This is a genomic window from Planococcus sp. TJ-301 (genome assembly GCF_058268475.1).
Window position 1 is genome coordinate 576716 of record NZ_JBZDOH010000001.1, and the last position, 461373, is coordinate 1038088.

Consider the following 461373-nt stretch of genomic DNA (forward strand, 5'->3'; position numbering starts at 1 on the left):
GGCTGGCAAGGAAATGGTCATCGGACCGACGATGCTGCTGCAAAAATCAGGCGGCAAATCCGGCGATTATTCCCGCACCTGAAGATGCTTCGTCAATTCAAAGATGATGTGCCTGATTTCCGGCAAAATGAGCTTTTCCATGGCCAGGCGGACAGCGCCGCGGGAACCCGGCAACACAAACAGCGCTTTATGGGCTGACGTACCGGCAGCGGCACGGCTCAGCAGCGCCTTCGAACCGATGTCTTCTGTATAGCTGAGGAAACGAAAAAGCTCTCCAAAACCAGGGAGCTCCTTTTCGAATAAAGGCGTAACCGCTTCAAATGTGACATCCCGTTTGGCAATTCCCGTGCCGCCCGTGGTAATAACAGCATCAACGGATTCTTGTTCCAGCAGACGGGATACGGTATTCCGGATTATGTCTGCATCGTCCATGACGATTTCATAAGCCGCTATTACCAGGCCTTTTTCTTGCGCCAATTTTTGGATAAGCTGTCCGCTTTCGTCGGTTTTCAGGTCTCGTGTATCACTGACCGTCAAAATCGCGATTGAGATGCGCTGTTCCAAGTGAAAAATTTCTGACATGGGAGAGCCTCCTTCAGTCTAACCAAAAAGTTGATGATAAATTTTTCGGCCTTCCGTTATATTGCGGATGCCGTGGATGATCATGCGGCCGTTTCCGAAAAATACCATTCGAAAACCAAGCACCTGCATTTGGACAAAATAAGGTGTGCGCTTCACTTCCGCGCCAATCCTCCGTGCTGCAAATTCCGCGTCATCCAGCGTGATGCTGCGCTCCGGATCCGGCAAAATCTGAACAGCTTCCCTCCCGCATAACACCGCGTACAAGCCTTCTGAATTCCGCGCAAGTGAAGGGAACAGCGGGTTCTCACCACAAGTTTCACAATTGATGTTTTTGATGCGCGCGATGCCGATATCGTATTGGGTATTGTCCCATAAATTGAAATAATGCACTTTTTTACGCATGGCTTGTTCGTTTCCGCTCAGCCATTTCATCGCTTCCGCGCATTGCAAAGCTGCGGTCACTTGAACAGCTGGTGAAATAATGCCTGCCGTATCACATGTTTCATTGACTGCCGGCAGCATAGGAACCAGGCAGCGAAAACACGAACCGGCACCCGGAACGAACGGGAAAATTGCACCGGAACTTCCGACGCATGCTCCGTAAATCCAAGGCACGCCGTACATTACGCTAGCATCATTGATTAACAGCCGCGTTTCAAAATTATCAGTCGCATCCATGACAAGGGTGCTTTTTTTTATGAGTGTTTCCATCAATTCGGCACCCAAATTTTCAAGATATATATGGAGTTGAAGGTCCGTTCTGATGGCCTTCAGCCTTTTTTCCGCGGCAACCACTTTTGGCGTCATCGCTTCCGCATCTTCCTCCGTAAAAAGCTGCTGGCGCTGCAGATTTGAAAACTCCACATAATCCCGGTCGACTAAGTGGATTTCTCCCACACCGGCACGTGCCATCGACTCCGCGATTGCGGACCCTAATGCCCCGCACCCAATAATCGTGACTACCGCTTTTTGGATTGATGCCTGTCCATCAAATCCTATCGGTTTAAATAAAGTCTGCCTTGAGTATCTCTCCTCCAAATTCCCCACCTCTTCCCATCATTCCTTGTTCCGCCATCTTTCCTTGGTCCACTTTGATGATGCGGTCAGCGAGTTTTTCCGCATCCGCTTTTAAATGGGTCACAAAAATTACTGGTATCTTCCATCGCTCGTGAATCCGGTACAATTCTTCCTGGCATCTTGCTCGCGTATCATCATCCAAAGCTGAAAATGGTTCGTCCAGCAGCAGGATGTCGGGTTTAGCTGCCAAAGCCCGGGCTAAAGCGACTCGCTGCTTTTCCCCGCCAGATATTTGGTGCGGGTATTTATCCAGCAATCCCGAGATGCCAAGCAGCTTCGACAATTCGGTGATATGGGACAAATCACTGCCTCGCTTTGTGCCGTATAATATGTTTTCTTCCACCGAAAGATGCGGAAACAAAGCATAATCCTGGAACAAATACCCGGTTTTTCGTTTCTGGATTTTCAACGGCTTTTGGCCGCTTTGATAAAAAACCGTACCATTCAGCGCAATGACCCCTGTGTCCGGCTGTGTAATTCCAGCGATGCAATTGAGCAGCGTTGTTTTCCCTGAACCTGATGGCCCGATCAATGCCACGATTTCATCCTTCATCGAAAACTCCATGGCCAAGTTAAAATGATCCAGCTTTTTCGCGAAATTTACGGTAAGCATCCAACGTCATTCCCTTCCGATACGGATGGCATTTTTTTTGCGCCAATAATTGATCCAGCTGATCGCCGCGACGCCAAGCGCTGAAATGATGACAACCCAGAAAACGGCTTTGTCCATCTGCCCCGCTTCATAGGCGAAATAAATGGCCAATGGTATGGTTTCAGTCAGACCCGGTATGTAGCCGGCGATCATCAGCGTAGCTCCGAACTCGCCTATGGCCCGTGCAAATGCCAAAATCACGCCTGCCAGAATACCCGGCCATGCCAGCGGGAATGTGACCGTCCGGAAAATCCGCCATTCCGAAACACCCATCGTTCGGCCGACATTTTCCCATCGCGGATCCACTTTTTCAAATGCGGCGAGCGCGCTTTGATACATGAGCGGCAACGATACCACAAACGAAGCAATGGCTGCACCGATCCATGTAAAAACCACCCGAAAGCCGAAAAGGTTTTCAAGGAGAATACCAAGCGGCCCGTTTACGCCAAATAAGACGATGAGCGCAAAACCGATGACCGTCGGCGGCAACACCAGCGGCAAGAGGATTAATGCATCCACTATACTTTTACCAAAAAAATCCTTCCTGGCCATCAGCCGTGCCAATGCAACGCTGACGATAAACACACAAATGGTTGAAATGGAAGCCACTTTCACCGACAAAAATAACGGAGACAAATCATATGGCATCATGGCTGCAGCCTTTCAGTTGTCAAGAAGCCGAAGTCCTCAATGATAGCCTGCCCTTCTTCGGACAAAAGATAAGTCAGAAACTTTCCGGCATCATCCGGGTTCTCGGAATTTGAAAGGATAGCGGCGGGGTATCTGATTTCCGTACTTTCAAGCGGCATTTTATCCATGTTGTCTACGGGTACCGACAATGCTGCATCAGATGCATAAATGATTCCAGCTTTTGCATTTCCGCTTTCCAGGTAAGTCACGACTTGGCGAGCATCTTTTGCATAAATCAACTGCCCTTCCAACGGCTGCCACATCCCAATCGCTTCCAAAGCTTTTTTTGTGTAGCTGCCGAGCGGAACGCTGACAGGTTCCGCAATGGCGAATGTACCGTCTACCGATGCTAAAATTGATTGCACATCCGCCTCTTCACCAATTTCAGTAGATGTGGCCAGTACCAAACTATTTCCGGCAAACGGTGAAACGCTCCTTGCATCCGCTAAGTCATCTTCCACCAAGAGCTCCATATCTTCGGCACTCGCTGACAAAAAAACATCTGCAGGTGCACCGTTTTCTATTTGATTCCTTAATTTGCTGGACGACCCTAAATTGGTGACAAGGTCGATTCCGGGATTGTCCTGTTCAAAACCAGCTTCAAGCTCATCCATTGCCCTGGACAAACTTGAAGCCGCTGATACCATCAAGGTTTCTTCTTCGGCTGCAGGATCTGCAGCACAAGCTCCCATGAAAAAACTTGATAAAGCCAAAAGCATGAATTTATTTTTTAATCGCATAATGCCACTTCCTCTACCAACAAAGGGTTTAAGTGAATTTTTCCTATCAATATTGCCATTCTACGCCAATAACATTCAAGAAAGCCAGAAAACTTTACAGCAAATTTGATAGAACAATAAAATCGGCCGCGAAATCCGAAGATTCCACGGCCGATTGCTTTTCGGAAATTACTCACTAACCACTTTGTTGACGGGTTTGACAGAAGTTTTTTTATTAATCGAACGGATTCTTTTAATATCCACTCGGATAACCAGTGAAATGATCAGTGCGATGACGAAGAGGCCAGCGAAAAATAGCAGGCTTCCTTCGTAGCTGCCTGTCTGGTCTTTCATGTACGCCGCAAACATCGGTCCGGCAAGCCCAGCCGCAGCCCAAGCAGTCAAAATATAACCGTGGATTGCACCTAATTGTTTCGTGCCGAAAATATCCGCGATGTAAGCCGGAATCGAAGCGAATCCGCCGCCATAGCATGTGTAGACAATTGCCAGCATCACTTGGAACAGCAAAGCGTTGGACGTAAATGGCAATAAGGCAAACAACGCGATTTGAATGGCGAAGAATGCGGTATAGGTGTTTGGACGCCCGATGTAATCGGAAATCGTCGCCCAGCCTAAGCGGCCCAGTCCGTTGAATATTCCAAGCACACCGACCAATGCAGCTGCTTGAACGGTCGTCATGCCGATGCTGTCGATGGCAAGCGGTTTCGCTGCTGACAGGATGGCAATGCCGCACGTAACGTTGATGAACAGCATGAACCACAGGTAGTAGAAGCGCTTTGTTTTTACGGCTTCGTTCGCTGTCAATTGGGCTAAATCCATTTTACGCTGAACCTTTCCGGTATCCAGTTTTTCTTGATATCCTTCAGGCATCCAGCCTTCCTGAGGTTTTTCAAGATATAAAGAAGACAGCACCATGATCGTCAGATAAGATGCCCCTAGAATGTAAAACGTATTTTCAATGCCGACTGAGGTAATCAGCATTTCCATGATTGGGCTGCTGATTGCAGCGGCAAAGCCAAATCCCATAATGGCCAGTCCGGTTGCCAGCCCGCGGCGGTCCGGGAACCATTTAACCAAAGTCGAAACCGGTGCAATATAGCCGATGCCGAGTCCAATGCCCCCGAGTGCGCCGTAAAAGACGTACAGCAGCGGCAAGGAGGATAATCCTACCGCAAATCCAGAACCGATAATGCCCGTTCCGAAAAAGATGGCGGCTACCAGCCCAGCTTTGCGCGGGCCGTATTTTTCTACAAAACTGCCGAAAAATGCAGCGGATAAGCCCAAAAATAAAATGGCGATGCTGAATGTGAGCTGCACTTGGCTTGTGGTCCAGCCGAATTGATCAATCAACGGATTGGTGAAATTGCTCCATGCGTAAACAGATCCGATGGAAATATGGATGCCGACTGCCGATAAGGCAATGAGCCACCTGTTTTTCGGTTTCTTTTTCATCTTGCGCTTGCCTCCTAAAATCTTATTTATGCTTATGTAAAATGAACTTAGAATGTCTAATTCATCGGTTTTCGGAAACGCTTACTTTTTAAACCCCCAAAATTTGTATTCCAAAATAATCCAAAGATTTGCGCGGTGTTCGATTTCGAAATATTAAGACGTTTAGAATCATATCACCGCGCTTTTTGTTTGTCACCATTTTTTCTTTTTTGCAAAAAGCTGCTATGCGCCGATGATGCGCTGCGGATTTGTGTAGACATTAAAAGACTGTCCGCGGATAAAACCGACGGTCGTAATACCCAATTCTTCTGCAAGTGCCAGCGCAAGTTCTGTTGGAGCTGATTTTGACAGCACAATTTCGCAGCCGATTTTTGCGACTTTCAGCAAAATTTCAGAAGAAATGCGGCCGCTGAAAACGATGACTTTGTTTGCAACGCTGATGTTGTTCATCAGGCAGTAGCCGTAAATTTTATCGAGAGCGTTATGCCGCCCGATGTCCATGCGCGACACGATGATGCCATCCGCATCGCAAAGCGCAGCATTGTGAACGCCGCCCGTTTTTTTGAACATTTCAGCGGAGTCTGCCAGTTGCTCCATCAGGCTGAAACAATTTTCCGGCGTCAATGTTACGCGTGTGCTGTCCATTTTTTTCGCAATCATCGCATCATGTGCAAACACGAACCCTTGGCGGCTCATGCCGCAGCAGGAACTGATAAAGCGTTTGTTTTGCAGCTGCTCAAAAAACGAATAAACTTTAGCTGCTGTGATATGGACCGTTCCGCTTTTTTCATCGACCCGAATTTCTTCGATATCTTTGTAATTCGGAATGATTTTTTCAGATGCCAAAAAGCCAATGGCCATCTCTTCAACATATTCCGGTGAACAGACGATTGTGATGAATTCCTTGCCATTGATCTTGATCGTCAGCGGCTGTTCGACTACTACCCGGTCTTCTTTTTCAGTAAACATTCCCCGCTCATAGCGGCGGATGGTGCGTGTTTTATCTTGCGCCATCTGGTTTTCCTCCTGTTCCAGTATTCTGGTCAATCGGGCGATCGAAAAGAAAAACCGATACGGCGATATCATCTTCCACTTTGATGTCGGAGAAAAGGTGAAGAAATTTTGCGCCGACCAATTCTTCCATGCCTTCTGGTGCAGCTTCTGCGTACACGGTTTGGATCATCCTTGTGCGGGCTGCGTGGACCATTTCCCTGCCCTCAGCCGTCCGCGCAATAAATTCTTCCGAGGGGCTCAAGTTTCCGTAAAGCGTTGAAATGGCCATATCGTTGATGAAAACCGTATGGATGCGTTCCGGCCCTTTGCCAAAAAGATTTTTCCGAAGTTTGCGGATGATATCGTTAAATTCATGGATTTGTTTGGACATGATGATCTTTTTCTCCTTCAAAAAATGATTATTTGTAAGTTTTTGATAAATAGATTGTGTAAGGATATAATATTGTTTATAATAATAGCATACGTAGGCATGGCCGTATTTAAACTGCGGCAGCGCTTTCATCCCATTAGAATATTGGATTGGTCTTTTAGCAAGTCCTGTTAAGACACTATTCCACTATGAATCATGTGCACTTGTCAAGGTGTATTTTTTCATAGTGGGATTTTTTTATCTATTTTTCCCCTATTTTTATTCAAGTTAAAATTTCAGATGTATTTACAAAGATCCGTTAGTTTTGGGCAGAGAATAAATAATTGCTCATGCGCAAGCCCGTCGCAAAGGCATTGTCCAATTGCTTGGGTCAATGCCTTCGCAGATGATTTGCGGAATATCGAAATTAATTTACAACCCTAAAAGGAGGTATTTGCATGTCAATCAACATCAATGGCGCGTCTTATGAATTTAAAGATGGCCAGACTATTTTGCAAGTGATCAACGAACAGAAAATATTGCATCCGCAAATTTGCTACATGCCGGAAGTCGATCCAATTGAAACTTGCGATACGTGCATCATGGAAGTGGACGGCGAGCTGAAGCGCGCTTGTTCAACCAAAGCATTTGCAGGCATGGACGTCCAGCTCGCTTCCCCGCGTGCGAAAGAAGCGCAGACCGAAGCGATGGACCGTATTTTGGAAAACCACCTGCTTTATTGTACGGTATGCGACAACAATAACGGAAACTGCAAAGTACATAACACCGTCGACATGATGGAAATTGAGCACCAGAAATACCCGTTCGAACCGAAATGCTCAGTTGACGAAGTCGATTTGACCAACCCATTCTACCGCTACGACCCGAACCAGTGCATCGCTTGCGGGCAATGCGTCGAAGTGTGCCAAAACCTTCAAGTCAACGAAACTTTGACAATGGATTGGGAACGCGACCGTCCGATCGTCCTTTGGGACGGCGGCGCAAAAATCAACGATTCTTCTTGTGTCAGCTGCGGCCAATGCGTCACAGCTTGCCCATGCAACGCGTTAATGGAAACATCAATGCTTGGAGAAGCCGGCTTTATGACAGCAATCCCGGAACCCATCATGACGCCGTTGATTGATTTGGTCAAAGATGTTGAGCCTGGATACAGCGGCATTTTGGCAATTTCCGACGCAGAAGCGACAATGCGCGAAACACGCACGAAAAAAACGAAAACCGTATGTACGTTCTGCGGCGTCGGCTGTTCATTTGAAGTATGGACCAAAGACCGTAAAATCCTTAAAATCCAGCCTGTATCAGAAGCACCTGCAAACCAGATTTCCACTTGCGTAAAAGGCAAATTCGGCTGGGACTTCGTCAATAGTGAAGAACGCATCACAACACCGATGATCCGTCAAGGCGATGAGTTTGTTGAAGCGACTTGGGAAGAAGCACTTGATCTTATCGCATCGAAATTCAAAGGCATCAAAGAAAACTATGGCAAAGACGCAATCGGCGTCATCTCTTCTTCGAAAATCACCAATGAAGACAATTACGTCATCCAGAAATTTACGCGTCAAGTGCTCGAATCGAATAATGTGGACAATTGCTCCCGTTATTGCCAGTCTCCTGCAACCGACGGATTATTCCGCACAGTCGGCATGGGCGGCGACGCCGGTACGATCAAAGATATTGCAAAAGCCGGCCTTGTAATCATCGTTGGCGCAAACCCTGCTGAAGGCCATCCTGTCCTCGCGACCCGCGTCAAGCGGGCGCATAAATTGCACGAACAGAAATTGGTCGTGGCGGATATGCGCAAAAACGAAATGGCTGAACGCTCGGATATCTTCATCACCCCTAAACAAGGGACGGATCAAGTATGGCTGATGGCGGTCACGAAATACATGATCGACAATGGCTGGCACGATCAGCGCTTTATCGATGAAAACGTCAATCATTTCGGCGAGTTCACCGAAGTGCTGAACCAATACACGCTGGAATACGCTGAACAGCAGACCGGCATTTCAAGAGAACAATTGATCAATATTGCTGAATTGGTCCGCGATGCTGACGGCACATGCATCCTATGGGGTATGGGCGTAACGCAAAACACCGGTGGCTCAGATACGTCCGCTGCCATTTCCAATTTATTGCTTGCGACAGGCAATTACCGCCGACCGGGTGCGGGTGCATATCCGCTCCGCGGCCACAATAACGTACAAGGCGCCTGCGATATGGGCTCACTTCCTGGCTGGCTTCCTGGCTACCAGCATGTTACAGATGAAAACGCCCGCTTGAAATTCGAGACAGCTTACGGCGTCAAAATCGATGACAAGCCCGGCATGGACAACATCCAAATGCTGCAAGCTGTTGATGAAGGCATCATGAAAGCCATGTATGTTGTCGGCGAAGATATGGCGCTTGTTGATTCAAACGCCAACCATGTCGACGAAGTACTGTCAAAACTTGATTTCTTCGTTGTCCAGGATATCTTCTTCTCCCGTACAGCTCAATATGCGGATGTCATTTTGCCTGCCGCTCCGTCCCTGGAAAAAGAAGGCACATTCACGAACACTGAAAGACGTGTTCAGCGCCTTTACCAAGCATTGCCTGAACTTGGCGAGTCGAAAGCAGACTGGTGGATTGTCCAGGAAATCGCGAATCGCCTAGGCGCTGGATGGAATTACAGCCATCCTAGCGAGATCTTCGCTGAAATGGCCAGCTTATCACCGTTGTTCAGCCAAGCGGATTATGCTTCGATGGAAGGCTGGAACAGCTTCCTATGGGGCAGCCTGGATGGCTCGAGCACTCCCCTCCTGTATGTGGATGGCTTCAACTTCCCTGACAAAAAAGCGCGTTTCGCTTTGTCTGACTGGGTTGAGCCGGTTGTCTTCCCGGAGGAATATGATTTGCACATCAATAACGGACGCCTTTTGGAACATTTCCATGAAGGCAATATGACCAATAAATCTTCAGGCATTCAGTCAAAACTGCCTGAAACCTTTGTCGAAGTGTCGCCTGAACTGGCGGCTGAACGTGGACTGGAAGATGGTTCGACGGTCCGTCTGGTTTCGCCATACGGCGCGCTGAAACTGCCCGTGATTGTCACTGCCCGCGTCAAAGGCAACGAATTGTTCCTGCCGATGAACTCGGTCAAGAAAGAGACAGCGATCAACTTCCTGACAGGTCCCGCTGTCGATCAACGGACAAATACCCCTGCATACAAGCAGACCAAAGTTCGCATGGAAGTCTTGAAAGAACACGGCAAACGGCCATTGCCGCGCTCTAACCCGCGCGACAAAAAACGCAATCCCCAGTCCGGCATCGAAGTTGCACGGAAATGGGCGCGTGAAGGCTATGTGCATTTGACCGATCAAAAAGTAGAAAGGTGATGTCCTATGGCGAGTCCGATCACTCACTTGAAGAAAAAACAGTTGAGCCCAGATGAAATTCGGCACAACAAGCTAAAAGAGCTTGAGTCCCTGCTTGCAGAACAAGACCAGGCATTGAATAAATTGCTGCAAATCACCGGTGACTTGAATGACGCCGGCATCCTTGACGCTGCACTGGCAATGGTCAAAGCAAAAGAAGGCATCACTGAAATCGTCGTGCACCAAGCTACGCGTGAACCCGTCACCAACCTCATCAATAATATGATGAGTGCAGCTGGCGCACTTACGGCCATCGATCCCGCTACGACCGAGAAACTCGCCGCAAGCGTCGCAGTCGGCTTGAAAGAAGCCGAAGCGGAGCGCACAAGCGAAAAGAAAGTCGGTATTTTTCAGTTGATGAAATCGTTGAAAGATCCCGACATCAATCGTTCGATCAAATTCGGCTTGAATTTCCTAAAAGGCATGGGAAAAAGTTTAGGCAATAAATAATATAGACAAAAAGAGCTGCCGAGAATTTCTCGGCAGCTCTTTTTATGGATTTTCTATTATATAGAAGGAACTTGTTTTTTTTAGGGTCTATAGGAAGCTAAAATCATTGGGCTTTTTGATTGAAAAATTGTTCCCCTAAGCTGAAAACACTTATTTTTTTTACAATTAGCACCGCCAGCAATTTTCATGCAGAAGCAGAAAGTTAAATTTCATCTAATACAAATCCGTATAAATCCGCAAAGCATTCAAGATGAAAAGCAGAATCAGACTTTGGACAAAGGTGACAGCAATATCTTTTTTCAAAGAATTTCCTTCAAGAGAGCGATTAGAGATTCGTTGAAACAAGAAAAGGACCTCTCACCAAATCAGCAAACTCAAAAGAAATTCCCCAAAGTTGTTGTAAAGTGCCACATCCACCACTCCTCTTCGGCTTATAAAAGAACTCTAAGATCGATTAATCTAGCCTATAAAATGAAGAACGATCCGATACAACGCGATACCCAGCCCTAAAACACTCGCTTTCATTTTAGACGGGTGGTATTTTTCGCTGCGAAACAAATAAAAGAAAACCACCACAAATCCTAACGGAAACCAAAGCTGGAATTCCCCTTCATGTTAACTGCGAGAATAAATCGGAATAATATAAGTGCTTATTAGAAAATAAATGAAAATGGTAAAGCGCCTTGTTTCTAACCCTTTGCTCCACCGCATTAATAAGAAAATCGTAATTATTGCGATGATTATAATGTCCAAAGATGGCAGCATCAAAGTGCCGTCTCCAATTTCAAATTCCATTCAGCCACTCCTTCTTTTCAGATGGCAAATTCTGCACCACTTGGATTTTCGATCCTTTTTTTCATCATACCAAAAATACCCATTTCCTTATAGAAAAATTTTCCGACAAATTTAAGAGCACCTTGATTACAGGTGCTCTTACGGGTTTTATTTGTTGATTGTCAGGCCTGTTAAAAGGTTTTATGTGGCCGTCTAATTTGGAATATGCTGCTTAAAGCGGAGCAGCTTAGCAGTAACCACCTTTTCATATTCTGTTACACAGAGCGCACATCCAATGTTTTCGCCAGTTTAAGCTTTTTCGGTTCGATGTAGATATTCCGTTTATGCCAACGGAAATAAGGCACGTGCTCAAGGGTCGCAGGCACTTTCATCGTTTTGTTGAGCCCATAGACCGCGTATTGCTCTTCCGGGATGCGGCTGGCAATATGCAGCTGCCCTCCCCCTGTAAAAGCGATCAGCCCCGATGTGAACAAAGCGGCATGGTTTGCGCACAAAAGGATGCCGTTATGTGGATCCAGCCTTTCAGCATCGGTGCTGTCTTTCCATGGTTTGGCGTAGCTCGCGGTCAATGCTGCATCGATGGCGATTCCGCAGAGAGGGCATTCATTATGCCATAATTGCAAAAGGCTCCTGCTGAATTGCTTTTTGCTGCGCCGCACTTTTTCCTTTATTTCCATTTCCATCTCTGAAATCATGGTCATCAGTGGATTATGCGTGGATTTTTTCACTACTTCAATCGCCAATTCAAGCTGTTCTTCTTCGGGTGCAAAGAAATTCAGGCTGGTGATAAACTCCAGCAGCTTCATGGCGAGTTCTTCGTTGCATGGATATAAATAGCCTGAATTGCCGCTCGCATCTTCCTGGAAAGGCGAATATTTCAATGGCAGCAAAGGCTGGATTGCATCGAAATGATCTCGGATAGCGAGCGGAAAATCCAATTCGTGGTAGACTGCTTCCGCAATGAAAGCTTCTTCTGTCCCCCCGGGGATTATGCCGTTTTTGCAGCCTTGGGTAATTAGGCTGATCGCAACGATATGCCCTTTTACGTAATGGAAAACATGATCTCTCTCTTTCAATTCCTGCATCCTTTTCCAAGAATGCGGCACCATCCCGGACTTATCGATGCGCGGCGTCCAGAGGATTCCACCGTTCCGTTCTTCATGATACGTTTCTCCCTGCATGACGATAAAGCTGTTCATAATGGCCCCCCAGTGATTCTTGATTCTCTTGTTTACCTAGCTTTTTCTAGTTTAACTCAATTCTTTTATTTCTGCCCGATCCTTGTACGCTTCTTGCAGTTTTATACCTAAGTTGAAATTCTATTCCGGTATATTTTGTCCCATAAGAAAATAAAGGATATACTTGAATACGTGTTAACTATAAGAAGAGGTGAGATTTATGAGAAGCGGAAATCCGAGTTTAAAAAATGAATCGTTTACGAAACATAGTGGTGTCGGTACCGGGGGGACAATGACCATTCAAGGCACGGTCAACAGAACATTGATTTTACTGTTATTGCTGCTGGCCACTTTCGTCTTTTCCTGGAACTTGTTCCTAAGCAATCCGGAAAGCGCAGTGCTATTGATGCTTGTCGGCGCTATCGGCGGCCTTATTGTCGCTTTGGTCACTATCTTTGTACCAAAAGTATCGCCGTATACAGCCCCTTTATACGCGTTGCTGGAAGGGCTATTTGTCGGGGCGATATCGGCCCAATACGAAGTCCAATACGGCGGCATCGTCTTCCAAGCGGTGCTATTGACCATCGGTGTGTTGTTGAGTTTATTGCTCGCTTATAAGTCGGGGTTCATCAAAGTGACCCAAAATTTCCGGCTGGGCGTTGTTGCAGCTACGGGCGGCATTTTCATCGTCTACCTTATCTCATTTATCGGAGGGTTTTTCGGTTTTGAAATTCCCCATTTGCACGAAGCGACGCCTCTTGGCATTGCCATCAGCGTGGTCATCGTCATTATCGCTGCATTGAATCTGGTGCTGGATTTCGACTTTATCGAGACTGCAGCCAATAAAGGAGTGCCGAAATATTATGAATGGTACGGCGCATTCGGTTTGCTGGTTACCTTAATTTGGCTGTACCTTGAAATTCTGCGCTTGCTGTCAAAATTGCGCAGCAGGTAATCTTCCAAACGTCCTTCGGGGCGGTTTTTTTTTGCAAAAAAAATTGCGGCTCCGGTAAATTCAGGAGCCGCGGCTTTCAGTTATTGGGTGTTATTTTTTGTTTGAGTTTACATTGTAAAAGAATTTCGCTGTAATCGACCCATCGCTGTTTTCGGCGATATCGGTTACGTGAATTCCTGAATCAGCAGGTGTAGCATTATTGCCTTTCCAGAAATAATACGATCCCGAATGGACATTGCTTGAAACAGGTGTGATTTCATCGCCTGTTTTAAAGAAGTCGGCAGCATCTCCACGGTTTTCGTTCTTTTCCAAATCGTATTTGCCATCCGCTTGCAGGACGGACAATCCATAATGGGTCACTTTTGTACCGTCAGCAGCTATTTGGAACTGGTTGTACTGATAGCGCTTGTTCATCCAGTTTTCTACATTGTTCGGGCGGAATCCGGCAGTTTGGTAAAGATTGATGACATTTTCATCAACATGCCATGCCAACAATCCATGTGCATCTTCGCCTTGGCGGATCAAACCTTGGTTAAATCCTTTTTGCTGCACGTTTTCGAATAAGAAGTATTCGGTTCCATTTGAACCCGGAACTTCCATTTTGACGATGCCGTTGTCAGATGCTGCTTCGTTGATCGGCGGCAACGTAATCGTCTGTGCGGCGCCTGGCGCTACCTCTACTGGATCTGCCCAACCAAGGAAAACTTTAGAGAACGGGTCAAATAGCGTCGGTGAATTTCCTGAATAAGCTGCCGCATTTGGATAGCGCATCCATGATCCACCAGCCATCATGGAGTAATTGCCTACACCTTCTGATGAGTAGACAGTATCATAGAAATCCGGCAATCCGAGAGCATGGCCAAATTCATGGGCGTAAACCCCTGGCTGTGCCGGGAATGGCCCAGTTGCAAGTTTGCTGTCGTATGAGTCTGTAGCGGCGTCATAGCCCGCCACGTTGCCTCCGATTCCAGGCTGGATGTTATAGTTGTCTACAAGCACTCCGTCATACGTCATATCTTCTTTGACGGTTTTATCGATCCAGGCCCCTTGGTCCATGCCTGCATAGACATCTGCCGGCTTCCCAGTTTCATAGTATTTGCCATAGTACAGCGCGCTCAGCAAGCTCCATTTATGCGACCAGAACTGTGCCGGGTCACTGCTGAATTCAGCACCTGTGCCTTCATGGACCACGAAAATGTTTGGCACTTCACCGTCCACTGCGTATTTAGAAAAGTCAATTTCGCTGTCAGCCGCTGCCAATAAATCACGGACAAATTCACCCGTATGCGCATCGCCATTTGCGTTGCCCAGAACGTACTTGCCGTTTTCAGCATACGTCCCTTCTTGATCCAAATAATAAGAAGCTCCTTTTGGCAATTCTACCCAAGCAAAATCCGTATTTTCTTTGCGGACAAGATTCACTTTTCCGTTGCTCGACTCTTTATAAACATTTTGCATCGTCCGGTCAGTCGGTACTTTCACTCCGTTATATTCTGCGTATTGCTTGAATTGCTCCAATTCATACGGATTGTATTCATCACCGAATATCAAATCTTCGTAATAACCTGCAGGCACTTGCCCCGGCATATCACCGATCGGCTCATCGCCTTCCTTATATTTCGCCAGAAGCACAAGAACTGGTACGTCACCTTCTGTTTGGTTATAAGCAACGTGGTTGTCGCCGGGTGCTTGGAACTTCTCCCCTTTGTTCACTAACTTTTCTGCTGGATCTGCTTTTGACAGATCAATGCCAAGCTCTTTAGCTTTTTCAGACAGTTCTGGAGAAGCTCCGACATGATGGGCTAAGCTCAGTTCACTTTGGTGGCTGACCCTTTCGGCAGTTGAGCCATTGGAATTCACTCCAGCAAAAACTGCGCCGCCGACTAAAGCAAGTGTTAAAGCTGATGTAGACAAGACTTTTAACATTGTTCGACCCCCTAAACGTTTTATGGTACTGGTAAATTGTATAAATAATTCAGTATATTTGGAATAGGTAGTATGTATCTATTGTAAATTAATAACATAGCTCTTTTTGCGTGTTTTATTCGGAACCCGAAGCAATATCGCATTCAGCATTCTTGGAGCCTTCCATTTGCCGGAAATTCTTCACTTCGCCAAAGAAAAAAGCTGCTCCAAAGGCCATTTAATGGCCGTTGGAGCAGCTTTGCTATTATTCATTAATCCGCTAGATGTTCATCAGCCCGGTCCATCAAGATGTACTCGAATGAACCGTCCAATTGATACCCGCCGTTTGTTTCGTTGATCGTGATTTGTGTTTCAAGTTCAGTTAATAATGTATTCAAGTTTTCCATCACCGGTTCCAGCGCATGCTTCGACGCTCCTCCGATAACATGGCTATCCAGGAAATAGTCTTTCAAGCATACTGGGGTTACTGCTTTCAGCTGGTGCGCATTCAACAGCAGATGGCGCAATACATGTGCTTGAGGCGCAGCCAATGCCTCCTTGATGCCGTTAAAGTGGAGCTCTGTTCCTGTATCTCCAAAAAATAGCATTAGGGTATCTTTAGGCGCTGAGCTGCACGTCTCTATGCATTCATCGATTGAACAATATTCGGTGCCGTCCAATGTCGTCATGCGGTACGCTTGGGATTTCAATATGCCTTCGTTATAGCTGAGTTGAGTGAAAAAATCGGCAAAAATCGGATTGCCCGATCCTTCGTTCTGCCCATTCTCTGAACCGATGACCAAGGTCTGGCATGCAGTATGCAGCGAGCAATTCGACAAGTACAAGACCACTCGATTAATTTGTTCCGTGCTGAGCAAGAACGCCCCATCGCTGTAACTCTTCTGAAAATCCAACGCCTTCTGGAAATGGCCGATAGATTCGCTGAATTTTTTTTGCAGATAAGCCAGGCAGCCTAATCTATAAGAAACAATCGGATTTTTCCGATCGTAGCTTTGCACTCTTTTCAAAACTTTTTCAGCTTTTACACGTTCTTGTGTGGTGCTTCCATGGACGCTGGAACTATAGCGCAGCAAATAACACACCAATTTTTTCTTTATATATGTATAATAATCGAGGTAGTCGTTATCGTCTTTGCTAAGAATCGACAAATGCGTATGCATCGCATCATAAATCTCGATTTTCGTGTAATTCAACAACCCTTTTCTGCTTTCTTCGCTCAAATGCAGCTCTTGTTCAATTTCTTCTAGTTCATCCAGACTTATATCACGATATCGCATGTTCTTCCTCCCAATAAATAAAACACTCTAAAATGTAGGGGTTCATTAATAAAAAAATATAAAAATCTTATAGTATAACAATAATATTGCACTAGACAAGGAATAAATAAGATAATTTTTACATTTATAACAAACTTGCAGTATTTTTATGATACCAATCATTGGCATGATAAACAATACATCTCATCAAATATATATTAAAAAATCTTTCCATCCCCTCTTTACTTCTTCAGAACCTTCCGCTAAACTGAACCCATCGGGAAAACCCGGCACAAAAAAACTGCATACCGTTTTCTGCACTAGGGGTGCTTAATTTTAGCTGAGATGCAAGCGCAAGCTTCGATCCCTTATAACTCGATCAGGTTAGGACCTGCGTGAGGAAGTGTGGCGCATTTCTGACCCAATCCTTTCTGGATTTCATACATGAAATTGTGGCTGCATCTTCGCGGATGCGGCCTTTTTTGTGTATATTTTTAAGGAGGATTTTTTATATGGAACCATTTCAATGCGGCACCAGCCCGATTGTCGGATTTCGCTTTTCTTTGCATCCGATGGCCGGGGATTTCATCCAAGTCATCAAAGGGGCGTTGCGGGAAACCGATACCTCAAATGTCTGGATGCACACCGACGATGTTTCGACCGTCATCCGCGGCAGGCAGCTCCACGTCTTCAATACGGCAAAGTCGATAGCGCTCCATGCTGGTAAGACGGGCGTGCATGTCGCCATGTCAGGCACGTTTTCTCTCGGCTGCCCAGGGGATTCTGCCGGAGACGCCTATTTGGACAAAGAAGATACTTTGTTGAACATCGACACGTCGAAGCAATATGTATCTTCGCAATTTGCGCTTTATCCCATGAACACTCCAGATTATATGGAAATCATCTACCGGGAAGTCGAACGTGCGAAAGAGCGTGGCGTCTTTAATGACTCCATGCATTATGCGAGCGGCATCCATGGCGATATCCATGATGTATTCGCTTTTTACGAAGAAGCGTTTACCAATGCGCGCTCTACCGAAAACGCACACCTAGTGATGACAGTCGCTTTGAGCATAAACAGCCCTTCTCACGGAGGTGGCAGCGGTGCTTAAAGATTGGAAATTGAAAGAAATCGTCTTGATGTCACTGTTCGGCGTTGTCTTTGGCATCGTTTATCTCTTATTTATCCACTTCGGCAATATTTGGGCGGGCATTATCGGACCGATCGCGTATGAATGGATGTTCGGCATCTGGTTTATCGTATCCATCATTTCGATGTACATTATTCGCAAACCTGGGGCTGCCGTTCTGCCTGAAACATTGGCGGCGTTAATAGAAGTCCTTCTTGGCAATGCGGTCGGACCACGTCTCATCTTGTCAGGGCTCATTCAAGGTCTTGGTGCAGAAGCAGCATTTGCGGTCACGCGTTACAGGCATTTCAACTTGGCAGTATTGATGCTTGCCGGCGCAGGATCTGCTGTGTTCAGTTTCGTCTATGGCTATTTCATATCGGGGTATGCAGCACTCGATCCGTCATTTGTCGCTTTGATGTTCACATTGCGTGTCTTGAGCGGCATGGTGATTGCAGGAATCGGCGGCAAATATATTGCCGATGGTCTCCTCGCAACTGGTTCGCTGCGCGGTTATGCAATTTCCCGCAGCAGCAAAGGTGATGCGGGTGCCTGAGGAAGTTATTCGATTAAATGATCTGTCATTCCGCTTCCCGGATTGCGGTAAAACGGTATTGAACAATGTATCAGCTGTTATCCATCAGGGAGAACGCATCATCGTTTGCGGGCCGAGCGGCTGCGGCAAAAGTACGTTAATGTATTTGCTGAACCGCCTTTATCCGCTCAATTGCGATGGCATCGTCAGCGGAGAAATCAAGTTGTTCGGAGAAAATGCGGAGGATTACGCCCCTGGAGAAATCAATCGCCGGATTGCTACAGTGTTTCAGGATCCCAACTCTCAATTCTGCATGCCGACAGTCGAAGAGGAATTGGCATTTACGCTGGAGAACCTTCATATTCCTTTCGCTGACATGGAAAAGCAGATTGCGGACATCCTAGATTTGACGTCTTTAACCAAGTGGAGACATTCCAAAATCCATAGCTTATCCGGCGGCATGAAACAGCGTGTCGCTGTCGCTTGCGCGTTGATCATGGATCCGGAAGTGCTCTTGCTAGACGAACCATTATCCCATCTTGATCCTTTGACTGCGCGCGATTTCGTCCGCTGGCTCGACGGATTACAGCAACATCGACACCTGACAATCATTGCTGTCGAACATAGGCTGGCAAACTGGGAAGCTTTCTTCGATCGAGAAATCAGGCTCGACAAAGACGGCCGGTTAATCGCGGATGGTCCGCCGGTGGCAGTCCCGGCCCTACAATTTCCTTCGCGGCTTTATAAGAAATTGGCAGAAGAAGCACTTTCCGTTCATCATTTGGCAGTAGAAATCAATGGCAAAACACGTCTCTTCCCCCTGTCATTCTCATTAAAACTCGGCGAAGTGGTGGTTGTCGCAGGTCCGAACGGCAGCGGGAAAACAACGCTTTTAAAAGCATTATGCGGCATTCACCAGCCGGTAGGCACCTTACAGGCTATTTCCCGGGCAGGCTATGTGCCTCAATCTCCCGAGTTCATGTTTTTGACGCAGAGCGTCACTCAGGAATTGGCGTATTCGGGAATCTCTTCGCTGCAGGAAATCAAACTTCTGTTGGAGCGGCTAAATCTCACTGCAATCGCGGATTCGCATCCATTTTCGGTGAGCCACGGCCAAAAACGGCGTGTTGCGATTGGCGCAATGCTTGCAGACAAGCGGCAAATTCTGCTTATGGATGAACCGACAGCCGGACAAGACGCCGAGTCGCTTAAGGAATTATATGATTTAATCCGGCAGCGGGCTGCAGAAGGGACAGCATTTTTAATCGTCACGCACGACATGACATTCGCTTTGGCGGTCGCTGATTCCTTGCTGCTGCTGAAAGATGGGTCGATGACCGGCAAGTATTCCGCGGCGGACTTATGGAAGCGGAATGACTTGCTGTTGGCGCATCATTTATTGCCTCCGGAAGGAACTTCAATCAATGAAGCATCTTTTGAATGACATGAACCCTTCATTTAAATTCGGCATTGTTACTTTGTCGATGATCGTGATGGCTTTCTTTTTCAACCCTTGGACTCCGTTAATATTTTGCGGCGGCATTGTATTATTACAAATCGTATTCAGCCGTACGAATTGGAAATTGTGGTTGGTTTGCATGCTGCCTTTTACACTTGGCTCATTCGGCTACTTATGGACCACCCTCGTTTTTGGCCGGTCTTCTAGTGGAACGATTATTTGGTCATCCGGTTTTTTTGACATCACCGATCAACAACTAAATTTGGCATTGTCCCTTTCCTTGAGGGTGCTGGCGTTTTCCGTGCTGTCTCTCATGTTCGCTTTCACTACTGCGCCTGTAAATTTTGTCATGAGTCTTATGCAGCAAATGAAGTTATCACCTAAATTGGCTTACAGCGTTCTGGTGGGCTACCATTTCCTGCCGCTTATAAAAGATGAATTCATGCAGATAAAGCAGGTTCATGAAATGAGAAATTTTTCAAAGGAAAATAGCAGATGGCACCGCCTCACTTCGATTTCCCGTATGCTTATTCCGACCCTTGCCGGTTCTGTCAGGAAAGCCGAAAGCGCCGCTTTTGCTATGGAAGCCCGCGGTTTTACCGGTGAAGCACGCACATCTTATTTTCGCCCGATAACGATAAAACCGAGTGATTATTGGTTCTCACTTCTTTTTGTCGCCCTTTTGGCTGCAAGTTGCATCTTCGGCGCTTTACTGAATAAATAAGTAAGTCAGCGGCTTGCATGTTGCAGGCCGCTTTTCAGTTTTTTCTTGTAGACGTTCTAGGTTTTTTAAAATTACCTTATGTAGTTATATACATTTACAATTTTCAAAGATTTTCTATATGTTTTTTGCTTTCTTCTATGATTTAAAACTGTTTGTTCGGATTTTTGCATTTATGGGTATAGATAACAAAACCCGTTTTGGAGGTGTCTTTGATGCACGAAATCCAATTGCTCGATGAAAAAGACGACCGAGTCTACCTTATTTATATGACTAACCGCCAAGACTCCTTTAAATTGTTCGAACGTGATATGTCCCAGATGATGGAGCGCGCCTCTGTTGAGATTTCAATTGGCTATACTAATTTATGGGCCATGAAGCGCATTGGCATTATTGAAAAAGAAAAAGTCTGTTACTTCCCTGACAACGAGCTGCTGATTGAGCCAGCCTTTTTTCTGCAACATTCAAAAATGGAAGTTTACATAATTTTTTTATTCGTTAAGTACAATCCTTCCGCTCCTTTTATGTTTTCTAAGCGCATGAACATGGAGCCATACAAGCGTTTCGAGGATGCCGCGGAGGCTGGCAGCCGACTGATCGAATTGATGGAAAACACCTATCCAGGCCGACAATTCAAAGTGTTATGCGCAAAATTGCTTTACGACATCCCTTGGCATTAAATAAACCGAAAAGCCGACAGCGAGAACTTCTCGCTGTCGGCTTTTTTCCCCTTACATTCATTCCAAGCGCGGGCTGCGCAGCACTGCTTTGTCATAGGCCAATTGAAAACCACTGCGTCTGACGTTGCGCGCTGAAGATGTCCCTGGTTTTGTTGTAACTGTGGCGTGTGTGCATCCTGCTGCTTTCGCATACCGAAGACGCTCTTCGATCAGCAAAGCCTGATAGCCTTTACCCCTTTTGGCAGGCAGCGTCGCGGTCATGAACAATTCCGCCAGCTCACCGTCTATTGCCATGCATCCCCCACCCGTGCATTCCCCATTTTCCCTTACCAGGAAAGCCGTATTGTTTTCAACTTGCCAAAATGACTTAACCGATTCGACCGCGACTTCCGATTGATAATCGTCGTCAGAAATACCTAGCGCTACCGCCCATGCCCATACATGGACATTTTCATCGTCCACTTTCTCGACGATTGCCTCGCTATCCCCCTGGACTTTTCTGGGCTGCCATAGGTGCAAATCAATAAGCCAGACGTTCAGAAAATGGTCAAATGTATAGCCGAGCAATTGTAGCCGCTTGATGAGCTTTTCATCCGCATATGGTGTTATTTCCAAGAAAAGCGAGAAATCAGTTCTTTTTTTACGTACAAAATTTTCCATTTCATCGATGTCAGCAGATGCGAGTCTCTCACCTGTTCCGAAGCCGAGCCCATGGCAGGAATCCCCTGAACAAAACACATCGCCTTTGCCTTTCAACACCAAATATTCACCTGTAAACGAAGGGCTTTGCTGCTGGTATTCTTTGAAATATGCCTGAGTCCCTTTTCTTTTAATGTCCTCAATCTTTTTTGATGTTTCCTTGTTATGTCCCCATTCCATCGGTAGCCTCCACCCTTCTTTACATTAAATCCGCTAGTCTTCTCTTTCAATCACTCCATCGGCAAAATAGAAAAACGGCATCCAAATCATTATTCAATTTGGATGCCGTTCTCAGTTTGAAATTTATTATTGCGGTGTATAGCTGATTTCATCTTCATCTTGTGCATCGACTCCGTTTTGGATGTGCACGATTGTACGCAGCAGCAATTTCGCTTTCGGATTGTCCAAAATCCAGCGATCATCTGGAACAATGTCAAATTGCTGCATGACCGTTCCTTTTGATTTCACTGTTCCGAAAAATTCCAGCGTCTGTTTTGTAATCACTTTCTCGATAATCTGAAAGTCGCTGTCTTCGCGGTACTCGTCAATCTGTGCCACCACTTGAAGTTCAATAAATTCAACTTCCTGATCGCTGTCGCCGCCTTCAAAATATATCGTACCATTCAGTGTTTCGCCTTCAATTAAATTCGGTCTCTCGACTACAGTGTCGATTTTCACGGAACCGATGCCTACCGAACTAAGGAATTTTTTGAAATTCATAAAATGGAGACCTCCAACTTTTTGTAAGTATTCTATACCACGAAAGAAATACCGTTAAACCGTTCAATTCAGTTCTGTGTAATCGTATTGATTTTCAAGATTGGATTCATGGCGGTTATAGCGCCGCTTGAATAATTTGTAGAAATGGCTGACCAGCACCCGGAGCAAAGCATACATCGGTATGCCGAGAATGACCCCGGCAATGCCGAAAAGCGAACCAGCAGTCAGCAGCACGAATATAATCGTCACGGGATGAATATACATTGTCTTGCCCATGACCTGCGGCGAAATCAGATTGCCTTCAACAAGCTGCACGACGGTCCAGACGACCGCCAGTTTGAGCAGCATGAACGGCGAAGTCACGAGCGCAATAATTGCGGCAGGCGCGATGGCAATAGCCGGTCCGATATACGGCACGACACTGGTGACCATCGCCAGGACACCAAGCAGCAATGCATACTCCATGCCAATGATCAGAAATCCGATGTAGACCATGACCCCGATGCAGAACGCGACGATCAACTGGCCCTGTATGTATGCGCCAAGCTGTTTGTCTGCTTCGCTCAGCACTTCCCGGGTATCGTCTCGGAAACGCGGCGGCAGCAGCTTGACGAAATATCCCGGCAGCTTATCGCCATCCTTCAGCAAATAAAACAAAATGAACGGAACGATGACAATCGACAAAATGACACTGGTAATCGTCGAGATAAAACCGGTGATTCCCGAAATAATGCCCGTTACGACGGATTGCAGCGTATCGGAAACATTTGCAGGCAGTGTAGCCATCAATTGTTCAATGTCAAAACTAGAGCCGCTGTAATAGTCGCCGACAACCGATGTTCGGAGAAAACCATCCAGAGCCGTCAGCAGATCCATGAAATAAGTTGGGAACTCCATGACCAAAGTCTGAAACTGCTCTTGCAAGAATGGCAGCACAAGCACTGTGATCAGCGTTAGGATTCCTGCACCCCCAAGAAAGATGATGGCAATCCCGCCGATCCGAGGAATTTTGGCTTCCACCAGCAGGCGCAGGATGGGCCGCAGCAAATAGTAGAATATCAACGCCAAAACCACCGGCAGCACAACTGTCTTCATAAAGACACTGAGGGGATGGAAGATAAAAGACACTTCCCGGAAGATGAAAATGACTGTTCCGAGAAGTACCAGTGCAATTAATGAGAACAAGGTATTCGTTCCACCCAAAAACCGGATGAAGTTGGTCGAAAAAAAAGATTGCTTGTCAGGCGCCACGAAAATTCCTACTTTCTGATAAAGTTCAATTTAATTTTAGCATATTATCAGAAAGTTTAATTCAAAGGCTGTGACAAAAATTCAGAAAGTGCTTGTTTGTTCCCTTCAACATCGATATCAAGCACCGATCCGGCGTGTGAATAGCTCCCATAGCTATAGCTTCCTTCTACAGGAACTGTCAGGCGTTCCAAGTCTCCGCCGCCTTTAAGGGCCAGCTTGGCTGCCAGCTTCACTTGGTCGGCTGTGGAGATATCGGTCTGTACATAGCCTCTGACAGCACCCGCTAGTTTAGGGTATTGCGGGATTGCCACTGGACTGATAACAGCATCTTTCATCGCCGCCAAGACTTGCTGTTGGCGGCGCACGCGCCCAAAGTCACCTTCATTGTCGGAACGGAAACGGGCATAGCCAAGCAACTCTTTGCCATTCAAATCATGGACGCCTTGTTCGAGGGTGACGCCGATTTTTTCGGACATGTCCTTTTCAACATCGATTTCGACGCCATTTGGCGCAGCAATATCCACCATCTGTTCAAAATTCGCGAAGTCGACCAGCGCATAATGATGGATTTCCACTCCGAACATTGAACGGAGCGTATCTGCAAGCAAGTCTGCGCCTCCCAAATAATAGGCTGTGTTCAATTTATACGATTGATAGCCGGGGATATCCGCATAAACATCACGCATGAACGATGCTAATTTCACTTCATCAGTTTTTTTATTATGAGACAGCAGCATCATCGTATCTGTACGGGATTGTTCTTCTCCGCGGGAATCGACGCCCATCACCAGGATATTCGTGTAATCCGGATTTTCCGGGTCACCATCAAAGTTTACCGGCTCGATTTCTGTATTTTCTTCAGCTAGTTTATATCCGCTCTGGTATTGCATAAACATGAATACTCCTGCTGCCAGCAGCGTGATGAACAGCAATAAAAGGATGCCGCGGAACCGCAGCCGCTTTTTTTTGCGCCGTTCTTTTCTGGCCGGCTGTATTTCTTCTTGCATAATAAACACATTCCTTTCTGTTTCTTGCCTAACATATGACGACTTTTCATCCGTAGAAGTTTCGGCAATCCCATTATAAACATATAAATTGTCGTCTAACAGTGTGAATGGTAAGATTTTTTTATTCCCTTTGAGAGGAGCCACCCCATTATGACAGAAAAAGCAACATTTGCAGGCGGCTGCTTCTGGTGCATGGTCAAGCCATTCGACCAATTTGAAGGCATCGAGAGCATCGTTTCCGGATACAGCGGCGGCAGCGTCGAAAACCCTACTTATGAACAAGTGAAATCCGGTACGACCGGACACCTTGAAGTGGTCGAAATCACATTCCATCCGGAAGTATTCAGCTATGGACAGCTGCTTGAAATTTTTTGGCAGCAAATAGACCCGACCGATAACGAGGGCCAATTCCAGGATCGCGGCTCTTCCTACCGCGCTGCTATTTTTGTGCATACCGACAAGCAGCGCCGTCTAGCCGAACAATCAAAACAAGCGCTCGATGAGAGCGGACGTTTTAAAAAGCCGGTTGTCACCGAAATTCTCGACGCCGCACCATTTTATCCAGCAGAAGATTACCACCAGGATTATTATAAGAAAAATCCTGCGCATTACAAGGAAGACCGCGCCGACTCAGGACGCGATGAATTTCTTGAAGCGGCCTGGAAAGAAGATAAATAAGCATTCAAAGAAAAGGCCGATGCATGTCATCAGCCTTTTTTTATTCCATTTTTCCATTGACGATTTCTTGGAGTTCCGACAAGCATCGGATTTCATGCGTCGGCTGGACCGCAGTGCCATTGGGCTTGCCTAGCGGATTAAACCAGCACGTGGCGATGCCATAATCCATGCCGCCCTTGATGTCTGAAGTCAGTGAATCTCCCACAATCAGCACCGAGTCTTTACTTTTAAGGCCCAATTTTCGGAAAGCATAATCGAAGATGCCGCTATGCGGCTTCTGATAACCCGCTTCTTCCGAAATGATGACGTGTTCGAAAAGATGCTGCATCGGAGAATTTTTGAGGCGCGCTTTTTGCACAGAACCAAAGCCGTTTGTAATGACGGCCAGCCGGCAATGGCTGAGTCCCTTAATCATCGCTTCCGCTTCCGGAAACAAATGTGTTTCCCGACCTAAATAATCCAAATATTGCGTTCCAAATGCTTCTGCGCTGAAATTTAATTCATGCAGATGGAACAAGCGCTTGAAACGCTCTATCCCTAGTTTAGCCAGCGGCATTGTGCCCTGTTCCAAATCCTGCCAAAGTACGCTGCTGATTTCCCGGTATGAGTCGTGGAAACGGGAAAAACCATCCGGCATTCCATAATCGACAAATGTATTGTGTAAAGCGGCGCGCTCTGACAGTTTAAAATCCATTAAAGTATCATCGATGTCAAACAGAATCGTATTGTATTTTGCCATAATCCCATTCCTCTCTATGATGTCAATCGTTTTCAAACCAGCCTTTGGACTTGAACCAAACGCTCATGCCGACCGCCATCACCAGCATGACGGCCAATACAATAAAATAGCCGTTCTCGGTGCGCAGTTCAGGCATGTTGACAAAATTCATTCCGTAAAGCCCAGCGACAAAAGTAAGCGGCATGAAGATGGTCGTAATGACCGTCAACGTCTTCATGATATTGTTCATGCGATAAGAGTTTAACGAGATGTAATTATCGCGGATATCCGTCGTCAATTCCCGATTTGAATCAATCATCTGGCTTAATTTGATGAGATGGTCATGAATATCCTGGAAATATGCGCGTTTCTGCTCTTGAATGATAAAACGCTTCGACTCAAGGATTCGGTAGACCATGTCCCTTGTCGGAACGACGATTTGACGGATTTTCAATAAATTCCTCCGCACTTCGAACGTATCTTCCATAATCGACTTGTCCGCTTTTTTCAATCGTTCTGAACCTTCAATCGAAGCGAGCCGGTCTTCGAGCTCTTCCACCAGCGGAAAAAAACCGTCTACAACTTCATCCATGATTTTATATGTAACTTCAAGCGGCTTGAAGTTTTCCAGATTTTTCATATGCCTGAAATATTCCCATGCGTAATTGACTTCATCCAAATCCTCAAAATGGAATGTCACCAAGAAATCTTCACCCAGGAAAAAATCCACTTCATTGACATCCAGTTCCCCGGGCACAAAAGAATGCATTACTAGAAAAGTCACATTTTCATAATACTCCATTTTCGGACGCTGCAAAGAATGGATACAGTCTTCAATGGCCAGTGGGTGGAAAGCGAAATGGCTGCTGAGCAAGTCAATTTCTTCCGGTGTTGGTTCATTGAAATCCACCCAATGCCATTTCATCAATTTCAGCTGGCTCAATTCTGGGTCGATAAAGAGTTTATCCTGTTGGTCAATGGCTAAGATTCGAATCATAATGTTCCCCTTGCTCTTATTTATTTGAGTTTGCTTTGCGTTATTTCGTTTTTATACAATAAAATTCCGAACAGCATGACCATTGCCGCAAAACTTAATAGAAGATATAAAGTGATGGAATGGTCACCCCAGCGATCATACAGCATGCCGATTAAAAATGGCATCCCGCTTGAAATGATATAGCCTCCAGATTGGATCATCGCCGTCCATTTATTGACGTCATCTGCGCGTTCGTTCTCATCAAGCGGCATCAAAAGCGCAATCGGGAACAAACAACCCAGCATGACACCGAGAAAAACAGCGGCAGCCCATGCAGCAGCGGTACCGCCGAATAATAATAACAATAGACCTGCAACGCCAGACATCAGCGAGACAAATATCCATAACAAGCGGCTCGGATACTTGGTCAATAAAATCGGCAGAGACAGGTTTCCGACGAGCTGGACAGCCGCCATGACCGTCAACACCGCTCCAGCTGTCAACACGTTCATGCCCTTATCGATGGCGATTGGCGCAAGCCATGTGATTAGCGAGAAAAACATAGCCGACTGAGCGCCGAAAAACAGCAGCATATACCAGGCTCGCCTGTTTTTCAACGGCGAAGCTGCCCGCCCGGCAGGGTTGCTGACTTCCACTTTCTGAGGTTCCTCAACCCGCAGCCACAGGACAAGTGCGATTATTGCCAGAACTCCCCAGCTAGCAAGCGCAACAGGCCAGCCAGCAATCGTATAGAATACTCCGGTCAAACCAGAAGCCAGCATCGCCCCCAACCCCATGCCGAAAGAATAAACGCCGATCAATGAAGCGGTGCGGCCTGGGAAATTGGTTTTAATCGCTGCCGACAAGAGCGGACTGATTACAGCAATCGCCAGTCCGATAAAGAAAGAACTTGCGAGCAACACCGGATAGCTTGGTACCAGGCCTCGGACAAAAGTTAGCGCCCCCAGCATGACCAGCAAGAAAGTGACGCTCTTTTTTATGCCGAACTTGCGATTAAAGCCGATTGCAAGCGGCGCGAAAAGCCCCATGCAAAATACCGGAATTGATGTCAGCAAGCTGATGTCGCTATTGGAAAGAGATAAATCGCCGCGAATCGCTTCAAGCAGCGGCCCTATAGAGGAAATGGCTGGCCTCAAGTTTAATGACACAAACAAGATAGCAAGCACCATCAAGCCGAGTGCCGGCTTATTTTGTTTTTTTGCCAATCCCGTTCCCTCCTCTTTTTAATTACTTTTTTCCAAACTTGTGTTCGCCGCTGAAATTTATTAAAATGGATGTGAAAGGCGGGCTAAAAGATGAGATTAGTGAATTGGAGCTACGCGAAACGCTATAATATCAAAGCTATTTTTGACGAGTTTCCGCATGTTGTCGTCTGGTTTCGCCAAATCGGCGGCTATTATTTCATCTATACGATGAAAGGCCTGACAAAAGAGCACATCCCGGAAAGACGTGATTATGTACGAATGGAATATTTGCTGAATAAGGATTTAGGCATGCTGGAAGCTTATAAAGAGCGAAAATATAAAGTATGATCAATTAAATTATGAACTATACATCAATACATGGTAAATCAAATAGAGATATTCCGCAAAACAGTCCTCTAAAACAGCTGCTTCTGTCTATGCATCGCTATGCTAGCTTCAATACATGAAAGTGCGCTGGAGCGAAATGAAAAGCTTCAAAGAAATATTTAAAGCCATTGCATTAAGTTTATCCCAGACTGCAGCCGAATGCTATCGATTTCAGAGGGTTTCATGGTATACTATTCTTATTGTGAAATTTGGGAGGTACGTAAAAAATGATAGCAGTAAATGACGTAAGTCTTCGCTTTGGCGACCGTAAACTTTTTGAAGATGTAAACATCCAATTCAACCCTGGTAATTGCTACGGGCTGATCGGCGCGAACGGCGCCGGCAAGTCAACATTCATTAAAATTCTGTCAGGTGATATCGACGCACAGTCCGGCAATGTATACATGGGTTCAGGTGAACGCCTTGCAGTTTTGAAACAGGATCACTTTGAATACGAAGAATTCCCGGTGCTTGAAACAGTAATCATGGGCCACAAGAAATTATACAAAATCATGGCTGAAAAAAATGCCATCTATATGAAAGAAGACTTTTCAGATGAAGACGGCATGCGTGCTGCAGAGCTTGAGGGCGAATTCGCTGAATTGAATGGATGGGAAGCAGAGTCCGAAGCCGCTATCTTGCTCCAAGGGCTTGGTATTTCAGAAGAGCTTCACGATAAGAAAATGGCTGAACTATCGGGTTCGGATAAAGTGAAAGTGCTTTTAGCACAAGCTTTGTTTGGCAAGCCTGATGTCTTGCTGCTGGATGAGCCTACTAACCACTTGGACTTGAAGGCAATTCAATGGCTGGAAGAATTCTTGATCAACTTTAACAACACAGTCATCGTAGTCTCGCATGACCGCCATTTCCTTAACAAAGTGTGTACGCATATTGCAGACTTGGATTTCGGTAAAATCCAGTTATACGTGGGCAACTACGATTTCTGGTACGAATCAAGCCAATTGGCAACACGTTTGGCATCTGACCAGAACTCGAAAAAAGAAGAAAAGATCAAAGAGCTTCAAGCCTTTATCGCCCGTTTCTCTGCCAACGCTTCTAAATCGAAGCAGGCGACGTCACGGAAGAAAATGCTCGATAAGATTGAACTTGATGATATCCGCCCTTCTTCCCGCAAATATCCGTTCGTCAATTTCACTGTCGGCCGCGAAATCGGCAACGATGTGTTGACAGTAAAAGACCTAAGCCAGTCAGTAGACGGCAAACAGCTCTTGAATAACATTAACTTCAATATGGGCAAAGATGATAAAATTGTTTTGATCGGCGATCCGCTTGCTAAATCAGCATTGCTTCGCATCCTTGCCGAAGAAGATCAACCCGCTTCAGGCTCAATTCGCTGGGGTGTAACAACTTCACGCGCTTACTTGCCGATTGACAATGCCGCTTATTTCGAAGGCAGTGAACAATCGCTGGTGGACTGGCTGCGCCAGTATTCTCCGGAAGATGAGAGCGAAACATTCTTGCGTGGTTTCTTGGGCAGAATGCTATTCTCCGGCGAAGAAGTGAAAAAGAAACCTTCCGTCCTATCCGGCGGCGAAAAAGTACGCTGCATGCTGTCGAAAATGATGTTATCCCATTCGAACGTCCTTTTGCTTGATGAGCCGACCAACCACTTGGATCTTGAATCGATTCAAGCATTGAATAACGGCATGATCGTTTTTAAAGGCGCTATGGTCTTCACTTCTCATGACCATCAATTTATCCAGACAGTTGCAAACCGCGTAATTGAAATCCGTGAAGACGGGACAATCTTTGATAAACAATTGACATATGACGATTTCCTGGAATGGAAAGATGCACAAGGAATTCTAAGCTAATACGCAAATAAGCCCGCAGCTCTTAAAATTAGAGCTGCGGGCTTATTTATGTCTTTTTTATTTCATGAAGCGTTTTACTAAACGGCCTGCGGGAATCTTGGAAACGACTTTACTGCCTGAATTTGAAATGCCGCGCACTACAGACAATAGCTCTTTGTCCCCTGCCCAATGTTCTTCAATCACTTCAGCTGGGAATTTGTTCAGCAATGTGTTGACGATGAACACCGCTACTACGACATCATCCAAGAACCCTCCTGGCCCTACCAACAGCTCTGGCAGGAAATCAATCGGCGCGAAAAAGTATAAGATACCGGCTCCGATTTTGCTTTTGCTGGAAGCATCAATGCGGCTGTCCAACATCAACCTGCTTAGCAAATGGAAGAAGTCCGGGGCAAATAAGACATATTGCCCTAATTTTCCTACTCCACCTGAACGGTTGTCGAGCCATTTTTGGATTCTGCTTCTTAGTTTTTGGTAGAAGTCATCTTGCTCTTTCGGATTTGGAAGCGGTTTTTTCAAATTATCGTTAGTCATGTATGTTCCTCCTGCATCTCATGTGTATTTTCCAGCCTTTTTAGAATTTCAATGTGACGTTTGTGGCAATGCGCTCTTTTTCCGGATTTCCTTCAACTGGGATGAAATCCACCTGTTGGCCTTCGTTCAGCACAGAGAAATCCCCGATGTTGGAATGCTCAGAATGCGTATAGAACATTTAACCATTATCGCCTTTAATAAAACCGAAGCCTTTTTCCTTATCGAATGACACTACCGTACCTTGCATATAAAACCCTCCTAAAGGTAACTTATTCATTACATGATTTATACCCTTAAAAGGCTGTTTCTTAAACTAATGGTTTTCCGGGGTTTTTCGGCAATTGAGAAGCCATTAAAAAGACCGCTCAACTTGAGCGGCCCCACCTAAACTTTTTGATTGATTATCAGTTTACACCGACTGCTGAGAATGCGGTTTTGACACTTGCCACTTCAGCGCTCGAAGCTCCGTAAAGGTCCGTTGCCGCCTGGATGGTTGATGCACGGTAATGGCTGTAATTCGAGCTTGGCGTCAAGTATTGCGTCAACGTGCGATAGAAGATATCAGCTGTCTTGTCGTTTCCGATGCCTGTGACTGAAACGCCGTAATGCGTGCCGCCGTTAGCCAATAGGAATGCGGCTTTATTGCTGATACCTGAGTTGATGTGGACGCCGCCATTATCGCCTGTCCCTGTATAGCGTTTAGAATAATGGTCCGGATCGCCATTGAGCGTCGGATCCGCCATCGAACGGAGTGCGTCTCCCGCAGTTCCTGGCGTATAAATGTCTTCACCAATCAACCAGTCCGGATTATTGTTGGCCGCGTACTCGACAATCGTCCCAAAGATATCGGACATCGATTCATTGATGGCCCCTGATTCATTTTGGTAAATCAGATCAGCGGTTGTGTCCGTAACAGCATGCGTCAATTCATGGGCAATAACATCCAACCCGCCTGACAATGATGTGAACTGGACGCCATCCCCATCGCCGTATACCATTTGCGTTCCATTCCAAAACGCATTATTATAGCTTCGGCCATAATGCACAGTCGAAATCAATTGTGCACCATTGCCGTCGTAGCTATTGCGGTTATGCTGTTCTTTGTAATAATCATAGGTTTCAGCTGCGTATGCGTGCGCATCAACCGCTGCTGCGTCATATCCGGCATTATAAGCATTGTCCGCATCAAGCCATAACGTGCCTGGCAAGCGTGTACGGTTGCTGGCATCGTATGTGAAAATTCCGCCGCCGCGAGTTTTGTCCACTAGGTATGATCCATTGCTGTTAATCGTTGTATTGAAAGATTTCGTATCACCTAATACTCCTTTGCCTGTTGCAGTCGAACTAGTTCCAGTCGGTGCTGTTACGCCGTTTGTCGGTTTGGCTTCATGGATTTGGTTAAACGAAGTTAAGACCTTGCCTGTTTTCGCATCGATGAAATATTGGTAATTCCCTGGTGATGGATAAAGGAATTGGAATTCAGTGCTGTAAGCGTATTTTGCTTCGCCGCCGTCTACGTAAATTGTCAATTTCGGTCCTACTTGCTTATCGATTTTCACATCATTGCCAATCTTTGCCTTTAAGTCGGCTAAAGCGACAGCTGCAGCTGCAGCCGGTTTAACCGTAGCACCTTTTTTCAATGATGCTTTATTGAACAATTCAGGTACCAAGGTTCCTGAAACAGCTGTCAAAACACCTTCTTCATTGACAGTAGCCGATAGGACTGAACCGAATACAGGAACGCCTTTGAACATCTGTTGGACCTTCAGATTGGTCATGCCAAGTTCATCCGTCGTTTCGCTTGCCACTTTAAAGCCTGCTGCTGCGCCTTTGCCGGTTTTATACAAACTTGCTTGTTTTTCTAAGTATGTAAAGACGATTTCTTTTGCAGCTTTATTTGATGGAACCGTTAATTGGCCCGTGATTAGATCAGCCGTTTTGCTTTTTTCGTTCATATGCACTTTTTCAGATACGGCATTCGTTGGAGAGGCATAAACTGATGCAGAAGCTGCGGATAAGGCTAGTGCAGCTGCCAGGCTTAACGTCAGTAATTTTTTCTTTGTCATGAAATGGTTCACTCCTTTTATGTGCCACCGTTTCTTTCGGGGTACTTAGAAGCATAACCTTTTAAGTATTCTGAATAAATAGGAAGCTATAACTGTTTTATATTACCTGATAAGTGTTTATTGAATTACAATAAAATGAGTTTTCAAACTATTCTGGAATTAAACAGGTTTATTTTACTATTTAGCTTTTTGGACGCAGATAATTTTCTGACAATTATTAAGAATCCTTATTAACGCTTTCAACAACTTGATCTTATTCGTCTGTTTTCTTTTTGCGTAATCAATTTTTTTTGCAAACAAGCGTCCTTTTAATGGGCTCTAAAATGGATATATCCAAAAAAAAAAGACCCGCTCATGAATGAGCGGGTCTTGGGAGATTAGGCTTTTACTACGTTAGTAGCTTGAGGTCCGCGGTTGCCTTCCTCTACTTCAAACTCAACTTTTTGTCCTTCATCAAGCGTTTTAAAGCCTTCGCCTTGGATCGCTGAGAAATGAACAAAAACGTCGTCTCCGCCTTCAACTTCGATGAAACCAAAACCTTTTTCTGAGTTAAACCATTTTACTGTACCTTGCATGTAAAAACCTCCTGAGATTAAAAAAATTTTCAATATGGAATTTTTCCATAAAAAAATTCACATATTCAAAAAAGTACCATAACGTGCTGATCACTTTTTTGAATAGGTGAATAGCTGTTTCTGGTGAGTTCTTTAGTTCTTAAGTCTATTATAACAATAATAACTGAGAAGTCAAATAAATCTAAAAACTTTTTCATCGGGCTTTGCACCTACTAGATAGTGTACCAATATACACGCTCATCAACTATTATCTACGAAATCTGACTTTTCTAATAATATCATCAATTATTTTTCAGTGTGCAGCTGGATTATTCCATGATATACCTGGAGATCCTCTTCGCAGTCCGGGCACCATTCAAGATCTCCTTTTTTCCAATAAACGTCGAAATCTTCCCCTTTTTTCTTATGCTCAGGATATGTTGTGCGCAGTGAATCCGCCAATTCGTTTTTAAAGCGGATTGCTTCTTCTATGGTAGTAAAAGATTTTCGCTGTACGATATCTTGCTCCCATCCTTCCAGCATCCACCATGGCTCGTAGAAGCTTTTCACATAAATGATTTCATGCATTTCATCAACTCCCATTTTTCTTCCTATTATTCATTGTGCCAAATAATCGTAATTCTGTCCAGAGCTTGCAGGCATCTCAAGCAGCCCTGAAGTTTGTATTGCCTTCTCCTAAGCTGTAAAATATGAGGTATATGGAGTGAACTTGAAACTTTTCACCCGCTGAAACGTATAAATGAGCAGGAGTACTAGGAGGTTATATTTATGAAGCCTGTTGAAAAATTCATCCAACGGCAAACAATCAGCCTGCCTTTGATGACCGTCATGTTCCCCATCTTTTATTTAGGGGCTGAAATTGGGCTAATAGCCTCTGGGGCTGTTGCAGCTGGAACTTATCTGGCCAGCAACACAACGATCAAGCAAGTCCAGATAACTTCCGATTCGAAAAAACTGGGTATGACACGCAGTGAATACAAGCATGTCCGTGTCCAGATCAAAGAAGCCCGAAAAAAAATAAAGCTTTTGCAAAGCCAGTATTACCGGGTGCGCTCCATTTCATCATTCAAGCAATTGATGAATATGGTGAAAGTGTCCAACAAAATCATCATCCAAGTGCAGCAAAACCCACGGAAATTCTATTTGGCTGAACCCTTTTTTTATTCCCATTTGGATTCTGCCCTGGAATTGACCGAAAAATACACCATGTTGGTCGGGTTGCCGGTCAAAGACCATGAATTAAAAGCGACTTTGCAAGATACGCGGGAAATGCTGACGTCCTTAAACAGCGTTATTGAGCGCGATTTAAAGCTCACGCTGTCTTCTGACGTAGAAAAACTACGGATGGAGCTCGATTACGCCCGTTTGACTGTCGATCAGCATCAGAACCAGAAATTGCTTCACCAATTACCTGACGCCAATGAAGGAGAAGTGGACCATGACACAGAATCGATCAAACCAAAGTGAACTGGATGATTTGCTCGGCAACCCTTTCGGCATGGAAGCTGTTAAAGAGCAGCCCAATTTGCCAGCCAGTGAATCCGGTAAACCTCAAGCGCTAATGGAGCGTTTGACGAAAGACGAGCAGGCAAAAGCCCGAGAACTGGCTAAACAGATTCCTGCCGGCAATTACGAAGCGATCCTGACATACGGCGCGAACGCACAAAACCAGCTCAGCCAGTTTTCGCATAAAATGCTCGACCATGTCCAGTCGAAAGACATCGGCCCAGTCGGTGATGTGCTTAATGACTTGATGAAAAAGTTGAAGGAACTTAATCCCGAAGAATTGTCCCAGAAGAAACGCGGCGGTATTCGCAAAATATTTGCGAAAGCAAAGTACTCGGTCCAGGAAATGATGACAAAATACCAAAAACTCAGCACGCAAGTCGACCGCATCAGCATCCAGCTCGACCATTCGAAACGCGGCTTGCTGGATGACGTCCAAATGCTTGAGCAGCTTTATGACCAGAATAAGACTTACTTCCAAGCATTGAACGTCTATATCGCAGCTGCCGAAATCAAGCGTGATGAAATTCTGACAGAAACCATTCCCGCTTTGCGCAGGAAAGCCGAGGCGTCAAATGACCAAATGGCTTATCAGGAAGTCAACGACATGGCACAATTCCTTGACCGGTTGGAAAAACGCTTGTACGATCTCCAATTGTCGAGGCAAATCACCATCCAAAGCGCACCGCAGATCCGCATGATCCAGCAGACCAACCAGACGTTGGCGGAGAAAATTCAATCTTCGATCATGACGTCTATTCCCCTTTGGAAAAACCAAATTGCCATTGCGCTGACATTGAATCGCCAAATGAAAGCTGTCGAAGCGCAAAAACAAGTGACAGCGACAACGAACGAATTGCTGTTGAAGAATTCCGAGATGCTGAAAGTGAACTCGATTGAAACGGCGAAAGAAAACGAGCGTGGCATCGTTGAAATTGAAACTTTGAAACAGACCCAGGAAAACTTGCTTAATACAATCGAAGAAACCCTCCGCATCCAAGCTGAGGGGCGCAAAAACCGTAAAGCGGCAGAAATCGAAATCGGCCGCATGGAAGAAGATCTGAAGCAGCGCCTTCTTGCCATTCAGGACGACCGTGAAGGCAAACAATAATAGCATAACCATAGAACGGCTGGAGAATAAGGGATTCCTTTTTCTCCAGCCGTTCTTTTATGTGAAAAATTTTAAACCGATTGGATGATCAAATGCAACGTCCGCTTCAGCAGCCGCAAAGTCTGATCGACAAAATGATCGATCGAGTCGGCACTGACGGATTTATTGCCATACATCATTCGGTAAAAAGCGGCCTGTTCATCAGAAATCGTTCCGTTGCTCAAGAACAGATGTAGCACTTCAATGTTCTGCTTTTTCGCTTCCTCTACGGCATTCGCTGTATCGACAACACCGTTTTCCGCGTAATTATAGGCAGATGGGTCACCATCCGAGAAAACCAGCAAAAAGCGGTGCTTTTCCTGGCGGCTGCGCAGGCGGTCCGACATCCAGCGGATAGCAAAGCCATCCCGGTTGTCTTCGTGCGCTTCCATGGACGCGATGGCATCCGCATGGTCAAGCGTACCATCTTCCATTTTATGCATCCACTCAAAATAATTAGGCTGTCGGTCATCACTTGCTTCGTAAGCATCTTCGTAGAACAGCACAATTTCATGAGGCACACCAAGTCCGCGCAAAACATCATGGAACAGCAAGACAGCTTGTTTCGTTTCGTCTAATTTATCGATCATCGATGCAGAGCCATCAATCAACAGGCAAAATACAGCATCCAATTCCTTTGACGGCGCTGATTTGCGGTAGAATGGCTTGGGCCGGTCTTCTATGACGAGCGGCAGCAAGTTTTTCGACAACCGTCCTGCATTTAAATTGGTTCTAACGGATTGCTGTTTTTGCATCATGCGTTTTTTCAATTCGCGCAGCAGCGATTTTACATAAGGCGCTTGTTTGCGCCGCCATTCTTCAATCTGCCCCCGCTGCCCGGCGGCGATTTGGATGCGGGATTCCGTATAAACGACTCGATTATTGGCATTGCCGAATTTTGTGCCAGCTTGTTTTGCGGCACTCGCCATCTGCCGGTCATCCGCTGTGTTGTCTTCTTTATGTTCTCCGCGCGAATCGCCTTTTGCGGTATGCTCCACTTCCCCGCTGCCGTCTTCTTCACGGCCGCCTTCGGCATAGCCTGAACCGCCTTCTTCAAGTTCAAATTCCATCGCTGCCGATTCGGAAGGTTCCGATTCCCGATGCCATGACTGGAACCACTCTTCTATCGTATTTATCTTTTCTTCAACTTCGCTTTGATCGGGCTGAATTCCTTCGTGGTAGCGGAATGGCTGATTTTTTCCGATCGTCTCCCCGAATGTATAATAGCCGTGGACCAAATCCTCTTCAAATACGTATTCCAGCCGGTCCATCATCGCTCCAACGACTTCAACGGAATCGGCTGTCGACTGAGCATCGAACATTCTGCTCCACATGAAAAAAAGCGGTTCCCATTCTTCCGTATCCGCAATGTCAATGCTGCGCAAGCGCAGATAAGCAGCATTCAGGAAGGCGTCCGCTGCAAAACCTTTCTGCCGATTTCCTTTGTAACGGTCTTTGTGGTAACCAGCATATGTCTCTTCGCGGATCTTAAACGCTTCAGTAGTACCGGGACGCGCTTTCTTGATTTTTTCGCTCAGCCTGAATTCTTCCGCGCATAACAGCAATTGTTGTTTCAATTCAGGCAGCGGTGAATTTTTGCTGATGAATGTGCGCCATGCATTTACATCAAAATCCCGCCAGAATCCCGCGGCCATCAAATAGATATCCGATTTGTATCCCAGGCGTTCAATATGCTGTGCCCTGTGGCGCCAGAATACACTGATGGATAACGACGATTCCGAAGGGCGGAATTCAACCAATTTGCGCGTCGTCACTTTCAAGTACGGCGCATCAGCCAATGCTCCCGCAAGCATTTCCATCCCGTGCAGCAGCTTTGTATCGATGGTTTCATTATTGAATTGGATAAATCGGTTGACCGAAGCCATTCGCTTCACCTACTTCTTCCAAGTATGGGCCAGGTTCATGAACAATTCCCGTTCACTTGCATCTTCAAGTTTTTCCGCTATGGCATAGCGGATTGCCCGCATCGGGTCCATATGCTGAGAAAGCGCTGTTGCGTCAAGCAAGCTTCGGATCGACGCAGCTTCTTCTGATAGCAATCCATTTTCCACTTGCTTCATCAAATCCGCAGCCAAATTGAGGATGAATTGTTTCAAGTCGGGATCGACGCCGGGAAATTCACGGTCCCAAAGTTTCCGCAATTGGTCGCCAGCCAAATAGGGAATTGGATATGCGATAAAACGGTTTTTTAACGCTTCGTTCATCGGCGCCGTCCCAATATAGCCTTCGTTGATTGCTGCTATGACTCCAAAATCAGGATGGGCTTCTATCACTTCCCCAGTGAAAGGATTTGTCATCATCCGGCGGTGGTCAAGTGCACTGTGAAGAATCGGCAACGTTTCCGGCTTCGCCATATTTATTTCATCGATATATAAAAATTGGCCTTTTTTCATCGCCGTAACGACCGGCCCTTCGATAAACTCGATCCGGCTTTCTCCTTTATGTTGCACCAGGGTTTTAAAACCGAGCAGCGCTTCTGCATCTAAATCCACCGAACAGTTGATGCTTTGCATTGGCTGGCCGTAGGCGGCGGAAATGCTTTCTGCAAGCTTTGTTTTGCCAGCCCCAGTCGGTCCTTTCAATAAGACTGGTTTGCGAAGCACCACAGCTGACAGGATGTCATGCCATAAATCAGCATCGGGTGAAATATAGCCGCCTTCTGCAACCAGTTTTTCATAGCCGGTATGGTCGCGATTTTCTCTGCTTTGAAAATCTCTTTCGATAAAATTCATATTAGTCCCTCTTTCCATGAAAAAAACCGATGAAGCATCATCGGCAGTTTTTTATTGGCTAGCTCTAACGGCCAGATTCTCGGGTCATAAGCCAACCCAGCTTTGTGGCAAAAAGCGCTGCTTCGGAAATTTATCAAAAACCGATTGCTCCTGTCTCTGTCCCTGCAACGCTTCGCTAGCTTCGGGACATGAAAAACCGTTGCATCGCTTCGCTAGCTTCGAGACATTAAAATACGTTGCAGCACTTCGTACTTCGTCGCAAAGTTCTGGCCAAATGGATTTGCCCAGAACTTGCCTGTCGAATCTAAACGGCTGTTTCCGCTTTTCTTATTCGAAATATGTTTTGTAGAACCCGCCAACTTTTCCGGTGTTGTCTACAACGAAAATGAATTCATCCGTTTCGTTTTTTACTTCATAGGTTTTTCCAACGGTCAATACGTTGGAAACCAGGAATTTAGCCGCGTCGGTATGCTTGCAAGTTATCGTCCGGATTGTTTCTTTCGTCAGCCAGTCATTGTGAATCACATAAATCATCCTTTTCTATAAGTCTATAAACTTCAGTATAAGGAAACTCTGTGCAAAATTCAAACCCCTTCAGCTGCGCTGTTTTTTTGAAAGCCAGAACATCCGTATTATAGACCCGGCAACGACCAGCAGTGACAACGTCAACAAGAAGCCTTGAAGATGGCTGATAATCGATTCGTAGGCATAAGGGAACGTGCGCCCGATGTTGAAGTAGATAAACATCCATACAAAGCCTGCAGTGTATGCGTAAAGCGCATAATGGCCAAAGGGATAGCGGTTTGCACCGACGACATAAGGCATCGCCCAACGTATACCGGGCAAGAAAAAGCTGAATGATATCGCCATCTTGCCATGCTTGTCCAAAAAAATGGAAAAGCGTGCGATGGTTTTATTCAACCACGTCTTTTCTAAACGGTGCAGCAGACGCTGCCCGAATATGCGGCCCAGCATATAAGCAAATGTGTTGCTGCTAATCAGCCCTAGGTAGGCGGCTAAAAAAGCGTATATCGGTGTAAAATAACTGATTTCCGTCAACATGCCTGAAAAAGCGGCGGCGGCTTCGTTCGGAATTGGCAAGCCGAACAACAGCAGCCAGTTGAATGCGAACATGCTGATATAGCCGTATTCTATTACTAACTCCATTAATCGGGATAAATCCATCGGCATCGGCCGCCTTTCGGCACTCATCTCTTACTATCATCCCAAAAAAAAGACACCCCTGCAATTCAGGGGCATCTGTTTCTTAAAATATTAACCTTGAAGCAATAAATCTTCAGGATTTTCAATTAATTCTTTAACCATTTTCAAGAATCCGACTGAATCACTGCCATCGATGACACGGTGGTCATAAGAAAGCGCAACGTACATCATCGGGCGAATTTCAATTGAATCGCCTATAGCTACCGGGCGTTTTTGGATGGTGTGCATACCAAGGATCCCGACTTGTGTACCGTTCAAGATAGGTGTAGATAATAATGAACCGAATACGCCGCCGTTTGTGATTGTAAACGAACCGCCAGTCATATCAGCGATCGAAAGTTTTTTGTCGCGGGCTTTTAGAGCCAAATCGCCAATCGATTTTTCGATTTCAGCAAAGTTTTTCTTGTCTGTATCGCGAACAACTGGTACGACAAGGCCTTCTTCAGTTGAAACGGCTATGCCGACATCAAAGAATTGCTTCAAAAGGACATCCGTGCCATCCAATTCAGCGTTGACATACGGGTATTTTTTCAAAGCAGCTGTAACAGCTTTTGTGAAGAATGACATAAATCCAAGCTTAACGTCGTTGTTTTGCTGGAATTGGTCTTTCTTGCGGCTGCGCAGCGCCATAACATTCGTCATATCGATTTCGTTGAACGTAGTCAGCATTGCAGTAGATTGTTTAACTTCCAATAATCTTTTCGCAATTGTTTGGCGGCGGCGCGACATTTTCTCGCGCACAACGCGTCCGCTTTCTTCATCAGAAGATGGTGCAGCAGCTTTTGGAGCTTCTGTTTTAGCAGCAGGTGCAGATGCGCTCGCTGCCGGTTTAGCAACGTGTGCCTCAACATCTTGTACACGTACGCGGCCCATCGGGTCTACAGGGGAAATCGCAGCAAGGTCAATGCCTTTTTCACGTGCCAATTTACGGGCAGCCGGGCTAGCGATCGTGCGGTCAGAAGAAGGCTGCTCTTCAGTTGCTTGAGCTGCTGGTGCAGCTTCTTGCGTTGCAGGAGCTTCAGCTTTAGGCGCATCTTCTGTTTTCGCAGGTTCTTGTGCTTTAGGTTCAGCAGCTGCGCCTGAGCCAGCTCCAACGATTGCGATAACTTGGCCGACTTCAACTGTGTCGCCTTCTTGCGCTAATAGTTCCTGCACAGTGCCTGCTTCTTCAGAGATAACTTCAACATTGACTTTGTCTGTTTCCAGTTCAACGATGAACTCCCCTTTTTCCACTGTATCGCCTGGCTGTTTAAGCCATTGCGCGATTGTTCCTTCTGTAATCGATTCTGCTAATTCAGGTACTTTAATCTCTGCCACAAAAAATTCCTCCTTAGAATGTCTCGCTTGAATGGTCCACATGAAGTCCGCTGTAAAGCGGAATTCTGTGGCCATTTAAGTCCGATTCGGTCCTTATAACTACCACGGGTTTTACCCTGTTTTTATAATTTCTTAATTTGACAATGCAGCGTCAAGGATTCGGCCTTGTTCCGCCTTATGCGCTTCGCCGTCGCCCTCTGCAGGGCTTGAACGCTTGATGCGTCCGTAATAAGCCACGTCTTTGCCGTTTGCGATATCGCGCAAATACGGTTCTGCAAATGTCCAAGAACCCATATTTTTAGGCTCTTCCTGTACCCAAGCCAATTCCTTGGCGTTCGGATAGCGGTCAACAATCGCTTGGATTTTCTCAGCAGGGAATGGATACAATTGTTCCACACGGACGATATGCGCCCAGTCGAATCCTTTGCCGTCTTTTACCCGCTCAGCCAAATCGATGGCCATCTTACCGCTTGCAAACAAGATGCGTTCCACTTTTTTCTCTTTCGTTCCCATTCCAGGCTGTTCAATGATTGTCTGGAATTGGCCTTCAGCCAAATCTTCGACTTCCGCACCGACTAATGGGTGGCGCAAAAGTGATTTTGGCGTCACGATAATCATTGGGCGAATCGATTCTTCCCCCAGCATTTTCGCTTGGCGGCGCAAGATATGGAAATAATTTGCTGCACTTGAAAGGTTCGCTACCGTCCAGTTATTTTCGCCTGCATTTTGGAGATATCTTTCAAGGCGGGCACTTGAATGCTCAGGGCCTTGGCCTTCGTAGCCGTGCGGCAACAGCATGACAAGCCCGGATTTTTGTCCCCATTTCGAGCGGCTTGCTGAGATAAACTGATCGAACATCATCTGAGCCATATTGGCGAAATCACCGTATTGTGCTTCCCAAAGGACCAATGCCTTGTCATTTTCGACATTATAGCCATATTCATAGCCAACTACGGAAGCTTCACTCAATGGGCTATTAAGCACGGCAAACGAAGCTTTCGCTTCTGAAATTTGATGGAGCGGCACAAGCTCTTCGCCGGTTTTATCGTCGTGGAGCACGAGATGACGGTGTGCGAAAGTTCCGCGCTGTGCATCTTGTCCAGTTAAACGGACAGGCGTTCCTTCTTGGATAATCGAACCGAATGCCAAAGTTTCAGCGTGCGCCCAATCGATTTTCCCTTTGCCATTGAAAGGTTCTTCGCGGCGCTTAAGGATGCGTGCCAATTTGCCGAAAGCAGAAAACTCGCTCGGCCAAGTCAGCAATTCGTGGTTCATCTTCTCCAAAGACTCACGGCCTACGCCAGTCTGAACTTCAGGAAAGCCATTCAATACAGCTTCTGGTATTTTAATTTCGTGTGTTTCTTCCGACTTGCTTTCTTTCACTTTATCGTAAGCCGCCTGCATCAACTTTTGAGTGTCTGCATCAAGCGCTTTGACTTCACTTTCAGTCAGTACATTTTCAGAAGATAATTGTTGTCCGTAAAGTTCGCGGACAGTAGCATGCTCATGTACGCCGTGGTACATCATCGGATTCGTCACAAGCGGTTCATCCATTTCGTTATGTCCATAGCGGCGGTAGCCGATCAGGTCGATCAAGATGTCTTTGCCGAATTTTTCACGGTATTCAAAAGCAAGTTTCGCCACAGCTGCCACTTCTTCCGGATGGTCGGCGTTGACGTGGATAACCGGCACTTCAAAACCTTTAGCCGGATCCGATGAATAATGCGTTGATCTTGAATCAAATTGCTCGGTCGTGAAGCCAATCAGGTTATTGGCGATGATATGTACAGAACCGCCAGTCTGGTAACCGCGTATGCGGCTGAAATTCAATGTTTCCGTGACAACGCCCTGCCCTGGGAAAGCGGCATCGCCGTGCACAAGAATCGCGTAAGCTTTTTTCGAATCAATAACTGGCGCTCCTGCCTGGTTGGTCAATTCCTGTGCTGCACGCGTATAGCCTGCAACAACCGGGCTGACAATTTCCAGGTGAGAAGGGTTGTACGCAAGTTTGATGTTCAAACCTTTCGGAGACGTATAGGAAGCTCCCATATGGTATTTCACATCACCGAACCAACCTTTAGTTATTTCCACAGAACCGTCTTCCGGCAAAAAGGTTTCATCAGGCACATGCGCGAAACCGGCAAACATCATTTCGTATGGTTTGTTCAACACATGCGTAAGCACATTTAAACGACCGCGATGAGCCATCCCGATCATTATTTTCTCTGTGCCTTTTGCTTCCGACAGGCGGACAAGCTCATCCATCAAGACGACTAATGAGTCGACCCCTTCGATTGAAAAACGCTTCTGGCCGACAAATGTCCGGTGAACGAATTTCTCGAAGCCTTCAACGCGCGTCAGAAGGTCAAGGATTTGTTTCTTTTTATCAGCCGCAAAAGAAGGTTTTAGCTCCCCTGCTTCGATTTTCGACTGAATCCAGCTGCGTTCCTGCAACTGGACAATGTGCGAGAATTCAAAAGCTACTTTATCCGTGTAAAGCGATTTCAAATAATCGATTGCCTGTAAGCCGTTGGCAACTTCCGTCGGTGCGTTTTCTAATAGAAGCGATACCGGCACTTCTTTCAAGTCTTGGTCTGTCAGACCATACGCAGAAGCTTCCAGCCGCGAAGAATCTTTCGGCTGGTCTTTTAATGGATAGATATCCGACGCAAGATGGCCATGCGCCCGGATTGCTTCCGCCAGTTGGACCGCTGCCAGAACTTTGCCGAACTTGCTGGAATCAACACTGGCCGCAGCCGTTTTGGCAGGTGCAAAAGATGCCTGAGCAACTTCTGCTGGTGGGCCATACTGCTTGAACATCTCAGCAAATTCCGGATCGAGCAATTCTGGAGATTCCTGGTACAAATCGTACATTTCCATTACATAGCCAAGGTTTGGGCCGGTAATGGAACTCCAGGGTGATTTTTCTTCTGAATAATTGGTAGACATTCAAATAACCTCCAACTTTTTGCCTCTAGGCAGTCACTTTTAGTATATGTGTATCTTCCATATTTTATCACGCATCCCACTATACATAAAGCGGAAGGCGTTTCAACAGTTGAAGAACAAATTTCCATATCAATCTTACTACTTCTATTGAAAAAAACAATGCTTTTGCCTGAAAAGATTCACTTAACGGAAATGAAAGCGATTTCATAGCTCCGACGTGGCTGTAAGTGAGCTATTCCAAGGTTTTCAGGTGCTCTTCTTTATAAAAAAGCACCGAATTTTTGCCTTTGCGTTTGGCGATATAAAGCGAATGGTCGGCTTTATTTACAAGTTCGTCCATCGACTTTCCCTGGCTTGGATAAAGAGAAACACCTAAAGTTGCAGTAGGGGAAAAATGGACATCCCCTATTTTCCAGCCGCGCTCCAGCGACGCCTTGATCCGGCCGATTATGTGATGAATTTGATCTTCAGCTTGTAGTGGATCCAAGCCGGACAATGCGATTAAAAATTCATCGCCGCCGATGCGCGCCGCCATATCCTGTTTGCGTATGCTATTCTGGATAGCTTGGCCGAAACGGTAGATAAACTCATCCCCAACCTCGTGGCCATTCTGATCGTTGACTAATTTAAAGTCATCGCCGTCCATGAAAATGATCGCAAGCTGCTCGTTGTTCAAATCTGCCTCTGCTTTCATCTCAGCAAACTTCCGGACAATCGCCAAGCGATTCGGCAATTTTGTCAAACTGTCATGGTAAGCCATGAAATGCAATTGCTCTTCCAAACTTTTTCTGTCTGTGATATCAAACATGATGGCTAGCATTTGCCCGGCGTTTCCCTTTTCGCCGGGTAATGGGATGATCGTTGTGTCGATCCAGAAAAATTCCCCGGTCTTTTTCAGGCTCTTCAATTCACCCCGCCAGATGTTGCCGGACGCCACGACATTCTTGATGTCATTGTATTGTTCGGAAGCAATGACCGCTTTGCCGATTTTGGAAATATGCATACCCAGCAAATCTTCTCTTTCATAGCCGGTTGTGCCTTTAAAATTATCGTTAATGAACTCGATGACTCCAGATGATTTCCAGATTGCTACCAAAGCTGCGTAATTGAGTGCGCTTTTGTAACTCTCCAGAATATGTTCGGTTTTTTTTAACTCGTGTTTCAATAGATATTCCGTTGTCAGCTCGCGCAAAATGATATGGAATGCCCGGATCTCCCCGCCTTCCAGAATAGGAGAATAATTCGCCGAAAAAAGGGCTTCTTCGCCGTCTTGTTTTTTCCTTTTAATGAAAAGCGGCTTCGCGTTCCGGTGCGTTTTAAAGCTATTTAGCTCTGACAACACATAATTGAACGTTTCGTCATCCACAAATGGCAGTTCGCCATAAGGCTTTCCGACCCAATCGCGTTTTTCCACTCCAAACGTTTTCGAATAGGCCAGGTTCATATCAAAGATGATGAATTCCGAGGTGATCATCAACATCGGGTCAACTGAGTTGAGGACGAGCGATTGGTAGAATAGATATTCCTCTTCAATCTTTTTCTGTATGGCGACATTCTTTGAAACAGCCAAAACAAAAATCTCACCTTCATGTTCCATCGGCGTGATGGAAGTTTCATTCGTCGCGTGTTCTTTACTGAACAAATTATAGTCCCTATATGTGTGGACCGCGTCTTGCTGCATCGCAATCCTATACTGGTTTTTAATATCCTCCGCTAAATGAGGAGGCATGACTTCATCTAAACTTAAGCCTGACAAATCTTTCTGGAATACTCTCCGTACTGCAGCGTTCACGTATTGATACTCGTACGTATCCTCTGTCTGCCGCATAAAATAAATCAGGTTTTCTGTTTTTCCATACAACATATCCATTTGCTTTTTTGTAAAAGGCCCCCGCATGAACATCTCTCTTTTCTTTTACACGAATTGTCCGCTTATCATTGATGTCTTCGAGATGAAATTTTCATAATCACGCTGCTCTTCGAGTAGTTCTGAAGACGTAAAACTGCTGTTTATGCCTTTCTCTTCCCATGAAAATATATGATTGGAAAGGTACGTAGCATTTCCCGCTAACTGCAGTGAATAACCACTTTCCGTCTTTATAACTGAACACTTGACCATTCCCCCCGGATTGAAAACAGAAACGTCTCCGAATGGTACAAGATCAGCTAAACAGCCCACTAAAGCGGAAGCAGTCATAGCTGTTCCGCAGGCATTAGTAAATCCGACTCCCCGTTCAAAAGTTTTCACGAAAATCCCGTCTTCAACTTGGGTGACGTAACTGACATTGACGCCATCCGAAAAATACTCATTCGGCCCATTGAAAAACTCAGCCCATTTTTGTTGATGTATTCCGCCTTTTTGCAACTCTGCCGGAACAATGCCAATCAAATGCGGATTGGGCACTGCCACAGCTGTGAAAAGGATTGTTTCAGAGATAATCGGCAATGGTTTCAATATCCATTCTTCCTTGCCCTTATAGGCCATGGGCAGATCAGCTAACTTAAACGAAACCGGGGAGATTTCCACCGCATACATGGCAATACTGCCGTCGGATGCCTGTTTCTCCACTTTCAGATCTGCTTTCATCGTTTCAATGACAGCCTCATCCAGCCCATCGCGCTCGCAAACATAGCGCGCTACACAGCGCAGTCCGTTGCCGCACATGGAGGCTTCCGATCCGTCTTTGTTAAACACGCGCATGCGCGCGTTCGCGGTAGTTGATGGCAGAACAGCCAGCAAACCGTCAGCTTCCGGGTCCAGCCTGCACAATTCTTCAGCAAGCGTTCCGTAATCCGATCGGTCTGTACCTTCGTAAAGATAAAATGTATTCATGGAGCCATGTACTTTCATCAGCTTAAGTTCCATTGCTTTCACCTCAATTAGTTCTTTGTGTGCGCAGCGACAAGCTTCGCCATTTCATAAGCGGTTTTTGGCGCTTCCGCGTTTGTCATAGTATCAACTAGCAGGTCTTCATCCATTTGCAACTTCTGCATCTCAGCCAGGAAACGTTCCGGCGTCAATTCCTCTTCTTCCACGACATGCGCAAATCCTTGCTGTTGAAATAAACGCGCATTTAAAATCTGGTCGCCGCGGCTTTTCAGCTTCGACAACGGAATCAGCAACATCGGCTTTTTCAACGCCAAAAATTCAAAAATCGAGTTTGAACCAGCACGTGAAACGACAAAATCAGTCATGTGCAGCAAATGCGGCAACTCATGAGTGACGTATTCGAATTGTTTGTAGTTTGCCAGATCTATTAATGAGTTGTCGGCATTCCCTTTACCGCAAAGGTGAATGACATTATACCGCTTCAGCAGTTCCGTCAGGTTTGAACGCACTGCTTCATTGATGACAGCTGAACCTTGGCTCCCGCCCATCACCATCAACACTGGCAAGTCGTTATTAAAATTACAGATTTCTTTGCCTTTCGCCGCAGAACCGTCCATCAATTCGCTGCGGATGACCGATCCAGTGCATGTCGATTTTTCTTTAGGCACATGCTTAAGCGTTTCTTTGAATACTGTAAAGATATGGTTAGCAAATGGCATGGCAATTTTATTGGCTAATCCTGGCGTGACATCCGACTCATGGATAATAACGGGAATCGACATCAATTTGCCAGCCATCGCAACTGGTACGGATACGAACCCGCCTTTGGAGAAAATTGCTGCAGGCTTTGTTTTTCGGATGACGTTAAGAGCCTGCAAGAGTCCTGCCCCGACCCGTACCGGATCTGTAAAGTTTTTGACAGAAAAATAGCGGCGCAGCTTTCCACTGGCAATTGCGTGATAAGGAACATCCGGGAAAGAATCGGGAATCAGCTCGCTTTCAATGCCGTATTTGGATCCGATGTATTCTACATGGAAGCCCATGTTCTTCAATTCCGGAATCAATGCCTGGTTTAAGGAGACATGCCCGGCCGTTCCGCCGCCTGTTAATAAAATGGTTCTGTTTTTCATTTTTTCAGTCCTACTCTCTCATATTGAAATTGCTTATCCGTCTTTCTGGATGTCCGCCTCAAAGGGTCGGCCTTTTATGCTATACTTAAATTTATTTTATCGATTTCACTTAGGAATATTGGAGGAAAAGCATGTTCGAAACCACTAACACTTCAGAGAAACTTCAGATGCTATGGAAAATCGTCGTCCCCATTTTAGTAACGCAAGTTGCCATGTATTTAGTGACATTCTTCGATATCTACATGACTTCAAGGTATGGAACCGAAGATTTGGCCGGCGTTTCAATCGGCTCTTCGTTCTGGTTTCCCGTTTACATCGGATTAGCTGGAATATTGATGTCCATTACTCCAATTGTAGCACAATTGATGGGTGCCAAAAGAAAAAAAGAAGTAAAAGAAGCAGTCCAGCAAGGCATTTACCTGTCGATCATCTTGGCGGTCATCGTCTTTATCTTCTTTTTAACCTCCATCGACAACCTTCTCGGATTCATGGAGCTCGAACCCGCTGTTGAAGCAGTCGCCTCCGATTATATTTTCGCTTTAAGCTTCGGGGTTGTCCCTTTGTTCGTCTACAATACGCTTCGCTCGTATATTGACGCGCTCGGCTCAACGCGCGTGTCTATGATCATTTCGCTGCTGTCCGCACCGATAAACGTCTTCTTCAATTATTTGCTTATCTTCGGCAATTGGGGCTTTCCGGAACTGGGAGGCGCAGGCGCGGGATTGGCTTCCGCCATCACCTACTGGCTTGTGCTGTTGATTGCGGTATGGATTGTCCATACGCAAAAACCGTTCAAAGACTTCTTCATCTTTACAAAGTGGCCGAAAATTTCACTGGCCCGCTTCAAGGAAATTTCCTTGATTGGTATTCCAATCGGCATTTCCTTGTTCGCGGAAACCAGCATCTTCTCAGCGGTGACGCTGATGATGAGCACATACGGTACGATTACGATTGCCGCACATCAAATAGCGATCAATTTCACGTCCTTGCTATACATGCTGCCACTAAGCATATCGATGGGGGCTACCATTCTTGTCGGCTTTGAAGTCGGTGCCAAGCGTTTCAGTGATGCGAAAAAATACAGCTGGTTAAGCGTTGGTTCCGCCATTACCTTCAGCTTCATCTCCTCCGCTATCCTGTTTTTCATGCGCGAACCTATTGCGGAGCTGTATTCAAGGGACCCGGCTGTAATCGAATTAGCAGTCCATTTTTTGATTTTTGCCGCCTTGTTCCAATTGTCTGATGCCATCCAGGCGCCTGTACAAGGGGCATTAAGAGGCTACAAGGACGTGAACATCACGTTCATCATGGCGCTTATTTCCTATTGGGTCATCGGCTTGCCTGTGGGCTATTTGCTGGCTAGTTACACTGACTTCGGGCCATTCGGCTATTGGATCGGTTTGATCGCCGGATTAACCGCCGGAGCAGCCACTTTGTCCATACGTTTAATCGCTATACAAAAAAAGATTGCCGCTCAATCCTGAGCGGCAATCTTTTTATATAGTTGTGCTAATTCGGTTTTTTCTTCTGTTGAGAGATCGGATTCGACTATGCGCTGAAGCGCCATTTCCAGTTTTTCCTGTCGCGATTTGCGGACTCGTGGATGGGTCAGTTCATCATTCAACTCAATCTGGATTTTCTGTTCAAGCTCTTCAATGCTCTTAATCGAACCAGTGCCACTCCGGCTGAGCCACAGTTTCCGGTAAGCTTCGATCACGGAAGCTTCACCTCTTCCAAATTTTCACCGATAAGCACAATCTGTGGCCGCATTTTCATGTATTCCGGGAGCCATTGCGCCATTCCATATGCATACTGGAACGCGTGTGGATATTTGTCGCCTTCCAACGGTACATAGCCTTTGATGCGAAACACAGATTCCGGCAGTGCACGCAGCCATTGTTCAAAGACTTCTCTTTTGACTGGTGTATCAAAAAGCAGAACTTGGGCATTGAGATTCATTTTTGAAACGGGTGCTTTGTGGACCTCCCCTTTAACAGAGGCGGCAATTTTTTCAAGGGCAGCCATCGGAACTTTTGCCTGCACGGTCTGGATAATTTGTGCGGATGAGTTCAAGGACTGTATTTCATATGTCACTTTGGCTTGTTCATCCTCCGACAGCAAATCCATCTTGTTCGCAAGAATCAAATCAGCATGGCGGATTTGTTCGAGGTACAGCGATCGGATTTGAGGGGACAGCTTGCCTCGGTCCAGCCAGAGTTTGCTATCAGCAACCGTAACGATGCCCTTGAAGTTCAAACGCTCAGCAAAAAGGGGTGAAAAAATTGCGTCCATCGCTTCGACCGGATGGGCTGCGCCAGTCGTTTCGATCAGCAATACATCGAAGTCTTCTTCAGCTAAAAGCGTCTGGATCTGTGCCTCAGACTTTTCGGAACCGGTGCAGCAGATGCAGCCATCCAGCAATTCTTTTTGTGGCACCCCGTCACCGATTTCATCAGAATCAAAATTCATTTCACCCAGCTCATTCATAAAGACTGCTGGCACTAGCCCTTGGTCTTTCAATTGTTGAATAATGTGTTTTAGCAACGTGGTTTTTCCGCTTCCCAAAAAACCACTGAACAAATATACATCTTTCATCGAATCCCCCTCGATATATTTTAGCGTAAGAAAAGACCCGCTTCCGCGGGCCTTCATGTTATTCTTTCGTGTTTTCTTCTTTCGTTTCTTCTTCTTTATTTTCTTCAGCAGCTTTTGCTTTAATGCCTGCTTCTTCCATAATGATCTTTTTAGCTTCTAGAAGCTGTGGATCATCTTTTTCTATTTTCAGGCGGAGTTCATCCATCACAGCGAATGCCGTGTCGCCTGTCACAACGCCTGTAATTTCCAGTTTTTTGTCCTCCTGGAAAGTTTCAACCGCTTTTTCCATCTTGGCTTCAAAGACGCCATCCACTTTGCCCACTTCATAGCCAAGAGCCGCCAGCATTTGTTCAGCTGTCTTCACTTGCTCGGAAATGGTGCCATCTTTCAATTCAACGGAAGGATCCAAAACAGAAAGTGAAGCATACGCAGGCAATGGAACTTTCACATCCGGCGCAATTCCTTTTTCATGGATCCAATTGCCATCCGGCGTCAGCCATTTAGCCGTTGTAAATTTCAAATTCGAGCCATCTGTCATGTCGTTGGCAGTCTGAACAGTCCCTTTACCAAACGTTTTTTCTCCGACAAGCTTAACGTCTGCCGATTCGCTCATTGCCCCGGCCAGAATTTCAGATGCTGAGGCACTTCCGCCGTCGATCAAGAGCGTTACAGGAACTTTCACTTTATCGACCGATGAAGACATATAAATTTCAGGCTCTTCGCCTTTAGCTTGCACTTCAAACATCTCTTTACCGTCTTCAATAAAGAGGTCCGATATTTCAAGCGCAGTCGTCAGCAAGCCGCCCGGATTTTGCCGGACATCCATAACCATTGCTTTCATTCCCTGTTCTTCCATATCAGAAATCGCTTTCTGCAATTCATCGTACGTATTTTCAGAGAAGCTGGTCACTTGGATATGAGCGACATTATCGCCGATCATTTCCGCGTAGACCGTTTCAATCGGAATTTCATCGCGGACAATCTTTATTTCAATCGGATCCGCCATTTCGCCCCGCTGCAGCGTCAATGTCACTTCTGTGCCTTTTTCACCACGGATCAACATGACCGCTTCGGATGCACTGAATCCTTGGATGCTTTCTCCATCGACTTCTGTGATTTTATCGCCCGGTTTGAGTCCGGCTTTTTCAGCAGGTGAATTCTTGATCGGAGCAACGATATTGATAAAGCCATTGCGTTCCTGCACTTCTGCTCCTATTCCTTGGAAACTTGATGAAATTCCTTCCAAGAACTGTGAAGCTTCTTCTTCGTTCATATAATCCGAGTATGGATCATCCAGCGACTCAATCATGCCATTGATAGCGCCATTGATAAGTTTGTTGCTGTCGACATCTTCATAATATTCGTTTTGAAGCTGATCATATGCTGTATAGAGCTTTTGGAACTCTCTCCGCTCAGGGGAATTGACTTCTACCGCTTTTTCATCTCCGAAGGTCAAGGCAAAGACTGTCAGTCCTGCCGTAAAAAGAATCAAAGTGAACACAAGCATTATAAAATAGAACGTCTTCATCCGAATAAAATGAGAGGGTTTTTCTTCAACTGGCTGTACCTGTTCTTGATCTTCGCCAGGACGCTTTTCATCCATTACTTTCACCACTTTCATTAATGCCATTCATGCTGTATCGATTTTATCAAGCTTTGGTGAATATTAAAAGAAAAAGACTGTCGAAACAGTCTTTTCCACTATTAGCCCTAAAAACGGAAAATCACTTTCAACCTTTATTCCTGGATTGCCGCTTCAAGTGCAACGATGATCATATCGTTGAATGTCGTTTGGCGTTCTTCAGAAGTTGTCACTTCACCTGTCAGCAAGTGATCGCTTACTGTCAAGATTGACAATGCTTGGCGCCCGTATTTAGCCGCAAGTGTATAAAGTGCTGACGATTCCATTTCAAGTGCAAGAATTCCATATTCCGCCCATTTTTCATGCTCCGCATAGTCATTGTAGAAAACGTCTTCCGTGAAGACATTCCCAACGCGCAAGCTCAAGCCTTTTTCCAAACCTGCATTATAAGCTTTTAACAATAAATCAAAATCAGCTGTAGGCGCATAAGACATGCCTTTGAAAATGATTTCATTCATTTTTGAGTCTGTAGAAGCGCTTTGCGCAATGATTACGTCACGCAATTTTACATCTTTGTGGATTGAACCGCAAGTTCCTACGCGGATCAGTTTTTTCACATCGTATTCAGCCATCAATTCAGTCACATAGATGGAAATTGAAGGTACGCCCATGCCAGTCCCCTGGACAGAAACGCGCTTGCCTTTGTATGTGCCTGTAAAACCGAACATATTGCGGACATCGTTGTATTGCACAACATCTTCTAAAAATGTTTCAGCAATATATTTCGCGCGGAGTGGGTCCCCCGGCAATAAGATCGTATCGGCGATATCGCCTTTTTTTGCATTAATATGAACACTCATGTTAAAACCTCACTTTATTTTAGTCGTACTAATCATACTGTTTTTTTCTATGTTGTGCAACGCATTGCATTAAAGCCCTTCATATTCCTCCCACATCGCATCGAATGCGGACGCCTTTAGGATAGGATGCGCTTTTTCTTCAACATAACGCGACAGTAATTCGAAGTTATCGGAACTTCTTGGAAAGCTATGATCCAAAAACATAGCATCCGCGAATCTGGAAAAGTCGTCTTCGACCAGCTTGCCGCGATATTTTAAGGCGAATTGATAAAAAGAACGTTCCATCAAACAGCCTCCTTCTGAGATAAATTAACAATTATATAAGTTGACCTAAAGAAGTTAATGTTTATACACCGCTTCGGACGCTTTGGGCAGAACAAAGAAGATTGCTCCTGCGCAAGCTCGTCGCAAAGGAGTTGCCGAAAGTTACTGGCACCTCCTTGGCTCTCACTATGAGCCGAGAAGAACACTCGTCTCCTTGCTAAAAACATTCTGCTTCTGTCTCTGCATCGCTGCGCTAGCTTCGAGACATGAAAGTGCGTTGCATCGCTACGCTAGCTTCGAAGCAAAGGAATCTCTCGATATGGAGCAAAACAGCGGAGAAAAATGTACTGCTCCTGTCTCTGTCCCTGCAACGCTTCGCTAGCTTCGGGACATGAAAAACCGTTGCATCACTGCGCTAGCTTCGAGACATTAAAGTGCGTTGCAGCGCTCTGCGCTTCGTCACAAAGGTATCTCCCCAATTCTTGGGTCGATACCTTCGCAGCTGTTTTGCGGAATATCGACAATTAAAAATCATTCGTTCAACTTATATAGCTTAATGTTTAAGCATATAAAAAGCCCGGACAGTTGCCCGGGCATCCAGTCATTCGAACAATTGCTTGTACTCGGATAAGCCTTCTGCGTCCAGCTGGTCTTTCGGTATGAAGCGCAAAGATGCCGAATTGATGCAATAGCGCAAGCCGCCTAAAGACGACGGGCCATCCGGGAACAAATGCCCGAGATGTGAATCGGCTGTAGCGCTCCGAACTTCCGTCCGCCGCATGCCGTGGCTTGTGTCGAAGCTTTCTTTGACCTCAGTGCCTTCCAATGGCTTTGCAAAGCTCGGCCAGCCGCAATGTGAGTCGAATTTATCTTTCGAGCTGAATAATGGCTTGCCGGACACGATGTCGACATAAATGCCGTCTTCAAAAAACTGGTCGTATTCGCCTTGGAAAGGCGGCTCCGTGCCGTTTTCCTGTGTAACATGGTATTGCATTGGCGTCAATTTCGCTTTCAAATCTTCCTTCATGATTGTCCACCCCAATTTTTTTCAATAAATCCTGCACGTCCTGAACCGACAGAATAACGGTTATAATGTGCAGGGTTTTTCTTATAATAATCCTGATGGTATTCTTCAGCCAAGTAAAACGGTTTGGCCGGCAGAATTTTTGTCGCAACCGGCTTAACGTATTTCCCTGAATTGTCCAGTTCTTGTTTGGATTTTTCAGCTGCCAGCTTTTGTTCTTCAGAATGATAAAAAATTGCCGTCTGATAGGATTGTCCGCGGTCAAAAAATTGGCCGCCAGCATCGGTCGGGTCAATTTGCGACCAAAAAATGTCGAGCAATTTTTCATAAGGAAAAACATCTGGTTGGAAAGTGATTTCCACAGCTTCATAATGTCCGGTCGTCTCTGAACAAACTTGCTCGTAGGTCGGATTCGGTAAATCGCCGCCTGTATAGCCGCTTACTACCGACTCGATGCCGTCATATGAATCGAACGGCTTAACCATGCACCAGAAACAGCCGCCTGCGAATGTCGCTTTTTCGGTTTTCATCCAATCACTCCATTCTTATTGATTGATCGTAACGCGAAGCCGGATATCATCTTCTTTCAAATTAAAGGAAGTTGCGCGGATAGCTACTCCATTGTCTATCGGAATCTCTGAGAGTTTCAGCAAAACGGTTTCCTCATCCGGAGAAACGGACATGAAATCTGGCAATTCCACTGAATCCCGCAGAAGTTTAAGCGCTGATTCGGGTGGAATATCCAATAACCCGACCTCCACTGATTTTTGGACCAGCAGCAAATTGCCATCTGGCTGGACAACAGGGTCGAACCTCAGCAAAATCGGCAAGGGCACTGAAAAAATTTCCAATTCAGACGACAAACTTACGTCCCCATTAACTGCCAAAGCCAAAGGGACAGGGGAATTAGCCATCTCCCGCTGAATATACGTATTCGCAAGCCCCTCGAAATCCGCTTTGGTCACATTGATGATCAGTGAATTGCCGCTGCCTGCGGTAATTGGCGCTGTTTCAGAAACAGCCAAACTATGGCCTTTAGCAGGGATTGTGATAATCATAAAGAACGCGATAACCGCCAAAAGGTTCAAGCTAAGTGATATAAAAAACGCGAGGCGCCATAATTTCATCTATTATCTTCACTTCCTTAATCTTGGGAACTGAACCCACATTCGGCCATCCGCTCCAGTACCCGTTCGCTCATCAAATCATAGCCTTTGCTGTTCGGATGGAAAAAATCCGAATGGTACACCAGGTTATCATTTCCTTCGAACAAATCACTGACAGGCACAAAACAGGCAAGTGGGTCTTCTTCCACTATTTCTTCCATTGTATCGTTATATGCCTGAATAATCTCTTCAAACTCCTCGACTTCGTCGGTGACCAGCGAAAAAGGGTTATAAATTCCGACCGCTATTATGGGTACAGTCGGGTTGATAGAGCGGATTGAAGCGAAGATTGTGCGGTAGCGGTTTTCGTATAACACCAACTCATCCATGAAAGCTTCGATATTCAAAGCGAAAAGATCTCGTTTGACGATCTTCATGACGTCATTCCCGCCAATCGTCATCATTACGTAATCCGCTTCAGTCAAGGGTCCGGTCAAAGTCTCTTTCTGGAACATCGCCAGCAGCTGGTCACTCCGCCGCCCGCGCTTCGCAGTGTTGTCAACTATCGCATTGCGGACACCCGGCCAGCCGCTTATTTCAGTTGCGACCCGGCCAACATAACCGCCGCGGTTTTCTATATCGCCAACGCCCTGGGAAAGTGAATCGCCGACAGCTGTAACGACAAGTGCATCAGGCACGAAATTAGGCGGCACGTAATAATTAGTGAATGCGGCCGGTTCACGAGGTGTCGCTTCTTCTTTTCCAAAAATGAAAGATGAGCTGCATCCGGTTAACATTACCGCAGTCAAAAGGACAATATACAGGATGCGTTTCAAATGCTTTCTCCTCTTTTCTGGAATGTCTTTCTTTTTATTCTGTATAAAACATAAAGCCGATTGCGCCAATGCCGGTATGAGTTGAAATGACAGGCGTGGTGTAATCAAATCTGATGTCCGTAAAACCGCTTTCAACAATTTTTTCTCGAAGCGGCTCCGCCATCGCCAAGCCTTCTGCATGGACGAGGCCTACACCTTTGATGATTTTCCCAGCAGTCCGTTCTTTAAAATCGTTCATCAAATACTGTACGACCTGTTTATAACTCCGTGCTTTCGCAACTGGTGTATATTCCCCGCCGTCCAGTGAAGCGATTGGTTTAATCTTCAAAAACGAGCCGATCATGGCACGGCCCTTGCCGATTCTGCCGCCTTTAACGAGATTATCCAGCGTATCGACGACCACAAAAAGTTTCGTGTTTTCGCGGACGTGATCCAAGCGCGCAACAATTTCTTCCAACGCTTTTCCCTGCTCCGCCATTTCAGCAGCTTCTATTACTTGGAAAGCGAGTGCATAAGAAATATATCTTGAATCGATGACCGTTACGGCAGTATCCGACAATTCCGCAGCAGTGCGGGCCGATTCAACCGTCCCGCTCATGCCCCCTGTCATATGGATCGACAATACTTGGTCGCCGTCTTTACCTAAGCGGTCATATAATTCTTTGAAAACACCAGGAGCAGGCTGCGAACTTTTCGGCAGCTGAGCTGATTTTCCCATCAGCTCCAGGAATTCCTTCGGCTGCAGGTCCACTCGATCCAAATAGGTTTTTCCGTCAATGAGAATATTCAACGGCACGACATGCAAATTGTATTTTTCAATAACATCGGGCCTTAAATCTGAAGTTGAATCCGTAACAATATGAATTTTCGACATGCAATCTCTCCTCTGTACAAAAATATATAGTCATTTCCTTAAATTGGCTTGCCCAAAACAGTTTTTTCTTCGATACAAAGGCCTTTGAGGCTTCAAACATCATCCATCGCTTGCCGCTAAAGCCGTTTCAATGCGGGAACGAACATCTGCCACCATCGCTTTCGCGGCGTCCTGTGAAATGGCTTCGGCGGAAATCGGCTCCAAAACTTGCACAGCCACGGTCCCAGACTTTACCTTATTATTATTTTTCTCCATAATTTCTGACGTTCCGCTAATGGCGATCGGCACGATGGGAACACCTGAATCCTTTGCGATGCGCATAAAGCCCGCTTTGAATTCCCCGAGCCCTTCGCCTTTGCTGCGGGTGCCTTCCGGAAAAATCAAGATTGAATGGCCTTGCTGCAGTTTCTCGACTGTGTCGCCAATCGACTTCAGCGCACTCCTGCGGTCGCTGCGGTCCAGAAACACACAATTCATTTCTTCCATATAAGCCGGTATGACCGGAAATTTCTTAACTTCTTTTTTTGAAATAAAACCAAATGGCTTTGGTATGGAAGACAACAGCACAGGAATGTCAAAATTGCCCTCGTGGTTGCTCACAAACAGTACAGGTCCTTCCAGCAAGTTTTCCAAGCCAGTCACCGTGATTTCGCTTTTGGTCCTTTTCATGATGCCCGCTGCCCATTTTTGAGGTTCGGCATGGATCAGCGCATCGTATTCGGAAGGATTCATATCCTTTTTTTGAGCTTGGAATTTTTTTAAGTTGACCGCCGCGATTGGCAAATAGCCGAATAAATACGAAAAGGTCCTTAAAGAGTTATACATGGGGTCATGACCGTTCCTTTCGTTCAAAGACCAAATAGGAAAAAGGGGTATCTCCCGATAATTGTTGTGCCGATTCCGACACAAGCTTCCATTCATCGCCATACTCCGGGAAATACGTATCACCTTCAAATTTTTTATGGATCAACGTAATGTACAACCGGTCCGCAATTGCCAGCACCGACCGGAAAATCTGCTCGCCGCCGATTACCATCACCTCTTCATGTACGCTTTCCGCCAGGCGGATTGCGTCTTCAATCGTGTGCACAACGTCCGCACCTTCTGCCTGATAATCTTTATTGCGGGTGACGATGATATTGCGGCGCTTAGGAAGCGGGCGTCCGATCGATTCATACGTATTGCGCCCCATGACCATGCCTTTGCCGACGGTATGTTTTTTGAAATAGGCGAGATCTTCCGGTATATGCCAGGGCAATTTATTGTCTTTGCCGATGACATAGCTTGGATCGTGCGCCACCATCAATGAAATCATTTTGGCTCCCCCTCGTTCTAGTAAAATGGTTGCTTTTTAAACCGCTACCGGCGCTTTAATGCGTGGATGCGGATCATACCCTTCGATTGCAATGTCTCCCACTTCCAATTCAAAGATGGACTTTTCATCTGCCGTTATTTTCAGCTTCGGCAAAGCTTTTGGCGAACGCGACAATTGTTCGTTAACTTGCTCCAAATGATTGGAATATAAATGAGTGTCGCCTGTCGTATAAACAAAATCGCCTACAGCAAGCGAGCATTCCCTCGCAATAAGATGAGTCAGCAAAGCGTACGAAGCAATATTGAATGGCATCCCTAAAAACACATCCGCACTTCGCTGGTATAGTTGGCAAGACAGCTTGCCATCTGCCACATAGAATTGGAACATGATGTGGCATGGCGGCAGCGCCATGTCCTCTATAAACTCCGGGTTCCAGGCAGTCACAATATGCCGCCGGGAATCCGGATTCTTTTTAATGGAGTCAATAACATTTTTCAATTGGTCGATTGTACCGCCATCGGTCTTTGCCCATGAGCGCCATTGTTTGCCGTAAACCGGACCAAGGTCTCCATATGTTTCCGCAAAACCGGCTTCGTTCATGATCTTTTCCTGAAAAATGACCATCTGTTGTTTATAAAGTGCTGCGAATTCGGCGTCCGTATTCGCCCTGCGCCCAAAATCAACCATATCCGGACCGCTATAATCTGCACTTTCAACCCATTGCGCAAACGCCCATTCATCCCAAATATGATTATTTTCTTTTATAAGGGATTTTACGTTCGTGTCGCCTTTTATGAACCAAAGCAGCTCGGAAGCGATCAACCGGAACGCCGTTTTTTTCGTCGTCATCAAGGGAAAACCTTCAGCCAGATCAAAACGCATCTGATGGCCAAAAACACTCTTTGTCCCAGTGCCCGTTCGGTCTTCTTTCAATGCTCCCTTATGTAAAATATGCTTGCATAAATCCAAATATTGTTCCATTTTAAGTCGCCTCCAATATTATATTAATCATAACAAAAATGCCTATAAAAATCCTTTTCGCAGAGAATCATTGAAAAAAATATGAAAAAGGCGGCGCTGATCCACAATTGGATCAGTGCCACCTTTCATCTAAAGCCGTTCATTTTTCAAGTTTTTCTTACGAGAGCCATTTAGGCGGCGTGTCTTTAGACCAGTAGATGTCACCCAATGTTATGTGCTGCTGGAAATTATCTTCCGCTACATGATAATGGAAATTAAAGAAATAGCCTTCCTGCGGCTTTTTCTCAGTTCTCACATGGAACCGAATCGCATCTTTATTGGTATCAATGTCATAAATGTGAAAAATCTTTTCCGAATGGTCGCCAGAAGGTTTTTCTGAAATTGCGAGTTTTTGCAATTCAGAGTTTCTGAATTTCGCCAAGTGCATGTCAATGGCCTGCTGCATATTCGGCAAGATTACAGACTGGAATTCTTCGCCAATGATCGGGCCGATGCGGCTGCCGAATTTCAAATAGGCCTGCTCTTCGGCAGATTTATGTACAGTATGAAGAATGGATGGATCTGCGAAATAAAATTCGCCGGGATCGATCCAATCATAAAGAACTTGTTTATCTTTTTCCTGTGCAGGCTGTGAATCATTATGCGCTTTGTCATCCAATAGTGATTCCCAAAGCATATGGCTCGGAGGAATTGCACCCAATGTCAGCACGGCAACTGCAATTATCAAAGACTTCTGCCACCATTTATTCATCTGCATCACCTTCAATTTTGAACATTTTATAAAACTTTGACAAATGCTTTTGCTTTATTATACGTTTTTCATCAGTAAAGGTTTCATCTTCTTGAAAATCATTGTACAATAAAGTTAATCATTTAGCTCTGTTTTTTCGAAATAAAGGAGGAAAATTCCATGGATGCTTCATTGCTTATCGGTTTAGGACTATTATTTTTAATTGGATATTTGACATCTTTAAGCTTCACTGACTAATTTCCATCTATCTTCCTGTCCCAATGGGAAGTACAAACATTATTAGAATTGAAAAGGACGAAAGAGGATGAATTCATCTTCTTTCGTCCTTTTTATTTATTTCGGCAATCGATGACGCCGTAATGGAATTTCGTATTCGGGCGCACGCGCCGGGCGAAACCGAATGCCTCGAAGTCACTGGAGCGGAAATGCGCTTTCATGACGACGCTTTTCCTTGCTGCACGAACCGCTTCATCTACCCAATGCTTCGTCAACTGGCCTGTGTCAGCTGCAGTGCGGACTGGTCTGAAATTGGAGGATTCACTGATTTCATCGGTGAACATCGGATCCATGTAAATAACATCGACGGCGTTATCAGGCAGAGAGGCGATATAGCTTACGGAATCTCCCGGCACCACATCAATCCTTCTCATGGCTTCCGCTAAATGCGGCATAGCTGTGTATTCCTTTAGTCCTTTGCCGACGATATAGGCGAATGCGGTATTGCTTTCACAACCTGTGACACTGCCCCCAGCTCCGACAAACTGCGATGCGACGATTGCATCAGACGCCATGCCCAATGTACAATCGACAAACGAATCTCCTGGTTCCATGCCCGACACCTCTATTAATGGATCCTGATAGATAGGGCGTTTTGTACGGAATGCAGATGAACTCGGATGAAAAAAGAACGGCTCCGTTTCGCCCAATGGGTAAAACTCAAGCCGTTCCTTTGCAGCCACAAGCACATCCGCCTTTTCTTCGGCATGGAGCTTTTCGATGGAACGCTTATTGCGGACGACAAACGGGATGCCAAGATCTTTAGCCGCCTGCGCGGCATTCCGATCGGTTATACCGTTAGGCCGGTAAGCCGTTGTGGCAATCATTTTCACTGTGCAGCTACCTGATCCAGCACTTGCGTCAAATGGCTGGAAATATGTTCAACTGAATGGTCCTCAATCTGTTCCCGCGGGATGAAATAAGCCAATTCGCCATCTTTTATCACGGCAATAGATGGTGATGAAGGCGGCACTTCTGCAAAAAAGCTGCGCATCTGCTCGGTCGCTTCTTTATCTTGCCCAGCAAACACTGTCGCCAAGTGATCTGGCTTTGCAGCAGTTCCTTTTAACGCTTCAATTACCCCAGGACGCGCGAGTCCAGCGGCACAGCCGCAAATTGAATTGATGACAACTAGGCTGGTACCTGACGCCTCAGCCATAAAACTATTAACCTCTTCTGCCGTCAGTAATTCTTTGAACCCTTCACTAGCCAACTCTTGGCGCATCGGAACTACAATGCCTTTCATATACTCATCATATGCATTCATGTTTTCGCCTACTTTCATATTTTATCTTTTCCACTTGGTATAGAGTGTTTCTTCTTACTCATTCTAACTTAAGTACCGCAGAGTTTCATAATTTGCCGCTTTAAATATGAGTTTTATGTTAGTTTTTATATGGTTTCTTAAAAATATGGGTACACTTTTTTTATGTCTTCTCCTCGCAAAATAGCCAGAGCATGGTTCAGCAGCACATTTTCTAATTGACGATCCACGACTTTTATTGCCTTTTTTAGGGTGTCCAAAATGGCTGGATACTTCTTCCAATCGTCGAGTGTTGACTGACTGATGCCAGATTGTGGGCAATCCGTTCATCTATCATACTCTATCTTGTTCATTCTCTAAGTGATATTCAACCCTCTTCAGCTACCCAGTCCCTAAGCTTCCCATTAAATATCTTTTTCCCCCCCCACTCTCCTGCTATTCACTTTTTAGACAAAGAAAAAAAGCCTCTTGAATTGGAAGCGTTTGATTACTTAATAAGATGGCTATAGATTTCTTGAATGATAGCTGTGAAGGATTTTCTCAAAGACTCGCTATTATCTTCTCCAGAATCAAGAGTAAATATTAAACCATGATTCATATGCAATTCAAGTTTTACAGCCGAATACTCAATGTGTCCAGGACGCATATATTTTAACTCAACAATGTCCAGTGGATATGTTTGGATTTCATACTGCATTGAATTTCTTCTAACTTCAGAAATAAACCTAATGTGAAAAACATAAAAAATTGCATCTGTTAAGTTTTCTTCAAAAAGGTTTTTTGGGTATATGTAAGAAACCATACCTTCTCCAAAAATTTCCTCAAAAGTTTTGCGAACATCGAAACTGTCAAAACCTTTTTCAGATATATAGTAGTTAACTATTTCTTCAATTCTTTCCCGTTCATTTTCTTTTGTGAACATTACAACTCACTTCCTTCTCAAGTATCTTTCAACATAAAAAAAGGATTATCCTTCTCAAAATAATAAATATCTCCGAAGAAATGCTACTAATTGATGAGCTTACATTTTCATAACCTCTTCATAAACAATTCTATAGAGTATTGGGATAAATTCATTTACCCATCAATGTTAGCTTCAATATTTTTTGCAGCTTGCATTAGCTCTTGGATATACTTATGTTTATCACTATTATCTTCTTCAATTTTGCTAAATACCATAAAAGATTGCGACCTAAGAAATCTTTATTTCGAATATTCTGAAATTAGTATTACATTTTTATGTTTTTTTAAAAATAGAGCAGATTTTTGACATTCTATGTGGTATGTTATAGAAAATAATATGCATCATAATCTACATACCAGCTTTCCAATTCCGGAAAGGAGAATGTAAAATGTCATTAGATAGCATAAAAGAAATGCTCAAGACTGTACATTATTACAACACGGTTAATATCACCCAAACTTTCAGTAAAGGTGAAGATGCTGTTATTACAGCTAGATGCATTAGAAACACCAATATCCTTGAAATCACTTTCTATGAAGAGCAGAAAGTGGAACAATTCACCTGCATTGAAAAAGCAGCCGCGGCAATCGACCGGGCAATCAACTCGAACCAATATTCTACAAACTCCTGAATCTTTCAGGAGTTTTTTTATTCTTTACTCGTTATTTTCCTTGCATTTCTCTACAATTGCATTGCCGAAAAAAAATGAAAAGCCACCGAATAGTAACCGCCAGCTTATTAACTCATTTACCACTCTTCTTTTCGGCATATTGTTCATTGATAAAGCCGAGCATTTCCTCAAAAAGATCCCCTTCATACCATACATATGGAATCTTTTGGTCCAATCCGGCTTTATCCATTTCAAGGCTTGTCGCAGATAATTGGACAATCCTTGTATCATCGGTTGCTGCATCTTCCTTGAGTTCTTTACCTGTGAAATGCTTTTTAACCTTTCCAAAAAATTGGTCCCTTTCGTTGTCGCTGCCGAAATCCCATGAATCGTATTTTCCCTGATGCAATAATTCGATGGAATAAATATTTCCGCTCATAATAATTTCCTCCTCTTAGGCATTTGCGCTTGCCAAGTTTATCAATATACAAAGCAGTTCCCTGTTTCCCCCTCTTTGAAAACCTTTAAGGAAAAATAAAAACCAGCGGCTGATGGTACGCCGCTGGCCCTTTGCTTCACTTTTCTTCTTTCATCGCTTGGCGCGCTTCGGTCATTTGCTTCCACACCGAGCCTTTAGCGTCTTCCCCTTGAGCAATCCGCGCGATTGCCATCTTCACTTGCAGTTTCACTTCAAACTCCGTATCGCCCGCTGCATGTTCAAGTGCGGGAAGAGAAGCCTCTGTTCCGCTTTCATAAAGAAACATTGCTGCACGCCAGCGCACCAATTTGTTTTTATCCTTTAAAGCTTCCGCCATGACAGGCTCAAATTCCTCGAAGCCAAGATCGCTGATGGTGTCACCGGCAGTCCTTCGCACTGCCCAGCTCTTGTCTTTCATAGCCTGCCCAATATATGGGACGACCGTTTTGTCTTTAATATCGCCAAGGAAAATGACTGCTTGGCGGCGGATGGACATCTTTTCATCTGCCAATGCTTTCGCAAGCAATGGGACATCGTCAAGTTCTCCTTCCGCCATCTGGTCCAGCAGCTGGAAACGTGTTTCCCAGTCCGGCACATCAAATTCTTCAAGGCTTACTTTGCGGCCTCTGACAAATGCAGTCGCTGCCCCTGATGTTTGTGCGCCTGCCATTTCAAGAAGGCGCTCCTGCGGATAGGCAGCATCGATTTCTTCTACAACATGCTGGCCAATTTCTTCTTTTTCGCCGTAGCGTACGCCGTAATCGGCCCATTTCCGCTGCAGCAAGTAATTTTCTTCAGTCGGATCCATCACAGCATTCATCGCTTGAATAAAACGTTCAGGCATAGCGAAACGCTTTTCAGATTCATTGTCAAAAACCTTTACTTGAAGCGGTATCCCTTTAAACTGCTGCACATGGACGTAGACTTCGCCGAAATGCTCGTCGATGCTGATTTCTTCGTCCACAGCCTTGCTGTGTTCACCGAATGCACGGCGGACTTCCGCTAAAATAGTTTCCCAGTCAAATTTCGAATTCCGCTCCACTGCCAAAAAATCCGCTACATGATAAACGCCTTTAACGCCATCGATTTCAAGGATTTGGGCGATTTCAACTGGAGCACCCTGCACATTGGCAGAAGTATAATTATGGCTTTTGCCGAACGGCAGCTCCTGATCTATAATCACTTTCATCGTATTCGGGCTAGGTGTAGGTTCTATCATTTTGATTTTCATGAAAAAAATTCCTCCTGGTTTTAGGATTTATGCCTCCGCAAGTTCCTGAAGGTATGTCCAGCGTTCGATTAACTGATCGTATTGCTCGGTCAATGCATCGATTTCCTGAGTTAGTTTGTCCAGTTTTTCAAAATCAGAGCCGGCCGCAGCCATCTTTCCTTCCTGCTCTTCAATTTTCGCTTCCACTCCTGAAATATTTTCAAGAATCTTTTTGTATTCAATCTGCTCTTTGTAAGTCATTTTCTTTTTCTCCACCGGAGCCTTAGGGGTTTCCGGTTGTTCTACAGCCGGCTGTGCCGCCGCCATTTCCATCGGAGCTGTTTTCTCTTTTATGAAATCGGAATACAAACCTTGGTATTCCAAAATCTCTCCTGAGCCGGTCGTCCATAATTTGCTTGCAATCCGATCTAAGAAAAAGCGGTCATGGGAAATCGTGATAACGAGTCCTGGGAAATTTTCAAGAAAATCTTCCAATACCGAAAGCGTCTGGATGTCCAGATCGTTGGTCGGCTCATCGAGCAGCAAAATGTTCGGTTGTTCCATTAACAGTTTCAGCAGATAAAGCCGCTTGCGCTCGCCGCCTGACAATTTACCGATCTGCGTGCCGTGGCCATTCGAAGGGAACAAGAATCTCTCAAGCATTTGTGTGGCGGAAAGACGAACGCCTTTAGCCGCCTCGTAATCACTTGAAATTTCCTGGATATACTCAATCATCCGCTGAGACTCGTCCATCTCAGGAAGATGCTGTGTGAAATGGGCAATCTTAACGGTGCTGCCGTATTCCAATTTTCCTTCCGTCGGTTGGTATTCACCCGCAAGGATTTTCATCAAAGTCGATTTACCAGCGCCATTAGGACCAACAATGCCGATCCGATCTCCGCCCTGCATAAGGAAATTGAAATTTCGAAAAATGACTTTGTCACCGAATGACATGCCCACATTTTCGCCCTCGATGATTTTCTTGCCAAGGCGCTGGCTTTGCATGGATAGTTCAAGCGACGTGTTGTCGTTTTCTTTTTGGACGCTGTCCTGTATCTCTTCAAACCGCTGAATGCGCGCTTTTTGCTTCGTTGAACGGGCTTTCGCGCCGCGGCGGATCCATTTCAACTCGGACCGGAAACGGTTTTCCAATTTTTGCTGCGAAGAAGCAGCCATTTCGTCGCGGATAGCCTTATTCTCTAAATAGTCGCCGTAATTCCCTTTATGCGTATAAAGCGTTTGGTCAGCAAGTTCGAAAATATGCGTTGAGACGGCATCTAGGAAATAGCGGTCATGCGTAACGAACAACATAGCGCTGTTCATGCGCAGCAAAGTCTCTTGCAGCCATTCCGTGGAGATGGCGTCAAGATGGTTGGTCGGTTCATCCAGCAAGATCAAGTCAGCTGGTTCGATCAACGCTTTCGCCAAAGCAACACGCTTGCGCTGGCCGCCTGACAGTTCACTGATTTGCTGATCATACATGTCGATTCCCAGTTTGGACAATGCTGTTTTCGCCATAGCATTAATATCCCAAGCATTGTCCTGCTCCATGCCTTCCTGGATTTTCATTAATTCATCCTGCAATTGAGTCGAACTGGAATCTGCCATCATGTTTTTCAATGCCTGTTCGTATGAACGGTTTAAAGCCAGAATCGGCGAATCGCCTGAGAACACGGTTTCAAGCACAGTCAACGATTCGTCAAATTCCGGTTCCTGCATCAAATAAGTGATGCGGTATTTTTTCGGGTGGTCCATGACGATAGAGTCTGATTCCATGTCACCTGAGAGGATAGACATCAATGTCGACTTTCCGGTGCCGTTGACGCCGATCAAGCCAGCGCGTTCACCTGGATACAATGAAAATTCAACATTTTTGAAGAGCGTTTTCGCTCCAACTGTCTTCGTTAAGTTCGTAATATTTAAGTGGCTCATTTATTCCCATCCGTTTCTTTTTTTAGTTGCTCTAAAAAGGATAGCATAAATTGATGGCGTTCTTCAGCAATCTGCTTCCCACCAGCAGTATTCATACTATTTTTCAATAATAGCAGCTTCTCGTAAAAATGAGTTGCGCTGCTCGTCGGAGCCGAACGATACTCCTCCTCGGTCATTTCACTGCGCGGTTTTTCTTCCCAATCGTATAGTTTGCGGCCTTTTGCGCCACCGTATGCGAATGTACGCGCAATGCCGATGGCCCCTATGGCATCTAAACGGTCAGCGTCCTGGACGATTTCCGCTTCAATGGTTGAGGGTGGTATGCCGTTTCCGCCTTTAAAGGAAACCGACCGGATTATGTCTTTTATACTTCGCTTCTGATTATCCGTAAGACGCAGATTATCCAAAATCTCTGTTTCCGGATCTTCCCCATCGCGCGTATATTTCGGGTCAGAAACATCATGCAACAGCACTGCTATGTCAATCAGGAACTCGTCCGCAGTTTCTTGCTCCAGTATAGCTTCTGCATTTTTCCTTACCCGTTCGATATGCTGCCAGTCATGGCTGGCGTCGAATAAATCGTATATTTTTCGTGCCGCTTGTTCACACTCGCTGATTACGTTCTGCATCTAATTTTAGCCCCTTTTCTTCTATTATAAACGGTATTCATTACTGTTCGCTTTTCTTTTCCCGGCGCATTGACGATTTGGCATGCTTAATGTATAGTATAGCCATCCATTAAAAGGTTTTTTAATGGTGCCACGGCAAGACTCAATAATAGGGGGAACGCGCATGCACCAGGGCAAAGTTAAATGGTTCAACTCAGAAAAAGGTTATGGGTTTATTGAACACAATAATGGTGATGACGTCTTCGTCCACTTTACTGGCATCCAAGGTGACGGATTCAGGACACTCGAAGAAGGCAAACCCGTGTCTTTTGAAATTATTGACGGCAATCGTGGTCCGCAGGCAGCAAATGTGGTCGAGATCACCAATTAAACATAATAGCTTTTTGCTTTAGAGACCTGCGGAATTCCACCTGGTCTCTTTTTTTGTGCTCTTGCGCAAGTCCCCTTTACTATGGTCTATTCCTAAGCTCTACCCGCATCAAAGCCGGCGGCGGATAATTCCGCCGCCGGCTTTGCCGGTCGATCATTTATGGCCAGTGCCAACTTTGTTTAATTCATTCCCTAAAAATTGCAGTTGAGAGCCGACGGAACAATTGCTGATGCAAAAACGATGAGCGGCGGTTTTGCCTTGCTCTTTACGGATTTGCTTGCGTACGAAACACCCTTCGCAATAGGTTTCCATCATGCCGTCAATCTCGTTAATAATTGAAAGCTTGTTCAAGCTGTCACCCCTCTAAATTGCCGTTCGTTTATTTTACTACTGATTTGTCATTTAATGCAACAATAGTTATACTAGCAAAGGATAATTTCACTTTTTGCGGCGGTTCGAAAACTCCCGCCTCAACAAAACTAAGGAGGACCATCATTGTATAACGAATTTTTAGGATTGGGCTTCGCCATGATCAATTTCATCCTTATGCTCATCATGTATAAGGTTTTCGGTAAAACCGGTTTGTTCGCGTGGGTGGCCATTTCCACGGTTCTGGCTAATATCCAAGTGACAAAGACCATCGAGATTTTAGCGCTGACCGCGACGCTCGGCAATAGCCTATATGCTTCCACTTTCTTGGCAACCGACATATTGAATGAAAAATACGGCAAAAAAGACGCCCGCAAAGCAGTGTGGCTCGGCTTTGCTTCTCTGCTTATCATGGTTATTGTAATGCAGTTCGGGTTGAAATTCATACCAGCGGAAAGCGATATCGCGGACGGCTCGCTGCACACTATCTTCGGCTTGGTCCCGCAAATCGCGCTTGGCAGCATGATTGCCTATCTCGCCAGCCAGCATATAGATGTCATCATCTTTTCAGCAATCCGCAAAGTGTTTCCAAAAGACAGCCAATTTTGGATCCGCAACAACGGTTCCACGCTAATCAGCCAATTGATTGATACGCTCATTTTCACAAGCATTGCGTTTTATGGCGTTTTCCCATTCGATATTTGGCTGCAAATATTCATTTCGACGTATATCCTAAAATTCATCGTGACTGTACTCGCTACACCGTTCGGCTATATGGCGAAAGCGATCCAACCAATTGACGAAAAGCAGGTGTAATTATGCTGGAAGTTTTTGTAGATGCCGCGACTGCCGGCGACCCGAAAGTTAGTGCCGCCGGGATTTTTATCAGAGGCGAAGGGCAGCTTCTCAAAAAAAGCCGATATCTCGGAGAAATGGACAACCATACAGCGGAGTTTGCTGCTTTGATCATCGGATTGGAAATGGCGAAAGAGTTGACTTCCGGGATGGTGTCCATCAAATCCGATTCCCAAGTTACAGTTGATGCATTTGAACGCGAATTTACGAAAAACGCGAAGTTCAAACCGCTCCTCGAACAAGCGCTGGAACTGGCGACGCATTTTGATTATTGTTTTATCAAATGGATTCCCGATTCCCAAAACCGTGCTGCCGATGATCTTGCAAGGATCGAGCTGCGCTCTCATAGGTGAAGGCTCCTGATATAAGTCGAACCAAAATGGATGACATTGAAATTAGCTACGGTCGTTTTGGGCAGGGCTCACAATGAGCCTAAAAAACCCACTCGTCTCATTGCTAAGAAACCTTCAGTATCTGTCTCTGTCTCTGTCTCTGTATCACTGCGCTAGCTTCGAGACATGAAAGTGCATTGCAGCTCTGCATGCTTCGTCGCAAAGGTATTCCCAATTCTTGGGTCAATCTCTTCGGAGCTGTTTTGCTCTATATCAGCCTACATCCCTCATTATAAAGTTAACTTCATATAGCACTAGTTTTTGGCAGACGCTTTCTAGAAAGTCTGGTAAACTTGAAACAGTTGAATTAAATGGGGGAAAATTATGAGATCAAAAATTGGAATTGTACTCGATATTTTCATTTTAGTAATCGGACCTTGGATTCTTTATACCCGCATCATTGAAATTATGGAGCGTGGAGTTTCTGTGTACCCGGTAATTTCCATCATCATAATCTCACTTGCGATCGTATTTTCGATTTATAATCTGTACTTGGCGCTTTCCGCGCGCCAGCAGCGCAACCCGAAAAAATAGCTTGAAAAGGTGATTCTATTGCATTCGGTTTTATTTTACATTGTACCTATCGTAATTTACTTAGTGGTCAATAATATTGTTGATAATCTGTACTGGCCGCATTTCTTGGTTCTGCTGTTATCGTTTTTGATGTTTCAGCTTGTCAGGGTGCGTTATCCGAAAGATGGCGTACCGCTTTACGCGAAAGTTACACAAGCTGCATTTTATGTACTGACTGTCACATTCATTTTCCGCGACCAATACCTTAATCCACAGATCATCAATATCTTATTGGCCGTGACAATCGGCCTTGTGATTGCGGAAATTATGCAAAACAGGAAAAAACCGTCGAAATGACGGTTTTTTGTCGTTTATCTGCCAATTATTCCCTTTTTTCCATATCAGTACCTTTTCAAACTCTCTTCCCTTATGATGGAAAAAAGGAGGTTTTTGTTATGAGGAAATTAGTTTTGCCTTTTCTATCCGTTGCACTTCTTGCTGCATGCAATGACGCTCCTGCTAATCCCGAGAAAGCGACTGCTCCTACTGAGGCGATTGCACAAGGTTTGGATTCCCCATGGTCCATCAATAAAATCAATGATGAATTTTATATCTCGGAACGCCCAGGTACTGTCGCCCATGTGGATGCGGAAGGTGGTGTGGCGCACCAGCAAGTAAATTTCTCCGATCCGTTGTCGGATGCCGCTGAAGCTGGCTTTCTCGGTTTTGTTCTGGCGAATGATTTTGAAGAAAGCCGCCAAGCTTACGGCTATTATGTTTATGATCGGGATGGCCGGTCTTTCAATAAAGTTGCCCGCTTCCAGCTCAATGGCGACGCTTGGCAAGAAACCGATGTCTTGATTGAAGGCATCCCTACTGGAAATGTCCACCATGGCGGCAGACTGGAAATTGATGAAGACGGCGCCCTTTATGCAACGGTCGGGGATGCTTCTGAACCTGACCTCGCCCAGGATATGGGATCAGTCAATGGCAAGATTCTTAAATTGAATGACAACGATGAATTTTCGATTTATTCCAGCGGCCACCGAAATCCTCAAGGCATTGCCTGGAACGGCGCTGACATGTACGCTTCTGAACACGGCCAATCAGCAAATGATGAAATTAACATTATCAATGAAGGCGATAACTACGGCTGGCCGCTCATCGAAGGCGAAGAAACCAAGGATGGCCTGGTTTCCCCTTATTTTACAACCGGTTCTAATGATACGTGGGCGCCGAGCGGACTGGCCATTCAAGATGGGCAGCTCTACATCGCTGCACTCCGCGGCACTGCTGTAAAGGTTATGGATCTGGAAACTGGCGAAGTAACTGACTCCATTGAAGGCTTTGGACGGGTACGCGATGTCTATTCTGACGGGGAGGATATTTATTTCATCTCCAATAATACGGACGGACGCGGAACACCGATTGAAGGCGATGACAAATTATATAGGCTCAGCAATGAATAAAAGCGCCGTTTGGGCGCTTTTTTCATAGGAATTTAATCATCAGCTCTTCATCGATATAGCGGTTGCCAATTTTCATCGCCCGCACATCAATTCCGTATTTTTTAAAACCTAAATTTTCATAGAGCTTCAAAGCGGCTGTATTTCCACAGGACACCGCCAAATACAATTGTTCGATTTCTTCAATGGCGTAAGCGGCTTCGATCAGTTCCTGCATCAATCGATGCGCGATGCCTTTCCCTCTTGCAGACGGTGTCACGTAAACGGCGTAGACCGATGCCCGGTGCAGCAGCTTTGTTCCTGTGTCCCGCGACAGCGTGACATTGCCTGCCAGTTTGCCTTCTAGAAAAGCGCCGAACGTTATCGCATTGGCGCCAGCCAGCCGGTCAGCTGTTTTTGACAGCGGAGCATTTTGCGCATCTTCCAGCGAGGCTCCGAATGCATCTCCGTCGTTTGCCAATGCCTCTAGGCGAAGATCCCTGTAGTCCCTCGCATCTGCAACAGTCAATTTCCGGATTTCCATGGCCGTCGCCCCTTTTCATGTGAATTGCAATAGCATTTTTCCAGTTCCGCCGCCCGCTTCGATTAGCGCGTGTGCACCATTGATAAATGTAAGCTGCGGCGGCACGTGGCCGCAATCGATATCATAGATGATCGGCACTCCCAATTCTTCTGAAAGATCCGCGTACATTTTTTCGGCTGTATAACCATTTACCGGCTCGTTTGCCGGGCTTCTTCCGAAAACAATACCAGATATGCCGTAGAACCAGCCCGCATATTTCATTTGCGTTAACGATCGTTTCATGTCAGCGATATTCATTTCGCAATTCTCCAGGTACCAGACGACCGGCTCTCCGGGAATGTGCTGCTGACGGAAAGCTTCGACATCACCGTATGGCGTGCCAATAAGATGGCGGATCACATCGATGCAGCCTCCCAGCAATCGGCCTTCCATATGTTCCGTTTCACCAGACACTGTTTTCCACTGTGTTTCTTCGGTCAGATGAAAAACGACAGGCGATGGATTTTCATGGTCCCAGCTCAACTGAAATTTTTGGGAAGCAACCTGCTCGACGCTTTCTCCTGGTTTTGTTTGAAGCACCTCGAGCCATTTCGCGCTTACGGCATCCATTTCTGGTCCTCTCAAGTCCACGAAATTCAAGCCATGGGCAGTTGCAATACCCGTCTTTAACGTAATCGCCAATAGCAATAAGCTGATGTCCGAATAGCCGACAATCCATTTTGGGGGGATTTTTTGAAAATCCATGAATTCCAGAATTTCAATCAATAATTCCCCTCCCCATGGCGGCATGACGATATCTATTGAAGGGTCGGTCAACATTCCCATTAATTCGGCGGCTCTAGTCTCTGCCGGAGCCGACTTGGCCAATGCCTGCGTCCAAGCAGTTTCGCCGACTGTGACTTGGAAGCCTCGTTGTTCTTGGCGCTTGATTGATTGTTTCAGCGTATCATGAATTTCTGGAGCAACACCGGATGATGGCGCCGTCACTCCAATCGACTGCTTGGATAATGTTGGGTAAATGATCATTTTACGGCTCCTCCCTTATCTTCCGTTATGTAAAATAAATGAGTCCATAAAGCAGTGCGCAGAGGATTAGTCCTCCCAGCAAAAATAAAAACGATTGGGTTAAGAAGTCCCAGATTACACTTGGCTTTCGATCAAGCTTTTTTACATCCATTTGTGACACACCTAACGAAAGCCCTGATGAATGGAGTTCGTTCGTTATTTTCCCTGTTTTCCTTATGCGGCGGGGTTCCATCAAATTCCTCCTAAAACTATAATTGAAAAAAAGTAGATTAGTTATATTATACTAAAGTGCCGCAGATTGTGCAGAAATTTTTTTATTATTTTGAAAACCCTAAAAATCGCTCGCTTACACCCCGCCATGAAGGGTATATCAGTTAAAAGATATTCAGCGAGGAGGTTTGTAAGCAGATGAAGATATTAGTGATAGGAGCGAACGGTCAAATTGGCAGGCATCTGGTCAAATTGCTTGCTGACAGCACCGCTCATACGCCAATAGCAATGATCCGAAGGCAGCACCAAATCAGCTTTTTCAATAGCCTTGGAGTCCAAACAGTTTTAGCGTCGCTCGAAGACAGCGTCGATGATATCGCCCAAGCCATGGACGGCTGCGATGCTGCCGTTTTTGCTGCAGGCAGCGGAGGTGATACCGGTGCAGACCAGACGCTGCTGATCGACTTGGACGGCGCGGCCAAATCGATTGAAGCCGCAGAACAAACCGGAACTGACCGCTTTTTAATGGTCAGCGCGATCCATGCCGACAAACGCGAATCTTGGGGAGACGAAATTGCCCCCTATTATGTCGCTAAACACCACGCAGATAACATTCTCCGCGCTAGCGGTTTGAACTACACAATCATCCGGCCGGGGCTCTTGACGAATAATCCAGGAACGGGACTCATCGAGGCGAGGGAAAGCCTGGAATCTGGTCCGATACCGCGCGAAGATGTTGCAAGGGTCCTTTTTCATTCACTCGACAATGTCCATGTGTTCAATAAAACCTTCGAAATCATCTCGGGCGACACCTTAATTGAAGATGCCCTAAGCCAACTATAATCCAAAAGACGGCCCTTTCTACTTACAGAAAGGGCCGTCTTTTCTATGCCTGTACGTGTGGCTTTGCTTTTAAGCTCTTTATTCCGAGAACTGCCTGGAACACGAATGCTACGGTACAAATAATGATCGCTGCCCACCCGAGCGAAGTGATTGGCTGCAACAGCACCGTACGAAGAACAATCAGCAGCAGCATTGTCGCCAAAGCGAAATTCACGATATAAGGCTTGTCGTAAAACTTTTTCAATGAATAACCTGCAAAAATCGCCACCGCGATAATTAATAATGATAACGCCATTTCCATAACTTTTCCCCATCCCTGAACGGTTTGTCTAAATTTTAGCATATTTCGCAAGCAATCGGAAGTGCCCCTCTCGAAAGACAGTTTCATTGCAGGAGTTTAATGATATTTGGCGAAACCTTTAGCTTATAAAGACCGTATAACAATTATGGAAAAAGAAATCTTGAGGAGGAAGCAAATTGAATAACCACGAAATCGATTTCAAATTACACGGTGACGACATGCAGTTTGTCGAAGTGGAACTTGATCCTGCTGAGACGGTGATTGCGGAAGCTGGCGCGTTAATGATGATGGAAGACGGCATCACGATGGAGACCATTTTCGGCGACGGTTCTAAGAGTTCAGGCGGCTCTGGCCTCATGGGCAAGTTGATGGGTGCCGGCAAACGTGTACTGACCGGTGAAAGCTTGTTCATGACTGCGTTCACGAACAATGGAACGGGCAAACGCCATGTTTCTTTTGCCGCTCCTTATCCTGGCAAAATTATCGCCATGGACTTGAGCATGCTCGGCGGCAAGATCATTTGCCAAAAAGATTCATTTTTAGCAGCAGCCAAAGGCGTTTCCATCGGCATTGAATTGCAGCAAAAACTCGGAGCCGGCTTTTTTGGCGGCGAAGGCTTTATTATGCAAAAAGTCGAAGGCGACGGCTTAGCTTTTGTCCATGCCGGCGGAACGCTGATCCGGAAAAACCTCCAAAAAGGCGAAGTGCTAAGGGTCGATACAGGCTGCCTTGTCGCCATGACGGCTGATGTGGATTACAACATTGAACGGGTCGCAGGGATTAAGACCGCTTTGTTTGGCGGTGAAGGCTTGTTTTTTGCTACGCTGCGCGGACCTGGCAGTGTTTGGATCCAATCAATGCCTTTCAGCCGATTGGCGAGCCGCGTTTTTGCCGCTGCACCCCAAAATCCTGCCGGCAGCTCGCAAGGTGAAGGCAGCATCGCCGGAGGCTTATTCAATATACTGGGCGGCAAATAAAATTCCGCACGCACAAAGGGCAGTCCGTGAAAGTCTTAAAATGACTTTCGCGGACTGCCCTTATTCTTTTACATCGCTATTTCATTGATATTAGAAACCTTTATTGTTCCTTACGCGTTTGCATTTCTTCTACAATGCCTGTAAATTTGTCAAAATCGAATTCGACACTATTCGGCTTATAGAAATACAAGATCGATTGGCGTTCTCCTTGTGCAAGCATAAAATCCACAACCGCTTTCGGGCTCGCCATATCTACACCTGATTTTTCGGCTGCCGCCAAACTGTCGAGAATCGCTGATGGTGTCGCTGCCATCAAACCATCCTTTCCTTTTGTTTAGCTTCTGCTTGTTTCATATACATCACTTCACCCGCAACAATTGTCATTTCTACTTTCGCTTCAACGATTTGTTCCGGTTCTCCTGCAAACAGATCCCGGTCCAACACTGTAAAGTCTGCGTCAAACCCTTTCAGGATCCGTCCGCGTTCGTGTTCTTTGCAGATTGCTGCTGCGCTGCCGCTTGTATACAACTGAATCGCTTCGAAGCGGCTAAGCTTTTCGTGCGGCATATAGCCCTCATGTGTTTCATAGGGCTTTCTTCTCGCCACCGCTGCGTAAATGCCGAGCAGCGGATCGACTTCTTCGATTGGTGCATCCGACCCGCCAGCTGAAATCAGCCCCTTGTCGAGCAGGCTCTTCCAGGCATATGCCCAATTGATGCGCTCCACGCCAAGCCGTTCAACGACCCATGGGAAATCTGAAGTCACAAAGCTTGGCTGAATGTCCAACGCAACATCCAGTTTTTGCATGCGCTCGACCAAATCTTCCCGCACCACCATGGCATGGATCAACCTGTCCCTTTTTCCTGCTGGGACAGGATGGGCTTCAATCGCGTCAAGCGCTTTTTCCATTCCAAGATCACCAATCACGTGGACAGCAACCGCTTCGCCGTGTTTGCGCGCCATTCCGACGAGACGCTTCAGCTCATCGTCGCTGTGAATCGCCACACCGCTCGTTGCTGGATCGTCGTTATAAGGTTTGCTGAGCAATGCCGTTTTGCCGCCGATTGAGCCGTCCGCAAATATCTTCATCGCGCCAGGATCAATAAATGGTTCATTGTAGTCAGCCGTTTCCATCATGTTTTCAAATACGCTATGGGCTCGGAGAAGATGAGCCCGGAATTTTAAGGGCCCGCCGATTACATTTTTAAACGCCTGCAACGGGCGGTTGTAATCACCGTAATAGCCCATATCTTCCGTATGGGCACCGGTCAAGCCGAGCGACAGCAAATCCTCTACAGAAGTTTTTAACGCTGTCGTCAGATAATCTACGCTCACTTCCGGCACTTGGCTTGAAACGAGGTCTTGCGCAGCATCCAACAAATATCCTGTAGGTTCGCCGTCATTATCACGGACGATGACGCCGCCTTCCGGATCTGGCGTATCTTTTGTGATGCCTGCCAGTTTAAGTGCACTGGAATTTGCTAAGATGGCATGGCGGCATACACGCTTCAGCAGCATCGGCGATGTAGAAATCTCATCCAATTCGTCGCGGTGGAAAATTTTCCGGTCTGCGAAATTGTTTTCATTCCAGCCTTCTCCAATAAACCACTCGTTTTCCGCAAGGTTTTGCGTCGAACGAATCAATTCTGTTTTCATTTCTTCAGCCGATTCGATTTTGGATAAATCCACCCGCAGCAACTTTTCCCCGTGGCCGATCATGTGCATATGGCTATCGACAAAACCCGGATAAACGACTTTCCCCTGCAAATCGATTTCCTCGTCCGCCTTGCCCCTCAATTGAGTATAAGAACCCATCTGCTCTATTTTTCCGCCCGATACGAGCACCGCTTCAACGGTTTCTCCTTCCGACGCCATTGTATAAATAATGCCTCCATGCCATAAGGTTTTCATGATGTCACTCCTTTTCTACTCTTAATCATAAGTCCAAAGACGCTCGTATTCAACAACATTGATTCTAAATAGCACAAAAGTTAAGGCAATTTGCCAGTGCGACAAAATAGCGGTAAAATATGCTATAATTAAGTCCATATTTTAGAAAGCTGAGGTGAACCCTCCTAGCCGGAGGGAACAATTGGACAGTATACTTATTTTAAATTTGTTTTTGGTGGCCATATTAATTGCATTAACCGCGTTATTCGTCGGATCGGAGTTTTCAATGATTCGGGTGAGGCAGTCGCGGATCGATCAATTGATTATGGAAGGCAATAAAAACGCAGTGCTGACTAAGAAAATTTCGGAACACCTGGATTATTATTTGTCTGCGTGCCAATTGGGCATCACCGTCACTGCCCTCGGGCTTGGGTGGCTTGGTGAACCGACTGTGGAACGCATTCTGCATCCGGTGTTCGAGAACTATGGAATCGGCGAACCAACGGCATCGGTCCTATCCTTTGCCATCGCTTTCACCGGCATCACGTTTTTGCATGTTGTACTGGGCGAACTTGCGCCTAAAACTTTGGCCATCCAGTATTCCGAAAAAATGGCGCTGTTCTTTTCCCGTCCGCTGATCATTTTCGGTAAAATCATGAATCCTGCCATCTGGCTGATGAATGGTTCCGCCCGCTTGCTGCTGCGCTTATTCGGCGTTGAGCCTGCAGGACATGAACAAGCACATTCGGAAGAAGAATTGAAAATCATCATGAACCAGAGCTATCAAAGCGGTGAAATCAACCAGACCGAATTGTCGTATATGCAGAACATCTTTTCTTTTGATGAACGCCAGGCCAAAGATGTCATGATTCCGCGGACTCAAATGGAAACGATTTCGCTTGAAATGGACCATAACGACTTAATGGAAATCGTCCGTGAACATCAATACACACGGTATCCGGTAACCGAAAATGGCGATAAGGACGACATTATCGGCTTTGTCAACATCAAAGAAATGCTCACCAAATTTTCGATGAACAATAATTTAAAAGAAAGTGTCAATGTTCATGACATTCCCTTTGTGGTAGAAGGTTCACCCATCCAAAACGTTTTGTTGACAATGCAGCGCCAGCAAGTGCATATGGCGATTGTCATTGACGAATATGGCGGTACTGCCGGCGTCATTACGATGGAAGATATCCTGGAAGAGATTGTCGGTGAGATCCGCGACGAATTCGACGAGGACGAAGCGGATGAAATCAAAGCGCTTGATGCTCATAATTATCTATTAAGCGGCCGCGTGCTGCTATCTGATTTGGAAGACCGATTTGCCATCTCTTTTGATGACAGCGAAGATGTCGATACCATCGGCGGTTGGGTCCAGATGAAGAACACGGAAATCAACGAAGGCGAATCGATCGATTTGCCCGGACATACGATTACCGTTATCGAAATGGAGAACCACCAGATCATCACTGTCCAACTGACACGCAAAGAAACATCCGAATCAATTGAAAGTGAATCAGAAGAAAAAAAATAAGCAAAACCCCCGCTTTTAAAAAGCGGGGGTTTTGCTTATTTTCCATTTAGCAATGATTTCTCGTATTCGAATTTCTTCATCAGCATTTCACCTGAATAACCTTCATCGATCAGGCGTGCAAGCAAGGCCTTTGTTTCGTCGTCGGCTGCTCTTGGATGCTCTTCACGGTCAAATTCCACCACATTCGAGTCATCGGTGATCCAGTCTGAAAAACTGCCGGTGTAGAGCTTGATGGCATCATGACCCTGTTCAGATAATTTAGCATATAAAACGGCAGCTGAAACGCCGCTTCCGCAATAGATAACCGCTGGTTCGTGTTTTTGCAGCACTTCAGAGAAGTCAACTTCTCCCTTGAATTTGCGGTCTTCGACCAATTGTTCCCAGTCAAAATTTCGCGCGCCCGGAATGCGGCCAGATACAGGATCAATCGGCTCTTCAAGCCCGGCATAGCGTGCCGCAGATCGTGCATCCACAAGAACCCCAAGCTCTTCGCCGCTGATGATTTTTTTGACGTAATCCTGGTCTGCATATAGCGGATCTTTAAAATCCAATGCCCCATCAGTTCGCGCGAAAACCGGCAATTCTGTGGAGACTTTAACTCCTTGCTTCTGCAAGCCTTCAAATCCCATCCTGCTGATAAAGGCGTTTTCAAATCCAGCAAATTTCAGCAGCCACCACGCACGGGCAGCGAATGGCGCGCCGCCTTGGTCGTAGACAACCACATGGTCTTTCGGATCCAGTCCGCTGGCATGGATCAACTCTGTGATTTTGTCTTGGCCGGGCATCGGATGGCGGCCGGCATTGGAAGACATGTCGGACAAATCCTCTTCTAAATCCCAGTAAATCGCACCTTCTACGTGGCCTTTATCGTACATGTTTTTGCCGGATTGAGGATCTTTCAGATCAAAGCGTGCATCGATCCAGCGATAATTTTCCGTGCCTTGGACATCCATAAAAACCTTCATTCGATTACTTCCTTTCGCGTGATAAAGTGGATAGAGATTTTTTCCATTCGTCTAAAATTTTCTGTTGCTGGAGCAAGGTCCGTTCAGATTCAATCTGGTCGACCGCCTGCCTTAGGATATGCTGGCGCAGTCCTTCAGCTTCCTGGTCGACCAAATGCTCTGCCCATGCGCCGAGCCTTGCTTTTTCACTCGCTAAGTATTTCTGCGCGTCCGGCTGCATCAATGATTGCAGCGCGTCGCGGAGCTTCTCTTTTTCATTTTTTTCGAAAAAGGATTTATTGTTTTTATAATACCCCTTAACGATGCCATAATCCACCCGTTCGAACGGTTTGGAAACTTCACCGACCGGTGCTTCTTCCACTTCATACGGCGTGAATGAGAAGTCCGGATTCAGTTCTTTCAGCTTTGCAGTATCATCCTTGAAACGCATAAGAATTTTTTTGTCGATAAATTGGGCCAGCCTGAAATTCGTGACGCGCAATTCCTGCTGGAAATCGAATGCCGCCATCTCGGTTATTTCTTCCAATGCGCCGTCAAGCGCTTGCTGGGAGCTTTTTCCGGAAAACGCGGAAGGGTTGAACGCTTCTTTAAAAAAGTCGTTGAAGCGGTAAAACACACGCTGGTTGACGTAATAAAGCAATTCATCGAGTTCCTGCAGCGTTTCGCGGGATAGGATGGCTGATGCAGATGCACTGAACAAAATCCGTAATTGCTGTTCCAGTTTTTTCAGTTCCAATAAACGCTCATCTTTGCGCATTAGATTCCGTTCCGTCTGTTCAATCAACCCTTTAAAGCGATCAACCGCCTTTTGTTCTTCTTCAGCCAAAGACTGCACTGCCATACCCTTCAGTTCATCTTTCAGGAAATGCTGGAATGCTGTTTCGAATTCCGGCATACCGGAACTGTCGCGCTCGCGCAGGGCTTGCAAGCTTGAAACGCCATAAAGCCGGGGGAACCGGATGCCGAATCGCTGCAATTCATCTCTTACATAATCAACGACGGCTTGCTGTTCTTCTTCATTGTTTGCCAAATCAATGGCATTAACGACAAAGAACATCTTGTCCATCTCAAAAGCATCTTTGACGCGGCCAAGCTGAATCAGGAATTCCCGGTCTGCCCGCGCAAATGCGTGGTTGTAATACGTGATGAACAAAATCGCATCGGCATTGCGGATGTATTCAAATGCTACATTCGTATGGCGGGCATTTATCGAATCTGCTCCCGGCGTATCTACCAGCGTGACGCCGTTCCTAGTCAATTCACAATCAAAATAGAAGTCGATTTCATCGACGAAGCAGCTCCGCTCCTCTTTGGCAACGTACAAGCCAAACTCTTCCCTGTTGACGCGGAGCGTCTTGCCGAGTTCTTTTTCAAATTGCGTATAGCCGTTCCGAAACGCATTGATAAATGATTGATGGACTTGTTTTTCCGTTGTATCGCTGGAAGGAAGCGAAGACGATTTTTTATACGCATCCGGTAAAGTTTGTACTGCAATTCCCAAAGCCTGGAAAGAATTTCGTACATCTTCGGTCATTTGGGCGACTGTTTTCAGCCGGACATCAGCCATTTCGTGCGGATGTTCAGCCGTCACTGGGCGAATCCTGTTGATTGTGGCAGTTGTCGGATTCGGCGAAACCGGCAGCACCGACTCGCCCATCAAAGCATTTGAAAAAGAGGATTTCCCTGCACTGAAGGCGCCGAACAAAGCGATCGTAAACTCTTGATTTTCAAGTCGTCCCGCCTTGCGCTTCAGGTATTGTGCGGTTTCCACAAAACCTTTGACTTGGCCAAGTACAGATGAGGTCTGGCCAGCGCGCTTGATAACCGCGATTTCATCGAATTGCTGGACAGCCATATCTTCCTCGGGACGCTCTTCCGTTTCACGCACTTTATCGGGTGCGAGCATTGAAGGCGTGAATACCGTCATATCTTCTTCGTTAATGTGGAATTCTTCATGCCACTTTGCAACTTTTTGTTCAGCTGCCTCTTTTTGTTTCGGCAGCATCGCCGAGAATGCACGCTTCACTTTTGCAATACGCTCGTCCATTTCTTCAAGCGTAGAAATCGCTAACATTTTCTGGTTAAGCCCTTCCGCTTTCATATCCATTTCTGTGCTCGCATCATCTGTTAAGCCGTTGAATTTGTCTTCTTGTTCATTTTTCCAGCTATCGGTTTCTTTAATGAACCATCGCTGGACAGCTGTCGTAATGTTTTTAGCAATATTCAGCACTGCATCTGCGGTAACAGTACCATTTTTAGGAATCCCTTCATCCACCAGCGAAAACGGCACATGAAATTCTGTTTCGTCGATGGAAATCGATTCGCTGTCAGTCAGCAGGCCCGCGTCTTTCAAAGAATTTTTCATCAGTTTTTTCAAATGGCTTGTGATTTGTGAAGCCGCGACCGCGTCCAAATGGCCAGCCACTTCCTGCTGCCTTGCGTTTCGCTCTTCCTGCGTTTTTTTGGCACTGAACAATAAACCGACTTTAAAGCCAGGCTGCACCGATTCCATGTAACTTGTCAACGCGTTGCGCAACTCATAAGGCATGATATTGGCATTCTCCACCAGCTCTTTGCGGCTTTTCTCGAATTTCAGTTTCCAGTTTTCAAAGTCCAGCACAGACAGGCGGCGTTCCACTTTTTCGTTTTCCAGCTTCAACTCGCTGCGCATCTCCCATTCTTCCTCGGTCAGTACCGAAGAAAAGGCAGCCAGCCGTTCCATCTGTTCGCCTTCCAAGAATTGCAGGTGTTCATCTTTTAATTGCTGCAGCGCGGAATGGGTGGCTTCACCGACATGGCCTTTCCAGTCTTGCATTGTTGCAGAAACCAGGCTTTTCACTTTTTCAAAATCGTTTTCCGGGAAATTAAAATCCTTCAATGACGTAAAGAAAATGCCTTTCGGCACAACGCCCCATGCCGCAAACGAGTCATGAACCGTTTGTTGAAAATCCGCAAACGGAATTTCACTCGACTGATGCTTGTCGATTTGATTGACGATCAAGTACAGCTCTGTGTATTTCTGCAAATCCTTTGTAAAATTGAAATTCAATTCAGATTGCACGTGGTTGTAATCCATAACGTAGAAAACCATATCCGCGACATGGAGCGCTGACTCGGTCGACAGACGATGCGCATCGTCTGTCGAATCGACGCCGGGGGTATCCATGACAGTGATGCCTTCCGGAAGGACTGAATCGTGGTGGCCGATTTCGATTTGCGTCACATCGCCACTTTTGCAGAATGCCTTGACGGCTTCAAAATCATAGTTCTCTGGGAAAAAGACCGGTTTCTCGTTTTTCATGTTAACGATTGCAAAGTCTTTTTCTGCTTTATGTATGTTGACGATGTTAGCGCTTGTTGGAATCGGGCTTGACGGCAAGATCGTTTCACCTGTCAGCGCATTGATCATAGATGATTTGCCTGAAGAGAAATGGCCGGCAAATCCGATGATGAAATTGTTCTTAAGTATTTTTTTGGCAAAAAGCTCCGCTTTCGCCGCACGCTCCGTGTCTTCGTTAGCCAAGAAGATCTGGTGGAGCCTCGCTGTTTCAATCAATTCGCTTTTGTGGTCTTGTGTCATGTAAGTCTGTTCCCTTCTTCCGAATGTTCTTTGATGAACCTTCCAATACTGCTAATATCATAACATTTTTTCAACGGGAACGAAAAAAATCCTTTCCTGTATCCGGGAAAGGATTTTGCCGCGCAGTGTTCAGGAAAAACCGTGGATTGACATACCGCCGTCGACGAATAATGTTTGCCCGGTTATGTAGCTTGCTGCGTCCGATGCCAGAAAGACAACAGGCGTAGCGACTTCCGGCAATTCTCCGACGCGTTTCATTGGCGTCACTGCAAGTATTGAATTTAAATACTCTTCATCGCTTAAGATTTTTTCTGTCAGCGGTGTGCGGAAATACCAAGGGCCAATAGCGTTGACCCGGATATTCTTCGGTCCCCATTCCATCGCCATAACGCGCGTCATTTGGATAATCGCCGCTTTAGAAGCAGCGTAGACGACGCCGGTTTTCAAAGCGCGGTCGCCTCCGACTGAACTGATATTGATGATTGATGCCCCTGAAGCCATCTCTTTGGCGGCTTCCTGTGAAAACATGAATACGCTATGCGCGTTAGTGTCCATAATTTTATGCCATTCCATGTCGCTTGCATCTTCTAATTTGGATCGGATGTTCATGCCCGCATTATTGACCAGGATATCCAGTCCGCCGAATCTTTCCACCGTTTTCTTGACGGCGTTGCGGATCTGTTCCCGGTCCGTAATGTCTGCAGCAATAAACGATGTCCGTCCGTTGCCGATCTCATCTTGCACGCTGCGCAAATCCGCTTCTGTCCGCGCCACCAGCATAACATTCGCACCTGCTTCTGCCACCGCCATCGCGATTGCACGGCCGATGCCTTTCCCCGCTCCTGTCACAATTGCGGTCTTGCCTTCCAAACTGAATGATTTCAACATATGATCGCCTCCTCTTTCATTATAATCATTGTTTTCCGTCAATTGCTAAAGCAAATATAAAAAGCATGGAAAAGGTTTCCTTTGTCCAAGCTTCGCTTTTGAATGTCTTAATATAGTTAAAACGATATTCCGCAAAACAGCTAGGCTTGCCGCGGGCGAGCGCCAAACCCCCTCAGCACGCTATCGCGTGCTGAGGGGGTTTCGGCTGTCTCGCTTTCCCGCAGGCGTCTCCGCTGTTTTGCTCCATATCTGGAACTCATAAAGAAAATGCAAAACTGTATCTTTCGAACTTTTCAATCAATAGAAATGATTTGCTGTTAAGAAACACCTTTGAATGAAGCAGAAGGCGGCGACTCCAGCGGGAGCAGCGCAGCGATGCAGGAGCAGTTCTTTTTCTAGCGACGAGGAGACTGAAGCCAGGCCCGCGGAAAGCGTCCGCCTAGAGCGAAATGAAAAAGGACTGTCGAGAATTTCCCGACAGTCACTTCATCATATCAAGTTATATAGGCTCGTGTATTTTTTCTCCAGATAGTCTGCAAGATAATCGGCATTCAAGCCTTCGCCTGTTGCATCTTCCAGGATCTCCAGCGGTTTTTTCATTGCGCCGTGCTGGTGGACGTTATCCGTCAGCCATCCGAGAATCGGTGCCACATTGCCTTCTTCAAGCAAAGCATCAAAATTCGGCAGATCTTTCATCATCGCATTTTTGAATTGCGCGGCGTAAATATAGCCCAATGCATATGAAGGGAAATAGCCGAAGCTTGCGCCTGCCCAGTGGACGTCCTGCAAAATACCTTCCGCATCGTTTGAAGGGCGAATGCCCAAGTATTCTTCGTATTTCTCGTTCCACAGTTCCGGCAAGTCTTTCACTTGAAGGTCACCGTTAAAGAGCCCTTTTTCAAGTTCGTAGCGCACCATAATGTGAAGCGCATATGTCAGTTCGTCCGCTTCAATGCGGATGAGCGATGGCTTTGCTTCATTGATGGCACGGAGGTATTGTGATTTTTCCACATCCCCGAAGCCTTGCGGCGAAGCTTGCTGGAGCTTTGCGTAATTGCAGTTCCAGAAATTTTCGCTGCGGCCGATGAAATTCTCGAAAAACAGCGACTGGGATTCATGGATCCCCATGGAAGCACCGGTTTCAACCGGCATTGCAGCAAGCTCGCTGCCGAGATTCTGCTCATAGACTGCATGCCCGCATTCATGGATTGTACCAAAAACTGCAGAGCGGAAATCGTTTTCATCATATTTTGTCGTCACGCGGATATCCTGGCGATTGATGTTCGTCATGAATGGATGGACCGTTTCGTCCAGGCGTCCCGCTTCAAAATCGTAGCCCAATTGCTGCAAAATTTGCAAGCTGAAATCGCGCTGTGCTTCTTTTGGGAAATGGTTGTACAGAAAATTTGTTTCCGGCTTATTGTCGGATTCCGCGATTTTTCGGACAAGATTGCCGATTCGCAGGCGCAGTTTACCGAAAACTTCATCCAGCACTTCAGTCGTCATTCCCGGCTCGTATTGGTCGAGCAGCGTGTTGTATGCGCTGCCGTTTTTCTCGCCCCAATAGCCGATCATTTCTTTCGTCTTTGCCACCAGTTTCTCCAAATACGGTTCGAACATGGCAAAATCGGAATCCTGTTTTGCTGTTTCCCAGACAGATTCCGCCTTCGATTGCAGCACGACAAATTCCTTGTAAGCTGCAGGTGGAATTTTCTTGCTCAAATCGTATTCTTTCCGCGATTCCTCGACCGAACGCTGTAAGACAGGGTCTAATCCACTTTTCTCCACCTCTAAACCAGCTAATATTTCACCGAATTTATCAGAAGTCGATAAAGAGAAAAGCTCGGACGACAACGTGCCGATTGTCTCGGACCGCAAGTCCACCCCTTTTTTAGGGGCTCCTGTCCGCAAATCCCAGTACAACAAGGATATCGCTTCTTGGTAAGCACGCATTTTGGCGACGTGCTCTTTATAAAGTTGCTGTAAATCCACAAAAATCCCTCCACATCAGCATTGAAATATCAGTGTATCATAACCCGAAAAGCCTATAGGAAATTTTTTGCGGAAACCGGCAAAACTTTATCCCATAAATGCTCAATAACCAATTCTTCTTCATTCAGCAGAAGATGGATTTCTCCGTAATCGCTTGATGTGCGGATCAAACGCCCAATGCCTTGCTGGATACGCAGCTGCATAAACGGCAAATCGATTTCCTCCAAGGGATGGAGGCTGAATTTGCGTTTCGCTTCGAAAACCGGATCTTTTGGTGGCAATGGCAAATCGACGATGATGACTTTCGTCAAGGCTTCACCCGGCAAGTCCAAACCTTCCCATAGATGGTACGAGCAAAGCACTTGGAACTTCCCTTCTTGGAAATCTTTGACGACCGTCGACAATTCCCGATCCCCTTCAAACTCAATCGTGTATTGATGCGCAAGCGGCAGCGATTGTTTGAAATTCTCCATGTCAATTTTCGACTTGAACAATACCAAGGTTTGGTCTCCGCTCGAAAACAAATCGTAGACGCGGCTGAATTTCTTTTCTTGCGGCAGCGCATGCTTGAAGATTTTCATGACTTCTTCGTAATCGAATGGCGATGGCACGGAAAATGATTGGAAATCGTCAATGCCCAGGCTGTCCGCTATATACGTAAAGTCTTTTTGAATGGAAAGCGTCGCCGAAGAAAAAATGATCGGCATTTTGCCGTCGAAGAATTTCTCTTCCAAAATATCCGTAACCAGGCGTGGCATAATGACAAGCGTCTCGATTTCATCTTTCACTTCGAGCCAGTTGACTGCATCGCCTTTTTCGACGAATAATTTCATGGCGAATGTGTAAAGGTCAAAATACTCTTCCGCAATTTTCAAATCGTATTCCGGAATGGTGTACAATTCCCCTTCAAATACAAACTCTTCCAATAACAAATCGATTTTCTTGATCAATTCTAAGCCGAGCATCAACAAATCGTCCGACTTGATGATCGCTTTGCGATCCTCATCCGACGCGATTGTATTCGCACGCAGCACACGGAAAAATTCATTATGCAAATCGATGGTCTGTTCAATCAAGCCGAGCGTTTTTTCACGTACGCCATCAACCATGACGCGTTCAGTAACATGCAGCAGCGTCATCTCCTGCACCTCATAAGTCAACGCGCGCTGAGCAGCAAATTCCAATAAATGCCCTTCATCCAAAACAATTTGCGAAACTTCCGGCAGCAAAGGCGTCTGGCCTTCACGGATGCGGGTTTCTTTCGTCCAGACGTGTTCCATCAAGAAATCATGCGAACAGATGACGAGATCAGTCGCCTCACGGTAATGGTTGCGGTGGATGGTCTGGCCGCATTTATTGCGCAGCTCGCATGCCGTACAGTTTTGGATTGGATGGTAATTGACTTGCTGCCATTCGTCATCGGTGACGTCCGGATAGCTTGAACGCTCGCCATATGGGTACGTGTTCTGCATCGAATACGTTTTGTTGACGAATTCCGGCAAACTGAATTCAATGTCATCAAGGAAATCTGCATCGCTGCGCTTTTGTGCGCCTTCAAGCCGCTGCAGGCATAAATATTGGTCCCGCGATTTGGCGAGCCGCACATCCAGTTTCAAATCGAACATCGCGTTCAAGCGGTCAATATCGCCGCCTTTTTTGACAAGCTGTTCGATAAGCGTTTCATCAGCACAGGATATTAATGCCGGCTTTCCGGTATAACGGGCATAGGCGATGGCCGGCAATAAGTAAGCCAAGGTTTTTCCGGTCCCGACGCCTGCTTCGGCGAATAAGACGGATTTGTCTTTTAATGCCTGCTCGATCTGGAACGCCATAAAAATCTGTTCATCGCGCAGGTCAAAGCCTTTTTCAGGCAATTCGTCGTAAAAAACATCCCCGATCCAGTCGTTCAGCGATTCAAAAAATGTTTTATCTTTTGATAATGGAAATGGTAATGGCTGTCTCATCTAATTCTCCTCACAGAGAAACGGAAGGGCTGGGGCCCTTCCGTTCTCATGTCATTTGTTTTTCGAGCGTTCTCCCCAGAACTGGAACAAGTCCGTGCGGATAAAGCCGTTGAACAGTTTGCGTTTTTTCGTGGCTGGCTGGCCGTACAAGGTTTCGAACCGTGCCATTGAAGACAGCATATAAACCGACCAAGTTGGATGCTTTGCAAAAATGTTGCCCATATCTTTGATCATTTCTTCGATCACTTCTATTTCACCGATTCGCTCGCCGTATGGCGGATTGCCGATGACGACGCCGTTTTCTTCATTGGTGGTAAAGTCTTTTATTTGGCGCTGCTGGAATTTGATGATGTCGGCAAAGCCGGCTTCACGGGCATTTTCCTCAGCCACTCTGATCATTTTGTGGTCGATATCGGTGCCGAGAATGTTCAGCGGCTGGTCATAATTTGCAAGCTCTTCCGCTTCTTCTCGGACATTGTCCCATATCTGCTGCGTCATCCATGGCCAATTTTCACTGTCGAAATCGCGGTTATAGCCAGGAGCGATATTCTGTCCGATCATTGCAGCTTCGATAGCGATCGTTCCTGAACCGCAAAATGGATCAACAAACGGCCGGTCTGGCGTCCAACGGGATAGTTTTACCAAAGCTGCCGCCAGAGTTTCTTTCAACGGCGCCTCTCCTTGGTCTAAACGGTAGCCGCGTTTATGCAGGCCTGCCCCGCTCGTGTCGATTGACAATTGGACTTTGTCTTTAAGAATCGACACTTCAATTTTAAAGCGGGCCCCCGACTCGTCCAAGAACGAGTTGCGCTGATAGGCTTTTTTCAAGCGTTCGACAATCGCTTTTTTGACGAGTGCCTGGCAGTCAGGCACACTATATAGCTTCGATTTCACTGATTTTCCTTGAACCGGAAAACTAGCATCGACCGGCAGGAATTTTTCCCATTCCAAGGCTTTTGTTTCTTCGAACAATTCATCGAATGTGTAAGCGCTGAATTCGCCTGCAATAATTTTCACTCGGTCTGCCGTCCGCAGCCAAAGGTTAGTGAAAGCGATATCGCGCTCATCGCCTTCGAAAAAAACTTTACCGTTTTCAGTTTGCGTTTCATATCCAAGCTGTTTTAATTCATCCGCTACGATAGACTCTAAGCCCATGGCAGCTGTCGCTAATAATTTAAATTTAGTCATATAAGCTCCTTTTCCTGTCCCCGCCTGTTTGAAGGGGACAAGTTCAATCCGATTCCATAATAAGTAGAAAAGCTCCCCGCAAGGAGAGCCTTCAATAAGCATTTTAAAGCCAAACGAAATTCTATAAGCCATGTTTTGTTTCCACGTACTCAAACAGCTTGCGCCTCGTACTAGTGGACGGCAACCATCTATCTGCAAGCCTAGCCTGCCTCTTCCTCCGTTGGATTCCATCGGAAAAGTGCCCCTACCATAATTTGGGTTTCTCACTCGCGGGGTTTACCTCGTTCCACCTGCATAATTTCTTATGCAGCTCCGTCACTGTGGCACCTTCAGGGTATTTAGGCCGTATCCGAAGACTTAGGCGTTCTACCCGCCGTCAACCGCAAAGCGGCTGCCTCAGCTTATTGTTTCGCTGAGCGCGATCACTACGTCCATTGCAGGGCCGTGTGAGCATGGACTTTCCTCTCCAGACTGAACTGGAGCGATTGCCAGAATTTCAGATGGCTTAACAAGTATACGCCATTGAAGCGAAACTTTCAATCCCAATCAATTGTTGTTCAATTTACTGCCAAATACGTGATTTTCAAGATGGGACAAACGGCGCAAAATATCGAAATTGGTTGTTCCCGGAGCTGGAGTTGCCTGTTTTCTCGGCATATCTTCCATCTCGGCACGCAGCCGCTTGTTTTCGTTTTGCAATTGTTCAATTTTTTTGCTGAAGATTTCATAGTCCTGGATGATGTCGTCTAAAAAATGGTCTACTTCATCCTGGTTATAACCGCGCATTCCCGTTTTGAAGTCTTTTTCCAAAATATCTTTCGCTGTGAATTTATTGTCCATTTTAATCGTCCTTCCGTAACGTGCAACTAGATATTGACGTTTTTGCAAAATAAAAACTTGCTTTACGCTAAGTATAGCATAAGGCAAGTTTTGCGTGTCTAGTTCTTATCAAGTTCCAACTCTTTTTTTCGTTTTTTTTCGTGGAGCCGGTTCAGTCGTTTATGGATATCTTGCTCTAGCGCTTTTCGCACTGTAGTATGCTCGCTCGCCTCTTTTGCAAAATTAGCCATGATGATCGCCTGGTCAAGATTCCGCAGCTGATGTTCATACAGCTTCGAAGCGTGCACCCAGGCTTCGACTTCTGCTGCCCCGCGGAGATGTGGAGCCGCTTCTTTAAAAAGCTTTACCGCTTCCGCGTGGTCGCCACTGCGCTTTTTCTGGATCGCCAGGAAAAAGCGCGCCATAGCGGCTCCGCTTCCGCGCTGTTGTGTAACGTGCTCCAGGTAAGCCGCGCTTTGGTCGTATTGCTTCAAGTCAGCGTACCATTTGCCGATATTGGTATAAGCTCCGCTTGTTTCCGACACCATGTCCTCCATTAGGAGATCCGATGACAGCACATAAAGCGAAACGAGCGACAGAATGTCGAGCTCGTTATGGAGCAGTACTTTGCCGAGCCCTTCCGTATAGCCGCTTTTCACCGCATCGAGATAAATCGCCGGAATGAGGAAGCCAGGGACATCACCGACCCGCTCGAATCCCAGTTTCTCCACCTCAATCGTGCTGAGCTTCATGCGTTCGAGTTCATTTTTCCAGATGCGTTTCGTGCCGTGGAACAAATCAATCTGTTTCGGCACCGGCAGCTTCGGCAGCGTTTGCCGGTGCATCGTCCACCTTGACGTCAGTTGCGGCCAATCAAAGCTTTTACCATTATAAGAAAAAATGGTTGGCTCATCGTCCTGCCACAAGCCGGTTTCGTAGAGAAACGCAGCTTCATGCGAAGGGTCGGGCATGATGTATTGGGTCATTTCGAAATGATCGCTTTTCTTCACCAGGATGCCAATCAGGAAAATATACGCGCCGGTTCCGCTGAGGCCAGTCGTTTCGGTATCGAAAAAAAGGATGGGCTCTTCTTTTTTCAATTTGAACGGATGCTCGAATGGCGCCTGTTCCCAAGCGGTCCGCACCCGGTCCAGTTCCGACAGGCTGACATTGCCATGGACAGTATCGAGCGGGTAGCGGATTCGTTTCACATAAACAAAGCCGAACCGGTTTTCAATCAATTCCAGTCCAATTCCCGCCCATGCGTGTTCATACGCTGGGCGTTCAATAACTTTCGGTTTTTGTTGTTTCTTGACTGGCTGTTTTTTCAGCATGCCTTTCATCTGCAGCAATTTATTTTCAAACGACATCGGACGATCACCCCTCTTTTCGAAGCTCGTTCAACAAGTCGATCACATGATTTTTCATGCTGACAGCTGCATCTTGTGCACCGATGCACGACGGGCACCCGTCAAAACAAGGGCATTCTTCCACGTGCTGCTGTGCTTTTTCGAGCAGCGGCTGCCACAAATCGTAAATGCGCTCACTGATGCCAATGCCACCCGGGTAGGAATCGTGGATGAAAAAGGACGGCATGTCATTATGCGGCGATTTCACTTGCGGCACGACGTGAACATCCCGACGGTCGCATTGGACAAAAATCGGGATGAATGATTCGATGGCGTAAGCCGCTCCGGTCATTGTATCCGACAGCTCGGAATCGCTGAATTCTTCAGGCTTAGTAAAACTTAGCCATGTCGATGAAGTATGGAGCTCTTGAGCAGGCAGCGAAATCGGCCCCGAGCCGATATTATCGTGTGTATCGAAACGGATCTTCTTGAAAATCGTCGGCATCGCCAAAACAGCGATATCCCCGTATTGGACATCCGAATCGTTGAATTTCTTCGTCTTGTCTTCGCTCAACACTTTCAGTTCGACCGCCAGATTAGCGTCGGTGAAATAATCCACATCAACTTCCGTGACAAAGGCTTTCTTTTCTTCCCAGTCCAAAATCTCGACTTGGAATTGCGTGCCTTGATGCAGATAAATGGCTTCTTCATGCAATAACGTCATTGCGCTGAAACGGTCCATTTCTCCGATGACGCGTGTATTCGCCGGCACTGATTGGTCAATGATGACTACATTTTCCTGGGATGCAGAACGCAGGGAAATGTCATGCGCCGGAAAACGGTCGCTCATCCAATGCCAGCGTTCACTTGTGCGCACCAATACCCCTTGTTCCTGCAAATACTCCAGCAATTCCTGGACATCGAATTCCCCGTATTGATCGTCTGTCGAGAACGGCAGTTCAAAAGAAGCACATTTCAAGTGGTCCATCAAGATGATGATGTTTTCCGGATGGATGCGCGCTTCTTCAGGCGATTGATCCAATAGGTATTCCGGATGGTTGATGATGTATTGATCTAGCGCAGTCGATTGTGCGACATATACAACGAGCGATTCATCCTGCCTGCGCCCTGCTCGTCCCGCCTGCTGCCAAGCACTAGCGATATTGCCGGGATAACCGGTCATGATGCAGGCCTGCAGCTGGCCGATGTCAACGCCAAGCTCGAGCGCGTTCGTCGACACGACACATTGAATCGAACCGTCGCGCAGCCCTTTTTCAATGGCGCGCCGTTCAGTCGGCAAATAACCGCCCCGGTAGCCTTTGATGGACTCGTCCTGGAGCTTTGTTTTTGTAATGGCCTGCAAATAAGTGACGAGCATCTCAACCCGCACACGGCTCTTCGCAAAGACGATGGTCTGGATGCCTTGCTTGATCAAATGCGTCGCAAGGTCCCGCACCTCAAGAATCGCGCTTCTGCGTACGCCAAATGTTGGATGGACAATCGGCGGATTGTAAAAGACAATATGCTTTTTGCCGGACGGCGCACCGTTCTGGTCAATCAGCACATGTTTTTCATTTGTCAGGTTTTCTGCAAGTTCTTTCGGGTTGGCAATTGTTGCTGAGGTGCAGATGAATACGGGATTGCTGCCATAGAATTCACAGATGCGCTTCAGCCTTCTGATAACATGCGCCACATGGGTGCCGAATACGCCCTTATAAGTATGGAGCTCGTCGATGACTATATAATGAAGGTTTTCAAAAAGCGATACCCATTTCGTATGGTGCGGCAAAATTGCCGAATGCAGCATATCGGGATTGGTCATAACGATTTGGCCCGCTTTTCTTACTTTCGTGCGGATAGCCGGTGACGTATCGCCGTCATAAGTATAGGAAAGGATGTCTTTTTCCGTTTTTTCGATTAAATCGTGAAGATCGCTTTTCTGGTCTTGAGCAAGCGCTTTTGTGGGAAATAAATACAACGCGCGCGCACCCGGGTCGTTGAGGATTTTATGCAGCACCGGCAAATGGTAGCAATACGATTTGCCCGATGCAGTAGGCGTTACTGCCGTAAACGACTTTCCATCCACCGCCAAATCGAAAGCCTGCCTTTGGTGTGTGTAAAGCTGTTCGATTCCTTTTTTTCGCAGGGCCGCCTTCAAATTTTCATGCATGTCTGGCGGAAAATCTGCGTAAGCAGCCGCTTTCTCTGGTTTCGTGTGCCAGTGCTCAATCCGTTCCATCATGTCAGGCTCAGTTTTCCATTCAGCCAGCAACTCCGGAAGCTTCTTTTTTCTGATCATCTGTCTTCGCCCTTTTCGTCGATCGCCAGCATGAGCGTCTGTAATGTATATTGCGCCGCCTGGATGGTCTGGACAAAACGTTTTTTGCTGGTTTCTTTATAGAAACTTTGCACAAAAACTTGAGCCATTCCTTCCGCTGCCGTATCGATAGTTGGTTTATGTGCATATTTTGGCCGCTCCTGCTGGATATAAAGCAAGGATTCCCGCTGCCATTCATTTATCTTCTCGTGCCAGTAATCTGCATATGGTTTCACGTCTTTATAGAAATCCGGTACCGCGTCCTGCTCGCGCATGGCGTAAAAGCGGTCCAGGCATTTTCCGCATTCGTCAAATAAGGCGGAAGAGAGTTCTTTAACTGTCATTTTTCGTCCCTCCAGTGCCATTAGTTTATCATATAAGCAAAAGCTTCACTAACTTATCGAACAGGCATTCTTTTCATTTGGATTTACCCATAGAATCCGCTATTATTAGGCTAGCCTATTTGGAACCTTTCATACCGGAAGTCGTCTTAGTCCGTGTGATATGATAAGATAAGCGAGGTGTATCACAATGGCAATAAATTATCCGAACGGCAAGAAATTTATTCCAGCTAAAGAACAGCCGGTGAAAAAGAAGAAAAAGGATTTCTCTTTCAGTAATCGGGGTAAAACTTTAGAGGATGAATTAAATGAAACCAATGAATACTACTTGCATTTAGGACTTGCAGTCATTCATAAAAAGCCGGTTCCAGTCCAAATCGTCAAAGTCGAATACCCTTCAAGAAGTGCCGCGGTCATTCGGGAAGCGTATTTCCGCGCACCTTCCACCACGGATTATAATGGTGTTTGGAATGGGCGCTATATCGACTTTGAAGCAAAGGAAACGGAAAACAAAACTTCCTTTCCGCTGAAAAACATCCATGAACATCAAATCCATCACATGTCCCAAGTCGTCAAGCATCAGGGACTGGCATTTATGATCATCCGTTTTTCAGCGCTGCAGCGATATTTCATCATCCGTTTTGAAGCGATTGAAGTTTTTTGGGACCGCATGTTGACTGGCGGGCGCAAATCCATCGCGCTGCAAGAAATTGAAGACACTGCAATCGAAATCGTGCCGGGAGCATTTCCGCGCATCGATTACCTGCCTGTCCTCAAACAATTTTGACAAAGCATATTTGAAAGTGAGGGACCGATTGTGAGCGAAAAACCAGTTTCGCGCGAACAGCGCAGAAAAGCAATCGAACAACAAAAGAAGAAAACCAACAAGAAAAGCAAGAAACCGAACGGCGGAGGCTGGATTAAACGAATTTTCCTGATCGTCCTGCTGATTGGGGTAATCGGCCTCGTTTTCGGCATCGGCCTCTTTACTTATTACGCGAGCAGTGCCCCCGAAATTGATGAAGAACTTCTTCGCGATCCAATCAGCCCGACCATCCTGGCTGCTGACGGTAAAACCGAAATTCCTTATATGACCGCAGAGAACCGCGAATATATCGAATATCAAGATATCCCTAAAGTGATGGAAGAAGCCATATTAGCAACGGAAGATAACCGCTTCTACGATCATTCGGGAATTGATGTCATACGCCTCGGCGGCGCAGTCATTGCCAACATCACTGGCGGTTTCGGATCCCAAGGAGCCAGCACCATTACACAGCAGGTCATCAAAAACTCCTTCCTTTCGAATGACAAAACGCTGAAGCGAAAAGCGCAGGAAGCATATCTTGCTTATAAACTTGAGAAGGAATATGAAAAAGAAGAAATCTTTGAAATGTATTTCAACAAAATTTTGATGTCAGGCAATATTTACGGCTTCGGCACCGCTTCCCAGCATTTCTATGGCAAGCCGTTAAACGAACTGGCATTGCATGAAGCTGCATTGCTTGCGGGCATGCCGCAAAGCCCAAATGGATACAATCCTTTCAATAATCCGGAGCGCGCTGAAACGCGCCGCAACGTCGTATTGAAATTGATGGAGCAGCACGGCAAGATCACCACTGCCCAAAAAGAGGAAGCCCAGGCGGCCTCTGCGACGGATTCTTTGCTTCCTGAAGATCAGCGCAAACAAGCAGCAGTGACGAACGAATATACGGCATTTATGGAAATGATGGAAAAAGAGCTTGAATCTCTTGATGGAGATTATGCAATGGATGATGGTTTGACAATTCATACAACCTTGGATCCAAATGCTCAACAAGTGGTCAACAGTGCAATGTCATCCGATTTGTTCTTCGATGAGGAAGTTCAATCAGCCATGACGGTCGTCGACACCAAAACCGGCGGCATACGCGCTGTAGGAGCTGGCCGCGATTACAGCGGCGATGTCCGCATCAACCGTGCAACAGCCAAAGACCGAAACATCGGATCTACCATTAAGCCGCTGATCGATTATGGTCCGGCAATCGAGTATCTTGACTGGTCAACAGGCGAAACTGTCGTGGATGAACCGCTTTCCTATGACAGCGGCCAGGAAATCCGCAACGTTGACGGCGAGTTTCTCGGCACGATGTCGATCAGAGAAGCGTTGTACCGCTCACGCAATATCCCAGCGGTAAAGACTTTGGAAGAAGTCGGACCAGAAAATGCTGCGGACTTTACGAAGAAATTAGGACTTGAAGTAGAAAATGTCTATGAATCCACAGCGTTAGGTACGGATAATATCTCCACTGTCGAAATGGCTGGCGCTTTTGCGGCATTCGGCAATAACGGCTCTTTTACAGAACCGCATACGATCACCAAAATCGTTTTCCGCGACGGCTCGACTGAACAAATCGTTAAGCCGGAACCGGTACAAGCGATGAAAGACAGCACTGCTTATATGGTCACTGACATGCTGCGCGACGTTGTCGATACAGACCTGCGCGGTTCTACAGGCAAAGAAGCGGCTATCAGCGGGTTGGACCTGGCCGGTAAAACCGGTACATCCAATTACACTGAAGATGAACTGAACGAATATGGTTTAGATGCATCATCTGCGCCGGATATCTGGTTTGCCGGTTACACACCGGAATATTCAATTTCCGTATGGAGCGGTTATCCGACACGTGCCGTTGGGATCGATACCGAATCTGACGAGCGCTTGTTGGCCCAGCGCTTGTTTAAAACAGTCATGACAGAGATTTCAACAAACGAAAGTGGAACTTTCAATCAGCCGGATTCGGTTGTAGAACTCCAAGTCGAAGAAGGCACATCCCCTCTTCAACTGGCTAGCGCATATACACCTTATAGCTTGCGAAGCACAGAATTATTCGCAGAAGGTACGGAGCCAAACCAAGTCTCCGAACGTTACGTCCAGGAGGATCTCGATGCCCCATCTGGGTTGCGCGCTAATGTAGACGGTGAAAATGTCGGCCTATCTTGGCAATATGGCGATGCTGACAATGTGGCATTCGAAGTTTCTGTTGAAGTTGACGGATCACGTTCAGTCTTAACTACAACTGGCGAACAGGGCTATACGTTCAGCGGCCTTGAAGAAGGTAGAACGTATACCTTCCGGGTTGCGGCAGTAAATGATGACCAGCGAAGCGACTCTGCTTCTGTATCGGTTGAAGTTGCTGCCCGACCTGAAGAGCCGGAAGAAGAACCGGAAGAGCCCGTTGAGGAAGAACCAGTAGAAGAAGAACCTTCTGCTGAAGAAGAACCTCCGGCCGAGGAAGAACCAGCAGAAGAAGAGCCTCCTGTTGAAGAAGAGCCTCCTGCTGAAGAAGAACCTCCGGTCGAAGAAGAGCCAGCAGAAGAAGAGCCTCCTGCTGAAGAAGAACCTCCGGTCGAAGAAGCGCCAGTGGATGACGGCGAAGAAGCGCCGCCTGAAGATGGCGGCGAGGGCGAAAACGAAGCCAATCCTGCTTCCACGGAGCCTGCTCCGGCTGAAGAAGGACAGAACGGAAATGACAACAACAATAACGATAACGATAATAATAACGGTAATAATGGCAATGGAAACGGCAACGGCCGTCCATAAACCACAAAATCCCCCCGACGCCTTAGGCGACGGGGGGATTTTTAATTGGTGTCTTTATTCAACTGGATTCGCTTTGAAGAAATCGTCTTTTTCATTTCCGTAAACAATTCGTCCAGCTGGCGGAATGCAGCGAATTGAGCCGGTTTGGCTTTGATAAAGCTTAACCGGTCCCAGCAATTCAAAGGAGTTAACTCACCGCCGCATTCTTCAAGCAACGCTGCGAATAGCTGGATTCCTTGTGCCATAAGCCCATCAGCGCTTTTACTGCGCTGCTGATGGACGGACAGCAATTGCGTTCTCAAGCTCTGCCACTGGACAAAATAAGGGTCAATCTTTTCTTTAGTTAACTTTTGTGACACTTTCATGTTTGACCAGCCCTTTTTTATCGCGTTTCTTGCCTTCCCTGCAACGTTCGAATAATGGGCAGATATGGCATCCGGGGTTCTGCGATTTGCAATGGTAGCGACCGAAGAAAATGATTTGATGATGAGTCTTCGACCAATCTTTCGCCGGCGTTTTTTTCATGATCGTCTCTTCCACTTGCAGTGGATTGTCTTTCCAGCGGTTCAAGCCGAGCCTTTTGGCGACGCGTTCAACATGCGTATCCACGGCCAAAGCTGGAATGCCGAACGCGACAGATACGACGACATTCGCCGTTTTTCTGCCGACCCCCGGCAATGTGGTCAACAAATCGCGGTCTGCCGGAACAGCGCTGCCATATTCATCAATTAAAATCCGGCTGAGCGCTTGAATATTTTTCGCTTTATTGCGAAACAATCCGATGGAACGGATATCGTCTTGAAGTTCTTCGAGCGGCACAGACACATAATCTTCAGGTGTAGAATACTTCTGAAAAAGTGTTTCCGTTACTCGATTGACCAATTTATCCGTGCACTGGGCGGACAGCAATGTCGCAATCAGCAGATCAAACGGATTCCGGTGAATCAGTTCGCAATGGGCGTCTGGAAACATTTCGTCCATTTCTTCCAAACAGGATAGCCATTCTTTTTTCGACATCATAATATCACCTTCTAATTCCGATCCTCCAGCCAATTGTAGAACTGTACTTTTTTCGTATTTGAAGCTGCGGGCTGAAGTTGGATATTTTTCTCTCTGAAAGAACTAGCGTGCTTTGAAACTTCGTTTGTCGTTTTAATGTTCTTCTTTTTCCACTCAAATAAAATGCGGTCCACATAGCGCAAACTGATTTTTTGGGAAATGACTGCTTCTTTCAGCGCCATGCGGATAATGGCTGGTGTATGGCCGTCCTGGTCCATCCACATGGAAATCGTCTCAATCTCCATCGGCGACAAAAACCTGCCAAATTCCTGTTCGAAAAGCTGGAAAATCTCTCCTTCAAGCTCTTTCTGGGACGATTCCTGTTCTGCGTGCCGCTCTTTATATACACAATCCAGCAAGCGGTCCCATAACGGCAGCAAGGAAATACGCTCCGTCTTAATATCTTCTCCGGGTTCCTGCTCGATAGCGAGGAAACCTTGCTGCATCAATTTCTGCAGCATTGTTGTCACATTTGTTTGCGTCGCCATCATACGTGCGCCGATTTCATCAGGTGTCGGAAACGTCTTGCCTGCCTGTTGATAAGCATGGATATGCATGATCAGCATCGCTTCTTCATCGGTTATCTTCAACTCTTTATAAAACTGAAAAAAGAGCTGGGAAATGTGAACATTCCCCTGCTCGATCCAGGTGTGCAATCGATTCGGCTGTTTCATATCCCAACCACCTTTCTATTCTTTATTCCATTGACCATTTCAATATTAAGGGTATAGACGGTTCAACAGGCGTGGGAAAGGAATAGATTCACGGACGTGTTCCGCTCCGCTGATCCATGCAACCGTACGCTCTAAACCTAGGCCGAAGCCTGAATGCGGCACTGCGCCATATTTACTGAGATCCAAATACCAAGCATAGGCTTTTTCATCTAGACCATGTTCAGCGATGCGCTGTTTCATCAATTCGTAATCGTAGATCCGTTCAGAACCGCCAATAATTTCGCCATAGCCTTCAGGCGCAATCATGTCTGCACAAAGCACAACGTCGTCGCGCTCCGGATGCGGCTGCATATAAAACGGCTTGATGCCGATTGGGTAATTAGTGATGAATATCGGCATATCGTAATGTTCAGCAATTGCCGTTTCATGCGGTGCACCAAAGTCTTCACCCCATTTGATATCATCAAAACCGTTGTCATTCAACCATTTGATGGCATCATCATAGGAAATGCGTGGGAATGGCGCTTTGATTTTTTCAAGTTTCGTCGTGTCGCGCTCTAAGCGCTCCAACTCCAATTGGCAATTTTTCAGCACTGATTGCACGAGATGTGCTACGAATTGTTCTTGGACTTCCAAGCTTTCTGCATGTTCCACAAAAGCCATTTCAGGTTCGATCATCCAAAATTCGATCAAGTGGCGGCGGGTTTTTGATTTTTCTGCACGGAATGTAGGCCCGAAAGAGAAAACTTTACCAAGCGCCATGGCGGCTGCTTCCATGTAAAGCTGGCCCGATTGAGATAGATAGGCATCTTCATCAAAATACTTCGTTGCGAAAAGCTCAGAAGTTCCTTCCGGCGAAGAACCCGTCAAAATTGGTGGATCTACTTTGACAAAACCATTGTCGTTGAAGAATTCATACGTCGCACGGATGATTTCGTTGCGGATTTTCATGATGGCGTGCTGTTTGCGCGAACGCAGCCACAAATGGCGGTTGTCCATCAAGAATTCCGTACCATGTTCTTTCGGCGTAATCGGGAAATCCACTGCTTCGTGGATCACTTCGATGCCGCTGACTGCAAGCTCGTAGCCGAATGAAGAACGTGAGTCTTCTTTCACTTCGCCTGTAACATAAAGAGAAGTTTCCTGGGTCAGCGATTTCGCAGCTGCGAAAAGCTCATCCCCGACTTCCGCTTTGACGACGACAGCTTGTACAAAGCCTGATCCGTCGCGCAATTGCAAAAATGCAATTTTTCCGCTTGAGCGCTTGTTCGATACCCAAGCCCCTAATTTAATTGTCTGTCCGTTGTATTTTGCCATTTCAGCAATAGTAATCTTTTTCATCATAGCCTCCAGAAATTATATTCCACTCAGTCTTTCCATTTAGATGTTACGAATTTATGGATGCGTTCCACTGCTTCCGTCAATGCTTCGAGAGAAGTTGCGTACGATAAGCGGATTGTCGATGGCGCGCCGAACCCAGAACCTGGTATTACAGCAACGTTCGCTTCAGTCAAAAGCCCTTCTACAAATTCATCCACTGTTGAATAGCCCGTTTTTTGTGCCGCTTCCGATACCTCTGGCAACAAGTAAAATGCGCCTTGCGGGCGGATTACCGTAAACCCGGGAATCGCTTTGACTTTCGGGAAAATGGTTTCCAAACGGCTTTCGAAAGCCTGGCGCATTTCCTCTACCGTGTCTTGTGTTCCATTATACGCTTCAATCGCCGCATATTGGGATGTCGTTGTCGGATTAGACGTCGAATGGCTAGCCAAATCCGTCATCGCTTTGATCAGTGCAGAATCGCCGGCTGCGTAGCCGATTCTCCAGCCTGTCATCGAATGCGATTTTGAAACGCCGTTGATGATGATCGTGCGGTTTTTCGCGTCTTCTGACAGCTCTGCGATCGATGTGTGAACGGTATCGCCGTAAATCAGTTTTTCGTAAATTTCATCAGAAACAATCAGAATGTCCCTTTCACGGCATACCTCCGCTAGTTCCTGCAACTCTTCTTTTGTATAAATCATACCTGTCGGATTGCTTGGCGAGTTGATGATCACTGCTTTCGTGCGGTCTGTAATGGCTTCTTTCAATTGCTGAGGCGTTATTTTATATTGCTGGCCGGCAGTCGCTTCTATGTATACAGGAACACCTTCTGCCAATTTCACTTGCTCCGGATAGCTTACCCAATAAGGGATTGGAATGATCACTTCATCGCCTTCATTCAGCAGCACCTGAAACAATGTGTATAAGACATGCTTAGCGCCAATTCCTACCATGATTTCGGTCGGCTTATACGCCAACCCTTGGTCGCGCTGCAATTTGTCGATGATTGCTTCTTTCAAGGCAGGAAGCCCGCCCGCCGGCGTGTATTTCGTCTTGCCTTCTTTCATCGAACGGTAAGCTGCTTCAATGATATTTTCAGGCGTGTTGTAATCCGGTTCACCTGCACCAAGGCCGATGATGTCCACACCTTGCGCTTTCAATTCATTCGCTTTTGCTGTGATTGCCAATGTAGTAGACGGTGTTAAAGTTTGTACGCGCTCTGCTAATTTAATCAATTTCTCCAACCCTTTCACATGTTCAGGATTTGTTTCCATTTCGAGCCATCAGCCGCTAAGATATAAACATAGTTGAGCTGGTCTTTTTCATTGATAAAAACAACTTCCCAGACAGGACCGTCTTTTTCAAGTCCCAATTTGGTATGGAGGATTTTTTTGACATCCATTCCATCAAGCGCCACTTTGCGCGCCTGCTTTGCGGCAACTGCATTTTCCATCATCAGCTCACGCATTTCGTCTTTGCCGGCAGGCACAAAGACCGCTTTCAGCTTGCCTTTTTCATCCGTTCCGATTACCGTGACGGCTGTCTGTTTATTGGCGTAGACATATGCCTGCTTAACTTCCGCCAGCATATCCTCGCTTTTCACACGTTCAATTGCCAGCTGTTCAACTTCGGTGAATGGCTTATTGCCTGCTACCATGACGACGATCATCAATGCAACTGCCAAAAATGACAGAAATCCAAGTATAAATACGATCCATTGTTTCATTTTCTCACCTATGTCTTATAGATTGTAAAAATCGCTTTTTCAGGATCTTCTTTGTCCAGTGCCAACCCGAACATTAAATTATCGTGTTTTAAAGTACGGTTCAGTGCATCAACGACTTTGTACAAATCTGCTTGGTAATTAACTGTCACGGTGGACAGCACTTCAATTTTCGATTCCATTAGAGCGATCTTCCCTTCTGTATATGTGGTTCCACTTTATATCATTGCTTATTATACCAATGTTCAATATCCGTTACCATCTTTTCCAATGACACTTTTGAGACCTTGACGCGGGGCAGCGCATTTAGGAATTCGACGCCATACGACTTTGTTTCAATCCTGCGGTCCAGGACGATGAATAATCCCTGATCTTCTTTCGATCGGATGAGACGGCCGAATCCTTGTCGCAGCCTAAGAACCGCCTCTGGCAAAGCGTAATACAAAAAGGGGTTGATGCCTTCTTTGGAAATCGCTTCCGATTTCGCTTTGAAGATTGGCTCGTCCGGTGAAGTGAATGGCAAGCGCACGACCACGACGGCGCGCAGCGCATCACCTGGTACGTCAACCCCTTCCCAAAAGCTGTTCGTGCCGAACAACACCGACTTCTGGAACCGCTGGAACGATTTCAGCAGTTTCATGCGGCTGCCGGAAGTTATCCCCTGCGCAAATAGCATATAGCCATCAAGCAGCCCGGTATCCTGTATCAAGTCCACTGTCTTACGAAGCATATCCTGGGACGTGAACAGTACGAAGCAGCGGCCTTCTGTCACCAGCACCGTCTGGATTACGGCATCCGCTACCGATTCGATGTATTCACTTTGCGATACATGCTGGATTTCGGGCATATCATCAACAATGAAAACCCTGGCCCCCTGATAGAATTCTTCCGGTGGTCTGAACTTGGTGATCGGTACGCTATTCGGAATGCCAAGCTGGTTGACGATAAATCGTTCATTTGACGGTACACTCATCGTTCCCGACAGCCATATCAGCGATTTTTTCCCGCGCACAGGCGACACCACCCGTTGGACAATCGATGTCACTTCAAATGGCCGTTTGTAAAATGACAAGCTCGTCGGCAAGCTTCTTAAATCCGCTTCCAGCCAGCTTACTTCATCTTCAAGTGGAAAGACGAAAATTTCACCGAACTCGACGGCCTTGACCATTAATTCCTCTGTCCAATAACGCCAGTCTGAAATGACCAATTTATCCTGTACAGACGTTTCTGTCAGCCGTTCCGCTTTTTGCAGAACGAGCTGGGACAAGTCAATCCAATCATTGAGAAATCCGAGAAGTTCCATAAACCGCTGCCTGTCATAGCTCAATTCACTCAATAGCGTCGAGCATTTTTTGTGGCGGCTGCCTTGGAATTTCGCATAGAACGCTGCACTCAAACCATTTGTCGTTTCGTCGAACAACGCCGTGAATTTCAAGAACAGCGATTCAAGCTTCAGCAATTCGGGCACTGTCGAGAAGCCGCCCCTTTCCGCTGTTTGATAGAGCCTATAGAACAATTGCTGGTCTTCAAACGTGCCCAATTGGCCGAAAATATATTTCCATTGTGTATAAACGAATGTTTTTTCGTGCTGCGATATCGCCGCCTGGACAACTTGATGCGCCTCATCCCAAATATATGCGCCTACATTGGCGAGAATGCTTTGGTGCGGCATCCGCTGATTTAATAAAAACGAATGGTTTGTAACGATTACTTGTGCTCTTTTGGATTTCTCAAGCGCATACTCATAAAAATCGAGGCGCCTTTCATCCCGGGCCAATCTTCTTAAATGCGAACGCCGTATTTTATCCAGCACAAATTGCCCGCCGCTTGATGCATTAAGTTCATTCAAATCACCCGTATCCGTCAAATTCAGCCAGATCAGCACTTGCATGATCGTAAATGACTCGTCATAAGATTCATCCTGCCCGTGCACCAATTCTGCAAATCTCGGCAAATCAATGTAATGCCCAAGCCCTTTGATCAATGAAATCCTTACTGGCGAGCCGACTAAGCGGCTGACGATTTCCCCATCTTTTTGGACGAGCTGATCCTGTAAATGGGTCGTATACGTGCTCACGAGCACCTGTTCACCGGTTTCAATCGCGTGATTCACAGCCGGCAGCAAATAGCCAATCGTTTTTCCCATGCCAGTGGAAGCTTCGATCACTCTTTCTTCTTTATTTTTCAGAGCTTGTTCGATCGAAGCCATCATATCGAATTGGCTCTGGCGCCTTTCAAATTTCGGGAAGGCCTTTTCAAGCGATTTTTCCCAATCGTGTGCCGGCTGATAGGAAAGCTCCGCACTTTCCATACCACCCCGATGCTTGAGTGGGATCCCTTGGAAATATTCGCATTGTGCTTGCTGTTCACTGCGTTTTTTCTGCGTCAGTTCAAAAAACAGCCGGGAAAGATCTGATTTCAACTGGAATGAGCGTTTGTGGAGCAATGCCAATGTTTCATAAGGCAACAGGCTGAAATCCCGTTTGGCTTTCAAGAACAGATGAGCTGTAGCCACCGCATCATCATCCGCCCGATGTGCGTTCTCCAAAGGGATGTTGAGCACCGAAGCGATGTCCTGCAATTTAAAACTGAACGCTGTCGGATACATGAGGCGCACCATCTCAACCGTGTCCATTGTCAGCCCATGCCATTTTGGCAAGCCACTGCGCTGAAGTTCCGCTTGCAAAAAAGGAAGGTCAAAATTAGTGTTATGGGCCACAAACACAGCATCATCAAGCATACTGAAGATTTTTGCTGCATGGGCTTCAAATGGCAGCGCATCTTTAACATCTGAATCTGAAATGCCCGTCAAATCCTGGATGAAAACAGGTATTTTCTTTTGGGGATGGATGAATTCCGTATATGTATCAATTATTATGTCATTTTCAATCGTTACCATCGCTATTTGAATAATCCGGTCACCTTTTGCAGGGGAATGGCCCGTTGTTTCAATATCGACAACGACGTATCTCTGGGTGTTCATGGCAAACCCTCTTTCTCAGGTGATTCATTCTTTAAAAATTGTACCATATCCCCCTGTTTTACGCTGTGCGCCAGACTAGAAATTCATTGCACAAAACTCCTCTGAAAAAAAATGAACTAAAAAAAGCGGACAATCAGCCTAGGCCGATTGTCCGCTTATTCCTATCGCTCCATTACATAATAGTTGCTTCAGGCTCGTAATTGATGATCTCACGGATTACGTTGTTTTCGCCCATGATGGCAACAGTCGGTTTGTGGCTGCGCGCCTGCTCATCCATGACGTAGCCGTATGTGAGGATGATGACGATATCACCGCGCTGCACGAGGCGGGCGGCTGCGCCATTGACACAAATAACGCCGCTTCCGCGTTCTCCCGCAATGATATACGTTTCAAAACGAGCGCCGTTGTTGTTATTGACGACATGGACTTTCTCGTTTGCCAGCATGCCCACTTCATCAAGGATGTTCTGGTCGATGGTGATGCTTCCGACGTAATTCAAGTCAGCCTCGGTCACAGTGGCACGGTGTATTTTTGAATTGAGCATCATTCTAAGCATAATTCAGTTCTTCCCTTCTATCGGAAATATAATATTGTCGATCAATCGAGATTTTTCAAATTGCACTGCGAGTGCCAATATGGCTTGCTCTTGCACATTGTGGTCCAAATCCGGATAAGACAGCAATTCAATATAATCAATCTTGCCTGAAACTTCACGCTCCATGTATGCCGTCATGGACTGCACCGCGTCTTCATTGCTAAGGACTGCTTGTTCGCCAAGCAGCAGAGCTTTGCGAAGATGGGCAGCTTCTTGCCTTTCGGTTGCGCTTAAATAGACGTTGCGAGAACTTTTCGCCAATCCGTCTTCTTCGCGGACAGTCTCGCCTCTCCGTATTGCCAGCGGAAAATTAAAATCTTCCACAAGCGATTCGATGATCGCCAGTTGCTGCGCATCTTTTTGTCCAAAATAAGCCCGGTCTGGCTGTACTAGATGAAATAATTTCGTCACGACTTTCAGCACACCGTCAAAATGGCCCGGACGCTTTGCTCCGCACAAAACGTTAGCCAATGGTCCAGCAGATAACTGGATCTGGGATTCTCTAGGATACATCTCCGCTGCGGACGGAGCAAAAATAACATCCGTTCCTGCAGCTGCTGCAAGTTCGCTGTCCCGTTCAAGGTCGCGGGGATAGCGGTCAAAGTCTTCGTTCGGTCCGAATTGCGCCGGGTTGACGAAAATACTCATCACCACTTTGGCGTTCTCAGCTTTTGCCATGTCCACCAACGAAATATGGCCTTCATGCAAATAACCCATTGTCGGCACAAGGCCGATCGAATCGCCTTGCCGTTTCGTCTTTTGGACCCATGCTGCTAGGTCCTTTAATGTCGTAATGATTTCCAAGTATTTCTCTCCTCTCGGGAAGAAGGCCATATAAAAAGTCCTCCAGCCGCTAAATGGGCAGAAGGACAGAAAATGTAAGTTTAGGTCTCTCCGTCCCTGTCATGCGATAGATCAAGGCAGATCTTCGTACTATTAAGTTCATTTTGTATTAATTTTCCGGTGCAGTTCGCATGCGATACTGCCCGCTAAAAATACTATATCAGAAATTTGCAGAAAACAAAATACTTCAACTTGTCATCTCGATATCAGCCGAATAGATGGAATGCAGCTTGCCGTCAGCCGTCCGGAGTTGCAGGACGCCGTCTTCCGTGATGCCTTCCGCAATGCCTTCTAGCGTCTCTTTTGGCAAGCGTGCGCGAACTTTGCTGCCGATTGTCGATGAATAGCTTTCCCACAGCACTTTTAAGATGCCGAAGCCTTCCTCGATATAAAGATCCGTGTATTGCTCAAGGTGAAAAAGGATGGCGCGGACCATGTCTTGGCGGCTGACATGTTTGCCGCTTTCCATTTTTAAAGAAGTGGCAATTGGCTGTACTTGAACGTCAAAATCGGATAGCTCCTGGTTGACGTTCAACCCGATGCCGATGATCAGCGCCTGGATGCCATCAGCATCCGATTGAAGCTCGGTCAAGATGCCAGTGCATTTCTTTCCTTTGATCAATATATCGTTCGGCCATTTGATCTCCGCCTTGACCCCTGTTACTTCTTCAATCGCTCGCACCATTGCCACTGCTGCAACCAATGTAAATTGCGGCGCTTTCTGCGGCACGACATCCGGTCGCAGCACAACACTCATCCAAATTCCTTTGCCATATGCCGAATCCCATACTCGCGCCATACGGCCTCGTCCAGCCGTCTGCTCTTCTGTAATGGCGACAGTGCCTGCCGGTGTTCCTTCCTGGGCCAATTGGTGAGCGATGATCTGTGTCGAAGCGCACGATTGCCGGTAGACCATGTTGTGCCCGATCTTGCGTGTTTTCAGCAACGGCTGAAGCCCGGCAGGTTCCAATGTATCCGGTTGGCTGACGAGGCTATAGCCTTTCTTTTTGACAGAGGCAATTTTATAGCCTTGTTCTTCCAGCTCTTTGATGTGCTTCCAGACCGCCGTCCGTGAAATGCCGAATTCGTCTGCCAGCTGTTGCCCGGAAACGGCTGTGCCTTTAGCTTCGATCAGCCTCCCGGCTAATTTATGAGTCACCGTTATATTCATTTAGAAACCAATCCTTTATTGTGTCATTGTCGTTTTCAAGCTGGCCGTATACGACATGGCGCTCCATTTTTTCAATCCAGTGCCTCAGCCACGGCCCTTGCTTTCGGCCGCTCCAATCCATCAGATCGATGCCGTTTACAGCTAACTCCCGCTTGAACTTAATCGGCAAACGCTCTTTTCTTAAAGGAATGTCCATGTCCGTTCCATTCAAATAACAAGCGATTTCAAGTTCTTTCGCCTCGAAACAATAAAACGTCCAGTCGTCCCATGCATCAAGGCTCGCCGCTTCCAGTGCACGCTCGACCAGCCGCTTTTCACCGTTGGAAAATTTATAGCCTTTGATTTCTTCGAATTGTTTTTGCTGGCTGTGCAGCAAATAAGCCCAACCGAAAGCCGCTTGGCCTCTCGGCACATAGCCGGACCAGTCCATCGACAGCAGTCTGCCTGCCGGCAGATGCTCTGCCAAACCTGAATGCTTCAAGTAAGCCATGCTGCGCTGCGTTCTCGGATTGAGGAGAATCTTATCCAGTTCATTTTTCAGGCGTTCTACTGCAACTGCGCGGATCAACGGTGCGTGGCTTCGGATAGCCGCAAGCGTTCCTTCTTCGATGGCAAAGTTTAATTGTCCTGAAAAACGGACAGCTCGAAGCATGCGCAATGCATCTTCCTGAAAACGTTCGCCCGGCTCCCCGACGGCTCGGATCAAGCATTTTTCCAAATCGCTTTTTCCGCCAAACGGATCGATGATTGCCAGTTCTTTATCCATCGCCATGGCATTGATAGTGAAATCACGCCTTTTCAAATCTTCTTCCAGCGATTGGACAAATTCCACTTTGTCCGGCCTCCGCAAATCCGTGTACTCGCTTTCAGTCCGGAACGTCGTCACTTCAATCCCTTCGCCTTCCATCAGCACAAGGACAGTACCGTGTTCAATGCCGATGTCGACTGTCCGGTTAAAGAGTTTTTTCACTTCTTCCGGATATGCGTTAGATGCAACGTCCATATCGTGAGGCACTTTTCCGAGCAAATAATCCCTCACTGCCCCACCGACGATATATGCCTCAAAGCCGGCGTTCTCCAAATTCCGGATCACCTTTGCGGCTGTTTTCATTTTCCTTCGCCTTTATCCAACAAACGCTCATACAAGCCGATGTATTGATCCAGGATTTTAGATGAATGGAAGCGCAGTTGGACTGTTTCCAACGCACCGGCTTTTAGCCGCGCGTATTCTTCTTCGTCGGAAAGGATTTTCAGCGTGCTCAACGCAGCTTCATTCGTGTTTCCAAGCTCTACCAGATAACCATTGAAGCCCGGTTCAATGATTTCAGGCATACCGCCGACAGCAGTGCCGATGCAAGGCACGCCGCAAGCCATCGCTTCCAATAAAACCAAGCCAAACGACTCTTTTTCCGACATCAGCAATTTAACATCGCTGATATTGTATAATTCTGTCAAATTATCCCTTTTTCCCAGGAACAGCACATATTCCTCAATGCCTAAATTTTTGACCTGCTGGACGATGCGCCCCATCTCCGGCCCATCGCCTACAAGCATCAATCGCGAATCTACTTGATCATGCACTTTATAGAAGGTTTCAACTACATCTTCCACCCGTTTAACGTTGCGGAAGTTGGAAACGTGTATCAACACTTTTTCATCGTCGGCAATCCCAAGGTCCCTTTTTAACTGGCTCGAATCCTTCACTTTATACTCACGTTCATCTACAAAGTTATATACGGTCTCAATCCGGTTTTTAGGCCCTACCAACTCATAGGTCTGGTCGCGAAGTGAGTTGGAAACCGCCGTGACGATATCGGATTTCTCAATTCCATAGCGAATAGCTTCAGTCAGCGACGAGTCGGTTCCCAGCACCGTAATATCGGTGCCGTGAAGCGTCGTGACAATGCCGATGTCCGAATTTGCCATGTCACGCCCAAGAATTGCGCAAACCGCGTGTGGGATCGCGTAATGGACATGCAAGAGATCCAGCCCTTCATTTTTGATGACTTCTGCTATTTTCGTCGCCAATGCAATATCGTATGGCGGGTATTCGAACACAGAATACGTATTGACGCTGACTTGATGGCTGAAAATGTTCGGGTCCATCCGGTTCAGCCGAAAAGGCGTACTCGACGTGATGAAATGAACTTCATGGCCTTTCTCTGCAATCATCTTGCCCAGCTCTGTTGCAATGATGCCTGAGCCTCCTACAGTCGGATAACACATGATGCCTATTTTCATTTTTCGCATTGCAGCCACTCCTATCCTCTCTGTTCACGGATTAACCGCCAGTTTACAAAGCCCTGTTCCAGGCCTTTTAATAATACTTCCGCCGTTCCCATATTCGTCGCGAGCGGCACGTTATAGACGTCGCATAAACGCATCAGCGCTGATACATCGGGTTCATGCGGCTGTGCAGTGAGCGGATCTCTGAAAAAAATGATCATATCCATTTCATCCTGCGCAATCATGGCGCCAATCTGCTGGTCTCCGCCAAGCGGTCCTGAACGGAACCGAATGACATTTAAGTCCGTTTCGTCCATGATGCGGCGTCCGGTCGTTCCGGTCGCGTAAAGCATATGTTCTGATAAGATCGGCTGATAAGCGGTGACGAACTGAATCAAATCATCTTTTTTGCGGTCGTGTGCAATCAATGCAATTTTCATAGGCTCTACCCCTCTAGTCAATTATATGTTCGAGTCCATAAATCAGTTTTTCCGTTTTCATAACGGTTTTAATTGATAATACCACGCCTGACATGAACGAGCCGCGGTTGAAGGAGTCATGGCGGATGGTCAATAACTGTCCTTCTCCTCCAAGCAGTACTTGCTGATGGGCGACAAGCCCTGGCAAGCGGATGCTATGGATTCGCATGCCATCATAATTCGCTCCGCGCGCGCCTTCAAGAGTTTCTTTTTCATGGACATGGCCCTGCTGATGGGTCTGGCGCTGAGAAGAAATCAAATGTGCCGTTTTCATGGCTGTGCCTGACGGGGCATCTAATTTTTGGTCATGGTGCATTTCAATGATTTCGATATCCGGCAAGTACTTTGCTGCCTGCTCGGCAAACTTCATCATCAATACAGCACCGACCGCGAAATTGGGTGCGATGATACAGCCGATGCGCGTATCTTCAGACAAACGGGCCAATTCTTTCAGTTCATCATCCGAAAATCCAGTTGTGCCGACAACCGGCCGGATGTTCAATTCCAAAGCCTTTTTGGTATGCTTATAAACCGCTTCAGGCGAAGTCAAGTCGACCAAGACATGCGGCTCGGTTGCATCATACATTTCTCCCATATCGGTAAAAACAGGAACATCATATGAATCCGGAAAAATATCCGTGTCCGCTAAGGTTGCTCCGATGTCTTTATAATCCAGCACGGCCACCAATTCCATATCGGCATTTTTCATCACTGTATGTACCGCTTCCTGGCCCATCTTGCCTCTTGGTCCTGCAATTGCCACTTTTATTGTCATTTATCCCTCTTCCTTTCTTGTCCATCGGTCTTTGTCCCGTGTATTGAATTTAGCCATCACGCGATCGTGCGCCTCTGCCAAGTCGATATCGAGTGAGTTGGCCATGCAGATGAGCACAAATAACATATCTCCCATCTCATCGGCAATGCTGCCTGCATTTTCAGAAGCCTTCTTTTTTTTCGGACCGTATTCGTGCATCACTTCTCTGGACAATTCACCCAGTTCTTCCGTCATGCGAGCGACCAATTCAAGCGGTGTAAAATAGCCTTCTTTAAACTGGCTTATGTATTTGTCCACATCCATTTGCAGATCTTTCATCGATTTATTGCCGTCCATAACATCACACTCCTCGTTTCATCGTAAAGAAAACAAGAGATGTTGTCAAAATCATTATTTTAACCGATAATACAGAAGTCGAATTTACATTTGGGGGATGATTTTGTGAAAGAATTGCGCTTGAAGAATATTTTTTTCATCTTGTTAGGCTCTGCCATTTACAGTTTTGGATTTGTCCATTTCAATATCCAGAACGAATTAGGGGAAGGCGGCTTTGCAGGCATCACGCTTATATTGTTTTTCCTGTTCCAATGGGATCCAGCGCTCATGAACTTACTATTGAATATACCTTTATTTTTCATTGGCTGGAAGCTTCTTGGCAAAAAGGTTTTCCTTTATACCATCATTGGGACGGTCGCCGTTTCGGTCTTCTTGAAAATTTTTCTGGTTTACGAAGTTCAAATCGATCTTCATGAAGATTTGTTTTTGGCTACGCTGTTCGCCGGCGTCTTTGTCGGCATTGGGCTTGGCATCATTTTCCGCTACGGCGGAACGACTGGCGGCGTCGATATCATCGCCCGCTTGGTCCAGAAGTACAGCGGATGGAGCATGGGCAAGACGATGTTCCTTTTTGATGCAGGAGTCATCGCCTTATCCCGCCTCACGTTCCTGGATAACCGCACGATGATGTATACGCTTGTCGCTGTTTTCGTTGGTGCGCGCGTTGTTGATTTTGTGCAGGATGGCGCATATGCCGGACGGGGTGCCATGATCATTTCTAATTCTCAGGAAGAAATCGCAAACCGCATCGCAGCCGAGATGGACCGCGGCATCACCATCCTCCGCGGCTATGGCCATTTCACGAAAGAAGAACGGGAAGTCCTTTATTGCGTAGTGGCCAAAAACGAAATCGTGCGGTTGAAGAATATCATCAACAGCGTTGACCCGCATGCTTTCGTTTCAATGACTGAGGTACACGATGTCATGGGAGAAGGCTTCACCCTCGATGAACTGAAACGCCCACTCCAATAAAAAAACCCGACCCGGCAATGCCGGATCGGGTTTTTTTGCGTCTATTAAGAACGGTTCATACTCGTGTAGATCAGCAACAAGCGCGCAAGTTCTAGAACTGCTACGGCTGTAGCAGCGACATAAGTCATTGCTGCTGCGCTCAATACTTTTTTTGCATCGCGCTCTTCATCGTTGCGGATGATGTTATGCGAAAGCAATTGGTCCATCGCTCTGCTCGAAGCATTGAATTCAACTGGCAAAGTGATGAGCTGGAACAGAACACCGGCTGCTAAAAGAATGATACCGATCAACAGGCCATTGCTCCAAGAAGAGAACAATCCGATCATGATGAAAATCCAAGACATATTCGAGGAAATATTGACGATCGGTACGAGGCGATGGCGCATGCGCAAGAACGCATAGCTTTCTGCATCCTGGATTGCGTGGCCCACCTCGTGTGCCGCTACTGCCGTACCTGCCACGGAAGCTTCATGAAAGTTATGGCTGCTCAACGCAACGATTTTTGTCATTGGATTGTAATGGTCGCTCAGCATACCGCGGCTTTCCACCACTTGGACATCCTGCAAGCCGTTCTGGTCTAAAATGATGCGGGCGACTTCCGCACCGGTGTGTCCGGAGGTCGAGCGTATCTTGGAATATTTCTTATAAGTGCTTTTCAGTTTTAGCTGCGCCCAAATCGGAATGATCAGCAACACAATAAAATAGACGATATAACCCATTAATCCCCCACGCCTTTCTGCGTTCGATTATATCCCTATTTTACTAACTTTGGTCAACTAAGGTCAACTGAAACGCTTAGTAGGCTTGTTCAGAGACACGACAAAGAAAGCGAAAAGAATGCAGGCGATCGACAGCCAAAACGTGAAATAACCGATTTGTGCCGTATACATATTCAGGCTGCTGTAAATCGGCATTTGGCCAAATACGTAATCGATGACATCGTTATGCAGCGTCCACACCGCTGCAATTGCGGCGGCCAGCCAACCAAATCGGTAATGCTCAATATAAAGGACAGCTTGTACCGCCATCGCGAAATGGGAAACGACCAGCATCCAACCAATCCAACCGATTGAACCAATTTCATATAACGTTAGAAGGTTCATTGCAACTGCCCATAAACCGTATTTGATGAGTGTCACAAAAGCCAACGCCTCAAAAAGCGCACTTTTTTTGCCGATGATCCACAGCCCCAGCACTATTGTGAAGAACAGGCTTGCTGTTGGACTATCCGGAACAAAGATCAAAAATTTGGGCTCGGTGATTTCAAGTTGCCAACCGTACCATATGTACCCATAAATCGTGCCTGCCAAATTGACGATGAACAATAAGATCAAAAATGGGCGGAACATCAACCAGGCGGATAATTTCTGTATTGTGGAGAGCATCGGTTTCTTCCTTTCAAGTAGCAAAAAAGAGCCGGTTTCCCGGCTCTTTTTTTTAGTATTATTCGGATAAACCATCGATGAATTCTGTCATGACTTTAAGGTCTTCTTCGGAACCATCCCATGATGGAGGCATTACTTGCTCTCCGTCACGTTCAATGCCGTTAACAGCGATTTCAGCAATTTCTTCTGCTGTAAATTCCGTTGTAGTCAAAGCCGGTCCGACTGCACCTTCTAAGTTATCGCCATGGCAGCTGATGCAGGCTGAACCTGAATAGATTTCATAACCTGGATCGGCTGTGTCGATTTCAACTTCTTCTGTAATCTTCCCTTGTGCTTCAGCAGCTTCCCAGTCATGGTTGGCTACTGATTCCCACGTAAGGAAAATGATAGCAGCGATTGCTAAAAGCATAAAGCCTGTCGGAAGCGGCCGTTTTGACGGGCGACGCTCCGGACCTGGATCCAAGAACGGAGCCAGCATCAAAGCAGTGAATGCCAAACCTGGCATAATGATGGCACCGACAACGTTGAATGGACCAGATGCAAATTCATATTTCAATAATTGGTATAAGAATAAGAAATACCAGTCTGGCAATGGAATATAAGCCGTATTTGTTGGATCCGCCTGGCCTTCTAGAGGCGATGGATGCGCAACAGTAAGGAGCAAGTACCCAACCAAGAAGACAGAACCGATCATCCATTCTTTAAGAAGGAAGTTCGGCCAGAAAGCTTCTGTTTTGCCAGGATATTCGGAGTAATCTTTCGGGATATTCGGCTTACGATGCTGCAAACCTGGTACACGTGAATCCCCGACGAATTTCATCCCTTTTCCGCGATGCATAGTGTCCCCTCCTTAAATAAATCCTTTGAGCCGCATTTTTTACAATGGGCCAGAAATACCTTGTCTTCTAATCATGATAAAATGCGCGCCGAGCAACCCAAGCAAAGCAGCGGGCAAGAAGAATACATGAATCGCGAAGAATCGGGTAAGCGTCTGTGCACCAAGGATAGTAGAATCCCCTGCAAGCAAGACTTTGATTGCGCCGCCGATAACCGGAACAGAAGCCGCAATTTCAATACCAACTTTTGTTGCAAATAATGCTTTCATATCCCATGGAAGCAAGTAGCCTGTGAAACTTAGGCCTAAGATAACGCCGAATAGCAATACGCCGACGATCCAGTTAAGTTCACGAGGTTTCTTATAAGAACCTGTAAAGAATACACGCAGTGTATGAAGGAAAATCATAACAACTACAAGAGAAGAACCCCAGTGGTGCATCCCACGCACGATTTCTCCAAAAGCAACTTCATTTTGAAGATAATAAACCGACTGCCAAGCATTTTCAATATCCGGCACATAGTACATTGTCAAGAACATACCTGACAGGATCTGAATTACTGTTATGAAGAACGTCAATCCTCCGAAACAATAAACAAATGCAGAGAAGTGGTGTGCGGGGTTTACGTGTTCCGGTACTTCATGGTCAGCGATATCGCGCCAGATTGGCGTGATATCCAACCGCTCATCAACCCAATCATATAACTTGTTTAGCACTGGTATCGTACCCCCTAACTATTAAACTAATGTGTTCTCTTTCACCGCGCCGAGAGCGACTAAGCCGTCGCGGTCTTCGATAGCGAATTCATCGAGCGGCCCAAGCGGTGGAGTTCCGGCAATGTTCTTGCCATTTTTCTCGTAGCGCCCTGCGTGGCATGGGCAGAAGAATTGCGTCGGGTGTTCCGGATCGCCTCCCCAGTTGACTGTACAACCCAAATGTTTACAGACAGGTGACAGGGCAATCAGTTTATCCCCTTGTTTATACACCCAAGCTGAACTTGTTACTTCAGATGTATACCATGCATCTACTTGTTCAAATGCGAAGTCGACGCGTACTGGCTCTTCGCTCAAGTCAGCTACTTTTTGATCGGTCAAAATGAAATCTCCGCCAGCTTTTTCTTGTAAAAGCGGGTCGACTGCAAAACGAACCATCGGCATCAGCATGCCTGCTGCCATAAATCCACCAACACCTGTTAAAGTGTAGCCTAAAAATTGACGTCGTGATACACGATTATTACTCATCCTTTTCCCCCCTCTAACATTCAAGGTCAGTCCAATGGACATACTCATTTCAAATATAATTACTAGGACAACCTAATGATATATCAATCAAATGTTTAGGTCAATATCGCATTGTTTCTATATGTCGCAGTTTGTGAACATTTCATGAAGGCTTCGACCATTCTTTTATAAAAAGCGGCAATACTTGCCGAAGCTGGTCTTCCATAACTGATAATTTGAACGATTGATCCATGTTCTCAGTCGGAATAGCCGGCAGCCATAAAACATTATTCAATTCTTCAAAAGTGCGCCATTCGGCATCTGTCGTTACATAAAACACATGCTTAAAACCGGTGTTCGCCATTTCGGTGTTCATTTCCTCCGCAAGTCGGCTTCGATCGCCATTTTTTGAATAAGTGACCGGAGGAAACAGCAGGATTCTGCCTTTGAATTGCTTTTCCAGCAGATTCGTCAGCGACTGCAGGTAATCCGAAGCGCTTGCACTTTGTTTCAAGCCGTTCGGGGCTAAATCAAGCTGGACGAGCGGAATTACCGCAGTATCTACATATTGCTGCTGTTGTATATATTGGTCGATATCTCTTCCTGTAAAATGCATCTTTCTTATTCACTCTCCGATTCCTTTAAAATCTTGATGGAATGGAGCAGCGCGGAAAGTTCAAAGAATTTTTCACGGTCATTCGCATCAAGAGCTTCGTCAATCTGCTTTAAAATTGCATCTTCCTGGAAAGCGGCCATGCTCGCTTCCAACATTTTTTCAGCAACCTGCCGGTCCTCGTCAGTAATCATCGCATTTTTCGGCATATAAGGGTTTTCCTCCAACACCGATAAATAAAGTGCGGACGGCGGGCGATTTGGAAAATTCAGTTGTACGAACAAATCATCGTTCGGATTAAGCCTTAAGTCATGAAAGGATTTTTCAGCATCTGCAGTCATCAAATTGCCTTTATAGAAACGGAAAGGGATTTCTTCCGACTCAGTCGAGGACATGACCATTGCTCGTGGGCAATAATGGGCTTCCTCCACGAAATGTGTTTTTTCGAGAAGCTCTTCATTGCTGAGCATGTAATTGAGTATCCAGATGCATTCCCGCCTTTTCATTTTATGGGATTGCAAGAACCATCGGACGAACTGCTTTTTTTCTCCTACAGAAACTGAAGCGGTCATCGGAATTCCCCCTTTCACTCAAATGACTGTTGCCAATCAAACCAATCCGGGTTTTCAGGTTCCAAAACTTGAAGTTCCTTTATAATTTCGAGGGCTTTGCCTCTTTTTCCTTCCTCGATTAAAAAGCGTGCGTATTTTTCAAGGAAATTCGGATCTTCGCGGAATGAAGGGTACGCCTTTTCATAATAAACAGCTGCCTGCTCAAAATTTTCGGTGCGTTCGTATGATTCGGCAAGCATTGGGTAAAGCCCTGCCCAGTCATCTTCATTGGCGATGACGGTTTCAGCCAATTCAACGACTTCATCATCCATTTCTTCTGCGTGGAAATAAGACACGAGCGTATAGATGGCTTCCATGTATTCCGGATCAAGCGCAACCGCCTGCCTTAGCTGGTCGACGCCTTCCACTGTTTTCCCAAGTTTCAACGCCAGCTTGCCTGAAAACAAATAAAGCTCTTTATCGAACTCGTCGCGCGAGATGCCTTGTTGAATCGAGCTGTACGCCCCTTCGTAATCTTCTGCCATGTTCAAGCTTTGTGCGCGCAATAAGTATGCGGAAAAATAATCCGGATCCAATTCAATCAGCTCATCGAGCCTTTTGACGGCCATTTCATATTGTTTCGTCTGGAAGGCAGCAAATGCGGCTCCGAACAGCACATCCGGCTGCACTTGGTCGGCCAGCACCGCTTCGTAATATGGCAGAGCTTCTTCATAAGCAGCACCAGCGCTGTAGACTTCAGCCAGCCTTTCTGACAAATTGACGCCTTCTATTTGAACGTTGTCACGCTGCAGATCTTGGTAAATCTTTGCCGATTCCAAATAACGTCCCGAGTCTAAAAGGAGCTCCGCTTTCGCTTGCAGCAGCAGCGGTTCATCCGGAAGCAGCTCGATCGCTTCATTGAGCCTGTTTTCTGCGGCTTCAAGAAGGCCTTGCAATTGGAAAAGATCGGCTAGAGTGACCAGCACTTGCGGATAAAGCTCGTCTTCTTTCGCAATTTCCATAAGCGTATTTAGCGCTTCATCTTCGCGGTCCACTTCCATCAGCATGTTCGCGCGGTCCACTTTCAATTGCGATTCCTCTGGAAAAACGTATTCTAAATGTTCGAGCACTTTGATCGCTTCTTCTACGTAGCCGATTTCTGCGAGCCATTCTGATAGATCATATTGCTCATCCGGATCGCCTTTCAGCAAATACGCTTCGAGAAGCGTATTGACGGCATCTGGATCGCCCATTTCCACCGCTTTTTGTATCTCTTCTATACTTGCCATCCTATCACCTATTCCCTTGAGTTTCATACTTCCATCCTACACGAAAGTGTGTTCGAATGATAATGAAAAACTCCCCCGAAGGAGAGTTAATCGATCAACGAATTCATCTGTTCGACAAAATTAGGAAACGACACGGAAATGCAATCCGGATCATCGATTTCCACCGGACCATCCGCTATTAAAGAAGCAACAGCCGCCATCATTCCCAGTCGGTGGTCACCGTATGTCACCATGGAAGCACCGTGCAGTGGCGTTGGACCATTGATGACCATGCCATCTTCTGTGGCGGTGATATCCGCTCCCATTTTCGACAGCTCGGCTACAACCGCTGCGATGCGGTCTGTCTCTTTGACCCGCAGCTCTTCAGCATCTTTAATTACCGTCGTGCCTACCGCCTGCGTCGCCACCAACGCAATCAATGGAATTTCATCGATCAATCTCGGAATTAAGCTTCCGCCGATTTCAATCCCTTTTAAAGATGAAGAACGGATTGTCAAATCAGCTGGCCGTTCGCCGCTTTCTTCAAGGAGCCGAATGCTATAATCAGCACCCATTTGTTCAATAACGTCCAGTATTCCTGTCCGAGTCGGATTGCAGCCAACGTTCGTCAGCACCACTTCACTGCCCTCCGTGACCAAAGCTGCGCCAATCATGAAAGCGGCAGAAGAAATGTCACCCGGAACTTTGACATGGGCAGCGGCCAAGGTTTGCCCGCCTTTGAGCGAGATCTTGTTATCTTCGCGAGTTAGTTCCGCACCGAAATGCTCAAGCATGATTTCGGTATGGTCCCGTGTAGCCACCGGTTCCGTTATTGTGGTTATGCCATCCGCTTTCAGTGCAGCCAGTAAAATCGCAGACTTCACCTGAGCGCTCGCAACCGGAAGGGTATAATCGATTGCACGAAGCTGTGTGCCTTGGACCGCTAATGGAGTGAATTGGCCATTGGCACGCCCTCTGATATCCGCACCCATCAAGCGCAGCGGATCGATGATGCGGCGCATTGGGCGCTTGGCGATGGACTCATCCCCGGCAAGCACAGAGTGGAACTCCGTGCCGGCAAGAAGACCGAGCATAAGCCGTGTCGTCGTGCCGGAATTTCCGGTATCCAATACTTCTGTAGGCTCCTTCCAATTCCTTTCTCCCTCGCTTTTGATGGTGACCTTGTCGCCAGCAAGTTCGATATCAACCCCGAGTTTGCGGAAGCAGCTGATGGTGCTCAAGCAATCGTCTCCGAGCAGGAATCCTTCTACTGTCGTCGTGCCTGCAGCCATAGCGCCGAACATGATGGAACGGTGGGAAATGGATTTATCTCCAGGAACCTGGATCGTGCCTTTTAAAGCGGGGGTTGAATAAGTTAAGGATAACGTCATTATGGAGCCTCTCCTTTAAGAAATATACGTATCGTATGCAGTTCTCTTGCTGATGCAGTCTTTTGCCCGTTCACGGTCTTCAGGTGTCTGAAAGCTGATGACGAGAATACCGAAAACATCTTCACGGGTTTCAAGAATCCTTAAATTAACGATGGAAATCTGTTCTTCAGCCAAATAACCTGTCAATTCGGAAATGACCCCTGGAACATCCGGGATGTCGACATATAAATCGTAGACGCTGAATAATGCGCCATGCCCGGCAATCGGCAATTCATCGCGGACAGTTTTCGCCTGTTGAAAATATTGCTCAATCGATTCGGGTTTATTGTCTAGCAACAGGTTGCGCAACCCTTCCATCTCTGCCATCCAATTCGTTAATTGGTGGACGATCATGCGATTGTTCTGGGTGGTAATATCACGCCACATTTCCGGATTGGAAGATGCGATGCGGGTTATGTCACGGAAACCTCCCGCCGCCAATTGCCTCGCAAACGGATAATCCTCTTCTTTCGCCAATTGGTGCACAAGTGACGCAGCGATAAGATGCGGGAAATGGCTGACGATCGCCGTCATATAATCGTGTTCGTCCGCTGGAAGCACTTCGATATTCGCTTTGGTGACAGACAGCAGCTCTTCAAGAAACGCCACTTGGTCCTTGCTGACGCCTTCTGCGGGCGTCAAAATATAAAACGCATTTTCAAACAGCATGTCTTTGGCAGCTTCAACGCCGCTTTTATGGGAACCGGCCATTGGATGGCCGCCGATAAACGCGTGGTTTAGCGTAGCAGCAGCCTCCATGATCTGGGCTTTTGTGCTGCCGGTATCCGTTAAAATGACGTCTTTTTTCAAATCCCAAAACTTACTTTGTTCCATTAACCGTAAAGTAGCGCCGACCGGAGTCGCAAAGACAATGACATCCGCTTCCGACGCTGCTTTTTCAAGAGACGGCGGACAACTGTTAATGATGCCCATTTTAAATGCTTTTCTTGCCGTCAACGGATCTGCGTCATATCCCGCAACGTGTACCTCGGAATGGCGCTGCAGCGCTTTCGCTAAAGAACCACCGATCAAGCCAAGGCCGATAATCAGGACATTTGCCTTCATAGCGAAGAAGCCTCTTTGGCTTTAATCAGATCCGGACGCAATTTCACTGCTTCATTTAAGTAAATGTGCTGGATCTCTTGTTGTGGAATCGACGTATTAACGTGCATCATGACTCGGATGCATAAAGGCATGCTGCCGGGCACATCCATTTCATGGGTGCACATAACTGGAACATACGTCCAATTTTCGATGGTACGAACCGCTTTCGCCGGGAATGCTGAAGAAATGTCCGTAGTCGTCGAAATAATCACCGACGCAACATCATCAGGGACAATCTTATTCTCTTTTACCATTTCCAAAATCAAAGTACGGGTTTCTTTTAAAATTTCTTCTGGCTGGTCTGCAGAAACTGTGATGGCTCCTCTTACTCCACGTATCATTCAAGCACCTCATTTATTTTCGAGCGCAATTCCTCGTAATCGGATTCCGCACGCTTTTCATCAATCGTTTCCATATAAGGGATTCCGGTTTCTTTCAGCAAAACGAAGCTCAAAGTGCCACCGGAAGATTTTTTATCTTTTTTCATGTAGCCCAGAACATCTTTGAACGCGATGCTTGTCAGCCTTTCAAGCGGATAGTCGTTCGATTTGCACCATAAAAGGAAATCCATCAGCCGCGAATGGCCAGACAGCTGCAAAGCATATGCCATGCCAAGTGCTACCGCCTCCCCGTGCGTAATGCGGCCGTAGCCGAGATGCGCTTCAATGGCGTGCGCCAAGGTATGGCCGAAATTCAAATACTTGCGAACGCCGCTTTCGTATTCATCTTCTTCGACGATTGCCGCTTTCACTGCAATTCCCCGTTCCAAATGAAGCATCATTTTTTCATCTGATATTGTGTCCAGAGACTTTATTTTCAACATTTCGTCCAGCCAATTTTCGTTTGAAATAAAAGCGTGCTTTATGACTTCCGCCATACCGGAGCGAACTTCCTTCGCCGGCAATGTATGGAGCAGCTGAATATCGTAAAGCACTGCTGCAGGCTGATAGAAAGTCCCAATCATATTTTTGCCAGCCGGATGGTTGATCGCTGTCTTCCCGCCAACTGCACTGTCATGCGCCAAAATCGTCGTCGGGACCTGAATGTAAGGGATGCCCCGCATAAATGTGGAAGCGACAAATCCTGCGACGTCCCCTACCGCTCCTCCCCCGAAAGCCAATATGAGCGATTTGCGCGAGAACCCTTCAGCCAGCAGGAAACTATGGCAATCCATGAAGACCTCAATCGATTTCGCTCCTTCGCCTGAAGGAATCTTGAAGACGCGCACTTGGAAAGGTTCCAAAAAAGAAAGCAAATAGTCAAGGTGAAGCGAAGCGACATTTTCGTCAGCGATGACGGCAATAGCATCCACAGATTCCAGCAATTCGCGGTACTCTGTGGAAAATAATTTCAAAACGCCTCTTCCAATATGGACATCATAAGGTTTTCCAGCTTCAACTCGCAGTGATTTCATTTTTAGAACTCCTTCGCGTATTTTAAGTAACTCTGCAGATTTTCTTTTAAGCGCGGCATTTGGTCCGCATCAAATTGCTCTAATAACGCATTCGCAGCTTCCCACGCAATGACGTGCTCGGCAACAATCGACGCCGCCGGTACAGCACAGCTGTCAGAACGTTCGATGCTCGCTTGGAAAGCTTCTTTCGTATCAATATCAACGCTTTGCAGCGGTTTATAAAGTGTCGGAATCGGCTTCATCACACCGCGCACGACAATCGGCATTCCCGTTGTCATGCCACCTTCAAAGCCGCCCAAATTATTTGTGCTGCGGGTATAGCCCTGCTGCTCGTTCCACAAAATTTCATCATGTACCTTGCTGCCAGGCAGCCTCGCCATTTCAAAACCTAATCCGAACTCAACGCCTTTGAACGCGTTGATGCTCATCATGGCAGCCGCCATTTTACCGTCAAGTTTGCGGTCATAATGCACATAGCTGCCGATTCCAGCAGGCATGCCTTCCACAATCACTTCCACAGTGCCGCCGATCGAATCACCGTTCTTTTTTGTTTCATCAATCAGGTCGGTCATTTGTTGTGTAACGGATGGATCAGCGCAATACACCGCATCCACTTCGACCAATCCGCGGATTTCAGCAGCGCTCTTGCCTTGGTAGCTTTGCGGGTCGACTTTAATGCCGCCGATTTCCGTAACGTGGGAGACTATTTCAACACCCAACTCCGTCAGCAATTGCTTCGCTACTGCCCCAACTGCTACCCGGACTGTCGTTTCACGTGCAGATGACCGTTCAAGAACATTGCGCAAATCGCGATGGCCATATTTCATACCGCCGTTAAGATCCGCATGCCCAGGACGTGGACGCGTCAATTGGCGTTTCACTTCGTCATCTTCTTCAATAGGGCCAATGCCCATGATATTCGTCCAATGCTTCCAGTCATCGTTTTTAACAACCAATGTGACTGGTGAGCCAAGAGTCTTGCCATGCCGAACGCCGGAGACGATCTCCACTGTATCTTTCTCGATTTGCATTCTTCTGCCGCGACCATGTCCGCCTTGGCGGCGTTTCAACTCTTTATTGATCATTTCCGCCGTTAAAGGCAATTGTGCCGGCAGACCTTCTATTATTGCTGTCAATTGTGGACCGTGTGATTCTCCTGCAGTTAAATAACGCATGGCACTTTCTCCCTTCAACGCACTAAAGTATTTAAATAACACTATAACATATAGTATTTCAACAATTCTATCCTAAATTCCGATAATGTGAAACTTCAATTAATTACAAAATCCGAAAAATCCCTTATTTTGAAATAGTATTAGAGAGTATATTTCCTTTTTTAGTAGATATGCAAAAACCCATCCAGAGACTTGGATGGGTTTTTGTCTTTATGGAGAGTGTTTTGCAACTTCTCATTTCGCTTCAGGTGGACGCTTTCGCGGGCACTACCTCAGCCGCTTCACTCACTGCGTTCGCTCCAGGGTCTTCGCCACGTGTCGCTCTGTCGCTTTGCTCCATCACTGCTTCCGCAGGAGTCGCCACCCTCCGCTTCATTCAAAGGTATTTCTTGATAGCAAATCATATCTTTTATCGAACAACTAGCTATTTAGGACTCTGTACTTTCTAGACAACCTCAAGATATGGAGCAAAACAGCGGAGACACCTGCGGGAAAGCGAGACAGCCGAGACCCGGAAGCACGCGACAGCGGGCTGAGGAGGCTTGGCGCTCGCCCGCAGCAAGCGCAGCTATTTTGCGGAATATCGATGAAAGAACATACACTGCTCTCACAGATTTCCAGGCAAAATAAAAAAGCAGCGAGGCTGCTTTTTTAGCGGGATTAGTTTACCCAGTTGTTGATCGTTTTTTCGTATGATACCAATTCTTCTTCTTTGAAGAACAAGCCGATTTCACGAACAGCGCTTTCAGCTGAATCAGAACCGTGGATCATATTTTTGCCGACAGTGACTGCGAAGTCGCCGCGGATAGTTCCTGGAGCTGCGTCTTTAGGGTTAGTAGCGCCCATCATTTGACGTGCAGTCAAAATAACGTTTTCGCCTTCCCATACCATTGCGAAAACTGGTCCAGAAGTAATGAAGTCAACCAATTCTCCGAAGAATGGGCGTTCTTTGTGCTCGCCGTAATGCTCTTCAGCTAATTCAGTTGGGATTTGCATCAATTTAGCACCTGCTAAGTGATATCCTTTTTTCTCAAAACGTGCAACGATTTCACCGATTACATTGCGTTGTACGCCGTCAGGTTTAACCATCAAGAAAGTTTTTTCCATTATGAACACTCCTCTGTATAAAGCTCGGGCTTTATGCCCACCTTAAAAAATACTATCAGTTTGATGCTATTTGTCAACTGCCATCTTAAAAATTTCTCTTGCCGATGAAAAACGCAATTTTGCGCATCGTCTTTGAGGCTTGGCCTTTTGGCAGATGATCCAGTTCAGCCAAAGCTTTGTTCAAGTACTTTTCACTGACTTTTTTTGCGTCATCGATAGCCGAGCTATCCCGGATCACTTTGACGACATGGAGCCTCTCGGCATCCGTCAGTTCTTTTTGTAGGCTGTCTTTCAATAATTGATAGATTTCCGGATTGTTGCGCGCATACAAAATCGGCAATGTGATATTGCCTTGGATAAAATCGCTGCCAGCAGGCTTGCCGAGCTCTTCGTCCGATGAGGTGAAATCCAGTATGTCATCGATGATCTGAAACGACATGCCGATGAAATACCCGAATCTCCGAAGATGCGCAATTGTTTTTTCATCCGCTTCGGCAACCATTGCCCCAAGCTCGCAGCTTGAAGAAATCAGCAAAGCGGTTTTTCTCTTGATGCGGCGCAAATAATCACGCAGGTTCTGGTCTAATTTATATTTATCTTCTATTTGAATAATTTCACCGCGGCACACTTCAATCATCGTCTGCGACAAAACTTGATGCAGCCTTGGCGAATCGATATCGGTGATGTATTCCAAGGCACGCCCCAGTATAAAATCTCCCGTATACATCGCAACACTGTTATTCCATTCCGCTTTGACCGTCAGCTGGCCTCTTCTCATTTCGGAATCGTCTATGACGTCATCATGGACCAGAGATGCCATATGAATCAGTTCAAGCGGCACAGCAACTTGTTTCATGACATCAATATTGTATGTTCCGAATTTGCCCGCAAGCAAAACAAAAACAGGTCGGATCCTTTTGCCTCCGGCCTGCAATAAATGAAGCGATGCATCGTTTAAAAGAGGAGACTCGGAATCCACTGCCTGTTCTAATTCTTTTTCAATTAAATCCAATTCTGGTTTAAGGTCAGAATAGAGCAATTTCATCTTCACCTTTTCCACTAGAAAACCTTCTCCCGCTATTTTACTTTTTTATGCCCATATGCAATGCCGCTGCACCGCCTGAATAAGGCTTGTATTTCACTTTTTCAAATCCGACTTTCACAAAGAGCGCCGCCAATTCTTTCATGCCAGGGAAATCTTTGGCAGATTCCTGCAGCCATGAATATTCTTTATAGCTTTTGGCGAACAATTTTCCGAATACCGGCATGATAAAGCGGAAATAAAACCGGAAAAACGGTTTGAATGCATTATTCGGCTGTGACGTTTCTAGGCACACGATCATTCCACCAGGCTTGAGAACGCGGTGCATTTCAGACAAGACTTGTTCATAATCCGGTACATTGCGCAGGCCGAAACCGATTGTCGCATAATCGAATGAGTTGTCCGGATATGGCAGCTCCATCGCATTGCCCTGAACCAACTCAACCTGCGGCATATCCTGCGTCTTATCAATGCCGACATTCAGCATGTTCTGGCTAAAATCGAGACCAACTACTCTGCCTGCCACGCCTGTTGCTTCACCAAGCGCAATCGTCCAATCTGCTGTACCGCAGCACACATCGATAGCTGATGCGCCTTTCGGGACTTGCATTTTGTCCATCGTATCTTTGCGCCATTTATTGTGCTGCTGGAAACTGATGACAGAGTTCATCTGGTCATAGTTAACCGATATCTTTTCGAAAACTTCGTGGACTCGCTGTTCTTTCGTCTTTTGCATGTCAGTCATCCTTCTCGGGTCAGCTGCTCAGCTCTATGCTGGTGCGGGGTTATTTGATGGAGCATAAAATTTTTGAGTTCGTAACTAAAATTATGTGTGCCGATAGTCTGCAGAATTTCTTCATACAGCGCATCAAGTTTATCCAGAAGCCAGCGCTCGGTCTGCAGCGGATGCCGTAATGTCTCATTCATCATCTGTAAAGCCAGGCTTTGGCCGTCCTTCTGCAAACAGTCGAGTTCTGAGGTGTATCTATTATAGGTGAGCATCAAGGCCGCCAAATGAGAATATTCCTGGTACCCATAAAAATTATAAAACGAAAACAATAGTTCAGTTTCAATCTGCTTAACAGCTTCATCGATTTCGTCCATTGACCGTATTTCGCTAGTATAAAATGATGCTTTCTTCTCGCTCACTTTAATGATGGCTGTGGCAAGCCGTTGGATCATCGCTATATTATTGGTTTCGGCAAGCATCTTGTAATAGATTCCGCTATAGAAATCCCCTGCCAATACTGTCAATTGCTGTTTTTTGTTTGCCAATACATCGTCTTCCACTAAATCGTGGGCCTGCAAAGCCGCATAGACGATAGACACGGTTTTAGCAGCTCGTTCAATATCAGTGGACCACATTTTATTATCAAAAAAAGGCAAAATCAAAAAAAACAACCTCGCCCGTTGAACTGATGGGCCGTCTGTGAACTTATCGAGTGCGCGTTGCTTAACAGCTTTCAGCACATCGGTTTCCACAAAAGTGATTTTTGAATGTATTTGTTGTTCATTCATACTGCTTGCTCCATTCATGGTTTAGCCATACCATACACCTATAGTATATCACAGGCACAGCCTCGCCTTCATACAATACGCCTACTTTTTCGCTTCGCTTTCGGTAAGGCCGTGCGCCGTTTGGATTTCCGCTTTGCCGCGGATTTTCATCGCAGATGTATGTTCAGTAAACTGGGCAATCATCACTTCGCCTTTATCAAGCTTTTCGGAATGGTGGAATTTCGTATCATTGCCTCGAGTTAAACCGATCACGTTCACGCCGTCTTCAAGCGCGCGGATTACAATGTATTCTGGTTGAGCCATGTTTTCACCCTCTTCCGGTAACTGATAGGCATTTTATCAAGCCATGTTGATATACGTGATAATTTCCGAACGTTTTACATCGTCTTTTTCAAAAATTCCGCGGGACACAGCTGTCACTGTTTTAGCGCCAGGTTTTTTAATGCCTCGCATCGTCATGCACATATGCTCCGCTTCAATCATCACATACACGCCATGAGGATTCAGCGACTCCATTAACGAGTCCGCAATGGTCGAAGTGATGCGCTCCTGCAGCTGCGGCCGTTTCGCTACTGAATCGACTGCTCTCGCTAATTTGCTGAGGCCAGTCACGACACCATCTCTTGGAATATAAGCGATATGGGCTTTCCCGAAGAACGGCACCAAATGATGTTCACACGTCGAATAAAACGGTATGTCTTTCACCAAAACCAATTCTTCATGGCCTTCATGGAAAACTGTTTTGAAATACTCTTTCGGATCTTCACGCAAACCGGAAAATACTTCAGCGTACATTTTCGCGACACGCTTCGGTGTATCAAGCAAGCCTTCACGCGTTGGATCTTCTCCAACCGCTTCAAGGATCATCGACACTGCCTTCTCTATTTTATCTAAGTCCACTTTATTAGAATTCATATCTATCACTATTCTTCCCCCCGTAAAAGACAAATCACTATTTGAAGCCGTTCAAGTTACACGCGATTAGCCCGGATATCGCCAAGCATAAACCGGCCCATTCCGAACGCTTCCGCTTTTCTCACAAATCGTAGCATATGTATGGTTTGTTGGCAAAATTGAAAACTTAAAAAAAGAATGACTTTTGCGGGAACGAATCTCGCAAAAGTCATTCTATGTACTGCAAAGAAGATTATTTCACTGCGTCTTTAAGTGCTTTACCTGGCTTAAATGCAGGAACTTTGCTTGCAGCGATTTCGATCTCAGCACCAGTTTGCGGGTTGCGACCTTTACGTGCTGCGCGTTCGCGTACTTCAAAGTTACCGAATCCGATCAATTGTACTTTGTCACCTTTAGTTAGAGCTTCTTGAATCGCTTCAAATGCAGCGTCAACTGCTTTTGCAGCATCTTTACGAGAAAGTTCAGCTGCTTCAGCAACAGAGTTCACTAATTCTGTCTTGTTCATGCTATTCACCTCCTCTCAAAGGGGATGCAATCGTTCAATCCTGTAAAAAGAGTATCATAACAAAAAATGCATAGCAACAACTAATAGCGCGGTTTTCCAATAAAACCAACAAATATTCAATTATTATCCTGTAAATTCGTTAATTTTTAGGAAAACCGCGCTAAATCAGCAATTTCGCTCTAGTTCACTCTGTTTTAAAGACCGGTTCATTATTCTCGTCTACGGTATAAGGAAGAGAATAAGCCGGTACTACCGGATTGTCCTCATATAGCAAAAATCGGATGTCCTGCCCGGCTTCAAGAGTGCCGTCATACTCCTGGATTGCCGAGTACAGATCGATTGAATAGTCGACAAAGACATCCCCTTGGCCATTGACGACCAATGGCAGGTTTCTGCCGCTGTAGGGACTGACAACGAAGCGTTCTTCGTTAAAGCCCATCGCTTTATAATTCAGCTTATAGACATTGTCCGCCACGATTTCCGCGATCGGAGCACGGCCGCCATTCGCGCTTTTACGGACATTAATAGTGCGAATTTCTTCAGCTATACGCAAATCAACGAGTTTCACTGTCGGGTTTTCTTCAACATCCATAAGCACGTATTGAAAAATGCCGCCTGTTTCAAATGCATTTGGCGGAGTTTCAGCTAAGAAAGCCGGTACGATTTTAGCGAAATCGATCGGGTATTTGATGTATTGATCGACATCCATCTCCCGCGTTTTAATCGGCAAGAGACCGCCTTGCGCTCCCCTAAACTGATTTACCGCATTCTGCACCTGAATGACTTGCTCTTCGTAAGGAATCTGGTTTTCCGCCCGTTCGCTCTCTGGGAACATACAGCCCGATAGGAACATCACCGCTGCAGCCAGAATAGCGATTAATGATATTTTTTTCATTTTTCTCACCTCACGCGCTGCCTGTAGGGCCGCTGAATACGATGAACACCATTATAAAGAATCCAAGAATCAGCAGAATATAAGCGATTAACGCAAAAACGAATTTCACTATGCCATTTTGTAATTTATACCTACTTAAATAAATCATGCCCATTGAAATGATCAAAAAAGCAATTCCCGCAAACGAGACCCACATTTTGTCTAAAGAGCTCATAATAGACCGCCTTTCGTACTGTTTCAGACCATAGTATAGCACAAAAAAAGAAGAGGCAGAGTAACGCTGCTTCTTCTTTTGTGACAATTAAAGCAAGTTAATGAGATCTTCCATTTCGTTCTTTTTCATGCGTCCCATCAGCAATTCCACAGCATCTTTTGTAGACACGCCTTCAAACAGAACTGCGTACAAAGCGTCTGTAATCGGCATAGGCACATCGTAGGCCTCTGACAATTGATGGGCGGCTTTTGTCGTACGGATGCCTTCAACAACCATGCCCATTTCTTCAAGCACTTGATCGATCGTTTTGCCTTTGCCAAGCATGTTCCCTGCACGCCAGTTGCGTGAATGGGGGCTCGTGCATGTTACGATCAAATCGCCGACGCCTGTAAGACCGGAAAAGGTCAGCGGCGTAGCACCCATCTTGACGCCGAGACGGGCTATTTCAGCCAGTCCGCGCGTCATCAATGCCGCTTTTGCATTGTCGCCATACCCTAATCCATCGGTGATGCCGACTGCCAAAGCAATGATGTTTTTAAGCGCGCCGCCGATTTCCACTCCGATAATGTCGGTATTCGTGTAAACCCTGAAATAATGGTTCATGAACAGGTCCTGGACTTTTTCAGCAGATGCCGTATTTTCACTGGCTGCCGTGACAGTCGTCGGTTGTTCAAGCACCACTTCTTCCGCGTGGCTGGGTCCGGAAAGGACGACCACATCTTCAAGCCATTGTGACGGAACCTCTTCGCGGATCATTTCACTGATGCGCTTCAAGGAATCCGGTTCGATGCCTTTAGCAACATGGACAAATAAGGCTTGTTTATTCAGCTCCGCAGTGATAGCAGAACATACTTCCCTTACCGCTTTTGTCGGCACAGCGATGACAAAAGTCGCCGAATGGTTGACAACCGCTTTCAAATCACTTGTAGCCTTCAAGTTTTCAGGCAACTTGATGTTTTTAAGATATCGGTTGTTCGTATGCTGGTTGATTTCTTCCGCTTGTTCTGCGCGGTGTGTCCAAAGCAGTACATCGTGGCCATTCTGCGCTAACACATAGCTTAACGCCGTGCCCCAGCTGCCTGCTCCAAATACAGATATTTTTTCCATATCAGTAACCACCTTTTTCCAATTATGTCCGGGCGCGCGTAATCAACCGGAGCGGCGTTCCTTCAAAGTCAAAGCTCTCACGGATCCGGTTTTGCAGGAAACGCTCATAGCTGAAATGCATCAGTTCAGGCTCGTTGACAAAGACAACGAATGTCGGCGGCTTGATGGCCACTTGAGTAACATAATACAAGCGCAATCTGCGGCCTTTATCACTCGGCGCAGGGTTCATCGCAACTGCATCTTCGATGACTTCGTTCAGGATGCTGGACTGGATGCGTCTTGCATGGTTATCATTCACCCGGTTGACGATTTCGAGGATATTATGGACACGTTTACCGCTGATAGCAGATACGAACATAATCGGTGCATAATCCAGGAAAAGGAAATGTTCACGGATTTTCCGCGTCATTACGTTCATGGTTTTTTCATCTTTTTCGACAGCATCCCATTTGTTGACAATGATGATGACGCCTTTGCCCGCTTCGTGGGCATAGCCTGCGATCTTTTTGTCCTGCTCCTGAATGCCTTCTTCGGCATTGAGCACAACTAAAACGACATCTGAGCGTTCAATCGCACGCAATGCACGCAGCACGCTGTATTTTTCTGTCGATTCATACACTTTACCTTTTTTGCGCATACCTGCCGTATCGATAATGACATACGGTTGGCCATCGTATTCGTATTGAGTATCGATCGCGTCACGGGTAGTTCCCGCAATTTCACTGACAATAACGCGTTCTTCTCCTAAAAATGAATTCACCAAAGAAGATTTGCCGACATTCGGGCGGCCAATCAATGAGAATTTGATAACATCGTCCGGGTATTCCTCTTGGTCGTCTTTCGGGAAGTTTTTCGCAACTTCATCCAAAAGATCCCCGATGCCCAAACCGTGTGAACCTGAAATCGGGTAAGGTTCGCCCATACCCAATTGATAAAAATCAAATACCATATGGCGCATATCCGGGTTATCGATTTTATTGACAGCCAGAATGACTGGCTTTTTCGTGCGGTATAAAATTTTCGCAACTTGTTCGTCCTGCGTCGTGACGCCATCACGGCCGTTTACTAGGAAAATGATGACATCCGCTTCGTCCATGGCAATTTCAGCCTGCTGGCGAATTTGTTCCAAGAAAGGCTCATCGCTTAAATCGATGCCTCCTGTATCAATAATGTTAAATTCATGAGTCAGCCAATCAGCTGAACTGTAGATGCGGTCACGTGTGACTCCTGGAATATCTTCCACGATGGATACACGTTCCCCGACCACGCGATTAAAAATCGTGGACTTGCCTACGTTCGGCCGGCCAACGATTGCTACTACCGGTTTTGCCATAATAAATTCATCCTTCCACTTCTGATATTCTTATTATACACGAAAAAGGCGATGGCATCTTGTAAATGTCCATCACCCTAAAAGGTGTAATTTTCAGTTATTGGTTCTATTGGCATACACTGCCGGGTCATAACCGCGCATGGCTAAATAATGGCTCAAACCACCGGACAGAATAGCGGGACAGCTTCTTAATCCAGCTGGCTCCGCCGCTCCTAGAGCGGTCATCATCATTCGCATGTCTTCCTGCAACAAGCCGATTTCTTCGATCAAGCCGATTTCTCCGCCCTCAATCGCTTTTTTAAGGAATGCCCCTGCAAGACCTACAGCATCCGCTCCCAGCACTAAAGCCTTAATGGCATCCTGTGCATGCTGGATGCCTCCGGAAGCAATCACCGTTTTTTGAAATACTTCTTTTACTTCAATAATTGAAACCGCGGTGGGAATGCCCCAATCCTGGAAATAGGAAAGTTTTCGTGCACGCCGTTCGTTTTCAATCGAAGCGAAGTTTGTCCCGCCGAAACCGCCCACATCAATTGCAGCGATTCCGGTACGCGCTAATTTTTCTGCCGCTTCCCGCGAAATGCCAAATCCGGTTTCTTTGACGACGACCGGTACATGCAAGCTTTCCGCAATAGCGGAGATGCGTTCAAGCGCTCCCTTGAAATCCCGGTCTCCTTCTGGCATGGTCAGCTCCTGGATAACATTCAAATGGATTTGAAGGGCGTTTGCCCCGATCATTTCCACTGCTTGCTGCGCCTGGCTGACACTGGCCTCGCTGCCTAAATTGCCCATGATAAAACCGTCGGGATTTTCTTTCCGCACAATTTCATAAGTCGTCCGTTCAGCGGGATCTTTCAGCGCGGCCATTTGAGAACCGACTGCCATCGCTAAACCCGTTTCCTTTGCGGCGCGGGCGAGCAAACCGTTTAACTTGGCCGTCTCCGAGCCGCCTCCGCCCGTCATGGCATTAATAAAAACAGGTGATTCCAATTTCAAATCACCTGTCCTGATATGAAGGCTGATATCTTCAACGCCAAGGGAAGGTAAAGCTTGATGGATTAAACGGACATCATCAAACATCGTTTCCCTGCCTTGGCCAGTCGACACCGCAAATCTTATATGATCCATTTTCCTATCGGCCCTGGACATTCTATTCGGATTTGAAACCTTTTAATTTGTCGCCAATAACATCCCGGATGGAAAAGCCGCTTGACTCTTCAGGCATTTCATAGTCGGTATACGATTGTTCAGCCTCTTTTTCCTGAAGCTCTTTAATGCTTAAAGATAAACGTTTATCAGCTTTGTTGACATCAAGCACTTTCACTTGGACTTCTTGCCCTTCGCTCAGCACTTCATGAGGCGTACCGATATGCTTATGCGCAATTTGGGAAATATGCACAAGACCTTCTACTCCAGGCAGCACTTCGACAAACGCGCCGTAGCTAACGAGTCGCTTCACTTTACCTGTGTGGACCGAACCTTTTGGCGCGTTTTCTTCAATCGCATCCCATGGCCCTGGAAGCGTATCTTTGATCGAAAGTGAAATGCGCTCGGAATCGCGGTCTACTGACAGTACTTTTACCGTCACTTCCTGGCCTTCTTTCACCACGTCGGATACTTTCTCCACATGCTCATGCGACAACTGAGAAATATGGACAAGTCCATCGACTCCGCCAATATCGACAAATGCGCCGAATGACGCAATGCGCTGGACTTTCCCTTTCAACACATCGCCTTGGTGAATGGTGTCCATAACTTCTTCTTTTTGTGATTCTTTTTCCATTTCAACTACAGCGCGATGGGAAAGAATCAAACGGTTGTTTTCCTTTTCCATTTCGACAATCTTGAACGCCAGTGTTTTGCCTTTATAATCTTCGAACGATTCGACGAAATAATCTTCTACTAGCGAAGCCGGCACAAAGCCGCGCACGCCAAGGTCCAGAACCAACCCACCCTTGACGACATCTTTCACTTCCGTCTCGATTATTTCACCAGTTTCAAACTTTTTCTCAAGCAAGTCCCATGCTTGTTCAGCATCCACTTTACGCTTTGATAATACAAAGTTCTCATCTTCGACTTTTGTAATAATCAAGTCGAGAACGTCACCTTCTTTAACTGAATCCGATGCTTTTTCGATGTGGAGGCTCGACAATTCGCTGATCGGGATGATCCCATCAAATGGCGCGCCATCAATTGTTACGGTTACTGCTTTTTCTTCGATCTTAAGAACTGTACCTTTTACGTGATCTCCCACTTGGAAGTCACGGTTTTCCGTCATGTTCATTTCCTCAGACATCAGTAGCCCTCCTTCACAAACTATACACATCTTATTTTATTCGAATTCTCTAATAAAAACAAAAATTATCACTTTTTATTTGCTGTTTTCATCCAAAAGCTTCTGGATGGATGCCATAATCACTTCAGTTACTTCCTCTGCCGTCGCTTTACGCTCTCTAAATGGCTCCATGGTAATCGGTTCACCGAACACTACTTTGACTTTGCGGAACGCTTTATACGGGCCAATGATGGCACACGGAACAACGTCTGCGTTGCCACGCAAGGCAAAGAATCCTGCCCCGCTCAGCCCTTTTTTCAAAACACCGTCAGTCGAACGCGTACCTTCCGGAAACAATCCGACCACTTCGCCGCTTTTGAGGATTTTAAGGGCTGTGCGCATTGCTTCCCTGTCGCTCATGCCCCTCTTCACTGGAAAAGCATTGACTTTTGGCAGCAGCCCGCCAAGGATTGGCAACTTGAATAATTCTTCTTTCGCCATAAAATGAACCGTTCTTGGAGCGGTCATCCCGACGACTGGTGGGTCGAGCGCATGGATATGGTTCGAGCAAAGAAGGATGCCGCCCTCTTTTGGGAAAGTTTCATGGCCCACCACTTCAAAGCGGTAAAGTGGAGTTAAGGCAGTTTTCACTAAGGTTTTGCCGAATGCGTATAAATTCACATTATGCCATCCTTTCTTTGGCCATCGTAAGAATTTCCTGGGCCGCTTCGCGTATTGTCAAATCGGTCGTGTCGATATAAATTGCATCCTCTGCCTGCTTAAGCGGAGATACTTCGCGCTCAGAATCCATTTTATCGCGTGCGGCGATTTCTTCTTGAAGCTCGGCTAAAGGAGTGTTGATGCCGCGCACCTGGTTATCTGCAAAGCGGCGCTGTGCCCGTTCCTCAACAGTCGCTGACATGAATACTTTTAATGCTGCGTTTGGCAGAACATCTGTCCCGATGTCGCGCCCGTCCATGACAACGCCTCTGCTTTCCGCAAGCTGGCGCTGCAGTTCGACCATGCGTTCGCGGACAAGTGCGTGTGCAGACATTTCCGATACCGCTTTTGTGACTTGCTGTGTGCGGATTGCTTCAGTTACTTCCTCGCCGTCCATGAACACCAACTGCCCGTTGTCAGAAGGCTCTAAGTCTATCTGTGTGCGAAGCAGCAACTCGCCCGCTTCTTCATTGCTGGCCATATTAATGCCTTCATTTATCGCTTTTAATGTGATGGCGCGGTACATTGCGCCCGTGTCGATATAAATATAGCCTAATTGCTCAGCCACTATTTTTGCTATGGTACTTTTACCAGCTGCTGCTGGGCCGTCGATTGCGATTTGTATTGGATTCGTCAAAAATGTCACCTCATCATATGTATTCAACATATTTTAACACAAGAAAAGCGCAAGCGGATGTTTAGATTCGAGGGGCAAGTTATAGCCCAAAGGCTACTGGGGCTATAACTTTGCGACGAAGCACGAAGTGCTGCAACGGTTTTTCATGTCCCGAAGCTAGCGCAGCGTTGCAGGGACAGGAGCAGCTTGTATTAAGTGTATTTAAGTAGCGCGTTCTGTGCCGCACAGTTGGCAGGGCTTGCGACTCAAGAATCTGTCCGCTGGAGTCTAGACACAAGAAAAGCGCAAGCGGACGTTTAGATTTTAGGGGCGCACTTTGCCGTAAAGATCGAAAAAAGATATCCCGGAAAGTCATCAGCTGTGACTTTCCGGGATACCTTTTTTCATTAGCATACACGCACAAGATTTTACGGATGCAGCGAAGTATTGTCATGGTAATGGCTTAAACTCATTTGATGAGCCTGTTTGACTTTGCGCAGGCCGAACCACCACAAAAAGATCATGAACGGAATTACGCCGTAAGACCAGGTAGTATTCAAATACAGGATGGCGTTGTAAGACAGGTGGAGAATCATTGAAGCGAATAAAGCTATCCCCAGCCATTTCCGGCCGCTTTTGCCCCTTGAGAACTTCGCTTTTCCAAGATAATAACCCATCACCACTCCAAATAAGGCGTGGCTGGAAACGGGCAGAAACGCTCTTAAGAAAGCTGTCTGCATGCCAAACTCAAACAGGTATAAGATATTTTCGACTGTTGCAAAGCCAAGTGAGACACTCGCTCCATAAAGAATCCCATCGTACGGATCTTCAAAATCGATATGCCGGTAAACAGCAATGATCAACACTAGCCATTTGAAAAATTCTTCGACGATACTCGGAAAAAAGACCTTTTGCGCAAACACCCTTGAGAAAACGCCTTCGACATCAAAGACGTATTGTATGAACAAAATAGGAAACGTCAGAACCGCTCCATAAATAAAGCATTGGAATAATAATTTAGACGGCTCCTCTGCAAATTCATCGCGCAAATAAAAGTAACTGAACAACGCCAGGCTCGGAGCAATCGCAACAGTTAATAGAATTATCATATGGATGCCCCTTTGCTGGATTTGCCCTTATTATACCATATTCAAATGGGAAATTTTAGATATTCTACAATAGATGGGTGTTAATTGGAAAAAGCATCAATAGCAACTTTTTCAGAAACCGAAAGCAACACGGCCAACTTAATCCGGGCTTTTTTACTGTCGTAATCACTGCCCAGCAGCACGCCTTTTTGCATCAAGTCATGCGCGCTTCCGAGGTAGCCGTAGCTTGGGTAGACACGCCCTTCTTCTGCACTCGTCGTCAATAGCACCACTACGCCTTTTGCCACTGCCTTTTCAATCGAATCCACCATATATGGAGAAACTTGCCCACGCCCTGCCGCTTCCAAGACAATCCCTTTCGCACCACCCCGCACCAGCAGATCGATGAGCAAGCCGTCTTGGCCGGAAAAGCATTTTACAATGTCAACGCGCGGAATGGCATTGCCCATTTTTTTAACTTCATGATCAATCGGCTTCTGGTAAACGCTGACCACATTATTGTCGATGATGCCCAAATAGCCATGCCCGAACGAATCGAAGCCCTGCAAGTTGCTTGAATGCACTTTTTTGACGTATTTGGCGGAATAAATCCGTTCATTAAAGACAACTACCGTTCCCACGCCGCGCAATGTGCGGTCGACGGAGACGTATACAGAGTTTCTTAAATTGGAATAGACATCTGTGCCTACATCGTCTGGAGAACGCTGAGATCCTGTGACGACAATTGTTCGGTGGTCATCAATCGTCAAATCCAGAAAATAAGCCGTTTCTTCGAGCGTATCCGTGCCATGGGTGACAACGATTCCATCAACTGTTTCATCCGCAAGTTCCTTATCAATCGCTTTTTTCAGCACTTCCCATTCGTTGAAACCGATGTGCATGCTTGGAAGCTGAAAGACGTCAATGACGTTCACTTCTATTTCTTCCGGCAGCTGGCATAGCGCTGCAAGTTCTTTGCCGGAAATCGCACCTGATTTTAGCAGGCCTTTCGAAATTTCTTTGCTGGCGATCGTTCCGCCGGTGGTGAGTAGAGATACTTTCTTTTTCATGTACATCGCTCCTTATGGGGTCTATTTTACACGAATTTGCATACGGGAAGAAGCCGATTGCTAATAAAAACAAAAAGAAGATGCACTTATTGTGCACCCTCTTTTCCAGCAATGCTTTCGGCTATCTGGCCTCCATGGAAGCGGCCGTTTTCGATAAAGATCTCATTGGCGTTATTGCCTGCAGCAATGACACCTGCGATGTATAAACCTTCTACATCGGTCTCCATCGTCTCTTCATTGAAATTTGGCCTCCCAGATTCCGGATCGATGGAAATCCCCATCCTTTTCAAGAATTCGTGATCCGGGTGGTAGCCGATCATGGCAAAGACAAAATCATTTGTAATCCGTTCTTTTGTATCGTTAACAGTCAGCTCGACTTCGGTTTCCGTTATTTTATCGACAATTGAGTCAAACAGCATCGTGATTTCGCCTTTTCTGACCAAGCCGTCAAACTCCGGCAAGATCCAAGGCTTGATGCTTTTTGAATAGCTCGTGCCGTAATAGGACACAGTGACTCGGCTGCCGGCTTTATGCAATTCAAGCGCAGCATCGACTGCTGAATTTTTGCCGCCAATGACCAATACATCCTGATCGAAATAAGGATGGCCTTCTTTGAAATAATGCATGACTTTAGGCAAGTCTCCTCCTTCGACCGCCAGTTTGTTTGGATTGTCATAATAACCGGTAGCAGCGATGACATATTTGGCTGAATACGTTTCTTTTGACGTCGTGACGATGAATTGCCCATCTTTCTCCACTGATAGAACCGTTTCAAATGGCCGCACTTCAATACCGCTGCGTTTCACGACTTCACGGTAATAAACAAGCGCCTGGTTGCGCTTTGCTTTGCGGTCTTCTGTGATGAAGGGGACATCGCCGATTGACAGCTTTTCACTGGAGCTGAAAAAAGTCTGGTGTGTCGGATAATTGTAAATAGCGTTAACGATATTGCCTTTTTCAATAACGGTCGGATGCAGGCCGATCTTTTTCAAGTCGATGGCCGCTGCCAAACCGCAAGGGCCGCCTCCGATAATAATTACGTCTGTTTTTATCATTTAAATCTCTCCCGCTGTCTGTCTCTCTTTAAAGCATAATGGATTTTCTCAGCTGCCGCCACTTGAATGCGTCAGCTTTCCGCGAGCGGATACACCGTCAATAGATGGAACTCAGGTTCTGCCCCGAGACGCATCGGCAATTTAGTTGTGCCAAATCCATTACTGATCAGTTGGACGACACCATCTACAGCCTCGGTCCGCCCTGGCCGATAAATTCCGAGCTTTCCAAAACGGATTTGCCCGCCATGGGTATGTCCGGCCAAAGCGAAATCAACTTTATGCCGATTCCTTATCTTTTTGAACACAAATGGTGTATGGGAAATGAAAATGACCGTATCACTTTCCCGGACTTCTGAGAATGCTGCCTCAACCGAATTTTCTTTATAGGCGAAATAATCGATTCCCACCAGCCTTAAATGGCGCTGTCCGAATAACGAAACTGACTCGTCTTCAAGCACTTTGACATTGTATTTGGCAAAAAGCTGGCGGAGTTTGGTTTCATCCATTTCACGGTCGTTATTGCCCCACACAAAATAGACAGGAGCCCGCTGAGCCAGAATGTGGAGATTTGCTTCCACCCGTTTCCACGGTACGCCACCTTCTGTAAAGTCACCCCCGATGACAATGATGTCCACGGGGAAGCGGAACATTGCTTCCGGCAAGATTCTCCTGTGTACATCAGAGATGAACATCATATCAAATGGCAGGAATGGTTTGGATGCTCGAAGCCCGATTGCTTGCCGCCGCAGATTTGTGGCGAAAGCATTCCGCACCATCTTAAGAGGCAGCGCAGCTCCAATCGCCAGCCCGCCAAAAATAAGCTTTTTCATATGAATCTTTTCCTTTCCATAAATAAAGAGGCATAAGCAGAGCGCTGCTTATGCCTCTTTATGGGTTATTTCCCAAATCAGTCTTCTGCGATATCCAATACCCGGAATCCTGATTTCTCAAGCTCTTTTACGAATTTTTCCACATTGTCTTTTTTCTTTATTTTTAAGACAATTCTACGCACAAGCTTGTCGGTTTCATCAAACGTTACAAGCGAGATGACGGATTCTTTGTATTTTTCGATGATATCTCCAAGGCGCCCGATACGGCCTTCAGATTCCACTGATGTGAACGTAATGCGCGTTCCTTCAGACTGCATGCCGAAAGCGCTTTGCAATTGGGTCATCACATCGTAACGAGTAACGATGCCCAGAAATTCATTTTTTTCAACAACTGCGATAATGGGGAAATCGTTAAGTTCGACAATCGCCTTTTCGAAAACGTCGTCAATTCCAAGATAAACGTCTTGGTTGACCATGACATCCCCAATTTTAGTGGACTTCACGAAATCTTCTTTGCTCAACCCCGATTGGAAAAACGCACGGTAGCTGTGGTACCAAGTGAAAATTCCTTTGAAATCATTGCCGTTGACTACTGGTAGCGCATCAATTGAATGCTTTTCCAATAATTCAAACCCTTTTTGGACTGAATCTTCCGGTTTCACTATAAAACACTTTTCTTTTTTCACCATTACACTTTTCACGAACATTCAATTCACCTCTGCCTTATACTTTTTTCACTCTTAATGTTTTTCGACATCCGAATAAACTTGTCCTGCATTTAAGGCAAAACTAATGTAGATCCGACTGTGATTTCATTTGAATTCAAGCCGTTTGCCGCTTTGATTTTTTCGACACCTGCGCTTGCTCCGGCGCCGCCATAAGTATTGACAGCAATGCGGTATAGAGTTTCACCCGACTGAACGGTGTGTGTTTTCGATGCAGCGACAGGTGCAGCTGGTGCTTCTTGTTTTTTCTGTTCTGCCGCCGCTTGCTCTTTCTGTCTTTCTGCTTCTGCGCGCTGACGTTCTTTTTCGGCTTCCGCTTGAGCTGCTTCTTTTTGGGCCTGCTCTTTTTGCGCTTGCTCTTTGGCAGCTGCAGTTTTCTCAGCTTCCTGCTGCGCTAGTTTATCAGCGGCTTCTTTTTCTGCCGCTTCTTTTGCTTCAGTTGCTTCCGCAGCCTTGGCTTCCTCTGCAGCCTTGGCTTCCTCTGCAGCAGCCGATTCTTCTGAATCCTCTTTATCCGTCACCACTGGAACAAGCGGCGCATCAGGAACCGGGGATTCCAAGCTCACTTCATCACTCGATGGATTTGCCGTCAACGTATCATTAGGTTCATAGTAAAAAGCGACATAAATCAGTATGCTAACAGGAATTAATATGAAAAGGAAGAATAACGTCGTCAATAAAACACTTTTCGTTTTTTTAGGCTTTTCTTTAACCGTTTTGCGCTGCGCTATTCTAGAAGCGGCTGCATTGCCTAGGACACTGACTTCCTGGCGGTCTTTTTCAATGGCGTCACGATAATTTTGTTTTCCCATAATTGACTGCTCCTATCCTATTCTGATAACTCTATTATGCCGAAAAAAATCAACTTTGTAAACGAAATATCGGAAAATTATCCCAATGGCAATAGTGCATTTAGCCGATTTTGCCAATTGTCCAACTCGCTTTTTTGGTATTTCTGCTTCTTTTTTTCAAATACTTCATAATCGAGGCCATCATTTACGCAGCAATTGCCGGGTTTGTTTTTCACTTCCTGGTCAAAACAGCCGACTAAATATTCCCTGATGCAGCCGGATAAACCCACTAACTTTTTAATTTTTTCAATCTGCCGGATTTTCTCCTGCCGGATCAACTCAATTCTTGCAACCGTTTCCTCGGCAGTCAGTTGGCTAAGCCAATAAGAAACCACCCGGTAAGCTGTTTCACGGACCACTCCGTCCTCGACCAACCGCCTGCCTTCCTGACTATTTCTAGCCACCATTTCAATTTCTTGGCGGTTCGGGAGCTCATCCATCACCAAGCTTTCCATAAGCAGTTCATCGCCAGCCACGTACAATAGTGTGGCAAGTGCTGACTCACCGTCGCGCCCTGCCCGCCCGACCTCCTGGACATAACCTTCTATGGAAGTCGGCAACTGGAAATGGATGACGTGGCGAATGTCCGCAATATGGACTCCCATACCGAATGCATTGGTTGAACACACCCATTCCAATTCGCCGTTCTGGAATTGCTGCTGAACGAAGATGCGGTCCTGGTGCTCCATGCCGCCGTGGTAATACGCAGCCGATAAGCCCATTTCCAGCAGCAGCTCCGTGATTTCCTGCGATTTTTTTCGGGTCCCAGCATAAATGATGCCTGGCCCTTCGAATTCCTGAACAAATGGTTTCAACCATTCTATTTTGTCTTTTGGCTTTTCAAAACGTTTGATGTCATAAGCGATATTTTTTCGGTCCATTGGATGTGTATAAACATAAGGATCTTTCAGCTTAAGATAGGCCTTGATTTCATCAGTGACTTTTTTTGTGGCCGTTGCTGTTAGAGCCAGCACTTGGGGATTTCCGAGGACAGGCAGAATTTCAGCTATGCGCAGGTAATCCGGCCGGAAGTCGAAGCCCCATTGCGAGATGCAATGAGCTTCATCCGCGACCAGCAGTGAAATTTGGATGCGCTGCAATTGGTTTTTCACAAAAGGCTGAACGAGCATTTCAGGGGAAATGAAGATAAAGCGGTAGCTTGCCAAGTTGTCCCAAATTTTCTCCCTTTCACCTGGCTTTAAAAACGAATTGATGGCAACAACTGATTTTTCACCCATCTTTTTTAATTGGGCTACTTGATCTTGCATCAGCGACAGCAGCGGCGAAACGATCAATACGCTGCCTGGCAGGCGATGAGCAGGAAGCTGGTAGCACATCGACTTGCCCATTCCCGTCGGCAATAGGGCAATAACGTCGCCGCCCTCCAGAATTTGGCTGATCACTTCACGTTGGCCCGGCCGGAACGATGTAAAGCCATATGTATTGAAAAGTAGTTCCTCGAGTTTCATGAAATGTCCTCCTTCACAGCAAGCGCTAAGCGGATCTGGAAATAACTCGCTTGCGGCAGCATCTCCTTGATGTCTCTAAGGCGTTTGGTATTGCGCTGTGCGCTTATGTCAGTGATGCTGCGGAATAAATCCTGCGGTATGAACACAGTATAGTCGAAAGCCGGATCGTTCATGGCCAATTCCACGAAATGGTCTTCAATCGTGCTCGTTTTCAATTGCCGGACAGCCGCAATTTCATCAAGGGATAATCCCTGTTTAAATAAGTTATCGGTGCGTTCTGCTGATTCAGTAAGTGATGACCGCTGGACGACTCCGTTCAATAGCGGAGAGATAAGCGGAAAATCGCCGCTTTCCAAAACTTCTAGCCAGGCGTGTAGGGTTTCGATGACCGCAAGCTGGACGTCTAGAGGATGCAGCCCTTTTCCAGCCGCAATCTGCTCCCACGTCAATCCGCTTAAGCGGAGTCCCGTCAGCCGCTGCATCAACATCATTTTATTATCTTCCGTTACATTTACAGCGTTAAGGCTCTCGTACAGTTCTTTTTTAAAGCGGCCGGCTGTTTCCGGATCCCGGTAATTGATGCGAACCAGATAATCTTTCACCCACGCCTGCAAATCGACCGCATTAAGCACCGGATCAAAGCTGTATTCGTTCTGGCTGGTATGTGACAAAGTTTGGACAATTAATGATAGGCGGTTTAAAAAGAGGAGTTCATTGCCTCGGTATTTCCAGCCGTTAAGTTTGCTCGCTGGAATCTCCATGCCTAAAGCCAATTCTGTTAAATCGATGACCTGCTCATTTGTGCGCAGCAGATTACGCGCAAAAAGGCTTTGTATCACATCATCATACGCATTCTTATCCAACTTCGTCATCACTGCAAAATAAGGATAAAGCCGGTAATAGCCGATGTCCTGAATCGTCTGTCCGGACTTCTTCCCTTTGATCAAATGGAAGGGTGAAGATACGGTTCTTTCGAGGTTTACGGCTTTCATTATTGAAATGACAAGTTCTTCAAAAAGCAAGTGGCGCCCTCCTGACGGTTTTTTGTTGAAAAACTGAACAAACACCTTTAGAATGAATACGGTAGTAAAAATGAACTTGTTCGGAGATAAAGGAGAGGGAAACTAATATGGCTAAGTATACCATTGTCGATAAGGATACTTGTATCGCATGCGGCGCTTGCGGAGCTGCTGCACCGGATGTTTACGATTATGATGATGAAGGAATAGCGTTTGTTATTCTAGATGATAACATGGGGACTTCCCAAGTTCCAGACGAACTGGAAGAAGACATGGAAGATGCGTTCGAAGGCTGCCCGACTGATTCCATCAAAGTAGCAGACGCACCATTCGACGGAGATGCCCTTAAATATGAAGATTGACCAGTCCTGAAAAGGCGGCGCCGAAGCTTAAAAGCTCCGGCGTTTTTTTATATTGGTATTACCTTTTCTTTTCGCTCTAGGCGGACGCTTTCCGCGGGCCTGGCTTCAGTCTCCTCGTCGCTAGAAAAAGAGCTGCTCCTGCATCGCTTCGCTAGCTTCGTCGCAAACGAGGTTCTACAAACCTCGTTTCCTGCGGGGCCTTCAGCTCAGGCTTTGCCCGCTGGAGTCGCCGCCTTCCGCTTCATTCAAAGGTATTTCTTAGTAGTAAGTGATTTCTTTTAATTAAGAAGATGAAAGATACGAGTCTGTACTTTATTGCTGTGCCCCAGATATGGAGCATAACAGCGTCGACGCCTGCGGGAAAGCGAGACAGCCGAGACCCCGCAAGCACGCTAGCGTGCTGAGGAGGCTTGGCGCTCGCCCGCGGCAAGCGACGCTGTTTTGCGGAATATCGGCTACTCTATCTATTTTATAAGTTTTTAAAAAATCAAAAAAGCACCGAAGCTTAATCGCTTTGGTGCCTTTTTTTATTTATTGGGCCAGGTAATAGCGCCGCTGTTTTTCTATCCATACGTGCATGCTGCTGAACATGAGCAGGACAACCGCGGTCAAGGCCAAGCCTTTGATCAGGTTGAACGGCAGAATCCCCAGAACAATCGTGCCGAAAAGCACGTTGCCTGTTTGTGCAGGCATGTTTAGGAAATACGTGTACATTGGCAGAAACACCAGATAGTTCAACAAACTCATGCCGATCGCCATTGATAGCGTACCAGCAGCAAGGCCATATACCATGCCTTTTTTAGATGAGAATTTTCGATAGACAACATAAACCGGCAGGATGAACAAAATGCTTGTCGCAAAGTTCGCCATATGCCCTACAGGCACTCCGGTCGGGCTACCCGCAAATAGCCAATCCAATACGTTTTTGAAAAACGCAACGAGTATTCCGGCCACTGGCCCCATTGTGATTGCGGCAATCAAAGCCGGCACATCACTAAAATCCACTTTTAAAAATGCAGGTAAAGCTGGCAGCGGAAAGTTAAACAGCATTAAAATAAATGAAATACTGCTCAACATTCCGATCGCAATCATCGATTGCAATTTTTTGTTCTTCATATTCCTCTCTCCTTGTCGTGATTCACCAGAAGAAAGGCTTGGACAATGCAGCCGTACAATAAAACCCTTAAGCGGCTAGCGCTTAAGGGAGAAAAAGGCACATTTAAGAAACGTATCGCCTAGTTATAGGCAGCACTGTCCGCACCTTCACCTTCTCCCATCCAGACTATACTGTCGGCTTTGGAATCTCACCAAATCCTGCTTTTTACGGCTCGCGGGCTTATGAACAATGTTCAATTACCGCCGGTAGGGACTTTCACCCTGCCCCGAAGATGAATCGATATTTTATTTTACCTCCTAATTCTAGTGTAAAGAAGCCATAATGTAAACAGGAATGCTCAATCATTTGCCTGCGTAGCCCACTTTTGCAATTTTTGAAGGGCAATTCCATTGAAAATGCGAAAAGCCATTGCCCGGAATGTCCGGGCAATGGCTTTGGGTAATTAAAAGGAGAATTTATTTCACTTTCCACGCTGCACCGTTCGGAGCAACCGGTTCAGGAAGCGGACGGCTCAAATCAAAGCCGCTCCATTCCTGTTGTTTCGTGTTCTCGAGCTGAACGGTTTTGTCGAACGCTTTCGCTGTCAGCGCTAAGCTTTCAAGCATGCGTGCCCCCTCAGCCTCTTCAAGCGACCCGAAATCGAATTCCGCTGTGAATTCGATGGTAATAGCCGTGTCTGTCTCGGTAACCGTGTAGTCAACGGTTTCAGGGATTGTATTCTGGTGCAAATCTGACGGTGAAGATTTTAGTGCTTCAACCGCTTCTTTTGCTGTTGCATGCGGCATATTATAGCCTGGCACCATAAATGTTTCGCCGCCATCAGTGGTATGGGCATAATATGCGACGTTTTCAACCGCTGGTTTTACAGGTTCCATCGGTCCGATCTGTTCGAAATTCGCCGGCGTGCCGTCTTCATTTTGAATGAGGATTTCATCGGCATCCGTAAATGTTTCCTGCAGCGATGCTAGATAAACTTCATAGCTTGCCGATGCTAAATCGTATTGATGGTCTGCAGGCAATAAATGCTTGACTGTGCTTCCTTCCATCGATAATTTTCCAAGGTACGGATGGTATTCATTGAAACCGATTGCTTTTTCATCAATTTGGCTGGCGTATTTATTGTAAAGCTCCACTGAATTCGGTGCTTTATTGCCGAAATCGTTTTCAATCTGGGAATCAGGTATCAAAAAGCCAACTGGAATAACCATAGCGTTTTGGGTCAGGCCAATGGTAAACAGCGTAAAGCCGTCCAACTCCTCTTCATAAACTGCAGTTCGTGCAGATTGTGGATTTTCATCTTGATATATCGTAGCCGACTCTTCTGTCGCGGAAGGTTCTTGTCCATCGCTGTTTGCGCCGCCGCTTGACTCTTCTCCAGCCGAATCCGCTGATTCCGCTTCTTCGGTAGAAGCGTCTTGTGCTTCATCAGCAGTGCTTTCTGCATTTTGCTCGTTCAGTGTGAACGCACTGTCCCTGCCATTCTGATTTAAAATGGATGCCACCAAAAATCCTATCGTGATGAAAGCAAGTGCGGCGACAAGCAACGGCAACCAACGTTTAGGCTGTTTTTTTACCGCCGCTTTCTTATCCAGACGGCTGTAAACTTCTTCTTTCGTCCGGTCATCCCGGATTGTGGGGAAATCCCGCAACAAATTTTCGATGTGGTCATCGTCCCATCTGTTATTCGGCATTCATTGCTCCCCCTTCCTTTGCGCTTATTTTTTCACGCAACGATTTAATGGCGCGATGTTGGGTGGTTTTGACTTTGCCTTCTGTCCACCCAAGCACATCTGCCGTTTCAGCAATCGATAAATCTTGGAAAAAACGCATGATGATGACCATTTTCTGATCGCCTGTGCACTCATCAAGCATCGTATAGAGAAGGATTTTGTCCTCATTCAGTTGGGCTACTTCTTCAGGAATGCGTTCTTTTGAAACCAGCTGCTGCGTTTCCCAATCGAAAAAATCCGTCGAATGCTTTTTCCTGACCGCCGTTTTTCGGAAATGGTCGATCGCCACGTTTTTGGCAATGGAAAAAAGCCAGGTCTTTTCAGAGCTCTTGCCCTCAAAACGGTCATAGGCCCTGAACACCCGAATATAAACCTCGTGCATCAAGTCTTCGGATAAATGCCTGTTTTTCACCAAGTAGACGAGAAACTGGAATACATCTTGATGGTATTCGTCGTATAGGCGATGGAAAACGGAGTCGTTCATATACTCCCCCCGTTCGTAGATTAGTCGTTCTCCTCAACATAAAGTTACATTTTTTTCAGCGGCAATAAAAAGATGAAGGAAGTGCCTTTGCCCACTTCGCTTTCTGCATAGATTTTGCCGCCATGTGCATTGATAATGTTGCTGGCGATTGCGAGGCCGAGACCGGTTCCGCCTTTGCCAAGTGTTCTTGCTTTGTCCGCTTTATAGAAACGTTCAAATACGTATTGCAGATCTTCTTCGGGTATACCGACACCTGTATCATTCACAGATATTTTTGCGTAGCCTTGTTGTTGTTCGATAAAGACCTTGACGTTTCCTCCTTGAGGGGTATGGCGGATTGCATTGTCTATTAAATTGGTCATCACTTGTTCAATGCGGTCTTCATCTAGTTCAGCTGCCGCCCAATCATCGATGGCACTTTCGAAGTCCAGTTCAATGCCTTGTTCTTTGGCGATTGGCTGGAACTTCAGCGTCATGCGTTCAATGACGGAGTTGAGCTGGACAACTTCCCGGTACAGACGCATATGGCCTGATTCCATCCTCGCTAAATTCAACAGGTCCGTCACTAACCGACCCATGCGCTGGGATTCTTCGTAAATGATTTTCGTCATTTCGCGCCGCTCTTCTTCTGAAGTACCGACGTCATCGAGCAAGGCTTCACTATAGCCTTGGAGCATTGCAATCGGCGTCCGCAGCTCATGGGAGACATTCGCAATAAAGTCTTCGCGGAGCTTCTCTAAACGATGCTGTTCTGTCATATTGTGCAGGACGGCCACAGCTCCACGAATAGAATCTCCGCTATACAACGGACTGAAGGTGATGGCGTAGTAAGCGCCTTCCATTTCCAGCTCTTCTTCGATTTCCTCTTCGAAATCGAGAACGTGTTCAAGCATATGGACCATTTCCGAAGGCAATGGGTCACCTTTTTCCATTCCGCGTTTCATCAGCCATTGCTGAAGCAATTTCTCCGCGGGAGGATTGCTTAAAAGGATTGTCCGGTCCTGGTTGAATGTAATGACAGCATCTGCCATCGAGGTCAAAATGCTGGAGAGCTGTTCCTTTTCCTGATTAATGACCTCAACGTGATGTTTCAACTGCCGGCCCATCTGGTTGAAGGCGGTAGCAAGCTGGCCAATTTCATCGCTTGACGTCGCCTTCACTTTCGTATCAAAATTCCCTTTCGCCAATTCAAAAGCCCCCTCCCGCATATTGCGGAGCGGTGACGTGATGCGCGTCGAGAGAAAGAATGCAAAAACAGTAGTCAGGATAAATGCGATGAATGCTGATAAAAAGACGATATTGGTCGTTCTTTCCGCAGTGCGGTCCATCACTTCAAGTGATTGGTAGATAAAGACGACACCGTGCTCTTGTTCCCCAGTCTGCAAGGGACTGGCCAGCACAATATAAGATTCCATCATGTTCTCTTCCGTTAAAGATGGCAACAGCATTTCTTTCATTACCGTTTCATCGGTTTCAAACACTTTTTGAAAAGAAGGTTCCTGCAAAATCGTTTCGCGCAATTGATTGCCGTTAAGCCCTTCATGTATAAAATAAGAGCTTTCTTCCGGCACTTCGGCGATAACCGCATTGGTCTCCGCACCCAGGATATCTTCCATGATCAATAAGGAGTTTTCAAATTCCCCATGGTCATTGAATATGCGGGCAATCGTGGCAGCTTCCTTATTCAATGTTTCTTCCACTGATTCGCTATGATAATTGCCGAAGAATTCAAGCAGCAGCACAGTAACAATAAACAACACAAAAGAAACGAGAAGCAATATGGTAATCCATAGCTTCCCGACGACACTGTTCCACAACCTATTCATTGCCTACCTCGAATTTATAGCCTACGCCCCAAACCGTAACGATCATTTTAGCGGCTGATTCGGATACCCGGTTCAATTTCTCCCGCAAGCGTTTCACGTGGGTATCGACTGTCCGCAGATCTCCGAAGAAATCGTAATGCCACACTTCTTTCAGCAAATGTTCGCGGTCGAACACTTTATCCGGTGATTTCGCCAGGAAATACAGGAGTTCGTATTCCTTCGGAGTCAAATTGACTTCGACATTATCCGCTGTCACGCGATGGGCATCATGGTCGATTGTCAAATGCGGAAAGACGACCAAGTCTTTTGACACAGATGATTTTGTGATCGGCGAGTATGCGGAAGATCTGCGCAAGATCGCTTTTACACGCAGCACCACTTCCCGCGGGCTGAACGGTTTAACGATGTAATCATCTGCACCGGATTCAAACCCTTCCACACGATTCGCTTCTTCGCCTTTGGCGGTAAGCATGATGATTGGTGTCATTTTCTTTTCGCGCAGTTCTGTGCTAACTTCAATGCCATTTTTTTCCGGCATCATAAGATCCAGCAGGATGCAATGGTAGTCTTTTTCAGTTGCCATTTCGAGTGCTTGGACACCATTTTCCGCTTCTTCAACCAGATAGCCTTCACGCTCAAGGTACATTTTCAATAATCGTCTAATTCTCTCTTCATCGTCCACAACTAGGATTGTAACTTCCTCCGACATAATAACCCCTCCAACTTTTGTATCTTAGTTTTCATTGTACCGTCAAGATTTGGAAAAATAAATTAAAAGCCTTTTCCACTAAGGGAAAAGGCTCACATTATGTGTCTAAAATTAAATAGCAAATGTATTAAGCGTAAGAATGGAGACCTGCGATAATTAAGTTAACAGCGACTAAGTTGAACATGATGATCGCAAAACCAGCTACGCCAAGCCACGCAGATTTTTTGCCTTGCCAGCCTTTTCCTAGGCGCAAATGCAAGTATGCGGCGTAGAACAACCAAGTGACCAATGCCCATACTTCTTTCGGATCCCAGCCCCAGAAACGGGACCAGGCAATCTGTGCCCAAATCATGGCAAAAATTAATGCGCCAAGTGTAAATACCGGGAAGCCAATAATTACGGCACGGTAGCCGATTTCGTCCATCAGCTGGAGATTGACGTTTTTGACGAATGGCTTCAAGAGGGCCGCAATCCGCTTGCGCGTAACCAAACGGATAATCCAATAAAGGATTGTTCCGACCATCAGCGACCATGCAACGGTCGTCAATTTGCTGGCGTTGACGACTGCCGGCGTTTCAACGAATGGAGTCAAGGTGCCTTCAGTCATTTGCGTGTATTCGTTCATGCCGAAAATCGGCGGCATTTTGTACGTAATAGCAGCGTCTGCGCCTTCTTTATCGACATACGTAAATTCTGCTTCATACCCAGTGGCTGTGAAATAAGTGCTTGCTACAACAAAACCTATGACTAAGACAAGCGAATACATAATTGCTTCGAGCCAGAAACGCTGTTTCGATTTTTTCGTCATATCAACTTCTTTTAACAAGAAGACCAGACCAGCTGCTGCACTGATCGCCAGAATACCTTCTGCGATAACAACTGTACTGACGTGGATCGCAAGCCAGTTGGATTGCAAAGCGGGAATCAGCGGGCTCACTTCGCTTGGGAACATGCTTGCGAACGCGATGATCAAAAGCGCTACCGGAAGCACAATCATGCCGATAACAGGTGTTTTGTATAATGCATAAATAACGATGAATCCGCCGACAAGCGTCATGCCGAACGCTGTCGTAAATTCGAACATATTGCTAAGCGGCGCATGCCCTGTAGCTCCCCAGCGTGTAAAGAAATAGCCGAGGTTTGCCAAAAAGCCGAACACGGTGATAGCGAAAGCAATCGTTCCCCAACGGCTTTCTGATTTAAACGTACCGGCTTTATTGCCTTTTACAGCTCCACCAAATACGAATGTTGCAATCAAATAGGAAACAAATGCAACATACAGTAGATTGGAGCTAATGTCAGTTAAACTCATGGCGTCAATTCAGCCTCCTCTTTCTCGAGCTTCTCGATTTCCTCCTGTTGATCGGTATAAGCAGGAAGCGATGCGTATTCCTTAACCTGGTCGAGATCTTTTTTCAAGCCGAACCAGTTCTTGTTCGTATGGCCTGCTAAAATAATCGCGCCATCTGCTTGCTGCTGAATCCAGAAGCGGCGGTGGTTAAAGTACATGCCCTGCGCGACGCCGATCATGAAGATTAATCCGCCTAGGCCAAGAATCGGCAACGTCCGGTCTTTGCGGATGGTCAGACCGGAAACGTCACGGGTTTCGACGCTCTGGAAAGCCAATTTGTATTCATTATCGCCAAAAGGTTCGACAGTGTTCTGGATTGTGATAAAGCTCGTTTCCCCTTGCGGTGTTTGAGGTGTCGTCATTTCGATAAGGAAACCAGGATTATTCGGCAACGGCGTCTTCGTTTGAGGTTCGCCGTCTTCAAAACCGTCAAAATCCGGATAATAGCCAAGCAATTTCACCACAGAACCACCGTCAAGAGTGTATTCTTTTTCGGGATTGATCAAGTCGATTGTCAAGTTGCCAAGCGACTCTTCCGTCTCCTTGTTCGTCAAAGCGAATGTCATGGTCTTCAGTTCGTCTTCTTTGAAGTCCATTTGGTAAACGGCGTAGCCATCGAATTTCAACGGCTCGTTAACACGGATCGGGTATTCTTTCACTTTTTCAAGGTTCGTCTCACCCGGCAGCGAGTCTTCAGGCTTTTTGTACAGCACAACATCAGTCTGGTAATTCTTCGCGACTGTGCCTACGCGGTCAAGTGCTTCACCGAATTTTTCCTCGCCATCTTCGCCTGTGTAATTCTCCACTTCAAAACCTTTATTTTCCAATGTATAGCCTGGTGCTTCTGGGATTGCCCGAGTTTCGCCTTCCCGCAACCATAATGTTTCGTCTACGTAGAATCCTGGCATCATCCGGAGCATGACGCCGAACAAGAAGATGATAAGCCCAATATGGTTGACATAAGGACCCCAACGGGAAAATCTGCCTTTTTCAGCCAATAAGCCATTTTTATCAGTCGATACTTTGTATTTCAATTCCTTCAATTTCGTTTCCGCTTTTTGCATTGAATCCGGAGCTGCCGGACCTTCAGCGTAAATGCGCTGTTTGTTCATAAAGCTCAGGTGGCGCAGGACGCGCTGATTCTTAAGTGAACGGTAAAGCGGCACAAAACGGTCCAAACTGGCAATGATCAATGAAATCGCCAGCATGCCTACGAGGATAATAAACCAGAAGGAATTGTATAAATCGTTAAAGCCAAGGAAATAATAGACTTTTCCGATGCTGCCATAAACGTCGGAATAATACGCCTCAATTGTCGCATCTGTACGCACCGGAACAGTGACATATTGTTCCTGCGGCAGGATGGTGCCGATTGCGGCCGCAACAAGAAGTGCCACAATGATAGAGACTCCGACTTTGACACTGGAGAAGAAATTCCATATTTTGTCGATAATCGATTTATTATAGGTTTGGGAGCGCCTGGCTGTCCCTTCATAGCGCATATCCACCAGCTTGCTGTTTTGTTCTTTTTCAGTCAACGACCGCCCGCAGGATTCACAAAGAACAGTTCCGGGCGGATTTATATGGCCGCACGTGCATTGCAATTTCTCCATCCGAAAAAACTCCTTATTCAGGTTTGATTTCTTCCATATACCCTTCAATATCTTGCTCTGTCATTTCACCTGTGACGACCCGTTCAATCTTGCCTTCCGGATTCACCAGCACAGTTGTTGGCAAAGGGCGGATATTATAAGCGGTCATAACATCTTTCGTCTTATCAATGACAATCGGGAATGACAAATTGAATTGATCAGAAAATGACTGCACTTCAAAATCCGATTGGGCTATATTGATAGCTAGTACTTGGACTCCTTGGTCTTTGTATGCTCCGTACTGGCTGTCCATTGCCGGCATTTCTTCTTTGCACGGTTCACACCAAGTCCCCCAGAAATTCAAGAATACACCTTGCCCGCGATAATCCGACAGTTTATGCTGATTCCCATCAAGGTCGGTCAACGAAAAATTAGGCGCCTCATCACCGACTTCAAGCAGGCTGACGTCATCAGCTGTCGCACTATTGTAGATGGTGTAGCCGATTGCCGCGACTAGCATCAGCAAGATCGCCGACCGCATAATCAGCCGATTGGTTTTTTTCTTGTTCTTTTTCTCGTTCAATTTACTTCCTCCTTCGAGGCTAGAATGCAAATCCAATTATAGCAAAGTTTCACTAGGCTATTGCGCCCAGTTTTGAAGTGTTTGTGAACGTTAGTTGCGTTTGCCTGTATCGGCCAATACGCGTAAAAGCTTCACTTCGTGCGACGACAATTCTCGGGACTCCCCTGCATTCAAGCCTTTCAGCGTTAAGAATGCGAATTGCTCCCGGCTCAATTTCTGCACAGGAAAGCCGATTGCCTCGAACATTCTGCGCACTTGGCGGTTACGCCCTTCGTGGATGGTGATCTGGACAATCGCTTTGCCTGATTTCTTGTCGCCAGACAAGAGCTTGACTTTCGCAGGAGCGGTCATGCCGTCTTCCAATTTGATGCCGCGTTCAAGCTTTTGCAGATCTTCCTTGGCCGGTATGCCTTTCAAGCGCGCCACATACGTCTTGTCGATTTCGAATTTCGGATGCGTCAGTGAGTTCGCGAATTCGCCGTCATTCGTCATGATCAACAAACCGGATGTGTCGTAATCCAAGCGCCCTACCGGATAAATGCGTTTTTCAATATCGCTGAAAAAGTCTGTTACGACTTTGCGGTTTTTGTCATCGCTTACCGCGGAAATAACGCCGCGCGGTTTATATAATAAATAATAGACTTTCTGTTCTTTTTCCAGTTGGACACCTTCAACTTCAATCGTGTCGTTCTGGGATACTTTCGTCCCCAGTTCCTTGATCACTTTTCCGTTGACCCGTACTTTGCCGTCCAAAATCAATTGCTCCGACTTGCGTCTTGATGCAACGCCTGCATGTGCAAGCATTTTCTGTAATCTCTCCATAAGTTCACCTCATTGATATATTTGCTGCCCTTAAACACGGGCATAGAAAAGCGGAAACGCCATTGCTAAAACAGGGTTTTATCCGTTCGTCTCTCTCGGAATTATGTCACATTTCCGGTCAAAGCGAAAGCACATAGCTCAGGGCTTAAAGCAGGAAATGGCGCGTCGGGCAAAGAAAAGAAGACTGCTTCCGATCCACAGTCTTCCAACGGCCCCACATTAAACTACCACTTCTTCTTTGAAAGCTTCTTGGAATTTCGTCATAAACAAATCTGTTTCTTCATCCGCGCTTTCTTCCGCATCATCCGGCAAAGCGGGCAGGTCGTCCAAGTTCTTCAATCCGAAATAGTTCAGGAACTCCGTGGTCGTGCCATAAAGAATGGCCCGCCCGGTGCCTTCCGCCCTTCCCGCTTCTTGCAGCAAGCCTTTCGCAGCAAGGGTGTGAAGCGGCTTTTCGCTTTTAACGCCGCGCAGGTCTTCTATTTCAAGGCGCGTGATCGGCTGTTTATAAGCAACAATCGCCAGTACTTCCAGAGAGGCTTGAGACAAAGCTTGCGGCGTCGGATTCTCTACTAGCTTCTGGATGATGTCCGCCACTTCTGGCTTGGTCACTAATTGATAAACTCCCGCAAGTTCTTTCAGGGAAATGCCATTTTCAGGTGCTTTATATTTTTGTGTCAATTCATCGACATTTGCTAAAATCTGCTGTTGATCCGCTTCAGTCAAAAATTGAAGCTGCTTCATCGTCAAGCCGTCATCGCCCGCAACAAAAAGCAACGCTTCTATTTTACTCGAAAGAGTCGTCTTCATATTTCCACTCCTCTTTTTTAAGTTCCACCATCAAATCTGTAAAATTCTTTTCCTGCTCTACTTGAATAACTTGCCGTTTCATCAATTCCAGCACAGACAGAAATGATATCACGAGCACCGTTTTGTCATTCGAAGGAAACAACTCTGTAAATGGCGTCCGGCCTTTTGCCTGCTTCAAACGTCCGACAATCGACGACATTTGGTCTTTGATTGAAATTTCATGCCGCGTTACACGGGCGGACAGCGGCGCCTTTAATTGCTTGCGGCGCAGCATCTTTTGAAATGCGCCTAACATATCAAAGGCATTGACTTCCAAATCGACGTTTTCCGCTTGTGCGTCCGCCTGTAATTCTGAAAGGTCCATCGGCGCTTTCGTGTAGATTACGGAGCGATTTTCCTCAAGTTCCTTCAGTTTTCCCGAAGCTTCTTTGAATTTCCGGTATTCGACCAATCGCGATACCAATTCGTCGCGGGGGTCCCGCTCCTCAAGATCAAAAGAGATATCGTCCATTTCCCCTTCATGTACAGGAAGCAGCATTTTACTTTTGATTGCCAACAGCGTCGCTGCCATGACAAGGTACTCACTTGCTTCATTGAGTTCAAGGACTTGCAGTGCTCGTATATGTTCCATATACTGTGTAGTGATTTGTGAAACGGGAATATCGTAAATATCAATTTCCAAACGATGTATTAAATGCAATAATAAATCAAGAGGGCCTTCGAAGGCATCAACTTTTACTTCATATGACATGGTCCGCCACCTGACTGTTATTTTAATCTAAATTTTTAGTTGTTTACTCCAATAATCCATATTCCTTTATTATAGTAGAAAGGTGATTAAAATGCACCCACTCCAACATAAGCTGTTTATCCAATACCTGATCCATTTCAATAATGAAAAAGATTATTTCGAATGCCATGAAGTCGGCGAAGAATACTGGAAGTCTCTTGCCCCAAAAGATAAAATGCATCCGTTGACCGGCTGGATTCAATTAGCGGTCGGCATGTACCATTGGCGCCGCAGCAATTACCCCGGCGCATTGCGTTCTTTTATCCGCTCACGAGCTAAACTCGCTGACGCTGGCATTTGGGTTGAAGGCTTCAACCATGATCAATTGATTGAAGATCTAAACAACGCCATCGCCGCTGTGACCGAACGTGAACCTTATGGCCACTTCGACATCCCGATTGATTCCCGGGTTATCCAGGCGTCAATTGCGCAATACATGCTGGAACACCCTCTTGAAGCTCAGGATCCACATTACATCATGCACAAACATCGCTTGAGAGACCGGACATCGATTATTAATTTGCGCGAACAACGCAAAAAAAGAAATCTGGAGTTATAAAACATAAAGCGAAAGCCTTATAAAAAATGACGCGCTATTGGCCGTTCATTTTTACTTTTAACTAGCTTAAATTATAAACTTTATCCGGCTATAGTAATTTGATCAAAATAAAAAGGCACTGGAATTTAATCCAGTGCCTTTTTGTGTAGATTTTAGAAACGGTGAGCCTAGATCCGCGCTTTCTTATCCACGCATTTTTGGATGAATGCTTTTGTTTCTTCTGTCGTCTGCATCTCTTTTCCATTCATCAGCTGCTGGATTTTCTCAATCATGGCTTGGCCGATGCCTTCTCCCCGATGGGACGGGTTGACGGAAATGTGATGGAGTGTAAAATGATCTTCGTTCACTTCCACCCCTAATAGGCCGACAAAATCTTCACCCTTTTTCCAAAGGAATAATTGCCAATCAGGATTTTCTTCGTATATATGCATTGTCTGCTGCAATTTCTTCAATTCACGCTCTTTAGGCATGAATGAAAGAAGCCCCATAGCGATTTTTTCAAAAGATTTCTTATATCTAAATAACATATTCAATCCCTCATTTTCGTCTTTAAACGGCTTTTTTCATCCTACTATAGATTCGCAAATAACTCAAGTTTACATGCAATCAGCCGGCTCCAACATTTTCCGCTAAAAAGAGCCAATAGACGAGTCCCCAGGCAATGGCCATTACTAAGAGAATCAGTAATAAAATCAAATTCTCCTTTTTCATCCTTTTTGTTCCTGCGGCGCATAAGACATGTCTTGCTTAACCAAATCTTCAAGCGTTTCGCGTTTCACAACAAGCTGGTGCTTGCCGTTTTCAGCAAATACCACAGCCGGGCGCGCCAGACGGTTGTAATTGCTGGCCATCGAGTAGCCATACGCTCCAGTACAAAATACAGCAAGAATATCGCCCGCTTCAGCAAGCGGCAAGTCTGCTTGTTCAATCAGCTTGTCACCGGACTCGCAGCATTTCCCAGCGATGGTGTATTGCTCGGTTCCAGCCTCTTCCGCTTTATTGGCAATCAGTGAACTGTATTTTGCACCGTAAAGCGCGGGCCGGATATTATCCGACATGCCTCCGTCGACAGCGGCATACTTCCGGGTGCCTGGCACTTCTTTCATCGAGCCGATCGTATAAAGCGTTGTACCAGCATCTCCGACCAGCGAACGGCCTGGTTCGATCCAAATCTCAGGCAGTGGATAATCCTGAGCCCCCGCTGTCTCTTTGACAGTGCCGATCATGTCTTTGACATAGACAGAAGGCTCCAATGGCTCATCTTCAGCTGTATAGCGGATGCCAAACCCGCCGCCCAGGTTCAATACCGGGCAAGTGTAGCCTGTTTCTTCCCGCCATTGCGCCATTTTGCCGACCAACTTTTCGGCTGCCATGCTAAATGCGGCCGTATCGAAAATCTGAGAACCGATATGGCAGTGGAGGCCCAGCAAGTTCAGGAACTGATGCTTATGCGTCTCTTTAAACGCTCGATCCGCTTGGCCGTTGTTCAAGTCAAAGCCGAATTTAGAATCTTCCTGCCCGGTTGTGATGTAATCATGCGTATGTGCTTCAATGCCCGGCGTTACTCGCAGCAGTATATTCATTGGTCGTGCAAGCTCTTCCGAAAGTTTCTTCAACTGGCTTATTTCATAAAAATTATCGACGACGATGCAGCCGATTTCTTCTTTGAACGCCATGCGAAGTTCTTCGTCGCTTTTATTGTTGCCGTGGAAATGGATTTTCTCTTTCGGGAAGCCTGCTTGAAGCGCGGTGTAAAGTTCTCCGCCCGATACAACGTCCAGCGACAGGTTTTCCTGCGCCGCTACTTGGTAAATGGCGATGCTTGAAAAAGCTTTGCTGGCATAAGCTACTTGGTAGCCGATTCCCGCTTCTTCGAACGTTTTTTTGAATGCACGCGCGCGGTCCCGGAATAATTGAATATCGTATACAAAAAGTGGAGTGCCGTATTCTTTCGCTAAATCTACGGCATCTGTGCCACCGATGGCCAAATGGCCTTTGTCATTAATGCTTTGTGTACCGTATAAATGCATGATGTCCCTCCTAAGCTATGCGAAATGGAAGACCTTATAAAAAAAACTTGCTGAGAATAAACCCAGCAAGGTCTCTTAATCGGTAATCAGCGCCGAAATCAGCTGAGTTTTTTCAACCGGTTCGCTTGAATATTCAATACTATTATATATCATATTTATGCAATCCGCGAGTTCTTCTGTATTTGCATAAATGGTTGCCAACGATTCGCCTTCTTTAACGAAATCGCCGACTTTTTTGTGAAGAACGATGCCGACTGCCAAATCGATTTCCGATTCTTTCGTCGCTCTGCCGGCACCAAGCACCATAGCTGCTGTGCCGATTTCGTCCGCTTCCATAAAGGAAATATAGCCCTCTTCCGGCGAAGGGACTTCTTTCATGAATTTCGCTTGCGGCAATAAGCTGACATCGTCGACTACGGCAGGATTTCCGCCTTGAGCCGCGATGAATTGCTTCATGACTTCGAGCGCTTTGCCATTGGCAATCACTTCTTCTAACATTGCACGTGCTTCTTCCAAGGTCTCCGCTTTGCCGCCGACAACGACCATTTGGCTGCCAAGAACGAGGCACAATTCTGTCAGGTCTTCCGGTCCATTGCCTTGCAATGTTTCAATCGCTTCTTTCACTTCCAGCGCGTTGCCGATGGCGAAGCCAAGGGGCTGGCCCATGTCTGAGATAATCGCCATTGTTTTGCGGCCCGTTGAATTGCCGATGCCCACCATGGCATGCGCCAATTCTTTCGCATCTTCTTCTGTTTTCATGAATGCGCCTTCGCCTATTTTCACGTCCAAGACGATGGCGTTTGCGCCAGCTGCAATTTTTTTGCTCATTATCGAACTAGCAATCAATGGGATGCTATTGACTGTCGCCGTTACATCGCGAAGCGCGTAAAGTTTTTTATCGGCTGGCGTCAAGTTGCCACTTTGGCCAATGACAGCCAATTTGATGTCATTGACTTGTTTGATGAATTCTTCCGTCGTCAACTCGACGTGGAAGCCTTCGATCGCTTCAAGCTTGTCGATTGTGCCGCCTGTATGGCCAAGCCCGCGTCCGCTCATTTTTGCTACCGGCACGCCGCATGCTGCAACCAAAGGTCCAAGAACCAATGTTGTTGTATCGCCCACGCCGCCTGTAGAATGCTTATCAACTTTGATGCCTTCGATAGCAGACAAATCGATTTGGTCGCCTGAGTTGGCCATTGCCATTGTCAAATCCGCGCGTTCGCGTTCAGTCATATTCTGGAAATAAACCGCCATCAGAAATGCACTCATTTGGTAATCGGCAATTTCGTTTTTTGTATAACCTGTGATGATAAACTGGATTTCTTCAGTAGTCAGTTCAAAGCCGTCTCTTTTTTTCTCGATCAAATCCACCATTCTCATGATTCGTTTCCCGCCTTTCTCATTTTAAGTTTCCTAAGATGCTTGTGCCGAATTGAGGCATCGGTGCTGAGAAATTATCTGCAATCGTTGCACCGATATCAGCAAAGGTTTTGCCAAGCGCCAATTCTTTGCCGCCTTCAAATCGCGGTGAAAATACCAGCAACGGCACAAATTCACGTGTATGGTCAGTGCCTGGGAATGTCGGGTCGTTGCCATGGTCAGCCGTGATGATCAGCAAATCGTCTTCATTCATACGGCCGAGTACTTCCGGCAGCCGTTTGTCGAACGCTTCAAGCGCTTCTGCGTAGCCTTTTGGATCGCGTCTGTGCCCGAACAATGCATCAAAATCTACCAAGTTCAAAAAGCTCATGCCTGTAAATGATTCTCCGGCAACTTCCACCAATTTGTCCATGCCGTCCATATTGTCTTTTGTGCGAACCGATTTTGTCACACCTTCGCCGTTGAAAATATCATTGATTTTGCCGATGGCGATCACGTCTTTGCCGCTGTCTTTCAATTCGTTCATAACGGTGCGCCCAAAAGGTTTTAGGGCGTAATCATGGCGATTCGACGTCCGTTTAAAAGCACCTTTTTCGCCTAAGAACGGGCGCGCAATGATGCGGCCAACCAGGAATTCAGGCGATAGCGTCAATTCGCGTGCGATTTCGCAGATGCGGTAAAGCTCTTCAAGTGGAATGATTTCTTCATGGGCTGCAATTTGGAGAACCGGGTCTGCAGAAGTATAAACGATAATAGCTCCTGTTTCCATATGTTCTTCTCCAAGTTCGTCCAATATTTCAGTGCCGCTGGCCGGTTTGTTGCCAATGACTTTGCGGCCGGTCTTTTCTTCAAGCTGCTGGATCAATTCAGTCGGAAAGCCATCCGGATAAACCTTGAATGGTGTACCAATGTTGAGTCCCATAATTTCCCAATGTCCAGTCATCGTATCTTTTCCGACAGACGCTTCCTGCAATTTGCCGAAATGCGCCGCAGGCTGTTCCGCTGGCGTAAGCCCTTTCACAGGAACGATGTTAGCAAGTCCAAGCTTCTCCATGTTCGGCATAGAAAGCCCACCAACTGCTTCCGCAATATGTCCAAGTGTATCTGATCCTTTGTCGCCGTAAGCTTCAGCGTCCGGTGCTTCACCGATTCCCACTGAATCCAGAACCACAAGGTGAATTCGTTCAAAAGGTTTATCTGTCATTTGTCTTCCTCCTTATTTACGATTCTATATTACCACAAATGAAGGTCTTGTCAGAAGTCAGACCTATTTTATTTTTTAAGCGCGGGGATGGAACTGTGAATAAACATCCTTTAAGCGTGTTTTGCTGACATGGGTATAGATTTGCGTAGTGGAAATATCTGCGTGTCCAAGCATTTCTTGGACCGCCCGCAGATCCGCCCCGTTCTCGATCAAGTGCGTAGCGAACGAATGGCGCAGCGTATGCGGCGTCAACTCTTTTTGGATGCCCGCTTTTTGGGCATGCTGCTTCAGCAATTTCCAGCAACCTTGGCGCGTCAGCCGTTTGCCACGTTGGTTGATAAACAAAGAATCGGTTTTTTCGCCTTCTTTCAGCAAACTGCCTCGTGCGCTCGATAAGTATTCTTCACAAGCCGAAAGTGCGGATTTTCCGAGCGGAATGATCCGTTCTTTTCCGCCCTTGCCGAAACAGCGGACAAAGCCCATTGTCAAATTGACATCTTCAACATCCAAATTGATGCATTCACTGACGCGCATGCCGCTCGCATACAAGAGCTCAAGCATAGCCCGGTCGCGCACCCCGTTCGGTTTACTGGCATCTGGCGCTTGAATCAGCGCATCGACTTCTTCTATAGAAAGGATATTCGGAAGCTTTTTCTCCATCTGCGGCATTTCCAGATGGACGGTCGGGTCGTTGTCCACGACCCGCTCACGGATCAGGAATTGGTGGAATGAACGGATTGAGGAAATGTGGCGTGCCACGGTCCGTGAAGTTTTGGTGGTTTCTTTAAGATGGCGTAAGTGGTTCAAAATATGTACACGTTCCACTTTTCTGAGAGATTCCAGCTGCTCGACTTCTTTTAAATACTGGAGATAGCTTTTCAAGTCCCGTTCATAGGACACTAGGGTGTTGGCGGCAAGCTGCCTTTCCACCCGCAGGAAATGCAGGTAGTCGTCTAATGCATCTTTGGCGTATTTCACGTGAATCCCTCCAGTTGGTTATATATATGATTTTCAAATTTTTCATTTCGCTCCAGTCGGACGCTTTCCGCGGGTGGGCATGGAGCCTCCTCAGCCCGTTTTGCACGGGCTTCCGGGGTCTCCATTGTCCCACTAATCCCGCAGGAGTCGCCGCCTTGCGCTTCATTCAAAGGAGAATCTTAATATCGGACCTCTTCTTTTATCTTAGTAATTGAAAGATACACTTCCTGCACTTTCTCGCTGTTTAACAGATGTGGAGCAAAATAGCTCCGACTCCCAAGGGAGCAGTGAAGCGATGTAGTGCCGAAATCCACTCGGGCGCTAGCACGAGTTAGTTCGGCCAAGCCCGCAGGAAAGATATGGCCGAAGGTAGTTCTGCCATATCTTTGCGATAATGCAGCGCAGCGATGCAACGCACTTTAATGTCTCGAAGCTAGCGAAGCGATGCAGAGACAGGAGCATATGTTTTAGCGGGGCTTTTTTGCGGAATATCTGACATTTAACCTTCTAAGAATAGAAAAAGGAAGGGCGGCCTATCAGGGCCGTCCTTCCTTTTCTCACCAGTCATTGGGATGCATCTTGGGAGCTGCGGTCATGACAGCGCCAGCAGATGCCATGAAAAGTAAGACGGTGGTCTTTAATTTGAAAGTTGAACCGTTTTTCTACGACGGCTTCCACATCTTCTAGCAGGTCTTCCTGTATTTCGTCTACTGCTCCACACTCTATGCATACTAAGTGATGATGGAAATGGGCTGCGCCTTCCTGGCGCAGATCATAGCGTGATACGCCATCACCAAAGTTGATTTTGTCGACAACTTTCAATTCAGTCAATAATTCCAATGTCCGATACACAGTCGCCAATCCGATTTCCGGTGCGATGTCTTTTACTAGTAGATAGACGTCTTCCGCACTGAGATGGTCTTCTTCGTGGTCTAACAGGATCCGGACAGTCGCTTCACGCTGTGGCGTCAATTTATAACTGGCAGCATGCAATTGTTTTTTAATACGGTCAATTCTAGTTTCCATGCGACGCCCTCCCTAAACTGCCTTTATTATATCAAAAGACGGTTCTCATTTACAAGAAATATAATCATTCTTTATTTAGAATGATTATAATCTAAGGGCTTGGCTATTCTCATTTACTAAGTGTTGTTTTGCCCACAGGACGGCAAAAGCAGTTTTTGCATCAAAAATCCGGTTATCTTTCATCATTTGTTCTGCCTCTTCGATGGTAACTTCGAGCAAATCGACAAACTCGTCTTCATCCAATATTGCGCCGGATTCGGATTTTTTCAAGCCGACCGCTCCGTAGACATGAATGACTTCGTCCGCGAAGCCTGGAGAAGTTGAGAACGATTGGATCAATTGGAGCCGCTCTGCGGTGTAGCCTGTCTCTTCTTCCAGTTCACGCATTGCTGTATAGGAAGGCTCTTCGCCTTTTTCGATTTTGCCAGCCGGTATTTCGATGATTGAACGCTCCAGCGCTTTGCGGTATTGCTCAACCAGAATCAGTTTGCCTTCAGGTGTCAAGGCGATAAGCGCGACGGCTCCCGGATGTTCCACCAATTCACGCTTTGATGTATGGCCATTTGGCAGTGAAACTTCGTCGACTTTTAAGTTGATGACTTTTCCTTCGTAGATCCGCTCTGAACTGATGGTTTTCTCTTCAAATTTTTTCATGGGAAACCTCTTTTCGTTTGTTATTTCTCTACCGCAAAGTATACCATAAGAGAAACGACATACTAAACGGGGTGGCTGCATGAAAAAGAATATTCTAGGAAATAGTGGAATCGAAATTAGCGAGATTGGCTTAGGATGCATGTCCTTGCCTTTCGATCTTCCGGAAGCAAAAGCAATTGTGCACGAAGCACTCGAACAAGGCATCAATTACTTTGATACGGCGGATTTTTACAATAAAGGCAAAAATGAAGAGCTCGTTGGTGAATTGCTGAAAGGCAGCCGGAAGGATATCGTCCTTGCGACGAAAGTCGGCAATGAATGGAATAGCCATACGGATGAAGTAAAGTGGAATGCCACGAAGCCTTACATCACGAAACAGGTCCACAATAGCTTGTTGCGCCTGCAGACGGATTACATAGACGTCTATCAGCTGCACGGAGGCATGATAACCGACAATAGCGAAGAAACGATCGATGCATTTGAAACTTTGAAAAAAGAAGGGCTGATTCGGGCATACGGCATCTCTTCCATTCGGCCTAATGTCATCAAACGCTTTTTGGCGGACAGTCACATTGCTTCTATTATGATGCAGTACAGTTTGCTGGATCGCCGCCCGGAAGAATTCTTGGAGGAAATTGGTGCAGCAGGACGTTCCGTCGTGACGCGCGGCTCCTTGGCGAGAGGCTTGTTGACGAACAGCGGATTGAAGCGAGCTGCTGACGGGAATGGTTATCTGACCTATGGGGATGCTGAGCTGAAAGCCGTTCTACAAAGTTTGATGGAAATCCACGATAATTTGAATGCCTTAGCTGTGCACAGCGTATTGGACAATCCGACTGTGGCTTCTGTCATTGCTGGTGCCAGTTCTGCGAATCAGCTCCGTGAAACGCTCACAGCCTACGACACAACTGTATCAGTTGAACAGATTCGACGCGCCAAGGAACTGACTAAGCAAGATCGCTACCAGGAACACCGGGAGTAAAAGTTAAATGGATATATTGTTCATTTTGCAATTACTCGCTGTGATCGCCGGCAATCTGCTGATTGGAGCGGTCGGGTTTATTCCCAGCTTTTTTATGACCGCTCTGAATATTTCCTTGTACGGTCTCGGCGCCGGCATGCTGCTTTCTATGATCGGCGAAGTGTTCGGGGTTTGGATTGGGTTCCACTTGTATCGCTTCGGTTTTTCAAAGATGAAAGACGAGTGGCGCCAGCACCGGCTTTGGCGCTATTTGCATAGCCGGAATGCCAGCCAAATCTTCTTCGGCATCATTGCTCTTCGGCTACTTCCGTTTATGCCGTCCGGACTGGTGACAGCAGCCGCTTCGGCAACTCCGATCCGCACTGGCTCATTTTTGCTGGCCAGTACCATCGGCAAGATTCCCGCCGTTGCCTTTGAAGTCGCAGCAGTTTATGGATTCACGCAAGTGGTCCCCATTTTTTATCAATACCTCATACTGGCGGTGCTGCTCGCGGCCACGCTTTTGGGGTGGCTAATCACCAAACATCGCTCCGCTAAATAAAATAAAAAAGCTGCCTGCAAAGTCAAATTTAGACGTCGCAAGCAGCTTTCCAATTTTTGTTGGCCTCACTGATTTTCCGTTTCGATGCCAATCGTCTCCAATTGCTCTCTAGTGTCCAGTGCAACGGATAAGGAAGCCCCTACCGCCACACCCACACCAGCAACATGCAAGGATCCATCACCGTATTGATTGGAAACGGCAGTGATATCTTGTCTTGCTTCGCCCAATCGATTAAATATGGAAGCTAGGCGCTGTTCATAATTACGGTATTCTTCCAGTGTCAATGCGTCTTTAGATTTCAAGGCTTCAGTGATTGCGGCTGTTTCATCATTGACCGCAAAAACCTTATTTTCTATCGGTTCAACAGCTTTTTCAATTTGGGTCCGCTCTTTAATAGCAATTGAACTGTTTATAGTGCCATTTTCGTTGCCGGCGAATGCAGTGGGCGCAGCAAATACCAAAATGATGGCTAATGCAGGTGCGGTAGTTTTCAAAAGTGAAGTTTTCATCGGTTCCTTCCCCCTTCAATTACTTAATCCGTAAACTGCCAATATACCTTATATATTTCGCATTAACCATTTGACCTTCATTTTTAATACAAGCGTAATGTCCACACAATAACATGACAGGTGCTAAGTTAAGAGATATGTTGGTATAAGGAAGAATGTGCTTCATCGCGAGCCAGCAGAAAGAGTAGCATCGAAAACAGCTATATTACCGGAAGGACTGATTGTTTTGAGGGAATTATTAACACTGGCCGAAGTAAAAGAGTTCGAAACAGCATCAGGTTTGAATTTCCTGTACGTCCTGACAACAGGGTGCGGCGTATGCCATGCGCTTCTCCCTCAAATAAAAAGAGTGTTTGAGGAATACCCGAATATCCAAACACGCCAGGTCAACGCGGCCGACATTCCGGAACTTGCTGGCCATTTATCGATTTTCACAGCACCGGTGCTGATTTTGTTTTCGAATGGCAAGGAAATCCTTCGGGAAGCCCGCTTCGTCCATGTCGATGAGTTTGAACAAAAAATCGGCAAAATCTACGAAGGATATTATTCGTAAGGAAATTTGCCATTAAGTTCGGCAGAACCACGGGCCGAACAGAGGTTTATGCAGGCGCAAAGCGATTTACGAACATTTACTTGCGGAATACAAGATTTACTTGCGGCAAATCACCTTTAACTTACAGCAATTCAAACCAGCACTTCATAAATGAAAAAATTGCCCGGCAAGCCAATGTAAACGGCGTGCCGGGCAATTTTTCTAATGCTTATGATGTTCATGGCCGCCGTGTTCTTCGTGAATCCGGCTGATGATGTTGTTGTCGTGTGGATGTTCTTTGTTTTCCATTTGGATCGTGACGTGGCCGATTTTCATGTCTGCCAAAAGCGTTTCAATCCGGCGTAAAAGCTGCTGGCATTCCTCGAACGTTGTGCCTTCTTTAATCACGACATGCCCTGACAAAGAATTTTGGCCGCTTGTGATGCTCCAGACGTGGAGGTCATGGATGTCGACCACTCCGTTGATGTTTTTGATGGCCACTACCACTTCGTCAAGGTCGACATTGCGCGGGGTCCCTTCCATCAGCACATGAACTGCTTCTTTTGTAACGCGCCATCCGCTCGTCAATACAAGCAACGCAACGATAACACTCATCAGCGGATCGGCAAAGTTCCAGCCGAGGAAGAAAATCAGCAAAGCCGCGATAATCGCACCGACTGATCCCAGTAGATCGCTTAGCACGTGCAAAAACGCTGCACGCACATTCAGGTTTTCTTTTGTATCGCCGCCACGCATCATGATCCATGCCACCAACAGATTCACGAGCAGCCCGATTACGGCAATCGTCAGCATTCCCAGTGATTTCACTTCCACAGGATCGGCGAAACGGTGGTACGCTTCGTAAAAAATGTAAACTGCGACAAGCACTAACGTCACTCCGTTAAAGACCGCCGCCAGTATTTCAAAACGTTTATAGCCGTAGGTCTTGAAACGGTTTGCCGCTTTTTCTCCGAGTGTAAATGCCAGAACGCCGACGCCTAACGACACCGAATCGCTTAGCATATGGCCAGCATCCGCAATCAGCGCCAAGCTGTTTGTCAGATAACCGCCGATGAACTCGACAATCATAAATGCAGCCGTAATCCCAAACACAATTTTCAGCGTCCGTTTGTTCTTGTCATGGGAATGGTTATGTCCGCTGTCCATTTCCATCCTCTCCCATCCTATATGCTGGTGCTGTTTTTATTTTAACATCTTACATACTTCCGCTTAAAACCGATCCTGCTTCTTGCCTTTTCTTTTTCAATGCTTTCCAAAGCGTTCAGGAAACTGCTTTTTTTATTGTCCTTTTTCAGTTCCACTATGCCTACTTCGGCTGATATCTCCAGCGCTTTTTCATGGAGCGGCAAATAGGAAACTCCCACAGTATAAAGAAAATTATTCATCGCAGATTTCGTGCGTTCCGGAGAAATATGAATCGTATTTTTCACGGTATCAAGCATATCAAAAATTTTTCTTTCTGAAAACTCCTCGTCTTTGCGGTTGCCCAGCAGCCAACAATAACAACTCCAGCCGGCGGACATCTTCAGTTCATCGCCGCTTGCAATCCATTTATCGGAAACGTCTTGTGCAATGTTCGATTCTGACAAAGTCACTGCTACAATATAATCGGAAATCATGTAAAAATACGCCGTTTCCATCCAGCGGTCGAAGTCTTCCTTTGTCATGGCTTTCGGGTCGGCGATAACGCCTGCAAAGTACATGGCATCGTAATTGCCAGTGGCATAAAGCTTGTCAGCCAAATCCTGGTCTATTTTTATATTCTTCTTGATGGGCTTCATCGCCCCTGTAGCTACGCCAAAAAGCGGCTCGTGAGCACCATTGGACAGGTATATTTTTTTCGTTCGTTCCTTGCCAAGAGCTTCAAGCTCTCGCATGACTGTTTCGAAATCCATATTTTTCCCTTCCTTTCAACAAGCAGAGTAAATAATTCTTCAAATTAAGTTTACACTACTTCACTAACGTTCATGCATTGATTCTTAAATGGAGATTTTTTATTGCAAATGCAATAAAAATACATTAAACTGAATTCAGTTACTTTTACAATAGAACATTCACTAAGGAGATTGATATGAAAGAAATTTTGCGCGAAATTGGCATGATTGCAAGAGCATTGGATTCCATCAGCAACATCGAGTTTAAAGAATTCGATCTGACGAAAGGCCAATACTTATACGTGGTGCGGATTTTTGAAAACCCAGGAATCATTCAAGAACAATTAATCGATTTAATTAAAGTAGATCGCTCTACCGCAACGCGCGCTATTCAAAAACTTGAAGCAAGTGGTTTTATTGAAAAAAGAGATGATCCTGACAACAAAAAAATCAAACGGCTCTTCCCCACCGAGAAAGGGAAAATGGTCTACCCTTTCATCAAAAGAGAAAATGAACATTCCGATTTTGTCGCATTAGAGGGCTTTTCGGAAGAAGAAACCGAAATGTCGTTCCAAATGCTGCAGCGAATCAGAAAAAATATCGAAAAAGATTGGGAATCCGTCAAAAAAGGCCATAAGCGAAACTATTAACCTTAAAGGAGCTACCTTTCCAATGACTATTACCATCAAAAAGTACAACTTTGAGAATGCAAGTGAGCTTCAAAAAATTAGTGTTGACACGTTTACGGAGACATTCAAAGAACAAAATTCCCCTGAGCATCTGGCTGCCTATATAGAAAAGGCTTATAATTTAGATGCGTTGGAGCAGGAGCTCGCTAATCCTTCTTCGCATTTCTTTTTCGTTTATTGGGATGACAAAATCGCTGGGTACTTGAAAGTCAATATGGATGAGGCACAGACAGAAGTGATGGGCGGCGCTTCACTGGAAATTGAACGGATTTATGTAAAAAAGCAATTCCACAAGCACGGCCTTGGCAAAGCGCTGTTGAATAAAGCATTCGAGATCGCTTTGGACGAGAAGAAAAAGGCAATTTGGCTAGGCGTGTGGGAAGACAACACAAACGCTATTGCGTTTTATCAGAAAAAAGGATTTGTCCAAACGGGTTCGCACTCGTTCTTTATGGGCGATGACGAGCAAGTCGATTTGATTTTAACCAAAACACTCCAATAATTTTTGAAAGGCGGATTCTATTGTATATTCCTAAACATTTTAAGCTCACAGATCTGAATGAAATCCAAGAATTCATCCACACGAATTCATTCGGCACATTAATCACCACAAAGAATGGCAAACCCATTGCGACGCATTTGCCGCTCCAATTAGTGAAAGAAGATAATGATTATTTCATCACTGGGCATATGGCTTATGGAAATCCCCAATGGCGGACATTCGATACTTGCGGTGATGTGCTAATCACATTTCAAGGGCCGCATGCCTATATTTCTTCTTCGTGGTATGAAAAAGAAAATGTTCCGACATGGAATTACCAAGCTGTTCATTTATATGGTGCAGCCAAACTATTGGATGAAGCTGAGTTAAAAGCGGACTTGGCTAAGTTGATGCAAAAATATGAACAACATCGAGAACATCCTGTTTTGTTGGAGACACTTTCCCCTTCCATGCTGGAAAAAGAACTGAAAGGAATAGTCGGCTTCAAGATTCAAGTGACCGAAGTTCAGGCTGCTTATAAAATCAGCCAAAACCGAACCTCAACGGATTACAAGAACATCATTGATCAATTGCACAAGGAAGAAAATACAGATGCATCCGAAATGGCCGAAGTAATGGAAAAGAAGATGAAGAAATCTTAGTAACTTCCTTCCGAAACAGGTGAAAATAGAGTAAAGAGTCCTTTCTTTTGAAAATACTTTAAGAAGCGTGTATTATTGTCATTAATTGCATAACTGAAATGTTTTCTAGGGTTCCGCAGCATCTGACGCTGGACTGGTCCGAGAGAAAACTCACAGCTCTGCTGTGTCACGGAAGGACAAAAGCCTGGGAGAAACTGTTGTTACAGTTCTCTCAGGCTTTTTATTTCCGTCAATATAAGGAGGAGATTTTATGAATTCGGATTGGTTGAAAGTCATCATTGCCGCTGTTTTTGAAGTGGTTTGGGTTATCGGCTTGAAGCATGCCGATGGCTTTGCGGAATGGGCTACTACTGTCGTAGCAATCGTTATCAGTTTTTCTGCCATGATCAACGCGGGACGGAAACTGCCGGTCGGCACCGTCTATGCAGTTTTTGTCGGACTTGGAACGGCAGGTACTGTCCTTTCAGAGATTGTTTTTTTCGATGAACCGTTTAAAATCGAAAAAATTGTATTAGTTGGCGTGTTGTTAGCCGGAGTAGTCGGTTTGAAATTAGTAACTAATGATGAACCTGTTGAAGGAGGCGAAGCATAATGGCTTGGACGGCATTGATTTTAGCAGGAATCTGCGAAATGTTCGGCGTGGCAATGATCAGCAAACTGAACAAAGATCGAAATTGGCAAGCTTTTTCGCTGTTGGTGCTCGCATTCGGTTCGAGTTTCGCCTTTTTGGCGTATGCGATGGAAACTTTGCCAATGGGCACCGCTTACGCCATTTGGACGGGGATCGGCGCGTCCGGCGGGGCGATACTGGGCATGCTTTATTACAATGAATCCAAAGACACGAAGCGGATTTTCTTTATCGCTCTTGTTTTGGGCGCGGCCGTGGGATTAAAGCTTGTAGCGTGATTCTCCCCCCCCCCCAATGAAAAAAGAAGAAACTCGGCGATGAGTTTCTTCTTTTTTATGGACATATTTTGTTGATTGTTTAACGCTCTTATATTTCTTGCGCTTTCTTTTTCTTGATACTGACCAATGCTCCTGCAACCACTATTCCGAGCAGTACACCCCAGAAAATCAGCTTCCATTCCGTGGAATGGGCAAAGTCGTAAGGAAGGATTCCCAAGTCTTTATGCGCCAGCGTAAGCACCAACAGCTTGACACCCACCCAACCGACGATTACAAACGCTGTAGTTTCCAATTGCGGATAGTCCGCCAACAACTTGACGAATTTATGGGCGGCAAATCGCATGATGACAAGTCCAACCAAGCCTCCGGCAAGCATAACGGCAAACTGCCCGCCGTTGATTCCGCCGATTTCCGCACTCCCTAAATGCGGCAGTGTAATTGCGAGTGCTACTGCAGCCAGCATCGAGTCGATTGCAAAGGCAATATCCGCCAATTCCACTTTTAAAACAGTCATCCAAAAGCCTGATCCTTTAGTTGCTTCGGGCTCTAGGGAATGTTCTTTCCCTTTCCGCTGATCGTAAATGTGCTTAATCGCGATGAACAGCAGATAAGCCGCTCCCAAAGCTTGAATTTGCCATACATCCACCAATATCGTAATCATGAACAATGCCGCAAAACGGAAAATAAAGGCCCCCATCAACCCATAAAACAAGGCTTTTTTCTGTTGTTCTTTCGGCAAATGCTTGACCATGACCGCCATGACAACAGCGTTATCTGCAGCCAGCAGCCCTTCTAGTGCAACTAATACCAGCAACACCCACAAATACTCCAATAAAATTGCTTCCATCTTTCATCCTCCTCCTAATTTTTGCCAACAAAAAAGACCCTTGCCTAATAAAAGGCAAAGGTCTCGCTAAGCAAAATTTTGCTATCACAACCGATGGCTACGAACCATGTAATGACGACTGTGAAATAGGTTTCCCTATAGCTACTCCCCCTTGACATGAAGTCAGAGTCTATTGAGTTGTAAGATTACTATACCATTTAATAAGGACCTGCAAAGAAGAAAAATTGTCCATTTAATGACAGAGATTTCTGAAAGCTGTTAGACAATGAAAGAACATCCTAACTTTCTTTCAATGCTCTTGTTAGTTTAGATGTCCATGACCATACGAAGCATCTTTGTATTAAGTCCATCCAGATTGTCATCAAACTCAGAATGGGTATGAAACCCCTTGGCTTGATAGAAAGTTACTCCAGATTTATTTTCTTTTTCTACATCAGCAATAAGCGATTGTGCCCCCTTTAAATTCTTAATGCCCTCCCGAAGAAGGGCTGTTCCGATACCTTTACCATGATATTTCGAAAGGAGGTATATCGCACCCAATTCAGCAATACCTCCTTGTTTCACTGTAGAGAAATTAGCAAATCCAACGATTTCCCCTGTCACTTCAGCAACGTAAAGAGAAGAAACTTCCAAGCGTTTGTGCATCATGTTATCGCTATAGGCGCTTCCTAAAAATGTTTCTTGAATTTCCAGTGGAATTATTCCAGTATAAGTGGTTTTCCAACTTTCCCTTGCTACACTTTGAACTGCTTTTATATCTCTCTTTTCCATATCTCGGATGTAAAAACCCATATTTAAAATCCCCCTCTTTTTACATGCATAATCTTTAATTTTAGGTGTAAAAGATTTTCTAAATCTAAAAATTCATTTAAGTATAAATAAATCACTTATCCTATATTCCATTTAACCCCAAAAATGTATACTTAGAATATTGAATAAAACGGTTTAGGCGAGGTAGAGTATTTGAATGGCCGGATCACTTTAAGCTTTAAAAATAAAGAAGTTAGAATTTGGTTCTACATCATGTTGCCTATAGCGATCATTGGGATGTTTGTTTTGTTATTTGCCGAATACAAATATCAAAATGCTGCGTTCTTAGTGGTTTTAATAGGCTGGCTAATATATTCCCTTTTGCGCTTAAAAAATAGAAAGAAAAAGTAAAAGAAGCAGTTCTTTCTTAAAAAGAAAGGCTGTTAAATTATTTCATTCTCGAAAGGCGCTGGAAACTAATTGTTTTTATATTACACAATAACGCTCATTGTCGTGTTTTTAGCTATATTAATTATTAACTTCATAGTGAATAAAATTTTGGGATTGAGCAGTAAAGTCCATTGGATAATGTCTCTCGTTACAAGTTTTCTTTTTGCATTGCTTTTTACAGCGATGCTAGGTTTTTAACACGTCGCTTTATTCTTTATCGAAGGTAAAATATATTTTACAAAATATAACCTTTATTACTATATATGACTCTATCTTTAAAATATACATATTTTAACATTATTTCATCTAAAAAATATTAAAAAGTTTTTAATAACAAATTTTGATGCTAAGGCATTCCAGTAAAAGGAGCAATTCAGCTTATGAAAAGTTTCATCGATGATTTAGCCGGAGCGATTTTTGATATTCTGAAGTTGTTTTGTTATTTCCTTGCCGGTGTGGTGATTGTTAGCGGAGCAATGTATGCGATTGTAGGGATTTTAAATTTGATAACCGGAAACTAAAAAATCCGCAAATGGCATGCGCTTTTACAGCGGTTCCATTTGCGGATTTTTCATTCATAAATTTACCGAACTTCACTTCTTCATTAAAGTTCTCATTTTTCCACTATCCATACATCTTTCAAATCCACCATTAATTCAACCCTCTGCCCGGCTGTTGCGTTTTCCATTTCTCGGCTCGATAATGCGCATTCAAAGGGTTGGTTGCCCACTAGCACGTTGCATACATAAAATCCTTGGTTGAATCTCAGCTTCTGGATCACCCCACTGACATGCATCAAGCCCTTTTTCGGTAAAAAGTCGTTAGACGCAAGCTGAAGCGCTTCCGGACGGATAATCATAAAACAAGATCCGGCTATGACGGTGTCATCTAGCGGAAACCCAAAGTTACCGTCGACGGAAGAAAAGCGGCCGTCGCTGACTGTCCCAGGAATGATGTTTTTCAATCCCAAGAACGAAGCGACTGTTGTGCTGGCAGGACGTTCATACAAGTCTCGGGCATGGCCCACTTGCAGCAATTTCCCTTCGCTCATGACGCCGATTCGGTCCGACAAATAAAATGCTTCTTCCCGGTCATGCGTAACGAATAAAACGGTGACGCGGAACTCTTTTTGGATCCGGCTCAGCAGCTCCCTCATTTCTTCCCTCAGGCTCGGGTCCAATGCGCTGAACGGTTCATCCATCAGCAGTACCCGGGGATTGGCAACAAGCGCTCTCGCCAACGCCACGCGCTGCTGTTGGCCGCCGCTCAATTCGTCCGGGAACCGATTGCCATAGCCGCGCAAGCCGACTCTTTCCAGCATCGTTCTGGCTTCATCGAGCCGCTGTTTTTTGCCAACTTTCTGCATCTTTAGACCGAACGCCACATTGTCCTCTACCGTCATGTGGGGAAACAGCAAGGATTGCTGGAACACCATCGCGAACTTTCTTGCTTCGGACGGGACCGTTGTTAAATCGGTGTCGCCTACCCAGATTTCGCCGCTGTCGGCCTGAAGCAACCCGGCGACTAATTTCAATAGCGTCGTCTTGCCACAGCCGGATGGGCCAAGCAGCGAGAAAAATTCACCTTCGCGGATTGTCAACTGGACGGGCTGAAGAGAAAACGCCGGATCGCCTCTACGCTCTGTTTGTTTAAATTGTTTTTTAATATTGATGATGCGCAAATCGTTCACAGTTCCACTCCTCTCCGCCGGTCTTTATTCGTTGAGGCTTTTTTGTTTTTATAATAGTTCTTCAATGCTACATCCATCACCAGCAATGTCAAGATGGCCATTCCCGCAAACAGCAGCGAATAAGCGGATGCAATGGCAGGATCTCCCCCGCTGATGAACGGAAACAGCAGGATCGGCAAAGTCACAACCTGGCCCGAGCCGATGAGGAACGTGATCAAATATTGGCTCAAGGAAATTAGGATGCTCAAACTTGCACCCGCTGCGATGCCCGGCAATAAATGCGGCAGCACGACGTGGAAAAAACGCGAACCTGGACCCGCCCCCAGCATGCGTGCCTGGTCTTCCCAGTCGACAGATAAAGTGTTATAGCTGATCATGATTGCACGCACCATATAAGGCAATGTCGGCGAAAGATGAGCCAGGACAACGCCGAATATCGTCTCTGTCCATCCGAGGCGCAAGAACGTCAAATGGATGCCCATGACGGCAACGAAAGGTGGAATGACAATCGGAGCAAATATGATGGCTTCTGCCAGCCATTTGCCAGTGAATTTATTGCGCGACAAGGCATTGGCGGCCGGTACAGCAAGCAAGATGTTCACCGCAGTGACGATGCCCGCAATCAGCAGACTGACCCCTACTGCCGGCCATGTATCCGAGCTGCTGGCCAGCACATATTCCCAGGCTCGGAAACTGTAGGACTCAGGCAGGACGTTCGGCCATTGCCAGCCAAACGACACGCTCGACAAAAGCAATGGAAGGAATGGAAACCCGATGACAATGAAGGCGATGATGAAGAAAAACAGTTTGATCAAATTAGTGCTTTGCTTCATTAGTCCCACCCCTTTAAGACATTCCAACGCTTGCTGAAGAAATAGACGGCTAGCCCCAGAAGAATCGTCAAAGTAGCCAGGATAATATTGACGGCAAGTGCTTCCGGCCGGTCAGCTAATGTGCCGCTTGTATAGAGCTGATACGAATAAACCGGCAGCATGCTTGGGTAAGTGACACCCAGCAAATACGGCACTTCGAATGCGGAAAATGTAAAGACAAAAACGATAAAAGCCGCGATGGTCCAAGCGGGCAAAATGGCCGGCAGTAAGATTTCGCGGATGAATGGCCAGCTCTTTGCGCCAAAAACCCTGGATACATCGCGCCAGGAGCGGTGGATGCGCGTCAATACCGGATAAATCATCAACGATACAAAAGGAGCCTCTTTCCAGGCATATGCCATGATGATGCCCCAGCCGAACGGATCATTGACCAATACCGGAAAATCTGCGATTCTGTCGATCCATCCGGCAGTGGCCAGAATCTTCGACAAAAAACCGCTTTGCATAAACAGCAAAACGATGATATAGCCGCCGACGAGATGCGGAATCGTCAGCGGCAGCTGGAACAAGCGGTGCCATAATCGTGTAGCCCCCGATTTCGCGGACTCAGTGAACATAAACACGAAAATCGCAATGAAGCCGCCAAGTGTCGCCGCAATCAAGGATGACAAGGCTGCGACTCTCGTGGTCAGGACAAGCGACTCCCAAAAATCGGGTGAGCGAAGCAACCCGGTATATGCAGTAAGTTCTAGCTGGGTTTCCCCGATAGCGGGAAAATACCCCAGACTTTTCAGCAGCCCATCAAAAAGTCCCCCAAAAAACAGGAGGACAATCGTGGCGGTGGCTGGCAGCAGCAAAAGAAATGGCTTAGTCTTTTGCAACATGTTCTATCCACCCTTTTTCGATGATTTCAATGTAATCCGCTGATAATTCCGGTAAGCGATTCGCTTCCAGTTCTTCCAAAGGCAATGTCGCTTTACCCAAATCCACATCGGTCATGGCTTGACGCTGTTCAGGAGATAACTTCTCCAAATCCAACGCCGATAAATCACCCCAGTTTTCAGGAGACAGTTTAGCGGTCTGGGCTTCTGGCGACAGCAATTCATTGATCGCGACCATGGCCCCTGCCTTATCAGAGGAGTTGAATGGAATCGACAGGAAATGGGTATTGGCAAGCGTTCCTCCGTCCAGCAAGAACGTACGGGTCGATTCAGGGAATCGGCCTTTCAGCACTTCACTAGCGGCAAGCGCTGGGTCGTAGCTCATCGTCATACCAATTTCACCGCTCGCAAACAATTGGTCCTGTTTGGCGAGGCTCTCCGGATAGGTTTTGCCTTCACGCCATAAAAATGGTTCAATTTTGTTCAAGTATTGCCACATCGGTTCGAACCGGGAGTCCAGATCATCGATTTCCGCTGCGGGCTGCTCGTATTGTTCATGCCCGCCTGTCGTTTCATATAAGACGTGGCGGATGAACGCACTGCCCGTAAAGTCAGGCAGCGCCGGGTACGTAAACTGCCCCGGATTTTCTTTGACCCAAAGGGCCAGATCCGCCATTGATTTCGGCGGTTTCGGCGATTTGTTTTCATCGTGCACAAAAACATATTGCGCTTGGCCCCACGGTGCTTCCAAGCCGTCAACCGGCTCCCCGAAATCTTCTGCGATTTCAGGTGCGTCCGCATCGATATAATCCATAAAATTCGGCAATTGTCCGCTGAAATCGCCCCACAGCAGTCCGTTGTCTTTCGCAGCTTTGAAATTTTCGCCGTTGATCCAAATGATGTCCATGCTGCCATCGGCTTTGCCGACCGATTTCTCATCGAGCAATTGATTGATGATATCCTGCGCATCGTTCATCGGCACCCGAGTCAGCTCGACATTGTGTTCTTCTTTCATACGCGGAGCTACCCATTCATCGAGATAGCGGTTGATGTTGTCGTTGCCGCCCCACATATACATATTGACTTCTTGCCCCGAGGCGGCTTCGGCTACTGCCGGCCAATCGCTCGCCAGCAAGTCTGATGATCCTATGTCAGAACCGTTTTCTGCTGCCTGCGAGCAAGCCCCTAACGCAAACGTCAGTACCCCTATTGCTAAAAAAGAATATTTCCTCATTGTTCCCACTTCCTAAATCCGTTAATTAACTTCTTATTTGGTGTCGCTCGCCTGTTTTTTGTTCCATCGATTTCGTATGACAATCGGCACCACCGTCAAGATAATGAAGACTGCAGCTGCCAGAATGATGATTTTCGGGTTGCCGCTGACAAAACTGCTGCCCAGAAAATTATAAGCAAAAGTGCCAGGAATGATGCCGATAAAGGTAGCCAATGCAAAAGAGCCAAAACGGACTTTTGCCAGCGCCGCAACATAGCTGATCAAATCAAAATTGATGACCGGAATCAACCGGAACAGCAACACGTAGAAAAAACCGTTATGTTCCATCTGGGATTGGATTTTCCCGGCGTTGCCGGTCCATTTTCCGCGTACCAAACGGGTCCCCAAGATTTTTGCGACATAAAATGACAGCATGGCACCCATTGTTGCACCAATGATGGTGTAAAGAGTGCCCAGCCATGCACCAAACGCCAAGCCTCCGGCTATGGATAAAACCGATGCCGGAAAAAAGATCAGCGGCCTCACTGTGTAAATGATGATGTAGATGATGGGTGCCCAAATGCCAAACGACAGAATCCAGCTGCGTATGCTATTCGCGTCAATTTGAAAAACCGAGCGGCTGAGCCAAATAGCTATGCCGATTGCAAGAGCAAGCAAGAGCCATTTTCCTATTTGGCGAACGGTTTCTTTGCTCATGAGTTGCGGGTATGGGTCGAGATGCCGAAATAACGGTTTCTCATTTTTTCGTACCGTTTGCGGTTGACTCCTGCATCTGAATAGCCGACACGTGAAGCCGAACGGAATTCGATTTGCCGCGCCGCATCGTTAAAGTAAAATTCGATATCGTCCTTGAAATGCATCGTTTTCGATCGCGCAACCGCATAGACGTAATTGTCGTCATCCTGCAAAACCGTGACGCCTTCATAGCCTTTCAACATGCCGATGACATTCTTTTTCGCTTCGCTTTTGCTGCCGTTATATGGCCATGCCGGAACATATTTGTCTCTGTCAAGGGATTGCGACGACACAGCATTCGGCGTCGACGGCATCGGTTTCAAACTGCCATTTTCAACACCCAGTTTTGGCTTGATGTTATTTTTGACCGCCATATCGGCAATGCCGATTCCCGCTGCAGCGACAGCGCCGTAAACTGCAATTTTCCCTGCTGGAAGTTCCCCTGCTTTTGCTTGATTAAAAGTTTTCACTAGCGGTTGGTTCAATAAATTATCGACATATACTTTCTTGCCGATTTTAACTAGCACTTCGCTGTAAGTTGGATACGGGTGAATCACACCGGATAATTTGCCCATATTGATGTGCAATGATTTGATGGTCTGAATTTGGCTGATGATTTCACCGGCGCGATCACCCAGGATGCTCGCCCCTAGAATAAAGCCTTTTTTATCCAGAATGATTTTCACCTTGCCAATGCTCTCTTTTTTCGTATTGGCACGATCCAAATCCGCGTAATCGTGTTCATAGATGCGGATGGAATCGCCGTATTTTTCACGGGCTTCCTCTTCCGACATTCCTGAACGGCCAAGTTCAGGATCCGTGTATGTACACCACGTGACATGCTCATAATCCATTTTTTTATTGATTGGCAAAATCGCGTTTTGCGTAGCAGTAATGCCCTGTGCATTCGCCATATGCGACAATTGGTAAGGTCCGACGACATCACCGATTGCGTAGACGCCTTTAGCCGTGGTTTCCAAATGATCATCCACTGTGATGCTTTTCTCCGTGAATTCCACGCCCGCTTTTTCTAGTCCGTAGCCTTTGACATTCGCTTCACGCCCTAGCGCAACCAGCAGCCCTTCACTGGTAACCGTCGTTTCGCTGCCGTCTTTTTTGATTTTCAAATCGATCTGGCTGCCTTTTTGTTCAGCTTTGACAGCAGTCGCTCCTGTATGGATCGTAACGCCTTCTTCAATCAAACGCTGCTGAATCATCAATACCAGCTCTTCTTCATCTTTCGGCAAGATCCGCTCGAATTTCTCCACAAGCGTCACTTTGACGCCGAGGCGGTTCAAGGCTTGGCTCAACTCTACGCCGATCGCTCCGCCTCCGAGAATCGTCATTGTTTTCGGGAAAGATTTTTGAGTAAAGATGGTTTCATTCGTCAAGTACGGTACTTTGTCCAAACCGTCGATTAGCGGAACCATAGGAGAAGTTCCAGTGGAAAGAATGACTTTCTTCGCTTCTATGCGTTCTCCATTCACTTCCACTAAATGTGGTCCGATGAATTTAGCGTAGCCGTTGATAAAATCGATGCCTGACCCTTTCAGCACTTCAGGGGTTTCGCCAGCATATACTTTTTGAATGACGTCCTGGATGTCGTTCAATACAATAGATGTGTCGATCTCCAGGTTCGGGCTGTACTTTTTGGCGTGATGGACTTCTTTAGCGATATTAATCAGTGATTTGCTGGGAATACAGCCTGACCATGTACATTCCCCGCCCGGCAAGTTCTTGTCGATCAGTACGACACTTTTCGAGAACCCCGCTCCTGTAAAAGCGGCTGTCAAACCAGCTGCTCCGGCTCCAATTATTGCGATATCATACTTTTTCACCATCTCGACCAATTCCTTTCTATTTCTTGAATTATGTACATCTTACCAAAAAAGATAAAACACTTACCCTTCATAGCTCTCCGGTCCCAGTGAATAGCGGCAGTTAGCCCTAATTGCTTATACAGAGGGGGATTACGGGTTTAGAATGGAAACATATTATATACTGAAATTATCATGATAATGAAAAGGTGATCTCCATGCTCGATACACATGCACGAAAACATGTTCAACCTACCGTAGGAAAAACAGCTGACTTTCTGCTGAAAATGGGTTTCTCTGCCGATGGGATAACCAAAATCGCATTTGCCATTGGCGTATCCTCTGGCCTCTTCATCTATTTGGACCAACCGCTCATCGCCGTATTAGTGCTATGGCTTTCCGGCTATTTGGATGTCGTGGACGGTACCATGGCACGGAAAACCAAACCTTCTTCCTGGGGCACTTTGCTGGATATCAGCTTTGACCGCATCGTTGAAATCAGCGTCATTTTGGGATTGGCGTTCCGCTTTCCGGATTCTATGTGGGCATTATTGCTGCTCAGTGTTTCCATCATCGTCGGCATGACGGTGTTTTTGACGGTCGGGGCTTTGTCCGAAAAAGAAGGCATGAAGTCTTTTTATTATCAAGCCGGCCTGGCTGAACGGACAGAAGGCTTTATACTCTTTACCCTGATGATCGTATTTTCAACATACCTGACCGCCATAACGTTAATTTTTATTGTGGTGCAATTGATCACCATTTTCCAGCGCATGGCTGAAGCGAAGCGGATTCTGAAATAGAAGGAGTAAAAGTTAATGAAGACCCTATTATTAGTGGGCGGTGGACATGCACATTTGCATTGCTTGGAGCAGATGAAAATCGAGCCTCCGGAAAACTTGCGCGTCGTGCTGATCTCCGCTTCGCGCTTTCAATATTATTCGGGGATGTTTTCAGGATATACGGAAGGCGTTTATAGCCTTGACGATATTCGGATCGATCTCGCCAGACTTTGCGAGAAGATCGGCTGCACATTTATCGAAGACGTTGTAGTCGCTGTCGATGCACAAGCGAAAACGATGAAGGGTGAAGGATGCGCCGTTTATCGCTATGATCTGGTGTCGTTTGATATCGGTTCGCGCACCGCTATTCCGGAGGTGTTGAAAGACCAGGTTTCTTCGATTAAACCCAATTTCCGGTTCCCGGATCAATTGCTGCGGCTGCGGAATTCCGCCCATCCTGTCATTGTCGGTGGCGGTGCGGCTGGAGTGGAGCTGGCATTTTCCATCCAAGCCTGGCGAAAACGGCATGCATTTCGTGCCAATGCTGTATTGTTCAGTTCGGCCAATCTGCTGTCTGAAGAAAGCGCTTCTGTCTCGAAAAAAATCGAAACCATCGCAAAGCGAAAAGCTTTGCCTTTTTTTACTGGCTTATTGGTTGATGCGATTGACACCCAGAATGTCTTGACCAGTACCGGGCTTGCTTATCCACAATCGGATGTTTTATGGCTGACGGGACCTGAAAGTGATAATGTGTTCAGGAATAGCGTTTTGCCGACGGATGCCGGCGGATATCTGCTCGTCAACAAAGCACTGCAAAGTGTCGGGCACCCTGAAATTTTTGGTGGCGGGGATTGTATCTCGATTGACCGCTACCCGAAGCTCACCAAAAACGGCGTCTATGCTGTGCGGCAAGGCCCTGTCCTTTGGAAAAACCTGAAAAACAGCTTATCCGGCGATAAACTGATTCCGTTCAAACCTCAGAAACAGTTCATTTCCATCCTCTCGACTGGAGATGGCGAAGCTTTCCTAACTTACGGCAAGCACTCCTTCCACGGGAAGATCCCTTGGCAGATCAAACAGCACATCGACCGCAAATTTATGAAGCGATATAAAGATCTTTATGAATAAAAATAGAAAAAATCATGCCGATTTCTAAATCAGCATGATTTTTTCTATTGCCTCTCCTTCATTAAAATGCCTTTTCAAGTCCACTCTTTTCCATGCCTGCGAATAAATTCGATTTCGTTTTTATAATGTTCTACATGCCCTTCTGTTACCATCTTTTGAAAAGCCGCATCACCTTCACTGGCTTTTCTCGTGATTGTTTTGCATAACCCTTCTAATCGCAGCAGCACCATTTCGAGGTAATCTCCTCCTATTTCCTCGCCGTAAGCTTCAAAAAACAGGGCAACTCTTCGTCTTATGCGGTCAGCATCTGTGGATGCATCATAATAAACCGGCTCCCCGTCTGTCTGAAGAAGATTATACCTGCTTAACGGAACACACGTATAAAGCGTGTAAGCTATGTCCCAAAGCCTGGGGCCGGGTCCAGCCACATCAAAATCGATTATGCCGACTGGCCTTTTATCGTTGAATACAATATTATAAAGGGCAAAATCGTTGTGGCAAATGACCTCATATTGCGAAGGTGTATTGTCCAACGGCTGCCAGCTGTCGTCAAATGCAAAATCGCTTATTGCATCATGATATAGCCGCAGCATTTTTGCAATATCCTTTAAAGCATCATCCCTCCACATATATTCTTTCACAGGATAGTTCCCTACTTCGCCTTCTATAAACGATAGGATTTCTCTTCCTTTGTCATCAATGCCTAAAAACTTTGGTGCATGGTGAAAGCCCTTGTTTTCCAAATGCTTTAGTAATTTATGAATTTGGGGGCTTTCCGGTTTTAGTTCCCGCCGCACGGTTTTGCCCAACAGGTAAACGCCAGAGACATTTCCCCCTGTTAACTTCACTTCTTTTTCAGAGTCAGACATATACATATCCCTCCCTAATTGGATTTACTGCAGGCTAATAAATAAGCTTGAAACCATTTAGCTGAAATTATCGATTTCAAAATTGAACCAACTGATTCCGATTGTTTTCGGAGCCGCACAAACACCTTCAAATTCCACTTGGTTTCCCTCATATGTTCTCGGGCCCATTACATAAAGTTCATTGCCTAAATGACCGGCAATTTGGAGCATTTGAAACACTGCGTCTTCGGGCCGTTCTACGTGCAAGGGTGTCGAGCATGTCAACTCAAAATTTGACTTGTCCTTCCAATACCGTTCCAAAGAAATAATCCTGATTTCTCCTAATTCGTTTGATAATTTCGCTGCAATTTTTTGTGCTTTTTCTTTGGTCTTCGCATCGATCATAATACGCCATGTTATGGTTTCGAACATCCAAATTGCTCCTATCGCTTTAAGCTATCTACAGAATTTTGAGATTAGCATTATATTTAATATACATTATGTGGGGATCGGTAAGACGAACGCTTTTGGTATTGACAGAGAATTTTTTAACATGCTCAGACATGTTTCCGAAAAATCATTACCAAAGGGAACCCCGAATAAGGAACACTTTATCAGTGTCCTCGTTCGGGGTTCCGTTTAAAAAAGCAGGCTAAACAACCTTATACCAGATTTCGACTTGCTCATTGGTCTCGATCGTCCGCAGTTTTTCCAATTTAATTTCAAGTTCCTCCAAATGCTCGAACAAGCGAATCCCCCTACCGAGCAGTATGGGCGCGATCGCAATCTGCAATTCATCTACCAAGTTCGCTTTCAATAGCTGCTGGCTTACGTCCGCTCCAAGCACCACTACATTTTTGTCTTTCGCAGCGGCTTTTGCTTGCTGAACAGCACTTTCAACGCCATCGGTAACGAATGTAACCGTTAAGTTATCATTTTCCTTCGGGTGCTTGGCCGGAGGGTGATGCGTCAGCACAAACAATGGAACCTGAAACTCGTAATTATCTGCGTATGCATCCGGATCCTTGCTCATCGCAAAGGTGTTGCGGCCCATCACAACTGCCCCTGTTTGCGCCATCATCGCATTAATTTCTTCGTTCGGTTTAAAACTTGCATAAAGCTTGCCCAAGTCTCCATTCCGGTCGCTAATAAAACCATCAAGCGAAACAACCATTCCCACACACACTTTCGACATGCCATTTCCCTCCTTGCTTAATTGTTTCAAGCCAATTCAGATTAACGTGAAACTTTCCCGAACCAGATGAGTATAATAACCAAGGCGAATACACGCGTGAAAAAGCCAGAACCAATCGAAACGATGTGTTAGATCATGGTCCATGGAAATGATTGTCCCGCCTGGTGTGACCATCCTATTCGTGATTCTCAGCATTTACTTGCTGCAAGGAAAAGGCGCGATGCTCAGATTGGGCTATAATACGATGTCAAAAGAAGATTAGGCGCAATATGACACTGGGGCGTTATGCCAAGCTACTGGAAAACGAACATTAGGGAATAAAAAACACTTCAAGTTCTCTAAGATTTCATTTCGAACGTGTGGACAGGCCGAATTTCCAGTTCCCAGCCAAGTTGTTCCCCACTGCTGACCTGTACGGTTGGATGTTGCGAAGCCACTTGGATCGCTTCATCCATATCTTGTGCCTCGATGACAAACACGCTGCCCAAAACTCTCGCAGGCTCGGCTTTCGGGTCCGCATCGATTTCTACCTTACCATCAATACGTTTCAAGCTTTTCACTTCTTGAGCAACCCCAAGATCCATCAGCATATGGCCGCTTTTGTATAATTCTTCGAGATAAGGCTGGCATTCCAGCATAATCGCCTCAATTTCCTCTTTTGGTAGAGCGTCCATTTTCTCTTTATCAAAAAAGCCCAGACATTGGTATTTCATTTCAAAAAACCTCCTTCTTGAATTGGATTATCACTTAAACGCATCACTAGAATCTTTATAAATTTCTTCAAACATTAAAATCGAGCTAACTAAATCTTTTAAACACAAAAAACCTGCCATTATTCTTTACTGCCCAGCCTCTTTTAAAATAAGGTTCTCCAACTCACGCTGTTGACGCAGATGATGGCGTGAATGCATTTCGACCAAGTCGTACCATTCCCTTGCATTCAACCAGCCGAATCCTCCATGCTTCACTTTATAATTCAGGTTGACCGCATCCACTTTCGACTCCCATTGGGTTAGTCTTTGAATGACCTCTTCCAACCTGTCCTTCAGCACTTCTTTGCTATCCGAATTATTTGGCGGGGCATTCATTTCATCCGGCAGCCTGATTTTAATAGGCGGAAATCCTCCTTCTCTCATTAACTGCTCACCAAAACGGGTTTTGCCGTGTGCCCGCTCCTCATTTAAAGCTGCACACGATTCCATGTAATCGAGATACTCCTGCGCGACCACAATAACGTGGTCATACATCTGTCCTAGCGACCAGACGCCTTTTTCCGGTATATGCCGAAGTTGCTCAGAAGTATAGTTGTTCAAATCATTTTTGAAATTGATCAGCAACTCTTTGCCATTCATCTAAATCCTCCTTTTTTATAATTTAAATAAAAACTGAAATTTCCGCCATTTAGAACTTCCTTAATTATACCGTTATTTGTCTTTTAAATATGACATTATTTACTAGCACTATTTAACTAAAAAAAGAGCCTTCGCATAAAGGCTCTTTTTTTGATGTATTTAATTGAAGAAATTAGGATTCTCCGTGTATTGAGGAAGAATATAATAAAAAATAAACATAAGAACTGCAAGGATAATTTGGCTAATGATCAGCAAGCCGATAAAAATCAAAAATGCAGTAAACCACCTAAACGAGAAGCGCAGTTTTAAATAGATTGCCATTAATACAATGGAAATGACTTCTGAAATTCCTGCTACAAGCTGGCCATATGCTGTAAAAAAGCCTTTCACAAAAATTAGAATGGCTAAAGCCGAAAAAGCAATGCTGGCAATCAAAATAGTATTCTTGTTAACAGCAAATCGTTCAAAGTTGAATGAGATTTTTTTATAACGGAAAAACAAAAGGACGAGAATACCCAAAACAATTAAAATTCCGATAAAAAACGTGATAATAGGAAAGAAAAACAAAACAGGGAAAGAGCTGGCTATATCGACGTAATGCCCCACACCCCAAGCGTCCATCGAGGGTAATAATTGTGTTTGCAGCTTGGAACGGTCTTTAAATGCAAACGCTTCTGTCTCGACTGTACCGCTTTCATCTACCGTTATGATTTGATAATCCTGATCTTCAATCGGAATATAACCATCCATATTCGGTTTGACGATTTCTCTTGTTGATTGGAGAACAATTGCAAAAGATGCTTTTTCTGTTTTCTTATTTATAATATGCCAATACGAAACGAACGAGCCATATTGATTTAAGCTTTCTGTTTTTAATTCAGATATCATCACTTCAATCGGAAAAGATTCGAGTGCTGCAATTTCTTCCCCATCAACTGTAATTTTGATATTGCCGAGTCGAATGGTATTATCGTATTTCCCTGAGAAAGCAGGGCCATCTAAAAATTCATGCGTAGTTTCAATCGTCTTGCCAGCAAAGGTCTGTTTGGTCCGAATGCCTTTGTGCATCTCATTTAATTCTTTGATCTCATATGTTCTTTCCATTTCTTTTTCATAAAAATATTCTTTAAAGTTATCATCTTGAAATGAGAAAAAGATAAACAATAAACCAATACTTAAAATGAATACTTTCGTTGCCTTACGCATGTTTCATTGAACTCCTCACTAATAATAGGTAAATTCTAAATCCTGAAAATGAATTGGAAACATCCCTATTTAACAACAGGCAACAGTGTTCCCTTCACCCAATCTAAAATAAATCTCTCTTGATGGGAATTTAAACGCGGCAAATTGCTGCGTGAAAAAAATCGATGCTCGTGGCTTTCCAGGGCTTCGTGAATCAATTCTCCCGAAAATTCTGTGGTGTGAAAAATAACTTGAACACTAAAAATCTTGTCGCCATTTTGATACTCTGCAAATCCTGCGGGACCAGAGTATAGTCCAAACAAATTCAAATTCGTTGCAGTTAATCCTGTTTCTTCCCAAGTTTCTCGGATAGCTGCTTCCATAAAAGTTTCTCCCGGTTCCATGACCCCTCCTGGAATTCCCCATACTTCATTGTCTTTACGGTGTTGAAGTAAAATCTCGCCGTCTCGTTCAAGGATGATGCCACATCCAACAGGCATCAAAATATTGGAACCAATCAGCTGTCGCATGTCTTGTATGTAATTCATCTTATCCTCCTAAATTAAAGTTGGCTTTATAATAGGGGCAATCGGATTTAGCAAGGCACAATGCCTTAAAATCCCTTCCATCCGAAAAACTCCAAAGAATAACCATCCTATTTTCACGCTATTTCAACAATCTATATTCTTTTTCCCATCGCTGTTGATTGTGCCAGATAGCCAAGCTTTTCATAAAGTTTTCGGGCATTCGGATTGGTGCTAAAAACATTCAATCCCAAAGACGTGATGCCAGATCTTTTCATACTTTCTTCTAATTCTTGCAAAACTTCGGTAGCAAATCCTTGATGCCTAAATTCTTCTTTGATCAAAATATGATAAATATAAGCTTTATTGCTGTCAGTTTGGATATTGTACCAAATCACTCCAACATCCTTATCTTCTTCGATTGAATATATATGGTATAGATGCTGCCCACTCGTTTCTTGTTTATCAGGCAATAGTTCTCCCATTAGCTTTTCAGATTCAGCATTCGCTTTTTCTATAGGGATCATAAAATTTGCGGATAAGTCATTGGCGTAATCGGGTATTAAATAAGCTAAGTACCGATCGAATTCTGCTTCATCCATTTTCCGCAGCTTTATTTTCATCATTCATCTTCCTCCATTTCGTTTAAATCATTTTCGACAACAAGGTTTCACTCCCTTCGTCTACGCAGTTTACGTATATTTCAATAAATGCATTTTTCGTATGAGCTAATCTCTTTTTTGCTTAGTCATTCCTTCTTTTAAAAAACTTTCAACAGGTCTTCGAAGCTCCCCACAGCTTTGTCGTATTCACTTGCTTGCCCAAATCCATATTCCGCATATATAAATGGAATGCCCACAAACTTGGCTGCTATTAAATCACCTTCTGTGTCACCCACATAAACCGGCTTAGACAAACCGTTGCGTTCAATGATCAAGTTGATGTTTTCGCCTTTTGACAGTGAGGTTCTCCCTGGATTTTCATAATCCAAAAAATACTTATCGAGTCTGTGATATTTGTAGAAAACTTCTATATAGCCATCTTGGCAATTGCTCACGATGTACAATTTGTATTTTTGCGAAAGCTCTTCCAGCACTTTTTTTGCATTTTCGTAGAGTGCTCCTCCGTGTTTTTCTAAAAAGGCAATTTCCAATGACCAACATTTATGTATTAACTGCTCACGGCGTGTCTTGCTTAAAGAAGGAAATAAGCTCTTCCCAACTTCATCGAGCTGCATCCCCATCGTGGCAGCCAATTCTTCCCTCGATAACTCATTCATTTCTTCACTTTTCAACACGCTATTCCACGCACCCAGAACGGTATCAATGGGATCCCAAATCGTTCCATCCAAATCAAAAATAATACTATCCAAAATAGTTCCTCCTTGCTTGTTTATTATTCTTTACTGCATTTTCTTATGAGCACCTGTCATTTCTTTATTCCACATCCACTTCAGATGCAAGAATATAAGGGAAATCTGAGGAAAGATCCGCGGGCACTACTCGGACTTGCTGTCCCACTTCCAATTCATCAAAAGAACTCACAGCTCCACTGAAATCTGTAATATCAATAAGGAATATTTCCTGGGTTTCCGATTCTGAGCCACTTGAAGATGTCTCTACGATGAAACTTGCTTCTTTCTTTTCGATTACGGTGCCGGCAATATTTCCACAACCTGCCAAAAAAAGTATGAGTATAACTAGTACACAAAGCAATCTTTTCACGTTTGCTCACTTCCTTTTCGTAAAGAGTAATACTGCATAAAATTTATGGATTAGGTAGGGAATCAATAGAGTCACGGATTGAACAGGGTAACATCTTACTGTGGCTCTTAGTTGTCAGCTTCTTCTACTAATGTGCCTTTCGGCAAATGGCTTATCAAGCTTTCCCATGTTTTATATCGGAAATCATTCGTATAAAGATTAAATCCATCCCCATCGTACCAAATGCTTATAACCGTAGAAGCTTCTTTCATTTCAAAGAAAGGGTGCACAAAAGGTTTCTCTCGTCCCCATATCGTTTTCCTCGTTGCCAATTTATACGTGCAATTATCCGAGAAGGACAGCGCATAAAAATTATTGGAATTAGCGATCCAAAATGTTTCATCAACTACTAGTTTTAAAGAATGCGCATCTTTTAGCATGATCTTCAAAACTGAGATCGTTTTATTTTTCAAGCCCTCCATTCGGACGGAGTGGGCAATACCATTGTTATCAAGCAATTTTATAAGTTCCGATGAAACATCGCCAAAGGGTTCCATTATAAGAAAGACAGGAAACGAATCTTGCGCACGAACAAAATCAATTAAGACTTCGCGAGTTTTGTCATTGTCTTCATCTTCAGCTGGTCCGATATACCATTTAACGGCATTTTGAAAGTCGCTGAACATATTTAACTCTTCTACCGACTCGAAATCTTCCTGCGCTATGTACATTTTTGTCATTAGCCAACCTCCGCTTACCGCTCCAGCATCGCCAAACTGTAAAGTCTGCCTAAGCATTTATTCAATATCTACATTTTGCCTTTCTTTATCCAGCTCTGAATTTGAAAAGTTCCAAAAAGACTTAAAAGCAATAGGCTAAGCAACACAAAAACCCATATTTCTAACCGGTGTAATTCACGCAAGCCTTGAGAATTAACCATAATAAATACTAAAAGCGCAAAAGACAGGAGATAGCAAAAGACATTTGGAAGGATCCATATGGCTCTTAAACTGTTGGTTTTCATAAGAGTCCTCCTTAAAAAATAGTGAAGGTCTAGCAGATTTCAGCATTGCGATGCACTTGTGCATGAAAGCTCCTAACTACAAATCCATTTTAGTTCTTTCAACTTCTCCCATAATTGTTTCGACCAATTCTCTGGCAGTCTGATTTTTAGCTAATTCTGGGCTTTGCCCTGACCATAGCGACATATACTCCCGCGTCATTTGGCTTGTGGAAGCCTTTCGTATATCTTGCGTTAAAACATTTTGGATCGGAAAATTCGGCAAGAATTGTTCATGCTCTTTCATTTCCGTGGTAAAGTGGTTTTCAATTCCTCTGGCCCATTTCCCCGAAAAAGAGCGGGTCATTATGGTCTCTTCTCCTGCAGCGTTGAGAATTGCTGCTTTATGGATGTCATTCGCTCCACTTTCTTTGCAAGTCAAAAATGCCGTCCCCATTTGAACCCCTGCCGCTCCTAAACACATTGACGCCATCAAGCCACGTGCATCCATTATTCCGCCAGCTGCAATAACCGGGATGCTCACCTTGTCAACAACTTGCGGAACCAAGGACATCAAGCCGATGAGCTTTTGCTGATTTCCATCTATGAAGCTGCCACGATGCCCACCGGCTTCACTTCCTTGTACCACCACCGCATCCATGCCGGCTTTATCATTTTCAATAGCTTCCTCAACGGTTGTTGCGGTGCCGATTAGGAAAATCTCGTGTTTTTTTAATTCAGCGATGATTTCTTTCGATGGAATCCCAAAAGTAAAAGAACAAACGGGCACTTGCTCTTCAATGACTACCTGGAGATGTTGATCGAATGTTTCTTGCAAATCTCGTTCCGATGGGAAATCAAATCTCTCTTTTTGGACAAGCTTCATTTGCTGCCTTATAGGGCTAAGAACATTGATTGCAAATTCAATTTCCTCTTCCACCACATCAAACTTTTCAGGTACGAATAAATTGATGCCAAACGCTTTCTGTGTCTGCTTTTTAATTTCTCTAATCTGTTCCCGGGCTTGGCTAGGCTCCAAGTAGCCAGCTCCAATCATGCCGAGCGCGCCTGAATTGGAAACTTCGACAACCAATTGAGTAGTCGTCACACCTCCTGCCATCGGAGCTTGGATGATTGGATGAGTTATTTTCAATAACTTTGTAATTTTCAGATTCATTTTTGTCCCTCCTATATTAAATACTTTTTGGCCAATTAGCATATTTATTGCTGGAGCAAGCTGTTAAATCCGTTTCTGCAGCTATAAGACAAACATCAAAATCCTGCACCTTTAATATCTCAGCATTATTTTTATACAAACTGAAGTTCCATAACATATCTGTTGTTTTATCTGGCGTTTCAAGCATATACTTTTCAATAAATGCTTTGGCAAACTTGGTTAATTCGCCGCTATAGATGTTTGCATTCTCCATATAACGCCAAGGCTCGCTTTGCAAGTTCGGCAGAAGATAGACTTCTAATTGCCCTGTCATTAAAGGATTTTCATCATCGTACTCACCATCCGGATAAACGACTGAAAAATGATCGGCAAGTTCAAGAGCTTTCTCCAATAGCTCATTCCAGAACGGTTCAGAAGAGATATTTTCGATTACGAAAAACTTCTCCATGATTCACCTTCTTTCTTGATTTAAACGACGCGGGTAAAATATTCATGTCGGCAATCGAAATATGGATTTAAAAAATTAATTTCAAAGAGGAGTAGAACACTATGGAACTTATGGGAAACAAAATATATATTCGCTTTTTCGAAGAACAAGACGCACAGTCCTTACTTGATCTGCATGTGAGAAACCGTGAATTTTTCCAAAAGTATTCACCGATTTTTCAAGAGGAATCATACACACTTGAAGGCATACAGAATTTCATTAGCGAATCCGCCACGCAAAGAGATGCAGAGAAAAATTATGCTTTCGGGATATTTTCTAAGCAAACCCACGAGTTAATTGGTGAAATCTCCTTATCTCGAGTTATCCGAGGGCCCCTTCAGAGATGTATGATCGGCTATTCATTGGATAGCCGATTCAATGGCAAAGGCTACACCACAGAAGCTGTTTCACTAGCAGTAGAATTCGCGTTCATCGAATTGAAGCTGCACCGTGTTGAAGCCGGGGTAATGCCAAGCAATACGGGTTCAATGCGAGTTTTAGAAAAAGCGGGCTTCCATAAAGAAGGTATTGAACAAAAAGGCGTAATGATTAATGGTTCATGGGAAGACCATTTTATCTTCGCTGTAATATCAGAGGATAATTGAAGAAGTTAGTTCATACTTATCGAAAAGAAACTTGAGATTATCAAGTTTCTTTTCTTTTTGCAGAAATAATGAGGCTTCGCCTAAAAGCGTTTCTTACAATCTTATACGCGATGTCATTACACTTATTAATGCAGTTTAAAATTTTTCAGTTAAATGAATAAAGTTGTTCTGCAAAATCAATCTCTGACTATTGCAATCGATTTACATGTGATGAGGCAATCCATCATTGGAATAACCAACGTGCACCTATAAAGTGGCACGCCATTAACCTCGATGCCTCTAATCGAAATGTTGTAAAAAAAGAAAGATGACTCATGTGGCGACTGGGGAACATTTACTTCCATCCCTTCCAGCCATGTATTGAATGTCGCTGAAAAACATTCTTTAAACAATACGGTGTAGTCCCTTACGTCGACTTGGTTTTCATCTAAACCTCGGTATCTCATTGTTACCAAATGCTTGCTATTGTCGAAATTTAAGTCTATTAGTTCTGAATCAATATAATCTGTAGCCATTAACTTTGCTTCTACTTCTTTGCCGCTTAATCTCATCGTTGCACCTCTGCCTTTTGAATTTCAAATGAAGAATGCTTAAAATAATCATTTGGGTAACATTTCAATCATTAGGCTTTCCGCAGTTTCCGGTTTTTCATTTAAACCAAGGAACTTTTGCTTTCCCCTGAAAACCCTTTCATCCATACTAGCACTCCTAAACCTTTTCTTAAAAGCAGATAGCTGCATCTGTTTGAATAATCTTTCAATTGCTGATCACGCCAGAGTGCGCGGAGGAATTGAATAGCGGTTTTGGTGACTGCTGCACAATGCGCTTCTCGGCTGAACGCTTAGCCAACTTTTTATTTTGCCATCGCATCATGAAACAATTGTTGGATTATAAATATTAAGAAAAGATTAAGATCCAACTGAATTCCGAATAAAAAAGGGAGTAGCTCATAATGAGCCACTCCCTTTTACGTTAAAAATTCGAATTTCTATTTCATACTTTTAATGTTTTGTATTCAAAATCCTTTAATGTCGCTTTTGGCAATAAATATTTTTGAAAATCAAAATCGTCCAATTGCTGTTCTGAAACAGCGCGATTTGCCCAATCCTGATTTGCCAGTGCAGCTTTTCCGATTGTCACAATGTCAGCTTCTTCTTTCAGCAGCGACTCTGCCGATGCCGGGTCTCCAAGTGCGCCGTTGGCAATGACAATCGTCTTTCCGTGCTCTTTTGCCAGCTTCATCAATGTAGGTCCCGCTTCTTTAAAGGCCGGAGCCGCTGCTTGAGGTTCTGCAATATGGATAAAGTCGACGCCTTCTTGGTGAAGGGCATTGAAAATCACTTCAGCTTCCGCTTCTCCGCCTGCCCATTTATGATTTGCATCGTTCACTTTGGCTTGCGAAATCCGGATGCCTACCGGAAAATCTATGCCAACTTCACCGCGTACGGCATTGATGACTTCTACTGCCAGACGGATCCGATTTTCTACGGAACCTCCGTATTCATCCGTGCGGAGATTTGTATACTCCGTTAAAAATTGGTCCAATACATACCCGTTTGCGCCATGGATTTCAACACCGTCAAATCCAGCTTCTTTTGCTTTTTTGGCAGATGCAGCGAATGTTTGAATGACGTGGCCAATATCTTCCTTCGTCAATTCTTCAGGCGTTTGGAAATCACCTTGGCCGCCGTAAAACGCCAATTGCTCTCCTTTCGGCTTGACCGAAGAAGGCCCTTTTGTATTGTTGTTGAATCGGTTTCCTTGAGAAAGTGCACCAGCATGCATTAATTGCATCACAATCTTCGCACCTTCATTATGCACAGCTGACACTACTTTTTTCCACGAATCCATTTGTTCTGTTGTCGCTATTCCGGGCTGATTTATGTAGCCTTGGCTATATTCTTCATCGGTATATGTTCCTTCGGTCATCACCAGTCCGAAACCGCCTCTTGCAAAATTAGCGTAATACTGCGCCATCTCTTCGGTGGCCAGCCCTTGTGCTGTAGCACTGGTACGCGTCATTGGCGCCAAGCCCACACGGTTTTCTAAAGTGGCATTCCCTACTTGGATTGTTGAAAATAATTTTTTTGTATTGTTCTTGTTCATGTTTCCACCAGCTTTCCTTTTTTTATATACGTTTTGAGCTTTTATTGCCTGCTTGCCACTTCATTTATTTATTGGTATGCATTAAACAGACTTTTAATCTGTTCCGACCGACTATAGTAGAATAAGAAGTTACAGTCAATTTTCCAGCTCAAGGAGCTAAAGCACCCCCTGACTCTATTTTGCCGCCACCTTTGCTGGGAAAAGAGTTTCAGAACCATTTTCACGCCTACTTATTTATCCCAAGGTCTAGTTCATGTTTTGAAATCTAGGGATATTTTCGATCATTTGAATTTGTACTTTTGTTGGTCAAAGCAAATTTTTGAAAATGGATCCATAAATGGAGGACAATTAAGTAACTAAAACTCTTCACAAGCTAAACAAGTTGACTTCAAAACTTGGAAACATTAACATAAGAAATTATTCCGACTAAATTAATAGGAAAAGGGTGTTTTATAATTGACTACTACTACTGTTCAACCCGTTAATGAAGCTAAGGGTCCGGTTGCAAGAGAGAGCCTTGCATTGAACCCACCACAAAAAGCATTGATTGCCGGTGGAGTAATCGCCGCAATTCTGTTGTTTGTTTACTTACTGGCAACGCAGCATGTCTCCCAGCCGATGCTGTTGGGCATCGGATTGTTGCTTGGCTATACTTTATTCCATGCCCGCTTCGGCTTTACGTCCGCATTCCGCCGTATGGCTTCTGTCGGCAACGGACAGTCGATGCGCGCACATATGCTGATGCTAGCGATAGCAGTAACACTGTTTGCACCGATTCTTGCTTATGGCACAACTTTCTTCGGCGGTCCGTTAGCCGGATACGTTTCACCGGTTGGTGTCAGCCTGGTCGTCGGCGCTTTCATATTCGGCATCGGCATGCAGCTCGGCGGCGGCTGTGCATCCGGCACACTTTACGCATTGGGCGGCGGTCGTACGGTCATGTTCGTGACGCTGATTTTCTTCATTGTCGGCGCAACAATCGGCGCTTATCATTTGCCATTTTGGACGGAAGAAATGCCTGCATTCGCTCCTGTTTCACTCGCCACATCCACTGGACTTGGCTACGGTGGCGCATGGCTCGTATCCATCGCATTTTTCGGATTGATCGCTTGGATCACGCTGGTCATTGAGAAAAAGAAAAAAGCGCCTAAAATGGCGCCGCTTCCTACTGAAAAGGGTTGGAAACGGATTTTCCGAGGATCTTGGCCGCTGTTTGCCGCTGCTATAGTCTTGGCGGTACTCAATGCTTTGACGCTCATGACGCGCGGTACGCCTTGGGGAATCACGTCCGCATTCGCTTTATGGGGTTCTAAAATCGCAGGCGCGTTTGGTGTTGACGTTGCAAGCTGGGGCTATTGGCAAGGAGCCAACGCCGCATCGCTGCAAGCGTCCATTTTCACTGACTCCACTACTGTCTTGAACCTTGGCGTTATCATCGGCGCATTTCTTGCATCGGCTGCAGGCGGTCTGTTCAAGTTCACCAAAGTTACTGCAGGCAATTTCGCAGCTTCAGTCATCGGTGGTTTGATGATGGGCTACGGCGCACGCCTCGCATTCGGCTGCAACATCGGCGCCTACTTCGGCGGCATCGCTTCATTCAGCCTTCACGGATACATCTGGGGCATCCTTGCACTTGCAGGAACGTTTGTTGCTTTATACCTTCGGCCATTGTTCGGGCTGTCGGTTCCAAAATCAAATGATTCCGTGTGTTAATGAAAAATAAAACAAAAAAGGATTGAGCGCCGTTTATCGGCACTCAATTCTTTTTTGCATGCTTACACGTTTCGAAAGTATTATCCACTTAGCTTTCAACTCGAAATATTTTTAGCTGATCCCAGGTAAAATGCCAATTCTTGTTTCGCACTCGTTCTTCATAAACTGCCATACGTTGCTTGTCCGCTCCAAAATACGGTGTTGGCTTTACAGTTAAGTTGAGCACATCCTCAACTCCATGAGGAGCCAATAAAATCACATTGTTACGGCTGTCCAATTTCACCCCTAATGCTGTAGCGGTCTCTGGAAATTTCGCAACCGCATCACGGGAGGAGGTATAAGGTTCCACACTATTTCGAAGATGCATTCTAGCCTCGTTTTTCACAGACCAGGGAATGTCAGAAAGTATGCTTGTAAGATTGTTTTCTATTTTCTTCTCTTCTTCTTCGCAAATATTTTTATCATCAAAGTAAATCACATCGATATCTGGCAGTGGTGTTCTTTCGTTAAATCCATGCAGAGTGTCCCATATTTTTGAGCGAACAAACCCTGCACAAATCCACCCATCCCGAAGATCCTCCGCCCTTACAGCTTTTAGCAGATCAATCATCCACTTATCTTTTTGGATGGACTCTATAATGTCTTTCTCATTTACCAGCATCAATATCCCTCATTTATATTCCATTTGCGTCGGCTTTCTTCTCAAAACGTGCATCACAAGTTCCAAATTAAGTTCTCTATATGCTTTAACTTTCCGTTAATATGCCTCTCTTTAATATATTCCTTCCTTATGCAGGACTGTCCTAAAATGCTTTCTTTGCAAAATCTCGTCTATCATCCAAAAGCTTGCAGTACAAATAACAGGAATTACTGATAACTCGTTGGTTAACAGCATCCCGAATGCAAGATGCACCAAGCCTACGGCAACTAAGAACTTAGAGAAGTGACCGGAGATCCAGTCAGATAAAATAGAAACAGGGATTTCACAAATGAAAAAACCTAAAAGGGCTTAGAATGTGATAACAATAATAGAAAGTCCAAAATCGAAAAAACTTGGAGGATTGGATATCTCTTTAAAGATTACCGCTTGAACCAAAGTGAATAGCAATGTAAAACGACAGCGCCTGTTACGGCAGAAAATACTTTTCTGGACATTCGTTCTTTCGAGAAAAAATGATTGCCAAATGGAAGCAGGAAGAATAGCATAGCTGATATAAAGACCACTTTCAAATAGAATAGCGTATCAGAAACCAGCATCAATAACGAAAACATCGGGAATACGCCTACTTTCAAAAACAGCAGTTTCATTTCAACCTCCATGGCTTCATTTTAATTATACCAATTCAAATTCTTTAACATAATCGTTCTTTTACTGTTCTCTGCAACTTCCGTTTACTTCAGCAGATGAAGAGAAACACCATTGCCACTTTCCGTAATGAATAAAGCATTTTTAAAGGAGGAGAAAAAATGAGCAGCAAAAAGTTCGGGTTGATGCTGGCTGCAGGAATTCTGTCGCTGGCAGCTTGTGGAGGAGAAACCCCTGAAGCCCCTGAAGCAACAAGCGGAGCTTCCTCTGACTTACTATCAAATGGTGAAAAGACCAGCTTTTTGTTCAAAGAAGAAGGTGAGTTTTCGATCTTTTGCGAGCCGCATCCCATAATGGAAATGACTGTCGTTGTAGAAGAAGGCGCGGACCAATCCGGTAGATTGGCAATAGACATTGCCAATTATGCATTCAGTGAAAAAACAATCACCGTTGCCCCGGGCACAACCATAGTGTGGACCAATAAAGAACAGCTTGAGCATAATGTCTCGATTAAATAATCTTTAGTCCATAGAAACAGCACAAGCGAGTGTATTAGCTGCCTGTGCTGTTTTGATTAATTTATAGTTTTACTAATCGCGGATTTTTGGTCCATTTAGAAGTGGAAACGAAAAATGCCAATGATGTGCGTTTGTATGTATCCGCCAGTTTTTAATTTATGCATGCGCAGGATTATTATGTATATACTTTACAACAAACGTTTAATCGTTGCTGACCTTCTGTCAAGATTTCATACATAAATCTTATTTTAGAAATAATCTTCATTTTGAATGTAATCTAATTCCCTTTTTCTTACGTTCTATAAAAAAGAGCAACTGACTAGGAGGAGAAAAAAATGATCAACAAAAAATTCGGGTTAGTCCTTGCAGCAGGAATTCTGGCGCTGGCGGCTTGTGGAGAAGAAGAACAGCCGGCAGCCAATAACGAGGCTGAAGCAGAAGTTGAAGAACAAGCAAGCGCTCCTGCAGAGGAAGCCGCTCCAGAAGCCGAAAAAGAAACGGTTGAAGAAGATACGGAGGAAGAGAAATCTGCAGAAGACGATTCTGAAGAAGACACAGCTGAAGCCCCTGAAGCTATGAGCGGCGCTGCCTCAGCCCTATTAGCAAATGGTGAAACAACCAGCTTTGTGTTTAATGAAGCAGGAGAGTTTTCAATCTTTTGCGAGCCTCATCCTGTGATGAAAATGACTGTCGTGGTAGAAGAAGGCGCTGAACAAATGGATGAAGTTTCAATTGACATTGCTGATTATGAATTTGTCGAAGAAACCATCACGGTCGCCCCTGGCACAACCATTGTGTGGACTAACCAGGACCAGGTCCGGCATAATGTCGCGATTAAATAAACGATCTATGTAAGATTTGGCTTTAAGATAAATTCAGCACAGGCATTAGATCTATTGCCTGTGCTGTTTTTATTGCTTTTTGTTTTCAAATTAAATTTCTATAAAAATAAGAATTACCAAAGGTGCTCTTCCTCGTTTGTAAAATCTATGAGAACCGGATAAATGGCTAGTAGCGAGAAAAACGTCAGCGCCAAAATTCCTAATGAGAAAAGCGGCGGCAGATCAAACAAAAATGCAACGAGCATAACTGTAGGGGTCAGAAAACCTGCTAAGCCCCATCTTTTTTTGATGGATTCGTAGGGTATTGCTTTACTTCGCAATAAGGGCAAACCAATGCCGTATTGAAAAAAGGCATCCCTTTTAATCGTTTGAGCCCAACTCCATTGATTTTTACAGTTTTGGCATGTCGGCATCGGTTACCCTCCATTAATTGGTTTCTTTTCACGTTACTAAATTCCCTATAATTACCACCATTCAATAAAATAACCCTATCACCAATAAAGTCAAAAATTTCAAACTAATTACCGATTCAGAACTTTGATTTGTTGTCGTAGATTTAAAAAGATTGTGGAAAAATGTTCAGATGATTATGATTAAAATGTAAGTTACTTGAAAAGAACGGGAGAATGTCCCTCCTGAACCCTAATTCTCATTACGAAATATAATCGTAAAATATTTTTCTAAGGAGATCTATATGCTAACGGCAAAACAATTTTCCGATATTGAACAATTGCAAAAAGAAGTGGAAGCTCATGACGGATTGGAAATTAAATTAAACTGGGATATGCTTCGGAACCGGTATACCGAAGGGCTTGATTTTCTGCATTACGAAAGCGATGAATTGATTGCGTTTTTGGGCTTGTATCCGTTCGGCTCAACGGTTGAAGTTACAGGCATGGTAAAACCGTGTGAACGGCGAAATGGCCATTTTACCCGGCTATTTGAAGAGGCCATGACGACAGTCAGACGAGCTGGCTTTAAGAAGATTCTTTTGAACGCTCCGGCCCGTTCACTGGAAGCTAAAGAATTTTTGCAGAAACAAGGAGCGGCTTATGCTTTTTCAGAACACCAAATGCAATGGCAGCCACAATCGCTCGGTGAATCGAAGGATGATTTCACCTTGCGAGAAGCAATTAAAGAAGATTTAGAAATGCGCGTGCGGCTTGATGTCGAAGTGTTCAATGTCCCGATGGAAGATGCTGTTGCAACGGAAAGCCGGATCAACGGAGATGAAGACACCGATATGTTGATGATCGATGTGGATGATGAAACCATCGGCAAAATTCGTGTGAAAAGAGAAGACGGCCAAGCGTGGATTTATGGATTTTCAATTTTTCCGCAACACCAAGGCAAAGGATTTGGCCGCAAAGTGTTGCGCCGTGTTGTCAAACAACAAAATGATCGCGGTCATTCCGTCCATTTGGAAGTGGAAACGAAGAATGCCAATGCCCTGCGTTTGTATGAGTCCGTCGGCTTTGAAATTGTGCACGCACAGGATTATTATGAATATGCAAAGCAGAATTGAAATCTTATAAGACCACTCAAAGAGGAGTCATGTGTTATTTCACATGACTCCTCTTTTCAATGCGTAATCCTGTATATTTTGGTTTTCCGACCAATAATTTCCGTCTAATAAACCTATTTATCCAATTACACTTTCAGTTTCAACGAATTGATATCTTCCACTAATGCACGGACATGAACCTCTTTCGTAGACCAGCTCGTGCAGAATCTGACGACGCTTTCCGTTTCATTTACTTTTTCCCATTTATGGAATGAATACTTTTTGCTTAAAAGTTCTATATGTTCATTATTCAGTATGGGAAACTGCTGATTTGTTTTCGAATTGTATTTGAATTCAAAGCCATTGCTTTCAAAAGCGTTTCTTATGATCATTGCCGCATGGACTGCATGCTCAGACAGCTCAAGATACAAACCATCTGTAAACAAGGTCTCAAATTGTATGCCCAGTATCCGGCCTTTCGCTAAGAGTCCGCCTCTTTGTTTGATCAAGTATCGGAAATCTTTCTTGAGAGCTGAGTTCGTTATCACTACCGCTTCTCCAAACAATGCCCCAATTTTTGTGCCGCCGATATAAAACACATCGCACAGCCTCGCTATGTCAGCTAATGATAAGTCATTCCCCTCAGCGGCTAGCCCATACCCCAATCTTGCCCCATCGATCATCAATGCCAGATCACATTCCAGGCAAACTTTCCGCAGCGATTCCAACTCCGACTTGCTGTAAGTTGTCCCTAACTCGGTTGGATTAGAGATGTATACTAATGCCGGTTGGACCACGTGTTCATGGGAAGCATCGTTCCAGTGTTCGTCATAGACATCCCTTATTTGCTCGGCATAGATTTTTCCATCATCGCTTGGCAATGGAAGTATTTTATGTCCTGTTGATTCGATTGCGCCTGTCTCATGAACAGCAATATGGCCCGAGTGTGCTGAAATGACTCCTTGATGGGGGCGCAAAATCGAAGCGATAATCGTTGTATTGGTTTGCGTACCCCCTACTAGAAAATGGACATCTGCTGTTGGGGCATTGCAGGCATCTTTTATGAGGGTTTTAGCCGATTCACAATAGACATCCATGCCATAGCCTGGCGTTTGCACTTCGTTTGTTTCCATCAACCGTTTTAAAATTAGGGGATGTGCACCTTCTGCATAGTCATTTTCAAATCTAATCATTTATATTTTCTCCAATCGATTTATATTTTCTTGAATCGACGACACCGCTGCAAGAATTTCAGCTATTATTGTTCATACTCATCCTACTTTATTGGATTAAATTCATTAAATACTATTCTTTTTTCGTATACTTTGTCAACAAGTTCAAAGATTAGTTTTCTTCTCCTATGTACTTAGAGTTCTACAATTTGAATTCATAGCCTTTTCCTATCCAACACAAGTGAATATTCCAATCAGATAAGTGCCCATTTCTGCGTGGTATACTAAAAAAAATAAGCAGTTCATCGACGAAAAGCTAGTTTGTTTCCTCCTCCTGACGGCTCAAAGTAATTAACTTTTTTGATAGAAAGGGGTAATCCAATGACTGTGTTGGTGACCGGTTTTACCGGCAATTCAGGCTATGAAGTGGCTCAAAGTCTAAAGAGCAAAGACATTCCATTCAAGTGCGCAGTCCGCAATGTGGAGAAGGCTGTCAAGCGCTACGGCAATGAATATGAATTTGTCCAATTGGATTTCGCGGACAAATCGACTTTTGTGGCAGCCTTGCAAGGGATCAACCAACTTTTTCTTATGTACCCTCCAGGAGCAAATCTGCAATTTGAGGCCTTTTTAGAAGAAGCAAAAAAGATGGGCGTCCGGCATATCGCTTATTTATCAGTAAAAGACATCCAGTTCTTGCCTTTTATCCAACATTTTAAAAACGAGAAGCTGATTAAAAAACTGGGCATCCCTTATACGTTTATCCGTGCGGGCTATTTCATGCAGAACTTGAACGATTTTTTATGCGAGGAAATCAAAAAACGGCAGCGCATTTTTGTTCCAGCCGGCAACGGGAAAACCAGCTTTGTCGATGTGCGCAATTTAGCTGAAGTCGTTTCTTTATCCTTCCAAGATCCGCAACTCCATGAGAATAAAGCCTATACGATCACAGGTGAAGAAGCGCTGGACTTTTCACAAGTAGCGGAAAAGATGACCAGCATTTTGGGACAAGCCATTTCCTACACAAATCCATCTGCAAAAGACTTTAAGCAATTTATGTTAAGCCGGGGAAAAGACAAAGCGTTCATCAACGTCGTCATCGGCATTCACTTCCCTACAAAATTGGGCTTGGCCAAAGGCGTAAGTTCCGATTATCAAAAATTGACCGGCAAAAAGCCGATTAAAATCGAAACCTATATCTACGATTATCGAAGTTATTGGGAGTGATGCTCCTGCTGAATTCATGCATCAGATGCAACTTCGAAAAAGAGAAGATTGCCACCAGCGCTTATATAAAATTTCAATAAAACAAAACCCCGGATGGAATCACTATTGAAAGTGTCCTCATCCGGGGTTCACTATGAGAGCTAGTAAATCGTTTTAATATCCTATTATTCGACTGACGACACCATATGAGTTACTCTTTTTTTCGATATAAATACATCGTCAGCGGAGCGAAGATCACAATAAAAATGAGGGATACGACAATCACCCAGCCGATTTGCGCCCATGTTCCGTTGCCGTGCATCAAACCGCGCACAGCGGTCGCAAGAATTGAAATAGGGTTAATGTTCACAAAGCCCTGCAGCCAAGAAGGCAGAGTTGCCGGGTCGACGAACACATTGCTGACAAAGGTTAACGGAAAAACCACCAAAAAGCTCACCATCATCAAGGATTTCTCAGAACGCATCACGATGCCGGCAGCTGTCCAAATCCAAGAAAAACTGAAGGAAAACAATAAGATGACAAGGACGGCACCGAAAACGCCGATTGCACCGCCTTCCGGCCGAAAGCCGAGAGCCAGCCCCAACCCAATCATAATAGCACAAGCCAACGAATAGCGGATAACGTCTACTAGCAACGCGCCGACCAATGCTGAAGGCAGCCAGATTGGCAATGTGCGAAACCGATCAAATATACCTTTTCGGATATCATTATTCAAATCGATGCCCGTGTACATCGTAATTTGGGAAACGGTCATAACGAGTATCCCAGGCAGTAAAAATTGCAGGTATTCACCAGTTGATCCTGCAATGGCCCCACCGAATAAATACGTAAACATCAACAAGAAGATAATCGGAAACACCGTAACATCAAACATCTGTTCAGGTACGTGCTTGATTCGCAATAAAGCCCGCTGCGCAAAAGCCATGGTCGAAGCAAAGGCATTTGGTGGGTTTGGCCGTTTGCCTGAAGCAATTGCACTCAAAGGATGAACGTCTTTTTCGTGAGTCGAGTTGCCTTGTTCTAACTGCACACTCATGAGTTCCCCTCCTTCACGTTCGGTTGATCGTTGGCGGACTGTCCGGTCAATGTCAGGAATACTTCGTCGAGGCTTGGCCGGCCAAGCGAAAAATCACTGATAGCAATTTGCTCCTTGGCGAGCTCCCCGAGTGCTTCAGCGACAAGAGACGAATCTTGCGCTGTTGCACTGAGTGACACTGCATCAGAAGCCACGTGAACCTTCACGCCTAGTTTCTTTTCCAGAATGGCTGTGGCCCGTTTTTCGTCTGCAGCTTGGAGCAGCTGAACATTCAAGGTGCCCGTCCCGACGGATGCCTTCAGTTCACTGCTCGTGCCTTCCGCAATGATCTTCCCTCGATGGATGACCGCAATTCGGTCTGCCAGCTGATCCGCTTCTTCCAAGTTTTGAGTTGTCAGCAATACCGTTGTTCCTGTCTGCACGAGCGCACGGATAATATCCCACACTTGGTTTCGGCTTCTCGGGTCCAGCCCTGTCGTCGGTTCATCCAAAAATAACAGGTCTGGCGTCACAACAATACTTGCGGCAATATCAATACGCCGCCTCATGCCGCCTGAATAATTTTTCACTTGCCGTTTTGCCGCGTTTTCCAGGCCAAATGCTGTCAGTAAATCCATGGCCCTCTTTTTCGCTTCTTTGGTCGTATATCCCATCAACCTGGAAATCAGCACCAAGTTTTCAATACCGGTCAAATCTTCATCTATGGAAGCATATTGGCCAGTCAAGCTGATGCGGCTTTTGATTGCGGCGCTTTCCGTTTTCAAATCATGGCCAAAAATATACGCATTTCCGTCGTCCGGCTGAACGAGCGTCGCCAGCATGCGGATCGTCGTCGTTTTTCCTGCACCATTCGGCCCTAAAAAACCGTAAACCGTTCCTTTAGGGATCGCTAAATCCACACCATCTACTGCACGTTCTTTTCCGTAAATTTTAACCAACCCCGTCGCTTCTACCGCCCATCCGTCCGCCTGTCGCTTCCCTTTTTCGTTATCCATGATTTTCACCTTTTTCTATTAAAGGATGCAAAAATCAGATCTCTATTATGCCTTCTATTATAACTGATTACAGATTTTTTAACAGAATATTCAAACATCCATTTAGTATTGTCCATCACTCAGTACCAGGCAGACAATCATATATCTAGACGTTTTTAAAAGAATCTTTTCACCTTACAGACTGCAAGCAAAGTAAGAGGAAAAGAGATCAATAAACCCAACCGGTCCGGCCGCTTCACTGGTTATGCTTCAACTAGTAGCAAAACACTTCATTTGGTAGTCCCGATGCTAGCGTTGCAGGAACAGAGACAATAGCAACGGTATTACCAGCGAGCCCGCGGAACGCGTCCGCCTGGAGTGCAGGATCCGGCATTGCTGCAAAAGAGTATATGTTAATTCCTTTAAAAAAATAATTTTTCTTTTGTCGACAAGCTCAGGATATAGCTTTACTTCAAATTTGTTCTAGATCCATTAAAGAGTTTTTATAGACTAAACCGCACTAATTTAAATTAGCTTCTTAACAAAGTGGCTGCAATTCCCGTCGTCAAAATATAACGTGTATCCGATGGTCTTATAGAATTCGATTGCACTGTTCCAACTGTTATTTGTTTCTAAAACCAATTGCTGATAGCCTTGTTGTTTCGCCCATGACTCTAAACAATGAATGATCCGCTTCGCCATTCCTGTTCTTCTGTATTTTTTCAGGACAGACATTCGCTCTACTCTGCCTATCTTATCTGTTTCAAAGGAAATAGCTCCTGTACATGCCACTTGGCGCTTATAGATGCCAACTAAAAATACCGTTCCTTTTCGGTTGTAGCTTTCTAAAATGCTTTTCAAATCCGGATTATACGCAGGATCTATGAAACCAAAGCGCTCTTCTAATCCTTTTAGGATCAATTCGCTGGCTTCTTCTTCGAATTCTTTTGTAATTTGATGAATTTGCAATTCTTCTTGTATCTTATCCCTACTCATTTTTTCACTTCCCTTTTATTTTTCTTAATCTATAGAAATAGCAGGCGTTTAGAAATTCTAAACGCCTGCTTCTTTGGTTTCTATTCATTTCACTTTTGCTGGAACAAATACTTGATGTTGTTGGTCGGCAATGCGCCTTCTCCGCCAAGGATGTAGATTCCCGTAGCGGATTCCAGCTGATTTTCAATTGTTTTGATAGTTGATGAATTTTGTGCATTCGGAGCCATCAGAATGAGCGGCGCCTTTTGCCTTGCCGCACTCACAGAGCCTGCTAATGCATCCGGATAGTTGATGCCAGTCGATAAATACATCATTTTAGCATCCAGGGATTCTTTGAAGTACTCAATGACCGCACTGTTCGTTTCATATCTAGAAGCGCCTGAGATGCGCACCGCATTCAAAATCCCTTTTGCTGCGAGATCGGAAACCGCACCTTTGCCGCCGATGATATACGTTTTCTTATAAGCTTTTGACGAAAGAAGCGCTTTTACTTCAGGAGACAAGGCGTTCGATTTCGTCAGTAAAATCGGCATTTTTTTATTCCCTGCAATCGGTGCAACGGATAAGGCATCCGCAAACGTTGAGCCGCTCGCAATCACCGCTTCAGTAGATCCAACCATTTCTTTCGCGATGTTGACGGATGTCGCATAACGGTCTTTGCCGCTGATGCGCTTGATTTTCGTCGGTGCAATGCCAAGGTTTACGAGTTCTTGTTCCACCATCGGACTGATGGCGGACTGGCCGCCGATGAGAATCACTTCTTTCGTTTTCAGCCGCTTCAGCTCGTCTTTTACTGCAGCAGGCAACGCGTCCGTCTTCGTCAATAGGAGCGGCGCATCGAAATAAGCGGCAAGAGGCGCAGCACTTAAGGCATCCGGGAAATTTCCACCGGCCGCAAGAATTGCTTTCTCAGAAGAAATCCATCCTTTTTTCGAAACATTGACGGCCGTTTCATAGCGGCTCGCCCCACTAATTCTCTGAGTCAAATTCCATTTATCCGCTAACGCGAGAATTGATCCTTCTGCATTCAACCGGCCCCACCCGGAAACCAGATCATACCCTGGAGCGAGTTCAACCGGTGTATAGGGATATTCCTCATCCATATATGGGACTTCATCCAGGTAGCCTGGACGATCTTCTTCTGTAAATGCGACATCATCGGCGGAAACCGTAACAAGTGTCCGGATTTGGTCCACTGTCAGCGATGGATTGAGTGATTTCAATAATCCGGCAACGCCTGCAACGTGTGGAGCTGCCATAGACGTTCCCGACATAAGTGTCATATTGCCATCCGGCACAAGACTAGGAATATCCGTGCCCGGTGCCACCAAGTCAAGCCCTGGTCCGTAATTCGAATAATCGGATACGAGATCCAGGCGGTTAGTAGACCCGACAGAAATTGTGTACTTCGATGATGCCGGATAGGAAACTTCTCCGTATCCATCGTTTCCTGAAGACGCAATAATGGTTACGCCGCGCTCATGTGCATATTTCAATGCATATTCGATTACCCGGCTGTAACCGCCTCCAAGACTCATATTAATGACATCCGCTCCCTGATCGGCTGCATAAATGATGCCATAGGCAATTTTTTCGGTATCTCCACTGCCGCTGGCATCCAAAACTTTCACCGGCAGTATTTTAGTGAACTGGTTGATGCCGCTCATTGAGTAATCATTGCCTGATTCGGCCGCAATGATCCCCGCTACGTGTGTCCCGTGCCCGTAATCATCGAGCGCTTCATGGTCATCGTTGACAAAATCATAGCCTGTATGAGCAATCTGGTGCTGAAGATCGGCGAGCGTATAATCTATCCCAGTATCGAGAATTGCTGTCACAGTCTCCGCCATTTCTTTTTCCTGCACGAGATTCATCATTGGGTTATAGCGGATATCTGCGCCTTTCATTATAACTCCTTCCCCCTCATTCGAAAGGGACCATTGTTCGTTGTAATAGATATCTGTTGATTGCACAGTGTATTCCTGAACCGGTTCGATAAATTCCACTTCCGGCAATGATTCCAGCATCTGAACAGTTTGGTCCGCTTTGGCTGCTGACATTCCTGTCGGCAGGTCCATAACTTGGAACTGGTCGAATAGCGGCGAAGAAGCCTCAAATTCAGATACATTGTGGATGCCGTATGTTGAAGTTTTTGCCTTGGTTAGTGAAGCTCCTTCTTTAAATTTGACGATTACCCGATTTGAATCGGCTTCCTTTTTAACATAGTCTGTTTTCATCATTAAAGACAAAACCGAACGATCTTTCAAGGAATAGATGCCGATTGAGTCTCCGGCTTGGATAATTTCGTTTCGAAGTTTTTCAGGAGCTGTTTTCAATGACAACTCATATAATTCGATGATGGCTGTTTGTTCAGCTGCCGTGATGATCTTGGAGCTGTAAAAACCATCTTTTGCAATCTTGCCCAGCAAATCTTCCAGCTGTTTAATGTTGCGTGAAAGGCTCTCCCTCACTGAGGCATCGGTTGCCGCTTGATAGCTAATGAACGGCGCGAGTTTGTAGTAAAGCTTTGTCAGCTCTTCCCCGCTTTCTGTCTGGGAAAGCACTTCACTGCGAATTGCCCTCAAATTATCAAGCAAATCCTTTTCCGACACAACTTTTCCGTCCAACACAAGCTCTGCAGGGCATTGCTCGCCATAAATCATAGCAGATGCTTTCAATTTCTTCCCTTTATATGAAAGCGTATAGTTTATCTCTGCGCTTTCTTCTGCCTCTTCCAGCATTTCATCAGAGTAAGAGGAAATTTTAATGTAATAAGGGCCTTTCCACGAAATCGGGAACTGGACGGATGCAGCTTGATCTGCATAGGAATAATTCCGGTAATAGTCAAACGTCTCATCGTCTGTAGCACGCTGAGCGCTTGAATAAACGGAAAACGTCAATTCCTGATCCGATTGCAGCGTGATTTCGACATGCGAATGTTCCTTGATCTGGTCAGGCTGGACATCAATTTTGTACCAGCGTTCCGCAGCATCAGCAGAAAAGGTATCCGTTGCCGCCACTTCTTCTTCTAACACAATAGCTTCTAACACATCTTCTGCGTTTGCCGTCTTGTCTGCAGGCAAAACTCCTATTATTGATAAAAACATCAAAAAACTAATGCTAATCTTTAACGCACGACCCATTCCATCATCCTCGTTTCAATATATTTACATTTCTATTAAAGCACATAAATTTTCATAAAAATAGATATTTCTAACAATTATTTTTTACACGTTTTTTTGGTTTATTTTAAGCAACTCTTGCGACACTTAGGTGCTTGAAAAGCAGATTGAATTTCACTTATGAAAAATAGCCCTTTCCCTAGTAAGATTAAATACCTATGCGGAAATCGTTCAGTAAAAGGAAGAAGGATGCTCTTCAATAAGAGGAGCCAGCCTTTTTCTCCCTCTCTTATATTTTTCCGATCTATAATAAAAACAGCCGGTAAATTACCCGGCTGCTGTGAAATCGATAATCATATATAAATGCTCTTTAAACCACAAATTCAATTCACTCATTTCCACCAGGTTGAAACAGGATCAGACAAGCTTTCCTCAATCTGAACCGTATCACCAATTTGTGGAGCGATAAGGTTAACTCTATTTTCCTTTGCCGCATTTAATGCTCGTTCGATTGGCTCCTTCCAACCATGCCGCGCGAGCGTAAAGGCACCCCAATGCATTAACATCATTTGTTTGCCTTGTAAATCGATATTCGCCTGAACAGATTCTTCCGGAAGCATATGAGACTCAGGCCAGCGCTCATCATATTGAGCACCTTCTATTAATGCAATATCAAAAGGTCCGTATTTATCGCCAATTTCTTTGAAATGTGCCTCATAGCTTCCATCTCCACTGGTATAGAAACGGGTTTGTTCTCCAAGAATGACCCACCCGCCCCAAAGCGTCGAATTCTGGTTAAAAATTCCTCTTCCTGAGAAATGTTTGGCCGGCGTCAAGGCGATGGTTAATCCTTGGAATTCCGTTTCATCCCACCAATTAAGTTCCGTGATTTTTTCTTTTTCAACACCCCATTGAATCAAATGATTACTCACGCCATATGGAACAAAGAAATGAGAAACCTTGCTCTTTAGTTTTTTGATCGATTGATAATCCAAGTGGTCGTAATGATCATGCGTGATAAAGACTGCATCAATCGGCGGCATCTCTTCTACAATATCCAATAAATCTTCACTGTAGCGTTTCGGCCCAATAAAGGAAACTGGTGATGCTCTTGGTCCCAGCATGGGATCGACAAGAATTTTCTTATTATCAAGACTTAATATAAATGCCGAATGGCCAAGCCAGGTCAGGCTGTCTTCTTTGCCTTTTATCTTGTTCCAATCGATCTTAGAAACAGGAAGGTCACCGGATGCTGGACTTGTCTCGTTAGCCGCTGAATCGGAGTTCTGGAATGCAGAGGGGCTATCTGAACTTCCGGATTCCATCGTTGATTCTTGATTGACAAATTTGCCGTCTTTATAATTTTCAAACGTATTATATAGCTCTTCTTGTTCCTTGCTAGGGTTACCGCCAAAAGATGGATAAAGATTTATAAACAACAAAACGGCAACACCTAATACCACGAGTGATAGCGTAAAATAAATCAATATTTTCTTTATGATTCTTTTCTTGCCTTGGGGTACAGCTTTTCCGTTCTTTTTCTCAGTTGCAGGATGTTCTTCAAGATTCGACATTTCATCACTCGCCTTATGGCTTTATTAACAAAAGGCAATTACTGCATGGTGAAAAATTCATCATTCACCCTTCTGCTTTTCTTCATCATACCGAAAAAGAAGCAAAGGCAGCAATAAACTGCTTTTGCTTCTTAAAATTATTGAGACATTATCGCACAGCAACACGCCATTTCTATACACGCCGCAAAGCCTCAATCGGATTCAAATTTGAAGCTTTTCTAGCTGGAGCGATTCCGAAGACGATTCCTATCGTCGTAGAAAAGCCAAGAGCCAACATGATGGTTAAGGGAGACAGCAAGAAACTCACGTCCATAAACGAACAGATAGCATAAGCCGCCATGACACCGGTTAAGACGCCGATGATCCCGCCAATAAGCGATAAAAAGATGGCTTCCATCAAGAATTGCTGCTGAATTCGCTTCGGTTCCGCTCCTAATGCCTTCCTGAGCCCAATTTCCGCCGTCCTTTCTGTAACAGATACGAGCATCATATTCATAATGCCTATTCCGCCAACCACCAGGGAAATAGATGCAATGCCCACAATTAGCAAAGACAGCGTCGTGATCATCCGGTTGATGGTCGACAGCATCTCCTGCGTATTCCGGATCAAAAACCCTTCCCCTTGATTTTTAAATGCTTCATTCAGTTCGGTTTCGATAGCGCGCGAGGTCTTTTCAGACTCATTGGAGTCATCCATATAGACATCTGCCGCCATGATGGAATTGGTTCCAAGCAGCCGCATTGATGTCGTGTATGGGACGATGACCGCCTCATTAATGGAACTAGATGAGAAAGCATGCGATTGTTGGAGTGTACCAATAATGGTGAAGTTCATGCCGCCTATCAACAAGGTTTCTCCGATAGGGTCTTCGCCAAAAAACAATTCGCGGGCAATCGTAGAACCGATCAAACTTACTTTGTTTTCACTTTGAATGTCTAATGGATTGATCCCTCTTCCTGTTTGGATCAGATCTTCGTTTTTCGAAAAATATACATCGTTTTTCCCGTTCACGCTCACTTCTTCCTTGACGGCACCTGCAGCAGCAATCTTAGTAAAGCCCGTAACAGTGGGTGACACCCCGGACACATTGTCAATTTCTTCAAGCCGCTCGATATCTTGGGGAAGCAATCCCTGTTTTAAAGGGGTTCCTACAGTCGTTACAATGATTCGATCTGCTTGGAAAGTAGCGAAATCATTGGTCATGTCGTTTGTAACTCCTCGAACGATGGTAATCAGCGCAATGATGGATCCTACTCCAATGACGATGCCCAAGGTGGTCAAGGCCGAACGCAGTTTGTTGTGGACAACGTTCATCCAGCTCATTTTCAAATTTTCCTTTAGCATCCGGTTTCCTCCTCCCGGAGCAGACCATCCAGAATACGGAAGATCCTTCTCGCATTTTTTGCGATTTCAGCATCATGCGTAATCATGATGATCGATTTCCCTTCCCTGTTTAATTGGTGGAAGAGTTCCATGATTTGCTGGCCGGTCTTTTGGTCAAGCGCACCCGTCGGTTCATCGGCAAGCAGGATCGTCGGTTCGGTGACCATCGCCCTGGCAATGGCCACACGCTGCTGCTGGCCACCGGAAAGTTGGGTGGGCCGGTGCTCCATTTTCCCTTCAAGGCCGACTCTGGATAACATTTCGGCTGCCCGCTGTTCCCGTTCTTTTTCCCGGACGCCTGCATAAATCAGCGGAAGTTCCACATTGTGCCTCGCACTTAAGCGGGGCAACAAATGAAATTGCTGAAAAATAAACCCGATTTCCTTGTTGCGAATCGCTGCCAGCTCTTTTTCATCCAGTTCCTGCACTTTTTGCTGTGACAAGATGTAATCGCCTTCCGTCGGAATATCCAGGCAGCCGATTATGTTCATCAATGTAGATTTCCCCGAACCAGATGGCCCAAGGATCGCCGCAAAGTCCCCTTTGTTGATGGATAGATTGATATTTTTGAGCACCATTTGCTCTTCTTCACCCAAGAAATAGGACTTGCTGATGCCTTCCATCTTCAAAATTTGCTCAGCCATGACTCCTCATCTCCTCCAGAAGAGCTGTTGCAATAGCCCTTCTTCGTCAACCGCGCGCATGACTTCATCGCCGGCTGATACACCGCTTGTCACTTCTACTCTCATGCCGTCATTGATGCCGGTCGTAATGGATTCTTCCCTAGGCTCCCCTTCCTCTGATGGCAGCAGCACATATGGCTGGTTCTCATTGTCAAAAAGAATCACTTCCATCGGCAGCGTAGTCACTTCGATTGCTTCTTCCTTAACAAGTTTTGCCTCTGTACTCATGCCTATCCGCAGTCCTTCATCGCTTTCAAGGTCAATCGCGGCAATAAAATAAGAAACACCATTTTCATTTCTTGCTTCTTTTGAAATAGCACTAATGGTCCCAGCTAGTTCTTTACCGAGTGCGTTGATGGCAACCTTAATTTCCTGATTGATTTTCAAATACTTGTGGCTATATTCATCAACCTTCACGTTGGCTTTAAAATTAACATAGTCCACTATTTTGATCATCTCGATGCCTGCAGGCACTTGGGCATTTTTCTGGATTCGAATTTGCGTAACTTCACCATTTATCGACGCTTTGATTTCTTCTCCTAACGATGTCACTAAAAGGACATCTCCCTTTTTAACTCTTTCACCATGTTTCACTTTAACTTCGCAGATTTCCATCGGTTTTTCACTTATCACAGTTTCTCTGTTTTTGGCTTCAATTGTTCCCGGAAAATTATGATATGTCGTGATATCTCCCGTTTCGGCGATTTCTGATTGAAAAGCTCCGGTTCCTTTTGGCATAAAAACAGCCGCTACAGCAATCGCTGCAATGAGAATGCCTAAGGTGCTCCAAATCAACCATTTCCTCTTTTTACGCTTGGTCTTAGCAGCCATATTTTTCACCTCCATCCTGTGGCGCAATATCGCTTACTCATATGCAGAGTTCTTTCTGAATATGTAAAGGTTCGGCAAGGAAGATATCCTATGTCATGTCCCCCTTGAAGGAGATTACTGTTTATGTAAATATGATATTTTTTTATTATAAATAATAAATTAATACTATCACAAATATTTTCATTAATCAGTTTTTTCTATTTTATTTTACTAATTGTTAAATCTAAATGTTGTTCAAAGATTCTTGGCTCTGGTTGACTCATTTGAATATTAATAATCACCGTTATAAAAAAAGAATTAGAAAAGGCAGCCCCTAGAGGCTGCCTTTGATGACTAACTGGATGGAATTATAAATGAGTAGCTGGTACTGCCGCCAGCAAATCGTTTTTTGCCCGATTTACGAGGTTGTCAATCATTAAGTCTTCTTCCATATCAGAGCGTGAGTAATCAACATTTAACTTCATTTCCGATTCGCCTTGACATTCGATGGCTCTTATTTTGACTATCGACGTCTTATCTTTGAAAGTTTCATTATCGTTCCATCCGCGTATTTCTTTTTCCCAATAAGAATGTCCATTTTCTAAAATGCCCTGGCTAATTCTGTCATCAAGTTCAATATATTTATAGAATTTCATTCGTACACCTGCTTTCAAAATTTAAAAAGAATCATATGATCTTTACGTAAAAAAAAAGAGAAATTTCTTTCTTAGTTTATAATACCCTTTTAATGTAAAATAACTCATATTTCTTGCTGCTTCAGCCAATCAAGAAAGCCTTACTTGCATAATTGTTGATGATGAGATGCCTTTTTCTTGATGAGCAAATTGAGAGAAGTCTATAATTTCAAAGTTATCTAAAGAAAAATTCGGTTTCTGCTTTGTCATTCATTTATTCGATAAGTCCGAGTAATTTAACTTCCCCTTAACTCAATTTAATAAATGAAAGTTTTTCACTTCTCACAGCATGACGATTAACCCCAGTCATTTTAATTGTCATGTATAAATCGAAGATATTCGGGTAGTCAGTTAAGAAGATCAAATTATCGAGGAGGGTTTATATGAAAATACAAGCCGCCGTTACACACGGTTTAGGAGAAGAGTTTAAAGTGGAAGAAGTGGAACTGGGCGAACCGAAAGCGCATGAGGTGCTGGTGAAAATAGTAGCAGCTGGTGTTTGCCATACCGATGCTGTTGCAAGAGACTTGGGCTTGTCGCCCTTTCCTGTAGTCCTTGGACATGAAGGATCAGGAGTCGTTGAAAAAATAGGATCTGCAGTTACTACAATCCAAACTGGTGATCATGTTGTGCTGTCATTCGCTTATTGCGGCCAGTGTGAAAATTGCTTGACCGGCCATCCGACAGTTTGCCTGAAGTTCAATGATTTGAACTTTGGAGGTAAAATGCAGGACGGTACAAACCGCATCCATCAACACGACCATGCCGTTTCGACATTTTTCGGGCAATCGTCTTTCGGGACTTTCGCGGTTGCCAACGAACGGAATGTCGTCAAAGTTGACCCGGAAGTTGATTTAACGCTTCTCGGCCCACTCGGATGCGGCATTCAGACTGGCGCGGGCACGGTATTGAACCGGTTCAAGCCTGATTTCGGTTCCTCCATCGCAATTTATGGAAGCGGAGCTGTTGGATTGAGTGCTGTCATGGCAGCAAAGATAGCAGGCTGCCTGAACATTATTGCAGTTGATATTCACGATGATCGCCTAGAGCTGGCGAAAGAATTGGGTGCGACGCATACGCTTAACGGCAAAAATGTTGACGTCGTCGAAGAAATCAAAAAGATTACCAATGGCGGCTCACATTACGCAGTAGAGACAACAGGAGTTCCACCAGTCGTCAAACAAGCCATTCATGCCCTGCGCCCGCTCGGATCATGCGCGATTGTCGGTGTGACACCTGAAATAACATTCGATGTCCATAATGACATCATGGCAGAAGGCAAAACAGTAATGGGGGTCATCGAAGGTGATTCGATTCCGCAAGTATTCATACCCCAGCTCGTGGCTTATTTCAAGCGCGGCTTGTTCCCGTTCGACAAACTTATCAAAGTATATGATTTTGATCAGATTAATGAAGCTTTCGAAGACTCCAAGAAAGGAATCACCATCAAGCCTATCGTAAAAATCGGACAAAAGTAAAAGCGTTCTTTAATTAATATGCCTTCAGGCTGTAGCAAAACTCAGATTATTTGAGCAGAGCGACAGTCTTTTTTTTTTTTTGAAAATTGTATTTTGAATAAAAAACATCGTGCAGCTTGTTTGCTGCATGATGTTTCGCTTTCCATCTATGGTTTAGCTGCCCAGATTTCAATTTCCACCTTTATTTCCGGCAATCCTAACGCGTTAAGATAGCCGATTGTCATTGCCGGAAATCCATTGTCGAACAAATCGAACCATTCCTGATTCATCCATTTCCAATCGATTTTTTCGATTGCCCAGATGTTCACTTTGACAATATGTTCGGCTTTCAATTCTTCTGCAACTAAGATTGCTTTGATGTTTTCAAACGTGTTGCTGATTTGTCGGTTCATGTTCTCGGGGAAGTTGCCGTCCTCATCCATCCCGACTTGGCCAGAAGCTACATATAATTCCGCATTTCTTGGAATTTTGGTGATATGCGTATAATTGCCGACTGGTTCTGGCATGGCCTTTGGATTTCTTCTTATTATTTTCCCGTTTCCCATTCAAACTGCCCCGCTTTCTGCTATCTTTCTTTTTGCTCATATAGTAAATATCTTTTAAAATACATCCTCATCAAATCTTCCTTCATATCTTCTGCTATTTGAATCTCGGTTTTCATTCCGAAGAGATTCGATAACTAAATCCTAAACGTATAATTACGATATAAAAGTATATATCATTGTAAAAAAATTTGATTCGTTCTATCTTAATGCTTTTTACTTATAACTTACTAAATTCTGCTCCAATTAATAAAAGATAAGCCATTCCTAACATTGCGATGTTTGATAAAGTTCCTATAAGAACATACCACAGGTCTCTAGATCCTAAAGCAAATCCTATCCCCAATAATGAAACTAAACCAATAATAATTGCATCGATTTCATCATCTATTGGTAAAAAAAAGAAAACTAAACTTGTTACTGCTGCTAGTATTGATAAATATCCTAACGTATTTCTTTTATTTTTCTTCATAATGATTGCCTCCACTTAATATCAAAAATGCTTACTTTTTTTATTCCTGTTTATCTTAATAGTTTGAGCTTATCTATACTTTTTAAAAAGTTAATCCTGTCATTCGTTTAACTTGCAGATTATCATATTAAGTTGAATAGCCAACAGATAAAAATAGCTCAAATGGTCACAGTTGTTAACGCAGAATTAAAAGGAATCCAATATCAGTTGATTTGTATTTAAAGAGCGTGTAAAGAATAACAGCTATATAGATTAGACCTAATAAAAACCAAAAAAGCTCTAATATATATTGGTTCAAAGATATCTATTTTTATTTCCCTCCTCTCCCCTGAATCTAATTCCAATAGATGGAAAATCCGTATTATTTAAAATAACGATACGGTTTCACAAAAAGTTTCCGAAGATTAATGTTAAAAAGAATAACTGTTTGCAAAAGTACATTTTCGCAGACAAAAAGGGAGAGAAGATGCGATTTGACCAGCCTCTTCTCTCCCTTAGTATTTTGCTATCTGTATAACTACTTCTACTTTTTCCTCATGTGTAAATTAATAATAATTTGAACCCGGTTTCTTTAATTGATGCTTTTTTGAAATTTGAAGAGTTTAGATGTCTCGATGTTTTAGTGAAGCTTTTGAACATGTAATAGCTTAAGATAGCAACCATCGTATTTAAAAGAATATTATCCATTTCAAATTGACCGACTCGCAGAACGCAACACTTCTTTATCTAGCTGATTCAGGCTGCTACACGAAGTCGCAACAGCAATCCAGCCATATGTCTGTTTTTCATATTTTACAACAGCTACTATACAAGGGATTGTATCCTTTGTAAAATTAGATAAAGGAATAAATGAAGAGGAGACTGTCCGATGCGAAAAACGGCTTTATTAATCATTGATGCCCAAAACGAAATGTTCGACCAATCCAACCCTGTCTATCAAAGCGAACAATTGCTCAAGAATCTGCAGTCTTTGATCAAAAAAGCGCGTTCAGCTGACGTTCCCGTCATTTATGTGCAGCATAACGACCCTGGCCTTGTAAAAGGCACTGACTTCTGGCAAATTCATCAGTCAATCACTCCCGAAGAAGGAGATTTCATTGTCCAGAAATGGACGCCGGATTCATTTCATGAGACAAAACTGCTGGAGATATTGAAAAATAAAGGCGTCCAGAACCTCGTTATTGCAGGCAACCAGACTGAGTATTGCGTAGATGCGACAACTCGCAGTGCCAGCAACCTGGGATTTGATGTGACCCTTGCCAAAGACGCGCACGGTACTTGGGATTCCGAAGAGATGAGCGCTGAGCAAATCATCAACCATCATAATGGCATACTGTGCAATTTTGTCACACTTCAGGAAACGAATGACATCGAGTTTATAGAATAAATCCAGTTTAAAGAAAAACGCTCATTTTTATCTAAACCGTTTAGTTTTGAATCGCAAAAATGTAAATAGAAGCAATCGTCAAATAACCAACATATTTTAATAGAATATTTTTTTGAGATACTCTTTCCAGAAATGAATTTTTGGGAGGAGTATTTCTTGGAAAAGAAAAGAGAAAAAACTGTATTGAACAGAAGTGCAGCACCTCAAAAGTTAGTTTTACTTAACTTTTTGGGTGCTGCATTTGTTTTTAGAGCACCCTCTTCTTTCCCCCTTACATGTAAACAGCTTCTGGTAATACACCATATGTTAACTTTCAACGATTTGATAGTTTAATCAGAAAGCAGATTTTTTCAGACAGAGATTTTTTCAGCTAGTGAATGAACAATTTCTTCAACCACTTCCTGGCATGTGAGGATTTGCTGGATACCTCCAGCTGCTTCAGACACACTGATGGTGCCATTAATCAAATCCCCATCCAGCATCCCTATCTTGAACCCTTCCCCGTAATAGTGATAGGCTTCTTCGGGTTTGCCTTGATTAATCAATTCCAGTGCCTTCTTCCCGGCTTCTGTCGGAATAGTTCTCAAGTTTCCAATCGCTGACTTGAATTCAATAAACTCTTCGCTTTGCACATTCAGAATCGCTTTTTTTGTTTCGACACTTGCGGGATTCTCCTCTGTTGCAATAAATCGAGTTCCCATATAAACAGCTTCTGCCCCCATGGAGAATGCTGCTTTTGCTCCTTGTCCATTCACGATGCCTCCAGCAGCTATCACTGGAATGTTCACAAGTGAAGTAATTTGAGGTACAAGAGAAAGTGTGCTGATTTTATAATCACTCATATGGCCCCCAGCCTCATAACCCGTCACAATAAGAGCATCCACACCTGCTTTTTCAGCCTCCGCCAGTTTGCTCGCTGTCGGACTTAAATCCCGGTAAACCACATTAATTCCCTGTTCTTTGAGGCGTTTCAGCTCCGGTTCGACGACGTTTTGCCCAATGGCAATGACATTCTTGATATCTTCTTTGATCAGTACTTCAAACACTGCATTTGTAAAGGGGTCTTCTGAAGCTCCACCCATCGGAAAGATGTAATTCACCGCAAATGGTTTTTTGGTCAGTGCCTTCACTTTACGGATTTCATTGGTTAAGCGATGAGCCATATCCTCTGCACTCGTTGCTTTTTCTGTCTGTCCGGCATTTGGGCCTAACACGCCCATCCCTCCGGCGTTTGAAACGGCCGCAACAAATTCGGCTGAAGTGACCCATGTCATGGCAGCTGAAATAACTGGATATTCGATTCCGAGTAATTCTGTGATACGATTTTTCATAATTGATTTCTCCCTTTGTTTTTGGCTATTTATTTAACGTACATATTTTTAGGATATGGCAGTTCTAAATTGCCTCGAAGCGTATTGTCTTCGTATTCCGTTCGGAAGATTCCCTTTTCCTGGAGAATCGGAACTACCAGTTCAATAAAGTCTTCAAAACCAGCCGGGTAATCTTGCCGGATGAGCAAGATGTCCATAATTCCAGCCTTGTACCACTGTTCAATTTGCTCGGCGACGTTTTCGGCAGATCCCATAAATTTTGGCCTTGGCAAGTGATGGCCCAAAGGCATCAACGATTCGATTTCGTTCAGTTTCTCCCCTGCTTCTTTTTCTGTTCTGCCGATGATGGGACTGTGGGAAGGCATCAACAGCAAATCGTCCGGCGACCGCCCTTGATCCTTCACTCGCCTTTTCAGTTCCGCGGTATACGCCTTCAAGTAATCGACATTATCTCCCGGCGCCATGATAACTTCCGCATGCTTTGCTGCAATATCCATAAAATCAGAGGAAGTTCCAGCTTGCGAGATCACCGGCCGGCCTTGCCGCGAACGGCTTACGTTCAATGGCCCATCCACTGAAAAATAATTCCCTCGATAATTCAGTGCATGCATTTTGCGGGGGTCATAGAATTCCCCTGTCGCTTTATTGCGGATAAACGCATCGTCTTCATAAGAATCCCAAAGTCCCTCTACAATTTCGAGAAACTCATTTTTCATCGGATACAAATCCGATTTGCTGAAATGGGTCCGGCTGTAATTGGCCAAACCGCCTGAGTTGGACGTGACCGCATTCCATCCGGCGCGTCCATTGCTGATTTTGTCGAGCGAGGCGATTTGTCTGGCGACTGTGAACGGGTCCGCATACGAAGTGGCGATGGTCGCCGCCAATCCGATCGAGTGCGTCACCATGCTCAATGCAGACAAGATGGACACCCCTTCAAACATGCTGAGGTAATGTGGAATCATGCCGGGGCCGATATGGCTGACATCCGCCAAAAAGATGGTATCGAATTTCGCATCTTCCAGCTGTTTGGCTTTTTCAACATAGTAATTGATGTTTTCGCTGGCATCGGCGGGCATGTCAGGATGGCTCCAGCCCGTATAATTCCAGCCCACTCCATCGATGATGCCGCCAAGTTTCAGTTTTCGTTGATGCATGATTGTTTTATTCCCCCGTTATTAAAGAAATTAGTTTTCCCAATCCAATTCGAATGCCTGTGCCAATAAGGTATGGCCTGTCATGCGGCTTTCCTGATCCGGATAAAAGTCGGCTACGATGATTTCATCTACTAAACTGGCTTTTGCAAGTTGCTGAAGATGCTCTTTCACCTGTTCTACGCTCCCGATCACAAAGCGTTCTTTGTTCATTTCTCTGGCTCTTGTTTCTTCTGGTGTATAAAGATGATTCTGGGCTTCTTTTGGTGTAGGAAGATTGAAGTTTGTGTTCCCTGTACTCATCTTCGCCCACACCAACTCTGCCGGTCCTGCTAAATAATTGGCCTCTTCTTCGGTCTCAGCTGTGATAACAATTGTCGCCAACATGCTTTTAGGTTCACTTAGATAGGCTGACGGTTTGAAGTTGTCGTGATATTCCCTTAGCAGCGGAACAGCCATTTGTGGGGCCAGATGAGCCGCAAAGACAAATCCTAAACCTTTTTCTAAAGCAAACTGCAGCCCACCTTCACTGGAACCGAGCATATACATAGCAGGCACTAATGATTGGTCTCCCGGCGGATTGATATGGCTAAACGGATGGTTCTGCTTAAAATCGCGGGCGAAAAATGAAAGGAGATGGTCCAGTTGTTCTGGAAAATCATTTTTCCCTAACAACTCCCTGGACCTCAACAAGGCCCACATGGTCCAGCCATCCGTTCCGGAACTTCTACCGATTCCCAGGTCCACTCTTCCCGGGTACAACCCTTCCAGTAGCGTAAAATTCTCCATAACTTTCAATGGGCTATGATTCGGTAACATCACTCCACCAGCGCCTACCCGAATTCGTTTGGTGTGGGCTGCCGCATGCATACTCAGCATATCGGGTGAAGTACTCATTAAGGTAGTTGTATTGTGGTGCTCTGTAAACCAGTACCGGGTAAATCCCAGCCGGTCTGCTAATTGCACCATTTCCGTGATGTTTTGAAGACTTTGTTTGGCGTCGTTCCCTTTATAAATTTGCACAAAGTCCAAAATGGAAAGTTTAAGTGGTGTATCCCTCGTCTGCATTTTCATAACTCCTGACTTATGTTATACTTTATTTAGCCTACTAACTATATTGCCGGCAAGTGCCTGAGCTTTTGATTACTATCCATTCTGTTGAATTTCATCGCCCGGTTTTAATCATACAAGTTTCTTTTATAGTTTGTGAAGAAGGCAATGTAAATGCACTGAGTACACCTATTTATACCTTAGGAAGGGAGAAGACCTAATGAAAGTTTGCCTAGATGGATTTAATAAAAAGTTTATCGATGAAGAAAGCGAGATGCACGCAATTGCTTTTACTCAAAATGTGTTGTCAGGCCGCTGGAAGTATTTCATACTTTGGTATTTAAAGGATACGACACGCCGGTATTCGAACATCAAACAATTTCTTGAAGGTATTTCCCAAGGTTCGCTCACTAATCAACTTCGGGAACTGGAGCAAGACGGGATAATTAATCGGAAAGTATATCCAACTGTTCCACCAAAAGTAGAGTATAGCCTCACAGAAAAAGGATTAAAGTTACTTCCTGTCTTAGAGATGATGAAAGCTTTCGGAAAAGAATATATAGAAAAAACGGAAGATGCCGAATTTCAGAAATGACTTTCACCAGGATGCCGTTCCTGAATTCCCGGTCGTTTTGGTTAATAGCTATTTTCTAAGAGTAGTTTATCCACGCTAAACGGAAAATACGTGAACTTTCGCATAATTATCCATCACATACTCCCTGCTATTAAAACACACTTGTGCGTAAGTAAATTTATTATTTACCAACGAAGTGGATAATATCATGCTGAGACGATTTGAAAGTTCCATAGCTGAGACCGAACCACAATCAAATAAAATCATATTAGGAGGAAAAATCATGAAATTTGGAATTATAGGCGCAGGACCAATAGGAGCAAGTATCTCTAAAAAATTAATTAAAAATGGACACGATGTTAAAATTGCCGATGCTCGGGACATTGAACATTTAGTAGGAAAGGATATTGCGGGAACACCCGTGAATATAGATGAGGTTATCACAAATATAGATGTTCTTTTACTATCTCTCCCACTCCATGTCATGCCGAGCATACGTCACATCGTCGATCAAGTTGGAGATGAAGTCATCATTGCAGACACGTCTAATTATTATCCATTTAGAGACAATGAAATTGAGGAAATTGAGAACGGGATGGTTGAAAGTGTTTGGGTTTCAAAACAGATAGGAAGACCGATCATCAAAGCCTTTAGTAATCAGTTAGCTTATACATTAGAAAATAAAGGAACCCCCGAAGGCACGACTGGCCGCATTGCCATGGCAATTGCCGGTGATAATCCAGCACAAAAACAATTGATTATCGATATAGTGAATGAGCTTGGCTTCGATGCAGTGGATGGCGGCTCGTTGAGTGATTCCTGGAGAGAGCAGCCTGGAACTCCTGCTTACTGCACCGAATTGACAAAAGGAGAACTAATAGAAGCGTTGAAAAAGGCCGATAAAGAAAAAGCACCTGTTCTGCGGGACAAAGTAATGGAGAAGTTTTCAGCTGGAATGACGCATGAAGACATTGTGAGAATTAACCGGGAGACCTATAATTCCTAATTCAAGAAACTCCTATTGTTCGTTGCATTAATATTTTCAGTTAGACCGAAGCCATCGTATGCTAAAAATGAATCAATCAAAGACGAGATATTTTCATTCATCCGTCAGAATGATGAAAGTGAAAATGAAGACCAGTAGCTTATAAAGTAGCTGCTGGTCTTCATTTTTTGTGTATTTTATTTATATAAAGTACTTCTCATACCAACTGACATGTATTTTTAGTTATATCTGTATTTCTTTTTTTAAAGAATCCTCGTGTTTCTAAAATATCAATGTGGCGAATTTATCACTTCGCGTCGGACTACGACACGACGGATGAAGAATCCTATGACCAGGCCAACCATTGCGATCACCACTGTAAACAAAAAGACGTTTTGCAATCCTGTAGCCATCGCATTGGCAATTTCAGCTGGCTGGGTCGGTGCGGCGGATCCATGTAAATAGTTTTCCATACCGCCCGTAAGGATGCTTACGGCTACTGCCGTCCCGATCGCACCGATAACCTGCTGCAACGTGTTCATGACAGCCGTGCCGTGAGGGTATAATTCCGGCGGCAGCTGATTCAATCCATTCGTTTGAGAAGGCATCCAAATCATCGCGATCCCCACCATCAGCCCAATATGCAGCGCAACGATTAACGCGACTGAAGAAGTAGTGGATAGCGTGGTAAAAAACCATAACATAGTCGTAACGAGAATAAGACCCGGAATAACGAGCCACTTCGGCCCAAATTTGTCAAATAACCTTCCAATAATAGGAGAGAGAATCCCATTTAGCGCACTGCCGGGGAGAAGCATGAGACCGGCAATAAATACGGACAGTCCTGCACCTGTCTGCAGGAACATCGGCAGAATTATCATACTCGACATAATAATCAACATCGACATCATCACCAGAAGCAACCCAATAACGTACATCGGAAACTTGAAAACGCTTAGGTTCAACATTGGATCATTCATCCAGTTCTGACGCAGTACAAAGAAGAACAAAGCAACAAGACCAACGATGATGGATGTCACAACTACCATACTGCCCCAGCCCTCAGCACCTTCGCCTGCTTTACTGAAGCCAAAGACAACTCCACCGAACCCGATTGTTGACAGTAAGACCGATAGAAAATCGATCCGGGGTTTTGTCACTTCGGTCACGTTTTCCAAATACTTCAGCCCGATTAACAGACCGATGATCAGGAATGGCAACGAGAACCAAAAGATGAAATGCCATGTTAAGTATTCGATTAACAGACCACCTATTGTCGGCCCGGTTGCTGGAGCAAACATGATGACAAGTCCGACAAACCCCATGGCCGCCCCCCGCTTTTCCGGGGGATAGATCACCAATATGGTGTTGAACATGAGGGGAAGCAACAAGCCCATGCCTACTGCCTGCAAAACCCGAGCAACCATCAGCATCTCAAAATTGACCGCGAGTGCAGCAACTAATGTACCAGTGATTAAACTAATGAGTGCACCAATGAAAAGCTGCCTCGTTGTAAACATCTGCAGCAGTAAGCCACTTATCGGCATTAAAATACCGAGAGTTAACAAAAATCCGGTCGTTAGCCACTGTGCAGTTGCCGCCGAAATTTGGAACACATCCATTAAGTTCACCATTGCAATATTTAAAGCGGTCTCACTAAACATACCCACAAAACCGACGATCAGCAGCGATGCCAAGATGCCGCGCGTATTATATTGTTTCTTCATTTTTCTCTCTCCCAGTAACCTGATTAACTTAATAACGGTTTATTTTTTGTAAAGCATTGTTTCCTTAAATAATTAAGCAAGAATTGCTGCTTACTTCTTTCTTGATGAACCTCAATACTTATAGCCATTGAAGACAATGATTCATGAAAATCTTCTCTCCTGTAAATTACTTAATATCTGTATTTCCATACTGATAAGGAACACCCATATTCTCACGAAGCGTCTTCCCATCATATTCCTTGTGAAACAATCCACGTTCCTGCAAAATCGGAACAACCTGTTCCACAAAATCGGCAACTCCATCGTAGGCGATATCCGGCACAACCGAGAACCCGTCACAAGCGTCGGCCAAAAACCATTCTTCCAAGAAGTCAGCCACTTGCACTGCGGTACCGGCAACTACCGGATGGTAATTGATGACCCCGTGCGCCAGAACGTCCCGAATGGAGAGTCCTTTTTTCAATAGCTGTAAGGCTCTAGGAGAACGGGGATCCTGTGGATTGGCGTATGCACGCTTCAGCAAATCAGCTGGTAAAGGCTGATCAATATCCACCGAATTCATCGATAGCCGTAATCCAACCATGGAACCAAGGTAGCTGACCCGGCTTGGAATCTCCTCGGGGTTGAAACTCATTAGTTGTCTTCGCCGTTCCAACCCTTCTTCTTCAGTCGATCCTATGGAAAACATAAAACCGGCATACATCTTTATGTCATCCGGGTTTCTGCCAAAACGAGCCGCACTTTGCCGAAGCGCTTCCCTGTGTTCACGAGCAGACTTGATGTCATAAGGGTTTGCGTAGACACCGGAAGCGTACTTTCCGGCCAATTCCAACCCTTCAGCTCCTCCTCCAGCTTGAAAAATCACCGGCTGTCCTTGCTCCGATGGCGGGATTGGCAATGGGCCACGTGAAGCATAATATTGTCCTTTGAGATTAATCGGTTGAATTTTGTTCATGTCGGCAAATTTTCCGCCTTCCACATCTAATATCAAAGCGTCCGGTTCCCAACTCCCCCATAATGCTTGAACTATTTGGATCGATTCATGGGCCATACCGTATCTTTCTTTGCGTCCGGCAACCTGGGCACCGAAATTTGCCGCTGCTGCTGGCAGCGAAGAGGTGACCGCGTTCCAGCCTACACGGCCATGACTAATCACATCCAGCGCTTTGAACTGGCGTGCTATATTATAGGGATAATTGAAAGTCGTTGAGAGGGTGGCAACAAGACCGATCTGCTTCGTTTCTCTAGCTACAGCCATTAGCGCCAACATCGGGTCCATCGGGAACATAGGCGTCTGAGGACCCAAGTCGACGGTTAATGCCGGGGTATCTGCGATAAAAATCATCTGAAATTTTCCTTTTTCAGCTAATTTTGCACGCTCTACATAACTATCAGTACTTGTATAAGCAGCCGGATCGGTGCCAGGCATTCTCCAGGCACTGAATTCAGCTCCGTATCCAGAAATCATTTGTAATGCCAGTTGCATTTCTTTTTGTTTTGTCATGTTTATATTCTCCTTTCATTTAGACAGGCCCTAGTTAATTGCATAAGTCTGTGACGAATTATCGTGGCAGCTTTTTCTGTAAATAAAATTTCGCTAATTATTACCTTACTAAATACCTTTTTAAGGATTAACTACTATTTTACTTATTCTTCCTGGTAGTACTTACCAAGTACTGCCTATAAATTTCACTCTTTAAAATAGACTTCTTTTAAGTTGTAAAGCCTCGTTGATTCTTATCTTATTTGTTGCAATTCATAATGTACCAACGATCACCTCTATTATGAACAGTTCCATTTCTTTTCAACGTACGCAATTTCTTAAATATAGAAACTTGTGAAGTGGATTCTTCCATAACTGATAAATTAATCGTTTTTGAGTCCAAACATGAAACGATCTTTTTTGCGCTTATTCCAGGACGATCTTTAATGCAAGTTAGAATACTGCTATTTTCAACGTTCATGAATTTACCTCACACCTTTTTAAAAGAATTATTACGGACTGAAGTTAATTACACTAAAAAATAAGCTTTTTATTTAGCCTGCTAAATAAATGATCGCTAATCAACTTTTAAAATTAGGATTCTCCATAACACGATTATTTTTAAAAATATATTTAGCTTGCTAAATACAAGTTCAGAGAAAACTTAGAATAAATTTTTCTCCATTCGCTTCATCAATTCTCTTAATATTAAGCGTTCTTCCGGTGAAATGGAATGCAGTAATTTTTCTTGCTGCTGCTTCCATTTAAAATCAACCGGACCTTCTAACTCTTTCCCTTCGTCAGTCAGATAAATCCGCATAACCCTGCCGTCTCGTTCATCGCGCTTACGGATGATGAACCCGTTCTGTTCCAACGATTTAACCATATTGGTGACCGTCGGCGGCTCGCATTTCAAATGCTCGCATAATTGCATTTGAGTGACTCCATCTCCTGCCCATAAACGGGCGAGTAAATTGTCCTGTCCAACGTAAAGATTAATTTCTCTTAGGCTTTCGCTATAATCCCGACGCATTTTAGATGACACTTTATCTAAAGACTCACGGATATCGCAATCTACAGTGACTTTCATAGATAACCCTCCAAGTGATGATATATTTAGCCCACTAAATATATCATCGTAAAATTCAGTTGTCAACATCTGTTTAGCAAACTAAATAATTTACTTAATTAGTTTAATCGAACTAACGTTATCTATTATAATTTTTATAAACTTCAAACAAGGTTTTTTATATGATTAAATTCGAGACCATATCTATTCATAATAGCGTTCATAAAAGTATGCTTTATCGAACAAAAAAGAAGAAACTCAGGTATTCGCTTCTTCTCTTTCGATAATCTCTCAGATAGTTACTAACCATTCCTCTAACTACTCGATATTAGGATGATTTCTATAACATTTATTTGCATAACACTGTGAAATTTAAAGCTCTTACTTGCCATATATTAATCGCCCTACCCAATGTAATATAGATGGAATTGACCTATAAAATTTTATATTCATTGCTGAAAATGAAGCGTTTAAATTCAAGCGTTTAAATACGCTCATTATAAAAAGAAAATGGTCCGGTATGAATAAGATGATTACAGCTCGTTTATAACACGAAAACAGTGGAACTAAAATAAGATGACATTGACACAGTGGTAAAACCACAGTATCGATGCCATCTTATTGGAGTAAAAGCTTAAGTTTACTTTTTTCTTAAATTGTTCGAAAGTTAGGGCTCATTTACAAAAAGCAATTGTTTTTGAAATATATTATTCAGCCACTGAACGAAGCAATTTAATTAACGGTGCTTTTGTTTCAAAACCTATTCCTGGAACGTCAGGCAAACCTACATACCCATTGACAACAGGAATGTCATCGGCGAATCCTCCGAATGGTTCAAAAATTCCCGGATACGACTCATTCCCTCCTAAACCCAATCCTGCTGCAATGTTCAGCGACAATTGATGCCCGCCATGCGGAATGCAGCGGCGTGAAGACCAGCCGTGTTCTTTTAACATATCCAATATTCTCATATACTCCACAAGCCCATAACTTAATGCACAGTCAAATTGCAGATAATCCCGGTCAGGCCTCATTCCTCCATAGCGAATGAGATTTCGGGCATCCTGCATGGAAAACAGGTTTTCCCCCGTTGCCATAGGGTTTTTATAATGCTTGGAAAGCTCCGCTTGAAGCTCGTAGTCTAACGGATCTCCTACTTCTTCATACCAAAACAAATTATAGGGCTCCAGCTTTTCTGCATATTGAATCGCTGTTTCCAAATCAAATCGGCCATTTACATCCACCGCCAGCGATTGGCCAGATGGCACCACTTCCAGTACGGCTTCAATTCGTCGAAGATCTTCTTCTAAACCGTTTCCAATTTTCATTTTCACAACTGAATAACCTAGGTCAAGATAGCCTTTCATTTCTTCTTGGAGCATTTTATCGTCTTTTCCTGGCTGATAATAGCCGCCTGCTGCGTATACAAATACTTTATCGTCTGGCTTTCCATCTCCATAACGTTCGGCCAGCAGTTGATAAAGTGGTTTTTCTTCTATTTTTGCAATAAGGTCCCAAACTGCCATATCAAGCGTTCCCACCGCAACCGACCGTTCCCCGTGGCCGCCTGGTTTTTCGCCCGTCATCAAAATATCCCAGATTTTATGAGCATCAAAATTTGAGCCTTCATCATTTAGAATGTCATTTGTTTCCGCTTCTAATAAACGCGGGATAAACCGTTCGTGGAGAAGTCCGCTTGGAGCATACCGGCCATTCGAATTAAATCCATAGCCTACAACCCTTTTGCCATTTTTAAATACATCCGTAACGATTGCAACGACAGAAACGGTCATTTTTGAAAAATCAATATACGCATTGCTGATACTCGATTTAATCGGTACGGCTTTTTCTTTGATATCAATGATCTTCATCTTAAAACCTCCCATTTCGTATTTGTTATCTGTTTATAGAATAATTAATAAATTTATTAATGTCAATAAAAAGCTTCAAATTAATTAAAATAACGTAAATAGCTATTTAATAAATTTATTAAATAGCCACATATATAAAAAAGACGCTTCTTGTAAAGAAACGTCTTGCATTATTTTTCCTGCTTATTCGTTGGCTTGCTTTCGATAATCCCCAAGATTTCTTGTCCTCCACGATGCCTGTGGGAATGCATGAGGAGTTGCGCTGCTTTGCTGTCTTGGGCTCGCATTGCAGCTACTATTGCCCGATGTTCCTTAATGGACCGGACAGGAAGCTTTCGCTCATTAATGGTAAATAACCGTGCCCGATATAATTGATCAGAATGACTATCCATTACATTTTTTAGCCGTTCATTCCGGGAGTACTCAACGATTAAATTATGAAATTGATTATCTGCATCTAAATAGGCCTTTAAATTTTTTTCATCCAGATACTTCTCTTGGCGCGCAATAAGGGAATCCAAGATTTCGAGATATTTTTCTTCCATATTTAACGTGGCTAACTCAGCAGCCACGCCATCTAGTGCTTCAGCAATTTGACAAATTTGCTCAATATTTTCTTTTATGATTGGTTCAACACTAAAGCCTTTTCGAGGGATCAACCTAATCCAGCGATCCATCTCCAATCGAATTAATGCTTCGCGAACAGGCGTCCGGCTCATTTCAAGCATTTCGATAATTTCACGTTCCAAAAAAGCCTCATTAGGTTGAAGCTGTAGATTTCGAATCGCTTTTTGAATAATAATGTAGGCCTGCTGCGGCAAACGATCTTCGTTTGCTTCTTCTTTATATCGCAATAAGGTTTTCTTTAGAGCAGTGTTATCGCTGCTTCGTCTCTCTTTTTCCTTCATGATATTCACCAAATTTCAATTTATTAAAGTCCCGATATTAAATGAAGTATATCAGATTTCCATCTCAATGAGCGCGGTTTTACACGCAACTCCCTTACTGTAATCTATCGCTTGATGGAAAAATTTCGGGGTTGGAATCTTCTCAGGCATCAAAAAGTGAGCTTTCAACTATTTTTCACAATTATGGCCTCGCCGAACTTCCACTGAAACTCTTTCAACAACTTCTCCCATATGATATCTTTATTGGGCTTGAGCGTTACAGACTTTTAGAACGCGCATGACCTGCTTAATCGCTGCATTATAAAACATATACCCGACTCCTGTCACCATTTCCCTTTGGTTGTGGTGACGTAATTCTACAAGAAAAGATCTTTTATTTTCTATTTATTTACAGAAGAAATTTTATGCTCTATTACAATGGTATAATTATAAAGAGTCCTAAAAATATTTAATATCTTCATAGAAAAATATATATAAATACTTGCATTTGAAAAAATAGAGAAATATAAATTTGCTTTTGAAATTACTATTGCTCTCTTGTTTCCTAAGAAATATATAAAATTCAAGTGAATACCCAGAGTTATTGATTATATTTTTAATGAAGTATACTTAAGTTCACTTATGAAAATGATCTTATAACAAAAAGAGGTGATATAGTTTGACGGCAACAAAGAAAACGGCTGCACAAGTGATTAAGAGAAATAATGTAAGGATAAAAGGGCAGACCGAAAAGGTTCTGGTGTTCGCGCATGGTTTCGGTTGTGACCAATATGTCTGGGACAAGATTGCACCGGCTTTCGAAACGAAATATCGGGTTGTATTGTTTGATTATGTCGGCTCCGGTAAAAGTGATAAATCTGCTTACAACAAAGAACGGTACCGGACATTGGATGGTTATAAACAGGATCTTCTAGAATTATGCGACGCCTTGTCCTTAGAAAATATAGTGTTTATCGGCCATTCAGTCAGCAGCATGATTGGTGCATTGGCGGCGGTCGAGCGTCCGGAACTGATGAAGAATCTAATTATGATTGGACCTTCTCCGTATTTTCTCAATGAACAGGACTATCAGGGGGGATTTGAAAAAGCGGAAATCGAAGGCTTGCTTGAAATGATTAAAGTTGACTATAACGAATTTGCGCGCTTTTTGTCGCCGCTCGTTATGCAAAACGCTGAACGTCCCCATCTGGCGGCTGAATTCGAGCAACTACTATGTGGCAATGATCCGGACGTAATCAGCAACTTTGCGGAAGCCACTTTTTTGTCGGATGTCCGTGAGGTATTGAAGGAAGTTCCTGTTCCGACTTTGATTCTGCAGACACGCAATGATTTAATCGCCCCAAAACGCGTAGGTGAGTATGTACATAGCCAGATAAAAGACAGTGAATATCACCTAATGGATGCCGAAGGCCACAGTCCGCACATTAGTGATGCAGAGGAGACCATCAGTATAATATTCGATTATCTTTTGGGTTCCTAATACGCAAAAGTAGCAAAAAAAAAAATTTTTTAGTAAAACCTCTGAATCTACAATTAGTGATATCATATAGCCAAAATTATTCAATTAAGGACACTGCAGCAATAATCGTTAACTTTATAGAATCGAAAGATATATCTGTCAACTCCTGATTTATCTGGAAGCTCTATACGGAATCAATAAAAATATTTCAGGCATCAGTACGCGCACGCTCGGCCACCATGGATTCGGTGTGTTGTGGAACATTGAAGAATCGGATAAAAAAATAGATGACAACTAAAATAGAAAGCCCTGCGAGTGCGCAGGACTTTCTTTTTATTTGTCTTCATCTTTTTGATAATTTGAGAACTTCTGATGAATTTCGGCTTCGATTGCCTCCACTTGTTCTTCTTTCAGCTTTTGTTTCGGCTGAGGATGAAACCATTGAATTTCATCTTCGTGGACAAATCCCTTGTATTTCTCCCCTTGCACTTTCAAAGTGAATTGGTGACGTTTATAAGCTTTGTCCTCAAAAACCGGATGCACTTCCAATTCTTTCATTTCACTTGAAATGCCATATTGAGCCATCAGCTTATGGATCATTGTTTCAATCGCATCCACTTTTTCTTCACCAATCAATTGCTTAGGATGAGGATGCAGCCATTGAATTTCATTTTCAAAAAAATAGCCTTTAAATTTATGATCCTCCACTTTAAATGTAAAAGCATATCGTTCATAAAATCGGTCTTCAAAAACCGATTCTACTGCGAAATCTTTCAGTTCAGGTTCATCCTTCTTTTCTCCGCTCATCACCTAACCTCCTTAAAAAATTTGTCACTTTGCTGAACTGATAGCTTATAACCTGGCTTAATACTTTCTTAAAGAGTTCGGTGTGATGCCGAACCACTGTTCATGGATAATGCGATGGCATTCGGCAATAATTCTTTCGATGACTTGCGTTGAGTTAGCCAGTATCCGGATGCTGAATCCTGGTACCACCAGTTGAGACAGGCCGAATTTCACATCGGCTCCCAGGGAAACAATCGACTCATACAAGTCATCGAGTAATTTACTGTCTGTTTGCTCACCAACAACAATCATTGAACCGATATGGCTATAACCTTCCATAAACCCTAAACCGGAAATGTCTTGCTTTTCCGGAGATAATTTGATGTGGTCATAGACAACAAGTTCCCCGTCCATATAAATTTCATTGATCAACTGGACGGTGTGATAGGTGAATTTACCGCCAGTTGGGGACCATCCAGGCGTTAAAATATCAGTGTAAAGAAAAACTGCTCCGGATTCCATCCGTATGGTATTTTTTTGCAGATACCGTGCATTTTCATAAGCAATCAACGGGTCAGGAAGAAATTCCAAATAACTTCCTTTCTCTAGCACTATATCCGTCTCTTGATAGGCATGTCCCTTCGGCGTCTTATATACTTTCGTCGCGGATTGTGTCGTTAAGGTAACTTTAGCACCTCCGTTGGCAGTCACTTTCATCCGATAACGGTCTCCATCCAAATATCCGCCGCCAGGGTTCAGCAAGTAGTAACAGACTTTACCCGTATCGTCATGGTAAATCGGCCGCATCACTTTGAATGCTCCTTGAAAGAACACATTTCTAGCAACCGTCTTTCCTTTTCTCTCTTCTAAATCCAGCGAGAGCTCGCCTGTCCATGAGGTCATATTATTCAAGCCCTTTTAACAGAACATGGGTCTTCATCCATTCAATGACTTGATCGAGCCCTTCCTCGGTTTTCAGATTTGTAAAAACGAACGGTTTGTCGCCGCGGAATACTTTTGTATCTGAAGCCATGACATCCAAGCGTGCACCTACATAAGGAGCCAGGTCGGTCTTATTGATAACAAATAAATCCGATTTGATCATTCCCTGGCCGCCTTTTCGCGGAATCTTCTCACCTTGTGCCACATCAATGATGTAAATTGAAAAATCGACGAGCTCCGGACTGAAGGTTGCTGCCAAGTTGTCGCCGCCGCTTTCAACGAAAATAAGTTCGACGTCCGGATGGCGCTTTATCAATTCGTCGATTGCCGCAAAGTTCATTGAGGCGTCTTCACGAATGGCTGTATGTGGACATCCTCCCGTTTCAACTCCGATAATGCGGTCTTCTGGAAGTACGCCGTTTTCCATTAAGAACTTGGCATCTTCCTTCGTGTAGATATCATTTGTGATGACAGCCATTTCAATTTCCTGTTCCAAGTTGCGGGTTATTTTTTCAACGAGCATGGTTTTCCCTGCTCCTACCGGCCCGCCGACACCAATTTTAATCGGTCCCATCTAAACACTTCCTTCTCTTTTTAAAAATTCTATAGTTACGACATGAAAATACGGATGTTGACGCGTTCATGATGCATTTGGGAAAGCTCAAGACCAGGTGACACAATGCCGAAGTCACTCCCTGTAAGCTGCATGATTTTCTTCGTTGCCGATTGCAACTCAGGATGGAATTCGTGTGTGATCATAATTCCCGCCGTCTGCCCTAAGGGAATCGCCCGGACGGCATTTTGAACAAGGCTAGATGAAGCTGAATACAGATAGTACAGAATGGCATCTTCTTTTGAAACCTGCAGCCCATAGGCAATCATCGTAAATACGATTGAAGGGTGGGCAAACGCCTGCTTCTTGTCAATCCGGTCCCGGTAAAGCGCAAGCACTGGAAAATCGTAGAGCGATTGGGCGATTTTCAGCAAACGGTCGCCTATCATTTGCGTGCCTTCTCGTGTTTCCCTCGGTAAATTCTGAACCATTAACATCCGGTCCCATTTCCATATTTCTTGATAATCCTGCTGTTCAAGCGCCTCATATGCCAGCCTGCAAACCAGTCCATCAGTGTAGATCAATTGGTCATGGACATAGACGCAGAGCCAGTCAAAGAACGTTTTTTGGTCTGTTACAATATCAGCCTGTATATAGCTTTCCAAACCGAACGAATGGCTGAAAGCCCCCGTCGGCAAGCCTGAGTCGCATATCTGAAACAGCGAGAGCAGATTTTTATTCATGGCTATGGCCGATGTGGCGGAATGCTTTTTTCACCTTGCGGTCTTCTCGTCTAAATGCAATTCCTAATTCCTCCAGTAGAGCTACCACCAGGTAATCGTATTGGACAAGCATGTCATTGCCTTCAAACTGAGCGGGCAAATGCCGGTTTCCAAGCTGGTGGGCGATGTTTCCCATCTCTTCTATAGTTCGGGGACTGATAACAATCAAATCATCGGATAGCACGTCTACTACAATCATGTTTTTGTCGTCCATGAACAGCACATCGCCCGCAACTAGATCACGCGCTTGTTTTAAGCGGATTCCAAGCTCGTTTCCGTGATCGGTCTTGACACGCTGAATCCGTTTGACCAAATACGCGCTTTCCAAATAGACTTTTTCAATGTGCCGCTTATCGATTTCACTTTTATCCATATCTTCTACATTCATTACTACTTCTTCAATTATCAATTCAATTCACCTCAGAATAAGAAATATCGCTGCCCCATTGGCACCTTGTCTACAGGGTCACATGTCAGCAGCGCTCCGTTTATTTTCACTTCGTACGTTTGCGGATCTACGGTGATATCAGGCGTTTCCGAATTCAATTTCATGTCTTTTTTCGACAGGGTACGGATTCCTCCTACAGGCAGAATGATTTTTTGAAGTCCGAGTTTTTCATGAACGCCGTCATCAAAAGCTGCTTGAGAAATGAATGTTGCGGAACTTCTTGATAATGCTTTACCATACTGGGCATACATCGGACGTGAAATATACGGCTGCGGTGTTGGAATAGATGCATTGGCGTCTCCCATCAAGCCCACGACAGCCATTCCATTTTTCAGAACCATTTCCGGTTTCACACCAAAAAATGCTGGATTCCATAAAACGAGATCTGCCATTTTGCCTACTTCAATCGAGCCGACATGGTTTGAAATCCCATGGGTAATAGCGGGATTGATCGTATATTTCGCAATATAGCGCTTCGCCCGGTTATTGTCAGCGTATTCACTATCGCCTTCCATGATTCCGCGCTGCATTTTCATCTTGTCTGCTACTTGCCACGTGCGAATGACGACTTCTCCTATTCGGCCCATGGCTTGTGCGTCGGAGCTGACCATACTGAATACACCCATATCATGCAGGATGTCTTCTGCCGCAATCGTTTCGCGGCGTATTCGGGAATCGGCAAAAGCAATATCTTCCGGTACTGAAGGATTCAAGTGATGGCAAACCATCACCATATCTAGATGTTCATCTACTGTATTGACAGTGTATGGTAGGGTTGGGTTGGTCGAAGACGGTAATATATTGTGATAGCCTGCTGATTTGATTAAGTCTGGCGCATGTCCGCCGCCCGCTCCTTCTGTATGGTACATGTGTAGGACGCGGTCTTTTACTGCAGCCATTGTCTGCTCCATAAATCCGCTTTCGTTTAAAGTATCCGCATGGAGAGCGACTTGGATGTCATATTCATCTGCGACGCGAAGTGCATGATCGAGAGAAGAACCTGTTGCGCCCCAATCTTCATGGACTTTCAGTCCGATGACTCCTGCTTTTACTTGCTCTACTAAAGGTGCGGAAGTTGCTGCGTGACCTTTGCCCGTGAATCCGATATTTATTGGCAAGCCTTCTGCCGCTTCAAGCATTCGATGGATATTCCATTCACCTGGCGTAACGGTTGTTGCTTTCGACCCGGCTCCCGGACCCGTACCGCCACCGATCAATGTCGTCGTTCCAGCTGATAGCGCTACTTGCACTTGTTCAGGATTTATAAAATGTACATGGGTATCAATGGCGCCTGCAGTTACGATCAGCCCCTCGCCCGCTATCACTTCGGTTGCTGTGCCGACAATGATATCTACATTATCCATAATGAGCGGATTGCCGCTTTTGCCGATGCCGAAGATCTTCCCGTCTCGTATAGCAAGGTCAGCTTTTACAATTCCGGTATAGTCAAAAATGATAACGTTCGTGATGACTGTGTCAGGAACTCCGTCTTCACGTGCGGCAAGAGGATGCTGGCCCATTCCATCACGGATGACTTTCCCGCCGCCAAATACCATTTCTTCTCCATACGTCGTAAAGTCTTTCTCAACTTGGATAAACAGATTGGTATCAGCAAGCCGAACTGCATCGCCCGTTGTAGGTCCAAACATTTCTGCATATTGCTTTCTGGACATTTTGAAACTCATGATCCATCCCTGCTTTCCAGTGGCCCATCGACCTTGTTATTGAAACCAAATACCCGGCGTTCTCCAACAAATTGAATCAGCTCAATTTCTTTTTCATCTCCAGGCTCAAACCGTACTGCCGCCCCGGCAGGAATATTCAAACGTTTTCCATAAGCTTCTTCCCGGATGAACTGAAGACCTGGATTCACTTCATAAAAGTGAAAATGTGACCCCACCTGTATAGGCCGGTCGCCTGTATTGATAACGGAAACCACATAGACTTCTCTTCCTTCATTGCAAGTTATATCTTCGTCTTTCAATACATATTCTCCTGGCTCCATACCCCTATTCCTCCTTTGCTTAAATTAACGAATTGGACTGTGTACAGTCACTAGTTTCGTGCCATCAGGAAATGTTGCTTCAACTTGAATGTCTTTAATCATTTCAGGAATACCTTCCATGACGTCTTCTGTCGTTAAAATTGTCGCTCCGAATTCCATTAATTCTGCAACTGTCTTTCCATCCCGTGCTCCTTCTACTATTTCGTAAGTTATGATGGCTACCGATTCCGGGTGGTTAAGCTTTAATCCTCTTTCCCGCCGCCTTTTTGCCAAATCTGCAGCGACTACAATCATCAATTTGTCAATCTCACGAGGCAATAAATGCATAGTCTATTCCTCCTCTCTTTTTTATCAGAAACTAAAAAAAGTCCTTTCAGAGACTTTCATTTTTAGTGGCATTCTAAATATTTGATTTTTCAGAAAAATTCTTTTTTTAATTTTTCCCTAAGCGATCGGCTTTTAAACTCCTTCTAGAGCAACTTATTATTGATGTATGTAAAGGCAAGAAAATTATATATATGATTTCAACATTAAGTTCCATATTTTAGAAAACTGGTTAAAATAAGCGTTCGTAAAAGTACACTTTAACGAACAATAGGAAGGAAAGAAGCTAAAACTATCACCTCTCCCCTTACGTTATGAGGTCCTATGTAAGCTTTGCTTTGAATTTCTCCAGATTTAAGTAATAGCGGATAAATACGTCCTGCACAATGTTCTCCGCTTTCGTCCGCTTTTTGATAAACGAATATTCAAGCCGCACCAAATAATGCCCATACTCATCCATCACTTCTGTCAGTAATCGGTCTTTCTCTCACTTCTCCAAGCCCTTGCCCCCTTTTATCTAACTGTTAGGCAACGCAGAGAGTTTTTTGGTTTCATTAATAAAAATCTTCTTTCTCTTAATATTTGAAAAAAAAGCGAAGACTGAAAGAAGGTAAAACCTTCATAAATTGCACTCTTCAGCAACACCCGATCCAATTATTAGAATATGTCCGCGTTTTCCTTTACCATCAATGATAAACATGCTATAAGGAGGGTTATGGAATGGGTAAAGAAATGAAAAATGAATCGACAGCAGTAAAACAAGCTATGTCAAACCATACACTGCCGGACCTTAGTGGAATTAAGCTGATTGATTTTGGTGAGTCCACCGGATTTGCCTGTGATGTCCAAACAGGCATCTGCGGGCCGTTTGATCAAAAAAAGGAGGATAAAAAATGAAAATAACGATCTGGTCAGACTTTGTATGCCCGTTCTGCTTTATCGGCGAGGCCCATTTGAATGGAGCATTGGAGAAATTTGAACATGCGGATGACGTTAACATTGAATATAAAAGTTTCCAGCTGATGCCAGACGGGGAGTATGTGCCCGGTAAGGATTATGCCGAAACTTTTTCGGATATGAAAGGCCTGCCTTTAGCACAGGCCGAGGCGATGCTGCAAAATGTGGCAGAGTCGGCAACCCGCTCAGGCGTCAATATCAATTACGACATAGCGAAATTGGCAAACACATTTAATGCCCACCGCGTTTTCCAATATGCAAAAGAACAGGGAAAAGGAAATGAATTCTTCCAGCGTTCCTATGTTGCGCATTTCACGGATGGTGAAATTCTAAGCGATACCGAAACCCTCGTCCGCCTGGCAGAAGAAGTCGGCCTTGACGGCGCTGAAGTACGTAAAGTCGTGGAAAATCAAGCGAACGCCGAAAAAGTGGAGCAGGATATTTCTGAGGCGCGTGCAGTCGGTGTGCAGGGTGTTCCTTTCTTCGTAATCGACAATAAATACGCTGTTTCCGGTGCGCAGCCGGTTGAAGCATTCAGCCAGGTTTTAAATCAGGTATGGGAAGAGGAATATGCGAAAAAGTGAGCAAGTAAATAGAACAGCCTAAAAAATGCCCTTTCAGCTCATTCCAGCTGAAAGGGCATTTTTTGTTTAAAATACGTAATCTGTTCCGATCAGCAACCGTACGCCTCGCTCCATCCCTCACACTTAGCCTTTCCGAAATAAAAAACTGAACCTAAGGATCCAGCTGTATGCTGGCAATAAAGTTGTTTCAAATTAAGCCTTGTAATTCTACTGTACCAAGGATGCAGAGAATTTAGCTGATTAAACAATCTCAACTATATCTTCAATTTACAAAAGCTATTAAAACGATAAGGGTGAAATTCCCTTTCTACCGATAAGGGGTTATATGTTGACTAGGTACTAAATTCATAAACAGTATGTTGACCATACCGTTTACTGTGCTCATAATTTTTTACCAATGTACATAATATGCTCGGCCAAGCTTAATAAATCTTCCCGTTCACACACTTGCTCCGCCAGATCCAACCAAGCAGAGACGACTTCCGGAGACTGTTTTAAGAGTTCCGCTTCCCGTAAATAAAGGAAGCTCTCACAATTCAAGAGATTTAGCTTTTCAAGATCAAACTGCTCAAAGAATGGAAGTACTTCTTTAGGACGCATAAAGAAATTATCGGTAAAGCCCTGTCCAGCGAAATTGATGTCTTTTAACAGGATTTCCAATTGTGCTTTCCGTTCTTTTTCCAATACAAACTGGGGATTATGGATGAGGTAATCCCACACAAACGAATAAGAAGACACGAAAGCCACAAAAAGTATTCCTCCGGGCTTTAATACCCGCAAACATTCCTTAATGGTCTGAATCCGATCTTTTTGATCGGCTAGATGATACATCGGCCCCATGCAAAGCACATGATCAAATTGCTTTTCATCGATGCTTGATAAGTCCCGGCTATCGACACACATGCCTTGCAGCGTCAGGTTAAGTTCTTTTGCCTTCTCCAATCCAAACGCTACATTATTCGGTGATAAGTCTGCCAAAGTGACTTCACAACCCAGCTCAGAGAGATGCAACGCATATCTTCCTGGTCCGCCACCTAAATCCAGCACTTTGTCCGTCGGTTTAATATAACGCTTAAGGAAGCGTTTCGTCAGTTCAAACTCGACTTTATGCCGCTCGAGCCTGTTCCATTCATAATCGACTGTCTCATCATAAAATTTCCGCACCGTTTCCACGTTTTCCACTCTATCAGTCCCTTTTTTCTATTTTTACTCAGTCTCTATTTCTAGAAACATTGAATTGCTGCCAATAAAAAAACTTTCCTCCTTAAGAAATCAATCTTAAGGACGAAAGTTGATTTTCGTGGTACCACCTTAGTTTGTCAGCATATCACCATGCTAACCTCATCGGGTACAAACATACCCTATCCTCATAACGGGGGAATCCGTCTTGCTATCCCTAATCGCAAAATCAGGTTGGCAAGAAGCTCCAAGACTTTATTCATTAAGTCGATCATTGCTCCTTTTCAGCAGGCCAGAGCTCTCTGTGAATGGTCAATTCTTAACTACTCTTCTCATCAATGCTTTATACTTACTTCGTTTCACTAAGGATAGCAACTATTTCATAAATTGTAAATAGTTCGTTTTTTAGTTGTCTATCTCACCATACTTTATGTCAAGTGTGAATATACTGCTGATAACACGGGATATGTAAACTAATCAACTATTCACTTTCACAAGATATTAGTGTTTTCTTTAGCAACCGCAGGTTCAGAATCGAAATACTTAATTGGAGTCATGTCTAAATACTAAGGTTATATAGCCAATTACAGAAGCTCCGATAAAAAGAGCAGGATATCCTGCAATATTAGCTATCAAGCCAGAGAAAATAGAGCCTGCTGCTTGACCAAGCGCCAATATTAAGAAAGGCACTCCAAGTCCAAATGATGGACTGCTCTTAAATACAGAAATCCCCCACACAATCAATACTCCTGTCATAAAAATATAGGAGCTGCCAAAAAGAGCAGGTGAGAAAAAACTCATCAGATTGTTTCCGGAAAATTTTCCGAGTAAAAGAGATGAAGTTGAAAGAGCTACTACCGATATTCTATAAGCTGTCATCAAGCCGAATTTGTCGATAAAGACTCCAGCAGTTCCGCCCAACAATCCCGCAACGCCAATAATTACCCATAACCACTCCCCAAGGTATGGAGGTGCGCTCTCCAGATTCAATATAAAATCTCTTGAGAATGTCCAATAGGCCGAACAGGATACCCCTAAAAGTAGGGACGCCAAAATCAATTGAACAGACTGCTTCCCTTCCTGTTTAGAAAAACCAGCCTTGCTTTCCTTTTTCAAATTTTGATTTTTAGGAAGTCCTTTATAATTCGCGATTAATACAAGAATAGCAATGACCATAAAAATCATGTACGTTTCTCTCCAGTTGTCGGCCATAAGGATAACAACCACTCCTGTAAAGGCAGTCCCGATGCTTGTGCCCGAATTGATCCATGAATTCGTCTGGTTCTGTAACCTTGTTTCTATGTTTGTATCCACAATATTGGCATAAGGAGGAGATGACAACCCTGTACTCAATCCTGCCAGAAATATACCTAACCCGATTATTATAGGGCTGGAAGAAATGGCGATAACACCCAGACCAATGATTGATGTCAATCCTGCTACGATGAGCAACGATTTTGAAGTCACTTTATTCGAAAATACCATCGCCAATACGATTGCCATGCAATAAGCAATATAGGACAAAGACGAGATCAGACCACTCGCGGAAGGGTCCATGTTCATCTCTTCAGTGATATAAGGAAGCATTAGTCCATAACTGAACCGGGATAAACCATATGTCACCGCAATCATTGGCAACCCTATTGTTATTAATTTTTTTGCTTGCATCGGAATCACTCCTTTATGTAGAACGTTCATTATAACAAATAGGAAAAATAAAAGGCAATGTTGTTTAACTTAACATTGCTCTCAGCTCACTACTTAATTTCATCCTCTGAAATATAAAGATTTTTTATTAGTTCTGCTGCTGCTTCTTTCACCTTATTCAACTCAGGGGTTTGGACCATAGCTGTCAAGCCTTCCAGAATAATCGTGATTTGCATTCCAAGAGATTTAGGTGCATGGAAAAGTTCCAAATCATTTTCAATCTTATTCAGGAATGACTGTTTATGTTCTTTGCTTAATGCTGCAATTTCATCGTTAACGCCTTCATACTCTTGCTTTGCTCTTAAAAATAAACAACCATTCGAACCTTTTGTTTCTATCCAATCAATATGGGCTTTAAACAACGATTCCATATATGCATTAATTCCCTCTTCTTTATTGATCGTGTCTTCAATACTTTGAAGATATCGCTGATCTCTTTGCATTAATATTTCTTTGATTACCTCTTCCTTTGATTTGAAGTGATAATACATTGTCATTGGTGCAACTCCAGCGTGATCCAATATACTTTTCACGCCAACTGCATGAAAACCATGCTGATAAAATAATTTTTCAGCCGAGTTCAATATAGCCTCTTTTTTCAATGACTGTTTCATGTAACCACCTCCATTATGTTGAACGTTCATTATATATTTTATCGAGTTCGTATTTTTATAGCAAGAAACTTGAATCATATTTGTTAATTTTAAACCTTACGTAAAAGTACGCTTTTTCAAACGCGAAGAAAGAGAAAAAGCATTTTAGCTCCTTCCCTTCCGATAATCCGTCATATGTAACCCATATGGACTGTCATATTGCTTTTTTATATGTAGTTATATATTAGCTGTAATACATTCCATCAAAACTTTAACATTCACTTAAGCATGTACCAAAAAAATCTGACCTCAGCAGTCATAAAGAAAAAGACGGTTGATTAAGGCTTGTGGAACCTTGCATGAAAAATACGAAGGATATATGGATGATCACCAGTTAGTGCTCTTTCTTCCATCGATGAATACACTTTTTTTTTGTTGACTTATGGGATTGATGAAGAAAATTCATGGCGTATCATTCAAGATTTCAGGGGGGCAGAAATGGGAATTAATAAGTTACCTTCCAAGCAGACCGGGTTAAGGTTCAAATTTAAGAGGCTATATTTGAATTCAACATTGGCACTCTTAGCCTTTGCTAAGCAAAAGATTTTGACATCTCCTTTTATCAAGGATATTATGTATCTTGTAAGTCTATAAATAAAGGAGTAAAATCATGAAGTTCTCAAGAGGGACCAACTATGCACTTCATACAATGCTGCAACTAGCTCAATCATCCACTCCAAATAAACCCATTGGTGTCCAACAACTCGCTGAACAACAGGATGTATCGCCGACCTACCTTTCTAAAATTCTGACAAAGCTTGTGAAAGAAGGAATGGTTTCTTCGGTTTCCGGAGTTAAGGGGGGCTATTCACTGCCCTATAATTGGGAATCCATCTCTTTTTTAGAAATTATCCAAGCGATCGAGGGCAAAGCTTCTCTTTTCGATTGCCACTTCGGCCATGGCCCAGGCTGCCCGATTGAACAAGTGATGGTTGAAGCAGAAGAGAAAATGGAAGAACAATTAAAAAAAATGACCATTGCTGATTTGGTTAAGAATAAGACAATGAACTAAAATTCATTGTCTTATTCTTAACCCTAATCAAGGATATCATGTATCTATAAATGGAGGAATAAGAAATGAACCATCCGTTTTTCGATCAACAGATTTGGGAAAAAGCGTGGGAGCAGGATCCGAACACATCTTTAAAACGAATGAAAAAAGTGGGATGGCTACGTTTGAATCCCAAGGATTTTCCAAATGGGCGAAAGCCTACAATGAAACTTCTTTCAGTATGCAAGGGCAAAAGCGGAGTGCGCGGATTATTAAGTGGATTGAACATCAAGTTTCTTCATTTGAGAGAATGTCTATTCTGGATGTCGGCGCAGCTTCTGGCGTATTCAGTATTCCCTTTGCTGAAAAAGGAGCCCGAGTGACTGCGGTGGAACCTTCAAAGAATTTAGACACTATGCTTAAGAACAACGCGAGCACTCATTCCGTTGAAATTTCCATTATCAATCAACCGTTTGAAGAGATCGCAGATAAGCCTACAGCTTCATATGATTTGGTCTTTGCCTCAATGTGTCCGGCCATCACAGATTGGGCAGCGGTCCATAAAGCGATGAGTTTTGCTACCAAGTATTTTTATGCGAGCATGATGGCCGGTCCAAAAAGAAATTACCTGATGGAAGAAATCCTATCTGCCTTAGGGATTGAAAACGAACCCGTTCATTCTTCAGATATGGCTTATTTGCTGCATCTCCTTTACTTAGAGGGATACACGTATCAGTCTTTGATCGAAAAACATGAACAGACAAAAATGATGACTCTTGAAGAAATCATTTCACAGTTGCCTGAATGGTTCAGGGATTACGGAATTGACGCGGACAGCGATCTGATGGCAAAAGCAGAACAGTATTTGCGTGACTCATCTGATAAAGAACGAATTGTACTAACCGGCGGTAAATTTGGAAAAGTGCTGGTGCATCTTGAGAACTAACCAGCTACATCATTGCTGATAACAACAAAAATTAAAGGAGGAATTTTTTTGAATTACGATTGTATCATTATAGGCGGAGGCCCGGCAGGACTAAATGCCGCGTTGGTTTTAGGACGATCCAGAAGAAAGGTGGCCCTGGTAGACGCCAATCAACCAAGGAACGCGGTCACACATGCTTCCCATGGATATCTGACTCAAGATGGCGTATCGCCTTCAGAATTCCGTCGGATTGCTTACGAGGAAATAGTCCGCTACCCCACCGTTGAACATCATATCGACAAAGTGTTGGACGTACATAAAGTAGAACAAGGGTTTTTAGTACGGACGCAATTCAAAGAGTTCACGGCCAAAAAACTGCTAGTGGCCACCGGTTTAAAGGAAATCCTTCCGGATATCGAGGGAATCAAAGAGCATTACGGAAAAAGCATCTTCTACTGTCCTTATTGTGACGGTTGGGAAATGCGGGATCGTCCACTTATGGTGGTTTCTCATCATCCACAAGTTTTTCACTTTGCGAAGCTCCTTTCCAATTGGTCTCAAGATCTAATAATCTGTACAAATGGGAAAAGCATTTTGACGGAAGAAGAGAAACAAGAACTGAATGATAACAATATTTCTGTATCGGAACAAACGATTCAATCATTTAAAGGAACAGATGGACAGTTACAAGAAGTGGCATGGACCGATGGAACTCGAATAAAGCGAACCGGAGCTTTTATTAACCCGCAATGGTTTCCTCAATTAGACTTTCTGAAGTCGATTCCTGTTGAAAAAAATGATCAAGCTGCCATTCTGACGGATACGATGGGAAAAAGCACAACTCCAGGTCTGTTTGCGGCGGGTGAAGCCACAACAGGTACCCCAACCCAACTAATTGTAGCAGCTGCAGCTGGAAGTCTTGCGGCAACCAGCATCAACGCTGAACTTACGATGGAACAATTTCGAATCTAGCTTCCCTTTTAGTTTTTACAGGGTTAAAATGGTGGATTGCAAATTTTTTATCATAGAGGAGTTTAAAGAAGCAAAAGCGAGAGCGCTGCTAGTTTGCAGTACATCCCTTTTGTTTTTTAAGGTAATTATCACCCATATATATAATTTCTAAGTAAGCAATTAAATACGCAGTAACTTAATAACGAAATAAGACTAGCGGAAAAATAACTATTTTTCTGTTTCCTTCATCGCATATCTGCCCCTTAATTACTGACTAAATTGTTGCTAATATAATTTTGTCTTTGAGTTAGGTGTCTCTCAAAGTTTACTTTTTCAAATAAAAAGAAGAACAGCAGCCTGTTAAATTCTTTTCTTCCGATAAGTGCTGTTATGTAAGCTCAATTTAGATTTAGGATAAAGTTAATACCTAATACTAAATTTGAGATTCTCTTTCGCCCTCTCCCTTTTCAAATTTTTAAAAGGAGTTTTAAACAAAAAACCAGAGTCTATAAAGTACCTATTTGTTTATAAGTTAACTAAAATATAATCTTATTTTTAATAAGCTCTTGCCTTGTGAAACTCTTTGAACATCGCGCAGGTTAAAATCCTCCTCAATTTTCTAAGTATATTTAAAACCACTTTCTTATTATGGATCTTTCCTTTAATCTTAAGAGACATTGAAGGTAAGAGTTTTAGGAAGAATTAGATAATGGTTAAACGTTTTGTTGTGAATACATGAGCGGTCTTTTATTTTGGAGACTGGGGTTGAGGGAGTGAAAAAACGGTGGAGCGGTGGAAGCAAGTCGAGATGCTTTTTTTGGGGTTAATCGTGGTGATGCTCATTGTGCGGTTTACTGCATACAGCCAGCAGCCGTTTTGGGACATCTTGCGGCCGTGGGAATTTATTTTCCTGCTGGATTTAATTTCGATAGACGGGTTTAACCGGGATGCGGACGGGCGGCCGATCAAAACGGAGTTCCGGCAAGGCATATGCGTTCTGGTCAATTTTTTGATAGTTTTAGCCGGATTTTGGCTTGCATCGCTGGGGTCACGACGGAAAAGGCGACGTATCACGCAGGTAGCAGTGTTCGGGGTGTTTACGTTCTGGTATTTGTATATGGTGGTTGCATCACTGCTCGTCGGGTAATGCCGATGCGAAAAAAAGACCTACTCTGAATTCAGCGTAGGTCTTTGCCATGTGTACCGATAGACAGCATTACCATCAATTAGCAGAGTTAAAAGATAGCTAGTTAATTTTGGAAATTAAACCATTCGTAAAATTATACTCTTACAGACAAAAGGGGAAAAGCGGTGCTGATTAGCAAGGCTTTTCCCTTTGTATGTTGCTATTAGAATAACTGCTACTTCGGATAATTCCTCATATGTAAACTTCAAAGGAATTTAAAACAACCAAGAACTTTTTCTTTTAAACCCTAAATGAAAGCCGTTTTTGTATGGCTTCCTTTAGGCATTGTAGAAATAAAAAGTGTGGAACAAGACTGCAGAGAGAGATGCTAACTCTTCGTTTTCTGCGACTATCTGAATGGTGTCCACCTCCGAGATTTGCAGAGAAGAAGACAAAGAAACCCTGGCAATTCTTTTATGGCCACATGTTAAATAACAAGTGCCTGTGTGATCTTTTTCTAAATGATAGTTTTGGTTGGAGAGCCTAAAGGAATAAGCTTTTTCGGTCAATTGAACCCTATGCTGGGAGATGGAAATAGTTTCGGAGGACAAATGATCTGTCAGTTCATAGTGCATTCTTGGGAACCAGCAATCGATGCTGTACAGGGGTTTCCCGTCGGCAGTTGAAATTTGATATGTATAAGGCAATCCGAAACGCAAGGTTGCATGGAAAATACCGGCCACAAATTTATGCGGCCGTTTCTGCAGCAAAAACAGGAGATCCCCCTGCCCGTCTGTTATGGATAACTTAGTGGAACGGCGCATCGATTCCGGTACTTGATAAGTCAAATGTTGCACGTTCTTCCTCCTTCCGATAGGGTATGAAACGTCTAAACTAAATCCTCCCTAAAATTTTCTGGCGATGCTTGTAGCTGCTTGTTGAATGCATCTTATTTTATCCAGAAAAGTTGAATTCTCTTTTCTAGAAACACAATAGCATTAATGAATTGAATGAAACTTCCTTTATAATAGACTGTGTTAAACTTTGATGTTGGTAATTAGATGAATAGGAAAGGAATTCATAAAATACAAAGGGTTCCAATGTATTTCATGAATTTCCGACAGTTTTAAGATGTTCTCTACCAGACATTATAAAATATACCCTGTTCATAATGCTGGGGCAGATCGTATTCTTCTCGCAGAGCAATTTCTCTATTTTCCATATAAGATATGTAGCGTTCTAAACTTTCAATAATTCCCTCATTATCCTCTTGTTGAAATGGATAATGAGTATAATCCCATTGCTCAATATATTTAATTTCTATCTCTTCTAATTTAGTTTTACCAGCCTCACTCAGCAGCCCGATAAATTTATCTTGTACATGATCTACGATTTCAATAATAAGTTCACACCAATAAATCTCCAGAATCGAATTATCTGTAAGGTGATAGGGGGTAATAATGAAATCTTCAACATCAGTAAAAATTTGGAGTATTTTAGGCAGATGTTTAATTTCATCTAGAGTGAAATATACATCCTCATAACGCTTATGTCCTCCCACTAACTCCTGCAACTTGACCGAACATTGTTTGCCGAAATCCATTTCTACTCACCCTTTTTTATTGTTTTACATCTACTAATTCGATTATGATGTTCCGCCTTCCACCTTAGCGTCTTCTAGTTCGATACCCTATATTAAAGAATCTCCAGAAAGATAGACATACCCCTCCATACATTCTCTTGCATTAAATTATAGAAAACTTCCGATATAAATTAAATGACGGTTGCAGCTATTTTTTCTTCACGCTCTTCGAAGTCCATTGAAATTAGGGTTTGAATGTAACTTAATTCACAATAAGTTACATTCAAAATCAAATTACATTTAATTCCTAACTGACTTTAAGTACTCTTTGTAGAATGTATTTTACTCTTTTTCAGAACCACGCATTTTTCTAAAAAAATTAGTTAAATGGCTTTTGAAGTCATTTTGATATTCAAGCACAGGGAATTCTGTCAGCACATCGTCCAGTTCCTTGATTAATGGATCTAAATAACTCTGATCTGAACCAAATTCAAAATCAAGAAGGGCTTCTGTACTAATTGGATAACGAGTTCTCGCCTTCCAGTAAATTCCTCCTTGCGAATCCATAGATGCATTGACTTCGATTGCATTTTCTATCGAAATCAAGGATGCCGTTCCCTCTAATTCTTGATTCATTGTTTTTAATTGTTCACGAAAATCCTTAAATTCTTTTGCTCTTAAATCCGCAAGGAAATGAGCAGAATATCCAGGGATTCCAACTGATATGGCCGCCTTAATCCAGTCATCTTGCCATGAACCAATTGATTCAGGATAAAGTCTTTCTAATATCTTAATCTCAATTTTAGTTTCTGACCCTAAAATATCCAGTTTTTTCATGATGACCCTCTTTTTCTAAAGCATCATTTTATCATTCAGTCAAATAATCTTTCATCTAAAGGTAACTTAACTGCACTTAAGTTACCTTCAATCTTTTGTTTCTTCAATTTATGCAACTGCTCTGTAACAGCTTCGAAATGACATCCCTTTCCTGCTTCTTGTTATTACTGAATCGTTTATTCCAAAAACCAGTCAATCTTTGTAGTAGATCTGCAAATTACCGCTTCCCACCCTTGTTTTTCGATGAGTTGCTGAATATTTTTTTCACTGGATAAGAATATTGTAGTGAACCTGTCGTATTGGCTAATAAAGACTGCCTGTCTCTTTTCATCTGAAAGCAGTACTTCAGCTGGCCCAATCTCCGTAATCTCCAAAGGACTGCACGTTGCAATATTCACTTGCCCATCGGTATCATCGATTGGTTCTGCAAAAGAGAAGGTACGAGACCCGTGAGAAGCGAAGTGCCTCAAGATCCCTTCACAGAGGAATATGGAAGGTTTGTCTTCCATCGGCCAGTAGAAGTCGGGAGAAAACATGGCAATTAACTTCTCTTTCAGGTCTTCTCTTCTGGCACCCTCCTTAAAATTGATAGAAGAAAGCGCGATCCCTACTTCTTGCAAAGATGCAAATCCGCATTTCTGCCGTACCGTTTCCCAGCTGATGGACTGGCCAAGTGCTACAATCTCTTCGTTTGTGGGATAAATATGCTGATGGGACATCTCTCGTTTGCCCGTTGTCCACCCTTCCGGCATCTGTACAAACGGATGTAATAAAAAAGCACCTGATTGGAATTCTTTAGCCACCTGCTTTAATAGGGTTTCCTTGTCGTTGAAACGTGGATATTCAAGCATCGTTCGTCCTCCTGTCCTGTAAACTCAATCTGCACATGTTTTCTTCTTAATATACTAAGAGGTAGATAAGATATCTAGTTAATTTTGGAAATAGATAACATTTGTAAAGTACATTTCTGCAAACAAAAAGAGAGGGCTCTTCATACGAAGTTCCTACTCCTCCAATAACATCATGATATGTAAACCTTTTTAGCCCTTGCTGATTGAAAAGTACCTATGAATGGTTTATTCATCGTCCAAGCAATAGCGACTAGCTGCGGTGTAAGTCGGCCACTCCCAGAATTGAACCCCGTGAGCCACAACAAAGCGATTCATAAACATTTCTAAGTTAAGGTTCAAAGCTTGAGGCCTTTCATCGTTATCAATTCAGCAAAGATAATTGGGGTCTTCATTTTCAACCGATTCTAGACTGATGGCCACGTATTGTTCATCACTGATTCCAATTGGTAAGAAACGAGGATACACTTCCATGTAATGGAGATGCTCTTTCAGTTCTTGAACTGAAAACACTTGCAATCCGCCTCCACCATTGCCTCCTAAATCCGGAACGAATTGATAGATTCTTGCTCAGTTGTATTCCAGTAGAAAAGCGCAATGATCCTTTGGTAGTTATTGCCCAATCTGTCTTTCAAATTGAGTAATGACCGCTTCCTCGTAAGGAGGGATAACTGTAGTAGTAATCCTAGAAATTGAGCCGTTGTGATGTATTAACATTCGTTAGTTGTTGCTATCCACTGCTATTAGAACTACCTCCATAATCTCTTTTATGCCCATATGATCACCCCTCTAATAATGTTTCCCAAAGCCACTATCCTATTACTAAAGATAGAGTTGGCGTGTGGATGGCCTTAAAGTGAATGTGATTAACTAACGAATTTGCTGCCGTAATTGTAACTAACTTTGTATTAAGTTACATTCAAATTCACAAGAAAGACCCACTAATTTTTAGTGAGCCACTGAATTGATATATAATTTGATTGGTAGCTATTTCGTCATTCCTCTAACTAAATCGCTAATTAGAAAATAAACTCCACCAGCAAAAAGGAGTACACTAATTATAAGTGGTAAAGTCCCGATTTCCTTTAATGCTGTAGCGAATACGCCTTGGGTTTTAGAATAGCCATTTGTCGATACATAAAAAGAATAAACAGCCGCAGCCACTAACGTAAGGCCAAACAAAATAACTCCTGATAATACCCCAATTCCACCTACTATTGTCTGTTTTATTCCATTCATCCCCCTAGTTTATCAATTGGTTTATATTGTATATTCATTATAGGCTGAAGAAATTCCTTTTAGTATCAATTTAAAAGATTTATCCCTTTTTAGTTAATTTTGAATGTAACTTAATTCACATTATGTAAAATTCAGAATCAGGAAGAAATTTCAGGAAAAAGCTTTAAACTTTAGTTTTCAAAAAAATGAAACCTTACTGGAAATAAATTGGTATAGTAATAACAAACATTTTGAAGTGGGGGCGAAACAGAGATGACTGAAACAAGTATAAATATAGGCGATACTATATTTACAATTGGATTTTTTGGTGTACTGATCATTGCAGTTATTATTATAATTTTCTTTGTGAGAAGAAAAAAATAATAGAGTTATTTTATGGCCTTATACGCAAGGAATCTTTGATTCCATGCGTATAAGGCCATATCTATATGTGAGTGTAACTTAATTGTACTTTTGTTACATTCAAACTGGTGGGACAGCTCTTCTTTTCGAACGCGCTTACTTAATTAAGTACGGAGATATCCTTCGATGGAGCTTTTTCAAATGCTTGAACATTCAACAATTCTTTAAGTTGCATCTGGTCTTGTATCACCTTCTTTATTTCTTAGAGGGAAATTCTTGTAGATTAGCTCTTCTATCACCGTTTCTGGGTAGTAATGCGATATGACTTCTTCTGTGGGTATATCTGGAGGAACAATTAAAAACCGCGCATATACTTCCGTACCAATTTGAATTTTTTAAACAAATAACTCAACACACTGGATTAACTCCACGAATTTCCATTCCACTTTTTCACCGTACGGATTCAAGTAATCATGTTGCTGCTTTTTAGCTTCCTGTTCACCAAAAATATTAGCCAGATCAATAGAAGGGGCCTTTACGAGCAGGATGCTTTCCTCAAACATTTTATCGTCATTTGGAAAATCTTCATCCATCGTTTCTGGAGCAGGCTCACCTGAAATGATGCATTCATACAAGACCTTGACGGCATACCAGTCCCAGTCACTGCTTATTTTTTTCCGAACTCTTTTTTTCATGTTCTTCCCCCTCTGAAATTCAGGTTATCGTAGTCAATCTCTTCTCTGTAAAAATTCGCAATGGACTGACGGTGTAGATAAGCTCATTTTGGATGTTCGCAACTTAATCTAACAAGCCTTTTTCGAAGTACGTTTAAAAATAGATTCTCTCGGACCACTGGAATATCCTTCCTCATCAAGTTTATGGAATGGCTCTTTAATAAATAGCCTGTATGTAGTGAAAACTTGAAGCATGAACCATTTAGAAATTCCTTAATAAAGCGTTCGTAGAAGAACTCTTTTTATAGAAAAAGAGGGAAAAACATTGCTAATCAGCACTGCTTCCCCTCTTTGTATTTTGCTGCTAAAATAACTACTGTTTCTGTTAATTACTGATATGTAAACTGCACTTCTACTCAAGTCTTTTTCCCTTTCCGCTTGATAAAGGAATGAACGCTGCATATTTTCCGGGCAAAATAGAGATGCTCCTGTATCTATTAAGAACCTTCAATGTTCTTGAGTTGTTCATGCAAATCCCACTTCTTAGGCTTTTGTTTCTTATCGAACCATTTGGCACCGTTTTCTATCCACTCCGTCCGGTAAGATTCAATCGTATACCCCAGTTCGTCGTCATCGTACCCTGGCTGAAAACCGCAACAGCGACAAATCAAGCTCACGTCCGGGATGCCCTCTTGGTTGTATAACGGACCGGGTAACCGATCGTATCCACAGACCAAACAGATAAATGATTTTTTATTAAATAACATCTTATCTCTCCCTGCCACCTTTCTTTTTGAGGATCTATTGGCTGCGCTTTTATTGCATTCGATGTCCTGCTTTTACCTATGGATAGTTCTTTATCAAGTCATGAACTCCTAAAGGGGGCAAAAGGTGACGTAAACTTTGAAATCAAGTAGAGATTATAAGGAGTTGATGGAATGCAGCGCACGGATGGCACTTGTGGCATGCTCACCCCAATGTACTTCGAAGCCGAACTTCCACTCCCATACCGCTTCAATGCCATTGCCCTGCCCATATAAAATTAGTCCTTTCTTAATGTCTGTATATATACCTGTAATATCGTCATCCAGACACCCGTTCACGGGAGTTTCATCGTGATAAGGGTCGAATATCTCCATGTATACGGTATAATCCTAGAAGTCGACTTCCGGCAGTGGAAAATCCACATCGACCGAATGCCCTTCTTCAGATTCGACTTCCGGCAAGTCGAGGGCTGCTGTATACAGTCGAGAAAGAATTCTTAACAGTTTGCTCAAACTTTCCTTCTCATCAAAAGAACTGCATGAATCGATAAAGTTACAATAGGCTATAGCTACAGCTAGAAACGCTTCCACTTCTTTATTTTGCATCCTCGCACTCCACCCTCCTATGAGTTAATTTTTTCTTTAACAATCACACTATTTTCTTTATTATTTAGTTCGCTGAAATCCCTCGTTCTCCTTTTTAATGACCTCTACTGCTGTTTCAAACCATTCGTACACTTACACGAACGAAAAAGGGAAGATACTTCATAAAAAGTCTCTTCCCTATCGATAATCGTTCATATGTAAACTCACAAAAACCTTGACTAAAAGCTTAAGAATTACCGTCTAATGACCCTTGCACTTGTTAGTGTCAGTACAGTCCTGTGCCACTTAATTGCACCATGGTTTTAATGATGTACCTTTTTCCAAGCTCCTCCTCATCAAAATTCTTTTCGTCGAATGTCTGACCCCTCTCCCTGAAAAAAGTATGCCATTTTCCGTCTTTCTTGTAATAATGGAAGCCTTCAATCAGCGGATTCCTCATCGAGTCACTTTGCGGGAGTCCATGGTTTAAAGCGTAGTCATACACTTCCTCCATGCTGACTGTAAAGACTTCAGCATATTCGCGAATTCTCATATCTTTCACACCCAGTGTTTCACAAGCAAATTGTAAAGCGTTTCCAAAGAGCAAGATTTGTATTTGAGTTTCTTTATCGACTAGATCTCTCACCTTCTTTTTTGACGCTTCCATAATCCAATGGCTTTCTGGTAATGCGGTTTCGTCAAACAAGCCCCGAAGATGTCCAATTGCCTCATGCCAAGTGGAAAACACCGTAAAAGGATACGGCATTTCGCCTTCTTCTTTCCACACCGCCCATTGACCGTCAGGAAGTTCTGTCGTAAACCAACAGTTATCCGACTGCGTAAAGAAAATGGCATAGGTATTTCCTTGAGCTTCCTTCCATGTTTTATAGCCTAATAATGATGCGAAATCTGTTGCTGATAGCCCGTAATCTCTAGAAAATAATTTCCTTAAAAATTTTCCAATCATTCTAAAAGCCCTCATTTCATTTTTGTGCTCTTTGTATTAATTACGAAGGAGAATGCCCAACTACAAACAATTTCATATGAAACTGAGACAAATAACATGTGTGACTTGAACTATGCAAGTCTCATTAAGTTTATAGGAGTTGATCCCGTTATGGTACTGTGTACATATTAGTGAAAGTTCCTATTCTGAACAACCAACTTCATTTTATGTGAACGAAATGCATGAGTAATAACACCAACAGGGCTTTTAAGGAGGATACTGATGAGCTTATTTTCGAAATTCAGTGAAGCGAAAGTTAAAAAAATGACGAATAAGAAGTTGTATGAGCGACTGACACGATTTAACAATGAAAAAAGTCCGGATTTGAAAGCACTAACGCTAATTCAAGCCGAAATCGCTCAGCGAGATCCAGCAGAATATGAATTGGGGAAAATCGAAGCAGAAGTAGAAAAGTCCCACCGACATGCCGTTATAGAGACTACTGACATCCTCTTTCTGGAAATCAAGTATAACGAGGACTATCTCGCTAAGCCAGAATCCGAAACGGACCCATACGAGCGCAAGCTTCGATCCGCCAAACTTGAAATGGTTCAGAAAGAATTAGCCCGTCGGACAATTTAGGACAATGGCTTAACGAAGATAAAGACACTGGCTGAAAAAGCACCAGGCGTTAAGAAATAAGTTTTCCATTTGAAATTTAAGAACGCGTTTAATTAACTTTTTAAAAGCGTTTGTAAAAGTACACTTTTATAAACAATAGGAAGAAAAGAAGCTAAATCTTTCACTTCTTTTCTTCCTAATAAGGGGGTTATATGCAACCTTATAAAAACTGCAAGTTTCCATCAAAAACAGATAGATAACTTTAGTTCGTTTTATACAAGATAGCACGACAGAATTAGCGGCATCGCGCCTTTATTCTTTAAGTATTCTTGTGATTCTTGCAGAGGTACTACTTTGTGGTAATGACGGTATAGAGAACGAAAAAGACCAGTAGCTCAGACAATAAGACCAGTTCAGAAACTGGAAAAATAAGATTGGAAACTAAAAAGATCGTTAAAATAGCGAGGAACAGCACTAAATGCCAGACCGTTAGCCGATGCGCAGGTAAGCGGTATTTATGAAAAACGACTGTTGTAGCCAGAAAGTAGGTAAAGGCTGTACCAAATGTTAGGATCAACAAAAAAGTCGGGTTGACTTGATACAGGTAGCTCATCTGTATCACTGCCGCAAAAAGGCTTAAGGCCATGAAAATAAACAAATGGCCATAAATGATGATTTGCCCGGAAGTGACCGCCTCTTTGTCAATTTTCTTCTCGAGATTATCAAAGTATTGCCACCACATGGAAATGATCAATAAAAACGCCAAGAAAATAACGGCTACTTCCCTCCAAAGGAATTCTTCCGTCTCGAATATGGCGACCAAACTGACAATTGATTCCCCGAACAAAATAATCGTCAATAGGCCAAAACGTTCCAGCAGGTGCGGCGTGTTGACCGGTACTTTTTTTAAGTACCTTCTATTTAGAATGGGAACTGCTATGTCTACGAATATGCCCAAATAGAGAAGGAAATACCTGACCCAGCCCTCAAAAAAGACCGATGAAAGAGAAATGGCTATTCCAATCAAGAATCCATACCCTAAATGTTTGGCAACATCGCGCTTTGCTCCTCGCACCAGATGGATGGTCTGGATGTATTGAAGGGCAGTCACAAAGCGGACGCCAATGTACCCTGCTAAAAAAGGCACATAATAACTATCAAAATCCGGAGACAGACTGGCTGTTAATACAACCATAAAAAACATCTGCAGGATCATAAATATTCGATGAGAAAGGATATCTTCTCCAAACCGATTCGTATAAAGCGTCTGCCCTACCCAAGACCACCAGATCGGAATAAAAATCAAGACGAACTTGGCCAAATATTCCAGAGGAATAACGCCGTCTTCCAAGTGCAGCAATACATGAGTAGCTTTGGCGATGGCAGCAACAAAAATCAAGTCGAAAAACAATTCTAACCACAATACTCGTTTATGGATCATTCCTTCGCACTCCTTTGAAGTTATTAGATAATTTATCATAAGTTACATTCGATTCCCTGTTATTTAGCATTTTTTCTGATGAAAATTTGGTCATGGAAATTTAATGGACCTTTTAGTTTATTTGATTTCCCCTACAAACCAGATTTCACTTTCATAATAACCGTCCTCATCATCAATAACTTCTTTAAAACCGGATGTGGCTGAATCGCCAGGAACAGTTAAACCCCATTCAGTCTGAATGTTTCTGTTATCCAAGAGAGGAATCCATTTTTGATAGTCATCATCCCTGTTAAAAATATCATTGAAATGAGACTTACCTTTGAAAATGATGATTTGCGAATTCCACAAACTTGGTAAATCAATTGCGGCAACCACACGATATTCCTCTTTATCATATGGCTGTAGTCCTTTAAGATATTCAACGCGATCCAAAAGCATTTGAATGCAGAGCCGTTTTACCTTCCATGGAGTTTTATCGGAACTTATAAAATCTTGAGCAACCGGTAAGTGCAAATGCCAGTACCCGTTGTAAAATTCTGTTGGAAAAACCATTGTGTTTTCTTCAATTTGTTTGACCATATCCTCAGTCTTCCGTTTAATCCCTCGCACTTTTTTCTCGCGCATATATAATTTTTCCTCACTTTCAGTATCCTGCTTAATAATGTGCTGGAATGAATACGATCCAAACTTATTAGAATTGAATGTAACTTCATTACTATTAAGTTACATTCAAAACATAGATTTCTTAAGATTTATTTAAAGCTGATTTTGCCATAAAGTAGTTACTTGCCGTAAAGAGCTGGGTTTCTATAACTTTATCTTTCATCAAATTGCCGAACTCTTCAAAGTCGAAAACTTTAACGTTAATATCTTCTGTATCCTCCAGCTGTTGATCGGTGGCTTTGAAAGCTTCTGTAATGAGGAAGGTTTTGACTTTATTATCCTGAGTTGCCGGATTCACCATGTAATCACCTAATAAAATTGGCTTTTCCAATGACGTATAGCCTGTTTCTTCTTGAATTTCCCTAAGGATGCCCTCTTCATAAGTTTCATTTTCTTCTATTTTTCCTGCAGGAACTTCTAAATAGAAGTTCTGTCCCCCCTGCCTGTATTGTTCTACAAGGACGATTTGATTTTGGTTGGTAATGACAACTGCATTTACCCAATCAGCATACTCATTTACATAAAAATCGTCGATAATCAATCCATTTGGAAGTTTACATTTATCTTTTCTTAAATTTCCGAATCGAGTTTTATAAAGGTAATCCGTAGATAGCGTTTCCCATTTCTTCATCCTTTATCCCCTTGTGAATATGTAGTTGAGCAGAAGTATTAACTTAAATTAAAGAGAATTGAATGTAACTTAACTGCACTAAAATTACATTTGAACTGGTGAACCCCTTTTTTCTATATGTCTATGCACCGACATTTGAAAATTCTTTAATTAGAATTTGATCTTGCATAAAATTCTTTGAATCTTAGAACGAATTTATGCTCTTTCTCTGCTTTTGCATGATCTGTAAACTGTTCCGTTTTAATTTGACTCCTGCAAGCACTTCAGGAGACCGCCATTTTTTAAAATAAAGACCCCACAGCCTAATTGAAAGTTTACTCAGTCTGTGGGGTCTTCACTTGATTTGTTTTTTAAAATCTCTTAAGGCGCAAACCCATAATACAAAGAAATATGCATATAAAATCCAATAACAGCTGCAATCAGAAAACTGATAGTAAATAACGGAATAACAACCAGTTTAGTTGATCTTGCTACTTCTTTTCGCATTATTCCTTTATACATCGACACAAATAATGCGAAGAATAGAGGAACTGCAAAGAGAAAATAAAAGACATCAATTAAATTAGAGAAAAGAGCAATTGTTTTATCATCTTTTGGAGCCATGGCGTAATACCAATACAGGTAAACTAAAAATATAATTTGTGCAACTACTGAATAAATGAAGAGTGGTATTCTTAATCGACCTAATGACCGGAGTTTCCAAAAAATGAAACAATAAATGAATCCTAACAGGATTCCCAAGTAAGTATTTTCAGGGAAAAACATATTTCCTCCTTCAGGTTGCGTACGTTGTTTTTTAGATTGTATAAATTCCTTATGTGCTAGATTACTTAAGAAATTTCTTTAAAAGAAAAATGAGCACCACCAACAAACGGCGAGCCTAGGAAATTCAACAGTTTAAATGTATCTTTTTTCTAGTAATTTTAGTTTTTTCGTTTTTTCTGAAAAAGATAATGGAATGGTAAAATGAATGTAACTTACTTTGTATTAAGTTACATTCAAATCAAACAGAAAATCTAATACATCTATATGTAATTCTTGTTGTCTTTCAATTTCGTTTAGCTGCTCTTTTACCTTTTGGAGGGATTTTAGTAAGACATCAGCAGGTACTTTTCCATCCATGGATTCTAGGAGTTGATAAGCCATCCCCTGTACTTCAAAATTTCCCGTTAAAAACTGCTCGACGATTGAATCTAAATGCTCCGTGCAATCAAAAGGTTCCAAAGCGTATAACAAAGTCCCTCTACTTCCGAGTGTCTTCGGATCATTAATCAAGTCGATCAGGGGAGAAATCGCTTTTTCATTCCCAATATCCCGCAAAGCAATAGCTATTGCATTTCTTATCCCTGGATTTTGAGTTAGCGTAATGTGCTTTATCAGTATGGAGACTAACTCGTCATGTTGATCAAAGGAAATTTCAGTTATTAATCTTTCAACTTCTTCTACATCGTTTTTCTCAAGTGCATTTTCGAGCAGATTGATGTTCATCGTTCTCTCCTCACTCTCGTTCTAAAAGTGGCTTTAAGCCAATATGAATGTAACTTAATTCACAATAAGTCACATTCACTTTATTTAATTTATATCCCTCGATCTTTATCAAACCACTCTTCCCCATTCCACTCGGGGACCATTCCGCCTATAGCAGGGATCGATATTTCCGGATCAGTTGAATGAATAAAACTCAATAATGCTTTTCCTACAAGTAAAATTCTCCAGGAGTTTATCTGGATAATCTCTAACAGTTCAATGGCCAATTCAGGATGTTTCGCAAGGAAGGACTGATAATGAGTGAAAACCAACAGAATGCCCGTATTGTTTATTGGTAAATCAGATAGACAATCACTAAACGCATTTAGGTTTTCACCGTAGTAAGCTGGAAAATTCAACTTCCTCGCAACTTCTTTATGGAAAAGCTCTTCATCCCATGCTCTACAATCAAACCGAACTATCTCGAACCCCTCAGCTTCAATTTTTCTACTGTTTTTTTCTAAAATGTCGGTTCTGCTAAACAAGATTATACTGCCGTTTAGCATCAATTCTTTCCACTTCGCTGGTTTCGTATCTATCTTTTCCTCCTCCTATCTTTCTTATTTTAGTAGGTATTTTGGAAATACTTTCTCTATGATGCCACTTTTTAAATTTCTTAAAAATAAAGGTTGTGAATGTAACTTACTTACCAATAAGTTACATTCACATCTAAAAGAAAAAGATAAATTTTCAAAGTTGGCTTCAAAGAAATTTAGTTACTAAAATTTTTTTCAGTTTTTTTCTTAACGATTGTTCCATATTTCTAAAGCCACCGGGTAACATTTTTCAATTGATAAATACTCCTCAAACCACTTTATAAAAACTTGTCGGATTCCTAATGCCAGATCATCAACCGATTTCACTTGAGGCAAGAGCCTTACAATATCATCGATTTCAGGGTCATATTCGTCATCTGGACATCCCAAGTGCAATAAACCTATCGGATCCCATTCATCAATGATTTTTTTTACTAATACATACTCAACCATACTCAAACCTACCTTTCTTTATTCGAATGTAACTTAACTGCAAATAAGTTACATTCGAATCCAGTAATTCCTTGGTTATTTTTCGTCCAATTTAGCTGCCCATTCCTTAAACCATTCAGATGGCAATTCCAATTTGGAAAGGTCTGCCTTCATCAATTTTTCATGCGAAGGAAAACCGTGGCCATACAAATCCCACTGACACTCAATATCCTGAGCAACAGAAAAAGCTAGTTCATCCTGTTTGTCTAAATCTTCTTCTTCCCAAGCCATCGTTAAATTATCACACCACATGCAAAAATCAACGTGGGGGAGTTGGTTTTCTTTCTTGCAGACTACATCCAAAAGAGTCTTAAGATTTTCAAAGGAATATGGAAGATCAATACTAGTTTTATTCCAATTCCATTCCATACGGAACACCCCGCCATTTATTTATTCAAGATTCTTGCCCATAGACTACATGTATCTTTTTGGACGTTACTGTCTCAGGTTCGTTTTCTTCCTGCTTTGGGAGCGATCCTGGAACGTCTAACTCGGATTCATCCGGAATTGCGGCAAGTAATTGCTTCTGCTGGTCTTCCAATACATGGATTTTCCGATGCATCTTCATGTGTTTGTTTGAATTGAATGCCTTCCTGCTCAAGCAAAGCCGAATATTTCCGCAATATAGAGGGTTGGATATTTAATTTTGCACTTACTTCACTCGAAGTCATCATCAAACAATCACCACCTCTTTTTGTTTCATGTTATAAGAGTTCGATCACTCATACATGTTCTAGTTTCTCTCATCAATCAGTTTGCTGAAATTTTAAGGATAGTAGGATTGCTCTTCAATAATTAAATTGACAGCATCTTTCAACTTTATTAACTCGTAAGTATGTCCGACAAAATCTAAGTAAAAATCTGCAGAGTAATTAATAAATTTCAAGTCAAAGTTATGATATGCCCCTAAACTAACGGTAAGTAAAAAGTTTCCAGTACTATCTTCTAAGAGCTCGAAAGATTCATATTTGCTTTTTGTTTTTCCCTTTTCAATTTCTTTACTAATATCCTTTAGCACCTTTTGAGTGATTAGCAGCATGTCTTTATCAAATTCCATAAACATTGTCGTTATTTCTATAAAATTCTTATGAGTAATTTTAAAACGGTATTTTTGATTTTCTTCTTCCAGAACTAATTTCCATTCTTGGTCTTCAAGTAATTGAATCATAGAACTACTCCTTTTACTTTTAGATGTTTAATCTTCTAAAAGTGCATAGTTAAATTATGAACAGAAAAACAGAAAGAATCTATCTGTTAAAAAAAAGCAGAAAGGCTTACTAGTATTTTAGTATACATATCACAGGGTATCAGAAGCTAGAAACAGAAAACTTGAGAAAATGCTGACTTAATAGCATCTTCTCAAGTTTTCTGTTATGGACTGCCGGTAATTTCGGAATATGTAAACTTCTCTTTTATATTGCTAGGTCAAAATATTGACTGAACTCCTACGGTATAATTATTCGAGAGTATTACGCCAATTAAAACATTGAGGAAGGATGATCTTGTTGAAAGAAACATACGATTTCAAAGTTGCCTGGTGCAAGGTTTGTGATCAAGGCTGGGTTACTATCGTGAAAGATACAGTTACAAATCAATACCGTGTAAAATGTTTAGAGTGCTATAGCGAATGGGATCATCCGTTGCATGCACAATTAAATATAAATCTTAAAGAAGACGAGGATCCTTCATCAGAAGAGATTCAGAAAATGGGATGGGATGAGTATATCATCAGGGACTGATAGCGCTGAATTCTCTTTATTTTTCAATATGTTTTTATTAAGTATCCTTTCATACTGTATAAATAGCATGTCCTGCATAAATAACAATTTCAAACTCTACATCTTTCCTACCATTCGTAAAAGTATACTTTTATAGTTAACAGGGAGAGAAAAGGCTAATTACAGCATATCTTCTATCCCTTCCTATTCAAGCAGCTTCTGATAAGTTCTGATATGTAAACCTAGATCCTTTTGAAATTCGAGCTTTAAAATCTTATAAAATAGGAGTTTGAATGTAGCTTAGTTTAAAATAAGTTACATTCACGTCGATTGAAAATTACTTGGTTTTTCAAAAATAATGCTCAAATAAAAAAAAGGAAATTTAAGAGTGATAAAATTAAGAAAAATTTCTAACAAAGGAGCTTGTAAATGAAGAGAGAAAAGTGCCCCTGCTGTAAGTATCCAACCTTAAACGCGAGAGGGGATTATGAAGTTTGCCCACTTTGTGACTGGGAGGATGATAATCAAGATGACCCTCAAGCAGTAGAAATTTGGGGAGGGCCAAATGGAGATTACTCTTTAGAAGAGGCTAGACAAAATTTTAAAGCGCATTTAACCATGTACCGGAAAAACCCAAAAACCATGGACTCAGCAGTCGTAGAGAAAAAAAGAATGATGATAGAGGCATATAGATCCTTAGATGAAAATAACAAAGAGACTCAAACAACCAAGTGGGACAAGGTTGTTAAGTTAGAACAAAATTTGCGTTTGCAAAGATAGGATTGTTTTTAGTTCTATTCTTAATTCTGAATGTAACTTAATTGCTATTAAGTTACATTCATTGTTTGCCTAGAAAGGACGGTTGTTCTTCCACCAATCTGGATATGACGACCACCATTCTTCTGCTTCAGCCAGAGATTGCTTGATTTGCTGAGCAACTTCATCACTATTTCCAACAGTAAAAAGAAAGGTGTCATCTATTTCTTTCCCAATTCGAATTCGATTAAAAGGAGAACCCCCACCAATTTGATAAACTTTCACTTTATCGCGTGCTCGAAGTTCTCCGGTTATATCAGCCTTATATCCTTCTAGAGAGCATTTTGAAATTTCCACATATAAAACACCACCCCACTTACTGAATTGAAACATCAATAAATTAGCACGTTCTTCCGTTTTTTCGATAAAAGTGAGGAAATGATCCTTTAAATCCTTTTTCTCTTAATTCAGGAATGACTATATTTTTTAACGAAGCGATCATCGCATCTCTTTCCAAAGACAACAAAATGCACCTCCAATGCAATTTTAATAAGGGTTCAGATAAGCCTAAACGAAAGTAACTTACTTACCAATAAGTTACATTCAAAATACATAAATCTTTAGCTGTATATGTAAAGGTCAAACTGTATCTCAGCATCTACGGTACTAGCAAAATTAATAATGTCTTTTTCAAAATACATAGCAGGTTTCTCATTATTTTCTATTTCTATGACAATCATAAAAATATACGTTAATTCATATTCTTCTTTTAGCCGGATTAAGTTTTTCTCTTTTCCTTCAAGCGAACGCAAAAGTGGCTTAAGTTGATCATTGATGTCAGATGATTCTTGATATCCTGTACTCAATGTCCAGTCGGTTTCTATTCTTCTTCTGATTCCAGATGAAGTAGTAGTGCTGGTTTTTTTGATAATATCTCCTTTGACATATGTTTCAGTTGGTTGAATGGCGAGTTCTTCAGTTATTTTCTCAGGTTGGAAGTGGTCACCAATTATGCTGAAGTAAGCCATCACTTTTGTAACACCCAAACGGTCTCCCCGCTTGTACAAGCAGCAAAATAAACTAGCTCTTTTTATCTGTGAATGTAACTTAACTGCACTTAAGTTACATTCACAACCTTTTATTAATTCAAGTCAACATATAATCTTTTTTGCTCTTGCCTGAAAAGCTGATCATACTCTTTAAACTTTGAATCCAGCTTTAAATGTTCTGCAAAGAACTTTGCTTTGTAATACTTTTCCAAACAATCATGCTCCTTTTCAATTTCCCGAAATGCGTGCTCTATTTCTGTGTTTTTCCTTAACCAATCGATTCCATCGGTTAAGAATGACTGTTTCACATCCTCAATAACTTCCTCAACATTCGAACCATCCGGTTCAATCCACCAGAGATCTTTCCGTTTTTGCTCTGCGGGATTGGATAAGCTGTATATGTACTTCATCTGATCAAGCGCGGAATGCAATTCACTTTGCAAGTGACATTGATGCGATTTGGGAGAGAGTCTTCCATCTTCCTCAATTTTTATCCGGTCATTATTCACTGGAACAAAGTTGTAGTAAATACCTAACTCGACGAGTATAGACATAGGCGGCCATCCCGTTACATCTGAAAAATATTTTCCTGCCGCGGTGATATTTAACACCCATATCGAATGGTCAATCCACGCCAAATTAGTTCTTGTATTCACTTTAGTAAATCCATTCTCATTCAAGGCAGGCGACAGTATTTCTCTAATAACTTTATTTATTTCAGGAGAACCAATCATTGTGAAACCTCCAATTTAACTTTCTGAAAAGTACTCGAAACAGTTAAATAGTAATTGTATAAATTCATTGATTTGAAGTTCCGAATTTTTCCGAATCAAATATTTTAAAATTCTAACTCTTAATATACTATGTAAGGAATTAGATAACGAGTAAATTCGGTAAATATTACCGTTCTTAAAAGTACACTTTTACAAAAGAAAAGGAAGAGTAGATGCTAATCAAATCCCATCTTCTCTCCCGTTGTATTTAGACAGCTTCTGATAATCCCTCATATATTAACTATTTCTTTCTCTTTTCTGATTGGAATTCCCTTTCAAAACCATACAGGTACTCGTTGAATAGGCGACCAGGCTCCCTTTTTCATCGTAGATGTGGCATTCCAGCAATCCGATTGTGCCGCCCTTTTTGATTATTTTCCCTTCAGCCCGCAGTTTCGATTTAAAAACCGGTTTAAGGAAATTCAATTTAAATTCCACCGTTGTAAACAATTCGTCCTCAGCAAGCGTACTGACGAAGGAATATCCCATCGCTGCATCTGCTATATCACCCAAGATTCCGCCATGCAGCGTGCCCATCGGATTATGTAACCTTTCAGAAGCTTCCAGTTCGATGACCACTCTGCCTTCTTCTGCCTCTACCACCTCAAAGCCGAGCACTTGCGCAACCGGGGCACCGGGTAATTCACCCGTCATCATTTTCTGTAATCTTTCTAAGTGACTCATACTCCACAACTCCTTTTTCCAATTAAATTCTTCTGATTCTACGCATTAAGAAAAAGCTTTACATGTTCGGCAAACAGCCGCGGATATTGGAACAGGTGTCCATGCCCGGAATCCGGATAAATAATCAGCTGTGCATCCGGCAATTGCTGCGCCAGAATGTAACTGTTCTCCGTAGGAACCATAATATCGTCAATGCCGTTCGTCACCAGCACCGGGTGCTTAATCTGATGGATCCGGTCGTAGGATTGGTTATGCACCCGCTCACTCCACTGCGCCAACGCCTTTGCTTGCGCAATCAGTACCTGCGGTGAACTGTCCACTTTTTTCTGTTCCATAATCCGCTTCAGTGATGCGGTTCCAGCTGCGCGGCTGCTTTCGGTCGGATGATAAAAAAGGAACATGAAGTTTTCGAAGGATTTAGCAGCATTATCACTGCTCGCTGCCATGACTACATCGTTCCGCGTTTTAAGGCCGACGCCGGATTGCGGGGCGGTACCCGAAAGGATTAAACGGCGAACCAAATCCGGCTGTTGCAATGCTACTTCCTGGGCAACCATTCCGCCAATTGAAAAGCCCAGAATATCGACTTGCGGTAAGCCAAGTGCTTTGATGAAGGATGCTGCGTCTTTGGCCATTTCAGCGATAGTGGAAGGTGTTTCCCCACTGGATTCACCGACCCCTGTATTATCGAAAAGGATAATCGGTCGATCATTGGCCAGTGATTCAATAAGCTCAGGATCCCAGTTTTCCATGGTTCCGCGGAAGTGGATAAAAAATACCAGGGGAATTCCTGTTTCTTGACCAAACTTTCGATAGGCAAACCGGATACCTTCTGCTTCGACATAACTTGATTCAGTTGGAATTTTAACTATTGCCATTGTCTTCTCTCCTTTTGAACGTATCGTTCGAGTAGTTGTTACTTCATAGTTAAGATGATTTTTCCTTTAGCTCTTCCCGATTCCGCATATTCCATCGCCTTCTGAGCATCCTCAAAAGAAAAAACACAGTCAATTACCAATTTAATTTTTCCGGATTCGATAAAATCGGCAATAATGCGTAATTGTTCTCCACTTGATGTCATGAACAAATACGTATATCGGACATCATGCTTTTTTTCAAGCGCAGTAAGTTTTTTACTTACTGCGGAGAGCAGCATCGTTTTTATAAATCCTAATCCCCGTTCCTTGGCAAAGCGAGCATTTGGCAATCCTGCAACGGATACAATCTCTCCTCCGTTTTTTATCACACGAAATGATTTTTCCAGATTCTCGCCGCCGAGTGTATCAAATGCGGCATCATAATTTTTCAGGATGTTTTCAAATTTGTCTGCTTTGTAATTGATGATTTCGTCCGCACCGAGAGATTTGACTAAACCCGAACCGGCTTCACTCGCCGTGGTTGCCACGTAAGCACCCATTGATTTCGCCAGTTGAATCGCAAAGGTTCCAACACCTCCAGCCCCAGCATGAATCAATATTTGTTGGCCTTCTTGCAATTGAAGGATATCGTGCAAGGCTTGGAATGACGTCAAGCCAACCAGTGGGATCGAAGCCGCTTCCACGAAGCTCAAATTTCCAGGTTTTAACGCGATATCCTTTTCATGAATGGAGATATATTCAGCAAAGGTCCCAATTTTTTTCTCATGCGGCCGTCCATATATTTCATCGCCTACCCTAAAGCGGGTCACTTTTGCACCAACCTTTGCTACAACACCGGAAAAGTCATTCCCGAGGATAAGGGGCATTTTATAGTCAAGCAGCAATTTCACCTCCCCGTTGCGAATCTTTGAATCCAGAGGATTCACACTTGCTGCCCGTATTTCTGCAAGCACCTCGTATTCGCCCACTTCAGGTAACGGCATTTCCATCAAACGCAGTGGTACCTTACCATACTTCTCAATAACCATCGCTTTCATTTCTGCACCTCGATTTTCCTGCGATTCATTTTCAAATATCTTTTCAGGATCCTGTTAAACCAAAATAGAGTTGAACATGCCCAAAATTCAAGAACGTTCATTCTCAAATAATCAAAAAAAGAAAGCTTAATCCAAGACGGATAGTGTCGTATCGATAATGCTTTCTAATTTTTGTCGATCATCGGTCGTTTTCGTCAATACGCGTAATCCCACCAACGAATTATGGAGAAACACGGAGGTTTTTGTAGCATCCAGGGTTTCGGGTATTTCTCCCAACTCTTGGCCACTCACCAAGAGTTTATACAGCACATGTTCCGTCTTGGAAAAGCTGTCTACAACCTTTTCCGCCACTTCTTCGTCATGCAAGGATAATTCAACGGCAGAATTCACGGTCAAACAACCCTTTGGACCTTGTCCGCTGCGAAGTATCGTTATCTCAAACAAACGTCTGATAGATTGTTTAACTGAATCCAATGGTTTTATTTGCGAGTTCATGCTGTTTCCTACCATCTGTTCATAGCGTTCCAATGCTTTCAGGTATAGCGTGTGCTTGTCCCCAAACGTATCGTAGATGCTTCTGCGGTGGATGCCCATATGCTCAACCAGATCTTGCATGGAGGTCTTTTCATAGCCCTGTCTCCAAAAAAGTTCCATCGCTTTTTGCAACACTTCATGTTCATCATATTCCCTGTTTCTCGCCATGCAGTTTCTCCCTCTTCATTCATTCACAAGATTTGAGAACAATCATTCTTGTTTCTTTAAAATGATTCCTCACCTTCTTGCAACTTATACTATCATTTTGAGAACGATTAGTAAAGAATAAAAATTTCTGATGAAATGGTTCGTCACTTTGAAATTCAAATCACGAATATTTATTTCCCTTACTATCTTTATGATTAATACCAATTCAAAATAAAAAGAACTGTATGCTGTAAGGAGCATACAGTTCCGTCTGTTTTAAATCTCTTCAGAGGTTGACATTTTATTCGTTCTTGCTTGAACAAGTAAGTATAAACCTATAACAACAAGGATTAAAACAGCACAGATAAGATATAGTTTTAAAAAGCCTACACTCGAAACAAGGAGACCTAAAACCTTGCTACTTCTGCTAGACCAATTGACTCTGAATAGACTGAAATAAACGAAATAATACTAGCATATGCAAAGGAGGTCAAAGCAGCTATGAGCGAAATTGGTAATGCTTTAGTTTCTATTAAATCATTATATGAGGGAAAACGGTTGTAGAAACTTCACTGCCCCCTGTGAAACCGCAGGTAGCTACAGATCCATCATACTTCAATGTACTTAGGATGTACTGGAGGGTTTTTCCTCCAACAGGATCAATCGCTGCCGACCATTTTTCTTCACGCACTGGCTGATTGTCGCTGTCTGTAATGTCATCACGGTGAATGATTTGTTTAGCGCCTAATCTTTTCAAATATTCTTCCTGACCTGTTCCCTGTACTCGCCACCACTTCATAGCCTTTTTTAGCTAAGATGCAACACTGCCTACTCCTCCTGTTGCACCAGCTACCAGGACAGGTCCATCACCAGGTTCTAATCCGTTGGCTTCCAGTCTTTGAATGGCGATTGCAGCAGTTAAGCCAGCTGTCCCAAGAATCATGGCTTTCTTTAAAGATAACCCTTTTGGAAGCGGAACCACCCACTCTGCCGGAACCCGCGCAATTTCATTGAAGCCACCAAAATGGCCTGTCCCTAACTGGTAGCTCGTAACAATAACTTCATCATCTTGGATAAAGGAACGCTCAGGAACTGACTGCCATAAAAGCCATGCAAGAAGTTGGAGTTAAAAAGACTCGTTTTTATAAATTGGTAAAAGTGCTCGAAAAAGAGACAGCTAAACTATATAGAAGAAACTCAATATAGAACTAGAGAGAGTAAAAATATACTTCTCTAGTTCTATATTTTTTACACTAAACACACAGGCATTATCTAAAGCTCTGTCACTTTAGTTAGGTCCGCAAAATCGGGTAAAATCGGGTACATTTTTCTAACCGTATTTCATCAATTTTTTCTTGCTATAAAGCGTCTTCACTTGGTGTATGAGGACAAATCTCAACAGGCGAAAAGCAAATTGCTTCTTCGGAAAGATCTGAATAACATATTCTCTGTCGCGCACCTCCTGGTTCATGTGTTCCAAGGAGTTAGTGCTCGGGATATGGAGTTTCACCGGCTCATACATGTATTGAATGGTGTCATCAGATGCTTTATACAAGATAGCGAGTGCACTTATATAATTGATGGAGTCCTTTTTTATTTTTCCAATTATACAGAGTTAATTCATTTTATAGAAAATACATTCTAATACTACCTAAAGCATCAAAAATTCTTTCTACCCGTAAAAAAACGTCTCAGCTATCCATGTAACCCCTTTATTCCACTATCTTCTCAGCTCACTATCTACCTCGAATGCGGCAGCTGCTCTTTTACTTTTGGCATGTGACTCTTTTTCAGGAACTAGTGCCAAAGCGACCGCTGCAATCACCCCCGGTATGGCGAAGGCGATAAAATTCATTTGAATCGGCAAACTGATTGATAGCAGAAATCCACCAAGTATCGGGCCCAGCATACCGCCGATACGCCCGATGCCGGAAGCGGTTCCTAGTGCCGTCGAGCGGATATATGCAGGGTAGTATTGGGATACATAGGCTTGGACAATATTTTGTGCCCCGATTGTGGCTGCTCCAGCAATCGCCACCAAGATGTAAATGATGATGATATTGCCGCCGAAGCCGAGCAATGTCAGAACAATTGCACCTGAAGCGTACATCGGCACCAACATTTTCTTGGTTCCATATTTATCGCAGAGGCGTGCAATGATCAAGGTTCCTACGATGGCTCCTCCCTGCAGCGCAATGAGGAAGCCGAGGCTTGAATTCAAGCCGTAGCCTGCGTCCATCATTAGCTTAGGCAGCCAAGTATTCAACCCATAAACCATCAACAAGCAACTAAAGAAAGCAATCCAGAACATGACGGTGCTGAAGCCGCGCTTGTCTTTGAACAAACCTGCAAGCGGCACTTTCGAATCGGATTTTTCCAGTTCCAGAATTTCATCACTTTCACTGAATGTCGAACCTGGACTGACCTTCGATAAAATCGAGATCAATTCTTTTTTATTGCCGGTACGGATCAAGTGGCTTGCGGTCTCCGGCATATGCTTGTACATGAGCGGAAGCAACAGCAGCGGAAGTCCGGCAACCCAGAATATCGATTCCCAACCGAATTGAGGCATCAGATAGATGCCAAGCAATGGCGCCATGATGCCACCGACTGAATAACCACACAAGACAATCGATACTGTCATGCTTTTCATCGATTTCGGTGAATAATCTGTCAGCAATGCAATGATATTTGGCATGATGCCGCCAAGTCCCAATCCTGCCAAGAAGCGGAAAGTTGAGAACATGGTCGGTGTATTTGCAAAGCCGCATAATAAAGTAAATAAGCTGAATAGGATCACCGTCAGGACAATCACTTTTTTGCGCCCGATGCGATCCGCCAAAGTTCCGAAGAAGATGGCTCCGAACATCATGCCAAACAACCCATAGCTGCCCATCGCGCCTGCTTCTACCGATGTCAAATTCCATTCTTCAATCAACATCGGCACAACGGTTCCATAGACAACGAGATCGTAGCCGTCAAAAGCGATGATCAGAAAACTCCATAACAGTAAACTTAAATGAAATCGATTGAATTTGCTGTTGGCGATTAATTCATTCGTATTGATGACTGTCAAATGATTTCCCCCTTAAATTACAAATCTTCTGCAAGAATCCTATTTTCCGTACAATCTCGCTCTTTCCCTTGGTAAACCTGGCCATATTTCTCTTGGACAAACCAGATCACAACTGCCGCAATAACGCAGGGAATTGCAAATTTCATGAAGTTTGTCTGCAGCGAAAGATGCTATAGGAATTTGCGACAATCTGTGTTCCAGTAGTGGAGCCAGCGGCAAGTGCAATCAATAAGTAGAACAAAACCATGCTCGGTTTAAAACTCAATACCGTCAATGACACAAAGGCAATGAGGAAAAATATAACCAGGGTTTTTTTAGTGCCGAAGCAGTCGGCCAATTGTCCTCCAACAATTGCGCCAACTACTGCTCCGATATTCAAAGCTAATAGGAAAGTTAGGCTTGAACCCAGTGGGAACCCTGCATCCTGCATGATTTTTGGCAGCCATGTGCTTAAGCCGTACATGACGAATAGGCACATGAAGAAGCAGAGCCAGAATAATGTAAATGAAAGCGGTTAAATTTCAAAGAATCCGTAATTTTCGTTATATCCGTCGCACCTATATCTCTAAACCCCTATCCTGTTTTTCTACTCTCGCTGTATAAAGCCCTTTTAGAGAAAAGAAACGCTGTGCAGGCTTCCGAATAGACGAAAGCTTGCACAGGCGTTTTAGATTAGCGGAATGCTTGTGTGAATTCACCTGTCACTTTTTGATGGCCGTTATTTTCTTCGAGCACCTGGCCCTGTTCCAATTCGAATCGGTCCATAATCGGCAAGTCGTTTACGGAGAACAGATACGAATCCTCTTCAGCGAAATGTTCATGCCATGCCCAGTTTGGAACAACAAAGTAATCGCCTTTTTTCCAGTCAAAGCGGACCCCATTGATGACTGTGTAGCCCACACCTTTATAGGCATGGTAAATGACCGAATGCGTGTGGCGGTGTGCTTTAGTATGAAAGCCTTTCGGCAAATGCTGCATGCGTGAGCCCATCGTCGGGTTCGCTGACTTGCCAGTTGATGGATTGATGTATTCAACAGCGAATCCTTCATATGGATCTGCGTCAAAGTTCATTAAGCCTTTGATTGCTGCTTCGGTGCCGCTCCATCTGTAGTTTGCCAATGGCGCGATTGTATATTTGGCATCGCCTACCGGACGGACCATGCCGCCTGCGTAACGAAGTTCAGAGAAATTATCAGGAACATCCGGCTGCTGAAGACCACCTTCAAATGGTTCGAAGAACGTGCCGCCGATCGAATAGATCGTCGGGATATCCAAAGCGTCCATCCAGATCATCGGCTTGTCGCCAACATGGCCGTGGCCGTGCCACAGATTTTTCGGAGTCGTCAGGAAATCGCCCTCGTGCATATAAATGCGTTCGCCCTGAACGATCGTGTAGGCGCCTTCGCCTTCCGTTACAAAACGCAAAGCACTTTGTGTGTGGCGATGTGAAGGGGCTTCTTCTCCAGGAAGCAACAACTGAACTGCTGCGTATAGAGTTTGCGTTGTCGATGCCCAGCCCCAGGGCTGGCGATAGGTCAATCCAGGATTTTGGAAATAGATGGCACGGCGTTCTCCGCCGCGGTCCGGCGTAAAGATTTCAGCCGCTTCCATCAATTTCTTGTTCATTAACTCACCGCTCCACAAATACGCTTCTGCTTGTGGTTTCGGTGTTTTATTCATGATTGCTGGAATCGCTTCCCACAACGGGCCTAAATTATACTGTTGGATATCCGCTGTAAAATCTGAGACTATAGAGCTTTTCATAAACTCCTTTGTTTCCTGTGAAGCTTCTGCCATTTCAAACACATCCTCTTCTTCAGTTTTTGATGCCTATCTATTTACAGCTTCTTATGCTAATTTACTGATATTGCGCTGAACTTGTCCGACATGCTTTTGAAGATGCTCATCGATAAAATGTCCGATAATGAAAGACACCGGCTTGTTGCCGAATTTCTCGAAGTTGCGGTGCGGGTTTTCTGCCTGCAGCTGATCTTCCGTCAAGTTGCCCAAACGGTCAGCCACTTGCTGTTTATTGTTTTTCAATTCGTCCAATTGTACTTGTACGTCAAGTGCATCCGGGTTTCCCACTGCCGCGAGACGTGCAGGATCAGTCAAGCCGCGTCCCCATTTAGCGCCAGGCTCTGCCAGTACACGGTCTACTTCGCCTAACCAGTAAGGAGTCGCTTCGTTTAAATGCGATACAACTTGCAGGATGGACCATTCTTCCGGAGTTGGGTTCCAGCGGATATCCTGCTCAGATAATTCCGATACATCAGATAGAATCTGGTCGATTGACTTTTGGATGCTTTCGATTGCTTGCGTATTTGTTGCTGTTGTCATGTTATTTGCCCCCTTGAAGAACCAACGTTTTTTCGTCTGCTTCTGCTGCTGCCTGTGAAGAAACTTTGTTTTCCAAAACGCCGACTTTGTCGATTTCAATGCGCACGACATCGCCGTCTTTCAGGAATTGTTGAGGGTCCATAGCAACGCCTACGCCTCCTGGAGTTCCCGTCAATACCACATCACCCGGTTCAAGTGTTGCCAGATTCGAAATAAAAGATACTAATTTCTGTACAGAGAATACCAGGTTTGCTGTATTCGTCTGTTGTCTTACTTCTCCATTGACCGACAATTTCACGCCAAGTCCTGATGGGTCCGGCAATTCGTCAGTTGTGACCAACCATGGACCTATTGGTGCTGAACCGTCTACCGTTTTCCCTTGCAGCCATTGAAGCGTTCGGCGCTGAATGTCGCGGTATGTCACGTCATTGGCGATTGCATAGCCTGCCACGTAATCGAGTGCATCTTCTTCTGATACATTGCGTGCCTGCTTGCCGATGACGAAAACGAATTCCGCTTCGTAATCCAATTGCTCTGAAATCGGGTGGAATGGAATATCGTCTTCCGGTCCGATCACGGTATTAGCAAATTTAGCGAATAAAACCGGATTCGATGGCAATTCGCGTCCCATTTCCAGAATATGCTCGCGGTAGTTATGGCCGACACAAATGATTTTTCCTGGCTGTGTTACCGGTGAATTGACTTTTACGTCTTTTTTCGCATGAATCAATGGACGGTTAAAGCTTTGAGGATTCGCAAGTGCAAATTCCACTGCTACTTTGGCAAGTTCCAGGCTTTCTTTACCCCCTTGCAAAAACCCTTCCATTTTAGCTGGAATATAAGCTTCAGCGATCGATTCGAAACGGTATTTCCCTTCGCTCTTCAGCTGTGCCTGGTAAGCGTAGTTCAAGTCCACGACTTTTTCCCCTTCAACGATTGCACCGATACGTGAAAAACCTGCAGTTTCAAATGTAATTAATTTCATAAAAATCTCCTTCTCTAGTCGTTTTTGTCAAGCTTTATTCGCCAGTTCTTAAGATTGAATGTCAGTTCAAGCCGACTTTGCTTTTTTTATAACCATGGAATTTATCGACAAATCCGTAATCCTGAGGACCGCGGGCTGAGAGAATTGTGTTGCGCAAAAGAATGGTCTCCGGCTTTTCAGCGTGAATAATTTCTCCCCATACACGTGCGTTATTTTGGACCTCAGTTGTTCTTGGAATGCGCTCTTCCTGGTATTCCTGAAATGCGGTCTCAATTTGATCGCCATGCTTTTCGATCATATCCGCTAAATAAGAAGCATCTTCCAACGCCTGACAAGCGCCCTGCGCCAAATACTGAAGCATCGGATGCGCAGCATCTCCTGATAACGTGACGCGGCCTTTTGTCCAGTTCTTGATTGGTTCGCGGTCATACATTGGCCATCTCTTCTGGCGCTGGATAAAGCCGATCGCCGTTTGGACAGGTTGGCATGTGCCTTCGAATACCCGATCCATTTCTTCCGGAGTTCCCCACTGGTCCGTGAACTCGATTTCCTTGCGGTAAGTATCGCTCTTGAATACAACCACTTGGTTGTATAACTCATTGCGGCGTACCGGATATTGAACCAGATGGAAGTTTGGCCCAATCCACATATAAACGTCATCCATGCTGCCAACATCCGTAACATCTTCCATAGGAATCGCACCGCGGTAAGCTACGTATTCCGAGCAGACCGGCTGATCCTCCACAAATAGCTTACGTGCTTTTGACCAGATGCCATCTGCTCCGATTGCCGCTTCCCCTGTGTGGACATCGCCGTTGGCCGCTGTGACAGTAACTGTATTGCCGACTTCTTCTGTGCTGACGATCGACTGATCGGTGATCAATTCAATGTAAGCGTTTTCTTGACACTTATCATATAGCGCTTTATGAAGGTCTGAACGATGCAACACGATATATGGAGAACCGTATCTTTCTTTATAGGCATCACCCAAATCCAGTGCAGATAATTCATTGCCGGTAAAAGCATCCATCAGTACAAGGCGTTTTGGGAAAACCGCAATATCGTTCAGTTTTTCCATAACACCAAATCTTTGCAGAACGTTCGTTGCGTTGGCTGCCAATTGGATACCTGCTCCGATTTCCAAAAATTCCGGTGCCTGCTCAAGCACTTTCACATATTTTTTGTTTTCTGCAAGTCCTAATGCTGTCGCCAATCCGCCTATGCCTCCACCGATTACGATGAGTGGGTTGTTTTTATCGTTGCTCATGTTCATTCCTCCTGTTAAAAATTTTGGATTTAAAGCGTTTTCATAACACTTATATGCTCGTTTAAATTCCACTATTAATGCACTTAGTACACCATTAGTATATTAACGTTAGAAAAGAATGTCAAGATAGAATTGTCTGTGAATTAAAAATAGGTTTTTTGGCCCTCTTCATACTTTTTGTTATACTAGGAATGATAATCACAAAGGAGAAGAGGCATTTATGGATATCCCTAAAGACGGTTCGACCATTCAATCGCTAAAAATTGGCATTGCTATCATCGATATCATGATGGCTCATGGCAAGCCTATGCGCTTCAATGAAATACAGGATGCTACAAAGATGACTAAAAGTAATCTATATAAATACATGAATACATTGACGCAACTCGAATTGCTGATGCGTGAAAATTCGACCGGCCTGTATCATTTCGGCCCGAAGCTAATCCAATACGGTGCTGCAGCAATCGGCAATCAGGACACCATCGAAGTGATCACCCCTTACCTACAGAAAATCAGCGAGCATACCAATTGCTCGGTGCTGTTTGCAGTTGCTACGACAAATGGACCGGTCATCGCAAAAATTTGGCAGCCAAGCCAGTCACTCAATATCGGTGCCCAAATTGGCACTTTGTTGCCAATCAATTCGTCCTCCGGTAAGATTTTTAACGTCTTCCACAACAAAGCTGTAACAGAAAATTGGCAGCTGGCAGCTAATCCTGCGATGGTCGCTGATGACGAAGAATTCAAGAGCATCACGGAAACCAAGATTGCATTCGCTTCGGAACCGCTTGTCGCATCGATTTCTTCGGTTTCTATTCCTATTTTGGATTATTCACAGGAATTGGTCGGCACCCTGACTATGGTCGGTTTTAAACCGGATATTCCAAAGGACATCCACGATCCAATTAGCCGGTATTTATTGACAATCCAGAAGGAAGTTTCCAAAGCATTCGGTTATTCAGCTTAAAAAAAGCCGCATCCTCCAGCAAAGAGGATGCGGCTTTTTCACTTAATTGAAGAGAATGTTTGAATCGGAATGGATTAAGTCCATATAATTGGACAAATAAAAAAGAACCCCATCAATCTTATAAATGTCTCGCTTTCTTGGACAAGAAATTTGATGACACCATTCAATACATGAATGAGCCGTTGAACCTCCACTTATCTGCACATAAGTTACATTCGTTTCACTGAAGCATCCGTTGTTTTGCGTTGTTACGTATACTTCATTAATCAAGGTGAGGAGATCGCGCATCTTCCACATACAAGCCGTCGATTTTTCTAAGTTCCTCGATAATGTCCTCCGTCAGGCTTTCGCCCACAAAATACATATAGTAATCGTATCCGAAATGGACCTCAAACTGATTTTTGGCAACCAGTCTCCCCCAGACCTCTTCCCTGAGAATCATCTTAATTAACTCCCTGACCAAGCTTATGTGAATGGTCTTGCCTTCGGACAAGTTTAATGCGGTTTCATGTGAATGATTTTCCAGATCCAGCAGTTTCAGATGATTGACCCCAGTTTTTTGCATGAGTACTTCAACAGCTCGGATGTATTTTTCTTCGGTCGCCAGGTATTGCTCCATTGTAAAAATTTGGCCTTGATACGTCTTCCCGACATCAGATATACTGGTCCATTCATCCACTAAGGTGTAGAGGCCCTTCGCGTCCCTGTTTTGAGGATTGTACTTTGTGACACGTATGGATTTCATTCTCGCCCTTCCTCCCCATACAATTCATTCTCTTTTTTCTTTTAAGAAGCGTCCATCAAAAAAACTATTTCTTTACATCTGCTAAGTCCTAAACTTTTTTACTTTTTTATTTTATTATAGATTATCACTTCAAACTGATACTTATTGGTAGATTGTTGAATTTGAAGAGGGCCCTAAAAACCGTTCGTAAAAGTACACTTTTAAAAACCAACAGAAAGATAAAACGATTAAATAAAGTAATTTCTATTTCCTCTTACTTCATCTAAGTTTTTGAAAGTTCGCTGCAATATTTCATTGCTGTATCATTTTTCGCTTTCGAGTGTTAAAGGAGTTCAGTGTGTTATGCTGGAATAAATTGGTTAAGTTTGGATTCTCTAGACTTTTCTTAGTCACTTTCCGAAGCGAAAGGAGAATGCCTCATGAAAAAGGAACATATTCAAACGCTACTGGAAACCATCTACCAATACAACAATGTACGCATTACCCAAATTTTCTCTAAAGATGACACCGAAGGGCTTCTCGTAAAATGCATACCAGACACCCAGATCCTTGAATTGACCTATCTGCAGACCGGAACCGTCGAGCATTATGAATCAATCAAAGAAGCAGGAGAAGTGATTTACAACTCGCTCTATTCTACGATAGTTTTCTAAATTTATACTTGATTGGTTAACGTAAAAGGAAGACCGCCAGCTGAAAATTTAGCTGATGGTCTTCCTTTTTAGAATGTATTCTATATTAGTTGCAACACTCCTGATGATCCCTCATATGTTAACTGATAACGAGCTCCCTTCAATCACTTCTACTGCGATCCATTCCTTCTTCATTCCGGTAAGATAAATAGTTTAAAAATCGTTTGGTGGCTAAGGAAAGTGACTTTTGTTCTCTCATGGCAAGGCCAATATTCCGATAAGCAGGAACTTCAAGCTCCATTGCTTTAATTTTGTGCGGGATACGCCGCAAAATCAATTCCGGCAAGATGCTGATCCCGAGCCCATTTTCCACCATCGACAGGATGGCGTAGTCATCCCATGTTGTAAAACTAATCTGGGGTTCAATTTGGTGCTTCTCAAAAATTTCAGCCACTTCTGCCTTGGCTCCTTTTTCCAATAACATAAACGGGCTTTTCTGTAGGTCCTGCATCGGAAATTTTTTACAAGAAGCAAGCGGATGATTTTCCGGAACTACTGCCAGCAACCCGTCTTTCTCCAAAAAAATTGTTTCGAGTTCTGATTTTACCGGCAACCGGACAAATCCAAAATCCACACGACCTGTTAGAATCCAGTTTTCAATTTCCGTATAATCGCCAAGTAAAAATTCAAATTCGATTTTTGGATAGTCCTTCTTAAAAGCCCGAATCATGTTCGGCAACCAGTGACTTGCTACGCTGGAGAAAGTCCCAATCCGAATCATTCCGGTCTGCATATGATGTAGATCATCTATTTGCGCCAACAATATTTCGTGTTCGTTACAGATCCGCCTTACCTGTGGAAGTATTTTCATTCCATCTGAAGTCAAACTGATACCCGTACGGCTTCTTTCAAAAAGTGAGACCCTCCATTCCGTTTCTAAATCATGAATCATGCGACTGATTCCTGACTGCGTATAGTCCAAAGCTTTAGCAGCTTTCGTGAAACTCCCCAATTCCACTACTTTCACAAATACCAAGTATTTTTGGATATTCATGGTCGTCCTCCTTTCATCAGTTTTCGTCATGGATAGCATGCTAAATGTTCGTTATTGTTATGTATGAATACATGTTATGTTATTACTAGAAGAAAATCAATTTGAAGAAAGAAGGTGAAGAAACATTGTTTTTTGTGAGTGATGTAGTGACCACGGCACCAGCTAACTATAAATCCTTGCTGCAAGAAAGGGCTTATGAATCATTGGACGAATTACAGATTGCATTTGAACGAGTGGAGACAGACGAAGCGATTTCGATGGAAGACTGCGTGGAAATTAATCGGAAGCTGGAAATGGAAATGGTGAAAACCCTCTTCCTTTGCAACAGCAAGAAGACAGCATTCTATCTACTTATCACAAATGGCGAGAAGCCTTTCAAATCCAAGAACTTCAGCAATGCTCTAGGCATCTCACGCGTATCCTTCGCCCCTGCTGAACTATTGGAAAGTATGCTGGGTGTCAAAATTGGGGCTGCCACTGTATTCAGCGTAATGATGGATACGGATAAACAAGTGCAGGTTGTCATTGATCGGGATGTAGTGACGAAAGAGTGGTATGGATGCGGTGATGGGACGACAATTGGCTATCTGAAGCTCAAAACAATTGATATTATTGACAACTTCCTTCCTTATGCGGAGCACATTCCGACGATCATTGAATTATAAAATACACGAAAGAACCGTGAATTAAAACTTAAAAACATTGATTGGTTGGACCTCTCCTAATTTAGCGTTGAGAGGTTCAAAGGAGGCGTGCTAGTGCATCAAAAAAATTTATTACTGACATATGGGCTGGTGTTTTCTGTCACGGCTATTTGGGGACTTAATATTGTGATGATCAAAGTGCTTGTGGAGGAATTGCCTGTTCAGACCATGACGGCATTCCGGATCATGCTGGCTGGAATTACAGCATTACTTGTAATCATTCTCGGAAAATCACTTCGTCGTTTATCGAAAAGGGAATGGATTTATACGTTACTCGGAATGCTGTTTGGCGTCATCTTGCACCATTCGTTTATGGCAACCGGGTTGACCATGATTGATGCTTCGAGCGCTTCTTTGATTCTTGCATTAGTACCGATTACTACGGCTATACTTGGCATGCTTTTTTTAAGGGAACACTTAACGAAATTACGGAGTATGGGTTTCATCCTGGCCTTAACTGGCGTCTTTTTTATCCAGGGCGGTTCTTTCAGCAGCATGCAATTTTCCTTTGGAGAATGGATTTTATTTGGCGCTATGTTGGCTCAAGCCATCAGTTTCATCTTCGTGAAAAAAGCGACCGCGACACTGGATTCAAAACAGGTCACGACGATTATGTACCTGGCCGGATCGATTGGGTTGTTGATTGTCAGTCTTCTAGCTGAACCGACCGGGGTCAGCAAAATGGCTTCTGCCCCGTTATTTATCTACGTTTTGTTTTTTCTGTCAGGAATCGTGGCTACAGGGGCAGGCTATATGGTTTTCAATGCTGCGATTCAGCAAATCGGTGCAGGACAAACCGCCTTATTCAATAACTTTGTGCCTTTTTTCGGTCTCCTATTCGCGGCTATCTTTCTGAATGAAACCATTACAGCTGATCAATTGATCGGATTTTTGTTTATTGTAGCCGGCGTTTTATTTGGAACCGGTTATATCGAAAGACAATGGAAAAAGAAATATCCATTAATGGATCATGCAAAAAGAAATCTGGCTTCAAACCAGAGTGACGATACTCATTCGATTCATAAACAGTCATGACATCTTCACTTTAATTTCATTTCACGATGATTGAAATACCCCAGCAACCTCATCTAATAGGGGTTCTTGGGGTATTTTGATATCTATAGATACTTCCGATAACTGCTGATATGTAAACTTTGTCCTTCACAATTCTAGCTTTAAAGCCTGACTAAACAGCCTTTTGAATGTATCATTTTTTCTTGAGAATTTACTTTCTCTACTTACTCTTCGAAGTTCAATGAAATCAAGGAACTGAATGTAACTTACTTAGTATTATGTTACATTCAAAAAAATGAAACTTTACTGGAAATAAATTAGTATAGTAGCAATAGACAATTTGAAGTAGGGGGCGAAATAGAGATGAATGAATCAAGTATAAACATAGGCGATACTATATTTACAATCGGGATTTTTGGTGCACTGATCATCGCAGTTATTTTAATAATTTTCTTGGTGAGAAGAAAAAAGTAATCGAGTTATTTTTAAGATAACTACTACTTGCATGAGAAAGGGGAGCACTAGTATGGAGAAAATAGAAAATTCCCGATGGAAACTTAGTATGGTTGGCTTTACTACGTTTGTTTTAGCTACTATTTTCTACTTAATAACGGGTCCTAATATACCTGCAATACTTGGCTTTTTAACATCTGCAATAGTGTTGTTCATTATAAATGCAATTTATGTTTTTTACACAAACAAAAAATCAAGGAACACAAAAAATCAGATATAGATTAACCACTAGATGTATGCTTTCCCCTTACTTTTTGAATGTAACTTAATTCACATTAAGTTACATTCAAATCTTATTATTAAAGTGCTTTACATTGAAAAATTTTTCAAGTTTAAGATTAAGATTTGGCATGCAGAGACTACCGTTATTTAACGGCCAGTTCTACTGTTTTGGGAATCAGAACGTCTCGGAATAAATGATGTAAATAAGATCAGCAAAGATAAAAATAAACTTGCTTTCCCCAAATGTAAGAATACTGCCAAGGGATATAAGATATTCCTTTTATTGCTACTAAAATGGTCATCATGCTGTTCGTGCTTGGCGCTTTCTTTATTACGGGCTCGCTATTCGTGCTTATGCCTGGTAGTGACGAAATCATTTCTGAACTTTTAGAACAAAATTAGTAGGAAGTAAGCTAAAACAAAGTTTACATACTATCAGATAATTCGTCCTGTTTATTGCATTTACATGTTTACATGTGTACATTGCTGAATGTGAAATACAAAAAGAATGGGGTGGCGAATGAAAACCGTGTGGGTGGGTTATAACGGATTGATGGCGGCATTGCTGGCTGGATTGATTTTTTGGGATTACAACGTACTTATCAGATTACATGACGACAACCCACATTGGATGTTTACGGATATTGCGATGGCTCTGTGTGGGTTTCACATTCTGATAGCGTTACCGATTTGGTTGGTGGTCTTATTTCTGAATCGGTCACGGATGACGGCGAAATCGTTTTGGATTGGGTTTGCGCTTGTATTGGTGTTTCTCGGCATGACGAGCTATCCGGTGATTAGCGTTCTTGGGCGTATGTCGTTTTGATCCGCTAAAAATGAATGTTGGAAACACAGGCGACCTGTAATCTGTAATGGGCTTCTTTTTGTGTGTACACGTTTTATGTACCCATTGCTAAATGCACATATGCAAAAGTTTAGCCAAGCTGTATACACATCGGAAAAAGTTGTTTTTCCAATTGCAGTAACGAATCTAACTCAAAGTTGATAACCAAATTTACCGTACACTCACTTCCTCAATGCTTTTTTACTTAAAATTTTATTCTGAATGTAACTTAACTGCACTTAAGTTACATTCGTTTTCGCTGAAATAGTACCCTTCATTTGTTCCAGAGCCTTGCCCATAAACCTCGGGTGTCTTTTTTAGGTGTGACCGTTTCAGGTTTGCCTTCTGGCTGCTATGAGGACGATTCTGGCGTATCTACTTCGGATTCTTCCGGTACTGGTGCAAGTAATTGTTTCTGTTGCGCTTCCATCCGATCGATCTTCTGCTGCATTTTCTCCAGGACTTCTACAAACATGATATCCCGTTCTTTTTGACGCTCCTCTTGTTGCTGCAGCTGGATTTTCAGCTGTTTTACTTCATTTAGCCTAGCAGCTGCTATGTCGTCGCTATCGCGCTCGCGTGGCGCTACAGAGACGCCCCTTTTTAATACCACAGATGCTTCTACGACAGCATCTTCAAGCGATTTCTTACCGCTATGCACTGCCGCTATGATGCTTTCAATCGCTATGTACTCGCTATCCGTGTAAAGACGGGCATTTTTATGGGTTCGTTGAAACTGGATGCCTTCCTGTTCCAACAGGGCCGAATATTTTCGTAACGTGGAGGGCTGGCTCTTTAATTTCACGCTTACTTCACTTGGAGTCAACACCGAACATTCGCCTCCTTTTCGTTTTCTTCATGTTATAAGAGTCCAATCAATCCTGCATCTTCTTTTTTCAGGAAAAGGTGGCTAGAAAAATAAAAAAGAAGATGCACAGGGCGCACCTTCTCCAGTTATCTTCTTTTATGTAACTGCCGATAATTCTGGATATGTAAACCTAGTATTTATTCTAGTATTTCGAGAAAGTCTTTTATATGTCTTTTATTTTCTATTCTAAAAACATCGTTTGCTGTTGTTCTAGGTATAAAAAATGTTCCACTTGTTTGATACCATACCAAAAATTCATCAGTTTCACCGTTTTCATACAAAACAGTAATTCTATAATCTTCTTCTCTCGACATTTCATAGCCAACATTATTATCTCGGCTTGCTCTATTAAGTATTCTCGTAAAATTCTTTATTGTAGGAATATCTGTTATAACTTTTTCTTCAATAAGCTCATGTGTTTCTCTATCAAAACTTTGCACTTCAATACTATTGATATTATAAAACCCGTTAGAAAGTATTGCGTAACAACTCATAAACACTATAGCTATTCCAATAAAAATTAAAATCTTTCTTTTCATCAAATTCCTTCTTTCTAATATCCAACTACTCACAAAACCGTATCAGATAGTAAGTTGATTTTAACATATATTTCTAATTTTCAATTAATATTTTTAGTGTGTATACGCGTTATTAATAACTATTATCCGTTCGTAAAAGTACACTTTTTCGAACAGTTATAAAACAATTAAAAAATGCCAAAAAGAGCGTTCGCAAATGCACCAAAACACATTACGAACGTTCATCTAAATGCATATACTTATACGAACGCTTTTACTAACTCTAAAACCACTCCACATAAAAACACTCTGGCAAAAATGCACCAGAGTGTTTCTTTAATTTGATCATGCGCTTGCTTTAAATAAGGTAACGCGGTTGCGGCCTTCACGTTTGGATTGGTACAGCGCTTGATCGGCTTCTTCGATCATGTCTTCTAAGCTTTTTTGGCTATCAGGGAAGCTTATGCCAATTGAGACTGTCAATGTCCCTTCCGGCTGCTTGGCCTCCCCTTCAAATTTATAAGCTTCGACGTTTTGTCGGATTCGTTCTACCATCAGCGTCGCTTCCTGAGTATTGTTTGGATTGTTCAAGCATATGATGAATTCTTCTCCTCCGTAGCGTGCGACAAAATCCTCTTTTCGCGTCGAGTCTTTAAGGATTTGTGCGATGGAGCGCAGTACAGCGTCGCCTTTTTGGTGGCCGTGGGTATCGTTATAGACTTTGAAATAGTCGACATCCAACATGATAATCGCCATTGGTGTCCCATTATCGATTAACTTGCCGACATGGTTTTTAAAATAGCGGATGTTCGGCAAATGTGTCATCGGGTCTTGGTTGGAGTAGAATTCCAATTCTTTCCGCAAGACTAGATTGCGGTTTTCACTATTCACGATTATGGCCATTGCCAACACCGCAATCGTTGCGAAAAACACCATGCCAAAAATGACAACGATTGTTGCTGGGGTCGCGGCGTACATCCAGAAAGATTTTATCACTTCAAAAATGATAAATGCGTACATCATCCTTCTGATGTTGAGGATGACGAAAAACTGATTAGTCGGTTTTCTGTCATGGAAAAGGCCACCGATTAGAATTGGCAGGAAGATCGATTGGATGATACCGATCACCATAGTTGGCCCACCCATGTATCCGCGGTAGAATGCCGGCAGCACAGCTGACAACAACCCCGCTTGCCAACCGCCCACATATGAAATGAAGAATAGCGGAACTTCTCTCAGATCTAAGCGCATCCCTTCATACATAAATGGATTATACATAATTGAAAATGTCAGGAAGCCGATAAAAATGGAGATGGCCCATCGCTGTCTGACAGGATTTGTCCAATCGAGGAATAAGGTCTCTTTCGTTTTTAAACCTAGGTACATGAGCGCGATAATCAGCGCCATGTTTTCAAGAAAGAAAAAAAGTAAAGCAGTCATCAGTACAACTCCCATGCAGTAAGTCTTGTTCAAGTTGCGGTCTTGATTGGATCACAATAATATTAATAGACGAATCTTTTTATGTATTACACTGATTAACTGTCCGGCGCTCTGGCCTTTCGCTGACCGATGCGGCTTCAATCACTGCGCAGTAGAAATGCAAAGAGTTGTCTTCGTAATCTCCCACTTTCAACTTCATGTCTTCCCATCCGAATTCTGTTAAGTCCTTAATGTATAAGGAGATATCAAACGTTCTGCCAGGCCTTGAAAGATTCAAGCTTCGGTCTTCCATTAAATTTCTTATGGTATACAGGAATGGCTAATATTAGTAACTTTTAGCTGCATATCGATTAATTATATAGTATCTTTTATTTTACAGATAGTAATATTAGAAATTAGATGGCAAAAACTGTGTGGAAATACGCTTTGAAAGAGAAATGCTAACCGCGGTTTTCCCAGTAGCATAGACCTTGCTCACTGCGAAAATACAGGACAACCAAAAAAGGACGTTCAAAGGGTACTTATCCCTTTGAACGTCCTTTTTATCGTCTTCAGTTCAACTTCACTGAGCTAAATGGCCTTATTTGTCATTAATACACGTTATGGCTAAAAACAGCCCATTGTACATCGATTTCACTTCGATCACTTTCACTCCCGATTGGCGAATCAACTTTAACGTATCCCTATTGAGATGGCAGCCGCCAGCAACTTTCTGCCACAGCGGTGTCAGGGCATCTTGTATGGTCCCTAAAGGCAGTTGGTCCATCCGGACATGTTCGAAAAAATAAAGCGTTGCGTTCTTTTTGGCGCAGCGCCGGATTTCAAGCAATGCTTTATCGGGTTCGGGAATCGTGCAGAATACCAATGTCGCTACCACCGAGTCAAAAATATCATCCCCAAATGGCAATGCTTCAGCTTTAGCCGTGTATGTCCGGATTGGTACTTTTGCCGTCGCTGCGCGTAGTTGAGACCGCTTCCGCATCGCTTCGTCCGGCTCGATTGCAGCGACCGAATCCGCTTTTCGGTAGAATGGAAAGTTGATGCCGGTGCCAGAGCCGATTTCAAGCACCGTTCCTTGCGCGTTGCCCGCAATGGTTTTACGGATCTGGTAAAATCGGCTCCGTTCAAATGGTTTCATTGCGATATCGTAAAGTTTCGGAGATAGATTTCCCATTTCCGACCGCCTTTCCGGTTCACTGGTAATGTTCGTGCAATGCCATTTTGAACTTTGGTTTCAATGTGATTTCAATTGTATTGTAATAGCTTTCCGATATCGCATGGACAATCCGCAATGATGCAGGCCCATCGTCTACAATTTCCATTTTCTCAACCGATCGCAATTTTATGGTCGAAACGGCTTCTTGGTCTTCTTTTTCAGTAACGATCAATGTGAATTCATTGTAAAACGGAGACACGACGACCATGATTGACTGTCTTTCATTTTCGGCAATGAATGTCGAGGTGTCGTAGTAAAATTCCGTCAGCTCATCGCTGCGTTTCGGCGACGCTTCAAAAAGCGCGGCCAGTTCAGTTTCCTTTGGCATGTCCATTGACAATCTCCCCTGTTTCTTTGTTAAATTCTACTATGTAGCTTGGGCTGCAAAGCGCTTGTTATCTCTAAGATACGCTATTTTCCAGCCCAATTCCTGCAAAAAGCCTTGTCCCACTGAAATCTGCGGAATTGTCCCTTACGGATCGTTAAGTGTCGAACAATTCCCCGTTCAATGCCGCGACATAACGCTTAGCCGATTGCTGGGCTTTTTCAGCCGCTCCAGCCTCTATGATGCGGTGGAATGCATCATAAATGCGATCGAATTTCATTTCCTGCAGCCTTCCCGCCATGCGTGAGACGGTGGCAGCTGGCAACGGCAAAAAGTTCGGATAGCTGTACATGAACGTTAGCCAATTGCGGTCAGCGGCGACCCGCACGATGTCGCCCGTCAGCAGCACACCTTGGCTATGATTGCCGCCATGCCATTCCAGTATTGCAGCTCCTTTGAAATGGCCGCCCGTCCGGTGAAGTGTGATATCGGCATCCAGCACAACGGAATTCCCGGTCCAGAACTCGATTCGCTCGCTTGGGCGTGTGACCCATTGCTTATCGTCTTCATGGATATAGATTTTGGCATCAAATGCTTCGGCCCACTCGATTTGAGTTGAATAATAATGCGGATGGGACAACGCAATCGCGTCTATTCCCCCAAAATCTTTAATTTCCACAATCGTTGCCGGATCCAGGTAAGTGACACAATCCCACAACACATTGAAAGCTTTTCCTTCAATCAGATACGCCGTTTGCCCGATCGCAAAATCAGGTGTCGTATGGATGCTGTGGAGGCCCTTTTCTTCCGGATGGATCAAGTTCACGTAATTCCCCTGCTCCAGCATGTCCTCCAATGTCAGCCATTTTTGGCCTGCCGGGTTAACGTATTGTCGCTCTTCGCTGCAGATCCGGCAATGATCGGGTACTTGTTGGGAAGCGGCGTATTGCACGCCGCACGTCGCACAAATGTAATTGTCCAAGTCCATCATCCTTTTCTTCATAATCATTAAACTGTTTTCATTAAAATTTTAAACAAGCTATGTAAATCAACGCTTTGGAATCCTATACTATCCTTATAGCGATTACTAGGGGGGTGAGTGCATGATTACGAGAAAAACGATATGGTTTCTTGGATTGTCGCAGCTGGTTTGTTGGGGCGTATCCTATTACCTCATTGCCGCATTCGGCGCATGGATTGGAGCGGATATGGGTTGGAGCGGTACACAAGTCTACGGCGGATTTTCAGTAGCGCTTGCCGTCATGGGCCTCACTTCCCCTTGGACCGGACGGCTGATTGATCTGTACGGTGGCCGATCCGTGATGTCTGCGGGTTCTTTGCTCCTAGCAATCGGCTGTTTCGGCATTGCACTTTCCTATTCACTCGCCAGCTATTATGGGGCATGGATTGTGCTGGGCCTCGCAATGCGGCTATCACTTTACGACGCAGCATTTGCCTCGCTCGCACGAATTGCCGGAGCCGGGGCAAAACGCCCCATCTCTCAAATCACGCTTCTTGGCGGACTAGCCTCCACCGTTTTTTGGCCGATCGGCTTTTTTCTGGCAGAATTCATTGGCTGGCGCGCTGCGCTCTCCGTCTATGCCCTGTTTGCGCTATTGACTACCCCGCTCCATTTGGCGATACCAAACAACAAGTTTTCCGATAGCCAAAGTGAAGGAGACAGCAAGCTGCTACCCATGGAACCTTTGGCCGCCGAAGGCAAAGAAAGGGTGGCAGCCGGTGCTGTCTACGCGTTCATCTTTATGGTGCTGAACTTCCTGAATTCCGGTATGTCGACCCACATGATCAATATATTGTCCGGTCTCGGGGTTGCTGCAGCTATTTCTGTTTGGGCATCGACGCTGCGAGGTATCGGCCAATCGTTGGCGCGGGTCTGTGAAGTGTTGTTCGGCAGCCGGATCCACCCGCTGACGCTGACGGTTATTGCCTCAGCCCTCCTGCCGATTTGTTTCTTGTTCGGCCTCGCAAGCGCCGAATTTGTTTTAAGTGCCTTTATCTTCTCGTTTTTATTCGGTGCCGGGAATGGCTTAATGACGATTACGCGAGGTACGCTGCCGCTGGCGCTGTTCGATCATAAAACCTATGGCACATTCGTCGGCAAGTTGCTGGTGCCGAGCTTTCTTGTGGCAGCCGCGTCCCCGCTTGCCTACACCGTGGCCATAGACCGCTGGGGAGAAATCGCCGCACTGATTGTTTCCCTGCTGCTGGCTGGGCTGGTGTTTGCCTCGTCCCTTTACCTGAAGAAGCGCTTTCCTGTATCAGGCTGACTGAGTTTATGGGTAGACTTTAGGTCTCGCCTGCCCAAATGACGGCCAACAGCAAGAGCATCAAAACAGAACTCAGGATTTCATGCCAATATGCTTTTTCCTGTCGGTACAGCAGCCATTGCTCGATGGCGTGGTTAATTCCTTGCAGGAAAAACAAGGCGAAAAGCGGTATGGTCGCTACAATACGGGGAAAACTGCCTATATCGTTTTCGACAAACAAGATCATCATCGCGATGACAAACAACAGCAGCAAGGCCGCGTCAATAACGATAAATAACCATTTCCTGTCTTGATGGAATATGCTGACAGTGACCGCTTTGATTTTTAACTTTTTCTTTAAATAGAACTGGCTAGCCAAAACGTAAAGCGCAAATATTACGGCCATGGCGATTATTGTACTAGGATCCACCTTATTCCTCCCTTCTGAAATCGCTTCCATCTATATACATTCTCTTCTGGCAGCAAATTTCCTCCTAAAAAGCACCCAGTGAAGGTTTCACTGGATGCTGTGCATATGGGTTATTTAAAAGAAGCAGCGGCTCTTTTCGAGCGTTCAAATTGGACGGTCCGTATTTAAAGGGGTCCCTGCTGAAGAAGGTGTCAAAGGCGAAGTTCTCCGCACATGCCGCGCCGCACTTTTTTAAGCCATGAAGAGCTTCAAATAAGAGATAAAATATGCCCCATTGAGATTTCCTCCGTGATTAACGGTCATCCGAATTCCCCGTTCAGCAGCACGCTGCAGATGCGCTGTTGAGATTTGTGCTGCATACCCCAGTTTCCGGCAATTCAAGTTCGACTTTTGCAGCGGACGCAAAGTCGCCGGTCAAATGCGCGACAATCGACCGCACCTGTTCGTAGCCGGTCGCCATTAAGAACGTCGGCGCACGGCCGTAACTTTTCATCCCGACAATATAAAAATCTTTTTCCGGCTGCCGCAATTCTTTTTCTCCATGAGGGCGGACGGTTCCGCAGCTATGGAGATTCGGATCAATCAGTGGAGAAAGTGCTTCGACACTTTCAGTCGCCGGGTCGATACTTGTGCGGATTTCGCTGAGGAAGGAAAAGTTTGGCCGGCTTCCCGCATTGACGATTACATAATCAATGCCGTTTAGGACAAACGGCTGCCCTTTCATCTCGCCTTCAAGCGAAATGGATTTATCCATCATTTCAACGTGCTGAACATGGAATGGCGTGTAGACATTGATGCGACCGGAATCCACCAGCTCATGGATACGCAAACCGAGCTCACCGCGTGCTTCTAATGCGTCTTTTTCTTCTCCGCCGTAAACTTGTTGGACTTTGTTCTTACGCAAAATCCAACTGATTTTTACATCATCAAGTTCCGTCAGCTCCAAAATGGTGTTGATCGCTGAATGGCCGCCTCCAGCAACCGCAATGTGTTTTCCAGCGTATTGATGTCGATTCGGTCCCTTGACATCCGCTATGCCGTAATAAATTCGTTCGTGAAGTGCTTTTTCCTGGCGGGTCCATAAACCGGAAGCATTGAGCGGATTGGGCTGGCCCCAAGTGCCGCTTGCATCAATCACGGCTTTCGCTTCAATTCGGCGCGGCTGCCCTTGGGCATTTTCAATGTAAAGGATGAACGGCAGCGTTTCCCGGTTGGCCGTCTTCATTTTATCTTGTCCTTTTTTGCTGATGCCGACCACTTTCGCATCGGTCCAGATGGATGGAGCGATTTCAGGCACGTTCGAAAGGGGAAGTAAATAGCTGTCTGCCAGTTCTTTCCCGGTAGGAAGCTCATCATTTTTGGGTGAGGACCATCCGCTCCGATCCAGCAATTCCTTTGCCGCTTTGTCTATATTATAACGCCAAGGCGAAAACAATCGAACGTGCCCCCACTGCAATACATGATGCGCAATTGATGGACCCGCTTCCAACAGGATGAACGTTTCACCCGCTTTCACCAGATGCGCGGCTGCCGCTAACCCTACAGGACCTCCTCCGATGATCGCTACAGGCAATGATTTATTGTCTTTTTTCGGCAACGTGAAATGGATTGAAGTTTTTGACACAGCAGGACTACAGCAATTTTTTAAATTGGACATGTTTTTTACCTCCTTTAATTTACCAACTGTTTATACTTGCATTTCGCAAGTATTTATTCAGCTCAAAAAATCGGTTTGCAGCAGACACTCGATTTAGCCATTGCCCCATTCAGCAGGGCCATCGAACGCAGTACGGTTTCTTTTTCAAACTCGTTCATATGTGAAAATATTTCATCTAAATGGGATTCTATTTCCTTTTGGATTTCTTGCGCCACTTTATTTCCATGTTCGGTCAGCGATAAAAGGTAAATGCGCTTATCCGCTTCAGAGGGCGATTTCTTTATTAAATCCAATTTGATCCCGTTCTGGATCTGACGGCTGAATGTTGAAATATCCGTACCCAGCGCATCAGCCACTTCCTGCATTGGCGCATTGCCGCGTTTGCTGATTTCGTAAAGGATCTGGCTTTGGACCATGGTAATGTCTAAGCTTCCAACTTCGCAGCAATTGCGGTTCATTAGCCCAAAACGCTTAACCATCGTCTGGAACAATTCTCTTTTCGTTTCCATGTCGTTCACCTCAGATATATTGTACATTTATTACTTGCACTTTGCAAATATTATTTATATGTGTTGAACTATTATAGAGTTATTCAGTTCAGCTAGGATTCAATTCAAAAAAATTAGCCAGTTGCGGCGTATATGCAGCAACTGGCTAATCCTTATTCTTCTATTGTTCTTAACAGCAACCGGGTGCGCCGACCATTGTCAGGCCGGATTGGCCGCCTGTTGTTTCAAAATCCAAAGTCATATCTTCTGTTGCTGACAGGGCCTGTGGGGCGATCGCGATTTTGATGCCGTTGATTTCGGAAACTTGGTCCGCTGTTTCCGGCGCCTCCAGCGATAAGCCGATTGAAGGGCCGCAGCAGCCGCCTTCGACCGCGTACATGCGGATCCCTTCCGCTTTATTGTCTTCGAGGACTGTCTCAATGTATTTTTTTGCTTCGTCTGTAATGATCATCGTCCATCTCTCCTTAAACGTTTAGGCTTCTGGGAAAATCCGTTTCAAAGATTCTTTGAATTCAGGTCTCACGTTGATTTTTGAACGGACAGCTGTTGCATCTTTTTCCGCTTGTTCAATGGTATCTGCTTTTCCGAGTGCCAGCAGGGTGCCGATTGCCACAGTTCCTGCACGGTTGCTTCCGCCGCCGCAGTGGAAATAAACTTTTTGGCCGTTGTCATAGGCTTTTTTGACTTGGTCAATCGCTTTTTTAATGGACTCGTCCTGATGTTCTGTTGAGTCTTCAACAATAGGGCTCACGATTCGATTATAATCGACTTCTTCTTCCGTAGCTTCCGCCCGCAAATCGATGACGACATCCACTTTTTCGTTATCAGCCGCAGCTTGTGCGTCGGCAGCTCCACCGATATAAATCTTGTCTTTGATTAATTCCTGATACGCTTTATCCATTGTCCACTCCGCCTTTCGATTCTAAAGTTTTTAGTTGCTGAATTCCTTAAGTTTATCATAGCCGATTTTTTCTTCAGCGAGCCATGGAATCACAGCGTACTTGGCTGCTAGCTCATCCACCACTTTGTGAATCCATTGCTTTTCAGACGCTGCACGCCCCCTTAACACCGGATCTTCGGTTTTCGCGGCGTAAAGACTTTGGTTGATAATCCACCATTTCGGATCGATCTGCGCCCGTTTTAAATCTTCCTGCAAGCGTGCCGCTTCGAGAACCGGCGTGGCTTCTGCTAATGTGACGATGACGACGCCTGTTTCCTGCGGGTTGCGCAGCCGCGGCAGCAGTTTTTTTACGCTGTCCGGCACATCTCCTGCCGAACGGCTCATTTCCTTGTGGTACGCTTCGGTTGAATCAAGCAATAACAAGGTGTGCCCGGTCGGCGCTGTGTCGATAACGACGATTTCGTCGTCCGCTTTGTCGACGACTGTGGCAAACGCCTTGAACAAAGCAATTTCTTCGGTGCAGGGTGATTCCATGTCTTCTTTCAGATAAGCAAGCTCTTCTTCAGTCAAACCGTCACCGGCATTTTTTAGAACTTCCGCTTTGTAATTGGCGACTTCCACCGTAGGATCAATGCTGCTGATGGACAAGCGCTCATTGCCTTGTCCACTGCCGAACGTATACCCCAAATGGGCGGCTGGATCGGTTGTCGTCAAATGGACGCGATGCCCTTTTTCGGCAAGTCCAACGGCAATGGCGGACGCCACCGTCGTTTTCCCAACTCCGCCTTTGCCCATCGTGAAGATGACGCGGGTATTATTGGCTTCGAAATCAGCGATGACCCGGTCCAGTCCGGGCATTTCTGCCGTTTCTGCAGTATTCGATTCTGCGGCTGTTGTAATGCTGTAAAAGCTGAATAAGTGGCGCAGGTTGTCGGCTCCGGTCAACGAATACGCCACGAATGGCAATGCATACGTCATAACTTGCTTTAAAGCGGGCGGCGCATCTTTCATTGCGCGCCGCTGGCGGTCAAAGAACGCGCTGGAAACAGCGTCTTCCGGATGCCGTGTTTGGAGAACACCGTTGACGATCAAGAGCTGGTTTTGGATGCCGATTTCTTTCAATTCATGGGCAGCACGGGCTGCTTCATTTAAAGAAGAACTATCTGGCCTTGCTACAAGCAGCAATGTCGCCTTGTTGAAATCCGATAAGGCGGCAACCGCTTTTGCATACATTTCTTTTTTGCCTTCCAGTCCGGCAAGCGGTCCGAGGCAAGATGCGCCGTGTGTGCTGGTTTCCAGAAAACCGCTCCACGCTGACGGCAATTGAAGCAGCCGGAGTGTGTGTCCGGTAGGTGCCGTATCGAATACGACATGGTCGTATTGTTCGAGCACCGCTTCATCTGACAGCAGACTTGAAAATTCGTCAAACGCTGCAATTTCCACCGTACAAGCACCTGACAATTGCTCTTCCATTGTCGCAATCACGGCATCCGGCAATTTGCCGCGGTACGGGCCGACCGTTTTTTCACGGTAGCTTTTCGCGGCAGCTTCCGGATCGATATTTGCTGCCGACAAATTTGCAATCGCTGAGATTTCGACGGGTTCGCCCGTCAATTCCACACTTAGTACATCCTGCAGGTTCGAAGCAGGATCAGTGCTGACCAACAGTACCTTTTTTCCCCGGTCAGCGAGTGCGATAGCGGTGGCACAGGCGACGGACGTTTTGCCGACGCCTCCTTTGCCGGTAAAAAACAGGAAAGGAGTGAGTTCAACATTTTTCGGATTGAATAACGGATACATGAAACTCCTCCTTAGATTGAAAACTTAATGGATTGTTTCACTTTCGGTTTTTCCTGCAATTGCTCGGGCGTCATGCCGAACCATTGCGAGAATTCATCATTTGTCGGATAAGATGCGACTTTGACGATTTCGCCGTTCAACAGCACCATTGGCAGCGCTTCCGGCCCTTTATCGGACAAGGCCTGGTTGACTAATGCGTTTTCGACAAATGCAGCCGGTTCGTTCGCTAAATTGAAACGCTTGATGTCAAAGCCTTTTTTTTCGAGTGAATAAACAGCTGATGCCAACCGCGTCAATTCAGGGTCCACACTTGGTCCGCAGACGCCTGTCGAGCAGCACATCGCGGGGTCGTAAATTTCTATTTTGTTCATCATTGCCACTTCTTTCATCTTAGGATGTCCATGACTTAAGGTTATTTGCTAATTTATTCGCCGGTGTCAGCGAATTTCTGAATGCGTGCACCGATGTCGTCGCGTACGCGCTGGAACACGGCCCATTTTTCTTCGTCCGTCCCTTGCGCTTTCGCAGGATCTTCAAAGCCCCAATGATCGCGTTTCACGTGCGGCGGCGTCATCGGGCATTTGTCTGCTGCGTCGCCGCATAAAGTGACAACGAAATCCGCATTGTTCAAGATGTCCGTGTCGATAACATCGGATGTCTGGTTTGAAATATCGATTCCTACTTCTTTCATCGCTTTAACTGCGTTCGGGTTCAAGCCGTGCGCTTCAATTCCCGCGCTTAGGACGCGCCATTCGTCGCCAAGAATCTTTTTTCCCCAGCCTTCAGCCATTTGGCTGCGGCATGAATTGCCTGTGCATAGAAAATATAATGTTTTTTGTGTCATTTGAAAATCCCCTATTCTGTCAGTAGTTTTAGATCGAGCAATTGATGCGGAGCCCTTGCTTTTCTAGCTCTTTAAGGTGGCTGTTTTGATCCGGAACAAATGCCAGGACGTTCAAGACAAGCTCATACATTTCACTGGAAGTGTTCAATGAATAAAATATCCACTGGCCTTTCCGGTTTTCCTTCACGAGCCCCACATCCCGCAGTTTGCGGAGATGCTGGCTGATGGCGGATTGGCTGATATGAAAGATTTCGACGAATTCACAGACGCAGCATTCATTGTTCTCAAGCAGCTTTACCATGGACAACCGTGTTTTGTCGCCGAGCAACTTTAGGACCATGCCTGTTTTCTCAATTTCCAGTTCTTTTACTTTCATTGCCATGACGGTTTCCTCCTTTGCCTGTTACTCGAATCGTTGAATGTAAATCCATTTTCTCTAATAGCATATCAGCATATGCTTATATGTTCAAAGGTTTCCTTGTTTTGTACAATAAAAAAAGAGCTCCGCGCCGGAACTCTTTCGCACATTAGAATCTTTCACCTTACAATGAACGCCGTTATAATCTAAGAAAAGGGCATCTTGGGAGGAGTTGAGCTTGTTATGAACTTATTGAATTTATTTCGACGGCCGCGTTTCTTAAAAAACCTGTCGCCGCAGGATTTGCTTTACCGGATGGGGAAATTTCCAAAACCGGTGATCGTCGACGTCCGCACAGCGTTCGAATTTAAATCGGGCCATATCGCAGGAGCTATGCATTTTCCGCTTGGCAGTGAATTGAAAGCAGCACAGAAAATCGCACCCACCATACCGGTCATACTAATCTGCAAAACCGGCCACCGCAGCCAGGCTGCCGCTCACACGCTTCAAAAAAATGGTTTTACTGATCTTTACCAGCTCGAAGGCGGCATGGACCGTTGGCGCAAGGAAAAGCTGCCGGTCGAAAAATGATCGCTTAGCCGTTGTCGATTTCTTTAATGATGCGCGCCGGATTGCCTCCGACGACGACGTTATCGGGTACGTCTTTTACGACGACCGCGCCGGCAGCGACAACGACATTATTGCCGATCGTGACGCCGGGCCCGATGACGACGTTGCCGCCAAGCCAGACATTGTCGCCGATCGTCACCGGCTTGCCGAATTCACGCCCCGAATTTCTGCCGGCCGCTTCGAGTGGATGCGTCGCCGTGTAAATGCTGACTTTTGGGGCCATCATGCAATTGTCGCCGATGACGACGTTGCAAACGTCGAGGATGACGCAATCGTAATTCGCAAAAAAGTTCTCGCCGACATAGATGTTGCTGCCGTAATCGCAATAAAATGGCGGCCTGATGTTAAACAACTCGCCCGTAGCACCAAAAAGATTCTTCAGCACTGGGCTGCGGTCCTCGACCATTTCCATATTGAATTCAGCAGTGGCTTGGCGAGCTTTCCGGTGAAGTGCTGTCAGTTCAGGGTCTGTCGGGTCGTACATTTCCCCCGCCAGCATTTTCTCCAGTTCTTTTTTCATTTGCAATCCATTCCTTTCGTTCCTGTAGATCGTAATGCAATTGTTTTTTGTCGGGTTTGCCGAGTGCTGTATAAGGAAGCTCGCTGACAAAAGCGACAACCCTAGGAAGCTGGATCTTTGCCAATCGAGGCTTGAGCCATTCCAGCACCATTTCCTCGGTCAAATGGGCCGACGGAACCGTCTTAACGAATGCTTTCAGAATCTGTCCGTACGCTTTATCGTTCACTCCAATAACAGCCGCTTCTGTGATGAGCGGATGGCAAGCTAGCGTCCCTTCGATTTCGATCGGGTAAATGTTCACGCCAGCAGAAACCACCATATCATCTTGGCGGCCGCTTAAATAATAAAATCCTTCGCCGTCTTTCCACGCCAAATCACCGGTTGCAATCCACGTATTGTTCTTGCCGCTCATCGACCAGCCGTTTCGGGCGCATAATTGGCCGATTTGGCCGGCAGCCGCCTCTCGGCTATTTTCCATGATTTTTAAATTCGCGCCTTTTATCGCTTTTCCTGCCATACGGGCATCGCGGTTAAGGTCCATTGGCGCTGCGATGATGTTGAGGCCCGCCTCAGACGTACCGTATAAATTATAAAGAACATCACCCAGTTCCGCCTTTGTCTTCTCGATCAATCCTGGATTCAGCTTTGCACCGCCTGAAGCGATGCATTTCAAGGAAAGAAGGTCCGCCGTATTATGGCTGAGCATTTTTTCAATCATCAGCGGCACAGCCGAAACGGCTTCGATTTGGTGTTCACGGATAAAGGCGCATGCCTGTTCTGCGTCAAAACGCTCTTGGATGACTGCTGTTTTTCCAAGCGCCAGCACCGAAAACAAAAAAGCGATGCCGTAGCCATAGAAAATCGGCGATGCAATATAGACTGAGCGGCAGCTTCGCAAATCCAATCTATCCAATAATGCGGCGAATGGATTCAGGAAATTGAATAGCGAAGGTTTGTGCGCCGCTTCTTTCGGCTTCCCAGTCGTGCCCCCTGTCAGCAGCACAATTTTACTGCAGGATGAGCGTTTGGGGCGGACTTCCGGATGAACCATTCGTTCCAATGATAGGCTAAGTGAAGTTTTCCCGCTTCCCGTACATTGCGCGACTCTTTTCTGGTGAAGCGATTGCTCTACTAAACATACAAACTCTTCATCGAAAACAATCAAATCAAAATTGTGTGCAGCCGCGATGGTATCAAATTGGTTTTGGCTCATGCCGGGGTTCAACAGGTAAATGGCGGTGCCGGTCCGCGACGCTGCAAAGAGCGCTTGTACAAAGACGGTATGGTTGCGGCAGAGAAAAGCTGTTTTCGTGTCTTTCGTCGCCCCAAAATCCGATGCCAGGATATGGGCCAGCTTTTCGCTGCCTGACAACAACTCCTGATACGATAAGACGCCGCTGCTGTCGATTAACGCGGTCTCCTCGCCATGGCTTTTTGCAGCCATTCGCAATAGCAGCATGGCATTGATGCCGTCTTGTTTTATTATCCGGAGTAGGTGGAAAACGCCAGTGAAGCTCAAATAATCAAGTTTATACATGATTTGAAGCAACCGCCATACCGCCATGCTAATTCCGCCTTTCCGGCAATTGATGGGTAAAAATTGATGCAGCCTGCATCGCCCAGAGCCACCATGGCCGCCATGTGCGTTTCTTGCTGTACAAAACGGTGCCAATCAAGCGGGCAGCCTGAAGAGCTTCCATGGCCGGTACCGTTCGGTATGCTGCGGTCGGTTCGATCATCGGCGTCCTCACCAGCGGCAAGTAAACAGTTGAAGCATCGATGCCGTTGCTGTTCATTTCAGGTGCGGCAGAGCGGAACCATGCATCAAATGCCGATTTGGAAGCTTGGTAAGCGGCCCAATGTGGCATCGGCGTCATCAGAGCATTGATGGTCGAGACGTTGACGATATGGCCTCCCCTTTGCTTCAAAAGTGGAAGCAAGGACATGACAAGCCGCACTGGGACGAAATAATTGATCGCCATCGTCCGCGTAAAATCATGGTCACGGCCGAATGATTGGAAAATGGGGCGATTGATGGATTTTCCAGCATTGCTGATGATGAAGTCGAGCCTGCCAAGCTTATGTACGAAGTCCAAGAAAGCGTCAAGCTCCGAGTCCACTCGCAGATCGGCAGAGAATACTTCCACGGCCGCTTTCATCCCTTCAATTTCCACTTTCATCACATTAAGCTTTTCTGTGCGCCTTGCTACCAGGATCAACCGGCAGTCGACCTGTCCAAGCAGAAAAGCCAGCTGCTCCCCGATGCCCGAACTTGCACCGGTGATCAAGATGGTTTTTCCAGCACACACATGTTGCAGTTTTTTAAAATGGAACCGATTGGTTTTGAACATGACCTTTTCAAGAATGATGTTTTTTTTCATCCCTTTCATCCTTTTCTGTTATTGGTGGCCAATCAATTCATAAAATGACAAATTATCTCTGTTTTCAGTTTACCATGAAAACCCAGCGTGCCCATCCAATTTTTTGCAATAAAAAGCAGCAGAAGCGGATGCTCTGCTGCTAGACTTTATTGGCTTTAAAGGTCAATGTCTGCCGACGGTCTCCAGCGCTTTTTGGATTGTCGGATAAGTGATGAGTTTTTCTGCACGATCATCCTGCATGACCAGCTCTAGCGCTGCTTTCGGCGAAATGCCGGTGATGCACAATTCACTGCCCATGATTCTTAGCGCGTCCCGGATCTGGACAAAACCTGCGAGCGGCACTGAATCTTCCCAAGACAGTCCCGTAATATCGATAAGCACCTTTTCGATTCTGTTTTCCCGGACGTACTCGCACACTTTCACTTTCAGCAATTCAAAACGCTGGAAGCTCATCGTGCCGATAAGGGCCACTGTCGCGATTTTTTCCTGTATCGACAAAATCGGCAGCATCAATTCTTCGATTTCCGCTTGGCTTGCCCGAAGCTCTTCAAATTGAGCGCGTTCCAAACTGATGTCCGTCTGCGTGCCGATAAAAAACAATGCGCCATCAACTTCGACCGGTTTAATGAACAGGCGATTCCAAAATTCGCTGCCGTCTTTCCGGTAGTTTTTCAACGTGACAATCAGTTCTTCTCTTTGGCGAACCGCTTTGCGGATTTTCTCTTTTGCCTCCGGAGCTGTGTCTCCACCTTGCAAAAATCGGCAATTGCGTCCCAGCACTTCTTCGCGCGCATAGCCAGTCATTTGTTCAAAGGTTTTGTTTGTATAAATTACAGGATTGTCCTCTTGCGAAGGATCAGTCACTATTGTCGCAACGCGGCTGCCATCAAGCATCGCTTCCAGCAGTTTCACTTGTTTCTCGGGATCAAGGGATTTCATGGAACACCTCTATCTTTCTTAATTTTAAATTCAGTTTACATAAAATATATAATAGCATAATCGGCTGTCCCAACACCAAAATCAAGCGGAAGCACAGGAACAGCCCGTTCCACATCATTTCACTTTGACGATAATTTTCCCGCGTGCATGCTGGGTCTCGCTCAATGCATGTGCTTGCCGCACACCGTCGAGCGTAAAGGGCAATACATCCGCTAGTACAACCTTCAGTTCTCCTTTGGCTGCTAAGCCAGCCAGTTCTTCCAATTGATCGATTTTAATCTTGCTATTTAGAAAGCTTGCTGTGATGCCCATTCTCTTTGCCAAGTCTTGATCAGGCTGTCCGGCGACGGAAACGAGCCTGCCTCCCAGTTTCAGAACTTTATAACTCCGTTCCAAGACATCACCTCCTATAAGATCCAGAACAACATCCGCTCCTTGGACAACGGCTTGAAAATCCTCTTCCTGGTAGTCGATGAACCTATCCGCTCCCAAAGTTAAAAGGAAATCCCTGTTGCGGCCGCTTCCGGTAACAATCACTTCCGCACCTGCACGTTTCGCAAGCTGAACCGCGAATATGCCGATTCCCCCAGCTCCCCCATGTATTAGCACGGTTTCGCCGGAAATCAGGTTCACCTGATCAAAAAGCATTTGCCAAGCCGTCATACCCGCAAGCGGAATTGCTGCAGCTTCTTCAAATGGCACATTCTTCGGTTTTTTTACCAGCTGCGCCTCATCAATCGCAATCAATTCCGCAAAAGCGCCAGGCTTTTTCAAATCTGCACGTGCAAGCACCTTATCACCGAGACTGAAATCCGTGACCTGCGCCCCGACCTTTTTCACAACCCCCGACACGTCCCATCCGAAAACAATCGGCATGTCAAAAGGCAGATAATCCTGCAAATAGCCTGCTCTAATTTTCCAGTCGATCGGGTTTACTGCCACTGCATGGACTTCCACTAAAACTTCTTGGCCGGAAATTTCCGGCTCCGGCAAATCCGTCTCTTTGAATTGCTCGATATCGCCGTATGCTTCAATAATGATGGCTTTCATTGAACCCGCCCCTTTCAATGTCTCACATATTTCCGATTTCTGCCGCTATGGTAATTAATACGACACCGGCGGCTTTGTTCCTTTATTATTATTGAATTGGGCTGCTGACAACAGGTTCTAAAAATGGCAGTTGACAACGCTATTAATTGAGCGTAATTTAATCCTTATCCAATTCCGGGGTTTTCTCCTGATCGGGTTCGATCTAAGCAAATAGCTTCACCACTTAAGGAAGTGTCTGTTGTGTTGACGATTACCAAAAAAAGAATCAAGATTCCACCGCCTTTACTAATTTCCGGCAGCTTTCTGTTGCTGATCCTCATCGGCACAATCCTGCTGAAATTGCCGATTGCTACCACCGAGCCAATTTCGTGGACCGACGCGATTTTTGTTGCAACTTCCGCTACGACTGTGACGGGCTTGAGCGTCTTTGATCCCGGAACGGTGTTGACCGCTTTCGGCGAGGCCGTTCTGCTCGTATTGATCCAGTTCGGAGGCATCGGTTTGATGACGTTTGCGGTTGCGGTCCTCATCATGTTCCGCAAAAAAATCGGTTTTCAAAACCGGCTGTATTTACGGGAGGCTTTTTCACAGAACACGGTTGGCGGCATCATCAAATTGGCGAAGTCGATCATTATTTTCGCTTTTATCGTTGAAGCAATCGGCATTACCATCCTCACCTTTTACTGGATACCGGAATACGGGTTCAGCAAAGCATTGCATTTGAGTATTTTCCATGTCATTTCCGCTTTTAACAACGCCGGCTTTTCTTTGTTTCCCGATAATTTAATCGGTGTCCAAGATCAGCCGTTTGCGCTTTTCCTGCTGTCCAGCTTGTTTATCGTCGGTGGAATCGGCTTTACGGTCGTCCTCGATCTCTACCAGCATAAATCGTTCCGGCGCTGGTCGCTGCATACCAAATTGATGGTATCGGGTACGCTGTTGATCAATTTAGTAGCGACAATCATGGTTCTTGTCCTTGAGTTTAATAACAAAGCGACAATCGGCGCCATGTCATTGGGCAATAAAATATCGGCCGCGTATTTTACGGCCGTCACACCACGGACTGCAGGCTTTAACGTAGTAGATTATAGTGTCATGGAAGATCCGACCTTATTGCTGACAATGATTCTGATGTTCATTGGTGGAGGCAGCGCCTCTACAGCGTCCGGCATCAAGCTCACCACGTTCATCGTCGTCGTGCTGGCTACGCTGGCTTTTCTCCGCTCGCAAAGAGAGCCTGAGATTTTCGGCCGTTCGATCCGTATTGAAATCACGATTCGGTCACTTGCCATCACAACAATCTCGATTTTGATGGTGTGGATTTTCATTTTCCTTTTGACGATATCTGAATCGCTGCCGTTCCTGCCGTTGGCATTTGAAGTCGTTTCCGCCTTTGGGACGGTCGGCTTGTCGATGGGGGTCACCGGGCAGTTAAGCGATTTAGGCGAGCTGATTTTGAGTGTCCTGATGTTCATCGGCAGGATTGGCCCGTTGACTTTGTTTTTCCTTTTGCTAAAACCCAAAAAAGAGAACTTCCGATACCCTTACGACCAAGTCTTCACAGGTTGAAAAAATCCTTGCAGTTATCTGCAAGGATTTTTTCGTGTTTCCGCTGTAGTGTCTGCTTACCTTTCTGGAACTGGTGCATATCTGCCTTCGATCAAGTCAGTGCCGTCTGTTGAAAGGACTTTGATGGTGTCATAAATTTCATTTAAGAAATCGTTCAATTCCTTTTCATCTTTGCAGACAATATTGAACCTGCCGAGCATTTGGGCATAGGTCCCTGTGACTTCCACATGGTCTCCGATATCATGGACAGGTACGTAAGAAACCACAGCCGGATTTTCTTTTATTTTTTCAAGTCCGATAATTTCTCTGATCGTTCCTGTACTTAAAAGGATTGAGAGGTTGCATGCGGGAAACTTTGTATAGCCGTTATCAAACTTTTCGATCGCGTATTGATCGAGGTTTCCTTCAGTCGCATAATCGAGCATCATTCCCAGCAAGTTAATGCCCGTCTGCTTTTCGACAATCGTGTAATATTGCGTGCCACTTAGCCGGAAGCCCATTTCGTAAAAGTAGAAAAGACCATCTTCAAACAGGGACTGGATAAAAAGGACACCATTTTGAATCCCCATCCCCTGAATCATGGTTCGGACCTTTGCGTCCAGCGTCTTAATATAGTGATCCAGATGCTGCGAAGGGAAGACCGTGGCTGTGGGCAATGGCGGGTGTTCTTTATACTGTTTATGTACATGCCTGTCCGTCATTGCGCTTAAGACGATTTTTCCATTCAAGACTGTGTAGAACATCATGACTCCATAAGCATTGTCGATAAACCGTTCAACAATTACTTTTCCCGACTTTGAATAGCGGACTGCTTTCGCATAGCCTTTTTTCAATTCTTCTGCAGAATAACAAATGGTGATCCCCTGGCTCGCGTAGCTGTCCACTGGTTTGATGATGACCGGAAAAACAAATTGTGAAAAATCTTCTTCGGACAAGCTTTGTCCGATTTCGTATTCCTCAATGACCGGTACATCGTAGCTTCGGCAAAACTCCTTGAACCGGTCTTTGTTCGAGCAGAGTTCCAACTGTTCTTTTGTTGCATAAAAAGGCAGGTTCAGCTTCTCGCATAAAGCAAGCGCATGCCACGTATTAATGTCATCAAAACCATTGACGACCCCGCTGATGCTTTCCGTTCTCGCAATCTCCACCAACCCTTCAATATCGGCAGTACTTACATCATAAGATTTGTCAGCGAACGCTTTGGCCGGAGAGCCGGCATCCCGATCAACGACGATGGTGTACAGCCCCATGTGTTTCGCTGTTTTCACTATATCGATCATGTGGGCATAAGCTCCAAGAATCAATATTTTTTTCATATAACACTACCCCCGTCTTTTATATATATCCTTATTTTATTACGCTTAAGTGAAATTTAAATGAAAGTTCAGATTTTTTAAGTTTGGGCATAAAAAAAGAGCTTCTTCAGAGAAGCTCTTTTTCCGAAATATTTTTCTATATTTTCTCTACATCAAGACTTTCGTATGTTTTTTGGTCGGTAATGATGTAGAGCCTTGCGTCAGGTGGAATCGATTCATCCAACCTTCTGACGATACTGAAGTCCGATCCTTCCGCAATCAAATTCGCACCTCTTTCACGCAGCGATTCAAAAGCGTCTCTATAAGTTTTCCATGACTCCGAAGGCTTTATCTCCCAGATGTTTTCACCATAAGTATGGTTTAGCAATTCCATGAACAAGCGTGTCGACCCGTGGTTCAAAAGAGCTTTCGCCATGAGATGCGGGAATCCCTCATTGGACAGCACGAATTCGTTGACCCCGGCATGCATGAACATGTCGACGTGGTTCTGGTTGACAATCTCTACAATCGTGTAGATATTGATGTCTTTTTCCACTGCATACCGTTCAATTGAAGAAGCGATCAGCAGCGTTTTCCCATCCATCAGGATGTCACTATGGTTGCCTGACGCAAAGATGGAAACCGAACGCGATTTATCGATGCCCGCTTTCTGAAGAAGTTTTTTGTCTGTCGGATCTCCCTGAATATAATGAAACCGCTCATGCTTGAAAGGCGCTTCTTTCAGCGAGTCAATGAGGACGACATCCGTTTTGATGTCGCGGCTCAGCAAAATTTCTTCAATTGTCTTTTCGACACTTCTTGACCAGCCGATAATCAAAAAATGGTCTTTTCCCGTATAATCCAGTTTCCCTTCCATTTTAAGCCTCCCGTAATATGTAAAGAAATCAACCACTTTCCCGAGGATAATCCCGATCAACCCGATGCCGAATAGATACAGAAAGATGCCATAAAGCATCCCCGGAACGGTGCGCGGTACATAGTCCCCATAACCGATTGTTGTAACCGTCGTCATGACCCACCAAAACGCGATAAATGGATTCTTGAAATTATCAGGCTCCAATAGGTAGACAATGATCGCACTCATCATATAGAAAAGAGAAGCGAATAAAATTAACTTGGCTGTGTTTATCTTGACGATTTTCTTCATGATTTCAAACATTTTTCCACCCCAGCCTCAGTTATACCTATTGCTTTTAACTAAGTCTAGCTGTTTGCGGGCTCAATTTCCATGCTCTTTTCCACCTGTTTAGAATGAAATCACTTTTTCATTTTAAAAACTCTGTATGCGATAACGGAGATTGCGATAGCCAAGATAACAATAAGGACAGTGCCCAGCATACTTCCACCGCTTGCATCTTGTTGGGCTGCTGTCTCAGCATTTTGAGTTTCCTCAGTCGGCGCAGCTGTTTGCGCTGGAAGGCTTGTTTCAACCGGACTTTCTTCGACAGCTGCCTCCGCTGAATCAGATTTCATTGCCACTTCAAACTGGACTTCACCTTTTATCGGATGGCCATCCGCTCCGATGATGGTCCATTGAATCGTATAAGCGCCGTTTGCCAACTCTTTTTCCGCCACCATGCCTCGAAGTGTATCGCCGGAAACAGTGATTTCATCAAATGTGAACGTTTGCCCGGCACCTTCTAAAACTATCGTGCTGCCGGCCTCAATTTGCGTTTCGAAAATCAAAGTGATTTCTTCTAATGGCGCTGAAATCTTTTCACCCTCTGCAGGATTCGAAGAAGACAGTCCGGTATGCGCTTGGGCAGAAAGCGGCATTGCAAGAATAAGCAGCATCAACGCGGCCAAGATTTTTTTCATAGTAAATCCCCTCAACTTTCATAATCATCTACCTAGCTAACGCATCAAACCCGTTTTTAGATTACAGGTTTTTTGGAAGAGTCATAATAAGTATGGTAGGGATGCAAAGAAAAACGGCTAGGCTATTGTCGGATTGAAGGACAAGGCCTTTACCGGGATTACATTTGCAAAAGGTTCCAGAAATCGGCAAACTTCTCTTCATCCATTTTGAAAAACAGCCCTATGTTTCCGTAATAGATATAGCCGCCTTTTAAAAGCTTCATGTTGACCTTAGATCCATCTTTTAAATGGATGGTCAATTCTCTAAAGTCATCGTCCTTGATTGTTTGCTGATCCAAAGGATCTTTGTGCTTTGCATCCAAGTATGGCACAGTTTTATCCAGGTTTTGGATGAATGAGTCAAGAGCCTTTCCGCCATCCACTCCGTAAAAATTATCTTGATTGTGATTCCAGTCATTGAATCCTCTATATACTCCCGAAACGGCGTTGCCATTCAGTTTTAGTTTGCTGAAAAAATTCTCTCCATTGGCCACTGTGATGCCATTCAAGTTTTCATAAAAATGAGCATGGTACCCGCCTTCATAGCTTTCATATGTCATCAGGCGGAATCCGCTGTCGTAGCCATTGACTGCATAGACATCAACGCTGCCAATCGACGAAGCAAGCTCTTTTCCATAAGCACTTTGGCTGCTCCATTCATCAATGCTGTCACTTGTGACACCCAGTTTTTCTCCCCGCAACAGGCTTCCATCTTCCGCTCCAATTTCTGTTTCACCCCGCGTGTACAGTTTTCCGTTGTATACAATCAATGCCATGACGAGCCCATAGGGATTTTCTTTCGGAATTTCAACAATTGCGTGGGCCTTCACTGGTTCCGCCTGTTTTTCCACCGCGGCATTTTCCTGATTCAAAAAGCTGGCTAAGGAAATCCCACCAATCATCACAAAAATGCCCGCCGCTGCAAATAGACCTTTTTTCGGCCCCTTCTTTTCGCGCGCTTGGATTTCCGACTTGGCTGCTACCACTCCTACCCGGCTTCTTGCATGCAAGTTTTCCGGAATTTTAATCTCGTCCATTTTTTGCCGGATTTTATTGTCCACTTACATCATTCCTTTCTCAAACTCAGTCCGAAGTTTATGCAACGCTCTATAAAGAATCGACTTGGCAGTGCCCAACGGAATTTCCAATAGTTCAGCAATCTCTTTAAACGTGTGGTTTTTGTAAAAGCGCAGCATGACCACACTTTTTTCTTCAGCCGCCAAGTTGTCAATCAAGCCATTCAAAGTCAATCCCAATGGAAGGTCTTCACTTTCCAAAAAGACATCTCCAGGATGGTCCAATACCAAAGTGCCGCTGTTTTTGTTCTTTTTCAGAAAAGTAATTGCGCAGTTGATGGTAATTTTCAACAGCCATGTTTTAAAAAACTCAGGATTATTCAATGCCTTTATATTTTTAAAAGAGCGGTAAGCGACTTCCTGAACAATATCCAAGGCGTCATCTTCATTTTTCACATAGATATAAGCCATTCGATAAATATCTTTTTCGTATAGTTGGAAGAGCGCTAAAAAAGCTGCATCGTCCCCTTTTTGAGCTTTCTTGATGAATTGCAGAATTGGAATCCCCCCTTTTTGCGAGCCATTACTTATTAGACTTAGCGTAACGATGTTTGGCCTAAGTGCTTTTAAATCCTTTTATTGAAGGCAGCGAAGAGCAGCAATTGCGATTAGAGCAATTGCTGCTGGTTCCACGCTCATTTTAATGACTCATCGGTCAAAGTCGTTTAGTTTACCGGCGCAGTATTATGTCAATTCAAAATTCAATATAAAACGGATGCGTGCTTCCATCCAGGCAATATTCAATCCGCTGACGGAAATTCTTCCACACTACCATTTCCAACGCTTCCTCTAATGGGAAAAATCCCACTTCGAGGCTTTCTGCGGAAGTGACAAGTTCCCCGCCTGCATGTTCCGCTAAAAACAAGGTGTTGCAAATCGAACCGCTGACATTTTGGAATATCCCACAGAACCTAAGCGCTTTAATATCGATCCCGGTTTCCTCTTTCGTTTCCCGGATTGCCGCCGTTTCCAATGATTCCCCTTCTTCCACTTGGCCGCCCGGCATTTCCCAGCCTCTCCGCGGGCCTTTTATCAATAAAAGTTCCCCTTGCTCGTTCAGGACGATCGCAGCTGCTGAAACAATATGCTTTGGTGGCATCCATTGCCCTTCGGTTTCCTGTTCTTTTATGACCATTATGCTCTCTCCCATCAAAATGGTTTGGATGCAGCAAGCATTTTAAAATTCCGCCAGCCTAATCCACCGTTTCTGTTTGTCTATAGTTCATATTTTATCAGTTCTACTAGCAGTAATATACAATAATTTCCTATTTATCCTAAATCCTTGAAATTCTTAAACACAAAAAATCCCCCGCAAACGACAAGGTTCTCGTCGGTTGCGGGGATTGGCTTGATAATCGGTATTCATTTAGAATTTATTGCCTTTATCGCCGTGGCGCTCCAGCAATTCTTCAAATGACAAATTCTTCTCGCGCTCTTTGCGTTCAAACATTTCCTGCGCGTGTTTTTCTTCCGCGCGCTGCTGTTCTTCTTTGACCAGCTCTTTTTTTGCCGCCTGCAGTTTCGCCATAATATCCTGCGGCAACATACTATCGGCCTGCTCTTTCTTCTTGCCCATGGCTGTTCCTCCTTATGGACGTTTAACGATTGTCGCTACACCTTGGCCGCCGCCGATGCATAATGTAGCAAGACCTGTTTTCGCATCACGCTTCTGCATTTCATGCAATAACGATACGAAGACACGCGCTCCACTTGCACCAATCGGATGCCCAAGCGCAATTGCGCCGCCGTTGACGTTTAAAATGTCGTGGTTGAATTGCAATTCCCGGTCAACCGCAATCGACTGGGCAGCGAATGCTTCGTTCGCTTCGATCAATTCGATGTCGCCGATATTCATATCCGCTTTTTTCAAGACGTTCTTCACAGCTTGTACCGGTCCGATTCCCATTACTGCCGGATCAACACCTGCATGGCCATTCGCTACGATCGTCGCAAGAGGGGTTAAGCCCAATTCTTCCGCTTTAGCTTTAGACATGACAATAACTGCTGCAGCACCGTCGTTGATGCCGGATGCGTTTCCTGCCGTTACACTGCCGTCTTTCTTGAACGCCGGACGCAATTTGCTAAGCTTTTCAGCAGTAGAACCGCGTTTCACGTATTCATCTTCTTTAAAGATGATTGGCTCGCCTTTACGCTGAGGAATTTCGACTGGAACGATTTCATCTTCAAAACGGCCAGCATCGATTGCCGCCGCTGCACGCGCTTGTGAACGAGCTGAAAACTCATCTTGCTCTTCTCTGGAAATATCGTAGCGGTCGCACAAGTTTTCTGCGGTGATGCCCATGTGGTAATTGTTGAACGCGCAAGTCAAACCATCCTGGATCAGGCTATCGACGACCGGCTGATCACCCATCCGGTAGCCGGTACGCGCTTTTGGCATAAGGTATGGCGCCAAGCTCATATTTTCCATGCCGCCTGCTACCACAATATCCGCATCCCCTGCGTAAATCGCCTGATAAGCTAAGTGGACGGCTTTCAACCCTGAACCACAGACTTTGTTGATCGTCATGGCTGGAACCGTTTCCGGCAATCCCGAAAGGATCGCTGCCTGGCGAGCAGGGTTCTGCCCGAGGCCCGCCTGCAGCACATTGCCCATGATCACTTCTGATACTTGTTCAGGCTTTAAGCCTGCGCGTTGTACTGCCTCCTTGATGACGATGGCTCCCAATTGTGTAGCTGGCACGTCTTTCAATGCCCCCTGGAATGAACCTACCGCTGTTCGGACAGCGCTTACAATTACGATTTCTTGTGTCAAAATGATTTCCCCCTTGTTAGTCATTTGCAAGTTGCTCTTTTCTCCTACTCCTGGATACAATGGTATTGGGAGGGATACTATGTTCAGTTTACCAAATAAAGCCACGATAATCGAGGTCGGCCCTCGGGACGGCCTGCAAAACGAAGGAAAGATCGTTTCAACCGAGTCCAAGCTGGAATTTATCAATGGCTTGCAAAGAGCCGGCGTCCAGGAAATGGAGCTGACTTCATTCGTCTCGCCAAAATGGGTGCCGCAAATGGCGGACGCCAAAGAGATTCTGGCGAACGTGGAGAAAATTGGACGCCAATTTGTTCTAACGCCGAATGAAAAAGGGATTTCCATGGCCCTTGAGTCCGGAGCCAAAGCACTGGCAGTTTTCGTAGGTGTATCGGATTCATTCAATAAAAAAAATATCAATAAAACCACGGCCGAAAGCATGGATGCTTTGGAGCCGCTCATCCTAAAACTGAAAAAGGATGGCATTTTTGTCCGCGCCTGCATTTCCACCGCATTCTACTGTCCATTTGAAGGCGCAGTCGATCCGGACAAGACGATCGCGCTTTGCCGCCAATTCGTCGACTGGGGTGTCAATGAATTGAGCGTCGCCGATACGATCGGTATGGCAAATCCGGTGGAAAGCTATGAATTATTCCATCGCTTGAAAACGGAATTTCCGGACGTGCTGATGACTGCACATTTTCATGACACGCGCAAAATGGCGCTGGCCAATATTTTCGCTTCCTTGCAAGCAGGCGTCGACCGTTTCGACGCTTCTGCCGGCGGACTGGGTGGTTGCCCATTTGCACCTGGCGCCACGGGCAATGCCGCAACTGAAGACATCGTCAACATGCTTCACCGCATGGGCATCGACACCGGCATCGACTTGGATCTTTTATGTGAAGCAGTTTCTACAATCGAGCCTCATGTCTCAAATTCGATAGCGACCGGCATGTACCGACTATATAAAAACAGCCGTTGATCTTCGGAAAACTTATTGGATTATGGCTGGATAATTGCTTTTCATTAAAGAAAGACGAAAAGGGGTTTTGGTCATGAGAAGACGAATCCTTCAAGTTTCCGCAGTGGTGTCAAGCGCGTTCACGTTGGCGACCGCCGTTTTGGGCATTGCCGCAAGCAACCGTTTGATGTACGTCAAGAAAAAAGAGGAAAGCTTGATATTGGAGCGTGAAACCTCAGCCAAACGCTTTGATGAAGTTTGGTACGCAAGTGTCCCAAAAAGCGAACAGTGGATCGAGTCCCAGAATGGCTACCAAGTGAAAGCCATCTTTCTGGAACCCCATGAAACAAAACGCTATGCTGTCATTTGCCACGGCATCACCGAATCGAAAGTCAACTCATTCAAGTATGCCCGTATGTTCGAAGGGCTCGGCTTCAACTCAGTTGTCTACGACCATCGGCGACACGGCGATTCCGGCGGCAAAACAACAAGTTTTGGCCATTATGAAAAATTCGACTTGAAAGCGGTCGTAGAAGCGTTGAAACTCCATGTCGGGCCGGGACTCACATTCGGCATCCACGGCGAATCGATGGGTGCCGCGACAACTTTGCTGTATGCCGGCATGCAGGACGATGCGGATTTTTATGTTTCGGACTGCGCCTATTCTGATATCTCGGAACAAGTGCTGCACGTCATGCGCACCACGACGCGTCTCCGGACACCGCTGGCATTGAAACTCGCATCGTTTTTCATGCGGCTGCGCGACGGCTATCTGATCAGCACCGTGACACCTCGGGAAGCGGTTAAAAAAATCACGAACCCGGTTTTATTCATCCACAGCTTGCCAGATGATTTTGTGCTTCCGCAGATGACGCTGGAAATGCACGAGCTGAAGCCAGGCCGAAAAGCGATGAAGCTGTTCGAAGAAGGGGCGCATGCGCAATCCTTCAATCTGCATCCGAAAGAATACAAAGAAACCGTGGCGCAGTTTTTGCAGGACCACGCGCTGCTTGAACCTACTATAGAAGAAAAAATTTAACAGAAAAACGCCAGCCCTATTGGGGCCGGCGTTTTTCTATGCGGTAAAGCTAATAGCATGAAAAAAAGCACTCATGGAGTGCTTCTTATTTTTTAGCAGGTGGTTTAGTTGACGCTTTATTCATTTGTGTCATCATTTGATTGATTTTTTTCTGAGACGGTTTTTGTCCCATTTGCATCATCATGATACGCAGCATATCTTCGTTAATCGGTGGATTGTCTTTCAAATATTTCATCATGTATTGACGTGCGATGAAAAAGCCAAGCGCAACACCCGCGATTAAAGCGACGATAACGATTACGATCCAAATCCATGTATCCATTCTTGTTACCCCCTTCGTGTTGCATAAATAAGTAGTGCACCACAATGGATTATACTATATATTTCCGGATGTGACTATAGACACGAAATAATATTAGGAAGTAGTTTAAGTTGATTGGATAGTCATTTTCATTCCGCTTCAGGCGGACGCGTTTCGCGGGCGAGCGCCAAGCCGCTTCGTCGCTGCGCTCCTGCAGGGTCTCGGCTGTCTCGTCACTACACTGCCCCGCTGAAGTCGCCGCCTACCGCTTAATTCAAAGTTATCTCTCAAAAACGAATTATTTTTTCCATCTGAAAACTTGAAAAATAGAAGTTCATGCAGTTTTTTGATGATTTCCAGGCATGGAGCAAAATAGCACCGACTCCCAAGGGAGCAGTGAAACGATGAAGTGCCGAAATTCACTCGGGCGCTAGCACGAGTTAATTCGGCGCGAGCCCGCAGGAAAGATATGGACGAAAATAGTTCGGGCATATCTTTGCGACGCAGGAGCATATGTTTTAGCGATGCTGTTTTGCGGAATATCGGTTTTTAAAAAAAGTAAAAAAAAAAGACGGAAACAAGTTCTGTTTCCGTCTTTGGTATTTGCATTTATTAGTTTAGAAGAGCTTTGACTTTTGACACTACGTTTTCAGGAGTGAATCCGAACTCTTTCATGATGCGGTCGCCAGGTGCGCTTGCACCGAAACGGTCGATTGAAAGAATGTCGCCTTCGTCTCCCGTGTAGCGTTCCCAGCCAAATGAAGTTCCCATTTCGATTGCTAGACGTTTTTTGACTGTCGTCGGGATAACGGACTGTTTGTATGCTTTGTCCTGTTTCTCGAATCGGTCCCATGATGGCATAGAAACGACTGATACTGCGATGCCTTCTTCAGCCAACTGCTTTTGGGCAGTAACTGCGAGGCTGACTTCAGAACCGGTTGCAAGCAATAGCGCTTGTGGGTTTTCAGCAGGAGATACCACGTATGCCCCTTTTTCCACACCACTGTCAGCCAATTCGCCGCTGTGTTCAAGGACCGGCAAGTCTTGGCGTGAAAGCACCAATAGGGTCGGGTGGTCTTTCGCTGTGACAGCAAGCTTCCATGCTGCTTTGGTTTCGTTAGCATCTGCAGGGCGCACAACGCACAAGTTTGGCATAGCGCGAAGTGAAGCCAAATGTTCTACTGGCTCGTGAGTCGGGCCATCTTCCCCTACTGCGACACTGTCGTGTGTAAAGACGTATGTGACCGGTAATCCCATTAATGCTGCTAGGCGGATTGCCGGGCGCACGTAATCGCTGAACACGAAGAACGTTCCGCCGAAAACATTGAGTCCGCCGTGAAGAGCCATACCGTTAAGGGCAGTCCCCATTGCGAATTCACGGACACCGAACCAGATATTGCGTCCAGTCGGATTTTCCGCATCAAAGTCGCCTCCGCCTTTGATTGTCGTTTTGTTCGAACCAGCCAAATCGGCGCTGCCGCCGAAGAATGATGGCACTGCTTTTGCGATGGCATTGATCATATCGCCTGAAGAAGCGCGAGTCGCTTGTTTTTTACCAGCTTCGTACACAGGGAAATCCGCATCAAAGTTCTCAGGCAAATCGCCTTTGATCGCTTTTTGCAGCTGCTGAGCCAATTCTGGATAGGCTGCTTCGTATTTAGAGAAAAGCTCATTCCATGCTTTTTCAGCGTTGCCGCCTAGCTCTTCAGTTGCTTTATTAAAAGTTTCATAGACTTCTTCTGGGACATAAAAATCTTCGTCAAATGTCCACTTGTAATATTCTTTAACAAGTTTCATCTCAGCTTCACCCAGTGGAGCTCCGTGAGCGTCCGCTTTACCGGATTTGTTTGGCGCGCCATAGCCAATGACCGTTTTCACTTCGATCAATGTCGGTTTGTCCCCTGATTGCTTCGCTTGTGCGATTTTTTCAGACAAGTCGTCAAGCTTGTTGCCGTCATCTACGCGCAGATAGTTCCAGCCATATGATTCAAAGCGCTTTTGGATGTTTTCAGAGAAACTCATACCAAGGTCGCCGTCAAGTGAGATATCGTTGCTATCGTATAAAACGACCAATTTGTTTAATTTCAAGTGCCCAGCAAGTGAAATCGCTTCGCCTGCTACGCCTTCCATCAAATCTCCGTCTCCGCATAGAGAGAAGGTATGGTGGTCGACGACATCCATGTTGTCTTTATTGTATGTAGCTGACAAATGGCGTTCTGCCATAGCCATGCCGACTGCCATGCCGATTCCTTGGCCAAGTGGTCCCGTTGTCGCTTCTACGCCAACTGTGTGATGATATTCCGGATGTCCCGGTGTTTTCGAATCCCATTGGCGAAAGTTTTTGATCTCGTCCAATTCAAGTCCGTAGCCGCTTAAATGCAATAAGCTGTATAAAAGCATCGAACCATGTCCCGCCGAAAGCACGAAACGGTCACGGTTGAACCAGTTCGGGTTTTTCGGGTTGTGGTTCATGTGTTTTGTCCATAATGTATAAGCCATAGGAGCTGCTCCCATTGGCAATCCCGGATGACCTGAGTTCGCTTTCTCAATCGCATCGATGGAAAGTGTACGTATAGTAGTTACTGCAAGCTGATCTGCATGGTTTGACATAAAAACATCCTCTCACTAACAATTTTAATCCTATTCTAGTGTAGTCAACAATAGGAAAGAATACAACTAGAAATGCGCCAAGAGCCAAGCGCTGAAGTCTGGACACAACAAAAAAAAGAACAAGTATTAATTTAAATACTTATTCTCTCGGATATTTTTGACCTTCTCCGGCGTTACATCGTTACCTTCCGGATCAATCACTTTTACGTTTTCAATTGTGCCGCGCATCGTTTGGCGGAAAGTTGCCAAATACTCCTGGCGCAATGCAGATTGTTCTTTTGCCTCTTCAATGGACAAGCCCACAGTCTTGGATTTTCGAGATAATTCGTTAATGCGTTTTATTTTATCTGGAGATAACATTAGAATCCCGCCTTTCTTCTATCATATCGTACAAAAGAAGCGGGATTTCTGCAATCTATTAGCCCTCTTTCATCTCGAGGAATTCTCTGTAGCGTCTGTGGACGGTTGCTTTGCTTGCCTGATAACCGAAGCCTTGCAGCGTTACCGCAATTTCATGGAACGTCAGCCCGTTCTGTTTCAGGCTGACAATCTGATCGATCGGCAAGTCTAAGCGCTCCCGTCCATCGGGGTTGCCCCTGCCTTTTAGATTGCGTTCAGGCTTGTAGCCATTTTCAACAGCGCGCTTCATGCCACGTTTGATTTTGGCATTATGTATTTTGCGCTGATATTCTTCAACAACCGCTAAAATCTCCAGGACCATGTCGTCCATATCATTTAATGCAATGGGACCTTGATCGGTCAATGTAAAAACCTCCACGCCATATTTTTTCATGACGTGAAGCAGCGCGATCCGAGCATGGCCACGGCCAAGACGGGTTTCATCCTGAATGAAAACCGCTGAAACTTTATCGGTTTTAATGACGTTGAGCATCTCCAAGAGCCCTTCCCGGTCCATTTCGTAGCCGCTGTGCTGATCTTTAAAGATGTCTGAAACAATGTATCCTTGCGCAAATGCGAATTTCAATAATTCTTCTTCCTGCCGTTCAAGTGAACTTTCCTGGGTGTCTTTCGTGGTGCTGACGCGGCAATAAATTAACGCAGACTTCTTCATTCTGCATCACCCGCCAGTTTGGTGGTTTCGTCTGGGGCGAATTTTAGTTGTTCGCTGGGGATTTTGATTGATTGTCCAGCAATGATCTTCGGAGTGCTTAAGCCATTCTCCTTCATGATTTCTTCAATCCACTCCTGATGGGGGGTATTGCCGCTGAATGACTCCGCAAGTGTCCACAAAGTATCGCCTTGTTCGACTTGCACTAGGCTCATTTGATCTTCCTGCGCGTTATGGGTGAAAACCGAATAGAATGAAAAAGATAGAATCAGAAGAAAGAGTACTGTCAGGTAAGAATTTTTTTGGATGAATGTCATAAGAACCGCCTCCTAAGAATGTGTGTTCGGAATGTATGTTCTTACTTTAATGCGAACAAGTGTTTTTGTCAACAAATAAATTCGAACCTATGTTTGCATTTCATATCCCAAGTTGGTATACTATTGATAGAAAACATGCTGAACTATTAAAAAGAGGTGAAACTGTTGAAAAAAGTATCGAAACGCCAAGAAGATATTTTGTCATTCATAAAAGACGAAGTCCGGGCCAAAGGCTACCCGCCTTCCGTCCGTGAAATTGGAGAGGCAGTTGGCTTGGCATCAAGCTCGACTGTCCATGGCCATCTTGCCCGCCTTGAAAGCAAAGGCTTGATCCGCCGCGACCCGACAAAACCGAGAGCAATTGAAATTATCAGCACTGATGATTCACTGGTTGAAAAAAGCCCGGTCCTTCATGTACCGCTTGTCGGTAAAGTAACGGCTGGCGTTCCGATCACGGCGATCGAGAATGTGGAAGAGTATTTCCCGCTTCCCCAGTCATACGGAACTGAGGACGACCATATTTTCATGCTGGAAATCATGGGAGAAAGTATGATCGAAGCTGGCATCCTGAATGGTGACTATGTCGTAGTGAAACAGCAGCAAACCGCTAACAATGGCGACATCGTGGTAGCTATGACCGCTGATGACGAAGCGACAGTCAAACGATTTTTCAAAGAAGACAATTATTTCCGCCTGCAGCCTGAAAATTCATCGATGGATCCAATCATCGTAGACCAGGTCTCCATCCTTGGAAAAGTGGTCGGAGTTTACCGCCAACTACATTAATCATGACACATAAAGACGCCGAGAGAATTTCTCTCGGCGCCTTTTTTAGTTTCCTACCTTTTGGGCAGACAAAATCAACATCAACGGAATGCGCTCCCGCCGTTCAAACTCTGCTGCGGATTCGAAATTTGTAGGGACCGGCTTTCCTTCCCTGAGGGCAGTTACAGCAAATCCGGCTTCTATTAGCGCTGTAAAGTAGGTTTCTGTCGTTCGGTGATGCTTGACGACTGTCTTGCTTATCCAGGGCTCACCGCGCTCGCCTTCCTTGAAATAATCATCGACCACCCAATCACCTCTGCGTTCGCCTTGCGCTTTACTCGCAAACGACGAAGTGGTCAATGGGTGCTGTACAGTGAAAATGAATTTACCGTCCAGCACCAATGCTTGATTGATTTCCTTGAACAAGTGTCTGATATCCGTCAAGTAATGGATGACAAACCGCGAGACAATCAAATCGTATTCTGAACCCTTTGCTTGAAACGATTCAAGGTCCGCTATATGTATCTTGCCACCCAGCTGTGCCGTTGCTCTACTTGCCAGCAATGCCATCTCCCTTGAGCCTTCTATTCCCGTATAGGATGCTGCTCCAGAGCCGAGCAGTTCATTGCCAAATTTACCGTCTCCACAACCGAGGTCCAAGATTGCTTTCCCTTCGACTTCACCCATTAGGTCACAGATAATCGGTTTCTCTATCGCGTTATTCGGGCTTTCCTTGCGCTCTCTCCGTTTCAAAAAACCCGCTAAAAAATCCTTATCGTCGTAAACACTCGATCCTTTAAATTCCACCTAGCCAGCTCCTCTTCTAATTTTAGGCATAAAAAAAGCATCCGTTAAAACGCGATGCTTCAGGCCTCATAATTCATAGACCATAATGTATTTTACTTGTGTGATAGTAATACGGTATAGGCGGTCGTTGTCCTGGTCCGTGATTTCAAACGTGCCGTGAGTCGGAATATTGCGCAATGCTGATTCTTTGTTTTCAGCATATACTGTCAGGACAATCGTATTGCCTTGGTCAAAATAGAATTCAACTTGGAAAGTTTTCATGCATCGGCCTCCTCTAAAGCAGAATGGTTTTTGCTTCTGTCTATCATACACCATTTGCGGGGCGAGTTGTCCATTCTTTTTGGAGTAAACGCTCTGGTAAATAGGGAAAACCCCGAATACGGACTCATAATGAGCCGAATTCGGGGTACCGGTATTCTGAAGATCGTATTCAATTTTTGCTTTCGACTTTTTGCTGTTGCGATATCCACCAATCGATATGCCTCACGTCAAAAAAGATTGTATTGGCATAGGACTGGCTATGTGGAATCTGCCTTTTTGCGATGCTCTCATTAATTTGTTCTTCAGTCCTCGGGCATCCTACAGAATCTAAATACTTCCGCAGGTCTTTAACCCCTTGAATTTTCGTCAAACTAATCACCCCCACAAAATCTTCTTACTTTCTAAGAAAATTCAGTATGGGCTATTAATCGTACTATGAATTCTTCTTAATGATACCACAGTCCTGGAAAAACTAAACTTCCAAAATCAAAAAACTTTTATTTACTGACCCAAGTGGATAAGAAGCTTGGAAAGTTTGCAAAAAAAAACACACCAGTGCAAGTGCGCTGGTGTGTTATATTTGCTTAATACATTTTCAAGTATTGCTCGCGCTCCCATGGGTGAACCGCAATGCGGAACATGTCCCACTCGATTTCTTTCGCTTCCACAAAGTTGTTAAGAATGTGAGAACCAAGTGCTTTCGTCATCACTTCATTGCTTTGCAGCTCTTGAAGTGCTGCGTACAATGTTGGCGGAAGGTCTTGGATGCCCACAGCTTCGCGCTCTTTTCTGTTCATCGCGTAGATATTGCGGTCTACAGCTTTTGGTGGCGTCATTTTCTTCTTGATGCCGTCAAGGCCAGCAGCCAATAAAACAGCCATTGCCAAGTATGGGTTTGCAGCCGGATCAACAGAACGCACTTCTACGCGTGTTGACAATCCACGTGAAGCCGGGATACGGATCAACGGGCTGCGATTTTGTCCAGACCAAGCAATGTAGCACGGAGCTTCATAGCCAGGCACTAGGCGTTTGTAAGAATTGACAGTCGGGTTTGTAACCGCTGTGAACCCTTGTGCGTGCTCAAGGATACCTGCAAGGAATTGGTATGCTGTTTCACTTAACTTCATTTCGCCGTCTTCATCCAAGAAAGCATTCTCGTTGCCATTGAATAGGGAAACGTTCATGTGCATCCCTGATCCGTTGACGCCGAATAATGGTTTTGGCATGAATGTTGCATGCAAACCGTGTTTCCGAGCAATAGTTTTAACTACTAATTTGAATGTCTGGATATCGTCGCATGCTTTGACAGCATCTGCGTATTTAAAGTCGATTTCGTGCTGGCCTGGTGCTACTTCGTGGTGGGATGCTTCGATTTCAAAGCCCATTTCCTCTAACTCGAGCACGATGTCGCGTCGGCAGTTTTCGCCAAGGTCCATCGGCGCCAAGTCAAAATAACCGCCATTGTCGTTCAGTTCCAATGATGGTTCGCCGCGCTCGTCCAATTTGAACAAGAAGAATTCCGGCTCAGGCCCAAGATTGAAATGTGTAAAGCCAAGCTCTTCCATTTCTTTCAGTACGCGCTTCAAGTTATTGCGTGGATCGCCATCAAATGGAGTTCCGTCTGCACGGTAGATGTCGCAGATTAAACGTGCAACTTTTCCTTTGCCTGTGATCCATGGGAAAACGACCCATGTGTCAAGATCAGGGAACAGGTACATGTCTGATTCTTCGATTCGCACAAATCCATCAATAGAAGAACCGTCGAACATCATTTTGTTGTCTAAAGCCTTATCCAATTGGGATGTAGGGATTTCAACATTCTTAATGATACCTAAGATGTCTGTGAATTGCAGACGGATAAAGTTCACTTCTTGTTCTTGCATTAAACGTTTAATGTCTTCTTTAGTATACTTGCCCATATTCGCTTCACTCTCCTATGATTTTTTATGTAACCCGGTTCATTTGAAGAAACGGGATAAATCCCCTTGCCTAATGCCGCCTCTGTCGAACGATTTCGAGTTCAGCATTTCATCCCTCAAAATTCGCCGAAGCTCGGCATCCGTGATTGTTTGTGGAGCTGTCTTTTCAATTGTCGGTTGTGACCGCAGGGCATAAATCTTTTTTATGCCCGCAATATTGATGCCTTGATCAAGAAAATCTTTGATTTCCAAAAGAGTGTCCACGTCGTTTAATGAAAACATCCGCTTATTCCCTTCCGATCGCGCTGGGCTGATCAACTCGTGCTCTTCGTAGTAACGGATTTGGCGCGCTGTCAATTCCGTCAGCTGCATTACTATACTGATAGGAAGAAGCGGCATCGTCCTGCGAACCCGGTGTGTCATGTTTTTCACCCATTTCAATAATTACTGCTCCTTTAGTGTAAAGGATGTCAGATAACTTGTCAAACGAATGTTAGGTTTTCTAACGTAAAAATTTCCGCACAGTTTTTGTGCGGAAATTTATGTTAGATCAGATTTGATTTTTTTAAGGTTTCAATAGAGTTCAATACAGCAATTTTCACATGCTCGTAAGTAAGCCCACCTTGTACAAAGGCGGTATATGGCGGTCTGATGGGACCATCAGCGGTCAATTCAATGCTCGACCCTTGCACAAAAGTGCCGGCTGCCATGATGACATCGTCTTCGTAGCCTGGCATATAGGCAGGTTCGGGTTTGAATTGCGCATTGACCGGCGAACTCGCTTGAATCGTTTGGCAGAATGCCACCATTTGCTCAGCGGTGTTGAATGACACAGACTGGATCAAGTCCGTCCTTTTCGCTGAATAATGGGGAGATGTCGCCATGCCGACGGATTCAAGCAGCGCGGAAGTGAAAATCGCGCCTTTCAATGCCTGCGATACGATATGCGGCGCCATGAAAAACCCCTGGTACATATCCGGCAATGCATTCAATGATGCGCCTGCCTCTCCTCCTATACCCGGCGAAGTCATGCGGTAACCGCATTTTTCGACTAAATCCCTTCTGCCGGCAATATAGCCGCCAATTTTAGCTAGTCCGCCGCCAGGATTTTTGATAAGCGATCCGGCAATCAAATCAGCACCCGCTTCAATCGGTTCTTGTTCCTCGACGAATTCGCCGTAGCAATTATCGACGAAAACGATCGCGTCCGATTTAATGGTGCGAATCTCAGCAATCATCTCGGCAATCTCTGCTATAGTAAACGACGGACGGGTATCGTAGCCTCTTGACCGCTGTATTGCTATCACTTTCGTCCGTCCGTGAATGGCTTTTTTTGCCGCATTCCAGTCTACGCTTTTGTCTTCAGCCAACGGCACATGCTGGTAGCTGATGCCGAAATCCCGCAGCGAACCGGTGTCCTGTTCCCCACCTGACACAATGGCATCCAAGGTATCATATGGTTTTCCAGTCAGATAAAGCAGCTCATCGCCAGGACGCAAGACGCCGAACAATGAAATCGTGATGGCATGTGTCCCTGAGATGATCTGCGGCCGCACCAATGCCGCTTCCGCTTTGAAGACAGCCGCATAGACGCGTTCAAGCGTGTCGCGCCCTTCGTCGTCATAGCCATAACCCGTTGAAGGATTGAAATGATGGTCACTGACTTTTTGCGAATGGAAAGCTTCAAGTACTTTTTTCTGGTTCAAAAAGGCGATGTCATCTGCTTTCTGCAGCTCGCCTTGTATCGTTTCTTCTATCGCTCGTATTGTAGTTTGCATCTAATTCTCCATTCTCTTTTGCTCACTCTCTATTATGCAATTAAACTTGAAATTGCGTCAAATTCTGCTACAATTCATAGAGTTGAAGATTTCGGGAGGATGCATCATATGGCTTGGGAAGTATTAAGTGCCATCGGAACGATCGCTTTTGCGGTGTCCGGGGCTATTATCGCTATGGAAGAGGAGTATGATATCTTCGGGGTTTATCTGCTGGGGATTGTTACTGCGTTTGGCGGCGGCGCAATCCGGAATTTATTGATCGGCGTGCCTGTTTCCGCATTATGGGAGCAGGAAATGATGTTTCAGCTTGCCTTGTTCTCCGTCACCCTCGTATTCCTTTTTCCAAATAAACTATTAAGCCATTGGAACCGCTGGGGCAATTTCTTTGATGCCATCGGGTTATCAGCATTTGCCATACAAGGTGCACTTTACGCAGTGAATCTGGGAATGCCGGTATACGCAGTTGTCGTCGCAGCTGTATTGACGGGTTCCGGCGGCGGTATGGTCCGGGACGTCTTAGCCGGCCGCAAACCGCTTGTCCTAAAAGCGGAAATTTATGCTGTTTGGGCAGCGATGGCGGGCATACTCATCAGTTTTGACATGGTACGCACCGACTCGGTGCTGTATATCCTGTTTATCTGCATCACCGCATTGCGGATCCTCTCTTTCACATACAGATGGCGCCTGCCAACACGAAAAATCCTTACGACCAAAACACATTAAAAAGACCGCCCGGCTTTAAAAGCCGGGCGGTCTTTTGAGTTTCAATAATTATGCGTGGGTTTCGCCTTTCCAATCGAGCATCCCGCCATCAACATTGATGGCTTCGATACCGCCGGATTCCAGGATTTCGCATGCTTTCGCGCTGCGTTTACCTGAGCGGCAAATAACATGCACGGTTTGGGAGCTGTCGACTTCCGACAAGCGGTCCGGCAATGTGCCAAGTGCAATGTGCTTAGCGCCCGGCACTATGCCAGCCGCCACTTCTTCATCTTCACGCACGTCGATCAGCTGCACCTGTTGGCCAGCTGCCAATTTTTCCTGCAGTTCATCAGTAGAAATCGATTTCATTGTTATTGCCTCCCGTTAGTCTTCTTAATGGCTTTTAAGCCTTTTGTGTATTAGTTGAAGGATTAATCCTGGTGTTCGATAGCAACCGCTTTCGAGGGTGAAAAAGTCGAAATGGCATGCTTGTAAATCAGCTGCTGTTTGCCTTCGGACTCAACCAGCACTGTGAAATTATCATAGGATTTAATCGTGCCTTTCAATTGAAAACCATTCAATAAAAATACAGTTACGTAAATATTGTTTTTGCGCAGCTGGTTTAAATAAACATCTTGAATGTTTACTGGCTTCATGAATATCCCCCTCATAATCCCTAGTCTTTATTTTTCCCCGCAATTATTTCAATTCGACGGGCACGGTCTATATCCTGCATAAAAGCTTCAATTTCCCGAATGTTTTTTTCCGGATCGGCTAATGCATCAATCCAGAAAATCGGCAGCTTGTTTTTGAAATAAGTGAATTGCCGCTTTGCGTATTTCCGTGAATTGCGTTTTAACTGGCTGACCGCTTCCCCGAAATCCACCGTTCCTTCAAGAAACCCATATAATTCTCTGTAGCCAATTGCTTGGATCGCCTGGGTATCGCGGACGCCGCGGTCTCGCAGCGCTGCCACTTCATCCAGGAGACCCTGCTCCAGCATAGCATCGACGCGCTCATTGATGCGCTGATACAGGACATCGCGGTCGATGTCGAGCCCGATGATGGCCTCGTTATACATAGGCGACAACGCCAGGCTGCGGTCCGCTTGCTGTTCTCCGCTTTCCAAAATTTCAAGTGCGCGGATGACGCGCCTCGTGTTGTTCGGATGAATATCGGTTGATGGGTCCATTGCCATCAATTTATCGTGCATATGCTGCGGACCCTGCTGTTCGAGTTCTTCATATAAAGCGGCCCTCACTCTTTCATCGACTTGGCCGTCCGTAAAGCGGTAATCGAATAAAACCGCCTGGACGTATAGGCCCGATCCTCCTACAAGGATCGGCAGCTTGCCCTGCGATTTGATTTCTTCGATTTTGCCGCGCACAAGCCCTTGGTATTCCGCCACCGAAAAAGATTCTTCTGGTTCCTTGATGTCGAGCAAGTGGTGAGGCACTTCTTGCATTTCTTCTGCACTGATTTTCGCTGTGCCGATCGACATGCCGCGGTAGACCTGCATGGAATCGCCATTGATAATTTCACCATTAAAGCGTTTTGCAAGCTCCAAGCTCAGCGCTGTTTTACCGGAAGCCGTGGGGCCTACTATGGCAATTACATCAATCATTTTCCAACATCCACTCTGCCATAATTTCGTAATGCACTTCTTTGTCGATTTCTTTAAGCAATTCGTGCCTAGCGCCTTCCGCCAAATGCACGCGGACATTCGTCATCCCAGCTTTCTGGTATTGTTCAGCCGCCTGGAAGATGCCTTTGCCATGGCCGCCAACCGGATCTGCGGAACCGCTGATCAGCAGCAGCGGCAAATCTTTGCGGATTTTTGCCACTTCCGCTTTGCGATGGATCAAATCCAGGCCGGTGAATAAATCTACATAGAATTGATTAGTAGATGGCGCACCGCACATCGGATCTGCTTCGTATATGGCCACTTCGGACTTGTCCCGGCTGAGCCATGCATATGCAGATTCTTCGCTTTTGAACGCTTTATTGAAACTGCCGAACGTCATTTTTCCAAGCATTTCACTCACTGCTGTCTGTCCTTGCGCTTTCGCCGCAGCCGAAGCAAATGCGAGCCCAGCTTTGCCCGAAAAGCCTGGATTTCCGCCGCTGCCTGACAACACGACGCCGCTGATGCTGGAGCTGTACAATTGGATGAAACGCCGAGCCACAAACGACCCCATGCTGTGCCCGAAGACGATAAGCGGAAGATCTCCAAACTCATCTTTCACATGATCGATGATTTCCTTGGCGTCTTCGACCACTCGGTCAAATCCGCCTTCTTCAGCGAAAAATCCTATGGTCCCGCTGCGTTGGGCTGTTTTTCCGTGTCCGCGCTGGTCGTGGCCAGACACTGCAAATCCCTTCGCCGCGAGGAAATGCACAAATTCCTCATAACGGCCGACATGCTCCGCCATGCCGTGGATCACATGCACATGGCCGATTGGAGAAGGCGGGCAAACCATTTCACAATAAACTTCGTGGCCATCTGACATTTCTACAAAACTTTTGTTGATTTTCATTGCAATGCCCCTCTCACATATCGAGTCGCCCGCTGGATTTCTTCGTTCAATTCATTGCGGTATTGCATTTTCTGTTCTTTGCTGTAATTCAACTCGCTGGCCATGAATTCCAGCACGCTTTCTTTATAGCGCACGACATCCGCGATATGGAAATAAAGATCGCCCGTCCGCCTGACAAAAAAGTCTGCGGGGGTCAACGCCATTTCATCTTCAATCATGTATTTCAAGATGGCTGCCAACGACTTTGGCAGCCCCTGGGGATTGGTTTCAGGCATTTGCTGATAATAGCCAAACACTTTGCCAGCGTTCGTCCCGAAAAATTGCGCCAGCATCCGGCCTTCTTCCGGCGACAAGCCGAATTGCTCTGCAGACAATGCGGTTTGGCTGACGAATCCGCCAAAGTTTTCCGAGCCGCCAAAATCACCGCCAGATAACGGTAAATGCTTCGTAATGGAACTGCCGTATTTTGTGCCCGTATCTTTCGAAAGCCTTTTAGCTGTTTTATCAATGATCGTTTCCGCCATTTTCCGGTATCCTGTCAATTTGCCGCCCGCGATGGAGATGAGACCGTTGTCCGACTCCCAGATTTCATCTTTCCGGGAAATTTCAGACGGATCCAAGCCTTCTTCTAAGATGAGCGGCCTTACGCCTGCCCATGTTGATTCGATGTCGTCTGGCGCCAATCGGATTTCCGGAAACATGCCGCTTACCGCTTTGATCAAGTACGCGACATCTTCTTTTGTGGCACTGGGGTCGATCGGGTCTTGCTGGAAAAAGGTATCGGTTGTGCCGACATAGACTTTCATATCCCTTGGAATAGCAAAAATCATGCGCTTGTCAGGTGTGTCAAAGTAGACAGCATGCCGAAGCGGAAATTTTTGCTGATCGACGACGATATGTGTACCTTTTGTCAGCTGCAGCTTTTTGCCCCTTGTCTTCGCATCGAGGCTTCTGACTTCGTCAACCCAAGGACCTGACGCATTTATAGTTACCCGTGCGTCCACATCAAAAGTTTGACCTTCCACAACGTCAACGATCCGCGCCCCAGCCATTTTGCCATTTTTATAAAGGAAGCTTTCCGCTTTTGCGTAGTTCAAAGTGACTGCTCCGCCTTCCGCCGCTTTTTTCAAGGTTTCCAGCGTCAAGCGCGCGTCATCCGTTCGGTATTCGACGTAATAGCCTCCCCCGAGCAAGCCTTCTTTATTCAATAAAGGCTCTTTTTCCAGCGCTTCTTCCGGTTTCAGCATCTTGCGACGTTCGCCTTTTTTGACTCCTGCCAGAAAATCATAGACCCGAAGCCCGAGAGATGTCGACAACGGACCGAACGTTCCGCCCTTGTGAAACGGCAGCAGCATACGCTGAGGTTCTGTCACGTGGACTGCATTTTCATAAACGATTTCCCGTTCTTTGCCGACTTCCGCAACGAGCTTCACCTCGAATTGCTTTAAATACCGCAATCCGCCATGGACCAATTTTGTGGAACGGCTGGATGTGCCAGCTGCAAAATCCTGCATCTCCACCAAAGCGACCGACATGCCGCGTGACACCGCATCAAGTGCAATGCCCGCTCCTGTAATTCCGCCTCCGATAACTAAAACATCAAACTGGTATTTAGAAAGCTTGCCGATTTGTTCCGGCCTCTTTTTCGCTGAAAACATCCTTTTTCCCCCTTATCCAATGACTCTGCCCGCAGTTATGCCTTTGTTCACATTACCCGTTTAAACATTTTCTCAACATCATAAGTTTTAAAATGCACAATGACCGGTCTGCCATGTGGACAGGTAAACGGCTGTTCGGCATTTTTTAAGTCCGCCAGCAATCGTTCCATCTCATGCTTTTGCAAATAATGGTTTGCTTTGATCGATCTTTTGCAGCTCATCATGATCGCCGCTTCTTCCCGGATTTTCTTAACGTCAACTTTACGGTCATCCAGCACCTGCTCGATGATTTCTTCGATGATTTCCTGTTCAAAGCCTTTCGGAAACCATGTCGGATGCTCGCGGACGATAAATGACGTGTCGCCGAATTCTTCCATGAAAACGCCGCTTTCTGACATCACTGCTAAAGCATCTTTCAGACGCAGCGCTTCGTCGCGGCTGTAATGGAACGTCAATGGCAGCAATAAAGCCTGCCGCTCGGAAGAATTGATTTCCCCCACTTTTTCGCGGAAAAATTCATATTTGATGCGTTCTTGCGCAGCGTGCTGGTCGACCAGGTAAAAACCGTCTGAACTTTGCGCAACGATATAAGTGCCGTGGATTTGGCCGACGACTTCCAGCTCAGGAAATTGCGGCCCCGTTTCCGGTTCCTCAAAATCGGCAGCTTCAGCAATCGGTTCTGGATATGGTTCTGGCGTGTAGGCAGTTGACGCTTGTTGCGCCGATGCAACAGACGCATGCTTGCCCTGCTGCTCTTTCGGCCTTTCCATTGTCCGCACAAAATCGCTGTCTGGCTGCTCTATCGGTTCTTTTACTGTAAATGAAGTTTTCCATATATCCAGTTGCTTTGTCGGCGCCTGTTTCACAGCTTTCGGCTGCTCGATGGTCGGCGCCCGAACAGCTGAACTGACGGCTTGGCGTATTGTAGTGTGCACCAATTCCATCAATTCCTTTTCCTTGCTCAGCCGGATTTGCTGTTTGGCAGGGTGAACATTGACGTCCGTCAAATAAGGATCTCCCTGGATATTCAAAATGACGATTGGCTGCCGCTCCAACGGCAAAAACGTATGGTACGCCCTATGCACGGTATTGGCAATGGCATAATGCTTGACCCATCGGCCGTTGACGAACAACGAAATATAGTTTTTATTGGCACGGGTGATTTCCGGCAATGACGCATAGCCGGAAACCTTGTAATCCTGGGTTTCCCCTTTAAACGGAATCATTTTTTTAGCAATCGAAACACCGTAGATATCGGAAATGACGCGCTTGATCTCACCGCTGCCGGAGGTCTGGAGCACCGTTTTGCCGTCGTGCACCAATTTGAATGCGACGCCCGGATAGCTGAGCGCAAAGCGGTTCATCAGGTCGATTGAATGGCCAAGTTCCGTTTGCAGCGTTTTCAAGTATTTCAAACGTGCCGGCGTATTGAAGAACAATTGGTCAATGCGGATGTCGGTGCCTTTTCTTAAAGAACCAGACCGGTGTTCGATAACACGCCCGCCTTCCAATTGGACAAACGTTCCAGATTCTCCATCAGAGGTATGGAGCATGATTTTTGATACCGACGCGATACTTGCAAGCGCTTCTCCCCTGAAGCCTAAGGTTCGGATACGGAACAGGTCATGCTCGTTCGCGATTTTGCTCGTAGCATGGCGCGAGAAAGACAATAGGGCATCTTCCGCGTCCATGCCTGCGCCGTTGTCGATAATCTGTATGGAAGTCAGCCCAGCTTCGATCAATAATACTTCAATCGCTGTACCGCCCGCATCAATGGCATTCTCCACCAATTCCTTGACGACAGAAGCTGGCCGTTCGACCACTTCCCCAGCAGCTATTTTGTTGGATAATGGTTCATCCATTAATTGGATTATTCCCATAAAGTCACTCCTTTTCGCTTAGCTTTGCCTGCAGGTCATTGAGCAATTGCAGCGATTGCAAAGGCGTCATTGCGGCAATATTAATGTCCGAAATTGCCTGCAGCACTTCTTCCCCAGCGGTGTCGCGGTCATCGAAGAACGATAATTGTTCTACTTGGCTGACGTGCTTTTTGTTTTCCGCTTCGAAACTCGCCAGCAACTCGCGGGCACGGGCAAGGATCGGCTGTGGCAACTCTGCCAATTCTGCTACATGGATGCCGTAGCTTTTATCTGCCGGCCCTTTTTTCACTTTATGCAAAAACACCACTTTGCCTGATTGCTCCATCGCAGCGACGTGGACATTGCTGAGTTTATCGAGCGACTGGTCCAATGCCGTCAATTCGTGGTAATGCGTCGAAAACAAGGTATTGGCGCCTATGTGCTCATGGATATACTCAATCATTGACTGAGCGAGCGCCATACCGTCATAGGTCGAGGTGCCGCGGCCAATTTCATCGAATAACAGCAGGCTCCGGCTTGTCGCATGGGTGATCGCGTATTGCGATTCAAGCATTTCGACCATGAATGTGCTTTGGCCAGAGACCAAATCGTCCGCCGCTCCGATGCGCGTGAAGATTTGGTCGACAATAGGCAAGTTCGCCGATTCAGCGGGCACATAGCTGCCGATCTGCGCTAAAACGATTGTCAATGCAACTTGGCGCATATACGTACTTTTACCGGACATATTCGGTCCTGTAATCAACAGCATATTTTGGCTGTTGGTCAATACGCAGTCATTTGGCACGTAATGCTGTTTGTTGAGCATTTTTTCGACGACCGGGTGGCGGCCTTCGATAATCGAGATTTCGCGGGTATCATTAAATTCAGGCTTCACAAAGCGGTAATTCTCCGCTATGTTGGCAAAGCTCATAAAGACGTCCAGCTCGCTGAGCGTCGAGGCTAAATTCTGGATGCGGGTGATAAACACCTTGACTTCTTCCCGAATCTTGACGAATAATTCATACTCCAGGTTCAAGCTCTCTTCTTCAGCCGTCAATATCAAGGTCTCTTTTTCTTTCAATTCTGGTGTGATATAGCGTTCTGCGTTTGCCAGCGTCTGTTTGCGGTCATAACGCTCCAAGTCCGCCAAATGCATATTCGCTTTCGATATTTCAATATAATAGCCAAAAATCCGGTTATAGCCGATTTTTAACGATTTAATGCCGGTTAATCGGCGTTCTTCCTGTTCAAGCTGCGCAATCCAGTCTTTGCCATTTCGCGAGGCATAGCGGTATTCATCCAATTTTTCGTGGAACCCGTCCCGGATGACGCCACCTTCTTTCGCTGACAAAGGTGGATTAATGCTGATGGCCTCAAGCAATTCGCCCACTTCTTCGCAGCGGTCCAGTTTTTCGCTGAATCCAGCGAGTGCGTCATACCCTGAATTGGCCAGCTCTGCAATAATGGCCGGGACTTTCTCCAGTGAGCTCCGCAACTGAGCTAAGTCTCGTCCGCTCGCACTGCCAAAAGCAATCCGCCCGCTCAGGCGCTCCAGATCGTACACTTCTTTCAAGAGCGCTTGCAATTCCACGCGCGCAAAATAATTGCCGATCAACGCTTCGACCATCGTCTGACGCTTTTCAATCGAGCTGCGGTTGGCCAAAGGCTGATGCAGCCATTGCTTCAGCTTGCGGCTGCCCATCGCTGTCACGGTATCATCCAAAAGCCACAGCAGCGTACCTTTCGTTTCTCCTCCGCGAATTGATTGCAGCAATTCCAAATTGCGCTTGGAATGGAAATCGATCGATAGCAGCTGACTGTTTTCATTGAAAATAAAAGGCTGGATATGGTCAAGTGATTGTTTCTGGGTGCGCGAAATATACGTCAGCAGACGCAAAATGCTTTGCTTCAAATCATCCGGGCATTGGGCTGTCAGCCGTTCGTCTGCTTCGTAAATATGGTCCATCGGTTCAATCGATAAAATGAGCTGCTGGGTCTCTTCGTTCAGCAATAAAAACAATTGCTCGGAAACGACCAGCTCACGGATGTTCAACGACTGCAATTCTTGCAGCAGGGCTTTTTCCGTTCCCGCTATAAAGACAGCCGCCGCTTCGCCTGTGCTGACGTCGACGTAGGACAAAGCAAAACCTTCTCCGGTCTGTTCAGCCGCCGCCAGAAAAAGGTTCGATTTTGAATCGACGCTTTTGCCTTCGGTATAAGTGCCTGGCGTGATGAGGCGCACGACTTCACGCTTGACCATGCCTTTTGTCGTTTTCGGGTCTTCCACCTGTTCGCACATCGCCACTTTATGGCCTTTTGAAACGAGCTGGTCGATATAATTCTGGGCTGCATGATGGGGCACGCCGCACATCGGGATGCGGTCTTCGCCTGTACCGCCCCTGCTGGTCAATGTAATCTCCAGGATTTGCGACGCTTTCAACGCATCGTCATAAAACATTTCGTAAAAGTCGCCCAAGCGGAAAAACAAGAACGCGTCCTGGTAATCGGATTTCACTTGCAAATATTGTTGCATCATTGGTGTAGGAGCCATTTTTAATACCTCTTTCAGAACTTTTCGTAGTCTCACCATTATAGCAAAAACAACAGCAGAAAAGAAAAAACTGAAAGAGCCTCAGCTCTTTCAGTTTCCTTTATCGCAAAATCGTCCTGCGTCACACAAAGCGCAGCCCGATATTGAATGTAATTGTTATTAGCAGCTACCCGGTGAATCGTTGCGAACCTTCGATCCCGTTTCGCCGCGCAGCAAATCTCCGCCTGTTGCAGTAATGATGTTGTTCGTTACGCGGTTGGCGATTGCCGTTGATACCATTTGCAGCAATGCGTTGACGTCGCTTTGCGATTGCTTGAATTCCTGGACAATCGGCACTTCGTCGATTTCTTCTTCGATTTTCTGGATCTTGCCTTCAATCAAGCCCAACGCGCGTTCTTTTCCATAATGCTGGAAATTGACCGCTTGTTTTTGCAAGCTCTTCATGCTCGCGATTTTCTCGCGGACTTTCTGGTTTTCGTTTATTTGCGCTTCTGCACGTTTGAAGAATTCAACTTCTTCTGTATCAGCAATCATATCTGCTACTTCGCGCGCTTTTGCGATAATTTCGTCTTTTGTATAAGCCATTCTCGTAGACACCCATTTCTCGGCTGGCAACGCTGTCCATCAAACCACCGTTCAACAGCCTTTATTTATTAGATTAATTGTACAGGTAAAAGCGTCCATTCGACAAGGGTTCCGACTTGTGTAAAACTCCGCTGCAGCCCTTGCTTTCCGGTATAGCTCTTTCTTTCATTATACTGAAAAGCATTCGTGCTCTTCAAGGCACAACGGCGAATTGTCGGAGAATGGACAAGAACTCCTTTTTAGTTTTGGAACGGGTAATCTTCGTTAATGTAGATGCGTTCGTATGAAATCGCTTTGCCGCTTTGGTCATCCACTTCCGTGAAAAACCCGCTGACCACTGAACGTCCCTGCTTCGGCACTTCAAAGCGTGTCGGCATATTCGTCCGGAAACGGTACAGCACCGATTCCTTCGCCATACCAAGCACTTCATCATAAGGGCCTGTCATTCCGACATCAGAAATATAAGCGGTGCCGTTCGGCAAAATCCGCGCGTCTGCTGTTTGGACATGGGTATGCGTTCCGACGACAACTGATGCACGGCCATCCAAATGCCAGCCCATAGCGATTTTTTCACTTGTCGCTTCGGCGTGGAAATCGACAAAAACTAGCGGCGAAATCTCTTTCGCTTCAGCGATCAACTCATCCGCTTTTTGGAACGGATCGTCATGCGGCGGCAAAAAGACACGGCCATGGAGGTTGATGACGGAAAGCGTCTGGCCATTTTTTGTTACCGTCGCCATGCCTCTGCCTGGCGCTTCTGGCGAGAAGTTCGCCGGGCGGATCAAGTAATCGACTTCATCAATAAAATCAAAAATCTCTTTCTGGTCCCATGTATGGTTGCCCATTGTCACCATGTCGACGCCCATGAACATCAGGTCTTGGTAGATCGACTTTGTAATGCCGCGCCCTGCCGCAGCGTTTTCACCGTTGGCAATAACAACATCCGGTGCGTACTTTCGTTTTAAACGAGGCAAATAAGATTCCAGCGCATCCCGCCCGATCGAACCGACGATGTCACCGATAAATAAGATTTTCACAACTATCACCTTTTCCCATAAGAAAAAGGCTTCTTTGAATAGACATTCATCGAAGCCTCAATCCTATTATTTTGCGTATTCAACTGCTCGTGTCTCCCGGATGACGGTCACTTTAATGTGCCCTGGGTAGTCAAGCTCTTCTTCAATCCGCTTACGGATATCACGGGCAAGCCTATGGGCTGTCATGTCGTCAATTTGTTCCGGGCGGACCATTATGCGGATTTCGCGCCCCGCTTGAATAGCGAATGATTTCTCAACGCCTTCGTACGATTCAGAAATCTCTTCAAGTTTTTCAAGTCTACGGATATAATTCTCCAATGTCTCACTGCGTGCACCCGGACGTGCGGCAGACAAAGCGTCTGCTGCAGCAACGATAACCGAAATGATTGACGTTGCTTCAGTGTCCCCGTGGTGGGAAGCAATACTGTTGATGACAACTGGATGCTCTTTATACTTCGTTCCAAGCTCCACACCGATCTCGACGTGGCTTCCTTCAACCTCATGGTCAATAGCTTTACCGATGTCATGTAGAAGGCCGGCACGTCTTGCGAGCGTTACGTCTTCACCAAGCTCCGCGGCCATCAAACCGGAAAGGAAAGCAACTTCAACCGAGTGCTTCAGGACATTCTGGCCATAGCTTGTGCGGTAGCGCAGGCGGCCAAGAATTTTGATCAAATCAGGATGCAAATTGTGGACGCCGACATCAAATGTCGTTTGTTCTCCGATTTCGCGGATCTGCTCGTCCACTTCGCGGCGTGATTTCTCAACCATTTCTTCGATGCGCGCAGGGTGGATACGGCCGTCGGATACCAATTTTTCAAGAGCTAACCGGGCTGTTTCACGTCTGATCGGATCGAAGCCGGAAAGGATAACCGCTTCAGGCGTATCATCGATGATCAAATCGATGCCCGTCAAAGTTTCAAGCGTTCGGATATTACGTCCTTCGCGCCCGATAATCCGGCCTTTCATCTCATCATTCGGCAAGTTCACCACTGAAACAGTTGTTTCTGCGACATGGTCAGCAGCAAAACGCTGCATTGCCAATGATAGGATATTTTTCGCTTTCTTGTCCGACTCTTCTTTGGCGCGCGCTTCAGTTTCTTTCACCATGACCGCAATATCTGTTGAAAGTTCATTTTCAACTTGCTGCAGGATGATCGATTTCGCTTCTTCGCGTGTCAATGAAGAAATTCGTTCCATCTCGGACTGCTGCTTCTGGACTAAATCCTCTGCTTTGCTCTCCATCTGTACAATATGCTGTTGTTTTTCTGCGAGAGTTTCATCCTTGCGTTCAAGGCTCGCTTCTCTTTTGTTTAATGCATCATCCTTGCGATCCAAATTTTCTTCTCTCTGCAACAACCGATTTTCTTGTCTTTGAAGTTCCAATCGGCGTTCCCGAATTTCAGATTCTGTTTCAGTACGCAATTTATGATTCTCGTCTTTCGCTTCCAATAAAGCTTCTTTTTTCAGCGCTTCTGCTTCTCTCTTCGCATCTTCAACAATTTGCTCCGCAGAGTTTTTAGCGCCTGCTATATCGGAATCGTTTTGTTTTTTAAGAACAAAATAGCCAACAACTACACCGACGATGATACCAAGCAAAGCGAAGATGATCTCAGAAATCCCCATTCGAACACCTCCTCTTGCTATTCTTTTTCTACAGTTCATAAAGATGAATTAAAGCAAACATTTTATTGCATCAATCGTTTTAAAATGCGTCACCGCACTAGTTAGATGCGTAGATACAACTTAATTGTATAGTTGGTACTAAGAAGTGTCAACCCATGGAAACTCACAGAAAAGCGTAGGCGCCCGTTTAGTTCCGACAAGCGCTGGAGGGCTTGCCGCGGACGGCGTCTTTTGCCGTTGCTGGCAAGGCCGAAGCGTCTCGAGGAACTGGGGCCGAAGACTGGACACCTAGAAAAGCGTAGGCGCCCGTTTAGTTCCGACAAGCGCTAGAGGGCTTGCCGCGGACGGCGTCTTTTGCCGTTGCTGGCAAGGCCGAAGCATCTCGAGGAACTGGGGCCGAGGACTGGACACCTAGAAAAGCGTAGGCGTCCGTTTAGTTCCAATAAGCCCTGAGGACTTGCCGGGGACTGCGTCTTTTAACCCGAGACTGCTGAATGCAGGCACAGAAAAACCGCCAAGCGTATGCTTGGCGGCCATCTTCAAGAAGCATAGCTTTAGCTGCGCTTCCCTTCTTATTCTTCGTCGATCAAAAGATCGAATTCTTCCGGCTCTTCAGCTTTAGCAGCAATTGTATATGTCGCTGCAGCCATGCCCAAAGATTCGCGGACTTTGTTCGAAATTTCGTTGCGCAATTCCGGATTCGCCATCAAGAACTGCTTGGCGTTTTCACGGCCTTGCCCGATGCGTTCTTCTTTGTACGAATACCAAGAACCGCTCTTCTGGATGATTTCCAGATCCGAACCGATATCGACGATTTCACCTTCGCGTGAAATCCCTTTACCGTACATGATGTCCACTTCCGCTGTACGGAACGGCGGAGCAACTTTGTTTTTGACAACTTTGATCTTCGTTCTGTTACCAATGATGTCATTGCCTGATTTCAAAGCTTCTGCGCGTCTAATTTCCATGCGTACAGAAGAATAGAATTTCAGTGCACGGCCGCCTGGAGTTGTTTCCGGGTTTCCGAACATCACACCAATTTTCTCGCGAATCTGGTTAATGAAGATAACAATCGTATTCGATTTATTGATAATGCCGGATAATTTACGCAAAGCTTGGGACATTAAGCGAGCCTGCAAGCCCATATGCGAGTCGCCCATTTCGCCTTCAATTTCAGCTTTTGGCACAAGTGCCGCCACCGAATCGATGACCACGATATCAACCGCACCGCTTCGCACTAATGCTTCCGTGATTTCAAGCGCTTGCTCGCCTGTATCAGGCTGTGACAGCAATAGCTCATCAATATTAACGCCAAGATTTTTTGCGTAAACCGGATCAAGCGCATGCTCGGCATCGATGAATGCTGCTGTTCCGCCTGCCGCTTGCGCTTCTGCAATCGCATGAAGCGAAACGGTCGTTTTACCCGAACTTTCAGGGCCGTAAATTTCGATGACCCGCCCACGCGGGTATCCGCCTATTCCTAGAGCAGTATCAATTGCCAATGATCCACTTGAAACCGATGATACGTTGCGGTCGCTTTTCTCTCCTAATTTCATGACCGAACCTTTACCAAATTGCTTTTCTATACCTTTTAACGCCATATCCAATGCTGCTTTACGATCGCTCAAAAAAAGTCCTCCTCTTAATAAAACCAATTTTTCTACCTGTTTCTAGTATACTAGGTTATTGAGAAATACACAAGAGAAATGCGAACGTTTATTCGTGTTCGTATTTTAAATTTGAGTTTTGATTTGGCTATAGAAGCCAAAAAACACGTTTGAAAGGAAAAACGCACGCAAAATTAAATTTTGCGTGCGTTTCCTGCAGCTAGTGTTCGTATAACATAGTACAAAGCCAATTTAACGGCTCTAAGCCTGTTTGAATTGCGCATGCCGGAAAGCTGGAGGCGATAAGCCTTCGTCCCATTTTCATCAGCAATGCCGATCCATACTGTCCCTGCAGGCTGCTCACCATGCGCATCCGGTCCTGCCGCACCCGTTAAAGAAACGCTGATGTCCGTCCCGAATTTCGAGCGGACGGCCTCAGCCATGGCGATTGCTGTTTCTTCGCTGACTACTCCATATTGCTCGAGCAATTCAGCGGAGATGCCCAGCTGTTTGATTTTCATTTCTTCATTATAAGCAATGACTCCGCCTTTCAACGCTTTGCTAACGCCTGGTATGGCGGCGAGCTCTGCTTGGAACAAGCCGGCGGTCAAGCTTTCGGCAGCTGAGATGGTCTTGTGCTGTTCTCTCAAGAGCTCTACAGCCTTTGATGCTAGCGAGTCATCATCGTAGCCATAAAGGTAATCCCCGACAATTGCCAGAATTTCCTCTTTCGCTTCGTTGATCAATTCCCATGCCTGCTCTTCTGTCTCAGTCTTCGCTGTAATGCGCAACGTCACTTCAGAATCCGAAGCGAGCGGCGCAATGGTCGGATTGGTTTGCTTTTCCAGCAAATCCTGGATCCGGTCTTCCAGTTCGGCTTCGCCAATACCATAAAAGCGCAAAACGTGCGATAAAATGACATCTTCCTTATTCAACATGCGGGCCAGTTTCGGCTTCGCTTCGAATTGGAACATCGGCTCCATTTCTTTCGGTGGGCCAGGCAGAAGTATATAGACGTGTTCGCCAGATTTATAAAGCATACCCGGCGCCATGCCGTGGTGGTTCTCCAGCACTTCACTGTCTTTCAACACCAATGCCTGTTTATTATTGTTAAAAGTCATCGTGCGCCCCGCGCGTTCGAAATACGCGACAATCGAATCCAGCGCGACTTGGTCCATTTCCAAACTTGTATTCAAATGTTCCGCAATTGTGCTCTTTGTCAAATCATCTTTTGTCGGACCAAGCCCACCTGTGAAAATAATTAGATCGGCTCTTTGTTCGGCAATTTCAATGATGCTTTTCAGCCGGTCCGGGTTATCGCCGACCACTGTGTGGTAGTAGACATTAATCCCGAGTTCCGCGAGGTTGCTTGAAATAAAACGGGCATTGGAATTGGTGATTTGCCCAAGCAATAATTCACTGCCTACCGCAATAATTTCTGCGTTCATGCCATGCACTCCCTTCAATCTATATAAGTTGAACTAATGTGTATTCATAATCGATATCCCGCAAAACAGCTACGAAGGTATTGACCCAAAGATTGGGGAAATACCTTTGCAACGAAGCGCATAGCGCTGCAATGAACTTCAATATCTCGAAGCTAGCGAAGCGTTGCAGGGACAGGGACAGAAACAATCGTCTTTGCACTTCCCAAAGCGTCCTGAGCGATTTTCAACAAATCACTTCTTAAATTCAACTTAAGCAATTACATGCTGCTGAATTTATTTCGAGACCATCAAGCCTTTGCGGTTGGCATAGAAATAATCCCAGCCGGACCATACCGTAAAGATCAATGCGATGTAAAGCATGATGTCGCCAAACGGTATATTAGCTAATGTAAAGATTGTGTTATAAAGCAGAAGCGATGAAATCGCCAAAATCTGTGCGGTGGTTTTGATTTTCCCTAAGCCGCCGGCTGCAACGACTTCCCCTTCGCCCGCAAGGACTAGGCGCAAGCCGGTAACCGCGAATTCACGGCTGATAATGATGATGACGATCCATGAAGCGGCAAATCCAAGCTCCACTAAAATAATCAAAGCTGCTGATACCAACAATTTGTCCGCTAACGGATCGAGAAATTTACCAAATGTCGTAACAAGGTTGTATTTTCGTGCATAATAGCCGTCAACCCAATCCGTCAATGACGCGAAGATGAATACGAGTGCGCCGACAAAATGGCTGACCGGCATAGTAGCGCCGAACAAGGTCATTTCCCCCCAGTTGAAATCGACAAGCATGAGGACCATAAATACGGGAATAAGGAGGATCCGGGAAATGGTGATGCGGTTTGGAATGTTCATAAATGATTCTCCTTTCGTTTTTCAAGAAAAAAAGCCATCAAAAGATGGCTATTCCGCGGCTGAGAATTGAATAACAATGTTTTGTGTAATTGGTTTTTTAGAGATTTCCACCGGTTTGCCGTTGATGGAAACCGACATATTCGGTGCAGCTCCAAGGCGGAGGCGAACTTGCTTCATATCGGTAACGTCAACCGTCTCAGAATCATTCGGCTGCATTGTCACAGCAGGAAATAATGCCTTCTGATCTTGGTCAGTGGCTGCTACCCATGATGCCTCATTCGCTTTAACGGTCATTTCCCTTTTATCAGGGCCGCTGAATGCGTATATTGTCGTTTCACCTTCTGTTGTTTCCACTTTTATGCTCGCTTCAGGTTCTGCGGGTTCTGCGGGTTCCGCTGGAGCTTCTTCAGGTGCTTCTTCTTCTGCAGCTTTTTCTTCTTCTGTCGGTACGGCATCTTTATCCGCAGGTTCTTCATAAGGAACACCGGTTTCTTCCGGAACCTCTTCTGCAGTGTCTTTGGTGCCGAGAGATTGGTAGAATACCCAAGCCACCCCAATAATAACTACTATAAATAAGGCCACAATAACTTTTGGCATCATCTCACCCATGCCGCTGCCGCGCGAAGAGCTTTTCGCGAATGTCTGGCGGCGCGACGGAGTCGGCGGCGGCATTGTTGTTCTCACTTCTTCTTTCGCCGGTGCAGGAATTTCCCCTTTATGCTGCTCCAGCAAGTCATTGGAATTGAGGCCGACCGCTTCCGCATATTGCTTGATGAATGCACGGGCATAAAAAGGCCCGGGCATCATACTATGGTTGCCTTCTTCAATGCCTGCCAAATAGCGTTTCTGAATTTTTGTCACATCCTGCAAATCTTCCAAACTATAGCCTTTTGCAATTCTCGCTTCTTTTAAACGATTACCTAATTCACTCAATATACTCACCTGCCTACTTAAAAGTTGAAACCGCCGAACAGATCCGCTTGGTTCCGGTCGTCCATGAAGTTGTTTTTCTCTAGTACTTCATACGTAATCTTTTCGTCTGGATGATGGCGCAGTTCGATTATATAATCGAAATCTTCTATGTTGTATTCAGATTGCTGGACAAACATATCGGGGTGTTCAACTACTTTAATCGTTGGCATCCGCATCATTTCCCTAACCAATTGCATATGGCGCTCATCCCCTGAACGGCGGGTGACGATGCCGTCCAAGATGAAGATGTTGTTTGCGTTATGTTCATCGCCCATCAACTGGTTGCGTACTGTCTGTTTGATCATAGTCGACGACAGGAAAATCCATTTTTTGTTGGCGCTGACGCTAGCAGCGACAATGGATTCCGTCTTGCCGACCCGCGGCATGCCGCGGAGGCCGACCAGCTTATGGCCTTCCTGCTTGAAAATCTCAGCCATGAAGTCAACTAGCAGCCCCAATTCATCGCGGACAAAACGGAACGTTTTCCGGTCATCTGCGTCGCGCTGGATATATCTTCCGTGGCGGACTGCCAGAATATCGCGCAGCTTCGGTTCCCGGTATTTTTTGACCGAAATTGTTTCAATAGTGGAAACAATCTGCTCGAACCGCTCTAATTGTACATCGTGCTCCGCTCGCAGAAGCATTCCGCGGCGGCCTTGGTCGACGCCATTGATTGTGATAATATTTACTCTCAACATACCAAGAAGTGAAGCTATATCTCCTAACAGACCCGGACGATTGACTTGAATTTCGTATTCAAAATACCATTCTTTCACACATCATCCGACCTTTCAATACAGTGTTTGGCCTTAAAAGTTCCTACCTCTTTATGATAGCGGATTTACGGTCCCAAGAAAAGAGGTAATAAAAAAAGAAGGAAAACCTTTCCTTCTTTTTCTACATATGCCATCCGCCATTTACATTTAGCGTCTGCCCTGTTATATAGTCAGCTTTGCCGCTGACCAAAAAGGCCACAGCATCAGCGACATCCTGCGGATTGCCAAGCCCGAGTGGGATGTCCTCCTCGATTGCCGCCAATTCCTCTTCTAAGAATTCTTTGTTCATTTTCGTCTGGATAAAACCTGGCGCCACTGCATTGACGCGTGTGCCAGTCGGCGCCATTTCTTTCGCGTATGCTTTGACAAAAGCCAATTGTGCGCCTTTTACTGAAGAATACATCGTTTCCATTGCTGCCCCGGCCTGGCCCCAAACCGAAGAAATGAAAATGACATAATTTTTAGGATGCCGGTGAAAATAGGGTGAGATCAATTTGATGGCGGTGGCAGGGTTTTTCACATGCACCCGCCATAGCTCATCCATTTCCTGCTCATCTGTATCCAGCAGCATTTTCATCAAGGCATGGCCGCTGGCTACAATAATGCACGACGCATCGAAAATATTTGATGCCAGAATTTCTCCGCCATTGCTATCCGTAAAATCGGCTTGCACAGGAATAAACTCCTGAAACGCGAATTTTTTTTCGAGCCGCTCCGCCAATTGGCTGACGGGCGTTGAATTATAATGAAGATACAGCGACCAGCCATCATTCGCCAGCCCTTCTGCAATGCACTCCCCTATCTCGCCTGAAGCTCCCATAATGATTGCAAACCGTTTCACTGTTCCGCCTTTTTAGGCGGCACGATCGTGAATGACGAGCGCTGGCTTTCCTGGCTGACCGACGCAAAAGCTTCCTGCAAATCCGGAACTTCGATGTTTTCAAGTGCTGGCACGACATCAAACAAGTTCATGTTGTTGAATGCATAGCGAGTGAACTGATTGGCAATGTATTCCGGTGAATTCAACGCTCTTAGGAAAAAGCCGATCTTCTTGCGGCGCACCCGGTCCAAATCCGCTTGGCCAAATGGCCATTTCTCGATTGCCCGGTCCAGCGTGTCGTTGATTTCTTGCGTCAATTTTTCGGGAACAGCCGTATCTGATCCAATCAATGCATAGCCAAAACCGTTCTCAAGTGAATAATCGAACGAATAAGATTCATCGATCCAGCCGTTCTCATAAGCATTGTGATAAAAGTCGGAAGTACGGCCAAACAGCAATTCGTAAGCCAATTGGGCTGACAATTCATGCTTCATCATGTTTTCTCCGGAAAGATCCAAAAGCTCTGGTTTAATGCCGATGAACACTTTCGGTTTTTGCACGCTCATCTCCAGCATCCGTTCTTTGATTGCAGCTTGGGCTGGCTCTTCCGGATAAACCCGTTCGATGTTCTGCGGCTCTTCAAACGTTTTGCCGCCTTGATTCTCTTTAATAAGGCTGAGCATGCTTTCCGGTTCGACCGCTCCTACAATGAACAGCACCATGTTCGATGGATGGTAGAACGTGTTGTAGCATGTGTACAGATGATCCGCCGTGATGTCCTGGATCGATTCAACTGTTCCGGCGATATCAATTTTTACTGGATGGTTCTTATACATATTTTCAATGACGCCGAAATACAGCCGCCAATCCGGCTGGTCATCGTACATCGTAATTTCCTGTGCGATAATGCCTTTTTCCTTCTCAACAGTGCTTTCTGTGAAATAAGGGCTCTGCACAAAATCAAGCAGCGTTTCCACGTTTTCATCGATTTTGTCCGTAGCCGAAAACAGATACGCTGTCCGTGTGAATGAAGTGAAAGCATTCGCAGAAGCGCCTTGTTTGCTGAACTGCTGGAAGACATCGCCGTCCTCTTTCTCGAACATTTTATGCTCCAGGAAATGGGCGATGCCGTCAGGAACCTTTATCGCTTCTTTTTCTCCAAACGGCACAAAATTATTGTCGATTGAACCGTATTTCGTCGTAAAGGTTGCGAAGGTTTTGGAAAATCCTTTTTTCGGCAATATATAGACTTCAAGCCCATTTTCTAATTTCTCATGGTATAAGGTTTCGTCTAATTGTTTGAATTCGACTTTATTCAACAGAATCATCCTCCTTGCCTGATAGGAAATACGTCATTTCGAGAGACAGCCCTTTAGCAGCTTCCGCGATATCTTCTTTAGTAATGGAGTTCCATCTGCTGATGAGGTAATCAGGTTCGAAAGCTTCCGTCAGTTCCATGTATTGATCGTAAATGTCGATTTGCCCGCGCGCATTATCCAGCGCTTCCCGCAATTGGTTTGTCAGCAGCGCTTTCGTCTGGCCGAGTTCCACTTCCGTGATATTGCCTTTTTTCACTTCTTCCAGCTGTTCAAGCACGAGCTTGACCGCTTTTTCTTCAAGCTTCGCATCTATTCCCGCCAATACGAACATCAAACCAAATTGTGAAGCGTACGAACTCGATACGTAATAAGCCATGCTTTCTTTTTCACGGATATTGACGAATAGTTTCGAATGCGCGTAGCCTCCAAAGACACCGTTCAGCAATTGCATGACTGGGAATTTCTCATCGCGAAACGTTATCGGCGAGTAAAAAGCCATATGCAGCTTGCCTTGCTTCATGTCTTCGAATTCGACAACACGCGGCTGCTCCGGTTTTGTCAATTCGGTCGAAGGCGCTTTGATCGCTTGCACGCGGTCGCCGAAATGGAAGAATTCCTTGAAATGCCCTGCAATCATATCGGCTTTGATGTCGCCCACCGCATAAATCTCGATTTCGTTGTTGTTGATCATTTCCTTGTATTCTTCGACGAGCTTTTCATTTGTCACCTCGGCGACTCTTTCGATCGTGCCATTCGGCTGGATCGATGCAGGGTGTTCAGGCAGAGCCAATTCCATCAGGCGCTGCTGAGCGTAGCGGGTTTTATCGTCAAAAATCGATTCGATGCGGTGTTTAATCGCTTCCTGTTCCCGTTTGAAAACCGATTCCTTGAACAAGCCGTGTTCGAAATTCGGTTTGAACAAAACGATGTACATTAAATTCATCACTTTTTCAAGGACGCCTTGCTCAGACAAATACTGATCGTTGACCGTCTCGACGTTTAAAGTGACGATATGTTCGTTGCCCCGCTTCGAAGAATCTATGTAAAGGGAAGTGCCGTATAAATCATCAAGCACCATGCGCAATGCTGTATGGGAAGGATAGACTTCGTTGCTGTGCTGGAGTACATTCGCCAAAATCGTACGCGCAGAAGCTTTTTCCTTTGTCAGTTTATCTTTGAACTTCAGCGAGAAATTTATGGTTTTGAATTGCGTCGTTTCGTGTACATGGACCTTGACGCCTTTTGCAATATTGACTGTTTCAAACATATGTATTTCCCCTCTCTCTCATCATAGTCTAACTATACCGAACCTTGTAACTAAAGAAAAGCGGCAGAGGCTGTATAACTATCTGCGGAAATTTAAAAAGGCATGCCCAATAATTCCGGGCATGCCTTTAAATAATAATTTTTATTCAGCTTAGCGCTGGCCTTTGATGTAAGGCACGCCGTTTGCTTTTGGTGCATTCGCGCGGCCAATGAATCCAGCCAACGCAAGGATCGTCAATACATACGGAAGAATTAGCAGGAACACGCTAGGAATGTCTTTGATGTATGGAATGGACGGTCCGACGATGCTCAGCGATTGCGCGAGCCCGAAGAACAATGCCGCTCCCATGGCGCCCAGTGGATGCCATTTACCGAAAATCATAGCTGCTAAAGCCATAAAGCCCTGGCCATTGATCGTTGCATGGCCGAAGTCGCCGGAAATTGTCTGTGCATAAATTGCACCGCCGATGCCCGCAAGCGCTCCGGAGATCATGACAGCGATATAACGCATTCTTGAAACGTTGATGCCCATTGTATCAGCAGCCATCGGATGCTCGCCTACAGAGCGGAGGCGCAGGCCGAATGGCGTTTTATAAATGACGAACCAAGCCATAATTGCAACCACGAGTGCAAGGATCGACGTGTTGTACATTTTCGTAAAAAACATCGGTCCGAGAACCGGAATATCGGAAAGGAACGGTACATCGTAACGCGGGAAGCGTTCCGTGATAAAGTCCGTCTGCCCTTTATCGAAAATTTTCTTAACTAAGTAAAGTGATAAGGCAATGGCAAGCAAGTTGATCGCTACCCCTGAAACGACTTGGTCAGCACGGAACGAAATCGACGCCACTGCATGGACGAGCGATAGCAATAAAGCAGCTACCATCGCTGCAACCAATGCCAGCCATGGGGTTGCGTTGCCGAACTGATCAGCAAACAACAAGTTGAACAAAATACCGACGAAAGCACCGATGACCATCAAACCTTCAAGGCCGATATTTACAACACCTGAACGTTCGGAGAATACGCCGCCGATAGCTGTCAAAATTAATGGTGCCGCGTAAAATATGGCTGAAGGAACGATGAAATACAAAACTTCCAAGAAACTCATATTACTTCGCCTCCTTCTTTTTAGCCGCTCGCAGCAGGAATAGGCGGATGATATAACCTGATGCTACGAAGAAAATTATAACCGCGATGACAATTTCCACGATTTCCAAAGGAATTCCTGCAGCATTCGGCATGTTCAAAGCGCCGTATTTCAGTGAACCGAATAATGTCGCGCCAAAGATGACGCCAAGCGGTGTATTCATGCCCAGCAAGGCAACGGCAATGCCGTCAAATCCGATGCCGGTGAAACCGCCTTTGGAAGAAACGTATTCGAACGTTCCAAGTGCTTCCATCGCCCCGGCAAGACCAGCGAATGCACCGGAAATGACCATTGCGAGGATGACGTTTTTATTGACGTTCATGCCTGCGTATTCGGAAGCGTTGTGGTTGAAACCGACTGCTTTCAATTCGAAGCCTAGAGTTGTTTTCTCAAGAATGAACCACATGACCGCAACCATCGCCAGCGCAATCAAAATGCCGTAATGGAGGCGTGAAAAGTCCGTCAGGTTCTGGAAAAATTCCGAGCGCAGCGATGCACTCAAGAAAATCGACTCGGTTCTGTCGCCGCCGTCAGAAACGGTTTTGATCAATGCGTTTGTCGTGTGCAGCGCGATATAGTTCATCATAATTGTGACGATAACTTCGTGTACATGGAATTTCGCTTTCAAAAGGCCTGGCACAAAGCCCCATAGAGCTCCAGCTGCAGCCGCAGCCAAAATTGCCAGCGGCAAATGAATGATTTTCGGCAATTCAACAGCTACACCTACATATGCAGCTGCAAACCAGCCGACGATCAATTGCCCTTCAACACCGATATTGAACAGTCCCGAGCGGAATGCAAACGCTACTGCAAGTCCTGCCAAAATATACGGGGTAATCTGGCGGATTGTTTCACCAATTGTATAAAGGTCTCCAAAAATACCATTCCATAAAGCGGTGTAGCCGACAATCGGGCTATAGCCCGATACGAGCATAACGATTGCACCGACCAGTAAACCTAAAATAACAGATATGACGGGGACCAGAAGATTCGTAGCTCTAATTGACATGCTGATCCTCACCTTCTTTCTTTGAATCGTTATTGCCGTTGCTTTGTGCTTTGACAGAATGTCCTGCCATCAGCAATCCAAGCTCTTGTTCCGTAGTCTCTTCCGGAACTACGACATCGACGATTTCTCCATCGTGGATAACTGCAATGCGGTCCGATACGTTCATGACTTCATCGAGTTCGAATGAAATGAGCAAAACAGCTTTGCCGTTGTCACGCTGTTCGATCAAACGGCTGTGAATAAATTCAATCGCGCCGACATCAAGTCCGCGAGTCGGCAATGCCGCGATAAGCAAATCAGGGTCACGGTCCACTTCCCGGCCGATAATCGCTTTTTGCTGGTTTCCGCCGGATAAAGCGCGCGCTGGTGTGTGCGGCCCTTGCGTACGGACATCAAAATCCTTGATGATTTGCAATGCTTTTTCATCGATTTTCTTGTAATCGATGATGCCGCCTTTGGAAATCGGCGATTTATAATACGTCTGCAGCGAAATATTATGGCCAATCGGGAAATCCAGCACAAGTCCGTGTTTGTGGCGATCTTGTGGAATGTGCCCTATGCCCGCTTCAGTCACTTTTCGCGCCTTTAAGCCGGTGATATCCTTGCCATGAAGTGAAATGGTGCCACTTTTCACTTTGCGGAGTCCGGTGATTGCTTCGATCAATTCACTTTGGCCATTTCCGTCGATTCCCGCAATTCCGACAATTTCACCTTTGCGGACTGTCAGATTCAAGCGTTTCACTTTTTCAACGCCGCGATAATCTTCTACTACCAAATCTTTTATAGACAGCGCATCCTCTGTTGGATTAGCTGGCCCTTTCACTGTTTTGAATTCCACCTGGCGTCCGACCATCAATGATGCCAGGTCAGCCGGATTGGTTTCCGCTGTGATGACAGTGCCGATTCCCTGGCCTTTGCGGATGACCGTTACACGATCGGATACATCCATGATTTCTTTCAATTTATGGGTGATCAAAATGATTGATTTGCCTTCAGCAATCAAACGTTTCATAATTTGGATCAATTCGACAATTTCCTGTGGCGTTAATGACGCGGTTGGCTCATCGAATATGAGGATCTCTGCTCCGCGATAAAGCGTTTTCAGGATTTCCACACGCTGCTGCATGCCGACGGAGATATCTTCGATCAATGCATGTGGATCAACATTCAGGCCATATTGTTCAGAAACTTCCTGCACACGCTTGGCTGCATCTTTTTTATTGGTCACTCCGAATTTCGTCGGTTCATTGCCCAAAATGATGTTTTCCGTGACGGTGAAGTTCTCGACTAGCATAAAATGCTGGTGGACCATCCCGATTCCGAGATCATTTGCGATGTTCGGGTTTGAGATATCAACCTTTTTGCCGCGTACACGGATTTCCCCGCCTTCTGGCTGGTATAGTCCGAAAAGTACGTTCATCAATGTCGATTTTCCCGCTCCATTTTCACCTAATAATGCATGAATTTCGCCTTTTTTCAATTGAAGCGTAATATCATCGTTGGCGACGAATGCCCCGAATTCTTTCCGTATATTGAGCATTTCAATAACATATTCCATTGTTCTCACTCCCCCGAAAACTGGTGATTTTTTTATAATTAGCTTTGCATCGCTTTTAAAATTGATACAGGAAAGGCTTTTATTGCTAAAAACCTTTCATCTATCAATCCGTTTTTAAGCAAAAAAAATCATAAAGACCGGTTAAACCGGTCTTTATGATGACCGTAACAAAAGAAATTATTCAGACAAAGTTTCTGGTACTGTGATTTCGCCGCTAGCGATTTTCTCTTTGTACTCGTCGATTTGAGTCATGATATCGTCAGGAATCGCTCCGCGTGAATCCGCAAGGCCAACGCCATCGTCAGCTAAACCGTAAGTAGTTGTTTCGCCGCCTGGGAAGTTTCCTTCTTTAGCTTTGTTTGAGATATCAAGAACTGCTTGGTCAACTCGTTTAAGAACTGAAGTCAATGTAACGTTAGCATCGCCAACTTGGCCTTCATCGTATTGGTCAGCATCTACGCCGATAACCCATACGTTTTCATCCGGATTAGCTTCTTTGCGTTCTTTGGCTTCAGTGAATACACCGTTTCCTGTTCCGCCAGCTGCGTGGAATACGATATCCGCGCCGGAATCATACATAAGAGCAGCAGTGGATTTACCCAATTCCGCTTTATCAAAAGCACCTGTGTACTGAGCATCAACAACGATTGTTTCGTCTACAGCTTTAACGCCTTCTTTGAATCCAGCTTCAAAGCGTTCGATTACAGGAATGTCCATGCCGCCGACAAAACCGATTTTTTTCGTTTCAGTCATCAAAGCAGCAGCAACACCTGCAAGGTATGCGCCTTCTTGTTCTTTGAACAAGACACTTGCAACGTTTGGAGCATCAACAACAGCATCGATGATTCCGATTTGAGCATCAGGCTGCTGGGCAGCGATTTCTTTAACTGCACCTTCCATCAAGAAGCCGATTCCGAAAACGACATCAAAGTCGCGGCGGATCAAGTTATTCAAGTTGGTATTGTAATCAGCGTCAGAACCAGACTGAAGGTAATCGATACCGCCATCGCCTTTTTCAAGGCCGTTTTCTTTACCGAATTTCTCCAAACCTTCCCAAGCCGATTGGTTGAAAGATTTATCATCAACGCCCCCGACATCGGTTACCATTGCAACAGAAAAGTCACTTGTTTCTTCTGCGCCTTCTCCGCCCCCAGAACCGCCTGATGTTGCTTCTTCTTCGCTGCCGCATGCCGCTAGCATAGTGCTCGCTGCAAGCATTACTGAAAGGCCTAGAGCAAATTTACGTTTAATCAATGTGATAACCCCCAAGGTATTTTTGATATTAGCAGGAATTTGCCGTTTTACACACGTTTTCGAACTACATGGAAACTGAATTTATCAGCTCGGAAGTAGTTCTTTGAATAAAGCACCACACGATCGTCCTCATCATAGTGGTACTGTTTTAACTCGAGTAAAGCTGTTTCCGGGTCACATTCCAAAATTGGTGAAGCCTGGTCATGATAGCCGATCGGATCGATGAACGTGACTGCATACGCAATATGGATGTCCCCCGACTCCTCTATTGCTGAGAAGATGGAACTTTCTGTGCGTCCGAGAAAATCTCCAGGCAAATAACGTGAAGGAACTTTATCGATACAATAGACGACGGGTTCCCCGTTTGCCGTTCGGACGCGTTCAATAGTAATAATTGAGTCATCGTCTTCGCAATGAAAGCGTTTTATATCTTCTTCAGAACAAGGAGCCTCGTGGGTACTTAAGTAAATAGCACCAGGCTCCATGCCTGCTTGGCGGATCATGTCGGAAACACTGGTCAATTGTTCGATGCCCGATGAAAAAACCGGTTTCGCATTGACAAAAGTGCCTACGCCATGGCGCCTCACGATGATATTGTCTTCTTCCAGCAGCCGCAGCGCTTCTCTGAGAGTGGCGCGGCTGACTCCAAGTGTCTTGGCCAGCTCAAATTCGGATGGCAGCTTCTCTTTCTCTTTGTACAATCCGGCAGCAATATCCTGCTTCATGCGGTCAATAACTTGAAGATACAAAGCGCGATGATCCGATTTTATTGTCATACGATTCACCACCAATGACAGAGATCAGACATCTGATGTAAAACATTCCTACTAATCAAAATTACTATAACATTAATTCAAAACGAAATAAATAGTCTTTTGTCGAATTTTGCGATTTTCATTTCAAAGATTTCAAAAACTCTAATCATTTTGTCACAAAAAAAGCAGGAAGATTTAATAATCTTCCTGCTTTGGCACTAATACGGTTCGTGGTTTGCTGCCTTCGTATGGGCCAACAATGCCGCGCTGCTCCATTTGGTCGATGATGCGGGCCGCCCGTGAGTAACCGACGCGGAACCTTCTCTGCAGCATCGACACAGAGGCTGTCTGCATTTCGGAAACCAATTGCACGGCTTCGTCATAAATGTCATCTGTTTCTTCGTCGATAGCTGTTTCATCGATTTCAGTCGGAATCATATCTTCCTGATATTGCGCTTTCTGTTGTTCGATAGCGAAGTCGACGATTTTCTCGACTTCGGAATCAGACAGGAACGCGCCTTGCACGCGGACCGGTTTTGATTGTCCGGCACCTAGAAACAGCATATCGCCGCGGCCCAGCAATTTCTCTGCGCCGCCCATATCCAAAATGGTGCGCGAATCGATTGCGGACGAGACCGCAAATGCGATTCGGGACGGGATATTCGCTTTGATGACACCTGTAATGACGTTGACGCTCGGACGCTGCGTCGCGATGATCAGATGGATCCCGGCTGCGCGGGCCATCTGCGCCAAACGGGTAATGGCGTCTTCCACTTCGTTCGAAGCGACCATCATCAAGTCGGCAAGCTCATCGACGATAACGACGATGAACGGCAATTTCGGGTGTTTGTCTTCATTTTCTTCATTGAAGATGCGGACGTATTCATTATAGCCTTCGATATTGCGCGTTCCGGTATGTGAAAACAGCTCATAGCGCCGCTCCATTTCAGAAACGATTTTCTTCAATGCTTGGGCTGCTTTCCGCGGATCGGTTACGACAGGCGCAAGCAGATGTGGAATGCCGTTGTAGACATTCAATTCGACCATTTTGGGGTCAATCATCATCATTTTCACTTCATGTGGCTTAGCGCGCATGATGATGCTCGTAATAATGCCGTTGATGCACACCGATTTCCCGCTGCCCGTCGAACCAGCAACGAGCAGATGCGGCATTTTGTTCAATTCGGTCATAACCGCTTGGCCAGTAACATCGCGCCCTAAGCCGAACAGCAGTTTAGCATCAGGCTTGTTGTTTTCCTCAGACTCCAATACTTCACGCAATGACACAATTGCCACTTCCGAGTTCGGCACTTCGATGCCGATGGCGGATTTCCCTGGAATCGGCGCTTCGATCCGAATATCCCTTGCTGCCAGCGCCAGCGCCAAATCATCATGCAAAGAGACGATTTTGCTTACTTTCACGCCAGTATCCGGCAGCACTTCGTATTTGGTGACCGCTGGGCCCAAATGGACTTGTGTCACTTTAGCGCGAACGCCGAAACTCTGGAACGTCTTCTCAAGCTTTTTCGCATTTTTTTGAATGCCCGCGTATTCCCCACTTTGGTCGCTCTGCGGAGGCAAGTCCAATAATTCAATCGGAGGAAGCTGGTATTCTTCATTTTCAAGCTCTTCTGCAGTAGTCATCAAGTTCACTTCGCTTAAAACCGGTGATGGCTCCGCTTCTCCCTTTGCTTCTGGAGGCGTTTCAGTTTTTCTTGGTTTGACGTTTTCAGTAAACGCTGAAATAATGGGCTCTTCTGTTTGCATCTCAAAGCTTTTCACTTCCGGAGTTTCATCAATTTCATCATAAGCCAGCACTTCATCGGCTTCAAATGGCTGTTCCAGCTGCGCTTTGCGGCGCGGCGAGGATATGCGCTTCGGTTTGCCTTGCTTAAACCGGTTCATGATTCCATCGAGCACTGGCCGCATGCTTGGCACTTTTTCTGCTAAGTACGGAGCTGCCGTTTTGCCAGTAAGGATGATTGCGCCGATCGATAGTAGAATCAACGCAATGATCCACGTGCCGGCTGTGTCGAATAACACATGGAACATGGCATACAATAGCGCGCCCATTATTCCGCCGCCGCTTGCAGTATAGGTTTGCCATACAGACCCTGTGAGTTGCGTCGATTTGATCGTTTCAGACATTACATTGCTTGTTGTGATTGGCAAAATCGAACCGGATGCCCAAATCAAATGGCAGATTAGCAAGATTCCTGTCAATACGAACAAGCCGCTTGTTAAAAATTTCAGCCGCGGCTTCGGCCAGCTTCGTCTCACCATAACGTGGATGGCTATTGCTACCAACACGATTGGCACAAAAATAGCCAAATACCCCGTCAACAATTCGGTTGTGTTCAACAGCATCTTGCCAATTATGCCGAGCTGGAACGCCATCAACACGGCGACTCCGATCAGCAATAGCCCGATGACTTCATACCAGATCATCGCCATTGGCTGTTTCTTTTTAGAAACCGGCTTTTTCTTAGCGGGTGTTTTTGTTTTTCTTTTCACCTGAGCCCGTGGCATCACGATCCCTCATTTCCTCAAAATTGAAAAAGGATTTCCTCCGATTAGATCGGTTCGGAAATCCTTTCACCTGTCTCTCTCTTAGTACTCCATAATAATCGGAATGATCATCGGACGGCGCTTCGTTTGCTGGAATAAATAAGAATTCAATGTGTCACGAATTTCCTGTTTGATGTTATTCCATTCAAAAGCATCTTTTACTACATATTTGTCTACTACTTTACGGACCAATTGAGTGGACTCTTCCATCAGCTGCTCAGATTCACGCACGTATACGAATCCACGCGAAATCATTTCCGGGCCTGATGCAATTTTCTTCTCTTTGCGGTTCAAGGTAACAACGACGATAAATATTCCGTCTTGGGACAAAAGCTTGCGGTCGCGCAGGACGATGTTCCCTACGTCGCCGATGCCGATGCCGTCAATCAGGACATTGCCTGCAGTGACACGGCCGCTCATGCGTACTTTGCCCGCTTTGTATTCAACGATATCGCCTTTGTCAGCAATAAAGATATCAGACTTCTGAATACCGACTTGCTGCGCCAATTTCGAATGGGCAATCAGCATTTTGTATTCACCTTGGATCGGAATGAAATATTTCGGTTTCATCATGTTCAACATCATTTTCAAATCTTCTTGGCTTCCGTGTCCGGAAACGTGGACTTTTTTATCGGAAGTCAACACTTTCGCTCCGGCTTTCGCCAATTTGTTCATCGTCTGGAACATTGGAACTTCCATGCCCGGCGACGGAGTAAACGTGATCAATACTGTATCCGTATCTTTGATTTTGACGTCTTTATGCTGCTTGCGGACCATTTTGTCCAATGCTTCAAGCGGCTCTCCTTGGTTGCCTGTTACAATGATGACCACTTCTTCGTCACGGTATTGCTCAAGGTCTTTCAAAGAGATGACCGTATCTTCAGCGACTGTCAAATAGCCGAGGCGCAATCCGACTTCGTAGCTGTTCTCCAAACTTTTTCCTGCAACTGCGACTTTTTTGCCTGTTTTTTGGGCAAGGTCGAAAACTTGCTGGATGCGGATAAAGTTGGATGAATACAACGAAACCAAAATCCGGCCTTCCGCTCCAAGAAACGCAGTGTATAAATGATCGTAAACCACCGTTTCAGAAGTCGTATAGCCAGGGCGTTCCGCTTCGGTTGAATCGGACAATAGGAACAATACGCCGTCATCGCCCAATTTCGCCATTTTGGAAATGTCCGGACGGTAGCTGCCTCTTACGGATTGGTCGAATTTAAATTCGCCGGTATGGACAATCGCACCTTCGGATGTATGGAAGGCGATGCCCAAAGCGTCTGGAATACTATGTGTTGTATGGAAAAATGTTACGTGCGTTTTATCGAAATTCATGCGGCTTTTGTTTGTTACTTCAAAAAATTTGACATGCTTCAAAGAACCCTGTTCTTTGATATGCTCTTTTGCAAGCGCAATCGTCAATTTCGATCCGTAGACAGGCGCTTGGATTTTTTTCACTAAATACGCAATCGAACCGATTGCATCTTCATGGCCGTGCGTAAGGAAAATCCCTTTGACACGGTCTTTGTTTTCTTCGAGGAACGTCATGTCCGGAATAACGATATCGATTCCAAGCATTTCATCTTCCGGGAACATCAGGCCGCTGTCCACTACGAACAGGTCCTCATCAATTTCAATCACGTACATGGCCTTGCCGATTTCACTGACCCCGCCAAGCGGGATAACTCTAATTACTTCATTTTGTATTTTACTCAATTTATTTCCTCCTAAATTTTACCCGTACATATCCATAGACTTTATTATACGGGAATTCCAGGTAACAGTCCAAAGAAAAAACAAACCGGAGCATTGTCCGGTTTGTTCGGAATGATTACGCTATGGCCACAGGGCCGTTAAATGATGTTTTGTTCAATCATCGACTCGGCGATTTGAACTGAATTGAGCGCTGCGCCTTTGACCAGATTGTCTGACACGACCCATAGGTGGAAGCCCTGCGGGTTGTCGAGGTCTTGGCGGATGCGGCCGACAAACACTTCGTCGAGTCCAGCTGCCATCAACGGCATCGGGTAAACCTGGTTCGCGGGATCGTCCATCAGCACGACGCCTGGCGCGCCTGCGATTGCCTGTTTTACTTCTTCGACTGTCGGAGCTCCTTCAAGCTCGACATAAACCGATTCTGAGTGGCCTGTGACTACTGGCAGGCGGACGCACGTCGCGGCAACCGCTAAGCGGTCATCGTGCATGATTTTTTTCGTTTCGTTGATCATTTTCATTTCTTCGTATGTGTAGCCGTTATCCGTAAACTTGTCAATTTGCGGAATGGCATTGAACGCGATCGGATAATGGTGCTCTGCGGATTTCACCGGCAGCATTTTCGCTTCGGCGTCTTTCGCGTTGTCAAAATCAGCCGACTGGCTTTTCAGTTCGTTGATGGCGCCGATGCCGGCACCTGACACCGCTTGGTATGTCGAGACGACGATTTTCCGCAAGCCATATTGCTCTTTGAGCGGCTGCAATGCGCACACCATTTGAATGGTTGAGCAATTCGGATTCGCAATGATGCCTTTATGTTGCGCGATATCTTCCGGGTTTACTTCCGGCACGACGAGCGGCACGTCGGCGTTCATGCGGAAAGCGCTAGTGTTATCGATGACGACTGCCCCGCGTTTGACGGCTTCCGGTGCAAATTGCTCGGAGATGCTGCCGCCTGCACTGAACAATGCAATGTCGATGCCTTCAAACGATTCCGGTTTTGCTTCTTCGATTGTATAGGTATTGCCTTTAAATTCGATTTGCTGTCCGGCTGAACGGCTCGATGCCAGAAATTTTATCGTATTCACTGGAAAATCGCGTTTTTCCAATTGCTCTTTCATCTGTTGTCCAACTGCACCCGTGGCGCCCATAATTGCTACATTATATGTTTTCAAACAACTCGCTCCTTCAAAGATTATTGGCGTAATTGTACCACAATTCACTTCACTAGAGGAATAGATCAATGAATATTCCGCTCACTATTACTCATCAAGTATCTTTCATAAACTTTTCATTTCGCTTCAGTCTCATTGAAAACCGTTGCTCCTGTCCCTGCATCGCTGCGCTAGCTTCGGAACAAAAAGTTCGTTGCAGCGCTATGCGCTTCGTCGCAAACAAGTCGGCCAAAATTCTTTTGACCAACTTGTTCGCCGCCTTTCGCTTCATTCAAAGGTGATTCTTGATAGCAAAACATTTCTTTTGATAGATGAATATAAAAGATAGAAATGTATCCCATTTCTTGATGGTCTTAAGTGGTTTCATATAGTAGGCTTTTCCGTTAACCAGTGTTAAATCCGGTTTAACATGCACTAAATCACAGTTAACATGCAGTGGCAGAAAATCAACAAGCGTTAACCGACGCTTAACATGACTTGCCCGTATTTTAACCGGAAATAGCCAAAAAGCGTCTCGCTCTGATCCAAGTTCAAGAACCCCATATGAAAAGCCGTTCGCCTCTGCGAACGGCCCCTTTAATTGAAAAAATGCATTTCGCCAATAGCAAAATGCATCCATCTATAGATGGTTTTCAAAAAAAGGTTCTTTCGTAAAACAAGCAAGGCAAATCCATGACTTGCCTTACTTGTTTAATTTTATCGACAGCTTGCGATTAAGCTTCATCTGTCTTCGAGCGGATGATGGAGATGGCCGGATCTCCGTCGAATACTTCCAGCAGCGAAGTGACACGCTCAGGCGAGACGGCTTCGATGCGGGCTAGGATTTCATCGTAGCTCGGATGTTTTCTTAGCAGCAGTTCATTTTTGCCGTTGCGGTTCATGCGCGCGCTGGTGCTTTCGAGCCCAAGCATCACATTGCCTTTCAGCTGTTCTTTGGAATCCGTCACTTCCTCGGCTGTTGGCCCGTTTTTGCGGATTTCCTGGAGCTCTGCGATGATCACTTCCTGCAGCGCATCCATTTGTTCATTTGAGGTGCCGCCATAGATTGCGAGCGTTCCATGGTCGGAGTAAGCGGAATGGTAAGAATAGACGGAATAGGCGAGACCGCGTTCTTCACGTATTTCCTGGAAAAGGCGCGACGACATCGATCCGCCGACAATATTATTCAACACGGTGAAATTGAAAATATCCTTATCTGTAATAGGCAGGCCCGGATAGCCTAGACTCAAATGCCCTTGTTCGGTTTCTTTTGTTTTAAAAGAGTAGCCAGGTGTAAACATCGGGAAGCGATAATTCTTTTCAGTTTCCAGCCGGCGGAATGATCCGAAAAGTTTTTCAATCAAACGGATCAGTTCCGGTGTAATTTTCCCTGCGACAGAGATTACAGTATTATCCGGCGTGTAATGGCGATCCATAAAATGTTGGATCTTGTCTTTGGTAAAACTATTCAGTGTTATGCCTGTTCCAAGGATCGGTGCGCCCATTGAATGGTGAGGATACATGACGCGCCATAACTGCTCCTGGACATCGTCATCCGGCATGTCTTCAGTCATGCTGATTTCTTCTAGCACAACTTGCCGCTCTTTTTCAATTTCCACAACGTCCATTTTCGAATTGAAGAACATATCCGCAAGCACTGTGACCGCATGCTCTGCATGGTGGTCCAGGATTTTCGCATAATAGCATGTATATTCTTTTGATGTATAGGCGTTAATATCGCCGCCTATGCGATCAAACTCTTTGGCGATGTCTTTAGCTGAGCGCGTATCCGTCCCTTTGAAGAGCATATGCTCAATAAAATGCGTAATGCCGTTTTCTTCAGGGGATTCGTCGCGTGAGCCGGCTTTGACGAACACACCGACTGCCACTGAGTGGAAATGCGGAATGGATTCGGAAACAATGCGAAGGCCGTTTCCGCAAGTATGAATAGTAACCATGGAAAAATTCCTCCTAATGCGAAAAAATTGCCAACCGGAGCTGGCAATTTTTTAAATTTTTCTTATTCTGCTACTTTTTCAGCTGCTTCTTTTTCTTCCTTCAAGACAATCTTGCGTGATAAGTTCACACGGCCTTGGCGGTCGATTTCGACAACTTTCACTTTGAGGATGTCATCAAGTTTCAAGACATCTTCCACTTCTTTCGTCCGCGCTTCCTGGATTTCAGAAATGTGGAGAAGTCCGTCTTTGCCTGGGAACAATTCAACAAACGCGCCGAATTTTTCAATTCGCTTCACTTTGCCTTCGTAATATTCCCCGACTTTCGCTTCGCGGACGATGTTTTCGATCATCGCTTTCGCTTTCGCGTTCATTTCTTCATTTACCGATGAAACGAAGATTGTGCCGTCTTGCTCTGTATCAATCTTAACGCCTGTTTCTTCGATGATTTTGTTGATGACTTTACCGCCAGGCCCGATTACATCGCGGATTTTATCCGGATTGATTTTGACCATGATGATTTTCGGCGCAAATTTAGACAGATGAGCTTTTGGCTCAGAAATCGTAGCTAGCATAGATTCCAAAATGTGGATTCTGCCGACTTGTGCCTGAGATAAAGCTTCTTCTAGAATGTCGCGTGAGAGGCCATCGATTTTAATGTCCATTTGAAGTGCAGTAATGCCTTTAGCTGTGCCTGCTACTTTAAAGTCCATATCTCCAAGGTAATCTTCCATTCCTTGAATATCGGATAAGACTGTATAGTTTTCGCCTTTTTTCACAAGGCCCATAGCGATTCCGGCAACAGGTGCAGTAATCGGCACGCCTGCATCCATCATAGCCAATGTTGAAGCACAGATGCTTGCCTGTGAAGTGGAGCCGTTCGATTCCAATACTTCCGCAACTAAGCGGATTGCGTATGGGAAATCTTTTTCGCTTGGCAGAACCGCTTCAAGTGCGCGTTCCCCAAGAGCCCCGTGTCCGATTTCACGGCGGCCAGGGCCGCGCAGGAACCCAGTCTCACCTACTGAGAACAACGGGAAATTATAATGATGCATGAAACGCTTCGATTCCTCGAGGCCAAGGCCGTCGATGATCTGGACATCGCCAAGTGCACCTAGTGTACAAATGCTCATCGCTTGCGTTTGCCCGCGTGTGAACAAACCTGAACCGTGTGTGCGGTTCAATAGGCCGATTTCAGAAGACAGCGCACGGATTTCAGAAGGCGTTCGGCCATCTGGACGGATTTTTTCATCCGTAATCAAGCGGCGCACTTCATCTTTGACCATTTTATCCAAAATTTGACCAGCTTGTTTCTTCACTGCGTCATCAGAATCTGCATAAGTTTCCAACACGCGTTCTTTGACTGCAGCAATCGCGTCATTGCGCTCCTGCTTTTCGCTTACTTGGACAGCAGCAATCAAATCTGCTTCAACGGTCGATCTGATTTCTTCCATTAAGATCGGGTCCAATTCATACAATTGAATCGCCGTTTTCTCTTTGGCAACTTCTGCAGCAATCTCTTCCTGGAAAGCGATCAACTTTTTGATTTCTTCGTGGCCGAACATGATTGCTTCCAAAATGACTTCTTCAGAAACTTCTTTCGCTCCCGCTTCTACCATGTTGATTGCATCTTTTGTTCCGGCAACTGTCAAGTTGATCGAGCTTTGCGCCAATTGGTCATTGGTCGGATTGATGATGTAATTTCCGTCAACCATACCGACGATGACTCCAGCAATCGGTCCGTCAAAAGGAATATCTGAAATCATCAATGCCAATGAAGAACCGAACATTGCGGCCATTTCTGACGGGCAATCCTGGTCAACAGACATTACCATTGAAATGACTTGCACTTCGTTGCGGAAGCCGTCTGGGAATAATGGACGGATCGGACGATCGATTAAACGGCTGATGAGCGTCGCTTTTTCAGAAGGGCGCCCTTCACGTTTGATGAAACCGCCTGGGATTTTGCCGACAGCATATTGGCGCTCTTCATAGTTGACTGTGAGCGGGAAGAAATCCAATGGCTTTGGCGTTTTTGAAGCAGTTGCAGTGGAAAGCACTGCTGTATCGCCGTAGCGGATTAATGCTGCTCCGTTTGCTTGTTTAGCTAATTGACCGACTTCGACCTGCAATGTGCGGCCAGCCCAATCGAATGTATAGACTTTTTTAGTTTGCTCCATAATCGAGCTCCTCTCTCTTACAATGTTTCATCCTCAGTTAAGCCCTGGTAAAGGTGCTTTCTGAGCGAATTTCCTCTTTATGTATCTTCTAGTAGTGTATCAAAAAAGCATTCATCATGCGATTGAATGTTGAATTTTTTATGCATAAAGAAAAAGCGGGACGAATCCCGCTTTTTTCTGGTTGTTATTATCGGCGCAAGCCAAGTTTCGCGATCAAGTCACGGTAACCTTGTACATCGTTCTCGCGCAAGTATTTAAGCAAGTTACGACGGCGTCCTACCATTTTGAAAAGTCCACGGCGTGAGTGGTGATCTTTCTTGTGGGTACGCAAATGTTCGTTCAAGTTGTTGATGTCTTCTGTAAGAATGGCGATTTGAATATGTGCAGATCCAGTATCTGTATCGTGCACTTTGTATTCACTAATCAATTCATTTTTACGCTCTTGAGTGATTGCCATACTGTGTCCACCTCCTAATTTCTGATATCCCCTATTACTGAGCAAACGTTGGTGATTCGATTTGCCAAGCAATGGTTCGTACTGTTTCAGTACTCACAAATCATAGCATATGCCCCAGGCAAAATCAACACTGTCAATCAGCCTTGGGATTTAAAAAATTCAATTGCCGTTTCCTTATCGCGCTGGATCTGGCTTTTCAGTTCTTCAATGCCGGAAAACTTTTGCTCGTCACGGATGCGCGCGTACCAGTCCACAAGGACCATTTCTCCGTAAATGTTCTTATCGAATTCCAGGATGTGGACTTCGACGCTGAGCCTTTTCTCATCGGGGTTGTTGAACGTCGGTTTGAAGCCGACGTTGCAAACTCCGTCGTAAACTGTTCCTTGCACCCAAATCCGGACAGCATAAACGCCGCGCCCGGGAACGAAAGTGCCGATTTCCTGCTCGACGTTCGCGGTCGGGAATCCGATCGTCCGTCCGCGTTTATCGCCATTGACAACCGTCCCGGATATGCGGAACGGCCGCCCGAGAAGCCGGCATACTTCGCCGACTTCACCAGACTTCAACAAGCTGCGGATCCGTGTCGAACTGATTTTCTCTTCGCTGTCTTCCTGCTTTTGGATAATGGTAATGCCAAATGCACCTTCCGCCATTTCCTGCATCAGCTGCATATTGCCTTGGCCCTTGCAGCCGAATGAATAATCGAATCCGGCTGTCACATGCACCACACCTAAATCCTTGATAAAGTGCTGGACGAATTGTACAGGAGTCAGCTGCGCAAAGTCAGAAGTGAATCGGACGATAAAGCAGATGTCTACGCCCATTTCACTCAGGATCTCCATCTTTTCCTGCATCGGCGTAATATAGAAGACTTCTTCTTTTCTGCCGCCGAGTACAAGTGAGGGGTGGGGATCGAACGTCATGACAGCTGATTTGGCATGGAGGCCTCCGGCAATTCGGATGGCTTCGCCGATGACTTTTTGATGCCCTTTATGTACGCCGTCAAAAAAACCGAGCGCCAGCGAAATAGCGCCAAGATTTTCTGAAGGTTTTACGTGATTCGGGTAGCTTAAATGGATTATTTTCATCTTACACCTCGTTGATTTCGGGAAATCCGAACATTTTTTCGGGCTTCATCTTATCCGCTTTATCTGGATGGCGCTTGTACAGCGCAACCGGCTCACCTTTGACAGTAAACACGAGAAATTCATGTTCGGCCATTAGTGGATGGCGGTCTAGCACTTGGCCGTTCTTGATGCCGAACAGTAAATCTGCTTCAATCTCAGTTTCAGGGAACTCTCCTAAACCGTAGCTTAAGGGTTTCAGAATCGTGCCGATATCTCCATTTTGGGCAATTTCAGCCACTTCAGCAAGCTTAAAGCAATCTGCCGCTTTGAATTTGCCCGATTCGGTACGCCTCAAATTCGACATGTGCGCTGGATAGCCAAGTGCTTCGCCGATTTGAACCGCCAATGTGCGAATATAAGTGCCTTTGCCGCAGCGGATAAAAATCGAGAATTTCAATTCCTGGCCGCTCCATTCCTTTGCATCATCCAGCAATTCGATCGAATCGATGCGGACTTTCCGCTCAGGGCGCTCTACAGGAATTCCCTGGCGCGCATACTCATACAGTTTCTTGCCGTTGACCTTCACCGCTGAATACATAGGAGGAATCTGCGTGATAACACCTGTCAGGCTCTGCAGCACCGCCAGCAGCTGTTCGCGTGTCACCATCTTATCGCTGTCGTCCGTTTCAACAACCGCACCGCTCACATCTTCAGTTTCAGTCGAATAGCCAATTGTTACTTCAGCTTCGTAAGCTTTGCCTTGGTCCGTGATGTATTCAGCCACTTTTGTCGCACGTCCGATGCAGATCGGCAGGACGCCATCCACATCCGGATCCAATGTTCCGGTATGGCCGACTTTTTTTGTTTTGAGGATTTTCCTCAATTTGAATACACAATCATGTGAAGTCATGCCTTTTTCTTTCCATAAAGGAAGAACACCATTCAATTCCATCTTTTTCAGCTCCCAGCCTTTTATTCTGACGCCTTTACTCGGCGGCTGTTGCATCTTCCACAAAAAAAGCCTGCTGATCTAAGAAAAATTAGACAGCAGGCTTCGGGTTGGATCATTGTTCTTCTTTCGGTTCTTTGATTTCACGCAATAGCGAATCGATCCGGTTCCCGTATGCTACAGAGGTGTCGAATTCAAACGACAATTCCGGCGTTTTGCGCAGCCGGATCCGCTGTCCGATTTCAGAACGGATAAATCCTTTTGACTTAGACAAGCCGAGCAAAGTTTGTTCTTTCATTTTGTCATCACCAAGCACGCTGATATAAACAGTTGCCTGTTGAAGATCGCCTGTAACTTCCACATCCGTCACGGTTACAAAACCGATGCGCGGATCTTTCAATTTACGGCTGATAATGTCGCTAAGCTCTTTTTTCATTTGCTCGCCTACACGATTAGAGCGCATAGTCATTTTTACTTCACCTCGTTCTTACAAATATTCTTGATGGATTTCAAGGCATTCCCAGGCGGGATTGCTTTCCAGAAAGTGCAGGACGCGCTCGATTTCTTTGTCTGCTACATCTTTCGATGAAGACACAGTCACAAATGCAAGACGCGTTCGCTGCCAGACGTTCTGGTGATCAATTTCCGCACCGGAAACGTTGAATTTCTGTCTTGAGCGGGTCAGCATGCTTTTTACCACTGACCGCTTTTCTTTTAACGAATGGGCTACTGGAATGAAGAATTCACATTCCATGTAGAGAATCATTTACGTTCGATTTCTTCCATGATATATGCTTCGATGATATCCAGTTCTTTGACATCGTTGAAGTTTTTAATCGTGATACCACATTCGTAGCCTTTTGCAACTTCTTTTGCATCATCTTTAAATCGTTTCAACGTATCGATCTCGCCTTCAAATACGACGATGCCTTCACGGATGACGCGGACGCCGCTGTCGCGGGTGATTTTGCCTTCTATTACATAGCTTCCGGCAATTGTCCCGACTTTAGAGACTTTGAATGTGCTGCGCACTTCGGCTTGGCCGATGATTTTCTCTTCGAACTCAGGGTCCAATAACCCTTTCATTGCAAATTCAATTTCTTCGATTACTTTATAAATAATGCGGTGCAGGCGGATATCTACGCCTTCTGCTTCTGCAGCACGTTTTGCGTTAATGTCAGGGCGTACGTTAAAGCCGATGACAATTGCATTTGATGCTGCTGCTAGAGCAACGTCTGATTCCGTAATGGCGCCTGCGCCGGTGTGGATGATTTTAACATTAACGCCTTCAACATCGATTTTCATCAATGAAGCAGCCATCGCTTCAACCGAACCTTGCACGTCAGCTTTGACGATCAAGTTCAATTCTTTCATTTCACCTTGTTTCAACTGGTCGAATAGGTTATCGAGAGTAACACGTGTTTTCTCAGAACGCTGTACTTGAAGCGCTGAAGTCGCACGAGTTTCGCCTACTTGACGCGCAGTTTTCTCGTCTTCGAAGACAACGAAACGGTCGCCCGCTTGTGGCACATCGTTCAATCCTGTAATTTCAACAGGTGTAGATGGGCCTGCGTCTTTAACGCGGCGTCCAAGGTCATTGACCATTGCACGGACGCGTCCGTAAGTGTTGCCGACAACGATTGGATCTCCAACGTTGAGCGTGCCATCTTGTACAAGCAAGGTAGCAACTGAACCGCGGCCTTTATCAAGCTCAGCTTCAATTACAGTACCGATTGCACGGCGGGCAGGATTCGCTTTCAATTCACCGACTTCAGAAACAAGCAGGATCATTTCTAGAAGCGAGTCGATGCCTTCGCCTTTAAGGGCAGAAATCGGAACAAAAATCGTTTCGCCGCCCCATGCTTCCGGCACAAGTCCGTGCTCAGTCAATTCTTGCATGACCCGGTCAGGGTTCGCACTTGGCTTATCCATTTTGTTGACCGCGATGATGATCGGAACTTCTGCAGCTTTCGCATGGTTGATCGCTTCTACCGTCTGAGGCATAACGCCATCATCAGCCGCTACAACGATAATTGCAATGTCAGTCACTTTTGCTCCACGTGCACGCATTGTAGTGAACGCTGCGTGTCCAGGAGTATCAAGGAACGTGATTTTTTTGCTATTGTCAACAACCTGATATGCGCCGATATGCTGCGTGATTCCGCCAGCTTCGCCAGCTGTCACTTTCGTGTTGCGGATCGAATCCAGCAAGGTGGTTTTACCATGGTCAACGTGTCCCATGATTGTAACAACTGGTGGACGCTCTTGTTGAAGCGCTTCGTCTTCAGGCTCGAAGTAGACTTCAAGGTCGGATTTATCAACCAAGATTTCTTCTTCAACTTCCACTTCATATTCAGCACAGATCAATTCAATAGCATCTTTATCTAGCTCTTGGTTAATGGTAGCCATAACGCCGAGCATGAATAATTTTTTGATGATTTCAGACGGCTCGCGCCCTAATTTTTTCGCTAATTCGCCAACAGTCAATGACTCGCTGAACGTAATTTTAGCTGGCAATTCTTTTTCTCTCTTCGGCATCGGCGGCAGCGGATTTACAGGCTGCTGCTGCTGATTTTTGCCTTTGCGGTTGCGGTTTTGTCCGCCGCGTCCTGGACCGCCGCCGCCTGGACGGTTATTGCGCTGTCCTGGGCCTGCTGTCGGTTTAGCCGCTTTCGGTGTAAAGTTGGAGCCTTTTGCCGGAGCTGCAGAAGAGCGGCTCTGACCACCTTGTCCGCCAGTTTGCGGACGTGATTGCCCACCGCTTGTTGGACGTGACTGCCCACCGCTTTGCGGACGCGATTGGCCTTGCCCTTGTGGACGTGATTGTCCACCAGTTTGCGGACGTGATTGGCCTTGGCCTTGCGGACGTGATTGCCCGCCGCTTTGCGGACGTGACTGGCTTTGGCCTTGTGGGCGTGATTGCGCGCCAGTTTGCGGACGGCTCTGTGTTTGCGGGCGCTGCCCCTGTGCAGAGTTTTTATAAATGCCGTCCAATTTTGTCACAGCATTATCTTCCAATGTCGCCATATGGTTGGCAACCTCAATATTCAGCTTGGATAACTGCTGAATGATTTCTTTGCTTGGCTTATCTACTTTTTTAGCGTACTCATGTACTCGAATTTTGGTCATCTGCTCACCCCCGGTTATTTTCATCAATCAAATTCTTAATTTTCTTCGCAAAGCCTGCATCAGTTATCGCTACTGTTACACGCTCTGCCTTGCCGATTGCATGCCCCAATTCGAAACGCGTTCCGAACACTTCGAGGTCGACATTATAAGATTTGCATTTATCATGCAATTTTTTGCTGGTGTTTTTTGAAGCGTCTTCGGACAAAATGACCAATTTCACTTTTCCTTTACGCACTTCATTCACTGTCATTTCTTCCCCGGTTATCGTCATCCGAGCTCGGGTAGCCAATCCCAGTAATTGCAGGACTTTATCTTTATTCACTATTGCTTCAACTGCTCTCTTTGGACAACGCGAATCAATTCGTCGTAAATTTCAGCCGGTACTTTCGTTTCCAGCTGATTGTCCAATACTTTCTTTTTGCGTGCAATTTCAATCGCCGATTCCGACTTTGAAACATAAGCGCCGCGACCCGATTTCTTGCCGGTCAAATCGACGGAAACTTCGCCTTCTTTGCTCCGCACAATCCGGATCATTTCTTTTTTAGGATGCATCTCGCCTGTAGCTACACACTTCCGTAATGGAATTTTCTTTTGCAGAGCCAACGGACATCACCTTTTCCTGATTATTCTTTTTCACCGTAAAAATCGAAGTCTTCAAAGTCTTCATCCGTTTCGACTTTTTCAATCGACGCGTTCTCATTAGGGTAGATACCCATTTCACGCGCATCCGTCTCACTCTTGATATCGATTTTCCAGCCAGTCAACTTCGCTGCTAGGCGTGCATTTTGGCCCCGTTTGCCGATTGCCAATGACAATTGGTAATCCGGTACGACGACAGTCGTCGATTTTTCGTCGGCGTTGACTTGGACATCAAGAACTTTTGAAGGGCTCAATGCATTTGCCACAAAAATTACTGGTTCTTCAGACCATTCAACGATATCGATTTTTTCGCCGCTTAACTCGTTGACGATTGTTTGCACCCGGGCACCTTTGGCTCCGACGCATGATCCGACTGGATCAATGTCATCACGGTGTGCAACAACTGAAATCTTCGAACGGTCTCCCGCTTCACGTGCAATCGATTTGATCTCGACAATTCCTTCATAAATTTCAGGAACTTCATTTTCAAAAAGCCGGCGCAATAATCCCGGATGTGTCCGTGATACAAAAACTTGCGGTCCGCGCGTAGTGCGTTCAACTTTTGTAATGTAAACTTTGATGCGGTCGTGCGGCTGGTAAGATTCGTTTGGCATTTGCTCTGTCTGCGGTAGCACCGCTTCAACTTTGCCTAAACCGACATATAGATTGCGCGCATCCATGCGTTCCACGATGCCGTTGACGATATCGTCAGCGCGATCGACGAACTCTTCGAAGATCAATCCGCGTTCCGCTTCGCGTACACGCTGCGTAACAACTTGTTTAGCCGTCTGGGCAGCGATGCGCCCGAAATTGCGCGGCGTCACTTCTTGTTCGACTATATCGCCAAGTTCGTAAGCCGGGTTAACCGCTTTGGCATCTTCAAGAGAGATATGCAGGCGCTCATCTTCAACTTCTTCAACTACATCTTTGCGGGAATAAACCAGCATTGTGCCAGTATCCAGATTCAAGTCAACACGTACATTCTGTGCTTGGTTGAAATTGCGTTTATACGCAGTGACCAAAGCAGCTTCGATCGCTTCGATCAATACATCCCTAGAAATACCTTTTTGTTTTTCTAATGCATCTAATGCATCTAATAACTCGTTACCCATTATTTTATCACTCCCACGTTCTTCAATCAGGTTTTACAGAAAAATCAATGGCCAAACGGATGACTGCAATTTTCGTGCGGTCGAAAGCGGCTGTTTTTCTGCGTGTTTTGATTTTGATTTCAATTTGTACTTCATCTTCAGAAAATGACTGCAAATAGCCTTCGAATTCCTTTGCACCATCTATTTGCTCATAGGTTTTGATATACACAAGCTTTCCAATCGCCTTTTCAAAGTCCTTGTCTTTTTTCAGCGGACGCTCAGCGCCTGGTGAAGAAACTTCAAGGAAATAATTCTGTTCGATCGGATCGAGCTCATCTAAAATTTCGCTAAGCTTTTCACTTACTAATGCACATTGTTCAATGTCGATCGGTGCTGCCGGATTGTCCACATACACGCGAAGGAAATAATTGCGCCCTTCTTTGACAAATTCTACATCGACAAGTTCAAGGTTCAATTCTTCGGTGATGGGCATTGCGATTTGTTCGATTTGTTCAGTTATTTTACTCATACATGCCTCCCGACAATTTTATGCCATAACAACAGAAAAGAGCGGGAGAACCCACTCTTTTGTGACAGAGCTATTCATAAATGTTACTACAATAATACCATAAAGCCTGTTGCTGTGCAACCTGCTAGAACAGTGACAGCTGATTGGCATCCGGCATTCCTTCTAGGCAACCGTGGTCGTCCATGTATTCGATAATCGTCTTCGAAACGCGTCCACGCTGCTGAAGATCTTCTTTCGACAGGAACGTGCCCAGTTGGCGGGCAGCAACAATCGATTTCGCTGCATTCGTCCCAAGGCCGGGAATTGCATTGAACGGCGGAATCAGGCTGGTGCCTTCGATGATGAACTCATCGGCGGACGATTTATACAAATCGACTTTCTGGAACGTAAAGCCGCGCTCAACCATTTCCAGTGCCAATTCCATGACCGTCATCAAGTTCTTCTCTTTCGTTGATGCTTCGAGTCCTTTGGCATTTATTTCATCCAATTTTGCGCGGATCGACGATGAGCCCTTGGCCATCGCGTTGACATCGAAATCTTCCGCCCGTACGGTGAAATACGCTGCATAGTACAAGATTGGGAAATGGACTTTGAAATAAGCGATCCGGACAGCCATTAATACATAGGCTGCGGCGTGGGCTTTCGGGAACATGTACTTGATCTTTTTGCACGATTCAATGTACCAATTCGGGACGCCTTCTTTTTTCATCGCTTCTTCCATTTCAGGCGTTAGGCCTTTCCCTTTTCGTACAGACTCCATGATTTTGAATGCCAATGAAGATTCAAGGCCCTGGTAAATCAAGTAGACCATGATATCATCCCGGCAGCCGATAACATCTGACAGCTGGCATGTACCATTTTGGATCAGTTCCTGGGCATTGCTCAGCCATACGTCAGTGCCGTGAGACAGTCCGGAAATCTGAACCAGTTCCGAGAACGTCGTCGGCTTTGTTTCTTCAAGCATCTGGCGAACAAAGCGTGTCCCGAATTCGGGGATGCCGTAGGTTCCGGTTTTACAGCCTATCTGTTTTTCAGAGACGCCGAGTGATTCAACGCCGGAAAAGATTTTCATGACTTCCGGATCGTCGGTCGGGATTGTTTTCGGATCGATTCCGGACAAATCCTGCAGCATCCGGATGACCGTCGGATCATCGTGCCCTAGAATATCCAGTTTCAGCAAATTATCATGGATGGAATGGAAGTCGAAATGTGTCGTTTTCCACTCTGAATCCTGGGCGTCCGCCGGGAATTGGATAGGCGAGAAATCGTAGATGTCCATGTAATCGGGTACGACGATGATACCGCCGGGATGCTGGCCCGTGCTTCGTTTGACGCCTGAACAGCCTTGCACCAAACGGTCGATTTCCGCTCCACGAAGCGTCATTTCCCGGTCGTTGGCGTAGCCCCGGACATAGCCGTAAGCGGTTTTCTCGGCAACGGTGCCGATTGTCCCTGCACGGAATACATTGTCTTCGCCGAATAATTCTTTCGTATAATTATGGGCTCTGGATTGGTAATCGCCACTGAAGTTCAAATCGATATCGGGAACTTTATCCCCTTTAAATCCAAGGAAGGTCTCAAACGGAATATCCTGGCCTTCTTTTTGGAACGGTATGTTGCAATCCGGACAATCTTTATCTGGCAAATCAAAACCGGAGCCGACAGAACCATCATCAAAAAACTCGGATGCTTTGCATTTCCGGCAGATGTAATGCGGCGGCAGCGGATTGACTTCTGTTATCTCGGTCAGTGTCGCAACTAGCGACGAACCGACCGATCCCCTCGACCCTACCAAATAACCATCATCCAAAGACCGCTTAACCAGCTTATGGGAGATCAAATAAATGACCGCAAAACCGTGGCCGATGATGGACTTTAGCTCCTTCTCAATGCGGGCTTCGACAATTTCAGGAAGCGTCGGACCGTATATTTGATGGGCCATGGAATAACTCAATTCCCTGACTTCTTCGTCAGCACCCTCGATTTTCGGCGTATACAACTCATCTTTGATCGGTTTCACTGTCTCAATCATATCCGCAACTTTGTTCGAATTCGCCACGACGAGTTCATAAGCTGTTTCTTCGCCTAAAAAGTCGAACGCTTCGAGCATTTCATTGGTGGTGCGGAAATGGACTTTCGGTAATTTATGGCGGTTTAACGGATTCGCTCCGCCTTGTGAACCGATCAATACTTGGCGGAAAATGGCATCCGTTTCATCCAGGTAATGGACATTCCCTGTCGCCACCAATGGAATTTCCAATTTGCGGCTGACTTTCACCAATTTGCGGATCACATCTTCCAAGTTCCATTCGTCGCGGATCAATTCCCTCTCGATCAAATGGGAATAAACTTCTTTTGGATGGACTTCAAGATAATCATAAAACCGAGCCGTTTGTTCAACTTCTTCCATCGACTTTTGCATGACCGCTTCAAAGACCTCTCCTTTGTCGCAGCCCGAGCCGACCAGCAATCCTTTGCGGTGTCGCTGCAAGAGTGAACGCGGGATGCGAGGCACGCGGTAGAAATAATCGATATGCGAAGAAGAGACCAGCTTGAACAAATTTTTCAAGCCTTCGTCATTTTGCGCCAGCAGGGTGCAATGCGTCGGCCGAGCGCGTTTATAGGCGTCGTTGCTGCCGACATAATCATTCAGCTGGTCGTGGTAAAGAATGCCCTTTTGGTGCGCTTCTTTCAATAGATGAGTTAAAAGGTAGGACGTCGCCTCGGTATCGTAGATTGCCCGGTGATGCTGGGTCAACTCGATGCCAAATTTCTTCGCCAATGTGTTGAGGCGATGGCTTTTCAGTTCGGGATGAAGCATACGCGCAAGTTCCAGCGTATCGATAGTCGCATGTTTCTTGTCGATGCCGTATTTTTTATAGCAAACGTACAGGAAGCCCATATCAAATGCCGCATTATGCGCCACCATGATGTGGTCGCCTGCCCATTCATGATATTTGCGGATGACTTCTTCGACTTCCGGCGCGTTTTTCACCATATCGTCGGTAATGCCAGTCAAATCGATCGTAGTCGCGGATAATTCATGGTGCGGATTTGCAAAACTTTCAAACTTATCGATGATGTTGCCGCCTTTGATCTTAACGGCGGCGAGTTCGATGATTGTGTCGTAAACAGCAGACAATCCCGTCGTCTCCAAATCGAAAACGACGAATGTCTCTTCTTCGAGCATGGCATGGCGCTCTTCATACGCGATTGGGACTCCGTCATCGACGAGGTTCGCCTCCAAGCCGAAGATGGCTTTGATGCCATGTTTCTTACTGGCCGCATAGGCATCAGGAAATGATTGAACGCCGGCATGGTCCGTGATGGCGATTGCCGGATGGCCCCACTTCGCCGCCTGAGCGACAAGCGATTCCACTGAGGATACCGCATCCATTGCACTCATTGGCGTATGAAGATGCAGCTCAGACCGTTTATCAGTTGCTGTGTCCAAACGCCTTACAGGATTGATTTCCACCATATCCTGAGCCATCATGACCAAATCACGTACAAACGTATCCGTTTGGATTGAACCGCGCGCTTTCAGCCACATGCCTTTTTGGACATTCGCCATAAGCTCCGCGTCTTCTTTGTCACGCGAGAACATTTTCACCAAAATCGAATCGGTGTAATCGGTAATTTTCACCGTTAACAAGGAACGGCCGCTTCGCAGTTCGCGCACTTCTACATCAAATACAAAGCCTTCAATCGTAATCCGGCGTTCTTCGTCAACGATGGATTTGATCTCGGCAATCGGCTCATCCGGTTTGATATTGACGCCCATTTGGAACGGGCCGGAATGGCCGCCGTTTTCTTTGCGGTCGGTATCGCGTTTTTTCATATCAGCTACCGCTTTCTTGGCCATTTCTTCCTCTTCTGCCAAACGCTCCTGCATAAAGGCTTCATGGGCCTCCTGCGCTTCGTTATTTTCTTCAGACAGTTGGAAGTCCACGGCGAGTCGTGAAAAGCCGAATTGCTGGTATGCCGCAGCGAGTTTGTCGCTGTATTTCGATTTTAACGCCATCATTTCATGCTCACGGCTGCATTTGATCATCAGCTTCTGGCCATTCCATTCCGGTGCTTGTTTGATAAGCTGTTCCCGCAAAGGGGGCGCCATATCGGAAAACTCTTCCACGACGTATTTCCAATATTCCATAACCAAATTTTCGTCGGCCGAAACTGCGCCGCTTTCAATTTGCAATTGGACTGTCGCAATGGAAGAGAAATTCGCGTACAGCCGTTCTTTCAGCAATAAATATAATTTCAAGGGCAAGGTCTGTTTTACTTTGATCATAAAACGCCAAGTCCGTTCTTTTTTATGGACTGTCATCCGAGTCAGTTCAGCTTCTTCGAAAAAAGGCATATGTACATCGTCTGTTAAATCGAGATGCTGAAGAAGCAGATTGAAACGCATCTTTGGATCTTGCTGATTTGTCATAACTATCCCCTTTGTAACAGAATTATAAAATAGAAAAAATAAAGGAAAGTACAAGTTGTACTTTCCTCCAATCATATCAGATTTTCCGGTTATTTCTTAAAGAATTGCTGTAGATGGTCAAGCAATTCTTCACGTTTCCACTCAAAAGTCTCTCCGGTGCGGCGATATTTCACTTCAAGAATGCCTTCAGAAGCCTTTTTGCCGACCGTAATGCGCACAGGCAATCCGATCAAATCCGCATCCGCGAATTTAACGCCTACCCGCTCAATGCGGTCATCAAGAAGAACTTCATAGCGGTACGATTTCAATAACTTGTAAAGGTCTTCGCCCAACTCGCGCTGAGTTTCATCTTTCATATTAACCGGTACAATATGAATTTCATAAGGTGCAATCACATCCGGCCAAGTAAAACCGTTGTCGTCTTGGAATTGTTCAGCCACTGCAGCCATTACCCGGGAAACGCCGATGCCGTAGCATCCCATAATATAAGGCATTGCACGACCCTGGTCGTTCAAGAATGTCGCTTTCATTGGCTCGCTATAGGTTGTGCCCAACTTGAAGATGTGGCCGACTTCAATGCCTTTCGCGAATTTGATAACACCTTCACCGTCCGGCGAAGCGTCTCCTTCTTGGATAAAACGCAAGTCAGCAAACGTGTCGACCGAGAAATCTTTCTCAGGTGTCGCGTTGATAAAATGGAAGCCGGCTTCGTTCGCGCCAGTTACGCCATTGACAATTGATTTGACGCCATGGTCTGCATAAACGCGGATCGGCGATTTCAGTTTCACCGGACCCAGGGATCCGATTTCACAGCCCAATTGCTCCAACACTTCTTCAGGAGAAGCCATTTCCACTATTTTTGCGCCCGTTGCGTGCTTCACTTTGACGTCATTGATTTCGTGATCGCCGCGGGATAACACAATAACGAAATCTTCATCCGCTTTGAATACCAAAGTCTTGATGCATTGCTCTGGAGATTTATTCAAATATTCGGCTACCTCGGCAATTGTCTTTTGGTTTGGCGTCGCCACTTTTTCGATTTCTTTTTCGGCTTCGCCTGAAGCCGGATACTCGACATTCACTGCCGCCATTTCAATATTGGCTGCATAGTTTGAGAGATCAGAATATGCGATTGTGTCTTCCCCAATATCAGACAATACCATGAATTCGTGGTTGTCTTTACCGCCGATGGCCCCTGAATCCGCGATAACCGCACGGAAATTCAAGCCTAATCGCGTAAAGATGTTCGTGTAAGCCTGCATCATGTCGTTATAAGTGTCATCTAGGCTTTCAGGCGTTGCGTGGAACGAATAAGCATCTTTCATCAGGAATTCACGGCCACGCAGCAAACCGAAGCGTGGGCGCTTTTCGTCCCGGAATTTCGATTGAATCTGGAATAAATTCAACGGCAATTTCTTATACGATTTGATTTCGTCACGCAAAAGGCTCGTGATGACTTCTTCATGCGTTGCGCCAAGTGCGAAAGCACGGTTGTTGCGGTCCGTCAGCCTCATTAGCTCGTCGCCATACGAATACCAGCGGCCAGTTTCCATCCAAAGTTCTGCTTGCTGCAAGGCAGGAAGGAATACTTCCACACTGTTGACAGCTTCCATTTCTTCACGGATGACATTCTCCACTTTTTGCAATGTGCGTTTGCCTAATGGCAAGAACGAATAAATGCCGCTCGTGTTTTGACGGATGAATCCTGCGCGCAATAGGAGCTGATGGGACTTTACGTCCGCATCAGCCGGTGTTTCTCTAAGTGTCGGGATAAAAGTTGCTGTTTGTTTCATTCCAAAATACACCTCAACTGACTGATTAATTTTTGTCTCTTTCTATATAGGAAAAGCTGCTCTCTTAAAAGAAGAACTTCTGGATATCGTTCCACGTGACTACAATCATCAGCAGCATCAGCAGCATGATTCCGACAAAATGGACCATGCCCTCTTTTTGCCGGTCGACAGGTTTGCCGCGCAGCGCTTCAAGAATGAAGAACATAAGGCGCCCGCCGTCCAATGCCGGAAGCGGCAGTAAATTCATGATCCCTAAGTTGATGCTGAGCATACCAGCCCAGCTCATCAGTGTAAAGATTCCGTATTTCGCAACTTCCTCAGTTGTTTTATAAATACCTACCGGACCGGACAATGCGTCAATTGTAAATTGGCCCGTAACCAGCATGCCCAGCAAGCGGAAGATTTCTTTGAACCAGAACACGGTCTGTTCTGCACCATAAACGAACGATCCGAAAAAGTCCTTTTCCATCGGGCTTTGGTAAAGCACACCAATGACTCCGACTTTTTCCGGAGATTCTTCTGATACTTCAGGAGTAATGGTGAAGTCCAAAGTTTCGCCGCCGCGCTCCACTTCAAATGGAAGCGCATTGCCGGCATTGCCCTGGACTATTGCAACCAATTCATCCCAGGTCGCAATTGAAGTTCCGTCAATTTCAGTGACCAAGTCCCCATTTTGCATACCGGCTTCAGATGCCGGACTGTCTTCTGCAACTTCTGTGATGACAGGCTCGAATGTTGGAACCCCTTGCATCATGCCCAAAGCCGTAAAGATGAAGAAAGCCAAGATGAAATTGAAGAGAGGCCCAGCCAAGATGGTCAAGAAGCGATTGCCGACACTTTTCGAATCGAATTGGCGATCATACGGTGCCAAAATGGTTTCTTTACCGTTTTCTTCAATTACAGCATCACGGGCGACGCCGATCCGGACAAATTGTTCGTCCTCATCGTAGCCCTTGATGTAAAGCTCGCGGTCCAGATCCGCTTCTTCCACTTCCAGAAACAGTATTTCCGGATGCATGGTTTTTTGGTTCATAATGATTTTTGTTGCAAGTCCTTCTTTATTCAGTAAAACACCAATACGATGGCCGGCTTGAATATGAATGGCATCCATTTCTTCGCCCGCCATGCGCACATATCCGCCAATTGGCAGGAGCCGCAGCGTATACAGCGTTTCGCCTTTAGTGATGCCTAAAATTTTCGGCCCCATTCCGATTGCGAATTCACGGACCAGAATTCCGGCTCTTTTCGCAAAGAGAAAATGCCCAAGTTCATGGAAAAATACTAAAGCACCAAAAATTATGACAAACGCTAATACTGTTTCCATTTAAACCCATCCTTATTAACCATACTCGGTTTTGTCTTAAGTTATTTTAGCATGTTTTTAACGGATTTTCTTGTTTGAGCGTCTGCATAAAGGATCGTCTCAAGATCCGGGCTTTGCACCGTGTCGTGGCTATGCATCGCACGTTCGATCATTTCTTCTATGTGCAGGAATTTGATTTCTCCGGCTAAGAACATGGCAACGGCCTGCTCATTAGCTGCATTAAAAACGGTCGTCATCGTGCCGCCCGTTCTGCCCGCATCAAATGCTAGCTGAAGCGCATGGAAACGTTCGTAATCCATGTCCTGAAAATGCAATTTGCCGATTTCCGCCAGATTAAGCCTTTTGGCATTCGGCCTTGGCAGCCTGTCAGGATATGTCAGCGCATATTGGATCGGAACCCTCATGTCAGGTGTCCCCAATTGGGCCATGACACTCGTATCTTGAAATTCCACCATTGAATGGATGATGCTTTCCCGGTGCAGCAAGACATCAATGTCGTCATAGCCAAAGCCGAAAAGTACATGCGCTTCAATCACTTCCAAGCCTTTATTGACCATAGTTGCAGAATCGATGGTTATTTTTGCTCCCATCGACCAGTTTGGATGAGCCAATGCTTCTTTAACAGTCACGTTTTCAAGTTCCGAACGCGCCAAGTCGCGGAAACTGCCGCCGGAAGCCGTTAATATCAAGCGGCTTGCCTGTTCAAGCTTTTCTCCGTTCAGCGCTTGGAAGAGCGCTGAGTGTTCGCTATCAACTGGCAAAATCATTGCGCCGTAGCGTTTCGCGCTTTCCATGACAAGATGCCCTGCGGTAACCAGTGTTTCTTTGTTCGCTATTGCAATGGTGCGGCCAAGCTTAATGGCTTCTAAAGTCGGCTCTAGCCCCACGCTGCCAATTACGGCATTCACTAAAATATCCGCATCGTATGTAGCGGTCTCAATTAAGCCCTTGCTTCCGGAAACGAACGACACTGCCGGGAATTCTGCTCTTAGTGCTGCTGCGTCTTCTTCGTTTTGTACACAAACGATTTCCGGATGGAACTCTTGGACCAATTCTTTTGTTGATGTTATGTTTTTGCCTGCTGAAAAGCCGACCAGCCTAAATTCGGTATGATGTTCACGGATGATATCCGCCGTCTGCACACCGATCGAACCGGTTGCCCCCAGCAAAACTATTTTTTTGGTCATTCAGATGCTCCTTCTCCTAGATGAAATGTAGAAAATGCAATAACGGCATTACAAAAAGAATGCTGTCAAAACGGTCTAAAATGCCGCCATGCCCCGGTAGGATGTTGCCGGAATCCTTGACATTGAAATGTCTTTTCAACGCAGATTCAACCAGGTCACCCATCTGTCCAAAAACAGAAGCGATTATAGTCACGATGATGATGATCAGAATCGATTTATCAAGATCCACAAAATAATTCAAGATTAAAGCAATGCCAATGGCCCAAACAATGCCTCCGACAAACCCTTCAATGGTTTTATTCGGTGAGATTTCTGGCCATAATTTGCGCTTGCCTATTTTTCGACCCGTAAAATAAGCACCTGAGTCGGTAAACCACACGACCAATAATGCGTAAACGACAAAATCCAGGCCTGCAGCACGTGTTTCAATCATGTAAAAGAATCCGACACCAATATAAAGTGTACCTAAAATAGCAAATGCAGCATCGTCGAATGTAAAGCTGTTTTTAACGACCACCGTATGGATCAATAGTAAGATTACAGCCATAAATGCAAACTCAACTTTTTCATAACCCGTTGTTTCAAATACCCATTGCGCCCATGCATCCGGCATCATGAACGCGTATAGCGCGATCAAAGAAATCAAGCCGGGTATGCTGAGCAGGCTTCTGCCCTTCATGTTCAATAATTCCTGCAGTCCCACCGTTGCAAGGCCGTACAGTACTATGGTCAGCGGCGTGCCTCCATAGATAACGAAGGGAATAAAGAGAGCTGCAGCAATGATTCCAGTGATGATACGCTGTTTCAATTCGCTTCTTCCCCTTTCAATCCTCCGAACCTGCGATTGCGTTTCTGGTAGTTCTCAATCGCTTCGAGCAATGATTCTTCTCCGAAATCCGGCCATAAAGTTTCTGTGAACCAAAATTCGGTATAAGCCAATTGCCAGAGCATGAAATTGCTTAAACGGACTTCTCCGCTCGTGCGGATCAACAAATCCGGTTCCGGCATGTCACACGACATCAGCCCTGTAGTGATGTGTTCTTCTGTAATTTCCGAGACATCCAATGTTCCGGCCGCCACTTGGGTTGCAATATTTTTCACAGCATCGACAATTTCAGCTCGGCTGCCATAATTCAAGGCGAAGTTCAAGACAAGCCCTGTATTGTCCTTTGTTGCTTCTTTTGCTTTTCTTACCGCTTCAATTGTATGGGCAGGCAGGTTGTGGTGATACCCCATCATTTCCACCCTAACGTTTTCTTCAATCAATTCCGGCAGAAACACAGATAAAAATTCTTCTGGAAGGCGCATCAAAAAATCCACTTCCATTTTTGGCCTTTTCCAATTTTCAGTGGAAAAAGCATATAAGGTTAAATAGCTGACGCCCAATTCGTTGGCCAGCTTCGTAATTTTTCTGACCGTCTTCATGCCTTCGTGATGCCCCGCCACTCTTGGCAGCGAACGCTTCTTAGCCCATCGGCCATTGCCGTCCATGATAATGGCTATATGCTCCGGCACCTTTTGCGCCGCAGCAGCATATACTCGTTCATCATTTTCAATTGCAGTTTCTGTATCGGTCATTCTCTTTAATAATTTATTGAACATTTTTATTCCTCCACCTATTACAAATCGGCATGTCTAATGCTTATCATATCAAAAAAAATAACGTTGTGCGCTTTCTTTCGCGCCATTGCCATATTTTTGGCATGAAAAAAAGCGTTCTGTTAAACAGAACGCTTTTCCTCGTGGAAAGTTCGATTTATACTTCCATGATTTCTTTTTCTTTGTCTTTTGCAACTTCGTCGATTTTCACGATAAATGAATCCGTCAACTTTTGCACTTCATCAGAATAGCTGCGCAAATCGTCTTCCGTGATTTCACTTTTCTTCTCAAGCTTTTTCAAATCGTCATTTGCGTCACGGCGAATGTTACGTATGCCAACTTTAGCTTCTTCTGCTTCTTTTTTCACTTGTTTCACAAGATCTTTGCGGCGTTCTTCTGTCAATGCTGGAATCGCAAGGCGGATGACAATGCCGTCATTGGAGGGGCTTAAGCCCAAATCCGATTTCATGATTGCTTTTTCGATATCGCCAAGAATCGTCTTATCATACGGCTGAATTACAATAAGGCGTGCTTCTGGAACAGCGACACCTGCTACTTGGTTGATCGGAGTTGGGGCACCATAATAATCCACCGTCAATTTGTTAAGGATTGACGGATTTGCACGTCCTGCACGAATTGAAGCAAGTTCACGAGAAAAGGCTTGAATTGCATTGTCCATTTTTGTCTTCGCGTCTTTTATCACTGATTTTGGCATTATAATGTTCTCCTCACTACTGTCCCGATTTTTTCGCCGAGAACAGCTCGTTTTATGTTTCCATTTTCCATAATAGAGAATACTACGAGTGGTATATCATTGTCCATGCATAGTGTGGAAGCAGTCGAATCCATCACTTGCAGTCCTTGCTGGATTACATCGAAATATGAAAGCTCTTCATACTTAACAGCAGTTGAATCAGTTTTAGGATCCGCTGAGTAAACTCCATCCACATTGTTTTTAGCCATTAAAATGACATCGGCCTCTATTTCGGCAGCGCGAAGTGCAGCTGTCGTGTCTGTAGAGAAGTATGGGTTGCCTGTACCGGCCGCAAAAATGACGACGCGTTTCTTTTCCAAATGGCGGATCGCTCTTCTGCGGATGTAAGGTTCTGCAACCTGGCGCATTTCAATAGAAGAAAGAACTCTTGTTTCGACATCTTGCTTTTCTAAAGAATCCTGCAATGCCAAGGAATTCATGACAGTTGCAAGCATGCCCATATAATCAGCAGTTGCGCGGTCCATCCCCATTTCCGAGCCGACCTTGCCTCTCCAAATATTTCCGCCGCCTACGACTACAGCAACTTCCACACCCAGTTCGACAACTTCTTTTACTTGGGCAGCAACCGATTTGATGATTTCAGGAGATAATCCGAATCCTTTTTCTCCAGCCATCGCTTCTCCACTAAGTTTTAGTACAATGCGTTTATATTGTTGAACACTCATCGGTACCCTCCGTTACACTTTTATTGAAAAATAGGGAACACATTCAGTGTTCCCCAAGTCTATCCTATGATAATAAAGATTATTTTTTGTTTACTTGGCTCATAACTTCATCAGCAAAGTTGTCTTCGCGTTTTTCGATGCCTTCGCCGACTTCGTAGCGGATGAATTCTTTTACAGATCCGCCTGTAGAAGCTGCAAAGTCACGTACTTTTTGGTCAGAGTTCTTAACAAAAGCTTGATCCAAAAGGCAAACATCTTCGAAGTATTTACCAAGGCGGCCTTCTACCATTTTAGCAACGATATTTTCAGGCTTGCCTTCGTTAAGTGCTTGTTCAGTCAAGACTTTGCGCTCATGTTCCACTTCGTCAGCAGAAACTTCGTCGCGTGAAACGTATTTCGGGTTCAAAGCTGCAATGTGCATAGCGATATCGCGAGCAGCATCACCGTTTGTAGAGTTTTCAAGAACAACTAGTACTGAAATACGTCCGCCCATGTGCAGGTAAGGACCAAAAGAGTCAGCATCAGTTTTTGTGCGGATTTCGAAGCGGCGCAAAGTGATTTTTTCACCGATTTTAGCGATTGCGTTCGAAATGTGGTCAGCCACAGTAAGGCCGTTTGACATTGTAGAAGCAGTAGCTTCTTCAATAGTTGCAGGCTTCGTATCGATCAAATGCTCGCCCAATTCTTTTACAAGTGTTTGGAAGCCTTCGTTTTTAGCAACGAAATCAGTTTCCGCGTTCACTTCGTAGATTACAGCTTCATTGCCTTTGACAAGAATGTTTGTAATCCCTTCAGCAGCAATGCGGTCCGCTTTTTTAGAAGCACTTGATAGGCCTTTTTCACGCAAGAAGTCGATAGCCGCGTCGATGTCGCCATCAGTTTGAACTAATGCTTTTTTGCAATCCATCATACCTGCGCCCGTTTTTTCACGCAATTCTTTTACCATTTGTGCTGTAACTGCCATGATTAAATTCCTCCTTAAAATAAGAACATTTTCTCAAAAAAAGGTGATAAGTGGGTTTCGCCGCTTATCACCTGTAATACTTGTGAATTACTCAGCAGCTTCAGCTGGAGTTTCTTCTTCTACTTCTGGTTTTGACTCAAGCAAAGCATCTGCCATTTTACCAGTCAAAAGCTTAACTGCGCGGATTGCGTCATCGTTTGCAGGAATAACGTAATCGATTTCATCCGGATCACAGTTAGTATCAACGATACCAACGATTGGAATGTTCAATTTCATTGCTTCTGCAACAGCGATGCGTTCTTTGCGTGGGTCAACTACGAACATTACGTCCGGTAGTGAACTCATATCACGGATTCCGCCAAGGAATTTAACAAGGCGTTCGTGTTGTTTTTTCAATTGTACTACTTCTTTTTTAGGAAGCACTTCGAAAGTACCGTCTTCTTCCATACGCTCGATTTGTTTCAAGCGGTTGACACGCTTCTGGATTGTACCAAAGTTAGTCAATGTACCACCCAACCAGCGTTGGTTGATGTAGTAGTTGCCAGAACGTTCAGCTTCTTCTTTGATAGCGTCTTGTGCTTGTTTTTTCGTTCCAACGAATAGTACTTTACCGCCTTCTTCGCCCACTTGTTTCATAAAGCTATAAGCCTCTTCCAATTTGCGGACTGTTTTTTGAAGATCGATAATGTAGATACCGTTACGCTCAACGAAAATATATTTTTTCATTTTCGGGTTCCAACGGCGAGTCTGGTGGCCAAAGTGTACACCAGCTTCAAGCAATTGTTTCATAGAAATTACTGACATGTGTGTTTCCTCCTGATAGGTTATTTTTTCCCTCCGCATTTTTCTTCTCTGAACCGTTACTTTTTCAAGCACCTGCGGCTCAAATCGAAATGCGTGTGTATTTAACACCATTTGAAATTATAGCATGCCCTACTGCTTGCCGCAAGGAGTTTCTCGCACAAATATCCCCTGTCTCCCGATTTCAGTGAGAGCCTGAATCTAAAAAACGGACCGCCTCTAGCTTACGGCGATGAACTTCCGCAAAATAAAAAAGATGCCGGAACTGAGTCCGGCATCTTTGATCTTGCAATTAGTTCATTTTCAATTGTTCTAGCTCAGCTAGGAATTTCGTGTTCAATACTTTGATGTATGTCCCTTTCATTCCTAGGGAGCGTGATTCGATAACGCCTGCGCTTTCTAGTTTGCGAAGCGCGTTAACGATTACTGAACGCGTAATGCCTACGCGGTCAGCGATTTTTGAAGCGACCAAAAGGCCTTCATTGCCGTCAAGCTCTTCAAAAATGTGTTCGATCGCTTCAAGTTCGCTGTACGATAGAGAAGAAATCGCCATTTGAACAACAGCTTTGCTGCGCGCTTCTTCTTCGATGCGATCGCCTTTTTCGCGAAGGATTTCCATGCCGACAACCGTCGCGCCGTATTCGCCTAGGATCAAATCGTCGTCTTGGAACTCATCTTTCAAGCGTCCAAGAAGAAGTGTTCCTAAACGTTCGCCGCCGCCGATGATCGGTACGATCGTTGTCAACCCATCTTCGAACAATTCGCGCTCTTCCACTGGGAAGATCGTGTGCTCGCTGTTAACGTCAAGGTTTGCAGATGTTTCAGTGATGTTTGAAAGATTTTGAGTATACTCGAGCGGGAATTGGCGCTCTTCGAGCATCCCTTTCATGCGTTCGTTTTCGATTTGCTGGCTTACTGCGAAACCTAGCAATTTACCTTTACGGCTAACGACGAAAGCATTACACTCGATTACTTCGCTCAATGTTTCAGCCATATCTTTAAAGTTTACAGGCTTTCCTGCAGCTGCTTGCAACATCGAGTTAATTCTTCTAGTTTTTTCCAATAGATTCATATAAATGAGCCTCCTACAATTTTCGACAATTTTCGAACGTATTTATTAAATATTCTAAAGGTTTTTACACTTTAATGATACTTATATGCTTCAAATCACAAAATAAATTGTGACAAATCTTTGTTTTTCGCCACACTTTCCAGTTTTTCATTAACGTACTGCGGCGTTATGTCGATCTGGGCTGGCGAAATTTCACTTGCTTCAAAAGATAGGTCCTCCAACAACCGTTCCAGAATTGTGTGGAGTCTTCGCGCACCTATATTATCAGTTTCCTGATTCACTTGATAAGCGATTTCCGCAAGTCTGATTATTGACGCATCATTGAAGTGTATCACAACTCCCTCTGTTTCGAGAAGTGCTTTATACTGATTTATCAAAGAATGTTTAGGTTCTGTAAGAATTTTGACAAAATCATCGACTTCCAGCTTCTGCAGTTCGACGCGAATCGGGAAGCGCCCTTGCAGTTCCGGAATTAAATCTGATGGTTTTGACATATGAAAAGCTCCCGCGGCGACGAACAACATGTAATCGGTTTTAACAGAGCCGTATTTTGTCGACACGGTCGAACCTTCGACGATTGGCAGGATATCCCGCTGCACGCCCTCACGCGATACATCCACTGAAGAACTGTTCTTGCTCGCGATCTTATCCATTTCATCAATGAAAATAATGCCGTCCTGCTCCGAACGCTGGATTGCTTCTGCCGCGAGTTCTTCGTCGTCGACCAGCTTCGCCGCTTCTTCAGCAGCCAGGATCCGCCGCGCTTCTTTGACTTGCACTTTCCGTTTTTTCGTCTTTTTCGGCATCAGCGATGACAAAGCATCCTGCATGTTTGCGCCCATCTGTTCCATTCCCGAACCTTGCAAAGCGTCAAACATCGTTGCCGTATTCTCCGTCACTTCAATCGTGATTGTTTCATCTTCCAGTTTGCCAGCCTTTAAGTCGGCGGCAATCTCTCTGCGCTTGACCCGTACTTCCACTTCCGCCACCGGATCTTCGTCTTCCTGATCCATTTTCTGGCCGAAAAGCATTTCCAGCGGATTTTGGCTATTGCTTTTTTTCTTCAGCGACGGCGCCAGCAATTTAACGATGCGGTCGTTCGCTGCTGCTTCAGCTTGGTCTTTCACAGCTTCAAAGCGCTCTTCTTTAACAATCCGTACAGCAGCTTCCACCAAGTCACGCACCATCGATTCGACATCACGCCCGACATAGCCGACTTCCGTAAATTTGGTGGCTTCCACTTTAACGAACGGTGCGCCTGTCAATTTAGCGATGCGCCGCGCAATTTCGGTCTTGCCGACGCCTGTCGGCCCAATCATCAAAATATTCTTCGGAATCACTTCATCGCGCAGCTCGTCGTCCAGCCGGCTTCTCCGGTACCGGTTACGCAAAGCAATCGCGATTGAGCGTTTTGCATCTTTCTGGCCAACGATATAACGGTCCAGATGTTCAGTTATTTGCCTCGGAGTCAAATCTTGCTGTTTTTTCATTTTGACAGCTCCTCCAATACAATTTGATGGTTCGTATACACGCAGATATCTGCTGCCGTTTCCAATGCCGACTGCGCGATCTCCGCTGCCGTCATATGGTCGCCTGCATATTTTTTCAACGCCCGGCCAGCTGCCAGTGCGTAATTGCCCCCGGATCCGATTGCCAGGATGCCGTCATCCGGTTCGATTACCTCACCAGTGCCTGACACTAGCAATAGCTCATCACGGTCCATGACGATCAGCATCGCTTCCAGCTGGCGCAGCATTTTATCGCCTCGCCATTGCTTCGCAAGTTCAACCGCCGAACGCTGCAGGTTGCCGTTGTATTCCGTCAGCTTTCCTTCGAACATCTCGAATAATGTGAAAGCGTCCGCGACAGACCCCGCGAAACCCGTCAGCACTTTGCCGTCGTATAGGCGACGGACTTTGCGAGCCGTATGCTTCATGACCACCGCATTGCCGAAAGTCACCTGGCCGTCGCCCGACATGGCGCATTCGCCATTATGCTGAACCGCGAATATCGTTGTTGCATGGAATTGCTCCATTTCAAAGTCCTCCTCTTTAAGCTCTTGGATGGCTGTTCAAATACGTTTTCCTTAAATGCTCTTTCGTGACATGCGTATATACCTGGGTGGAGCTCAAATGGCTATGCCCCAGCAGCTCTTGCACAGTTCTCATATCCGCACCGTTATTCAATAAATGCGTCGCAAACGTATGGCGGATCATATGGGGATAAATCGTCGAATTGACAGAAGCCTTTTTCATGCACTCGCTAAGTATATGGCGGACGCCCCGGTCAGTCAGCGCGTCTCCTCTGCTATTGACGAATAATCCTTGATGGTCCCGATTCTTCATCAGTTTAGGACGAACTTCCTCGATATAAAGTTCCAGCGCATCATGGGCAAATTGGCCATAAGGGATGTAGCGCTCTTTCCGGCCTTTCCCCATGACCTTGACGATGTGCATCGTGCGGTCTAAATCTTTCATCTGGATCGACACACATTCACCGACGCGCATGCCGGTCGCATACAATAACTCGAGCAACGCCATATTGCGCAGCGATAAATTATCAGTGCCCTGCACCGCCTGGAATAAAACCTCAAGTTCCTCTTCATAAAAAAACTGAGGAAGCCGTTCTTCTTTTTTTGGGTGGTAAAGCGAGCGGAACGCCGCTTCGCTCAAACCGAATTCCCGGCTACCGTATTTAAAGAATGAGCGGATCGATGAGATTTTACGGGATATCGTCGTCCGTGACAATTTCTCGTCGTATAATTTCGTTACGTAATTACGGGCATGCAAATACTCGATCGTTGTCAGGTCAGATGCACCTTCCCCTTCCAAAAACAGAAAAAAATCCTCCAGATCTTTTTCATAATGGCGGACGGTATGTTCGGAATAATTTTTTTCAAGTTGAATGTAGGCCATAAAAGATTTCAGCATGTCTCGTTTATCCATCAATGAACCCACCTTTTTTGCAAATGCAAAAGCCTCTAAATTATAACAACATTTAGAGGCTTTTATCAATTAAACAGTTACTGTATTCACAAAATTGCGAATCGATTCCAATGCCCGCTCTGCGTGCCTTTCAGCGCGCTCTTGCTTCGATTTGATGCGGACGCCAAGATCCGGGAACAAACCGAAGTTGACGTTCATCGGCTGGAAGTTTTTGCTGTCCGCTTCTGTGATATAGCGTGCCATGCTTCCTAAAGCCGTTTCGGCTGGCAATACGACCAATTCTTCGCCTAATGCCAGTTTTGCAGCATTGATGCCTGCAAGCAAGCCACTGCCTGCTGATTCGACATATCCTTCGACTCCTGTCATCTGCCCTGCAAAGAAGATGCTCGGGTTTGAACGAAGCTGGTAAGTTGGTTTTAAAACAGTAGGCGAGTTGATGAATGTATTTCTATGCATGACGCCGTAGCGCACGATTTCAACATTCTCCAAGCCCGGGATCATTCTCAAGATTTCTTTTTGTGCTCCCCATTTCAAATGCGTCTGGAAGCCGACGATGTTATAAAGTGTGCCAGCCGCGTCGTCTTGGCGGAGCTGGACGACTGCATACGGGCGTTCGCCTGTTTTCGGGTCTTCCAGTCCGACCGGTTTCATCGGGCCGAATGTCAAGGTCTTATCGCCGCGTGCCGCCATAACTTCAACCGGCATGCACCCTTCAAAATAAATCTCTTTTTCAAATTCTTTCAATGGGACAACTTCCGCCTCAACTAGCGCAGTATGGAATCGCATGTATTCTTCTTCAGTCATCGGACAGTTCAAATAGGCTGCTTCCCCTTTGTCGTAACGGGATTTCAGATAAACTTTGTTCATGTCGATGCTGTCTTTTTCAACAATCGGCGCCGCTGCATCATAAAAATACAAGTATTCCTGTCCAGTCAACTCAAGGATTTTTTCAGCCATTGCCGGAGACGTCAATGGCCCTGTTGCAATAATCGTAATGCCTTCCGGGATTTCAGTCACTTCTTCATTGATCACTTCAACGAGCGGATGATTCCGCACTTTATCCGTCACCATGCCGGCAAATTCATGGCGGTCAACCGCCAATGCCCCGCCAGCAGGAACAGATGCTTTGTCTGCGGACTCGATAATAACCGAGTCCAATGTGCGCATTTCTTCTTTGATAACGCCGACAGCGTTCGTCAAATTATTGGCGCGCAGCGAATTGCTGCATACCAATTCTGCAAATTTATCCGTGTGGTGGGCAGGCGTCTGCTTTACTGGGCGCATTTCGTAAAGGCGTACGTTGACGCCGCGTTTCGCCACTTGCCAAGCTGCTTCACTGCCAGCTAAGCCAGCACCGATGATATTAACGTATTTTGTCATTTCTAAACACCTCTATCAATTATTGAACTTCTTCTTTGTAATCGCATTTCGTACATGTGATTTGAACGCCTTTTTTCACTTTCTTCTCCACTAGCAGCTCGCTGCATTTCGGACAAGGCCGTTCAATCGGTTTATCCCATGACACAAATTCACATTCCGGGTAGCGGTCGCAGCCATAGAATATGCGGCGTTTTTTGCTCTTCCGTTCAACGACTTCACCTTTTTTACAAGTCGGGCATGTTACGCCGATATGCTTAACGATTGCTTTTGTATTGCGGCAATCCGGGAAATTGCTGCATGCCATGAATTTGCCGTAGCGGCCAAGTTTATAGACCATCGGCGATCCGCAAAGTTCGCAGTCTTCGCCAGCGGGTTCATCTTTGATCTGCACTTTCTCCATTTCATTTTCAGCCACTTCAACGTGTTTTTCAAAATCCTTGAAGAACACATCAATGATTTTCCGCCAATCGATTTCGCCTTCTTCCACACTGTCCAGATCGTGTTCCATTTTAGCGGTAAACTCGATATTTAAAATATCCGGGAAAAATTCGAGCACAAGTGCATGAACAATTTCACCAAGTTCAGTCGGAATAAAGCGTTTCGCATCAAGCGCTACGTAACCGCGCTTTTGAATCGTATCAAGCGTCGGTGCATAAGTTGATGGTCTGCCTATTCCCAGCTCTTCAAGCGTCCGTACGAGGCGGGCTTCAGTAAAGCGTGGGGGCGGCTGCGTGAAATGCTGCTTCGGCTCAATGCCGACAGCTTTTACAATATCACCTTCCGCCATTTCAGGCAAAATATTGTCTTTGTCTTCCGTCTGGTCATCAGTTCCTTCAATATAAAGCTTCATGAATCCAGGGAACTTCACTTGCGAACCATTTGCGCGGAATATCGCCTCGCCGTTCTGCAGTTCCGCCATGACCGTATCCAGGACTGCCGGAGACATCTGGCTTGCTACAAAACGGTCCCAAATCAATTTGTACAAACGGTGCAAATCTCGCGACAAAATGCTTTTCATCGATTCCGGTGTACGCATGACGCTTGTCGGGCGTACCGCTTCGTGGGCATCCTGCGACTTCGCCGACTGCTTGGCCGCTGTCGTTTTAGTTGCGTAATCGTTTCCATAATTACTGTTGATGAAATCGAGTGCGTCTTTTTTAGCCGTATCCGAAATACGGGTTGAGTCTGTCCGCATATAAGTGATCAAACCCGTAATGCCTTCTTTGCCTACTGCAATACCTTCATATAACTGCTGGGCAAGCATCATCGTCTTTTTCGCACGGAAATTTAATTTGCGGGCAGCCTCCTGCTGGAGGGATGAAGTTGTAAAAGAAGGGGAAGGATTTCTCTTTCTTTCCTTTTTAACAACGCGGTTCACATTAAAATTGTCGCCTTTGATGGTAGCCATTACAGCTTTGACGTCCTCTTCGTTCTGCAATTTCAACTTCTCTTTCGTATTGCCGTAGAATTGGGCTTCGAATTTCTTTTTAGCTTTTTCGAATTCACCTGTAATCGACCAATATTCTTCCGGTTCGAAATTCTTGATTTCGTTTTCACGGTCGATGACCAAGCGAAGCGCGACAGATTGCACACGGCCAGCCGATAAGCCTTTTTTGACTTTCTTCCAAAGCAGCGGGCTGATGCTATAGCCGACCAAACGGTCAAGTATACGCCGTGCCTGCTGTGCGTCCACTAAATCCATATCGATTTTTCGTGGATGCTTGAATGATTCTTTGATGGCGTCTTTCGTAATTTCGTTGAATACGACTCGGCAATCCGAGTCTTGGTCGACACCTAGCGCAGTCGCCAGATGCCAAGCGATCGCTTCACCTTCGCGATCCGGGTCAGCTGCCAGAAAGACTTTTTTCGCTTTTTTCGCTTCTTTTTTCAGGTCTTGCAAAATAGGTCCTTTTCCCCGAATCGTAATATAGCGGGGTTCGTAATTATTTTCAACATCCACACCCATTTGGCTTCGGGGCAAATCACGCAGATGGCCGAGCGATGCCCGGACTTTGTACTTTTTACCTAAATAACGTTCAATTGTTTTCGCCTTTGCAGGCGACTCGACTATGACCAAAAAATCCGACATGACTATTCCTCCTCATAGAGGTTTCTTAAAATTATCTAAAAGAATTACCTGTTGCAAAATGTATAACAGATTTTACCGGATTGCAAGGCTTTTCATTTTGCGGAATTATTTTTCAGCCGTTAGTTGCCGGTATTCATCCAGAATCTGATAGCCGTTCCACACCGGTTTTGCGCCTTCTGAGATGAGTTTATGCGGTCCCTCTGACAAACACGAAAAGATATCGCCCGGCACCGCGAAAACGTCTTTGCCGTGGTCAAGGGCGTGCTCAATCGTACTCAGCGTACCGCTTTTCAGTTGTGCTTCCGTAACCAGAACGCCGCAGGACAAGCCGCTGATAATCCGGTTGCGCATCGGGAAATTCCAGCGTTTTGGCTGCATATAAGGCGGATATTCAGTAAGCGACAAAAATTTTTCTTCTATTATATTATTCAGTGCAGCATTTTCTTTTGGATACGGATGTAAAAATCCGCTGCCTGCGACCGCAATTGTCTCGCCGCCGGAATTTATCGCGATTTCGTGGGCCATCGCATCTGCCCCTTTCGCCAAGCCGCTGACAATTAAAAATTCATGCTGGGTTAAAACAGGCAGTATTGTGTCCATTGCTTTGCGGGAATAGGCTGAAGCCTTACGTGAGCCGATCACGGCTATCTTTTGCGGCGCGAGCAGCAGTTCCGTTCGGCCTTTAGCATAAAGGATGGCTGGGGGATCGATCAATTCCAGCAATGATTTGGGGTAATGCGGATGAAGAAAAGATATGGGGGTTATCTTGTGTTTTCCGTAGAGATTTCTAAAAGGGATATCGAGCGCTTCTGTATAGGCTTTTTTCAAATCATGTGCTTGCTGTACCGTCAAATTCAACAGAAAAGCGATCTCCACTAAGCTTTTTCGGCTCAGCTTCCCAAGATCTTGATCGTCCGCCATCAGTTTTGACAGCCGGTTCAACGGTTTTGGGTACACATAATGCAGGGCGTACAATCTTTGCAAAAACAATCCGTCCATTCCATTCCTCCTCAAATTTCAGTAAAAAAAGAAGGCGCATCAGCTTGATGCGCCTTACTCTTATATTAATGTGTTTTGCAGCGGTCATACAAGCCATTTTCTTTAATGACTCGGATTAAAGTTTCGCCGATTACTGATGGAGTTTCTGCAACTTGGATTCCAGCAGCGTTCATTGCTTTGATCTTATCAGCAGCAGTCCCTTTTCCTCCAGAAATGATGGCACCAGCATGGCCCATGCGTTTTCCTTCAGGAGCCGTTTGGCCGCCGATAAAGCCGACAACCGGTTTTGTCATGTTTTCTTTAACCCACGCAGCAGCTTCTTCTTCAGCTGTTCCGCCGATTTCACCGATCATGACGACCGCGTAAGTATCTTCGTCTTCATTGAATTCTTTCAAGACATCGATAAAGTTTGTTCCGTTGACCGGATCTCCACCAATTCCGACAGCAGTCGATTGGCCGATGCCTTCTTGAGACAATTGGTGCGTCGCTTCATACGTCAAAGTACCTGAGCGTGAAACAACGCCAACATGTCCTTTTTTATGGATATATCCAGGCATGATACCGATTTTGCATTCGTCTGGAGTGATAACTCCAGGACAGTTCGGTCCTACTAGGCGAGTTTTCTTGCCTTCCATATAGCGTTTCACTTTTACCATATCCAAGACTGGAATGTGTTCAGTGATACAGATTGCCATATCTAGTTCAGATTCAACCGCTTCAAGAATTGCATCAGCAGCAAAAGGAGCCGGTACATAAATTACAGAAACGTTTGCTCCAGTCGCTTTGACAGCATCTTCAACTGTGTTGAATACAGGTACGCCTTCAACTTCAGTGCCGCCTTTGCCAGGAGTTACCCCAGCAACGATTTTAGTGCCGTATTCCAGCATTTGCTTTGTATGGAAAAGGGCAGTTGACCCTGTAATTCCTTGTACAAGCACTTTCGTGTCTTTATTAATATAAACGCTCATTTTTGTCCCTGCCCTTCTTAGCCTACAAGTTCTACGATCTTTTTAGCGCCTTCTGCCATAGTGCCGGCAGCGACGATGTCAAGACCTGATTCGTTCAGCAGTTTTTTGCCAAGTTCAACGTTTGTTCCTTCAAGACGAACGACTAGAGGTACGCTCAAGCTGACTTCTTTTGCTGCTTGAATAACGCCTTCAGCAATGATGTCACACTTCATGATTCCGCCGAAAATGTTAACGAAGATTCCTTTTACATTCTTATCAGAAAGAATGATCTTGAATGCTTCCGTTACTTTCTCAGCAGTCGCACCGCCCCCAACGTCAAGGAAGTTAGCGGGTGTTCCGCCGTAATAGTTGATCGTGTCCATAGTTGCCATAGCAAGTCCGGCGCCGTTAACCATACAGCCGATGTTCCCGTCTAAAGAAATGTAGCTCAAGTCATACTTGGAAGCTTCGATTTCTTTTGGATCTTCTTCATCGTAGTCGCGCATTTCCATGATGTCTTGGTGGCGGTAAAGAGCATTTGCATCGAAGTTGAATTTTGCATCCAATGCTACTACTTGTCCGTCTCCTGTAACAACCAAAGGATTGATCTCAACGATTGCTGCATCTTTATCGATGTAAGCCTGGTAAAGGCCGAGCATCAATTTAGCTGCTTTGTTGACAAGCTTGGTAGGGATGTTCATGTTGTACGCCATGCGGCGTGCCTGGAAGCCAGTCAAGCCGACAACCGGGTCGATTTCTTCGTAGAAGAGGCGCTCCGGATTGTTTGCTGCTACTTCCTCGATGTCCATTCCGCCTTCTTCAGAACCCATAAGAGTTACACGTGAAGTTTCGCGGTCTAGAACCAAACCAAGATAGTATTCTTTTTCGATGCTGCTTCCTGCTTCGATATACAGGCGTTTAATTTCTTTGCCTTCAGGACCAGTCTGATGTGTAACGAGCACTTTTCCAAGAAGCTCTTTCGCATAAGCGCGCACTTCATCCAAGTTCTTAGCAAGCTTAACGCCGCCTGCTTTCCCGCGGCCACCTGCGTGGATCTGGGCTTTCACCACAACAACTTCAGTACCAAGTTCTTTGGCAGCTTTGACAGCTTCTTCCGGAGAAAAAGCAACATAGCCTTCAGGAACTGCTACTCCATATTGTTTTAGGATCTGTTTTCCCTGATATTCATGGATATTCATCTTTCGTCCTCCAATCAAACATCTGTATCGTAATTTTATTGCCTTTACCATTGTATTAAAGTTGCCATTAAATGTCCACAGTTGACGGCAATACTCCAAAAAACTTGAAGTTTTCAATCATTTCCGGTGTTATTCAGCGTTTTTCGCTGCAACCATCGATTTCACCGGCTCGAACGTTTTTCGGTGGATGGAGCACGGTCCGACACGGTCCAGTGCGAGAAGATGGTCTTTTGTGCCGTAGCCTGAATGTTTTTCAAAGCCGTAAGCCGGAAACAGTTCCGCGTAATCGTCCATGATGGCATCGCGCGCCGTTTTTGCCAGAATCGAGGCAGCGGCGATGCTCAGGCTTTTTGCGTCTCCTTTAATGATTGATTCGCAGCGAATGCCTATTTCCAGCAACATCGCGTCTGCCAATATGATGTCAGGTGCCGGATCAAGGTTCAAGGCGGCTTGAGCCATCGATTGTTTTGTCGCTTGATAGATATTAAGTTCATCAATCTTCTCAGGAGGCTGGATATGTATGGCGTAGCTCACAGCCCGCTCTTTAATAAGCTGCGCCAGCTGCCCTCGCTTTGCTGCCGGAATTTTCTTCGAGTCGTCCAAACCGATCAGCGCGCTGCAGTCGTTTGGCAATATGACCGCCGCCGTTACGACTGGGCCTGCGAGCGGCCCCCGACCCGCTTCGTCAATCCCGCAGACCCGTTCGCCAGGATCCGTTTTGAACGATTGGTCAAATGACATTTTCCCATTGTGTTCAAACCACAATTTGTCCTGGTGCCCTTTTTTTCGCTGCCAGCTCTTCAGCGCCGCCTGGACCGATTTCCGGCCGTCTTCCTTCAATTCGTCCATCCATGGCTGCCAGTCGCTTTCCGCTGCCAGCCGCTTTTTGATTGCTGCACTTGTCTGCATATGCCTCTCCCTTTCTCTTGTTGTTTCATAAACCAAAACTGCCGGCAATGAAAAAGGACTGACCCCAGTTTCACGGAATCAGCCCTTAGCGTCATTCTTCTTTGGCAATCATTTCGTCACGGTAATCGAATGTGACCCGCCCTAAGTATTGATTGCGGATATCACGGACAATCGCCTCTGCGGTCATTTCATAATCCACTTCACCGCCTGGTGAAACGAAACTGCGTCTTTTGCCAATTGCGTCAAAGGTATTGACGATTTCTTCATCCACGCCATCAATGCCGTAACGCTCTTTCAGCCGCTCGGGATAACGCTGTTCAAGAAATTTCAATGCGTAAATCGCCAGCTCCTGCATTTGGATGACCGAGTCTTTAATCGCGCCTGTCACCGCCAGCTTAAAGCCGATTTCCTGATCTTCGAACTTCGGCCACAAAATACCTGGCGTATCCAATAGTTCGATTTCCTTGCCGACTTTTATCCATTGCTGGGCTTTAGTCACTCCCGGCATGTTGCCAGTTTTAGCCAGGCTTTTCTTCGACAGCCGGTTGATCAACGTGGATTTTCCGACGTTTGGAATCCCGACAATCATTGCGCGGATGGCACGCGGCTTAATTCCTTTGGCGATCATGCGGCTCCACTTGTCCTCGAGAATTTCCTTCGAAGCTTTCGTGACTGCCTGCAGCCCTCTGCCCTCCAGGGAATTGATTGCGACTGCACGTGTCCCCTGCCCTTCGAAATAGCGGATCCATTTCTTTGTTTCTGTTTCATCGGCCATGTCCATTTTGTTCAAAATGATCAGCCTAGGTTTATGCTGGATCACTTGATCGATCATCGGATTGCGCGAGGATAAAGGAAGCCGGGCATCCACAAGTTCAAAAATGATGTCGACCAGCTTTAGTTTTTCTGTTACTTCTCTTCTAGCTTTGGCCATATGCCCTGGAAACCACTGTATCGTCATAAAAACACTCCTTAGTTAACGAGCCCTGCTTCTTCCATCGGCCAAAATACGAAACTCGTATTGCCGATGACGTCATCCATTGGCACTATACCGATATGCCGGCTGTCTTTGCTTGCTCTCCGGTTGTCTCCCATAACGAAGACATGACCTTCCGGTATCGTACTCTCATTGATTTTTTCTTCTAACGTAAAATCCTCTGTCAATGTGCCGGTGATGCCTTCTTTGTAAATATCCAAATAAGGCTCTTCCACCGCTTGTCCATTAATAAACAGCTGATCATTTTCATAAGCGATGTGATCTCCTGGCAAGCCAATGATCCGCTTAATATAATCTTTTTCTTCAGGCGCATGAAAAACGATGATATCGAATCGATCAGGCTCTCCTACCGAATAGCCGATCTTGTTGACAATCATACGGTCGCCATGCTCCAAAGTCGGCATCATCGATTCGCCGTCCACTACAATCGGAGTAAAAAAGAAAACACGAATAATTGCCGCAAGCCCGAACGCAATCAACAGCGCTTTTGACCATTCCCAAACCTCATTCTTCTGTTTAACTTCACGTTCCATGCGCGTTCCTCCCCAGACATTCTACTGTAATTGTACAAGCATTTTAGGCTTTTAGCAAAGAAAAGCGAAGGCGGCCGCTTAGGTTCGACAGGCGTAAGAAGGCCTGGCGAAGCGGCATGTATTCTGCCGCACAGCCAGGTCGGCTTACGACCCGAGAACCTGGCCGCCTGAGCTAGACAATAAGAAAAGCGAAGGCGCCTGCACAGCCCTAACAAGTGATGCGGGCTAAGTGTATAGCGGACCTCACTCAATTTTTACGCAAAAAAGAAAGAGGGCGCATTCGCCCTCTTTCACTAGTGGAATCTTATCGAATTTCTTTGATGCGTGCTGCTTTACCGCGAAGGTTACGCAAGTAGTACAGTTTCGCACGACGAACTTTACCACGGCGGGTAACTTCAAGCTGTGCAATTTTTGGCGTGTGTACAGGGAATGTACGCTCAACACCAACACCATAAGAGATTTTGCGGACTGTGAATGATTCACTGATTCCGCCTCCACGGCGACCGATTACAACTCCTTCGTATAACTGGATCCGTTCGCGAGTTCCCTCAACGACCTTCACGTGTACACGGACAGTATCTCCTGGACGGAAGTCCGGGTGGTCTGTACGAAGTTGATCTTTAGTAATGTCTGCAATAATGTTTTGCATGTTTTTTCTCTCCTTCTACAGATGCTCTTGCACACAATTGCTGCTGCAGCGGAACACCGTGATCCTGTACTTTACATAAAAGTACAGACTCCATGGTATCACTAAACAAGCGGTTATGCAAGGTCTATTCTTGTTTGTTGCTGGTGTTTTTCAGTGAATCGAGAATCTTCTGCTGCTGCTTTGAAAGCTGGATGTGATCCAGCAGATCCGGCCGGCGTTCAAGTGTGCGTTTCAGCGCCTGCTCTTCTCGCCATTGATCGACTTTCCCATGGTTTCCGGAAGTTAACACGGCAGGAACCTGCCAGCCTCTGAAATCTGCCGGACGGGTATACTGTGGATGTTCGAGCATTCCAGTTGAGAATGAGTCTTTGATAGAAGAGTCGGCGTTCCCAAGGACCCCTGGAAGCAGCCTGACGACACTGTCGATGACTGTCATGGCAGCAAGTTCGCCGCCAGTGAGGACAAAGTCGCCGATCGAAATCTCGTCTGTCACCAGATGTTCCCGAATCCGCTCGTCGTATCCTTCATAATGGCCGCAAATAAAGATCAAATCTTCTTCCTGCGCGAGCTCTTCCGCTTTTTTCTGCGTAAAGCGTTCGCCTTGCGGGCACATTAAGATCACGCGCGGCTTTTTATCCGTGATAAGCGACTCGACAGCAGTGAACATCGGTTCCGGTTTCAGAACCATCCCTGCTCCGCCGCCAAAAGGATAATCATCGACTTGCCGTTTATTGTCGGCGAATTCCCGGAGGTCCACGACGTTCAGCTTGACCGCATTTTTGGCTTGTGCCTTTTTCATGATCGATTGGTTGAAAACCCCTTCAAACATTGGCGGAAAGAGCGAAATGACGTTTATGTTCATGTGTTCAACAAGCCTTCCAGCACTTCGATGACGATTTTCTTTTCATCTATGTCTATTTCTTTGACAACATCTTCGATATAAGGGATATAGTGTTTTTTGCCAGCTTCCGGCGTCACTTCCCATACATCATTTGCTCCTGTCTCCAAGATCTCGGTAACTTTCCCAAGAAGGCCGCCTTCTGTCGAATACACTTCACAGCCAAGAATTTCATGGTGGTAAAAAGCGTTTTCTTCAAGATCCGTCAAGTCGTGTTCTGCAATGCGCAGATAGCTGTCTTTGAATTCCGCAACATCATTGATGTGCGGATAGCCTTCAAACGTCAGCAATTCGAAATTCTTGTGCTGGCGATGGCTCGCGATTGTCACCATGATCGGTTTCTTATCGTTTTTCTTGAACAAGCCCAGTTTCATGCCGACGGCAAACCGCTCTTCCGGAAAATCCGTGCGGGACAAAACACGGACTTCTCCAAGGATGCCGTGTGTGTTGACTATTTTTCCTACATTAAACCATTCCACGCAATAAAACATCCTTTCAGTTTCTGTTTTGGCTGACAAAAAAGGGAGGAACCTAGGCTCCTCCCTTTTTTGCTAATCCACAATATCGACGTAAGTTTTCTTCTTATGGTGATTCCCAGCTGCTGAATACACGATGGAGCGGATCGCTTTCGCGACACGTCCTTGTTTACCGATGACTTTCCCTGTATCTTCTGGATGCACTGAAAGTTTATAGACAATTCGGCTTGGATTTTCGTCGGTTTCGACGCGAACTTCGTCCGGATGATCGACTAGCGGTTTCACAATGGTTTCAATCAGCTGCTTCATAAGAAAAACTCCCTTACTTGCTTAATTTTTCGTTATGGAATTTCTCCATAATGCCGTTTTGAGAAAACAAGTTGCGAACTGTGTCAGATGGTTTAGCACCATCATGAAGCCATTTCAACGCTAATTCTTCGTCAATTTTAACTTCAGCTGGAACTGTTAGCGGGTTGTAAGTACCCACTGTTTGGATTTGACGGCCGTCACGTGGAGCACGTGAGTCAGCTACTACAATACGGTAAAAAGGAGATTTCTTAGCTCCCATACGTTTCAAGCGAATTTTTACTGCCATTTCTTAAAGCACCTCCGAATAGTTTCACACAAGATATTATATTATCAAGCTTTAAATAGTTTGTAAAGTATTTTTTCTTAACACCTTGAAATTTCTTTGCTGCAACAGTGTTGCGCCGCATTTTTCAAGGGATTTCACGCGAAACAAATCAATCTCAGATCATTTAAAAAGCGAATCCAGGCCTGGCATAGACCCTTTCTTTTTGCCTTTTTGGCTCATGCCCGACATCTGTTTCATCATTTTTTTCATGTCTTCAAATTGCTTCAATAGACGGTTGACGTCCTGGATCGTCGTTCCCGAACCTTTGGCAATGCGTTTTTTGCGGTTCGAGTTCATGATGTCAGGCGTTGTCTTCTCCTGCGTCGTCATCGATTGGATAATCGCTTCAACGCGGGCCATCTGGCCTTCATCAACTTTGGCATTTTCCAGCCCTTTGATTTTATTGGCGCCTGGCAGCATCTTGAGGATCTCATCCAACGGCCCCATCTGTTTGACCTGCGACAGCTGGTCTAGGAAATCATCGAATGTGAACGAAGAAGTCCGGAATTTCTCTTCCAGTTCTTTCGCTTTTTCTTCATCGACGTTTGACTGCGCTTTTTCAATCAACGACAGCATATCGCCCATGCCAAGGATCCGTGAAGCCATGCGTTCCGGGTAAAACGGTTCCAATGCATCCATCTTCTCGCCCATACCGACGAATTTAATCGGTTTCTGGGTAACAGAACGGATGGAAAGAGCCGCACCACCGCGTGTATCGCCGTCAAGCTTTGTCAACACGACTCCGGTGATGCCGATAGCGTCATCGAAGTTCTGTGCTACGTTGACGGCGTCCTGGCCGGTCATCGCGTCGACGACAAGGAAAATTTCTTCCGGCTCTTTAAGGGCACGGATATCCTTCAATTCCTGCATCAGCGCTTCGTCGACATGAAGGCGTCCGGCCGTATCGATGATGACCGTGTCCATATGTTCCTGTTTAGCGAACTCGATCGCCTGCCGTGCAATTTCCACAGGGGAAATATCCGTGCCTTTTGAGAAGACCGGCAGCGACAATTGCTTGCCGATTGTTTCGAGCTGCTGGATAGCGGCCGGACGGTAGACGTCGGCAGCTACCAATAGCGGCTTGCGATTATTTTTTTTGCGCAGCAAGCTGGCAAGTTTGCCGGAAGTGGTCGTTTTACCAGCCCCCTGCAATCCCACCATCATGATGACGGTTGGCTGCTTCGCCGAAAACTCGATTTTGCTTTGGTCGCCGCCCATCAATTCCGTCAACTCGTCTTTGACGATTTTCACGACTTGCTGGCCCGGAGTCAAGCTTTCCATGACGTCCACGCCGATTGCGCGTTCACTGACTTTTTTCACGAATTCTTTTACGACTTTCAAGTTGACATCCGCTTCGATCAAAGCGAATCGGACTTCTCGCATCATTTCTTTGACGTCCGCTTCCGACACTTTACCTTTGCCTTTGATCTTTTGGATGGTGCCTTGCAGGCGTTCAGCTAATCCTTCAAATGCCATTGCTATCGCCTCCTAATCCCATTCTTTTAACTGGTCAAGGAATTCCCGGACCCGTTCTTCTGTAAAGGTTTCTTTTTCAAATGCTGAAACCAGCTGCTGCCGTTTTTGAAATTTCTCGAACAGCTGCAGTTTGGCTTCATATTCTTCAAGCATCGCTTCAGTGCGGCGGATATTGTCATACACCGCTTGGCGGGTGATATGATACGCTTCTGCGATTTCCCCCAAGGAATGGTCGTCCAAATAATAGAGCTCCATATAGCTGCGCTGTTTAGGAGTCAGCAATTCCTGATAAAAATCAAACAGGTAATTCATGCGCGTTGTTTTTTCTAAACCCATCATTGCAGTTCACCCCATCCACTCTCTTTTTTACGATACTGAAAACAGAGTAAGGTGTCAAGTAATTTTACTTGTCTCCTTCTAAGAGTTCCATCGCTTCTTCTTTGTCCAAACCTTCCGCAAATAAGCCATAGACATATTTTTGCGGGTCGAACGGCTGCAGGTCGTCCATTTGCTCGCCAAGACCGACAAATTTCACCGGGATTTTCAGCTTGCTGCGGATAGCCAAAACGATTCCGCCTTTTGCAGTGCCGTCAAGCTTCGTCAGGACGATGCCTGTCACGTTTGTCACTTCTTTGAACATCTGCGCTTGAATCAATGCGTTCTGGCCAGTCGTTGCATCCAGCGCTAGCAGGACTTCATGCGGTGCGCCAGGGATTTCGCGTGCGATGACCCGGTTCACTTTTTCCAGCTCTTTCATCAAGTTGACTTTGTTTTGCAAACGTCCCGCAGTATCGCAGATCAGCACGTCCACGCCGCGCGATTTTGCTGCACGGACGGCATCGTACATGACCGCTGCCGGGTCGGATCCTTCACTTTGTTTGATGACGTCGACTCCGACGCGCTTGCCCCAGATGTCCAATTGTTCAATTGCTCCGGCGCGGAATGTGTCGCCCGCTGCCAAAAGGACGGATTTCCCTTCATTTTTCAGCCGGTGCGCCAATTTGGCGATGCTTGTCGTCTTGCCGACGCCATTGACTCCGACAAATAAAATCACAGTCAGATCATCGGCGAATTTCAATTCGTTGGTTTCCTCGTCGCCAGCTTGATAGATTTCCACCAATTTTTCCGAAATGACGGATTGGACCGTCGACGTGTCTTTGACATTTTGGCGCTGCACTTCAGAGCGCAGTTCATCCATCAATTCCATGACAGTTTCAAATCCAACGTCTGCTTGAAGGAGGATTTCTTCTAATTCCTCAAAGAAATCCTCATCGACTTTGCGGTATTTCGCTACGAGGTCATTGATTTTCGACGTAAAGCCCGTGCGCGTTTTCGTTAAGCCTTCTTTGTATTTTTCTGTCGACTCTTCCGCTTCCGCATTTCCTGCAAATTTATCTTTCAGCTTTTTAAAGAAACTCACATGACCACTCCTCTATTAATTTTGTTCCTGCAATTTGACGGACACCAGTTTCGAAATGCCTGATTCCTGCATCGTGATGCCATATAGCACATCTGCGCCTTCCATCGTCCCTTTGCGGTGCGTAATGACGATGAATTGGGTGTTTTTACTGAATTTCTTCAAGTACTGACTGTAACGCACGACATTCGATTCATCAAGCGCTGCTTCTACCTCATCAAGTACGCAGAACGGCACCGGGCGAATGTTCAAAATCGAAAACAGCAGCGCAATAGCGGTAAGCGCCCGTTCACCGCCTGACAACAGGCTTAAGGTCTGCTGCTTTTTCCCTGGCGGCTGCGCGATAATTTCCACGCCGGTCATAAGCATATCCTCGGGATTGGTCAGCACCAAATCCGCTGAGCCTCCGCCGAACAATTCGCGGAAGACCCGCTGGAAATGCCCGCGGATTGCATGGAATGTTTCATCGAAACGGCTGGTCATTTCTTCATCCATTTCACGGATGACGGTGCGCAGCGTCTCTTTTGCTTCGTTCAGGTCGTTGCGCTGTTCAGTCAGGAAGTTGTGGCGTTCGGAGACATGCTCGAATTCTTCAATCGCCCCGATATTGACCGGCCCCAGTTCTTCAATCGACTGTTTCAGCAATTTCACTTTCTTGCGGACTGCTGCTTCGTCGTCGGCCAGTTCGAATTCACACGCTTTTTCAATGGTCATGTGGTAATTATTCTCCAACTGGGAAAGAAAACCTTGCATTTGAACATCGATGCGCGTCGACTTGACTTCGCAAATGCGGATCGCTTCGACAAAGCCTTTGTAAATGCGCTGAAGCTCTTTCAATTGCTCTTCGAGCGCGGTCAGTTCCCTTTGCTTAGCCGTTCGGCCTGCTTTCAGCTCGACAAGCGCCTGTTGCACCATCTCTTTCTTATTGGTCCAGACTGTAATTTCCCGTAAGATATCGTCAGCGGAATAAACTTTCGATGCTTCTTCCGACTGAATCCAATCGAGCTCTTTTTGCAGCTGCTGAATTTTCAAGTCGCTTTTCTCTTTCCGCTCCAAAAGCTCCGCTTCACTGCCAATTAGCTGGGCGACACGCTCTTTCATGACAGCAAGCGAAGATTTCTGGTCCGCTAATTTGGAAATGACCGAATCGCGGGCTGTATCATTTTGCTGCTTGAACTGCGTCAGTTCGTCGATTTGTTTGGAAATCGATTGCAGCTCCAGGCTGATTTCGCCTAGCCGGTCTGCAGCTGCTTCTTTTTTATCGGCTATCGCGGACAAGTCGTGTGTTTTATTGCTGCGCTCGGCTTGGAACAGTCCGTAGCGGTCTTTCGTCGTCTTTAAGACAGCTTCGATTTCACGCAGAATAATCGCGCGCTCTGCTTCCATATCCCGGTATTTCTCACCTTCGGAACGCAGATTGTTTAATGCCTGTTCTGCTTCGGTGACTTCTTGCTGTTCTTTTTTCACTGTTGTTTCAGCTTGGGCGATAGTGCTCGTCAATTCCTTCAGCTGAACGACCAATTGCTCTAACTCAGCTTTCCGTGTAAAGAACGAGGCCTGAGTCTTATTGGCGCCGCCGGTCATCGAACCGCCTGCATTAACGACATCTCCGTCTAATGTAACAGTGCGGTAACGGTTCATCGTTAATTTGGCGATGGCCGAAGCACCTTTCAAATCTTTCGCAATGATAACATTGCCAAGCAAGTTTTCTACAATCATTCCGTAATTCTGGTCATAGCCGACCAATTCATACGCCATTTTCACAAATGACGGATGCTGCTCGACAGCCGCTATGCTATGGGAAGGGATTTTCCGTGATTTCATGACAGTCATCGGCAGGAATGTAGAGCGCCCTGCGCGTTTATTGCGCAAAAATTCGATGCCTTCACGGGCATTTAGTTCATTTTCAGTGACAATATGCTGGCTTGCTGCCCCCAGCGCAGTTTCAATCGCTTTCGCGTATTGCTGATCAACTTGGACAATTTCAGCGACTGCTCCTACGATACCGGTGAGCTGGCCTTTGTCACGCGCCACCAGTACTTCACGGACGCCTTGGAAAAAGCCGGAGAAATCTGCTTCCAGCTCTTGCAACGTCTCCACGCGGGAACTAAGTTGCTTTTGCGACTGGTAAGCCTGGAATAACATCGCTTGCTTTTTATCAAACGCCCCTTTTTTGCTGATATAGGCCGTTTCCGCTGCTTTGTACTGCGCGCGTTTTTCTTCCAGCAGTTTCCGTATGCCTTCGAGTTTTTTCCCGGCAGCCGTTTTTTCTTCATCAAGGCGTGCCAATTCAGTCGAAAAATCCGCCTGTTGCACGGCGATGCGGCTGCTGGATTCCGATACTTGCTGTTCCTGCAAATCGATATTCTTCAATTCGTTTCGGACGCTTGCCTGTTCGTTCATCAAATCGATATAAGTGGATTTATGGGTTTCGATGTCGTTGTCGATATCAGCAGGCGACCGGTTGAGCTGGTCCTCCAGCACTTTCACGGATTGGCGAATCGCCAGCTGTTCGGCTTTGCGCTCCTGCAGCATGGCCAATTGTTCACTATGCTTTTTGTGGAGAGCTGCGTTTTCCTGTTTTTCCCCATTCAGGCTCGCTGTCAGCTGTTGGGCCTGGCGGTCTGCGTTATTCTTCTTCTCTGACATCAAAAGCTTGCGGCCTTCCCACTTCTCGCTTTCACTGCTTGCCTCTACCAAATGCTGCTGGGAGCCGTCAATTTCATCGTCCAGCTTTTTCAATGCCGAGCGGATCGTTTTAACCCCTTGTTCTTTTTCTTCGATGTCAGCTGCCAACTCGCGCTCTTTGCGCAAATGGGAAGCTGCATCTTCTTCCAGCGCCGCCAATTGCTGTTGGAGCTGCGTTATGTCGAAAGCCAATAGCGCAATATCCGCGCCTTTCAATTGTTCATTCATATCCAAATAATCGCGGGCAGTTGATGCCTGGATTTGCAGCGGCTCCATACGGCCGTCGAGTTCATGCAGGATATCCAATACGCGATTCAGGTTTTCGTCAGTTTCGCTGAGTTTGAATTCAGCTTTCTTCTTGCGTTGCTTATACTTCAAAACGCCCGCAGCTTCTTCAAAAATCGAGCGCCGCTCTTCTGCTTTGCTATTGAGAATTTCGTCAACCCGACCTTGGGAAATGATGGAAAAAGCTTCTTTTCCGAGTCCGGAATCCATGAACAAATCCGTAATGTCTTTGAGGCGGCAATTTTGCTTATTCAGCAAATATGCACTTTCACCACTGCGAAAAACCCTTCTCGTCACGCTGATTTCGCTGTAATCGAGAGGGGCCCTGCCGTCCGTATTGTCCAATACCAACGTTACTTCCGCAAAATTCAGCGGCTTTCTGGATTCACTGCCGGCAAAAATGACATCTTCCATTTTTGCACCGCGCAATGATTTGGCAGACTGCTCGCCAAGCACCCAGCGGATTGCATCGGTGACGTTGCTCTTGCCGCTTCCATTAGGGCCGACAACTGCTGTCACGCCGGGGACGAAATCGATGCCGATGCGATCGGCGAACGACTTGAACCCCATGACTTCTAATCGTTTCAAAAACATGTTCTAATCCTCCGTTGCTTCCTGCAATTTAAGGATGGCCAGCTGAGCGGCTTTTTGCTCCGCTTCTTTTTTCGAGCGGCCATTGCCAATGCCGAGTTCCTGATCAGCGAGCGATACACGCGTTACAAACACACGGCTGTGTGCAGGTCCTTTTTCGTCGATGATTTCGTAGCTTAATGAGCCATTGTTTTTTTGCTGCACCAATTCCTGGAGCTGACTTTTGTAATCCATGACGTTGGAAAATGCACCGACTTCGACTTTTGGAAATAGCACCACTTCCATAAAGGCGACGACTGCTTCCAAGCCCTGGTCCAAATACAAAGCGCCGATCAGCGATTCAAATACATCCGCCAATAACGCCGGGCGCGTCCGGCCGCCTGTCTGTTCCTCACCTTTTCCAAGCAAGATGTAGTTGCCGAGATTCAGCTCATTGGCAAACGTCACCAATGAAGGTTCGCAGACGATTGCTGCTCGCAGCTTCGTCAGCTTGCCCTCGCTCATCTCAGGATACTTTGCATACAAAAAGTGAGAAACCGACAATTCCAATACTGCGTCTCCCAAAAATTCAAGGCGTTCGTTATCGAGGTAATACCTTCTTCTGTGTTCGTTGACATAAGAAGAATGCGTAAATGCCTGATAAAGCAATGCCGGCTGTTCAAATTTGATATTCAAGTCCCTTTGCAATTGGTCAAAGGCCGCCCGCGAGCTTTCTTTGATCAATCCAGGCTTCTGCTGATTCACTTTTCGTTTTATTGCCATTGTAATCTGCCTTCCTTTAACGTTCTGCCTCTAATTTTACCTTTTTTTAAAGGTTTGTGCAAAAAAACAAAGCGACGCACAGCCGCTTTGTTAAAAGCTTCTGTGCGTCGAGATTGTAATCAGATTATGCTTGCTTTTTTTCGATATACGTTACCGCGTCGCCTACTGTTGCCATACCTTCTGCGTCTTCATCAGAAATTTCCATGTCGAATTCGTCTTCAAGTTCCATAACCAATTCAACTACGTCCAATGAATCTGCACCAAGGTCGCCTGTGAATGAAGCTTCAAGCTTAACTTCGCTTTCTTCCACACCTAGACGATCTACGATTACTTTTGTTACGCGCTCTAATACTGTTGACAATGCCGTCACCTCCCCTCAAATCAGTATACAAAATTTCTGCCTACATGACCATGCCGCCGTCAAGATGAAGCGTCTGCCCAGTCATATAAGATGCGTCGTCTGACGCCAAGAAGAGCGCGGCTTTCGCCACTTCTTCCGGTTTGCCGAAACGGCCGAGGGGAATTTGCGCAAGCATCGTTTTCTGGATGTCTTCGCTCAATTTGTCCGTCATATCCGTTGTGATGAATCCTGGAGCCACGGCATTTGCCGTGATATTGCGGCTTGCAAGTTCGCGTGCCGTCGTTTTCGTTAAGCCGATTACGCCGGCTTTCGCCGCCACGTAGTTCGCCTGTCCCGCATTGCCCATCACGCCGACAATCGATGCAATGTTGACAATGCGCCCAGAGCGCTGTTTCATCATTTGGCGCGTCACCGCTTTCGTGCAGATAAAGACGCCTTTCAGATTCGTGTTGATCACGTCATCCCATTCATCGTCTTTCATGCGCATCATCAAATTATCGCGTGTGATGCCTGCATTGTTGACAAGGATGTCCACTGAACCGAAAGCCTGCATCGTCTGCTCAACCATCGCTTTCACCGCATCTGCATTTGCTACATCCGCTTTCACGGCAATCGCTTCGCCGCCATTGCTTTTGATTTCTTCGACGACAGCTTCCGCTTTTGCCTGGCTGCCGCTGTAATTAACGACAATCTTTGCGCCAGCTTCGGCCATTTTACGGGCGATTTCAGCACCGATGCCGCGTGATGCTCCAGTGATGATTGCTGTTTTCCCTGTTAAGTTGGTCATTTCGCCAGCTCCTCTACCGCTTTTTCAAACGTTGCCAAATCGTATACCGGCAGCGTGACCGCCGAGCGGTCTATTTTCTTCACAAGGCCGCTAAGGACTTTTCCTGGACCAATTTCGACAAATACCGTGACACCCAAATCAATCATTTCACGCACCGATTGCTCCCAAAGGACCGGCGAGTACAATTGGCGGACCAATAACTCCTGGACCTGAGAAGCATGCGTTTCACTTTTCGCTGTAACATTCGTGATAACCGGAACTTTGGCATCTTCTAAAAATGCTTCACTCAGCACTTTCGACAATGCCTGCGACGCCGGCCGCATCAATTCCGAATGGAACGGCCCACTGACGTCAAGCGGAATCGCCCGTTTTGCGCCGCGTTCTTTCGCGAGCACACAAGCTCTGTCAACGCCCGCTTTCGTTCCGGAAATGACGATTTGCCCTGGGCAATTCAAATTCGCCAATTGGACAACGCCGACTGAATCCGTCACTTCATTCGTCACTTTTTCCAGCTCCGTGCTATCCATACCGAGAATGGCTGCCATAGCCCCTTCTCCTGCAGGTACTGCCTCGTTCATGAACAATCCCCGCTTATGGACGATATCTACCGCTTTTTCAAATGGCAGGACGCCAGAAGCGACAAGCGCGCTGTATTCACCCAGGCTGTGCCCGGCTGTGTAATCCGGGAAGATTCCGGCGCGGTTCAAGCGTTCTGTAATCATCGAACTCACCGTCAGCAATGCCGGTTGGGCGTGGTATGTAAGGGTCAAGTTTTCCTGAGGTCCTTCAAGCATCATCTGCGATAAATTGACGCTCAGTACTTCATCGGCCTGTTTGAAAAACTCGAGGCTCTTGCTGTCGGATAAAAAGCTTTCGCCCATTCCGACAGCTTGTGAACCTTGCCCTGGATAAATAAATGCAATTTTAGTCATGAGCGTTCTCCTTTTTCAGCGTGCTGTAAATCGTTCCTGCTACATCATTTTCCACCATTGTCCGTGCCTGGCGGATGGCATTGAACAGCGCCGTGCCGTTGGATGACCCATGCGCTTTAATGACCGGTGCTTTTAAGCCAAAAAGTCCTGCACCGCCGTATTCACTGTAATCGAGCATGCCCTTCAAGCCGCGCAAATCGTCTTTGACCAATAAAGCCGCCAGTTTCGTCTTCGCCGAGCTGTTGAACACATCTTTAATCATCGCAAAAACGTTCATCGCCGTGCCTTCGATCGTTTTCAGCACCATATTGCCGGTAAAGCCGTCCGTCACCACTACATCTGCGACGCCATTCAATAAATCACGCGATTCTACGTTGCCGATAAAATTGATCGGCGCTTCTTTCAAGAGCGGAAAGGCTGCTTTCGTCAATTCGTTGCCTTTCTTTTCTTCTGTACCGATATTCAATAAGCCGACTGTCGGATTTGTGATGCCGCGTACTTTTTCCGCGTAAATGCTGCCCATGATAGCGTATTGCACCAGATGCTCCGGACGCGCTTCTGCATTTGCACCCATATCGAGCATCAGGAACCCTTTGCGGTCGATTGTCGGAAGCGTCGGCGCAAGCGCAGGGCGGTCTACTCCTTCAATCCGGCCGACCACAAATAAACCGGCCGACATCAATGCGCCGGTATTGCCCGCTGATACACAAGCATCGGCCCGGCCTTCTTTCACTGCCAGAGCCATCTGCACCATCGAAGAGTCTTTCTTGCGGCGTACTGCCCGGACAGGGTCGTCCGTCGACTCGATTACTTCTTCACAGTGAATGACGGCCAATCGCTCATGGTCCTTCAAATACTCTGCCATCTGGTCTTGCTTGCCGTACAATTGAATCTGCAAATCGCTGAATTCTTCAAGCGCTTTATAAACACCTGCAATAATTTCTTTCGGGGCGTTGTCTCCGCCCATGCCATCTACTGCTATGATCAATTTCCGTCACCTTCGCTTTGCTCAGTCATTCGGTACATTTCAAATGTGCCGATAAATACGGTCGCCTGATCAACAGTCGAGACGACTTTTACATATGCCCGATTTTTCTCCGGATTCCGGTCGATTACTTGCGCTTTCGCCACTACACGCTGCCCCGCCTTTACAGGCCGCAGAAACTGCAGCTCGGATTTTACGGTGAGCGCGAGTTCGTCATTCATGACAGCTACCGCCAATGAATTCGCCTGAGCGAATAAATGGTGGCCCCTGGCGATCTGGTTGCGCTGAAATACGTGTTCCGGTTTGACGTCGAAAAGAGAAATCGCTTTTTCATCCAATTCAATATCTATTATTTCCCCGATCACTTCATCAATCGGCAAAGATTTCACTTCGTCTTCAAATGTCTTAACGGCTACATGCTTGATGCGTTCCCGCAGTTCGGGAATCGACAGCTCCATGCGGTCAAGGCGTATCGTTTGGACGCTGACGTCAAAATTGGCTGACAATTCTTCGTCCGTTACAAAAGGATTTTCTTTAATGGACGCCGTCAGCGCCAATTGCCGTTCTTTTTTCGGTTTTTTCATCTTGTCACCGCCCGCTATTAGCACTTGGTACTAATATGAGTATATAAATAACAAAAAAAGAATGCAAGGATAATCTGCACCCTGCATTCTCAGTCAAGCCTGCCTCCGGCCAATGCACCCGATTTTTCGAGCTGGCTGCGTAGGCATGCCATTTCGTCGCTGGTCCAAAATTCATCGGAACTCACTAATGACTCTGCATCTTTGCGCGCTGTTTCCAGTGCCCGGTAATCATGCACAAGGTCCGCCATTTTGAACTCCGGTATGCCGCTTTGTTTGCGCCCGAAAAAGTCTCCGGGCCCGCGCAGCTGTAGATCTTTCTCTGCCAGCACAAAGCCATCATTGGTTTCCGTCATCGACGACATGCGCTCTTTGCCGACTTCCGTTTTCGGATCCGCCAACAGCACGCAATACGATTGTTCGCTGCCCCGTCCGACACGCCCGCGTAATTGGTGTAGCTGCGACAAGCCGAACCGTTCTGCGTCGTAGATGAGCATGAACGTGGCATTCGGCACATTGACGCCGACTTCAACGACTGTCGTGGAAACCAGTACTGCCACTTCGCCTTCAGAGAACGAGCGCATCGTCTGTTCTTTTTCATCGCTATGCAGGCGGCCGTGCATCAGCCCGACCGTGAATTTGCCGTGGAAATAGCTGGATAATTGCTGGAACAGATCGACAGCATTCTGGTAATCGAGTTTATCAGACTCTTCGATCAGCGGGCAGATGACATATGCCTGACGTCCTGCCGCCAGCTCTTTTTCCATACGGCCTACGATTTTGCCGAACATCTCTTTTTTCATCCAAAAAGTTTCAATTTCTTTGCGGCCCACAGGCATTTCATCGATGACTGATACATCCATCTCACCGAAAGCCGAAATCGCGAGCGTCCGCGGAATCGGGGTCGCTGTCATGAACAAGACATCTGGATTATAGCCTTTGTCTTTTAAGACGCGGCGCTGATCCACTCCGAAGCGGTGCTGCTCATCGGTGATGACAAGGCCCAATTTCTTGAAAGCGACATCTGGTTGGATCAATGCGTGGGTGCCGATAAGCATATCGATTTCCCCTGACGCCAATTGATCCAAAATCAACTGGCGCCGTTTGCCTTTGACCGATCCCGTCAATAACGCAATCTTCACTGGGAAATCTGCGAACCATTCCGCCAAAGTATTGGCATGCTGCTCAGCCAGAATTTCAGTCGGCGCCATCAACGCCCCTTGTTGCCCAGCTGTCACCGCCGCGTATAGCGCAATGGCAGCGACAACTGTTTTGCCCGAACCGACGTCTCCTTGTAGCAGCCGGTTCATGCGGAACGGTTCTTTCATATCTTTTGAAATTTCATTGACAACGCGTTTTTGGGCGCCAGTCAAGCCGTATGGCAACGATTGGATAAACTTTTTCAATTCGTTCAGGTCATAGTCGATAAAAGAGCCGCCTTCTTCTTCGCGGTTCTTTTTCCGCAATGCCTGCATCTTTAATTGGAAAATCAACAATTCTTCATAGACGAAACGGCGCCTCGCCTGTTTCAGCGCTTCTCCGTCTGTCGGGAAATGAACCCATTCCAATGCATCTTCAATAGACGCCAAGTGATAGGCTGTGCGGAAACGATCCGGCAAACAGTCTTTAAGGTCGGATTTTGCAATATCCAGCGCTTGCCGCATCAATTTGCGGAACGTCTTCTGGTGGATGCTTCCTTTCAAACTGTAGACCGGCTCAAAATCGGCACCGCTTGTGCGCGGGCCGATCGTATGGCTTTGCACCGTAATGATTTGGCGGCCGCGGTCCCATTTGCCGGCTAGCGTCACAATCTCACCGATATGCAACTTGGCTTTTACGTAAGGCTGATTAAAGAAAATAGCTTTGATCAAATGGCGGCCCACCATCACTTGGACAGTTGTCCGCGACTTGTTTTTTCCTAAAAAAAGGACGGAAGGCTCACTTTCGACCCTTCCCTCCACAGTCACCCGTTCATTATGTGGTGTATCCGCCAGATCTTTCAGCTGGAAATCTTCATGGCGGTAAGGAAATGTCATAATCAGATCATGGATCGTTTCAATCTTCATTTCCTGTAAAGTTTCCGCAGCTTGCCTGCCGACGCCTTTTAATACGGCGACAGAATCGTTACTGGCCACTGCCCACCACTGCCCCGCCAAATATTTTTGCTTCCAGCCATTTGCCGGTCGGAGTAGCGGCAAGTCCGCCTTTTGCCGTTTCTCTTAATGCACTCGGCATCGATTTGCCGATTTCATACATGGCACTGATTACTTCATCGCATGGAATGCGGCTTGTTACGCCTGCAAGCGCCATATCGGCGGCTACAACCGAATTAGCAGCACCCATGGCATTGCGTTTGACGCAAGGCACTTCGACCAGGCCTGCCACTGGATCGCATACTAGTCCGAGCATATTTTTCAAGGTGATCGCAAATGCTTCAGAAGATTGCTGCGGTGTTCCGCCAGCCATCTCCACGATAGCAGCAGCGGCCATTCCGGCAGCCGATCCGACTTCCGCCTGGCAACCGCCCTCTGCGCCTGAAATCGACGCATTATTGGCGACAACAAAGCCGAAAGCACCAGACGTAAACAAATAACGAATCATCTGTTCCCGCGTTGGATGGAGCTGGTTTTGCACTGCAAACAAAGTCCCTGGCACAACGCCTGCCGAACCTGCTGTCGGTGTCGCACAAATCGTTCCCATCGCAGCATTGACTTCATTTGTCGCCACTGCCTTGCTGACTGCGTCAAGCAGCAAGTTTCCAGAGAGCGTATTGCCTTTTTCCATGTAAGCCTGCAGCAAAACTGCGTCTCCGCCGGTCAAACCGGAAACCGAATGTACGCCTTTCAACCCTTTTTCAACTGCTTCTTCCATGACCGTCAAATTGCGGTCCATCTGCTTCATAATATCTTCGCGCGGACGGTCAGTAATGAGCATTTCCTGCTCAATCATGATTTCGGAAATCAACTTATTTTCTTGTTCTGCTCGTGCCACCAATTCTTTTACGTTGCGGAATAAAGGTTCCACTGTATATGCCTCCTTCTTAATCAGCGATTCGCGTCACTTGTGTAATGTTTGGAAGCTCAGTAAGCTCGTCCAACACTTCTTTGTCAACATTCTGATCCACTTCAATGACCATAAGCGCCATGTCCCCTTTTTCTTTCCGGGACACTTCCATATGGCCGATGTTGATATCGTATTTATACAAGCAGTTCGCTACGTTTGCGATGCAGCCTGAGCGGTCATCATGGACCACCAGGATTGCCGGATGGTTGCCGGACAAACGCAGCGGGAATCCGTTCAATTCTGTAATTTCAATTTTCCCGCCGCCGATGGAAATGCCCATCAACGACATTTCCGAACGTTCATCGCCGATGACGATGCGAGCGGTATTCGGGTGTTCAACGCTGGCGGTTTCCGGGATGAACTCGAAAGCCATGCCCAGCTGTTCCGCTTCTTCAAAAGAAGTTTTGATGCGTTCATCAAACGTATCGTAGTCCAACAGTCCACCGACGATTGCTACATCCGTGCTATGCCCTTTATATGTTTCAGCGAACGAGCCGTATAAATGGATTTTAGCCCATTTCGGCTGCCGCCCGAATAAATCCCTTGCCACTCTTCCGATGCGCGCGGCACCCGCTGTATGCGAAGAAGAGGGACCAATCATGACCGGTCCTATAATATCAAAAACAGATTTGAACTTCATTGCTCAAACCCCTTTCTATCTAGTTGTGTCTACCTTTAGTGTACATGAATTTGCCACAATCCACAAAAATAAAAAAGCGCATACATTTGTATGCGCCAAAGGTTTCTATTCAACAGAAATTATATAAGGATAAAGCGGCTGCTTGCCATTATGGATCTCAACTTCGACTTCGCTATTGAGGGTTTCGATAAATCCACCCAATTTCTCAGCATCCGTTTCCTTCACATCTTCCCCAAAAAGAATGGTTACGATTTCAGAATCCTCATCAATAAGTTTTTTCGCCAATTCTTCCGTCACCCGCTCTAAGCTGGCATTCGAAATGACAATTTTGCCTTCTGAGATTCCCATGAAGTCATCTTTCGTAATGGTCACGCCATCAATCGAAGTGTCGCGGACCGCAAATGTCACGGAGCCCGATTTCACCTGTTTCGATGCATTCGCCATTGTTTTCAGATTTTCATCAACCGTCGCGTTAGCATTGAATGCAAGCAATGCGGCCATTCCTTGCGGTACGTCTTTAGTTGGTACTACGGCTGCTTCGATATCAAGCAATTCCGCTGCCTGCTCAGCTGCCATGATGATGTTTTTATTGTTCGGCAAAATCAATACGCGCTCTGCGCCGATCGATTTAACAGCGTTTACAATGTCTTCCGTCGAAGGGTTCATCGTTTGTCCGCCTTCAATGACGTAAGATGCCCCGATGCTTCTGAGAAGTTCGGCTACGCCCTCACCCATTGCGACAGTCACAACTGCGTAAGGATGCGTCGCCGTTTTTTTCGGTTCGCCTTTGCGGAAATCCTCGCCAACGATGTCGATATGCTGCTGGCGCATGTTCTCGATTTTCATCGAAATCAAGCTGCCGAATTGTTGGCCATATGTAAGCACTTTGCCCGGCTCTTCCGAGTGGATATGGATTTTCGCGACTTCATCATCTGAAATGACCAATAGCGAATCACCGAAAACGCTCAAGTCCGTACGGAAAACGGCTTCGCTGAATTCTTTTTTGCCTTCTTCGAATTTCACCATGAACTCCGTACAATAGCCGAATTCAATATCCGACGTATCCATGAAGCCTGCGATATTCTTATGATGTTCAGCGCTGACCAAATCGTCCATCGTGTTATGGGCATGCTTCTCCGGCAATTGCTCGCCTTTTAATGAAGCAAGAAATCCTTCATACACATAAACAAGTCCTTGGCCGCCGCTGTCGACAACGCCGACTTCTTTTAATACAGGAAGAAGATCCGGTGTGCGTTCAAGCGACGCTTTCGCTTCCTCGACAATCGCTTCGAAAAGCGCGATAACATCAGTTTCTGTTTTCGAAACTTCCATTCCCTTTGCTGCGGCATCTTTAGCCACAGTCAAGATTGTCCCTTCAACTGGCTTCATCACCGCTTTATACGCTGTTTCTACGCCGTGCTGAAGAGCTTCCGCAAATTTCGCGGCCGACAATTCCGGTTCATTGGCAATGGATTTGCCAAAGCCACGGAATAATTGCGATAAAATGACGCCGGAATTTCCGCGCGCTCCCATCAGCAATCCTTTTGATAAAGCCCCTGCCGTTTTGCCGATATGTTCTTGTACATGCGCTTCGGTTTCTTTCGCACCCGATGTCATGGACAAGTTCATGTTTGTTCCAGTATCGCCGTCTGGCACTGGAAATACATTCAATGCATCTACATAATCCGCATTTTGATAAAGGTGATGGGCACCCATCTGCACCATATCCGCGAATTGAATTCCATTTAAAGACTTCATAGCCGTTTCTTCCTCCTCTTACGGGTTCGTCACACGAACTCCTTGAACATAAATATTGACCGCTTTGACAGGCATGCCAAGCGTCTTCGAAATTGTGTATTTCACTTTGGACTGGACTTGGTACGCCACTTCGGAAATTTTTGTTCCGTAGCTGATGATGACATACATATCAATGTTCAAATCTTTATCTTCCTGGCGGACAATAACACCTTTAGCGAAATTCTCTTTGCGCAATATATCGGTAAGGCCATCTCTTATCTGATGCTTTGTCGCCATCCCTACGATTCCGTAGCATTCGATTGCCGCTCCGCCTGCAATTTGGGCGATTACATCATTGGAAATATCGATTTGGCCGTATTCGTTTTTCAATTCAATCGACATTGGAATTCCTCCTTGAGTCCTATTTCACTCTTTTCATTCTACATGAAACCATTATACAAGAAAAGCAGGCGTTTGGGGTGTAAAGGTTTTTTTCTTGAAAGACCTGTGAAAATATGTTGCAAAGGCTAAATACCTGTGGTAAATTATTAAAGTATGTGAAACGAAAAACGAACTGAAATTCTATTATAATTTTCAGCTTCACTTGTGAGGAGGGACTTACATGCCTAAAGTATGTGCAATTAGCGGACGTAAAGCTCGCGCTGGAAACGCCCGTTCACACGCGTTGAACTCGACAAAACGTACATGGGGAGCAAACCTTCAAAAAGTTCGTATCCTTGTAAACGGTAAACCGAAACGTGTATGGGTTTCTGCAAGAGCAATGAAATCAGGAAAAGTTGAGCGCGTTTAATCACTCGCCCAACACGAATGCCGGATCTGACCTCAGTCAGATTCGGCATTTTTTCTTGTTTTTTTAAGAAAGCTAACCTTTATTGATTGTTATATCGATATTACGCAAAACAGCCCCGCTAAAACATATGCTCCTGCATCGCTTTGCTTAGTCCAGTGACTTCAGCTCGCGCTGTCCCGCTGGAAAGGTAGTTCGGTCCTACCTTTGCGACAAAGCTAGCGCATTGATGCAGGAGCAGTATGTTTGCCCTCGCCGTCTTCCGCTTCATTCAAAAATATTTCTTAGTTAGGAATCATTTCTTTTATTGAAAAATATGAAAGATAGAAGTAACTGCACTTATTCAAATCTCCAGATATGGAGCAAACCAGTCCCGACTCCCGCGGGATAGCGCAGTGCCGAAATCCACTCGGGCGCTAGCACGAGTTAGTTCGGCGCAAGCCCGCAGGAAAGCGGTGCTGGTTTGCGGAAAATCAGCTCATCAATTGAATTCTAAATAGATATCCCCTCAAAAAACAAAAGGTGCATCGGAAAAATCCGATGCACCTTTTCATATGTCCGCGCTTTCGATGACGATGCAGCTGCCTTTTGAAAAGGACACGGTGCCTTCGCCGTCGAATTCGTTGCTGACGAAACGCGTTGATCCAAAGCGGATGGTTTCATCCGAAACCGGGTATTTGAAGTTCTCCAACGTGAAGCCTTCAATCTCCTCGGCGAATGGATAAAACGAAATAAAGCGGTAGACGCTTTCCCGTTGGATCTTGTGTATACCCGGCTCCAAAAAGCGAATGCGGTTCTGTTTATTGACGATGTAGAACTTGATATCGGAATGCTTGAGATGGACATTGTAGACCGCGTGGAGCGCGCTCATGTAATGATCCAGCCGCCCACCGGTTACACCCGTCACAAATACATGCTTCGGTAAAAACTCCTGTGCCTTCTCCAGCGCAAGTTCCGTATCGGTTTCGTCCTTTTCTTCTTCTGCTCGGCTGAAATCAGGAAACAGCGAAGCAATTTCATCTAGTTCCCTCTGCGACACCGAATCGAAATCTCCGACCGCAGCTTTTGGAAATATGCCTTGTTCCAGCAATACCAATGTTCCCGCATCCACTCCAATGAATACCGCATCAGGCCAAGCGGCGAAGTCCGGCAGTTCGTCCACCGGTCCGCTGCCGACAATTACGACATTCACGAGATTGCCTCTTCTCCAGCCCGTTTAATCGCCTGCAATGCTTCACGTCGGTCCCTTTTTCCGAAAATCGCAGAACCTGCTACAAATACATTGGCGCCGGCTTTCGCACATGGAATAATGGTTTCTTCATTGATGCCGCCGTCGATTTGGATGTCGATTGACAACCCTTTTTCACGGATGATTTCCGACAATTGTTCCACTTTCGGAACGACCGATTCGATGAATTTCTGGCCACCGAAGCCCGGGTTGACCGTCATGAATAATACAAGGTCAATGTCTTCTAAGATTGGGAGGATCGTTTCGATCGGCGAATGCGGATTCAAAACGACTCCTGGCTTAACGCCCGATGCACGGATCAATTGGATTGTCCGGTGCAAATGCGGGCAAGCTTCAACATGGACAGTAATGTAATCCGCTCCTGCTTTGGCGAAATCCTCGATAAAGCGGTCTGCATTTTCAATCATCAAGTGGACATCGAGCGGAAGTTTCGTCAATGGGCGAATGGCATCTACCACAATCGCGCCAAAAGAGATATTCGGGACGAAATGGCCATCCATGACATCGATGTGGATCCAATCCGCTCCCGCTTTTTCAACTTCCAGAACTTCTTCTCCCAATTTCGCGAAATCTGCTGCTAGTATCGAAGGTGCAATTTTAATCATTTGAGTACCTCGGCTTTCTTGTCATAATTTCATCCAGGAACTTCAAGTAATGCTTATAGCGATATTCTGGAATTTCTTTGTTTTCCACTGCTGCTTTGATTGCGCATTTCGGTTCATTTAAATGAAGGCATTCCCGGAATTTGCATCCATTCGAGCGAGCAGCAAATTCAGGGAAGAACTCGGAAAGCTCTTCTTTCTCTACCGTTTCAAATTCGAATGAACTGAATCCCGGCGTGTCGGCCAGCAAGCCGTTATTAACTTCAATCAGCTCTACATGGCGCGTCGTGTGCTTTCCGCGGTTCAAGGCCTTGGAAATGGCATCGGTCTTCAATTCGAGCGCCGGTAAAATCGTATTGAGCATTGTTGATTTGCCGACACCTGATTGGCCCGCAAGCACACTGATTTTGCCTTCAAGGACCGGCATCAGACGCTGCTGCAATTGAGGATCGCCAATGAACGTTGGAATGACTTCATAGCCGATTTTTTCATAATCCTCAATAAAATGAGCGAGATTTTCTTTCTCAGTGTCATTCATCAAATCCATTTTGGTGATGCAAATGACAGGCTGGATGTCATGAGACTCGATCGCCGTCAAAAACCTGTCCAGCAGCATCGTATGGAAATCAGGCTGTTTTGCGGAAAACACAAGAATTGCCTGGTCGACATTTGCGATGGGCGGGCGCACAAGTTCATTTTTCCGTTCATGGACATGAGTGATGGTGCCTTCTCGATCATTATCCGCTTCATAGTCGACATAATCGCCGACCAGCGGCGAAATTTGACGGTTGCGGAAAACGCCCCGGCCTCTGCACTGGGTATAACGTTTGCCGTCTTCGTCCATTACATAATAGAATCCGCTCAGCGCTTTTCTGATTTGACCTTTCGGCATGCTTGCTTTCACTCCTTTTATTGTCAGCTAGTGATTTTATTCTACGTTATTGTATTCGATGGTGTCTTCTTCAATGACGGTTGAGTCGCGGACGATGCGATAGGTTGCGCTGCCGCCTTCAGCAATCTGCAATTCGACTTTGCGCGACTCGCTTTCTGTAATGGTGAACTCCTCGATAGGCTCAGCCATTGTACTGTCGTTGTCTTGAATATAAATCTGGACCGTCTGTTCCACTGGCTCCTCGCCATCCGCCGCCGGTTCGGCCGGCTCGTAAGGAATCTCAACGGTTCGAATGTATGTTTTCAGCGGGAGCGGCGCTTTGCCGGAAGACATCACCACTTCGATGGTACTGCCCGCTTCAAGTTCTTCGCCAGCAGCCGGGGTCTGTGATAAAACAGTCCCTTCCGCTGCAGTATCCGATGACTCCTCACCGATGATGCGGATATTGAATCCGGATGTGCGCGCGTACTGGCTTAAATCTGCCTCGGAAAATCCAGCGATGTTTTCAACTGCGCGCATGTCCTTGCCTTTGCTTACAGTCAAAACCACTTCTGTTTCAGAAGCAATGACTTCGTCGCCGGCTCTTGGGTCATGCGATAGGACGGTGCCGACTGGTTCATCTGAAAATTCCTCGACGAGGCTCACGTCCATATAATTGGCCTGCCGGAGCAATTCTTCCGTTTCCTCAGCATCTTCTCCGGTGTAATCCTCGAACAACACACTTTCTTTGCCTGAGCTAATGAACAATTGGATCTCAGATTCCCGGTCCCGCATTTTTCCTGATTCCGGGATAGTCCGGATAACCTGCCCTTCTTCAACATCTTCAGAAGGCTGCTGCTGTTCTTCCCCGATCAAGAAGCCTGCAGCCTGCAATTCCTCGACCGCTTCGTTGCGTTCCATGCCGGAAACGTCCGGCACAGCGACTTGCCGTGGCTCAAACAGTCCCGGGAACGCTATAGCCGTTATCAATCCCGCTAAAATGAGCGCGCCGATCAGTGCGATGGCCCATGGCAGTTTTCTCTTCTCTTTCTTTTGCGGAGCCGCGGGCTTTTTGTTGCTGCCTCCAGCGATTTTAACGCTATCTACAGGCACAACGGTTTTCGTCTCCTGTGAACTTTCAAAAGTTTTTGGGTCCTTGATGGCCGGCATCGCTTTCGTCTCGTCATCGTCATGGGGCACTGTAAACTTCGGTTCATTGAGCCGTTCTGGCAATAAAACCGTCGACAAGTCCTCTTCCATTTCATTGGCTGACTGGTAGCGATGCTGTGGATTTTTCGCAGTCGCTTTTAATACGACATTCTCCAAACTTTGCGGAATTGTCGGCACAGTTGCACGCAGCGATGGCGTTTCTGTCTGAAGATGCTTTAAGGCAATCGATACCGCCGATTCGCCTGAGAACGGCAAGCGCCCTGTCAGCAATTCGAACATCACAATGCCTAGCGAATAGATGTCCGATTTCTTGTTCGCCGCGCCGCCTCGCGCTTGTTCAGGTGACAAGTAATGGACTGTCCCTAGCACCGAATTGGTTTGCGTATAGGACGTGGCGCTCAATGCCATCGCAATGCCGAAATCGGTGATTTTCACATTGCCGTCAGCATCCATCAGGATATTTTGCGGCTTGATGTCGCGGTGGACAATCTGGTTCTGGTGGGCATGCGCCAAGGCTGAAGTCAGCTGTTTCATGATTTTAACAGCCCTTTCAGGCTCGACGGGCGAGTGCTCGATTATGTATTCTTTGAGCGTCTTCCCTGGCACATACTCCATTACTAAATAATGCAGCGAGCCTTCTTCTCCGACATCGAAAATATTAACGATATTCGGGTGTGCCAGGCTAGTGGTTGACAATGCCTCACGTTGGAATCGCCTGCGCAATTCTTCCTCATTGGAAAAATCATAGCGCAAAATCTTAATGGCGATATCCCGGTCCAAAATTATGTCGTGGGCCAGGTAAACGTTCGACATCCCGCCTCCGCCGATCAATTCTAAAATCTTATAGCGGCCATTAATGCTTTTGCCGATTAACATGCTTACACCTCCTCATCCTTCAAGGAAAGAAGAACGAACGAGATATTGTCCTCTCCTCCCATGTCATTCGCCAGATTCACCATTTCTTCGCCTTTAAGGGAAAGCGGTGCTTCTGACAGAATAATGGAGGAAATTTCTTCTTTGGTTATTTTATTGCTAAGTCCATCTGAACAAATCAGCATATACGATAGCGCTGTTGTTGAGAAATGAAGGATTTCACCATCAATTTCGGGATCGGTCCCTAGCGCTTTGACGATCCAATTTTTCTTCGGATGCGCTTCTGCTTCTTCTTCACTAATTTCACCACTGTCAATCAGCACGTTGACGTAGGAATGGTCACGCGTCACTTGTTCGATTGATCCATTGAGGACATAAGCACGGCTGTCGCCAATATGGCACATGACGCAATCTTGCCCTTCGATCAAAGCGGCGATGAGCGTTGTGCCCATCCCTTTGCAGCCCGGGTTGTTTTCTGCGTATTCATATACCATGCGATTGACTTTCTGGATATTCAAAGAAAGCCACGATTTCTTTTCATCAATTGATGAAAATACGTCTTTCCCTGCTTCCATGAACATTTCTCCTAATGTATCAACGGTCATCGAACTCGCCACATCGCCCGCGTTATGCCCGCCCATCCCATCGGCGACCACTGCAAGCAGCAGGCCGTCCGGACGCTGCAAAACCGCTACCCGATCCTCGTTGATTTTGCGTTTTTTACCCGTATCACTTTCCAAAACATATTGCACCAAAACCCGGCACCCCGTTTCATGTCTAATCATGCTTGAACTATTTAATAGAAGCTTGCTTGCGGAAGGCAGAAATGAAAAAACCGTCGCTGCCGTAGTCTTGCGGAAAAATTTGCACAAAGCCTGTGTTTTTCAGCCCAAGCTCTTTTGGCAATGCCACTTCGATTTTTTCCATTTCCGGGTGGTCTTTCAGGAACCGTTCAGCCGTGCCGCGGTTCTCCACCGAGTCGACTGTACATGTGCTGTAGACCATGATGCCGTCCGGCTTTAATAATTGTGCCGCTTGGCCAAGCAGCTCTAACTGGATTTCTTGCAGCCTGTCGAAATCTTCTTCTTTTTTCGTATATTTGATGTCCGGCTTGCGTTTAATGACGCCAAGTCCGCTGCACGGAGCATCCACAAGAATGCGGTCGAATTTTTCAGGTCCGAAACGCTCGACGCTTTTCTTGCCGTCACCGACTTCTGTCTCGATAACGGTGTGCCCGAGGCGTTTTGCCGTTTCTTCAATCAGCTTGATTTTATGCTTATGGAGGTCCATGGCGAATAAATGCCCTTTGTTTTCCATCTTCTCTGCGATGTGAGTCGTCTTCCCGCCGGGAGCCGCACACATATCAAGAACTTCCATACCAGGACCTGCCTGTAAGGCATAGGCGCTCAGCATCGAACTTTCATCTTGTATCGTGATAAAGCCTTTTTCGAACGTCGCCGTTTTGGCAGGCTGGCCATTTGTAACAATCAGGCATTCCGGGACCCATTTGCTTTGGACCGCTTCCAAGCCTTCGGATTGGAGCATCTCGATTACTTCTTCAGGAGTCGCCTGCATGCGGTTGACGCGGACGGTCTGTGAAGGGATTTTATTGTTCTCCAATGCCATTTCCCGCGTTTTTTCCAATCCGAATTGTTCGGCCCAGCGTTTAATCATCCATACCGGATGGCTGGTTTCGATGGAGATTTTCTCATATGGATCGCTGATCGTATTGAATGAACGGACGCCGTTGCGCTGAACCGAGCGCAGTACGCCGTTGACGAATTTAGCAATGCCGCCATGGCCGCGCCGTTTTGCAATTTCCACCGCTTCATGGACAACGGCATGCGCCGGCACCCGGTCAAGGTAGACGATTTGGTATAGCGACATGCGCAGCAAGGTTTTTACCCATGGCTCCACTTTGCCTTTCAAATAAGGCTCCAAGTAATAATCGAGCGTCATCTGGTGCTGCAAAGTGCCATATGTGATTTCAGTCAACAAGCCTTTGTTCTTATTGGAAATAGCGTAGCTTTCGATTGTCTGATGCAGCAGCAAATTGCTGTATGCCTGTTTGTTTTCAACAGCCCAGAGAATGGAAAATGCCGCATCCCGAACGTTGCCTTGCAGTTTTTTGTTTTTCATACGAATAAATCTCCCGCCTGGATCTTAGGTCCTTTTAAATAATCGGCAGCGCTCATGCGCTTTTTGCCGGCTGGCTGCAATTCCTTGATCGCCAAAGCGCCGTCTCCCGTTTGCACAAGAATGGCGTCGCCGCTCAGTTCAAGCACTTCTCCCGGTTTTCCGCTTTTCGCAGAATCTATTGTTTCAGTTTGCCAGATTTTCATGTTTTGTTCATTATAAGTCGTAAACGCGACAGGCCACGGATGCAGTCCGCGCACTTGGTTATAGATGGCTCGTGCTGATTTGGTCCAATCAATGCGTTCCTGATCGCGTGAAATATTGCGCGCATAAGTCACTTTTTCTTCGTCCTGCGCTTGCCTTTCATTGTTGCCACCAATGATCGATGGCAATGTCGCTTTCAGCAAGTCTTTGCCTGCCGCACTCAGTTTATCGAACATTGCGCCCGTATCGTCTTTGCTGCCGATCGGCACAACGGTTTGCGAAATGATGTCCCCTGCGTCAAGCCGGTCAACCATATACATGATCGTGACACCGGTTTCCGTTTGGCCGTCGATAATGGCCTGATGGATTGGCGCGCCTCCCCGGTAAGCTGGCAATAGTGATGCATGGACATTGATGGCGCCCAGTTTCGGCGCCTCAAGCACTGCGCTCGGCAATATTTGCCCGAACGCCGCGGTGATGATCAAATCCGGTGCAAGGTCCAACACAACTTGCAATTCTTCGAGATTCTTCAGCTTTTCCGGCTGATAGACCGGCAATCCAAGGCGCAGCGCCTCTTCTTTGACAGGTGTCGGCGTCAGTATCTTTTTGCGCCCGACAGGCCGGTCCGGCTGAGTGACGACAGAAATCACGTTATAGCCTTCCTCGACAAGCATGCGCAGGATAGGTGCCGAGAACGCCGGCGTTCCCATAAAGACGATTTTCGTCAAACCGTTTCCTCCTCTTCAAGCGCCGCTTCGGCAATGATGGCATCCAATTCTTCCTGTGAAATAAACTTCGTGATTTTGCTCGTGAACAAAATGCCTTCGAGGTGGTCCATTTCATGCAGGATTGCGCGTGCTTCATAGCCTTCTGCTTCAAGTTCATACCAAGAGCCATCGCGCTCTTGCGCTTTGATCTTGATGTGGTCATAACGCTCCACTTCACCGAAAATTCCCGGGAAGCTGAGGCAGCCCTCAATATCGGTGTCGGCTCCTTCATGGAGCGCCAATTCCGGATTGATCATTTCAATCGGTTCCTGGCCTTCATTGAAATCGACGATGGCAATGCGCTGTGCCACATTGACTTGCGGCGCGGCAATGCCGACGCCATCGTTTTCCAGCATCGTTTCGTGCATATCGTCCAGCAATTTTGCAAGTTTTTTATCGAATTTCGTCACCATTTCGCATTGCTGCTCTAAAATCGGGTTCGGGTGTTTGATGATTTCTAAGATTGCCATGTCTGATTCCCCATTTCTTTTACATCACCGAAGTCGGATTCATATCGATCGACAATGTAGCGCCTTTTTTTATCCATTCCGTGCGATAAATTTTGATCAGCTGCTGCATGACATCGGCCAGCTTCGGTTCTTTTTTGTATTTTATCAAACATTGATAGCGATATCTATTGTTCACGCGGGCGATCAGCGAAGCGGATGGCCCGATGATCAGCGTACTTTGGGACAATTGGCTTTGCAGGAACCGGACGCTTTGGTCCGCGTATCCGGCGACCGTCATCAAGTCTTCGTGCGTGAACTGCACATTGACGACGTAATAATACGGCGGATAGCCGCTGGCACGCCGCATTGCCATTTCCTGTTCGAAAAACGGCTCGTACAATTGGTCTTTTGCCAGAGTGATGGCATAATGATCCGGTGTATATGACTGCACGAAAACCGTTCCCAGCAATTTATCGCGCCCCGCGCGTCCGCTGACTTGCGTCAACAGCTGATAGGTTTTTTCAGCCGCCCGGAAATCAGGCAGATGCAGCGTCGTGTCCGCGGATAGAACCCCAACTAGCGTGATATTCGGGAAATCAAGGCCCTTGGCAATCATTTGGGTGCCAAGCAAAATATCCGCTTTGCCTTCCCCGAAAGCCGCCAGAATTTTTTCATGTGCGCCTTTATTGCGCGTTGTGTCGACATCCATCCGCAGCACGCGGGCTTCAGGCACCAATTTGGCGAGTTCTTCTTCTACTTTCTGCGTTCCGGTTCCGAAGAAACGGATGTGTTCGCTTTGACATTCAGGGCATGTATGCGGCACCGGTTCGTCGTAACCGCAATAATGGCATTTCATCAATTCGCTTGAGCGGTGGTAGGTCAACGAAATATCGCAGTTCGGGCATTGCATGACCGTTCCGCAATCACGGCACAGCACGAACGAGGAATAACCCCGTTTGTTGAGGAACAACACTGTCTGTTCTTTGCGGTCGAGGCGTTCGCGGATCGCTTCTGCAAGCGGCACCGAAAACATGGACCGGTTGCCGTTGCGCAGCTCTTCTCGCATATCGACGATGTGGACGGTCGGTAACGGCTGGTTTTTCGCCCGTTTTTCAAGCACCAGCAATTCGTAGACGCCTTTTTGCGCGCGCGCATAAGACTCAAGCGATGGAGTCGCACTGCCCAGGATGACCGGGCAATTATGGTATTCGCTGCGCCAAATGGCCATATCTCTTGCATGGTAGCGCGGCGAATCGTCTTGCTTATAACTCGATTCGTGTTCTTCATCGAGAATGATGAGGCCCAAATTGCGGAAAGGAGCGAAAATCGCTGAACGAGCGCCTACGACTACTTTCACTTCGGCGCGCTGGATTTTCCGCCATTCGTCGTATTTTTCACCGGCAGACAAGCCGCTGTGCAGCACCGCCACCAAGTCGCCAAAACGTTCCTTGAAACGAAGCGTCATTTGGGGAGTCAACGAAATTTCCGGCACGAGCATGATCGCTTCTTTGCCAGATTTCAGCACTTCTTCGATTGTCTGCAGGTAGATTTCGGTCTTACCGCTGCCGGTGATGCCGTGCAGCAAGAAGGTTTTCGGCTTATTCAAAGCCCCAGCAATTGCGTCGTACGCGGCTTGCTGCGCCTCGGTCAATTGCAGATTCGGTTTTTTCTCGATGTTGCTCAATAATTTCGGATCCCGGTACAGCTCTTCATTGCGGATTTCCGCTGCGCCTTTTTCTGCCAAGCTGTAAATGGTCGGCAAAGTCGTTCCCGCTTCTTTTTGCAGTACCGAAGACTCGATCGCTTTTCCAAGATGGTTTTTAAAATAAGCCATCAGCTTGACCTGCTGCTTGGCATTCGAGCGGATTTCGATTGACTCCAGCTTTTCCAGAGAATCCGTGATATGGATCATCCGCGCTTTTTTGACGGCAGTCTGCTGCGAGATGTCGGTATCAGCGGCAACCGTGCCGCGCTCCAGTTCTTTCTTCAATAAACCATAGACCTCGACAGCGTCCTGCGAACGGACAAACGGCCGTTTATCAAAATAAGGACGCAGCGGTTCTGGCAGTTCCTCGAGCGGTGCATTCAAAACAAAACGCTTTTCGTATTTCGCGCGCAATGCGGATGGGATCATGACTTGCAAAGCATCTATTTCAAAACACACAGTCTGTTTTTTCATCCATTTCGCCATTGCCAATAATTCTTCGTTCAAGACTGGCACCACATCCATCAATTCATGGATCGGCTTTAAGCGGGACACATCGAAATCCGATGTGTCCTTTAATGCGGTGATAAAGCCGAGCACTTTGCGTGGACCAAACGGCACCTTGACGCGCATGCCCGGTTCAACCAACACTTGCAGCTCCTCCGGAACGGCGTAATCGAACGGCCGGTCAATGGGATGGGCAGCTACATCGACAATCACTTCAGCTATCATGCAAATCTTCCCTTTCCACGATCAGTCCGAGCAGCTGCTGCGCCAATTGTTCTTTCGGCAGCATGTCAAAACTGCGCTCGAAATCATTGCGGCCGTAAACCGTTACGCGATTGGTATCCGACTCAAAGCCGACACCCGCTTCGCTGACATCGTTCGCGATGATGTAATCCGCATTTTTCCGTGCCAGCTTTTCTTTCGCGTAATGCGCGACATCATTCGTTTCCGCCGCAAATCCGATCAATATCTGGTGTTTTTTTTCCTGCCCGAGCGTTTGCAGGATATCAACCGTGCGTTCAAGTTCAATCGTTGAACCGCCTGCCTGCTTTTTCATCTTCTGCGAATGCGCATGAACGGGCCGGTAATCCGCCACTGCCGCTGTTTTGATGACGATGTCAGAATCCGGGTATTCCGCTTTCACCGCGTTCAGCATATCTTCCGCGCTTTCCACCAATATCCGTTTGACCCCTTTTGGCACCTCAAGCGAAACCGGTCCGCTGATCAGAATTGTTTCTGCGCCCATTTCAGCCGCTGCACGGGCCATAGCATAGCCCATTTTGCCACTTGAAAAATTGGTTAAAAAACGGACAGGGTCAATGCGCTCCCGCGTCGGCCCCGCAGTAACAACCACTTTTTTTCCTGCCAGCGTTTTGGGACGGGTGAAATAATCGGAAACAAGTTCCACAATTTTCTCCGGCTCTTCAAGCCGCCCTTTTCCGACATAGCCGCAAGCCAAAAAACCTTCAGAAGGTTCGATAAATCGGATGCCATCTACGTGCAGCTGCTGGATGTTCCGTTTGACAGCTGGATGGTCGTACATATGGACATTCATCGCAGGGGCGACCCAAATCGGAACTGTTGCTGCGAGCAAAGTCGTGGTGACCATATCGTCGCCCATGCCATTTGCCAATTTGCCGATGACATTTGCAGTTGCAGGCGCCACTATGATCAAGTCAGCCCAATCAGCCAGATCGATGTGCGCAATCACCGAGGAATCCTTTTCATCGAAAGTATCAAAATAGACATCATTGCGGGACATTACTTGGAACGACAGCGGCTGGACAAATTGCCGTGCCGATTCCGTCATAATCACTTTGACAGTAGCACCTGCCTGCGACAGTTTGCTGACCAAAGCCACCGCTTTATAGACAGCGATGCCTCCGCTTACACATAATAGGATTTTACGATTCGCCAACAACACAAACACCCTTTCTAAACAACAAACTCCCAAAGAACAAATTTGCTCTGGGAGTCGTCGGTTGCGATTAATGGTTAAATTTCATCTTCATAGATAGCGAATTCGTCTTGATGTTCGATCTTCAAAACGCCTGCAGCCACTTCTTCAAGCGCTTTGCCTACTGACTTAGCGGACACGTAAGAATCAAGCTTTTCGTCACCGTGTTCATGCAATTGACGGGCACGTTTAGAAGCGAGCGCCACCAACGAGTATTTCGAATCGATCTTGCTTTTTAATTTATCAACGGATGGGTATAACATCAGACATTCTCCTTTAGCATATCAAGATAGCGTTGCTCAACACGTTCACGCTTGCAATGTTCCGCGATGATGATCGCATTGATGCGGTCACATGCGTGTTCGACTTCGTCATTTACAACAACGTAGTCATATAAATTCATCATTTCAAGTTCTTGGCGCGCTGCCCCAAGCCGAGAAGCAATCACTTCATCGGTTTCTGTGCCGCGGCCGACCAGCCGATCTTCGAGTTCGGACAAACTCGGCGGTGCAAGGAAGATGAACAAGCCATCCGGAACTTTCGACCGGACTTGGGCTGCACCTTGCACTTCAATTTCCAGAAACACGTCCCGTCCAGCGTCCCGCATCATATTGACATAATCAAGCGGTGTGCCGTAATAATTCCCGACGAACTCCGCGTATTCGAGCAATTTGCCCTGCTCGATCAGCTCTTCGAATTCGCTGCGGGTCTTAAAGAAGTAATCGACTTTATCCACTTCCCCTTCCCGCGGCGAGCGGGTGGTCATTGAAATGGAGTATTCATAATTCGTATCCGGCTGTGAGAACAGCTCTTTTCTGACGGTGCCTTTACCGACACCCGAAGGCCCTGATAATACAATCAGCAGTCCGCGATGTTTTCTCATTTTATCCCTCATTCGTTTCGTCGTCATTTTCTTCAGCACGCGCAATCAATGTCTCAGCTGACATAGCGGATATGACAACGTGGTCGCTGTCCATCACCAAAATCGATCTGGTCTTTTTGCCGCCTGTCGCATCAACGAGCAAGCCTTTGCTGCGCGCTTCCTGAACCAGTCTTTTGGACGGTGCAGAATCTGGTGTAACGATCGAAACGATTCGATTCACCGACACGGCATTGCCACTGCCGAGAGAAACAAACTTCACCGCTTTTTTCACAGACATCACCGCCACCCATAACTGGTCATTGTTCTTCGTTTTCTATCTAACTGTCTTATTATATCATAATACACCGTGAAAATGATAAGATGGAACAAAACGATTTGAAAGAGGGATTTTTAATGGCATTTGATGGATTATTTACAAGAGCGATGACGCGTGAGCTCCAACAGCTCGTGTCAGGCAGGATTTCAAAAGTTCATCAGCCCAATCAGCTTGAACTGCTTTTGCACATACGCGCGCAAGGGAAAAACCATAAATTATTAATTTCGATCCACCCGTCATATGCACGCATGCACCTCACCAATATGGCAAACACCAATCCGTCCGAACCTCCAATGTTCTGCATGCTGCTGCGCAAGCATATTGAAGGCGGCGTCATCTCGAGCATCAGCCAGCACGAAATGGACCGGCTCATCATTTTGAAAATCAAAAGCAAAAACGAAATCGGCGACGACATCGAACGCGAATTACATGTCGAATTGATGGGCAGGCATTCGAATGTCATCCTCGTCGACGCCGAACGGATGATGATTCTGGACAGCCTCAAGCATTTGCCGCCGAGCGTCAACTCGTTCCGCACTGTGCTGCCAGGCCAACCTTATGTCTTCCCGCCGTCCCAGGAGAAAAAAAATCCATTCAGCGCTTCCACTGAACTCGAAGAACTCAGTGAACCTGAAATTGTCAGCGCTTATGCCGGATTTTCGCCGCTCAACGCACGTGAACTTGTCTACCGCCTTAACCAAACCGAAAACAAAGCCGAAGCAGCCGAGCAATACCTGAATGAATTCCTGAAAGAGCAGCCAACCGGCTATTACGTCGAACACGAAGGCAAAAGTTTCTTCTCTGCCGCGCCTTTGACTCATATCACTGGCAGCACACTCGAATTTCCAGCGCTTGGCGAATTATTGGACCGCATGTATTACGCCAAAGCAGAACGGGACCGCGTCAAACAGCAAGCTGGCGACCTTGAACGCTGGCTGCAAAATGAAATTGCCAAGCTGAAAGGGAAACTGAAAAAACTGAAGAAAGAGCAAGACCAGGCTGAAAAACGCGATTTGCTGCAATTGAACGGCGAGCTGATCATGGCGAACCTGCACCGCATGACCAAAGGATTGAAAGAAATCGATGCCGAAAATTATTACAACGGCGAAACCGTTCTGATTGCCTTGGATCCGCGGAAAACGCCGATTGAGAATTCCCAGAAATATTACTCACGCTATCAAAAAGCGAAAACTGCCCTTGTAAAAACGCAAGAGCAGATTGAGAAAACTGAAGATGATATAAACTATTTCGAAACGCTCATGCAGCAAGTCCAGCAAGCTGGCATTTCCGACATTGAAGAAATCCGTGAGGAGCTGGCGGAGCAAGGCTTCATGAAAGCACAGAAATCGAAGAAAAAGAAAAAACCTGTGAAACCTTCCGTCGAGTCTTACGTGTCGAGCGTTGGCGTGCAGATATCAGTTGGCAAAAATAACAAGCAGAACGATTATGTAACATTCAAAGTAGCATCGAAATCCGACACCTGGCTGCACACGAAAGACATTCCCGGCTCGCATGTCGTCATCCATTCGAACGATCCGGATGAAACGACGATCTTGGAAGCCGCAACCATCGCTGCTTATTTCAGCAAAGCGCGCGGATCGAGCTCCGTGCCGGTCGATTACACTGAAGTCCGTCAAGTGAAAAAGCCAAGCGGCGCCAAACCGGGCTTTGTCATTTATTTTGAACAGAAAACGGTGTTCGTCACCCCTGACGAAGACTTAGTCATCAAATTGAAAAAATAGACAGTGGGCGGGAAGGCTTTGAAGCCTTCCCGCTTTTTCTATGCTTGCAGAGTTAACAGCGAAAACCAAGAATTTTTTTGTTTACATAACATTTATATTGTATTTCAAGTGACCCAGACATTGCCGTGTCCCTCTGGAAATGCTATGTTTTTAAAGGACTTTTCTATTTCAATCAATTGCATTGGAGGTTTTCTCTTTGAATGATATTGAATGGGGGCTCCTTTTTGACCCTCAACTGGCTATAGATTCGCTGCCATACGTCTTGGGCGGTATCGGGTACACGTTATTGATCTCAATAGTCAGCATGGCAATCGGCCTGGTGCTCGGCTTTTTCCTGTCTCTCGCCAGAACCGCACCCTACCGCCTGCTGGAATGGCCTGCGCGCTTGTATATCTCATTCATGCGCGGCGTTCCGATTTTGGTCATCCTGTTCCTGCTGTACTTCGCATTGCCCGTCATCGGCATCCAGTTCACCGCTGTGCAAGCGGCTTTGATCGGGTTTTCCATCAATTCTGCTGCCTATATTGCAGAAGTGTTCCGCTCATCGCTCGCTTCTGTCGACAAAGGGCAATGGGAATCGGCCCGCGCATTGGGGCTGACTTATTGGCAGTCGATGCGTCGCATCATTTTGCCGCAATCCGTGCGCATTGCGATTCCACCGCTGTCGAATGTCTACCTCGATTTGATCAAAGCGTCTTCGCTCGCAGCGATGATCACCGTGCCTGAAGTCTTCCAAAAAGCCCGCGTCGTCGGTGCCCGCGAATACGATTTGCTGACACTGCTTATCCTAGTAGCGCTCATCTACTGGGCCATCTGTTCGGTCATGACTGTGCTGCAGAATTATTTGGAGAAACGGTTTGAAGAATACCTGTAAATTTTTCTTTGCCAGCCGAATAAAAGATCAAAAAAAGGCCGAGCCTCCAGAAATGGAGGTTCGGCCTTTTTTGTATTTAATTCCCTGCAATATCCCTTTTCGTGAACGCTGTCCAAGCCGCTGCCATGAAAATGGCAAAATAAATGGCCAGCATGGAAAGTGAAAACGCCAGCGACATGCCCTCGATCATCGGCTCGGAGCCGTTGAAATATTGCTGGAGATTCGTATTTGCAAACAGGATATACTTAGACCAACTGTATTGCGAAACGAAAGCTACAAGCGTATTGCCGGCCATCATCAAGAATATTGCCAAGCCGATTGCCATGCCGCTGCTCCGGAAGATCGTCGAAATCATGAAGGCGAACGTTGCCATCATCACCAAGGTCACCATGCCAAAACCGTAGCCTTGCAGGATTTCTTTAAGAACTGAGGTTTGCTCATAGCCCGTTGCTGTCTCTTGCACAATCATCGGCGACATACCGTTCAGTCCGAACAGCAGCGCTCCCACAATCCAGGAAGCAGCCAACATCGAAACCAATAACGCCAAAGCAAACAACAATACCGACACATATTTAGACAATAAAATCTTGCTGCGTGAAATCGGGCGGATCAGCAGCAGCTTGATCGTGCCCCATTTGAATTCATTGGAAACGATTCCCGCTGCAATAATGATGGTGAACAAGCTTAGCAGCGAAGTGAGTGCTGCGTTTTCCAGCACGTACTCCCAGCCGTCATAAGGCAAGGGCTTGATGTCATTTTCCAAGTAGTACTCGTTTTTCTGGATCAAGAACGGATTCGAAAACCCAGCAAACTCGTCTTCTTCCATCTCTTTCGCCAGCGCCGCATTTTCTTTCTGCAATTCCGATTGCCAATCTGCGCCGTACTCTTCTGTCTGAATCCCGGAATCCATAAATTTCGCCAGCAGACCGGTACCAAGGACGATTGCCGCAATGAGCGCAATCATAATCCATGTCGATTTTTTGGCATATAATTTTATCTGTTCGTTCCACACCAGCTTCAGGAAATTATTCAATTGCGTTCTCTCCAATCAAGTCAAAGAATTTATCTTCCAGCGTCGATTGCAGAACTCGCACCCCGTAGACATTCATTCCTCTATTGACGAGGTTTTTCAAAATTTGCGGGATATCCTCTCGTTTTGCCGAGACAATCAGTTCTTTTTTATTGATGCCGATGGTTTGATCCATTTCACTTTGCAGATAATCCTTGGCCATTTCAAGCGGATGCACCTCGATATGGACATCTTTTAAGACGCTATGATCTTCCACATTCTTGACGGATTCGATGGCGATCAATTCGCCTTTTTTGATGACGCCAATCCGGTCGCACATCAGTTCAATTTCCGACAACAAATGGCTAGAAACGATGACCGCGACATTTTCTTTTTCAGCCAAATTGCGTATGTATTTCCGGATTTCCCGAATACCTGATGGGTCGAGACCGTTTGTCGGCTCATCGAGGATCAGGATCGATGGCCGATGAAGCAGCGCCTGCGCAATGCCGAGCCGCTGCCGCATGCCCAGCGAGTAGCGGCCTGCTTTTTCATGGATGGCATTTCCCAAGCCAACCAATTCAACCACTTCCTTAATCCGTTCTTGAGAAACGCCTTCCGTCATTCGCGCATATTGCTGCAAGTTTTTCCAGCCGCTCAGGAATGGGTACATTTCCGGATTTTCCACGATAGCCCCGACATGGCGAATAGCTTCTTTGAAATCATCTTTTATGCTTTTTCCTTCGATCAGCACATCACCTTCTGTGATATCCATCAAGCCGACCATCATTCGGATCGTCGTCGTCTTCCCTGCGCCGTTCGGCCCCAAAAAGCCAAAAACTTCACCCTTTTTGATTTCGAATGTCAAACCTTTGATAATCGACTTGTTGCCAATGGTTTTCTTTAATTCAATTAATTGCATTGCTGTTGCTGGATTAGCCAAGAAAACACCTCCATAAATTTAACTTCTATACAGCTATACGAATTGTTTGCAATAAAGTTTCCATTTTTGGAAATTAGTTTCCGTAACGAAAGAAATAATTCCCCTCAAAAGAACTCTATCGCTACAACGGACGGCAAAAAAGCGCTGAATCCAATAAAGTGGATTCAGCGCTTTTCGGAGCGTTTAAGGGGTGAAGCTTTCTTCCATATAAATCACTTCCCATAAATGTCCGTCCGGATCCTGGAAACTCCAGCCATACATATATTCGTCGTCCATCTTGTCATTGGATGCCGAACCTCCTGCTGCTAGCGCTTTGCCTACCAAGTCATCGACGCTTTCTTTGCTGTCGGCCGAAATCGCCACGATCACTTCCGAGTTTTTTGTAGGGTCAGCCAATTCTTTCTTGGTAAATTTCTTAAAGAAGTCCTCGGTCAAGAGCATGACGAAGATATTTTCCCCGACAATCATGCATGTTCCTTTTTCATCCGTCATTTCAGCATTAAATTCAAAACCGAGCTGTGTAAAAAAATCGTTGGATTTTTGCAAGTCTTTTACTGCCAAGTTGACAAAAATCATCTTTGCTTTGAGTGCCATACTTCCTCCACCTTTCCAGTGAATTTATTGCTGTATTTATTCGCTGAAAATCGAAAGAGTCCTGCTGAATTTGTAAGATTCTTCAAAAAGGAGGCGAATGGACTATTTCAATGAAGCCAATAATTCTTTGCCTTTAGCATAAAAATGGTGCTGGTCGTCATCCGGAACAAGCGCTCCTCCCGTCGCCCATACGAGATGGTTGGCATTATCCAGATTTAGGCCTTTCGCTGCCGCGTAACCTGTGGCCAAAATTTTCTGCGGTCCTGGAAACCCGGCCGCTGCTGACGGTTCGATGAACATGCCTTCGCTGTCAGACAAGAGCTTCAGCAACTTGAATAATTCATCATCTTCTAAGGTGTAAGCGCCGCTGACCAATTGTTCGCTGCTGCTTGAGGCAAAGCTCGATGGCCGGCCGACCGCAAGCCCATCTGCTTCCGTCCGGTTGTCGATGCCGAAATCTTGCACACAGACGCTTTCCTTTTCACCCGTCAACAAGCCGATCAGTACGGCCGGTGAATGGGTTGGCTCAGCAAAAAAGCAATGTACAGAATCACCATAGATTTGCTTTAAGCCGAAAGCGATGCCGCCAGGAGCCCCGCCGACGCCGCATGGCAAATAGACAAAGAGTGGATGATCCGCGTTGACAATGACTCCTTGCTCCTGCAATTGCATTTTCAGCCGGAAAGCAGCTGTGCTATAGCCGAGGAATAAATGCCGCGATTTTTCGTCATCGACAAAGTAGGCAGTTGGATCCCGTTTTGTGGCTTCCCGTCCTTCCGAAATCGCTTTGCTGAAATCACCGCTGCATTCCCGCACAGTTGCGCCTTTTGCACGCAATAAACTTTTCTTCCATTGTTTGGCATCGTCTGACATGTAAACGGTCGTCCGGAAACCAAGCTTTGCCCCAACAATTCCGATGCTCAAGCCGAGGTTTCCTGTTGAACCCACACCAATCGAATAGCCGTTGAAGAACCGGTGGAACCGTTCACTGGCAAATTGGCTGTAATCTTTTGAAGCATCAATCATGCCAGCAGCCAATGCCATCTGTTCTGCATGCTGCAGTACTTCGTAAATGCCGCCGCGCGCTTTGACAGACCCCGCTATCGGCAGCTCGTTATCGCATTTTACGTAAAGCCCGCCTGTAATGCCCGCTTGAAAAAATGAATTCAATTGCTGCTTCATACCGTCAACGCGTTTCAGCGGCGATTCGATGATGCCGCCTTGTCCCGCAGTCTCTGGAAACGCTTTGGCAATAAAGGGCGCAAACCGCTCCCATAATGCTTCCGCTCGTTCCATGTCTTGCCGGTCTACGGCCATACCTTCCACTTCCGCCATTTTCCGTGCGCTGGAATTAAGCCACGTAACTTCCTTAAGCTCGATAATGTTTCTTAATAATGGGTATCGTTTTATCCAGACTTCGATTTCATTCACATTGAACGCCATATAAATCCCCTTTCTTTTCCATATTGCTTATTGCTTATTGCTTTCATCATACAAGAAGCACAGTAGGATTTCAGCAAAATTTCCGACATTTTCATTGGAATTTATTATCTGATCAGCTGTAGTTGTTAATTTTTTGCCGCACCGAATGAAAAAACGATATCTTGCTGTCATTTCGAATACTTTATTTCCAATATTTTCATTTACTTCCCTTGCGGCCGAAAATACTTTCCGTTTAGACCCTTTTGCTATCCCACAGAGCTAAAATACTTCCCTATTGCCCCAAAATACTTTCCAACACCGCAGAAATAAAAAAAGCCGACCCTCGGGTCAGCTCTTCAATGTGCCAGCTTTCAAGTTTTCATGCCAATCTGCCAGCATCGGCAAATCTTCTTCGCGGATCGCTCCGGTGTCGATCGCTTCTTCAACAAGCGCAGGGAAATTCGTCAAAGTATGGAATGTAAAACCCGCTTCCCGGATGGCGTCGATCGACTGCGGCAAATCATACGTGAAGATTGCCACGATGCCCAGCACGTCGAATCCGGCCGCTTTCAAGCCTTCTGCCGCTTGCAGCACCGAACCACCTTTGGAAATCAAATCTTCCACGACCACCACTTTTTGTCCCTTTTCGACTTTGCCTTCAACCATATTGCCCTGGCCGTGTTCTTTCGCTTTCGAGCGCACGTACACCATTGGCAGTTCCAGCAAGTCGCTGACCCATGCCGCGTGCGGAATGCCGGCTGTCGCTGTACCCGCGACTACTTGGCAATCCGGGTAAAATTCTTCGATCAGCCCAGCTAAACCTTTGGCGATTTCTTTGCGCACCGAAGGATAGGACATCGTTAGGCGGTTATCGCAGTAGATCGGTGATTTAACGCCTGATGCCCAGATAAAAGGTTCATGCGGACGCAATTCGATCGCCCCGATGCTCAATAATTGCCGCGCAATATGCTGTTTCATAAGAGTCCGCTCCATTCGTTTTTGATTTGGCTATAGCTTGCAGCCGGATTTTCGGCTTTAGTGATGGCCCGGCCGACGACAATATGCGTCGAACCTTGAAGCCTCGCCCCTTGTGGCGTGGCGATGCGTTTTTGGTCATCCGCCGCTGTGTCTGCCGGACGGATGCCTGGTGTGACGCGCATGAAGCTTTCGCCGCACGCTTCGCCGATTGCGGCCGCTTCAAGCACCGAGCATACCACACCATCAAGCCCCGCTTGTTTCGCCTTTTTCGCGTAATGCAGCACCGATTCGTGGAGGCTAGCGCTAATCATTTGATCGCTGTGCATTTGTTCTTCACTTGTTGACGTCAATTGTGTCACGGCAATCAATTTTGTCTGAGAACCTGAAAGCCCGCGCTTAGCTGCTTCCATCATTTCGACGCCGCCTGCCGCATGGACATTCGTCATATCGACGCCCAGTTTCGCGAGTCCGCGCATGGCTGATTCGACCGTGTTCGGAATGTCATGCAATTTCAGATCCAGGAAAATGTCGTGCCCCATCGCTTTGATGGCATGCACCAAGGCCGGGCCTTCTTGGTAGAACAATTCCATGCCCACTTTGACAAATAAAGAATCGTCAAAACGGCTTAAAAATTCCTCTACTTGCTGTTTCGTGGAAAAATCGAGTGCGATGATGGGTTTATTCACAGGCGATGACTCCTTCCGACCAATTCTTCTACCGATTCAAATCCGAGTTCGTGCAGTTTTTCCGGCAATGCCGCAATGATTTCAGGGCATATGAACGGGTTGACGAAGTTCGCCGTACCGACCGCTACTGCATTGGCTCCGGCAGACAGGAAATCGATGACATCCGTGACGTCAGTGATGCCGCCCATGCCGATGATCGGCAGATTTGTATGCTTGCGGACTTCATAAACCATCCGCAGCGCAACCGGTTTGATGGCAGGGCCTGATAAGCCGCCTGTGATGTTCGCAATGACCGGCCGGCCTGTTTTTGGGTCTAGGCGCATGCCGAGCAATGTATTGATCATTGTGATGCCGTCCGCTCCGCCTTCTTCGACCGCTTTTGCAAGTTGCACGATGTCGGTGACGTTCGGCGATAATTTGACATACACCGGCACTGATGAAACGTCCTTCACGGCACGCGTCAACGCTCTCGCGATATCCGGGTCCGTGCCGAACGTGATGCCGCCTTGTTTGACGTTCGGGCAAGAGATGTTCAATTCCAGCGCATGGACGTTCGGTGCACTGGAAATCGCACGCGCGACTTCAACGTAATCTTCCGTTTGTGAGCCCGCAACGTTGGCGATGATCGATGTATCGTATTGCTCGAGCCAAGGCAGTTCCGAAGCCATGACTTTTTCAAGGCCCGGATTTTGCAAGCCAATGGCATTCAGCATGCCGGAGCTTGTTTCCGCAACACGCGGCGTCGGATTGCCGAGGCGCGTTTCAGCAGTTGTCGCTTTGATCATGATGGCACCAAGCTGGGATAAATCATATAGCTGTGAATATTCCTTGCCGAAACCGAAGCAGCCTGAAGCTGGCATGATCGGGTTTTTCAGGTTGAGGCCTGGCAAACTCACTGTTAAATTTGTCATACAATCACCACTCCCGCTGGAAATACCGGACCATCTGAGCAAACTTTGATGTAATCCGTCTCGCTTTTAGTCGTCCGGCAGACGCAGGCAAAGCACGCACCGATGCCGCAGCCCATCCGCTGTTCATAGGACAGGAAGCCCTGCTTTTCCGGATATGCCCATTGCACAGCTTCAAGCATAGCTGTCGGGCCACAGCTGTAATACGTGTCGAAATCCTTCGGCAACTCATTGAGGATATGCGTTACAAAACCTTGGGTGCCATGGGAGCCGTCGACGGTCGCAATATGCGTCTCGCCGAGTTCCTTGAATTTCGCTTCATAGAATACAGCCTCTTTGCTTTCAAAGCCCAGAATATGGACCGTTTCAACGCCTTTGGCATTCAATTCTTTCGCTAGTTGGTAAAGCGGCGGCACGCCGATGCCCCCTCCAATCAAATAGGCTTTTGTCTTGGCGGCATCGACATCAAATCCGTGGCCCAGCGGTCCAAGCACATCAATTGTTGCCCCGACCGCTTTCTCCGCCAAAAGGTTTGTGCCGCGCCCTTCAGCTCGGTAAATCATCGTGAACTGTGATTCTTCCCGGTTGATTTCCGCGATGGAAATCGGGCGGCGCAGCAGCGGCTCAAACGAATCCGCTACCCGGATGTGAACAAATTGCCCTGGTTCTAGCATGTCCTGCACCAAATCGCCTTTGACCGTCAATTCGAAAATGTGGCGGGCAATCTGCTGCTGCGAGACGACAACCATTTTTTCTTGTCTGATCATAGGCCTGCCCCCATCTCTTCAGCTGAGAATGTCATCGATTCGATGACGCCGAGCATGGCGCGTGCAGTATCAAGCGAAGTTAAACATGGCACACCGTTTTCTACGGATTCGCGGCGAATACGGAAACCGTCGCGTTCAGGCTGTTTGCCTCTCGTCAATGTGTTGATGACCAGCTGCGCGCGGCCGTTTTGGATTGCATCGACCAAAGTCGCGCCTTGTTCGCCGATTTTGCCGATTTCCTTAACGCGGATTCCGGCTTCTTCAAGCGTTTTCGCTGTTCCTTCTGTCGCCATGATCTGGTAGCCGATTGCCGTAAAGCGTTTGGCAAGGCCAATCGCCTCTTCTTTATCTTTATCGGAAACCGTCATCAGCACGGTGCCGTGATCTTTTATTTCCATTCCTGCTGCGACAAGCCCTTTATAAAGCGCTTTTTCAAGCGTCGCGTCTTTGCCCATGACTTCCCCTGTCGATTTCATTTCAGGGCCAAGCGTAATATCAACGCGACGCAATTTCGCGAACGAGAACACCGGCACTTTGACGTAGACACCTTTAGCAAGCGGCGCGAGCCCAGGCGTGTAGCCTTGGCTGACGATCGACTGCCCCAGTATCGCCTTCATGGCAATGTTCGCCATCGGAATGGCTGTGATTTTGCTCATGAACGGCACTGTCCGGCTTGACCGTGGGTTGACTTCAATAACAAAAACTTCGCCTTTGGAAATGACGTACTGGATATTCAACAAACCAACGATGTTCAAGCCCTTGGCAAGGCGAGTCGTATAGTCCACCAATGTATGGAGCAATTCATCCGAAATGTTCTGGGTCGGGTATACCGCAATCGAGTCACCGGAATGGACGCCTGCGCGTTCGATGTGTTCCATGATGCCGGGAATCAGGACGTTTTCCCCGTCTGAAATGGCGTCTACTTCAATTTCGATCCCCGTCAAGTAACGGTCGACCAAGACTGGATGTTCCGGGCTCGCTTCGACGGCATGCTCCATATAATAGCGCAAATCCTCTTCGTTATAGACAATTTCCATTGCGCGCCCGCCAAGTACGTAGGAAGGGCGGACAAGGACCGGATAGCCGATGTCGCCTGCGATGACGGCCGCTTCCTGCGCCGATACCGCTGTTTTGCCAAGTGGCTGCGGAATGCCGATCTCGTGCAGCGCCGCTTCGAATTTATTGCGGTTTTCCGCTCGGTCCAGATCTTCAAGAGACGTCCCAAGAATCTTCACACCGTGCTGTTCAAGCTTTTCAGCCAAGTTGATGGCCGTTTGCCCGCCGAATTGGACGACGACGCCTTTCGGCTGCTCGATTTCAATAATGTGCATGACATCCTCAACGGTTAACGGCTCGAAATACAATTTATCGGAGATCGAGAAATCGGTCGAGACGGTTTCCGGGTTGCTGTTGATGATGATTGCTTCATAGCCCGCTTCTTTGATTGCCCATACCGAATGGACGGTGGCGTAATCGAATTCGACTCCTTGGCCGATGCGGATCGGACCGGAACCGAGGACGATAATGCTTTCCTTGTCCGTTTTCACCGATTCGTTTTCGTCTTCGTACGTACCATAGAAATAAGGCGTTTCGGATTCGAATTCAGCCGCGCATGTATCCACCATTTTGTAGACAGGCATCAACCCTTGCTCTTTGCGCCATTCATAGACCGCTTCTTCGGAATTTTCCCACAGCATCGCGATTGTCTTGTCCGCAAAGCCCATTCGTTTCGCTTTTTTCGCTACAGAAAAATCGAATGGATGGTCTTTCAATACTTCCTCATAGCGGACGAGGTTCTCGAACTTCTTCAGGAAGAATAAATCAATTTGGCTCCAGTCGTGGATTGCTTCGATCGTCACGCCGCGGCGCAATGCTTCACCGATAAAGAACAAGCGTTCATCGCCTGCGCGGCGGATGCGTTTCTCGATCCATTCGTCGCTCATGCCCGCTCCGTTCTTCAATGCCAGATGGAACTGGCCTGTTTCCAGCGAACGCACAGCTTTCATAATTGCTTCTTCGAAAGTCCGGCCCATTGCCATGACTTCGCCTGTCGCTTTCATTTGCGTGCCGAGATTGCGTTTTGCTGATTCGAATTTATCAAACGGCCAGCGCGGAATCTTCGCGACCACGTAGTCGAGCGCCGGTTCAAAAGCTGCATAGGTGCGGCCCGTTACTGGGTTCATCATTTCATCAAGCGTCAAACCGACGGCAATTTTCGCCGCAAGCTTAGCAATCGGGTAGCCTGTCGCTTTTGAAGCCAAGGCAGACGAGCGGCTGACCCGCGGATTCACTTCGATGATGTAGTAATTGAAGCTGTCCGGATCGAGCGCCAGCTGCACGTTGCAGCCGCCTTCGATTTTCAATGCCCGGATGATTTTGAGTGACACATTGCGGAGCATCTGATATTCGCGGTCTGACAAAGTCTGGCTTGGTGCCACGACGATCGAGTCGCCTGTATGGATGCCGACCGGATCGATGTTTTCCATATTGCACACCACGATCGCTGTATCGTTGGCGTCGCGCATTACTTCATATTCGATTTCCTTAAAGCCGGCAATCGATTTTTCCAGCAGGCATTGCGTTACCGGGCTGTATTTCAAACCGCTTGTAACGATTTCCTGTAAATCTTCATCATTATGGCAAATGCCTCCGCCAGTGCCGCCCAGCGTGAACGCCGGGCGCACGATGACCGGATAGCCGATTCGTGCAACAAATGCTTTCGCTTCTGTCATGTTGTGGATGATATCGGAATCTGGAACGGGTTCGCCCAGTTCGTTCATCAAGGTACGGAACAAGTCGCGGTCTTCCGCTTTATGGATTGCTTCCAGTTTGGTGCCGAGAATTTCGATTTCAAGCTCGTCGAGAATCCCCGACTCGTCCAACTCGATTGCCATGTTCAAGCCTGTTTGCCCTCCCAATGTCGGCAGCAAAGCGTCCGGCCGTTCTTTGCGCAAAATGCGGCTGACAAACTCAAGTGTGATCGGTTCGATGTAAACTTTGTCCGCAATTTCTGTGTCCGTCATGATTGTCGCTGGATTGGAGTTGATCAGGATGACCCGGTAGCCTTCTTCTTTTAAAGCTAAACATGCTTGAGTTCCTGCGTAATCGAATTCTGCTGCTTGTCCGATGACGATCGGCCCCGATCCGATCACCAGAATGCTTTTAATATCTTGTCTTTTAGGCATATTGCTGCTCCTTTCGGTTTGCGCTCATCATTTCGATAAAACGGTCAAACAGGTAATTCGAATCTTCCGGCCCTGGTGAGGACTCGGGATGGTATTGCACAGTGAAAGCCGGATAATCCAAATGCGACAGCCCTTCATTGGTGCCATCGTTCAGCGCGCGGTGCGTCACTTTCAGGCGCGTGCCCTGCAGCGTGTCTTCATCGACCGCGTAGCCATGGTTCTGTGAAGTGATTTCCACTTTGCCGGTTGTCAAGTCCTTCACCGGATGGTTGCCTCCGCGGTGGCCGAATTTCAATTTAAATGTTTCTGCTCCGCAAGCTCGTGCGAACAGCTGATGGCCCAGGCAAATCCCAAAAACCGGTACCTGTCCAATCAATTCCCCCACTACTTCAACGCATTCCGGGACATCTTTCGGATCCCCTGGCCCGTTCGACAGCATGACGCCGTCCGGCCCCCAAGCCATGATTTCCTTCGATGGCGTATTGTAAGGCACGACGATGACATCGCAATCGCGGTTATTCAGTTCACGCAGAATGCCGTGTTTCATGCCGTAATCGATCAGCACGACGCGCTTGCCGCGCCCCGGGCTTGGATAAGGCCGAGCCGTGGAAACTTGCGCCACTTGGTCCCGCGGCATCACCGTGTTCTGCAATTTTTCTACCACTTCATTGACGTCTACTTCTTGATCCGCTGCAGTTAAAACGCCTTTGATCGACCCTTTCGAACGGATCAGGCGCGTCAATTTGCGTGTGTCGATCCCGGCGATTCCCGGTATGCCCTTGCGCTGGAACAGCTCATCCAAAGTCGAATTGCAGCGGAAGTTTGACGGAAAATCCGCCACTTCACGTACGACCATGCCTTTGACTGCCGGTTCGATCGATTCGAAGTCATCGCTGTTGATGCCGTAATTGCCGATCAACGGATAGGTCATCGTAACGATCTGGCCGCAATAAGAAGGATCCGACAAAATTTCCTGATAACCCGTCATGCTCGTATTGAATACCACTTCCCCGACTGATGCTGCCGTTCCGCCGAATGCTTCCCCTTCAAACACCGTTCCGTCTTCTAAGATCAAATAACGTTTCATAGGTTTGTTTCCTCCTGCCAAGCGATTTGTCCTTCGAATATCGTCATTACCGGCCATCCTTTGCATGCCCATCCGCCGAATGGCGTGTTCTTGCCTTTTGATAAAAATCCGTCTACGTTGATTGGCTGTTCTTTCTCCAGATCCAGCAGCACCAAATCGGCTGCTTGCCCAGCTTCAATCTTCCCATAAGGCAACCCGAATGTTTCACATGGCTTTTTCGTCATCCAGTCAATTAGCTGTTGAAGCGTCCATTTCCCTGTTTCGACGTAATGCGTGTACAGCAGCGGAAACGCCGTTTCCAAGCCAACGATTCCAAATGGAGCCTTGTCCATCCCGTTCGCTTTTTCTTCTAGCGTGTGCGGTGCGTGGTCCGTCACAATAAAGTCGATCGTGCCGTCCAGTAATCCTTCGTGCAGCGCTTCTACATCTTCCTTTGCCCGGAGCGGCGGGTTCATTTTCCAGTTTGCATCGTCCCCCGGAATGTCATCTTCGCTGAGCAGCAAATGGTGCGGGCATACTTCAGTCGTCACATGGACGCCTGCGCGCTTTGCTTCCCGGATGATGCGGACCGATTCTTTTGTTGACACGTGGCAGACATGATAATGCGCGCCAGCTGCCTCAGCGAGAAGGATATCCCGTGCGATATGGACCGATTCTGCCACCGACGGTATGCCTTTCAGCCCCAATTCCTTGCTGCGCTTCCCTTCGTGCATGACACCATCGTAGATCAGGCTATTGTCTTCACAATGCGCGACAATCGTCATGTTAAGCGCAGCTGCGTCCTGCATCGTCTCAAACATCATGGCGGCTTGCTGAATTCCGACGCCGTCATCTGTAAACGCGAACGCGCCGTTATCTTTTAGTTCCTGTAAATTCGTGCGTTCTTTCCCTGCTTCGCGGATAGTGATGGAAGCGTACGGCAAAACCCGGATAAGCGCATTTTTCTCGATCAAGTTATTGACAAGCTGCAAGTTTTCTTTCGTGTCCGGCACCGGCCGCGTATTCGGCATAGCAGAGATGGTTGTGTAACCACCTTTTGCCGCTGAACGCGTACCGCTTGCGATCGTTTCTTTTCCTTCGCCGCCCGGTTCACGCAAATGCACATGAACGTCTACAAAACCTGGTGCGATCATCCGGCCATTGCCGTCTATTTCTGTTTCCCCTTGTGAAGCCAATCCGCTTCCGATGTCAGCGATTTTGCCGTCCGCCACCCTTATATTTGTTAAAGCCATTTCGCCCTCTGTTAGCATGTTTACATTTTTGATAAATAAATTCATTCTTAATCTCTCCCTTTCATTGCGTATTCAAGCACTGCCATCCGGACGAATACGCCATTGGCCATTTGTTTGAAAATCCGTGAACGTTCGCATTCCACCAGGCTATCTGCAATTTCCACACCGCGGTTTATCGGGGCTGGGTGCATGATGATCGCCGAATCTTTCATTTTCCGTTCCCGTTCCAGGGTCAAGCCATACTTCTCGTAATAATCCTCTTTTGAAAACAGCGCAGATACCGCATGACGCTCATGCTGGACCCTCAACATCATCACGACGTCTGTGTGGCCAATAAAGTCATCGAGTTTTTCGGACGTTTTGTATTCTCCGCTCCATTCTTCCGGGCAGATGAAGGACACATTCGCTCCTAGCTTCTCAAGCGCAGAAGCGTTCGATTTGGCCACCCGGCTATGGGCGATATCTCCGACAATCGTGACATGGATGCCCTCAATGCGGCCGAACTCCTGATGGATCGTCAACAGATCCAAAAGTGACTGCGTCGGGTGCTGCCCTGAACCGTCCCCTCCGTTAATGACGGCGACATCGCAGCCGATCAACTGTTCATAATAAGCTTCTTCTTCGTGCCGTATGACGACAGCGTCAACGCCGATTGCTTCAAGCGTCTTCACTGTATCGTATAAGGTTTCGCCTTTCAGAATGCTTGAAAACGCTGTTTCAAAAGGCAGTACGGTCATGCCCAGCTTATGCTCAGCCATTTCAAAGCTCATTTTCGTCCGGGTACTCGGTTCAAAGAATAAATTGACCGCCGTACCGGCCAGTTCGCTCCGCCCCCCTTTTTCAAACTCATCCGCCCGCTGCAGCAAGGCCATGATGACGGCGTTGTCCATGTTTTCCATGCTCAATACATTCGGCACATCATTTCACTCCTTTGTATAAAAAAATACCTTCCCAGGAGCAGGAAGGTATGAGGAAAAAAGTGCAGTCTATGCCCTTTTCCACTTCCCTTTCCATGCCTCTCTGGACATTCATTAAAAGGTGGTTATTCAGTTTCGAAATCAATTTCCTGTTTGACGCGTCCCGGCAAAATCAAGTTCAGCAAGACGCCGATGATTGCCGCAAGCGCCATTCCTTCGATCGAGAACGTTTCACTGAACTCGATTTTCGCTCCGCCAATCCCGATAACCAGGATGACTGATGAGATGACCAAATTGCGTTTTTCGCCGAAATCGATTTTATTGTCGACCAGCATGCGCAGGCCCGATGAAGCGATGATGCCGAACAGCAGGATGGAAATCCCGCCAAGCACTGCGGCTGGAATTGTTTCGATGGCCGCCATCAGTTTGCCGAAGAAAGAAAATCCTATGGCGAACACGGCAGCGCCGATGATGACGTAGATGCTATAGACCCGCGTGATGGCCAAGACGCCGATGTTTTCACCGTATGTGGTTTTAGGTGGTCCGCCGACCAGTGAAGACACAAGCGTCCCAAGGCCATCTCCAAGGATCGACCGGTGAAGGCCCGGGTCTTTTATGTAATTGCGTTTGACGATTTTTCCAAGAACGAGCTGGTGGCCGATGTGTTCTGATATGGTGACGATTGCGATCGGTACCATGATGAACAGCAATGTCGGCGTTATAGTGAAGCTGTAATCGATGCCCGGCAGCAGAAAGTCCGGCACTTGGAACCAGCTCGTTTCGCCAATCACCGTGTAATCGATGATGCCGATTGCCGCTGAATAAGCGTAACCGACCACGATGCCGATCAGAATTGGCATGAGGCTGATGATGTTTTTGAAATAAAGATTGCAGATGATGGCTGTGGCTAATGTTACCAGCGCAGCTGAGAAATGCAGCATGCTGTACTGCGATCCGCCGTCCGCTGTCGGGATGTTCATCGCCATTCCAACCGCGGTGCCTGATAAGGCTAGACCGATAACGATAATGACAGGGCCGACAACTATCGGCGGCAGCAGGTCCATGAGCCAGCGGTAGCCGGTCTTCCAGATGAGCAAGGCTGTCAAAGCGTACACCACCGAGACGAACATGGCGCCGATCATTGCCGATCCGATGCCTCCGGTTTCCGTGGCGATCGTAATCGGCACGATAAATGCGAATGATGAGCCAAGATAAGCCGGTACTTTAAACTGGGTGATAAGGATGAAGATGATGGTTGCGATGCCGCTTGTCAAAAGCGCAATCGCCGGGCTCAGGCCCACGAGTTTCGGAACCAAAATTGTCGCTCCGAACATGGCGAACATATGCTGCAGGCTCAAGGAGATCCATTGGGCCGTTTTCGGTTTGTCATGTACATCCAATATTGCTTCAGTCACAGTCAATTCTCTCCAATCCTATTCGTGTATTGCTACGCGGTCGCTGCCGTCGCTTTCTATCATTTGAACGACGATGCGCTCGTTGCTTGAGGTCGGGATGTTTTTGCCGACGAAATCGGCTCGGATTGGGAGTTCCCGGTGCCCCCTGTCGATCAGGACCGCCAATTGAATCTGTGCCGGGCGTCCGAGGTCCATAACCGCGTCCATCGCGGCTCGGACTGTGCGGCCTGTGTAAAGGACATCATCCACCAGCACGACTTTCTTGTTCGAAATGTTATGCGAGATGTCCACTTGCTGAACAAGAGGTTCCTGATTCTTGTTCTTGAGGCTCAAGTCATCCCGGTAAAGCGTGATGTCTAGTTCACCTGTCATGATCGGCTTGCCTTCAATCTGCTCGATTCGGTCGGCCAGGCGCTTTGCGATGAAAGCGCCCCGCGTCTTGATGCCGACGAGCACACATTCATCAATGCCTTTGTTGCGCTCGATGATTTCATGCGCGATGCGGGTGATTGCCCGCGCAATTGCTTTTTCATCTAAAATATCCGCTTTCTCTACCATGCTTACACTCCTTTACCAAATAAAAAACCCTCTTGCCAGAGGGCAAGAGGGTTTATGCGCAGTAAAATTAGGCACGGAGGGACCATTCCTCCGGCTTTCGCGTAATACCTTCTCAGCCTCTCTGGACTGATATTAAAGGTGATGCTTATTCGATTGATTTTTCTCAGTATAAAGCAGGACGTTCCGCTTTGTCAATCCTTGTCGCGGAGAGATTCCAACAGCTCAGAGAATTCTGCCGGCGGTTCAGTTGTGAACTCCAGGTATTCGCCCGATTTCGGGTGGATGAAACCGATGACTTCAGCATGCAATGCCTGTCCGCCGCAATCTAAGGTTTTCTTCGGTCCGTATTTCGGATCGCCGACCAGCGGGAAGCCGATGTATTTCATATGGACCCGGATTTGGTGCGTGCGCCCAGTTTCCAAACGGCATTCCACCAATGTGTAATTGCCAAAACGCTCTAAAACACGGAAATGGGTGACGGCATTCTTGCCTTTGTCGATAACCGCCATTTTTTGGCGATCTTTCGAATCGCGTCCAATCGGTGCATCAATTGTCCCTTTATCGTGCGGGATGTGGCCGTGCACAAGTGCTACGTATTTCCGTGTAACTGTTTTCTTCACCAATTGATCAACTAGCGAATTATGCGATGCGTCGTTTTTCGCGACCATCAGCAATCCGGACGTATCTTTGTCGATGCGGTGGACAATGCCTGGGCGGACCACTCCGTTGATGCCAGACAAATCTTTAATCTGGAACATCAAACCGTTGACCAATGTGCCTTTTGAGTGGCCTGGTGCTGGATGTACAACCATGCCTTTCGGCTTGTTGACGACGAGCACATCTGCGTCTTCGTAAACGATCTCTAAATTCAGATCTTCCGGCACAACGTCCAGCTCTTCCAAGGAAGGCGGCGTGACGACAATGATGTCTTCGGGGCGTACTTTGTAATTCGGCTTAACGATCTCGCCATTGACTTTCACTGCGCCATCTTTCACCCAGTTTGCAATTTGCGAGCGCGACCAGTCTTCGTCGATCGATGATACAGCTTTATCGATGCGGACTCCGGCCATTTCTTCAGTAATTTGTATTGTCAAATCTTCAATTTCCATTAAGACACCTTTTTCTTTTGTTGTTTTTCGTCATAAAAAACGAATATGACCATTAGTACTACACCAACTGTCAATGCTGCATCAGCTACATTGAAAATCGGAAAATCGTAATTGATGATGGGAATGAGCACATCTACAAAATCGACGACTTCGCCCCTCGCCATGCGGTCGATGAAATTCCCTATCGCTCCGCCCAGAATCAGCATCAAGCTCCATTGGAACAGCGGCTGACCTTTGGCATGCTTGTGGAAATAATAGATGATGCCGATGATCACGCCGACCGTAATGATGGCAAACAGCCACATCTGGCCTTCCAGCATCCCCCAAGCCGCTCCACGATTGCGGTGTGACAGCCAGCCCAGGTAAGGATCAATGACCGGAATGCGTTCACCCAGTTCCATATTCTTCAACACGAGCCATTTGGTCCACTGGTCGATGGCTACGATCAGTACAGCTATTGCATAATAAATAAACATGTGTTTCCCCCGTCAATTCAGCAGTCATCCTATTTTACCACAAACCGCCCCAAAAGAATATCAGGCTCTGCAAGTCTGAATCTGCTCCGAATATATAAGTTGAACCAATGAATATTCATAATCGATATTCCGCAAAACAGCTACGCTTGCCGCGGGCGAGCGCCAAGCCTCCTCAGTCGCTTCGCTCCCTGCGGGGTCTCGGCAGTCTCGCTTTCCCGTAGGCGTCTCCGCTGTTTTGCTCCATATCGAGAGATCTCTGAGCGGAGGCGCGTCAAAGGGCTAGGCGAAGCAATGAGACAAGTGGTCTTCTCGGCTCATGGCGAGAGCCATGCCCAAAGCGACCGAAGCGATTTTTAATATGATGCTTCTTTAGTTCAACTTATTTAACAGAAAAAAGTCCAGAACACCGGAGACTCCGGCATTCCAGACCTTTTCATCTTACTTAAGCGAATTGCTTTTCTACTACATTTGCGCAGCGCGGGCATAATGCCGGATGCGCTTTGCTCGTGCCGATTTCTTGTGAAATCGTCCAGCAGCGTTCACATTTCTCGCCTGGTGCTTTTTGGACTACAACTGCAGTGTCCCCGAATTTCAACGCGTGTTCTGGAGCCTGCTCCAAAGAACCGCCAAATTCATATTGGGAGACGATGAACAATTGAGCCGGATTGTCGTCGATTGAAGTTAAAAGACTGCGAAGTTCACTGCTTCCGTAAACTGTCACTTTGGCTTCAAGAGATTTACCGATTGTTTTTGCAGCGCGCGCTTCTTCAAGCGCTTTTAGCACGTCGTCGCGCTTGTCCATGAATTTCGACCATTTCGCATCCAATCCTTCGAATGCAGGGTTTTTATCCACTTCAGGGAAGTCAACCAGTTGAACACTGTCCTCGGTTACGAAATCAAGATAGCTCCACATTTCATCAGTTGTATGCGGAATGATCGGCGTCGCCAATTTCAAAATCGCCATCAGCGAGTCGAACATTACTGTCTGCATCGCTCGGCGGTGTGGATGGTTGGCCGCTTCGATATAGACAACGTCTTTCGCAACATCCAGATAGAACGAGCTCAAATCATTCGCGCAATAGCCGTTCAATGCGTGGTAAATGGATGAGAATTCATACGTCTCGTAGCCTTTGCGTACTGTTTCGATCATCTTCTGCAGCTTCATGGCCATATATTGGTCCATTTCGCGCATGTCTTCAAAAGCGACGCGGTGTTCTTGTTCATTGAAATCAGCCAGGTTCCCGTGAAGGAATTTCAACGTATTGCGGATTTTGCGGTAAACTTCAGAAACTTGCTTGAAGTTTTCGTCTGAAACGCGCACATCTGCCGTGTAATCGACTGAAGCAACCCACATGCGCAAGATGTCCGCTCCCATTTGGTTCATGACTTTTGAAGGCACGATAACGTTGCCGAGCGATTTGCTCATTTTCCGTCCATTGCCGTCAAGCGTAAAGCCGTGGCTTAAAATGCCTTTATATGGAGCGATGCCATTGATTGCGACACTTGTCGTCAGCGATGAGTTGAACCAGCCGCGGTATTGGTCTGAACCTTCCAGATAAAGGTCTGCCGGATAGTTCAGTTCTTCCCGTTCTACTAACACCCCTTGATGGGATGAACCTGAGTCGAACCAGACGTCCATGATGTCCGTCTCTTTCGTGAATTTGCCATTCGGGCTGCTAGGATGCGTAAAGCCTTCTGGCAATAGCTCCTCAACAGAACGCTCAAGCCAAACGTTCGATCCGTGTTCACGGAACAAACCGGCGATATGGGCAATCGTTTCTTCCGTGATGACCGGATCGCCATTTTCAGCGTAAAACACCGGAATCGGGACGCCCCAGACACGCTGGCGCGAAATATTCCAATCGCCGCGGTCGCGCAGCATATTGAACAGGCGGGTTTCGCCCCATGCCGGAGTAAATGTTGTTTCATTGATTGCTTTCAGGATTTGGTCGCGGAAAGCATCGATTGATACGAACCATTGCGCCGTAGCACGGTAGATGACAGGTTTCTTCGTGCGCCAGTCATGTGGATATGAGTGGGTGATGAATGATAATTTTTCCAGCGCGCCGGCATTGTCCAACGCTTCCGTGATTGTTTTATTGGCTTTATCGTAAAATTCCCCTTCAAAACCTGGAGCTTCAGCAGTCATGACGCCGCGCTCATCAACCGGGCACAGGACATCCAAACCGTACTTTTTACCAACCAGGAAATCGTCTTCCCCATGTCCAGGTGCAGTGTGTACGCAGCCTGTACCGGAATCCGTTGTAACATGCTCTCCCAGCATTACCAAAGAAGTACGGTCGTATAATGGATGTTTCGTCAAAATGTGCTCAAGTTCAGCACCTTTGAGCTCACGCACCACTTCGTAATCCACCCATTCCAATTCTTTCGCCACTTCATCCAATAAAGCGCGTGCGATGACGAATAACGAACCGTTCACTGAAACTTCCACGTAATCCAATTCCGCGTGTACCGTGATTCCAAGGTTAGCAGGAATTGTCCATGGCGTAGTTGTCCAGATGATCAATTTTGTGCCTTCAGCCAAAACACCTTTGCCGTCCGTTACCGGGAACGACACATAGATAGAAGGAGATTTTTTGTCGTGATATTCGATTTCTGCTTCAGCCAGCGATGATTCGCTTGACGGGGACCAGTAAACCGGTTTCAAGCCTTTATAGATATAGCCCTTATTCGCCATTTTGCCAAAGACTTCGATTTGCCGCGCTTCATAAGCAGGCGCTAGCGTGACATACGGATTTTCCCAATCTCCCCGTACACCGATGCGTTTAAACTGCGAACGCTGGTTGTCGATTTGCTCATAAGCATATTCTTCACAAAGCTTGCGGAATTCGGCAAGCGACATTTCCTTGCGGTTAACGCCTTTGTTCGTCAGCGCTTGTTCGATCGGCAACCCATGTGTGTCCCAACCTGGAACGTAAGGAGCATTAAAGCCCATCATTGAACGAGAGCGGACAACCATATCTTTCAGCACTTTGTTCAAGGCATGGCCCATATGAAGATCGCCATTCGCATATGGCGGCCCATCATGAAGAATGAAGAACGGACGCCCTTTTGTCCGGTCTTGAACTTTTTTATAGATATCCATTTCTTCCCATTTTTTTTGCATTTCAGGTTCGCGGTTCGGCAAATTGCCCCGCATCGGAAAATCTGTTTTCGGCATCAATAACGTATCTTTGTATTCCACTGTAATTCCTCCTAAGAACATAATAAAAAGCCCCCATCCCTGGAAAGGGACGAGAAGCTCTCGCGGTACCACCCTTGTTGCAGCCGAAGCTGCCACTCGAACGCCGTATCGTGGCTTAACGGAAGCGGCTACTGTGATTCGCCGATTCTGCTCAAGAGTGATGTTCCCCAAAACATTGTCACCAGGCTCACACTATCCCTGGCTCGCTTTGTCGAATATGGATTGGGTACTGTCTCTGTCTACGCATTTTTTATATTTTATAATTATAAAAGTTGGATCTACCAGCGTCAAGCTTAGTAGACTTCTCTTTTCTCTTCAAGTTTGTCCAACGTCGTCGTGTCGATGTCATATTCCATCAACGTTTCCCAATCATCCGTGTCGATCAGATCAAGCTGCGCTTCTACCAGCATTCTGAAACGGTTGCGGAAAACCTTTGACTGCTTTTTCAGCTCATCAATTTCCATGGCAATGCGGCGGGCTTTCGTCAATGATTCGTTAACGATGCGGTCTGCATTTTTTTCTGCTTCCCGTACAATCAACTTCGCTTCTTTTTGAGAATTGCGGCGCACTTCCTCAGCGGCTTCCTGTGCAATGACAATCGACTTTTGAAGCGTCGTTTCAATCGTTGTAAAATGTCCGACGCGCTCATCCGTCTGTTTCAGGCGGTCTTCAAGCTCTTTCTTTTCGCGCATAAGCATTTCGTAATCCTTGATGATCTGGTCCAGGAATTCATTTACTTCGTCTTCCTGATAGCCGCGGAATCCTCGGCCGAACTCTTTATTATGTATATCCAAAGGGGATAATGGCATTTTGTGAACCTCTCCTTAACTAATCTGCGTTACTACCCATTATACAGTCCAAGGCAGTAAATATCAGTATTATTTTACTTTTTTTCAAAACAGACGCTATTTGGCCGTGTCTAATCTGCCAATCTGCAGGCGGACTTTATCCTTTTTCGTACGCCCTTCGATCATTCCAACTTTGATCCGCCCAAATCCACGCGACGAGATAATGTCGGATTCATTCAATTCGAAAGACGGCTGCTCCTGGACCGTCCAATTGACTTTGACTTTCCCGCCATTGATCAGCGCCGCTGCCTTCTGGCGAGAGATATTGTAAATGGAGCTGACGACAGTATCCAGCCGGAGTGAGCTGACCGTATGGCTTTCTTCCGACCATTCTTCCGTCACTTTGATGAAATCAAGTTCATTCGTGACTTCCTCAAGCTGGACTTTGACTTTCGCTGCCATCGTGAAATTCGCTTGAAGATAAGCCTTCACTTCATCCGCCACCGCAATTTGAATCCGCTGCCCATCGATGCGGATATCGCCGTATTTGTTCCGGTCAAGGCCGATCGACATCATGGATCCCAGAATGTCAGGGTGTTTCAACGTAATGAATTTAACCGGATACCTGATTTCGAAAACGGTAATCTGAAAATCATCTTTTTGCAGCTCGTAATATGACGGATACAGCAAAACCCGCTGTCTTTCTGCATCTTCGAAGCGGCCGGAAGCCGCCACGCCGATATCGCTTGCACCAATCACCGACTGGACGATAAAACGCTGCCGGGGATCTAGGAAATCTGTGAGCCGAGGAGTGTATCGGTCTTCGACATCAATCATCCAGCCCGAAACTTGTTCAATAAATTGCTGTTCATCTTTGCGGAAATGCTGAAACAAAGAATCCATAGTAAACGCCCCTTTCTAGTTTGTTGAGATTCAGTTAATTGTCGATATTCCGCAAAACAGCTGCGAAGGCATGGACCCAAGCATTGGAGCAATACCTTTGCGACGAAGTGCGTAGCACTGCAACGCACTTCTTGTCCCGAAGCTAGCGCAGCGTTGCAGGGACAGGAGCAGTAGGATTTTCTCCGCTGTTTTGCTCCATATCTAGAGAACTGAAATAAATTGCAGAGAAATATATTTTTCGTTTTTTGTTAAAAGAAATCTTTTAGTATTAATAATCACCTTTGAATGAAGCGGAAGGCGGCGAACAAGTTGGGCAAAAGGAATTTGACCAACTTGTTTGCGACGAAGCGCATAGCGCTGCAGGAGCAACGGTATTCGCAGCGGTTGAAGTCCGTGCTAAGCGGGCTAAGGTGGCCTAGAGCATAATGAAAAGATAAAAAACTCACTGAATTATATTAATTGATTGAAGAAAAAGACCTCACTTAGCGTGAGGTCTTTAGTTGAAATAATTGAATAGGACTACGATCCCTTGGCTGGCAAGGTTCAAAGCGAAAATCGCTACAATCGGAGAAAAATCGATCATGCCGAATGGCGGGATGATCTTTCTGAAAATGTCCAGGTATGGGTCAGTGACTTTTGAAAGCATTTGGCCAAAAGCTGATTCTTTGGCATTTGGCAGCCAGCTCATCAAAATGCTGGCAATCAGGACAAATGAGTAGATGTTAATAGCCGTTAATAGAAAGTTTACAATAGCAATCATTTATTTTTCATGCTCCTCTTTTACTGTTGATCTTCGTAATAATAATCGGAAATAGCTCCGTCCACTTCGACAGTGTCCGGCACGCAGAGGAAAATATCCGTTCCAATGCGCTGTATATCTCCTCCAAGGGCGTAGACAGTACCACTAAGGAAATCTATGATGCGCAATCCCTGGTCTTTTTCAATTCGCTGCAGATTGACAACTACTGCGCGCTTGTTCTTTAAATTCTCGGCAATGTCCTGTGCTTCAGCATAGACTCGCGGTTCAGCAAGAATCATTTTTGAGGATTTTGAGGCGCTTTGTAAGCTTACCAAGTTTGATACCGTTGTTGTTTCCACAGGTTTTTGTCTCCGATCTTTCGGCGCATTCCGGGCTTCCGATTGGATTGGCTCCGGTTTTTCGTAGCGCTGGGGCTGCTGGCGTTGTTGCTGCTGTTGCTGCTGCTGTTGCGGTTCATCTTCATCGTATTCTTCCAGATAAAAGAAATTCTTGAATTTGTTTTTAATGCTCATTATTCTGCCTCACTTTCCGACCCTACTAATGCAGTACCAATGCGAACAAAAGTTGCTCCTTCTTGGGCGGCAATGGCGTAATCATTGGACATACCCATGGAACATTCCGTACACGGGGCGTGCTCCATCTTTTCTGCGGCCAATTGAAGTTGAAGCGATTTCAGCTCTTTGAACACATTTCGTATCAACGAGCTGTCGCTGGTGTTCGGCGCCATTGTCATTAATCCGACCACCTGAATTTGATCAAAAGCTGAAAGCGAGCGGACAAATTCCAGCGTCTCTTCCGGCAATACTCCGCTTTTGGATTCTTCGTTAGAGACATTTACTTGCACAAAGCATTTCAACGGTTTTTCTGCCCGTTTTTGAATTTCCTTCGCCAGGCTCATGCGGTCAAGTGAATGCAGATAGTCGATGTTATTAACGACATCTTTCACTTTTCTGGTCTGCAGATTGCCGATATAATGCCACGAGACTTCGGCGTCCATAGACTGGCGCTTCAGTGCGAGCCCTTCCGGACGGTTTTCGCCAAGATGTTGAATACCCGCATCGACTGCTTCCTGAGTCCGTTCGACCCCGACTTGTTTCGTCACTGCAATGATATTGATGCCTGGGCGGATGCTATTTAATTCGTTAGTAATATTTTCAAAAACCGGTTTTATCGCGTTCATTTATTCACAACTTTTCTAAGGATGTTCAATCAATCTCGATTGGCAAAAGCCCATCAAGACCAACTGCCACTTAGCCTGGCCATCGATGGGCCCTGCTGCTTGAAGTTTCTCTTTATTGTACCAAGTATAGGCATATTTATCAATTAAGCTCTGCCGCCACTCTCTTTCCGCTATTGCAGCAGGGCGGTGGCCGCTTTTTAGGCGCAATAAAAAAAACAGCTGCCGGTTAGGCAGCTGTTTTGATTAGCGTCTCTTTTGTCGGTTGCGCAAGAACGTCGGGATGTCCAGGGCATCATCCTGTTGTTTTTCTTGGCGCACAGGCTCTTGTTGATAAGAAGGCGCGTGGTCTTCACGGCGCTGTTCTTCGCGGCGCGATTCACGTAGTGAAGGCGGCGGAGACTGCTGCTGGATAGACTGCACTCGGCTTGAATTCAAACCAGAGCCCCGCGGCGTTCTTGGTTGTACTTGCTCTTCGTTGAAACCTGTAGCAATTACAGTGACAACAATTTCATCTTTCAGATTGTCATTGATAACAGATCCGAAAATCATGTTTACATCTTCGTCAGATGCTGAAGCAACGATGTCCGCTGCTTCTTGGACTTCGTATAAGCTCAAGTTCGATCCGCCAGTGATGTTCATAAGAACGCCTTTAGCGCCATCGACGGATACTTCTAGCAACGGACTCGAAACAGCTTTTTTCGCTGCTTCAGAAGCACGGTTTTCACCAGAAGAAACGCCGATTCCCATCAATGCAGAACCTTTATTCGACATGATTGTTTTAACGTCAGCAAAGTCAAGGTTGATCAATCCAGGAACTGCGATCAAATCTGAGATACCTTGGACACCTTGGCGCAAAACGTTATCCGCTTCACGGAACGCCTCAAGCATTGGCGTGCTCTTGTCAACGATTTCAAGTAAACGGTCATTCGGAATGACGATTAGCGTATCAACCGATTCTTTCATCGTGCTGATTCCGCTGATTGCTTGTGTAGAACGCTTACGGCCTTCAAAAGTGAATGGACGTGTTACGACCCCTACCGTCAAAGCCCCAAGTTCTTTAGCGATTCCAGCGATGACTGGTGCAGCTCCTGTACCAGTACCGCCGCCCATGCCGGCAGTTACGAATACCATATCCGCGCCGCGCAATGCTTCTTCGATCTGTTCTTTGCTTTCTTCAGCCGCTTTTTTGCCGACCTCAGGGTTAGCTCCAGCACCAAGGCCGCGCGTCAATTTGCCGCCGATTTGCAAGCGGACTTCAGCTCTAGATAAATTTAACGCTTGGGCATCAGTGTTGACTGCGATAAATTCTACACCTTGGACTCCGTGCTCGATCATGCGGTTGACAGCGTTGTTTCCTCCGCCGCCGACACCGATAACTTTAATTATTGCCATAGCATCAATTGATGTATCAAATTCCAACATTCTTTTTCCTCCTAAAATTGCTCCGCTTTTAAAGTAAGCATGATGCAATGTGCATTTTATTCGAAGAATCGGTCAAACATTTTCTTAGCTTTTGAAACGACGCCTTCAGTATTTTCCTTAGGCTGTTTTTGCTGTTTTTTAGGATGGTGTTCTTGCTCGATTTTCGCTGACTCTGTCAACGCAGCGCTTGCTCCTAAACGGCCATAGAACATATCTTCCATGTACGCATATTGGATAAGCCCAACTGCTGTCGTGTACTGTGGTTCGCGGACGCCGATGAATTCCGGCACAAACAAACGGACACGGGTTTGGAGAATGTGGCGAGCCAATTCTGGCAGCCCTTCTAATTTCGCCATTCCGCCAGTCAATACGACGCCTCCTGGAAGGTCTTGGACGCCAAGGCGGTAAAGCTCATCTAAAATCAATTCGAAAAGTTCTTCCAGGCGGACCCCGATGATTTCAGATATGTATTTCTGGCTATATTGCTCTTTCGTATCTGAACCGATCACAGGAACTTCGAACAATTCATCTTCAGATGCATCGTCGTAGAACGCATGACCATGCTCCAGCTTGATCTTTTCTGCTTGTTCTGTCGGTGTTTTCAAGACGATCGATAAATCTTTTGTGACATGGTCGCCGCCGACCGGTATGACCGATGAAGCTGTCAGGTGGCCGTCTTGGAAAACAGCGATCGATGTCGATCCTCCACCAATATCGATGCAGGCCGTTCCATGATTTTTTTCATCTTCGGTTAAAGCGTAATAACCGGCAACCAAAGGCTGCATGTAAATTTCACGAATCGAAAGGCCAGCGCGCTCAACACATCTAAGAACGTTATGCAAAACGGTTTTCGATGTCGTAACCATTGTACCATCCATTTCAAGGCGAATCCCAATCATACCCCGCGGATCTTTGATTTCATCCAAATGGTCGACGATATATTGTTCAGGAATGATATTGACGATTTCGCGTTCTGGCGGAATTGAGATGACTTGCGCCGCATCCATTACGCGATCCAAATCTTCATCCGTAATTTCCCGGTCTTCGCTGTTTACCGCGACTACGCCTTTTACCGGCTGCAGCATGGCTTTGTTGGCAGGAATGCCTAGAACCACTTCGTGAATCTGCTTGCCGATCATTCTCTCAGCTTGGTCAACAGCTTTTTTAATCGATTGAACTGTTGCATCTATATCAACAATCGCACCTTTTTTTATGCCATTTGATTTTACGTTTCCTACTCCGATAACGTGCAATGATTTATTGGCCATTTCCCCGATAAGTACTTTAACGGATGACGAACCGATGTCTAGGCTTACATATAATTCTGATTGACTCAATTCGTGGCACCTCCTTAAATTAACTTCATTAGTTTCATTCTATTGTAAATTGTGCACCTTGTCTAAGCAAAACAGCGGAAGTTTGTAAATTTCCTTACAATTCACCCCTGGGTTTCACGCAATTCTTTTTTCTCAGCCCATTTCGTCAAAATGATGCGTCTGATGACAGCAATATTCTGGAAAAGCCGCACACCGAATGCAAAAATTGCAGCGAGGTATAGATCCACACCTAAATGCACCCCTAAGAAAGCGAGGCCTGCGGCAAGGACGATGTTAAAGAAAAAACCCGATACAAATACCTTATCATCATACACCTGCTGTAAATGGGCCCTTATTCCCCCAAACAATGTATCCAGGGAAGCCAGGACCGCAATCGACAGATAGTTCGCGTATTCAGGAGGGATTTGGATGTCAGTCAGCAATCCTAATGATATTCCCAATATTAAGCCCAAAATGGATAGCCACATCTATACTACTCCTTTGCTTCCTCAAGCAGATTATAATCAATGTCTTTGTCGTATGCTTCGATTGCCAATTCAGCAGACGGTTCAGATACTTCAACGATTAGGTCGTCGATATAGAAATCATCGCGCAGCGGAGACGACAGCAAATGATTATAAAGCGTTTCTGTGTCTTTCATGGAATTCGCTACGATTTTTATTTTGAACGGCGGCGTCTGAATTGGCACTGTGTTCACCGTTGTCCGTCCGTTGATATCACGGATTGCCGTTGTATTAACAATCCGGTTGCCGTCGATCGATACGTATAATCCGTTGAAGCGGTTGATTTCGTTCACAAACCGGATCAGCAAGTCAGGAGCAATGCCTTCGATGTTCTGCCCCAAAGCGACCGCTTCAGGCGAAGGTTCTATTGACACCTCAATTCCTGGGCCGGCTGTTTCAGTAAGCCCCGCTGCCTTGCGCAAATCCTCTACTGTTTCCACCAATGCCTGCTCCGGGCTTTGGTTCGCCGCGTCTTCGTATTTGTTTAATGTTTCTGACAGCTGTCCAATCTCCGACAGCAATTCCGAGTGGAGTTGCTTTTCACGCGAAAGTTCCTGCCGCACTTCCCAAACATCACGCGTATCGCGGGAGTTCGGTTCGTTCAAGGTATTGTATTGGATGGCCGTCATTAAGCCGATGATGAATAAAATCAGCGAAAACCGGAAAGATATGATCTTTTTCATGATGGCTCCCCTTTACTCAAGATTCTGATAGCATGGCAGGCATGGATATTTTCTGGCCCATATCCAGCGTGACGATGATATTATCATTGAGCAGCTGATCCATTACACCGCCTGAGAGTTTCATGGACGATTCGAGCACATCGGATTTGCCGATAGCTTCAATTGTAAACGGAGCCGGATACTGTACGCCATCGACCGTAATTACCGGTCCTGTGCAGACAATATAGGAATCTCCATCTATGCGCTGGCCATTGATGGAGATGGCTTGCGCCCCTGAAATGTAAAGCTCATTGATGACTTGAAAAACGTGGCTTTCATGGACGATGTAATCGTTCGGGTTTTCCGAATTGCCATCATACTCGCCGTCCTGCAGCGTCACTTTCAAGCCGTCCCCTTCCACTGGCAGAGCACCGACATAACGGCGAAGCGATTCTGCTTCATCCGCATAGTCACTGAACCGGTCTGGCCCATCTGAGAAAGATTGCTCGTACTTCTGGACTGCCGCCTGTTTTTCTTCCAGTTCGGCCCGCAGGTCTTTATTTCGTTCTTGCTGGTCGATCAATTGACCGCGGAAGCGCTCTTCTTGCTCGAAAAATGCGCCGCCGGTATAGCCGCTTTTATTTTTTTCGGCTTGGGATAGGCTGAAGGAATAAGCCATGATGAAACCCAGCACCAGAAAAACCAGTGAAAAAATAATTGATTTGCTGAAACGCCGATTACTCTTCTTTGGGTTCTTCATCATCTTCACCTTCTTTCGGCGGCCCGTACATGTCATCATATGAACGGAAGAAGATTCCGACCTCCATGTCAATTACGCCTTTTTGCCCTTCTTCGAGCTGCGCGATGACTGAAGGATAATAATTCAGTTTTTCCGCCAACGTACTTAAAGTCCCTTTCACTTCGTTGCCGTCGTTCATATACAAGCTGACCAAAGGTGAACTTTCTTCCGGATTCAGCGTAATCTGCGAAATGAGGTTATAAACCTCTGAATCAATATCGGTTAATTGCGCAGCTAATTTCTGTCGGGTTTCTTCATTTTCGAAATTGGTGAAAATCGGTCCGCTGACTGAAGCCACTGGTTTTTCTAAAGCATACCCGTTTGACAAGACCATCTGATAACCAGTTTCGTTATCCAGGTAGCCAATTTTTTCGTGTTCAGCAATGTAGATTTCCACACCAGTCAACCATTTTTTCTCGACCCTTGAAGCTTTTACCCATTGGAGGCCGTTCAATTTCTCTTCAATCTCTTTTTCAGTGAAGCTCCACATCGAATCGCCAAATTCCAGGCCGCTGGCTTTCTGGTAATCGACCGGCGCATAGAGATTTGCGCCCGCCACTGCAACATCCTGAATTTTGCTGTATTTTGTCTGACTGTAGATGGCCACAACCAGCAACAAAAGAAAAATGGACAGCAGCGCCACGAACTTGCGATTGGTTCTTTTTTTCCGTCGCTCACGTAGCGTCGGGATGCGTTCTTCGATATCAATCACTTTGTCCATACTCGCTGCTCCTTATCTTTTAGTCGTTTGCTTGTGTTACACGCTGTACCGCATCGATAAACGCATCGCCGCGGATTTCAAAATTTTCATACTGATCCCAGCTTGCACAAGCCGGCGATAATAACACCGTGTCTCCGCTTTGTGAGTTGCCAATCGCCTTTTCAACGGCTTCGAGCATATCTTCCGCCTTTGACACTGTCGGAACCCCATTATCCGATGCGAATTCCGCAAACCTGCCGGCAGTTTCACCAAAAGTAATAAGCGCTTTGACCCGAGGCATAAACGGACGCAATTCTTCCAAAGAGTGGTTGCGTTCGAGCCCACCAGCCAACAAAATGATTTGGCCTGGGAAAGCCTCCAAAGCACTCTTCGTGGCAAGAGCATTCGTCGCTTTCGAATCGTTGTAGAATTTGCGCCCTTTCCATTCAAGGACGAATTGTGAACGGTGCTTTACACCTGTAAATGACGTCAGGACGCGAATAATAGTTTCTTTCGTGCCGCCCCATATTATGGCAGCCGCTGTGGCTGCTAAAATATTTTCTAAATTATGCTGGCCGCCGAGCAAGATTTTCGAACGTTCGATCAAAGTCTCGCCTTGCCAGTAAATATAGCGGTCATCTGCGCTGATGCTTTCTTCAGTCCGGCCCTTTAGTGTGAAAGGAATCAATTGCGCTTTGCATCCTGCAGCAAAATCAGCCAAGAAGGGTTGGTCCGCATTGTAGATGAAGAAATCTTCAGGCAGCTGATTTTCCGCAATTTTCATTTTTGATCCGACATAATCTTCCGCCGTCCCATGATAATCCAGATGCGCTTCATAAAGATTCGTAATGATGGCAATATTGGGACGGAACTGTTCGACGCCTTTTAATTGGAACGACGACAGTTCAGTGACGATGACGTTATCCGCCGACGCTTTTTCTGCTACGCCGCTTGCCACTGTTCCGATATTGCCAGCAATCAACGGTTTTTTCTTATCTTGGTTAAGCATATGGAATAATAACGTCGTTGTGGTCGTTTTGCCGTTCGAACCGGTGATGCCGATAAACGGCGCTTCACTGATCAAATAAGCAAGTTCGATTTCTGTCCAGATTGGAATCCCTTTTTCGACAGCGGACTCGATGATGACATTGGAATACGGAATTCCTGGGTTTTTGACCACCAATTCAAACCCTTCGTCAAGCAAGTCTTCTGGATGCCTTCCGCAAATGACTGTTACGCCCAAATTCAATAATTCCTGGGCTTCCGGATTCGCTTCGAATGGCTTTGAATCATTCACCGTTACAAATGCACCTAACTGATGCAAGATGCGCGCCGCTGTAAAACCGCTTTTCGCCAACCCAAGCACCAACACTTTTTTATGGAAAACCTGTTCAACTTGTTTCATTCTATAAAACCTCCATCGCAACTGCGATAACCGCTGCAGTAAGCCCTACTGCCCAAAAGACAGTAACGACTTTCCATTCGGACCAGCCGCTCAATTCAAAATGGTGGTGAATCGGACTCATTTTGAAAATCCGTTTTTTTCTTAATTTGAAACTGCCGACCTGTAAAATAACAGACAGCGTTTCAATAACGAAGACCAAGCCGATGATGAGCAGCAGAAGTTCCTGCTTCAAAAGGATTGATACCATCGCAAGAGCTCCTCCGAGTGCAAGAGATCCCGTATCGCCCATAAAGACTTTGGCCGGATATTTATTGAACACCAGAAAACCTAAGAGCGCCCCTGCTACAGCAAAGGTGAACATAGCAATGCTTTCTTGTTCCTGAACGATGGCAATGACACCAAAAGCGGCAAAGGCGATTGAGGCAGTACCTGCCACTAACCCGTCCAGACCGTCTGTCAAATTGACGGCGTTTGAGAAGCCGACAAGCCAAAAAATGAGGAATACTACATAAAGAATGGACAATTCGATTGAGACATCAGTGAATGGAATAGACAACGCTGTGTCGAATTCGATGCCATTTAACAAGAAAAACGAAATTACAGCAATGACGATCTGTGCAATAAGTTTTTGCAATGATGTCAGCCCGAGATTCCGTTTCAAGACCACTTTGATAAAGTCGTCCAAAAATCCGATTAATCCATAGCCGAATAAAACCAGCAGCAAAATGATGATTTCCTGCGACAGACGATCAGCAAAAAGTGCGACCCCTAACACAGTAATAATGATTGCGATTAAGTAGACAAGGCCGCCCATAGTCGGCGTTCCCGTTTTTTTCATATGGGACTGTGGCCCCTCTTCACGAATGCTCTGGCCGAATTTCATCCTTCTCAAAAGCGGAATGAAAATGGGCATAAGGGCAACCGTGAGCAAAAAAGCAATTCCAAATCCAAGCAATATATATTCATTCATGTTAGCAAAGAGCTCCTTTAAACATTAAATTATTGGGCTGAATCTTCAGCTGGTGGTTGTTCATTTTGTTCTGTTACAGCCGAGCCTTCTTCTGCCGATTCATCGGCAGGAGGTATTTCTGGCACAACGGCAGGTACAGCGGATTCTTCCGCCGGAATTCCTTCCATGCCATCGATCATTTGCTTTTGGAACGATTCTTCCGGCGTCAGCATCTGAACAACGACTGGTTCCCCTTCTGTTATTGCCGAGCCCGCTGTCAGGCTCTGGCTTGCCGCGTAGCCTTGGCCGACAATCTCCAGTGAAATGCCGCTGAGAGATTGAAACGCCAGCAAGTCGCGCTTAGACCAAGCGGTAAAGTCCGGCAATGCCG

472 protein-coding genes, 1 other RNA gene, 3 pseudogenes, 3 riboswitches and 2 other annotated features (2 of these 481 only partly in view) are annotated in these 461373 nt (G+C 45.5%); of the genes and pseudogenes, 76 read left to right on the plus strand and 400 right to left on the minus strand.

Translation table 11 applies throughout. The features are described 5' to 3' along the window. Positions 1-82 carry the 3' portion of a cyclic pyranopterin monophosphate synthase MoaC gene (moaC, locus tag AC4EHJ_RS02920; protein ID WP_490974091.1) on the plus strand. Its footprint begins 407 nt before the window's first position, so only the last 82 of its 489 coding nucleotides appear in the window; its start codon lies off the left edge, out of view; the stop codon is at positions 80-82. Here moaC and AC4EHJ_RS02925 read toward each other — a convergent pair. The 8 genes from AC4EHJ_RS02925 to AC4EHJ_RS02960 all read right to left on the minus strand — a co-directional run bounded on the left by AC4EHJ_RS02925 (position 67) and on the right by AC4EHJ_RS02960 (position 6577). Next, positions 67-582: a MogA/MoaB family molybdenum cofactor biosynthesis protein gene (locus AC4EHJ_RS02925; RefSeq protein WP_490974092.1), complete on the minus strand. Its 516-nt coding sequence runs from the start codon at positions 580-582 to the stop codon at positions 67-69. The genes moaC and AC4EHJ_RS02925 overlap by 16 nt on opposite strands. Before the next feature lie 18 nt (positions 583-600). Next, entirely contained in the window at positions 601-1620 is a 1020-nt protein-coding gene (locus tag AC4EHJ_RS02930) for a ThiF family adenylyltransferase (RefSeq protein ID WP_490974093.1), read from the minus strand. Further along, positions 1586-2272: an ATP-binding cassette domain-containing protein gene (locus AC4EHJ_RS02935; RefSeq protein ID WP_490974094.1), complete on the minus strand. Its 687-nt coding sequence runs from the start codon at positions 2270-2272 to the stop codon at positions 1586-1588. Before AC4EHJ_RS02935 ends, AC4EHJ_RS02930 begins: the two co-directional genes overlap by 35 nt. Positions 2273-2278: 6 nt before the next feature. Continuing rightward, complete coding sequence (gene modB / locus AC4EHJ_RS02940) at positions 2279-2962, minus strand: molybdate ABC transporter permease subunit (RefSeq protein WP_490974095.1); 684 nt, start codon at positions 2960-2962, stop codon at positions 2279-2281. Beyond that, positions 2959-3741: a molybdate ABC transporter substrate-binding protein gene (gene modA / locus AC4EHJ_RS02945; RefSeq protein WP_490974096.1), complete on the minus strand. Its 783-nt coding sequence runs from the start codon at positions 3739-3741 to the stop codon at positions 2959-2961. The genes modB and modA overlap by 4 nt, the downstream gene beginning before the upstream one ends. Positions 3742-3909: 168 nt before the next feature. Further along, positions 3910-5193, minus strand: a complete 1284-nt coding sequence (locus tag AC4EHJ_RS02950; protein WP_490974097.1) for an L-lactate MFS transporter — start codon at positions 5191-5193, stop codon at positions 3910-3912. Between the two features lie 222 nt (positions 5194-5415). Then, positions 5416-6207, minus strand: a complete 792-nt coding sequence (gene fdhD / locus AC4EHJ_RS02955) for a formate dehydrogenase accessory sulfurtransferase FdhD (protein ID WP_490974098.1) — start codon at positions 6205-6207, stop codon at positions 5416-5418. Continuing rightward, a complete protein-coding gene (locus AC4EHJ_RS02960) occupies positions 6194-6577 on the minus strand; it encodes a Na-translocating system protein MpsC family protein (RefSeq protein ID WP_490974099.1) in 384 nt (127 codons plus the stop codon). The genes fdhD and AC4EHJ_RS02960 overlap by 14 nt, the downstream gene beginning before the upstream one ends. A 437-nt stretch (positions 6578-7014) precedes the next feature. Here AC4EHJ_RS02960 and fdhF point away from each other — a divergent pair, with 437 nt between their 5' ends. Continuing rightward, a complete protein-coding gene (fdhF, locus tag AC4EHJ_RS02965) occupies positions 7015-9951 on the plus strand; it encodes a formate dehydrogenase subunit alpha (protein ID WP_490974100.1) in 2937 nt (978 codons plus the stop codon). Between the two features lie 6 nt (positions 9952-9957). Then, positions 9958-10440, plus strand: a complete 483-nt coding sequence (locus tag AC4EHJ_RS02970; RefSeq protein WP_490974101.1) for a helical membrane plugin domain-containing protein — start codon at positions 9958-9960, stop codon at positions 10438-10440. Positions 10441-11489: 1049 nt separating this feature from the next. On the opposite strand, the gene AC4EHJ_RS02975 is transcribed toward AC4EHJ_RS02970, so the two are convergent. Next, the gene (locus AC4EHJ_RS02975) at positions 11490-12434 is read right to left on the minus strand and encodes an HNH endonuclease (protein ID WP_490974102.1); all 945 of its coding nucleotides are present in this window, start codon (positions 12432-12434) and stop codon (positions 11490-11492) included. A gap of 199 nt (positions 12435-12633) precedes the next feature. Here AC4EHJ_RS02975 and AC4EHJ_RS02980 point away from each other — a divergent pair, with 199 nt between their 5' ends. Further along, a complete protein-coding gene (locus tag AC4EHJ_RS02980) occupies positions 12634-13368 on the plus strand; it encodes a Bax inhibitor-1/YccA family protein (protein ID WP_490974103.1) in 735 nt (244 codons plus the stop codon). 90 nt (positions 13369-13458) lie between these two features. On the opposite strand, the gene AC4EHJ_RS02985 is transcribed toward AC4EHJ_RS02980, so the two are convergent. Together AC4EHJ_RS02985 and AC4EHJ_RS02990 are read right to left on the minus strand one after the other, a co-directional pair. Beyond that, the gene (locus tag AC4EHJ_RS02985; RefSeq protein WP_490974104.1) at positions 13459-15294 is read right to left on the minus strand and encodes a M6 family metalloprotease domain-containing protein; all 1836 of its coding nucleotides are present in this window, start codon (positions 15292-15294) and stop codon (positions 13459-13461) included. Positions 15295-15545: 251 nt separating this feature from the next. Continuing rightward, positions 15546-16571 (minus strand): hypothetical protein, encoded by a 1026-nt coding sequence (locus AC4EHJ_RS02990; RefSeq protein ID WP_490974105.1) that lies wholly within the window; start codon positions 16569-16571, stop codon positions 15546-15548. A gap of 291 nt (positions 16572-16862) precedes the next feature. Then, a riboswitch (TPP riboswitch) is annotated at positions 16863-16969 on the plus strand. Between the two features lie 93 nt (positions 16970-17062). Here AC4EHJ_RS02990 and AC4EHJ_RS02995 point away from each other — a divergent pair. From AC4EHJ_RS02995 to AC4EHJ_RS03015, 5 genes are all read left to right on the plus strand, one after another. Continuing rightward, positions 17063-17662: a YkoF family thiamine/hydroxymethylpyrimidine-binding protein gene (locus AC4EHJ_RS02995; RefSeq protein WP_490974106.1), complete on the plus strand. Its 600-nt coding sequence runs from the start codon at positions 17063-17065 to the stop codon at positions 17660-17662. Further along, positions 17655-18236, plus strand: coding sequence for an ECF transporter S component (locus AC4EHJ_RS03000; protein ID WP_490974107.1), 582 nt, complete (start codon positions 17655-17657; stop codon positions 18234-18236). Before AC4EHJ_RS02995 ends, AC4EHJ_RS03000 begins: the two co-directional genes overlap by 8 nt. Further along, positions 18223-19659, plus strand: a complete 1437-nt coding sequence (locus AC4EHJ_RS03005) for an ABC transporter ATP-binding protein (RefSeq protein ID WP_490974108.1) — start codon at positions 18223-18225, stop codon at positions 19657-19659. The genes AC4EHJ_RS03000 and AC4EHJ_RS03005 overlap by 14 nt, the downstream gene beginning before the upstream one ends. Then, positions 19640-20398, plus strand: coding sequence for an energy-coupling factor transporter transmembrane component T family protein (locus AC4EHJ_RS03010; RefSeq protein ID WP_490974109.1), 759 nt, complete (start codon positions 19640-19642; stop codon positions 20396-20398). Before AC4EHJ_RS03005 ends, AC4EHJ_RS03010 begins: the two co-directional genes overlap by 20 nt. A 212-nt stretch (positions 20399-20610) precedes the next feature. Next, positions 20611-21075: a hypothetical protein gene (locus AC4EHJ_RS03015; protein ID WP_490974110.1), complete on the plus strand. Its 465-nt coding sequence runs from the start codon at positions 20611-20613 to the stop codon at positions 21073-21075. Positions 21076-21132: 57 nt separating this feature from the next. Here the strand turns inward: AC4EHJ_RS03015 and AC4EHJ_RS03020 are convergent, their stop codons facing one another. The 4 genes from AC4EHJ_RS03020 to AC4EHJ_RS03035 all read right to left on the minus strand — a co-directional run bounded on the left by AC4EHJ_RS03020 (position 21133) and on the right by AC4EHJ_RS03035 (position 24752). Then, positions 21133-21954, minus strand: a complete 822-nt coding sequence (locus tag AC4EHJ_RS03020; protein WP_490974111.1) for a GNAT family N-acetyltransferase — start codon at positions 21952-21954, stop codon at positions 21133-21135. A 126-nt stretch (positions 21955-22080) separates the two neighbouring features. Then, positions 22081-22494 carry a sporulation protein gene (locus AC4EHJ_RS03025; protein WP_490974112.1) on the minus strand — a complete coding sequence of 138 codons (414 nt, stop codon included), beginning with the start codon at positions 22492-22494 and terminating at the stop codon, positions 22081-22083. A 63-nt stretch (positions 22495-22557) separates the two neighbouring features. Further along, positions 22558-23745, minus strand: coding sequence for an AI-2E family transporter (locus tag AC4EHJ_RS03030; protein ID WP_490974113.1), 1188 nt, complete (start codon positions 23743-23745; stop codon positions 22558-22560). A gap of 56 nt (positions 23746-23801) precedes the next feature. Beyond that, positions 23802-24752, minus strand: coding sequence for an LCP family protein (locus AC4EHJ_RS03035; protein ID WP_490974114.1), 951 nt, complete (start codon positions 24750-24752; stop codon positions 23802-23804). Between the two features lie 150 nt (positions 24753-24902). Between AC4EHJ_RS03035 and msrA (AC4EHJ_RS03040) the strand changes: the two genes are divergently transcribed. Beyond that, a complete protein-coding gene (gene msrA / locus AC4EHJ_RS03040) occupies positions 24903-25430 on the plus strand; it encodes a peptide-methionine (S)-S-oxide reductase MsrA (RefSeq protein WP_490974115.1) in 528 nt (175 codons plus the stop codon). 40 nt (positions 25431-25470) lie between these two features. On the opposite strand, the gene AC4EHJ_RS03045 is transcribed toward msrA (AC4EHJ_RS03040), so the two are convergent. Genes AC4EHJ_RS03045 through AC4EHJ_RS03055 form a run of 3 tightly spaced genes read right to left on the minus strand, consistent with a single transcriptional unit; the run spans position 25471 to position 28350 of the window. Then, on the minus strand, positions 25471-26169 hold the full coding sequence (locus AC4EHJ_RS03045) for a YjjG family noncanonical pyrimidine nucleotidase (RefSeq protein WP_490974116.1): 699 nt from the start codon (positions 26167-26169) through the stop codon (positions 25471-25473). A gap of 22 nt (positions 26170-26191) precedes the next feature. Further along, the gene (corA, locus tag AC4EHJ_RS03050) at positions 26192-27145 is read right to left on the minus strand and encodes a magnesium/cobalt transporter CorA (protein ID WP_490974117.1); all 954 of its coding nucleotides are present in this window, start codon (positions 27143-27145) and stop codon (positions 26192-26194) included. Positions 27146-27165: 20 nt separating this feature from the next. After that, positions 27166-28350, minus strand: coding sequence for an MFS transporter (locus tag AC4EHJ_RS03055; RefSeq protein ID WP_490974118.1), 1185 nt, complete (start codon positions 28348-28350; stop codon positions 27166-27168). Between the two features lie 90 nt (positions 28351-28440). On the opposite strand from AC4EHJ_RS03055, the gene AC4EHJ_RS03060 reads away from it, so the two are divergent. Then, on the plus strand, positions 28441-28677 hold the full coding sequence (locus AC4EHJ_RS03060; RefSeq protein WP_490974119.1) for a hypothetical protein: 237 nt from the start codon (positions 28441-28443) through the stop codon (positions 28675-28677). Positions 28678-28943: 266 nt separating this feature from the next. After that, positions 28944-30551: an ABC-F family ATP-binding cassette domain-containing protein gene (locus AC4EHJ_RS03065; protein WP_490974120.1), complete on the plus strand. Its 1608-nt coding sequence runs from the start codon at positions 28944-28946 to the stop codon at positions 30549-30551. 57 nt (positions 30552-30608) lie between these two features. On the opposite strand, the gene AC4EHJ_RS03070 is transcribed toward AC4EHJ_RS03065, so the two are convergent. The 5 genes from AC4EHJ_RS03070 to AC4EHJ_RS03090 all read right to left on the minus strand — a co-directional run bounded on the left by AC4EHJ_RS03070 (position 30609) and on the right by AC4EHJ_RS03090 (position 34293). Then, a complete protein-coding gene (locus AC4EHJ_RS03070) occupies positions 30609-31085 on the minus strand; it encodes a YkvA family protein (protein ID WP_490974121.1) in 477 nt (158 codons plus the stop codon). A 40-nt stretch (positions 31086-31125) separates the two neighbouring features. Next, positions 31126-31263 carry a hypothetical protein gene (locus tag AC4EHJ_RS03075; RefSeq protein ID WP_490974122.1) on the minus strand — a complete coding sequence of 46 codons (138 nt, stop codon included), beginning with the start codon at positions 31261-31263 and terminating at the stop codon, positions 31126-31128. A gap of 226 nt (positions 31264-31489) precedes the next feature. After that, positions 31490-33151: a M4 family metallopeptidase gene (locus tag AC4EHJ_RS03080; RefSeq protein ID WP_490974123.1), complete on the minus strand. Its 1662-nt coding sequence runs from the start codon at positions 33149-33151 to the stop codon at positions 31490-31492. A 377-nt stretch (positions 33152-33528) separates the two neighbouring features. After that, a complete protein-coding gene (locus tag AC4EHJ_RS03085; protein ID WP_490974124.1) occupies positions 33529-33726 on the minus strand; it encodes a cold-shock protein in 198 nt (65 codons plus the stop codon). A gap of 285 nt (positions 33727-34011) precedes the next feature. Continuing rightward, positions 34012-34293, minus strand: a complete 282-nt coding sequence (locus AC4EHJ_RS03090) for a DUF1033 family protein (protein ID WP_490974125.1) — start codon at positions 34291-34293, stop codon at positions 34012-34014. A gap of 201 nt (positions 34294-34494) precedes the next feature. Between AC4EHJ_RS03090 and AC4EHJ_RS03095 the strand changes: the two genes are divergently transcribed. Together AC4EHJ_RS03095 and AC4EHJ_RS03100 are read left to right on the plus strand one after the other, a co-directional pair. Continuing rightward, on the plus strand, positions 34495-35193 hold the full coding sequence (locus AC4EHJ_RS03095; protein WP_490974126.1) for a 5-bromo-4-chloroindolyl phosphate hydrolysis family protein: 699 nt from the start codon (positions 34495-34497) through the stop codon (positions 35191-35193). Then, positions 35165-36343 carry a toxic anion resistance protein gene (locus AC4EHJ_RS03100; protein ID WP_490974127.1) on the plus strand — a complete coding sequence of 393 codons (1179 nt, stop codon included), beginning with the start codon at positions 35165-35167 and terminating at the stop codon, positions 36341-36343. The genes AC4EHJ_RS03095 and AC4EHJ_RS03100 overlap by 29 nt, the downstream gene beginning before the upstream one ends. A gap of 71 nt (positions 36344-36414) precedes the next feature. On the opposite strand, the gene AC4EHJ_RS03105 is transcribed toward AC4EHJ_RS03100, so the two are convergent. From AC4EHJ_RS03105 to murG, 9 genes are all read right to left on the minus strand, one after another. Then, positions 36415-38268: a vWA domain-containing protein gene (locus tag AC4EHJ_RS03105; RefSeq protein ID WP_490975608.1), complete on the minus strand. Its 1854-nt coding sequence runs from the start codon at positions 38266-38268 to the stop codon at positions 36415-36417. A 9-nt stretch (positions 38269-38277) separates the two neighbouring features. Next, positions 38278-39135, minus strand: coding sequence for an AAA family ATPase (locus AC4EHJ_RS03110; protein WP_490974128.1), 858 nt, complete (start codon positions 39133-39135; stop codon positions 38278-38280). A gap of 327 nt (positions 39136-39462) precedes the next feature. After that, the gene (locus tag AC4EHJ_RS03115) at positions 39463-39660 is read right to left on the minus strand and encodes a DUF6501 family protein (RefSeq protein WP_490974129.1); all 198 of its coding nucleotides are present in this window, start codon (positions 39658-39660) and stop codon (positions 39463-39465) included. 69 nt (positions 39661-39729) lie between these two features. Beyond that, complete coding sequence (locus tag AC4EHJ_RS03120; RefSeq protein ID WP_490974130.1) at positions 39730-40320, minus strand: DedA family protein; 591 nt, start codon at positions 40318-40320, stop codon at positions 39730-39732. Positions 40321-40410: 90 nt separating this feature from the next. Further along, positions 40411-41676: a 2-oxoglutarate dehydrogenase complex dihydrolipoyllysine-residue succinyltransferase gene (gene odhB, locus AC4EHJ_RS03125; protein WP_490974131.1), complete on the minus strand. Its 1266-nt coding sequence runs from the start codon at positions 41674-41676 to the stop codon at positions 40411-40413. Positions 41677-41808: 132 nt separating this feature from the next. Next, the gene (locus tag AC4EHJ_RS03130) at positions 41809-44625 is read right to left on the minus strand and encodes a 2-oxoglutarate dehydrogenase E1 component (protein WP_490974132.1); all 2817 of its coding nucleotides are present in this window, start codon (positions 44623-44625) and stop codon (positions 41809-41811) included. Between the two features lie 232 nt (positions 44626-44857). Beyond that, positions 44858-46489 carry a sensor domain-containing diguanylate cyclase gene (locus AC4EHJ_RS03135; RefSeq protein WP_490974133.1) on the minus strand — a complete coding sequence of 544 codons (1632 nt, stop codon included), beginning with the start codon at positions 46487-46489 and terminating at the stop codon, positions 44858-44860. 51 nt (positions 46490-46540) lie between these two features. Beyond that, a complete protein-coding gene (dapF, locus tag AC4EHJ_RS03140; protein ID WP_490974134.1) occupies positions 46541-47491 on the minus strand; it encodes a diaminopimelate epimerase in 951 nt (316 codons plus the stop codon). A 14-nt stretch (positions 47492-47505) separates the two neighbouring features. Then, complete coding sequence (murG, locus tag AC4EHJ_RS03145) at positions 47506-48585, minus strand: undecaprenyldiphospho-muramoylpentapeptide beta-N-acetylglucosaminyltransferase (protein ID WP_490974135.1); 1080 nt, start codon at positions 48583-48585, stop codon at positions 47506-47508. Between the two features lie 131 nt (positions 48586-48716). On the opposite strand from murG, the gene AC4EHJ_RS03150 reads away from it, so the two are divergent. Beyond that, on the plus strand, positions 48717-50069 hold the full coding sequence (locus tag AC4EHJ_RS03150; protein ID WP_490974136.1) for an MATE family efflux transporter: 1353 nt from the start codon (positions 48717-48719) through the stop codon (positions 50067-50069). On the opposite strand, the gene AC4EHJ_RS03155 is transcribed toward AC4EHJ_RS03150, so the two are convergent. From AC4EHJ_RS03155 to AC4EHJ_RS03235, 17 genes are all read right to left on the minus strand, one after another. Continuing rightward, the gene (locus AC4EHJ_RS03155) at positions 50060-50302 is read right to left on the minus strand and encodes a hypothetical protein (protein WP_490974137.1); all 243 of its coding nucleotides are present in this window, start codon (positions 50300-50302) and stop codon (positions 50060-50062) included. The two genes, AC4EHJ_RS03150 and AC4EHJ_RS03155, sit on opposite strands and share 10 nt — an antisense overlap. Continuing rightward, positions 50299-51180, minus strand: a complete 882-nt coding sequence (locus AC4EHJ_RS03160) for a CobW family GTP-binding protein (protein ID WP_490974138.1) — start codon at positions 51178-51180, stop codon at positions 50299-50301. Before AC4EHJ_RS03160 ends, AC4EHJ_RS03155 begins: the two co-directional genes overlap by 4 nt. A 58-nt stretch (positions 51181-51238) precedes the next feature. Next, the gene (locus tag AC4EHJ_RS03165; RefSeq protein ID WP_490974139.1) at positions 51239-52783 is read right to left on the minus strand and encodes a lmo1851 family serine protease; all 1545 of its coding nucleotides are present in this window, start codon (positions 52781-52783) and stop codon (positions 51239-51241) included. 134 nt (positions 52784-52917) lie between these two features. Continuing rightward, complete coding sequence (gene deoD / locus AC4EHJ_RS03170; protein WP_490974140.1) at positions 52918-53622, minus strand: purine-nucleoside phosphorylase; 705 nt, start codon at positions 53620-53622, stop codon at positions 52918-52920. Positions 53623-53691: 69 nt separating this feature from the next. Further along, positions 53692-53907: a YozE family protein gene (locus tag AC4EHJ_RS03175; protein WP_490974141.1), complete on the minus strand. Its 216-nt coding sequence runs from the start codon at positions 53905-53907 to the stop codon at positions 53692-53694. A gap of 580 nt (positions 53908-54487) precedes the next feature. Continuing rightward, entirely contained in the window at positions 54488-54913 is a 426-nt protein-coding gene (gene msrB, locus AC4EHJ_RS03180) for a peptide-methionine (R)-S-oxide reductase MsrB (RefSeq protein ID WP_490974142.1), read from the minus strand. Next, positions 54910-55440 carry a peptide-methionine (S)-S-oxide reductase MsrA gene (gene msrA, locus AC4EHJ_RS03185; protein ID WP_490974143.1) on the minus strand — a complete coding sequence of 177 codons (531 nt, stop codon included), beginning with the start codon at positions 55438-55440 and terminating at the stop codon, positions 54910-54912. Before msrA (AC4EHJ_RS03185) ends, msrB begins: the two co-directional genes overlap by 4 nt. A 15-nt stretch (positions 55441-55455) precedes the next feature. Further along, on the minus strand, positions 55456-56037 hold the full coding sequence (locus AC4EHJ_RS03190) for a YpmS family protein (protein WP_490974144.1): 582 nt from the start codon (positions 56035-56037) through the stop codon (positions 55456-55458). Positions 56038-56054: 17 nt separating this feature from the next. Further along, positions 56055-56852, minus strand: a complete 798-nt coding sequence (locus AC4EHJ_RS03195) for a GDSL-type esterase/lipase family protein (RefSeq protein WP_490974145.1) — start codon at positions 56850-56852, stop codon at positions 56055-56057. Positions 56853-56886: 34 nt separating this feature from the next. Then, on the minus strand, positions 56887-57726 hold the full coding sequence (locus AC4EHJ_RS03200) for a DegV family protein (protein ID WP_490974146.1): 840 nt from the start codon (positions 57724-57726) through the stop codon (positions 56887-56889). A gap of 99 nt (positions 57727-57825) precedes the next feature. Then, complete coding sequence (locus AC4EHJ_RS03205) at positions 57826-58551, minus strand: lysophospholipid acyltransferase family protein (RefSeq protein WP_490974147.1); 726 nt, start codon at positions 58549-58551, stop codon at positions 57826-57828. A 4-nt stretch (positions 58552-58555) separates the two neighbouring features. Then, positions 58556-59041 (minus strand): dihydrofolate reductase, encoded by a 486-nt coding sequence (locus tag AC4EHJ_RS03210; RefSeq protein ID WP_490974148.1) that lies wholly within the window; start codon positions 59039-59041, stop codon positions 58556-58558. Between the two features lie 36 nt (positions 59042-59077). After that, the gene (locus AC4EHJ_RS03215; protein ID WP_490974149.1) at positions 59078-60022 is read right to left on the minus strand and encodes a thymidylate synthase; all 945 of its coding nucleotides are present in this window, start codon (positions 60020-60022) and stop codon (positions 59078-59080) included. A 157-nt stretch (positions 60023-60179) separates the two neighbouring features. Next, positions 60180-60773 carry a YpjP family protein gene (locus AC4EHJ_RS03220; RefSeq protein ID WP_490974150.1) on the minus strand — a complete coding sequence of 198 codons (594 nt, stop codon included), beginning with the start codon at positions 60771-60773 and terminating at the stop codon, positions 60180-60182. Between the two features lie 329 nt (positions 60774-61102). Then, a complete protein-coding gene (locus tag AC4EHJ_RS03225; RefSeq protein WP_490975609.1) occupies positions 61103-61876 on the minus strand; it encodes a class I SAM-dependent methyltransferase in 774 nt (257 codons plus the stop codon). Positions 61877-61878: 2 nt separating this feature from the next. Continuing rightward, positions 61879-62316 (minus strand): BrxA/BrxB family bacilliredoxin, encoded by a 438-nt coding sequence (locus tag AC4EHJ_RS03230; RefSeq protein ID WP_490974151.1) that lies wholly within the window; start codon positions 62314-62316, stop codon positions 61879-61881. A 484-nt stretch (positions 62317-62800) separates the two neighbouring features. After that, positions 62801-63235 carry a hypothetical protein gene (locus AC4EHJ_RS03235; RefSeq protein WP_490974152.1) on the minus strand — a complete coding sequence of 145 codons (435 nt, stop codon included), beginning with the start codon at positions 63233-63235 and terminating at the stop codon, positions 62801-62803. A 430-nt stretch (positions 63236-63665) separates the two neighbouring features. Here AC4EHJ_RS03235 and AC4EHJ_RS03240 point away from each other — a divergent pair, with 430 nt between their 5' ends. Then, positions 63666-63908, plus strand: a complete 243-nt coding sequence (locus AC4EHJ_RS03240) for a hypothetical protein (protein WP_490974153.1) — start codon at positions 63666-63668, stop codon at positions 63906-63908. 112 nt (positions 63909-64020) lie between these two features. Here AC4EHJ_RS03240 and AC4EHJ_RS03245 read toward each other — a convergent pair whose 3' ends face one another. The 4 genes from AC4EHJ_RS03245 to AC4EHJ_RS03260 all read right to left on the minus strand — a co-directional run bounded on the left by AC4EHJ_RS03245 (position 64021) and on the right by AC4EHJ_RS03260 (position 68136). Continuing rightward, on the minus strand, positions 64021-64326 hold the full coding sequence (locus tag AC4EHJ_RS03245) for a hypothetical protein (RefSeq protein ID WP_490974154.1): 306 nt from the start codon (positions 64324-64326) through the stop codon (positions 64021-64023). A gap of 136 nt (positions 64327-64462) precedes the next feature. Further along, positions 64463-65596 (minus strand): conserved virulence factor C family protein, encoded by a 1134-nt coding sequence (locus AC4EHJ_RS03250; RefSeq protein WP_490974155.1) that lies wholly within the window; start codon positions 65594-65596, stop codon positions 64463-64465. Between the two features lie 27 nt (positions 65597-65623). Continuing rightward, positions 65624-67507 (minus strand): ABC-F family ATP-binding cassette domain-containing protein, encoded by a 1884-nt coding sequence (locus tag AC4EHJ_RS03255; protein WP_490974156.1) that lies wholly within the window; start codon positions 67505-67507, stop codon positions 65624-65626. Beyond that, positions 67504-68136, minus strand: coding sequence for an HD domain-containing protein (locus tag AC4EHJ_RS03260; protein ID WP_490974157.1), 633 nt, complete (start codon positions 68134-68136; stop codon positions 67504-67506). The genes AC4EHJ_RS03255 and AC4EHJ_RS03260 overlap by 4 nt, the downstream gene beginning before the upstream one ends. A gap of 163 nt (positions 68137-68299) precedes the next feature. On the opposite strand from AC4EHJ_RS03260, the gene AC4EHJ_RS03265 reads away from it, so the two are divergent. Continuing rightward, positions 68300-68506 carry a cold-shock protein gene (locus tag AC4EHJ_RS03265; protein WP_490974158.1) on the plus strand — a complete coding sequence of 69 codons (207 nt, stop codon included), beginning with the start codon at positions 68300-68302 and terminating at the stop codon, positions 68504-68506. 153 nt (positions 68507-68659) lie between these two features. Here the strand turns inward: AC4EHJ_RS03265 and AC4EHJ_RS03270 are convergent, their stop codons facing one another. Further along, the gene (locus tag AC4EHJ_RS03270) at positions 68660-68857 is read right to left on the minus strand and encodes a zinc-finger domain-containing protein (RefSeq protein WP_490974159.1); all 198 of its coding nucleotides are present in this window, start codon (positions 68855-68857) and stop codon (positions 68660-68662) included. A 144-nt stretch (positions 68858-69001) separates the two neighbouring features. Here AC4EHJ_RS03270 and AC4EHJ_RS03275 point away from each other — a divergent pair, with 144 nt between their 5' ends. From AC4EHJ_RS03275 to AC4EHJ_RS03295, 5 genes are all read left to right on the plus strand, one after another. Then, on the plus strand, positions 69002-69691 hold the full coding sequence (locus tag AC4EHJ_RS03275; protein WP_490974160.1) for a queuosine precursor transporter: 690 nt from the start codon (positions 69002-69004) through the stop codon (positions 69689-69691). A gap of 2 nt (positions 69692-69693) precedes the next feature. Continuing rightward, positions 69694-70083, plus strand: a complete 390-nt coding sequence (locus tag AC4EHJ_RS03280) for a ribonuclease HI family protein (protein ID WP_490974161.1) — start codon at positions 69694-69696, stop codon at positions 70081-70083. 363 nt (positions 70084-70446) lie between these two features. After that, the gene (locus tag AC4EHJ_RS03285; protein WP_490974162.1) at positions 70447-70656 is read left to right on the plus strand and encodes a hypothetical protein; all 210 of its coding nucleotides are present in this window, start codon (positions 70447-70449) and stop codon (positions 70654-70656) included. A gap of 18 nt (positions 70657-70674) precedes the next feature. Beyond that, positions 70675-70992 carry a hypothetical protein gene (locus AC4EHJ_RS03290; protein WP_490974163.1) on the plus strand — a complete coding sequence of 106 codons (318 nt, stop codon included), beginning with the start codon at positions 70675-70677 and terminating at the stop codon, positions 70990-70992. A gap of 98 nt (positions 70993-71090) precedes the next feature. Then, positions 71091-72104 (plus strand): PQQ-dependent sugar dehydrogenase, encoded by a 1014-nt coding sequence (locus tag AC4EHJ_RS03295; RefSeq protein WP_490974164.1) that lies wholly within the window; start codon positions 71091-71093, stop codon positions 72102-72104. 22 nt (positions 72105-72126) lie between these two features. Here AC4EHJ_RS03295 and AC4EHJ_RS03300 read toward each other — a convergent pair whose 3' ends face one another. Further along, positions 72127-72624: a GNAT family N-acetyltransferase gene (locus AC4EHJ_RS03300; RefSeq protein WP_490974165.1), complete on the minus strand. Its 498-nt coding sequence runs from the start codon at positions 72622-72624 to the stop codon at positions 72127-72129. Between the two features lie 15 nt (positions 72625-72639). Beyond that, on the minus strand, positions 72640-73650 hold the full coding sequence (locus tag AC4EHJ_RS03305; protein ID WP_490974166.1) for a S66 family peptidase: 1011 nt from the start codon (positions 73648-73650) through the stop codon (positions 72640-72642). Between the two features lie 408 nt (positions 73651-74058). Between AC4EHJ_RS03305 and AC4EHJ_RS03310 the strand changes: the two genes are divergently transcribed. Beyond that, on the plus strand, positions 74059-74703 hold the full coding sequence (locus AC4EHJ_RS03310; RefSeq protein ID WP_490974167.1) for an SDR family oxidoreductase: 645 nt from the start codon (positions 74059-74061) through the stop codon (positions 74701-74703). 43 nt (positions 74704-74746) lie between these two features. Here AC4EHJ_RS03310 and AC4EHJ_RS03315 read toward each other — a convergent pair whose 3' ends face one another. Then, a complete protein-coding gene (locus AC4EHJ_RS03315; protein ID WP_490974168.1) occupies positions 74747-75004 on the minus strand; it encodes a hypothetical protein in 258 nt (85 codons plus the stop codon). A 176-nt stretch (positions 75005-75180) separates the two neighbouring features. Between AC4EHJ_RS03315 and AC4EHJ_RS03320 the strand changes: the two genes are divergently transcribed. Further along, on the plus strand, positions 75181-75981 hold the full coding sequence (locus AC4EHJ_RS03320; protein WP_490974169.1) for a TIGR00266 family protein: 801 nt from the start codon (positions 75181-75183) through the stop codon (positions 75979-75981). Positions 75982-76081: 100 nt separating this feature from the next. On the opposite strand, the gene AC4EHJ_RS03325 is transcribed toward AC4EHJ_RS03320, so the two are convergent. Both AC4EHJ_RS03325 and AC4EHJ_RS03330 read right to left on the minus strand, forming a co-directional pair. Beyond that, positions 76082-76294 carry a hypothetical protein gene (locus AC4EHJ_RS03325; RefSeq protein WP_490974170.1) on the minus strand — a complete coding sequence of 71 codons (213 nt, stop codon included), beginning with the start codon at positions 76292-76294 and terminating at the stop codon, positions 76082-76084. After that, positions 76294-77892 (minus strand): amidohydrolase, encoded by a 1599-nt coding sequence (locus tag AC4EHJ_RS03330; protein ID WP_490974171.1) that lies wholly within the window; start codon positions 77890-77892, stop codon positions 76294-76296. Before AC4EHJ_RS03330 ends, AC4EHJ_RS03325 begins: the two co-directional genes overlap by 1 nt. A gap of 181 nt (positions 77893-78073) precedes the next feature. Here AC4EHJ_RS03330 and AC4EHJ_RS03335 point away from each other — a divergent pair, with 181 nt between their 5' ends. Continuing rightward, positions 78074-79411 (plus strand): hemolysin family protein, encoded by a 1338-nt coding sequence (locus tag AC4EHJ_RS03335; RefSeq protein ID WP_490974172.1) that lies wholly within the window; start codon positions 78074-78076, stop codon positions 79409-79411. Positions 79412-79446: 35 nt separating this feature from the next. On the opposite strand, the gene AC4EHJ_RS03340 is transcribed toward AC4EHJ_RS03335, so the two are convergent. From AC4EHJ_RS03340 to AC4EHJ_RS03390, 11 genes are all read right to left on the minus strand, one after another. After that, a complete protein-coding gene (locus AC4EHJ_RS03340; RefSeq protein ID WP_490974173.1) occupies positions 79447-80376 on the minus strand; it encodes a sulfurtransferase in 930 nt (309 codons plus the stop codon). 4 nt (positions 80377-80380) lie between these two features. After that, on the minus strand, positions 80381-83956 hold the full coding sequence (locus AC4EHJ_RS03345; RefSeq protein ID WP_490974174.1) for a dynamin family protein: 3576 nt from the start codon (positions 83954-83956) through the stop codon (positions 80381-80383). Between the two features lie 129 nt (positions 83957-84085). Continuing rightward, on the minus strand, positions 84086-84844 hold the full coding sequence (locus tag AC4EHJ_RS03350; RefSeq protein ID WP_490974175.1) for an SDR family NAD(P)-dependent oxidoreductase: 759 nt from the start codon (positions 84842-84844) through the stop codon (positions 84086-84088). Between the two features lie 489 nt (positions 84845-85333). Then, positions 85334-86836 carry a carboxypeptidase M32 gene (locus AC4EHJ_RS03355; RefSeq protein ID WP_490974176.1) on the minus strand — a complete coding sequence of 501 codons (1503 nt, stop codon included), beginning with the start codon at positions 86834-86836 and terminating at the stop codon, positions 85334-85336. A gap of 53 nt (positions 86837-86889) precedes the next feature. Further along, positions 86890-88800 carry an ATP-dependent DNA helicase gene (locus AC4EHJ_RS03360; protein WP_490974177.1) on the minus strand — a complete coding sequence of 637 codons (1911 nt, stop codon included), beginning with the start codon at positions 88798-88800 and terminating at the stop codon, positions 86890-86892. A gap of 51 nt (positions 88801-88851) precedes the next feature. After that, positions 88852-89988 (minus strand): THUMP domain-containing class I SAM-dependent RNA methyltransferase, encoded by a 1137-nt coding sequence (locus tag AC4EHJ_RS03365; protein WP_490974178.1) that lies wholly within the window; start codon positions 89986-89988, stop codon positions 88852-88854. Positions 89989-90107: 119 nt separating this feature from the next. Further along, positions 90108-90485, minus strand: an RNA gene (gene rnpB, locus AC4EHJ_RS03370) — RNase P RNA component class B. Positions 90486-90534: 49 nt separating this feature from the next. Continuing rightward, positions 90535-90828 (minus strand): cell division regulator GpsB, encoded by a 294-nt coding sequence (gene gpsB / locus AC4EHJ_RS03375; RefSeq protein ID WP_183736391.1) that lies wholly within the window; start codon positions 90826-90828, stop codon positions 90535-90537. Between the two features lie 98 nt (positions 90829-90926). Beyond that, positions 90927-92177: a ribonuclease H-like domain-containing protein gene (locus AC4EHJ_RS03380; RefSeq protein WP_490974179.1), complete on the minus strand. Its 1251-nt coding sequence runs from the start codon at positions 92175-92177 to the stop codon at positions 90927-90929. Between the two features lie 7 nt (positions 92178-92184). Then, positions 92185-94455, minus strand: a complete 2271-nt coding sequence (locus tag AC4EHJ_RS03385; RefSeq protein ID WP_490974180.1) for a DEAD/DEAH box helicase — start codon at positions 94453-94455, stop codon at positions 92185-92187. Next, positions 94452-94817 (minus strand): YppE family protein, encoded by a 366-nt coding sequence (locus tag AC4EHJ_RS03390; RefSeq protein WP_490974181.1) that lies wholly within the window; start codon positions 94815-94817, stop codon positions 94452-94454. The genes AC4EHJ_RS03385 and AC4EHJ_RS03390 overlap by 4 nt, the downstream gene beginning before the upstream one ends. 187 nt (positions 94818-95004) lie before the next feature. Between AC4EHJ_RS03390 and recU the strand changes: the two genes are divergently transcribed. Together recU and AC4EHJ_RS03400 are read left to right on the plus strand one after the other, a co-directional pair. Next, positions 95005-95601 carry a Holliday junction resolvase RecU gene (recU, locus tag AC4EHJ_RS03395; protein WP_490974182.1) on the plus strand — a complete coding sequence of 199 codons (597 nt, stop codon included), beginning with the start codon at positions 95005-95007 and terminating at the stop codon, positions 95599-95601. A gap of 30 nt (positions 95602-95631) precedes the next feature. Further along, positions 95632-98397: a PBP1A family penicillin-binding protein gene (locus AC4EHJ_RS03400; protein WP_490974183.1), complete on the plus strand. Its 2766-nt coding sequence runs from the start codon at positions 95632-95634 to the stop codon at positions 98395-98397. A 41-nt stretch (positions 98398-98438) separates the two neighbouring features. Here AC4EHJ_RS03400 and AC4EHJ_RS03405 read toward each other — a convergent pair whose 3' ends face one another. From AC4EHJ_RS03405 to AC4EHJ_RS03480, 16 genes are all read right to left on the minus strand, one after another. Further along, complete coding sequence (locus AC4EHJ_RS03405; protein WP_490974184.1) at positions 98439-98762, minus strand: YpoC family protein; 324 nt, start codon at positions 98760-98762, stop codon at positions 98439-98441. Beyond that, entirely contained in the window at positions 98737-99417 is a 681-nt protein-coding gene (gene nth / locus AC4EHJ_RS03410) for an endonuclease III (protein ID WP_490974185.1), read from the minus strand. Before nth ends, AC4EHJ_RS03405 begins: the two co-directional genes overlap by 26 nt. Before the next feature lie 11 nt (positions 99418-99428). Then, the gene (locus AC4EHJ_RS03415; protein WP_490974186.1) at positions 99429-100130 is read right to left on the minus strand and encodes a DnaD domain-containing protein; all 702 of its coding nucleotides are present in this window, start codon (positions 100128-100130) and stop codon (positions 99429-99431) included. A gap of 45 nt (positions 100131-100175) precedes the next feature. Next, positions 100176-101471, minus strand: a complete 1296-nt coding sequence (asnS, locus tag AC4EHJ_RS03420) for an asparagine--tRNA ligase (protein WP_490974187.1) — start codon at positions 101469-101471, stop codon at positions 100176-100178. A gap of 26 nt (positions 101472-101497) precedes the next feature. After that, on the minus strand, positions 101498-102727 hold the full coding sequence (locus tag AC4EHJ_RS03425) for a pyridoxal phosphate-dependent aminotransferase (RefSeq protein ID WP_490974188.1): 1230 nt from the start codon (positions 102725-102727) through the stop codon (positions 101498-101500). Then, positions 102703-103179 carry a cell wall elongation regulator TseB-like domain-containing protein gene (locus AC4EHJ_RS03430; RefSeq protein ID WP_490974189.1) on the minus strand — a complete coding sequence of 159 codons (477 nt, stop codon included), beginning with the start codon at positions 103177-103179 and terminating at the stop codon, positions 102703-102705. The genes AC4EHJ_RS03425 and AC4EHJ_RS03430 overlap by 25 nt, the downstream gene beginning before the upstream one ends. A gap of 8 nt (positions 103180-103187) precedes the next feature. Next, on the minus strand, positions 103188-103358 hold the full coding sequence (locus AC4EHJ_RS03435; protein ID WP_135505439.1) for a YpmA family protein: 171 nt from the start codon (positions 103356-103358) through the stop codon (positions 103188-103190). Positions 103359-103399: 41 nt separating this feature from the next. Beyond that, a complete protein-coding gene (gene dinG, locus AC4EHJ_RS03440) occupies positions 103400-106159 on the minus strand; it encodes an ATP-dependent DNA helicase DinG (protein ID WP_490974190.1) in 2760 nt (919 codons plus the stop codon). A 172-nt stretch (positions 106160-106331) separates the two neighbouring features. Beyond that, the gene (gene panD / locus AC4EHJ_RS03445) at positions 106332-106715 is read right to left on the minus strand and encodes an aspartate 1-decarboxylase (protein WP_490974191.1); all 384 of its coding nucleotides are present in this window, start codon (positions 106713-106715) and stop codon (positions 106332-106334) included. A gap of 3 nt (positions 106716-106718) precedes the next feature. Beyond that, on the minus strand, positions 106719-107588 hold the full coding sequence (panC, locus tag AC4EHJ_RS03450; RefSeq protein WP_490974192.1) for a pantoate--beta-alanine ligase: 870 nt from the start codon (positions 107586-107588) through the stop codon (positions 106719-106721). Positions 107589-107784: 196 nt separating this feature from the next. Beyond that, the gene (locus AC4EHJ_RS03455) at positions 107785-108768 is read right to left on the minus strand and encodes a biotin--[acetyl-CoA-carboxylase] ligase (protein WP_490974193.1); all 984 of its coding nucleotides are present in this window, start codon (positions 108766-108768) and stop codon (positions 107785-107787) included. Next, the gene (locus AC4EHJ_RS03460; RefSeq protein WP_490974194.1) at positions 108746-109879 is read right to left on the minus strand and encodes a CCA tRNA nucleotidyltransferase; all 1134 of its coding nucleotides are present in this window, start codon (positions 109877-109879) and stop codon (positions 108746-108748) included. Before AC4EHJ_RS03460 ends, AC4EHJ_RS03455 begins: the two co-directional genes overlap by 23 nt. Continuing rightward, positions 109876-111018 (minus strand): N-acetyl-alpha-D-glucosaminyl L-malate synthase BshA, encoded by a 1143-nt coding sequence (gene bshA / locus AC4EHJ_RS03465; RefSeq protein ID WP_490974195.1) that lies wholly within the window; start codon positions 111016-111018, stop codon positions 109876-109878. The genes AC4EHJ_RS03460 and bshA overlap by 4 nt, the downstream gene beginning before the upstream one ends. An 11-nt stretch (positions 111019-111029) precedes the next feature. Further along, on the minus strand, positions 111030-111434 hold the full coding sequence (mgsA, locus tag AC4EHJ_RS03470; protein WP_490974196.1) for a methylglyoxal synthase: 405 nt from the start codon (positions 111432-111434) through the stop codon (positions 111030-111032). Between the two features lie 13 nt (positions 111435-111447). Beyond that, positions 111448-112248: a 4-hydroxy-tetrahydrodipicolinate reductase gene (gene dapB, locus AC4EHJ_RS03475; RefSeq protein WP_490974197.1), complete on the minus strand. Its 801-nt coding sequence runs from the start codon at positions 112246-112248 to the stop codon at positions 111448-111450. Then, positions 112249-112584 carry a nucleotide pyrophosphohydrolase gene (locus tag AC4EHJ_RS03480; RefSeq protein WP_490974198.1) on the minus strand — a complete coding sequence of 112 codons (336 nt, stop codon included), beginning with the start codon at positions 112582-112584 and terminating at the stop codon, positions 112249-112251. Positions 112585-112689: 105 nt separating this feature from the next. On the opposite strand from AC4EHJ_RS03480, the gene AC4EHJ_RS03485 reads away from it, so the two are divergent. After that, positions 112690-113556, plus strand: coding sequence for a YitT family protein (locus AC4EHJ_RS03485; protein ID WP_490974199.1), 867 nt, complete (start codon positions 112690-112692; stop codon positions 113554-113556). 44 nt (positions 113557-113600) lie between these two features. Here AC4EHJ_RS03485 and AC4EHJ_RS03490 read toward each other — a convergent pair whose 3' ends face one another. The 36 genes from AC4EHJ_RS03490 to AC4EHJ_RS03665 all read right to left on the minus strand — a co-directional run bounded on the left by AC4EHJ_RS03490 (position 113601) and on the right by AC4EHJ_RS03665 (position 144909). Beyond that, on the minus strand, positions 113601-114275 hold the full coding sequence (locus AC4EHJ_RS03490) for a zinc metallopeptidase (RefSeq protein WP_490974200.1): 675 nt from the start codon (positions 114273-114275) through the stop codon (positions 113601-113603). Positions 114276-114338: 63 nt separating this feature from the next. Continuing rightward, positions 114339-114941, minus strand: a complete 603-nt coding sequence (lhaT, locus tag AC4EHJ_RS03495) for a lipoprotein heptaprenylglyceryl N-acetyltransferase LhaT (protein WP_490974201.1) — start codon at positions 114939-114941, stop codon at positions 114339-114341. Between the two features lie 58 nt (positions 114942-114999). Then, on the minus strand, positions 115000-115779 hold the full coding sequence (locus AC4EHJ_RS03500) for a c-type cytochrome (protein WP_490974202.1): 780 nt from the start codon (positions 115777-115779) through the stop codon (positions 115000-115002). A 39-nt stretch (positions 115780-115818) separates the two neighbouring features. Continuing rightward, positions 115819-116493 (minus strand): menaquinol-cytochrome c reductase cytochrome b subunit, encoded by a 675-nt coding sequence (qcrB, locus tag AC4EHJ_RS03505; RefSeq protein WP_135505413.1) that lies wholly within the window; start codon positions 116491-116493, stop codon positions 115819-115821. A gap of 21 nt (positions 116494-116514) precedes the next feature. Beyond that, on the minus strand, positions 116515-117018 hold the full coding sequence (locus AC4EHJ_RS03510) for a QcrA and Rieske domain-containing protein (RefSeq protein WP_490974203.1): 504 nt from the start codon (positions 117016-117018) through the stop codon (positions 116515-116517). Positions 117019-117160: 142 nt separating this feature from the next. After that, positions 117161-117613: a DUF2487 family protein gene (locus AC4EHJ_RS03515; RefSeq protein WP_490974204.1), complete on the minus strand. Its 453-nt coding sequence runs from the start codon at positions 117611-117613 to the stop codon at positions 117161-117163. A gap of 5 nt (positions 117614-117618) precedes the next feature. Next, positions 117619-118182, minus strand: coding sequence for a ReoY family proteolytic degradation factor (locus tag AC4EHJ_RS03520; RefSeq protein ID WP_490974205.1), 564 nt, complete (start codon positions 118180-118182; stop codon positions 117619-117621). A 14-nt stretch (positions 118183-118196) separates the two neighbouring features. After that, positions 118197-119450, minus strand: coding sequence for a tetratricopeptide repeat protein (locus AC4EHJ_RS03525; RefSeq protein WP_490974206.1), 1254 nt, complete (start codon positions 119448-119450; stop codon positions 118197-118199). A gap of 86 nt (positions 119451-119536) precedes the next feature. Next, entirely contained in the window at positions 119537-120820 is a 1284-nt protein-coding gene (gene aroA, locus AC4EHJ_RS03530) for a 3-phosphoshikimate 1-carboxyvinyltransferase (RefSeq protein ID WP_490974207.1), read from the minus strand. Between the two features lie 15 nt (positions 120821-120835). Further along, positions 120836-121924: a prephenate dehydrogenase gene (locus AC4EHJ_RS03535; RefSeq protein WP_490974208.1), complete on the minus strand. Its 1089-nt coding sequence runs from the start codon at positions 121922-121924 to the stop codon at positions 120836-120838. Next, a complete protein-coding gene (aroH, locus tag AC4EHJ_RS03540; RefSeq protein WP_490974209.1) occupies positions 121921-122304 on the minus strand; it encodes a chorismate mutase in 384 nt (127 codons plus the stop codon). The genes AC4EHJ_RS03535 and aroH overlap by 4 nt, the downstream gene beginning before the upstream one ends. Then, positions 122301-123377, minus strand: coding sequence for a 3-dehydroquinate synthase (aroB, locus tag AC4EHJ_RS03545; RefSeq protein ID WP_490974210.1), 1077 nt, complete (start codon positions 123375-123377; stop codon positions 122301-122303). Before aroB ends, aroH begins: the two co-directional genes overlap by 4 nt. A 2-nt stretch (positions 123378-123379) precedes the next feature. Then, positions 123380-124552: a chorismate synthase gene (aroC, locus tag AC4EHJ_RS03550; RefSeq protein WP_490974211.1), complete on the minus strand. Its 1173-nt coding sequence runs from the start codon at positions 124550-124552 to the stop codon at positions 123380-123382. A 660-nt stretch (positions 124553-125212) separates the two neighbouring features. After that, positions 125213-125659 carry a nucleoside-diphosphate kinase gene (gene ndk, locus AC4EHJ_RS03555; protein ID WP_135500802.1) on the minus strand — a complete coding sequence of 149 codons (447 nt, stop codon included), beginning with the start codon at positions 125657-125659 and terminating at the stop codon, positions 125213-125215. 85 nt (positions 125660-125744) lie between these two features. After that, complete coding sequence (gene hepT, locus AC4EHJ_RS03560; protein ID WP_490974212.1) at positions 125745-126719, minus strand: heptaprenyl diphosphate synthase component II; 975 nt, start codon at positions 126717-126719, stop codon at positions 125745-125747. A gap of 22 nt (positions 126720-126741) precedes the next feature. Next, a complete protein-coding gene (locus AC4EHJ_RS03565; protein ID WP_490974213.1) occupies positions 126742-127437 on the minus strand; it encodes a demethylmenaquinone methyltransferase in 696 nt (231 codons plus the stop codon). Between the two features lie 5 nt (positions 127438-127442). Continuing rightward, complete coding sequence (locus AC4EHJ_RS03570; RefSeq protein ID WP_490974214.1) at positions 127443-128219, minus strand: heptaprenyl diphosphate synthase component 1; 777 nt, start codon at positions 128217-128219, stop codon at positions 127443-127445. An 81-nt stretch (positions 128220-128300) separates the two neighbouring features. Beyond that, positions 128301-128522 (minus strand): trp RNA-binding attenuation protein MtrB, encoded by a 222-nt coding sequence (mtrB, locus tag AC4EHJ_RS03575; RefSeq protein WP_490974215.1) that lies wholly within the window; start codon positions 128520-128522, stop codon positions 128301-128303. 36 nt (positions 128523-128558) lie between these two features. Beyond that, positions 128559-129134 carry a GTP cyclohydrolase I FolE gene (gene folE, locus AC4EHJ_RS03580; RefSeq protein ID WP_490975610.1) on the minus strand — a complete coding sequence of 192 codons (576 nt, stop codon included), beginning with the start codon at positions 129132-129134 and terminating at the stop codon, positions 128559-128561. A gap of 232 nt (positions 129135-129366) precedes the next feature. Then, complete coding sequence (locus AC4EHJ_RS03585; RefSeq protein ID WP_135500796.1) at positions 129367-129639, minus strand: HU family DNA-binding protein; 273 nt, start codon at positions 129637-129639, stop codon at positions 129367-129369. 184 nt (positions 129640-129823) lie between these two features. After that, positions 129824-130534 carry a YphF family lipoprotein gene (locus AC4EHJ_RS03590; RefSeq protein ID WP_490974216.1) on the minus strand — a complete coding sequence of 237 codons (711 nt, stop codon included), beginning with the start codon at positions 130532-130534 and terminating at the stop codon, positions 129824-129826. A gap of 10 nt (positions 130535-130544) precedes the next feature. Further along, positions 130545-130748, minus strand: a complete 204-nt coding sequence (locus AC4EHJ_RS03595; RefSeq protein ID WP_490974217.1) for a DUF2768 domain-containing protein — start codon at positions 130746-130748, stop codon at positions 130545-130547. Between the two features lie 87 nt (positions 130749-130835). Beyond that, positions 130836-131855 (minus strand): NAD(P)H-dependent glycerol-3-phosphate dehydrogenase, encoded by a 1020-nt coding sequence (locus AC4EHJ_RS03600; protein WP_490974218.1) that lies wholly within the window; start codon positions 131853-131855, stop codon positions 130836-130838. Positions 131856-131877: 22 nt separating this feature from the next. After that, positions 131878-133188 carry a ribosome biogenesis GTPase Der gene (der, locus tag AC4EHJ_RS03605; protein ID WP_490974219.1) on the minus strand — a complete coding sequence of 437 codons (1311 nt, stop codon included), beginning with the start codon at positions 133186-133188 and terminating at the stop codon, positions 131878-131880. 93 nt (positions 133189-133281) lie between these two features. After that, positions 133282-134316, minus strand: coding sequence for a type 2 isopentenyl-diphosphate Delta-isomerase (gene fni / locus AC4EHJ_RS03610; protein ID WP_490974220.1), 1035 nt, complete (start codon positions 134314-134316; stop codon positions 133282-133284). 22 nt (positions 134317-134338) lie between these two features. After that, positions 134339-135484 (minus strand): 30S ribosomal protein S1, encoded by a 1146-nt coding sequence (gene rpsA / locus AC4EHJ_RS03615; RefSeq protein WP_490974221.1) that lies wholly within the window; start codon positions 135482-135484, stop codon positions 134339-134341. Between the two features lie 75 nt (positions 135485-135559). Beyond that, a complete protein-coding gene (locus tag AC4EHJ_RS03620) occupies positions 135560-136144 on the minus strand; it encodes a lysophospholipid acyltransferase family protein (RefSeq protein ID WP_490974222.1) in 585 nt (194 codons plus the stop codon). A 1-nt stretch (position 136145) separates the two neighbouring features. Further along, positions 136146-136820, minus strand: coding sequence for a (d)CMP kinase (gene cmk, locus AC4EHJ_RS03625; protein WP_490974223.1), 675 nt, complete (start codon positions 136818-136820; stop codon positions 136146-136148). A gap of 407 nt (positions 136821-137227) precedes the next feature. Beyond that, positions 137228-137908, minus strand: a complete 681-nt coding sequence (prsW, locus tag AC4EHJ_RS03630; protein ID WP_490974224.1) for a glutamic-type intramembrane protease PrsW — start codon at positions 137906-137908, stop codon at positions 137228-137230. Positions 137909-137988: 80 nt separating this feature from the next. Continuing rightward, positions 137989-138957: an asparaginase gene (locus AC4EHJ_RS03635; RefSeq protein ID WP_490974225.1), complete on the minus strand. Its 969-nt coding sequence runs from the start codon at positions 138955-138957 to the stop codon at positions 137989-137991. Between the two features lie 86 nt (positions 138958-139043). Next, positions 139044-140012 (minus strand): YpdA family putative bacillithiol disulfide reductase, encoded by a 969-nt coding sequence (locus AC4EHJ_RS03640; protein WP_490974226.1) that lies wholly within the window; start codon positions 140010-140012, stop codon positions 139044-139046. A 71-nt stretch (positions 140013-140083) separates the two neighbouring features. After that, the gene (locus AC4EHJ_RS03645; protein WP_490974227.1) at positions 140084-140842 is read right to left on the minus strand and encodes a metallophosphoesterase; all 759 of its coding nucleotides are present in this window, start codon (positions 140840-140842) and stop codon (positions 140084-140086) included. A 77-nt stretch (positions 140843-140919) separates the two neighbouring features. Then, a complete protein-coding gene (locus tag AC4EHJ_RS03650; protein ID WP_490974228.1) occupies positions 140920-141549 on the minus strand; it encodes a CBS domain-containing protein in 630 nt (209 codons plus the stop codon). A gap of 71 nt (positions 141550-141620) precedes the next feature. Beyond that, a complete protein-coding gene (locus AC4EHJ_RS03655; protein WP_490974229.1) occupies positions 141621-142379 on the minus strand; it encodes a LysM peptidoglycan-binding domain-containing protein in 759 nt (252 codons plus the stop codon). A 77-nt stretch (positions 142380-142456) separates the two neighbouring features. Further along, positions 142457-143887: a RecQ family ATP-dependent DNA helicase gene (locus AC4EHJ_RS03660; protein WP_490974230.1), complete on the minus strand. Its 1431-nt coding sequence runs from the start codon at positions 143885-143887 to the stop codon at positions 142457-142459. Continuing rightward, entirely contained in the window at positions 143884-144909 is a 1026-nt protein-coding gene (locus AC4EHJ_RS03665) for a YpbB family protein (protein ID WP_490974231.1), read from the minus strand. Before AC4EHJ_RS03665 ends, AC4EHJ_RS03660 begins: the two co-directional genes overlap by 4 nt. Before the next feature lie 107 nt (positions 144910-145016). Between AC4EHJ_RS03665 and AC4EHJ_RS03670 the strand changes: the two genes are divergently transcribed. Next, positions 145017-145268, plus strand: coding sequence for a ferredoxin (locus AC4EHJ_RS03670; protein WP_490974232.1), 252 nt, complete (start codon positions 145017-145019; stop codon positions 145266-145268). A 531-nt stretch (positions 145269-145799) separates the two neighbouring features. Here AC4EHJ_RS03670 and AC4EHJ_RS03675 read toward each other — a convergent pair. The 11 genes from AC4EHJ_RS03675 to AC4EHJ_RS03725 form a co-directional block, all read right to left on the minus strand. Continuing rightward, positions 145800-146384: an ECF transporter S component gene (locus AC4EHJ_RS03675; RefSeq protein WP_490974233.1), complete on the minus strand. Its 585-nt coding sequence runs from the start codon at positions 146382-146384 to the stop codon at positions 145800-145802. A gap of 145 nt (positions 146385-146529) precedes the next feature. Then, a riboswitch (FMN riboswitch) is annotated at positions 146530-146662 on the minus strand. Positions 146663-146840: 178 nt separating this feature from the next. Next, positions 146841-148076, minus strand: a complete 1236-nt coding sequence (locus AC4EHJ_RS03680; RefSeq protein WP_490974234.1) for a GerMN domain-containing protein — start codon at positions 148074-148076, stop codon at positions 146841-146843. Then, positions 148066-148599 carry an RNA polymerase sigma factor SigX gene (sigX, locus tag AC4EHJ_RS03685; RefSeq protein ID WP_490974235.1) on the minus strand — a complete coding sequence of 178 codons (534 nt, stop codon included), beginning with the start codon at positions 148597-148599 and terminating at the stop codon, positions 148066-148068. Before sigX ends, AC4EHJ_RS03680 begins: the two co-directional genes overlap by 11 nt. Before the next feature lie 44 nt (positions 148600-148643). Further along, positions 148644-150425: an ATP-binding protein gene (locus AC4EHJ_RS03690; protein WP_490974236.1), complete on the minus strand. Its 1782-nt coding sequence runs from the start codon at positions 150423-150425 to the stop codon at positions 148644-148646. Next, positions 150418-151134 carry a response regulator transcription factor gene (locus AC4EHJ_RS03695; RefSeq protein WP_290212909.1) on the minus strand — a complete coding sequence of 239 codons (717 nt, stop codon included), beginning with the start codon at positions 151132-151134 and terminating at the stop codon, positions 150418-150420. Before AC4EHJ_RS03695 ends, AC4EHJ_RS03690 begins: the two co-directional genes overlap by 8 nt. A 127-nt stretch (positions 151135-151261) precedes the next feature. Further along, positions 151262-152446: a c-type cytochrome biogenesis protein CcsB gene (gene ccsB, locus AC4EHJ_RS03700; RefSeq protein ID WP_490974237.1), complete on the minus strand. Its 1185-nt coding sequence runs from the start codon at positions 152444-152446 to the stop codon at positions 151262-151264. Then, on the minus strand, positions 152443-154098 hold the full coding sequence (gene resB, locus AC4EHJ_RS03705; protein ID WP_490974238.1) for a cytochrome c biogenesis protein ResB: 1656 nt from the start codon (positions 154096-154098) through the stop codon (positions 152443-152445). The genes ccsB and resB overlap by 4 nt, the downstream gene beginning before the upstream one ends. A gap of 13 nt (positions 154099-154111) precedes the next feature. Beyond that, entirely contained in the window at positions 154112-154660 is a 549-nt protein-coding gene (resA, locus tag AC4EHJ_RS03710; protein ID WP_490974239.1) for a thiol-disulfide oxidoreductase ResA, read from the minus strand. Between the two features lie 90 nt (positions 154661-154750). Continuing rightward, positions 154751-155482 (minus strand): pseudouridine synthase, encoded by a 732-nt coding sequence (locus tag AC4EHJ_RS03715; protein WP_490974240.1) that lies wholly within the window; start codon positions 155480-155482, stop codon positions 154751-154753. Between the two features lie 219 nt (positions 155483-155701). Beyond that, a complete protein-coding gene (scpB, locus tag AC4EHJ_RS03720; protein ID WP_490974241.1) occupies positions 155702-156292 on the minus strand; it encodes an SMC-Scp complex subunit ScpB in 591 nt (196 codons plus the stop codon). After that, positions 156270-157043 carry a segregation/condensation protein A gene (locus AC4EHJ_RS03725; protein ID WP_490974242.1) on the minus strand — a complete coding sequence of 258 codons (774 nt, stop codon included), beginning with the start codon at positions 157041-157043 and terminating at the stop codon, positions 156270-156272. Before AC4EHJ_RS03725 ends, scpB begins: the two co-directional genes overlap by 23 nt. Before the next feature lie 91 nt (positions 157044-157134). Between AC4EHJ_RS03725 and AC4EHJ_RS03730 the strand changes: the two genes are divergently transcribed. Next, positions 157135-157641, plus strand: coding sequence for a DUF309 domain-containing protein (locus AC4EHJ_RS03730; protein ID WP_490974243.1), 507 nt, complete (start codon positions 157135-157137; stop codon positions 157639-157641). Positions 157642-157808: 167 nt separating this feature from the next. Here the strand turns inward: AC4EHJ_RS03730 and AC4EHJ_RS03735 are convergent, their stop codons facing one another. From AC4EHJ_RS03735 to AC4EHJ_RS03765, 7 genes are all read right to left on the minus strand, one after another. Then, complete coding sequence (locus AC4EHJ_RS03735; protein WP_490974244.1) at positions 157809-158168, minus strand: GNAT family N-acetyltransferase; 360 nt, start codon at positions 158166-158168, stop codon at positions 157809-157811. A 180-nt stretch (positions 158169-158348) separates the two neighbouring features. Beyond that, positions 158349-159671, minus strand: coding sequence for a diaminopimelate decarboxylase (gene lysA / locus AC4EHJ_RS03740; protein WP_490974245.1), 1323 nt, complete (start codon positions 159669-159671; stop codon positions 158349-158351). A gap of 75 nt (positions 159672-159746) precedes the next feature. Beyond that, entirely contained in the window at positions 159747-161051 is a 1305-nt protein-coding gene (locus AC4EHJ_RS03745; RefSeq protein ID WP_490974246.1) for a pyrimidine-nucleoside phosphorylase, read from the minus strand. 19 nt (positions 161052-161070) lie between these two features. Then, the gene (deoB, locus tag AC4EHJ_RS03750; RefSeq protein ID WP_490974247.1) at positions 161071-162255 is read right to left on the minus strand and encodes a phosphopentomutase; all 1185 of its coding nucleotides are present in this window, start codon (positions 162253-162255) and stop codon (positions 161071-161073) included. 75 nt (positions 162256-162330) lie between these two features. After that, positions 162331-163233 (minus strand): site-specific tyrosine recombinase XerD, encoded by a 903-nt coding sequence (xerD, locus tag AC4EHJ_RS03755; protein WP_490974248.1) that lies wholly within the window; start codon positions 163231-163233, stop codon positions 162331-162333. Positions 163234-163797: 564 nt separating this feature from the next. Then, entirely contained in the window at positions 163798-164259 is a 462-nt protein-coding gene (gene fur / locus AC4EHJ_RS03760; RefSeq protein WP_490974249.1) for a ferric iron uptake transcriptional regulator, read from the minus strand. Positions 164260-164343: 84 nt separating this feature from the next. Beyond that, complete coding sequence (locus AC4EHJ_RS03765; protein WP_490974250.1) at positions 164344-164913, minus strand: NUDIX domain-containing protein; 570 nt, start codon at positions 164911-164913, stop codon at positions 164344-164346. Between the two features lie 79 nt (positions 164914-164992). Here AC4EHJ_RS03765 and AC4EHJ_RS03770 point away from each other — a divergent pair, with 79 nt between their 5' ends. Next, positions 164993-165895, plus strand: a complete 903-nt coding sequence (locus AC4EHJ_RS03770; protein WP_490974251.1) for an aldo/keto reductase — start codon at positions 164993-164995, stop codon at positions 165893-165895. Between the two features lie 7 nt (positions 165896-165902). Beyond that, positions 165903-166436 (plus strand): TVP38/TMEM64 family protein, encoded by a 534-nt coding sequence (locus AC4EHJ_RS03775; protein WP_490974252.1) that lies wholly within the window; start codon positions 165903-165905, stop codon positions 166434-166436. A gap of 65 nt (positions 166437-166501) precedes the next feature. Here AC4EHJ_RS03775 and AC4EHJ_RS03780 read toward each other — a convergent pair whose 3' ends face one another. After that, positions 166502-166945, minus strand: coding sequence for a hypothetical protein (locus tag AC4EHJ_RS03780; protein ID WP_490974253.1), 444 nt, complete (start codon positions 166943-166945; stop codon positions 166502-166504). 226 nt (positions 166946-167171) lie between these two features. On the opposite strand from AC4EHJ_RS03780, the gene AC4EHJ_RS03785 reads away from it, so the two are divergent. Further along, positions 167172-167498, plus strand: coding sequence for a thioredoxin family protein (locus AC4EHJ_RS03785; RefSeq protein ID WP_490974254.1), 327 nt, complete (start codon positions 167172-167174; stop codon positions 167496-167498). Between the two features lie 201 nt (positions 167499-167699). On the opposite strand, the gene AC4EHJ_RS03790 is transcribed toward AC4EHJ_RS03785, so the two are convergent. Together AC4EHJ_RS03790 and AC4EHJ_RS03795 are read right to left on the minus strand one after the other, a co-directional pair. Continuing rightward, positions 167700-168644: a cation diffusion facilitator family transporter gene (locus AC4EHJ_RS03790; RefSeq protein ID WP_490974255.1), complete on the minus strand. Its 945-nt coding sequence runs from the start codon at positions 168642-168644 to the stop codon at positions 167700-167702. Positions 168645-168685: 41 nt separating this feature from the next. Then, positions 168686-169393, minus strand: a complete 708-nt coding sequence (locus AC4EHJ_RS03795; RefSeq protein WP_490974256.1) for a DNA alkylation repair protein — start codon at positions 169391-169393, stop codon at positions 168686-168688. A 176-nt stretch (positions 169394-169569) separates the two neighbouring features. Between AC4EHJ_RS03795 and AC4EHJ_RS03800 the strand changes: the two genes are divergently transcribed. From AC4EHJ_RS03800 to AC4EHJ_RS03820, 5 genes are all read left to right on the plus strand, one after another. Beyond that, positions 169570-170022: a MarR family winged helix-turn-helix transcriptional regulator gene (locus tag AC4EHJ_RS03800; protein ID WP_490974257.1), complete on the plus strand. Its 453-nt coding sequence runs from the start codon at positions 169570-169572 to the stop codon at positions 170020-170022. A 22-nt stretch (positions 170023-170044) separates the two neighbouring features. Next, entirely contained in the window at positions 170045-170563 is a 519-nt protein-coding gene (gene paiA / locus AC4EHJ_RS03805; RefSeq protein ID WP_490974258.1) for a spermidine/spermine N(1)-acetyltransferase, read from the plus strand. Positions 170564-170583: 20 nt separating this feature from the next. Next, on the plus strand, positions 170584-171204 hold the full coding sequence (locus tag AC4EHJ_RS03810; protein WP_490974259.1) for an FMN-binding negative transcriptional regulator: 621 nt from the start codon (positions 170584-170586) through the stop codon (positions 171202-171204). A gap of 94 nt (positions 171205-171298) precedes the next feature. Next, positions 171299-171397, plus strand: a riboswitch (guanidine-I (ykkC/yxkD leader). Positions 171398-171454: 57 nt separating this feature from the next. Then, positions 171455-171796 carry a DMT family transporter gene (locus AC4EHJ_RS03815; RefSeq protein ID WP_490974260.1) on the plus strand — a complete coding sequence of 114 codons (342 nt, stop codon included), beginning with the start codon at positions 171455-171457 and terminating at the stop codon, positions 171794-171796. Continuing rightward, entirely contained in the window at positions 171796-172110 is a 315-nt protein-coding gene (locus AC4EHJ_RS03820; RefSeq protein ID WP_490974261.1) for a DMT family transporter, read from the plus strand. The genes AC4EHJ_RS03815 and AC4EHJ_RS03820 overlap by 1 nt, the downstream gene beginning before the upstream one ends. Positions 172111-172198: 88 nt before the next feature. Here the strand turns inward: AC4EHJ_RS03820 and AC4EHJ_RS03825 are convergent, their stop codons facing one another. Further along, the gene (locus AC4EHJ_RS03825; protein ID WP_490974262.1) at positions 172199-172957 is read right to left on the minus strand and encodes a TerC family protein; all 759 of its coding nucleotides are present in this window, start codon (positions 172955-172957) and stop codon (positions 172199-172201) included. Positions 172958-173263: 306 nt separating this feature from the next. Then, on the minus strand, positions 173264-173749 hold the full coding sequence (locus AC4EHJ_RS03830) for a GNAT family N-acetyltransferase (RefSeq protein ID WP_490974263.1): 486 nt from the start codon (positions 173747-173749) through the stop codon (positions 173264-173266). 788 nt (positions 173750-174537) lie between these two features. Here AC4EHJ_RS03830 and AC4EHJ_RS03835 point away from each other — a divergent pair. Next, positions 174538-174678: a hypothetical protein gene (locus tag AC4EHJ_RS03835; RefSeq protein WP_490974264.1), complete on the plus strand. Its 141-nt coding sequence runs from the start codon at positions 174538-174540 to the stop codon at positions 174676-174678. 92 nt (positions 174679-174770) lie between these two features. On the opposite strand, the gene AC4EHJ_RS03840 is transcribed toward AC4EHJ_RS03835, so the two are convergent. From AC4EHJ_RS03840 to AC4EHJ_RS03865, 6 genes are read right to left on the minus strand one after another with little or no spacing between them, the layout of a single operon-like run. Next, the gene (locus AC4EHJ_RS03840) at positions 174771-175847 is read right to left on the minus strand and encodes an ABC transporter ATP-binding protein (protein ID WP_490974265.1); all 1077 of its coding nucleotides are present in this window, start codon (positions 175845-175847) and stop codon (positions 174771-174773) included. Continuing rightward, positions 175844-176680 (minus strand): ABC transporter permease, encoded by an 837-nt coding sequence (locus AC4EHJ_RS03845; RefSeq protein ID WP_490974266.1) that lies wholly within the window; start codon positions 176678-176680, stop codon positions 175844-175846. Before AC4EHJ_RS03845 ends, AC4EHJ_RS03840 begins: the two co-directional genes overlap by 4 nt. Further along, positions 176680-177564 (minus strand): ABC transporter permease, encoded by an 885-nt coding sequence (locus tag AC4EHJ_RS03850; protein WP_490974267.1) that lies wholly within the window; start codon positions 177562-177564, stop codon positions 176680-176682. The genes AC4EHJ_RS03845 and AC4EHJ_RS03850 overlap by 1 nt, the downstream gene beginning before the upstream one ends. Then, positions 177548-178795 carry an ABC transporter substrate-binding protein gene (locus AC4EHJ_RS03855; RefSeq protein WP_490974268.1) on the minus strand — a complete coding sequence of 416 codons (1248 nt, stop codon included), beginning with the start codon at positions 178793-178795 and terminating at the stop codon, positions 177548-177550. The genes AC4EHJ_RS03850 and AC4EHJ_RS03855 overlap by 17 nt, the downstream gene beginning before the upstream one ends. Positions 178796-178828: 33 nt before the next feature. Next, the gene (locus tag AC4EHJ_RS03860) at positions 178829-179491 is read right to left on the minus strand and encodes a TVP38/TMEM64 family protein (RefSeq protein WP_490974269.1); all 663 of its coding nucleotides are present in this window, start codon (positions 179489-179491) and stop codon (positions 178829-178831) included. Beyond that, positions 179488-181371 carry an FAD-dependent oxidoreductase gene (locus tag AC4EHJ_RS03865; protein WP_490974270.1) on the minus strand — a complete coding sequence of 628 codons (1884 nt, stop codon included), beginning with the start codon at positions 181369-181371 and terminating at the stop codon, positions 179488-179490. The genes AC4EHJ_RS03860 and AC4EHJ_RS03865 overlap by 4 nt, the downstream gene beginning before the upstream one ends. A 194-nt stretch (positions 181372-181565) precedes the next feature. Here AC4EHJ_RS03865 and AC4EHJ_RS03870 point away from each other — a divergent pair, with 194 nt between their 5' ends. Both AC4EHJ_RS03870 and AC4EHJ_RS03875 read left to right on the plus strand, forming a co-directional pair. Beyond that, positions 181566-182147, plus strand: a complete 582-nt coding sequence (locus AC4EHJ_RS03870; RefSeq protein ID WP_490974271.1) for a CDP-alcohol phosphatidyltransferase family protein — start codon at positions 181566-181568, stop codon at positions 182145-182147. 15 nt (positions 182148-182162) lie between these two features. Then, positions 182163-183254, plus strand: coding sequence for an FAD-dependent oxidoreductase (locus tag AC4EHJ_RS03875; RefSeq protein ID WP_490974272.1), 1092 nt, complete (start codon positions 182163-182165; stop codon positions 183252-183254). Between the two features lie 74 nt (positions 183255-183328). Here the strand turns inward: AC4EHJ_RS03875 and AC4EHJ_RS03880 are convergent, their stop codons facing one another. The 14 genes from AC4EHJ_RS03880 to AC4EHJ_RS03945 all read right to left on the minus strand — a co-directional run bounded on the left by AC4EHJ_RS03880 (position 183329) and on the right by AC4EHJ_RS03945 (position 192686). After that, positions 183329-184123 carry an aminoglycoside phosphotransferase family protein gene (locus AC4EHJ_RS03880; RefSeq protein ID WP_490974273.1) on the minus strand — a complete coding sequence of 265 codons (795 nt, stop codon included), beginning with the start codon at positions 184121-184123 and terminating at the stop codon, positions 183329-183331. Between the two features lie 57 nt (positions 184124-184180). Continuing rightward, positions 184181-184534 carry a hypothetical protein gene (locus AC4EHJ_RS03885; protein ID WP_490974274.1) on the minus strand — a complete coding sequence of 118 codons (354 nt, stop codon included), beginning with the start codon at positions 184532-184534 and terminating at the stop codon, positions 184181-184183. Positions 184535-184754: 220 nt separating this feature from the next. Beyond that, on the minus strand, positions 184755-185297 hold the full coding sequence (locus AC4EHJ_RS03890) for a dihydrofolate reductase family protein (RefSeq protein WP_490974275.1): 543 nt from the start codon (positions 185295-185297) through the stop codon (positions 184755-184757). Between the two features lie 338 nt (positions 185298-185635). Further along, positions 185636-186010, minus strand: coding sequence for a YciI family protein (locus AC4EHJ_RS03895; protein ID WP_490974276.1), 375 nt, complete (start codon positions 186008-186010; stop codon positions 185636-185638). Between the two features lie 126 nt (positions 186011-186136). Beyond that, positions 186137-186649, minus strand: a complete 513-nt coding sequence (locus tag AC4EHJ_RS03900) for a DinB family protein (protein WP_490974277.1) — start codon at positions 186647-186649, stop codon at positions 186137-186139. A 159-nt stretch (positions 186650-186808) separates the two neighbouring features. Continuing rightward, positions 186809-187855, minus strand: coding sequence for a hypothetical protein (locus tag AC4EHJ_RS03905; RefSeq protein ID WP_490974278.1), 1047 nt, complete (start codon positions 187853-187855; stop codon positions 186809-186811). Between the two features lie 65 nt (positions 187856-187920). Continuing rightward, a complete protein-coding gene (locus tag AC4EHJ_RS03910) occupies positions 187921-188382 on the minus strand; it encodes an NUDIX hydrolase (RefSeq protein ID WP_490974279.1) in 462 nt (153 codons plus the stop codon). A gap of 131 nt (positions 188383-188513) precedes the next feature. Next, a complete protein-coding gene (locus tag AC4EHJ_RS03915) occupies positions 188514-188984 on the minus strand; it encodes a GNAT family N-acetyltransferase (RefSeq protein ID WP_490974280.1) in 471 nt (156 codons plus the stop codon). Positions 188985-189118: 134 nt separating this feature from the next. After that, a complete protein-coding gene (locus AC4EHJ_RS03920; protein WP_490974281.1) occupies positions 189119-189730 on the minus strand; it encodes an HAD family hydrolase in 612 nt (203 codons plus the stop codon). Between the two features lie 64 nt (positions 189731-189794). Further along, positions 189795-190082, minus strand: a complete 288-nt coding sequence (locus AC4EHJ_RS03925) for a hypothetical protein (RefSeq protein WP_490974282.1) — start codon at positions 190080-190082, stop codon at positions 189795-189797. A 107-nt stretch (positions 190083-190189) separates the two neighbouring features. Beyond that, positions 190190-190801 (minus strand): hypothetical protein, encoded by a 612-nt coding sequence (locus AC4EHJ_RS03930; protein WP_490974283.1) that lies wholly within the window; start codon positions 190799-190801, stop codon positions 190190-190192. Between the two features lie 68 nt (positions 190802-190869). Continuing rightward, a complete protein-coding gene (locus tag AC4EHJ_RS03935) occupies positions 190870-191085 on the minus strand; it encodes a hypothetical protein (RefSeq protein WP_490974284.1) in 216 nt (71 codons plus the stop codon). Positions 191086-191161: 76 nt separating this feature from the next. Further along, entirely contained in the window at positions 191162-192238 is a 1077-nt protein-coding gene (locus tag AC4EHJ_RS03940; protein ID WP_490974285.1) for an NAD(P)H-dependent flavin oxidoreductase, read from the minus strand. A 16-nt stretch (positions 192239-192254) separates the two neighbouring features. Further along, positions 192255-192686, minus strand: a complete 432-nt coding sequence (locus tag AC4EHJ_RS03945; protein ID WP_490974286.1) for a hypothetical protein — start codon at positions 192684-192686, stop codon at positions 192255-192257. Between the two features lie 101 nt (positions 192687-192787). On the opposite strand from AC4EHJ_RS03945, the gene AC4EHJ_RS03950 reads away from it, so the two are divergent. Further along, on the plus strand, positions 192788-193330 hold the full coding sequence (locus tag AC4EHJ_RS03950) for a GNAT family N-acetyltransferase (protein WP_490974287.1): 543 nt from the start codon (positions 192788-192790) through the stop codon (positions 193328-193330). A 176-nt stretch (positions 193331-193506) separates the two neighbouring features. On the opposite strand, the gene AC4EHJ_RS03955 is transcribed toward AC4EHJ_RS03950, so the two are convergent. Both AC4EHJ_RS03955 and AC4EHJ_RS03960 read right to left on the minus strand, forming a co-directional pair. Beyond that, positions 193507-193881 (minus strand): hypothetical protein, encoded by a 375-nt coding sequence (locus AC4EHJ_RS03955; protein WP_490974288.1) that lies wholly within the window; start codon positions 193879-193881, stop codon positions 193507-193509. Positions 193882-194323: 442 nt separating this feature from the next. Next, positions 194324-195436 (minus strand): oxidoreductase, encoded by a 1113-nt coding sequence (locus AC4EHJ_RS03960; RefSeq protein WP_490974289.1) that lies wholly within the window; start codon positions 195434-195436, stop codon positions 194324-194326. Between the two features lie 456 nt (positions 195437-195892). On the opposite strand from AC4EHJ_RS03960, the gene AC4EHJ_RS03965 reads away from it, so the two are divergent. Further along, positions 195893-197149: a YeeE/YedE family protein gene (locus AC4EHJ_RS03965; protein WP_490974290.1), complete on the plus strand. Its 1257-nt coding sequence runs from the start codon at positions 195893-195895 to the stop codon at positions 197147-197149. 88 nt (positions 197150-197237) lie between these two features. Here the strand turns inward: AC4EHJ_RS03965 and AC4EHJ_RS03970 are convergent, their stop codons facing one another. Beyond that, on the minus strand, positions 197238-197810 hold the full coding sequence (locus AC4EHJ_RS03970) for a nucleotidyltransferase family protein (RefSeq protein WP_490974291.1): 573 nt from the start codon (positions 197808-197810) through the stop codon (positions 197238-197240). A gap of 419 nt (positions 197811-198229) precedes the next feature. After that, positions 198230-198457, minus strand: coding sequence for a hypothetical protein (locus tag AC4EHJ_RS03975; protein WP_490974292.1), 228 nt, complete (start codon positions 198455-198457; stop codon positions 198230-198232). 159 nt (positions 198458-198616) lie between these two features. Between AC4EHJ_RS03975 and AC4EHJ_RS03980 the strand changes: the two genes are divergently transcribed. Continuing rightward, positions 198617-198973, plus strand: a complete 357-nt coding sequence (locus AC4EHJ_RS03980; RefSeq protein ID WP_490974293.1) for a plastocyanin/azurin family copper-binding protein — start codon at positions 198617-198619, stop codon at positions 198971-198973. Positions 198974-199308: 335 nt separating this feature from the next. Next, on the plus strand, positions 199309-199815 hold the full coding sequence (locus AC4EHJ_RS03985) for a plastocyanin/azurin family copper-binding protein (RefSeq protein ID WP_490974294.1): 507 nt from the start codon (positions 199309-199311) through the stop codon (positions 199813-199815). A gap of 113 nt (positions 199816-199928) precedes the next feature. Here the strand turns inward: AC4EHJ_RS03985 and AC4EHJ_RS03990 are convergent, their stop codons facing one another. After that, positions 199929-200228: a hypothetical protein gene (locus AC4EHJ_RS03990; protein ID WP_490974295.1), complete on the minus strand. Its 300-nt coding sequence runs from the start codon at positions 200226-200228 to the stop codon at positions 199929-199931. A gap of 281 nt (positions 200229-200509) precedes the next feature. Between AC4EHJ_RS03990 and AC4EHJ_RS03995 the strand changes: the two genes are divergently transcribed. Beyond that, entirely contained in the window at positions 200510-201340 is an 831-nt protein-coding gene (locus tag AC4EHJ_RS03995) for a GNAT family N-acetyltransferase (protein ID WP_490974296.1), read from the plus strand. Positions 201341-201465: 125 nt separating this feature from the next. Here AC4EHJ_RS03995 and AC4EHJ_RS04000 read toward each other — a convergent pair whose 3' ends face one another. After that, complete coding sequence (locus AC4EHJ_RS04000; RefSeq protein ID WP_490974297.1) at positions 201466-202512, minus strand: threonine aldolase family protein; 1047 nt, start codon at positions 202510-202512, stop codon at positions 201466-201468. 360 nt (positions 202513-202872) lie between these two features. On the opposite strand from AC4EHJ_RS04000, the gene AC4EHJ_RS04005 reads away from it, so the two are divergent. After that, a complete protein-coding gene (locus tag AC4EHJ_RS04005; protein ID WP_490974298.1) occupies positions 202873-203718 on the plus strand; it encodes an SDR family oxidoreductase in 846 nt (281 codons plus the stop codon). 190 nt (positions 203719-203908) lie between these two features. Here AC4EHJ_RS04005 and AC4EHJ_RS04010 read toward each other — a convergent pair whose 3' ends face one another. From AC4EHJ_RS04010 to AC4EHJ_RS04050, 9 genes are all read right to left on the minus strand, one after another. Beyond that, positions 203909-204754, minus strand: a complete 846-nt coding sequence (locus AC4EHJ_RS04010) for an ABC transporter permease (RefSeq protein ID WP_490974299.1) — start codon at positions 204752-204754, stop codon at positions 203909-203911. Further along, the gene (locus AC4EHJ_RS04015; RefSeq protein ID WP_490974300.1) at positions 204751-205749 is read right to left on the minus strand and encodes an ATP-binding cassette domain-containing protein; all 999 of its coding nucleotides are present in this window, start codon (positions 205747-205749) and stop codon (positions 204751-204753) included. Before AC4EHJ_RS04015 ends, AC4EHJ_RS04010 begins: the two co-directional genes overlap by 4 nt. Before the next feature lie 504 nt (positions 205750-206253). Continuing rightward, a complete protein-coding gene (locus AC4EHJ_RS04020) occupies positions 206254-206724 on the minus strand; it encodes a GNAT family N-acetyltransferase (RefSeq protein ID WP_490974301.1) in 471 nt (156 codons plus the stop codon). Positions 206725-206813: 89 nt separating this feature from the next. Then, positions 206814-209807, minus strand: a complete 2994-nt coding sequence (locus AC4EHJ_RS04025) for a cell wall-binding repeat-containing protein (RefSeq protein ID WP_490974302.1) — start codon at positions 209805-209807, stop codon at positions 206814-206816. Between the two features lie 431 nt (positions 209808-210238). After that, positions 210239-211420: an MBL fold metallo-hydrolase gene (locus AC4EHJ_RS04030; protein ID WP_490974303.1), complete on the minus strand. Its 1182-nt coding sequence runs from the start codon at positions 211418-211420 to the stop codon at positions 210239-210241. A 172-nt stretch (positions 211421-211592) separates the two neighbouring features. After that, entirely contained in the window at positions 211593-212765 is a 1173-nt protein-coding gene (locus tag AC4EHJ_RS04035) for an ABC transporter permease (RefSeq protein WP_490974304.1), read from the minus strand. Beyond that, entirely contained in the window at positions 212759-213448 is a 690-nt protein-coding gene (locus AC4EHJ_RS04040) for an ABC transporter ATP-binding protein (protein WP_490974305.1), read from the minus strand. Before AC4EHJ_RS04040 ends, AC4EHJ_RS04035 begins: the two co-directional genes overlap by 7 nt. A gap of 6 nt (positions 213449-213454) precedes the next feature. After that, a complete protein-coding gene (locus AC4EHJ_RS04045) occupies positions 213455-214318 on the minus strand; it encodes an efflux RND transporter periplasmic adaptor subunit (protein WP_490975611.1) in 864 nt (287 codons plus the stop codon). A 347-nt stretch (positions 214319-214665) separates the two neighbouring features. Further along, positions 214666-214953, minus strand: coding sequence for a hypothetical protein (locus AC4EHJ_RS04050; protein WP_490974306.1), 288 nt, complete (start codon positions 214951-214953; stop codon positions 214666-214668). A gap of 422 nt (positions 214954-215375) precedes the next feature. Here AC4EHJ_RS04050 and AC4EHJ_RS04055 point away from each other — a divergent pair, with 422 nt between their 5' ends. Next, positions 215376-216470 carry an NAD(P)-dependent alcohol dehydrogenase gene (locus tag AC4EHJ_RS04055; protein ID WP_490974307.1) on the plus strand — a complete coding sequence of 365 codons (1095 nt, stop codon included), beginning with the start codon at positions 215376-215378 and terminating at the stop codon, positions 216468-216470. A 146-nt stretch (positions 216471-216616) separates the two neighbouring features. Here the strand turns inward: AC4EHJ_RS04055 and AC4EHJ_RS04060 are convergent, their stop codons facing one another. Continuing rightward, positions 216617-217015 (minus strand): RidA family protein, encoded by a 399-nt coding sequence (locus tag AC4EHJ_RS04060; protein ID WP_490974308.1) that lies wholly within the window; start codon positions 217013-217015, stop codon positions 216617-216619. Between the two features lie 217 nt (positions 217016-217232). Beyond that, positions 217233-217484: a hypothetical protein gene (locus AC4EHJ_RS04065; RefSeq protein ID WP_490974309.1), complete on the minus strand. Its 252-nt coding sequence runs from the start codon at positions 217482-217484 to the stop codon at positions 217233-217235. Positions 217485-218352: 868 nt separating this feature from the next. Between AC4EHJ_RS04065 and AC4EHJ_RS04070 the strand changes: the two genes are divergently transcribed. Beyond that, positions 218353-218871 (plus strand): cysteine hydrolase family protein, encoded by a 519-nt coding sequence (locus AC4EHJ_RS04070; protein WP_490974310.1) that lies wholly within the window; start codon positions 218353-218355, stop codon positions 218869-218871. A gap of 350 nt (positions 218872-219221) precedes the next feature. Here AC4EHJ_RS04070 and AC4EHJ_RS04075 read toward each other — a convergent pair whose 3' ends face one another. From AC4EHJ_RS04075 to AC4EHJ_RS04085, 3 genes are read right to left on the minus strand one after another with little or no spacing between them, the layout of a single operon-like run. Further along, positions 219222-220202, minus strand: a complete 981-nt coding sequence (locus AC4EHJ_RS04075) for an NAD(P)H-dependent flavin oxidoreductase (RefSeq protein WP_490974311.1) — start codon at positions 220200-220202, stop codon at positions 219222-219224. Positions 220203-220231: 29 nt separating this feature from the next. Further along, positions 220232-221359: an NtaA/DmoA family FMN-dependent monooxygenase gene (locus AC4EHJ_RS04080; RefSeq protein ID WP_490974312.1), complete on the minus strand. Its 1128-nt coding sequence runs from the start codon at positions 221357-221359 to the stop codon at positions 220232-220234. Positions 221360-221389: 30 nt separating this feature from the next. After that, the gene (locus AC4EHJ_RS04085; RefSeq protein WP_490974313.1) at positions 221390-222424 is read right to left on the minus strand and encodes an LLM class flavin-dependent oxidoreductase; all 1035 of its coding nucleotides are present in this window, start codon (positions 222422-222424) and stop codon (positions 221390-221392) included. A gap of 202 nt (positions 222425-222626) precedes the next feature. Between AC4EHJ_RS04085 and AC4EHJ_RS04090 the strand changes: the two genes are divergently transcribed. After that, positions 222627-223001 (plus strand): winged helix-turn-helix transcriptional regulator, encoded by a 375-nt coding sequence (locus tag AC4EHJ_RS04090; protein ID WP_490974314.1) that lies wholly within the window; start codon positions 222627-222629, stop codon positions 222999-223001. Positions 223002-223263: 262 nt separating this feature from the next. Beyond that, positions 223264-223986, plus strand: coding sequence for an NADPH-dependent F420 reductase (locus tag AC4EHJ_RS04095; RefSeq protein ID WP_490974315.1), 723 nt, complete (start codon positions 223264-223266; stop codon positions 223984-223986). Between the two features lie 269 nt (positions 223987-224255). On the opposite strand, the gene AC4EHJ_RS04100 is transcribed toward AC4EHJ_RS04095, so the two are convergent. From AC4EHJ_RS04100 to AC4EHJ_RS04120, 5 genes are all read right to left on the minus strand, one after another. Continuing rightward, positions 224256-225692 (minus strand): DHA2 family efflux MFS transporter permease subunit, encoded by a 1437-nt coding sequence (locus AC4EHJ_RS04100; RefSeq protein ID WP_490974316.1) that lies wholly within the window; start codon positions 225690-225692, stop codon positions 224256-224258. A 166-nt stretch (positions 225693-225858) separates the two neighbouring features. Then, positions 225859-227196 (minus strand): NtaA/DmoA family FMN-dependent monooxygenase, encoded by a 1338-nt coding sequence (locus AC4EHJ_RS04105; protein ID WP_490974317.1) that lies wholly within the window; start codon positions 227194-227196, stop codon positions 225859-225861. Positions 227197-227839: 643 nt separating this feature from the next. Continuing rightward, positions 227840-228265 (minus strand): MarR family winged helix-turn-helix transcriptional regulator, encoded by a 426-nt coding sequence (locus tag AC4EHJ_RS04110; protein ID WP_490974318.1) that lies wholly within the window; start codon positions 228263-228265, stop codon positions 227840-227842. Between the two features lie 686 nt (positions 228266-228951). Further along, positions 228952-230115: a mandelate racemase/muconate lactonizing enzyme family protein gene (locus tag AC4EHJ_RS04115; protein ID WP_490974319.1), complete on the minus strand. Its 1164-nt coding sequence runs from the start codon at positions 230113-230115 to the stop codon at positions 228952-228954. 170 nt (positions 230116-230285) lie between these two features. Then, positions 230286-231023, minus strand: a complete 738-nt coding sequence (locus AC4EHJ_RS04120) for a GntR family transcriptional regulator (RefSeq protein ID WP_490974320.1) — start codon at positions 231021-231023, stop codon at positions 230286-230288. A 658-nt stretch (positions 231024-231681) separates the two neighbouring features. Between AC4EHJ_RS04120 and AC4EHJ_RS04125 the strand changes: the two genes are divergently transcribed. Then, positions 231682-232503 carry an alpha/beta fold hydrolase gene (locus AC4EHJ_RS04125; RefSeq protein WP_490974321.1) on the plus strand — a complete coding sequence of 274 codons (822 nt, stop codon included), beginning with the start codon at positions 231682-231684 and terminating at the stop codon, positions 232501-232503. Positions 232504-232815: 312 nt separating this feature from the next. Here AC4EHJ_RS04125 and AC4EHJ_RS04130 read toward each other — a convergent pair whose 3' ends face one another. Genes AC4EHJ_RS04130 through AC4EHJ_RS04165 form a run of 8 tightly spaced genes read right to left on the minus strand, consistent with a single transcriptional unit; the run spans position 232816 to position 238325 of the window. After that, positions 232816-233289 carry a hypothetical protein gene (locus AC4EHJ_RS04130; RefSeq protein WP_490974322.1) on the minus strand — a complete coding sequence of 158 codons (474 nt, stop codon included), beginning with the start codon at positions 233287-233289 and terminating at the stop codon, positions 232816-232818. A gap of 57 nt (positions 233290-233346) precedes the next feature. Next, the gene (locus tag AC4EHJ_RS04135; protein ID WP_490974323.1) at positions 233347-234171 is read right to left on the minus strand and encodes an urease accessory protein UreD; all 825 of its coding nucleotides are present in this window, start codon (positions 234169-234171) and stop codon (positions 233347-233349) included. A gap of 1 nt (position 234172) precedes the next feature. After that, positions 234173-234784, minus strand: coding sequence for an urease accessory protein UreG (ureG, locus tag AC4EHJ_RS04140; protein WP_490974324.1), 612 nt, complete (start codon positions 234782-234784; stop codon positions 234173-234175). 35 nt (positions 234785-234819) lie between these two features. Beyond that, positions 234820-235506 carry an urease accessory protein UreF gene (locus AC4EHJ_RS04145; RefSeq protein ID WP_490974325.1) on the minus strand — a complete coding sequence of 229 codons (687 nt, stop codon included), beginning with the start codon at positions 235504-235506 and terminating at the stop codon, positions 234820-234822. Further along, the gene (ureE, locus tag AC4EHJ_RS04150) at positions 235499-235954 is read right to left on the minus strand and encodes an urease accessory protein UreE (protein WP_490974326.1); all 456 of its coding nucleotides are present in this window, start codon (positions 235952-235954) and stop codon (positions 235499-235501) included. Before ureE ends, AC4EHJ_RS04145 begins: the two co-directional genes overlap by 8 nt. Positions 235955-235965: 11 nt before the next feature. Continuing rightward, entirely contained in the window at positions 235966-237678 is a 1713-nt protein-coding gene (gene ureC, locus AC4EHJ_RS04155) for an urease subunit alpha (protein WP_490974327.1), read from the minus strand. Next, positions 237675-237998: an urease subunit beta gene (locus AC4EHJ_RS04160; RefSeq protein WP_490974328.1), complete on the minus strand. Its 324-nt coding sequence runs from the start codon at positions 237996-237998 to the stop codon at positions 237675-237677. The genes ureC and AC4EHJ_RS04160 overlap by 4 nt, the downstream gene beginning before the upstream one ends. 24 nt (positions 237999-238022) lie before the next feature. Beyond that, complete coding sequence (locus AC4EHJ_RS04165; RefSeq protein ID WP_142826290.1) at positions 238023-238325, minus strand: urease subunit gamma; 303 nt, start codon at positions 238323-238325, stop codon at positions 238023-238025. Positions 238326-239042: 717 nt separating this feature from the next. Here AC4EHJ_RS04165 and AC4EHJ_RS04170 point away from each other — a divergent pair. Both AC4EHJ_RS04170 and AC4EHJ_RS04175 read left to right on the plus strand, forming a co-directional pair. After that, positions 239043-239219 (plus strand): hypothetical protein, encoded by a 177-nt coding sequence (locus tag AC4EHJ_RS04170; RefSeq protein ID WP_490974329.1) that lies wholly within the window; start codon positions 239043-239045, stop codon positions 239217-239219. After that, positions 239216-239863, plus strand: coding sequence for a DsbA family oxidoreductase (locus tag AC4EHJ_RS04175; RefSeq protein WP_490974330.1), 648 nt, complete (start codon positions 239216-239218; stop codon positions 239861-239863). Before AC4EHJ_RS04170 ends, AC4EHJ_RS04175 begins: the two co-directional genes overlap by 4 nt. Before the next feature lie 381 nt (positions 239864-240244). Here the strand turns inward: AC4EHJ_RS04175 and AC4EHJ_RS04180 are convergent, their stop codons facing one another. The 3 genes from AC4EHJ_RS04180 to AC4EHJ_RS04190 all read right to left on the minus strand — a co-directional run bounded on the left by AC4EHJ_RS04180 (position 240245) and on the right by AC4EHJ_RS04190 (position 243363). Continuing rightward, positions 240245-241045, minus strand: a complete 801-nt coding sequence (locus AC4EHJ_RS04180; protein ID WP_490974331.1) for a methyltransferase domain-containing protein — start codon at positions 241043-241045, stop codon at positions 240245-240247. 95 nt (positions 241046-241140) lie between these two features. After that, positions 241141-241390: a binding site (T-box leader), on the minus strand. 195 nt (positions 241391-241585) lie between these two features. Beyond that, positions 241586-242710, minus strand: a complete 1125-nt coding sequence (locus AC4EHJ_RS04185; RefSeq protein WP_490974332.1) for an MFS transporter — start codon at positions 242708-242710, stop codon at positions 241586-241588. Positions 242711-242799: 89 nt separating this feature from the next. Next, a complete protein-coding gene (locus AC4EHJ_RS04190; RefSeq protein WP_490974333.1) occupies positions 242800-243363 on the minus strand; it encodes a TetR/AcrR family transcriptional regulator in 564 nt (187 codons plus the stop codon). Positions 243364-244012: 649 nt separating this feature from the next. Between AC4EHJ_RS04190 and AC4EHJ_RS04195 the strand changes: the two genes are divergently transcribed. The 4 genes from AC4EHJ_RS04195 to AC4EHJ_RS04210 all read left to right on the plus strand — a co-directional run bounded on the left by AC4EHJ_RS04195 (position 244013) and on the right by AC4EHJ_RS04210 (position 247416). Continuing rightward, positions 244013-244414, plus strand: a complete 402-nt coding sequence (locus AC4EHJ_RS04195; protein ID WP_490974334.1) for an Rrf2 family transcriptional regulator — start codon at positions 244013-244015, stop codon at positions 244412-244414. Between the two features lie 154 nt (positions 244415-244568). After that, positions 244569-245339 (plus strand): class I SAM-dependent methyltransferase, encoded by a 771-nt coding sequence (locus tag AC4EHJ_RS04200; protein WP_490974335.1) that lies wholly within the window; start codon positions 244569-244571, stop codon positions 245337-245339. A 48-nt stretch (positions 245340-245387) separates the two neighbouring features. Continuing rightward, positions 245388-246290, plus strand: coding sequence for an NAD(P)/FAD-dependent oxidoreductase (locus AC4EHJ_RS04205; RefSeq protein ID WP_490974336.1), 903 nt, complete (start codon positions 245388-245390; stop codon positions 246288-246290). 763 nt (positions 246291-247053) lie between these two features. Continuing rightward, complete coding sequence (locus tag AC4EHJ_RS04210) at positions 247054-247416, plus strand: hypothetical protein (protein WP_490974337.1); 363 nt, start codon at positions 247054-247056, stop codon at positions 247414-247416. Positions 247417-247733: 317 nt separating this feature from the next. On the opposite strand, the gene AC4EHJ_RS04215 is transcribed toward AC4EHJ_RS04210, so the two are convergent. The 9 genes and pseudogenes from AC4EHJ_RS04215 to AC4EHJ_RS04255 all read right to left on the minus strand — a co-directional run bounded on the left by AC4EHJ_RS04215 (position 247734) and on the right by AC4EHJ_RS04255 (position 255233). After that, positions 247734-248252, minus strand: coding sequence for a tubby C-terminal domain-like protein (locus tag AC4EHJ_RS04215; RefSeq protein ID WP_490974338.1), 519 nt, complete (start codon positions 248250-248252; stop codon positions 247734-247736). Between the two features lie 281 nt (positions 248253-248533). After that, positions 248534-248998, minus strand: coding sequence for a hypothetical protein (locus AC4EHJ_RS04220; RefSeq protein WP_490974339.1), 465 nt, complete (start codon positions 248996-248998; stop codon positions 248534-248536). Between the two features lie 321 nt (positions 248999-249319). After that, complete coding sequence (locus AC4EHJ_RS04225) at positions 249320-249814, minus strand: WapI family immunity protein (protein ID WP_490974340.1); 495 nt, start codon at positions 249812-249814, stop codon at positions 249320-249322. Between the two features lie 176 nt (positions 249815-249990). Beyond that, positions 249991-250665, minus strand: coding sequence for a DUF2711 family protein (locus AC4EHJ_RS04230; RefSeq protein ID WP_490974341.1), 675 nt, complete (start codon positions 250663-250665; stop codon positions 249991-249993). A 984-nt stretch (positions 250666-251649) separates the two neighbouring features. Continuing rightward, a complete protein-coding gene (locus AC4EHJ_RS04235; protein ID WP_490974342.1) occupies positions 251650-251901 on the minus strand; it encodes a hypothetical protein in 252 nt (83 codons plus the stop codon). A gap of 737 nt (positions 251902-252638) precedes the next feature. After that, complete coding sequence (locus AC4EHJ_RS04240; RefSeq protein ID WP_490974343.1) at positions 252639-252938, minus strand: DUF4288 domain-containing protein; 300 nt, start codon at positions 252936-252938, stop codon at positions 252639-252641. A gap of 476 nt (positions 252939-253414) precedes the next feature. Further along, complete coding sequence (locus AC4EHJ_RS04245) at positions 253415-253594, minus strand: hypothetical protein (RefSeq protein ID WP_490974344.1); 180 nt, start codon at positions 253592-253594, stop codon at positions 253415-253417. A 243-nt stretch (positions 253595-253837) separates the two neighbouring features. Beyond that, positions 253838-254287 (minus strand): annotated as a pseudogene (locus AC4EHJ_RS04250) (DUF5063 domain-containing protein). A gap of 265 nt (positions 254288-254552) precedes the next feature. Beyond that, positions 254553-255233 carry a hypothetical protein gene (locus AC4EHJ_RS04255; protein ID WP_490974345.1) on the minus strand — a complete coding sequence of 227 codons (681 nt, stop codon included), beginning with the start codon at positions 255231-255233 and terminating at the stop codon, positions 254553-254555. A 261-nt stretch (positions 255234-255494) separates the two neighbouring features. On the opposite strand from AC4EHJ_RS04255, the gene AC4EHJ_RS04260 reads away from it, so the two are divergent. Beyond that, positions 255495-255854 (plus strand): hypothetical protein, encoded by a 360-nt coding sequence (locus AC4EHJ_RS04260; protein ID WP_490974346.1) that lies wholly within the window; start codon positions 255495-255497, stop codon positions 255852-255854. A 328-nt stretch (positions 255855-256182) separates the two neighbouring features. Here AC4EHJ_RS04260 and AC4EHJ_RS04265 read toward each other — a convergent pair whose 3' ends face one another. From AC4EHJ_RS04265 to AC4EHJ_RS04310, 10 genes are all read right to left on the minus strand, one after another. Beyond that, on the minus strand, positions 256183-257274 hold the full coding sequence (locus tag AC4EHJ_RS04265; RefSeq protein ID WP_490974347.1) for a low temperature requirement protein A: 1092 nt from the start codon (positions 257272-257274) through the stop codon (positions 256183-256185). Between the two features lie 117 nt (positions 257275-257391). Then, positions 257392-257898 carry a DUF3916 domain-containing protein gene (locus tag AC4EHJ_RS04270; RefSeq protein ID WP_490974348.1) on the minus strand — a complete coding sequence of 169 codons (507 nt, stop codon included), beginning with the start codon at positions 257896-257898 and terminating at the stop codon, positions 257392-257394. Between the two features lie 121 nt (positions 257899-258019). After that, the gene (locus AC4EHJ_RS04275) at positions 258020-258568 is read right to left on the minus strand and encodes an NUDIX hydrolase (protein WP_490974349.1); all 549 of its coding nucleotides are present in this window, start codon (positions 258566-258568) and stop codon (positions 258020-258022) included. Positions 258569-258928: 360 nt separating this feature from the next. Continuing rightward, a complete protein-coding gene (locus AC4EHJ_RS04280) occupies positions 258929-259333 on the minus strand; it encodes a hypothetical protein (protein WP_490974350.1) in 405 nt (134 codons plus the stop codon). Between the two features lie 222 nt (positions 259334-259555). Next, entirely contained in the window at positions 259556-260056 is a 501-nt protein-coding gene (locus AC4EHJ_RS04285; RefSeq protein WP_490974351.1) for a HEAT repeat domain-containing protein, read from the minus strand. Between the two features lie 89 nt (positions 260057-260145). After that, positions 260146-260601: a barstar family protein gene (locus AC4EHJ_RS04290; protein ID WP_490974352.1), complete on the minus strand. Its 456-nt coding sequence runs from the start codon at positions 260599-260601 to the stop codon at positions 260146-260148. 237 nt (positions 260602-260838) lie between these two features. Further along, complete coding sequence (locus AC4EHJ_RS04295; RefSeq protein ID WP_490974353.1) at positions 260839-261084, minus strand: DUF1871 family protein; 246 nt, start codon at positions 261082-261084, stop codon at positions 260839-260841. A 75-nt stretch (positions 261085-261159) separates the two neighbouring features. After that, positions 261160-261492: a hypothetical protein gene (locus tag AC4EHJ_RS04300; protein WP_490974354.1), complete on the minus strand. Its 333-nt coding sequence runs from the start codon at positions 261490-261492 to the stop codon at positions 261160-261162. A gap of 128 nt (positions 261493-261620) precedes the next feature. Then, positions 261621-261800: a hypothetical protein gene (locus tag AC4EHJ_RS04305; protein WP_490974355.1), complete on the minus strand. Its 180-nt coding sequence runs from the start codon at positions 261798-261800 to the stop codon at positions 261621-261623. Positions 261801-261889: 89 nt separating this feature from the next. Continuing rightward, entirely contained in the window at positions 261890-262291 is a 402-nt protein-coding gene (locus tag AC4EHJ_RS04310) for a hypothetical protein (protein ID WP_490974356.1), read from the minus strand. A gap of 334 nt (positions 262292-262625) precedes the next feature. Between AC4EHJ_RS04310 and AC4EHJ_RS04315 the strand changes: the two genes are divergently transcribed. Both AC4EHJ_RS04315 and AC4EHJ_RS04320 read left to right on the plus strand, forming a co-directional pair. Further along, positions 262626-262862: a hypothetical protein gene (locus tag AC4EHJ_RS04315; RefSeq protein ID WP_490974357.1), complete on the plus strand. Its 237-nt coding sequence runs from the start codon at positions 262626-262628 to the stop codon at positions 262860-262862. A gap of 408 nt (positions 262863-263270) precedes the next feature. Next, complete coding sequence (locus AC4EHJ_RS04320; protein ID WP_490974358.1) at positions 263271-263621, plus strand: CPCC family cysteine-rich protein; 351 nt, start codon at positions 263271-263273, stop codon at positions 263619-263621. 69 nt (positions 263622-263690) lie between these two features. Here AC4EHJ_RS04320 and AC4EHJ_RS04325 read toward each other — a convergent pair whose 3' ends face one another. From AC4EHJ_RS04325 to AC4EHJ_RS04395, 15 genes and pseudogenes are all read right to left on the minus strand, one after another. After that, positions 263691-264023, minus strand: coding sequence for a DUF4304 domain-containing protein (locus AC4EHJ_RS04325; RefSeq protein ID WP_490975612.1), 333 nt, complete (start codon positions 264021-264023; stop codon positions 263691-263693). Positions 264024-264217: 194 nt separating this feature from the next. Further along, positions 264218-264625, minus strand: a complete 408-nt coding sequence (locus AC4EHJ_RS04330) for a DUF4279 domain-containing protein (protein WP_490975613.1) — start codon at positions 264623-264625, stop codon at positions 264218-264220. A 113-nt stretch (positions 264626-264738) separates the two neighbouring features. Then, positions 264739-265380 (minus strand): DUF4304 domain-containing protein, encoded by a 642-nt coding sequence (locus AC4EHJ_RS04335; protein WP_490974359.1) that lies wholly within the window; start codon positions 265378-265380, stop codon positions 264739-264741. A gap of 276 nt (positions 265381-265656) precedes the next feature. Beyond that, the gene (locus AC4EHJ_RS04340) at positions 265657-266103 is read right to left on the minus strand and encodes a PaaI family thioesterase (protein WP_490974360.1); all 447 of its coding nucleotides are present in this window, start codon (positions 266101-266103) and stop codon (positions 265657-265659) included. A 38-nt stretch (positions 266104-266141) separates the two neighbouring features. After that, positions 266142-266981 carry an alpha/beta fold hydrolase gene (locus tag AC4EHJ_RS04345; protein WP_490974361.1) on the minus strand — a complete coding sequence of 280 codons (840 nt, stop codon included), beginning with the start codon at positions 266979-266981 and terminating at the stop codon, positions 266142-266144. Between the two features lie 38 nt (positions 266982-267019). Then, positions 267020-268018, minus strand: coding sequence for an NADP-dependent oxidoreductase (locus AC4EHJ_RS04350; protein ID WP_490974362.1), 999 nt, complete (start codon positions 268016-268018; stop codon positions 267020-267022). 126 nt (positions 268019-268144) lie between these two features. Next, positions 268145-268720 carry a TetR/AcrR family transcriptional regulator gene (locus AC4EHJ_RS04355; RefSeq protein WP_490974363.1) on the minus strand — a complete coding sequence of 192 codons (576 nt, stop codon included), beginning with the start codon at positions 268718-268720 and terminating at the stop codon, positions 268145-268147. A 520-nt stretch (positions 268721-269240) separates the two neighbouring features. Continuing rightward, positions 269241-269777 (minus strand): annotated as a pseudogene (locus tag AC4EHJ_RS04360) (zinc-binding dehydrogenase); the annotation flags it as partial. Positions 269778-270029: 252 nt separating this feature from the next. Further along, positions 270030-270275: pseudogene (locus AC4EHJ_RS04365) on the minus strand (transposase); the annotation flags it as partial. A 144-nt stretch (positions 270276-270419) separates the two neighbouring features. Beyond that, complete coding sequence (locus AC4EHJ_RS04370; RefSeq protein ID WP_490974364.1) at positions 270420-271775, minus strand: MFS transporter; 1356 nt, start codon at positions 271773-271775, stop codon at positions 270420-270422. 142 nt (positions 271776-271917) lie between these two features. Beyond that, positions 271918-272238 carry a hypothetical protein gene (locus tag AC4EHJ_RS04375; RefSeq protein ID WP_490974365.1) on the minus strand — a complete coding sequence of 107 codons (321 nt, stop codon included), beginning with the start codon at positions 272236-272238 and terminating at the stop codon, positions 271918-271920. Between the two features lie 209 nt (positions 272239-272447). Next, positions 272448-273572, minus strand: coding sequence for a cupin domain-containing protein (locus tag AC4EHJ_RS04380; protein ID WP_490974366.1), 1125 nt, complete (start codon positions 273570-273572; stop codon positions 272448-272450). 51 nt (positions 273573-273623) lie between these two features. Then, on the minus strand, positions 273624-274115 hold the full coding sequence (locus tag AC4EHJ_RS04385) for a DinB family protein (RefSeq protein WP_490974367.1): 492 nt from the start codon (positions 274113-274115) through the stop codon (positions 273624-273626). Between the two features lies 1 nt (position 274116). Next, positions 274117-275100, minus strand: coding sequence for a fumarylacetoacetate hydrolase family protein (locus AC4EHJ_RS04390; protein ID WP_490974368.1), 984 nt, complete (start codon positions 275098-275100; stop codon positions 274117-274119). A 61-nt stretch (positions 275101-275161) separates the two neighbouring features. Beyond that, the gene (locus AC4EHJ_RS04395) at positions 275162-276367 is read right to left on the minus strand and encodes an FAD-dependent monooxygenase (RefSeq protein WP_490974369.1); all 1206 of its coding nucleotides are present in this window, start codon (positions 276365-276367) and stop codon (positions 275162-275164) included. 220 nt (positions 276368-276587) lie between these two features. Here AC4EHJ_RS04395 and AC4EHJ_RS04400 point away from each other — a divergent pair, with 220 nt between their 5' ends. After that, a complete protein-coding gene (locus AC4EHJ_RS04400) occupies positions 276588-277334 on the plus strand; it encodes an IclR family transcriptional regulator (RefSeq protein WP_490974370.1) in 747 nt (248 codons plus the stop codon). Between the two features lie 262 nt (positions 277335-277596). Here AC4EHJ_RS04400 and AC4EHJ_RS04405 read toward each other — a convergent pair whose 3' ends face one another. Continuing rightward, positions 277597-278079, minus strand: coding sequence for a hypothetical protein (locus tag AC4EHJ_RS04405; RefSeq protein ID WP_490974371.1), 483 nt, complete (start codon positions 278077-278079; stop codon positions 277597-277599). Between the two features lie 419 nt (positions 278080-278498). Between AC4EHJ_RS04405 and AC4EHJ_RS04410 the strand changes: the two genes are divergently transcribed. Continuing rightward, the gene (locus tag AC4EHJ_RS04410; protein ID WP_490974372.1) at positions 278499-278732 is read left to right on the plus strand and encodes a hypothetical protein; all 234 of its coding nucleotides are present in this window, start codon (positions 278499-278501) and stop codon (positions 278730-278732) included. A gap of 139 nt (positions 278733-278871) precedes the next feature. Here AC4EHJ_RS04410 and AC4EHJ_RS04415 read toward each other — a convergent pair whose 3' ends face one another. Continuing rightward, positions 278872-279765, minus strand: coding sequence for a LysR family transcriptional regulator (locus tag AC4EHJ_RS04415; RefSeq protein WP_490974373.1), 894 nt, complete (start codon positions 279763-279765; stop codon positions 278872-278874). Between the two features lie 101 nt (positions 279766-279866). On the opposite strand from AC4EHJ_RS04415, the gene AC4EHJ_RS04420 reads away from it, so the two are divergent. The 3 genes from AC4EHJ_RS04420 (at position 279867) to AC4EHJ_RS04430 (ending at position 283044) form a co-directional block, all read left to right on the plus strand. Next, complete coding sequence (locus AC4EHJ_RS04420) at positions 279867-280430, plus strand: prolyl-tRNA synthetase associated domain-containing protein (protein ID WP_490974374.1); 564 nt, start codon at positions 279867-279869, stop codon at positions 280428-280430. 93 nt (positions 280431-280523) lie between these two features. Then, positions 280524-281504 (plus strand): DMT family transporter, encoded by a 981-nt coding sequence (locus AC4EHJ_RS04425; protein WP_490974375.1) that lies wholly within the window; start codon positions 280524-280526, stop codon positions 281502-281504. A gap of 1234 nt (positions 281505-282738) precedes the next feature. Continuing rightward, a complete protein-coding gene (locus AC4EHJ_RS04430; RefSeq protein WP_490974376.1) occupies positions 282739-283044 on the plus strand; it encodes a hypothetical protein in 306 nt (101 codons plus the stop codon). A 370-nt stretch (positions 283045-283414) separates the two neighbouring features. Here the strand turns inward: AC4EHJ_RS04430 and AC4EHJ_RS04435 are convergent, their stop codons facing one another. The 6 genes from AC4EHJ_RS04435 to AC4EHJ_RS04460 form a co-directional block, all read right to left on the minus strand. After that, on the minus strand, positions 283415-283891 hold the full coding sequence (locus AC4EHJ_RS04435; RefSeq protein ID WP_490974377.1) for a MerR family transcriptional regulator: 477 nt from the start codon (positions 283889-283891) through the stop codon (positions 283415-283417). Between the two features lie 176 nt (positions 283892-284067). Continuing rightward, positions 284068-284469 (minus strand): YhfM domain-containing protein, encoded by a 402-nt coding sequence (locus AC4EHJ_RS04440; protein WP_490974378.1) that lies wholly within the window; start codon positions 284467-284469, stop codon positions 284068-284070. 324 nt (positions 284470-284793) lie between these two features. After that, positions 284794-285888, minus strand: a complete 1095-nt coding sequence (locus AC4EHJ_RS04445) for a GGDEF domain-containing protein (protein WP_490974379.1) — start codon at positions 285886-285888, stop codon at positions 284794-284796. Positions 285889-286468: 580 nt separating this feature from the next. Beyond that, complete coding sequence (locus tag AC4EHJ_RS04450) at positions 286469-287062, minus strand: class I SAM-dependent methyltransferase (RefSeq protein ID WP_490974380.1); 594 nt, start codon at positions 287060-287062, stop codon at positions 286469-286471. A 19-nt stretch (positions 287063-287081) separates the two neighbouring features. Next, positions 287082-287438 (minus strand): hypothetical protein, encoded by a 357-nt coding sequence (locus tag AC4EHJ_RS04455; RefSeq protein ID WP_490974381.1) that lies wholly within the window; start codon positions 287436-287438, stop codon positions 287082-287084. A 148-nt stretch (positions 287439-287586) separates the two neighbouring features. Continuing rightward, on the minus strand, positions 287587-288417 hold the full coding sequence (locus AC4EHJ_RS04460) for an MBL fold metallo-hydrolase (protein ID WP_490975614.1): 831 nt from the start codon (positions 288415-288417) through the stop codon (positions 287587-287589). Positions 288418-288532: 115 nt separating this feature from the next. Here AC4EHJ_RS04460 and AC4EHJ_RS04465 point away from each other — a divergent pair, with 115 nt between their 5' ends. Further along, positions 288533-289717 (plus strand): MFS transporter, encoded by a 1185-nt coding sequence (locus AC4EHJ_RS04465; protein ID WP_490974382.1) that lies wholly within the window; start codon positions 288533-288535, stop codon positions 289715-289717. A gap of 19 nt (positions 289718-289736) precedes the next feature. On the opposite strand, the gene AC4EHJ_RS04470 is transcribed toward AC4EHJ_RS04465, so the two are convergent. The 9 genes from AC4EHJ_RS04470 to AC4EHJ_RS04510 all read right to left on the minus strand — a co-directional run bounded on the left by AC4EHJ_RS04470 (position 289737) and on the right by AC4EHJ_RS04510 (position 296213). Next, a complete protein-coding gene (locus AC4EHJ_RS04470; RefSeq protein ID WP_490974383.1) occupies positions 289737-290126 on the minus strand; it encodes a DUF4181 domain-containing protein in 390 nt (129 codons plus the stop codon). 316 nt (positions 290127-290442) lie between these two features. Further along, positions 290443-291783: an NAD(P)-binding domain-containing protein gene (locus tag AC4EHJ_RS04475; RefSeq protein ID WP_490974384.1), complete on the minus strand. Its 1341-nt coding sequence runs from the start codon at positions 291781-291783 to the stop codon at positions 290443-290445. A 62-nt stretch (positions 291784-291845) separates the two neighbouring features. After that, entirely contained in the window at positions 291846-292292 is a 447-nt protein-coding gene (locus tag AC4EHJ_RS04480; RefSeq protein ID WP_490974385.1) for a MarR family winged helix-turn-helix transcriptional regulator, read from the minus strand. 169 nt (positions 292293-292461) lie between these two features. After that, entirely contained in the window at positions 292462-292743 is a 282-nt protein-coding gene (locus tag AC4EHJ_RS04485) for a HesB/IscA family protein (RefSeq protein WP_490974386.1), read from the minus strand. A 21-nt stretch (positions 292744-292764) separates the two neighbouring features. Next, positions 292765-293193, minus strand: a complete 429-nt coding sequence (locus AC4EHJ_RS04490; RefSeq protein WP_490974387.1) for a protein-tyrosine phosphatase family protein — start codon at positions 293191-293193, stop codon at positions 292765-292767. A gap of 30 nt (positions 293194-293223) precedes the next feature. Then, positions 293224-294993: an arsenical pump-driving ATPase gene (arsA, locus tag AC4EHJ_RS04495; protein WP_490974388.1), complete on the minus strand. Its 1770-nt coding sequence runs from the start codon at positions 294991-294993 to the stop codon at positions 293224-293226. A gap of 11 nt (positions 294994-295004) precedes the next feature. After that, on the minus strand, positions 295005-295364 hold the full coding sequence (gene arsD / locus AC4EHJ_RS04500; protein WP_490974389.1) for an arsenite efflux transporter metallochaperone ArsD: 360 nt from the start codon (positions 295362-295364) through the stop codon (positions 295005-295007). 53 nt (positions 295365-295417) lie between these two features. Further along, complete coding sequence (gene arsC, locus AC4EHJ_RS04505; RefSeq protein WP_490974390.1) at positions 295418-295837, minus strand: arsenate reductase (thioredoxin); 420 nt, start codon at positions 295835-295837, stop codon at positions 295418-295420. Positions 295838-295865: 28 nt separating this feature from the next. Continuing rightward, complete coding sequence (locus AC4EHJ_RS04510; protein ID WP_490975615.1) at positions 295866-296213, minus strand: ArsR/SmtB family transcription factor; 348 nt, start codon at positions 296211-296213, stop codon at positions 295866-295868. Positions 296214-296438: 225 nt separating this feature from the next. Here AC4EHJ_RS04510 and AC4EHJ_RS04515 point away from each other — a divergent pair, with 225 nt between their 5' ends. Next, complete coding sequence (locus AC4EHJ_RS04515; RefSeq protein WP_490974391.1) at positions 296439-296786, plus strand: rhodanese-like domain-containing protein; 348 nt, start codon at positions 296439-296441, stop codon at positions 296784-296786. 4 nt (positions 296787-296790) lie between these two features. Here the strand turns inward: AC4EHJ_RS04515 and AC4EHJ_RS04520 are convergent, their stop codons facing one another. The 5 genes from AC4EHJ_RS04520 to AC4EHJ_RS04540 all read right to left on the minus strand — a co-directional run bounded on the left by AC4EHJ_RS04520 (position 296791) and on the right by AC4EHJ_RS04540 (position 301715). Continuing rightward, the gene (locus tag AC4EHJ_RS04520) at positions 296791-297345 is read right to left on the minus strand and encodes a maltose acetyltransferase domain-containing protein (protein WP_490974392.1); all 555 of its coding nucleotides are present in this window, start codon (positions 297343-297345) and stop codon (positions 296791-296793) included. Beyond that, positions 297287-298909 carry an AMP-binding protein gene (locus AC4EHJ_RS04525; protein WP_490974393.1) on the minus strand — a complete coding sequence of 541 codons (1623 nt, stop codon included), beginning with the start codon at positions 298907-298909 and terminating at the stop codon, positions 297287-297289. Before AC4EHJ_RS04525 ends, AC4EHJ_RS04520 begins: the two co-directional genes overlap by 59 nt. A 1-nt stretch (position 298910) precedes the next feature. Beyond that, positions 298911-299726, minus strand: coding sequence for an SDR family NAD(P)-dependent oxidoreductase (locus tag AC4EHJ_RS04530; RefSeq protein ID WP_490974394.1), 816 nt, complete (start codon positions 299724-299726; stop codon positions 298911-298913). Between the two features lie 162 nt (positions 299727-299888). After that, positions 299889-300665, minus strand: coding sequence for a YtvA family blue-light photoreceptor (gene ytvA, locus AC4EHJ_RS04535; protein ID WP_490974395.1), 777 nt, complete (start codon positions 300663-300665; stop codon positions 299889-299891). A 114-nt stretch (positions 300666-300779) separates the two neighbouring features. Continuing rightward, on the minus strand, positions 300780-301715 hold the full coding sequence (locus AC4EHJ_RS04540) for an NADP-dependent oxidoreductase (RefSeq protein ID WP_490974396.1): 936 nt from the start codon (positions 301713-301715) through the stop codon (positions 300780-300782). A 240-nt stretch (positions 301716-301955) separates the two neighbouring features. Between AC4EHJ_RS04540 and AC4EHJ_RS04545 the strand changes: the two genes are divergently transcribed. Then, positions 301956-303284, plus strand: coding sequence for a TrkH family potassium uptake protein (locus AC4EHJ_RS04545; protein ID WP_490974397.1), 1329 nt, complete (start codon positions 301956-301958; stop codon positions 303282-303284). 56 nt (positions 303285-303340) lie between these two features. Here the strand turns inward: AC4EHJ_RS04545 and AC4EHJ_RS04550 are convergent, their stop codons facing one another. The 8 genes from AC4EHJ_RS04550 to AC4EHJ_RS04585 all read right to left on the minus strand — a co-directional run bounded on the left by AC4EHJ_RS04550 (position 303341) and on the right by AC4EHJ_RS04585 (position 310330). Continuing rightward, on the minus strand, positions 303341-304600 hold the full coding sequence (locus AC4EHJ_RS04550; RefSeq protein ID WP_490974398.1) for an ATP-binding protein: 1260 nt from the start codon (positions 304598-304600) through the stop codon (positions 303341-303343). Between the two features lie 136 nt (positions 304601-304736). Next, positions 304737-305759 (minus strand): potassium channel family protein, encoded by a 1023-nt coding sequence (locus AC4EHJ_RS04555; protein ID WP_490974399.1) that lies wholly within the window; start codon positions 305757-305759, stop codon positions 304737-304739. Between the two features lie 98 nt (positions 305760-305857). Next, positions 305858-306418, minus strand: a complete 561-nt coding sequence (locus AC4EHJ_RS04560) for a copper resistance CopC family protein (RefSeq protein WP_490974400.1) — start codon at positions 306416-306418, stop codon at positions 305858-305860. 158 nt (positions 306419-306576) lie between these two features. Further along, positions 306577-307518: a hypothetical protein gene (locus AC4EHJ_RS04565; protein ID WP_490974401.1), complete on the minus strand. Its 942-nt coding sequence runs from the start codon at positions 307516-307518 to the stop codon at positions 306577-306579. Then, a complete protein-coding gene (locus tag AC4EHJ_RS04570; RefSeq protein ID WP_490974402.1) occupies positions 307519-307944 on the minus strand; it encodes a sigma-70 family RNA polymerase sigma factor in 426 nt (141 codons plus the stop codon). It lies immediately after the preceding gene. A gap of 283 nt (positions 307945-308227) precedes the next feature. Next, positions 308228-308668 carry an NUDIX hydrolase gene (locus AC4EHJ_RS04575; RefSeq protein ID WP_490974403.1) on the minus strand — a complete coding sequence of 147 codons (441 nt, stop codon included), beginning with the start codon at positions 308666-308668 and terminating at the stop codon, positions 308228-308230. A gap of 231 nt (positions 308669-308899) precedes the next feature. Then, positions 308900-309109, minus strand: a complete 210-nt coding sequence (locus tag AC4EHJ_RS04580; RefSeq protein ID WP_490974404.1) for a YqkE family protein — start codon at positions 309107-309109, stop codon at positions 308900-308902. Between the two features lie 12 nt (positions 309110-309121). Continuing rightward, positions 309122-310330 (minus strand): acetyl-CoA C-acetyltransferase, encoded by a 1209-nt coding sequence (locus AC4EHJ_RS04585; RefSeq protein WP_490974405.1) that lies wholly within the window; start codon positions 310328-310330, stop codon positions 309122-309124. Between the two features lie 55 nt (positions 310331-310385). Between AC4EHJ_RS04585 and AC4EHJ_RS04590 the strand changes: the two genes are divergently transcribed. After that, positions 310386-311285 carry a hydroxymethylglutaryl-CoA lyase gene (locus AC4EHJ_RS04590; protein ID WP_490974406.1) on the plus strand — a complete coding sequence of 300 codons (900 nt, stop codon included), beginning with the start codon at positions 310386-310388 and terminating at the stop codon, positions 311283-311285. A 73-nt stretch (positions 311286-311358) separates the two neighbouring features. Next, positions 311359-312303, plus strand: coding sequence for an alpha/beta hydrolase (locus tag AC4EHJ_RS04595; protein ID WP_490974407.1), 945 nt, complete (start codon positions 311359-311361; stop codon positions 312301-312303). A gap of 85 nt (positions 312304-312388) precedes the next feature. Here AC4EHJ_RS04595 and AC4EHJ_RS04600 read toward each other — a convergent pair whose 3' ends face one another. The 5 genes from AC4EHJ_RS04600 to yneA all read right to left on the minus strand — a co-directional run bounded on the left by AC4EHJ_RS04600 (position 312389) and on the right by yneA (position 316600). Then, complete coding sequence (locus AC4EHJ_RS04600; protein ID WP_490974408.1) at positions 312389-312625, minus strand: YneF family protein; 237 nt, start codon at positions 312623-312625, stop codon at positions 312389-312391. 591 nt (positions 312626-313216) lie between these two features. After that, a complete protein-coding gene (gene tkt / locus AC4EHJ_RS04605; RefSeq protein ID WP_490974409.1) occupies positions 313217-315214 on the minus strand; it encodes a transketolase in 1998 nt (665 codons plus the stop codon). A gap of 126 nt (positions 315215-315340) precedes the next feature. Beyond that, entirely contained in the window at positions 315341-315574 is a 234-nt protein-coding gene (locus AC4EHJ_RS04610; protein WP_490974410.1) for a DUF896 domain-containing protein, read from the minus strand. 58 nt (positions 315575-315632) lie between these two features. Further along, positions 315633-316286 carry a YneB family resolvase-like protein gene (locus AC4EHJ_RS04615; RefSeq protein ID WP_490974411.1) on the minus strand — a complete coding sequence of 218 codons (654 nt, stop codon included), beginning with the start codon at positions 316284-316286 and terminating at the stop codon, positions 315633-315635. Beyond that, complete coding sequence (gene yneA / locus AC4EHJ_RS04620) at positions 316283-316600, minus strand: cell division suppressor protein YneA (protein ID WP_490974412.1); 318 nt, start codon at positions 316598-316600, stop codon at positions 316283-316285. The genes AC4EHJ_RS04615 and yneA overlap by 4 nt, the downstream gene beginning before the upstream one ends. A 165-nt stretch (positions 316601-316765) precedes the next feature. On the opposite strand from yneA, the gene lexA reads away from it, so the two are divergent. Continuing rightward, positions 316766-317386, plus strand: coding sequence for a transcriptional repressor LexA (lexA, locus tag AC4EHJ_RS04625; RefSeq protein WP_490974413.1), 621 nt, complete (start codon positions 316766-316768; stop codon positions 317384-317386). A 45-nt stretch (positions 317387-317431) separates the two neighbouring features. Here the strand turns inward: lexA and AC4EHJ_RS04630 are convergent, their stop codons facing one another. From AC4EHJ_RS04630 to AC4EHJ_RS04655, 6 genes are all read right to left on the minus strand, one after another. Continuing rightward, positions 317432-318172: a class I SAM-dependent methyltransferase gene (locus tag AC4EHJ_RS04630; RefSeq protein ID WP_490974414.1), complete on the minus strand. Its 741-nt coding sequence runs from the start codon at positions 318170-318172 to the stop codon at positions 317432-317434. 66 nt (positions 318173-318238) lie between these two features. Next, entirely contained in the window at positions 318239-318433 is a 195-nt protein-coding gene (locus AC4EHJ_RS04635) for a hypothetical protein (RefSeq protein ID WP_490974415.1), read from the minus strand. A 169-nt stretch (positions 318434-318602) separates the two neighbouring features. Continuing rightward, a complete protein-coding gene (locus tag AC4EHJ_RS04640) occupies positions 318603-318803 on the minus strand; it encodes a hypothetical protein (protein ID WP_490974416.1) in 201 nt (66 codons plus the stop codon). 214 nt (positions 318804-319017) lie between these two features. Continuing rightward, entirely contained in the window at positions 319018-320352 is a 1335-nt protein-coding gene (gene glnA / locus AC4EHJ_RS04645) for a type I glutamate--ammonia ligase (protein WP_490974417.1), read from the minus strand. A gap of 39 nt (positions 320353-320391) precedes the next feature. Continuing rightward, positions 320392-320775, minus strand: a complete 384-nt coding sequence (locus AC4EHJ_RS04650) for a MerR family transcriptional regulator (RefSeq protein WP_135505321.1) — start codon at positions 320773-320775, stop codon at positions 320392-320394. Between the two features lie 122 nt (positions 320776-320897). After that, positions 320898-322130, minus strand: a complete 1233-nt coding sequence (locus AC4EHJ_RS04655) for a methionine gamma-lyase family protein (RefSeq protein ID WP_490974418.1) — start codon at positions 322128-322130, stop codon at positions 320898-320900. 108 nt (positions 322131-322238) lie between these two features. Here AC4EHJ_RS04655 and AC4EHJ_RS04660 point away from each other — a divergent pair, with 108 nt between their 5' ends. After that, on the plus strand, positions 322239-322853 hold the full coding sequence (locus AC4EHJ_RS04660; protein WP_490974419.1) for a trimeric intracellular cation channel family protein: 615 nt from the start codon (positions 322239-322241) through the stop codon (positions 322851-322853). A gap of 48 nt (positions 322854-322901) precedes the next feature. On the opposite strand, the gene AC4EHJ_RS04665 is transcribed toward AC4EHJ_RS04660, so the two are convergent. From AC4EHJ_RS04665 to AC4EHJ_RS05060, 80 genes are all read right to left on the minus strand, one after another. Continuing rightward, positions 322902-323201, minus strand: a complete 300-nt coding sequence (locus AC4EHJ_RS04665; protein WP_490974420.1) for a rhodanese-like domain-containing protein — start codon at positions 323199-323201, stop codon at positions 322902-322904. A gap of 62 nt (positions 323202-323263) precedes the next feature. Then, positions 323264-323488 (minus strand): RNA chaperone Hfq, encoded by a 225-nt coding sequence (gene hfq / locus AC4EHJ_RS04670; protein WP_490974421.1) that lies wholly within the window; start codon positions 323486-323488, stop codon positions 323264-323266. Positions 323489-323508: 20 nt separating this feature from the next. Further along, entirely contained in the window at positions 323509-324456 is a 948-nt protein-coding gene (gene miaA / locus AC4EHJ_RS04675; protein WP_490974422.1) for a tRNA (adenosine(37)-N6)-dimethylallyltransferase MiaA, read from the minus strand. After that, positions 324449-325369, minus strand: coding sequence for an alpha/beta hydrolase (locus AC4EHJ_RS04680; protein WP_490974423.1), 921 nt, complete (start codon positions 325367-325369; stop codon positions 324449-324451). Before AC4EHJ_RS04680 ends, miaA begins: the two co-directional genes overlap by 8 nt. Then, positions 325366-327027, minus strand: a complete 1662-nt coding sequence (locus AC4EHJ_RS04685; protein ID WP_490974424.1) for a glycerol-3-phosphate dehydrogenase/oxidase — start codon at positions 327025-327027, stop codon at positions 325366-325368. The genes AC4EHJ_RS04680 and AC4EHJ_RS04685 overlap by 4 nt, the downstream gene beginning before the upstream one ends. A 47-nt stretch (positions 327028-327074) precedes the next feature. Continuing rightward, complete coding sequence (gene mutL, locus AC4EHJ_RS04690; RefSeq protein ID WP_490974425.1) at positions 327075-328907, minus strand: DNA mismatch repair endonuclease MutL; 1833 nt, start codon at positions 328905-328907, stop codon at positions 327075-327077. A 4-nt stretch (positions 328908-328911) separates the two neighbouring features. Continuing rightward, on the minus strand, positions 328912-331437 hold the full coding sequence (gene mutS / locus AC4EHJ_RS04695) for a DNA mismatch repair protein MutS (protein WP_490974426.1): 2526 nt from the start codon (positions 331435-331437) through the stop codon (positions 328912-328914). A 159-nt stretch (positions 331438-331596) separates the two neighbouring features. Then, positions 331597-332022, minus strand: a complete 426-nt coding sequence (locus AC4EHJ_RS04700) for a YlbF/YmcA family competence regulator (protein ID WP_490974427.1) — start codon at positions 332020-332022, stop codon at positions 331597-331599. A gap of 239 nt (positions 332023-332261) precedes the next feature. Continuing rightward, positions 332262-333059: a TIGR00282 family metallophosphoesterase gene (locus tag AC4EHJ_RS04705; protein ID WP_490974428.1), complete on the minus strand. Its 798-nt coding sequence runs from the start codon at positions 333057-333059 to the stop codon at positions 332262-332264. Between the two features lie 66 nt (positions 333060-333125). After that, positions 333126-334685, minus strand: a complete 1560-nt coding sequence (rny, locus tag AC4EHJ_RS04710; protein WP_135505278.1) for a ribonuclease Y — start codon at positions 334683-334685, stop codon at positions 333126-333128. A gap of 572 nt (positions 334686-335257) precedes the next feature. Continuing rightward, a complete protein-coding gene (gene recA / locus AC4EHJ_RS04715; protein ID WP_490974429.1) occupies positions 335258-336313 on the minus strand; it encodes a recombinase RecA in 1056 nt (351 codons plus the stop codon). Between the two features lie 173 nt (positions 336314-336486). Next, a complete protein-coding gene (locus AC4EHJ_RS04720) occupies positions 336487-337740 on the minus strand; it encodes a competence/damage-inducible protein A (protein WP_490974430.1) in 1254 nt (417 codons plus the stop codon). 273 nt (positions 337741-338013) lie between these two features. Then, positions 338014-338592: a CDP-diacylglycerol--glycerol-3-phosphate 3-phosphatidyltransferase gene (gene pgsA / locus AC4EHJ_RS04725; protein ID WP_490974431.1), complete on the minus strand. Its 579-nt coding sequence runs from the start codon at positions 338590-338592 to the stop codon at positions 338014-338016. A gap of 48 nt (positions 338593-338640) precedes the next feature. Next, positions 338641-339525 (minus strand): helix-turn-helix domain-containing protein, encoded by an 885-nt coding sequence (locus tag AC4EHJ_RS04730; RefSeq protein WP_490974432.1) that lies wholly within the window; start codon positions 339523-339525, stop codon positions 338641-338643. A 17-nt stretch (positions 339526-339542) separates the two neighbouring features. After that, positions 339543-340340 carry a YmfK family protein gene (locus AC4EHJ_RS04735; RefSeq protein ID WP_490974433.1) on the minus strand — a complete coding sequence of 266 codons (798 nt, stop codon included), beginning with the start codon at positions 340338-340340 and terminating at the stop codon, positions 339543-339545. Between the two features lie 121 nt (positions 340341-340461). Then, positions 340462-341181, minus strand: a complete 720-nt coding sequence (ymfI, locus tag AC4EHJ_RS04740) for an elongation factor P 5-aminopentanone reductase (protein WP_490974434.1) — start codon at positions 341179-341181, stop codon at positions 340462-340464. Further along, positions 341178-342479, minus strand: a complete 1302-nt coding sequence (yfmH, locus tag AC4EHJ_RS04745) for an EF-P 5-aminopentanol modification-associated protein YfmH (RefSeq protein ID WP_490974435.1) — start codon at positions 342477-342479, stop codon at positions 341178-341180. The genes ymfI and yfmH overlap by 4 nt, the downstream gene beginning before the upstream one ends. After that, a complete protein-coding gene (gene yfmF, locus AC4EHJ_RS04750; protein ID WP_490974436.1) occupies positions 342472-343746 on the minus strand; it encodes an EF-P 5-aminopentanol modification-associated protein YfmF in 1275 nt (424 codons plus the stop codon). Before yfmF ends, yfmH begins: the two co-directional genes overlap by 8 nt. A gap of 150 nt (positions 343747-343896) precedes the next feature. Further along, the gene (locus tag AC4EHJ_RS04755) at positions 343897-344856 is read right to left on the minus strand and encodes an ABC transporter permease (RefSeq protein WP_490974437.1); all 960 of its coding nucleotides are present in this window, start codon (positions 344854-344856) and stop codon (positions 343897-343899) included. A gap of 1 nt (position 344857) precedes the next feature. Then, positions 344858-345904, minus strand: a complete 1047-nt coding sequence (locus AC4EHJ_RS04760) for an ABC transporter permease (RefSeq protein WP_490974438.1) — start codon at positions 345902-345904, stop codon at positions 344858-344860. Further along, positions 345894-347462, minus strand: coding sequence for an ABC transporter ATP-binding protein (locus tag AC4EHJ_RS04765; RefSeq protein WP_490974439.1), 1569 nt, complete (start codon positions 347460-347462; stop codon positions 345894-345896). The genes AC4EHJ_RS04760 and AC4EHJ_RS04765 overlap by 11 nt, the downstream gene beginning before the upstream one ends. Before the next feature lie 177 nt (positions 347463-347639). Further along, the gene (locus AC4EHJ_RS04770; RefSeq protein WP_490974440.1) at positions 347640-348716 is read right to left on the minus strand and encodes a BMP family lipoprotein; all 1077 of its coding nucleotides are present in this window, start codon (positions 348714-348716) and stop codon (positions 347640-347642) included. A 47-nt stretch (positions 348717-348763) separates the two neighbouring features. Further along, a complete protein-coding gene (locus AC4EHJ_RS04775) occupies positions 348764-349492 on the minus strand; it encodes a GntR family transcriptional regulator (RefSeq protein WP_490974441.1) in 729 nt (242 codons plus the stop codon). Between the two features lie 174 nt (positions 349493-349666). Beyond that, positions 349667-352000 carry an FtsK/SpoIIIE family DNA translocase gene (locus AC4EHJ_RS04780; protein WP_490974442.1) on the minus strand — a complete coding sequence of 778 codons (2334 nt, stop codon included), beginning with the start codon at positions 351998-352000 and terminating at the stop codon, positions 349667-349669. Between the two features lie 81 nt (positions 352001-352081). Next, positions 352082-353749: a ribonuclease J gene (locus AC4EHJ_RS04785; RefSeq protein ID WP_490974443.1), complete on the minus strand. Its 1668-nt coding sequence runs from the start codon at positions 353747-353749 to the stop codon at positions 352082-352084. Positions 353750-353886: 137 nt separating this feature from the next. Beyond that, positions 353887-354897 carry an aspartate-semialdehyde dehydrogenase gene (locus AC4EHJ_RS04790; protein ID WP_490975616.1) on the minus strand — a complete coding sequence of 337 codons (1011 nt, stop codon included), beginning with the start codon at positions 354895-354897 and terminating at the stop codon, positions 353887-353889. A gap of 737 nt (positions 354898-355634) precedes the next feature. Beyond that, positions 355635-356858, minus strand: coding sequence for a M16 family metallopeptidase (locus AC4EHJ_RS04795; RefSeq protein WP_490974444.1), 1224 nt, complete (start codon positions 356856-356858; stop codon positions 355635-355637). 62 nt (positions 356859-356920) lie between these two features. Beyond that, the gene (gene pnp / locus AC4EHJ_RS04800; protein WP_490974445.1) at positions 356921-359035 is read right to left on the minus strand and encodes a polyribonucleotide nucleotidyltransferase; all 2115 of its coding nucleotides are present in this window, start codon (positions 359033-359035) and stop codon (positions 356921-356923) included. A 187-nt stretch (positions 359036-359222) separates the two neighbouring features. Continuing rightward, on the minus strand, positions 359223-359492 hold the full coding sequence (gene rpsO, locus AC4EHJ_RS04805) for a 30S ribosomal protein S15 (protein WP_135505245.1): 270 nt from the start codon (positions 359490-359492) through the stop codon (positions 359223-359225). Between the two features lie 137 nt (positions 359493-359629). Further along, entirely contained in the window at positions 359630-360580 is a 951-nt protein-coding gene (locus AC4EHJ_RS04810; RefSeq protein ID WP_490974446.1) for a bifunctional riboflavin kinase/FAD synthetase, read from the minus strand. 1 nt (position 360581) lies between these two features. After that, positions 360582-361511: a tRNA pseudouridine(55) synthase TruB gene (gene truB / locus AC4EHJ_RS04815; protein ID WP_490975617.1), complete on the minus strand. Its 930-nt coding sequence runs from the start codon at positions 361509-361511 to the stop codon at positions 360582-360584. Positions 361512-361623: 112 nt separating this feature from the next. Then, positions 361624-361977 carry a 30S ribosome-binding factor RbfA gene (rbfA, locus tag AC4EHJ_RS04820; RefSeq protein WP_490974447.1) on the minus strand — a complete coding sequence of 118 codons (354 nt, stop codon included), beginning with the start codon at positions 361975-361977 and terminating at the stop codon, positions 361624-361626. An 18-nt stretch (positions 361978-361995) separates the two neighbouring features. Beyond that, positions 361996-362274 (minus strand): DUF503 domain-containing protein, encoded by a 279-nt coding sequence (locus AC4EHJ_RS04825; RefSeq protein WP_490974448.1) that lies wholly within the window; start codon positions 362272-362274, stop codon positions 361996-361998. After that, complete coding sequence (gene infB, locus AC4EHJ_RS04830) at positions 362271-364637, minus strand: translation initiation factor IF-2 (RefSeq protein WP_490974449.1); 2367 nt, start codon at positions 364635-364637, stop codon at positions 362271-362273. The genes AC4EHJ_RS04825 and infB overlap by 4 nt, the downstream gene beginning before the upstream one ends. A gap of 4 nt (positions 364638-364641) precedes the next feature. After that, complete coding sequence (locus tag AC4EHJ_RS04835; protein WP_490974450.1) at positions 364642-364959, minus strand: YlxQ family RNA-binding protein; 318 nt, start codon at positions 364957-364959, stop codon at positions 364642-364644. Then, positions 364959-365240 carry an RNase P modulator RnpM gene (gene rnpM, locus AC4EHJ_RS04840; RefSeq protein WP_490974451.1) on the minus strand — a complete coding sequence of 94 codons (282 nt, stop codon included), beginning with the start codon at positions 365238-365240 and terminating at the stop codon, positions 364959-364961. The genes AC4EHJ_RS04835 and rnpM overlap by 1 nt, the downstream gene beginning before the upstream one ends. Before the next feature lie 20 nt (positions 365241-365260). Beyond that, positions 365261-366388 (minus strand): transcription termination factor NusA, encoded by a 1128-nt coding sequence (gene nusA / locus AC4EHJ_RS04845; RefSeq protein ID WP_490974452.1) that lies wholly within the window; start codon positions 366386-366388, stop codon positions 365261-365263. Between the two features lie 22 nt (positions 366389-366410). After that, a complete protein-coding gene (gene rimP / locus AC4EHJ_RS04850; RefSeq protein ID WP_490974453.1) occupies positions 366411-366896 on the minus strand; it encodes a ribosome maturation factor RimP in 486 nt (161 codons plus the stop codon). A gap of 124 nt (positions 366897-367020) precedes the next feature. Next, a complete protein-coding gene (locus AC4EHJ_RS04855; RefSeq protein WP_490974454.1) occupies positions 367021-371334 on the minus strand; it encodes a PolC-type DNA polymerase III in 4314 nt (1437 codons plus the stop codon). Positions 371335-371423: 89 nt separating this feature from the next. Then, positions 371424-373127: a proline--tRNA ligase gene (locus AC4EHJ_RS04860; protein ID WP_490974455.1), complete on the minus strand. Its 1704-nt coding sequence runs from the start codon at positions 373125-373127 to the stop codon at positions 371424-371426. A gap of 64 nt (positions 373128-373191) precedes the next feature. After that, entirely contained in the window at positions 373192-374451 is a 1260-nt protein-coding gene (rseP, locus tag AC4EHJ_RS04865) for an RIP metalloprotease RseP (protein WP_490974456.1), read from the minus strand. Positions 374452-374492: 41 nt separating this feature from the next. Then, a complete protein-coding gene (gene dxr, locus AC4EHJ_RS04870) occupies positions 374493-375638 on the minus strand; it encodes a 1-deoxy-D-xylulose-5-phosphate reductoisomerase (protein WP_490974457.1) in 1146 nt (381 codons plus the stop codon). A gap of 16 nt (positions 375639-375654) precedes the next feature. Further along, positions 375655-376446, minus strand: coding sequence for a phosphatidate cytidylyltransferase (locus AC4EHJ_RS04875; RefSeq protein WP_490974458.1), 792 nt, complete (start codon positions 376444-376446; stop codon positions 375655-375657). After that, entirely contained in the window at positions 376443-377240 is a 798-nt protein-coding gene (gene uppS / locus AC4EHJ_RS04880; protein WP_490974459.1) for an undecaprenyl pyrophosphate synthase, read from the minus strand. The genes AC4EHJ_RS04875 and uppS overlap by 4 nt, the downstream gene beginning before the upstream one ends. Before the next feature lie 154 nt (positions 377241-377394). Beyond that, positions 377395-377952 (minus strand): ribosome recycling factor, encoded by a 558-nt coding sequence (frr, locus tag AC4EHJ_RS04885; protein WP_416144884.1) that lies wholly within the window; start codon positions 377950-377952, stop codon positions 377395-377397. Continuing rightward, positions 377952-378677, minus strand: coding sequence for a UMP kinase (gene pyrH / locus AC4EHJ_RS04890; RefSeq protein ID WP_490974460.1), 726 nt, complete (start codon positions 378675-378677; stop codon positions 377952-377954). The genes frr and pyrH overlap by 1 nt, the downstream gene beginning before the upstream one ends. A gap of 79 nt (positions 378678-378756) precedes the next feature. Further along, on the minus strand, positions 378757-379641 hold the full coding sequence (gene tsf, locus AC4EHJ_RS04895; protein ID WP_490974461.1) for a translation elongation factor Ts: 885 nt from the start codon (positions 379639-379641) through the stop codon (positions 378757-378759). Positions 379642-379728: 87 nt separating this feature from the next. Further along, entirely contained in the window at positions 379729-380445 is a 717-nt protein-coding gene (rpsB, locus tag AC4EHJ_RS04900; RefSeq protein WP_135503835.1) for a 30S ribosomal protein S2, read from the minus strand. Between the two features lie 289 nt (positions 380446-380734). After that, a complete protein-coding gene (gene codY / locus AC4EHJ_RS04905; RefSeq protein WP_490974462.1) occupies positions 380735-381514 on the minus strand; it encodes a GTP-sensing pleiotropic transcriptional regulator CodY in 780 nt (259 codons plus the stop codon). Between the two features lie 95 nt (positions 381515-381609). After that, positions 381610-383004 carry an ATP-dependent protease ATPase subunit HslU gene (gene hslU, locus AC4EHJ_RS04910; protein WP_490974463.1) on the minus strand — a complete coding sequence of 465 codons (1395 nt, stop codon included), beginning with the start codon at positions 383002-383004 and terminating at the stop codon, positions 381610-381612. Further along, positions 383001-383549, minus strand: coding sequence for an ATP-dependent protease subunit HslV (gene hslV, locus AC4EHJ_RS04915; protein ID WP_135503828.1), 549 nt, complete (start codon positions 383547-383549; stop codon positions 383001-383003). The genes hslU and hslV overlap by 4 nt, the downstream gene beginning before the upstream one ends. A 16-nt stretch (positions 383550-383565) precedes the next feature. After that, positions 383566-384459 carry a tyrosine recombinase XerC gene (xerC, locus tag AC4EHJ_RS04920; protein ID WP_490974464.1) on the minus strand — a complete coding sequence of 298 codons (894 nt, stop codon included), beginning with the start codon at positions 384457-384459 and terminating at the stop codon, positions 383566-383568. Positions 384460-384528: 69 nt separating this feature from the next. Continuing rightward, a complete protein-coding gene (gene trmFO, locus AC4EHJ_RS04925; protein ID WP_490974465.1) occupies positions 384529-385839 on the minus strand; it encodes an FADH(2)-oxidizing methylenetetrahydrofolate--tRNA-(uracil(54)-C(5))-methyltransferase TrmFO in 1311 nt (436 codons plus the stop codon). A gap of 19 nt (positions 385840-385858) precedes the next feature. Beyond that, positions 385859-387928 (minus strand): type I DNA topoisomerase, encoded by a 2070-nt coding sequence (gene topA, locus AC4EHJ_RS04930; protein ID WP_490974466.1) that lies wholly within the window; start codon positions 387926-387928, stop codon positions 385859-385861. Between the two features lie 105 nt (positions 387929-388033). Beyond that, the gene (dprA, locus tag AC4EHJ_RS04935; protein ID WP_490974467.1) at positions 388034-388927 is read right to left on the minus strand and encodes a DNA-processing protein DprA; all 894 of its coding nucleotides are present in this window, start codon (positions 388925-388927) and stop codon (positions 388034-388036) included. 65 nt (positions 388928-388992) lie between these two features. Next, complete coding sequence (gene sucD, locus AC4EHJ_RS04940) at positions 388993-389895, minus strand: succinate--CoA ligase subunit alpha (protein ID WP_490974468.1); 903 nt, start codon at positions 389893-389895, stop codon at positions 388993-388995. 17 nt (positions 389896-389912) lie between these two features. Next, on the minus strand, positions 389913-391073 hold the full coding sequence (gene sucC, locus AC4EHJ_RS04945; protein WP_490974469.1) for an ADP-forming succinate--CoA ligase subunit beta: 1161 nt from the start codon (positions 391071-391073) through the stop codon (positions 389913-389915). A 129-nt stretch (positions 391074-391202) separates the two neighbouring features. Continuing rightward, a complete protein-coding gene (rnhB, locus tag AC4EHJ_RS04950; RefSeq protein WP_490974470.1) occupies positions 391203-391982 on the minus strand; it encodes a ribonuclease HII in 780 nt (259 codons plus the stop codon). A 91-nt stretch (positions 391983-392073) separates the two neighbouring features. Next, positions 392074-392940, minus strand: coding sequence for a ribosome biogenesis GTPase YlqF (gene ylqF, locus AC4EHJ_RS04955; protein ID WP_490974471.1), 867 nt, complete (start codon positions 392938-392940; stop codon positions 392074-392076). 11 nt (positions 392941-392951) lie between these two features. Continuing rightward, positions 392952-393509 (minus strand): signal peptidase I, encoded by a 558-nt coding sequence (gene lepB / locus AC4EHJ_RS04960; protein WP_490974472.1) that lies wholly within the window; start codon positions 393507-393509, stop codon positions 392952-392954. A gap of 304 nt (positions 393510-393813) precedes the next feature. Further along, positions 393814-394158, minus strand: coding sequence for a 50S ribosomal protein L19 (gene rplS / locus AC4EHJ_RS04965; protein WP_135503810.1), 345 nt, complete (start codon positions 394156-394158; stop codon positions 393814-393816). Between the two features lie 124 nt (positions 394159-394282). After that, positions 394283-395020, minus strand: coding sequence for a tRNA (guanosine(37)-N1)-methyltransferase TrmD (trmD, locus tag AC4EHJ_RS04970; protein WP_490974473.1), 738 nt, complete (start codon positions 395018-395020; stop codon positions 394283-394285). Continuing rightward, positions 395017-395535: a ribosome maturation factor RimM gene (gene rimM / locus AC4EHJ_RS04975; protein ID WP_490974474.1), complete on the minus strand. Its 519-nt coding sequence runs from the start codon at positions 395533-395535 to the stop codon at positions 395017-395019. Before rimM ends, trmD begins: the two co-directional genes overlap by 4 nt. Before the next feature lie 72 nt (positions 395536-395607). Beyond that, a complete protein-coding gene (locus AC4EHJ_RS04980) occupies positions 395608-395841 on the minus strand; it encodes a KH domain-containing protein (protein ID WP_490974475.1) in 234 nt (77 codons plus the stop codon). 13 nt (positions 395842-395854) lie between these two features. After that, positions 395855-396127 (minus strand): 30S ribosomal protein S16, encoded by a 273-nt coding sequence (gene rpsP / locus AC4EHJ_RS04985; protein ID WP_052651220.1) that lies wholly within the window; start codon positions 396125-396127, stop codon positions 395855-395857. A gap of 159 nt (positions 396128-396286) precedes the next feature. Next, complete coding sequence (ffh, locus tag AC4EHJ_RS04990; RefSeq protein ID WP_490974476.1) at positions 396287-397642, minus strand: signal recognition particle protein; 1356 nt, start codon at positions 397640-397642, stop codon at positions 396287-396289. 12 nt (positions 397643-397654) lie between these two features. Continuing rightward, a complete protein-coding gene (locus AC4EHJ_RS04995; RefSeq protein WP_490975618.1) occupies positions 397655-397978 on the minus strand; it encodes a putative DNA-binding protein in 324 nt (107 codons plus the stop codon). Between the two features lie 67 nt (positions 397979-398045). Beyond that, on the minus strand, positions 398046-399062 hold the full coding sequence (gene ftsY, locus AC4EHJ_RS05000; RefSeq protein ID WP_490974477.1) for a signal recognition particle-docking protein FtsY: 1017 nt from the start codon (positions 399060-399062) through the stop codon (positions 398046-398048). 15 nt (positions 399063-399077) lie between these two features. After that, the gene (smc, locus tag AC4EHJ_RS05005) at positions 399078-402626 is read right to left on the minus strand and encodes a chromosome segregation protein SMC (RefSeq protein ID WP_490974478.1); all 3549 of its coding nucleotides are present in this window, start codon (positions 402624-402626) and stop codon (positions 399078-399080) included. A 3-nt stretch (positions 402627-402629) separates the two neighbouring features. Beyond that, positions 402630-403385 (minus strand): ribonuclease III, encoded by a 756-nt coding sequence (rnc, locus tag AC4EHJ_RS05010; protein ID WP_490974479.1) that lies wholly within the window; start codon positions 403383-403385, stop codon positions 402630-402632. 124 nt (positions 403386-403509) lie between these two features. After that, a complete protein-coding gene (locus AC4EHJ_RS05015; RefSeq protein ID WP_135503796.1) occupies positions 403510-403746 on the minus strand; it encodes an acyl carrier protein in 237 nt (78 codons plus the stop codon). 40 nt (positions 403747-403786) lie between these two features. Next, entirely contained in the window at positions 403787-404533 is a 747-nt protein-coding gene (fabG, locus tag AC4EHJ_RS05020; RefSeq protein ID WP_490974480.1) for a 3-oxoacyl-[acyl-carrier-protein] reductase, read from the minus strand. Further along, positions 404530-405465 carry an ACP S-malonyltransferase gene (fabD, locus tag AC4EHJ_RS05025; protein ID WP_490974481.1) on the minus strand — a complete coding sequence of 312 codons (936 nt, stop codon included), beginning with the start codon at positions 405463-405465 and terminating at the stop codon, positions 404530-404532. The genes fabG and fabD overlap by 4 nt, the downstream gene beginning before the upstream one ends. Next, entirely contained in the window at positions 405458-406453 is a 996-nt protein-coding gene (gene plsX / locus AC4EHJ_RS05030; protein ID WP_490974482.1) for a phosphate acyltransferase PlsX, read from the minus strand. The genes fabD and plsX overlap by 8 nt, the downstream gene beginning before the upstream one ends. Then, complete coding sequence (fapR, locus tag AC4EHJ_RS05035) at positions 406450-407034, minus strand: transcription factor FapR (protein WP_490974483.1); 585 nt, start codon at positions 407032-407034, stop codon at positions 406450-406452. Before fapR ends, plsX begins: the two co-directional genes overlap by 4 nt. 89 nt (positions 407035-407123) lie before the next feature. Beyond that, the gene (gene recG, locus AC4EHJ_RS05040; protein ID WP_490974484.1) at positions 407124-409166 is read right to left on the minus strand and encodes an ATP-dependent DNA helicase RecG; all 2043 of its coding nucleotides are present in this window, start codon (positions 409164-409166) and stop codon (positions 407124-407126) included. After that, positions 409156-410055, minus strand: coding sequence for an L-serine ammonia-lyase, iron-sulfur-dependent, subunit alpha (gene sdaAA / locus AC4EHJ_RS05045; RefSeq protein WP_490974485.1), 900 nt, complete (start codon positions 410053-410055; stop codon positions 409156-409158). Before sdaAA ends, recG begins: the two co-directional genes overlap by 11 nt. 16 nt (positions 410056-410071) lie before the next feature. Further along, positions 410072-410734: an L-serine ammonia-lyase, iron-sulfur-dependent subunit beta gene (gene sdaAB, locus AC4EHJ_RS05050; RefSeq protein WP_490974486.1), complete on the minus strand. Its 663-nt coding sequence runs from the start codon at positions 410732-410734 to the stop codon at positions 410072-410074. Positions 410735-410839: 105 nt separating this feature from the next. After that, complete coding sequence (locus AC4EHJ_RS05055; protein WP_490974487.1) at positions 410840-412492, minus strand: DAK2 domain-containing protein; 1653 nt, start codon at positions 412490-412492, stop codon at positions 410840-410842. Between the two features lie 18 nt (positions 412493-412510). After that, positions 412511-412873 carry an Asp23/Gls24 family envelope stress response protein gene (locus AC4EHJ_RS05060; RefSeq protein WP_490974488.1) on the minus strand — a complete coding sequence of 121 codons (363 nt, stop codon included), beginning with the start codon at positions 412871-412873 and terminating at the stop codon, positions 412511-412513. Positions 412874-413093: 220 nt separating this feature from the next. Between AC4EHJ_RS05060 and rpmB the strand changes: the two genes are divergently transcribed. Then, the gene (gene rpmB / locus AC4EHJ_RS05065) at positions 413094-413282 is read left to right on the plus strand and encodes a 50S ribosomal protein L28 (RefSeq protein ID WP_135503778.1); all 189 of its coding nucleotides are present in this window, start codon (positions 413094-413096) and stop codon (positions 413280-413282) included. 547 nt (positions 413283-413829) lie between these two features. Here rpmB and AC4EHJ_RS05070 read toward each other — a convergent pair. From AC4EHJ_RS05070 to AC4EHJ_RS05130, 13 genes are all read right to left on the minus strand, one after another. After that, complete coding sequence (locus AC4EHJ_RS05070) at positions 413830-414471, minus strand: thiamine diphosphokinase (RefSeq protein WP_490974489.1); 642 nt, start codon at positions 414469-414471, stop codon at positions 413830-413832. Beyond that, on the minus strand, positions 414468-415133 hold the full coding sequence (gene rpe, locus AC4EHJ_RS05075; RefSeq protein ID WP_490974490.1) for a ribulose-phosphate 3-epimerase: 666 nt from the start codon (positions 415131-415133) through the stop codon (positions 414468-414470). The genes AC4EHJ_RS05070 and rpe overlap by 4 nt, the downstream gene beginning before the upstream one ends. Further along, positions 415126-416022 carry a ribosome small subunit-dependent GTPase A gene (gene rsgA, locus AC4EHJ_RS05080; protein WP_490974491.1) on the minus strand — a complete coding sequence of 299 codons (897 nt, stop codon included), beginning with the start codon at positions 416020-416022 and terminating at the stop codon, positions 415126-415128. Before rsgA ends, rpe begins: the two co-directional genes overlap by 8 nt. Before the next feature lie 36 nt (positions 416023-416058). Continuing rightward, positions 416059-418047 (minus strand): Stk1 family PASTA domain-containing Ser/Thr kinase, encoded by a 1989-nt coding sequence (pknB, locus tag AC4EHJ_RS05085; RefSeq protein WP_490974492.1) that lies wholly within the window; start codon positions 418045-418047, stop codon positions 416059-416061. A gap of 2 nt (positions 418048-418049) precedes the next feature. Continuing rightward, positions 418050-418796, minus strand: coding sequence for a Stp1/IreP family PP2C-type Ser/Thr phosphatase (locus AC4EHJ_RS05090; protein ID WP_490975619.1), 747 nt, complete (start codon positions 418794-418796; stop codon positions 418050-418052). A gap of 40 nt (positions 418797-418836) precedes the next feature. Next, positions 418837-420183, minus strand: coding sequence for a 16S rRNA (cytosine(967)-C(5))-methyltransferase RsmB (gene rsmB / locus AC4EHJ_RS05095; protein WP_490974493.1), 1347 nt, complete (start codon positions 420181-420183; stop codon positions 418837-418839). After that, positions 420180-421112 carry a methionyl-tRNA formyltransferase gene (gene fmt, locus AC4EHJ_RS05100; protein WP_490974494.1) on the minus strand — a complete coding sequence of 311 codons (933 nt, stop codon included), beginning with the start codon at positions 421110-421112 and terminating at the stop codon, positions 420180-420182. The genes rsmB and fmt overlap by 4 nt, the downstream gene beginning before the upstream one ends. Continuing rightward, the gene (def, locus tag AC4EHJ_RS05105) at positions 421109-421621 is read right to left on the minus strand and encodes a peptide deformylase (protein WP_490974495.1); all 513 of its coding nucleotides are present in this window, start codon (positions 421619-421621) and stop codon (positions 421109-421111) included. The genes fmt and def overlap by 4 nt, the downstream gene beginning before the upstream one ends. Before the next feature lie 19 nt (positions 421622-421640). Further along, on the minus strand, positions 421641-424037 hold the full coding sequence (gene priA, locus AC4EHJ_RS05110) for a primosomal protein N' (protein WP_490974496.1): 2397 nt from the start codon (positions 424035-424037) through the stop codon (positions 421641-421643). Further along, entirely contained in the window at positions 424027-425232 is a 1206-nt protein-coding gene (coaBC, locus tag AC4EHJ_RS05115) for a bifunctional phosphopantothenoylcysteine decarboxylase/phosphopantothenate--cysteine ligase CoaBC (RefSeq protein ID WP_490974497.1), read from the minus strand. Before coaBC ends, priA begins: the two co-directional genes overlap by 11 nt. Before the next feature lie 74 nt (positions 425233-425306). Continuing rightward, positions 425307-425531 (minus strand): DNA-directed RNA polymerase subunit omega, encoded by a 225-nt coding sequence (gene rpoZ / locus AC4EHJ_RS05120; RefSeq protein WP_490974498.1) that lies wholly within the window; start codon positions 425529-425531, stop codon positions 425307-425309. Further along, complete coding sequence (gene gmk, locus AC4EHJ_RS05125) at positions 425531-426151, minus strand: guanylate kinase (RefSeq protein WP_490974499.1); 621 nt, start codon at positions 426149-426151, stop codon at positions 425531-425533. Before gmk ends, rpoZ begins: the two co-directional genes overlap by 1 nt. A gap of 1 nt (position 426152) precedes the next feature. Next, positions 426153-426428, minus strand: a complete 276-nt coding sequence (locus AC4EHJ_RS05130) for an extracellular matrix/biofilm biosynthesis regulator RemA family protein (protein WP_135503758.1) — start codon at positions 426426-426428, stop codon at positions 426153-426155. 116 nt (positions 426429-426544) lie between these two features. Here AC4EHJ_RS05130 and AC4EHJ_RS05135 point away from each other — a divergent pair, with 116 nt between their 5' ends. Further along, positions 426545-428209, plus strand: a complete 1665-nt coding sequence (locus AC4EHJ_RS05135) for an Rqc2 family fibronectin-binding protein (RefSeq protein ID WP_490974500.1) — start codon at positions 426545-426547, stop codon at positions 428207-428209. A 196-nt stretch (positions 428210-428405) separates the two neighbouring features. Then, entirely contained in the window at positions 428406-429083 is a 678-nt protein-coding gene (locus AC4EHJ_RS05140; protein WP_490974501.1) for an amino acid ABC transporter permease, read from the plus strand. A gap of 76 nt (positions 429084-429159) precedes the next feature. Here the strand turns inward: AC4EHJ_RS05140 and AC4EHJ_RS05145 are convergent, their stop codons facing one another. From AC4EHJ_RS05145 to AC4EHJ_RS05295, 31 genes are all read right to left on the minus strand, one after another. Beyond that, entirely contained in the window at positions 429160-430116 is a 957-nt protein-coding gene (locus tag AC4EHJ_RS05145) for an ABC transporter permease (RefSeq protein ID WP_490974502.1), read from the minus strand. Next, on the minus strand, positions 430109-431014 hold the full coding sequence (locus tag AC4EHJ_RS05150) for an ABC transporter ATP-binding protein (RefSeq protein ID WP_490975620.1): 906 nt from the start codon (positions 431012-431014) through the stop codon (positions 430109-430111). The genes AC4EHJ_RS05145 and AC4EHJ_RS05150 overlap by 8 nt, the downstream gene beginning before the upstream one ends. 204 nt (positions 431015-431218) lie before the next feature. Next, entirely contained in the window at positions 431219-431629 is a 411-nt protein-coding gene (locus AC4EHJ_RS05155) for a VOC family protein (protein WP_490974503.1), read from the minus strand. A 102-nt stretch (positions 431630-431731) separates the two neighbouring features. Further along, the gene (dsdA, locus tag AC4EHJ_RS05160) at positions 431732-433072 is read right to left on the minus strand and encodes a D-serine ammonia-lyase (protein WP_490974504.1); all 1341 of its coding nucleotides are present in this window, start codon (positions 433070-433072) and stop codon (positions 431732-431734) included. A gap of 327 nt (positions 433073-433399) precedes the next feature. After that, entirely contained in the window at positions 433400-434029 is a 630-nt protein-coding gene (gene pyrE, locus AC4EHJ_RS05165; protein WP_490974505.1) for an orotate phosphoribosyltransferase, read from the minus strand. Beyond that, positions 434026-434715 carry an orotidine-5'-phosphate decarboxylase gene (gene pyrF / locus AC4EHJ_RS05170; RefSeq protein WP_490974506.1) on the minus strand — a complete coding sequence of 230 codons (690 nt, stop codon included), beginning with the start codon at positions 434713-434715 and terminating at the stop codon, positions 434026-434028. Before pyrF ends, pyrE begins: the two co-directional genes overlap by 4 nt. Beyond that, complete coding sequence (locus AC4EHJ_RS05175) at positions 434712-435626, minus strand: dihydroorotate dehydrogenase (protein ID WP_490974507.1); 915 nt, start codon at positions 435624-435626, stop codon at positions 434712-434714. The genes pyrF and AC4EHJ_RS05175 overlap by 4 nt, the downstream gene beginning before the upstream one ends. After that, entirely contained in the window at positions 435623-436390 is a 768-nt protein-coding gene (locus AC4EHJ_RS05180; protein WP_490974508.1) for a dihydroorotate dehydrogenase electron transfer subunit, read from the minus strand. The genes AC4EHJ_RS05175 and AC4EHJ_RS05180 overlap by 4 nt, the downstream gene beginning before the upstream one ends. After that, positions 436387-439575: a carbamoyl-phosphate synthase large subunit gene (gene carB, locus AC4EHJ_RS05185; RefSeq protein WP_490974509.1), complete on the minus strand. Its 3189-nt coding sequence runs from the start codon at positions 439573-439575 to the stop codon at positions 436387-436389. The genes AC4EHJ_RS05180 and carB overlap by 4 nt, the downstream gene beginning before the upstream one ends. Further along, positions 439568-440662, minus strand: coding sequence for a carbamoyl phosphate synthase small subunit (locus AC4EHJ_RS05190; protein WP_490974510.1), 1095 nt, complete (start codon positions 440660-440662; stop codon positions 439568-439570). Before AC4EHJ_RS05190 ends, carB begins: the two co-directional genes overlap by 8 nt. Beyond that, positions 440659-441939 carry a dihydroorotase gene (gene pyrC / locus AC4EHJ_RS05195; RefSeq protein WP_490974511.1) on the minus strand — a complete coding sequence of 427 codons (1281 nt, stop codon included), beginning with the start codon at positions 441937-441939 and terminating at the stop codon, positions 440659-440661. The genes AC4EHJ_RS05190 and pyrC overlap by 4 nt, the downstream gene beginning before the upstream one ends. 2 nt (positions 441940-441941) lie before the next feature. Next, positions 441942-442811 carry an aspartate carbamoyltransferase catalytic subunit gene (locus tag AC4EHJ_RS05200; RefSeq protein WP_490974512.1) on the minus strand — a complete coding sequence of 290 codons (870 nt, stop codon included), beginning with the start codon at positions 442809-442811 and terminating at the stop codon, positions 441942-441944. A 125-nt stretch (positions 442812-442936) separates the two neighbouring features. Continuing rightward, positions 442937-444226 carry a solute carrier family 23 protein gene (locus tag AC4EHJ_RS05205; RefSeq protein ID WP_490974513.1) on the minus strand — a complete coding sequence of 430 codons (1290 nt, stop codon included), beginning with the start codon at positions 444224-444226 and terminating at the stop codon, positions 442937-442939. 18 nt (positions 444227-444244) lie between these two features. Continuing rightward, positions 444245-444784: a bifunctional pyr operon transcriptional regulator/uracil phosphoribosyltransferase PyrR gene (gene pyrR, locus AC4EHJ_RS05210; protein WP_490974514.1), complete on the minus strand. Its 540-nt coding sequence runs from the start codon at positions 444782-444784 to the stop codon at positions 444245-444247. A gap of 191 nt (positions 444785-444975) precedes the next feature. Then, a complete protein-coding gene (locus tag AC4EHJ_RS05215) occupies positions 444976-445887 on the minus strand; it encodes an RluA family pseudouridine synthase (RefSeq protein WP_490975621.1) in 912 nt (303 codons plus the stop codon). A gap of 5 nt (positions 445888-445892) precedes the next feature. Beyond that, positions 445893-446369, minus strand: a complete 477-nt coding sequence (gene lspA, locus AC4EHJ_RS05220) for a signal peptidase II (RefSeq protein ID WP_490974515.1) — start codon at positions 446367-446369, stop codon at positions 445893-445895. Between the two features lie 442 nt (positions 446370-446811). Next, positions 446812-449574, minus strand: a complete 2763-nt coding sequence (gene ileS, locus AC4EHJ_RS05225) for an isoleucine--tRNA ligase (RefSeq protein WP_490974516.1) — start codon at positions 449572-449574, stop codon at positions 446812-446814. 42 nt (positions 449575-449616) lie between these two features. Next, positions 449617-449825, minus strand: a binding site (T-box leader). Positions 449826-449867: 42 nt separating this feature from the next. Then, the gene (locus AC4EHJ_RS05230; RefSeq protein WP_490974517.1) at positions 449868-450383 is read right to left on the minus strand and encodes a DivIVA domain-containing protein; all 516 of its coding nucleotides are present in this window, start codon (positions 450381-450383) and stop codon (positions 449868-449870) included. A 96-nt stretch (positions 450384-450479) separates the two neighbouring features. Beyond that, positions 450480-451265, minus strand: coding sequence for a YlmH family RNA-binding protein (locus AC4EHJ_RS05235; RefSeq protein WP_490974518.1), 786 nt, complete (start codon positions 451263-451265; stop codon positions 450480-450482). 496 nt (positions 451266-451761) lie between these two features. Then, positions 451762-452025 carry a YggT family protein gene (locus AC4EHJ_RS05240; RefSeq protein WP_490974519.1) on the minus strand — a complete coding sequence of 88 codons (264 nt, stop codon included), beginning with the start codon at positions 452023-452025 and terminating at the stop codon, positions 451762-451764. Positions 452026-452045: 20 nt separating this feature from the next. Continuing rightward, on the minus strand, positions 452046-452537 hold the full coding sequence (locus AC4EHJ_RS05245) for a cell division protein SepF (RefSeq protein ID WP_490974520.1): 492 nt from the start codon (positions 452535-452537) through the stop codon (positions 452046-452048). After that, a complete protein-coding gene (locus AC4EHJ_RS05250; protein ID WP_490974521.1) occupies positions 452537-453205 on the minus strand; it encodes a YggS family pyridoxal phosphate-dependent enzyme in 669 nt (222 codons plus the stop codon). Before AC4EHJ_RS05250 ends, AC4EHJ_RS05245 begins: the two co-directional genes overlap by 1 nt. A 243-nt stretch (positions 453206-453448) precedes the next feature. Next, positions 453449-454627 (minus strand): cell division protein FtsZ, encoded by a 1179-nt coding sequence (gene ftsZ, locus AC4EHJ_RS05255; RefSeq protein WP_490974522.1) that lies wholly within the window; start codon positions 454625-454627, stop codon positions 453449-453451. Between the two features lie 56 nt (positions 454628-454683). Continuing rightward, a complete protein-coding gene (gene ftsA, locus AC4EHJ_RS05260) occupies positions 454684-455964 on the minus strand; it encodes a cell division protein FtsA (protein ID WP_490974523.1) in 1281 nt (426 codons plus the stop codon). 101 nt (positions 455965-456065) lie between these two features. Then, a complete protein-coding gene (locus AC4EHJ_RS05265; protein WP_490974524.1) occupies positions 456066-456431 on the minus strand; it encodes a small basic family protein in 366 nt (121 codons plus the stop codon). A gap of 5 nt (positions 456432-456436) precedes the next feature. After that, positions 456437-457150 carry a DUF881 domain-containing protein gene (locus AC4EHJ_RS05270; RefSeq protein WP_490974525.1) on the minus strand — a complete coding sequence of 238 codons (714 nt, stop codon included), beginning with the start codon at positions 457148-457150 and terminating at the stop codon, positions 456437-456439. Between the two features lie 16 nt (positions 457151-457166). Then, complete coding sequence (locus tag AC4EHJ_RS05275) at positions 457167-457889, minus strand: DUF881 domain-containing protein (protein WP_490974526.1); 723 nt, start codon at positions 457887-457889, stop codon at positions 457167-457169. Then, positions 457867-458649 (minus strand): cell division protein FtsQ/DivIB, encoded by a 783-nt coding sequence (locus AC4EHJ_RS05280; RefSeq protein WP_490974527.1) that lies wholly within the window; start codon positions 458647-458649, stop codon positions 457867-457869. The genes AC4EHJ_RS05275 and AC4EHJ_RS05280 overlap by 23 nt, the downstream gene beginning before the upstream one ends. A gap of 19 nt (positions 458650-458668) precedes the next feature. Then, on the minus strand, positions 458669-460033 hold the full coding sequence (murD, locus tag AC4EHJ_RS05285) for a UDP-N-acetylmuramoyl-L-alanine--D-glutamate ligase (protein ID WP_490974528.1): 1365 nt from the start codon (positions 460031-460033) through the stop codon (positions 458669-458671). Position 460034: 1 nt separating this feature from the next. After that, positions 460035-461003 (minus strand): phospho-N-acetylmuramoyl-pentapeptide-transferase, encoded by a 969-nt coding sequence (gene mraY, locus AC4EHJ_RS05290; RefSeq protein WP_490974529.1) that lies wholly within the window; start codon positions 461001-461003, stop codon positions 460035-460037. A gap of 29 nt (positions 461004-461032) precedes the next feature. Next, on the minus strand, positions 461033-461373 hold the final stretch of the coding sequence (locus AC4EHJ_RS05295) for a penicillin-binding protein (protein WP_490974530.1). The gene runs 1975 nt beyond the window's last position; only the last 341 of its 2316 coding nucleotides appear in the window; the start codon falls outside the window, past its right edge — the gene reads right to left on this strand; it ends in the stop codon at positions 461033-461035.

Coding starts and splice junctions, on each gene's coding strand:
- AC4EHJ_RS02925 (WP_490974092.1), bottom strand. CDS start 582: ATGTCAGAAATTTTTCACTTGGAACAGCGCATCTCAATCGCGATTTTG.
- AC4EHJ_RS02935 (WP_490974094.1), bottom strand. CDS start 2,272: ATGCTTACCGTAAATTTCGCGAAAAAGCTGGATCATTTTAACTTGGCC.
- modB (WP_490974095.1), bottom strand. CDS start 2,962: ATGATGCCATATGATTTGTCTCCGTTATTTTTGTCGGTGAAAGTGGCT.
- modA (WP_490974096.1), bottom strand. CDS start 3,741: ATGCGATTAAAAAATAAATTCATGCTTTTGGCTTTATCAAGTTTTTTC.
- AC4EHJ_RS02950 (WP_490974097.1), bottom strand. CDS start 5,193: ATGAAAAAGAAACCGAAAAACAGGTGGCTCATTGCCTTATCGGCAGTC.
- fdhD (WP_490974098.1), bottom strand. CDS start 6,207: ATGGCGCAAGATAAAACACGCACCATCCGCCGCTATGAGCGGGGAATG.
- AC4EHJ_RS02960 (WP_490974099.1), bottom strand. CDS start 6,577: ATGTCCAAACAAATCCATGAATTTAACGATATCATCCGCAAACTTCGG.
- fdhF (WP_490974100.1), top strand. CDS start 7,015: ATGTCAATCAACATCAATGGCGCGTCTTATGAATTTAAAGATGGCCAG.
- AC4EHJ_RS02970 (WP_490974101.1), top strand. CDS start 9,958: ATGGCGAGTCCGATCACTCACTTGAAGAAAAAACAGTTGAGCCCAGAT.
- AC4EHJ_RS02975 (WP_490974102.1), bottom strand. CDS start 12,434: ATGAACAGCTTTATCGTCATGCAGGGAGAAACGTATCATGAAGAACGG.
- AC4EHJ_RS02980 (WP_490974103.1), top strand. CDS start 12,634: ATGAGAAGCGGAAATCCGAGTTTAAAAAATGAATCGTTTACGAAACAT.
- AC4EHJ_RS02985 (WP_490974104.1), bottom strand. CDS start 15,294: ATGTTAAAAGTCTTGTCTACATCAGCTTTAACACTTGCTTTAGTCGGC.
- AC4EHJ_RS02990 (WP_490974105.1), bottom strand. CDS start 16,571: ATGCGATATCGTGATATAAGTCTGGATGAACTAGAAGAAATTGAACAA.
- AC4EHJ_RS02995 (WP_490974106.1), top strand. CDS start 17,063: ATGGAACCATTTCAATGCGGCACCAGCCCGATTGTCGGATTTCGCTTT.
- AC4EHJ_RS03005 (WP_490974108.1), top strand. CDS start 18,223: ATGCGGGTGCCTGAGGAAGTTATTCGATTAAATGATCTGTCATTCCGC.
- AC4EHJ_RS03010 (WP_490974109.1), top strand. CDS start 19,640: ATGAAGCATCTTTTGAATGACATGAACCCTTCATTTAAATTCGGCATT.
- AC4EHJ_RS03015 (WP_490974110.1), top strand. CDS start 20,611: ATGCACGAAATCCAATTGCTCGATGAAAAAGACGACCGAGTCTACCTT.
- AC4EHJ_RS03020 (WP_490974111.1), bottom strand. CDS start 21,954: ATGGAATGGGGACATAACAAGGAAACATCAAAAAAGATTGAGGACATT.
- AC4EHJ_RS03025 (WP_490974112.1), bottom strand. CDS start 22,494: ATGAATTTCAAAAAATTCCTTAGTTCGGTAGGCATCGGTTCCGTGAAA.
- AC4EHJ_RS03035 (WP_490974114.1), bottom strand. CDS start 24,752: ATGCAAGAAGAAATACAGCCGGCCAGAAAAGAACGGCGCAAAAAAAAG.
- msrA (WP_490974115.1), top strand. CDS start 24,903: ATGACAGAAAAAGCAACATTTGCAGGCGGCTGCTTCTGGTGCATGGTC.
- AC4EHJ_RS03045 (WP_490974116.1), bottom strand. CDS start 26,169: ATGGCAAAATACAATACGATTCTGTTTGACATCGATGATACTTTAATG.
- corA (WP_490974117.1), bottom strand. CDS start 27,145: ATGATTCGAATCTTAGCCATTGACCAACAGGATAAACTCTTTATCGAC.
- AC4EHJ_RS03060 (WP_490974119.1), top strand. CDS start 28,441: ATGAGATTAGTGAATTGGAGCTACGCGAAACGCTATAATATCAAAGCT.
- AC4EHJ_RS03065 (WP_490974120.1), top strand. CDS start 28,944: ATGATAGCAGTAAATGACGTAAGTCTTCGCTTTGGCGACCGTAAACTT.
- AC4EHJ_RS03070 (WP_490974121.1), bottom strand. CDS start 31,085: ATGACTAACGATAATTTGAAAAAACCGCTTCCAAATCCGAAAGAGCAA.
- AC4EHJ_RS03075 (WP_490974122.1), bottom strand. CDS start 31,263: ATGTTCTATACGCATTCTGAGCATTCCAACATCGGGGATTTCTCTGTG.
- AC4EHJ_RS03080 (WP_490974123.1), bottom strand. CDS start 33,151: ATGACAAAGAAAAAATTACTGACGTTAAGCCTGGCAGCTGCACTAGCC.
- AC4EHJ_RS03085 (WP_490974124.1), bottom strand. CDS start 33,726: ATGCAAGGTACAGTAAAATGGTTTAACTCAGAAAAAGGTTTTGGTTTC.
- AC4EHJ_RS03090 (WP_490974125.1), bottom strand. CDS start 34,293: ATGCATGAAATCATTTATGTGAAAAGCTTCTACGAGCCATGGTGGATG.
- AC4EHJ_RS03095 (WP_490974126.1), top strand. CDS start 34,495: ATGAAGCCTGTTGAAAAATTCATCCAACGGCAAACAATCAGCCTGCCT.
- AC4EHJ_RS03100 (WP_490974127.1), top strand. CDS start 35,165: ATGACACAGAATCGATCAAACCAAAGTGAACTGGATGATTTGCTCGGC.
- AC4EHJ_RS03105 (WP_490975608.1), bottom strand. CDS start 38,268: ATGGCTTCGGTCAACCGATTTATCCAATTCAATAATGAAACCATCGAT.
- AC4EHJ_RS03110 (WP_490974128.1), bottom strand. CDS start 39,135: ATGAATTTTATCGAAAGAGATTTTCAAAGCAGAGAAAATCGCGACCAT.
- AC4EHJ_RS03120 (WP_490974130.1), bottom strand. CDS start 40,320: ATGGATTTATCCCGATTAATGGAGTTAGTAATAGAATACGGCTATATC.
- AC4EHJ_RS03130 (WP_490974132.1), bottom strand. CDS start 44,625: ATGTCTACCAATTATTCAGAAGAAAAATCACCCTGGAGTTCCATTACC.
- AC4EHJ_RS03135 (WP_490974133.1), bottom strand. CDS start 46,489: ATGTTGTATGGAAAAACAGAAAACCTGATTTATTTTATGCGGCAGACA.
- dapF (WP_490974134.1), bottom strand. CDS start 47,491: ATGGAACTTAAGCTGATGAAAGTACATGGCTCCATGAATACATTTTAT.
- murG (WP_490974135.1), bottom strand. CDS start 48,585: ATGAAAAACAGAACCATTTTATTAACAGGCGGCGGAACGGCCGGGCAT.
- AC4EHJ_RS03150 (WP_490974136.1), top strand. CDS start 48,717: ATGTTCGAAACCACTAACACTTCAGAGAAACTTCAGATGCTATGGAAA.
- AC4EHJ_RS03160 (WP_490974138.1), bottom strand. CDS start 51,180: ATGAAAGATGTATATTTGTTCAGTGGTTTTTTGGGAAGCGGAAAAACC.
- AC4EHJ_RS03165 (WP_490974139.1), bottom strand. CDS start 52,783: ATGGATGAAAAGCGTCCTGGCGAAGATCAAGAACAGGTACAGCCAGTT.
- deoD (WP_490974140.1), bottom strand. CDS start 53,622: ATGAGTGTTCATATTAATGCAAAAAAAGGCGATATCGCCGATACGATC.
- AC4EHJ_RS03175 (WP_490974141.1), bottom strand. CDS start 53,907: ATGGAACGTTCTTTTTATCAATTCGCCTTAAAATATCGCGGCAAGCTG.
- msrB (WP_490974142.1), bottom strand. CDS start 54,913: ATGAAGGAAGATTTGAAAGCGAAATTGACGCCAATGCAATACCATGTT.
- msrA (WP_490974143.1), bottom strand. CDS start 55,440: ATGAAAACCGAAAAAGCGACATTCGCAGGCGGCTGTTTCTGGTGCATG.
- AC4EHJ_RS03190 (WP_490974144.1), bottom strand. CDS start 56,037: ATGAAATTATGGCGCCTCGCGTTTTTTATATCACTTAGCTTGAACCTT.
- AC4EHJ_RS03200 (WP_490974146.1), bottom strand. CDS start 57,726: ATGTCGAAAATTCATATTGTTACGGATTCAACTTCAGATTTAAGGCCC.
- AC4EHJ_RS03205 (WP_490974147.1), bottom strand. CDS start 58,551: ATGTATAACTCTTTAAGGACCTTTTCGTATTTATTCGGCTATTTGCCA.
- AC4EHJ_RS03210 (WP_490974148.1), bottom strand. CDS start 59,041: ATGATTTCATTGATGGTGGCGCACGATCCAAGCTATGTCATCGGCAAA.
- AC4EHJ_RS03215 (WP_490974149.1), bottom strand. CDS start 60,022: ATGGAACAATATTTGGATTTATGCAAGCATATTTTACATAAGGGAGCA.
- AC4EHJ_RS03220 (WP_490974150.1), bottom strand. CDS start 60,773: ATGAATAAATGGTGGCAGAAGTCTTTGATAATTGCAGTTGCCGTGCTG.
- AC4EHJ_RS03225 (WP_490975609.1), bottom strand. CDS start 61,876: ATGATTGCCACAACGGCTTACCGGCCTAACGGTATAACCGATCGGAAT.
- AC4EHJ_RS03230 (WP_490974151.1), bottom strand. CDS start 62,316: ATGAATGCATATGATGAGTATATGAAAGGCATTGTAGTTCCGATGCGC.
- AC4EHJ_RS03235 (WP_490974152.1), bottom strand. CDS start 63,235: ATGTTCACAAAAGAAAATGAACGGGAAAGAATTGAAGAAATAGTTAAC.
- AC4EHJ_RS03240 (WP_490974153.1), top strand. CDS start 63,666: ATGTCATTAGATAGCATAAAAGAAATGCTCAAGACTGTACATTATTAC.
- AC4EHJ_RS03245 (WP_490974154.1), bottom strand. CDS start 64,326: ATGAGCGGAAATATTTATTCCATCGAATTATTGCATCAGGGAAAATAC.
- AC4EHJ_RS03250 (WP_490974155.1), bottom strand. CDS start 65,596: ATGAAAATCAAAATGATAGAACCTACACCTAGCCCGAATACGATGAAA.
- AC4EHJ_RS03255 (WP_490974156.1), bottom strand. CDS start 67,507: ATGAGCCACTTAAATATTACGAACTTAACGAAGACAGTTGGAGCGAAA.
- AC4EHJ_RS03260 (WP_490974157.1), bottom strand. CDS start 68,136: ATGCAGAACGTAATCAGCGAGTGTGAACAAGCGGCACGAAAAATATAC.
- AC4EHJ_RS03265 (WP_490974158.1), top strand. CDS start 68,300: ATGCACCAGGGCAAAGTTAAATGGTTCAACTCAGAAAAAGGTTATGGG.
- AC4EHJ_RS03280 (WP_490974161.1), top strand. CDS start 69,694: ATGCTGGAAGTTTTTGTAGATGCCGCGACTGCCGGCGACCCGAAAGTT.
- AC4EHJ_RS03285 (WP_490974162.1), top strand. CDS start 70,447: ATGAGATCAAAAATTGGAATTGTACTCGATATTTTCATTTTAGTAATC.
- AC4EHJ_RS03295 (WP_490974164.1), top strand. CDS start 71,091: ATGAGGAAATTAGTTTTGCCTTTTCTATCCGTTGCACTTCTTGCTGCA.
- AC4EHJ_RS03300 (WP_490974165.1), bottom strand. CDS start 72,624: ATGGAAATCCGGAAATTGACTGTTGCAGATGCGAGGGACTACAGGGAT.
- AC4EHJ_RS03305 (WP_490974166.1), bottom strand. CDS start 73,650: ATGATCATTTACCCAACATTATCCAAGCAGTCGATTGGAGTGACGGCG.
- AC4EHJ_RS03310 (WP_490974167.1), top strand. CDS start 74,059: ATGAAGATATTAGTGATAGGAGCGAACGGTCAAATTGGCAGGCATCTG.
- AC4EHJ_RS03315 (WP_490974168.1), bottom strand. CDS start 75,004: ATGGAAATGGCGTTATCATTATTAATTATCGCGGTGGCGATTTTTGCA.
- AC4EHJ_RS03325 (WP_490974170.1), bottom strand. CDS start 76,294: ATGGCAGCGACACCATCAGCGATTCTCGACAGTTTGGCGGCAGCCGAA.
- AC4EHJ_RS03330 (WP_490974171.1), bottom strand. CDS start 77,892: ATGAAAACCTTATGGCATGGAGGCATTATTTATACAATGGCGTCGGAA.
- AC4EHJ_RS03340 (WP_490974173.1), bottom strand. CDS start 80,376: ATGAAGGTTTTTATGGATGTCCAAGGCACGGAAAATTATCGCTGGATC.
- AC4EHJ_RS03345 (WP_490974174.1), bottom strand. CDS start 83,956: ATGACACAAGACCACAAAAGCGAATTGATTGAAACAGCGAGGCTCCAC.
- AC4EHJ_RS03350 (WP_490974175.1), bottom strand. CDS start 84,844: ATGTTGAAATCATTCAGTTTGGAAGGCAAGACCGCAATTGTGACAGGA.
- AC4EHJ_RS03360 (WP_490974177.1), bottom strand. CDS start 88,800: ATGAGACAGCCATTACCATTTCCATTATCAAAAGATAAAACATTTTTT.
- AC4EHJ_RS03365 (WP_490974178.1), bottom strand. CDS start 89,988: ATGACTAAATTTAAATTATTAGCGACAGCTGCCATGGGCTTAGAGTCT.
- gpsB (WP_183736391.1), bottom strand. CDS start 90,828: ATGGACAATAAATTCACAGCGAAAGATATTTTGGAAAAAGACTTCAAA.
- AC4EHJ_RS03380 (WP_490974179.1), bottom strand. CDS start 92,177: ATGTCGTTTGAAAATAAATTGCTGCAGATGAAAGGCATGCTGAAAAAA.
- AC4EHJ_RS03385 (WP_490974180.1), bottom strand. CDS start 94,455: ATGATCAGAAAAAAGAAGCTTCCGGAGTTGCTGGCTGAATGGAAAACT.
- AC4EHJ_RS03390 (WP_490974181.1), bottom strand. CDS start 94,817: ATGACAGTTAAAGAACTCTCTTCCGCCTTATTTGACGAATGCGGAAAA.
- recU (WP_490974182.1), top strand. CDS start 95,005: ATGGCAATAAATTATCCGAACGGCAAGAAATTTATTCCAGCTAAAGAA.
- AC4EHJ_RS03405 (WP_490974184.1), bottom strand. CDS start 98,762: ATGAAAGTGTCACAAAAGTTAACTAAAGAAAAGATTGACCCTTATTTT.
- nth (WP_490974185.1), bottom strand. CDS start 99,417: ATGATGTCGAAAAAAGAATGGCTATCCTGTTTGGAAGAAATGGACGAA.
- AC4EHJ_RS03415 (WP_490974186.1), bottom strand. CDS start 100,130: ATGAAACAGCCGAATCGATTGCACACCTGGATCGAGCAGGGGAATGTT.
- asnS (WP_490974187.1), bottom strand. CDS start 101,471: ATGAAAAAGATTACTATTGCTGAAATGGCAAAATACAACGGACAGACA.
- AC4EHJ_RS03425 (WP_490974188.1), bottom strand. CDS start 102,727: ATGGAAACAAATCCTGAACATGTGAAAGGGTTGGAGAAATTGATTAAA.
- AC4EHJ_RS03430 (WP_490974189.1), bottom strand. CDS start 103,179: ATGAAACAATGGATCGTATTTATACTTGGATTTCTGTCATTTTTGGCA.
- AC4EHJ_RS03435 (WP_135505439.1), bottom strand. CDS start 103,358: ATGGAATCGAAAATTGAAGTGCTGTCCACCGTGACAGTTAATTACCAA.
- dinG (WP_490974190.1), bottom strand. CDS start 106,159: ATGAACACCCAGAGATACGTCGTTGTCGATATTGAAACAACGGGCCAT.
- panD (WP_490974191.1), bottom strand. CDS start 106,715: ATGCTTAGAATGATGCTCAATTCAAAAATACACCGTGCCACTGTGACC.
- panC (WP_490974192.1), bottom strand. CDS start 107,588: ATGGCCTTCTTCCCGAGAGGAGAGAAATACTTGGAAATCATTACGACA.
- AC4EHJ_RS03455 (WP_490974193.1), bottom strand. CDS start 108,768: ATGAATATAACGGTGACTCATAAATTAGCCGGGAGGCTGATCGAAGCT.
- AC4EHJ_RS03460 (WP_490974194.1), bottom strand. CDS start 109,879: ATGAAAACAGCCGCAAAGGTGATCCGGAATTTGGAGAACGCCGGCTTT.
- bshA (WP_490974195.1), bottom strand. CDS start 111,018: ATGCGAAAAATGAAAATAGGCATCATGTGTTATCCGACTGTAGGAGGC.
- mgsA (WP_490974196.1), bottom strand. CDS start 111,434: ATGAAAATTGCATTGATTGCACACGACCGCAAAAAAGATGATTTGATT.
- dapB (WP_490974197.1), bottom strand. CDS start 112,248: ATGACAATAAAAGTGGCAATTGCAGGACCAAGAGGCAAGATGGGCCAG.
- AC4EHJ_RS03480 (WP_490974198.1), bottom strand. CDS start 112,584: ATGGACGGCAATAAATCGATGAAAGATCTGCAAATGGATGTGGACAAA.
- AC4EHJ_RS03490 (WP_490974200.1), bottom strand. CDS start 114,275: ATGGGTTATATCGTCTATTTTATTGTGTTGCTGATCATTCCGATTTGG.
- lhaT (WP_490974201.1), bottom strand. CDS start 114,941: ATGCTCTCCACAATACAGAAATTATCCGCCTGGTTGATGTTCCGCCCA.
- AC4EHJ_RS03500 (WP_490974202.1), bottom strand. CDS start 115,779: ATGCATCGCGGAAAAGGGATGAAATTCGTCGGGGATTCACGTGTACCA.
- AC4EHJ_RS03510 (WP_490974203.1), bottom strand. CDS start 117,018: ATGAGTAATAATCGTGTATCACGACGTCAATTTTTAGGCTACACTTTA.
- AC4EHJ_RS03515 (WP_490974204.1), bottom strand. CDS start 117,613: ATGCATTTTACAGGAAGAGATATCGACCAATATATACAACAGCAGCAA.
- AC4EHJ_RS03520 (WP_490974205.1), bottom strand. CDS start 118,182: ATGACCGCTTCAGTTTCTGTAGGAGAAAAAAAGCAGTTCGTCCGATGG.
- AC4EHJ_RS03525 (WP_490974206.1), bottom strand. CDS start 119,450: ATGGCAAGTATAGAAGAGATACAAAAAGCGGTGGAAATGGGCGATCCA.
- aroA (WP_490974207.1), bottom strand. CDS start 120,820: ATGACGTTATCCTTAACTTATTCAACCCCCGCTTTAAAAGGCACGATC.
- AC4EHJ_RS03535 (WP_490974208.1), bottom strand. CDS start 121,924: ATGAAGGCAAATGTCCTGATTATCGGCCTTGGCTTGATCGGTGGTTCT.
- aroH (WP_490974209.1), bottom strand. CDS start 122,304: ATGATACGTGGAGTAAGAGGAGCCATCACAGTTTCTGCAGACCAGCCA.
- aroB (WP_490974210.1), bottom strand. CDS start 123,377: ATGAAATCACTGCGAGTTGAAGCTGGAAAACCTTATGATGTCCATATT.
- aroC (WP_490974211.1), bottom strand. CDS start 124,552: ATGCGTTATTTAACTGCAGGAGAATCACACGGTCCACAATTGACAGCA.
- ndk (WP_135500802.1), bottom strand. CDS start 125,659: ATGGAAAAAACTTTCTTGATGGTTAAACCTGACGGCGTACAACGCAAT.
- AC4EHJ_RS03565 (WP_490974213.1), bottom strand. CDS start 127,437: ATGCAAAAGACGAAAGAACAGCGAGTCCACGAAGTTTTCGAAAAGATA.
- AC4EHJ_RS03570 (WP_490974214.1), bottom strand. CDS start 128,219: ATGAATGAACAACAAATACATTCAAAAATCACTTTTGTGGAAACCGAT.
- mtrB (WP_490974215.1), bottom strand. CDS start 128,522: ATGGCTCAACCAGAATACATTGTAATCCGCGCGCTTGAAGACGGCGTG.
- folE (WP_490975610.1), bottom strand. CDS start 129,134: ATGAATTCTAATAAAGTGGACTTAGATAAAATAGAGAAGGCAGTGTCG.
- AC4EHJ_RS03585 (WP_135500796.1), bottom strand. CDS start 129,639: ATGAACAAGACAGAATTAGTGAACTCTGTTGCTGAAGCAGCTGAACTT.
- AC4EHJ_RS03590 (WP_490974216.1), bottom strand. CDS start 130,534: ATGAAAAAAATATCATTAATCGCTATTCTGGCTGCAGCGGTGATGTTC.
- AC4EHJ_RS03595 (WP_490974217.1), bottom strand. CDS start 130,748: ATGAGCTCTTTAGACAAAATGTGGGTCTCGTTTGCGGGAATTGCTTTT.
- AC4EHJ_RS03600 (WP_490974218.1), bottom strand. CDS start 131,855: ATGGAAAAAATATCTGTATTTGGAGCAGGCAGCTGGGGCACGGCGTTA.
- der (WP_490974219.1), bottom strand. CDS start 133,188: ATGGCAAAACCGGTAGTAGCAATCGTTGGCCGGCCGAACGTAGGCAAG.
- fni (WP_490974220.1), bottom strand. CDS start 134,316: ATGGATCATATAAGATTTGCGGTGTCGACTGGCCAAGGCAGGGAAACG.
- rpsA (WP_490974221.1), bottom strand. CDS start 135,484: ATGTCTGAGGAAATGAACATGACGGAAAACCGTGACTTCCAAGTGGGA.
- prsW (WP_490974224.1), bottom strand. CDS start 137,908: ATGATAATTCTATTAACTGTTGCGATTGCTCCGAGCCTGGCGTTGTTC.
- AC4EHJ_RS03635 (WP_490974225.1), bottom strand. CDS start 138,957: ATGAAAAAGAAAGTATCTCTACTCACCACCGGCGGAACGATCGCCAGC.
- AC4EHJ_RS03640 (WP_490974226.1), bottom strand. CDS start 140,012: ATGATAAAAACAGACGTAATTATTATCGGAGGCGGCCCTTGCGGTTTG.
- AC4EHJ_RS03645 (WP_490974227.1), bottom strand. CDS start 140,842: ATGAAAAAGCTTATTTTTGGCGGGCTGGCGATTGGAGCTGCGCTGCCT.
- AC4EHJ_RS03650 (WP_490974228.1), bottom strand. CDS start 141,549: ATGTTCGTGAAAAGTGTAATGGTGAAAAAAGAAAAGTGTTTTATAGTG.
- AC4EHJ_RS03655 (WP_490974229.1), bottom strand. CDS start 142,379: ATGGGAAAACAAAATTATCGTGACGCCATTGAAAAAGACCGCCAGGAA.
- AC4EHJ_RS03660 (WP_490974230.1), bottom strand. CDS start 143,887: ATGAAACTCGAGGAACTACTTTTCAATACATATGGCTTTACATCGTTC.
- AC4EHJ_RS03670 (WP_490974232.1), top strand. CDS start 145,017: ATGGCTAAGTATACCATTGTCGATAAGGATACTTGTATCGCATGCGGC.
- AC4EHJ_RS03675 (WP_490974233.1), bottom strand. CDS start 146,384: ATGAAGAACAAAAAATTGCAATCGATGATTGCGATCGGAATGTTGAGC.
- AC4EHJ_RS03680 (WP_490974234.1), bottom strand. CDS start 148,076: ATGCCGAATAACAGATGGGACGATGACCACATCGAAAATTTGTTGCGG.
- sigX (WP_490974235.1), bottom strand. CDS start 148,599: ATGAACGACTCCGTTTTCCATCGCCTATACGACGAATACCATCAAGAT.
- AC4EHJ_RS03690 (WP_490974236.1), bottom strand. CDS start 150,425: ATGAATAGGTTGTGGAACAGTGTCGTCGGGAAGCTATGGATTACCATA.
- AC4EHJ_RS03695 (WP_290212909.1), bottom strand. CDS start 151,134: ATGTCGGAGGAAGTTACAATCCTAGTTGTGGACGATGAAGAGAGAATT.
- ccsB (WP_490974237.1), bottom strand. CDS start 152,446: ATGAGTTTAACTGACATTAGCTCCAATCTACTGTATGTTGCATTTGTT.
- resB (WP_490974238.1), bottom strand. CDS start 154,098: ATGGAGAAATTGCAATGCACGTGCGGCCATATAAATCCGCCCGGAACT.
- AC4EHJ_RS03715 (WP_490974240.1), bottom strand. CDS start 155,482: ATGGAGAGATTACAGAAAATGCTTGCACATGCAGGCGTTGCATCAAGA.
- scpB (WP_490974241.1), bottom strand. CDS start 156,292: ATGAAGACGACTCTTTCGAGTAAAATAGAAGCGTTGCTTTTTGTTGCG.
- AC4EHJ_RS03725 (WP_490974242.1), bottom strand. CDS start 157,043: ATGTCATATGAAGTAAAAGTTGATGCCTTCGAAGGCCCTCTTGATTTA.
- AC4EHJ_RS03730 (WP_490974243.1), top strand. CDS start 157,135: ATGCACCCACTCCAACATAAGCTGTTTATCCAATACCTGATCCATTTC.
- AC4EHJ_RS03735 (WP_490974244.1), bottom strand. CDS start 158,168: ATGTTATTTAGATATAAGAAATCTTTTGAAAAAATCGCTATGGGGCTT.
- lysA (WP_490974245.1), bottom strand. CDS start 159,671: ATGCATTTATACGGTACACAAAGCATTAATGACAAAGGCCATTTGGCC.
- AC4EHJ_RS03745 (WP_490974246.1), bottom strand. CDS start 161,051: ATGAGAATGGTGGATTTGATCGAGAAAAAAAGAGACGGCTTTGAACTG.
- deoB (WP_490974247.1), bottom strand. CDS start 162,255: ATGACAGATAAACCTTTTGAACGAATTCACCTTGTGGTTCTGGATTCA.
- fur (WP_490974249.1), bottom strand. CDS start 164,259: ATGGAAACTAGAATTGACCGTATTAAAAAACAATTGCATGCTGCCAGT.
- AC4EHJ_RS03765 (WP_490974250.1), bottom strand. CDS start 164,913: ATGAAAAAATTTGAAGAGAAAACCATCAGTTCAGAGCGGATCTACGAA.
- AC4EHJ_RS03770 (WP_490974251.1), top strand. CDS start 164,993: ATGAAAAAGAATATTCTAGGAAATAGTGGAATCGAAATTAGCGAGATT.
- AC4EHJ_RS03775 (WP_490974252.1), top strand. CDS start 165,903: ATGGATATATTGTTCATTTTGCAATTACTCGCTGTGATCGCCGGCAAT.
- AC4EHJ_RS03780 (WP_490974253.1), bottom strand. CDS start 166,945: ATGAAAACTTCACTTTTGAAAACTACCGCACCTGCATTAGCCATCATT.
- AC4EHJ_RS03790 (WP_490974255.1), bottom strand. CDS start 168,644: ATGGACAGCGGACATAACCATTCCCATGACAAGAACAAACGGACGCTG.
- AC4EHJ_RS03795 (WP_490974256.1), bottom strand. CDS start 169,393: ATGGATTTCGAAACAGTCATGCGAGAGCTTGAAGCTCTTGGCAAGGAA.
- AC4EHJ_RS03800 (WP_490974257.1), top strand. CDS start 169,570: ATGAAAGAAATTTTGCGCGAAATTGGCATGATTGCAAGAGCATTGGAT.
- paiA (WP_490974258.1), top strand. CDS start 170,045: ATGACTATTACCATCAAAAAGTACAACTTTGAGAATGCAAGTGAGCTT.
- AC4EHJ_RS03815 (WP_490974260.1), top strand. CDS start 171,455: ATGAATTCGGATTGGTTGAAAGTCATCATTGCCGCTGTTTTTGAAGTG.
- AC4EHJ_RS03820 (WP_490974261.1), top strand. CDS start 171,796: ATGGCTTGGACGGCATTGATTTTAGCAGGAATCTGCGAAATGTTCGGC.
- AC4EHJ_RS03825 (WP_490974262.1), bottom strand. CDS start 172,957: ATGGAAGCAATTTTATTGGAGTATTTGTGGGTGTTGCTGGTATTAGTT.
- AC4EHJ_RS03830 (WP_490974263.1), bottom strand. CDS start 173,749: ATGGGTTTTTACATCCGAGATATGGAAAAGAGAGATATAAAAGCAGTT.
- AC4EHJ_RS03835 (WP_490974264.1), top strand. CDS start 174,538: ATGAAAAGTTTCATCGATGATTTAGCCGGAGCGATTTTTGATATTCTG.
- AC4EHJ_RS03845 (WP_490974266.1), bottom strand. CDS start 176,680: ATGAAGCAAAGCACTAATTTGATCAAACTGTTTTTCTTCATCATCGCC.
- AC4EHJ_RS03850 (WP_490974267.1), bottom strand. CDS start 177,564: ATGTTGCAAAAGACTAAGCCATTTCTTTTGCTGCTGCCAGCCACCGCC.
- AC4EHJ_RS03855 (WP_490974268.1), bottom strand. CDS start 178,795: ATGAGGAAATATTCTTTTTTAGCAATAGGGGTACTGACGTTTGCGTTA.
- AC4EHJ_RS03860 (WP_490974269.1), bottom strand. CDS start 179,491: ATGAGCAAAGAAACCGTTCGCCAAATAGGAAAATGGCTCTTGCTTGCT.
- AC4EHJ_RS03865 (WP_490974270.1), bottom strand. CDS start 181,371: ATGGTGAAAAAGTATGATATCGCAATAATTGGAGCCGGAGCAGCTGGT.
- AC4EHJ_RS03870 (WP_490974271.1), top strand. CDS start 181,566: ATGCTCGATACACATGCACGAAAACATGTTCAACCTACCGTAGGAAAA.
- AC4EHJ_RS03875 (WP_490974272.1), top strand. CDS start 182,163: ATGAAGACCCTATTATTAGTGGGCGGTGGACATGCACATTTGCATTGC.
- AC4EHJ_RS03880 (WP_490974273.1), bottom strand. CDS start 184,123: ATGTCTGACTCTGAAAAAGAAGTGAAGTTAACAGGGGGAAATGTCTCT.
- AC4EHJ_RS03885 (WP_490974274.1), bottom strand. CDS start 184,534: ATGTTCGAAACCATAACATGGCGTATTATGATCGATGCGAAGACCAAA.
- AC4EHJ_RS03890 (WP_490974275.1), bottom strand. CDS start 185,297: ATGTCGAAAGTGTGTGTGGGAATGGTTGTTTCGCTTGATGGTTTTATT.
- AC4EHJ_RS03895 (WP_490974276.1), bottom strand. CDS start 186,010: ATGAAATACCAATGTCTGGGCTTTTTTGATAAAGAGAAAATGGACGCT.
- AC4EHJ_RS03900 (WP_490974277.1), bottom strand. CDS start 186,649: ATGAATGGCAAAGAGTTGCTGATCAATTTCAAAAATGATTTGAACAAC.
- AC4EHJ_RS03905 (WP_490974278.1), bottom strand. CDS start 187,855: ATGCGTAAGGCAACGAAAGTATTCATTTTAAGTATTGGTTTATTGTTT.
- AC4EHJ_RS03910 (WP_490974279.1), bottom strand. CDS start 188,382: ATGAATTACATACAAGACATGCGACAGCTGATTGGTTCCAATATTTTG.
- AC4EHJ_RS03915 (WP_490974280.1), bottom strand. CDS start 188,984: ATGATGAAAATAAAGCTGCGGAAAATGGATGAAGCAGAATTCGATCGG.
- AC4EHJ_RS03930 (WP_490974283.1), bottom strand. CDS start 190,801: ATGACAAAAATGTACATAGCGCAGGAAGATTTCGAGTCGGTAGAAGAG.
- AC4EHJ_RS03935 (WP_490974284.1), bottom strand. CDS start 191,085: ATGAAAACCAACAGTTTAAGAGCCATATGGATCCTTCCAAATGTCTTT.
- AC4EHJ_RS03940 (WP_490974285.1), bottom strand. CDS start 192,238: ATGAATCTGAAAATTACAAAGTTATTGAAAATAACTCATCCAATCATC.
- AC4EHJ_RS03945 (WP_490974286.1), bottom strand. CDS start 192,686: ATGGAGAAGTTTTTCGTAATCGAAAATATCTCTTCTGAACCGTTCTGG.
- AC4EHJ_RS03950 (WP_490974287.1), top strand. CDS start 192,788: ATGGAACTTATGGGAAACAAAATATATATTCGCTTTTTCGAAGAACAA.
- AC4EHJ_RS03955 (WP_490974288.1), bottom strand. CDS start 193,881: ATGAGATTAAGCGGCAAAGAAGTAGAAGCAAAGTTAATGGCTACAGAT.
- AC4EHJ_RS03960 (WP_490974289.1), bottom strand. CDS start 195,436: ATGAACAAGAACAATACAAAAAAATTATTTTCAACAATCCAAGTAGGG.
- AC4EHJ_RS03970 (WP_490974291.1), bottom strand. CDS start 197,810: ATGCTGGTAAATGAGAAAGACATTATAGAGTCCATCCAAAAAGATAAG.
- AC4EHJ_RS03975 (WP_490974292.1), bottom strand. CDS start 198,457: ATGAAACTGCTGTTTTTGAAAGTAGGCGTATTCCCGATGTTTTCGTTA.
- AC4EHJ_RS03980 (WP_490974293.1), top strand. CDS start 198,617: ATGAGCAGCAAAAAGTTCGGGTTGATGCTGGCTGCAGGAATTCTGTCG.
- AC4EHJ_RS03985 (WP_490974294.1), top strand. CDS start 199,309: ATGATCAACAAAAAATTCGGGTTAGTCCTTGCAGCAGGAATTCTGGCG.
- AC4EHJ_RS03990 (WP_490974295.1), bottom strand. CDS start 200,228: ATGCCGACATGCCAAAACTGTAAAAATCAATGGAGTTGGGCTCAAACG.
- AC4EHJ_RS03995 (WP_490974296.1), top strand. CDS start 200,510: ATGCTAACGGCAAAACAATTTTCCGATATTGAACAATTGCAAAAAGAA.
- AC4EHJ_RS04000 (WP_490974297.1), bottom strand. CDS start 202,512: ATGATTAGATTTGAAAATGACTATGCAGAAGGTGCACATCCCCTAATT.
- AC4EHJ_RS04005 (WP_490974298.1), top strand. CDS start 202,873: ATGACTGTGTTGGTGACCGGTTTTACCGGCAATTCAGGCTATGAAGTG.
- AC4EHJ_RS04010 (WP_490974299.1), bottom strand. CDS start 204,754: ATGAGTGTGCAGTTAGAACAAGGCAACTCGACTCACGAAAAAGACGTT.
- AC4EHJ_RS04015 (WP_490974300.1), bottom strand. CDS start 205,749: ATGGATAACGAAAAAGGGAAGCGACAGGCGGACGGATGGGCGGTAGAA.
- AC4EHJ_RS04020 (WP_490974301.1), bottom strand. CDS start 206,724: ATGAGTAGGGATAAGATACAAGAAGAATTGCAAATTCATCAAATTACA.
- AC4EHJ_RS04030 (WP_490974303.1), bottom strand. CDS start 211,420: ATGTCGAATCTTGAAGAACATCCTGCAACTGAGAAAAAGAACGGAAAA.
- AC4EHJ_RS04035 (WP_490974304.1), bottom strand. CDS start 212,765: ATGCTAAAGGAAAATTTGAAAATGAGCTGGATGAACGTTGTCCACAAC.
- AC4EHJ_RS04040 (WP_490974305.1), bottom strand. CDS start 213,448: ATGGCTGAGCAAATTTTGAAGATGGAAGGCATCAGCAAGTCCTATTTC.
- AC4EHJ_RS04045 (WP_490975611.1), bottom strand. CDS start 214,318: ATGGCTGCTAAGACCAAGCGTAAAAAGAGGAAATGGTTGATTTGGAGC.
- AC4EHJ_RS04050 (WP_490974306.1), bottom strand. CDS start 214,953: ATGAAATTCTATAAATATATTGAACTTGATGACAGAATTAGCCAGGGC.
- AC4EHJ_RS04055 (WP_490974307.1), top strand. CDS start 215,376: ATGAAAATACAAGCCGCCGTTACACACGGTTTAGGAGAAGAGTTTAAA.
- AC4EHJ_RS04060 (WP_490974308.1), bottom strand. CDS start 217,015: ATGGGAAACGGGAAAATAATAAGAAGAAATCCAAAGGCCATGCCAGAA.
- AC4EHJ_RS04065 (WP_490974309.1), bottom strand. CDS start 217,484: ATGAAGAAAAATAAAAGAAATACGTTAGGATATTTATCAATACTAGCA.
- AC4EHJ_RS04070 (WP_490974310.1), top strand. CDS start 218,353: ATGCGAAAAACGGCTTTATTAATCATTGATGCCCAAAACGAAATGTTC.
- AC4EHJ_RS04075 (WP_490974311.1), bottom strand. CDS start 220,202: ATGAAAAATCGTATCACAGAATTACTCGGAATCGAATATCCAGTTATT.
- AC4EHJ_RS04080 (WP_490974312.1), bottom strand. CDS start 221,359: ATGCATCAACGAAAACTGAAACTTGGCGGCATCATCGATGGAGTGGGC.
- AC4EHJ_RS04085 (WP_490974313.1), bottom strand. CDS start 222,424: ATGCAGACGAGGGATACACCACTTAAACTTTCCATTTTGGACTTTGTG.
- AC4EHJ_RS04090 (WP_490974314.1), top strand. CDS start 222,627: ATGAAAGTTTGCCTAGATGGATTTAATAAAAAGTTTATCGATGAAGAA.
- AC4EHJ_RS04095 (WP_490974315.1), top strand. CDS start 223,264: ATGAAATTTGGAATTATAGGCGCAGGACCAATAGGAGCAAGTATCTCT.
- AC4EHJ_RS04100 (WP_490974316.1), bottom strand. CDS start 225,692: ATGAAGAAACAATATAATACGCGCGGCATCTTGGCATCGCTGCTGATC.
- AC4EHJ_RS04105 (WP_490974317.1), bottom strand. CDS start 227,196: ATGACAAAACAAAAAGAAATGCAACTGGCATTACAAATGATTTCTGGA.
- AC4EHJ_RS04110 (WP_490974318.1), bottom strand. CDS start 228,265: ATGAAAGTCACTGTAGATTGCGATATCCGTGAGTCTTTAGATAAAGTG.
- AC4EHJ_RS04115 (WP_490974319.1), bottom strand. CDS start 230,115: ATGAAGATCATTGATATCAAAGAAAAAGCCGTACCGATTAAATCGAGT.
- AC4EHJ_RS04120 (WP_490974320.1), bottom strand. CDS start 231,023: ATGAAGGAAAAAGAGAGACGAAGCAGCGATAACACTGCTCTAAAGAAA.
- AC4EHJ_RS04130 (WP_490974322.1), bottom strand. CDS start 233,289: ATGAGCGGAGAAAAGAAGGATGAACCTGAACTGAAAGATTTCGCAGTA.
- AC4EHJ_RS04135 (WP_490974323.1), bottom strand. CDS start 234,171: ATGACCTCATGGACAGGCGAGCTCTCGCTGGATTTAGAAGAGAGAAAA.
- ureG (WP_490974324.1), bottom strand. CDS start 234,784: ATGGGACCGATTAAAATTGGTGTCGGCGGGCCGGTAGGAGCAGGGAAA.
- AC4EHJ_RS04145 (WP_490974325.1), bottom strand. CDS start 235,506: ATGAATAAAAATCTGCTCTCGCTGTTTCAGATATGCGACTCAGGCTTG.
- ureC (WP_490974327.1), bottom strand. CDS start 237,678: ATGAGTTTCAAAATGTCCAGAAAGCAATATGCAGAAATGTTTGGACCT.
- AC4EHJ_RS04160 (WP_490974328.1), bottom strand. CDS start 237,998: ATGGAGCCAGGAGAATATGTATTGAAAGACGAAGATATAACTTGCAAT.
- AC4EHJ_RS04165 (WP_142826290.1), bottom strand. CDS start 238,325: ATGCATTTATTGCCTCGTGAGATTGACAAATTGATGATTGTAGTCGCT.
- AC4EHJ_RS04170 (WP_490974329.1), top strand. CDS start 239,043: ATGGGTAAAGAAATGAAAAATGAATCGACAGCAGTAAAACAAGCTATG.
- AC4EHJ_RS04175 (WP_490974330.1), top strand. CDS start 239,216: ATGAAAATAACGATCTGGTCAGACTTTGTATGCCCGTTCTGCTTTATC.
- AC4EHJ_RS04185 (WP_490974332.1), bottom strand. CDS start 242,710: ATGCAAGCAAAAAAATTAATAACAATAGGGTTGCCAATGATTGCGGTG.
- AC4EHJ_RS04190 (WP_490974333.1), bottom strand. CDS start 243,363: ATGAAACAGTCATTGAAAAAAGAGGCTATATTGAACTCGGCTGAAAAA.
- AC4EHJ_RS04195 (WP_490974334.1), top strand. CDS start 244,013: ATGAAGTTCTCAAGAGGGACCAACTATGCACTTCATACAATGCTGCAA.
- AC4EHJ_RS04200 (WP_490974335.1), top strand. CDS start 244,569: ATGGCTACGTTTGAATCCCAAGGATTTTCCAAATGGGCGAAAGCCTAC.
- AC4EHJ_RS04220 (WP_490974339.1), bottom strand. CDS start 248,998: ATGGATTTCGGCAAACAATGTTCGGTCAAGTTGCAGGAGTTAGTGGGA.
- AC4EHJ_RS04225 (WP_490974340.1), bottom strand. CDS start 249,814: ATGAAAAAACTGGATATTTTAGGGTCAGAAACTAAAATTGAGATTAAG.
- AC4EHJ_RS04230 (WP_490974341.1), bottom strand. CDS start 250,665: ATGCTTGAATATCCACGTTTCAACGACAAGGAAACCCTATTAAAGCAG.
- AC4EHJ_RS04235 (WP_490974342.1), bottom strand. CDS start 251,901: ATGAATGGAATAAAACAGACAATAGTAGGTGGAATTGGGGTATTATCA.
- AC4EHJ_RS04240 (WP_490974343.1), bottom strand. CDS start 252,938: ATGAAAAAAAGAGTTCGGAAAAAAATAAGCAGTGACTGGGACTGGTAT.
- AC4EHJ_RS04255 (WP_490974345.1), bottom strand. CDS start 255,233: ATGATTGGAAAATTTTTAAGGAAATTATTTTCTAGAGATTACGGGCTA.
- AC4EHJ_RS04260 (WP_490974346.1), top strand. CDS start 255,495: ATGAGCTTATTTTCGAAATTCAGTGAAGCGAAAGTTAAAAAAATGACG.
- AC4EHJ_RS04265 (WP_490974347.1), bottom strand. CDS start 257,274: ATGATCCATAAACGAGTATTGTGGTTAGAATTGTTTTTCGACTTGATT.
- AC4EHJ_RS04270 (WP_490974348.1), bottom strand. CDS start 257,898: ATGCGCGAGAAAAAAGTGCGAGGGATTAAACGGAAGACTGAGGATATG.
- AC4EHJ_RS04275 (WP_490974349.1), bottom strand. CDS start 258,568: ATGAAGAAATGGGAAACGCTATCTACGGATTACCTTTATAAAACTCGA.
- AC4EHJ_RS04280 (WP_490974350.1), bottom strand. CDS start 259,333: ATGTTTTTCCCTGAAAATACTTACTTGGGAATCCTGTTAGGATTCATT.
- AC4EHJ_RS04285 (WP_490974351.1), bottom strand. CDS start 260,056: ATGAACATCAATCTGCTCGAAAATGCACTTGAGAAAAACGATGTAGAA.
- AC4EHJ_RS04290 (WP_490974352.1), bottom strand. CDS start 260,601: ATGCTAAACGGCAGTATAATCTTGTTTAGCAGAACCGACATTTTAGAA.
- AC4EHJ_RS04295 (WP_490974353.1), bottom strand. CDS start 261,084: ATGGTTGAGTATGTATTAGTAAAAAAAATCATTGATGAATGGGATCCG.
- AC4EHJ_RS04300 (WP_490974354.1), bottom strand. CDS start 261,492: ATGGAATGGAATTGGAATAAAACTAGTATTGATCTTCCATATTCCTTT.
- AC4EHJ_RS04310 (WP_490974356.1), bottom strand. CDS start 262,291: ATGATTCAATTACTTGAAGACCAAGAATGGAAATTAGTTCTGGAAGAA.
- AC4EHJ_RS04320 (WP_490974358.1), top strand. CDS start 263,271: ATGAAGAGAGAAAAGTGCCCCTGCTGTAAGTATCCAACCTTAAACGCG.
- AC4EHJ_RS04330 (WP_490975613.1), bottom strand. CDS start 264,625: ATGGCTTACTTCAGCATAATTGGTGACCACTTCCAACCTGAGAAAATA.
- AC4EHJ_RS04335 (WP_490974359.1), bottom strand. CDS start 265,380: ATGATTGGTTCTCCTGAAATAAATAAAGTTATTAGAGAAATACTGTCG.
- AC4EHJ_RS04340 (WP_490974360.1), bottom strand. CDS start 266,103: ATGAGTCACTTAGAAAGATTACAGAAAATGATGACGGGTGAATTACCC.
- AC4EHJ_RS04345 (WP_490974361.1), bottom strand. CDS start 266,981: ATGGCAATAGTTAAAATTCCAACTGAATCAAGTTATGTCGAAGCAGAA.
- AC4EHJ_RS04350 (WP_490974362.1), bottom strand. CDS start 268,018: ATGAAAGCGATGGTTATTGAGAAGTATGGTAAGGTACCACTGCGTTTG.
- AC4EHJ_RS04355 (WP_490974363.1), bottom strand. CDS start 268,720: ATGGCGAGAAACAGGGAATATGATGAACATGAAGTGTTGCAAAAAGCG.
- AC4EHJ_RS04375 (WP_490974365.1), bottom strand. CDS start 272,238: ATGTACGGCTTAAGCACATGGCTGCCAAAAATCATGCAGGATGCAGGG.
- AC4EHJ_RS04380 (WP_490974366.1), bottom strand. CDS start 273,572: ATGGCAGAAGCTTCACAGGAAACAAAGGAGTTTATGAAAAGCTCTATA.
- AC4EHJ_RS04385 (WP_490974367.1), bottom strand. CDS start 274,115: ATGACAACAGCAACAAATACGCAAGCAATCGAAAGCATCCAAAAGTCA.
- AC4EHJ_RS04390 (WP_490974368.1), bottom strand. CDS start 275,100: ATGAAATTAATTACATTTGAAACTGCAGGTTTTTCACGTATCGGTGCA.
- AC4EHJ_RS04395 (WP_490974369.1), bottom strand. CDS start 276,367: ATGAGCAACGATAAAAACAACCCACTCATCGTAATCGGTGGAGGCATA.
- AC4EHJ_RS04400 (WP_490974370.1), top strand. CDS start 276,588: ATGGATATCCCTAAAGACGGTTCGACCATTCAATCGCTAAAAATTGGC.
- AC4EHJ_RS04405 (WP_490974371.1), bottom strand. CDS start 278,079: ATGAAATCCATACGTGTCACAAAGTACAATCCTCAAAACAGGGACGCG.
- AC4EHJ_RS04410 (WP_490974372.1), top strand. CDS start 278,499: ATGAAAAAGGAACATATTCAAACGCTACTGGAAACCATCTACCAATAC.
- AC4EHJ_RS04415 (WP_490974373.1), bottom strand. CDS start 279,765: ATGAATATCCAAAAATACTTGGTATTTGTGAAAGTAGTGGAATTGGGG.
- AC4EHJ_RS04430 (WP_490974376.1), top strand. CDS start 282,739: ATGAAAACCGTGTGGGTGGGTTATAACGGATTGATGGCGGCATTGCTG.
- AC4EHJ_RS04440 (WP_490974378.1), bottom strand. CDS start 284,469: ATGAAAAGAAAGATTTTAATTTTTATTGGAATAGCTATAGTGTTTATG.
- AC4EHJ_RS04445 (WP_490974379.1), bottom strand. CDS start 285,888: ATGACTGCTTTACTTTTTTTCTTTCTTGAAAACATGGCGCTGATTATC.
- AC4EHJ_RS04450 (WP_490974380.1), bottom strand. CDS start 287,062: ATGGGAAATCTATCTCCGAAACTTTACGATATCGCAATGAAACCATTT.
- AC4EHJ_RS04455 (WP_490974381.1), bottom strand. CDS start 287,438: ATGGACATGCCAAAGGAAACTGAACTGGCCGCGCTTTTTGAAGCGTCG.
- AC4EHJ_RS04460 (WP_490975614.1), bottom strand. CDS start 288,417: ATGGACTTGGACAATTACATTTGTGCGACGTGCGGCGTGCAATACGCC.
- AC4EHJ_RS04465 (WP_490974382.1), top strand. CDS start 288,533: ATGATTACGAGAAAAACGATATGGTTTCTTGGATTGTCGCAGCTGGTT.
- AC4EHJ_RS04475 (WP_490974384.1), bottom strand. CDS start 291,783: ATGTCCAATTTAAAAAATTGCTGTAGTCCTGCTGTGTCAAAAACTTCA.
- AC4EHJ_RS04480 (WP_490974385.1), bottom strand. CDS start 292,292: ATGGAAACGAAAAGAGAATTGTTCCAGACGATGGTTAAGCGTTTTGGG.
- AC4EHJ_RS04485 (WP_490974386.1), bottom strand. CDS start 292,743: ATGATCATTACAGACGAAGCAAAAAAATACATTGAGACAGTCCTCGAA.
- AC4EHJ_RS04490 (WP_490974387.1), bottom strand. CDS start 293,193: ATGGATAAAGCGTATCAGGAATTAATCAAAGACAAGATTTATATCGGT.
- arsA (WP_490974388.1), bottom strand. CDS start 294,993: ATGTATCCGTTATTCAATCCGAAAAATGTTGAACTCACTCCTTTCCTG.
- arsD (WP_490974389.1), bottom strand. CDS start 295,364: ATGAACAAAATAGAAATTTACGACCCCGCGATGTGCTGCTCGACAGGC.
- arsC (WP_490974390.1), bottom strand. CDS start 295,837: ATGACACAAAAAACATTATATTTTCTATGCACAGGCAATTCATGCCGC.
- AC4EHJ_RS04510 (WP_490975615.1), bottom strand. CDS start 296,213: ATGAAAGTAAAAGAACTGGAAATTGAGAAAACAGGCATGGTCCTAAAG.
- AC4EHJ_RS04515 (WP_490974391.1), top strand. CDS start 296,439: ATGAACTTATTGAATTTATTTCGACGGCCGCGTTTCTTAAAAAACCTG.
- AC4EHJ_RS04520 (WP_490974392.1), bottom strand. CDS start 297,345: ATGAAAAAAGAACTGGAGAAAATGCTGGCGGGGGAAATGTACGACCCG.
- AC4EHJ_RS04525 (WP_490974393.1), bottom strand. CDS start 298,909: ATGGCGGTATGGCGGTTGCTTCAAATCATGTATAAACTTGATTATTTG.
- AC4EHJ_RS04530 (WP_490974394.1), bottom strand. CDS start 299,726: ATGAAAAAAAACATCATTCTTGAAAAGGTCATGTTCAAAACCAATCGG.
- ytvA (WP_490974395.1), bottom strand. CDS start 300,665: ATGAAATCCCTTGATCCCGAGAAACAAGTGAAACTGCTGGAAGCGATG.
- AC4EHJ_RS04540 (WP_490974396.1), bottom strand. CDS start 301,715: ATGAAAGCCATCATTATTGAAGCATACGGCGATATCGAGCAATTCAAA.
- AC4EHJ_RS04550 (WP_490974398.1), bottom strand. CDS start 304,600: ATGAAAAAAATATTGATTCTTGGAGCTTATGCCCACATGATCGATATA.
- AC4EHJ_RS04555 (WP_490974399.1), bottom strand. CDS start 305,759: ATGTTTGAAATCATGAAGAAAATCGTCAAGATAAACACAGCCAAGTTA.
- AC4EHJ_RS04560 (WP_490974400.1), bottom strand. CDS start 306,418: ATGAAAAAAATCTTGGCCGCGTTGATGCTGCTTATTCTTGCAATGCCG.
- AC4EHJ_RS04570 (WP_490974402.1), bottom strand. CDS start 307,944: ATGGCTTATATCTATGTGAAAAATGAAGATGACGCCTTGGATATTGTT.
- AC4EHJ_RS04575 (WP_490974403.1), bottom strand. CDS start 308,668: ATGGTCATAAAAGAACAGGAAACCGAAGGGCAATGGATGCCACCAAAG.
- AC4EHJ_RS04580 (WP_490974404.1), bottom strand. CDS start 309,109: ATGGGCAAGAAGAAAGAGCAGGCCGATAGTATGTTGCCGCAGGATATT.
- AC4EHJ_RS04585 (WP_490974405.1), bottom strand. CDS start 310,330: ATGACTAACAAGGGGGAAATCATTTTGACACAAGAAATCGTAATTGTA.
- AC4EHJ_RS04590 (WP_490974406.1), top strand. CDS start 310,386: ATGTTCAGTTTACCAAATAAAGCCACGATAATCGAGGTCGGCCCTCGG.
- AC4EHJ_RS04595 (WP_490974407.1), top strand. CDS start 311,359: ATGAGAAGACGAATCCTTCAAGTTTCCGCAGTGGTGTCAAGCGCGTTC.
- AC4EHJ_RS04600 (WP_490974408.1), bottom strand. CDS start 312,625: ATGGATACATGGATTTGGATCGTAATCGTTATCGTCGCTTTAATCGCG.
- tkt (WP_490974409.1), bottom strand. CDS start 315,214: ATGTCAAACCATGCAGATCAGCTTGCAGTAACTACTATACGTACACTT.
- AC4EHJ_RS04610 (WP_490974410.1), bottom strand. CDS start 315,574: ATGTTATCTCCAGATAAAATAAAACGCATTAACGAATTATCTCGAAAA.
- AC4EHJ_RS04615 (WP_490974411.1), bottom strand. CDS start 316,286: ATGAAGAAGTCTGCGTTAATTTATTGCCGCGTCAGCACCACGAAAGAC.
- yneA (WP_490974412.1), bottom strand. CDS start 316,600: ATGACATTCATCCAAAAAAATTCTTACCTGACAGTACTCTTTCTTCTG.
- AC4EHJ_RS04635 (WP_490974415.1), bottom strand. CDS start 318,433: ATGAAAACTTTCCAAGTTGAATTCTATTTTGACCAAGGCAATACGATT.
- glnA (WP_490974417.1), bottom strand. CDS start 320,352: ATGGGCAAGTATACTAAAGAAGACATTAAACGTTTAATGCAAGAACAA.
- AC4EHJ_RS04650 (WP_135505321.1), bottom strand. CDS start 320,775: ATGACACACCGGGTTCGCAGGACGATGCCGCTTCTTCCTATCAGTATA.
- AC4EHJ_RS04655 (WP_490974418.1), bottom strand. CDS start 322,130: ATGCAAACTACAATACGAGCGATAGAAGAAACGATACAAGGCGAGCTG.
- AC4EHJ_RS04660 (WP_490974419.1), top strand. CDS start 322,239: ATGGCTTGGGAAGTATTAAGTGCCATCGGAACGATCGCTTTTGCGGTG.
- AC4EHJ_RS04665 (WP_490974420.1), bottom strand. CDS start 323,201: ATGAAATCGATTTCTACTGATGAACTGCAGGAAAAATTGGCAGCTGGC.
- hfq (WP_490974421.1), bottom strand. CDS start 323,488: ATGAAGCCAGTAAACATTCAAGATGTTTATTTAAACCAGCTGCGCAAA.
- miaA (WP_490974422.1), bottom strand. CDS start 324,456: ATGATTGATGTAATTGCCATAGTAGGCCCCACGGCTTCCGGTAAAACA.
- AC4EHJ_RS04680 (WP_490974423.1), bottom strand. CDS start 325,369: ATGAAAATCAACAAAAGTTTTGTAGAAATGTCAGATGGCCACGAAGTT.
- AC4EHJ_RS04685 (WP_490974424.1), bottom strand. CDS start 327,027: ATGTTTTCAGCGAAAAAGAGGCCGGAACAAATCGGCAAGCTTTCTAAA.
- mutL (WP_490974425.1), bottom strand. CDS start 328,907: ATGGGAATAATCCAATTAATGGATGAACCATTATCCAACAAAATAGCT.
- mutS (WP_490974426.1), bottom strand. CDS start 331,437: ATGGCTCCTACACCAATGATGCAACAATATTTGCAAGTGAAATCCGAT.
- AC4EHJ_RS04700 (WP_490974427.1), bottom strand. CDS start 332,022: ATGGCTTATACAAAAGACGAAATTATCGCAAAAGCGCGCGAAGTAGCA.
- rny (WP_135505278.1), bottom strand. CDS start 334,685: ATGGGGATTTCTGAGATCATCTTCGCTTTGCTTGGTATCATCGTCGGT.
- AC4EHJ_RS04720 (WP_490974430.1), bottom strand. CDS start 337,740: ATGAACGCAGAAATTATTGCGGTAGGCAGTGAATTATTGCTTGGGCAA.
- pgsA (WP_490974431.1), bottom strand. CDS start 338,592: ATGAACATTCCAAACCGCATCACCATTTCCCGGATCCTCCTTATTCCC.
- yfmF (WP_490974436.1), bottom strand. CDS start 343,746: ATGTTTGAAACAGTCAATATTGCAAAAGGCGTCAAGGTCCATGTACAC.
- AC4EHJ_RS04755 (WP_490974437.1), bottom strand. CDS start 344,856: ATGAGTTTCTTGGAAGTTTTGTATTTCATCGTTCCTTCAGCCATATTT.
- AC4EHJ_RS04760 (WP_490974438.1), bottom strand. CDS start 345,904: ATGTCAATTAGAGCTACGAATCTTCTGGTCCCCGTCATATCTGTTATT.
- AC4EHJ_RS04765 (WP_490974439.1), bottom strand. CDS start 347,462: ATGGAATATGTTATTGAAATGCTCAATATACGGAAAGAATTCGGGGCA.
- AC4EHJ_RS04775 (WP_490974441.1), bottom strand. CDS start 349,492: ATGACAATAAAATCGGATCATCGCGCTTTGTATCTTCAAGTTATTGAC.
- AC4EHJ_RS04780 (WP_490974442.1), bottom strand. CDS start 352,000: ATGCCACGGGCTCAGGTGAAAAGAAAAACAAAAACACCCGCTAAGAAA.
- AC4EHJ_RS04790 (WP_490975616.1), bottom strand. CDS start 354,897: ATGGGCGCCACGGGTGCAGTTGGACAACAGATGAAAGAGCAATTGGAA.
- AC4EHJ_RS04795 (WP_490974444.1), bottom strand. CDS start 356,858: ATGGTTACTATTCATACTTGCGGAAACGGCCTTCGCATTGTTTCCGAA.
- pnp (WP_490974445.1), bottom strand. CDS start 359,035: ATGGAGCAAACTAAAAAAGTCTATACATTCGATTGGGCTGGCCGCACA.
- rpsO (WP_135505245.1), bottom strand. CDS start 359,492: ATGGCAATCACTCAAGAGCGTAAAAATGAATTGATTAGTGAATACAAA.
- AC4EHJ_RS04810 (WP_490974446.1), bottom strand. CDS start 360,580: ATGAAAATAATCCATTTAAGCTACCCGAATCACGTAAAACCTTCAGAA.
- truB (WP_490975617.1), bottom strand. CDS start 361,511: ATGGAATTGAATGGTGTTCTTCCTTTATGGAAAGAAAAAGGCATGACT.
- rbfA (WP_490974447.1), bottom strand. CDS start 361,977: ATGACTATGCGCTCTAATCGTGTAGGCGAGCAAATGAAAAAAGAGCTT.
- AC4EHJ_RS04825 (WP_490974448.1), bottom strand. CDS start 362,274: ATGATTCTCTACATGGAATGTGAATTCTTCATTCCAGTAGCCCATTCG.
- infB (WP_490974449.1), bottom strand. CDS start 364,637: ATGACCAAAATTCGAGTACATGAGTACGCTAAAAAAGTAGATAAGCCA.
- nusA (WP_490974452.1), bottom strand. CDS start 366,388: ATGGGTAACGAGTTATTAGATGCATTAGATGCATTAGAAAAACAAAAA.
- rimP (WP_490974453.1), bottom strand. CDS start 366,896: ATGAGTAAAATAACTGAACAAATCGAACAAATCGCAATGCCCATCACC.
- AC4EHJ_RS04855 (WP_490974454.1), bottom strand. CDS start 371,334: ATGACAAATCAGCAAGATCCAAAGATGCGTTTCAATCTGCTTCTTCAG.
- AC4EHJ_RS04860 (WP_490974455.1), bottom strand. CDS start 373,127: ATGAAACAAACAGCAACTTTTATCCCGACACTTAGAGAAACACCGGCT.
- rseP (WP_490974456.1), bottom strand. CDS start 374,451: ATGGAAACAGTATTAGCGTTTGTCATAATTTTTGGTGCTTTAGTATTT.
- dxr (WP_490974457.1), bottom strand. CDS start 375,638: ATGACCAAAAAAATAGTTTTGCTGGGGGCAACCGGTTCGATCGGTGTG.
- uppS (WP_490974459.1), bottom strand. CDS start 377,240: ATGTTCAATAAATTATTAAAGAGAATGACCGATACAGAAACTGCAATT.
- frr (WP_416144884.1), bottom strand. CDS start 377,952: ATGCCAAAATCAGTGATAAAAGACGCGAAGACAAAAATGGACAATGCA.
- pyrH (WP_490974460.1), bottom strand. CDS start 378,677: ATGAGTGTTCAACAATATAAACGCATTGTACTAAAACTTAGTGGAGAA.
- tsf (WP_490974461.1), bottom strand. CDS start 379,641: ATGGCAGTTACAGCACAAATGGTAAAAGAATTGCGTGAAAAAACGGGC.
- rpsB (WP_135503835.1), bottom strand. CDS start 380,445: ATGTCAGTAATTTCTATGAAACAATTGCTTGAAGCTGGTGTACACTTT.
- codY (WP_490974462.1), bottom strand. CDS start 381,514: ATGAATCTATTGGAAAAAACTAGAAGAATTAACTCGATGTTGCAAGCA.
- hslU (WP_490974463.1), bottom strand. CDS start 383,004: ATGAAAAAACAGCAAGATTTGACTCCGAGGCAAATAACTGAACATCTG.
- hslV (WP_135503828.1), bottom strand. CDS start 383,549: ATGGAGCAATTCCATGCAACAACGATATTCGCGGTTCAGCATAATGGC.
- xerC (WP_490974464.1), bottom strand. CDS start 384,459: ATGGATAAACGAGACATGCTGAAATCTTTTATGGCCTACATTCAACTT.
- trmFO (WP_490974465.1), bottom strand. CDS start 385,839: ATGACAAAATACGTTAATATCATCGGTGCTGGCTTAGCTGGCAGTGAA.
- topA (WP_490974466.1), bottom strand. CDS start 387,928: ATGTCGGATTTTTTGGTCATAGTCGAGTCGCCTGCAAAGGCGAAAACA.
- dprA (WP_490974467.1), bottom strand. CDS start 388,927: ATGGACGGATTGTTTTTGCAAAGATTGTACGCCCTGCATTATGTGTAC.
- sucD (WP_490974468.1), bottom strand. CDS start 389,895: ATGAGCGTTTATATTAATAAAGACACGAAAGTGCTTGTACAAGGAATT.
- sucC (WP_490974469.1), bottom strand. CDS start 391,073: ATGAATATCCATGAATATCAGGGAAAACAGATCCTAAAACAATATGGA.
- rnhB (WP_490974470.1), bottom strand. CDS start 391,982: ATGCAGACAAGTGCAGCAATCAAAAAGCGGCTGGCAGCGGAAAGCGAC.
- ylqF (WP_490974471.1), bottom strand. CDS start 392,940: ATGACGATACAGTGGTTTCCAGGGCATATGGCCAAAGCTAGAAGAGAA.
- lepB (WP_490974472.1), bottom strand. CDS start 393,509: ATGGAACGTGAAGTTAAACAGAAGAATGAGGTTTGGGAATGGTCAAAA.
- rplS (WP_135503810.1), bottom strand. CDS start 394,158: ATGCAAAACATTATTGCAGACATTACTAAAGATCAACTTCGTACAGAC.
- trmD (WP_490974473.1), bottom strand. CDS start 395,020: ATGAACATAAACGTCATTTCGCTCTTTCCGCCAATGTTTGAAGGGGTT.
- AC4EHJ_RS04980 (WP_490974475.1), bottom strand. CDS start 395,841: ATGAAGCAGCTGATTGAAACCATTGTGAAACCGCTAGTCGATCATCCG.
- rpsP (WP_052651220.1), bottom strand. CDS start 396,127: ATGGCAGTAAAAATTCGCTTGAAACGTATGGGAGCTAAGAAATCTCCT.
- ffh (WP_490974476.1), bottom strand. CDS start 397,642: ATGGCATTTGAAGGATTAGCTGAACGCCTGCAAGGCACCATCCAAAAG.
- AC4EHJ_RS04995 (WP_490975618.1), bottom strand. CDS start 397,978: ATGGGTTTAGAAAAAACAACGCGCATGAATTACCTGTTTGATTTTTAT.
- smc (WP_490974478.1), bottom strand. CDS start 402,626: ATGTTTTTGAAACGATTAGAAGTCATGGGGTTCAAGTCGTTCGCCGAT.
- rnc (WP_490974479.1), bottom strand. CDS start 403,385: ATGGCAATAAAACGAAAAGTGAATCAGCAGAAGCCTGGATTGATCAAA.
- fabG (WP_490974480.1), bottom strand. CDS start 404,533: ATGACCAACTTAACAGGGAAAACAGCAATCATCACTGGAGCATCACGC.
- fabD (WP_490974481.1), bottom strand. CDS start 405,465: ATGACTAAAATTGCATTTATTTATCCAGGGCAAGGTTCACAAGCTGTC.
- fapR (WP_490974483.1), bottom strand. CDS start 407,034: ATGAAAAAACCGAAAAAAGAACGGCAATTGGCGCTGACGGCGTCCATT.
- sdaAB (WP_490974486.1), bottom strand. CDS start 410,734: ATGAAGTTCAAATCTGTTTTTGATATTATAGGACCGGTCATGATTGGT.
- AC4EHJ_RS05055 (WP_490974487.1), bottom strand. CDS start 412,492: ATGAAGTCTTTAAATGGAATTCAATTCGCGGATATGGTGCAGATGGGT.
- AC4EHJ_RS05060 (WP_490974488.1), bottom strand. CDS start 412,873: ATGTCGATTGAATTGAAAAACGAATACGGCCAAATCGATATTTCCAAT.
- rpmB (WP_135503778.1), top strand. CDS start 413,094: ATGCCTAAAGTATGTGCAATTAGCGGACGTAAAGCTCGCGCTGGAAAC.
- rpe (WP_490974490.1), bottom strand. CDS start 415,133: ATGATTAAAATTGCACCTTCGATACTAGCAGCAGATTTCGCGAAATTG.
- rsgA (WP_490974491.1), bottom strand. CDS start 416,022: ATGCCGAAAGGTCAAATCAGAAAAGCGCTGAGCGGATTCTATTATGTA.
- pknB (WP_490974492.1), bottom strand. CDS start 418,047: ATGTTAATCGGCAAAAGCATTAATGGCCGCTATAAGATTTTAGAATTG.
- rsmB (WP_490974493.1), bottom strand. CDS start 420,183: ATGAAAAACAAAAAACTGCAAGGCAACGTTCGGGATGCGGCATTTTCC.
- def (WP_490974495.1), bottom strand. CDS start 421,621: ATGGCAATCTTAGAAATCATCAAACACCCGAACCCGATTTTAGAGCAG.
- priA (WP_490974496.1), bottom strand. CDS start 424,037: ATGATAGCTGAAGTGATTGTCGATGTAGCTGCCCATCCCATTGACCGG.
- rpoZ (WP_490974498.1), bottom strand. CDS start 425,531: ATGTTATACCCATCCGTTGATAAATTAAAAAGCAAGATCGATTCGAAA.
- gmk (WP_490974499.1), bottom strand. CDS start 426,151: ATGAGAAAACATCGCGGACTGCTGATTGTATTATCAGGGCCTTCGGGT.
- AC4EHJ_RS05130 (WP_135503758.1), bottom strand. CDS start 426,428: ATGTCTGTGAAAAAAGCGGTGAAGTTTGTTTCTCTCGGCAGTGGCAAT.
- AC4EHJ_RS05135 (WP_490974500.1), top strand. CDS start 426,545: ATGGCATTTGATGGATTATTTACAAGAGCGATGACGCGTGAGCTCCAA.
- AC4EHJ_RS05150 (WP_490975620.1), bottom strand. CDS start 431,014: ATGCAATTAATTGAATTAAAGAAAACCATTGGCAACAAGTCGATTATC.
- AC4EHJ_RS05155 (WP_490974503.1), bottom strand. CDS start 431,629: ATGGCACTCAAAGCAAAGATGATTTTTGTCAACTTGGCAGTAAAAGAC.
- dsdA (WP_490974504.1), bottom strand. CDS start 433,072: ATGGCGTTCAATGTGAATGAAATCGAAGTCTGGATAAAACGATACCCA.
- pyrE (WP_490974505.1), bottom strand. CDS start 434,029: ATGAAACAGCATATTGCGCGGCAATTATTGAGCATCGGGGCGATCGAA.
- AC4EHJ_RS05175 (WP_490974507.1), bottom strand. CDS start 435,626: ATGACAAATTTAACAGTGAGTTTGCCAGGCCTCAACCTGAAAAACCCG.
- AC4EHJ_RS05180 (WP_490974508.1), bottom strand. CDS start 436,390: ATGATCAGACAAGAAAAAATGGTTGTCGTCTCGCAGCAGCAGATTGCC.
- carB (WP_490974509.1), bottom strand. CDS start 439,575: ATGCCTAAAAGACAAGATATTAAAAGCATTCTGGTGATCGGATCGGGG.
- AC4EHJ_RS05190 (WP_490974510.1), bottom strand. CDS start 440,662: ATGAAACGTTATTTGATCTTAGAAGACGGAACGGTGTTTGAAGGGGAA.
- pyrC (WP_490974511.1), bottom strand. CDS start 441,939: ATGAATTTATTTATCAAAAATGTAAACATGCTAACAGAGGGCGAAATG.
- pyrR (WP_490974514.1), bottom strand. CDS start 444,784: ATGGTAGAGAAAGCGGATATTTTAGATGAAAAAGCAATTGCGCGGGCA.
- lspA (WP_490974515.1), bottom strand. CDS start 446,369: ATGTTTATTTATTATGCAATAGCTGTACTGATCGTAGCCATCGACCAG.
- AC4EHJ_RS05230 (WP_490974517.1), bottom strand. CDS start 450,383: ATGCCATTATCCCCTTTGGATATACATAATAAAGAGTTCGGCCGAGGA.
- AC4EHJ_RS05235 (WP_490974518.1), bottom strand. CDS start 451,265: ATGGATTCTTTGTTTCAGCATTTCCGCAAAGATGAACAGCAATTTATT.
- AC4EHJ_RS05240 (WP_490974519.1), bottom strand. CDS start 452,025: ATGATTGCTATTGTAAACTTTCTATTAACGGCTATTAACATCTACTCA.
- AC4EHJ_RS05245 (WP_490974520.1), bottom strand. CDS start 452,537: ATGAGCATTAAAAACAAATTCAAGAATTTCTTTTATCTGGAAGAATAC.
- AC4EHJ_RS05250 (WP_490974521.1), bottom strand. CDS start 453,205: ATGAACGCGATAAAACCGGTTTTTGAAAATATTACTAACGAATTAAAT.
- ftsZ (WP_490974522.1), bottom strand. CDS start 454,627: ATGTTGGAATTTGATACATCAATTGATGCTATGGCAATAATTAAAGTT.
- AC4EHJ_RS05265 (WP_490974524.1), bottom strand. CDS start 456,431: ATGTGGCTATCCATTTTGGGCTTAATATTGGGAATATCATTAGGATTG.
- AC4EHJ_RS05270 (WP_490974525.1), bottom strand. CDS start 457,150: ATGAAAAAGATCATATCTTTCCGGTTTTCGCTGATTTTATTCATCATC.
- AC4EHJ_RS05275 (WP_490974526.1), bottom strand. CDS start 457,889: ATGAAGAACCCAAAGAAGAGTAATCGGCGTTTCAGCAAATCAATTATT.
- AC4EHJ_RS05280 (WP_490974527.1), bottom strand. CDS start 458,649: ATGGACAAAGTGATTGATATCGAAGAACGCATCCCGACGCTACGTGAG.
- murD (WP_490974528.1), bottom strand. CDS start 460,033: ATGAAACAAGTTGAACAGGTTTTCCATAAAAAAGTGTTGGTGCTTGGG.
- mraY (WP_490974529.1), bottom strand. CDS start 461,003: ATGAATGAATATATATTGCTTGGATTTGGAATTGCTTTTTTGCTCACG.